Source organism: Massilia sp. KIM, assembly GCF_002007115.1.
Classification (GTDB): Bacteria; Pseudomonadota; Gammaproteobacteria; order Burkholderiales; family Burkholderiaceae_D; genus Telluria.
Genome location: NZ_MVAD01000003.1, coordinates 112,677 through 528,991, shown reverse-complemented (window position 1 = coordinate 528,991; position 416,315 = coordinate 112,677). Strand labels below are relative to the sequence as shown.

The 416,315-nt window shown below is 67.7% G+C and carries 373 protein-coding genes, 6 tRNA genes, 3 pseudogenes and 1 riboswitch (1 of these 383 only partly in view); of the genes and pseudogenes, 236 read left to right on the top strand and 146 right to left on the bottom strand.

Features of this window, described 5'->3' with window-relative positions; all coding sequences use genetic code 11:
- Positions 1-158: 158 nt before the first annotated feature.
- The 5 genes from B0920_RS22630 to B0920_RS22610 form a co-directional block, all read right to left on the bottom strand.
- Complete coding sequence (locus B0920_RS22630; RefSeq protein ID WP_078034955.1) at positions 159-1,190, bottom strand: NAD(P)H-dependent glycerol-3-phosphate dehydrogenase; 1,032 nt, start codon at positions 1,188-1,190, stop codon at positions 159-161.
- Positions 1,191-1,207: 17 nt separating this feature from the next.
- A complete protein-coding gene (locus B0920_RS22625; protein WP_078034932.1) occupies positions 1,208-1,648 on the bottom strand; it encodes an SH3 domain-containing protein in 441 nt (146 codons plus the stop codon).
- Positions 1,649-1,740: 92 nt separating this feature from the next.
- Entirely contained in the window at positions 1,741-2,199 is a 459-nt protein-coding gene (secB, locus tag B0920_RS22620) for a protein-export chaperone SecB (RefSeq protein ID WP_078034931.1), read from the bottom strand.
- Between the two features lie 165 nt (positions 2,200-2,364).
- Positions 2,365-2,628, bottom strand: a complete 264-nt coding sequence (gene grxC / locus B0920_RS22615) for a glutaredoxin 3 (protein ID WP_078034930.1) — start codon at positions 2,626-2,628, stop codon at positions 2,365-2,367.
- Between the two features lie 21 nt (positions 2,629-2,649).
- Positions 2,650-3,051, bottom strand: a complete 402-nt coding sequence (locus B0920_RS22610; RefSeq protein WP_078034929.1) for a rhodanese-like domain-containing protein — start codon at positions 3,049-3,051, stop codon at positions 2,650-2,652.
- An 88-nt stretch (positions 3,052-3,139) separates the two neighbouring features.
- Between B0920_RS22610 and gpmA the strand changes: the two genes are divergently transcribed.
- From gpmA to B0920_RS22530, 16 genes are all read left to right on the top strand, one after another.
- Positions 3,140-3,886 (top strand): 2,3-diphosphoglycerate-dependent phosphoglycerate mutase, encoded by a 747-nt coding sequence (gene gpmA, locus B0920_RS22605; protein ID WP_078034928.1) that lies wholly within the window; start codon positions 3,140-3,142, stop codon positions 3,884-3,886.
- Positions 3,887-3,896: 10 nt separating this feature from the next.
- Positions 3,897-5,342, top strand: a complete 1,446-nt coding sequence (locus B0920_RS22600) for a murein hydrolase activator EnvC (RefSeq protein WP_078034927.1) — start codon at positions 3,897-3,899, stop codon at positions 5,340-5,342.
- Positions 5,343-5,350: 8 nt separating this feature from the next.
- Positions 5,351-6,832 (top strand): S41 family peptidase, encoded by a 1,482-nt coding sequence (locus B0920_RS22595; RefSeq protein WP_078034926.1) that lies wholly within the window; start codon positions 5,351-5,353, stop codon positions 6,830-6,832.
- 192 nt (positions 6,833-7,024) lie between these two features.
- Positions 7,025-7,777 (top strand): HesA/MoeB/ThiF family protein, encoded by a 753-nt coding sequence (locus B0920_RS22590; protein ID WP_078034925.1) that lies wholly within the window; start codon positions 7,025-7,027, stop codon positions 7,775-7,777.
- A gap of 148 nt (positions 7,778-7,925) precedes the next feature.
- The gene (gspG, locus tag B0920_RS22585; protein WP_078034954.1) at positions 7,926-8,363 is read left to right on the top strand and encodes a type II secretion system major pseudopilin GspG; all 438 of its coding nucleotides are present in this window, start codon (positions 7,926-7,928) and stop codon (positions 8,361-8,363) included.
- A 9-nt stretch (positions 8,364-8,372) separates the two neighbouring features.
- Positions 8,373-8,855, top strand: coding sequence for a type II secretion system minor pseudopilin GspH (gspH, locus tag B0920_RS22580; protein WP_143745888.1), 483 nt, complete (start codon positions 8,373-8,375; stop codon positions 8,853-8,855).
- Positions 8,852-9,235, top strand: coding sequence for a type II secretion system minor pseudopilin GspI (gene gspI, locus B0920_RS22575; protein ID WP_078034924.1), 384 nt, complete (start codon positions 8,852-8,854; stop codon positions 9,233-9,235). Before gspH ends, gspI begins: the two co-directional genes overlap by 4 nt.
- Complete coding sequence (locus B0920_RS22570) at positions 9,232-9,909, top strand: type II secretion system protein J (protein WP_078034923.1); 678 nt, start codon at positions 9,232-9,234, stop codon at positions 9,907-9,909. The genes gspI and B0920_RS22570 overlap by 4 nt, the downstream gene beginning before the upstream one ends.
- The gene (gspK, locus tag B0920_RS22565) at positions 9,909-10,940 is read left to right on the top strand and encodes a type II secretion system minor pseudopilin GspK (RefSeq protein WP_078034922.1); all 1,032 of its coding nucleotides are present in this window, start codon (positions 9,909-9,911) and stop codon (positions 10,938-10,940) included. Before B0920_RS22570 ends, gspK begins: the two co-directional genes overlap by 1 nt.
- 16 nt (positions 10,941-10,956) lie before the next feature.
- Complete coding sequence (gene gspL / locus B0920_RS22560; RefSeq protein WP_078034921.1) at positions 10,957-12,165, top strand: type II secretion system protein GspL; 1,209 nt, start codon at positions 10,957-10,959, stop codon at positions 12,163-12,165.
- Positions 12,162-12,680: a type II secretion system protein GspM gene (gene gspM / locus B0920_RS22555; protein ID WP_078034920.1), complete on the top strand. Its 519-nt coding sequence runs from the start codon at positions 12,162-12,164 to the stop codon at positions 12,678-12,680. The genes gspL and gspM overlap by 4 nt, the downstream gene beginning before the upstream one ends.
- Positions 12,677-13,450 (top strand): type II secretion system protein N, encoded by a 774-nt coding sequence (gspN, locus tag B0920_RS22550; RefSeq protein WP_078034919.1) that lies wholly within the window; start codon positions 12,677-12,679, stop codon positions 13,448-13,450. The genes gspM and gspN overlap by 4 nt, the downstream gene beginning before the upstream one ends.
- Entirely contained in the window at positions 13,450-15,771 is a 2,322-nt protein-coding gene (gspD, locus tag B0920_RS22545; RefSeq protein WP_078034918.1) for a type II secretion system secretin GspD, read from the top strand. The genes gspN and gspD overlap by 1 nt, the downstream gene beginning before the upstream one ends.
- Before the next feature lie 7 nt (positions 15,772-15,778).
- On the top strand, positions 15,779-17,203 hold the full coding sequence (gene gspE / locus B0920_RS22540) for a type II secretion system ATPase GspE (RefSeq protein ID WP_078034917.1): 1,425 nt from the start codon (positions 15,779-15,781) through the stop codon (positions 17,201-17,203).
- 3 nt (positions 17,204-17,206) lie between these two features.
- A complete protein-coding gene (gspF, locus tag B0920_RS22535; RefSeq protein WP_078034916.1) occupies positions 17,207-18,427 on the top strand; it encodes a type II secretion system inner membrane protein GspF in 1,221 nt (406 codons plus the stop codon).
- A 13-nt stretch (positions 18,428-18,440) separates the two neighbouring features.
- On the top strand, positions 18,441-19,235 hold the full coding sequence (locus B0920_RS22530) for a hypothetical protein (RefSeq protein ID WP_078034915.1): 795 nt from the start codon (positions 18,441-18,443) through the stop codon (positions 19,233-19,235).
- A gap of 18 nt (positions 19,236-19,253) precedes the next feature.
- Here the strand turns inward: B0920_RS22530 and B0920_RS22525 are convergent, their stop codons facing one another.
- The 11 genes from B0920_RS22525 to B0920_RS22475 form a co-directional block, all read right to left on the bottom strand.
- Complete coding sequence (locus tag B0920_RS22525) at positions 19,254-19,985, bottom strand: helix-turn-helix transcriptional regulator (protein ID WP_078034914.1); 732 nt, start codon at positions 19,983-19,985, stop codon at positions 19,254-19,256.
- A gap of 449 nt (positions 19,986-20,434) precedes the next feature.
- Positions 20,435-20,638, bottom strand: coding sequence for a hypothetical protein (locus tag B0920_RS22520; protein WP_078034913.1), 204 nt, complete (start codon positions 20,636-20,638; stop codon positions 20,435-20,437).
- Positions 20,639-20,831: 193 nt separating this feature from the next.
- The gene (hslU, locus tag B0920_RS22515; protein WP_078034952.1) at positions 20,832-22,166 is read right to left on the bottom strand and encodes an ATP-dependent protease ATPase subunit HslU; all 1,335 of its coding nucleotides are present in this window, start codon (positions 22,164-22,166) and stop codon (positions 20,832-20,834) included.
- 14 nt (positions 22,167-22,180) lie between these two features.
- Positions 22,181-22,717 (bottom strand): ATP-dependent protease subunit HslV, encoded by a 537-nt coding sequence (hslV, locus tag B0920_RS22510; RefSeq protein WP_078034912.1) that lies wholly within the window; start codon positions 22,715-22,717, stop codon positions 22,181-22,183.
- Between the two features lie 158 nt (positions 22,718-22,875).
- Positions 22,876-24,123, bottom strand: coding sequence for an STAS domain-containing protein (locus tag B0920_RS22505; RefSeq protein ID WP_078034911.1), 1,248 nt, complete (start codon positions 24,121-24,123; stop codon positions 22,876-22,878).
- 212 nt (positions 24,124-24,335) lie between these two features.
- A complete protein-coding gene (gene dksA / locus B0920_RS22500) occupies positions 24,336-24,785 on the bottom strand; it encodes an RNA polymerase-binding protein DksA (protein ID WP_078034910.1) in 450 nt (149 codons plus the stop codon).
- Between the two features lie 188 nt (positions 24,786-24,973).
- Entirely contained in the window at positions 24,974-26,032 is a 1,059-nt protein-coding gene (locus B0920_RS22495; protein WP_078034909.1) for a GTP-binding protein, read from the bottom strand.
- Positions 26,033-26,153: 121 nt separating this feature from the next.
- Complete coding sequence (gene xerC, locus B0920_RS22490) at positions 26,154-27,104, bottom strand: tyrosine recombinase XerC (protein ID WP_078034908.1); 951 nt, start codon at positions 27,102-27,104, stop codon at positions 26,154-26,156.
- An 11-nt stretch (positions 27,105-27,115) separates the two neighbouring features.
- Entirely contained in the window at positions 27,116-27,781 is a 666-nt protein-coding gene (locus B0920_RS22485; protein ID WP_078034907.1) for a DUF484 family protein, read from the bottom strand.
- A 109-nt stretch (positions 27,782-27,890) separates the two neighbouring features.
- Entirely contained in the window at positions 27,891-29,168 is a 1,278-nt protein-coding gene (locus B0920_RS22480; protein WP_078034906.1) for a porin, read from the bottom strand.
- Positions 29,169-29,388: 220 nt separating this feature from the next.
- The gene (locus B0920_RS22475) at positions 29,389-30,438 is read right to left on the bottom strand and encodes a porin (RefSeq protein WP_078034905.1); all 1,050 of its coding nucleotides are present in this window, start codon (positions 30,436-30,438) and stop codon (positions 29,389-29,391) included.
- Positions 30,439-31,011: 573 nt separating this feature from the next.
- Here B0920_RS22475 and B0920_RS22470 point away from each other — a divergent pair.
- The gene (locus B0920_RS22470) at positions 31,012-32,688 is read left to right on the top strand and encodes an SEL1-like repeat protein (RefSeq protein ID WP_078034904.1); all 1,677 of its coding nucleotides are present in this window, start codon (positions 31,012-31,014) and stop codon (positions 32,686-32,688) included.
- Positions 32,689-32,817: 129 nt separating this feature from the next.
- On the opposite strand, the gene dapF is transcribed toward B0920_RS22470, so the two are convergent.
- The 3 genes from dapF to B0920_RS22455 are packed head-to-tail and all read right to left on the bottom strand — an operon-like array spanning position 32,818 to position 35,385.
- The gene (gene dapF / locus B0920_RS22465; protein WP_078034903.1) at positions 32,818-33,669 is read right to left on the bottom strand and encodes a diaminopimelate epimerase; all 852 of its coding nucleotides are present in this window, start codon (positions 33,667-33,669) and stop codon (positions 32,818-32,820) included.
- Between the two features lie 7 nt (positions 33,670-33,676).
- Complete coding sequence (locus tag B0920_RS22460) at positions 33,677-34,537, bottom strand: lipid A biosynthesis acyltransferase (protein WP_078034902.1); 861 nt, start codon at positions 34,535-34,537, stop codon at positions 33,677-33,679.
- Positions 34,534-35,385, bottom strand: a complete 852-nt coding sequence (locus B0920_RS22455; RefSeq protein ID WP_078034901.1) for a lysophospholipid acyltransferase family protein — start codon at positions 35,383-35,385, stop codon at positions 34,534-34,536. Before B0920_RS22455 ends, B0920_RS22460 begins: the two co-directional genes overlap by 4 nt.
- 185 nt (positions 35,386-35,570) lie before the next feature.
- On the opposite strand from B0920_RS22455, the gene metK reads away from it, so the two are divergent.
- From metK to metF, 4 genes are all read left to right on the top strand, one after another.
- Positions 35,571-36,737 (top strand): methionine adenosyltransferase, encoded by a 1,167-nt coding sequence (gene metK, locus B0920_RS22450; RefSeq protein WP_078034900.1) that lies wholly within the window; start codon positions 35,571-35,573, stop codon positions 36,735-36,737.
- 273 nt (positions 36,738-37,010) lie between these two features.
- Positions 37,011-37,082: riboswitch (S-adenosyl-L-homocysteine riboswitch) on the top strand.
- Positions 37,083-37,111: 29 nt separating this feature from the next.
- Complete coding sequence (gene ahcY / locus B0920_RS22445; protein WP_078034899.1) at positions 37,112-38,524, top strand: adenosylhomocysteinase; 1,413 nt, start codon at positions 37,112-37,114, stop codon at positions 38,522-38,524.
- Between the two features lie 225 nt (positions 38,525-38,749).
- Positions 38,750-39,106, top strand: a complete 357-nt coding sequence (locus B0920_RS22440; protein ID WP_078034898.1) for a phage holin family protein — start codon at positions 38,750-38,752, stop codon at positions 39,104-39,106.
- Positions 39,093-39,923, top strand: a complete 831-nt coding sequence (metF, locus tag B0920_RS22435; RefSeq protein ID WP_078034897.1) for a methylenetetrahydrofolate reductase [NAD(P)H] — start codon at positions 39,093-39,095, stop codon at positions 39,921-39,923. Before B0920_RS22440 ends, metF begins: the two co-directional genes overlap by 14 nt.
- Positions 39,924-40,039: 116 nt before the next feature.
- On the opposite strand, the gene B0920_RS22430 is transcribed toward metF, so the two are convergent.
- Entirely contained in the window at positions 40,040-40,561 is a 522-nt protein-coding gene (locus B0920_RS22430) for a 5-formyltetrahydrofolate cyclo-ligase (protein ID WP_229455892.1), read from the bottom strand.
- A gap of 410 nt (positions 40,562-40,971) precedes the next feature.
- Here B0920_RS22430 and B0920_RS22425 point away from each other — a divergent pair, with 410 nt between their 5' ends.
- From B0920_RS22425 to B0920_RS22395, 7 genes are all read left to right on the top strand, one after another.
- Positions 40,972-43,017, top strand: a complete 2,046-nt coding sequence (locus tag B0920_RS22425; RefSeq protein ID WP_229455891.1) for a lytic transglycosylase domain-containing protein — start codon at positions 40,972-40,974, stop codon at positions 43,015-43,017.
- 7 nt (positions 43,018-43,024) lie between these two features.
- Complete coding sequence (locus B0920_RS22420) at positions 43,025-43,987, top strand: complex I NDUFA9 subunit family protein (protein ID WP_078034895.1); 963 nt, start codon at positions 43,025-43,027, stop codon at positions 43,985-43,987.
- Positions 43,988-44,004: 17 nt separating this feature from the next.
- Positions 44,005-44,721 (top strand): glutathione S-transferase family protein, encoded by a 717-nt coding sequence (locus B0920_RS22415; protein WP_078034894.1) that lies wholly within the window; start codon positions 44,005-44,007, stop codon positions 44,719-44,721.
- A 3-nt stretch (positions 44,722-44,724) separates the two neighbouring features.
- The gene (locus tag B0920_RS22410; protein WP_078034893.1) at positions 44,725-45,903 is read left to right on the top strand and encodes a multifunctional CCA tRNA nucleotidyl transferase/2'3'-cyclic phosphodiesterase/2'nucleotidase/phosphatase; all 1,179 of its coding nucleotides are present in this window, start codon (positions 44,725-44,727) and stop codon (positions 45,901-45,903) included.
- A gap of 124 nt (positions 45,904-46,027) precedes the next feature.
- On the top strand, positions 46,028-47,560 hold the full coding sequence (locus B0920_RS22405; protein WP_078034892.1) for a DAHL domain-containing protein: 1,533 nt from the start codon (positions 46,028-46,030) through the stop codon (positions 47,558-47,560).
- A gap of 100 nt (positions 47,561-47,660) precedes the next feature.
- A complete protein-coding gene (locus tag B0920_RS22400; RefSeq protein ID WP_078034891.1) occupies positions 47,661-48,320 on the top strand; it encodes a GNAT family N-acetyltransferase in 660 nt (219 codons plus the stop codon).
- Positions 48,321-48,432: 112 nt separating this feature from the next.
- A complete protein-coding gene (locus B0920_RS22395; RefSeq protein ID WP_078034890.1) occupies positions 48,433-49,782 on the top strand; it encodes a cellulase family glycosylhydrolase in 1,350 nt (449 codons plus the stop codon).
- Here B0920_RS22395 and B0920_RS22390 read toward each other — a convergent pair.
- Positions 49,772-50,218, bottom strand: a complete 447-nt coding sequence (locus tag B0920_RS22390; protein WP_078034889.1) for an SRPBCC family protein — start codon at positions 50,216-50,218, stop codon at positions 49,772-49,774. The genes B0920_RS22395 and B0920_RS22390 overlap by 11 nt on opposite strands.
- Positions 50,219-50,361: 143 nt before the next feature.
- Here B0920_RS22390 and B0920_RS22385 point away from each other — a divergent pair, with 143 nt between their 5' ends.
- Positions 50,362-51,066: a hypothetical protein gene (locus B0920_RS22385; RefSeq protein WP_078034888.1), complete on the top strand. Its 705-nt coding sequence runs from the start codon at positions 50,362-50,364 to the stop codon at positions 51,064-51,066.
- 3 nt (positions 51,067-51,069) lie between these two features.
- Here the strand turns inward: B0920_RS22385 and B0920_RS22380 are convergent, their stop codons facing one another.
- From B0920_RS22380 to B0920_RS22365, 4 genes are all read right to left on the bottom strand, one after another.
- Positions 51,070-52,533, bottom strand: coding sequence for a CehA/McbA family metallohydrolase (locus B0920_RS22380; protein ID WP_078034887.1), 1,464 nt, complete (start codon positions 52,531-52,533; stop codon positions 51,070-51,072).
- A 64-nt stretch (positions 52,534-52,597) separates the two neighbouring features.
- Positions 52,598-55,099 (bottom strand): TonB-dependent receptor, encoded by a 2,502-nt coding sequence (locus B0920_RS22375; RefSeq protein WP_078034886.1) that lies wholly within the window; start codon positions 55,097-55,099, stop codon positions 52,598-52,600.
- A gap of 165 nt (positions 55,100-55,264) precedes the next feature.
- Positions 55,265-57,958, bottom strand: coding sequence for a TonB-dependent siderophore receptor (locus tag B0920_RS22370; protein WP_078034885.1), 2,694 nt, complete (start codon positions 57,956-57,958; stop codon positions 55,265-55,267).
- Positions 57,959-58,163: 205 nt separating this feature from the next.
- Complete coding sequence (locus B0920_RS22365) at positions 58,164-58,673, bottom strand: Lrp/AsnC family transcriptional regulator (RefSeq protein WP_078034884.1); 510 nt, start codon at positions 58,671-58,673, stop codon at positions 58,164-58,166.
- 248 nt (positions 58,674-58,921) lie between these two features.
- On the opposite strand from B0920_RS22365, the gene B0920_RS22360 reads away from it, so the two are divergent.
- The 3 genes from B0920_RS22360 to B0920_RS22350 all read left to right on the top strand — a co-directional run bounded on the left by B0920_RS22360 (position 58,922) and on the right by B0920_RS22350 (position 66,105).
- Positions 58,922-62,476, top strand: coding sequence for an indolepyruvate ferredoxin oxidoreductase family protein (locus tag B0920_RS22360; RefSeq protein WP_078034883.1), 3,555 nt, complete (start codon positions 58,922-58,924; stop codon positions 62,474-62,476).
- A 205-nt stretch (positions 62,477-62,681) separates the two neighbouring features.
- A complete protein-coding gene (locus B0920_RS22355; protein ID WP_229455887.1) occupies positions 62,682-64,241 on the top strand; it encodes a S41 family peptidase in 1,560 nt (519 codons plus the stop codon).
- Positions 64,242-64,338: 97 nt separating this feature from the next.
- Positions 64,339-66,105 carry a M14 family metallopeptidase gene (locus B0920_RS22350; protein WP_078034881.1) on the top strand — a complete coding sequence of 589 codons (1,767 nt, stop codon included), beginning with the start codon at positions 64,339-64,341 and terminating at the stop codon, positions 66,103-66,105.
- Positions 66,106-66,121: 16 nt separating this feature from the next.
- On the opposite strand, the gene B0920_RS22345 is transcribed toward B0920_RS22350, so the two are convergent.
- The 5 genes from B0920_RS22345 to B0920_RS22325 form a co-directional block, all read right to left on the bottom strand.
- Positions 66,122-66,643, bottom strand: coding sequence for a histidine phosphatase family protein (locus tag B0920_RS22345; protein WP_229455881.1), 522 nt, complete (start codon positions 66,641-66,643; stop codon positions 66,122-66,124).
- Positions 66,644-66,720: 77 nt separating this feature from the next.
- The gene (locus B0920_RS26090) at positions 66,721-67,314 is read right to left on the bottom strand and encodes a hypothetical protein (protein WP_078034880.1); all 594 of its coding nucleotides are present in this window, start codon (positions 67,312-67,314) and stop codon (positions 66,721-66,723) included.
- Between the two features lie 153 nt (positions 67,315-67,467).
- The gene (gene ttcA, locus B0920_RS22335; protein WP_078034879.1) at positions 67,468-68,385 is read right to left on the bottom strand and encodes a tRNA 2-thiocytidine(32) synthetase TtcA; all 918 of its coding nucleotides are present in this window, start codon (positions 68,383-68,385) and stop codon (positions 67,468-67,470) included.
- Positions 68,382-68,780: a dihydroneopterin aldolase gene (locus B0920_RS22330; RefSeq protein WP_078034878.1), complete on the bottom strand. Its 399-nt coding sequence runs from the start codon at positions 68,778-68,780 to the stop codon at positions 68,382-68,384. The genes ttcA and B0920_RS22330 overlap by 4 nt, the downstream gene beginning before the upstream one ends.
- A gap of 2 nt (positions 68,781-68,782) precedes the next feature.
- A complete protein-coding gene (locus B0920_RS22325; protein ID WP_078034877.1) occupies positions 68,783-69,583 on the bottom strand; it encodes an SDR family oxidoreductase in 801 nt (266 codons plus the stop codon).
- Between the two features lie 53 nt (positions 69,584-69,636).
- Between B0920_RS22325 and B0920_RS22320 the strand changes: the two genes are divergently transcribed.
- From B0920_RS22320 to rpoC, 17 genes and pseudogenes are all read left to right on the top strand, one after another.
- Positions 69,637-70,785: a class I SAM-dependent methyltransferase gene (locus tag B0920_RS22320; RefSeq protein ID WP_078034876.1), complete on the top strand. Its 1,149-nt coding sequence runs from the start codon at positions 69,637-69,639 to the stop codon at positions 70,783-70,785.
- A 122-nt stretch (positions 70,786-70,907) separates the two neighbouring features.
- Positions 70,908-71,099, top strand: a pseudogene (locus B0920_RS26555) (J domain-containing protein); the annotation flags it as partial.
- A 1,106-nt stretch (positions 71,100-72,205) separates the two neighbouring features.
- The gene (locus B0920_RS22310) at positions 72,206-73,858 is read left to right on the top strand and encodes a tetratricopeptide repeat-containing response regulator (RefSeq protein ID WP_078034874.1); all 1,653 of its coding nucleotides are present in this window, start codon (positions 72,206-72,208) and stop codon (positions 73,856-73,858) included.
- A gap of 3 nt (positions 73,859-73,861) precedes the next feature.
- Entirely contained in the window at positions 73,862-75,385 is a 1,524-nt protein-coding gene (locus B0920_RS22305) for an HDOD domain-containing protein (protein ID WP_078034872.1), read from the top strand.
- A 584-nt stretch (positions 75,386-75,969) separates the two neighbouring features.
- Positions 75,970-76,054, top strand: a tRNA-Tyr gene (locus B0920_RS22300).
- Positions 76,055-76,088: 34 nt separating this feature from the next.
- Positions 76,089-76,162, top strand: a tRNA-Gly gene (locus B0920_RS22295).
- 35 nt (positions 76,163-76,197) lie between these two features.
- Positions 76,198-76,272 (top strand) — tRNA-Thr (locus B0920_RS22290).
- An 85-nt stretch (positions 76,273-76,357) separates the two neighbouring features.
- Entirely contained in the window at positions 76,358-77,548 is a 1,191-nt protein-coding gene (gene tuf / locus B0920_RS22285) for an elongation factor Tu (protein WP_078034771.1), read from the top strand.
- A 105-nt stretch (positions 77,549-77,653) separates the two neighbouring features.
- Positions 77,654-77,729 (top strand) — tRNA-Trp (locus B0920_RS22280).
- Between the two features lie 36 nt (positions 77,730-77,765).
- Complete coding sequence (secE, locus tag B0920_RS22275; protein WP_078034871.1) at positions 77,766-78,152, top strand: preprotein translocase subunit SecE; 387 nt, start codon at positions 77,766-77,768, stop codon at positions 78,150-78,152.
- A gap of 3 nt (positions 78,153-78,155) precedes the next feature.
- Entirely contained in the window at positions 78,156-78,764 is a 609-nt protein-coding gene (nusG, locus tag B0920_RS22270) for a transcription termination/antitermination protein NusG (protein WP_078034870.1), read from the top strand.
- A gap of 110 nt (positions 78,765-78,874) precedes the next feature.
- A complete protein-coding gene (rplK, locus tag B0920_RS22265; protein ID WP_078034869.1) occupies positions 78,875-79,306 on the top strand; it encodes a 50S ribosomal protein L11 in 432 nt (143 codons plus the stop codon).
- A complete protein-coding gene (rplA, locus tag B0920_RS22260; protein WP_078034868.1) occupies positions 79,306-80,001 on the top strand; it encodes a 50S ribosomal protein L1 in 696 nt (231 codons plus the stop codon). The genes rplK and rplA overlap by 1 nt, the downstream gene beginning before the upstream one ends.
- A 342-nt stretch (positions 80,002-80,343) precedes the next feature.
- A complete protein-coding gene (gene rplJ, locus B0920_RS22255; protein ID WP_078034867.1) occupies positions 80,344-80,868 on the top strand; it encodes a 50S ribosomal protein L10 in 525 nt (174 codons plus the stop codon).
- A gap of 69 nt (positions 80,869-80,937) precedes the next feature.
- A complete protein-coding gene (gene rplL / locus B0920_RS22250) occupies positions 80,938-81,318 on the top strand; it encodes a 50S ribosomal protein L7/L12 (protein WP_078034866.1) in 381 nt (126 codons plus the stop codon).
- Positions 81,319-81,608: 290 nt separating this feature from the next.
- Entirely contained in the window at positions 81,609-85,718 is a 4,110-nt protein-coding gene (gene rpoB / locus B0920_RS22245) for a DNA-directed RNA polymerase subunit beta (protein ID WP_078034865.1), read from the top strand.
- Positions 85,719-85,941: 223 nt separating this feature from the next.
- Positions 85,942-90,192: a DNA-directed RNA polymerase subunit beta' gene (gene rpoC, locus B0920_RS22240; RefSeq protein WP_078034864.1), complete on the top strand. Its 4,251-nt coding sequence runs from the start codon at positions 85,942-85,944 to the stop codon at positions 90,190-90,192.
- 70 nt (positions 90,193-90,262) lie between these two features.
- On the opposite strand, the gene B0920_RS22235 is transcribed toward rpoC, so the two are convergent.
- The 5 genes from B0920_RS22235 to B0920_RS22215 form a co-directional block, all read right to left on the bottom strand.
- Complete coding sequence (locus B0920_RS22235; RefSeq protein ID WP_143745874.1) at positions 90,263-90,550, bottom strand: hypothetical protein; 288 nt, start codon at positions 90,548-90,550, stop codon at positions 90,263-90,265.
- 257 nt (positions 90,551-90,807) lie between these two features.
- The gene (locus B0920_RS22230) at positions 90,808-91,938 is read right to left on the bottom strand and encodes an MFS transporter (protein WP_179119266.1); all 1,131 of its coding nucleotides are present in this window, start codon (positions 91,936-91,938) and stop codon (positions 90,808-90,810) included.
- A gap of 53 nt (positions 91,939-91,991) precedes the next feature.
- Positions 91,992-93,032 carry an alcohol dehydrogenase catalytic domain-containing protein gene (locus B0920_RS22225; RefSeq protein WP_078034861.1) on the bottom strand — a complete coding sequence of 347 codons (1,041 nt, stop codon included), beginning with the start codon at positions 93,030-93,032 and terminating at the stop codon, positions 91,992-91,994.
- A 10-nt stretch (positions 93,033-93,042) separates the two neighbouring features.
- Entirely contained in the window at positions 93,043-93,741 is a 699-nt protein-coding gene (locus tag B0920_RS22220; protein WP_078034860.1) for a pirin family protein, read from the bottom strand.
- A gap of 56 nt (positions 93,742-93,797) precedes the next feature.
- Positions 93,798-94,553 carry an SDR family oxidoreductase gene (locus B0920_RS22215; RefSeq protein ID WP_078034859.1) on the bottom strand — a complete coding sequence of 252 codons (756 nt, stop codon included), beginning with the start codon at positions 94,551-94,553 and terminating at the stop codon, positions 93,798-93,800.
- Between the two features lie 140 nt (positions 94,554-94,693).
- Between B0920_RS22215 and B0920_RS22210 the strand changes: the two genes are divergently transcribed.
- From B0920_RS22210 to B0920_RS22175, 8 genes are all read left to right on the top strand, one after another.
- Positions 94,694-95,614 (top strand): LysR family transcriptional regulator, encoded by a 921-nt coding sequence (locus tag B0920_RS22210; RefSeq protein WP_078034949.1) that lies wholly within the window; start codon positions 94,694-94,696, stop codon positions 95,612-95,614.
- A gap of 99 nt (positions 95,615-95,713) precedes the next feature.
- Positions 95,714-96,295, top strand: a complete 582-nt coding sequence (locus B0920_RS22205) for a helix-turn-helix domain-containing protein (protein WP_078034858.1) — start codon at positions 95,714-95,716, stop codon at positions 96,293-96,295.
- Positions 96,292-96,813 (top strand): GNAT family N-acetyltransferase, encoded by a 522-nt coding sequence (locus B0920_RS22200; RefSeq protein WP_078034857.1) that lies wholly within the window; start codon positions 96,292-96,294, stop codon positions 96,811-96,813. The genes B0920_RS22205 and B0920_RS22200 overlap by 4 nt, the downstream gene beginning before the upstream one ends.
- A gap of 6 nt (positions 96,814-96,819) precedes the next feature.
- Positions 96,820-97,374, top strand: coding sequence for a cysteine hydrolase family protein (locus B0920_RS22195; protein WP_078034856.1), 555 nt, complete (start codon positions 96,820-96,822; stop codon positions 97,372-97,374).
- Positions 97,375-97,553: 179 nt separating this feature from the next.
- Complete coding sequence (locus tag B0920_RS22190) at positions 97,554-100,238, top strand: ATP-binding protein (protein WP_179119265.1); 2,685 nt, start codon at positions 97,554-97,556, stop codon at positions 100,236-100,238.
- Between the two features lie 26 nt (positions 100,239-100,264).
- The gene (locus B0920_RS22185; RefSeq protein ID WP_078034854.1) at positions 100,265-101,305 is read left to right on the top strand and encodes a hypothetical protein; all 1,041 of its coding nucleotides are present in this window, start codon (positions 100,265-100,267) and stop codon (positions 101,303-101,305) included.
- A 171-nt stretch (positions 101,306-101,476) separates the two neighbouring features.
- Positions 101,477-101,983, top strand: a complete 507-nt coding sequence (gene sodC / locus B0920_RS22180) for a superoxide dismutase family protein (protein WP_218669408.1) — start codon at positions 101,477-101,479, stop codon at positions 101,981-101,983.
- Positions 101,984-102,039: 56 nt separating this feature from the next.
- The gene (locus tag B0920_RS22175; protein WP_078034853.1) at positions 102,040-102,756 is read left to right on the top strand and encodes a LamG-like jellyroll fold domain-containing protein; all 717 of its coding nucleotides are present in this window, start codon (positions 102,040-102,042) and stop codon (positions 102,754-102,756) included.
- Here the strand turns inward: B0920_RS22175 and hpaR are convergent.
- Positions 102,753-103,229, bottom strand: a complete 477-nt coding sequence (hpaR, locus tag B0920_RS22170) for a homoprotocatechuate degradation operon regulator HpaR (RefSeq protein ID WP_078034852.1) — start codon at positions 103,227-103,229, stop codon at positions 102,753-102,755. The genes B0920_RS22175 and hpaR overlap by 4 nt on opposite strands.
- Positions 103,230-103,364: 135 nt before the next feature.
- Here hpaR and B0920_RS22165 point away from each other — a divergent pair, with 135 nt between their 5' ends.
- The 3 genes from B0920_RS22165 to B0920_RS22155 all read left to right on the top strand — a co-directional run bounded on the left by B0920_RS22165 (position 103,365) and on the right by B0920_RS22155 (position 106,508).
- Positions 103,365-104,306, top strand: a complete 942-nt coding sequence (locus B0920_RS22165; RefSeq protein WP_078034851.1) for a bestrophin family protein — start codon at positions 103,365-103,367, stop codon at positions 104,304-104,306.
- 28 nt (positions 104,307-104,334) lie between these two features.
- Positions 104,335-105,870 carry an acetyl-CoA hydrolase/transferase family protein gene (locus tag B0920_RS22160; RefSeq protein ID WP_218669402.1) on the top strand — a complete coding sequence of 512 codons (1,536 nt, stop codon included), beginning with the start codon at positions 104,335-104,337 and terminating at the stop codon, positions 105,868-105,870.
- Positions 105,871-105,980: 110 nt separating this feature from the next.
- Positions 105,981-106,508 carry a nuclear transport factor 2 family protein gene (locus tag B0920_RS22155; protein WP_078034850.1) on the top strand — a complete coding sequence of 176 codons (528 nt, stop codon included), beginning with the start codon at positions 105,981-105,983 and terminating at the stop codon, positions 106,506-106,508.
- An 84-nt stretch (positions 106,509-106,592) separates the two neighbouring features.
- Here B0920_RS22155 and B0920_RS22150 read toward each other — a convergent pair whose 3' ends face one another.
- The 3 genes from B0920_RS22150 to B0920_RS26405 all read right to left on the bottom strand — a co-directional run bounded on the left by B0920_RS22150 (position 106,593) and on the right by B0920_RS26405 (position 111,387).
- Positions 106,593-108,230: a M28 family peptidase gene (locus tag B0920_RS22150; RefSeq protein ID WP_078034849.1), complete on the bottom strand. Its 1,638-nt coding sequence runs from the start codon at positions 108,228-108,230 to the stop codon at positions 106,593-106,595.
- 85 nt (positions 108,231-108,315) lie between these two features.
- On the bottom strand, positions 108,316-110,610 hold the full coding sequence (locus B0920_RS22145) for a M28 family peptidase (protein WP_078034848.1): 2,295 nt from the start codon (positions 110,608-110,610) through the stop codon (positions 108,316-108,318).
- Positions 110,611-110,727: 117 nt separating this feature from the next.
- Positions 110,728-111,387: an energy transducer TonB gene (locus tag B0920_RS26405; RefSeq protein WP_078034847.1), complete on the bottom strand. Its 660-nt coding sequence runs from the start codon at positions 111,385-111,387 to the stop codon at positions 110,728-110,730.
- A gap of 316 nt (positions 111,388-111,703) precedes the next feature.
- On the opposite strand from B0920_RS26405, the gene B0920_RS22135 reads away from it, so the two are divergent.
- The 4 genes from B0920_RS22135 to B0920_RS22120 are packed head-to-tail and all read left to right on the top strand — an operon-like array spanning position 111,704 to position 116,512.
- Complete coding sequence (locus tag B0920_RS22135) at positions 111,704-112,357, top strand: response regulator transcription factor (RefSeq protein ID WP_078034846.1); 654 nt, start codon at positions 111,704-111,706, stop codon at positions 112,355-112,357.
- 5 nt (positions 112,358-112,362) lie between these two features.
- Complete coding sequence (locus B0920_RS22130; protein ID WP_078034845.1) at positions 112,363-113,274, top strand: hypothetical protein; 912 nt, start codon at positions 112,363-112,365, stop codon at positions 113,272-113,274.
- A gap of 10 nt (positions 113,275-113,284) precedes the next feature.
- On the top strand, positions 113,285-114,793 hold the full coding sequence (locus B0920_RS22125; RefSeq protein WP_078034844.1) for a sensor histidine kinase: 1,509 nt from the start codon (positions 113,285-113,287) through the stop codon (positions 114,791-114,793).
- 27 nt (positions 114,794-114,820) lie between these two features.
- On the top strand, positions 114,821-116,512 hold the full coding sequence (locus B0920_RS22120; RefSeq protein ID WP_078034843.1) for a M14 family zinc carboxypeptidase: 1,692 nt from the start codon (positions 114,821-114,823) through the stop codon (positions 116,510-116,512).
- A gap of 198 nt (positions 116,513-116,710) precedes the next feature.
- On the opposite strand, the gene B0920_RS22115 is transcribed toward B0920_RS22120, so the two are convergent.
- The 3 genes from B0920_RS22115 to B0920_RS22105 form a co-directional block, all read right to left on the bottom strand.
- The gene (locus B0920_RS22115; RefSeq protein WP_078034842.1) at positions 116,711-118,543 is read right to left on the bottom strand and encodes a DUF885 family protein; all 1,833 of its coding nucleotides are present in this window, start codon (positions 118,541-118,543) and stop codon (positions 116,711-116,713) included.
- Positions 118,544-118,571: 28 nt separating this feature from the next.
- Positions 118,572-119,699 (bottom strand): branched-chain amino acid ABC transporter substrate-binding protein, encoded by a 1,128-nt coding sequence (locus B0920_RS22110; RefSeq protein ID WP_078034841.1) that lies wholly within the window; start codon positions 119,697-119,699, stop codon positions 118,572-118,574.
- A 91-nt stretch (positions 119,700-119,790) separates the two neighbouring features.
- Complete coding sequence (locus B0920_RS22105; protein WP_078034840.1) at positions 119,791-120,276, bottom strand: Lrp/AsnC family transcriptional regulator; 486 nt, start codon at positions 120,274-120,276, stop codon at positions 119,791-119,793.
- A gap of 154 nt (positions 120,277-120,430) precedes the next feature.
- On the opposite strand from B0920_RS22105, the gene B0920_RS22100 reads away from it, so the two are divergent.
- The 3 genes from B0920_RS22100 (at position 120,431) to B0920_RS22090 (ending at position 131,854) form a co-directional block, all read left to right on the top strand.
- A complete protein-coding gene (locus B0920_RS22100; RefSeq protein ID WP_078034839.1) occupies positions 120,431-122,380 on the top strand; it encodes an aminotransferase class V-fold PLP-dependent enzyme in 1,950 nt (649 codons plus the stop codon).
- A 182-nt stretch (positions 122,381-122,562) separates the two neighbouring features.
- A complete protein-coding gene (locus B0920_RS22095) occupies positions 122,563-130,950 on the top strand; it encodes a GH36-type glycosyl hydrolase domain-containing protein (RefSeq protein ID WP_229455879.1) in 8,388 nt (2,795 codons plus the stop codon).
- A 43-nt stretch (positions 130,951-130,993) separates the two neighbouring features.
- A complete protein-coding gene (locus tag B0920_RS22090; protein WP_078034837.1) occupies positions 130,994-131,854 on the top strand; it encodes an outer envelope protein in 861 nt (286 codons plus the stop codon).
- A 4-nt stretch (positions 131,855-131,858) separates the two neighbouring features.
- Here B0920_RS22090 and B0920_RS22085 read toward each other — a convergent pair whose 3' ends face one another.
- From B0920_RS22085 to B0920_RS22065, 5 genes are all read right to left on the bottom strand, one after another.
- A complete protein-coding gene (locus B0920_RS22085) occupies positions 131,859-132,419 on the bottom strand; it encodes a YdeI family protein (RefSeq protein WP_078034836.1) in 561 nt (186 codons plus the stop codon).
- Between the two features lie 8 nt (positions 132,420-132,427).
- Positions 132,428-133,678 (bottom strand): AGE family epimerase/isomerase, encoded by a 1,251-nt coding sequence (locus tag B0920_RS22080; RefSeq protein WP_078034835.1) that lies wholly within the window; start codon positions 133,676-133,678, stop codon positions 132,428-132,430.
- A complete protein-coding gene (locus tag B0920_RS22075) occupies positions 133,668-134,660 on the bottom strand; it encodes a LacI family DNA-binding transcriptional regulator (RefSeq protein ID WP_078034834.1) in 993 nt (330 codons plus the stop codon). The genes B0920_RS22080 and B0920_RS22075 overlap by 11 nt, the downstream gene beginning before the upstream one ends.
- Positions 134,661-134,689: 29 nt before the next feature.
- The gene (locus B0920_RS22070) at positions 134,690-137,047 is read right to left on the bottom strand and encodes a GH92 family glycosyl hydrolase (RefSeq protein WP_078034833.1); all 2,358 of its coding nucleotides are present in this window, start codon (positions 137,045-137,047) and stop codon (positions 134,690-134,692) included.
- Positions 137,048-137,175: 128 nt separating this feature from the next.
- Complete coding sequence (locus tag B0920_RS22065) at positions 137,176-137,526, bottom strand: hypothetical protein (RefSeq protein WP_143745873.1); 351 nt, start codon at positions 137,524-137,526, stop codon at positions 137,176-137,178.
- A 165-nt stretch (positions 137,527-137,691) separates the two neighbouring features.
- Between B0920_RS22065 and B0920_RS22060 the strand changes: the two genes are divergently transcribed.
- Positions 137,692-139,308 (top strand): CehA/McbA family metallohydrolase, encoded by a 1,617-nt coding sequence (locus B0920_RS22060; RefSeq protein ID WP_078034831.1) that lies wholly within the window; start codon positions 137,692-137,694, stop codon positions 139,306-139,308.
- Positions 139,309-139,311: 3 nt separating this feature from the next.
- Here B0920_RS22060 and B0920_RS22055 read toward each other — a convergent pair whose 3' ends face one another.
- Positions 139,312-139,887 (bottom strand): TMEM165/GDT1 family protein, encoded by a 576-nt coding sequence (locus tag B0920_RS22055; RefSeq protein ID WP_078034830.1) that lies wholly within the window; start codon positions 139,885-139,887, stop codon positions 139,312-139,314.
- Positions 139,888-140,121: 234 nt separating this feature from the next.
- Here B0920_RS22055 and B0920_RS22050 point away from each other — a divergent pair, with 234 nt between their 5' ends.
- Together B0920_RS22050 and B0920_RS22045 are read left to right on the top strand one after the other, a co-directional pair.
- Positions 140,122-141,978 (top strand): M1 family metallopeptidase, encoded by a 1,857-nt coding sequence (locus B0920_RS22050; protein ID WP_078034829.1) that lies wholly within the window; start codon positions 140,122-140,124, stop codon positions 141,976-141,978.
- 20 nt (positions 141,979-141,998) lie between these two features.
- Positions 141,999-143,618 (top strand): serine hydrolase, encoded by a 1,620-nt coding sequence (locus B0920_RS22045; protein WP_078034828.1) that lies wholly within the window; start codon positions 141,999-142,001, stop codon positions 143,616-143,618.
- A gap of 273 nt (positions 143,619-143,891) precedes the next feature.
- Here B0920_RS22045 and B0920_RS22040 read toward each other — a convergent pair whose 3' ends face one another.
- Both B0920_RS22040 and B0920_RS22035 read right to left on the bottom strand, forming a co-directional pair.
- Positions 143,892-145,439, bottom strand: coding sequence for a S1C family serine protease (locus tag B0920_RS22040; RefSeq protein WP_078034827.1), 1,548 nt, complete (start codon positions 145,437-145,439; stop codon positions 143,892-143,894).
- A 119-nt stretch (positions 145,440-145,558) separates the two neighbouring features.
- Positions 145,559-146,350 (bottom strand): class I SAM-dependent methyltransferase, encoded by a 792-nt coding sequence (locus tag B0920_RS22035; protein ID WP_078034826.1) that lies wholly within the window; start codon positions 146,348-146,350, stop codon positions 145,559-145,561.
- Positions 146,351-146,727: 377 nt separating this feature from the next.
- On the opposite strand from B0920_RS22035, the gene B0920_RS22030 reads away from it, so the two are divergent.
- From B0920_RS22030 to B0920_RS21985, 10 genes and pseudogenes are all read left to right on the top strand, one after another.
- Entirely contained in the window at positions 146,728-148,362 is a 1,635-nt protein-coding gene (locus B0920_RS22030) for a TldD/PmbA family protein (protein ID WP_078034825.1), read from the top strand.
- A gap of 12 nt (positions 148,363-148,374) precedes the next feature.
- Positions 148,375-149,709: a TldD/PmbA family protein gene (locus B0920_RS22025; protein WP_078034824.1), complete on the top strand. Its 1,335-nt coding sequence runs from the start codon at positions 148,375-148,377 to the stop codon at positions 149,707-149,709.
- A 155-nt stretch (positions 149,710-149,864) separates the two neighbouring features.
- A complete protein-coding gene (locus B0920_RS22020) occupies positions 149,865-151,502 on the top strand; it encodes a TldD/PmbA family protein (RefSeq protein WP_078034823.1) in 1,638 nt (545 codons plus the stop codon).
- Positions 151,503-151,512: 10 nt separating this feature from the next.
- Positions 151,513-152,850, top strand: a complete 1,338-nt coding sequence (locus tag B0920_RS22015; protein WP_078034822.1) for a TldD/PmbA family protein — start codon at positions 151,513-151,515, stop codon at positions 152,848-152,850.
- Positions 152,851-152,864: 14 nt separating this feature from the next.
- Entirely contained in the window at positions 152,865-153,485 is a 621-nt protein-coding gene (locus tag B0920_RS22010) for a DUF4159 domain-containing protein (protein ID WP_078034821.1), read from the top strand.
- A gap of 2 nt (positions 153,486-153,487) precedes the next feature.
- Positions 153,488-154,492, top strand: coding sequence for a MoxR family ATPase (locus B0920_RS22005; protein WP_229455878.1), 1,005 nt, complete (start codon positions 153,488-153,490; stop codon positions 154,490-154,492).
- Position 154,493: 1 nt separating this feature from the next.
- A complete protein-coding gene (locus tag B0920_RS22000; protein WP_078034819.1) occupies positions 154,494-155,381 on the top strand; it encodes a DUF58 domain-containing protein in 888 nt (295 codons plus the stop codon).
- Positions 155,378-155,590 (top strand): annotated as a pseudogene (locus B0920_RS26550) (BatA domain-containing protein); the annotation flags it as partial. The gene B0920_RS22000 and the pseudogene B0920_RS26550, both read left to right, overlap by 4 nt.
- Before the next feature lie 754 nt (positions 155,591-156,344).
- Positions 156,345-158,327, top strand: coding sequence for a DUF4175 family protein (locus B0920_RS21990; protein ID WP_078034817.1), 1,983 nt, complete (start codon positions 156,345-156,347; stop codon positions 158,325-158,327).
- Positions 158,324-159,859: a hypothetical protein gene (locus B0920_RS21985; RefSeq protein WP_078034816.1), complete on the top strand. Its 1,536-nt coding sequence runs from the start codon at positions 158,324-158,326 to the stop codon at positions 159,857-159,859. The genes B0920_RS21990 and B0920_RS21985 overlap by 4 nt, the downstream gene beginning before the upstream one ends.
- On the opposite strand, the gene B0920_RS21980 is transcribed toward B0920_RS21985, so the two are convergent.
- The 8 genes from B0920_RS21980 to B0920_RS21945 form a co-directional block, all read right to left on the bottom strand.
- On the bottom strand, positions 159,836-161,092 hold the full coding sequence (locus B0920_RS21980; protein ID WP_078034815.1) for a PepSY domain-containing protein: 1,257 nt from the start codon (positions 161,090-161,092) through the stop codon (positions 159,836-159,838). The genes B0920_RS21985 and B0920_RS21980 overlap by 24 nt on opposite strands.
- A 6-nt stretch (positions 161,093-161,098) precedes the next feature.
- On the bottom strand, positions 161,099-163,546 hold the full coding sequence (locus tag B0920_RS21975; RefSeq protein ID WP_078034814.1) for a TonB-dependent receptor: 2,448 nt from the start codon (positions 163,544-163,546) through the stop codon (positions 161,099-161,101).
- A 99-nt stretch (positions 163,547-163,645) separates the two neighbouring features.
- The gene (locus B0920_RS21970) at positions 163,646-164,719 is read right to left on the bottom strand and encodes a FecR domain-containing protein (protein ID WP_078034813.1); all 1,074 of its coding nucleotides are present in this window, start codon (positions 164,717-164,719) and stop codon (positions 163,646-163,648) included.
- Positions 164,720-164,812: 93 nt separating this feature from the next.
- A complete protein-coding gene (locus B0920_RS21965; protein WP_078034812.1) occupies positions 164,813-165,319 on the bottom strand; it encodes a sigma-70 family RNA polymerase sigma factor in 507 nt (168 codons plus the stop codon).
- 137 nt (positions 165,320-165,456) lie between these two features.
- On the bottom strand, positions 165,457-166,977 hold the full coding sequence (locus B0920_RS21960; protein WP_078034811.1) for a GMC family oxidoreductase: 1,521 nt from the start codon (positions 166,975-166,977) through the stop codon (positions 165,457-165,459).
- Positions 166,978-167,009: 32 nt separating this feature from the next.
- Positions 167,010-167,951 (bottom strand): alpha/beta hydrolase fold domain-containing protein, encoded by a 942-nt coding sequence (locus tag B0920_RS21955; RefSeq protein WP_078034810.1) that lies wholly within the window; start codon positions 167,949-167,951, stop codon positions 167,010-167,012.
- An 84-nt stretch (positions 167,952-168,035) separates the two neighbouring features.
- On the bottom strand, positions 168,036-168,911 hold the full coding sequence (locus B0920_RS21950) for a pirin family protein (RefSeq protein ID WP_078034809.1): 876 nt from the start codon (positions 168,909-168,911) through the stop codon (positions 168,036-168,038).
- Positions 168,912-169,026: 115 nt separating this feature from the next.
- Positions 169,027-169,938, bottom strand: coding sequence for a LysR substrate-binding domain-containing protein (locus B0920_RS21945; RefSeq protein WP_078034808.1), 912 nt, complete (start codon positions 169,936-169,938; stop codon positions 169,027-169,029).
- 161 nt (positions 169,939-170,099) lie between these two features.
- Here B0920_RS21945 and B0920_RS21940 point away from each other — a divergent pair, with 161 nt between their 5' ends.
- Positions 170,100-170,717, top strand: a complete 618-nt coding sequence (locus B0920_RS21940) for an isochorismatase family protein (protein ID WP_078034807.1) — start codon at positions 170,100-170,102, stop codon at positions 170,715-170,717.
- Between the two features lie 28 nt (positions 170,718-170,745).
- Positions 170,746-170,928: a hypothetical protein gene (locus tag B0920_RS21935; protein ID WP_078034806.1), complete on the top strand. Its 183-nt coding sequence runs from the start codon at positions 170,746-170,748 to the stop codon at positions 170,926-170,928.
- On the opposite strand, the gene B0920_RS21930 is transcribed toward B0920_RS21935, so the two are convergent.
- Positions 170,925-173,348 (bottom strand): TonB-dependent siderophore receptor, encoded by a 2,424-nt coding sequence (locus B0920_RS21930; protein ID WP_078034805.1) that lies wholly within the window; start codon positions 173,346-173,348, stop codon positions 170,925-170,927. The two genes, B0920_RS21935 and B0920_RS21930, sit on opposite strands and share 4 nt — an antisense overlap.
- A 440-nt stretch (positions 173,349-173,788) precedes the next feature.
- Between B0920_RS21930 and B0920_RS21925 the strand changes: the two genes are divergently transcribed.
- Together B0920_RS21925 and B0920_RS21920 are read left to right on the top strand one after the other, a co-directional pair.
- The gene (locus B0920_RS21925) at positions 173,789-173,992 is read left to right on the top strand and encodes a hypothetical protein (protein ID WP_078034804.1); all 204 of its coding nucleotides are present in this window, start codon (positions 173,789-173,791) and stop codon (positions 173,990-173,992) included.
- Positions 173,989-174,522 carry a hypothetical protein gene (locus tag B0920_RS21920; RefSeq protein ID WP_078034803.1) on the top strand — a complete coding sequence of 178 codons (534 nt, stop codon included), beginning with the start codon at positions 173,989-173,991 and terminating at the stop codon, positions 174,520-174,522. The genes B0920_RS21925 and B0920_RS21920 overlap by 4 nt, the downstream gene beginning before the upstream one ends.
- Here B0920_RS21920 and B0920_RS21915 read toward each other — a convergent pair.
- The 8 genes from B0920_RS21915 to B0920_RS21880 form a co-directional block, all read right to left on the bottom strand.
- On the bottom strand, positions 174,482-175,264 hold the full coding sequence (locus tag B0920_RS21915; protein ID WP_078034946.1) for a spermidine synthase: 783 nt from the start codon (positions 175,262-175,264) through the stop codon (positions 174,482-174,484). The genes B0920_RS21920 and B0920_RS21915 overlap by 41 nt on opposite strands.
- Positions 175,265-175,528: 264 nt before the next feature.
- Positions 175,529-176,137: a glutathione S-transferase N-terminal domain-containing protein gene (locus B0920_RS21910; RefSeq protein ID WP_078034802.1), complete on the bottom strand. Its 609-nt coding sequence runs from the start codon at positions 176,135-176,137 to the stop codon at positions 175,529-175,531.
- Between the two features lie 15 nt (positions 176,138-176,152).
- Positions 176,153-177,523, bottom strand: a complete 1,371-nt coding sequence (locus B0920_RS21905; RefSeq protein ID WP_078034801.1) for a PAS domain-containing sensor histidine kinase — start codon at positions 177,521-177,523, stop codon at positions 176,153-176,155.
- Positions 177,520-178,902, bottom strand: a complete 1,383-nt coding sequence (locus tag B0920_RS21900; RefSeq protein ID WP_078034800.1) for a sigma-54 dependent transcriptional regulator — start codon at positions 178,900-178,902, stop codon at positions 177,520-177,522. Before B0920_RS21900 ends, B0920_RS21905 begins: the two co-directional genes overlap by 4 nt.
- A gap of 51 nt (positions 178,903-178,953) precedes the next feature.
- Complete coding sequence (locus tag B0920_RS21895; RefSeq protein WP_078034799.1) at positions 178,954-180,186, bottom strand: ABC transporter permease; 1,233 nt, start codon at positions 180,184-180,186, stop codon at positions 178,954-178,956.
- 16 nt (positions 180,187-180,202) lie between these two features.
- Complete coding sequence (locus tag B0920_RS21890; RefSeq protein ID WP_078034798.1) at positions 180,203-181,510, bottom strand: ABC transporter permease; 1,308 nt, start codon at positions 181,508-181,510, stop codon at positions 180,203-180,205.
- A gap of 9 nt (positions 181,511-181,519) precedes the next feature.
- Positions 181,520-182,224, bottom strand: a complete 705-nt coding sequence (locus B0920_RS21885) for an ABC transporter ATP-binding protein (RefSeq protein WP_078034797.1) — start codon at positions 182,222-182,224, stop codon at positions 181,520-181,522.
- Positions 182,225-182,249: 25 nt separating this feature from the next.
- On the bottom strand, positions 182,250-183,518 hold the full coding sequence (locus tag B0920_RS21880; RefSeq protein ID WP_078034796.1) for an efflux RND transporter periplasmic adaptor subunit: 1,269 nt from the start codon (positions 183,516-183,518) through the stop codon (positions 182,250-182,252).
- A gap of 265 nt (positions 183,519-183,783) precedes the next feature.
- Here B0920_RS21880 and B0920_RS21875 point away from each other — a divergent pair, with 265 nt between their 5' ends.
- Positions 183,784-185,361 carry a hypothetical protein gene (locus B0920_RS21875; RefSeq protein ID WP_229455877.1) on the top strand — a complete coding sequence of 526 codons (1,578 nt, stop codon included), beginning with the start codon at positions 183,784-183,786 and terminating at the stop codon, positions 185,359-185,361.
- On the opposite strand, the gene B0920_RS21870 is transcribed toward B0920_RS21875, so the two are convergent.
- The 11 genes from B0920_RS21870 to B0920_RS21820 all read right to left on the bottom strand — a co-directional run bounded on the left by B0920_RS21870 (position 185,331) and on the right by B0920_RS21820 (position 194,891).
- Positions 185,331-185,642 carry a gamma-butyrobetaine hydroxylase-like domain-containing protein gene (locus B0920_RS21870; protein ID WP_078034795.1) on the bottom strand — a complete coding sequence of 104 codons (312 nt, stop codon included), beginning with the start codon at positions 185,640-185,642 and terminating at the stop codon, positions 185,331-185,333. The genes B0920_RS21875 and B0920_RS21870 overlap by 31 nt on opposite strands.
- Positions 185,639-186,601, bottom strand: coding sequence for a HEAT repeat domain-containing protein (locus tag B0920_RS21865; RefSeq protein WP_078034794.1), 963 nt, complete (start codon positions 186,599-186,601; stop codon positions 185,639-185,641). Before B0920_RS21865 ends, B0920_RS21870 begins: the two co-directional genes overlap by 4 nt.
- A 10-nt stretch (positions 186,602-186,611) precedes the next feature.
- Positions 186,612-187,481 carry an ABC transporter ATP-binding protein gene (locus B0920_RS21860; RefSeq protein WP_078034793.1) on the bottom strand — a complete coding sequence of 290 codons (870 nt, stop codon included), beginning with the start codon at positions 187,479-187,481 and terminating at the stop codon, positions 186,612-186,614.
- Positions 187,478-188,299 (bottom strand): ABC transporter permease, encoded by an 822-nt coding sequence (locus B0920_RS21855; protein ID WP_078034792.1) that lies wholly within the window; start codon positions 188,297-188,299, stop codon positions 187,478-187,480. The genes B0920_RS21860 and B0920_RS21855 overlap by 4 nt, the downstream gene beginning before the upstream one ends.
- A gap of 18 nt (positions 188,300-188,317) precedes the next feature.
- Positions 188,318-189,718: an ABC transporter substrate-binding protein gene (locus B0920_RS21850; RefSeq protein WP_078034791.1), complete on the bottom strand. Its 1,401-nt coding sequence runs from the start codon at positions 189,716-189,718 to the stop codon at positions 188,318-188,320.
- A gap of 30 nt (positions 189,719-189,748) precedes the next feature.
- Positions 189,749-189,982, bottom strand: coding sequence for a ferredoxin family protein (locus tag B0920_RS21845; RefSeq protein WP_078034790.1), 234 nt, complete (start codon positions 189,980-189,982; stop codon positions 189,749-189,751).
- Between the two features lie 8 nt (positions 189,983-189,990).
- Positions 189,991-191,742 carry a fumarate reductase/succinate dehydrogenase flavoprotein subunit gene (locus B0920_RS21840; protein WP_078034789.1) on the bottom strand — a complete coding sequence of 584 codons (1,752 nt, stop codon included), beginning with the start codon at positions 191,740-191,742 and terminating at the stop codon, positions 189,991-189,993.
- 1 nt (position 191,743) lies between these two features.
- Positions 191,744-192,505 carry a GntR family transcriptional regulator gene (locus B0920_RS21835; RefSeq protein ID WP_078034788.1) on the bottom strand — a complete coding sequence of 254 codons (762 nt, stop codon included), beginning with the start codon at positions 192,503-192,505 and terminating at the stop codon, positions 191,744-191,746.
- Positions 192,506-192,673: 168 nt separating this feature from the next.
- Positions 192,674-193,438 (bottom strand): PEP-CTERM sorting domain-containing protein, encoded by a 765-nt coding sequence (locus tag B0920_RS26335; protein WP_078034787.1) that lies wholly within the window; start codon positions 193,436-193,438, stop codon positions 192,674-192,676.
- Positions 193,439-193,456: 18 nt separating this feature from the next.
- Positions 193,457-194,209: a PEP-CTERM sorting domain-containing protein gene (locus tag B0920_RS21825; protein ID WP_078034786.1), complete on the bottom strand. Its 753-nt coding sequence runs from the start codon at positions 194,207-194,209 to the stop codon at positions 193,457-193,459.
- Positions 194,210-194,318: 109 nt separating this feature from the next.
- A complete protein-coding gene (locus tag B0920_RS21820; protein ID WP_078034785.1) occupies positions 194,319-194,891 on the bottom strand; it encodes a hypothetical protein in 573 nt (190 codons plus the stop codon).
- A 137-nt stretch (positions 194,892-195,028) separates the two neighbouring features.
- Between B0920_RS21820 and B0920_RS21815 the strand changes: the two genes are divergently transcribed.
- From B0920_RS21815 to B0920_RS21795, 5 genes are read left to right on the top strand one after another with little or no spacing between them, the layout of a single operon-like run.
- Positions 195,029-196,069, top strand: coding sequence for an ABC transporter substrate-binding protein (locus tag B0920_RS21815; protein WP_078034944.1), 1,041 nt, complete (start codon positions 195,029-195,031; stop codon positions 196,067-196,069).
- On the top strand, positions 196,066-196,647 hold the full coding sequence (locus tag B0920_RS21810; protein ID WP_078034784.1) for an SCO family protein: 582 nt from the start codon (positions 196,066-196,068) through the stop codon (positions 196,645-196,647). Before B0920_RS21815 ends, B0920_RS21810 begins: the two co-directional genes overlap by 4 nt.
- Positions 196,644-197,069 carry a hypothetical protein gene (locus B0920_RS21805; protein ID WP_078034783.1) on the top strand — a complete coding sequence of 142 codons (426 nt, stop codon included), beginning with the start codon at positions 196,644-196,646 and terminating at the stop codon, positions 197,067-197,069. Before B0920_RS21810 ends, B0920_RS21805 begins: the two co-directional genes overlap by 4 nt.
- A gap of 21 nt (positions 197,070-197,090) precedes the next feature.
- Positions 197,091-197,849, top strand: coding sequence for an ABC transporter permease (locus B0920_RS21800; protein ID WP_078034782.1), 759 nt, complete (start codon positions 197,091-197,093; stop codon positions 197,847-197,849).
- Positions 197,839-198,585 (top strand): ABC transporter ATP-binding protein, encoded by a 747-nt coding sequence (locus tag B0920_RS21795; RefSeq protein ID WP_078034781.1) that lies wholly within the window; start codon positions 197,839-197,841, stop codon positions 198,583-198,585. Before B0920_RS21800 ends, B0920_RS21795 begins: the two co-directional genes overlap by 11 nt.
- Positions 198,586-198,603: 18 nt before the next feature.
- Here the strand turns inward: B0920_RS21795 and B0920_RS21790 are convergent, their stop codons facing one another.
- Together B0920_RS21790 and metE are read right to left on the bottom strand one after the other, a co-directional pair.
- A complete protein-coding gene (locus tag B0920_RS21790; protein ID WP_229455872.1) occupies positions 198,604-199,557 on the bottom strand; it encodes a fasciclin domain-containing protein in 954 nt (317 codons plus the stop codon).
- A gap of 415 nt (positions 199,558-199,972) precedes the next feature.
- Positions 199,973-202,285: a 5-methyltetrahydropteroyltriglutamate--homocysteine S-methyltransferase gene (gene metE / locus B0920_RS21785; RefSeq protein ID WP_078034780.1), complete on the bottom strand. Its 2,313-nt coding sequence runs from the start codon at positions 202,283-202,285 to the stop codon at positions 199,973-199,975.
- A 103-nt stretch (positions 202,286-202,388) separates the two neighbouring features.
- On the opposite strand from metE, the gene B0920_RS21780 reads away from it, so the two are divergent.
- The 4 genes from B0920_RS21780 (at position 202,389) to B0920_RS21765 (ending at position 205,337) form a co-directional block, all read left to right on the top strand.
- Complete coding sequence (locus tag B0920_RS21780; RefSeq protein WP_078034779.1) at positions 202,389-203,270, top strand: LysR family transcriptional regulator; 882 nt, start codon at positions 202,389-202,391, stop codon at positions 203,268-203,270.
- An 84-nt stretch (positions 203,271-203,354) separates the two neighbouring features.
- Complete coding sequence (locus tag B0920_RS21775) at positions 203,355-203,831, top strand: RDD family protein (RefSeq protein ID WP_229455871.1); 477 nt, start codon at positions 203,355-203,357, stop codon at positions 203,829-203,831.
- A gap of 130 nt (positions 203,832-203,961) precedes the next feature.
- Positions 203,962-204,426: a hypothetical protein gene (locus tag B0920_RS21770; RefSeq protein ID WP_078034778.1), complete on the top strand. Its 465-nt coding sequence runs from the start codon at positions 203,962-203,964 to the stop codon at positions 204,424-204,426.
- Positions 204,426-205,337, top strand: coding sequence for a DUF2145 domain-containing protein (locus B0920_RS21765; RefSeq protein WP_078034777.1), 912 nt, complete (start codon positions 204,426-204,428; stop codon positions 205,335-205,337). The genes B0920_RS21770 and B0920_RS21765 overlap by 1 nt, the downstream gene beginning before the upstream one ends.
- On the opposite strand, the gene B0920_RS21760 is transcribed toward B0920_RS21765, so the two are convergent.
- A complete protein-coding gene (locus tag B0920_RS21760; protein WP_078034776.1) occupies positions 205,338-206,030 on the bottom strand; it encodes a YjjG family noncanonical pyrimidine nucleotidase in 693 nt (230 codons plus the stop codon).
- Between the two features lie 352 nt (positions 206,031-206,382).
- On the opposite strand from B0920_RS21760, the gene B0920_RS26485 reads away from it, so the two are divergent.
- Positions 206,383-208,047 carry a methyl-accepting chemotaxis protein gene (locus B0920_RS26485; RefSeq protein ID WP_078034775.1) on the top strand — a complete coding sequence of 555 codons (1,665 nt, stop codon included), beginning with the start codon at positions 206,383-206,385 and terminating at the stop codon, positions 208,045-208,047.
- Here B0920_RS26485 and B0920_RS21750 read toward each other — a convergent pair.
- Positions 207,975-209,843: a phosphoethanolamine transferase gene (locus B0920_RS21750; RefSeq protein WP_078034774.1), complete on the bottom strand. Its 1,869-nt coding sequence runs from the start codon at positions 209,841-209,843 to the stop codon at positions 207,975-207,977. The two genes, B0920_RS26485 and B0920_RS21750, sit on opposite strands and share 73 nt — an antisense overlap.
- A 386-nt stretch (positions 209,844-210,229) precedes the next feature.
- Between B0920_RS21750 and rpsL the strand changes: the two genes are divergently transcribed.
- From rpsL to B0920_RS21720, 6 genes are all read left to right on the top strand, one after another.
- Positions 210,230-210,613 carry a 30S ribosomal protein S12 gene (gene rpsL / locus B0920_RS21745; protein WP_036240557.1) on the top strand — a complete coding sequence of 128 codons (384 nt, stop codon included), beginning with the start codon at positions 210,230-210,232 and terminating at the stop codon, positions 210,611-210,613.
- A gap of 123 nt (positions 210,614-210,736) precedes the next feature.
- The gene (gene rpsG, locus B0920_RS21740; RefSeq protein WP_078034773.1) at positions 210,737-211,207 is read left to right on the top strand and encodes a 30S ribosomal protein S7; all 471 of its coding nucleotides are present in this window, start codon (positions 210,737-210,739) and stop codon (positions 211,205-211,207) included.
- A 114-nt stretch (positions 211,208-211,321) separates the two neighbouring features.
- Positions 211,322-213,427, top strand: a complete 2,106-nt coding sequence (fusA, locus tag B0920_RS21735; RefSeq protein WP_078034772.1) for an elongation factor G — start codon at positions 211,322-211,324, stop codon at positions 213,425-213,427.
- A 76-nt stretch (positions 213,428-213,503) separates the two neighbouring features.
- A complete protein-coding gene (tuf, locus tag B0920_RS21730; RefSeq protein WP_078034771.1) occupies positions 213,504-214,694 on the top strand; it encodes an elongation factor Tu in 1,191 nt (396 codons plus the stop codon).
- 180 nt (positions 214,695-214,874) lie between these two features.
- Positions 214,875-215,192, top strand: a complete 318-nt coding sequence (gene rpsJ / locus B0920_RS21725; RefSeq protein WP_005663509.1) for a 30S ribosomal protein S10 — start codon at positions 214,875-214,877, stop codon at positions 215,190-215,192.
- 550 nt (positions 215,193-215,742) lie between these two features.
- Positions 215,743-215,946, top strand: coding sequence for a hypothetical protein (locus tag B0920_RS21720; protein WP_078034770.1), 204 nt, complete (start codon positions 215,743-215,745; stop codon positions 215,944-215,946).
- Between the two features lie 19 nt (positions 215,947-215,965).
- Here B0920_RS21720 and B0920_RS21715 read toward each other — a convergent pair whose 3' ends face one another.
- The 6 genes from B0920_RS21715 to B0920_RS21690 are packed head-to-tail and all read right to left on the bottom strand — an operon-like array spanning position 215,966 to position 221,513.
- On the bottom strand, positions 215,966-216,877 hold the full coding sequence (locus tag B0920_RS21715) for an HpcH/HpaI aldolase/citrate lyase family protein (RefSeq protein WP_078034769.1): 912 nt from the start codon (positions 216,875-216,877) through the stop codon (positions 215,966-215,968).
- Positions 216,870-217,955 (bottom strand): cysteine protease StiP domain-containing protein, encoded by a 1,086-nt coding sequence (locus tag B0920_RS21710; RefSeq protein ID WP_078034768.1) that lies wholly within the window; start codon positions 217,953-217,955, stop codon positions 216,870-216,872. The genes B0920_RS21715 and B0920_RS21710 overlap by 8 nt, the downstream gene beginning before the upstream one ends.
- Positions 217,952-218,707, bottom strand: coding sequence for a hypothetical protein (locus tag B0920_RS21705; protein ID WP_307188911.1), 756 nt, complete (start codon positions 218,705-218,707; stop codon positions 217,952-217,954). Before B0920_RS21705 ends, B0920_RS21710 begins: the two co-directional genes overlap by 4 nt.
- A complete protein-coding gene (locus B0920_RS21700; protein WP_078034766.1) occupies positions 218,682-219,866 on the bottom strand; it encodes a phosphoribosyltransferase domain-containing protein in 1,185 nt (394 codons plus the stop codon). Before B0920_RS21700 ends, B0920_RS21705 begins: the two co-directional genes overlap by 26 nt.
- Complete coding sequence (locus B0920_RS21695) at positions 219,863-220,882, bottom strand: ATP-grasp domain-containing protein (RefSeq protein ID WP_078034765.1); 1,020 nt, start codon at positions 220,880-220,882, stop codon at positions 219,863-219,865. The genes B0920_RS21700 and B0920_RS21695 overlap by 4 nt, the downstream gene beginning before the upstream one ends.
- Positions 220,883-220,937: 55 nt before the next feature.
- On the bottom strand, positions 220,938-221,513 hold the full coding sequence (locus tag B0920_RS21690; RefSeq protein WP_078034764.1) for a TerD family protein: 576 nt from the start codon (positions 221,511-221,513) through the stop codon (positions 220,938-220,940).
- Between the two features lie 208 nt (positions 221,514-221,721).
- Between B0920_RS21690 and B0920_RS21685 the strand changes: the two genes are divergently transcribed.
- The 6 genes from B0920_RS21685 (at position 221,722) to B0920_RS21660 (ending at position 231,709) form a co-directional block, all read left to right on the top strand.
- Positions 221,722-222,747 (top strand): LacI family DNA-binding transcriptional regulator, encoded by a 1,026-nt coding sequence (locus B0920_RS21685; protein WP_229455870.1) that lies wholly within the window; start codon positions 221,722-221,724, stop codon positions 222,745-222,747.
- Between the two features lie 219 nt (positions 222,748-222,966).
- The gene (locus B0920_RS21680) at positions 222,967-225,261 is read left to right on the top strand and encodes a TonB-dependent receptor (protein WP_078034762.1); all 2,295 of its coding nucleotides are present in this window, start codon (positions 222,967-222,969) and stop codon (positions 225,259-225,261) included.
- Positions 225,261-227,219 carry a serine hydrolase gene (locus tag B0920_RS21675; protein WP_078034761.1) on the top strand — a complete coding sequence of 653 codons (1,959 nt, stop codon included), beginning with the start codon at positions 225,261-225,263 and terminating at the stop codon, positions 227,217-227,219. Before B0920_RS21680 ends, B0920_RS21675 begins: the two co-directional genes overlap by 1 nt.
- A 12-nt stretch (positions 227,220-227,231) precedes the next feature.
- Positions 227,232-229,319 (top strand): serine hydrolase, encoded by a 2,088-nt coding sequence (locus B0920_RS21670; RefSeq protein ID WP_078034760.1) that lies wholly within the window; start codon positions 227,232-227,234, stop codon positions 229,317-229,319.
- A 92-nt stretch (positions 229,320-229,411) separates the two neighbouring features.
- Positions 229,412-230,884 (top strand): M81 family metallopeptidase, encoded by a 1,473-nt coding sequence (locus B0920_RS21665; RefSeq protein WP_078034759.1) that lies wholly within the window; start codon positions 229,412-229,414, stop codon positions 230,882-230,884.
- A 78-nt stretch (positions 230,885-230,962) separates the two neighbouring features.
- A complete protein-coding gene (locus tag B0920_RS21660) occupies positions 230,963-231,709 on the top strand; it encodes a helix-turn-helix domain-containing protein (RefSeq protein ID WP_078034758.1) in 747 nt (248 codons plus the stop codon).
- An 8-nt stretch (positions 231,710-231,717) separates the two neighbouring features.
- On the opposite strand, the gene B0920_RS21655 is transcribed toward B0920_RS21660, so the two are convergent.
- Positions 231,718-232,089, bottom strand: coding sequence for a RidA family protein (locus tag B0920_RS21655; protein ID WP_078034757.1), 372 nt, complete (start codon positions 232,087-232,089; stop codon positions 231,718-231,720).
- 240 nt (positions 232,090-232,329) lie between these two features.
- On the opposite strand from B0920_RS21655, the gene B0920_RS21650 reads away from it, so the two are divergent.
- The 36 genes from B0920_RS21650 (at position 232,330) to dsbD (ending at position 255,217) form a co-directional block, all read left to right on the top strand.
- Complete coding sequence (locus tag B0920_RS21650) at positions 232,330-233,463, top strand: FAD-binding oxidoreductase (RefSeq protein WP_078034756.1); 1,134 nt, start codon at positions 232,330-232,332, stop codon at positions 233,461-233,463.
- Between the two features lie 19 nt (positions 233,464-233,482).
- Positions 233,483-235,000 carry a M81 family metallopeptidase gene (locus tag B0920_RS21645; RefSeq protein ID WP_078034755.1) on the top strand — a complete coding sequence of 506 codons (1,518 nt, stop codon included), beginning with the start codon at positions 233,483-233,485 and terminating at the stop codon, positions 234,998-235,000.
- Entirely contained in the window at positions 234,993-236,294 is a 1,302-nt protein-coding gene (locus tag B0920_RS21640; protein ID WP_078034754.1) for a peptide MFS transporter, read from the top strand. The genes B0920_RS21645 and B0920_RS21640 overlap by 8 nt, the downstream gene beginning before the upstream one ends.
- Positions 236,295-236,306: 12 nt before the next feature.
- Positions 236,307-237,332 (top strand): arginine N-succinyltransferase, encoded by a 1,026-nt coding sequence (gene astA, locus B0920_RS21635; RefSeq protein WP_078034753.1) that lies wholly within the window; start codon positions 236,307-236,309, stop codon positions 237,330-237,332.
- On the top strand, positions 237,329-237,547 hold the full coding sequence (locus B0920_RS25800; protein WP_143745872.1) for a hypothetical protein: 219 nt from the start codon (positions 237,329-237,331) through the stop codon (positions 237,545-237,547). The genes astA and B0920_RS25800 overlap by 4 nt, the downstream gene beginning before the upstream one ends.
- An 81-nt stretch (positions 237,548-237,628) precedes the next feature.
- A complete protein-coding gene (locus tag B0920_RS21630; RefSeq protein WP_078034752.1) occupies positions 237,629-238,252 on the top strand; it encodes an exopolysaccharide biosynthesis protein in 624 nt (207 codons plus the stop codon).
- A gap of 68 nt (positions 238,253-238,320) precedes the next feature.
- A tRNA-Val gene (locus B0920_RS21625) sits at positions 238,321-238,397 on the top strand.
- A 263-nt stretch (positions 238,398-238,660) separates the two neighbouring features.
- Positions 238,661-239,317 carry a 50S ribosomal protein L3 gene (rplC, locus tag B0920_RS21620; RefSeq protein ID WP_078034751.1) on the top strand — a complete coding sequence of 219 codons (657 nt, stop codon included), beginning with the start codon at positions 238,661-238,663 and terminating at the stop codon, positions 239,315-239,317.
- Positions 239,318-239,319: 2 nt separating this feature from the next.
- Complete coding sequence (gene rplD, locus B0920_RS21615) at positions 239,320-239,940, top strand: 50S ribosomal protein L4 (protein ID WP_078034750.1); 621 nt, start codon at positions 239,320-239,322, stop codon at positions 239,938-239,940.
- The gene (gene rplW, locus B0920_RS21610) at positions 239,937-240,254 is read left to right on the top strand and encodes a 50S ribosomal protein L23 (protein WP_078034749.1); all 318 of its coding nucleotides are present in this window, start codon (positions 239,937-239,939) and stop codon (positions 240,252-240,254) included. Before rplD ends, rplW begins: the two co-directional genes overlap by 4 nt.
- Positions 240,254-241,081 (top strand): 50S ribosomal protein L2, encoded by an 828-nt coding sequence (gene rplB / locus B0920_RS21605; RefSeq protein WP_078034748.1) that lies wholly within the window; start codon positions 240,254-240,256, stop codon positions 241,079-241,081. Before rplW ends, rplB begins: the two co-directional genes overlap by 1 nt.
- Before the next feature lie 10 nt (positions 241,082-241,091).
- Positions 241,092-241,367: a 30S ribosomal protein S19 gene (rpsS, locus tag B0920_RS21600; protein ID WP_078034747.1), complete on the top strand. Its 276-nt coding sequence runs from the start codon at positions 241,092-241,094 to the stop codon at positions 241,365-241,367.
- Entirely contained in the window at positions 241,364-241,696 is a 333-nt protein-coding gene (gene rplV / locus B0920_RS21595) for a 50S ribosomal protein L22 (RefSeq protein ID WP_174348348.1), read from the top strand. Before rpsS ends, rplV begins: the two co-directional genes overlap by 4 nt.
- A gap of 11 nt (positions 241,697-241,707) precedes the next feature.
- The gene (gene rpsC / locus B0920_RS21590) at positions 241,708-242,502 is read left to right on the top strand and encodes a 30S ribosomal protein S3 (protein ID WP_078034746.1); all 795 of its coding nucleotides are present in this window, start codon (positions 241,708-241,710) and stop codon (positions 242,500-242,502) included.
- Between the two features lie 2 nt (positions 242,503-242,504).
- A complete protein-coding gene (gene rplP, locus B0920_RS21585; protein WP_036246288.1) occupies positions 242,505-242,924 on the top strand; it encodes a 50S ribosomal protein L16 in 420 nt (139 codons plus the stop codon).
- Positions 242,925-242,936: 12 nt separating this feature from the next.
- On the top strand, positions 242,937-243,128 hold the full coding sequence (gene rpmC, locus B0920_RS21580) for a 50S ribosomal protein L29 (RefSeq protein ID WP_078034745.1): 192 nt from the start codon (positions 242,937-242,939) through the stop codon (positions 243,126-243,128).
- Positions 243,125-243,397, top strand: coding sequence for a 30S ribosomal protein S17 (gene rpsQ / locus B0920_RS21575; RefSeq protein ID WP_027867253.1), 273 nt, complete (start codon positions 243,125-243,127; stop codon positions 243,395-243,397). Before rpmC ends, rpsQ begins: the two co-directional genes overlap by 4 nt.
- Before the next feature lie 235 nt (positions 243,398-243,632).
- A complete protein-coding gene (gene rplN, locus B0920_RS21570; RefSeq protein ID WP_078034744.1) occupies positions 243,633-244,001 on the top strand; it encodes a 50S ribosomal protein L14 in 369 nt (122 codons plus the stop codon).
- A 9-nt stretch (positions 244,002-244,010) separates the two neighbouring features.
- On the top strand, positions 244,011-244,325 hold the full coding sequence (gene rplX / locus B0920_RS21565; RefSeq protein WP_078034743.1) for a 50S ribosomal protein L24: 315 nt from the start codon (positions 244,011-244,013) through the stop codon (positions 244,323-244,325).
- A 5-nt stretch (positions 244,326-244,330) separates the two neighbouring features.
- Positions 244,331-244,870, top strand: a complete 540-nt coding sequence (gene rplE, locus B0920_RS21560; protein WP_078034742.1) for a 50S ribosomal protein L5 — start codon at positions 244,331-244,333, stop codon at positions 244,868-244,870.
- A gap of 4 nt (positions 244,871-244,874) precedes the next feature.
- On the top strand, positions 244,875-245,180 hold the full coding sequence (rpsN, locus tag B0920_RS21555) for a 30S ribosomal protein S14 (RefSeq protein WP_005663444.1): 306 nt from the start codon (positions 244,875-244,877) through the stop codon (positions 245,178-245,180).
- Positions 245,181-245,194: 14 nt separating this feature from the next.
- Positions 245,195-245,590 (top strand): 30S ribosomal protein S8, encoded by a 396-nt coding sequence (rpsH, locus tag B0920_RS21550; RefSeq protein ID WP_078034741.1) that lies wholly within the window; start codon positions 245,195-245,197, stop codon positions 245,588-245,590.
- A 10-nt stretch (positions 245,591-245,600) separates the two neighbouring features.
- On the top strand, positions 245,601-246,134 hold the full coding sequence (gene rplF, locus B0920_RS21545) for a 50S ribosomal protein L6 (protein WP_078034740.1): 534 nt from the start codon (positions 245,601-245,603) through the stop codon (positions 246,132-246,134).
- A 12-nt stretch (positions 246,135-246,146) separates the two neighbouring features.
- Complete coding sequence (gene rplR / locus B0920_RS21540) at positions 246,147-246,509, top strand: 50S ribosomal protein L18 (protein WP_078034739.1); 363 nt, start codon at positions 246,147-246,149, stop codon at positions 246,507-246,509.
- 12 nt (positions 246,510-246,521) lie between these two features.
- Entirely contained in the window at positions 246,522-247,040 is a 519-nt protein-coding gene (rpsE, locus tag B0920_RS21535; RefSeq protein WP_078034738.1) for a 30S ribosomal protein S5, read from the top strand.
- A gap of 11 nt (positions 247,041-247,051) precedes the next feature.
- Positions 247,052-247,231: a 50S ribosomal protein L30 gene (rpmD, locus tag B0920_RS21530; RefSeq protein ID WP_078034737.1), complete on the top strand. Its 180-nt coding sequence runs from the start codon at positions 247,052-247,054 to the stop codon at positions 247,229-247,231.
- Positions 247,232-247,257: 26 nt separating this feature from the next.
- Entirely contained in the window at positions 247,258-247,689 is a 432-nt protein-coding gene (gene rplO / locus B0920_RS21525; RefSeq protein ID WP_078034736.1) for a 50S ribosomal protein L15, read from the top strand.
- Positions 247,690-247,717: 28 nt separating this feature from the next.
- Positions 247,718-249,052 (top strand): preprotein translocase subunit SecY, encoded by a 1,335-nt coding sequence (gene secY / locus B0920_RS21520; RefSeq protein WP_078034735.1) that lies wholly within the window; start codon positions 247,718-247,720, stop codon positions 249,050-249,052.
- Positions 249,053-249,071: 19 nt separating this feature from the next.
- A complete protein-coding gene (gene infA / locus B0920_RS21515) occupies positions 249,072-249,290 on the top strand; it encodes a translation initiation factor IF-1 (protein WP_005663428.1) in 219 nt (72 codons plus the stop codon).
- A gap of 36 nt (positions 249,291-249,326) precedes the next feature.
- Positions 249,327-249,440 (top strand): 50S ribosomal protein L36, encoded by a 114-nt coding sequence (rpmJ, locus tag B0920_RS21510; RefSeq protein WP_005663407.1) that lies wholly within the window; start codon positions 249,327-249,329, stop codon positions 249,438-249,440.
- Positions 249,441-249,455: 15 nt separating this feature from the next.
- Positions 249,456-249,821, top strand: coding sequence for a 30S ribosomal protein S13 (gene rpsM, locus B0920_RS21505; protein ID WP_036208931.1), 366 nt, complete (start codon positions 249,456-249,458; stop codon positions 249,819-249,821).
- Between the two features lie 15 nt (positions 249,822-249,836).
- A complete protein-coding gene (gene rpsK / locus B0920_RS21500; RefSeq protein ID WP_078034734.1) occupies positions 249,837-250,241 on the top strand; it encodes a 30S ribosomal protein S11 in 405 nt (134 codons plus the stop codon).
- Between the two features lie 206 nt (positions 250,242-250,447).
- On the top strand, positions 250,448-251,071 hold the full coding sequence (rpsD, locus tag B0920_RS21495) for a 30S ribosomal protein S4 (protein WP_078034733.1): 624 nt from the start codon (positions 250,448-250,450) through the stop codon (positions 251,069-251,071).
- A 326-nt stretch (positions 251,072-251,397) separates the two neighbouring features.
- Complete coding sequence (locus B0920_RS21490; protein ID WP_026354946.1) at positions 251,398-252,375, top strand: DNA-directed RNA polymerase subunit alpha; 978 nt, start codon at positions 251,398-251,400, stop codon at positions 252,373-252,375.
- A 136-nt stretch (positions 252,376-252,511) separates the two neighbouring features.
- Entirely contained in the window at positions 252,512-252,907 is a 396-nt protein-coding gene (rplQ, locus tag B0920_RS21485) for a 50S ribosomal protein L17 (RefSeq protein ID WP_078034732.1), read from the top strand.
- Positions 252,908-253,375: 468 nt separating this feature from the next.
- Complete coding sequence (gene dsbD, locus B0920_RS21480; RefSeq protein WP_078034731.1) at positions 253,376-255,217, top strand: protein-disulfide reductase DsbD; 1,842 nt, start codon at positions 253,376-253,378, stop codon at positions 255,215-255,217.
- A gap of 344 nt (positions 255,218-255,561) precedes the next feature.
- Here dsbD and B0920_RS21475 read toward each other — a convergent pair whose 3' ends face one another.
- Complete coding sequence (locus B0920_RS21475; protein WP_078034730.1) at positions 255,562-256,089, bottom strand: Spy/CpxP family protein refolding chaperone; 528 nt, start codon at positions 256,087-256,089, stop codon at positions 255,562-255,564.
- A gap of 205 nt (positions 256,090-256,294) precedes the next feature.
- Here B0920_RS21475 and B0920_RS21470 point away from each other — a divergent pair, with 205 nt between their 5' ends.
- From B0920_RS21470 to B0920_RS21445, 6 genes are all read left to right on the top strand, one after another.
- Positions 256,295-257,023, top strand: a complete 729-nt coding sequence (locus B0920_RS21470) for a response regulator (RefSeq protein WP_078034729.1) — start codon at positions 256,295-256,297, stop codon at positions 257,021-257,023.
- Positions 257,020-258,381, top strand: coding sequence for an ATP-binding protein (locus tag B0920_RS21465; RefSeq protein WP_078034728.1), 1,362 nt, complete (start codon positions 257,020-257,022; stop codon positions 258,379-258,381). Before B0920_RS21470 ends, B0920_RS21465 begins: the two co-directional genes overlap by 4 nt.
- Before the next feature lie 110 nt (positions 258,382-258,491).
- Entirely contained in the window at positions 258,492-259,679 is a 1,188-nt protein-coding gene (locus B0920_RS21460) for an efflux RND transporter periplasmic adaptor subunit (protein ID WP_078034727.1), read from the top strand.
- Positions 259,676-262,768 carry an efflux RND transporter permease subunit gene (locus B0920_RS21455; protein ID WP_078034726.1) on the top strand — a complete coding sequence of 1,031 codons (3,093 nt, stop codon included), beginning with the start codon at positions 259,676-259,678 and terminating at the stop codon, positions 262,766-262,768. The genes B0920_RS21460 and B0920_RS21455 overlap by 4 nt, the downstream gene beginning before the upstream one ends.
- A gap of 231 nt (positions 262,769-262,999) precedes the next feature.
- A complete protein-coding gene (locus B0920_RS21450; protein ID WP_229455867.1) occupies positions 263,000-263,866 on the top strand; it encodes a hypothetical protein in 867 nt (288 codons plus the stop codon).
- Between the two features lie 118 nt (positions 263,867-263,984).
- On the top strand, positions 263,985-264,974 hold the full coding sequence (locus tag B0920_RS21445; protein WP_078034941.1) for an SLAC1 anion channel family protein: 990 nt from the start codon (positions 263,985-263,987) through the stop codon (positions 264,972-264,974).
- 12 nt (positions 264,975-264,986) lie between these two features.
- Here B0920_RS21445 and B0920_RS21440 read toward each other — a convergent pair whose 3' ends face one another.
- From B0920_RS21440 to B0920_RS21430, 3 genes are read right to left on the bottom strand one after another with little or no spacing between them, the layout of a single operon-like run.
- Positions 264,987-265,907, bottom strand: coding sequence for a DMT family transporter (locus B0920_RS21440; RefSeq protein WP_078034724.1), 921 nt, complete (start codon positions 265,905-265,907; stop codon positions 264,987-264,989).
- Positions 265,904-266,233, bottom strand: a complete 330-nt coding sequence (locus B0920_RS21435; protein ID WP_078034723.1) for a multidrug efflux SMR transporter — start codon at positions 266,231-266,233, stop codon at positions 265,904-265,906. The genes B0920_RS21440 and B0920_RS21435 overlap by 4 nt, the downstream gene beginning before the upstream one ends.
- Positions 266,226-266,846 (bottom strand): glutathione S-transferase family protein, encoded by a 621-nt coding sequence (locus B0920_RS21430; RefSeq protein ID WP_078034722.1) that lies wholly within the window; start codon positions 266,844-266,846, stop codon positions 266,226-266,228. Before B0920_RS21430 ends, B0920_RS21435 begins: the two co-directional genes overlap by 8 nt.
- A 97-nt stretch (positions 266,847-266,943) precedes the next feature.
- Here B0920_RS21430 and B0920_RS21425 point away from each other — a divergent pair, with 97 nt between their 5' ends.
- Complete coding sequence (locus B0920_RS21425; protein ID WP_078034721.1) at positions 266,944-267,825, top strand: LysR family transcriptional regulator; 882 nt, start codon at positions 266,944-266,946, stop codon at positions 267,823-267,825.
- A 97-nt stretch (positions 267,826-267,922) separates the two neighbouring features.
- Here B0920_RS21425 and hemB read toward each other — a convergent pair whose 3' ends face one another.
- Both hemB and yihA read right to left on the bottom strand, forming a co-directional pair.
- Positions 267,923-268,936, bottom strand: a complete 1,014-nt coding sequence (gene hemB, locus B0920_RS21420; RefSeq protein WP_078034720.1) for a porphobilinogen synthase — start codon at positions 268,934-268,936, stop codon at positions 267,923-267,925.
- Between the two features lie 19 nt (positions 268,937-268,955).
- Entirely contained in the window at positions 268,956-269,663 is a 708-nt protein-coding gene (gene yihA / locus B0920_RS21415) for a ribosome biogenesis GTP-binding protein YihA/YsxC (protein WP_078034719.1), read from the bottom strand.
- Positions 269,664-269,840: 177 nt separating this feature from the next.
- Here yihA and B0920_RS21410 point away from each other — a divergent pair, with 177 nt between their 5' ends.
- The 4 genes from B0920_RS21410 (at position 269,841) to B0920_RS21395 (ending at position 274,622) form a co-directional block, all read left to right on the top strand.
- Positions 269,841-270,500: a cytochrome c gene (locus B0920_RS21410; RefSeq protein ID WP_078034718.1), complete on the top strand. Its 660-nt coding sequence runs from the start codon at positions 269,841-269,843 to the stop codon at positions 270,498-270,500.
- A 117-nt stretch (positions 270,501-270,617) separates the two neighbouring features.
- Positions 270,618-272,708 carry a cytochrome c biogenesis protein ResB gene (locus B0920_RS21405; protein ID WP_078034717.1) on the top strand — a complete coding sequence of 697 codons (2,091 nt, stop codon included), beginning with the start codon at positions 270,618-270,620 and terminating at the stop codon, positions 272,706-272,708.
- A gap of 26 nt (positions 272,709-272,734) precedes the next feature.
- Positions 272,735-273,901, top strand: coding sequence for a c-type cytochrome biogenesis protein CcsB (ccsB, locus tag B0920_RS21400; RefSeq protein WP_078034716.1), 1,167 nt, complete (start codon positions 272,735-272,737; stop codon positions 273,899-273,901).
- 19 nt (positions 273,902-273,920) lie between these two features.
- The gene (locus B0920_RS21395) at positions 273,921-274,622 is read left to right on the top strand and encodes a M15 family metallopeptidase (protein ID WP_078034715.1); all 702 of its coding nucleotides are present in this window, start codon (positions 273,921-273,923) and stop codon (positions 274,620-274,622) included.
- On the opposite strand, the gene B0920_RS21390 is transcribed toward B0920_RS21395, so the two are convergent.
- Positions 274,619-275,494, bottom strand: a complete 876-nt coding sequence (locus tag B0920_RS21390) for an RNA polymerase sigma-70 factor (RefSeq protein WP_078034714.1) — start codon at positions 275,492-275,494, stop codon at positions 274,619-274,621. The two genes, B0920_RS21395 and B0920_RS21390, sit on opposite strands and share 4 nt — an antisense overlap.
- Before the next feature lie 166 nt (positions 275,495-275,660).
- On the opposite strand from B0920_RS21390, the gene B0920_RS21385 reads away from it, so the two are divergent.
- Positions 275,661-276,110 carry a carboxymuconolactone decarboxylase family protein gene (locus B0920_RS21385; RefSeq protein ID WP_078034713.1) on the top strand — a complete coding sequence of 150 codons (450 nt, stop codon included), beginning with the start codon at positions 275,661-275,663 and terminating at the stop codon, positions 276,108-276,110.
- A gap of 373 nt (positions 276,111-276,483) precedes the next feature.
- Complete coding sequence (locus B0920_RS21380) at positions 276,484-276,996, top strand: PEP-CTERM sorting domain-containing protein (RefSeq protein WP_179119264.1); 513 nt, start codon at positions 276,484-276,486, stop codon at positions 276,994-276,996.
- 16 nt (positions 276,997-277,012) lie between these two features.
- Here B0920_RS21380 and B0920_RS21375 read toward each other — a convergent pair whose 3' ends face one another.
- Together B0920_RS21375 and B0920_RS21370 are read right to left on the bottom strand one after the other, a co-directional pair.
- A complete protein-coding gene (locus tag B0920_RS21375) occupies positions 277,013-278,089 on the bottom strand; it encodes a polysaccharide deacetylase family protein (protein ID WP_078034711.1) in 1,077 nt (358 codons plus the stop codon).
- A gap of 55 nt (positions 278,090-278,144) precedes the next feature.
- Positions 278,145-278,918 (bottom strand): SDR family oxidoreductase, encoded by a 774-nt coding sequence (locus B0920_RS21370; protein WP_078034710.1) that lies wholly within the window; start codon positions 278,916-278,918, stop codon positions 278,145-278,147.
- Positions 278,919-279,115: 197 nt separating this feature from the next.
- Here B0920_RS21370 and B0920_RS21365 point away from each other — a divergent pair, with 197 nt between their 5' ends.
- Complete coding sequence (locus B0920_RS21365) at positions 279,116-280,036, top strand: LysR family transcriptional regulator (protein ID WP_078034709.1); 921 nt, start codon at positions 279,116-279,118, stop codon at positions 280,034-280,036.
- Positions 280,037-280,159: 123 nt separating this feature from the next.
- Here the strand turns inward: B0920_RS21365 and B0920_RS21360 are convergent, their stop codons facing one another.
- Positions 280,160-280,969: a PEP-CTERM sorting domain-containing protein gene (locus B0920_RS21360; protein ID WP_179119263.1), complete on the bottom strand. Its 810-nt coding sequence runs from the start codon at positions 280,967-280,969 to the stop codon at positions 280,160-280,162.
- A 346-nt stretch (positions 280,970-281,315) separates the two neighbouring features.
- Between B0920_RS21360 and msrP the strand changes: the two genes are divergently transcribed.
- Together msrP and B0920_RS21350 are read left to right on the top strand one after the other, a co-directional pair.
- Positions 281,316-282,293, top strand: a complete 978-nt coding sequence (gene msrP, locus B0920_RS21355; RefSeq protein WP_078034707.1) for a protein-methionine-sulfoxide reductase catalytic subunit MsrP — start codon at positions 281,316-281,318, stop codon at positions 282,291-282,293.
- A 4-nt stretch (positions 282,294-282,297) separates the two neighbouring features.
- Positions 282,298-282,921: a sulfite oxidase heme-binding subunit YedZ gene (locus B0920_RS21350; RefSeq protein ID WP_078034706.1), complete on the top strand. Its 624-nt coding sequence runs from the start codon at positions 282,298-282,300 to the stop codon at positions 282,919-282,921.
- A gap of 34 nt (positions 282,922-282,955) precedes the next feature.
- On the opposite strand, the gene lysA is transcribed toward B0920_RS21350, so the two are convergent.
- Both lysA and B0920_RS21340 read right to left on the bottom strand, forming a co-directional pair.
- Entirely contained in the window at positions 282,956-284,233 is a 1,278-nt protein-coding gene (gene lysA, locus B0920_RS21345; protein WP_078034705.1) for a diaminopimelate decarboxylase, read from the bottom strand.
- Between the two features lie 8 nt (positions 284,234-284,241).
- Complete coding sequence (locus tag B0920_RS21340) at positions 284,242-284,424, bottom strand: lipoprotein (RefSeq protein WP_229455864.1); 183 nt, start codon at positions 284,422-284,424, stop codon at positions 284,242-284,244.
- Positions 284,425-284,464: 40 nt separating this feature from the next.
- Here B0920_RS21340 and cyaY point away from each other — a divergent pair, with 40 nt between their 5' ends.
- Complete coding sequence (gene cyaY, locus B0920_RS21335; protein ID WP_078034703.1) at positions 284,465-284,794, top strand: iron donor protein CyaY; 330 nt, start codon at positions 284,465-284,467, stop codon at positions 284,792-284,794.
- Between the two features lie 274 nt (positions 284,795-285,068).
- On the opposite strand, the gene B0920_RS21330 is transcribed toward cyaY, so the two are convergent.
- A complete protein-coding gene (locus B0920_RS21330; RefSeq protein WP_078034702.1) occupies positions 285,069-287,405 on the bottom strand; it encodes a penicillin-binding protein 1A in 2,337 nt (778 codons plus the stop codon).
- Positions 287,406-287,754: 349 nt separating this feature from the next.
- On the opposite strand from B0920_RS21330, the gene B0920_RS21325 reads away from it, so the two are divergent.
- The 8 genes from B0920_RS21325 to B0920_RS21290 all read left to right on the top strand — a co-directional run bounded on the left by B0920_RS21325 (position 287,755) and on the right by B0920_RS21290 (position 297,828).
- Positions 287,755-288,819, top strand: a complete 1,065-nt coding sequence (locus B0920_RS21325) for a pilus assembly protein PilM (protein WP_078034701.1) — start codon at positions 287,755-287,757, stop codon at positions 288,817-288,819.
- Positions 288,819-289,457 carry a PilN domain-containing protein gene (locus B0920_RS21320; protein WP_078034700.1) on the top strand — a complete coding sequence of 213 codons (639 nt, stop codon included), beginning with the start codon at positions 288,819-288,821 and terminating at the stop codon, positions 289,455-289,457. Before B0920_RS21325 ends, B0920_RS21320 begins: the two co-directional genes overlap by 1 nt.
- Positions 289,454-290,206 carry a type 4a pilus biogenesis protein PilO gene (locus tag B0920_RS21315; protein WP_078034699.1) on the top strand — a complete coding sequence of 251 codons (753 nt, stop codon included), beginning with the start codon at positions 289,454-289,456 and terminating at the stop codon, positions 290,204-290,206. Before B0920_RS21320 ends, B0920_RS21315 begins: the two co-directional genes overlap by 4 nt.
- The gene (locus B0920_RS21310) at positions 290,203-290,745 is read left to right on the top strand and encodes a pilus assembly protein PilP (protein ID WP_078034698.1); all 543 of its coding nucleotides are present in this window, start codon (positions 290,203-290,205) and stop codon (positions 290,743-290,745) included. Before B0920_RS21315 ends, B0920_RS21310 begins: the two co-directional genes overlap by 4 nt.
- Positions 290,742-292,916 carry a type IV pilus secretin PilQ family protein gene (gene pilQ / locus B0920_RS21305; RefSeq protein WP_078034697.1) on the top strand — a complete coding sequence of 725 codons (2,175 nt, stop codon included), beginning with the start codon at positions 290,742-290,744 and terminating at the stop codon, positions 292,914-292,916. The genes B0920_RS21310 and pilQ overlap by 4 nt, the downstream gene beginning before the upstream one ends.
- A gap of 66 nt (positions 292,917-292,982) precedes the next feature.
- Positions 292,983-294,962 carry an Ig-like domain-containing protein gene (locus tag B0920_RS21300; RefSeq protein ID WP_078034696.1) on the top strand — a complete coding sequence of 660 codons (1,980 nt, stop codon included), beginning with the start codon at positions 292,983-292,985 and terminating at the stop codon, positions 294,960-294,962.
- 77 nt (positions 294,963-295,039) lie between these two features.
- Positions 295,040-296,692 (top strand): bifunctional shikimate kinase/3-dehydroquinate synthase AroKB, encoded by a 1,653-nt coding sequence (gene aroKB, locus B0920_RS21295; RefSeq protein ID WP_143745870.1) that lies wholly within the window; start codon positions 295,040-295,042, stop codon positions 296,690-296,692.
- Complete coding sequence (locus B0920_RS21290) at positions 296,692-297,828, top strand: deoxyguanosinetriphosphate triphosphohydrolase (RefSeq protein ID WP_078034695.1); 1,137 nt, start codon at positions 296,692-296,694, stop codon at positions 297,826-297,828. Before aroKB ends, B0920_RS21290 begins: the two co-directional genes overlap by 1 nt.
- 184 nt (positions 297,829-298,012) lie before the next feature.
- Here B0920_RS21290 and mutY read toward each other — a convergent pair whose 3' ends face one another.
- Genes mutY through mutM form a run of 3 tightly spaced genes read right to left on the bottom strand, consistent with a single transcriptional unit; the run spans position 298,013 to position 301,914 of the window.
- A complete protein-coding gene (gene mutY / locus B0920_RS21285) occupies positions 298,013-299,125 on the bottom strand; it encodes an A/G-specific adenine glycosylase (RefSeq protein ID WP_078034694.1) in 1,113 nt (370 codons plus the stop codon).
- Positions 299,126-299,135: 10 nt separating this feature from the next.
- Positions 299,136-301,058, bottom strand: coding sequence for a dynamin family protein (locus B0920_RS21280; RefSeq protein ID WP_078034693.1), 1,923 nt, complete (start codon positions 301,056-301,058; stop codon positions 299,136-299,138).
- Positions 301,059-301,080: 22 nt separating this feature from the next.
- Entirely contained in the window at positions 301,081-301,914 is an 834-nt protein-coding gene (mutM, locus tag B0920_RS21275; protein WP_078034692.1) for a bifunctional DNA-formamidopyrimidine glycosylase/DNA-(apurinic or apyrimidinic site) lyase, read from the bottom strand.
- 113 nt (positions 301,915-302,027) lie between these two features.
- On the opposite strand from mutM, the gene B0920_RS21270 reads away from it, so the two are divergent.
- From B0920_RS21270 to pth, 7 genes are all read left to right on the top strand, one after another.
- A complete protein-coding gene (locus tag B0920_RS21270; protein ID WP_078034691.1) occupies positions 302,028-303,842 on the top strand; it encodes a tetratricopeptide repeat protein in 1,815 nt (604 codons plus the stop codon).
- A gap of 70 nt (positions 303,843-303,912) precedes the next feature.
- Positions 303,913-304,509, top strand: a complete 597-nt coding sequence (locus tag B0920_RS21265; protein WP_078034690.1) for an outer membrane lipoprotein LolB — start codon at positions 303,913-303,915, stop codon at positions 304,507-304,509.
- Between the two features lie 2 nt (positions 304,510-304,511).
- Complete coding sequence (ispE, locus tag B0920_RS21260; RefSeq protein ID WP_078034689.1) at positions 304,512-305,402, top strand: 4-(cytidine 5'-diphospho)-2-C-methyl-D-erythritol kinase; 891 nt, start codon at positions 304,512-304,514, stop codon at positions 305,400-305,402.
- A 90-nt stretch (positions 305,403-305,492) separates the two neighbouring features.
- Positions 305,493-305,569: transfer RNA gene (locus tag B0920_RS21255), tRNA-Gln, on the top strand.
- 136 nt (positions 305,570-305,705) lie between these two features.
- A complete protein-coding gene (locus B0920_RS21250; protein ID WP_078034688.1) occupies positions 305,706-306,656 on the top strand; it encodes a ribose-phosphate pyrophosphokinase in 951 nt (316 codons plus the stop codon).
- Between the two features lie 243 nt (positions 306,657-306,899).
- Positions 306,900-307,487 carry a 50S ribosomal protein L25/general stress protein Ctc gene (locus B0920_RS21245; RefSeq protein WP_078034687.1) on the top strand — a complete coding sequence of 196 codons (588 nt, stop codon included), beginning with the start codon at positions 306,900-306,902 and terminating at the stop codon, positions 307,485-307,487.
- A gap of 111 nt (positions 307,488-307,598) precedes the next feature.
- On the top strand, positions 307,599-308,183 hold the full coding sequence (gene pth / locus B0920_RS21240; protein WP_078034686.1) for an aminoacyl-tRNA hydrolase: 585 nt from the start codon (positions 307,599-307,601) through the stop codon (positions 308,181-308,183).
- A gap of 273 nt (positions 308,184-308,456) precedes the next feature.
- Here the strand turns inward: pth and B0920_RS21235 are convergent, their stop codons facing one another.
- Entirely contained in the window at positions 308,457-310,262 is a 1,806-nt protein-coding gene (locus B0920_RS21235; protein ID WP_143745869.1) for a DUF3857 and transglutaminase domain-containing protein, read from the bottom strand.
- A gap of 187 nt (positions 310,263-310,449) precedes the next feature.
- Here B0920_RS21235 and B0920_RS21230 point away from each other — a divergent pair, with 187 nt between their 5' ends.
- Positions 310,450-311,547 carry a patatin-like phospholipase family protein gene (locus tag B0920_RS21230; protein ID WP_078034684.1) on the top strand — a complete coding sequence of 366 codons (1,098 nt, stop codon included), beginning with the start codon at positions 310,450-310,452 and terminating at the stop codon, positions 311,545-311,547.
- 176 nt (positions 311,548-311,723) lie between these two features.
- Positions 311,724-312,815, top strand: coding sequence for a redox-regulated ATPase YchF (gene ychF, locus B0920_RS21225; RefSeq protein ID WP_078034683.1), 1,092 nt, complete (start codon positions 311,724-311,726; stop codon positions 312,813-312,815).
- A 172-nt stretch (positions 312,816-312,987) separates the two neighbouring features.
- On the opposite strand, the pseudogene B0920_RS26320 reads toward ychF, so the two are convergent.
- Both B0920_RS26320 and B0920_RS25790 read right to left on the bottom strand, forming a co-directional pair.
- A pseudogene (locus B0920_RS26320) lies at positions 312,988-313,197 on the bottom strand (IS3 family transposase); the annotation flags it as partial.
- Complete coding sequence (locus tag B0920_RS25790) at positions 313,193-313,810, bottom strand: DUF1963 domain-containing protein (RefSeq protein WP_143745868.1); 618 nt, start codon at positions 313,808-313,810, stop codon at positions 313,193-313,195. The gene B0920_RS25790 and the pseudogene B0920_RS26320, both read right to left, overlap by 5 nt.
- 398 nt (positions 313,811-314,208) lie before the next feature.
- Between B0920_RS25790 and B0920_RS21220 the strand changes: the two genes are divergently transcribed.
- The 4 genes from B0920_RS21220 (at position 314,209) to B0920_RS21205 (ending at position 317,917) form a co-directional block, all read left to right on the top strand.
- Positions 314,209-314,679 (top strand): DUF6130 family protein, encoded by a 471-nt coding sequence (locus tag B0920_RS21220; protein WP_218669401.1) that lies wholly within the window; start codon positions 314,209-314,211, stop codon positions 314,677-314,679.
- A 130-nt stretch (positions 314,680-314,809) separates the two neighbouring features.
- A complete protein-coding gene (bla, locus tag B0920_RS21215) occupies positions 314,810-315,721 on the top strand; it encodes a subclass B3 metallo-beta-lactamase (RefSeq protein WP_229455861.1) in 912 nt (303 codons plus the stop codon).
- Between the two features lie 98 nt (positions 315,722-315,819).
- A complete protein-coding gene (locus tag B0920_RS21210) occupies positions 315,820-316,665 on the top strand; it encodes an MOSC domain-containing protein (RefSeq protein WP_078034681.1) in 846 nt (281 codons plus the stop codon).
- A gap of 136 nt (positions 316,666-316,801) precedes the next feature.
- Positions 316,802-317,917, top strand: coding sequence for a diguanylate cyclase (locus B0920_RS21205; RefSeq protein WP_078034680.1), 1,116 nt, complete (start codon positions 316,802-316,804; stop codon positions 317,915-317,917).
- Between the two features lie 39 nt (positions 317,918-317,956).
- Here the strand turns inward: B0920_RS21205 and B0920_RS21200 are convergent, their stop codons facing one another.
- Complete coding sequence (locus B0920_RS21200) at positions 317,957-319,936, bottom strand: monovalent cation:proton antiporter-2 (CPA2) family protein (protein ID WP_078034679.1); 1,980 nt, start codon at positions 319,934-319,936, stop codon at positions 317,957-317,959.
- Between the two features lie 78 nt (positions 319,937-320,014).
- On the opposite strand from B0920_RS21200, the gene B0920_RS21195 reads away from it, so the two are divergent.
- The 8 genes from B0920_RS21195 to B0920_RS21160 all read left to right on the top strand — a co-directional run bounded on the left by B0920_RS21195 (position 320,015) and on the right by B0920_RS21160 (position 326,632).
- Positions 320,015-321,037 (top strand): SIS domain-containing protein, encoded by a 1,023-nt coding sequence (locus B0920_RS21195; protein ID WP_078034678.1) that lies wholly within the window; start codon positions 320,015-320,017, stop codon positions 321,035-321,037.
- Entirely contained in the window at positions 321,037-321,567 is a 531-nt protein-coding gene (locus tag B0920_RS21190) for an HAD family hydrolase (protein WP_078034677.1), read from the top strand. Before B0920_RS21195 ends, B0920_RS21190 begins: the two co-directional genes overlap by 1 nt.
- 13 nt (positions 321,568-321,580) lie before the next feature.
- Entirely contained in the window at positions 321,581-322,192 is a 612-nt protein-coding gene (gene lptC, locus B0920_RS21185) for an LPS export ABC transporter periplasmic protein LptC (RefSeq protein WP_078034676.1), read from the top strand.
- Between the two features lie 33 nt (positions 322,193-322,225).
- The gene (gene lptA / locus B0920_RS21180; protein WP_078034675.1) at positions 322,226-322,804 is read left to right on the top strand and encodes a lipopolysaccharide transport periplasmic protein LptA; all 579 of its coding nucleotides are present in this window, start codon (positions 322,226-322,228) and stop codon (positions 322,802-322,804) included.
- Complete coding sequence (lptB, locus tag B0920_RS21175) at positions 322,804-323,559, top strand: LPS export ABC transporter ATP-binding protein (protein ID WP_078034674.1); 756 nt, start codon at positions 322,804-322,806, stop codon at positions 323,557-323,559. The genes lptA and lptB overlap by 1 nt, the downstream gene beginning before the upstream one ends.
- A 2-nt stretch (positions 323,560-323,561) precedes the next feature.
- A complete protein-coding gene (locus B0920_RS21170) occupies positions 323,562-325,037 on the top strand; it encodes an RNA polymerase factor sigma-54 (RefSeq protein ID WP_078034673.1) in 1,476 nt (491 codons plus the stop codon).
- A gap of 58 nt (positions 325,038-325,095) precedes the next feature.
- Positions 325,096-325,449 (top strand): ribosome hibernation-promoting factor, HPF/YfiA family, encoded by a 354-nt coding sequence (gene hpf / locus B0920_RS21165; protein ID WP_078034672.1) that lies wholly within the window; start codon positions 325,096-325,098, stop codon positions 325,447-325,449.
- 97 nt (positions 325,450-325,546) lie between these two features.
- On the top strand, positions 325,547-326,632 hold the full coding sequence (locus B0920_RS21160) for an enoyl-CoA hydratase/isomerase family protein (protein WP_078034671.1): 1,086 nt from the start codon (positions 325,547-325,549) through the stop codon (positions 326,630-326,632).
- 340 nt (positions 326,633-326,972) lie between these two features.
- Here the strand turns inward: B0920_RS21160 and rapZ are convergent, their stop codons facing one another.
- From rapZ to ilvA, 5 genes are all read right to left on the bottom strand, one after another.
- Positions 326,973-327,851 carry an RNase adapter RapZ gene (rapZ, locus tag B0920_RS21155; RefSeq protein WP_078034670.1) on the bottom strand — a complete coding sequence of 293 codons (879 nt, stop codon included), beginning with the start codon at positions 327,849-327,851 and terminating at the stop codon, positions 326,973-326,975.
- Between the two features lie 147 nt (positions 327,852-327,998).
- A complete protein-coding gene (gene hprK / locus B0920_RS21150) occupies positions 327,999-328,934 on the bottom strand; it encodes an HPr(Ser) kinase/phosphatase (RefSeq protein WP_078034669.1) in 936 nt (311 codons plus the stop codon).
- A 50-nt stretch (positions 328,935-328,984) separates the two neighbouring features.
- Positions 328,985-329,467: a PTS sugar transporter subunit IIA gene (locus tag B0920_RS21145; protein WP_078034668.1), complete on the bottom strand. Its 483-nt coding sequence runs from the start codon at positions 329,465-329,467 to the stop codon at positions 328,985-328,987.
- Between the two features lie 353 nt (positions 329,468-329,820).
- The gene (gene queF, locus B0920_RS21140; RefSeq protein ID WP_078034667.1) at positions 329,821-330,648 is read right to left on the bottom strand and encodes an NADPH-dependent 7-cyano-7-deazaguanine reductase QueF; all 828 of its coding nucleotides are present in this window, start codon (positions 330,646-330,648) and stop codon (positions 329,821-329,823) included.
- A 107-nt stretch (positions 330,649-330,755) separates the two neighbouring features.
- Positions 330,756-332,291 carry a threonine ammonia-lyase, biosynthetic gene (gene ilvA / locus B0920_RS21135; protein WP_078034938.1) on the bottom strand — a complete coding sequence of 512 codons (1,536 nt, stop codon included), beginning with the start codon at positions 332,289-332,291 and terminating at the stop codon, positions 330,756-330,758.
- A 198-nt stretch (positions 332,292-332,489) separates the two neighbouring features.
- Between ilvA and B0920_RS21130 the strand changes: the two genes are divergently transcribed.
- The gene (locus tag B0920_RS21130) at positions 332,490-332,993 is read left to right on the top strand and encodes a YqaA family protein (protein WP_078034666.1); all 504 of its coding nucleotides are present in this window, start codon (positions 332,490-332,492) and stop codon (positions 332,991-332,993) included.
- Between the two features lie 19 nt (positions 332,994-333,012).
- Here B0920_RS21130 and B0920_RS21125 read toward each other — a convergent pair whose 3' ends face one another.
- From B0920_RS21125 to B0920_RS21110, 4 genes are all read right to left on the bottom strand, one after another.
- Positions 333,013-333,675: a PEP-CTERM sorting domain-containing protein gene (locus tag B0920_RS21125; protein WP_078034665.1), complete on the bottom strand. Its 663-nt coding sequence runs from the start codon at positions 333,673-333,675 to the stop codon at positions 333,013-333,015.
- Between the two features lie 69 nt (positions 333,676-333,744).
- Complete coding sequence (locus B0920_RS21120; RefSeq protein WP_078034664.1) at positions 333,745-334,746, bottom strand: alpha/beta fold hydrolase; 1,002 nt, start codon at positions 334,744-334,746, stop codon at positions 333,745-333,747.
- A 154-nt stretch (positions 334,747-334,900) separates the two neighbouring features.
- Entirely contained in the window at positions 334,901-337,864 is a 2,964-nt protein-coding gene (locus B0920_RS21115) for a triple tyrosine motif-containing protein (RefSeq protein ID WP_078034663.1), read from the bottom strand.
- An 87-nt stretch (positions 337,865-337,951) separates the two neighbouring features.
- Positions 337,952-338,392 carry an ester cyclase gene (locus B0920_RS21110; RefSeq protein WP_078034662.1) on the bottom strand — a complete coding sequence of 147 codons (441 nt, stop codon included), beginning with the start codon at positions 338,390-338,392 and terminating at the stop codon, positions 337,952-337,954.
- Between the two features lie 76 nt (positions 338,393-338,468).
- Between B0920_RS21110 and soxR the strand changes: the two genes are divergently transcribed.
- Together soxR and B0920_RS21100 are read left to right on the top strand one after the other, a co-directional pair.
- On the top strand, positions 338,469-338,921 hold the full coding sequence (gene soxR, locus B0920_RS21105; RefSeq protein WP_078034661.1) for a redox-sensitive transcriptional activator SoxR: 453 nt from the start codon (positions 338,469-338,471) through the stop codon (positions 338,919-338,921).
- 78 nt (positions 338,922-338,999) lie between these two features.
- On the top strand, positions 339,000-339,584 hold the full coding sequence (locus B0920_RS21100; RefSeq protein WP_078034660.1) for a flavin reductase family protein: 585 nt from the start codon (positions 339,000-339,002) through the stop codon (positions 339,582-339,584).
- Positions 339,585-339,586: 2 nt separating this feature from the next.
- Here the strand turns inward: B0920_RS21100 and B0920_RS21095 are convergent, their stop codons facing one another.
- The 5 genes from B0920_RS21095 to B0920_RS21075 all read right to left on the bottom strand — a co-directional run bounded on the left by B0920_RS21095 (position 339,587) and on the right by B0920_RS21075 (position 342,060).
- Positions 339,587-340,012: a CopD family protein gene (locus B0920_RS21095; RefSeq protein ID WP_078034659.1), complete on the bottom strand. Its 426-nt coding sequence runs from the start codon at positions 340,010-340,012 to the stop codon at positions 339,587-339,589.
- Positions 340,009-340,329: a DUF3817 domain-containing protein gene (locus tag B0920_RS21090; RefSeq protein WP_078034658.1), complete on the bottom strand. Its 321-nt coding sequence runs from the start codon at positions 340,327-340,329 to the stop codon at positions 340,009-340,011. Before B0920_RS21090 ends, B0920_RS21095 begins: the two co-directional genes overlap by 4 nt.
- Positions 340,330-340,492: 163 nt before the next feature.
- A complete protein-coding gene (locus B0920_RS21085) occupies positions 340,493-340,975 on the bottom strand; it encodes a copper chaperone PCu(A)C (protein ID WP_229455859.1) in 483 nt (160 codons plus the stop codon).
- On the bottom strand, positions 340,972-341,589 hold the full coding sequence (locus B0920_RS21080) for an SCO family protein (protein ID WP_078034656.1): 618 nt from the start codon (positions 341,587-341,589) through the stop codon (positions 340,972-340,974). Before B0920_RS21080 ends, B0920_RS21085 begins: the two co-directional genes overlap by 4 nt.
- A 108-nt stretch (positions 341,590-341,697) precedes the next feature.
- Positions 341,698-342,060: a DUF2946 family protein gene (locus B0920_RS21075; RefSeq protein WP_179119262.1), complete on the bottom strand. Its 363-nt coding sequence runs from the start codon at positions 342,058-342,060 to the stop codon at positions 341,698-341,700.
- Positions 342,061-342,341: 281 nt separating this feature from the next.
- On the opposite strand from B0920_RS21075, the gene B0920_RS21070 reads away from it, so the two are divergent.
- The 3 genes from B0920_RS21070 to B0920_RS21060 are packed head-to-tail and all read left to right on the top strand — an operon-like array spanning position 342,342 to position 347,192.
- On the top strand, positions 342,342-346,352 hold the full coding sequence (locus B0920_RS21070) for a DUF3683 domain-containing protein (RefSeq protein ID WP_078034654.1): 4,011 nt from the start codon (positions 342,342-342,344) through the stop codon (positions 346,350-346,352).
- Positions 346,349-346,771, top strand: a complete 423-nt coding sequence (locus tag B0920_RS21065; protein ID WP_078034653.1) for an HIT family protein — start codon at positions 346,349-346,351, stop codon at positions 346,769-346,771. Before B0920_RS21070 ends, B0920_RS21065 begins: the two co-directional genes overlap by 4 nt.
- 10 nt (positions 346,772-346,781) lie before the next feature.
- Positions 346,782-347,192 carry a gamma-butyrobetaine hydroxylase-like domain-containing protein gene (locus B0920_RS21060; protein WP_078034652.1) on the top strand — a complete coding sequence of 137 codons (411 nt, stop codon included), beginning with the start codon at positions 346,782-346,784 and terminating at the stop codon, positions 347,190-347,192.
- A gap of 49 nt (positions 347,193-347,241) precedes the next feature.
- On the opposite strand, the gene B0920_RS21055 is transcribed toward B0920_RS21060, so the two are convergent.
- The 10 genes from B0920_RS21055 to B0920_RS21010 form a co-directional block, all read right to left on the bottom strand.
- Positions 347,242-348,186: a LysR family transcriptional regulator gene (locus B0920_RS21055; protein WP_078034651.1), complete on the bottom strand. Its 945-nt coding sequence runs from the start codon at positions 348,184-348,186 to the stop codon at positions 347,242-347,244.
- Between the two features lie 69 nt (positions 348,187-348,255).
- Positions 348,256-349,044 carry an SDR family NAD(P)-dependent oxidoreductase gene (locus B0920_RS21050; protein ID WP_078034650.1) on the bottom strand — a complete coding sequence of 263 codons (789 nt, stop codon included), beginning with the start codon at positions 349,042-349,044 and terminating at the stop codon, positions 348,256-348,258.
- A 228-nt stretch (positions 349,045-349,272) separates the two neighbouring features.
- Positions 349,273-349,476: a cold-shock protein gene (locus B0920_RS21045; RefSeq protein WP_078034649.1), complete on the bottom strand. Its 204-nt coding sequence runs from the start codon at positions 349,474-349,476 to the stop codon at positions 349,273-349,275.
- 192 nt (positions 349,477-349,668) lie between these two features.
- A complete protein-coding gene (locus B0920_RS21040; RefSeq protein ID WP_078034648.1) occupies positions 349,669-351,093 on the bottom strand; it encodes a hypothetical protein in 1,425 nt (474 codons plus the stop codon).
- A gap of 34 nt (positions 351,094-351,127) precedes the next feature.
- On the bottom strand, positions 351,128-351,640 hold the full coding sequence (locus B0920_RS21035; RefSeq protein ID WP_078034647.1) for a hypothetical protein: 513 nt from the start codon (positions 351,638-351,640) through the stop codon (positions 351,128-351,130).
- An 11-nt stretch (positions 351,641-351,651) separates the two neighbouring features.
- The gene (locus tag B0920_RS21030; protein WP_078034646.1) at positions 351,652-352,335 is read right to left on the bottom strand and encodes a C39 family peptidase; all 684 of its coding nucleotides are present in this window, start codon (positions 352,333-352,335) and stop codon (positions 351,652-351,654) included.
- Positions 352,336-352,339: 4 nt separating this feature from the next.
- A complete protein-coding gene (locus B0920_RS21025) occupies positions 352,340-352,744 on the bottom strand; it encodes a hypothetical protein (RefSeq protein WP_078034645.1) in 405 nt (134 codons plus the stop codon).
- An 80-nt stretch (positions 352,745-352,824) separates the two neighbouring features.
- Positions 352,825-354,834, bottom strand: coding sequence for a hypothetical protein (locus B0920_RS21020; RefSeq protein WP_078034644.1), 2,010 nt, complete (start codon positions 354,832-354,834; stop codon positions 352,825-352,827).
- 354 nt (positions 354,835-355,188) lie between these two features.
- Entirely contained in the window at positions 355,189-356,517 is a 1,329-nt protein-coding gene (locus B0920_RS21015) for a sigma-54 dependent transcriptional regulator (protein WP_229455858.1), read from the bottom strand.
- 195 nt (positions 356,518-356,712) lie between these two features.
- The gene (locus tag B0920_RS21010; RefSeq protein ID WP_078034642.1) at positions 356,713-358,977 is read right to left on the bottom strand and encodes a response regulator; all 2,265 of its coding nucleotides are present in this window, start codon (positions 358,975-358,977) and stop codon (positions 356,713-356,715) included.
- Positions 358,978-359,125: 148 nt separating this feature from the next.
- On the opposite strand from B0920_RS21010, the gene ubiE reads away from it, so the two are divergent.
- The 18 genes from ubiE to B0920_RS20920 all read left to right on the top strand — a co-directional run bounded on the left by ubiE (position 359,126) and on the right by B0920_RS20920 (position 378,650).
- Positions 359,126-359,860, top strand: a complete 735-nt coding sequence (ubiE, locus tag B0920_RS21005) for a bifunctional demethylmenaquinone methyltransferase/2-methoxy-6-polyprenyl-1,4-benzoquinol methylase UbiE (RefSeq protein WP_078034641.1) — start codon at positions 359,126-359,128, stop codon at positions 359,858-359,860.
- An 11-nt stretch (positions 359,861-359,871) separates the two neighbouring features.
- Positions 359,872-360,858 (top strand): Tim44 domain-containing protein, encoded by a 987-nt coding sequence (locus tag B0920_RS21000; protein WP_078034640.1) that lies wholly within the window; start codon positions 359,872-359,874, stop codon positions 360,856-360,858.
- A gap of 122 nt (positions 360,859-360,980) precedes the next feature.
- Positions 360,981-361,655 (top strand): SCP2 domain-containing protein, encoded by a 675-nt coding sequence (locus B0920_RS20995; protein WP_078034639.1) that lies wholly within the window; start codon positions 360,981-360,983, stop codon positions 361,653-361,655.
- A complete protein-coding gene (gene ubiB, locus B0920_RS20990) occupies positions 361,652-363,229 on the top strand; it encodes a ubiquinone biosynthesis regulatory protein kinase UbiB (RefSeq protein WP_078034638.1) in 1,578 nt (525 codons plus the stop codon). Before B0920_RS20995 ends, ubiB begins: the two co-directional genes overlap by 4 nt.
- 3 nt (positions 363,230-363,232) lie before the next feature.
- On the top strand, positions 363,233-363,826 hold the full coding sequence (locus B0920_RS20985; protein WP_078034637.1) for a methyltransferase: 594 nt from the start codon (positions 363,233-363,235) through the stop codon (positions 363,824-363,826).
- A 707-nt stretch (positions 363,827-364,533) separates the two neighbouring features.
- Positions 364,534-364,833 (top strand): FmdB family zinc ribbon protein, encoded by a 300-nt coding sequence (locus B0920_RS20980; RefSeq protein WP_078034636.1) that lies wholly within the window; start codon positions 364,534-364,536, stop codon positions 364,831-364,833.
- Between the two features lie 58 nt (positions 364,834-364,891).
- A complete protein-coding gene (locus B0920_RS20975) occupies positions 364,892-365,494 on the top strand; it encodes a DUF502 domain-containing protein (RefSeq protein WP_078034635.1) in 603 nt (200 codons plus the stop codon).
- Between the two features lie 65 nt (positions 365,495-365,559).
- The gene (aspS, locus tag B0920_RS20970) at positions 365,560-367,353 is read left to right on the top strand and encodes an aspartate--tRNA ligase (protein WP_179119261.1); all 1,794 of its coding nucleotides are present in this window, start codon (positions 365,560-365,562) and stop codon (positions 367,351-367,353) included.
- A 54-nt stretch (positions 367,354-367,407) separates the two neighbouring features.
- A complete protein-coding gene (gene nudB / locus B0920_RS20965) occupies positions 367,408-367,863 on the top strand; it encodes a dihydroneopterin triphosphate diphosphatase (RefSeq protein ID WP_078034633.1) in 456 nt (151 codons plus the stop codon).
- 365 nt (positions 367,864-368,228) lie between these two features.
- Complete coding sequence (locus B0920_RS20960; RefSeq protein ID WP_078034632.1) at positions 368,229-368,438, top strand: hypothetical protein; 210 nt, start codon at positions 368,229-368,231, stop codon at positions 368,436-368,438.
- A 93-nt stretch (positions 368,439-368,531) separates the two neighbouring features.
- Complete coding sequence (locus tag B0920_RS20955; protein WP_078034631.1) at positions 368,532-369,341, top strand: endonuclease/exonuclease/phosphatase family protein; 810 nt, start codon at positions 368,532-368,534, stop codon at positions 369,339-369,341.
- A gap of 12 nt (positions 369,342-369,353) precedes the next feature.
- Positions 369,354-370,514, top strand: coding sequence for a cardiolipin synthase ClsB (gene clsB / locus B0920_RS20950; protein WP_078034630.1), 1,161 nt, complete (start codon positions 369,354-369,356; stop codon positions 370,512-370,514).
- Between the two features lie 13 nt (positions 370,515-370,527).
- Complete coding sequence (locus B0920_RS20945) at positions 370,528-370,908, top strand: RNA-binding S4 domain-containing protein (RefSeq protein WP_078034629.1); 381 nt, start codon at positions 370,528-370,530, stop codon at positions 370,906-370,908.
- 560 nt (positions 370,909-371,468) lie between these two features.
- Complete coding sequence (locus B0920_RS20940) at positions 371,469-372,089, top strand: TetR/AcrR family transcriptional regulator (protein ID WP_078034628.1); 621 nt, start codon at positions 371,469-371,471, stop codon at positions 372,087-372,089.
- Positions 372,090-372,131: 42 nt separating this feature from the next.
- Entirely contained in the window at positions 372,132-373,922 is a 1,791-nt protein-coding gene (locus tag B0920_RS20935) for an acyl-CoA dehydrogenase C-terminal domain-containing protein (protein ID WP_078034627.1), read from the top strand.
- A gap of 186 nt (positions 373,923-374,108) precedes the next feature.
- Positions 374,109-376,505 (top strand): 3-hydroxyacyl-CoA dehydrogenase/enoyl-CoA hydratase family protein, encoded by a 2,397-nt coding sequence (locus B0920_RS20930; RefSeq protein ID WP_078034626.1) that lies wholly within the window; start codon positions 374,109-374,111, stop codon positions 376,503-376,505.
- 38 nt (positions 376,506-376,543) lie between these two features.
- Entirely contained in the window at positions 376,544-377,740 is a 1,197-nt protein-coding gene (locus B0920_RS20925) for an acetyl-CoA C-acyltransferase (protein WP_078034625.1), read from the top strand.
- A gap of 130 nt (positions 377,741-377,870) precedes the next feature.
- Positions 377,871-378,650, top strand: a complete 780-nt coding sequence (locus tag B0920_RS20920; RefSeq protein ID WP_078034624.1) for an enoyl-CoA hydratase — start codon at positions 377,871-377,873, stop codon at positions 378,648-378,650.
- A gap of 96 nt (positions 378,651-378,746) precedes the next feature.
- Here B0920_RS20920 and B0920_RS20915 read toward each other — a convergent pair whose 3' ends face one another.
- On the bottom strand, positions 378,747-379,871 hold the full coding sequence (locus B0920_RS20915) for a sensor histidine kinase (protein ID WP_078034623.1): 1,125 nt from the start codon (positions 379,869-379,871) through the stop codon (positions 378,747-378,749).
- 311 nt (positions 379,872-380,182) lie between these two features.
- Between B0920_RS20915 and B0920_RS20910 the strand changes: the two genes are divergently transcribed.
- A complete protein-coding gene (locus tag B0920_RS20910; protein ID WP_078034622.1) occupies positions 380,183-381,397 on the top strand; it encodes an MFS transporter in 1,215 nt (404 codons plus the stop codon).
- A 14-nt stretch (positions 381,398-381,411) separates the two neighbouring features.
- Here the strand turns inward: B0920_RS20910 and B0920_RS26085 are convergent, their stop codons facing one another.
- Entirely contained in the window at positions 381,412-381,744 is a 333-nt protein-coding gene (locus B0920_RS26085; protein WP_179119260.1) for a CzcE family metal-binding protein, read from the bottom strand.
- Positions 381,745-381,919: 175 nt separating this feature from the next.
- On the opposite strand from B0920_RS26085, the gene B0920_RS20900 reads away from it, so the two are divergent.
- Both B0920_RS20900 and B0920_RS20895 read left to right on the top strand, forming a co-directional pair.
- Positions 381,920-382,342 (top strand): secondary thiamine-phosphate synthase enzyme YjbQ, encoded by a 423-nt coding sequence (locus tag B0920_RS20900; RefSeq protein WP_078034620.1) that lies wholly within the window; start codon positions 381,920-381,922, stop codon positions 382,340-382,342.
- Positions 382,339-382,674: a hypothetical protein gene (locus B0920_RS20895; RefSeq protein ID WP_078034619.1), complete on the top strand. Its 336-nt coding sequence runs from the start codon at positions 382,339-382,341 to the stop codon at positions 382,672-382,674. The genes B0920_RS20900 and B0920_RS20895 overlap by 4 nt, the downstream gene beginning before the upstream one ends.
- Here the strand turns inward: B0920_RS20895 and B0920_RS20890 are convergent.
- Genes B0920_RS20890 through B0920_RS20880 form a run of 3 tightly spaced genes read right to left on the bottom strand, consistent with a single transcriptional unit; the run spans position 382,671 to position 385,591 of the window.
- Positions 382,671-382,985: a helix-turn-helix transcriptional regulator gene (locus B0920_RS20890; RefSeq protein ID WP_078034618.1), complete on the bottom strand. Its 315-nt coding sequence runs from the start codon at positions 382,983-382,985 to the stop codon at positions 382,671-382,673. The two genes, B0920_RS20895 and B0920_RS20890, sit on opposite strands and share 4 nt — an antisense overlap.
- Positions 382,986-383,038: 53 nt before the next feature.
- Positions 383,039-384,250, bottom strand: a complete 1,212-nt coding sequence (locus B0920_RS20885; protein WP_078034617.1) for an MFS transporter — start codon at positions 384,248-384,250, stop codon at positions 383,039-383,041.
- Positions 384,251-384,280: 30 nt separating this feature from the next.
- The gene (locus tag B0920_RS20880) at positions 384,281-385,591 is read right to left on the bottom strand and encodes an FAD-dependent oxidoreductase (protein WP_078034616.1); all 1,311 of its coding nucleotides are present in this window, start codon (positions 385,589-385,591) and stop codon (positions 384,281-384,283) included.
- Between the two features lie 214 nt (positions 385,592-385,805).
- Here B0920_RS20880 and B0920_RS20875 point away from each other — a divergent pair, with 214 nt between their 5' ends.
- The 5 genes from B0920_RS20875 to B0920_RS20855 are packed head-to-tail and all read left to right on the top strand — an operon-like array spanning position 385,806 to position 389,045.
- Positions 385,806-386,135 carry a helix-turn-helix transcriptional regulator gene (locus B0920_RS20875; protein WP_078034615.1) on the top strand — a complete coding sequence of 110 codons (330 nt, stop codon included), beginning with the start codon at positions 385,806-385,808 and terminating at the stop codon, positions 386,133-386,135.
- A gap of 27 nt (positions 386,136-386,162) precedes the next feature.
- The gene (locus tag B0920_RS20870; RefSeq protein ID WP_078034614.1) at positions 386,163-386,642 is read left to right on the top strand and encodes an arsenate reductase ArsC; all 480 of its coding nucleotides are present in this window, start codon (positions 386,163-386,165) and stop codon (positions 386,640-386,642) included.
- Positions 386,643-386,693: 51 nt separating this feature from the next.
- Positions 386,694-387,974, top strand: coding sequence for an arsenic transporter (locus B0920_RS20865; protein ID WP_078034613.1), 1,281 nt, complete (start codon positions 386,694-386,696; stop codon positions 387,972-387,974).
- A 12-nt stretch (positions 387,975-387,986) separates the two neighbouring features.
- The gene (gene arsH / locus B0920_RS20860) at positions 387,987-388,703 is read left to right on the top strand and encodes an arsenical resistance protein ArsH (protein WP_078034612.1); all 717 of its coding nucleotides are present in this window, start codon (positions 387,987-387,989) and stop codon (positions 388,701-388,703) included.
- A 9-nt stretch (positions 388,704-388,712) separates the two neighbouring features.
- Positions 388,713-389,045 carry a DUF4326 domain-containing protein gene (locus tag B0920_RS20855; RefSeq protein ID WP_078034611.1) on the top strand — a complete coding sequence of 111 codons (333 nt, stop codon included), beginning with the start codon at positions 388,713-388,715 and terminating at the stop codon, positions 389,043-389,045.
- A 20-nt stretch (positions 389,046-389,065) separates the two neighbouring features.
- Here B0920_RS20855 and B0920_RS20850 read toward each other — a convergent pair whose 3' ends face one another.
- Both B0920_RS20850 and B0920_RS20845 read right to left on the bottom strand, forming a co-directional pair.
- On the bottom strand, positions 389,066-389,689 hold the full coding sequence (locus B0920_RS20850; protein ID WP_078034610.1) for a GIN domain-containing protein: 624 nt from the start codon (positions 389,687-389,689) through the stop codon (positions 389,066-389,068).
- Positions 389,690-389,796: 107 nt separating this feature from the next.
- Positions 389,797-390,381 carry an O-methyltransferase gene (locus B0920_RS20845; RefSeq protein ID WP_078034609.1) on the bottom strand — a complete coding sequence of 195 codons (585 nt, stop codon included), beginning with the start codon at positions 390,379-390,381 and terminating at the stop codon, positions 389,797-389,799.
- A gap of 108 nt (positions 390,382-390,489) precedes the next feature.
- Between B0920_RS20845 and B0920_RS20840 the strand changes: the two genes are divergently transcribed.
- From B0920_RS20840 to B0920_RS20830, 3 genes are all read left to right on the top strand, one after another.
- Positions 390,490-390,960 carry a GyrI-like domain-containing protein gene (locus B0920_RS20840; protein WP_078034608.1) on the top strand — a complete coding sequence of 157 codons (471 nt, stop codon included), beginning with the start codon at positions 390,490-390,492 and terminating at the stop codon, positions 390,958-390,960.
- Between the two features lie 220 nt (positions 390,961-391,180).
- Entirely contained in the window at positions 391,181-392,833 is a 1,653-nt protein-coding gene (locus tag B0920_RS20835) for an acid phosphatase (protein ID WP_078034607.1), read from the top strand.
- Between the two features lie 246 nt (positions 392,834-393,079).
- Complete coding sequence (locus B0920_RS20830) at positions 393,080-393,895, top strand: DUF4142 domain-containing protein (RefSeq protein ID WP_078034606.1); 816 nt, start codon at positions 393,080-393,082, stop codon at positions 393,893-393,895.
- Between the two features lie 72 nt (positions 393,896-393,967).
- Here the strand turns inward: B0920_RS20830 and B0920_RS20825 are convergent, their stop codons facing one another.
- Together B0920_RS20825 and B0920_RS20820 are read right to left on the bottom strand one after the other, a co-directional pair.
- Entirely contained in the window at positions 393,968-394,504 is a 537-nt protein-coding gene (locus B0920_RS20825; protein WP_078034605.1) for an FMN-binding negative transcriptional regulator, read from the bottom strand.
- Positions 394,504-394,962 carry an OsmC family protein gene (locus B0920_RS20820; RefSeq protein WP_078034604.1) on the bottom strand — a complete coding sequence of 153 codons (459 nt, stop codon included), beginning with the start codon at positions 394,960-394,962 and terminating at the stop codon, positions 394,504-394,506. Before B0920_RS20820 ends, B0920_RS20825 begins: the two co-directional genes overlap by 1 nt.
- Before the next feature lie 100 nt (positions 394,963-395,062).
- Between B0920_RS20820 and B0920_RS20815 the strand changes: the two genes are divergently transcribed.
- The 5 genes from B0920_RS20815 to B0920_RS20795 all read left to right on the top strand — a co-directional run bounded on the left by B0920_RS20815 (position 395,063) and on the right by B0920_RS20795 (position 401,416).
- Positions 395,063-396,571: a PLP-dependent aminotransferase family protein gene (locus tag B0920_RS20815; RefSeq protein ID WP_078034603.1), complete on the top strand. Its 1,509-nt coding sequence runs from the start codon at positions 395,063-395,065 to the stop codon at positions 396,569-396,571.
- Positions 396,572-396,585: 14 nt separating this feature from the next.
- On the top strand, positions 396,586-397,149 hold the full coding sequence (locus B0920_RS20810; protein ID WP_078034602.1) for a DNA-3-methyladenine glycosylase I: 564 nt from the start codon (positions 396,586-396,588) through the stop codon (positions 397,147-397,149).
- 15 nt (positions 397,150-397,164) lie between these two features.
- The gene (gene mnmC, locus B0920_RS20805; protein ID WP_078034601.1) at positions 397,165-398,826 is read left to right on the top strand and encodes an FAD-dependent 5-carboxymethylaminomethyl-2-thiouridine(34) oxidoreductase MnmC; all 1,662 of its coding nucleotides are present in this window, start codon (positions 397,165-397,167) and stop codon (positions 398,824-398,826) included.
- Between the two features lie 122 nt (positions 398,827-398,948).
- Positions 398,949-399,650 (top strand): sensor histidine kinase KdpD, encoded by a 702-nt coding sequence (locus B0920_RS20800; RefSeq protein WP_078034600.1) that lies wholly within the window; start codon positions 398,949-398,951, stop codon positions 399,648-399,650.
- Positions 399,647-401,416, top strand: coding sequence for a response regulator (locus B0920_RS20795; protein WP_078034599.1), 1,770 nt, complete (start codon positions 399,647-399,649; stop codon positions 401,414-401,416). Before B0920_RS20800 ends, B0920_RS20795 begins: the two co-directional genes overlap by 4 nt.
- 225 nt (positions 401,417-401,641) lie before the next feature.
- On the opposite strand, the gene B0920_RS20790 is transcribed toward B0920_RS20795, so the two are convergent.
- Both B0920_RS20790 and B0920_RS20785 read right to left on the bottom strand, forming a co-directional pair.
- The gene (locus tag B0920_RS20790) at positions 401,642-404,884 is read right to left on the bottom strand and encodes a patatin-like phospholipase family protein (RefSeq protein WP_143745866.1); all 3,243 of its coding nucleotides are present in this window, start codon (positions 404,882-404,884) and stop codon (positions 401,642-401,644) included.
- A gap of 108 nt (positions 404,885-404,992) precedes the next feature.
- Positions 404,993-405,712 (bottom strand): PhaM family polyhydroxyalkanoate granule multifunctional regulatory protein, encoded by a 720-nt coding sequence (locus B0920_RS20785; RefSeq protein WP_078034598.1) that lies wholly within the window; start codon positions 405,710-405,712, stop codon positions 404,993-404,995.
- A 113-nt stretch (positions 405,713-405,825) separates the two neighbouring features.
- On the opposite strand from B0920_RS20785, the gene B0920_RS20780 reads away from it, so the two are divergent.
- The 6 genes from B0920_RS20780 (at position 405,826) to B0920_RS20755 (ending at position 414,030) form a co-directional block, all read left to right on the top strand.
- Positions 405,826-406,956: a DUF3108 domain-containing protein gene (locus B0920_RS20780; protein ID WP_078034597.1), complete on the top strand. Its 1,131-nt coding sequence runs from the start codon at positions 405,826-405,828 to the stop codon at positions 406,954-406,956.
- A gap of 1 nt (position 406,957) precedes the next feature.
- Positions 406,958-407,710, top strand: a complete 753-nt coding sequence (locus B0920_RS20775; protein WP_078034596.1) for a DUF3108 domain-containing protein — start codon at positions 406,958-406,960, stop codon at positions 407,708-407,710.
- A 173-nt stretch (positions 407,711-407,883) separates the two neighbouring features.
- The gene (locus B0920_RS20770; protein ID WP_078034595.1) at positions 407,884-409,254 is read left to right on the top strand and encodes a hypothetical protein; all 1,371 of its coding nucleotides are present in this window, start codon (positions 407,884-407,886) and stop codon (positions 409,252-409,254) included.
- A complete protein-coding gene (locus B0920_RS20765; RefSeq protein WP_078034594.1) occupies positions 409,247-410,020 on the top strand; it encodes a hypothetical protein in 774 nt (257 codons plus the stop codon). Before B0920_RS20770 ends, B0920_RS20765 begins: the two co-directional genes overlap by 8 nt.
- 8 nt (positions 410,021-410,028) lie before the next feature.
- Positions 410,029-412,851, top strand: a complete 2,823-nt coding sequence (locus tag B0920_RS20760) for an ATP-binding protein (protein WP_078034593.1) — start codon at positions 410,029-410,031, stop codon at positions 412,849-412,851.
- Positions 412,852-413,142: 291 nt separating this feature from the next.
- A complete protein-coding gene (locus tag B0920_RS20755; RefSeq protein WP_143745865.1) occupies positions 413,143-414,030 on the top strand; it encodes a hypothetical protein in 888 nt (295 codons plus the stop codon).
- On the opposite strand, the gene B0920_RS20750 is transcribed toward B0920_RS20755, so the two are convergent.
- Positions 413,958-414,476, bottom strand: coding sequence for a hypothetical protein (locus tag B0920_RS20750; RefSeq protein ID WP_078034591.1), 519 nt, complete (start codon positions 414,474-414,476; stop codon positions 413,958-413,960). The two genes, B0920_RS20755 and B0920_RS20750, sit on opposite strands and share 73 nt — an antisense overlap.
- A 138-nt stretch (positions 414,477-414,614) precedes the next feature.
- Between B0920_RS20750 and B0920_RS26080 the strand changes: the two genes are divergently transcribed.
- The gene (locus B0920_RS26080; RefSeq protein WP_179119259.1) at positions 414,615-414,782 is read left to right on the top strand and encodes a hypothetical protein; all 168 of its coding nucleotides are present in this window, start codon (positions 414,615-414,617) and stop codon (positions 414,780-414,782) included.
- Here B0920_RS26080 and B0920_RS20745 read toward each other — a convergent pair.
- Positions 414,779-416,315 carry the 3' end of a translocation/assembly module TamB domain-containing protein gene (locus B0920_RS20745; RefSeq protein ID WP_078034590.1) on the bottom strand. The gene runs 2,903 nt beyond the window's last position, so only the last 1,537 of its 4,440 coding nucleotides appear in the window; its start codon lies beyond the right edge, outside the window — the gene reads right to left on this strand; its stop codon occupies positions 414,779-414,781. The genes B0920_RS26080 and B0920_RS20745 overlap by 4 nt on opposite strands.

Below are 416,315 nucleotides of genomic sequence, written 5' to 3'. Positions count from 1 at the left end.
CTGACTCGCTGCTTCAGCACGTCGTTCCCGCCTGCGTGGGAACGACGTTCATGAGGCGCATGCCACAGAAATTTTTCTGGACCGCTGCTTAAGCACGTCGTTCCCGCGCAGGCGGGAACCCAAGTTTGCGAGAACAGCTGCAAACCCAAGCAGCAAGCTCAGGCCAACTCCACCCTCGGATCCCGCGCCAGCAACTTGGCCGCCATCTCCGGCGCAGCCACGCCATCGAACAGCACCCCAGCCACCGCCTCGGTGATCGGCATCTCGACCCCCATGCCGCGCGCCAGTTCGCGCACCGCCTTCGCACAAGGCACGCCTTCCGCCACATGCCCCAGCTCGGCCACGATGGTATCGAGCGCCTTGCCCTGGGCCAGCGCCAGGCCCACGCGCCGGTTGCGCGACAAGTCCCCGGTGCAGGTCAGGATCAGATCGCCCATGCCGGTGAGCCCCATGAAGGTCCCGGCCTGCGCGCCCAGGGCCACGCCCAGCCGGGTGATCTCCGCCAGCCCGCGCGTGATCAGCGCCGCGCGCGCATTCAATCCCAGCCCCAGCCCATCGGCCGCGCCGGTGGCGATCGCCATTACGTTCTTGACCGCGCCGCCCACCTCGACACCCACCAGGTCGTCGCAGGCATACACGCGCAGGTTACCGCCGTGCACGGCGGCCACCACGCGCTCGCGCAGCGTCGCCGAAGTCGAAGCCACGCTCAGCGCGCACGGCAGGCCGCGCGCCACTTCTTGGGCAAAAGAGGGGCCGGACAAGGCCGCGCCCGGCACCGCGTCGCCCAGCACCTCGGCCATCACCTGGTGCGGCAGCAGGCCGGTGCCGGCCTCGAAGCCCTTGCACAGCCAGACCAGGTTGGGAATCGCGCGCCCGCGCAGCTGTTCCAGCAGCGGCCGCAGGCCGGCCACCGGGCAGGCCGCGATCAGGATCGGCGCCTGCTCGGGCGAAGCATCGCTCACGTGGCGCAGCGCCGCCTCGAAGTCGCTGCCTACGCGCAGCGCCGGAGGAAAAGGATGGCCCGGCAGGTAAGTCAGGTTGTCGCGCGCCGCCTCGGCCTGCGCCATCTGCTGCGGGTTGCGGCCCCACAGCAGCACGTCGTGACGCGCGGCCAGGGCGATGGCGACCGCCGTGCCCCAGGCGCCGGCGCCCAGCACGGTGATCTTGGATGGGTGTTTGTTCTGTTGCATGGAATTACTGTCGGCCATCACAGACCCCAGACGTCGGAGACCTTGATGTAGCCGATGATGCCGTCGCGGTGGCGCACCCGGGCCCAGGTCAGGGCCTTGGGGTCGACCAGCTCGAGCAGCACGCCCTTGTCGGCCGTCATCAGGACGGTCGCGCCCTCGTCGGCCTCGCTGAACACCTTGGCGCCGGGATTACGCACCAGCACGTTACGGCGCGGCGAGAGCGCGCGCGCCTGGGTCCAGGCCACGTCGCCGTTCATGTCGCGCACCTTGACCCACTCGCCATAGCTGAGCATCACCTGCAGGGGCATGCCTGCCGGCGCCACGTACAGCTTGTTGCCCTTGGCGGAAGGGGTGTCGTAGAGGATGGCCATCGGCCTGCCCACGGACTTGAAGTCGAAGGCGTGGGCATGCGAGGCTGCCAGGAAGAGCAAGCCTGCGAGAAGTCGGGAAGTGGTCATGGCGGGCCTGGGGTGATTCGGAAACCGGGGCGCCTTAAGGAAGAACGAAGGCAGGAAGGGACGCCGCCAGGGCGGCGTCCCGAAGAAACAGCTTAGCTCGGCTGAGTGGTCGCAGCCTGGGCCATGGCGGCCTGGCGCTGCTGGTAGAACGCCTCGAAGTTGATCTCGGCCAGGTGCACCGGCGGGAAACCGGCGCGGCTGATCACGTCGGCGATGTTGGCGCGCAGGTACGGGTAGATGATGTTCGGGCAGCCGATGCCCAGCAGCGGATCCATTTGCTCGGCAGGGATGTTGCGGGCTTCGAAGATGCCAGCCTGCTTGCCTTCCACCAGGAAGGCGACCTTGTCCTTGACCTTGGCGGTGACGGTGATGGTCACGGTCGACTCGTAGATGCCTTCAGCGATGCTCTCGGCGCCGACGTCCAGCGACACTTCGATGCCCGGGGCTTCCTGTTCCAGGAAGATCGACGGCGAATTCGGTTGTTCCAGCGACATGTCTTTCAGGTAGACGCGTTGGATTTGGAATACGGGTTGCAGGTTTTCGTCAGACATGGAACGCTTTCGTTGAAATTGTGGAGAACGGCATGATATCCCGCCGTTCAGGGTGCGTTGGTCAAACGCGAAGGCAATTGTATCAAAATCAATTTGGATGCAATAGCGCTTTCCCGGGCGCTTGACCCGCCCCTCAGGTGGACGGACGCGCCGTCCACCGCTGCATCATTCGCCCTTGAGCAGCGGGTCCAGGCGGCCCGCCTGGTCGAGGGCGTAGAGGTCGTCGAAACCGCCGACGTGGGTCTCGCCCACATAGATCTGCGGCACGGTGCGGCGGCCGGTGCGCTGCATCATGATCTGGCGCTGCTCGGGATCGAGGTCGACGCGGATGCGTTCGATGTCGGTCACGCCCTTGGCTTCGAGCAGGCGCTCGGCGCGCACGCAATAGGGGCAGCTGGCGGTGTGGTAGAGAACGACGTGTTGGCTCATGATGCTTCCTTCCAATATCGGTTATTTGGTCAGCGGCAGGCCGGCCGCGGTCCAGGCGGCCACGCCGCCTTCCAGCGCGTGGGCATCCTCGAAGCCGGCGGCAGCCAGCTGACGGGTTGCCTTGTCCGCGCGCGATCCGTTGCCGTCGACGACGATGACGGTGCGGCCCTTGGACTTGTCCAGCTCGCCGATGCGATTGGCCAAGTCTGCCAGTGCGATGTGTTTGGCGTCGCGCACATGGCCGGCCGCGTATTCGTCGGCGCTGCGCACGTCCAGCACCAGGGTCTTGCCACGGTTGATCATCTGGGTGGCCTGCAGCGGCGAGACGCGCTTGCCGCGCGGCGCCAGGGCGGGCCAGAGCAGGGCGCCGCCCGAAATCACGGCGATCGCCACAATGAAAATATTATCGAGGATGAATTTCACAAGGCTTCCAATGGTTGAACTGAATCGGCGCATTATAAAATAGATGCTCGACCGGATTTCAATCGCACCTTTTTTCAGAGAAGAGCTTATGTACAAAATCGTATTCATGCGCCACGGGGAATCGACCTGGAACCTGGAAAACCGCTTCACCGGCTGGACCGACGTCGACCTGACCGAGAAGGGCGTCAACGAGGCGAAGACCGCGGGCCGCGTGCTGAAGGAAGCCGGTTTCCGCTTCGACGTCGCCTACACCTCGGTGCTCAAGCGGGCCATCCGCACCCTCTGGCTGGCGCTGGACGAGATGGACATGATGTATCTGCCGATCAAGAACGACTGGCGCCTGAACGAGCGCCACTACGGCGCCCTGCAGGGCCTGGACAAGGCCGAGACCGCCGCCAAGTTCGGCGACGAGCAGGTGCTGGTCTGGCGCCGCAGCTACGACACCCCGCCGCCGGCCCTGGACGAGAACGACGAGCGCACCTCCTTCAAGGACCCGCGCTACGCCGGCCTGGACAAGTCGCAGATCCCGTTGACCGAATGCCTGAAGGACACCGTGGCCCGCGTCATGCCGGCCTGGGACGAAGAAATCGCGCCGCAGATCCGCGCAGGCAAGAACATCCTGATCTCGGCCCACGGCAACAGCCTGCGCGCCATCATCAAGATGCTGGACAACATCAGCGACGCCGACATCGTGGGCCTGAACATCCCCAACGGCCAGCCCCTGGTATACGAGCTGGACGCCGACCTGAAGCCCATCAAGCATTACTACCTGGGCGACCAGGAAGCGATCGCCGCCGCCATGGCGGCCGTGGCCAACCAAGGGAAGGCGAAGTAAGGTCTTGCGTTTGCCTGCCACGAAGTTCCTCGGGAGCGCGCTGCTGTGCGCCCTCCTGGGCCTGAGCCTGTCCCCCGACGCCCTTGCCCAGCGCCAGACCGAACGCAGCCGCCAGAAGGCGGCCGCGGAGAAGCAGCGCGCCGGTATCCAGCAGAAGCTGGCGGCGATCAAGAAGGAGATCAGCCGCACCGAGGACCAGCGCGAAGACGCCGCCGACACCTTGGCGGAGTCCGAGGCTGCCATTTCCGACGCCAACCGCGCCCTGCGCGAACTGTCCGAGGAACAGGCCGAGACCAGCACCCGCCTCGAAGACCTGGCGACCGAACAGAAACGCCTTTCCCAAACAATTGTTATTCAGAAGAAACAATTGTCGCAACTGCTGCGCGAACACTACGTGGCCGGCAACGAAGACCGGATCAAGCTGCTGCTCTCCGGCGACAACCCCAACCGCATCAGCCGCGACCTCCAGCTGATGGGCTATGTGTCCCAGGCCCAGGCGCGCCTGCTGGGCTCGCTGCGCGCCAACCTGGCCCAGGTCGAGGCCAACCGCGACAAGGTCGAGAACGCCAAGCAGGAGCTGGACGAGATCGCCGAGGAGCAGCGCGACCAGAAGGCGCTGCTGGAAAAGGAAAAGGCGCGCCGCGCCGCGCTGCTGCAGACCCTGTCGACCCGCCTGGCCGAGCAGCGCAAGCAGGCCGACCGCCTGGAGCGCGACGAACAGCGCATGAGTGGCCTGGTCGATCGCCTGTCGCGCCTGATCCGTGAACAGGCCGAGGCCGAGGCGCGCCGCCAGGCCGCCCTGGCCGCCGCCAAGGCCAAGGCCGAAGCGGAAGCCAAGGCGCGTGCCGAGGCCAGGGCCAAGGCCGCCGCCGAGAAGGCCGAGCGCGAGCGCATCGCGCGCGCCAAGGCGGAGCAGAACGCCAAGCCGGGCGCCAAGCCGCCGCCGCCCGAACCCGAGCCGCCCAAGGTGGCCGAGCAGGAGCCGCCGCCCAAGCCGGCGGAGACCAGGCCGAGCGCGCCGCCGCCGCCCGAGGTCACCCTGGCGCCGCCGGCCCCGGCCGGGGCCTTCGCCGCCCTGCGCGGGCGCCTGACCATGCCCCTGAACGGCAGCATCGGCGCCCGCTTCGGCGCGCGCCGTGGCGACGGCCCGACCTGGAAAGGCATGTTCATCAAGGCTCCGGAAGGCGCCGAGGTCAAGGCCGTCGGCCCGGGCCGGGTGGTGCACGCCGACTGGCTGCGCGGCTGGGGCAACGTGGTGATCATCGACCACGGCGGCGAGTACCTGTCCATCTATGGGAACAACTCGGCCCTCCTGAAACGCCCCGGCGACATGGTCAAGAGCGGGGACGTGATCGCGAGTGCGGGCAATACCGGCGGCAACGAGGAATCGGGGCTATACTTTGAGCTCAGGCATCGCGGCAAGGCCTTCGATCCGGCAGCATGGATCAAATTCTAGGGGCACACATGGGCAACAAAGCAAAGAACATGGGGCTGATCGGACTGGGCATGGTGGCCGGCGTCGCCGCCTCCTTCCAGTTCTCGGCCTATGCGCAGAAGAACGGCACGCCGCTGCCGCTCGACGAACTGCGCCAGCTGGCCGATGTCTACGGCCTGATCAAGACCGACTATGTCGAGCCGGTCGAGGACAAGAAGCTGCTGTCCGAAGCCATCGGCGGCATGGTCGCCTCGCTCGACCCGCATTCGGTCTACCTGGACCAGAAATCCTTCCGCGAGATGCGCGAGAGCGTGCAGGGCAAGTTCGTCGGCGTGGGCGTGGAAATCGCCAGCGAGGACGGCTACATCAAGATCGTCTCTCCCATCGAGGACACCCCCGCGCACAAGGCCGGCATCAAGGCGGGCGACCTGATCACCCGCATCGACAACGTCCCGGTGCGCAACATGAATGTGGACGAGGCCATCAAGCGCATGCGCGGCAAGGCCGGCAGCAAGGTCACCCTCACCATCGCCCGCCCCGGCGAGGACCAGCCCTGGGTGGTGCCCGTCACCCGTGAAGAAATCAATGTCCAGAGCGTCAAGGCCAAGATGGTCGAGCCGGGCTATGCCTGGGTGCGCGTGAGCCAGTTCCAGGAAAATACCCTGGAAGAACTGGCCAAGAAGACCAAGGCCTTGTACGCCGAACATCCCGAGATCAAGGGCCTGGTGCTGGACCTGCGCAACGACCCGGGCGGCCTGCTGCCTGGCGCGATCGGGGTCTCGGCCGCCTTCCTGCCCAAGCCGGACCAGGTGATCGTCTCGACCAAGGGCCAGTTGCCGGACTCGAACACGGTGTATTACGGCCGCCGCGAATACTACGCCCAGCGCGGCGACCCGCTGGCCGGCCTGCCCGCCGCCCTCAAGACGGTGCCGATGGTGGTGCTGGTGAACGGCGGTTCGGCCTCGGCTTCCGAGATCGTGGCCGGCGCCCTGCAGGACTACAAGCGCGCGATCGTGATGGGCAGCACGACCTTCGGCAAGGGTTCGGTGCAGACCCTGCGCCAGCTCTCGGCCGACACCGCGATCAAGCTGACCACGGCGCGTTACTACACGCCGAAGGGCCGCCCGATCCAGGCGACCGGCATCGTGCCCGACATGCGGGTCCACGAGACGGCGGACGGCGACATGCTCAACGCCCTGCGCGTGCGCGAGGCCGACCTGCAGCGCCACCTGGTGGCCGAAGGCGAGAAGAAGGACGGCAAGGCCCCCTCGGCGCCGGCCAAGGCCGACAGCCTGGAACAGCAGCGCCGCGCCATCGCCCTGCTGAAGGACCGCAAGCCGCTGGAGTTCGGCGGCAAGGACGACTTCCAGCTGGCGCAGGCGATCAATCACTTCAAGGGGCTGCCGGTGCAGCTGGCCAAGGAGCCTGAGGATCGCGCCAAGCGGACGCCGGAGCCGCTGCCGGGGGCGGAGCACAAGCCGCCGGAGATCAAGGCGCCGCCTAAGAAATAAGTGCGCTGCGCGAGGTAAAGAGTAACTTGGGTCCCCGCCTGCGCGGGGAGTCGTTTCCGGCAGTGCCGGGAACGACGGTCTTGAAGCTAGAGGCAGAGTTCAGCGCAACTGTTGGCCCGCGCCTTGAGTACGTCGTCCCCGCGAAGGCGGGGACCCAAGTTTGCCCGCAGCCCCGCAGCCCTAAAAGCACCCATGAACGACACCCAACTCCTGCGCTACTCCCGCCACATCCTCCTCGACGAGATCGGCATCGAAGGCCAGGAAGCGCTGTTGCAAGCCCACGCCCTGGTCATCGGCGCCGGCGGCCTGGGTTCCCCCGCTGCCCTGTATCTGGCCTCGGGCGGCGTCGGCCGCATCACCCTGGTCGACGACGACGAGGTCGACCTGACCAACCTGCAGCGCCAGGTCATGCACACCACCGCCCGCGTCGGCCAGCCCAAGGCCGAGTCCGGCCGCGAGGCCCTGCTGGCCATCAACCCCGACATCGAGGTCACCGCCCTGCGCGAACGCGCCGGCCCCGAGCGCCTCGCGGAACTGGCCGCCGGCGCCACCGTCGTGCTCGACTGCAGCGACAACTTCGCCACCCGCCACGCCGTCAACCGCGCCTGCGTGGCGGCCGGCGTGCCCCTGGTCTCGGGGGCGGTGATCCGCTTCGACGGCCAGCTCTCGGTGTTCGACCCGCGCCGCGAGGGCGCCCCTTGCTACGCCTGCCTGTTCCCCGAGGACAGCCAGTACGAGGACGTGGCCTGCAGCACCATGGGCGTGTTCGCCCCCCTGGTCGGCGTGGTCGGCGCCGTGCAGGCGGCCGAAGCCATGAAGTTGATTGCAGGAATCGGCCAACCCCTGGCCGGGCGCCTGCTCCTGCTCGAGGGCCGGGCCATGGAGTGGACCGCCATCGGGGTGGCGCGCAACCCCGCCTGCCCGGTTTGCGCCCGCCCTACCTGAGTACAATTGGGTGAACCTGCCATTGGCAAGCTGTCTTACAATTGCACATCCCAGGCGGTAAGCCCCGTCTAAGCAAGCCTGTCACATTTCGGGCTTATACTGTTCCGCTTCCAAACGTTTCACCACAAGCTCACTTATGCACATCGACATGCAACGCACGCAGCGCCGCCGCTCCGCCAAGGGTTTCACCCTGGTCGAGATCATGGTCGTCGTGGTCATCATCGGCATCCTGGGCGCCCTGGTCGTGCCCAAGCTGCTGGGCCGCACCGGCGAATCGCGCGTCACCGCCGCCAAGGTGGACATCGCCACCATGATGCAGGCGCTCAAGCTCTACAAGCTGGACAACCAGCGCTATCCCACCACCGAGCAAGGCCTCACCGCCCTGATCACCAAGCCGACCTCGGGCCCGGCCGCCAACGGCTGGAAGGATGGCGGCTACATCGAGAAGCTGCCCAAGGATCCCTGGGGCAATAGCTACCAATACCTTTCGCCCGGCATCCACGGCGAAGTGGATGTGTTCTCGCTGGGCGCCGACGGCCAGCCCGGCGGCACCGGCGAGGATGCGGACGTCGGTTCCTGGGAGTAAGTTTTCTTGATCCCGGCCCCGCGCCCGCTGCGCAAGGCCACCGGGTTCACCCTGGTGGAGCTGCTGGTCGTGATGGTCATCATCGGCATCACGCTCGGCCTGGCTTCGCTCAACGCCATCCCCAGCCCGCGCCAGGACCTGCAGCAGGAAGCCCAGCGCCTGGCGCTGCTGCTGCAACTGGCGCGCGACGAGGCCATCGTGCGCAACCGCCTGGTGGCCTTCGAGGCCAACGGCGAGCGCTACCGCTTCATGGTGCGCGGCGACACCGGCTGGGAGCCGGTCACCCGCGACGACCTGCTGCGCGAGCGCGGCTTCAAGAACGCCCCCCTGCAGCTGGTGCTGGAACCGGCCGGCGCCAGCGCCGCTGGCGAGACCCTGCGCATCACCTTCGGGCGCGAGCCGGTCGACAAGCCCTTCCTCCTGACCCTGGCCAGCGGCGGCAACGCCGTGGCCATCCGCGCCGACGGCGTTGGCCATTTCACGGTCGAATGACGATGCGCGCCCCCTCCCGCGGTTTCACCCTGCTCGAGGTGCTGGTGGCCCTGGTCATCGTCGGCACCGCGCTCTCGGCCGGCCTGCGCGCGGTCGGCAGCCTGACCGCCAACTCGTCCAACCTGCGCGCCTCCATGATGGCGACCTGGTCGGCCGAGAACCGCCTGGTGCAGATCCGCATCGGACGCGAATTCCCCGAGGTCGGGCGGCGCAGCTTTCCCTGCCCGCAAGGCGACCTTAATCTCATGTGCGAGGAAGAAGTCTTTACCAGCCCCAACCCGCTGTTGCGCCGCATCGAAGTGTCGGTCTTCGACGTCGACAATCCCGGCCGGCGGATTGTCAAACTGGTCCAACTCGTCCTGAGGCCCTCACCGATATGAAACCCCAGCGCGGTTTTACCCTGGTCGAGCTGCTGGTGGCGATCTCGATCTTGGCCATCGTGGCCGTGCTCGGCTGGCGGGGGCTGGACGGCATCGTGCGCGGCCGCATCATCCTGACCGAGCAGATGGAGGCCACGCGCGGCATGCAGCTCGCCTTCGCCCAGATGCAGAGCGACTTCGCCCATATCGCCGGGGCCGACGTGATCGGCCGCCGCCCCTACCTGCAATGGGACGCCGACCGCCTGACCCTGGTGCGCAAGGTCTATGTCGAGAACGAATCCTCGCGCCTGCAGGTCGTGTCCTACCGCGTGGTCGGCGGCCAGTTGCTGCGCCGCGAGACCCCCGGCACGCGCGACCTGGTCCAGCTCGAACAGCTGTGGGAAGCCATGGCCGGCGACGCCCCGGCCCAGAACGCGCCGCCGGTGGCCCTGCAGGGCGGGGTGCTGGCCATGCAGGTCCAGGCCTGGCAGAGCAATGCCTGGCGCAACGATCCGGCGCGCATAGTCGGTGATCCGCTGCTCGCGCAGCAGCAGGCGCTGCCGCCGCTGGCCACGCCGGCCGGCCAGCCGGCCCTGCCGGGCAACCTGTCCGAGCCCACCGGCGTGCAGGTCGCGCTCAGCGTGCGCAATGTCCCCGCGCCGCTGATGAAAGCCTTCCTGCTGGGAGGCACCTGATGCGCACCATGCCTCCGGCCTTCCTCCAGCGCCAGCGCGGCGTCGCCGTGGTCACCGCGCTGCTCCTGACCACCCTCGCCATTTCCATCGTGGCCAGCCTGTTCTGGCAGCAGCAGGTCCAGGTACGCTCCATGGAAAACCAGCGCCTGCAATTGCAGACCCAGTGGATCCTGCGCGGCGCCCTCGACTGGGCCAGCGTTGTCCTGCGCCCGAGCAATTACACCGGCGATTACACCTCGCTCGACCAGGTCTGGGCCACCCCGCTGGCCGAGACCCGGCTCGACCAGTACATCGAACGCGAGCGCATCGAAGGCGAAAACTTCGACGCTTCGCTGTCCGGCAACATTATCGACGCGAGCTCGCGTTACAATCTTACTAACCTGGCAAAGGACGGGATCGTCGATCCCCACCAGCAGGCGATCTTCAACCGGCTGCTGGTCAACCTGCGCCTGGATGGCCGACTTGCGCAGCGCGCGGCCCTGCTGGTGGCGGCCGGTCAGCCGCCGCCGGCGGTGCCGACCGACCCCGGCAACCCGCAGGGCGGGCAGCAGGGCGGGCAGCAGGGCGGTGGCGCGGACGCCAGCGGCAGCACGCGCGAGGCGGCCGGCATCACCGGCACGCCGATGCCGCTGATGCGGGTCGACGACCTGCTGAGCCTGCAAGGTTTCACACCCGAGGTGGTGCAGACCCTGCGCCCCTTCGTGACCGTGCTGCCGGCGCGGACGCCGGTGAACGTCAATACCGCCCCGGCCGAGGTGCTGGCGGCAGTGCTGCCGGGGTATTCGCTGTCGGAGGCGAACGTGCTGGTGGAGCGGCGCAAGCGTGCGCCCTGGCGCGACCTCAACCAGTTCAAATCTGAATTGAAGACGACGGAAGGGTTCGAGGATGGCGATATCAACGTGCAAAGCAGTTATTTTTTGGTACAAAGCCGCATCCGGCTCGACCGGGCTGCACTAAATGCTGAATCGCTGATCAGCCGTGGCAACATCATCGGGGGCGGCACCAAGGTGATCTGGACCCGCCAGAACTAGAAGAAAGCGAGACCGTTTGACTACTCTCTACATACGGCACCCGGCCCGCGCCGAAGGCGAGGGCGCCCTGTGCCGGTTCGCGCTGGTGTCCGAAGGCGGCACCATCGACAACCAGGGCGAAGGCCCGCTGCGCAACCTGGGCGACGTGGTCGCGGCCAGCCGCCGCGTGGTGCTGGTGCTGGCCGGCGCCGACGTCAACCTGCTGACGGTCCAGGCCCCGCCGCTGACCGGGGCGCGCCTGCGCGCGGCCCTGCCGGCCCTGGTCGAGGAACACATCCTGGGCGACCCGCTCGACTGCGTGCTGGTGGCCGGTCCCCAGCTCGCCGACGGCCGCCGTCCGGTGGCCGTGGTCCAGCGCGACTGGCTCGAGCCCATCGTGCGCACCGTGCTGGGCCAGGGCGCGCGCGCCGTGGCCGCCATGCCGGCCCAGCTCTGCCTGCCCCTGCAGCCGGGCAGCGTCAGCGCCGCCATCGGCAACGGCGAACTCATCATGCGCCAGAGCCAGTACGAAGGCCTGGGCCTGGCCCTGGACGCCAGCCCGGCCGCGGTGCTGCAGACGGCGCGCGCGCTGTCGGGCGACGCCCCGCTCAACCTCTACGTGCCGCACGAGCAGCTGGGCGAATACCAGGTCCTGCTGGCCGAGGCCGGTCCCGGCATCACCCTCGAGAGCGAGGGCTGGGCCCACTGGATCGCCGGCGCCAGGAGCTGCCCGATCGACCTGGTGCAGGGCCTGGGCGCGGCCGGCGTGGCCCAGCGCGACTGGAGCCGCTGGCGCTGGCCGATCCGCCTGGCCCTGCTGGCGGCGGTGGTCAACATCGTCGGCCTGAACATCGAATGGCTGCGCCTCAAGCGCGAGGCCGACGGCGTGCGCCAGCAGATCACCCAGGTGTTCCGCTCGGTCTATCCGAACCAGCCGGCGATCGACCCGGTGGCCCAGATGCGCCAGAACATCGCGCGCGCCAAGGCCGGCAGCGGCCAGGTCGCCCCCGACGAGTTCCACTGGATCGCCGCCGCCGTCGGCGAAGCCATCCGCGCACTCGGGCGCCAGCCCGGCATCGCCTCGATGGAATTCCGCGAGCGCGCACTCACCGTGCGGGTCAAGCCCGACACCATCGATCCTTCCGTGACCGGCCAGCTCAAGACGGCGCTGGCGGCGCGCAACCTGAGCCTGGAGGAAACGGCGCCCGCCACCTGGGTGATCCGCAGCACAGGAGCCACCCCATGAACCTCGCAACCCGCATCGGAGCGCTGCGCGAACGCGCGCTCGCCTACTGGATCGCGCGCACCGACCAGGAGCGCCGCATGCTCACCATCGGCGCCGTCGTGGTCGGCCTGGCCCTGGTCTACAGCATCTTCATCGATCCCGCGCTGAGCGGCCGCGAGCAGCTGCGCCGTTCCCTGCCACAGCTGCGCCAGCAGGCCGCGCAGATGCAGGCCCTGGCTGCCGAGGCCCAGGCCGTGGCCGCGACCCCGGCGCCGAGCGTGACGCCGATGACGCGCGAAGGGCTCACGGCCAGCCTGGCCAGCCGCGGCCTCACCGCCGCTTCGCTCACCATGACCGGCGAATATGCCAAGATGGAATTCAAGGGCGTGTCCTTCGCCAACCTGATGGCCTGGCTCGACGCCCAGCGCCGCGAGAACCGGGTGCTGGTGCAGGACGCGGCCTTCAGCGCCCAGACCGCCCTCGGCCAGGTCGACGCCACGCTCACGCTGCGCCAGGGCAGCGCGCCCCCCCAATGAGGCGCGCGCTGCTGTGGGGCGGGGCGGTGCTGCTGGCGGTGCTGCTGACCGTCCTGGCCTTCCTGCCCGCCGCCTGGCTCGGCCCCATGGTCGAACGCCAGACCGGCGGCCGTTTGACTCTGGGGGATGCGCAGGGTACGCTGTGGAACGGCTCGGCCTTTATCGGCGGGGCGCCGGGCGCGGGTGGAGCGGTCACGCCGCTGCTGCCTGGACGTTTCGCATGGAAACTTTCGCCCCTGGTGATGTTCGGCCAGGTCAGCATGGAACTGGAGAACCCGCAAGCACTGGCGCAGCCGGTGCGCATCGAAGGCTCGTGGTCGCAGTGGCAGGTCAGCGCCGGCGAACTGCTGCTGCCGGCCGAAGGCCTGGCGGGCCTCGGAGCGCCGCTCAACACACTGGCCCTGAGCGGCGTCATCAAGCTCACCTGGAATACCCTCGACCTGCTGCGCCAGCCGCAGAGCGTCGCGGTGCAGGGCCGCACGGTGCTGTCCATGACCGACATGGGCTCGCGCCTGTCTCCGGTCAAACCGCTCGGCAGCTACGAGATGCTGATGGACTGGCGCGGGCCGCAGGCCGATTTGAGCCTGCGCACCGTTCGCGGCGCGCTGCTGCTGTCGGGTTCGGGAATGCTGCAAAATGGACGTCTGCGCTTTTCCGGGCAGGCAACGGCCGCCGAAGGCTACGAAGATACGCTGGGTAACATGTTGAACCTGCTGGGCCAGCGACGCATGGTGAACGGCAAAAACGTAATCGCACTCGAGTTCAGATAATGAAGAAAAATTTCCGTACCACCTACGAGATTCCGGCGCTGCGCCGCCTCGCCGCCGGCGCCATGCTGTGCTGCTTCGCCGCCACCTCGGTCGCGCCGCTGCCGGTGCTGGCCCAGGAGCAGGCCAATGCCGCCGCGCTGAGCTTCGTGAATGCCGACATCGAATCGGTGATCAAGGCGATCGGCCACTACACCGGCATGACCTTCATCATCGACCCGCGCGTCAAGGGCACGCTCACCCTGCAGTCGGAAAAGTCGCTCAGCAAGGCCGAAGCCTTCCGCCTGCTGACCTCGGCGCTGCGCCTGCAGGGTTTCGCCGTGGTCACCAGCGGCGACGGCTACGCCAAGGTCGTGCCCGAGGCCGAAGCCAAGCTGCAGTCCTCGCCCACCCAGGTGGGCGGCACGCGCGCCAGCCGCGCCACCGGCGACCAGATCGCGACCCAGGTGTTCTACCTGTCCTATGAGTCGGCGGCCAACCTCACGGCCGTGCTGCGTCCGCTGATTTCGCCCAACAACTCGATCATGGCCAACCCGGGCAACAACACCCTGGTCATTACCGACTATGCCGACAACCTGCGCCGCCTGGCCAAGATCATCGCCGCCCTCGACGCCCCGGTGGCGGCCGACCTCGACGTGATCCCGATCCGCAACGGCATCGCCAGCGACGTGGCCCAGCTCGTCACCCGGCTGATGGAACCCGCGGCCGGCGGCGATTCCGGCCGCGTGACCGTGCTGCCCGACCCGCGCACCAATTCGGTCATCGTGCGCGCCCCCTCGCCGGCGCGCGCCAACCTGGCCAAGAACCTGATCGCCCGCCTCGACCAGCCCACCACCACCCAGGGCAATATCCACGTGGTCTACCTGAAGAACGCCGACGCCAGCCGCGTGGCCCAGACCCTGCGCGCCGTGGTCTCGCAGGACGCTTCGGCGGTGCCGGTACAGCAGCAGGGCACCTCGGGCGGCTCGATCCAGGCCGGCAGCCAAGGCGGCGCCTTCGGCGGCGGCGGACTCGGCGGCCAGCAGGGCCAGCAGAGCAGCGCCGGCATGGCCGGCACCGGCAATACCTTCGGCCAGCAGAGCCAGCTCACCGCGGGCGGGGCCGGCGGCGGCGCGGGTTCCGGCTTCATCCAGGCCGACGCCTCGACCAACAGCCTGATCATCACCGCGCCGGACGCGGTCTACCGCAACCTGCGCGCCGTCATCGACCAGCTCGACGTGCGCCGCTCCCAGGTCTACATCGAAGCCCTGGTGGTCGAAGTGACCTCCAACAAGGCCTCGGAATTCGGCGTGCAGTGGATCGGCGCCTCGGGCGACAGCGACAGCAAGTACCGCATCGGCGGCGTGCAGAGCTTCTCCGGCGGCAGCCCCGGCAACAGCATCGTCAACCTGGCGGCGGCGGCGCGCAACGGCTTCTCGGGCACCTCGGTGCCGACCGTGCCGGGCGGCCTGACGCTCGGCATCTTCCGCCAGGTGGGCGGCGAGCTCGGCCTGGGCGCGGTGGCGCGCGCCCTTGAAAACGACGGCAACGCCAACATCTTGTCGACACCGAACATGATCACGCTGGACAACGAACTGGCGACGATCAAGGTCGGCCAGAACGTTCCCATCATCACGGGTTCGTACGCCACCAACACCACCACCGGCGGCGGCAATCCCTTCCAGACCGTCGACCGCCGTGACGTCGGCCTGCTGCTCAAGGTGCGCCCGCAGATCTCGGAAGGCGGCACGATCAAGATGGCGATCTACCACGAAAACTCGAGCGTCGATCCGTCCACCCGCAACGCGGCCTCGGGCCTGACCACCAACGTGCGCGCCATCGAGAGCAATGTGCTGGCCGACGACGGCCAGATCATCGTGCTCGGCGGCCTGATCGAGGACACCGAGGGCGATGGCGAAGAGAAAGTGCGCGGCCTGGGCGACATCCCGGTGATCGGCAACCTGTTCAAGTACCGCACCCGCAGCCGCGTCAAGACCAACCTGATGGTCTTCCTGCGTCCGGTGGTGGTGCGCAGCAAGGAAGCCTCGAATTCGCTGGCGATGGACCGTTACGAATACATGCGCGCGGCGGGCGCCACCGGCCAGCCGGAGTCGACCCCGCTGGTGCGCGATCTCGGCGCCCCCGTGCTGCCACCCTTGACCCAGGGCCAGCCGCCCTCGGGCGGCAACATGGCCACGGTGCCGCCTGCCGGCCTCAACCAGCCGCCGCGTCCGGTCAATGGCGAAGGCCAGCCCGGCGCCGGCCAGCCGGCCAGCCAGGGCCCGGCGCCAGGCCCGGGCGCGGCGTCGCAGTTCCGCCCGGTGCAGCCCCAGAACCAGAAGTGAGTTCATCATGAACAACCTGTTGCCTTACGCCTTTGCACGCGACCACGGCGTGCTGGCGCGCGGCGGCGACGAACCCGGCCATCCGGTGGAAGTGCTGGTCTCCGGCGCCACCTCGCCGGCCGCCATCGCCGAGGTCTCGCGCCGCTTCGGGCGCATCACCCTGCGCCGCCTCGAGCGCGGCGAGCTGGACGACGCGATCGCCAGCGCCTATGCGGGCGCCGGCGGCGACGCTTCCCAGGTCGCCGACGAGTTCGACGCCGACCTCGACCTGACCAAGCTGCTGCAGGACGTGCCGGCCATCGAAGATCTGCTCGAATCCTCCGACGACGCTCCGGTGATCCGCATGATCAACGCGCTGCTGACCCAGTCGCTGCGCGAGGGCGCGTCCGACATCCACATCGAGCCCTTCGAGCAGACCTCGGTGGTGCGCTTTCGCATCGACGGCGCGCTGCGTGACATCGTGCGCCCCAAGAAGGCCATCCACGCTTCCCTGATCTCGCGCATCAAGATCATGTCCCAGCTCGACATCGCCGAGAAGCGCCTGCCCCAGGACGGCCGCATCACCCTGCGGGTGGGCGGCAAGCCGGTCGACGTGCGCGTCTCGACCCTGCCCACCGGCCACGGCGAGCGCGCCGTGCTGCGTCTGCTGGACAAGGAAGCCGGCCGGCTCGACCTCAGCCACCTGGGCATGGCGCCGGACATGCTGCCCCAGTTCGACCGCCTGATCAACCAGCCGCACGGCATCGTGCTGGTCACCGGCCCGACCGGCTCGGGCAAGACCACCACCCTGTACGCGGCGCTGTCGCGCCTGAACGCCTCGACCACCAACATCATGACGGTGGAAGACCCGATCGAGTACGACCTGAACGGCATCGGCCAGACCCAGGTCAACGCCCGCATCGACATGACCTTCGCCAAGGCCCTGCGCGCCATCCTGCGCCAGGACCCGGACGTGATCATGATCGGCGAGATCCGCGACCTCGAAACCGCCCAGATCGCGGTGCAGGCCTCACTCACCGGCCACCTGGTGCTGGCGACCCTGCACACCAACGACGCCGCCTCGGCCGTGACCCGCCTGCTGGACATGGGGATCGAACCCTTCCTGCTGTCGTCCTCCCTGCTGGGCGTGATGGCCCAGCGCCTGGTGCGCAAGCTCTGCCCGCACTGCAAGACCCAGGACCTGAATCACGGCTGGCAGGCGGTCGGCTGCGAGCGCTGCGGCCACACCGGCTACCACGGCCGGGTCGGCGTCTACGAGCTGCTCGAGACCACCGAGGAAATCCGCGCCCAGATCCACAACCAGGTGTCGGAAGCCGAGATCCGCGACACCGCGCTCAAGGGCGGCATGAAGACCATGCGCGACGATGGCGAGCGCTGGGTCGCCGACGGCACCACCACCCGCGCCGAGCTGCTGCGCGTGGTGAAGGACTAAGCGATGCCGGCCTTCCGTTACGAGGCGGTCGACGCCGGCGGCTCGACCCGCAAGGGCGTGGTCAACGCCGACAGCCCGCGCGCCGCGCGCGCCGACCTGCGCACCCAGGGCCTGACGCCGCTCACCGTGGAGGCGATCGCGGCCCAGGTCGACGAATCCGGCGCGGCCCGTTCGCGCGGCTTCGGCGAGCGCCTGTCCCAGGTTGAGCTGGCCCTGTTCACGCGCCAGCTGGCCAGCCTGCTGGAAGCCGGGCTGCCGCTGGAGCAGGCCTTCACCGCCCTGCTGGAGCAGGCCGAGCGGCCCTATATGCGCGACCTGATCGCCTCGATCCGCGCCGAGGTCATGGGCGGCGCCTCGTTCTCGGCGGCGCTGTCGCGCCACCCGCGCGACTTCGCCGAGATCTACCGCGGCCTGGTTGCCTCTGGCGAGCAGATCGGCCAGCTCGCGCGCGTGCTGTCGCGCCTGGCGGACTACATCGAGCGCCGCAACGCCCTGGTGCAGAAGGTGCGCCTGGCCTTCACCTATCCGGCCATCGTCACCGTGGTCGCGTTCGCGATCGTGATCTTCCTGCTCACCTACGTGGTGCCGCAGATCGTCTCTGTGTTCGCCAATACCAAGCAGAAGCTGCCTTTCCTGACGGTGATGATGCTGGCGATCTCGGACTTCGTGCGCGCCTACGGCATCTACGTCGCCATCCTGCTGGTCGGCGCCTTCTGGCTGTGGCGGCGCGCGCTGCGCAACCCGGAGCTCAAGCGGCGCTGGCATACCTGGCTGCTGAACGCGCCCATCTACGGCAAGTTCGAGCGCAGCCTGAACACCGCGCGCTTCGCCAGCACCCTGGCGATCACCACTGGCTCCGGCGTGCCCATCCTGCGCGCCCTCGACACCAGCCGCGACACCCTGTCCAACGTCGCCATGCGCGAGCTGGTCGAGCAGGCCACCGCCAGCGTGCGCGAGGGCGTGAGCCTGGCGCGCGCGCTCTCGGTGCAGAAGCACTTCCCGCCGATGCTGGTGCACATGATCCGCGCCGGCGAAGTCACCGGCGAGCTGCCGGCCATGCTGGAGCGCGCCGCCAACTCCCAGCAGGCCGACCTGGAGCGCCGCACCCTGACCATCGCCGGCCTGCTCGAACCCGTGCTGATCCTGGCCATGGGCCTGGTCGTGCTGCTGATCGTGCTGGCGGTGCTGATGCCGATCATTGAAATCAACCAGCTGGTACGCTGAAGACCACAAGACCATGAACAAGCGTTTGCCTCTCCTCCTCACCCTGTTCGCCCTGATCCTGCTGGCGGCCTCGATCGCCTACTGGATCTTGCAGCTGTACAAGCCGGAGCAGCGTCCGCTGGCGGCGGCCCCGATCGCCAGCCAGGCCGAGCCCAGCCCGGACGCGGCCGCCACCCTGTTCGGCGGCCAGCCCTCGGTGGCGGCGATTTCCAACTTCCAGCTGACCGGCGTCGTCGCCGCCGGCCCCAACAGCGCGGTGATCATCGTGGCCGACGGCGCGCCACCGGTGGCGGTGCGGGTGGGGCGCGAGATCGCGCCGGGCGTGGTGGTGCAGGAAGTGCACCCGAAATACGTGATGCTGTCCGATGGGGGGGTGATGAAGCGGGTCGAGCTCGCGCTCGACACCCGCAGCAACGGCGGCGCCCCCGGCGCGCCGCCCGCGCCGCCTGTGGCGGGCCCGGTGGGCATGGCGCCGCCTCCGGGCGTCGAGCCCCAGACCTCGCCGGGCGTGGTGAGCGCGCCGCCGACCATGCAGAGCATGCCGCCGGCGGGCGGTGGCCCGCGCGGGACGCCCACCACGCCGGAGAACGCCCAGCCGGCCAACGATCCCCAGGACGACCAGCAGTTCGACCCCAACAATCAGAACAATCCGAACAACCCGGATAACCCGAATAATCCGGCCAATCCGACCAACGCGAACAATATGGGCGGCAACCCGAACATGCCGCCGCCCCCGAACCAGCTGCAGATGCCGCCGCCGACCCGCTCGGTCAACAGCCCGGTCGGCGCGAATCCGGTGGCGCAGTAAGCCGGTCCGGGGCGGCGTTCAGCGCCTGAGGGCGGTGAAGGCCGCCAACTCCCAGGAGCGCAAGCCCACCAGCAGAGTGAAGCCTTCGCGCTCCTCGGGCGGCAAACGGCGGTCGTTGCGGTGCAGGCGCGCCAGCTCGGCGGCCAGCTGGCCGATGCGCCCATTCACTTCCTGGGCGCTGGCGCTGGACAGCCGCGCCGGCAGGCACATCAGGGTCTCGCCCGGCCCATTGAACCCCCCCGAAAAATAATCCGCGACCACGTGTTCGCGGAAGAAGCGCTGCACCGGGCCGTCCGGCAGCCAGCGGAAGGCGTTGGACACGCGCAGGGTGTAGCGGTTGAGGGGTTTCAGTTCGATCAGGCCCAGGCGGTCGAGTTCGGCCAGCAGCTTGATGCATTCCGGTTCGGTGAGGCGGTAGGTTTCGAGGATCTGCTCGATGCTCCAGTGGCCGAGGCAGCAGATCGCCACCAGCAGCAGGCGCGGGTTCGCCACCAGCGAGGTTTCCTGGGGCAGGGTAAGGGCTTCGAGCTGGGGCCGGTTCTCGAGCGCGCCGCGCAGCACGTCTTCCATGGCGATGCCGCTGACCTGACAGATTTGGGCCAGGCGCGACAAGGCCATGTCCTTCTGTCCGAACATGCGCTTGACGCTCGATTCGCTGACCTCGATCCGCTCGGCCAGCATCTTGTAGGTGATGCCGGCGGCGCGCAGTTGGGCGCGCAGGACGTCGAGGAGGAGGTCGGGTGAGCTCATGGCGGATCCGGGAGTGGGTGACGGAGAAACTCTACCGGCCTTGGGCGTGGGGGACAAGCGCGGATTGATATGCATGGGGTGGGCGGCTCGGTGCGCAAAGAAGGCGGGCTGCGAGAATAGGTGGGCTATGCAAAAAGCAGGGCGCGCAAAGCCCGACGCGAAAAGCCAGACGCGCAAAAGCCGGCGCGCAAAAAAAGGCGGGCGCCGAAGCGCCCGCAAGGGGAAATGATCTGTGGAGGTGTTCCCAGCGCCGTTAGCCTCCAGACCGTCATCCCGGCGCAGGCCGGGATCCAAGTTCGTCGAAAGCCGCTAACGTTTCGTGCTAACGGTCCGCCAGCAAACTTGGGTTCCGGCCTTCGCCGGAACGACGGTTTTACGGTTGACTAATAGGCTTTGCGATGGGGGTAACTCGTAGAGTGAATCACCGGGACAGAATTGATTACTCGTGATTACTCGTCCTCATCCGCCACCAGCTTGGCCTTCTTTAGCTCCCGCTTGGCCGCCTGCCTTTCACTCGACAGGGGCTTGGCGTGCGGCCCGGCGCTCCTAGCCTTGGCCAGGGCCGCGATCGGATTGCGGGGCTTACCGAAATTCTGCGAGGGTTCGACCCGCAAGCGCATCTTCTGCCTTGTCGCCAATGCCTTGTTCGCCATGCGGGTCTCCTTTCCTAATTACAGTTCGTAGCGCGACTGGTCCTAACAGTGTGTAGCGCGACAGGTCCTTACAGCTCGTAGCGCGACAGGTCCTTACAGCATGTAACGCAACAGGCCCTTACAGCACGTAGCGCAACAGGTCCTTACAGCACGTAGCGCGATAGGTCCATACAGCACGTAGCGCGACAGGTCCTTACAGCACGTAACGCGACAGGTCCTCGTTCACCGCCAGCTTGTCGAGCCGGTCGTTGACGTAGGCGGCATCGATGCGCACCAGCTGGTCAAGCTGGGCGCCGGCCGCGAACGAGATCTCTTCCAGCAGCTTCTCCATCACCGTGTACAGGCGGCGCGCGCCGATGTTCTCGGTGCGCTCGTTGACCGAAAAGGCGATCTCGGCCAGGCGGTGGATGCCCTCGTCGGTGAATTCGACCTTCACCCCTTCGGTCGCCAGCAGCGCCTCGTACTGCTTGGTCAGGCTGGCGTCGGTCGAGGTCAGGATGCTCTTGAAGTCCTCGATCGACAGCGATTCCAGCTCGACCCGGATCGGGAAGCGCCCCTGCAGCTCGGGAATCAGGTCCGAAGGCTTGGACAGGTGGAAGGCGCCCGAAGCGATGAACAGGATGTGGTCGGTACGGATCATCCCGTACTTGGTGTTCACCGTCGTGCCCTCGACCAGCGGCAGCAGGTCGCGCTGCACGCCGGCGCGCGACACGTCGGCGCCGCCGTGCTCGGAACGGGTGGCGATCTTGTCGATCTCGTCCAGGAAGACGATGCCGTTCTGCTCGACGTTGGCGATCGCCTTCTGCTTGAGCTCGTCCTCGTTGACCAGCTTGGCCGCTTCCTCCTCGACCAGCAGCTTCATCGCGTCCTTGATCTTCATCTTGCGCGGCTTCTTGCGCGCATTGCCGACGCCGGCGAACATGGACTTGATCTGCTCGGTCATTTCTTCCATGCCCGGCGGGGCCATGATTTCCATCTGCGGCATGGCGTCGGCGACTTCGATCTCGATCTCGCGATCGTCGAGCGAGCCTTCGCGCAGGCGCTTGCGGAAGGTCTGGCGGGTGGCGTCGCCTTCCTTGCTCTCGCCGTTGTTCACGTTGAAGCCGAAGTCGCGCGCCGGCGGCACCAGGATGTCGATGATGCGGTCCTCGGCCGCGTCCTCGGCGCGCTGGCGCACCTTCTTCTGCTCGCTGGCGCGGGTCTGCTTGACGCCGATGTCGATCAGGTCGCGGATGATGGTGTCGACGTCGCGGCCGACGTAGCCGACCTCGGTGAACTTGGTCGCCTCGATCTTGATGAAGGGCGCGTCGGCCAGCTTGGCCAGGCGGCGCGCGATCTCGGTCTTGCCGACCCCGGTCGGGCCGATCATCAGGATGTTCTTGGGGGTGATCTCGTGGCGCAGCGGCTCCGGCACCTGCTGGCGGCGCCAGCGGTTGCGCAGCGCGATCGCGACCGCGCGCTTGGCCTTGCCCTGGCCGACCACATGCTTGTCCAGTTCGGAGACGATTTCGGGTGGGGTCATGTTCATGATGGCGGCCATCTTCAATCCAGGGTTTCGATAATGTGGGACAGGTTGGTGTAGATGCACAGCTCGCCGGCGATGGTCAGGGCCTTCTTGACCACTTCCGCCGGGGGCAGGTCGGTGTTCTCGTACAAGGCCTTGGCGGCCGATTGGGCGTAGACGCCGCCCGAGCCGATCGCGCCGATGCCGTCTTCCGGCTCGAGCACGTCGCCATTGCCGGTGATGATCAGGGTCGATTCCTTGTCGGCCACCAGCAGCATGGCTTCCAGGCGGCGCAGCACGCGGTCGGTGCGCCAGTCCTTGGCCAGTTCGACCGAGGCGCGCAGCAGGTTGCCCTGGTGCTTTTCCAGCTTCGCTTCAAAGCGGTCCAGCAGAGTGAAGGCGTCGGCGGTGCCGCCGGCGAAGCCGCACAGGACCTTGCCCTGGTAGAGCTTGCGCACCTTGCGCGCCGAGCCCTTCATGACGACGTTGCCGAGCGTGACCTGGCCATCGCCACCGAGCGCGACCTGGTTGCCGCGCCTCACACTGACGATGGTAGTGCCGTGAAATTGTTCCATTGTTGACCTCGTGGTTGTCTAGCAAGCCGCAGGTGGGGGCCCGGCACGGAATTGCAAGATGAGCTCAATGGTAATTGCGATCCGCGGAAAGCGGAGCGAACTGTCCAGATTGCCAGGCAGTCCACGTTCCGTGGACAGCGGCGCTGTTCCGGACAAGATTAGTAGCGGTGGGGAAACAGTTTGAGCGGTTCGCCGGCGCCGAGCAGGCGCAGCAGGGCGGCCACGAGGTGGTTCAGTTCGCGCACTTCCACCTGCTTGCCTGCTCCGCAATGCGCATGCAGCCGGCCGAGCAGGGCGGTGGCGCAGGCGTAATCCATGCGCGCCAGGCGCGAGCAGTCCAGCACCAGGATCTCGCGCTCGCCCGCGTAGGCGTCGATCGCATCGAGCAGCCTGCCGGTGTCGCCCGCCGCCAGCGCCGGCAACATGAAGCGGTCGCCGCCCGCCGGCGCCGGCGCGGCGGTCGAGACCCGCTGCGGCGCCTCGAAAGAGGGCGGCGAGACCTCGAAGGTGACGCAATAGTCCATCGCGGTTTCTTCAAAGTCCTTTTCGCGCCCGCTCAGGAGCAGCAGTTCGAGCAGCAGCAGCCAGGGCGCTTCGCCGGACTCGCGCTCGCCGACCGCGATCCGGGCGCGCAGCACGGCCATGAGTCCGTCGGCGCCGGCCAGCACCAGTTCGCGCCCGCCCTTGCGCAGGGCTTGTAGACCGGCCAGCAGGCCCGCGCAGCCTTCGCGCTCGGCCTCGCGCACCGCGCCCAGGTCCAGGCGCAGCACCGGCGCCGGGCTGTCCAGCAGGCGCTGCAGGCTGGCGCCGACGCCGGCGTCGAGCACCGGACCGAGGCGCTCGGCGGCAGCCAGCGCCGGCGCGGTCTCGGCGAGCGCGGGCGCCAGCGGTTTCCAGGCCGGCGGCGAGGTCTCGAAATGGCTGGCGTAGTCGATCGCGATGCTCTCGAAGTCCTGTTCGCGGCCGGTGGCCTGGTAGAGGTCGAACAGCATCCACCAGGGCAGGCGTTCATGCCGGCCGAAGTCGCCCAGGCTCTCGCGCAGCAGGCTCTCGGCCAGCGGGGCCTGGCCGTTGGCGTAGAGGATGGCGCTCTCCTCGACCGCCGGGGCGCTGGCGGGCAGGGCGGCGGGCTCGGGCGAATCGTCGGGATCGGGTTCGGGCTGGACCTGCGTGGCCGGACGGCGCCCGCTGCCCCAGCTGGGCTCGTCGTTGAAGATGCTGTTGGCCATCTCCAGCTCGATCTCGTCGATCTTGGCGGCGGTGGCGCGCGCGATCTCGCGCTGGCGCGCACGTTCGGCCTCGCTGCCGAGGCGCGAAGGCTCGCCCGCGCGCATGCGGGTATCGGGCGCCGGGAGGGCGGCGCCCGTGTCGTCTTGCTTTCTCTTGAGGAAGGAGAAAAGGCCCATGCCCGCCATGCTCGCTAGTAGGTGTACCCGTCCGTGCGAAACGGTAGCACGGAGCGGCCCGCCATGTGCTGCGCACACACGGCCGGGGGCTAGTGTAGCCGATGGGAAATAAAAAGTATGCACGATTGCTAAGCCGTGCGCGCCTGCGCGAAGCGGGCCGTAAACGAAAAAAGCATGCGGCGAGCCGCATGCTTTTCGTGGAGTAGGGTGGATCAGTCGCCGTAGAGCTTTTGCTTGAGCTCGCGGCGTTGCTGGGCTTCCAGCGACAGGGTGGCGGTCGGACGGGCGATCAGGCGCGGGATGCCGATCGGTTCGCCGGTTTCCTCGCACCAGCCGTACTCGCCGTTCTCGATGGCCTGCAGCGATTGCTGCACCTTCTTGAGCAGCTTGCGCTCGCGGTCGCGGGTGCGCAGTTCCAGGGCGTGCTCTTCTTCGATCGTCGCTCGGTCGGCCGGATCCGGCACCAGCACGGTTTCGCGCAGGTGTTCGGTGGTCTCTCCGGCGTTCTTCAGCAGCTCTTTTTCGAGCTCTTGCAGGCGATTCTTGAAGAATGCCAGCTGTGCCGGATTCATGTAGTCGTCGTCGCTCATCGCCCGAATCTCTTCTTCCGTCAGGAGTCGTTCTTCGGGTTGGGCGGTATTCGGTTTCGTTGTTTTAGTCATGATGCCTTCGATACGACAGAGGTTTCATTTTATCAGCTTGCTCAGCCGTTACACCCGCTTGCGGCAATGGTGCGTGCGGAGCAGCTGCCTTGACGGCGTCAGGGCGCCGTCCCTTCTATCCGGGGTCCCGAAAAACTGTCGAGGCAGCTCTCAGGCAGGCCCGGGCATACCAGTAAAACTGATGTAGTTTATACCAAACATTGTTCCAAACCGCGGATAAATACGTCTTTTGGTAAATTTTTGCCAATAAAAACCATTTTGCTCGACGGTGTCTCGTTTTCGCCCCATTTCGGGCCGACGTCGCTGCCCATGATCTGGTGCACGCCCTGGAACACGACCTTGCGGTCCACGCCCTGCATGTGCAGCACACCCTTGTAGCGCAACATCTGGGGCCCGAATACCTGGACCAGGCTGCCCAGGAATTGTTCCAGGCGTTCCGGATCGAAGGCGCGCTCGTTCTTGAACACGAAGGCGGCGATGTCGTCGGTGTGGTGGCTGTGATGGTGGTCGTGGTTGCAATGCTCGCCGTGGGCATGGTCGTGGCCGCAGTGCGCGTGATCGTGGTCGTGATCGTGATCATGGCCTTCCTCCAGGCGCAGGAAGTCGGGGTCCAGCTCTAGCTTGTCGTTCAGGTTGAAGCCGCGCAGGTCGAGCACCTCGGCGATCGGGGCGCGGCCGAAGTCGCTGGTCGAGATCGGTGCGCGCGGGTTCATGCGCTGCAGGCGCGCCTTGAGCGTCTCGACCGCGGCGGCGTCGACCAGGTCGGTCTTGGACAGCAGGATCTTGTCGGCGAAACCGACCTGGCGCTGGGCTTCCTCGTGCTGGTCGAGCTGGGCCATCGCATGGCGCGCGTCGACCACGGTCACCACCGCGTCCAGCATGTAGCTGGCGCCCACTTCCTCGTCGACGAAGAAGGTCTGGGCCACCGGACCGGGGTTGGCCAGGCCGGTGGTCTCGATCACCACGCGATCGAAGGCGATCTCGCCGGCGGCGCGGCGGCGCGCCAGGGTGTTCAAGGCTTCGACCAGGTCGCCGCGCACGGTGCAGCAGATGCAGCCGTTGTTCATTTCCACGATCTGTTCGGTCGTGTCGCGCACCAGGATCTCGTTGTCGATGCTCTCCTGGCCGAATTCGTTCTCGATGACGGCGATGCGCATGCCGTGCTCTTCCTGCAGGATGCGGTTGAGCAGGGTGGTCTTGCCCGCGCCGAGAAAGCCGGTGAGGATAGTGCTGGGAATCAGTTCCATGGTTCGCTACTCTTCTTCAGTTGGGTCCGTGGTGGAACACGAGAATCGGGGGATTATGCCGGAATTCTTGCTGCACCACCATGAACAGTGCCGCGTCTTGATGCGGCTCATGCCTCACGGCTTATTTCGATTTCGCGCGCGGGTGCGCGCGGTCGTACACGGCCGCCAGGTGTTGGAAATCCAGTGCAGTATAGACCTGTGTCGAAGTAATGCTGGCATGGCCAAGCAATTCCTGCACCGCGCGCAGGTCGCCCGAGGATTGCAGCAGGTGCGAGGCGAAGGAATGGCGCAGCATGTGCGGGTGCACGTGCATGGGCATGCCGGCGCGCAGCGCGTGGTCCTTGAGGCGGGCCTGCACCACGCGCGGGCTGATGCGGGTGGCGCGCGCCGACAGGAACAGGGCGGCGCTGCCGTCGCGGCTGGGCGGGCGCACCGCCAGCCAGGCGTCCAGGGCCTCGCGCGCCGGACCGCCCACCGGCACCCTGCGCATCTTGCCGCCCTTGCCGGTGACCACCACTTCGCCCGCCGCGCGGTCGAACCAGCCGAGCGAGGCCGGCGTCCCCTTGCCGGCATCCTGGTAGGCCAGGTCCAGGCCGGCCAGTTCCGAGACCCGCAGGCCGCTCGAGTAGAGCAGCTCGAACATGGCGCGGTTGCACAGCTCCGCGGGTTCCGGGTGGCCGTGGGTATTGGCTTCCATCAGTTGCACGGCGTGGTCGACCGGCAGGGCCTTGGGCAGGGTCTTGGGACGCTTGGGGGCGCGCACGCCCTCGACCGGGTTGGCCGGCAGGGCGGTCTGGCGCGACAGCCAGGCGTAGAAGCCGCGCCAGCCCGAGAGCTTGCGCGCGATCGAGCGCGCCGACTGGCCGCCGGCGTGCAGCCGGGCGGCGAAGCGGCGGATGTCGAAGTGGGTCAGGCGCGCCCAGTCGTGGTGGCCGGCCAGTTGGGCCAGCTCGGCCAGGTCGCGCCGGTAGGCGCCGACCGTGTGCGGCGAGAGCTGGCGCTGGGTGGCCAGTTCGCCCAGGTAGCGCGCGGCCCAGTCGCTGGCATCCGGCGGGCTGGCGGGCGCGCTCATCGGCGGGAGACTCAGGTGCGCAGCGGCGCCAGCGCGGTGCTGGCGGTGGCGGCGATGTGGACCAGGAAATCGGTGCCCATCACGGTGGTGAAGCGGTCCGGATCGGGCGAGCCCAGCACCAGCAGGCCGAAGCTCTGGCCGTGCTTGCCCAGCGGCAGCATCACGGTCGAGCGCACCGCGGCCGGCTCGTCCAGCCAGCGCACCGCCTCGAAGTCGTTGTTCGGGCCGCAATAGGGCGCGCGCAGGCTGTTGGCGAAGATGCGGGCATCCTCGCTCACACCCTGGGCGAACCATTCGCCGGCGTGCTCCGGGGCCAGGTTCCACAGGCGCAGGCTGACCTGGGGCACCGAGAAGTGCTCGCGCAGGCCCTCGGCCAGGTCGCGCGCCATGGCGGCCCCGCCCTCGGAGACCAGCAGCGCCTGGGTCCAGGCGTGGAAACGGTTGGCGATGGCGGCGTTCTCTTCGGCGCGGCGAGTCAGTTCCGCCAGGCGCAGTTCGAGCACGCGGTACTTGTCGCGCATGACCTCCATCTGGCGCTCCTGCAGCGAGACCGCGCGGCCGGTCAGGGGGCTGGACAGCTTGACCTCGCCCAGCAGGCCGGCATGTTCCTCGAAGAACTGCGGATGGTCGATCAGGTATTGCGCGACGGCGGCGGCGTCCAGTGTTGCGGTGGTCATGAAGAATGTGAAGGTGAGTAAGTCTGGCCGTCATTTTACCCGAGCGGGCCAGGCCATCGTGCAATAAAAAAAGACGCCCGCAGGCGTCTTTCCGTGGCGCGCGGCCGGATCAGAAGCGGTGGCGGATGCCGATCTGCAGTGCGCGGCCGTCCTCGCCCGGGCCCTTGGTGAAGCCGCCCGGATTGCCGGCGGTGCCGGGCGCGTACTGGGCTTCGTTCTTGTTCTTGATGTTGGCCACGACGGTGTAGATGTCGGTGCGCTTGGACAGGAAGTGGTCGTAGCCCAGCGCCACCAGGTTGGCGTCGCTGTTCGAGGCGGTGCGGTCGTTCTGGTGGGCGTAGGAGGCCATGATGCGGCCCGGACCCACGTTGTAGTGCAGGCCGACCTGGTAGCTGTTGGCGTCCTGCTGGGTGTTGGCCGCGATCGCGCGCGCGAAGATGCCGCGCAGCGCCGCCTGCTGGGCCGCCGGGATGCCTTGCGCGGTCAGCGCCGGCGCCACCGCCTGGTCCCAGCCGCCGAGGTAGTCGGGGATCAGGGCCGAGTTGGTGTTGCGCTGGCTGTGGAAGCCGGCGAAGAACTTCCAGGCGTTGAAGGTGTAGGAGCCGCCCACGGTGGTGGTGCGCAGGCTCGGACGGTCTTCGCGGTCGTAGCCGTGGTTGTAGCCCACGCCCACGTCGAAGCCGTTGGCCTTGTAGGTGATCGCGCCGGCGCGGAACTTGTTGTAGCGGCCGGCGTAGCCCGAACCCTTGGCGCCGTACATGATCGAGCCGCCCAGGCCGTTCGGCAGGGCGATGCGGTACTGGATCGCTTCCTGGGAGCGGATGTCGGCGCCCAGGGCGGTGAAGCCGGCGGTGCCGCCGGTGACGTGGCCCCAGGTGCCGGCGGTGCCCGATTCGAAGGCGTCGGCCATGTTGAACACTTCATAGCCCGGGGTGTACATGCGGCCCAGCAGCACGGCGCCGATCGGGGTGATCACGCCGACCATCGCGGTGCGGTCGAACAGGGCGCGTTCCTGGTTGACGGCCGGAGCGCCCGGCGGCTGGATCGCGGCCTGCAGGCGGTCGCGGATCGCCTGCGGGATCTGCTGCATGCCGCGCAGCAGGTAGCGGCCCGGATTGTCGTTCATCAGGGTCGGCTGCTGGGTGCCGGTGTCGAGTTCGACGCGCGCTTCGAGATTGAAGATTGCCTTGTAGCCGTTACCGAGGTCCTCGGTGCCCTTGAAGCCGATGCGCGAGCCGTCGGCGCCGCCGCTGTAGATCTTGGTCGGGCCGCCTTTCTGCCACATCACGCCGGCGTCGGCGATGCCGTAGATCTGGACGCTGGACTGGGCCAGGGCGGAAGTTGCAAAAGCGGTGCCGAGCAGGGCGGCGATGAGGCTTTTCTTCATTGGGTCTCCATGTTCTTTTCTTGTGGGATGAGTTGCTCTAACTCACCATGCCAATATGCCATCGCTGGCGCGCACTGTACAGAACGCTCGTGCGGAAATCATCCGACTGACATGCCTCGTTGTGAAAAGGCGACAAGAATGAGGTAAACAGCAAAGGGCGGACATGGTTTCCCATGTCCGCCCTTTGTTCAGGCGCTGCGGGCCGAGGCCCGCGCTGTCCTTAGAACGAGTGGTTCACGCCCACGTCGTAGTGGTTCACGGTCGACGGGTTGGTGGTCAGACCCTTCTTGCGCGATGCGTCCACGTACAGGTAGGTGCGCTTCGACAGGCTGTACTCGTAGCCCAGCGACAGCTGCTTGACCTTCTGCAGGCCGTCCTGGTCCTTCTGGCCGTAGCCGGCCAGGACCTTGCCCGGGCCCATGGTGTAGTTTGCGCCCAGCACCCAGGACTTGGTGTCCGGGTTGATCGCACGGGTGTGCTCCTGGTCCTGCTTGGTGTAGGTACCCATCAGCTTCAGCGCCGGGGTGGCGTTGAACGAGGCGCCGACCGACCAGACCTTCGATTCGATCGCGTTGCGCTCGTAGCCGGCCATGAAGGCCGCCGGGCCGTTGTTGTAGGTCGCGGTGACCGAGAACGGGTTGGCCGAAGCTTCAGCGCCCACCGGGTACTGCGGAGCAGCCGCGGTGCCGCGGCCGATCACGGCGGCGCCGCCGTTGTTTTCCTTGGTGGCGATCGCGGTGTTCAGCTGGAAGCCGCTGACGACCGGCGAGTTGTACCAGACGGCGTTCGACCAGCGGTTGTTCGAGTAGCCGTTCGGATCCAGCGGCTGCGAGCTGTAGCCTGCAACGCTCAGGTCGGTGTAGAAGCCGCCCGGGGTCGGGATCGCGTGGAAGGGCTCGAAGGCGCCGATGGTTTCGTGGAACGGGGTCAGGCCGCGACCGATGCGGATCATACCGAAGTCGCCCTGCAGGCCGACGCGGCTCTGGCCCTGGAACAGCGGACGCTGGGCGCCGTTGCCGCCGACTTCGACGGTGCCGGTGTCCGGCTCGTAGCGGACTTCCAGTTGGAACAGTGCCTTCAGGCCGTTGCCCAGGTCTTCAGTGCCCTTGAAGCCCAGGGTATTGGCGGAGCGCTTGCCGATGTTCAGGGTCTGGCCCGAACGCTTGATGATGCCAGCGTCGAGGGTGCCGTAGATCTGTACCGAGGTTTGCGCGTGGGCCGCACCGGCGAAAGCGCCGATCAGTGCGACGGCCATGAGGGATTTCTTCATTATTCGTATTCCTATATCAAGTGAAACACAGTCATCCTGAGCATTGAGACCGGATTTGCTGAACACTCGGATGGGTGCACCTTAATTGTTTCCAGCGTCAAGATTGACTGATTGGTCAATTATGACTCTGGCAGTTGGTGGAAAGCCAATAAATCCAATCGTGCTGTTGTATTTTTGAAACGCGTGTCACATTACGTGTAACAAATTTGCACCTAAATTGGCCGCTTTGCCGTGTTTTCTCCATGAAGCTGCACCTTGAACGAGCTCATCAAGCTGAGCGGCGCGACTCGCCGATCCATTTTGGCGCAGGCTGCGAACCTGTCGCCCGGATGTCATAGATACGGTCGCGGCCGCCAATTGGATGTTTGCGACCGCGCAAACCGGCAAGAACTTGAAACGAATCCGCCCCGGCGCAGGCTTACACTTCGCCCAAATCGCGCACCCGGCGACGCGCTTTGTCAATACCTTGTATATTGGCAACTTTGCGCCGGGGAGACGTGGCGCGCATCCTCATCGTTTCGCCATTCGCCACTGCGCTTTCGCCGACCCGACTTACCAATCAAGACACACACCATGGCTAACCGCGAAGAACTGGCGATCATCCGCAATGCCCGCGCCGGCCAGGCTGCCGCCCAGCTCGAGCTGGGCAAGCTCTACCTGTTCGGCAGCGCCGGGCTGCCGCAAAGCCTGCCGACCGCGCTGCACTGGCTGGAGCGGGCCGCGCGGCAGGAATGCGCTCCGGCCTGGCAACTCATCGGTAACCATATTCCCTTCGAGATGGCGCAGCGCGGCGGGTCCGGGCTCCTGCCCTGGTACGAGCGCGCCTACGACGACGGGAGCGTGCATGCCGGCCTGGTCTTCGCCCAGCTGGTGCTGGAGGCGGGGCTGGAAGCGCCGGACGAGAGCCGCGCCAAGGCCATGCGCGCCCTGGAAGACGCCGCCCGCGCCGGCTTCCCCCACGCGCAATGGATGCTGGCCCAGCGCCAGGGCGCGGGCGCCGCCCCGGCCGCGAGCGCCGGCGCCCCGGCGCCGGGCCCGGTGCGCGCCGCCCCCGCCGCTGCCGGCCATCCGGCCGGCGGTCCCGGTCTCGGCATTGGTACCGGGACCGGTACCGGGACCGGTACCGTTACTGACGCCAGCCCGTCCAGCTGGCTGCGCCGCGCCGCCGACAACGGGGTGGCGGCCGCCCAGTACGCCGTGCTGGAACAGTCCTGGCAGGCCGGCCAGGCCGCCGACTACCTGACGCGCGCCTTGCCGCTGGCGCGCGAGCTGGTGCGGCTGCGCGCCGAACAGGGCGAAATGCGCCGTTTCGCCCCCGACGAGATCGCGCTGCTGTCGCGCTGCGCCCGGCTGCTGGACGGCGCCAGCCCGGCCGCCGCCCGCGAGCCCGGCGAACCCGACTGCTTCTGGGAGCTGGCCGCGGCCGAGCACGACCGCCACGCCCAGCTGGCCATGGGCCTGCGCTGCGCGCGCATGCAGGTCGACGGCCGGCGCGTGGCAGGCAAGGGGCCGTCCGGGCGCGGCGCCGCCAATTTCAAGAAGGCCATCCGCTGGCTGACCCTGGCCGGCGAGCAGGGGCTGGCCGAGGCCTGGTATGCGCTGTCGCGCATCTACATCAAGCCCGAATTCTCCCAGCGCAACGTGGCCGACGCCCAGCGCTACCTGGAGCGGGCCGCCGAGATGGGCTACCGCGAAGCCCAGCTCGAATGTGGGCACAATGCCTGGCGCGCGCGCCGCGAGAACGAGAGCAACGATGTGCGCGCCGTCTACTGGCTGCAGAAGGCGGCGGCCCAGGGCTCGCTCGAAGCCGGCGCGCTGCTGGCGCGCATCGCCCCGCGCCCGTCCGCGCCCATGTATACAGAGACCGGGGCCCTGCTGGCGGTGCGGCCCGACCTGCACAAGATCCAGCCACTGCTGGCCACGCGCCTGGAGCTGGCCGCCATGTTCAGCCTCACCCGGGCCGAAGCCCTCCTGCTCGACGTCAAGGCGGCCGACCAGGGGCATTGCCTGGTGATCGATATCCGCGCCAGCTACGGGCGCAGCAAGCGCCGCCTGGTGCTGGTGGGAAACGCCGAGGAACGCCAGGCCCTGGACCGCATCGCCCAGGTCTTCGCGCACGTCGATTGCGGCCCGTCCGGGCCGGAAGGAAATTACCGCCAGCGCCTGTACCGCCTGCGCACCCTGCTGGGGGCGGCGGCGCGCCACACGGAAGAAGAGGGACCGGACGAGGATATCGGGCTGGCGGCCTAGCTGTGAAGTCGCAAGAGCTTGTGTCGGCTGGTTGAGAGCCTGGACATCGGCTTATCCGCTGATCCGGCTTGCGCCAGGCCCGCGACCCCGACACTGCCGGGAAGGACGCTCAGGCGCTGGCTGCCTGCTTCAGATCTCGATCTCGCCTTCGAACACGGTCACCGCCGGTCCGCTCAGGAACACCGGCTGGCCCGGACCTTCCCAGGCGATGCTGAGTTCGCCCCCGCGCGCCGACACCCGCACCGGCGAATCGAGCAGCCCGCGCCGGATCCCGGCCACCACCGCCGCGCAGGCGCCGGTGCCGCAGGCCAGGGTCTCGCCCGCGCCGCGCTCGAACACGCGCAGGCGGATGTGCCCGCGGTCGACCACCTGCATGTAGCCGGCGTTGACCCGCTTCGGGAAGCGCGCATGGTGCTCGATCAGCGGCCCGGTCTCCAGCACCGGGGCGCTGTCGACCTCGTCCACCACCTGCACCGCATGCGGGTTGCCCATCGAGACCACCGACACCCACACGGTGCTGCCGGCCACGTCCAGCGGCCACAGGGTGTCCTCGCCCTCTGTCCGGCCTTCCAGGCCGTGGCTGTCGAAGGGCACCTCGACCGGCGCCAGGCGCGGCGCGCCCATGTCCACCGTGATGCTGCCGTCTTCCTCGACGCAGGGGCTGATCACGCCCGACATGGTCTGGACCCGGATCCGGCGCTCGCTCGTCAAGCCCTTGTCGCGCACGAAACGCACGAAGGCGCGCGAGCCGTTGCCGCACTGCTCCACCTCGCCGCCGTCGTAGTTGAAGATGCGGTAGCGGAAGTCCACGCCCGGCTCGGTCGGACGCTCCACCACCAGGATCTGGTCGGCGCCCACCCCGAAGCGGCGGTCGGCCAGGCGGCGCCACTGCTCGGTCGTGAAGGACACGTCCTGGTTGATCGCGTCGATCACGACGAAGTCGTTGCCGGCGCCATGCATCTTGGTGAATTTCAGTTTCATGATGAGCTCAGTAGAACGAGGCCTCGCCCGGTGGGCGGGTCTTGAAGCGCTTGTGGGTCCAGAAGTATTCGGCCGGCGCTTCGCGCACGCGGTCTTCGATGAAGGCGTTCATGCGGCGGGTCGCCTCGACCATGTCCTCTCCCGGGTAATTCTCCCACGCCGGATAAAAACGCACACGCCAGCCCTGGTAATTCGGCAAATAGGTCGCGATCACGGGGATCACCTTGGCGCCGGTGGTGGCCGCGATGCGGCCCAGCGCCGTCAGGGTCGCGGCCGGGATGCCGAAGAAGGGCACGAACTCCGCATCCTTCTCGCCGAAGTCCATGTCCGGCAGCATGAAATAGGGGAGGCCGTCGCGCAGCGCGCGCAGGATGGGCTTGATGCCCTCCTTGCGCGTCACCAGGCGCACCGGGCCGTAGCGCTCGCGCCCATGGCGCAGCAGCTTGTCGAAGGCCTCGTTCTTTTGCGGCACGTACATGCTGCAGACCGGGATCACGCGCGAGGCGACGCCGGCCACGTCGAGGCAGACGAAGTGCGGGCACAGCAGGATGGTGGGGCCGGACTCCATCTCGGCCTGGGGCACGGCGGGATCGACCTGGATCATGCTGCGCACCCGCTCCTCCGGCGCCCACCACAGGATCGCGCGCTCGAAGATGCTGCGCGCATAGGCGCGGAAATGCTGGTGGGCGATGCGGCGGCGTTCGCTCTCGGCCAGCTCGGGCATGCACAGGCGCAGGTTGATCAGGGCGATGCGGCGGCGCTTGCCGAGGATCAGGAACATGAGGCTGCCGACCGCTTCGCCGAAGCGGCCGAGGATGGGCAGCGGCAGGAAATGCAGCAGCCACAGGAAACCGAGCAGTAGTCTCATGCCGCGGCCTCGACGTCCGGGCCTGCCACGCCTTCCGGCTGCTTGTAGCGGTTATAGCTCCAGAAGTACTGGGCCGGGGCGCGCGCGATCAGCTGCTCCATCGCGCGGTTGACCGCGGCCGCCTGCTCCTGCGGGCTGCCGGACAGCTCGCCCTCGAAGGGCACGAAGCGCACAATGTAGCCGGCGCCGCGCGGACGGCGCTCGGCGTAGACCAGCAGGATGTCGGCCTTGCCCAGCTGGGCCAGCTTGGCCGGCAGGGTCATGGTATAGGCGTTGCGGCCGAACCAGGGCGCCCACACGCCTTCGCCTTCCTGCGGCACCTGGTCGGGCAGGATGCCGATCGGCTGGCCGCTCTTGAGGGTCTTGGCCAGGATGCGCACGCCGGCCAGGGTGGCGGGCGCCAGGTGCAGGTTGTGGCGCGCGCGGGCGTCTTCGACCAGCGGCTTGAGGGCGCTCTTGCGCGGTGGGCGGTACATGACGGTGAGGGCAGTCTTGAGCGCGATCTGCTGGGCCGTCATTTCGAAGCAGCCGAGGTGTGGCGTCAGGAACACGATGCCGCGTCCGCTGTCCAACCTGCTCTGCACCAGCTCCCAGTTTTCGACGGTCGCGTGGCGCGCCACCCGTTCCGGCCTGGCGCACCAGACGAAGGCCAGCTCGATGGCGGCCTTGCCGGCTTCGCCCACGGCCGCGCGCCAGTGCGCCTCGAAGCCGGCCTGCTTCAGGTTGGCGCGCAGGCGGCGCCGGTAGGAGGGCGAGAGCAGGTACACGAGCCATCCCATTGCCGCCCCGAAGGCGTGTAATATTGGCAATGGAAATATGGAAAGAAAACGGAAAAGGACGACTAACATGCGCTTGATAAGGGTTGAAGGCGGCGTGGGTTTCCACACCAAAATGCACAAGGAGCGTAAAATACCACTTTATGCAGGATCCGCCGAGTTAATAGACAACTTGCGAAGCGGAATATAAATGTCGCTAAAGCGTCGCAGGCACCAGTTGCTGCGGCATTGTATTGAACAGTAATTGGAGCTATTGCATGTCTAACGACTACCTCTTCACGTCCGAGTCGGTCTCCGAAGGCCATCCCGACAAGGTCGCTGACCAGATTTCCGACGCCATCCTCGACGCCATCCTGGAACAGGATCCGCGCGCCCGCGTCGCCGCCGAAACCCTGTGCAACACCGGCTTGGTGGTGCTGGCGGGCGAAATCACGACCCACGCCAATGTCGACTACATCCAGGTCGCGCGCAACACCATCAAGCGCATCGGCTACGACAACACCGATTTCGGCATTGACTACAAGGGTTGCGCGGTCATGGTCTGCTACGACAAGCAGTCGCCGGACATCGCCCAGGGCGTGGACGAAGGCGCGGGCATCGACCTCGACCAGGGCGCGGGCGACCAGGGCCTGATGTTCGGCTATGCCTGCGACGAGACCCCGGAACTGATGCCGGCCGCTATCTATTACTCGCACCGCCTGGTCGAGCGCCAGTCGCAGCTGCGCAAGGATGGCCGCCTGCCCTGGCTGCGCCCGGACGCCAAGTCCCAGGTCACCCTGCGCTACGTCAACGGCCGCCCGGTGGCGGTGGACACCGTGGTGCTCTCGACCCAGCACCATCCGGACGTGAGCCACTCGCAGATCGAGGAAGCGGTCATCGAAGAAATCATCAAGCCCACCCTGCCGCGCGAGTGGCTGGAAGGCACCCGCTACCTGGTCAACCCGACCGGCCGCTTCGTCATCGGCGGTCCGCAGGGCGATTGCGGCCTGACCGGCCGCAAGATCATCGTCGACACCTACGGCGGCGCTGCGCCGCACGGCGGTGGCGCCTTCTCGGGCAAGGACCCGTCCAAGGTCGACCGCTCGGCCGCCTATGCCGCCCGCTACGTGGCCAAGAACGTGGTGGCCGCCGGCCTGGCGCGCCAGTGCCAGGTGCAGGTCAGCTACGCGATCGGCGTGGCGCGTCCGATCAACATCACCGTGTACACCGAAGGCACGGGCGTGATCTCGGACGAGAAGATCGCCCAGCTGGTCATGGAGCACTTCGACCTGCGTCCGAAGGGCATCGTGCAGATGCTCGACCTGCTGCGTCCGATCTACACCAAGACCGCAGCCTACGGTCACTTCGGCCGCGAAGAGCCTGAATTCAGCTGGGAGCGCACCGACAAGGCGGCGCTGCTGCGGGCGGAAGCTGGGTTGGCGTAAGGCAAGCTACGGTAGTGGGCGGACTAGTTCCGTCTGCTCACCGTAACTTGGATCCCGGCCTGCGCCGGGATGACGGTTTTCCGGCTGGTGGCCGAAGTCACCGTCCTGCGACCATCCAACTCCGTTTATAAACGTCATCCCGGCGAAGGCCGGGATCCAAGTTCGCAGCATACCCCCAACGCATCCATCCACCACCAAAGCAGCACCCCCAAGCCCCCCCTTCAGCAAACAACACGACCAGACCCAAGCCGTCCCACCCGTGTTAAACTCACTCTTTCCGAGGAGCGTTGCGACGAAGAGATCCTCTTCGCCAGGCTCGGATATCAGCAACCGCGCTCACGTTACTTTTTTCTAAACATTGAAAGGAGGGCGTGATGAGCGCCGTACTCAAACAATCCCCCGATTACCTCGTCGCCGACATCTCCCTGGCCGCCTGGGGCGAGAAGGAAATCCGCATCGCCGAAACCGAAATGCCGGGCCTGATGGCGATCCGCGACGAATACGCCGCGGCCCAGCCGCTAAAGGGCGCGCGCATCGCCGGTTCCCTGCACATGACCATCCAGACCGCGGTCCTGATCCGCACCCTGGAAGCCCTGGGCGCGCAAGTGCGCTGGGCTTCGTGCAACATCTACTCGACCCAGGACCACGCCGCCGCCGCCATCGCCGCGGTCGGCACCCCGGTGTTCGCGGTCAAGGGCGAGACCCTGGACGAATATTGGGAATACACCCACCGCATCTTCGAATGGCCGGGCGACCAGCACGCCAACATGATCCTCGACGACGGCGGCGACGCCACCCTGCTGCTGCACCTGGGCGTGCGCGCCGAGAAGGACATCTCGGTGCTGGACAAGCCGGGCTCGGAAGAAGAGATCTGCCTGTTCAACGCGATCAAGGGCCGCCTGGCGCGCGATCCGCAGTGGTACTCGAAGCGCCTGCCGGAAATCAAGGGCGTGACCGAGGAAACCACCACCGGCGTGCACCGCCTGTACCAGATGCACCAGGAAGGCAAGCTGGCCTTCCCGGCGATTAACGTCAACGACTCGGTCACCAAGTCGAAGTTCGACAACCTGTACGGCTGCCGCGAATCGCTGGTGGACGGCATCAAGCGCGCCACCGACGTCATGGTCGCCGGCAAGATCGCCGTCGTCGCCGGCTACGGCGACGTCGGCAAGGGTTCGGCCCAGGCCCTGCGCGCCCTGTCGGCCCAGGTCTGGGTGACCGAGATCGATCCGATCTGCGCCCTGCAGGCCGCGATGGAAGGCTACCGCGTCGTGACCATGGACTACGCCGCCGAACACGGCGACATCTTCGTCACCGCCACCGGCAACTACCACGTCATCACCGAGCAGCACATGCTCAAGATGAAGGACCAGGCCATCGTCTGCAACATCGGCCACTTCGACAACGAGATCGAAGTCGCGGCCCTGCGCAAGTACCAGTGGGACAACATCAAGCCCCAGGTCGACCACGTGATCTTCCCGGACGGCAAGCGCATTATCCTGCTGGCCGAAGGCCGCCTGGTGAACCTGGGCTGCGGCACCGGTCACCCATCCTACGTGATGAGCTCCTCGTTCGCGAACCAGACCATCGCCCAGATCGAGCTGTTCACCAATACCGCCGAGTACCCGGTGGGCGTCTACACCCTGCCCAAGAAGCTGGACGAGAAGGTCGCCCGCCTGCAGCTCAAGAAGCTCAACGCGCAGCTGACCACCCTGACCGACGAGCAAGCCGCCTACATCTCGGTGAGCAAGGAAGGTCCGTACAAGCCGGAACACTACCGCTATTGATCAGCGGCTGAGGCGGACCCCGAGGGGCCGATGATTTTTAGTTAGCAGAGAGACCGTCGCCCCGGCGCAGGCCAGGGCCCAGGTTCAGCGTCTTATCAGCTCAGCAGAACTTGGATTCCGGCGTGGCCGACCAGGCCTACGCCGGAATGACGAGCATGCGCTAACTGAAGGCATTCGCCCCGAGGGGCCCGTTTTTTCGACACGAGCCCCTACGAGGTTGATCCGATGCGCCTGCTCATTACCTGGTTGATCAATGCCGTCGCTCTGATGGTCTTGCCCTACCTGATGCATTCCGTCTCCGTCTCCAACTTCACGACCGCTATCATCGCGGCCCTCATCCTCGGGCTGGTCAATACCCTGATCCGCCCGCTGCTGGTCCTGCTGACCCTGCCGGTGACCCTGGTGTCGATGGGCCTGTTCATCCTGGTGATCAACGCCTTCCTGTTCTGGATGGTGGCCTACTTCATCGAAGGCTTCGAAGTGGATGGCTTCTGGTCGGCCTTCCTGGCAGCGATCTTGTACAGCATCATTTCGTGGGCGCTTTCCACCTTGCTCCTCAAAGATAACGATGGAAACTCCTAATTTCAGTATCGAGTTCTTCCCGCCCAAGACGCCTGAAGGCGCGGAAAAACTGCGGGCCACGCGCCAGAAACTGGCCGAGCTGCAGCCCAAGTATTTTTCGGTGACCTTCGGCGCCGGTGGCAGCACCCAGGCCGGCACCCTGCAGACCGTGCTCGAGATCAAGGGTGAAGGCCACGAGGCCGCGCCCCACCTGTCCTGCATCGGCGGCGACCGCGCCTCGATCGGCGCCATCCTCAAGCAGTTCCAGGAACACGGCATTCGCCGCCTGGTGGCGCTGCGCGGCGACCTGCCGAGCGGCTACGGCGGCGCCGGCGAATTCCGCTATGCCAACGAGCTGGTCGAATTCATCCGCCAGGAAACCGGCGACTGGTTCCACATCGAGGTCGCGGCCTATCCCGAGATGCACCCTCAGGCCCGCTCGCCCCAGGACGACCTGCAGAACTTCGCGCGCAAGGTCAAGGCCGGCGCCAACGCCGCCATCACCCAGTACTTCTACAATGCCGACGCCTATTTCACCTTCGTCGACAATGCGCGCAAGCTGGGCGTGGACGTGCCTATCGTGCCGGGCATCATGCCGATCACGAACTATACCCAGCTGATGCGCTTCTCCGACATGTGCGGCGCCGAGATCCCGCGCTGGGTGCGCCTGAAGCTGGCCAGCTTCGGCGACGACTCCGCCTCGATCAAGGCCTTCGGCCTGGACGTGGTGACCGCGCTCGCCGAGCGCCTGCTTGCCGGCGGCGCGCCGGGCCTGCACTTCTACAGCATGAACCAGGCGCTGGCCACCACCGCCATCTGGCAGCGGCTGGTCAAGTAAGCCTCCCTGGCGAGGCCGGCCCCGAGGCCGGCCCCAGTTCGCTTCGGTCAGCACCCGCTCGGTCAGCACCCGCTCGGTCAGCACCCGCTCGGTCAGCACCCAGCCCGCGGCCGTCCTCAGCCCGCTTCGGTCAGCACCCGGTCCAGCGGCACGTCGTGGGCCGCTCCCTCGAAGGCCACGCGCTGGAAGGCGTAGGCGATCCCCAGGGTCAGCGGCCGCGGCGCCGCAGCCAGGGTGCGGTCGTAGAAACCGCCCCCGTAGCCCAGCCGGTAGCCTTGCGCATTGAAGCCCAGGCAGGGCACCAGCAGCGCGGGCGGCCGCTCCACCATGCGCAGCGCGGCCGGCACCGTTACTCCCATGGCGTCGCACACGGTCGGTTCCCCCGGCAGCCATTCGGCGAAGCCGAGCGCCGCGCCGCGCGCCACCACCACCGGCAGCGCCAGCCGTACGCCCGCCTGCGCCAATTCCGCGTAGGCTGGATGCAGATCCGGCTCGCCCGCCAGCGGCCAGTAGACTCCCAGCATGGCAGGCTGCTGCGCGCGCGCCCAGGCCAGCACCTGGGCGCCGATGCGCTGGTCCCAGTCGCGTTTCACGGTCGGATCGAGGGCGCGGCGGCGCGCCTTGAGCGCGGCGCGCATCGCCCCTTTGTCCTGTTGCGGGGAGTCATCAAGTGCTGCGCCCGTGTCTGGCAGGGGGCTGGATGCGCGTGGTATTCTTTGATCGCCGGTCATGGTTTCAATGCAGCGTACTTTGAGAGTGTTGGATGGTTCGATCGAGTTTGACAGCCGGCATCATGCCGACCGCCATGTTCCTGGTCTTGTCTTTGGCCTGGATGCCGCCCGTGCTGGCCCAGGAAGATCCTGAACCGGACGAGACCGCGCCGCCTGCCGCCGCTGCGCCTGCCCCATCGCAGGCGAAGCCTCCAGCGTCTACTGCGCCAGCGCCCGCTGCATCAGCGCCCGCTGCACCCGCGCCCGCTGCACCCGCGCCTGCTGCACCCGCGCCTGCTGCACCCGCGCCTGCTGCACCCGTGAATGTTGCGCCTGCTGTGCCTGCGCCTGCCGCAGCTGCTGCACCTGCGCCGGATGCCCGTACGCAGAACGCCCGCACTCCGGACGCCCGTATTCCGGACGTCCGTATCCCGGCCCCCAGCAACAACGGACCTGTCGTCAATGGCAACGGCCCCGCCAACGGCAGCCCACCGGCGCCGGCCGTCCAGCCGGCCCGCATCCCCGATGCCCGCAGCGAGGACGACAACCTGTTCCTGCAATTGCGCGATGCCGCGCGCCAGAACGATGCCGTGCGCGTCAATACGCTGGCGCCGCGCCTGGCGAACTATCCGCTGGCCTCGCATGTCGACTATTATCGCCTGAGACTGCGTCTGCGCGAGGCCGCACCGGAGGAAGTCCGCGAGGCGCTGCGCCGTCACGAGGGCAGCGCGGCCGCCGACCAGTTGCGCGCCGAATGGCTGCTCGAGCTGGGCCGGCGCCGCGACTTCGCCGCCTTCGAGCAGGAAGCCGGCACGCTCACCCAGAACGGCAGCCTGCAGATCCGCTGCTACGGCCTGCTGGCCCGCGCCAGCCGGGGCGAAGCCGTGGCCCAGGAAGCGCGCGCCCTGCTGGGAAATCCGCCGGCCTACGGCGAAGCCTGCGCCTCTCTCATCGCCCAGCTCGCGCAGAACGGCCAGTTCAGCCAGGCCGACCTGCTGTGGCAGCTGCGCCTGGCGGGCGAGATGAACGCCACCGGTCCGGCGCGCCGCGCCGCCGTGCTGCTGGGCGTCCCGGAAGCGCGCGCCGCCCAGGCGGTCGACGTGCCGGCCGTGGCCATGGCGCGCGGCATCGGCGCCACCCGCGCCGAGCGCGAGATCTACCTGGTGGCGCTGGGCCGCATGGCGCGCACCAGCCTCAAACTGGCGATGGTGGCGCTGGAGAAGAACAGCGACCGGCTCTCGAACGAGGAGCGCGCGATCGGCTGGGCCAACCTGGCCCTGGCCGCGTCCATCGCCCAGGACCAGGAGGCCGGCGATTACTGGCGGCGCGCCAACGGCGTGCCGCTGACGAACGAGCAGATGCAGTGGAAGACCCGCATCGCGCTGCGCAATGGCGACTGGAAGCTGGTGCGCGCCACCATCGAGGCCATGCCGGCCGGGCTCAAGGCCGACCCGGCCTGGGTCTACTGGCTGGGCCGGGCCCACAAGGCCGAGGGCCAGTCCGATGCCGCGCGCGCGCTGTTCGAGCGCATCGCGGCGCAGTCGACTTTCTATGGCCAGCTGGCGCTCGATGAGCTGGGCCGCATGGTCACGGCGCCGCCGCCGGTGGCGCCGGTCACGGTCGCCGAGCTGGCCGAGGCCAGCGCCAATCCGAGCCTGCAGCGCGCGCTGCGCTTCTATGGCTTGCGCCTGCGCGCGGAAGGCAACCGCGAATGGAACTGGGGCTTGCGCGGCATGTCTGAACGTCAGCTGCTGGCCGCCGCCGAGCTGGCGCGCCGTAACGAGCTGCTCGACCGCATGGTCGAGACCTCGCTGCGCACGCGCACCGAACTCGACTACGCCCAGCGCTTCCCGGCGCCCCATCTCGACATCCTGCGCCCCACGGCCCAGGGCCTGGGCCTGGACAAGGCCTGGGTGTACGGCCTGATCCGCCAGGAATCGCGCTTCATCCAGGATGCGCGCTCCGGGGTCGGCGCTTCGGGCCTGATGCAGGTGATGCCGTCCACCGGCAAGTGGGTGGCGGCAAAGATTGGCCTGGACAACTTTGTGCACGACATGCTGAACGACATCCGCACCAACATCACGCTGGGAGCGAACTACATGAACATGGTGCTGCAAAATTTCGACGGCAACGAGATCCTCGCCACCGCCGCCTACAACGCCGGACCGGGCCGCGCGCGCGCCTGGCGCGGCCGCCTCGAGGCGCCGATGGAGGGCGCGATCTTCGTCGAAACCATTCCGTTTTCCGAAACGCGCAGCTATGTGCGCAACGTGCTGGCCAACGCCACCAACTACGCCGCCGTGTTCGATGGCCGGCCGCAGTCGATCCGCACGCGCGTCACCACCGTGAGCCCGCGCGGCGGCAACGGCTCCATCCTGCCCTGAGGCCGCCATGCGCTCCACGAACATCACGGTGATCGGCGCGACCGGCTTCATCGGCTGCCACCTGGTGGCGCGGCTGGCCGAGGAGGGCGCCAATGTGCTGGTGCCGGCGCGCCACTACGAACGCGCCAAGCACCTGGCCCTCCTGCCCGGGGTCGACTTGCGCCTGGCCGACATCCACGACGACGAGGTCCTGCGCAGCCTGGTGCGCGGGCGCGACGCCGTCATCAACCTGGTCGGCATCCTGCACGGCGGCCGCAGCCAGCCCTATGGCGAGGGCTTCCGCCGCCTCCACGTCGAGCTGCCGCGCCGCATCGTCGCCGCCTGCCGCGCCGAGGGCGTGCCGCGCTACCTGCACATGAGCGCCCTGGGCGCGAGCCCGGCGGGCACCTCGGCCTACCAGCGCTCCAAGGGCGACGGCGAGGCCGCCGCCCGCAGCGCGCCCGAGGTCGCGCCCACGATTTTCCGGCCCTCCGTGGTGTTCGGTCCTGGCGACCATTTCCTCACCATGTTCGCCGCCCTCCAGCGCCACCTGCCGCTGGTGCCGCTGGCCGCGCCCACGGCGCGCTTCCAGCCGGTCTACGTGGGCGACGTCGTCGAGGCCTTCGTGCGCGCCCTGAACCAGCCGCGCACGCGCGGCGCCGAGATCGAACTGGGCGGGCCCGCCGTCTTCATCCTGGCCGACCTGGTGCGCCTGGCCGGGCGCTACGCCGGCGTCGAGCGGCCCGTGCTCGGCCTGCCGGACTGGATGGCGCGCCTGCAGGCGACCCTGTTCGAGCTGCTGCCCGGCGAGCCCATCATCAGCCGCGACAACCTCGACTCCATGAAGGTCGACAACGTGGTCGATCCGGCAACGAAAGCCTTGACAGCGGAGACGCTGGGAATCAAGCTCACGTCGGTCGAGGACGCCGCACCGCACTACCTCGTGCCCGCCGACCGCATGGACGCCTTCCGCGCCCGCGCCGGCCGCTAACCAGAACCAAGAAGCCCATGCAGACCATCGAACTCGACCCGACCCTTTCGCACACCCTGGCCCAGGCCCGCCAGCCGGGCCTGACCCTCGTCATCGGCAACAAGAATCTCTCCTCCTGGTCGATGCGGCCCTGGGTCGCGGCGGTCGCGTTCGGCATCCCCTTCACCGAGATCAAGGTCCTGCTCGACCGTCCCGACACCGCCAGCAACATCGCGCACTACTCGCACGCCGGCCGGGTGCCGGTGCTGCTGGCCGGCGAGATGACGATCTGGGACAGCCTGGCCATCATCGAATACCTGGCCGAGCAGTTCCCCGACAAGCACATGTGGCCCCAGGACGTGGCCGCGCGCGCGCTGGCGCGCTCGATCGTGGCCGAGATGCATTCCGGCTTCGCCGAACTGCGCCGCGCCATGCCGATGAACATCCAGGCCCGCCTGCCGGGCCACGGCCGCACCCCGGGCTGCCAGGCCGACATCGGCCGCGTCTGCGAAATATGGGAAGACTGCCTGGCGCGCTTCGGCCACCACCACTTCCTGTTCGGCGAGTTCTCGATCGCCGACGCCTACTACGCGCCGGTGGTCACCCGCTTCAAGACCTACGGGGTGGCCTTGGCGCCTGCCTTGCAGGCCTATTGCGAGCGTGTGCTGGCCCACCCGGCGGTGGCGCGCTGGGTCGACGAGGCCATGCGCGAGGAAGACCCGACCACGCTGCGCGATTCCGATCTGCCGGGCTGAGCCATGCGCAGCTACGTCGTCGGCGGCGCCGTCCGCGACCAGCTGCTGGGCTTGCCGGTCCAGGACCGCGACCACGTGGTGGTCGGCGCCACCCCCGAGCAGATGCTGGCGGCGGGCTTCCGCCCGGTCGGCAAGGATTTCCCGGTCTTCCTCCATCCCGAGACCCAGGAGGAATACGCGCTGGCGCGCACCGAGCGCAAGACCGCCCGGGGTTACCACGGCTTCGCCTTCCACGCCGCGCCCGACGTCACCCTCGAACAGGACCTGGTGCGGCGCGACCTGACCATCAACGCCATGGCGCTGGGTGAGGACGGCGAGCTGGTCGACCCCTATGGCGGCCGCCAGGACCTGCGCGAACGCGTGTTCCGCCACGTCTCCGACGCCTTCGCCGAGGACCCGGTGCGCATCCTGCGCCTGGCGCGCTTCGCCGCGCGCCTGCCCGACTTCAGCGTGGCCGACAGCACCCTGGCCCTGATGCGGCGCATGGTGGAAGAGGGCGAGGCCGACGCCCTGGTGCCCGAGCGCGTGTGGCAGGAACTGGCGCGCGGCCTGATGGAAAAGCGGCCCTCGCGCATGTTCGAGGTGCTGCGGGCCTGCGGCGCCCTGGCGCGCATCCTGCCCGAACTCGATGCCTTGTGGGAGCGTCCTGCGCCTGAAGACGGCGACGCCGGCGAGCGCGTGCTGCGGCTGGTCGACGCCGCCGCCGGCCGCGGCCTCCCGCTCGCGCTGCGCTTCGCCGTCCTGGTGCACGAACTGGGCCCGGGTCTGGCGCCGATCCAGCAGCTCTGCAAGCGCCTGCGCGTGCCCAACGACTGCCGCGACCTGGCATTGATGACCGCGCGCGAGCGCGACATTCTGGCCGTGGGGCGGGCGGCGGATCCGGAGGCCGTGGTCGCCCTGTTCGAGCGCTGCGACGCCTTCCGCAAGCCGGAGCGCTTCGCCGAGATGCTGCTGGCGGCCACCACCATCGCGCAGGCAGGCGGCGCGCAGCAGGACCCCTCCCGTCCCGCCGGCCCGTCCTGCGCGGAGGACGTGCGCCTGCTGCAGGCCCTGGGCGCGGCGCGCGCCGTGAACGCCGGCGAGATCGCCGCGCGCCTGGCCGGGCGGCGCGAACAGATCCCGGAAGCAGTCCGCGCCGCCCGCATCGAGGCCGTGCGCGGCGCGCTGGACCTGGCTTCCTGACCCACGGCGCATAGGAAGAATTCCCGTCGCGCCGCCGTGTTACACACGGTTACACCCTGTGCGCGGCGCTTGCCGCAGTCCTGCTATTCTTCGGTGAGCGATTTTGTTGCAATGGGGGAATAACATGTCTGGCGTGCTGGCGCGGCGCGCAGCGAGCCTGAGTCCGCGTCGCCGCCTGCTGCTGGCCGGGGCGGCGGTGCTGGTCCTGAGCCTGCTGCTGGTCTTCCTGTTCATCCGGACCGAGGCGGTCGATCCGGAGGTGCGCACCCGCGTCACCCTCAACCTGCGCGAGCTGGAAAAGCTTGACGCCGAATGGGACGCCAACATCCTGCGCGCCCACATCGGGCGCGCGCCCGCAGACCCGGCCCTGACCGCCAGCCTGCCGCGCATGCACGACCTGATGGAGCGCCTGGGCGAGGCCTTGCCGCTCACGCCCGGCGCGGAGGCGCCGGCCGCCTACGCCAGCCTGCGGCGCGCGCTGCGCGACAAGGAGCAGCTGGTGACCCAGTTCGCGCGCCACAACCCGCCGCTGCGCGAAGCCCTGCAGCACGTGCCGCCGGCGGTGGCCGACCTCAAGACCGAATTGAGCGGCATCGAAGGCGCGCTGGCGCCGGCTCGCATCGTGGTGCGCCTGGACACCACCCTCAATTCGCTGCTCACCGAGATCCTGCGCTACAACCTGGCGCCGACCCCGGCCCTGGCCACCCACATCGACGAGATCCTGGGCGACGTCGCGGCCCAGCAGATCGCCTTCTCGCCCGCCGTGGTCGAGAAGATGGACGCCCTGATCAAGAGCTGCCGCGTGATCCTGGAAAAGCGTCCGCTGGAAAACCGCCTCGAAGCCCAGATCGCGGCCACGGGCCTGGGCGCCGCCCTCGACCGCCTGGGGCGCGAGTACGACCGCTCATTCGACACCGTGCTGCTGGAACGCCAGCGCTACCGCGGCTACCTGTTCGCCTATTCGGCGGTGCTGCTGGTGCTGCTGGCCTATGCCGGCTGGCGCCTGCGGCGCAGCTACCGCATCATCGGCGAGGTCAATTACCGCCTGCAGGCCGCCAACGAAACCCTGGAGCAGCGCGTGGCCGAGCGCACCGCCGAACTCGAAGCGCAATCCCGGCAGCTCGAGCGCCTGGCCCAGCACGACAGCCTGACCGGCCTGATCAACTACCGCCAGCTTACCCGCCTGCTGGAGCGCGCGCTGGCGCGCAGCGACCGCCGCGACAGCGTGGTGGTGGTGATGTTCATCGACCTGGACGGCTTCAAGGCCGTCAACGACACCTGGGGCCACGCGACCGGCGACTTGGTGCTGCAGATGGTGGCGCGCCGGGTCCAGGACAAGCTGCGCGCCGAGGACGCGCTGGCGCGCCTGGGCGGCGACGAATTCGTGATCATGCTGGAAGAAGTCACCACCCGGGAGGGCGCGCTGCGGGTGGCGCGCCTGGCGCTGGAGCAGATCGAGTCGATCACCGAGGCCGACGGCCATCCGGTCAAGATCTCGGCCAGCATCGGCATCGCCAGCGCGCGCGGCCAGGCCGGCGCGGCGCGCGGCCAGGCGGCCCTGCTGGCCGACGCCGACAAGGCCATGTACGAGGCCAAGCAGTCGGGCAAGGGGACCTTCGTGGTCAGCCCGCAGGCCCAGTGGCTGACGCCGAGCTAGCATTCCCGCAGCGACAGCGCGACAATAAGCGTGGCGAACTGCGGCTAGCGCCGGTTCGGCTAGAATGCCATTTGTTGCAGTGCACAATAAGGGTGCGATCATGTGGGACAATCCGTTGCGCCGCTGGCTGCAGGGCTTGCGCGGCAAGAAGGGCCAGCCCACCGTGCTGGTCAAGGAACTCGCCGAGCGCGACCGCCGGCGCATCCTGCGCCATTTCCTGGCGCTGGACCCCAGCGACCGCCTGCTGCGCTTCGGCAGCATGATCCCGGACGAGCAGATCAAGGCCTATGTGGCGAAGATCGACTTTTCGCGCGACATCGTGTTCGGGGTGCTGAGCAACGTGTTTCAGCTGGTCGGCGTCGGCCACCTGGCCTTCTCCAGCGCCGACTCGAAGGGGCCGCACAAGACCACGACCAAGGAGCGGGTGGCCGAATTCGGCGTGTCGGTCTCGGCATCGGCGCGCGGCCAGGGCGTGGGCACCCGTCTTTTCCAGCGCGCCGCCACCCACTGCCGCAATTCCGACATCGACACCCTCTACATGCAGTGCCTGTCCTCGAACCAGACCATGATGCACATCGCGAAGAAGGCGGGGATGCGGATCAAGCGCGAGTACGGCGAAGCCGACGCCTACCTGCAGTTGCCGCCGCCCAGCCCCGGCAGCGTGATGGCCGAAGCGCTGGAAGAGCAGTTCGCCGTCATCGACTACACCGTCAAGGCCAACGCCCGCGCCGCCGCCAAGTGGTTCTCGCCCAAGAAGTGAGCCGGCCTGTTTAGCGGGGACGCTAAACTTCGCGTCCGGACCCAGCCGGTGTTTGACCGGGTCTTGTCGTTTCATCACAATGTTCCGATCCATGCCCCGTAGAGGAACCACGATGAGACGCCTGCTCCACGCCTTCCGCCCCCGCCATCTTGCCCTGGGCCTGCTCGCCGCCTGCGCCTGGACCCTGGCCCAGGCCGCGCCGACGCCGGCCTTCGTCACCGTCAAGGACGCCCGCCTGGTGCGCCACGGCGCCCCCTACTACATCGCCGGCACCAATCTCTGGTACGGCGCCTGGCTGGGCGCCCCATCCGCCGTCGGCGACCGCGCGCGCCTGCTGAAGGAACTGGACCGGCTCAAGTCGCTCGGCATCAACAACCTGCGCGTGCTGGCCGTGGCCGAGCAGACCGTCATGAAGAGCGCGGTCAGCCCCGCCACCACCAGCAAGCCCGGCGTCTACGACGAGAACCTGCTGCGCGGCCTCGACTTCCTGATGGCCGAACTCGGCAAGCGCGACATGACGGCCGTGATCTACCTGAACAATTACTGGCAGTGGTCGGGCGGCATGACCCAGTACCTCAACTGGTTCACCGGCGTGCCGGCCCACGATCCCAATGTCAGCCGCGAGTACGAGCGCTACATGAACGAGACCGCGGGCTTCTACACCAACGAGGCCGCCCAGCGCGAATACCGGCGCGTGATTGCCCATGTGGTCAAGCGCGTCAACACGGTCACCAACAAGCCTTACCGCGACGACCCGGCGATCCTGTCCTGGCAGCTGGCCAACGAACCGCGACCGGGCGGGGCCAAGTCCAGCGCGAAGCAGAAGGCGGTGTACGTGAAGTGGATCGCGGACTCGGCCGCCTACATCCGCTCGCTCGACCCCAATCACCTGGTGAGCACCGGCAGCGAAGGCCTGGCCGGGTCGGCGCGCGACGAGAAACTCTTCTTTGACGCGCACCGCACGCCGGCGGTCGACTACCTGACCTACCACCTGTGGCCGAGGAACTGGGGCTGGTTCGACGCCAGGCGCCCGGCCGAGACCTGGGACGGCATGATGGAAAAGAGCCTGCACTACTTGAACGTGCACGTCGACTACGCCAAGGCCCTGGGTAAACCCATCGTGCTGGAAGAATTCGGCCTCGACCGCGACGGCGCCTCCTTCGACCCGAAATCGCCGACCACGGTGCGCGATCGCTTCTACAAGGAGGTGTTCGGCCTGGTGCAGCGGCGCGCCGAGGCCGGCGACCCGGTGATGGGCTGGAACTTCTGGGCCTGGAACGGGGCAGGGCGGGCCGCCAATGCCGATTACTGGTGGAAGCCGGGCAACGACCTGATGGGCGATCCGCCCCAGGAAGAGCAGGGCATGTATGGCGTGTTCGACAGCGACGCCTCGACGCTCGCGGTGATCGCGGACCACGCGCGGCGCCTGCAGGCGCTGTCGAAGAAGCCGGTCACTCCCTGATGTCCGGCTCGCTCAGCTTGGCGAGCTGGTCCAGCGATTCCTGCCAGCCCAGGTAGCAGGCCTCGACCGGGATCACGGCCGGGATGCCCTCCTGGGTGATGCGCACCTCGACCCCGCAGAACACCTCGCGCAGGACGACCGTGGTGCGCATCCGGCCGGGCAGGCTCGGATCCTCGAAGGCGGCGGTGTAGCGCAGCCGCTTGCCCGGCTCCAGTTCCTCGTACTCGCCGCCGAAGAATTCCTCGTGGCCCGTGCCCAGGTTGGTGAAGGACATGCGGTAAGAGCCGCCGGGGCGCACGTCGGCCTCGTGCACGGTGGCGAAAAAGCCGTAGGGCGGCAGCCACTTGGCGAAGGCGGCGGGGGTGGTGAAGGCGCGGTAGACGCGATCCGGGCTGGACTTCAGGACGCGGTGCAGCTCGATGGTATTGGTCGACATGATCAGGAATCCCTCATCGTAAGGTGGCAGAGGACGGCCCTCTGTTCCCACGACGAAGGGGCCGCGCGCGTTTCGACATCCGGACGGCATGGCGGGCCGGAAAACGCGACAATACCGGCTGGTCCACCCTCCTTGACTCTCCCATGCTCATCTACCCGCATCATACCGTCGCCGGCCTGGTCGACCTCGACGACCGCAGCGGACGCTGGCAGCCGGTCGGGGATGTTCAAGGAGAGCCGATCCTCGTCGGCCTGATGCCCCTGGCCTACCGGCTCGACTACGAGGTGCGCGGCAGCTTTGCGGTCGAGGACGGGCGGCGCTACTGCCTGTACTGGAACGAGGAGGACGAGCTGGTGTTCCGGACGCAGGACGAGCGCCGCATCGTCCTGTTCCGCCGGGAAGCGCACGGCGGCCTGCGCGAACTGCTGCCCGGCGCGCACGCCACGCTGGAGCCTGCCGTCCACAGCGACGGCAAGGAGCGTTCCGGCTTCAATACCTTCCGCCTGCTCGGCGGCGCCGGCGAAATCCTGGTCGAAGTCGGCTACGACGCCGCACGCTATGCCTGGATGTATGCGAACAATCCCAGTTTCGTGCCGGACGAAGACCTGAGCGACTGGGACTTTTTTCTTTACGTGAAGTGCGAGTTGGCCGAGTTGCGAACCCTGGCGCGCGCCGCCGCCGGCGAACTGCCGGTGGTGGCCAGCGGCGAGCCCTGCCCCCGGGAGGGGAACTGGGCCGCTTGTCATCATCTGAGAAGCCGGGCCTGGCCCGCGCTGGGCGAGCCCTTGCCGGAGACCGAGGGCCGGCCCGACACCTGGGTCAGGCTCGCCCCGCGCTCGTCCTGTTGAGCCCTAGTCGGCGTCGGGGTTGAGATAGATCGGGTTACCCAGCAGGATGAGTTTGCCTGCGGAATCGCGCACGTCGACCCGTATCCAGTGCCGGCGTCCATCGCTGCGCCAGCTGAAGGCGCGCACGATCTCGTCACCGTCCACATCGGGCCGGTCCAGCAGGGGCGCAGGCTCGCCATCCAGCAGCAGGGCGATGCGCGCCCCGCTGGCACGCGCCACCCGCAGCGTGAAGCGCACCTCGGCGCCACGCGGCGCCGCCAGCGCCTCGCCCATCATCGCCTGCGCCGCCCCGGCGCGCGCATTAAATTCCAGCATGCGGTCCGGGCTGCCCTCGATGTCGACGAAGACGCGGCCGGCGCGGATCGCCTCCAGCACGCCAAGCTGGGACAGCTCGCGCGCATAGACCACGGTCGCCGGGCTGCCGACGCCACCTTCGTGGCGGTCGGGCCGGTGGTTGTCGCTGCCGCCGATGGCCGTGATGCGCAGGCCGCGCCTGAGCTGGGCGTGCCAGAAGGGGATGCCGGACCAGGCCGTGTCGGCGTCGGCCCCGTTGACCGCCTCGATGGCCTGGACCCGGCGCATGTCGGTGTCCTGTTCCCAGCCGCAGCCCATGCAGGCCTCGCCCGAGGGCCGCACCGGATGGTTGATCGACACCAGGCCGCCCAGCGCGCTGGCCGTCCCCAGCAGGGCGTCCATGTCGCGGTGGCCGCCGGGGCCGATGCGAAAATCGAGCGGTGCGAGCGTCCCGAACAGGTTGGCGTGCCCGTAGAAGGTGGTGATCTCGCGGCCCGGCATCAGGAGCAGGCGGTCGGCATAGGGCTGGTGTTCGCGCAGCGCGGCCGCATGGCCGACGTGGTTGTGCTCGGTGATCGCGAGGAAGTCCAGCTTGCGCGCCAGCGCCGCCTGCACCGTCAGGGCAAGCGGACAGGGCAGGGCGGCGCCCCCGTTGGCGGTGGCGCAGCTGCCGTCGCTGTGCCCGGTGTGGCTGTGCAGGTCGCCCCGGTACCAGGCCGGCCCGGTACGCAGGGGCGCGCGCAGCAGGGGCGGTTCGTCGGCCGCGGCCAGGCCGCGCGAGAACCAGATGCGCGCCGTGTACTCGGCCCGCCCCTGTGGACGGAGGTTGGGAATGCCGAGCAGCAGCGCCCATTCGCCGGCCACGGTCGGCGCCGGGAGGTAGGAGGGCGTGGCGTCCACGCTGCTGATGGTGAATACGCGCTTGTTGCCGCCGCTCCAGCCGCGCAGCTCACCGCGCGGGCCGAGCAGGCCGAGGTCGATCACCGCGCGTTCCTCCTTGCCGCTGTAGTCGAACTCGACGGTGATGCGTTCGACCCCGGCCGGCACCTGGAAGGGCAGGCTGCGGTAGGTCTGGTGGTCCTGACCGTTCAGGCTGCCGCGCAGGACGAGGTCGGGAAGCCCGGCGGCGGCATGGCCGGCCAGCAGCAGGAAGAGTAAGGCGAACAGGCGCATCGGGGCTCCATGCAGGAAAGGACAATGGCGGACGGCGCAGGCCGCCCGCCAGGACAGGCGAGGCTCAGAAGTCGAACTTCAGCGCGGCGCGCAGCGCACGGCCCAGCAACGGGCGCGCGAGGAAGGTGTTGGCCCCGGCGTCGGCATTCTGCAGCTCGCCCGCACGCGGGTTGCCCTCGGTCAGGCCCTGCGAGTTATCGATGTTATCGACGTAGACATAGCCGGTGAGGTTGGGCGCGATGCGGTAGCGCGCAGAGAAGTTCCACACCTGGTAAGACGGCAGGCGGACCGAATTGGCCGAGTCCACATAACGGTCGCCCTGGTATTCCCAGGTCAGCTGCAGGCGCAGGTCGTCGCCCAGCAGGTTCAGGCCCGGGGTCAGGCGCGCGCTCACCTTGGGCACGCGCACCAGGCGGTTGCCGCTGAAGTCGCGCTGCACCGGCAGGTTGTTGACCCGGTCGGTGTAGCGCAGGTTGCGGTATTCCGGTTCCTGCAGGGTCAGGGTGAGGCCCAGGTCGGCCCAGGAAGCGGGACGCAGCATGCCTTCCAGTTCCAGCCCGTAGCTGCGGGTCGAGGCGTAGCCGGTCTGGGGCGCCGCGCTCGCGTTGTCGAGCGAGAACACGTAGTTGGTGTAGCTGACGTTGTCGTACTTCGAATAGAACAGGGTAGGGTAGAGGTCGAACAGGGCGCTGCGGTACTTGTAGCCGACCTCGGCCAGGTCCATGGTCTGGATCACCGGCTTGGCGCCCGGATTGGTGATGTAGGAGCTCAGGTTGGGCAGGCGGAAGGCGCTGGTCCAGCGGCCGAACAGGCCGGCGTTCTTCGCCAGCTGGTAGTTGGCGCCCAGGGTCCAGCCGGTCTTGTCGAAGTGGTAGTCGTAGCGGTCGAACACGCCGCTGCCGGTGCGGATGCGCGAGGCGGCGAAGCTGCCCAGGTCGACGTTGGTGGGGCGCTCGGTCCAGCCCTTGGTGCGCACGCGCTCCCAGCGCAGGCCGCCGTCCAGGCGCAATGCCGGGCTGAGCTGCCATTCGTCGGCCAGGTAGAGCGCGTGGGTGGTCGAATCGCCTTCCGCGTTTTCCCATTCGTAGCCGTACTGGTAGATGCCGCGCTCGGTCAGGGTGCCAACCGGCTTGCCGGAAGCATCCAGGCCGACCAGGTCGAGCAGGGGCGCCTGGCTTTGCGCGCCCAGCAGCACGCTCGAGGAATAGCGGTCGAAACCCTGGTCGAAGCGGGCGAAATAATAGCCGGCCGTGATGTCGTGGGCCTGGCCACCCAGCATGAAGCGGCGCGACAGGCGCAGGTCGTTGACGACTTCCTCGAGCGGGATGGTGACGCCGCGCAGGCCGCCGACGATCATCAGGCCGTTCTCGCCCGCATAGGGCGTGCCGGGCGCGTTCACCGGTTGCAGTGCCAGCGAGACCGCGCCGGGCACGCGCGCCAGCAGGTTGCGCGACTGCGCCAGGAAGGACTGGATGCTCTGCAACTGGTTGGCGAACACGCCGTTGCGCTGGGTGCGGGTGTCGGCGTAACGCAGGGCCTCGGTCAGGCGCCATTCGCCCAGCTCCTTCTCCAGCTTGACGCTGAGCTGGTCGCGCCGCACATGGGTGCCTTCGGTGTTGTCGAACTCGTAAACGCCGCCGTCGCCCATCTTCATGCGTACGAAGCGGGTCTCGGGACCGGCCACGGTGCCGTAGTTGCCGTCGAAGCCGGGCACGGCGCGGATCTTGCCGTCCGCATAGGTGCGCATCGGGATCGCCAGGAACAGCGCCACCTTGTCGTCCAGGTGCTTGGCGTCGATCGTGATGCGGCCTCGGTCGATCTCCTTGACCAGCTTCAGGCGCAGCTGGCCGCCGTCATTGGCGCGGAAACCCGGGCTGCGGATGCCGTCGTCGATGCGGTAGAAGCCGCCGATGCCCACGCCCCAGCCGTCGGCCAGCGGGGTGGCGGCCCAGAAGTCGGCGCGGCGCTGGCCCTTGTCGCTGGCGGTGAATTTGAGGAGGCCGTTGCGGCGCTCGCCGATCTCGCGCGACAGGAAGTTGATCGCGCCGGCCGGCGCATTGGTGTAGAACACCGAGGACGGGCCGCCGCGCACCACCTCGATACGGTCGATGGTCTCGTCGAGGCGGAAGGCCTGGTCGGCGTTCAGGAAGCCGAGCGAAGGGTCGTGCTGGATCGGGATGCCGTCTTCCAGCAGGGTCACCGAGCCGAAGCCGTCGACCGGGATGCCGCGCGCGCGGATATTGCCCGAGGCTTCACCGCCCGAGGCCTCGACCCAGAAGCCGGGCACCGACTTGACCGCCTCGGTAACCGAGGTGGGCGCCTGCATGCGCAGGGTTTCCTCGTTGATGGTGGTGATCGAGTAGCTGGCCTTGAGCTTGGACTGGCGGGCGGCGGTGCCGGTGACGACCACCTCGGCCGGGGTGGCATCGGCCTGGGCCGCGCCCTGGGCTGTGGCGGTGGAAGTTGCCTCCTGGGCATGCAGCGGCAGGGCCGCGAGACCGACCAGGACCGCGCCGCCGCCGCGGCGCGCCTTGCGTACTGCTTGGGTGAAGACTGTCGTTGTCACTGTTTCCTCTGTTGGCTGGACCGGGCGACGCGCCGGCAACCGGGAGACAGTAGCGATCGACTATGTAAGCAGGATGACAAAACCCATGCGTAAATCGGGGCAGGCCATAGCTTGAGGCAATAGCCTGCACTTAAGTGATAGGGGAGCGGGCACTCCCCCCGCCGCTCAGAAGCGGTAGTTCGCTTCCACCCAGCCGATCCGTCCCACCGGGCTGTAGTTACCCACCGGGTAGTAAGGCCAGCCGCCGCTCGCGTCCATCTTCACCTTGTTGAACAGGTTGTTGACGATCAAGGACACGGTCAGCCGCTCGTCATAGCGCAGCACGGTCGACCAGTTCACCAGGGTGGTCGGCGTCAGCCAGTCCTCCTGCGCGGCATTCGGGATCTTGCCGTAGCGGGTGGCCGACAGGGTGTTGGTCCAGCGGCCGGCGGTCCAGGCCAGGCTGGCGCCCAGCTTGTCCGGCCAGTCGCTGCTGTCCAGGGCATGCAGGCGATCTTCGACCGGATCGCCGGCGAATTGCTGGTAGCGCTGGGTCAGGGTCTTCGAGTAATTGGCTCGCAAGTTGAAGTCGCCCCAGCGCGTGCCACGCAGGGCGTAGCGCAGGGTGGCGTCGATGCCGCTGGTTTCCTGCTCGGCCGCATTGATCGGGTTGACCCGGATCTCGCGGATCTCGCCCGGGCGGTTCAGGGCGTTGAGCGGGAAGCGCTGCACCCGCGCCAGGGTGTCCACGCAGGAGGGCGAAGCGATGTCGTCCTGGCCCAGGCGGCAGCGCGCCTCGTCGCGCAGCAGCTTGTCGGCCGACAGGTTGGTCACCAGGTTGTCGATCTTGAAGCGCCAGTAGTCGAGCGAGGTGTCGAAGCTGCTGCTCGGCGACCAGACCAGGCCGATGCCGGAGGACTTGCCCTGTTCCGAGCGCAGGTCGGGGCTGCCGATCTGCACGTAGTCCGCGCCTGGCGAGACGTTGGCGTACTCGCAGCGCTCGATCGGCTGGCCGGACTGGGCGCAGCGGTAGTAGTCGGTGGTCGAGGAATAGTAGCCGGTGCCGCGCGCCTTGTAGATGTAGTTCATGTCCGGCGCGCGGAAGCTGGTGGCGTGGGTGGCGCGCAGCAGCAGCTCGCGGCTGGGACGCCACTCCAGGCCGCCGTTGTAGGTGAAGCGGCCGTCGTGGCGGCCGGCGAACTCGTAGCGGTCGTAGCGGCCGGCCAGGGTGGCGGTGAGCTTCGCCAGCAGCGGGATGCTGGCCTCGGCGCCGAGCGCGGCGCGGCCGCGGGTGCCGCCCGCGTCCACGGTCGGGGTGGCGATGTTGAAGTAGCCGGCATTGATGCGCGGGTCGGCTTCGTTGGTATAGCCCTGGCGGCCGGCTTCGGCCACCAGCGCCAGCTTGAGCGGGCCGGCGGGCAGGCGCAGCAGTTCGCCGTTGGCGGACAGGCTCAGGGTATTGGTCCAGGATTCGTCGCGGCTGTGCGAGAAGTCGGTGATGCCGTCGAACTCGGCCTGGGTCAGGCGCCGGGTCAGGCGCGCGGCGTCGGGCGCGTAGATCGGGATGCCGGCCGCGTCCGTGCCCAGCTTCGGCCCGAGGAAGAAGCCGTCGATGTTGGCGCGGGCGCGCGGCACGTGGTTGCGGCTGCGGTAGACCGAGGCGTTGTAGGCCGCCTCGTAATCCCATGCGCTGCCGGGGATGCGGCCGCGCGCGCCGATCGTGATCGCCGCCGCGTCGTCGTCCCAGCGCCGGTTGTAGCGGCCCGCGCCGCCGTACTCCTCGGGGGCGATGAACTTGGTCCAGGCCTCGTAGGCGTTGGTGCTCGCGTTGCGGAAATAGCTGGCGCCGGTGGAGTTCGAGGTCCAGTTCGGGCCGCGCGTGTTGTTCCAGCTTTCGTTGCGCGAGACCAGCAGGTCGGCGAACAGGCTGTGGCCGTTCTCCAGCGCGTAGTTCAGGCTGCCGTAGCCGTTGGCGCTGCGGTTGCCGGTCTGGACCGTCCAGTGGGTGGGCGAGGCCGCCGTCGACACGCAGTAGCTGCCGCGCCGTCCGGCCGTGTAGGGCGCGGTGGTGCCGCCGAACAGGTCGCCCAGGCCGCGGCAGGCGTCGCCCAGGTCGATGTAGGTATTGCTGCGCACGTCGCGCCGCGACAGCACGTTGGTCGGGGTGCCCGACAGGCGGCGCGCCATGAAGTCGCGGTCCAGGCTCCACAGCGGGTCGCGCTCCGAGAATTCGAGGGCGAACACGCCGTCCAGCTGGCCGGCGCCGCCGCCGCCGGACAGCTGCAGGCGGCGGTCATTGCCGCCGCCACGCGAGGTGCCGCCGGCCTTCAGGTTCAGTTCCAAGCCGTCGGCCTTTTTCTTGAGCACCACGTTGACCACGCCGGCGATGGCATCCGAGCCATAGATGGCCGAGGCGCCGCCGTTGAGCACCTCGATGCGCTCGATGACGGCGGCCGGGATGTTGGCCAGGTTGGTGAAGTTCACCGTGCCTTCGTAGGCGATCGGGAAGTCGGCAAGGCGGCGGCCGTTGAGCAGCACCAGGGTGTGGTTGGGGCCGAGGCCGCGCAGGCTGATCGCGTTGGCCGACGGGGTGAAGGTGTTGCCGAAGTCCGCGCCCTGCACGAAGCCGCTGTTCTGGGTCAGGTTGTTGAGGGCGTCGAAGACGTTCTTGTAGCCGAGGCGGGTGATGTCCTGGGAGCTGATCACGGTTACCGGCGAGGGGCCTTCGAGGCCGGCGCGCGGGATGCGCGAACCGGTGACGGTCACGGTCGCGGTCTGGCCGGCATCCTGGGTTTGCGCCGCCGCCTGGGCAGCGGGAAGGAGAAGCAGGGCCGGCAGGCAGGCCCGGACGACATTGAAGCGGAAGGGAAGCAGAGGCATGAGAAAGCGCTTGTTGGATGAACAAAAGCGCAAGCTTAATCACTCTGCCATTCGCGAAAAACGAATGAATTCATGCCAGCTTATGCCGGGAAAGAATAAGAAATCTCTTCCAGCAATCCCTGGCGCCCCTCGGCGCATTGGCGCCCGGGCCGGGCCAGGGTATGCCCCCGGGAAGGCCGGACGCCGAATTTTCGACGGCGCCGGCTTACACCAGCGGCATGGCCGTGGTTTCCTTGATTCGCTGCAGTGCGAAGCTCGACTTCACGTCCAGCACCGCCGGGTGCTTGAGCAGGGTGCCCATCATGAAGCGCGAGAAGTGATCCATGTCCTGCACGTGCACGCGCAGCAGGAAGTCCATCTCGCCCGTCATCGCATAGCAGGCCACCACTTCCGGCCAGCTGCCGACCGAGACCGCGAAGTCGTTGCGCGGCGAGGTCGCCGGCAGGCCGGGGGCGCGCGAGGCGCTCGCCACTTCGCTGTGCTTTTCCAGACGCACGTTGACGTAGGCCAGCAGGCCGAGGCCGATCTTGTCCGGGTCCAGCAGGGCCACGTACTGGCGGATCACGCCCGCTTCCTCCAGACGCTTGATGCGGCGCAGGCAGGGCGACGGGGACAGGTTGACGCGCTCGGCCACGTCCTGGTTCGACAGGCGCCCGTCGGTCTGCAGGATCTCGAGGATCTTGCGGTCGGTTTTATCCAATTCAATCTTTGACATACTTACCTCGTTCGATGCGTGCGTACCGCAATTTTATTGCGCAATTCAGGCAAGCGGGGGAATTGATTGGAATTTAATGCCGGAGGGCCGGGACTATACTGGTCGCCATATTGGAGGAAGGCTGGCCCAGCCTGCCAAGCGCGCACCAGAGACCGTCAAGAGTCGTCGCGCCGGCGCCACGGGGGGCCAGTTCGCCACGCGCCGCGGCACCCGCCGCCGGCCGCCTTGATGCGAAACGGAGACACCGAATGAACGCACCCCTGGAGCGCGCCAGCCTGGCGCTGCCGCAGCACGACATCAGCCTCGACGACAAATGGACGCTCGAGCGCGGCCGCGCCTTCATGACCGGCACCCAGGCGCTGGTGCGCCTGCCGATGCTGCAGCGCGAACGCGACCTGAAGGCCGGCCTGAACACCGCCGGCTACATCACCGGCTACCGCGGCTCCCCGGTCACGGCCGTCGACCAGACCGCGATGAAGGCGCGCAAGCACCTCGAGGCCCACCACGTCAAGTTCCATCCGGGCATGAACGAAGACCTGGCGGCCACCGCCGTCTGGGGCACCCAGCAGACCAATCTCTACCCCGGCGCCAAGTACGACGGCGTGTTCGCCATGTGGTACGGCAAGGGCCCGGGCGTGGACCGCTGCGGCGACGTCTTCAAGCACGGCAACAACGCCGGTTCGGCCCCGCACGGCGGGGTGCTGGTGCTGGCCGGCGACGACCATGCCGCCAAGTCTTCCTCCACCGCCCACCAGTCGGACCACATCCTGACCCACTGCGGCATCCCGGTGCTGTACCCGTCCTCGGTGCAGGAATACCTGGACTACGGCCTGCACGCCTGGGCCATGAGCCGCTACACCGGCCTGTGGGTGTCGATGAAGTGCGTGACCGACATCATCGAGTCGGGCGCCGTGGTCGACCTCGACCCGGACCGGGTGCAGATCGCCATGCCGACCGACTTCGAACTGCCCCCGGGCGGCCTGAACATTCGCTGGCCGGACGCCGTGCTGGACCAGGAAGTGCGGATGAATAACTTCAAGTGGTATGCGGCCCTGGCCTATGCCCGCGCCAACAAGCTCAACCGCATCATCTGGGACAGCCCGCGTCCCAAGATCGGCATCATCACCGCCGGCAAGAGCTACCTGGACACCCGCCAGGCCCTGGCCGATCTCGGCATCGACGAACAGGCGGCGCGCGACATCGGCCTGCGCCTGTACAAGGTCGGCATGACCTGGCCGCTCGAATCGGAAGGCGTGCACGAGTTCGCGCGCGGCCTGGACGAGATCCTGGTGGTGGAAGAGAAGCGCCAGGTGATGGAGTACGCGCTCAAGGAAGCCCTGTACAACCTGCCGGATGGCGAGCGCCCGCGCGTGGTCGGCAAGTTCGACGACACCGGCGAGTGGAGCAACAAGGACCGCATGGGCCACGGCGACTGGCTGCTGCCCGCCACCTACGAGCTGAGCCCGGCCCAGATCGCGCGCGCCATCGCCTCGCGCATCTCGCACTACTGCGCCGGCCACCCGGTCGAGCAGCGCGTGAAGGAACGCATCGCCTACCTCGAGGCGAAGGAACTGGTGCTCAAGAACATCCCGGCCAAGCCCAACCCCCAGACCGACCGCATTCCCTTCTTCTGCTCGGGCTGCCCGCACAACAGCTCGACCAAGGTGCCGGAAGGCTCGCGCGCCATGGCCGGCATCGGCTGCCACTACATGGTGCTGTGGATGGACCGCGAGACCTCGACCTTCACCCACATGGGCGCCGAAGGCACGACCTGGATCGGCCAGTCGCCCTTCACCGACGAAAAGCACGTGTTCGTCAACCTGGGCGACGGCACCTATTTCCACTCCGGCATCCTGGCGATCCGCGCGGCCGTGGCGGCCAAGGTGAACATCACCTACAAGATCCTGTACAACGACGCGGTCGCCATGACCGGCGGCCAGAACGTGGACGGTCCGCTCGACCCGGGCATGATCACGCGCCAGATCGCGGCCGAGGGCGTGAAACCCATCATCGTGGTCACCGACGACCCGGGCAAGTACCCGGACGACTATGCCTGGGCCGAAGGCGTCACCGTGCGCCACCGCGCCGAGCTGATGGACGTGCAGAAAGAGCTGCGCGAGATGCCGGGCGTGTCGGCCGTGATCTACGACCAGACCTGCGCGTCCGAGAAGCGGCGCCGCCGCAAGAAGGGCGAGTATCCCGACCCGGCCAAGCGCGCCGTCATCAACGAAGCGGTGTGCGAAGGCTGCGGCGACTGCTCGGTGCAGTCAAACTGCCTGTCGGTCGAACCCCTGGAAACCGAACTGGGCCGCAAGCGCCAGATCAACCAGTCCTCGTGCAATAAAGACTTTTCCTGCGTGTCCGGCTTCTGCCCCAGCTTCGTGACCGTCGAAGGCGGCGCCCTCAAGAAGCCGAAGAAGGCCGCCGCCGGCGAGGCCGCGCCGCCCGCGCTGCCCGCGCCCACCGTTCCCGCCATCGACGCGCCCTTCGGCATCCTGATCGCCGGCGTCGGCGGCACCGGCGTGGTGACCATCGGCCAGATCCTGGCCATGGCCGCCCACGTCGAGAACAAGGGCGCGATCGTGCTCGACCAGAGCGGCCTGGCCCAGAAGGGCGGCCCGGTGATGTCCCACGTGCGCATCGCCCCGCGCCAGGACCAGCTCTACTCGACCCGGGTCGGCACCGGCAGCGCCGACCTCGTGATCGGCTGCGACCAGATCGTCAGCGCCAGCCGCGACGCCCTGAGCCGCATGGGCGAGGGCCGCACCTGGGCCGCCGTCAACGCCACCGGCGCCACCACCGCCGCCTTCGTCAAGAACCCGGACTGGCAGTTCCCGGGCGAAGGCACGCGCGGCGCCATCCTGCAGGCCTGCGGCGCTGGCAACGTCGACTTCGTCGACGCCGGCCGCATCGCCACCGCGCTGCTGGGCGACGCCATCGCCACCAATATGTTCATGCTGGGCTATGCCTTCCAGAAGGGCCGCGTGCCGCTGGGCGAGGAAGCCCTGCTCAAGGCGATCGAACTCAACGGTGTGTCGGTGGCCTTCAACAAGGCCGCCTTCCACTGGGGCCGCAGCGCCGCCCACGACCTGGCGGCGGTCCAGAAGCTGGCCGCGCCGGCCCAGGTGATCGAGTTCAAGCGCACCCAGACCCTGGACGAGCTGCTCAAGCGCCGCGTCGAGCTGCTCACCGCCTACCAGGACGCACGCTACGCCGCCGGCTACCAGGCCTTCGTGGAGCAGGTGCGGGCCGCGGAAGCGAAGCTGGGCGCCGGCACCCGCCTCACCGAGGCGGTGGCGCGCTACTACTACAAGCTGATGGCCTACAAGGACGAGTACGAGGTCGCGCGCCTGCACACCGATCCGGCCTTCCGCGCCAAGATCGCCGGCATGTTCGAGGGCGACGTTACCCTCAAGTTCCACCTGGCGCCGCCGCTGCTGGCCAAACACGACAAGGAAGGCCGCGCCATCAAGCGCGAGTACGGCCCCTGGATGATGAAGGCCTTCGGCGTGCTGGCCAAGCTGAAGGGCCTGCGCGGCACCCCCTTCGACCCCTTCGGCTACACCGCCGAGCGCCGCACCGAGCGCGCCCTGGTCCACCAGTACCGCGACACCGTCGCGGCCCTGCTGCCCAAGCTGACGGCGGACAACCTGGCCCAGGCGGTGGCGATCGCTTCCATCCCGGAAGACATCCGCGGCTACGGCCACGTGAAGGAACGCCACCTGAAGGCGGCCAAGGAGAAGGAAGCGGCGCTGCTGGCGGCCTTCCACGCGCCGGCCGGGGCCGCCTCGCGCGCGGCCTGAGCGAAGGGATGCATGGCCGGTGTTGCCGGTCGTGCATCCCGGTGCGGGTGTCGTGTTATCGACCCGTTATCATCCGTTGTTCGGCGTCCTCAACTGTTACACTTCGTTGATCTTGCGGGACACATGCGCATCTATAATCGGGCGCATGAGCCCGCATTTCTCCCGGCCGCGCCCGGCCGTTTTCCTCCGACCGTCCCTTCGATTGTTGTCCAGCTCGCTTGCAGCGATGCTGCTGCTGGCCGCCTGCGGCGGTGGCGGCGGCTCGCCCGGCGCCACCTCCGGCACCAGCCGGCCGCCGGTGGCCCAGCAGCCGCCCGCGGCCACGCCCCCGGCGCAGACCCCGGGCGCCGGCCAGCCGACGCCGGAAGACCTCAACCCCAACCTGCTGGGCAAGGCCTACGACAGCTACTGGAACCAGTGCGCCGCCCCACGCAGCGGCGTGGACGCCAGCGGCCGGCCGTATCCGGACCGCCAGGGCAGCCTGCTGGACGAGCTCAAGTTCCTGCGCGCCTGGACCAACGAGTACTACCTCTGGTACAACGAAGTCCCGAACACCTACAAGATGGCGGACTTCAGCAACCCGCTCGATTATTTCGCGGTGCTCAAGACCCCGGCGCTGACGGCCTCCGGCCAGCCCAAGGACAAGTACCACTTCACTTATCCGACCGCGGAATGGGAAGCCATGCAGACCCAGGGCATCGACCTCGGCTACGGCATCACCTTTACCCGCAACCGCGAACCCAACATCCCGCGCGTGTGGGTGATTACGGCGGTCGAGCCCGGCTCGCCGGCGGCGGCGGCCGGCCTGCGCCGCAACGACCGCCTGCTCAAGGTCGACGGCATCGATTTCGTCAATGCGGGCGACCCTGCCCTGGTCGACCGCATCAACGCCGGCCTGTTCCCGGCGACGGCGGGCACGGCGCACAGCTTCGTCTTCGAGCGCGCCGGCGCTACTTTCGAGGTCAGCATGACGGGCGCCGAGGTGCGCGTGGCGCCGGTGAAGAACGTGAAGGTGATCGAGACCGCCAGCGGCAAGGTCGGCTACCTGAGCTTCGAGACCCATAACGGCGTCTCCGAGAAGCAGCTGATCGACGCCTTCACCCGCCTCAAGGCCGAGGGCGTGGCCGACCTGGTGCTGGACATGCGCTACAACGGCGGCGGCCTGCTCTACGTCGCCAGCGAGCTGGCCTACATGATCGCCGGCCCGGCGGCCACCGCCGGCAAGGTGTTCGAGCGTCCGCAGTACAACGACAAGACGCCGCCCCAGGCGCCGATCATGTTCCGCGATACGGCCTACGGCTTCGAGTCGCCCGACCCGGCCCGCCCCGGCAGCCCTCTGCCCACCCTGAACCTGCGCCGCGTGACCGTCCTCACCACCGCCGGCACCTGCTCGGCCAGCGAAGCCGTGATCAACGGCCTGCGCGGCGCCGACGTGGAGGTGATCCAGATCGGCGGCCAGACCTGCGGCAAGCCCTACGGCTTCACGCCGGTGCCGAACTGCGGCACCACCTATTTCTCGATCGAGTTCAAGGGCGTGAACCACAAGGGCTTCGGCGACTTCCCGGACGGCCTGGCGCCGACCTGCCAGGTGGCCGACGACCTTTCGCGTCCGGTGGGCGATCCGGCAGAGGGCCTGCTGGCCACGGCGCTGGCCTACCGCAACAGCAACGCCTGCCCTGCGCCAAGCAGCCGCGCACGCTCGGCGCCGACCTCGATCGTGCGTCCGGAAGTGAAGGAAATCTCGATCCTCACGCGGGCGCGCTGAGGGCCAGGCCCCAGGCCCGCCTTCCCTGGACGCACTACCTTGGAAGGCGTCTATAATCTTCGGCTTTGCAACCTATTAATTGCCGGAGATTAGCCCGATGATCCGTTCCGCATTCCTGCTGGCCCTGCTGTCGGCCGTTCCCTTGTCGCAGGCCGCCGTCCCGGCGAAGCTCAGCACCGTGTCCGAACGCTCGGGCTTCCAGGCCACCGGCCGCTACGACGAGGTGATCGCCCTGTGCAGCGCCTTCCAGAAGGCCTATCCGCGCCAGGTCAAATGCATCGATTTCGGGCGCACGCCCGAAGACCGGCCGATGAAGGCCCTGGTGGTCAGCAACAGCGGCGCCTTCACCCCGGCCGCGGCCAGGGGGCAGGGCCTGCCGGTGACCCTGATCCAGGGCGGCATCCACGCCGGCGAGATCGACGGCAAGGACGCCGGCTTCCTGGCGCTGCGCGAAGTGTTGGAAGGGCGCGCGGCCAAGGGTGCGCTCGACCGGCAGGTGCTGATCTTCGTGCCGGTGTTCAACGTCGACGGCCACGAGCGCTTCGGAAAGTGGAACCGGCCGAACCAGCGCGGCCCGGTCGAGATGGGCTGGCGCACCACCGCCCAGAACTACAACCTGAACCGCGACTACGTGAAGGCCGACGCGCCCGAGATGCAGGCCATGCTGGGCCTGGTGAACGCCTGGGATCCCCTGGCCTACGTCGACCTGCACGTGACCGACGGCGCCAAGTTCCAGCACGACGTCTCGATCCAGGTCGAGCCGGTGCACACCGGCGACCCGGAGATGCGCAAGCTGGGCCTGGCGCTGCGCGGCAACGTGATCGCCGACATTGCGAAACAGGGCTCGATGCCCCAGTCCTACTACATGTCCTTCGCCCAGACCGACGACCCGATGTCGGGCTTCGTGGACGGCGCGTCCGACCCGCGTTTTTCGACTGGTTATTTCCCGTTGCGTAATCGGCTGACCATGCTGGTCGAGACCCATTCCTGGAAGGACTATCCGACCCGCGTGCGCGTGACCCGCAACACCGTGATCTCGGTGCTCGAGCAGGTGGCGCAGCACGGCAAGGCCTGGCGCCAGGCCGCCGCCGCGGCCGACGCCCGCGCCGCGCAACTGGCCGACAGCCCGGTGGCGCTCACCTACCGCACCACCGACAAGACCCAGATGGTCGATTTCCAGGGCTATGCCTACACCCGCACGCCCTCGGACATCTCGGGCATGCTGATGACCCGCTACGACGAGAGCAAGCCGCAGGTATGGCGGGTGCCGCTGCGCGAAGAGGTGGTGCCGGACCTGCAGGTGAAGGCGCCGCGCGCCGGCTACATCGTGCCGGCCGCCTACGCGGCCATGGTCGCCGAGAAGCTCAAGCTGCACGGCATCAGCTTCCGCAAGCTGGACAAGGCGATCCCGCAGGCGCAGGTCGAGACCTTCCGCGCCGACAAGGCCAGCTTCGGGGCCACCTCCTTCGAAGGCCACCAGCGCCTGACGCTGGAAGGCAAGTGGAGCGCGGAGCCGCGCCTGGTTGCGCGCGGTTCGCTGTTCGTGCCGATCGCCCAGCCGAAGGCGCGCCTGGTGATGGCGATGCTGGAGCCGCAGGCGCCGGACTCGCTGGTGGGCTGGGGCATGTTCAACACCGCCTACGAGCGCAAGGAATACATGGAAGAGTACGTCGCCGAAGACGTGGCGCGCGAACAGATGGCGGCCGACCCGGCGGTCGCGGCCGAGTTCCAGCGCCGCCTGGACAGCGACCCGGCCTTCGCCAAGAACCCGCATGCGCGCCTGGAGTTCTTCGCGCGCCGCCATGCGTCCTGGGACGAGCGCTTCAACCTCTACCCGGTGCTGCGTACCGACCTCGCGCCCTGAGCGGCGCGGCCACCCTTCAAGGGGCGGGACCCGTCGCGGGCGGGGAAGTGAGCAGCACGGTGCGCACGCTGCCGCCTGGGCCGGGGATCAACTGGTAAAGGCGGTCGTACTCGTTGTCCGCGATGTCGGCGCCGGGCGCGCCGCCGAACAGGCGCACCAGCTCGGGCAGGGTGTTGGAGTGGCCGACCACCAGCACCGCGCCGTTCAGCGCCTGCACCTTCTCCACCAGGGCCTTGGGGGCGCGCGGGTCGTAATCCTGGATCGCGAGGCCGAGCTGGGTGGCGAGCGGCTGCGCAGTCTGGCGGGTGCGCGCGGTGGGGGTGCTGAAGATGAACTTGATGTTGCTTCGCCCGAGGATGGTGGCGATGTTGCGCGCCCGGGCCTGGCCTTCGGCGGTGAGTTCCGGGTCCTGGCCGGCGGCGGCTTTCTCGCCGTGGCGCACCAGGTAGATCATGTCGGGAACGGCCATCGCCACGCCGGGCAGGAAGACGGCCAGGGCCAGGGAACATTGCCGCAGCAGGCGGGAAGTCGCGCGCATCGAAGTCCTTTCAGGAGAAAGGCCCTAGCCTACCATGCGCGCGCGGCCGCCCGCCGGCCGCGCCCCGCCAGCCGGACTCAAGCTCCCTTGCCTGCGCGCAGGCGGCGGCGCAGCACCGGCGCCAGCACCGCCAGCCCGGCCAGGGCCAGCGCGGGCGCTGCCGGTTCCGGCGCCGGCGACAGGGCGAAGCTGGTCTGCGAGGTCCAGCGGTATTCCCACCACATGTCGTCGCCGGGCTGGGTCCAGTAGACCCGCTGCAGCTCGCCGGTCACGGTGCTGGTGTCGCTGCGGAACTGGGTTTCGGGCGCGGCGATGAAGAAGCTGGTGGTGGCGAAGGACAGCTCGCCGCTCGCCGTGTCGTAGGCGAAATGATCGAGGGTGCAGCCCTGGGTGGCGTTGTTGATGCAGCCGAGGACGGGAGCGCCGACCACGAACTCGGTCAGCTCGCTGGCCTCGAGGATGCCGTCGCCATCCGCGTCGCTGCCGGTGAAGGTGCCGCCCAGCCGCTGGTCGGGAACCCAGCGCGGCGGATTCCAGGACGGCGTGCTCACTTCGAAACCGGTCCACATGAAATTCCAGTGTTCGATGGTGGCCTGGGCCGCGGCCGGGGCGCCGGCGCCGATCCATGCAGCGAGCGCCAGGGCGGCGCCGCGCAAAGGCTTGCTGAGCATGTTGCCTCCGAATAGATCCATTGAAGGATGAGTCCGCTTATAGCTGCTGCCATCTTAGCAACGGACCCGGCCATATCCGGGGGCGCACGATTGAATCGAAAACGGCTGAGTCGCTTTTGGCCGACAGCCGTCCGGCTTCGCCGCCGAGATTCCTTAGAGCTGGGTCAGCGAAATGGTGTTCGCCGCCGGCGTCGAGCAAGGCTCTTCGTCGAAGGCGATGTCGCCCAGCGGGTTGGCCACGCCGTCCACCTTCAGGTCGGTGAAGCCGAACAGGTCGCGGTCCATCAGGTGCGAGGGCACCACCGTCGAGAGCGAGGAGAACACGTTGTCGACCCGGCCCGGGTGCTTCTTCTCCCACTCGCGCAGCATGGCCTTGATCTGCTTGCGCTGCAGGTTTTCCTGCGAGCCGCACAGGTCGCAAGGGATGATCGGGAAGCTCTTCACCTCGGCATAGCGCTCGGTGTCGGCTTCGCGCACATAGGCCAGCGGACGGATCACCATGTGCTTGCCGTCGTCCGAGACCAGCTTGGCCGGCATGCCCTTCAGCTTGCCGCCGAAGAACATATTCAGGAAGAAGGTCTCGAGGATGTCGTCGCGGTGGTGGCCGAGGGCGATCTTGTTGCAGCCCAGTTCGTCGGCCACGCGGTAGAGGATGCCGCGGCGCAGGCGCGAGCACAGCGAGCAGGTGGTCTTGCCTTCCGGGATCAGGCGCTTGACGATGCTGTAGGTGTCCTGGTTCTCGATGTGGAAGGGCACGCCGAGCTCGGTGAGGTAGCGCGGCAGCACGTCGGCCGGGAAGTTCGGCTGCTTCTGGTCGAGATTCACCGCCACGATGTCGAAGTGGATCGGCGCGCGCTCGCGCAGGGTGAGCAGGATGTCGAGCAGGGCATAGCTGTCCTTGCCGCCCGACAGGCAGACCATCACCTTGTCGCCGTCCTCGATCATGTTGAAGTCGCCGATCGCCTGGCCGACCAGGCGGCACAGGCGCTTGTGCAGCTTGTTGTTCTCGTAGGCGATCTTCTCCGCCTTCTTGGCATCGACCGCCAGCTGGTCGAGATCCGCTTCGCTCATGCTTCTTCCTTCAGTTGGAACACTTCGACGCCGACGCCTTCGCAGTCGGGATACACGTCCGGCTTCATGGTCGAGACCCGCGCCGCGCGCACGCGCGGATGGGCCAGCATCGCCTTGACCACGTCGTCGCACAGGGTTTCCTGCAGGTGGATGTGGCCCTTGGAGACGCGCTTGGCGATGGTCTCGCGCATGAAGTCGTAGTCGACCACTTCCGACAGCTGGTCGGCCTTGGGGGTGGACTGCTCGAGCGGGATGTAGAGGTCGACGTTGATCAGGACACGCTGTTCTGCCCGTTTCTCGAAGTCATGGACCCCGATATTGATCATCACTTCGTAGTTGCGCAGGAAGAGCCGGCGGCAATCGCGCAAGCTGGGGTGGATCAGGGCGGACAACATGGTTAAGCCTTTGTAATGGGAGTTTGGGGTTCGGTCAGGAACATCACGTCGCGCGCCATGGGCATCAGGTGCTGGCCGCCGTCGACCAGCAGGGTGGTGCCGGTCAGCGCGCGCGCCGAGGCGGCGTAGACCACCGCGTCGGCGACGTCCTGCGGGGTCGAGGAGCGCTTCAGGGGCGTGGCCTGGTGGGCGCGCGCGAAGCCTTCTTCGCTCTGGTCGCCCGACACCATGGTGATGCCGGGCGCCACGCCGACCACGCGCACCGTGGGCGCCAGCGCTTGGGCCAGCATGGTGGTGGCCGTGTGCAGCGCCGCCTTCGACAGCGTGTACGACAGAAAATCCGGGTTGAGATTGTACAGTTTCTGGTCCAGCAGGTTGATCACGACCGCCTGGTCGCCGTCCGGCGTGGCGGCGTGCAGGGCCTGGGCCAGCAGCAGGGGCGCGGCCAGGTTGGCGCTCATGTGGCTGGCCAGCAGGGCCGGGGAGAAGCCGGTGGCGCTGTCGTATTCGAACAACGAAGCATTGTTGACCACGCAAGAAACGCGTCCCAGCGCCTCTTCGGCGCGCCCCAGCAGGGCGCGCGCCTCGTCCTCCAGCGCCAGGTCGGCCCGGACCAGGGCCGCGCGCCGGCCCAGGGCGCGGATCGCCGCCGCCGTCTCCTGCGCGTCCTGCTCCGAATGGCGGTAGTGGACCGCGATGTCCCAGCCGGCCCGCGCCATGCCGAGGGCGATCGCGCGGCCCAGGCGGCGCCCGGCGCCGGTCACCAGGGCGACGCGGGAAACAGGTTTGGCGGTATCCGTCATCTTGTTAAGGCAGCAAAATTGTTGATGGGGGCCGATGTCGCTACAATGCCGGCATGTCCATGCCCGCACCTTCTCCCGATGCGCTCGCCGCGTCCCATTCCCTGCAACGGCTGATCGCGGCCGAGATCGAAGCACATGGCGGGGCGATCGCGTTCTCGCGTTTCATGGAACTGGCGCTGTACGCGCCCAGGCTCGGGTATTACAGCGGCGGCGCGTCCAAGCTCGGCGCGGACGGCGATTTCACCACCGCGCCCGAGATCACGCCCCTGTTCGGCGCGGCCCTGGCCCGCGTGGCAGCCGCTATTATCGCCCAAAGCGCGCCCGACATCATCGAGTTCGGCGCCGGCACCGGCAAGCTGGCGCGCGACCTGCTCGCCGAACTGGCGCGCCAGGGCGTGCGCGTCAACAGCTATACCATCATCGAATTGTCGGGCGAACTGCGCGCGCGCCAGCAGGAGGCATTGAAGGACCTGCCGGTGGTGCGCTGGCTGGACGGCATGCCGGAACGCTTCTCCGGCGTGGTGCTGGCCAACGAGGTGCTGGACGCCATGCCGGTCGAACTGGTCACGCGCACCCCGGCCGGCTGGATGCGCCGCATGGTGGGCATTCAGGACGGCGCCTTCGCCTTGCTCGACCAGCCGCTCGATGCGGAACTGGCGGCCCAGCTGGCGCGCCAGGTGCCGGACCACGAACAGCTGCCGGAAGGTTATGTTACGGAGCTGCACCCGGTGGCGGCCGGCTTCATGCGTTCCCTCGCCGCCATGTTCGCGGGCGGGAAGGGCGCCGCCATCCTGCTCGACTATGGCTTCCCGGCCCACGAGTACTACCTCGACCAGCGCATGGGCGGCACCCTGATGTGCCACTACCGCCACCACGCCCATCCCGAACCCTTCTACCTGCCCGGCCTGCAGGACATCACCGCCCACGTCGACTTCACGGCCATGGCCCTGGCGGCCCAGGACGCCGGCCTGCCGGTGCTGGCTTATATGAACCAGGCTTCCTTCCTGCTCGGCGCCGGCCTGGGCGAACTGCTGACCGAGACCGACCCCGAGGATGCCCTGCGCTACCTGCCCCAGGCCAGGGCGGTGCAGAAGCTGGTCTCGCCGGCGGAAATGGGCGAATTGTTCAAGGTGCTGGTGGTCGGAAACGAGGTGGAATTGCCTGACGCAATCGTGCGCGCTGACCGGTCTCACCGGTTGTAGACTTTATGATATCTTGCACAGCGGACACAAATCCGGCTAAGCTGTGCGTATCCCCGCGCCTGGTCCGGCTTCCAGGATCGGCTATCATGAGTTGATGAGAACGCAGCGGGCACGCCCCAGACATGGCCAAGATCCATACCCATTATGACAACCTGAAAGTGTCGCGCCACGCGCCGCAGGAGGTCATTCGTGCCGCCTACAAGGCCCTGAGCCAGAAATACCATCCCGACAAGAATCCGGGCGACGAAAAGGCCGCCCGCATCATGGCGATCGTCAACACCGCCTATAACACCCTGTCCGACCCGGTGCGCCGCAAGGAGCACGACGAGTGGATCGCCTCGGAAGAATGGGAAGTCGAATGGCTGGAGAGTTCCAGCGCCGAGGAAGGGCAGGGGCGCGAGCGCCAGAAGGCGCCCGAGAGCTGGGAAGCCCGTCCGCCCGAGCGGCCGCGCCGCGCGCGCCTGATGCGCGATCCGCGCTGGTGGCTGGGCCTGTCGACCTGCTTCGTGGCTGGGGCCGGCGCCGCCGTGCTGCTGGCCCAGCAGCCCCACATGCTGCCTAGCGCCCTGGCCTGGCCCGGCAAGCCGGAGGTCGCGGCCAGCGCCGCCCATGCCGACGATCCCGGCAACGACAACAGCATCGAAGGCTGGGCCCGCCGCTACAGCGGCGAGGCCGGCAAGGAACCGCCGCCCGACATCAAGGCCCTGGCCGTCACCCAGCTGGTGGTGCCGGCGCGCGCGCCCGACTGCAGCACCGACCTGCAGACCATGACCGCGCCCAGCGGCGACCCCTGGCCGGCCGAGTCCGGCTATGTGCCGGGCTACCCCGTCGGCAACAACGGCAGCGAAATGCAGGTGGTGGTCGACAACAGCGCGAATGGCTCGCCGGTCTTCGTCAAGCTCTATGACCTGGACCGCCGCGCCAACGTGCGCCACGCCTTTGTCGGCGCGCGCGAGACTTTCCTGATCGACAAGCTGGCGGCCGGCAAGTACGAAGTGCGCTACCAGAACATCCTGATCGGCGCGCCCAAGGGCGAATGCATCAACGGCCGCCGCGCTCCGCTGCGCCAGGCGGCGGCTTTCAATCCAGGCAACTAAGCCGGCCTCGGGCTGTAATGCAGTTAAGTTAGCGCATACACGTCATTCCGGCGCAGGCCTGGTCGGCCACGCCGGAATCCAAGTTCTCCGAGCTGTCGAGCCGCCGAACTTGGGCCCCGGCGTGGCCGACCAGGCCTTCGCCGGGGCGACGGTTTTTCTGCTAACTGAACAATATTAGGCTTAGGGCTGTCGTTTTTTTCCACGCAGCACTGTTTGGCTACCCATTCTAAGTATTTTTAGTTCCGTGCCGTAATATACTGGACCGACGCCGCGCGCCCATGCAGCAGCGGCCGGGATGCCCAACGCAGGCTTAACGGAACAACATGAACGAATTAGAAGGCCTCACCGCCCTGATCATCGAGCCCCATTCGGGCATGCGCGCCAATATCCACAGCATGCTCAACATGTGCGGCCTGACGAAGATCGAGCACGCCAGCAGCTCCAACCAGGCCGTCAAGCAGCTCGGGCTGCGCCAGTTCGACCTGGTGCTGTGCGAGTACGACCTCGAAGGCGGCCAGGACGGCCAGCAGCTGCTCGAGGACCTGCGCCACCACAAGCTGATGGCGCTCGCCACCATGTTCTTCATGGTCACCGCCGAGGGCAACCACAGCAAGGTGGTCAGCGCCGCCGAGCTGGCGCCCACCGACTACGTGCTCAAGCCCTTCACCGCCGACCGCCTGCTCGAGCGCATCGCGCGCGCCCTCGACCGCCGCAACGCCTTCCTCCCTGTGTATACCCTGATGGAAGCGGGCGACCAGCAGGAGGCGCTGGCCGCCTGCATCGAGGGCCAGGCCCAGTATCCGCGCTACGCCATCGACTTCCTGCGCCTGCGCGCCGAGCTGCACATGTTCCTGGGCGAGGCCGACCAGGCCGAGCCGATCTACCGCCAGCTGGTGGAAGCCAAGGCCATCGCCTGGGCCCGCCTGGGCCTGGCCAAGACCCTGTTCGTGCGCCAGCGCTACGAGGAAGCGCGCGAGATCCTGGAAGACCTGGTCTCCAGCAACCAGACCTTCGTCGACGCCTACGACTGGCTGGCGCGCACCCATGCGGCGGTGGGTGACCTGGGAAAGTCGAAGACCGTGCTGCACGAGGCGGTGGCGGTCTCGCCGCATGCCGTGCGGCGCCTGCGCACCCTGGGCGAGACCGCCTTCGAGGCAGGCGACACCGAGGCCGCCGAGAAGGCGCTGCGCAAGGTGGTCGAGAAGGCCAAGTATTCCGAATTCCGCGATCCCGAGGACCACGTCAAGCTGGTGCGCACCCTGGTGCGCAAGGGCGACCCGGTGGCCGCCGCCGCCGTGATCCGCGACCTCGACCGTTCCATGGGCGGGCGTCCCAATACCGCCCTGTGCAGCGCGATCTCATCGGCCCTGCTGCATGAGTACACGGGCAACGAGACCCGCCTCAACGAGTCCCTGAACACGGCGCTGGACGCGGCCAAGGACGCGCCCAACCTCTCGCCTGACATCAAGCTGGAACTGGCGCGCGCCTGCCTCGACAACGACATGGCCGAGGGCGCCAGCGACATCGTGCGCGACGTGATGCGCAACGCGGCCAACGACGCCATGGTGCTGCGCGCCATGGGCGTGCTGGAGCAGGCCGGCCACGGCGAACTGGCGCGCACCCTGGCCCAGGAAAGCCGCCAGCACGTGGTCGACCTGGTGGCCGACGGCGCCGCCCGCGCCCGCAGCGGCGACTACAAGGGCGCGGTCGGCCTGATGCTGGAAGCGGCGGCCAAGCTGCCGCAGAATCCGGCGGTGGCCTTCAACGCCGCCCTGGCCGTGCTGCGCTGCCTAGAGCACCAGGGCTGGGAAGATCGCCTCGGCCAGCAGGTGCCGGCCCTGATCGGCAAGGTGCGCCAGCTCGATCCGGGCAATGCCAAGCTGGGCGCGCTCGCGGCCCTGCACCAGCAGGTGCTCAAGAAGTACAACAGGGCGGCGCCGCGCAAGAGCGCCGCACCGCTCCAGAAGGTAGGCTAAGCCATGACCACCCTGCCACCGGAGGGCGTCACCCGCCGCGTGCGCGCGGCGCTGATGCAAAAGGTCTGCGGTAACGAGGAAATGTTCGCCCTCGGCGCCGCGATCGCGCGCGTGGTCGAGATGGCCTCCGGCGAGGACAAGGGCGCCCACGACCTGGCCTATTACGTGGTGTCGGACGTGGCCCTGACCCAGCGCATCCTGCGCCTGTCGAACACCGTCCACTACCGCACCGTGTCCGGCACGCCGGTGACCACCATCTCGCGCGCCATTTCCCTGCTGGGCTTCGACAACGTCCGCGCCACCGCCCTGGCCATGCTGCTGGTCGACGCCCTGGACGCCGGCGAGCACGCCGGCAGCGTCCGGGTCGAGCTCGAGGCGGCCCTGTGCGCCAGCCTGGTCGGGCGCGAGATGGCCCACCACAGCTTTTACCAGGGCGCGGAAGAGGCGGCCATCTGCGCCTTGTTCAAGAACCTGGGCCAGTTGCTGGTGGCCTGCCACGAGCACGACCGTTACCGCGAGATCGCCGCCCTGATCGCGGCCGGCAAGCACACGGTGGGGCAGGCTTCGCAGCTGATCCTGGGCTGCAGCTACGACGCCTTGGCCCAGGCGGTGCTGGCGGAATGGAAGATTCCCGACCTGATCGTGCGCGCCCAGGCCTCGTTGCCGCCGACCGCGCTCCAGGTCGCCAGCAACCGCGGCGAGTGGATGCGCCAGGTGGCGTCCTTCGGCCTGGACATCGCGCGCCTGATGGGCCGCAGCCACGAGCCGGCCGCCACCCCGGAGGCGCTCGGCCTGCTGCAGCGCTACGGCGAGGCGCTCGACCTCGACCAGGCGCGCATGGACAGCCTGTTCGCCAATGTCCAGGACGGCATGAGCGCCCTGCTGCAGAGCATGAACATGGAGCCCGCGCCCAAGACCGCGCCCGAGCCGAGCGGCCTGCCCAACGTGCTGCTGCTGGCGACGCTGGATGCGGGCGAGGAAGTGCTGGAGGGGACTTATCCGAGCGGCAAGCCGAAGAATGCGCGCGAACTGCTGCTGGCCGGGGTGCAGGATGTGACCCAGCTGCGCGCCTCGGGGCGGGGCAAGGTCAACGACGTGATCATGGGTGTGCTCGAGACCTTGTATGGCGCACTGGGCTTCCGCTTCGCCACCGTGTGCCTGAAGGATGCGCGCAGCAGCCAATACCGGGCCCGGGTGTCGCTGGGGGAGGGCAGCGACCGGCTGCAGGCCGGCTTCGCCTTCCCGGCGGGCGGCAAGGACTTGTTCCACCTGGCGATGGAGAACGATGCCGACCTGATGATCTCGGATGCGCGCAGCCCCAAGATCCGCGACCTGCTGCCGGCCTGGCACAAGGAGCTGCTGCCGGATTCCAGGAGCTTCATCGTGCTGCCGCTGGTGGTGGGGAAGGCCCAGCTCGGGCTGTTCTACGCGGACCGTACCGAGATCGCGCCGGAGGGCGTGCCGCCGGATGAGACGTCCTTGATCAAGGCCCTGAAAGGACAGGTGCTGGCGGCGCTGGCGCCCTAGGTGCCGGTTGGGGAACTTGGGCCCCCGCCTGCGCGGGGGCGACGTTCTTGTGCAGCGGGCCCTGAGTTTACGTAGCGGTTTGCTACAAGTGCCTGGGCCAAAGCGCGGTCACCGTAGCTGGCAGATCGCTACGAGTCCCTTTAGATGAAGCGCCTGCACGTCGCTGAAGCGCCTCCACGTCGCTGAAGCGCCTCCACGTCGCTCCCGCGCAGGCGGGAGCCCAAGTCTCGTGCAGCAGGCCCTGGTGTACGTAGCGTAGCCGTTCGCTACAACTGCCTTGGCCAAAGCGCGTATGCCCTACCTGGCAGATCGCTACAAGTCCCTTTAGATGAAGCGCCTGCACGTCGCTGAAGCGCCTCCACGTCGCTCCCGCGCAGGCGGGAGCCCAAGTTCAAGCGACCCCATCCAACCCGCCATTCCCCACGTCCACCTTTTTTGCACTCCACACAAAACAGCCCTTGCAGCTTTCAAGCCTGCCCTATACAATCACGCCCCGAAGCAACGCTGCTATGCGAGGCAGACAAAGTCTGCGGCGAAATAGTTGACAATACGTTGAGATTGCTTCATACTCTGCGGTTCTTCGCGGTGGGGTGGCCGAGTGGTTAAAGGCAGCAGACTGTAAATCTGCCCTCTCTGAGTACGCTGGTTCGAATCCAGCCCCCACCACCAAAAGAAGAGTCGAAGGAATTGAAAGTTGTACCTCGCGGGTGTAGCTCAATGGTAGAGCAGAAGCCTTCCAAGCTTACGACGAGGGTTCGATTCCCTTCACCCGCTCCAGTTTGTGCGGTGAGTTATCTAGCCGCAAAAAATAAGCCCTTGTAGCTCAGTGGTAGAGCACTCCCTTGGTAAGGGAGAGGCCACGTGTTCAATCCACGTCAAGGGCACCAGAATTTTGTACGGCAGTCCGCAATACTCGTCCGTCAGGTGTGCCTGGTAATTCTCAAAAAAATCGTTAGATCTTAGGAGTCTGAAATGGCAAAGGAAAAATTCGAACGGACCAAGCCGCACGTCAACGTCGGCACCATCGGTCACGTTGACCACGGCAAAACCACCCTGACGGCTGCGATCGCAACCGTTCTGTCGAAGAAGTTCGGCGGCGAAGCCAAGGCATACGACCAGATCGACGCGGCTCCGGAAGAGAAGGCACGCGGCATCACCATCAACACCGCGCACGTCGAGTACGAGACCGCGAACCGTCACTACGCGCACGTTGACTGCCCGGGCCACGCCGACTACATCAAGAACATGATTACCGGTGCTGCGCAGATGGACGGCGCGATCCTGGTGTGCTCGGCCGCTGACGGCCCGATGCCGCAGACCCGCGAGCACATCCTGCTGGCGCGTCAGGTTGGCGTTCCGTACATCATCGTGTTCCTGAACAAGTGCGACCTGGTCGACGACGCAGAACTGCTGGAACTGGTCGAAATGGAAGTGCGCGAGCTGCTGTCGAAGTACGAGTTCCCGGGCGACGACCTGCCGATCATCAAGGGTTCGGCACGTATGGCCCTGGAAGGCCAGGCTGGCGAAATGGGCGAAGACTGCATCATGCGTCTGGCCGAAGCGCTGGACAGCTACATCCCGACCCCGGAACGTGCCGTTGACGGCGCCTTCCTGATGCCGGTGGAAGACGTGTTCTCGATCTCGGGCCGCGGCACCGTGGTGACCGGTCGTGTCGAGCGTGGCGTGATCAAGGTCGGCGAAGAAATCGAAATCGTCGGTATCGTTGACACCGTCAAGACCACCTGCACCGGCGTGGAAATGTTTCGCAAGCTGCTGGATCAGGGTCAGGCAGGCGACAACGTCGGTCTGCTGCTGCGCGGCACCAAGCGTGAAGACGTCCAGCGCGGCCAGGTTCTGGCCAAGCCGGGCTCGATCAAGCCGCACACCGACTTCACCGGCGAAGTGTACGTCCTGTCGAAAGACGAAGGCGGCCGTCACACCCCGTTCTTCAACAACTACCGTCCGCAGTTCTACTTCCGTACGACTGACGTGACCGGTTCGATCGTGCTGCCGGCCGACAAAGAAATGGTCATGCCTGGCGACAACGTGTCGATCACCGTCAAGCTGATCGCTCCGATCGCGATGGAAGAAGGTCTGCGCTTCGCAATCCGCGAAGGCGGCCGTACCGTCGGCGCCGGCGTGGTTGCCAAGATCATCGCCTAATTAAGTCGATGCAGGGGGAAGCGGAGAAACTTCCGTTTCCCTCGAACAGCATTGTCCGGTACGCGTGTACCGTGTATAATGCTGGATTCAACGAGAAGTTTTCGTAGGGGTGTAGCTCAATTGGCAGAGCGTCGGTCTCCAAAACCGAAGGTCGCGGGTTCGATTCCCTCCGCCCCTGCCACCGAATTCTGGTGCGCAGCACCGAAAGTAAACAAGAATGTCTAATCAATCCGTGCAAACTGTCAGCACCTCGAATGACAAGTTCAAGGTTGCTCTGGCGGTGGTTGCTGTGATTGCAGGTGTGGTCGGGTTCTTTTACCTGACCGGCCAGAACAAACCAGCCTTGGTCGCCGCAGGCGCCCTCGTGGCTGGTTTAGTTTTTGCTGTCCTGCTTTTGTGGACCTCCGCCTCCGGCCGCGATTTCCTGAACTTCGCCAAGGAGTCCGTGCGCGAGACCAAGAAAGTGGTCTGGCCGACCCGCCGCGAAGCCACCCAGATCACCGGCATCGTGTTTGCCTTCGTGGTCGTGATGGCGATCTTCCTGTGGGGCACGGATAAGATCCTCGAATTCCTGTTGTACGACGTGATCCTGGGTTGGAAATAAACAATGAGCGAAAACCAAGATAACGTGCCGGGCGATGTCCCGGCATCTGACGCTGGTGCGCCGCTGAGTGTCCCGGTCAGCAACAAGCGCTGGTACGTCGTGCACGTCTACTCGGGCATGGAAAAGAGCGTGATGCGCGCCCTGACCGAACGCATCGAGCGTGCCGGCATGCAGGAACAGTTCGGCCGCATCCTGGTTCCGACCGAGGAAGTCGTCGAAATGCGCAACGGCTCGAAAGCCGTCTCCGAGCGCCGCTTCTTCCCGGGCTACGTCCTCGTCGAAATGGAAATGACCGACGAGACCTGGCACCTGGTTAAGAACACCAGCAAGGTCACCGGTTTCATCGGTGGCAAGTCGAACAAGCCGACGCCGATCCCGGCGCGCGAGATCGACAAGATCATGCAGCAGGTCCAGGAAGGCGTCGAAAAGCCGAGGCCCAAGGTCCTGTACGAAGTGGGCGAGCAAGTGCGTATCAAGGAAGGCCCCTTCACCGACTTCAACGGCAACGTCGAGGAAGTCAACTACGAAAAGTCGAAGGTGCGTGTCTCGGTCACCATCTTCGGCCGCGCGACTCCGGTGGAACTGGAGTTCGGGCAGGTAGAGAAAGTCTAAAACGCCGTAATCGGAGCGTCGCAGCAGCTAGGCGGAATCCGGTAAGAGGAGCCCCGCCAGCGAGTAGTCGCGGTGGGGCGCTACTACTCAATGCCAATTAGGAGCCATTCATGGCAAAGAAAATTATTGGCTTTATCAAGCTGCAAGTTCCGGCTGGTAAAGCAAACCCGTCCCCTCCGATCGGTCCTGCACTCGGTCAGCGTGGCCTGAACATCATGGAATTCTGCAAGGCGTTCAACGCCCAGACCCAAGGTTTCGAGCCGGGCATGCCGATTCCGGTCGTGATCACCGCGTTCGCCGACAAGTCCTTCACCTTCGTGATGAAGACCCCGCCGGCAACCTACCTGATCAAGAAGGCCGCTGGCGTCACCAAGGGTTCGGCCAAGCCGCATACCGACAAGGTCGGCACCCTGACCCGCGCCCAGGCTGAAGAAATCGCAAAAACCAAGCAGCCGGACCTGACCGCTGCCGACATGGACGCCGCCGTGCGTATCATCGCCGGCTCGGCACGTTCGATGGGCATCACGGTGGAGGGTGTGTAATGGCTAAGCTGTCCAAGCGCGTCAAAGAAATGAGAGCGAAAGTCGACCGTAACAAGGTGTACGCGTTCGACAACGCCCTGGCAATCGTCAAGGAATTCGCAACCGCCAAGTTCAACGAGTCGATCGACGTCGCCGTGCAACTGGGCGTGGACCCGAAGAAGTCGGACCAGGTCGTCCGCGGCTCCGTCGTGCTGCCTGCTGGCACCGGCAAGAGCGTGCGCGTCGCCGTGTTCGCCTCGGGCGACAAGGCAGAGGCTGCTAAAGCCGCTGGCGCCGACATCGTCGGCATGGAAGACCTGGCAGAACGCGTCAAGGCCGGCGACATGCCGTTCGACGTGGTCATCGCTTCGCCGGACACCATGCGTATCGTCGGTACCCTGGGTCAGATCCTGGGCCCGCGCGGCCTGATGCCGAACCCGAAGGTCGGCACCGTGACCCCGGACGTCGCTGGCGCCGTGAAGAACGCCAAGGCCGGTCAGGTGCAGTACCGTACCGACAAGGCAGGCATCATCCACGCCACCATCGGCCGCAAGTCGTTCACCGACGAACAGCTCAAGACCAACCTGGTCGCGCTGATCGACGCCCTGAACAAGGCCAAGCCGGCAAGCTCGAAGGGCGTGTACCTGCGCAAGGTCGCGATCTCGTCGACCATGGGCGCTGGCGTCCGTGTCGATCACGCTTCGATCGCGGCCTGATAGGGTGATCCGCGACGGCGGTGCGCAGCACCACCGTCGTCCCCGCGAAGGCGGGGACCCAAGGTAGGTTTTTAAAGAATCAAGTCCTTGTAGTTTCACCGCAAGGCGCATCTTTGGGCTGTCGGAGCAAAACACCGCTCCGGCAGGCAATCAAAGACCGTTGGGCCGAAAGCAGAGGTTGAGCCGGAGGTTAATAGACCACCCAACGCAGATGGTGTACCCGAACAAGTTTTGTAGTCCACGCTGCGTGAGTTCATCCGCGTTAGATTGACTTCTTAACTTCGGACGCCGTGTTCGAACCGATGCAAGCGCTCTTGCTTGCATCATTTAAGGAGATTGACCGTGGGTCTTAATCTGAATGACAAAAAGGCAGTCGTCGAAGAAGTGAGCGCGAAAGTTGCAACCGCGCAAACCATCGTCGTCGCCGAGTACCGTGGCATCCAGGTTGCTCACTTGACCAAACTCCGTGCAACCGCGCGCGCCCAGGGCGTGTACCTGCGTGTTCTGAAGAACACGCTGGCACGTCGCTCGGTGGAAGGCACGCAGTTCGCCCCGCTGGCTGACGCCATGACCGGTCCGCTGATCTACTCGATCTCGGACGACGCCGTTGCTGCCGCTAAAGTCATCGCTGACTTCGCGAAAACCAACGACAAACTGGTCGTGAAAGCCGGTAACTACGCAGGCAAGCCGCTCGACGTGGCTGGCGTGACTGCCCTGGCGAACATCCCGTCCCGCGAAGTCCTCATCGCCCAGCTGCTGGGCGTCATGCAGGCTCCGGTGTCGGGCTTTGCACGAGTTCTGGCTGCAGTCGCAGCACAAAAAGGCGAAGGCTCGGCTGCTCCGGCAGCGGAAGCCGCAGAAGCGTAATCGCTTCGCGACTTTTTGTTCAAGTAGAACCAATCCTGTACTACACACACAATATATTTGGAGTTTCAAATGGCAATTAGCAAAGAAGAGTTCCTGGACGCAGTTGGCGCAATGTCGGTCATGGAACTGAACGACCTGGTCAAGGCTTTCGAAGAGAAGTTCGGCGTGTCGGCAGCTGCAATGGCAGCACCGGCAGCTGGCGGCGCAGCCGGCGGCGGCGCAGCTGCTGCTGAAGAGCAGACCGAATTCAACCTGGTCCTGGCCGAAGTCGGCGCGAACAAGGTCGGCGTCATCAAGGCCGTCCGCGAAATCACCGGTCTGGGCCTGAAGGAAGCCAAGGATCTGGTCGACGGCGCACCGAAGGTCGTCAAGGAAGCCCTGCCGAAGGCAGACGCAGAAGCCGGCAAGAAGAAGCTGGAAGAAGCTGGCGCCAAGGCCGAGCTCAAGTAATACAATCGCATCGGGCATCTTTCGGGATGCCCAGCGTGGGAGTCAAAGCTTGCGGAACCTGCCGAAAGGGAGGGGATGCGGCTTTGGCTCTTTTGTCGTCCCTGCAGCAAACGTTTGTCGCACCCCGCAGCAGCGGCAGCAAGGCAGTACAGCAGCATCGTAACACAGCAGTTTGCTTGTCCTTTTCATCTGGCGCGAAAGTTCGAGGCTTCAGGCCTTGCGTGTGGCGGACCCGTCCCACCACTGGCAAATCCTGAATTCTCATCCTTTCTGTCACTCACGGAGTGTCCATGCACTACTCATTTACTGAGAAGAAGCGCATTCGCAAGTCGTTCGCGAAGCGCGCCAACGTTCACAACGTTCCCTACCTGCTGGCTACCCAGCTGGAATCCTACGAGAACTTCCTGCAAGCTGACACCGCTCCGTCCGCACGCAAGAACGAAGGCCTGCAGTCGGCCTTCTCTTCGATCTTCCCGATCGTGTCCCACAACGGCTTTGCGCGCCTCGAATTCCTGTCCTATGTGCTGGGCGATCCCGCGTTTGACGTGAAAGAGTGCCAACAGCGTGGCCTGACCTTCGCGTCGCCGCTGCGCGCCAAGGTGCGTCTGGTGATCCTGGACAAGGAATCGCCGACCAAGCCGGTCGTCAAGGAAATGAAAGAGCAGGAAGTCTACATGGGCGAACTGCCCCTGATGACCACCAACGGCTCCTTCGTGATCAACGGCACCGAGCGCGTGATCGTCTCGCAGCTGCACCGCTCGCCGGGCGTGTTCTTCGAACACGACCGCGGCAAGACGCACTCCTCGGGCAAGCTGCTGTTCTCGGCCCGCATCATTCCTTACCGCGGCTCCTGGCTGGACTTCGAGTTCGACCCGAAGGACATCCTGTTCTTCCGCGTCGACCGTCGCCGCAAGATGCCGGTCACGATCTTGCTGAAGGCCATCGGCATGACGCCGGAGCAGATCCTGGCGAACTTCTTCGTCTTCGACAATTTCACCCTCCGCAATGAAGGCGGCGAGCTGGAGTTCGTGTCCGAACGCCTGCGCGGCGAAGTCGCGCGCTTCGACATCGTCGATCCGAAGACCGGCAAGACCATCGTCACCAAGGACAAGCGCATCAACGCCAAGCACGTGCGCGACATCGAGAACGCCGGCATCAAGACCATTTCGGTGCCGGAAGACTACCTGCTGGGCCGCGTGCTGGCGCGTAACATCGTCGACCAGGACACCGGCGAGATCATCGCCAACGCCAACGACGAGCTGACCGACGAACTGCTGGGCAAGCTGCGCGACGCCAACGTCACCGACATCCAGACGCTCTACACGAACGACCTGGACCAGGGCGCCTACATCTCGCAGACCCTGCGCACCGACGACACCGCCGACCAGACCGCCGCCCGCGTGGCGATCTACCGCATGATGCGTCCTGGCGAACCGCCGACCGAAGAATCGGTGGAAGCCCTGTTCAACGGCCTGTTCTACAGCGCCGAGCGCTACGACCTGTCGGCCGTGGGCCGCATGAAGTTCAACCGCCGCATCGGCCGTGACGAACTGACCGGCGACATGACCCTGTCGAACGACGACATCCTGGCCGTGATCAAGATCCTGGTCGAGCTGCGCAATGGCCGCGGCGAAGTCGACGACATCGACCACCTGGGCAACCGCCGCGTGCGCTGCGTGGGCGAACTGGCCGAAAACCAGTTCCGCGCCGGCCTGGTGCGCGTCGAGCGCGCCGTCAAGGAACGCCTCGGCCAGGCCGAAGCGGACAACCTGATGCCGCACGACCTGATCAACAGCAAGCCGATCTCGGCCGCGATCCGCGAGTTCTTCGGTTCGTCCCAGCTGTCGCAGTTCATGGACCAGACCAACCCGCTGTCGGAAGTCACCCACAAGCGCCGCGTCTCGGCCCTGGGCCCGGGCGGCCTGACCCGCGAACGCGCCGGCTTCGAGGTGCGCGACGTGCACCCGACCCACTACGGCCGCGTGTGCCCGATCGAAACGCCGGAAGGCCCGAACATCGGCCTGATCAACTCGCTGGCACTGTATGCCCGCCTGAACGAATACGGCTTCCTGGAAACCCCGTACCGCAAGGTCGAGGGTTCGAAGGTCACCGACAAGATCGAATACCTGTCGGCGATCGAAGAAGGCCGCTACATCATCGCCCAGGCGAACGCCAAGATCAACGACGAAGGTCAGCTGATCGACGAACTGGTCTCGGCCCGTGAAGCCGGCGAAACCATCCTGGTCTCGCCGGAACGCATCCAGTACATGGACGTGGCCCCGGGCCAGATCGTGTCGGTCGCGGCTTCGCTGATTCCGTTCCTCGAGCACGACGACGCGAACCGTGCACTGATGGGCGCCAACATGCAGCGCCAGGCCGTGCCTTGCCTGCGTCCGGAGAAAGCCTTCGTCGGCACCGGCATCGAGCGCACCGTGGCGGTCGACTCGGGCACCACCGTGCAGGCCCTGCGCGGCGGCGTGGTCGACTACATCGACGCCGGCCGTGTGGTGATCCGCGTGAACGACGACGAAGCGCAGGCTGGCGAAGTCGGCGTGGACATCTACAACCTGATCAAGTACACCCGTTCCAACCAGAACACCAACATCAACCAGCGTCCGATCGTGCAGGTGGGTGACCGTGTCGCCCGTGGCGACGTGATCGCCGACGGCGCATCGACCGACCTGGGCGAACTGGCCCTGGGCCAGAACATGCTGGTGGCCTTCATGCCGTGGAACGGCCTGAACTTCGAGGACTCGATCCTGATCTCGGAAAACGTCGTGAAGGACGACCGCTACACCTCGATCCACATCGAGGAACTGTCGGTGGTCGCACGCGACACCAAGCTGGGCGCGGAAGAAATCACCCGCGACATCTCGAACCTGGCCGAGAACCAGCTGGCGCGCCTGGATGAATCGGGCATCGTCTACATCGGCGCCGAAGTGCAGGCTGGCGACGTGCTGGTCGGTAAGGTCACCCCGAAGGGCGAGACCCAGCTGACGCCGGAAGAGAAGCTGCTGCGCGCGATCTTCGGCGAAAAGGCTTCGGACGTGAAAGACACCTCGCTGCGCGTGCCTTCGGGCATGGTCGGCACCGTGATCGATGTGCAAGTCTTCACCCGCGAAGGCATCCAGCGCGACAAGCGCGCCCAGCAGATCATCGACGACGAGCTGAAGCGCTTCCGCCTGGACCTGAACGACCAGATGCGTATCGTGGAAGGCGACGCCTTCCAGCGTCTGGAGCGCATGCTGATCGGTAAAGTCGTGAACGGCGGGCCGAAGAAGCTGGCCAAGGGCGCGACCATCACCGCCGAGTACCTGGCGGACCTGGACAAGTTCCACTGGTTCGACATCCGTCCGGCCGACGACGAGACCGCCAACGCACTGGAAGCGATCAAGGAGTCGATCAACGAGAAGCGCCACCAGTTCGACCTGGCCTTCGAAGAGAAGCGCAAGAAGCTGACCCAGGGCGACGAGCTGCAGCCTGGCGTGCAGAAGATGGTCAAAGTCTACCTGGCCGTCAAGCGCCGCCTGCAGTCGGGCGACAAGATGGCAGGCCGCCACGGTAACAAGGGTGTGGTCTCGCGCATCGTGCCGGTGGAAGACATGCCGTTCATGGCCGATGGTACCCCGGCCGACGTCGTGCTGAACCCGCTGGGCGTGCCCTCGCGTATGAACGTCGGCCAGATCCTGGAAACCCACCTGGGCTGGGCAGCCAAGGGCCTGGGCCTGCGCATCGGCGACATGCTGAAGGCGCAAGCCAAGGCCGAAGAACTGCGCGGCTTCCTGGGCAAGATCTACAACGAAACCGGCCGCAAGGAAGACCTGGACAGCTTCAGCGATGAAGAGATCCTGACCCTGGCGAACAACCTCAAGAACGGCGTGCCGTTCGCGACCCCGGTGTTCGACGGCGCCCACGAAGAGGAAATCCGCCGCATGCTGGACCTGGCTTTCCCGGACGAGATCGCCAGCCACCTGGGCATGACCCCGTCGAAGAACCAGGTCACCATGTACGACGGCCGCACCGGCGAAGCCTTCGAGCGCAAGGTCACCGTGGGCTACATGCACATGCTGAAGCTGCACCACCTGGTGGACGACAAGATGCACGCCCGCTCGACCGGTCCGTACTCGCTGGTGACCCAGCAGCCGCTGGGCGGCAAGGCCCAGTTCGGTGGCCAGCGCTTCGGTGAGATGGAAGTGTGGGCACTGGAAGCCTACGGCGCGTCCTACGTGCTGCAGGAAATGCTGACTGTGAAGTCGGACGACGTGAATGGCCGTACCAAGGTGTACGAGAACCTGGTCAAGGGCGACCACGTGATCGACGCCGGCATGCCGGAATCGTTCAACGTGCTGGTGAAGGAAATCCGCTCGCTGGGTATCGACATCGATCTCGAGCGCAGCTAAGCAGGGCCGGCATGGCCGCCGCCTTCGGGCATGGCCTGCTGCTCCTGAACGTCGCCCCGGCGCAGGCCGGGGCCCAAGTTCGGTGAACAGCCGACGAAATTGGATCCCGGCCTGCGCCGGGATGACGGTTTTAGGGGTAGTGGTTCAAGCAAGCACCGGCGAAAATCGGTGAGAAGCGGCGGTAGTAGTACTCAGTAAAGAATTCAATCACCTGGAGTGATACATGAAAGCACTGCTCGATCTATTCAAGCAAGTTCAGCAAAACGAGAGCTTCGACGCCATCAAGATCGGCCTCGCCTCGCCTGAGAAAATCCGTTCGTGGTCCTACGGCGAAGTCAAGAAGCCGGAAACCATCAACTACCGTACGTTCAAGCCGGAACGTGACGGCCTGTTCTGCGCCAAGATCTTTGGCCCGATCAAGGACTATGAGTGCCTGTGCGGCAAGTACAAGCGCCTGAAGCACCGCGGCGTGATCTGCGAGAAGTGCGGCGTGGAAGTGACCCTGGCCAAGGTGCGCCGTGAGCGCATGGGCCACATCGAGCTGGCCTCGCCGGTCGCGCACATCTGGTTCCTGAAGTCGCTGCCGTCGCGTCTGGGCATGGTCCTGGACATGACCCTGCGCGACATCGAGCGCGTGCTCTACTTCGAAGCATACGTCGTGACCGATCCCGGCATGACCCCGCTGAAGAAGTGCCAGATCATGTCGGAAGACGACTACGCCGCCAAATACGAAGAGTACGGCGACGACTTCACCGCATTCATGGGCGCCGAAGGCATCCGTGAACTGCTGCGCTCGATCGACATCAACCGCGAAGCGGAATCGCTGCGCGTCGAGCTGAAAGAGTCGAAGTCGGAAGCGAAGATCAAGAAATACGCCAAGCGCCTGAAGGTGCTCGAGGCATTCCAGCGCTCGGGCATCAAGCCCGAGTGGATGATCATGGAAGTGCTCCCGGTTCTGCCGCCGGAGCTGCGTCCGCTCGTCCCGCTGGATGGCGGCCGTTTCGCCACCTCGGACCTGAACGACCTGTACCGCCGCGTCATCAACCGTAATAACCGTCTGAAGCGCCTGATGGAACTGCGCGCTCCGGAAATCATTACGCGTAACGAAAAGCGCATGCTGCAGGAAGCGGTTGACTCGCTGCTGGACAACGGCCGTCGCGGCAAGGCGATGACCGGCGCCAACAAGCGTCCGCTGAAGTCGCTGGCTGAAATGATCAAGGGTAAGGGCGGCCGTTTCCGTCAGAACCTGCTGGGCAAGCGCGTCGACTACTCGGGCCGTTCGGTCATCGTGGTCGGTCCGCAGCTGAAACTGCACCAGTGCGGCCTGCCGAAGCTGATGGCCCTGGAACTGTTCAAGCCCTTCATCTTCAACAAGCTGGAACTGATGGGTCTGGCGACCACGATCAAGGCCGCCAAGAAGCTGGTCGAACAGCAGGAGCCGGTGGTCTGGGACATCCTGGAAGAGGTCATCAAAGAGCACCCGGTGATGCTGAACCGTGCGCCGACCCTGCACCGTCTCGGTATCCAGGCATTCGAGCCGGTCCTGATCGAAGGCAAGGCGATCCAGCTGCACCCGCTGGTCTGCGCGGCGTTCAACGCCGACTTCGACGGCGACCAGATGGCAGTCCACGTGCCGCTGTCGATCGAAGCCCAGATGGAAGCCCGCACCCTGATGCTGGCTTCGAACAACATCCTGTTCCCGTCGAACGGCGAACCGTCGATCGTGCCGTCCCAGGATATCGTGCTGGGTCTGTACTACGCGACCCGCGAGGCGATCAACGCCAAGGGCGAAGGCATGATGTTCCCGGACGTGTCGGAAGTCATCCGCGCGTACGACAACAAGGAAGTCGAGCTGGCGACCCGCATCACGGTGCGTATCGTCGAGTTCCCGAAGAACCAGGAAACCGGTGAATTCGAGCAGACCCTGACCCGCTACGAGACCACGGTCGGCCGTGCGATCCTGTCCGAGATCCTGCCGAAAGGCCTGCCGTTCTCGGTGCTGAACCGCGCGCTGAAGAAGAAAGAGATCTCGAAGCTGATCAACACGTCGTTCCGCAAGTGCGGCCTGCGTGCGACCGTCGTGTTCGCCGACAAGCTGATGCAATCGGGCTTCCGCCTGGCGACCCGCGCCGGCATCTCGATCGCCGTCGACGACATGCTGATCCCGGACGTCAAGAAGACCATGATCGCGACCGCCGAAGCGGAAGTGAAGCAGATCGAGCAGCAGTACGCCTCGGGTCTGGTCACCGCCGGCGAGCGTTACAACAAGGTCGTCGACATCTGGGGCAAGACCTCGGACGAAGTCGGCAAGGCGATGATGGACCAGCTGAAAGTGGAGCCGGTCACCAAGCGCGACGGCACCGAAGGCACCCAGGAATCGTTCAACGCGATTTACATGATGGCCGACTCGGGCGCCCGTGGTTCGGCAGCCCAGATCCGCCAGCTGGCCGGTATGCGAGGCCTGATGGCCAAGCCGGACGGTTCGATTATCGAAACGCCGATTACCGCGAACTTCCGCGAAGGCCTGAACGTGCTGCAGTACTTCATCTCGACGCACGGCGCCCGTAAGGGTCTGGCCGACACCGCGCTGAAGACCGCGAACTCGGGTTACCTGACCCGCCGTCTGGTGGACGTGACCCAGGACCTGGTGGTGACCGAAGACGATTGCGGCACCAGCAACGGCACCCACATGAAGGCGCTGGTCGAAGGTGGTGAAGTGATCGAAGCCCTGCGCGACCGTATCCTCGGCCGCGTGGCTGGCACCGACATCGTCAACCCGGAAACCCAGGAAACCCTGTACGAAGCCGGCACCCTGCTGGACGAAGACATGGTCGAAGAGATCGAGCGCGTCGGCATCGACGAAGTCAAGGTCCGCACGCCGCTGAACTGCGACACCCGTTACGGTCTGTGCGCCAAGTGCTACGGCCGCGACCTGGGCCGCGGCCTGCTGGTGAACACCGGCGAAGCGGTGGGTGTGGTGGCAGCACAGTCGATCGGTGAGCCGGGTACCCAGCTGACCATGCGTACCTTCCACATCGGTGGTGCGGCATCGCGCGCAGCGGTGGCCTCGTCGGTGGAAGCCAAGTCGAACGGCACCGTCCGCTTCACCGCGGCGATGCGTTACGTCACCAACGGCAAGGGCGCCCAGATCGTCATTTCGCGTTCGGGCGAAGTGCTGATCACGGACGACCACGGCCGCGAGCGTGAGCGTCACAAGGTGCCGTACGGCGCGACCCTGAACGTGCAGGATGGCCTGGCTGTCAAGGCCGGCACCGCCCTGGCGACCTGGGATCCGCTGACCCGTCCGATCATTACCGAGTACGCGGGCACGATCAAGTTCGAAAACGTGGAAGAGGGCGTCACCGTCGCTCGCCAGGTGGACGAAGTGACCGGCCTGTCGACCCTGGTCGCGATCGATCCGAAGCGCCGTGGTTCGGGCAAGGTCCTGCGTCCGCAGGTCAAGCTGCTGAACGACGAAGGCCAGGAAGTGAAGATCGCCGGCACCGAGCACGCCGTGACGATCGGCTTCCAGGTCGGCGCGCTGATCATGGTGAAGGACGGTCAGCAGGTCTCGGTGGGTGAAGTGCTGGCACGTATCCCGACCGAATCGCAGAAGACCCGTGACATTACCGGTGGTCTGCCGCGCGTGGCCGAACTGTTCGAAGCACGTTCGCCGAAGGACGCGGGCATGCTGGCGGAAGTCACCGGTACTGTGGCCTTCGGTAAGGAAACCAAGGGCAAGCAGCGTCTGGAAATCACCGACATGGACGGCAACAAGCACGAGTTCCTGATCACCAAGGACAAGCAAGTGCTGGTGCACGACGGCCAGGTGGTGAACAAGGGCGAGATGATCGTGGACGGCCCGGCCGATCCGCAGGACATCCTGCGCCTGCTGGGTATCGAAGCGCTGGCCCGCTACATCGTGGACGAGGTGCAGGACGTGTACCGTCTGCAGGGTGTGAAGATCAACGACAAGCACATCGAGGTGATCGTTCGCCAGATGCTGCGTCGTGTCCAGATCACCGATGCCGGCGACACCGACTACATCGTCGGCGAGCAGGTCGAGCGTTCGGAACTGCTGGAAGAAAACGATCGCGTGACCGCTGCCAACAAGCTGCCGGCGCAGTACGAAAACGTGCTGCTGGGTATTACCAAGGCATCGCTGTCGACCGATTCGTTCATCTCGGCGGCATCGTTCCAGGAAACCACCCGCGTGCTGACCGAAGCCGCGATCATGGGCAAGCGCGACGGTCTGCGCGGCCTGAAGGAAAACGTGATCGTCGGCCGCCTGATCCCGGGCGGTACCGGTCTGGCATTCCACCGCGCCCGCAAGGAGAAGGAAGTGTGGGAAGCGGAAGAGCGCCAGGCGCTGCTGCAGCAGGAGAAGGCCAACATGGCTGCCGAGCTGCAGGCGATGGAAGACCAGCAGAATGCTGCGGCCTCGGTCGAACAGCATCACGGCGACGGCGAGTAATCTGCCTCGTTGCTAACGGAAACGGCGCCCTCGGGCGCCGTTTTTTTTTGCGCCAACAGCGCGCAGCGTTTCAAGCTGCGCGGCGCTTGTGCCACACATAGCCGAGCAGCAGTCCGCACAAGGCAATGAAGAGGGATGCGTAGGCTTGCCAATAATAGACGGCGCCTTGTTCTCGCAGCAGATGAGGCCCCACGTCCGGCGAGTGGATTTCCAGGAACAGGCTGGTGAACCACAGCGCGGCAGGCAGGAAGGCCAATAAGCCCAACCAGGGCTTGAACCGCGCTGTCACCAGGCATAACAGTGCTGCCGCTATGCCGATACACCAGAAGAGGGAGCTTGCGGGCTCTTTGTCGCTCACTTCCGCGAGCGCGACTTGTGGGGATACGCAAAGAGCGATGGCGGTGAGCCTTAGTACGGATCGGTGAGCGGCAGATGGCATTTTGGACGGCCTCCAGCATCCTCTTTATTGCGCGAATAATTCGCCACATTCCGCCATCGGCATTCCTCAACAAAGGCGGGCCTTCGGCACCTCAACGATGACACCGAGCAGTATCTTCTGCGGCGGGTTTGCACCCAGTGCGCACAAGCGCTTGCAGGCAAGGGCGCGTAGTGGTATCAGTCCCGGTGCCGCAGCGAAGCAAATGCCAGCAAAGGCGCCACCGCAGCCAGGCTCAATAACGCGCCCGCGACGTAAGCGGACCGCAGTCCGGCCTGGTCGACCAGCCAGCCGCCGCCCGCCGCTCCGGCGCCAAGGGCGAGCTGGAAGATGGTGACCGTCATGGCCGAACTGGCTTCGACCTGAGAGGGCGCCGCGCGGAACATCCACAACTGGATGCTGACCGGTATCGCGCCGAAGGCCAGCCCCCAGGCGACGACCAATACGGCCGCTGCCCAGGCATGGGCGCCGAGCACCGCGCCAGCACCCAGCGCTGCCGCCATCAGCACGGCCGCGGCCACGAAGGCGCGCCGCACGTCCCGGCCAGCGAGGCGCTCGCCGACGAAGGTGCCGGCAACACCGGCCAGTCCATAGGCCATCAGCGTCATGCCGACTCCCGTTCCCTCCATCCCGGCAACCCGCGCCAGGAAAGGCTCGAGATAGGTATAGGCCATGAAGTGTCCGCCCGCGACCAGCGCGGCGGCGGCGAGGCCGGCCAGGAGCGCGCGCTGGCCCATCAACTCCGGCAGGCTGCGCAAGGACAAGGCCGCGCTGCCGGGAAGGCGCGGCAGCAGGCGCAGTTGGGCGACGGCGGCCGCCAGCGCCAGCATGGCCACGACGCCGAAGGCGCTGCGCCAGCCGGCGCTGTTGCCAATCGCCGTGGCGAAGGGCACGCCCAGCACGGTGCCGGTCGAGATCCCCGCCAGCACGATGGCGGTCGCACGGTTTCCCTGTTCCGCCGCAACCAGCCGGCGGCCGACCGCCGCCGCGAAGGCCCAGAAGCCGCCGACGCTCAGGCCGAGCAGCACGCGGCCGGCCAGCAGCACGGCGAAGCTGCCGGCGCAGGCCGCAATCAGGTTGGCGGCGGCGATGAGCGTGGACAGCAGCAGGAGCATGGTGCGACGGTCGACGCGGCCTGCGAACAAGGCCGCCACCGGCGCGGCCAAGGCGGCCGTGAAGCCCGGAACCGTCACCATCAGGCCGGCGTGGCCTTCGGACTCGCCCATGTCGCGGGCGATGGCGCCCAGCAGGCCGATGGGCAGGAATTCGCTGGTCACCATCACGAAGGTGGCCAGTGCCACCGAGGCCACGGCCGGCCAGCCACCGGCTACCGCGCCTGTTGCCGGCCGCAGCCTCTCCACCTTCATGTTTGCGCTCCAACTTCGTCCTTCGACGCGAGCAGCACGGCGCCGCGCTTGGCCGGTCGCTGGGCATGCGCGACCGCGGCGGACACCTCATCGAGCGGATACTCGGCCGCCACCTCGAACAGCGCCGCATGGTCCCGTGCGAGCCGCAGCGCGCCCTGCAGGTCCTGCTGCCGCTGCGCAGCAGGCAGCCCGGCCCAGCGTCCGACCGACACGCCGCCAATGCGCAGGTCGCGCATCGGCAGCATCAGGGCGGGAATGCGCAGCGGCTCGCCTGTCATGTCGCCGTACATCACCAGGCTGCCGCCCGGCGCCAGGGAAAGGAACAGTTCGCTCGGCAGCGGGCCGCCGATGGCGTCCAGGACGGCGCGCAGCGGCCGGCCGTCCAGCGCGCGCTCGAAGGCCTCGCGCCAGTCCTCGCGATCGGTGGCGACGACCGGCAGGCGCGGATGCAGCGCCTTCAGTTCCTCCACGCCCGCGCCGCTGCGCACCAGGCCGATGACGGGCAGGCCGGCGTCAAGCGCCAGCGCGGCGAGCAGCTTGGCCACCGCCGATCCGGCCGCCGTGATCGCCATCGCGCCCTGCGGGCCGACGCCGGCCTCGCGCGCCGCCCGCAGCAGCATCTGCGCAGTCAGGGGGTTGACGTGCAGTTGCGCGCCGATGGCGTCCGGCACCGCATCCGGCAGGGCGGTCACGAATTCGGCCGCCACCACGGTGCGCTCGCCCCATGCGCCACGGCCCGGGAAGAAGGCGACCCGCATGCCCGGACGCAGGCGTCCCTCGGCCTGCACCGACGCGCCCACGGCCTCGACCAGGCCCATGCCTTCGAAGCCGGGACGCGCGCCGCCTTCCGGCAGCGGCGCGGTGTCGCCGGGAGCGCGATAGCGGCCGGATACGCCCAGAAGGTCGCCCGGATGCACGGGGCGCAACAGGACGCGGATCAGGACCTCGTCCGCGCCCGGCGCCGGCGGCTCGGGCACGTGGTCGACCCGCAGGACGTCTTCCGGATTGCCGTAGCGGTGATAGTGGATGCTGCGCATGGTGTTCTCCTTAGTTCACTTCGACCAGCACGAGGTCGGTATCGTCGAGGGCGCTGATGCTCAGCAGGGGTTCCTCATGGATGGCGGCGCCGTCGCGCGCCTCGAGCGCAACGCCGTTCACCATCACGCGGCCATGGGTCGGCACCAGGTAGGCGCGCTTGCCCTTGGCAAGGCGATGCTCAATGGTGCTGCCCTGGCGCAGCACGGCGCCGAGCAGGCGAGCGTCGGCGTTCACCGGCAGGGCGCCCAGGTCCTCCGGATAGCCGCTGGCCAGCACGCTGAACATGCCGCTGCGTTCGGCGCGCGGGAAGCGGCGCGTGCTCCAGGCGGGCTGCCCGCCGCTGCTGCGTGGCCGCAGCCAGATCTGGTACAGCGCGGTCGACTCGTCGCCGAGGTTGAATTCCGCGTGGCGGATGCCGCTGCCTGCGCTCATCACCTGCACGTCACCGGCCTGCACGCTGCTGCGGTTGCCCAGGCTGTCCTCGTGGGTGATGGCGCCGCGCCGCACGTAGGTGAGGATCTCGACGTCGCGGTGGCCGTGCAGCGGAAATCCCGAGTGCGGCGCGAATTCGTCGTCGTTCCAGGCGATCAGCGGGCCGATGGCGCCATGCTCGGGACGGCCCATGCCGTTGATGGCCACGTGCAGGCGGGCGTCGAGCCAGGCCAGCTTGCTGCCGCCAAGCGCGGCGTAAGGACGGTGTTCGATCATGATGGTCTCCCTGGCGCGCCGCGGACTCGCAGCCCTGGCGGCGCGCTTGCGTGGTCTCAGATCTGGGCCTGGCCGCCGTCGACGAAGAGTTCGGCGCCGTTGACGAAGCTGGAGTCGTCCGAGGCCAGGAACACGGCGGCCTTGGCGATTTCTTCCGGCTCGCCCACGCGGCCGAGCGGGATCTGCGACGCCAGGTAGTCGAGCAGGCCTTGCTGCTGGGCGGCGTCGTCGCCGGCCAATTCCACCAGGCCGGGAGTGCGGGTGGCGCCCGGGCTGATGGTGTTGACGCGGATGGCGCGGTCCTTCAGGTCCAGGATCCAGTTGCGGGCGAAGGCGCGCACTGCCGCCTTGCTGGCGGCGTAGACGCTGAAGGCCGGGGTGCCGCTGCTGGCTGCGGTCGACCCGGTCAGGATCACCGAGGCGCCCTGGGACAGCAGGGGCAGGGCTTTCTGCACCGTGAACAGGGTGCCCTTGACGTTGCGGCCGAAGGTGTCGTCGAACTGCTCTTCGGTGATCTGGCCGATCGGGAGCATCGAACCGCCGCCCGCATTGGCGTACAGGACGTCGAGACGACCGAAGCGGGCGCGGATCTCGTCGTACAGGCCGTCCAGCGCGTTCAGGTCGCCCGAGTCGACGCGCAGGCCGACGGCGTCGTGGCCGATGGCGGCCACCGCGGCGTCGAGTTCCGCCTGGCGGCGGCCGGTGATGATGACTTGCGCGCCTTCGAGGGCGAAGCGTTTGGCGGCCGCCAGGCCGATGCCGCTGGTGGCGCCGGTGATCAGGGCGATTTTGTTGTCGAGTTTGCGGTTCATGATGAGCTCCTTGGCTTGGGTTGTCGGTTCGTAGCGGGCTGTGTGCTTGCCCGATGTGATGCATCGTACCGAGGAGCTTGGTGGTTTTAAAATAGCAAGGAACGCAAACCATCATTGCAAATTTGGAGGGTATCAAGGCGATGGCGACACTGCCCGACTTCGAAGGACTGGCGATGTTCGCCAAGGTGGCCGAGGAACGTTCCTTCGCCGGCGCCGCGCGCGCGCTCGACGTGTCGGTGGCGACCGTGTCGCGCGCCGTGGCGCGGCTGGAGGAAAGGCTGGGCGCGCGCCTGCTGAACCGCACATCGCGCCAACTGGCCCTGACCGAGTTCGGCCACAGCATGGCCGAGAACGCGCGCAATCTGGTGCTGCAAGCGGAGCAGGCCGAGGGCGCGGCCCGCGAGATGGCGGCGCGGCCGCGCGGCCTGATCCGGCTGGCGGCGCCGATGTCCTTCGGCCTGCGCTGGGTGGCGCCGCTGATGCCCGCCTTCTTTCGCGCCTATCCGGAAGTCTCGGTCGATCTGCACCTGAGCGACGCCAAGGTCGACATCGTGGGGCAGGGCTTCGATGCCGCGCTGCGCATCGCGGTGCTGCCCGATTCCTCGCTGGTGGCGCGCCGCCTGTGCGCGGTGTCGCCGGTGGTGGTGGCTTCGCCCGGCTACCTGGAGCAGCACGGCACGCCCGCGCATCCTTCCGAGCTCGCGGGGCATGCCTGCCTGGGCTATGCCTACCGCGCGCGCAGCGACGTCTGGCGCTTCACCAATGCCGCCGGCGAGGAGGTGAACGTCAAGCCCGAAGGGCCGCTGCGAGTGACCAATGCGGACGCCTTGCTGCCCACCGTGCTGGCCGGCCTGGCGATCGCCGAATTCCCCGAGTTCATCGCGGCCGACCAGATCCGCGACGGCAGCCTGGTGCCGATCCTGAAGGACTGGACACTGCCGCGCGGCGGCCTGTACTTCGTCACGCCCTCGGCCCGCACCCGGCCGGCCAAGGTGGACGCGCTGCTGCAGTTCTTCGTGCGCCACCTGAGCGAGCCCGAATGGCAGGTGGTGGACTGGTGATTATCCTTGTGAGTGGATGGTGATTCCACAATAGGAAGCTGCGCCGATCTCCGCCATTCATCCAGTTTACAAGGCGATGTAATCCAGTATACTGGATGAATGACCATCAATGCACTGATCGCCCAACGCATCCGCCAGCTCCGCGACGAGCAGGACTTGTCCCTCGCCGCCCTCGCCGAGCGCAGCGGCGTCAGCCGCTCCAACATCTCCCTGATCGAGCGCGGCGAGAGCAGCGCCACCGCCACCGTGCTCGACAAGCTGAGCGCCGCCCTCGGCGTGACGGTCGCCTCGCTGTTCGAGCAGCCGGCGGCAAGCCCGAACCCGCTTTCACGCGCGGCAGAGCAGCAAAGCTGGACCGACCCCGGCTCCGGCTACGTACGCCGCAATCTCTCGCCCCCAGCCGGCTCGCCGATCCAGCTGGTCGAGGTCAGCTTCCCGCCCGGCCAGCGCGTCGCCTACGAAACCGGCTCGCGCGAGGCGGAGGTGCACCAGCAGGTCTGGCTGATCGAGGGCAGCATGGAGATCACGCTGGGCGACACCCGCTGGACCCTGGCCCCCGGCGACTGCCTTGCCATGCGCCTCGACCAGCCCACCGCCTTCCACAACCCCGGCCCCAGGCCCGCGCGCTACCTGGTCGCACTGGTCAGCCAGCCCACCAAACCGCCAAGGAGGACCGCATGACGAGCACCCTCGCAGTACGCCGTATCGAGGCCGGCGACGACAGCTGCCTCGAGGGCCTGACCGATCTGCTGCTCGACTGCGTCGAAGGCGGCGCCTCGGTCAGCTTCATGCTGCCCCTCGAGCGCGGCAAGGCGCGCGCTTTCTGGCAGGGCGTCCTGCAAGGCGTCGCGCGCGGCGAACGCACCCTGCTGGTGGCCGAAGACGGGGAGGGCGGCATCGCCGGCAGCGTCCAGCTCTGTACCGCCATGCCCGACAACCAGCCGCACCGCGCCGACGTCGCCAAGCTGCTGGTGCGCCGCCGGGCGCGCCGCGGCGGCATCGGCCGGCAGCTGATGCTGGCGCTGGAACAGGCCGCGCGCGCGCAGGGCAAGACCGTGCTGGTGCTCGACACCGCCAGCCCGGAGGCCGAACGCCTCTACGAGCGCCTGGGCTGGCAGCGGGTCGGCGTGATCCCGAACTATGCCCTGATGCCGGACGGCGCCATGGCCGCCACCACCTACTACTACAAGCACCTGTGAGCCCCCATGAGCCTGCCCGCCCTGATCATCATCGACATGCAGAACTGCATGGCCAGCCCGGCCGCCGGCCAGCGCAACAACCCTGATGCCGAACGCAACATCGAAGCCCTGCTGGCCGCCTGGCGCAGCAAGGGCGCGCCCGTCGTCCACGTGCGCCACATCTCGCGCAGTCCGGGGTCGGGCTTCGCCCCAGGCCAGCCCGGCGCGGCCTTCCAGAGCGCCTTCCTCCCGCGCGACAGCGAGCACGTGGTCGAGAAGAACGTCCCCGACGCCTTCATCCAGTCCGGCCTCGAACGCTGGCTGCGCGTGCGCGGCATCCAGGACCTGGTCATCGTCGGCGTCAGCACCAACAACTCGGTCGAAGCCAGCGCCCGCAGCGCCGGCAACCTGGGTTTCCGCACCACCGTCGTGGCCGACGCCACCTTCGCCTTCGCCATGCGCGACTATGCCGGCGCTGCGCGCAGCGCCGACGAGGTCCACGCCATGTCGCTTGCCAACCTCGACGGCGAATACGCCGCCATCGCCGACACCCGCAGGCTGCTGAGCGAACACGGCGCCTGAGCCAGGGCCGGGTGTGGCCGGAAACCAGTATTTCACTCAGCCGTACGACCCGGCGGCGACAAGGCTGCTATGATCCGTAGTTACTTGTCGAACAACTACGCCTGCACTCCGGTAGCAAGATGACCTGGCCCTACGACGCTGCATCGGGTTTCTCCCCCCGGTCCGAGATGGAAAGGCAGATGCGCGCCTTTCCATGGGAAACGACGCCGCTCGGCCCGGTCGGCGCCTGGCCGCAGAGCCTCAAGAGCACGGTGCGCACCCTGCTCGACATGCGCCTGCCGGCCTACCTGGCCTGGGGCGAGCACTTCACGCAGTTCTTCAACGACGCCTACCTGCCCATCCTGGGGGACAAGGCGGTGGGCGCCCTCGGCAACGACGCGCGCGTGGTCTGGTCCGAGATCTGGCCCACCATCGGCCCGATGTGGGCCAAGGTGCTGCAAGGGGAGCCGGTCGGTTCCGACAACTTCGCGCTCACCATCAATCGTTTCGGCTACGACGAGACGGTCTATTTCAATTATTCGTACAGCCCGGTCTACGGCGACAGCGGCAGGCCCGAAGGCGTGCTGGTCACCTTCATCGAGACCACCAAGGCCGTGCTGGGCGAACGCCGCCACGCCTTCCAGCTCAAGCTGGCCGACACCCTGCGCCGCGAAACCGAATTCGACCCCATGCTCAAGGCGACCATCCGCCTGACCAGCGAGTACTTCCTGGGCTCGAAGGTCTCCTACGTCGAGATCGACGAGACCGCGCGCCGCTTCCAGGTGAAGGAGGAGTGGATGGATGGCGTCGCGACCGGCGGCGCCCAGGCCAGCCTGCCGCCCGGCGTGCTGTCCGAGGAGCAGTTGGACCAGCTGCGCGCCGGCCTGACCCTGTGCGTGGGCGACGTCGCCCGCGACCCGGCCTGCGCCGCCGTGGCCCCGCAATGCCTGGCGCTGGGCATCCGATCGGTGATCGTCATCCCGCTCAAGGATGGCGACCGGCTGGTCGGCGCCGGCTTCCTGTACAAGGACCACGCCTACCGCTGGACCGAGGACGAGCGCAGCCTGGCCGAAGACCTGGCGCGCCGCACCTGGGAAGCGCTGCGCCGCATCCGCGCCGAGGAAGCGCTGCGCGAGGAGACCCGGGTGCTCGAGCTGCTCAACCGCGCCGGCGGCGCGCTCGCTTCGACCCTCGACATCGACACCCTGCTGCAGAAGGTCACCGACGCCGCCACCGAACTGACCGGCGCCGAATTCGGCGCCTTCTTCTACAACGGCCGCAACGAGGAGGGCGAAGCCTACCTGCTGTACACGCTCAGCGGCGCGCCGCGCGAGGCCTTCGAGAAGCTGGGCCAGCCGCGCCCGACCACGCTGTTCGGCCCCACCTTCCGCGGCGCCGCGCCGATCCGCAGCGACGACATCACCAAGGACCCGCGCTACGGCCAGCACGGCCCGCACTTCGGCATGCCCAAGGGCCACCTGCCGGTGCGCAGCTACCTTGCCGCCTCGGTGATCTCGCGCTCGGGCGAGGTGCTGGGCGGCCTGTACTTCGGCCACTCCCAGCCCGCCATGTTCGACGAGCGCACCGAACACATCATCGCCGGCTTCGTGTCCCAGGCCGCGGTGGCGATCGACAATGCGCGCCTCTACGACCTGGCCCAGCGCTCGGCGCGCGAGCGCGAAGGCCTGCTGGCCAGCGAGCGCGCCGCGCGCGCCGAGGCCGAGCGCCACAGCAAGATGAAGGACGAGTTCCTGGCCATGCTGGCCCATGAGCTGCGCAATCCGCTGGCGCCGATCACCAACGCGGCCCAGCTGCTCGGCATGCCAAGCGTTGACGAGGGCCTGCGCGGCAAGGCCACCAGCATCATCGCGCGCCAGGTGCGCCACATGACGGAACTGGTGGACGACCTGCTGGACGTCTCGCGCGTCACCCGCGGCCTGGTCAAGCTCGAGACCGAGACCCTGGACCTGAATGGCGTGGTGCGCGCCGCCGTCGAGCAGGCGCGGCCCCACATCGAGGCCAAGTCGCACGCCCTGGCGGTCGAGACTCCCGGCGCCCCGGTGGTGGTGGCGGGCGACCGCACCCGCCTGGTGCAGGTGCTGGTCAACCTGCTCAACAACGCCGCCAAGTACACCCCGCACGGCGGACGCATCACCCTGCGCCTGGAGGCGCGTCCCGAGGACGCGCGCCTGACCGTGATCGACAACGGCAGCGGCATCGAGCCGCAACTGCTTCCCCACGTGTTCGACCTGTTCACCCAGGGCGAACGCACGCCCGACCGCTCCCAGGGCGGGCTCGGGATCGGCCTGGCGCTGGTCAAAAGCATCGTCCAGATGCACGCAGGCCAGGTCGAGGCCTACAGCGCCGGCCTAGGGGCGGGCGCTTCGGTCTCGGTGCTGCTGCCCCTGGCCGACGCCGCCGGCCTGGACGGCCCGGGCCACATCCGCCACGCGCCCGGCGTCGGCGTGCCGCGCGTGCTGACCCTGGTCGACGACAACGCCGACGCGGCCCAGTCGCTGGCAGTGCTGCTGCGCGCCCAGGGCCACACGGTGCGGGTGTTCGAGGACGCGGTGCGCACCCTGGCCTCGACCGAGCTGGCCGGCACCGAGGCCTTCATCCTCGACATCGGCCTGCCCGACATCACCGGCTACGAACTGGCGCGCCGCCTGCGCCCCGATCACCCGCAGGCCAGCTTCATCGCGCTCACCGGCTACGGCCAGGCGCGCGACCGCGACCTGTCCAGGCAGGCCGGCTTCGACCACCACCTGGTCAAGCCGGTCGAGATCCGCGCCCTGGCCGAGATCCTGGCCCAGCTCCCGATGCGCAGGGATGCGACAGAACTGACAATGCCTGTTGACAATATTGCGTTGACTCAGCAAGATTGAAATCCTGACATCGTTCTAGGTTTGCCGTGTCCCGTAAGAAGAACAGCCGTCAATGGGCGCGCCTGCGGATCCTGTGCTCCGGCGGGCTGCACCTGATGACGATCATTCCCGACGCCCTGGAGCTGGTGCGCGAGCTGATTCCCAACAGCGCGTCCCAGCTGTTCCTGCACGCCCCGCGCGCGGCGCAGGACCTGGCAGAGGCGGACGCCAAGGCGGATGCCAAGGCGGAAGCCCAGGCGCAGGCCGAAGCGAACGTGCTGGGCGTGCTGCCTCCGCCCAACGGCTATTTCTACGGCGATTGCGCCAACTACGGCGTGGCCAGTCCCCAGCAGGCGCGCGAGCGCGCCGTCCACAGGCTCGAGGTCCGTCTCGGCAACGCCGGCGCGCCCTTCGGCGCCCTGACCTTGCTGCGCGAGGAGGGGCCCGCGTTCGACCGCGACGACGAGGAAGACCTGGGCCGCGTCGCCAACTACTTCGAGTACGCGCTGCGCAACCAGGACCCCGGCATGGCGGCCCAGGCCGGCGTGGTCGAGGACGAGGCCATGCTGCTGGCCACCACCGGCGGCGACATCCTGTTCCTGAGCGATTCGGCCGGCGCGCTGCTCGACCTGCTGGCCTCGCAGGAGCAGCAGGATTTCGACCGGCGCACGCTCCCGCCTTTCTGCCTGCGCCTGGTGGAATCGGTGGTGCACGGCGAGCGCTATCCCTGGCGCCTGCCGGCCGGCACCCTCGACCTGGCCGGCGGCCTGCTGGAAGCGCGCGCCCAGTGGATGAGCGCCGGCAGCCACGACGCGATCCACAGCCGCACGGTCGGCATCTTCCTCAAGTACGTGGTCCCGATGCCGTTGCGGATCTGGCGCGCCCTCGGCAGCGTCGAGCTGTCGCCCCAGCAGATGGAGGTGGCGTTCTGGATGGGCCTGGGCGGCGGACGCGAAGCCGCCCGCTCGCGCATGGACGTCAGCGACGCGGTGCTGCGCGACTGCGTCAAGGCCGTCTACGAGAAGTTCGGCTGCACCTCCGAAGCCGGACTGCTGGCCATTTTGCGCCCCACCGTCTCGCGCCTCTGAGCCTTCCAGCGCCGGTCGGAGCAGCTCCGCCAGGCGCCGTTCTTCGCATCCAAATTCCCTTTCCCTACGTTTCTCCGGAACACCCCCCACCCATGGGGATGGTCTACACTTACTTGGCTTTTTATTATCTCGATGAATCTCTCGACGGAGGATGCAATGAACATGCGATGGATGAGTGTGCTTGTGCTGGGCGCGGCGTGCACGGTAGCCAATGCGGCCGACATGAAGGTGACGCTGAAGATGGCGACCGAGAAGGGCGACGGCGCCGAAGTCGGCACCGTCACCATCAGCGAGACCCGCTACGGCCTGGTGTTCACGCCGGCCCTGACCGGCCTGCCGCCCGGACTGCACGGCTTCCACGTGCACGAGAACGGCAGCTGCGGCGTCAACCAGAAGGACGGCAAACCGGTGCCCGCGGGCGCCGCCGGCGGCCACCTCGATCCGGCCGGCACCAAGCGCCACGGGACTCCCTGGGGCGACGGCCACCTGGGCGACCTGCCGGCCCTGACCGTCGACGACAAGGGCGCTTCCAGCAATCCGGTGCTGGCCCCGCGCCTGAAGCTGGCGGACGTCAAGGGCAAGGCCCTGATGGTCCACGCCGGCGGCGACAATCACGCCGACCACCCGTCGCCCCTGGGCGGCGGGGGAGGCCGCATCGCCTGTGGAGTGATTCAGTAAGCCATCCCTGAGCCATCAGGGATGAAAGAAAATTTCAATATAAGGGTAGTTCTGAAATGAAATTTCATCACCTGATGGCGACAGCCCTGCTGTTCGTCGCCATGGACAGCCGCGCGGCCTTGATCCACCAGTTCGAATTGAACGGCAACCTGAACGACCGGCTCGGCGGCGACGCGCTGCTCGGCCTGGGCGGGGCCTGGGACGACGGCGCTTACCGTTTCGGCGCGAACAAGGGCCTGGGCCTGACGACCAAGCTGGGGGCGGTCTATTCGATCGACATGTCCTTCAAGTTCGACCAGTTCTACGGCTACAACCGCATCCTGGATTTCAAGGACAACACCACCGACAACGGCTTCTACGCCTTCGGCGACCAGCTCGGTCTGTTTCCGACCATGAGCTCGGCCGGCGACTTGACCGCCGGAGCCTTCACGCGCGTGACGGTCACGCGCGACGCCGCCAGCAAGTTCAGGATCTACCAGGACGGCAAGCTGGTGCTGACCCTGAACGACAGCGCCGGGCACGCCAACTTCGGCGACAACCTGGCTTATTTCTTCCGCGACGACACGCGTGACAACGGCCGCGCCGAAAACCCGCCCGGCGCGGTCGACTGGATCCACATCTACAACCACGCGCTCAGCGACGCCGAGGTGCTGGCCGCCGGCCCGGTCCCGGCCGAGGTGCCTGAGCCCGGTTCGCTGGGCATGATGGCCAGCTGCCTGGGAATCCTGGGCTGGATGAGCTACCGCCGCAACAGGAAGCAGGGCAAGCGCTAAGCCTCGGTCTCATCGGCCGGCGCCGGCAGGTCCACCTGCTGCACCGGCATCTCCTGGGCCGCCACGAAAGCCTGCAGGGCGGCGCCCAGGTCCTCCACCACCTGCTTTCCCCAGGCCTTTTCCATCAGCCGGTACTGGCGCTCGATCAGGGGCGCCATCTCGTCGATCAGCCGGTTGCCGCGCGCGGCCAGCCGCACCATCACGCGGCGCTGGTCGGCCGCCATGCGCTCGCGCTCGACCAGCCCGGTTTCTTCCATTCGCGCCAGCACGCCCGCCATGCTCGGGCTGAGGATCTGGCACAGCTCGCACAGCTCGCGCGGCTCGAGCTGCTCGTGCTCGTCCAGCGCGCGCAGGATGCGCCACTGCTGCTCGGTCACCCCGTAGTGGTTGAGCACCGGGCGGAAATGCGCCATCAGCGCGTCGCGCGCCTTGAGCAGCAGCTGGGGCAGGTTGTGGTTGATCCGGCGCGGCATCGATACTCCAGAAGATCGCTCGCCAAAAAGGAAGAGATACCCTTCCTTGACTAGCTAACATATTAGTGATTAACTGCGAACATAATAGCGAATTTTTCGATTCGCATCCAACTATTTGCAAACGCGGCAACGATCGTGATTATCCGGGACCGCCCTTCAGGGCTCAAGCTTTTCCTGCTGCTGCGCGGCTCCGTCCTGCCGCGCATCCTGCCCACGCTGGTGATCAACGTGGCGATCGCCATCCTGGTCACCTGGTCGCACGGCGCCATGGGCGGGCTCAAGATCACGCTCACCACCATTCCCTTCACCCTGATCGGCCTGCCGGTCGCGATCTTCCTCGGCTTTCGCAACAACTCGGCCTATGACCGCTTCTGGGAAGGGCGCAAGCTGTGGGGCGAGCTGGTGCTGCGCAGCCGCAACCTGGCGCGCCAGTGCCTGGGCCTGATCGACGGCCCCCAGCCGGTAAATGTGAGCGATGGCCTGGGCGACCTGCGGGTGCGCATGGTGCTGCGCGCCGTCGCTTTCTCGCATGCCTTGCGCGACATGCTGCGCGAGCGTCCGCTCGACCCCGGGCTGGCGCGCCTGCTGCCGCCCGAGGAATACGAGGCCCTGGCCCACGCGCCCAACCGTCCCGACTACCTGATGCAGCGCATGGGCCAGGACCTGCGCGCCAGCCTGAAGGAGGGCCGCATCGAGGCCTGCCTCGCGGCCAATATCGACGCCACCCTGTCGGCCATGACAGGCGCGGCCGCGTCCTGCGAGCGCATCAAGAACACGCCCATCCCCTTCTCCTATACCCTGCTGCTGCACCGCACCGCCTACCTCTACTGCTTCCTGCTGCCTTTCGGCCTGGTCGATTCGATCGGCTTCATGACGCCCCTGGTGTGCGCCATCGTGGCCTATACCTTCTTCGGCCTGGACGCGCTCGGCGACGAACTGGAAGAACCCTTCGGCGACGAAGCCAACGACCTGCCCCTGGACGCCATCTGCCGCGCCATCGAGCGCGAACTGCGCCAGGCGCTGGGCGACCCCGACCTGCCCCCGCCGCTGGCGGCCCACAACTACTGCCTGACCTGAACCCGGCATCCATCCCGTGGAGGACACCATGCAACACGACCAGCACATCCTGCAAGACCGCATCCGCCTGCCGCTGCTGCGCGAGCGCGTCACCAGCGCCGCCCGGGCCGCCGAGTGGATCCAGGACGGCATGACCGTCGGCATGAGCGGCTTCACCCGCGCCGGCGACGCCAAGGCGGTGCCGCTGGCGCTGGCCGAACGCGCTAGGGCCGCGCCCCTGAAAATCAGCCTGCTCACCGGCGCCTCGCTCGGCAGCGACATCGACAAGACCCTCACCGAGGCCGGCGTGCTGGCGCGCCGCATGCCCTTCCAGGCCGATCCGGCGCTGCGCGCGGCGATCAACCGCGGCGAGGTGATGTTCGTCGACCAGCACCTGTCCGAGACCGTGGAGCAGCTGCGCACGCGCCAGATCGCCCCGGTCGACATTGCCGTCATCGAGGCGGTGGCGATCACCGAGACCGGCGCCATCATCCCCACCACCTCGGTCGGCAACAGCGCGAGCTTCGCGATCCTGGCCGACAAGGTCATCGTCGAGATCAACCTGAGCCAGTCGCCCGAGCTCGAAGGCCTGCACGACATCTTCATTCCCAAGCACCGCCCGCGCCGCGAGCCGATGCCGCTCATGAACGTGTCGGACCGCATCGGCAGCAGCGCCATCGAGATCCCGCCCGAGAAGATCGTCGCCATCGTCCTGACCGAGAAGCAGGACAGCGCCTCCACCATCCTGCCGCCGGACCGGGAGACCGCCGCCATCGCCGGCCACCTGATCGACTTCTTCAGCAGCGAGATCGCGCAGGGCCGACTGAGCGAGCGCCTGATGCCGATCCAGGCCGGCATCGGCACCATCGCCAACGCGGTGCTGGCCGGCCTGGTCGACGGCCCCTTCCGGCACCTCACCATGTATTCCGAGGTGCTGCAGGATTCGACCTTCGACCTGTTCGACGCCGGCCGCCTCGATTTCGCCTCCGGCTCCTCGATCACCCTGTCGGAAGAGAAGGGCAGGCAGGTGTTCGCCGAGATCGCGAAGTACAAGGACCGCCTGGTGCTGCGCCCCCAGGAAGTCAGCAACCACCCGGAAGTGATCCGCCGCCTGGGCATCATCGCCATCAACACCGCCCTCGAATTCGACATCTACGGCAACGTGAACTCGACCCACGTGCTGGGCACCCACATGATGAACGGGATCGGCGGCTCGGGCGACTTCGCGCGCAACGCCTACCTGTCCGTGTTCGCGACCAAGTCGGTGGCCAAGGGCGGCAAGATCTCCAGCATCGTGCCGATGGTGGCCCACGTCGACCACAACGAGCACGACGTCGACATCGTGGTCACCGAAGTCGGCCTGGCCGACCTGCGCGGCCTGGCCCCGCGCGAACGCGCCCGCCGGATCATCGAGCACTGCGTGGCCGAGCCCTACAAGCAGATGCTGAGCGACTACGTGGAAGAGGCGAACCGGGGCGGCGGCCAGACCCCCCACGTGCTGGAGAAGGCGTTTTCCTGGCATACGCGCTACCGGGAGACCGGATCGATGCTGCCGGAACAGGATATTTCGCCATCCGAGCAATAAAAAGGTGAATTGGCGCGCAAAAAATATTGCGCACCCTATCACTTCTACGGGTATCGCAGCTAGCCGGAGTGGTCTACAGTCCTGTCACCACCACCCGACAAGGAAGCCAGATGCGACACCCGATCCGTTCGACCCTCGTGGCCCTGACCCTATTGTCCTGCGCCGCCCAGGCCAGCGCCGGACAGCCGGCCTACATCGGCAAGTACCTCAGCACTCCCGAAGACACGCGCGCCATCGAGCGCGTGGTCGACAACTTCAAGGCGGCCATCAAGGCGCGCGACGTGCGCGCCCTGTCCTCCTTGCTGGTCAATGGGAACATTCCATGGGCCTCGCCGGCATCGCCGGAGCGGATCCGCACCGTGCGGGAGACCATCGATCCTCACTTCGACGGCGAGGCCGCGGGCGGCTTCCAGGGATTCATGCGCATGCTCAGGACCGAAAAGGAGCCGGTCGAGGAGCGTTTCTATAACGTGCGCATCACGCAGGATGGACACATCGCCTGGGTGATGTTCGACTACGAGTTTGTGTTCGACAACAAGGTGAGCAACTACGGACTCGAGACCTGGCAGATGCGCAAGGTGCAGGACGGCAGCTGGAAGATCGCCAGCGTCTGGTGGAGTTCGCACCCGCCGAAATGAAGGAGGGGGAGAAGGCGGCCGAAGGCGCGGGCCTGACCGCCCGGCGCAGCTCCGGCCGCCATGGCCGGGCTGAATTGACCGCGCTTATTTGGCGGCGGTGCGCGCCTTGCCGAAGGGATCGCCCGCCTTCCAGGCCGGCATCGCCGGCGCGTCGGCGACGGCGCGGCCCAGGTTCAGCGTGAACTGCGCCTGTTGCACCATGCCCGACAGGTCCCAGTTCGGATCATACTCGTCCGACACCTGGTGGTAGCGCGCGCGATAGGCCTTCTGCTTGGCGTCGTTGGCTTCCACGTCCTTGACCCAGGTGTGGCCCGCGCCCACCGAGAAGGCCGGCACGCCGGCCTTGGCGAAGCTGAAGTGGTCGCTGCGGAAGTAGCCGCCGGCCAGGTCCGGCTTGGCGGCCGCGATCTGCAGTCCCATCTTCTTGGCGGTGGCGGCGGCGATCGCGCCCAGTTCGGTGCGCTCGCTGCCCTGCACGTTGACGTCCTTGGACAGGCCCACGAAGTTCAGGCTGTCCAGGTTCAGGTTGGCGGCGGTCTTCTCGATCGGCCACAGGGGCTTGGCGGCGTAGGCCGCGCTGCCCAGCAGGCCCTGCTCTTCGGCGGCGACCCACAGGAACATCTGGCTGCGCTTGGCAGGGTTGCGCACGGCTTCCTGGGCCATCGCCAGCAGGGCGGCGGTGCCGGAGGCGTTGTCCACGGCGCCGTTGAAGATGGTGTCGCCCTGGTCGCCCTGCTTGCCCATGTGGTCCCAGTGCGCGCTGTAGATCACCACTTCGTCCTTGAGCTTGGGATCGGTGCCCGGCACCACGCCGGCCACGTTGAATTCGTCCAGCATGCGCACGGCGGCGCGCGCCTCGCCCTTGACGCGGGCGTTCAGCGCCACCGGCTTGAAGTCCTTGCTCTCGGCGGCGGCGCGCAGCTGGTCCAGGTCCTGGCCGGCGGCGGCGAACAGCTTCTTCGCGGTGGCGTCGGTCATCCAGCCCTGCAGGCCGGTGCCCAGCTTGCCCTCGGCGAGCTGGAAGCGCTCGGCGGCGGCCCAGCTGTTCTGCACCACGCTCCAGCCGTAGGAGGCCGAGGCGTCGGTGTGGATCAGCAGGACGCCGGCCGCGCCCTGGCGCGCCGCTTCTTCCAGCTTGTAGGTCCAGCGGCCGTAGTAGGTCAGGCCGGCGCCGTTGAAGCGCTTCGGCTCCTGGGCGGTGGGCGCCGGGTCGTTCACCATCATCACCAGCACCTTGCCCTTGGCGTCCAGGCCCTTGAGGTCGTCCCAGCCCTCGTCCGGCGCGCTGATGCCGTAGCCGACGAAGACCAGTTCCGCGTCCAGCGCGTGCTCGGCCCTGGCGTCGCCCGGGCCCCAGACCCAGTCGGCGCCGAACTGCGCCGGCAGCGGCTGGCCGCCGGCGAACAGCCCGATATTGCTCTTCTCCGGCAGCGAGCGCACGCCGGCGATCTTCACCGGCTGGCGGAAGCTGGCGCCGTTGGCGGGCTTCAGGCCGATAGCCGCGGCCTGGGTCTCGAGGTAGGTGACGGTCAGCTCGCCGCCGCGCTGGCCGGTGCCGCGGCCTTCGACCGCATCGGAGGAGAGGAAGGCCAGGTGGGCGCGCAGCGGCGCTTCCTTGACGGTCGCGGCTGGGGTCTTGCCGGTGGCGGCGTGGGCCGGATAGGCCAGCGCCAGGCTGCCCGCAAGGGCGGACAGGACAAGGGTGGAGACGATCTTGTGCATGGAATCCTGCAGCGTGAGTTAATCGGGAGGCACGGTTCGCGTGCGCGGCACATTGTATGCCAACTGCCGCGCCTCCCGGCCGGACTCAGTAGAAGCGCAGGATGTCGGTGGACACGGTGCGTCCCGTCAGCGGCAGCAGGGGCGGGGCGTCGGCGGGGCGCGGCGGCAGCAGGTGTTCGGGCAGGCCGGGGATGCGCTCCTCGACCGTCACCGCGAAGATGTCTTCCGGCTTGGCCTCGATCTCGAATTCCATGGTGCGGTCCTCCATGCCGTACAGCGACAGCCACCACGGGGCTTCCCCGGTGGTGAGCGGCTTGCCGTCCAGGCGCGAACGCAGCGGCTTGGTGCCCGAGATCCACATCTCGATATGGGGCGCGCGGTTCTTCGAGCGCACCGTGAAGCGCCCATAGCGCAGCTTGCCCACCGAACTGCTCAGGATGTAGGTCTCGGGGAAGTGCAGCGCGTCTTCGCGCGGCGCGATCGCATGCCATTGGCGCGGGCTGTTCCAGCCGAACACGTCGACGTAGACCGAGGGCTTGTCCTTGTCCGGGAACACGCGCCGGGTCCAGGCGTCGAGCGGCTGCGGCGGCATCAGCCAGTAGGCGCGCCAGCTGTTCATGTCCTTGAAATAGGTGAGACGGTTGGGCGCCACCGGCGCCTCCTCCACCTTCGACTGCGCGGGCCGGGGCAGCGCGGCGCTGGCCGCCAGCGCCAGCACCATGCAGGCCGCCACCAGCTGCCCGGCGCGCAGCGCCAGCAGCAGGCCGCTGAAGCACAGCATGGCGATGGCGATGAACAGGGCGGGAACGTAGAGGCCGTGGGGCGCCAGGGTCAGCCAGGCTTCGCGCAGGCCGGGCGGCAGCAGCACCGCCGCCGGCGCCAGGCCGGCCAGCACCACCAGGGCGCGCGCCTGCGGCGCCTGCACCGGCGCCCAGTTCGACTCCAGCAGCGCGAACGCGGCGGCGGCGGCCAGCAAGGGCCAGGCGAACAGGAAGCCGGCGCCCGGCAGCATCGCGGTGAGCAGGACCAGGGCCACCAGCGCCCAGGCCATGGTCCCGGCCACCGCGGCCTGCACGCCGGCCACGCGCCGCAGTCCGTACAGGGCGGCCAGGAAGGCGCAGGCCGCCACCGCCGCGACCGTGAGCGCGCTTCCATAATCGTCGGACAGGCCGGCCGTCGACAGCTCCTGGCGCTGGGTCCAGGCGCCCATGCGCACCGCCAGCAGGATCAGGGCGACGCCGAACAGGCCCTTGACCGCCGGCCCGGCGCCTTCCTCGCGCAGGGCCAGCACGCAGGCGCCGAGCAGGACCAGCAGGGCGATGCGCGCCACTCCCCAGGTCAGGCTGTTGGAATGGTGGACCGGCCCCAGGACGGGCAGGGTGAACCAGGAATGGGCCTCCTCGCGCCCGCCCGGCAATGGCGCCTCGCCGTACGCGCGCGCCAGGCGCAGCATCAGGTCGCCGTGGTGCAGCAGGGTGCCGCGCTCGAGCCGCTCGGGCGTGTCCTTGGCGCGTTCGGCGTCGAAACGCCGCTCGCCGTTGGCGAACAGCAGCACCGGCGCATCGAGGGTCTCGAGGGAACCGATGCGCGGCGTCTCCGGCAGCAGGGTCGAGAGCTCGGCCGCCAGCGAGGAGCCGCCGACCTCGGGCGCGGCGCTGGCCCAGCCGCCCAGGGCCGCGCGGCCTGCGCCGCTCGCGCCCGCCAGGCGCAGCGGTCCGCCGCTGCCGGCGGCGTCGAACTTGAGCGCCATGCCGACCCGCCGCGCCAGCGGGTGCTGTTCGGCGAAGCCCTTGGCCCCGAGCCCGCCCACGTGTTCGCCGTCGGCGAACAGCAGCACGATGTCGTTCGCGCTCGGTCCCTCGCGGTGCAGGGCGCGCGCGGTTTCCAGCAGGGCCGCGGCCGGGGCGGCGGCGCGCGCCGCGCCGAGCGTGGCGACGCCGCTGTCGTAATGGGTAGTCAGCAGCACCGCCGGGCGCAGCAGGCGGTCCTTGCGGTAACCGGGGATGCGCACCACGATGTTGTTGACCACCCCGATGCTGGTGTGCACGCCGCCGAAAAAGTAGACCACCGACTTGCGCACCGTGGCGCGCTGCACCTCGGGCTGCAGGCCCATGGCGCGCAGTTGCTGGACGATGTAGTCGCGCGCCCGGGCATTGGCGGCGGTGGCGATCGGGCGCGGCGCCTGCGTCAGCGCCCTCACGTGCCCCATGGCGCGCGCTTCCCAGGCCGGGGCCTCCGGCAGGGCGGGGGCGGGCGGCGCGCCGGGCAGCAGCGCGATCCAGGCCAGCAGGGCCAGGGCCAGGCAGGCGGCCAGGCTGGACAGGAAACCCGCGCCGGGCGCGGGCCGTGGGAAGGGTAGGGGTGACGCGCTGGCTTCCATGCTTCTCTCTCCTCGTTATTGTTGTCGGATGCTGGGCCGCGGAGCATCTGGGGTCCGTCGGCAGGCGAAAAAAAACCCGCCGGGCTGGAAGCGGGGCGGGGGAAAGGGGAAAACGGGCTATTCGAGTGTCCAGACGTAGGCGATCTGTCCCCATCCGGGTTCGGCCACGCCATTGTTCATGGCCGGTTGGAAGCGGCACAGGCTCAGGGCGTTGATCGCGGCGCGGTCCAGGTCGCGCGAGCCGCTGGAGGACTGGACCCGCGCATCCTGCACGCGGCCATCGGCGCCGACCAGCAGGGCCAGGGTCACGGTGCCGGTCTCGCCGTTGCGGGCGGCGCGCGCCGGGTACTCGGGCTTGGCGCAGCCGTTGGCGTCGGCCAGCACCGCGCTGCGCATCTGGCCGTTGTTGCTGGACGCCTGGGCGGCGGGCGCGACTTCCGCCGGCGCCGACTGCGCCGGCTCGGCCGGCTGCGGCTCGGTGGTGGCGGTGACGGTCGGCTCGGGCGGCGGCTCGGCGACCCGCACCTCGGGTTCGGGCACCACGATCTCGCGTGGCGCGGTCTGGGGCCGCGGTGTCGGCGGATCGGGCGGCGGAGGCGGGGGCGTGATGTCCGGCTTGACCCAGACCAAGGTGTCTTCGAGCAGTGCCGGCATGGTGATCGACTTGGAATTCATCGTGTGGATGACGCCCATCGCCACCAGCACGTGCAGTCCCGCCACCACGGCAAACCGGCCTGCCTTGCCGCCGGCGCCGTCGTTCAGATGAGAGAAGTGCATGGCCAACTCCTTTCTTATTGCGCTCGGCGTGGTGCAGGCTGAGCTTGTGTTACCGGTTGGAAGTACAAACTGCGCTCTGTTGGAATTAATATATGCTAGCTCATAGAACTCTGTAAAGCGTTTAGTTGGAATTATTGTTACTGGATGTGTGAGCCCGCTTTGTTGCGTTGCCGTCAAGGAATGGATGAGGGATCTCGCGTACCATGCGGTTGTATGGAATAATCCTTTTGTCACATTGGTTCTTCCGCGTGCTGGTAAGCCCGGGTGCCAAGCTTTGGTAGGTAGAAGTCAGCGGCTGCGATAGCCCGGAGAGAAAATGGCGGAACAAAACAGCAACCCGATCCGTGTCATGCTTGCCGACGATCATCCGATCGTCATGACCGGTTTTGCCATGTCGCTGGAAGCGGCCGGCATGCAGGTGGTGGGCCAGGCCAAGACCCCGCACGAAGCGACAGCCCTGTATGCCGCCACCAGGCCCGACGTCGCCGTGCTGGACATGCGCTTCGGCACCGAACTGACCGGCATGGACGCGGCGCAAGATATTCTGAAGAGTGACCCGCAGGCAAAAATTGTGTTCCTGAGTCAATTTGACCAGGATAGTCTCATCAAGGAAACCTACCGCATCGGCGCCCACGCCTTCGTGACCAAGGATTGCGACCCGGCCGACCTGGCCACGGCGGTGCGCTATGCGCGCGATGGCAAGCTGTATTTCCTGCCCCAGATCGCGGCGCGCCTGGCCAGCATGGCGGTGCGCGGCGAAGTGACCCCGCAATCCCAGCTCGACGAGCGCGGCCTGGAGATCTTCAAGCTGATGGCCGAGGGCATGACCAACGCCGAGATCGCGGAACGCCTGGACCTGTCGACCAAGACGATCAGCAACATCAGCCAGTCGATCAAGGAAAAGCTGGGCGTGCACCGCCAGGCCAGCATCACCCTGCTGGCCGTCAAGCACGGCCTGATCGAACCCTGAGGATCATGGAAAGGCTTCTGGCGCAGGCAAGGCTGGCGTTCGGCGCGCTGGCCCTGCTGCTCGCCTGCGCGCCGGCGCTCGCGCAATACAAGGAGCGCGAACCGGAGCCGAGCGGCTTCCGCTTCCAGATCGTCACCGGCGACGACACCGAGGTCACGCGCCGCATCGCCGAGGACCTCTACAAGCGCCTGGTCCCCACCTTCGCCGCCTTCCGCACCGAACTGGCCCAGCGCCGCCGCATGCTCTACGTGACCATCGGGCCCACCGCGCTGCGCGACGCCCTGGCGCGCCGCTGCGACTGCGTGGTGATCTCGGCCTATACCTCGAGCCAGGTCTGGCATGCGATCACCTCGCGCCTGCCGCGCAACCGCGCGATGTCGATCACCGCCGTGTATGCCGAGCCGGCGCCGGCCGACCAGCTGCGCCTGGCCGCGCTGCTGTACGGCCGCCAGGCGCGCGTGGGCGCAATCCTCAGCCCCGACACCGCCTTCCTGCGCCCGGTGCTCGACGGCGAGGTCGCGATCCAGCCTTTCGAGCCCGGCGACGACATCAACCACACGCTCAACCGCATGACGCGCTCCGAGGTGCTGCTGGCCATGCCCGACAGCGCGGTCTACAACACCGAAAGCGTGCGCAACATCCTGCTCTCGACCTACCGCCGCAAGCAGGGCGTGATCGGCTTCTCGGCCGACATGGTGAAGGTGGGCGCGCTCGCCTCCACCTATTCCGAGATCGAGGACATCAACACCCAGGTGGCGGAGATCGCGGCCAGCTTCGTGGCCACCGGCGAGCTGGCCCCGCCGCAGTTCCCGCGCTACTTCCGCACCATGATCAACGAGGGCGTGGCCAGCTCGCTCGACCTGCGGGTGACCGACGCGGCGCGCCAGTTCGCGCGCCCGGCGCCGCCGGCGCGCTGACGGGGCCACGATGGCGACGAGACAGCTCAGATTCTGGCGCGGCTGGGGCATCGGCCGGCGCATGGCCTTCATCACCATGCTGCCCGTGGTGTTCCTGTTCACTTCCTTCGTCTGGTACTCCTGGTACGCGCACCGCGCCCAAGTGGCCGAGGAACTGGCCGAGCGCGGCCGCATCCTGTCGCGCGCGCTGGCCGAGACCAGCGAATACAACGTCATCTCGGGCAACCTGTCCGACCTGCGCCTGACCATCAACGGCCTGGTGCAGTCCGACAGCAGCATCTACCGTATCGACGTGATCGACGCCAGCGGGCGCGCCGCGGTGCGCGTGGTGTCGGAATCCGCGCGCGACGCCCAGCCGCATTACTACGAGGCGCCAATCCGCAAGCAGGTGGTGTGGATCAACCTGTTCTCGGACAACGGCACGCCCCACGTCTCGGCCTCCAGCGTGTCACGCCCGCCGACCCTGACCACCGAGGTGGTGGGCTGGGTACGGGTGACCATGTCGCCGGCCAACATGATGGACAAGCAGGCCGGTCGCTTCCGGGTCGAGCTCACCATCGCCGCGCTGGCGCTGGCCGCTTCCGGCGTGCTGGCCTGGGTGCTGGCGCGCTCGCTCACGGTGCCGCTGCGCGAGGCGATCGGCGCGCTGCGCTCCATCCGCGGCGGCAACTACCGCGTCAACCTCCCTGTCACCACCGGCGGCGAGGTGGGCGAGCTGCAATCCTCGATCGGCGACATGTCGCTGGCGCTGGACGAATCCAAGCGCGACCTCGAGAACAAGGTGGCCGAGCGCACCCGCGACCTGCTGGCTTCGCGCAACGAGGCGGTGCGCGCCGACGCCGACAAGCGCAAGCTGATCCAGAAGGTCAATTCCATCATCGAGGACGAGCGCAAGAGCATCGCGGTCGAGATCCACGACGAGCTGAACGCCTCCCTGATCGCGGCCCGCCTCGAGGCCCAGGCCATCGGCGCGCTGGCCAGCAAGGCCGCGCCGGGGCCTGAGGTCGACGAGATCCGCCGCAAGTCCGAGGCCATCACCAAGCTCGCCCTCGACCTGTACGCCAACGGCCGCCGCCTGGTGCGCCGCCTGCGCCCCGAGGTGCTCGACATGCTGGGCCTGCACGGCGCGGTCGAGGAGATGGTGCGCCACTACGATTCCACCTCGGGCTGCCGCTTCGACCTGCACAGCGAGGGCGACTTCGCGCGCCTGCCCAACGAGCTCGCGATCTCGGCCTACCGCATCGTCCAGGAAGCCCTGTCGAACGTGATGAAGCACTCGGGCGCGCGCTCGGCCCACGTCAGCCTGCTGCTGGACGAAGCCAAGGGCCAGCTGCGCATCCGCGTGGTCGACGACGGCCACGGCTTCGACCTCGCCAGCGCCTCGGAAGGCATCGGCATCATCGGCATGCGCGAGCGCGTGTACGCGGTGCAGGGCGTGTTCGAGGTGCGCTCGGCGCCGGGCGAAGGCACCGACGTCGCGATCGCGCTGCCGCTGGAGGCGCCGGTGGCGGTCGCCTGAATTATTCCATCCATCAGAACGCAAACCATGTCCAACGAATTGAAGACGCCCTTTGAGAAGGGCAACCTGAACCAGACCACCACCTGGGCCGAGTGCATCGCCTGGTACGAAGACCTCGCGCGCCGCTTCCCGAACGTCCTGCGTTTCGAGAAGGTCGGCGTGTCGGACGCCGGCGTGCCAATCCACGCGGGCGTGGTCAGCAGCGACGGCGTGTTCGACCGCGAGACCATCAAGCGCAGCGGCCGTCCGGTCTTCTTCAACAACAATGGCATCCACCCGGGCGAGCCGGAAGGCGTGGACGCCTGCATGGCCCTGGTGCGCGACTTCTGCCTGCAGCCGGAGCGCCTGGCGGCCCTGGGCAAGACCGTGTTCCTGTTCGTCCCGCTGTACAACGTGGACGGCAGCCTGAATCGCGCCGACACCTCGCGCGTGAACCAGGACGGGCCGGAGCAGTTCGGCTTTCGCGGCAACAGCCGCCACCTCGACCTGAACCGCGACTTCGTCAAGTGCGACACCCTGACGGCCCAGGTGTTCAACCAGCTGTTCACGGCCTGGGACCCGGACGTGATGGTCGACACCCACACCTCCAACGGCGCCGACTACAGTTACACCATGACCCTGATCCACACCCAGCCGGACAAGCTGGGCGGGGCGCTGGGCGAATTCCTGCGCGGCGAGATGCTGCCGGCGCTGTACGCCGACATGGAGCAGCGCGGCTGGCCGACCTGCCCCTACGTCAATCCGGTCAAGGACAGCCCGGACCACGGCATCGCCGATTTCCTCGAGACGGCGCGCTTCTCGACCGGCTACGCGGCCCTGCATCACACCATCGGTTTCATGCCCGAGACCCACATGCTCAAGCCTTTCAAGGACCGCTACGCGTCGATGCGTGCGCTGGTGGAAAGCGCGCTGGCCTTCACGGTGCGGCACGCCGAGCGCATCCAGGGCCTGCGCCGCGCCGCCCGCGAAGAGGGTCGCAAGCGCGCCGAATGGCCGGTACGCTGGAAGATGGACGAGGCCAATCCGGACAGCTTCCGCTTCAAGGGTTACGAAGCCAAGTACAAGAAGAGCGTGCTGGGCGAGTACACCCGCCTGTGGTACGACCGCAGCAGCCCCTGGGAGCGCGAGATCGCCTGGTACAACCGCTTCCCGGTGGACGTGAGCGTGAGCGCCCCGCGCGCCTACGTGGTGCCGCAGCAGTGGCGCGAGGCGATCGAGCGCCTGCAATGGAACGGCGTGCGCATGGAGCGCGTCGAGGCGGACCGCATGGAGGAAGTTGGCTATTACCACATCGTGTCGGTGGCTTCGCGCCCGAACGCCTACGAGGGCCACATGTTCCACGAGGAGGTGGTCCTGGAGAAGCGCCGCGGCCAGGTGCTGCTGCGCGCCGGCGACTACATCGTGCCGCTGGACCAGGACAAGGCCCGCTATGCGGTGGAGACCCTGGAGCCGCTGGCCCACGACAGCTTCTTCCGCTGGGGCTTCTTCAACAGCGTGCTGGAGAAGAAGGAAGCGTATTCGGACTACGTGTTCGAGGACCACGCGGAAGAACTGCTGCGCGCCGAGCCCGCGCTGGCGGAGAAGTTCGCGGCCTGGAAGGCGGCCAATCCGGCGCTGCTGGCCAACCAGGAGGCGGTGCTGGACTTCATCTTCGCGAATTGCGAACGCTATCGCGAGCCGGAGTGGCGGCGGTATCCGGTGTTCATGATCGAGAAGTGAGCGGGATCATCCGCTTACACCCGCAGCCCTCAAACGTCATCCCCGCGGAGGCGGGGATCCAAGTCCGATGTGCAGCCACTCACGTGACACGTAGGTGGTCAGCAGGAAAACTTGGATCCCCGCCTTCGCGGGGATGACGTTCAGGGGGTAACGCAGGGAATAAGGCCGCGGGTCTGGCGGCTCACCGGCCGCCCCAATTCACTTCGACCCGGCAATCCACTTGTCGACCTTCGCCTCCAACACCGCCAGCGGCAAGGTCCCTTCTCCCAGCACGATCTCGTGGAACTTCGGCAGGCTGAACTTCGATCCCAGCGCCGTCTGCGCGCGCTGGCGCAGTTCCATGATCTTGAGCGAACCGATCTTGTAGCCCAGCGCCTGGCCCGGCCACACCATGTAGCGCTCGATCTGGGCGCGCGCCTCCGGCTCCGAATAGCCCAGGGTCTCCTGGAAGTACTTGATGCCCTGCTCGCGGCTCCAGCCCTTGGCGTGCATGCCGGTGTCCACCACCAGGCGCGCGGCGCGCAGCATCTCGTCGTTCAGGTGGCCGAAGTAGTCTTCCGGCTTGTCGAACAGCCCCATCTCCTTGCCCAGGGTCTCGGCATACAGCGCCCAGCCCTCGGTGAAGGCATTGTTGCCGCCGAACTTGCGGAAGTTCGGCAGCCCCAGTTCCTGCACCAGCGCGATGTGGAAGTGGTGGCCCGGCTGGCCCTCGTGCAGGTAGAGCGTCACCATCCCGGTGCTGCCGTACTGCTTGGGATCGGTCACCACCGACCAGAACACGCCCGGACGCGAACCGTCCACCGCCGGCGGGGTGTAGTGGTCCGAGGCGGTGGCGCGCGACAGCTCGGGCTCCAGGCGCAGGTCGAGCGGCGACTTGGGCATCAGGGTGAACAGGGCCGGCAGCTTGGTGCGCACCTTGGCGTCCAGCTCGCGGAACACCTCGATCACCTGCTGGTCCGAGGTGAAGGGCTTGTACTTCGGCTGCTCCGACACCCAGCGCGGCAGGCCGGCGGCCGGGCCGCTGTAGCCCATCTTCGGGCCGATGGCGGCGTACTCGCCCTGGATGCGCGCCACTTCCTTCAGGCCGATCTCGTGGATCTGGTCCGGCGTGAGGTCGGTGGTGGTCATCGCCGCCACCCGCGCCTGATACCAGGCCGCGCCGTTCGGCAGCGCGCCCCAGCCGGCCGTGCTGCGGGTCGCCGGCAGGTATTCCTTCTCGATGAAGGCCGCCAGCCGGCCCAGCGCCGGGTTCAGCTTGTCGGCGATGGTCTTGCGGTAGCCCTCCGTCAGGCTGCGCTTGTCGGCGGCCGGGAAGGCGGCCGGCAGGTTCTTGACTGGGGTGTAGAAGATGCTGTCCTCGGCCGACTTGGCGACCAGCTGCTGGAACTGGGGCAGGGCGGACTGCATCGGCTCGCGCGGATGCACGATGCCGGCCTTGATCCCCTCGCGCATGTTGGCGATCGACTGGTCGATGTGGGCCGGCAGCTGGGACAGGCGGTTCAGGTAGGCCTTGTAGTCCTTGACCGTGGACAGCGGCTGGGCGCCCTGGCCGCCGGCGTAGTTGGCCAGGATCACCGGCATGCTCACCATCTGGTCGATCGGCAGCAGGTGCTCGGGGAAGGCGGCCAGGCGCAGCGCGGTGTCGAGCTCGAACTTCAGGATGTCGTAGCTGGTCTGGTCGCGGCTGCCCAGCTTGTCGCGCGGGATCGCCTGCAGGCGCTTGAGGTAGCCGCGGTAGAGCGCGAACTGGCGCTCGCGGTTCTTGGGCGAGACCGACAGGCCGAGCTGGTCGATGAAGCGGTTGTCGCCGCCTTCGCTGGCGTACACCGGCTCGAAGCGCGCCACGGCGTCGTAGTATTCGTCGGCCAGCTTGTTGATCGCCTTGCCCGCCTGGGTGTCGGCGCGTTCGGACTTGGCCGACGAGGCGGCAGCAGGGGCGGCGGCAGGGGTGGCGGCATGCGCGCCCGCCAGCGGCGCGCAGGCCAGGGCGGTGGCGGCGGCCAGCGCGCCGAGGGTGTAGCGTTTGCTCATGGGGTGGTGTCCTCTCTCGGGATGATGCTCAGTAGCTGGCCAGCGGGCTCAGGGCGCCGTTCTTGAAGGTGTAGACCGTCACCGTGGTTTTCTTCAGGTTGCCCTTGGGGTCGTAGCCGTAGGTGCCCACCACCCCCTGGTAGCTGATGCTGTGCATGGCCTGGCCGACCTTGGCGGCGTCGAGCGAATTGGCGGTCTTCATGGCCTGGGCGATGAACTTGGTCTGGTCGTAGAACGAAGGCGCGTAGACGTCCGGCTCGCGCTTGAAGCGCGCCTTGTAGGCGGCCAGGAAGGCGGGCCCGCCCGGCTGCTTGGCCACGATCGCGCCGGCCTGGGCGCAGCGCACGTTCTCGCCGACCGCGGCGCCGCCCAGCTTGGCCATCTCGGGGCTGCACAGGGTGTCGCCGCCCAGCAGCGGCACGTTCAGGCCGAGCTGCTTCATCTGGCGCGCCATGGGCGCGGCCTGCGGGGCGTAGCCGCCGTAGAACACGGCGTCCACGCGCTTGGCCTTGAGCGCGGTGAGGATGGCGGCGAAGTCGCTGGCCTTGTCGGTGGTGAACTCGTGGCCCGCGACCTTCATGCCGGCGGCCTGCGCCTGGCGCTTGAATTCCATCGCGATGCCCTGGCCGAAGGCGGTGCGGTCGTCGATCACGCCCACGTTCCTGACCTTCAGTTCCTTGACCGCGTAGGCGGCGACCGAGGCGCCCACCTGGGTGTCGCTGGCGACGATGCGAAACACCGTCGGATAGCCGGCCGCCGTGATCTTGGGATTGGTGCCGACGGTCGACATCAGGATACCGTTGTCGTTGTAGACGCGCGAGGCGGGGATGGCGACGCCCGAGTTGTAGGGCCCGAGCACGAACTTGACGCCGGCGTCGGCGAACTTCTGGGCCACGGTGACGCCCTGCTTGGGGTCGCCCCCGTCGTCCTCGGACTGCAGCTCGAAGCGCAGGGTGTTGCCGCCCACTTGCAGCTTCTGCGCATTGAGTTCCTCGATCGCCAGGCGCACGCCGTTCTCGTTGTCCTTGCCGGCGAAGGCGTTGGCGCCCGAGAGCGGGCCGCTGACGCCGATCTTGACGACCTGTTCGGCGGCGTTGGCATGGACGGCGAGCAGCGCCGCCAGCGCCAGCGGCGCCATGTTCAATGTGGATGGCATTCCCTTGGTCTCCGTTGTATGCGAACGGCCGCCATCATCGCATGAAACCGGCGCGCGGCGGAATGCCTGCGCAGCGCCATGCGCAGCGTACTTACGCGGGCAGGCCGTGCGAGATCAGCTCCAGCGGCAGGGCCGTGGTGAATTTGATTTGTTCCATCGAGAAGGCGGACGAGACCCCGGTTAGGCGCGCGGTCTTGATCAGCTTCTTGTAGAAGCGGTCGTAGCCGGCGATGTCGGTGGTGACCACCTTGAGCAGGTAGTCGACGTCGCCGCTCATGCGGTGAAATTCCAGCACTTCGGGCAGGGCCTCGACCGCGGAGGCGAAGCGCGCCAGCCATTTTTCGTCGTGCTCGGGCGTGCGCACGCTGACGAAGACGGTCACCGGCAGCCCGACCTTGTTGCGGTTGACGATGCTGACGCGGCTTTCGATATAACCCTCTTCTTCCAGGCGCTTGACGCGCTTCCAGCAGGGGGTGCTGGACAGGCCGACCTTTTCGCTCAGGCCGGAGATGGAGAGGGTCGCGTCCGCTTGCAGGGCCGCAAGAATCGCGCAATCAAACTTGTCGAGAGAATTCATGTGCAGATATGAGTATTTTAAGAATGCATATGCTTCAGTTCGACCAAAAATCAGGAAATTTGGAACGTTCTTACTATCGCAACTCCTTACCATATTACTGGACAATAACTCGCATTGCGACAAATTTTTACATTTTTGGCATTTCTTTTAGAAGATGGAAATTTACCTTGACTCGAACGCAACATCGCCCGTGCTGCCGGCCGCGCTGGACGCCGCCATGGCCGCCATGCGCGACTGCTACGGCAACCCGAGCAGCAGCCATGCCGCCGGCCTGCGCGCGCGGGCCGTGCGCGAGGCGGCGCGCGCCGCGGCCCGGCGGGTGATCGGCGCGCCGCGGGGCAGGGTGATGTTCAACAGCGGCGCCACCGAAGGCATCCAGACCGCGGTGCTGTCGGCCCTGTGCGCGGTGCGCGAGTGCCGCGAGCGTGGCGAGGCCTGCGGCGATCTGCTGCTGTACGGCGCCACCGAGCACAAGGCGGTGCCGGAGAGCCTGGCGCACTGGAACAGGGTGCTGGGCGCCGGACTGGAACTGCGCGCGCTGCCGGTCGACGCGGACGGCCGCCATCGGCTCGAAGTGCTGCGCGAGCTCGCGCCGCGCGCCGCCCTGGTCTGCACCATGGCGGCCAACAACGAGACCGGGGTGGTGTCGGACCTGGAGGGCATCGCCGCCGCGCTGGAACACAGCCCGGCGCTGTGGATGGTCGACTGCGTGCAGGCGCTGGGCAAGCTGCCGCTGGCGCTTGGCGCGACCCGCATCGACTACGCGCCGTTCTCGGGTCACAAGCTGTACGCCCCCAAGGGCGTCGGCCTGCTCTACGTGCGCGAAGGCGCGCCCTTCACGCCCCTGATGTGCGGCGGCGGCCAGGAAGAGGGCCAGCGCTCCGGCACCGAGAACATGGCCGGCATCGCCGCCTTCGGCGCGGTGCTGGAAGCGCTCGAGCGCGGCGACACCTTCCGCGGCCACGCGCAATTGGCGGCCTGCCGCGCGCGCCTGGTGGCGGCCCTGCGCCAGGCCTTCCCCGGCATCGTCTTCAACGCGCCGCTGGAGCAGGCGCTGCCGACCACGCTCAATTTCTCGGTGCCGGGCGCCTCCAGCGCCGACCTGCTGGAGATCTTCGACGCCGCCGGCGTGCGCGTCAGCGCGGGTTCGGCCTGTTCGGCGGCCAAGGCCGTGTCCAGCTACGTGCTGGACGCGATGGGCCTGGACCCGGCGCGCAGCGCCTCGGCGCTGCGGATGTCCTTCGGCCCGCTGGTGGAGGACGCCACCATCGACGCCGCCTGCGAGCGCATCATGCGCTGCGGACGCGCGCTGCGCCTGCCCCAGCTTTCCCCGTCGCCGCTGCTGAAGGACCATGAGCAGGGCATGCTGCAGCTCGACGCCGAGGGCCAGACCGGCTGGCTGCTGTTCGACGCCGGCGCGCGCGCCTGCGTCGCGATCGATCCGCCGGCCGCGCTGGCGCCGCGCATCGCCGCCATGCTGGAGGCGGGCGGCTACCGGCTGCGCGCCGCGCTGCATACCGGGACCGACTCCGCTGGCGCGGCCGCGCTGTGCGCCCTGGCGGGCGGCGCGCCGGGCTGGCCCGCCGACTGCCCCGAGCTGAACCTGGGCGCCGGCGTGCTGGCGCGGGTGGAGCTGGGCGGCGCCAGCAATTATCTGTACGTCCCGGCGGCCGGCGACGCGCGCTATGTGTTCGGCGGCGCGCTCGGCCTGGCTGCCGCGCCGCTAGCCGACGCCCTGTTGTGCGGCAGCGAGACCGAGCGCGCCGTGGCGGCGGCCGCTGCGCCGCAGGACGAAACCGGCATGGAACTCGACGCCGGCGCCGCCCTGCGCCTGCTGGAGCAGCATCCGGACGCCATCGTGGTCGACGTGCGCGACCTGCGCGAGCACGGCGCGGGCGAGGCGCGCCTGCACGGCCGCGCCGCGCACAACGTGCCGCTGGCGCGCCTGGCGGAACACGCTCCCCATTTCATCGCCCAGGACGGCCGCCCGCTGCTGTTCGTGTGCCGCAGCGGCGCGCGCAGCCTGCGCGCGGCGCGCACCCTGCGCCGCCTCGGGCACGCCCACACCTGGTGCCTGGCCGGCGGGCTCGCGCTGGCCCACTGACCCCACACCATCCGCAGCCCGGCAGGCATCCGCCTGCTGTGTACGCCACCGCACGGTGACGCCGCCGAGCTTCTTCTAGCATGGCGGTGGCCGTGCGCGCCCAGCGTCTCCTGCCCTGATCCGCCCCGGGCGCCCCTGCGCGCCGGCGGTCGGCGGCGCACGCCTCTGTGTCGAGGTCCCTGTTGAAACCTGAAACCGATCCGATGGCCGACCGGCCGCCCGCGCCGCATGGCGCTGCGCAGGCCGACACGCTGGCCACCGATGCTGCGCCCTTGCGCGCCGCGCCGCTCAGCAGCGCCCAGCTCGCGGTCCACGGCCGCCAGCTCGCCGCGCGCCATCGCCTGGCCGGCCGTGCGCCGGCCGCCGATCTCCTGTCCCTGCTGGACGCCAATGCGGCCGCCATCGCCGCCGCCTGCGACGTCCTCGACCGTGCGGCGCGCGCCGGCTTCGCGCTGCCTCCCTGCGCCGCCCACCTGCTCGAACACTACCACCTGGTCGACGCCCAGGTGCGCCTGGCGCGTGGCGAGCTGCTGCACGCGGTGCGCGCGCTGCCGCGTCTCGCGCCCGGGGGCGAGGCCCGCGCCTGGAGCCTGGTGCTGGAGGCCGTGGCCCACGGCGACGGCCGGGTGGAGCCGGACCAGCTGGCGCGCTTCCTCGCGGCCTACCAGGAAGGCCTGCCGCTGGCGCTGGCCGAACTGGATGCGCTGCCGGCCCTGCTGCGGGTGGCCCTGATCGACAACCTGCGGCGCCTGGCCGCGCGCGCGGCGCGCGCCTGCCAGGAGCGCGAAGCGGCGGCCGGCTGGGCCGTACGCATGGTCGACACCGCCGAACAGCGCCCGGGCGACCTGGTCCTGCTGGTGGCCGACATGGCGCGCAGCCGCCAGCCGCTCGGCAGCAGTTTCGTGGCCGAGCTGGCGCGCCGCCTGCACGGACAGGGGACGGCGCTGGCCCGCTCGCTGGACTGGATCGGCGCCCGCCTGGCGGACGCCGGCTCCTCGATCGCCCAGCAGATGCAGCTCGAACGCAGCGAAGAGGCGGACGACGCGGTGTCGGCCGCCAACAGCCTGGCCAGCCTGCGCCTGGCGTGTGGCATCGACTGGCGCGCCTTCGGCGAAGGCATCGGCGCGGTCGAGCAGGTGCTGCGCACGGACCCGGACGGCAGCTATGGCCGCATGGATGGCCCCACCCGCGACCTGTACCGGCAGGCGGTGGAGCGGCTGGCGCTGGCGACCGGGCAGGGTGAGGCGGAGGTGGCCGAGGCGGCGCTGGCGCTGGCCGGCGTGCACCGCGACACCGGCGAGGGCGGCCTGGACCGGCGCCTGCGCCACGTCGGCTACTACCTGGCGGGGCCGGGCCGGGCCCAGCTCGAGGAGCGCCTGCGCGGCGCCACGGGTGGCCCGGGCTGGCTGCGCCGCTTGCGCCACCTGCGCCGCCAGGCTCTGACGACCCGCATCGGGGCCAGCGCCGCGCTCGGCCTGCTGTTCGCGCTGGCGCTGGCGCTGCACGCGCGCCAGGACGGGGCCGGGCCGCTGCTGCCGCTGCTGGTCGCACTGCTGGCCTTGCCGGGCGCGAGCCAGCTGGCGCGCGCGCTGGTGCGCATGATGTCGGGCTGGCTGGCGCCGCCCGCGCCGACCCCGCGCATGGACTTCGGCGCGGGGTTGCCCAGGGAGGCCCAGACCGTGGTCGCCGTGTCCTGCCAGCTGGGCGGGGGCGCGTCTCTGGCCGCGCTGTGCCGCGAGCTCGAAATGCGCCACCTGGCCAACCGCGACCCGCGCCTGCGTTTCTGCCTGCTGGCCGACCTGCCGGACGCCGGCGCCGAGGAGCTGCCCGGCGACGCCGCCCTCCTGGCCGAGGCGCAGGCGGCGATCGAGGCCCTGAATGCCAAGCACCGCCTGGAGCAGGTCGAGGAGACCGTCGACGAGCACGGCGAGCCGGACGCGCACACGGTCATGATCGAGCCCTTCCTGCTGCTGGTGCGCCGGCGCACCTGGAGCGCCGGAGAGCAGGCCTGGATCGGCCGCGAGCGCCGCCGCGGCCAGATCGAGGACTTGAACGCCTTCCTGTGCGGCGGCGCGCGCGAGCAGCCTGGCGAGCACCCTGGCGCAAGCTTCCTCCTGGCGGCGGGCGGCCTGCGCGCGCTGGCCGAGCTGCGCTACGTGATCGCCATCGAAGCCGGCGCCATGCTGGGGCTGGACGCCGCGCGCCGCCTGGTCGCCGCCATGGCCCACCCGCTCAACCAACCCCTGGTCGCGCCGGATGGCCGGGTCGTCGAGGGTCACGGCATGTTGCGCCCGCAGGTATGCGCGGCGCTGCCGGGCGCCGGCGCTACCCGCTACGAACGCCTGTGGTCGGACGGCGCCGGCTCGTGGGCCGAGCAGGGCGCCGGTTGCGGCGCGGCCGGCGACGGCGGCGTCGGCTGGGCCGCCATCTACGAGGTCGACGCCTGGCGGCGCGCGATGGCGGCCGATGGCCAGGACGAGGGCCGCTTCCTGCCCGGCCTGCCCGAGGAAGACCGCCTGCGCGCCGGCTTCGTGCACGACGTGCGCGTGGAAGCCGGCCACCCCGGCACGCCCGGCGAACACGTGCTGCGCCGCCACCGCGCGGTGCGCGCCCACTGGCAACTCGCGCGCCGCCTGGTCGGCGCGGCGGCGCGCTGGCGCCTGTTCGACCGGCGCCGCGCCAGCCTGGCCGAGCCGGCCATGCTGGCCCTGCTCATCCTGTGCTGGAGCACGCTGGCCGGGCCGGTGTTCTGGAGCCTGGCGACGCTCTCGGTCTACTTCCTGCCGGCGCTGGCCGGCAGCCTGGTCGCGCTGGCCGACCGTCCCTTCGACGCGCCCTGGCGCCAGCACCTGGAAAGCTGGGCGCGCGGCGCGCGCGTGCCGCTGGTGCGCGCGGCGCTGGCCACCGCCTTCCTGCCGCATGCGGCCTGGAGCCAGCTCGACGCCGTCTGCCGCGCGCTGTGGCGGCGCCGGGTCTCGCGCCGCCGCCTGCTGGAGTGGCGCCCGCCGTACCTGGCGCGCTCCAGCGCCGCCATCGTCGACTGCTGGCGCGGCATGTGGTTCGCGCCGGCGCTGGCGGTGGCCACGGCGCTGCTGCTCACCTTTGCCAATCCCTATGCCCTGTTCTCGGCCGCGCCGCTGCTGCTGGTGTGGTTCCTGTCACCGGTGCTGGCCTGGTGGACCAGCCAGCCGGCGCGCCAGCGCGCGCCGCGCTGGTCCGGCGCCGAAAGCGCCTGGCTGGCCGCGATGGCGCGCCGCAGCTGGAGCTATTTCGAGGAGCATCCGGGCGCCAAGGCGCTGCCGCCGGAAGCGGTGCTCGAGCATCCGCAGCCGGCGGTCGACGCGCGCGTCTCGCCGGCCGGCATCGGCTTGTCGCTGCTGGCCGCGCTGGCCGCGCACGACTTCGGCTTCCTGGCGGGCGGCGCGCTGCTGGCGCGCGCCCGCGCCACGCTGTCGTCGGTGGAGCTGCTGGAAAGCTGGCGCGGCCACCTGTTCCAGTGGTACGACGGCGATACCCTGGCGCCGCTCGAGCCGGCCTTCGTCTCGACCGCCGACAGCGGCAGCCTGGCGCTGGCGCTGCGCCTGCTGGCCGCCGGCCTGGACGAGCTGCCCGAGCAGGCGGTGGCAGGGAGCCGCCAGCTGGACGGCATCCGCGCCACCCTGCGCGTGCTCGAGGACAGCGCGCCGCCGCAGTTGCGCGAGCTGGTGGCCCCGGTGTCGCGCTGCCTGGAGCCGGCGCGCTGCCGCGCAGTCGACACCTTGCCGGGACTGGCAGACTGCCTGCGCGCCGTCGCCCAGGAGGCGGGCGCGCTGGCGGCCGGCCTGCCGCAGGACGCCGATCCGCAGCTGAGCGCCTGGGCGCGGCGCCTGGCCGCGCAGTGCGAAGCCCAGCTCGACGAGCTGTTCGCCCTCGCGCCCTGGATGCGCGCGGCCCAAGAGTACGTGATCGGGGCCGACCTGACCCGCATCCCGACCCTGCGCGAGCTGGCGGCGCTGGCGCCGCCCGCCGGCGCCGGCGAGGGCCTGGCGCGGCTGGTGGAGCAGGGCCGCGACTGCGCCCGCGCGCGCCTTGCGCAGGCGAGCGAGCTGGCCGCGCAGGCGCGCGAACTGGCGCGCATGGACTTCCGCGCCCTGCTCGACGGCGCCACCGGCCTGCTGGCGGCCGGCTTCCACGTGCGCGAGGACCGCATCGACGGCGACGGCTGCGACCTGCTGGCGTCCGAGGCGCGCGTGGCCAGCTACCTCGCGGTGGCCGGCGGCCAGCTGGGCCAGGAACACTGGTGGTCGCTCGGACGCCCGGTGCGCATCGAGGACGCCGGCGCGCTCCTGCTGTCGCGCTGCGGGGCCTTGTCGGACTACCTCGGCCCCCAGGTATTGATGCCGTCCTGGCGCGACACCCTGCTCGACGGCGCCGGCCGCGCCGCCGTGCGCGCCCAGGCCCTGCATGCGCGTGCGCGCGACCTGGCCTGGGGCTATGCCGAATCCGGCTGCAACGCGGTCGACGCCGCGGCGCGCTACCGCTTCGGGCGCTTCGGCCTGCCGGCCTGCGCGCTGCAGCGGCGCTCGCCCGACGACCTGGTGGCCGCGCCCCATGCCGCCATGCTGGCCCTGCCGCTGGCCCCCGCGCTGGCGCTGGCCAATCTCGGGCGCATGGCGGAGCAGGGCGCGCTGGGCGAACACGGTTACTACGAGGCGATCGACTACGCGCCGGCGCGCCTGCCGCAGGGCGAACGCCGGGTGGTGGTGCGGGCCTGGGTGGCGCGCCACCAGGCCCAGGGCCTGCTGGCCCTGGCCCAGGTGCTGCACGAGGCCCCCATGCAGCGCCGCTTCCTGGCCGATACCGAGCTCGCCGCCGCGCTCGGCCTGCTGCAGGAAGCCCTGCCGGCTTCCGGCGCCGCGTTGCCGGCGCATTACGGCGCGGGCGTGGAGCAGGAGGACGCGCCGGCGGCGCGCGCCTACGCCCGCGTGATCGCGCCGGCAAATGCCCAGGAACCCGGCGCCCTGCCCGAAGTCCAGCTGCTGTCCAACGGCCGCCTGCACGCCGTGGTGGCCAGCGACGGCGGCGGGAGCGCGCGCTGGGACCAGCGCCTGCTCACCCGTGCGGGAGGCAGCCCGATGGTCTGCTACGTGCGCGACGCCGACAGCGGCGCGCTGTGGTCGAATACCTTGACGCCGACCCTGGCCCAGCCCGAGCGCCACGAGGTGGTGCTGGCGGAAGGCCGCGCCAGTTTCCGCCGCCACGAGCACGGCATCGACATGCTGACCGACGTGGTGGTGGCCCCGGACGACGACGTCGAACTGCGCCGCATCCGCATCGCCAACCGCAGCGCGGCGCCGCGCACCCTGGAGCTGACCAGCTACGTCGAGCTGGATGCGCCGCCGGTGGAACCGGGCCGGCGCGGCGGCGTCAACGCCGCCTTCGAGGATGGCGCGCTGCTCTGCAATACCGGGCCGGAGGCGCCAGTGCTGCTGCACCAGATGACCCTGCGCGGCCAGCCCGGCGCGCCGAGCGTCGAGACCTGCCGCGCGCGCTTCGTCGGCCGCGGCGCCGACCTGCGCCTGCCCCAGGCCGTGGTGCGCGGCGGCGCGCTGGCGGGCGCGGATACCGAACCGGCCCAGCCGGTGCTGGCGATGCGCCACACCCTGGTGCTCGCGCCCGGCCAGGAAGCGACGGTCGACCTGCTGCTGGGCGCTGCCGGCAGCCTGGGCGTGGCCCGCGAGCTGGCCCGGCGCTACCGGTCGGGCGCCCTGGTCGACCACGCCATCGAGGCCGCCTGGACCCAGGGCCAGGCCTTCCTGCGCCGCATGGAACTGGGCGAAGCGGACGCCCAGCTGTATACGCGCCTGGCCGGCTGCGTCCTGGCGCCGGTGCCGGCCCTGCGCGCCGACGCCGCCCTGATCGCCCGCAACGTGCTCGGACGCGCCGACCTCGCGCCCTACGGGGTGAGCGGCGCGCTGCCGGTGGTGCTGCTGCAGGTGGGCCAGGGCCCGGACACCGGCCTGGTGCGCCAGGCCCTGCAGGCGCACGCCTACTGGCGCAGCCGCGGCCTGGCGGTCGACCTGCTGGTGCTGTGCGACAGCCAGGCGGCGCGCGAGCAGGCCATGCACCTGGCCGCCCCGCTGCTCGATCCGAACAGCTTCGAGCAGCCGGGCGGCGTGCACGTGCACCTGCTGCACGCCCTGCCGCAGGAGGACCGCATCCTGCTGCGCTCGATCGCCCGGGTGCTGCTCTCGGACGAGCGCGGCGGCCTGCACGACCAGCTGCGCCGCGCCGCGCGCCCGCGCGCCGTCCTGCCGCCGGCCTTCGCTCCCGCCGCCGACGCCCCCGCCTGGACGGTTCAGGCGCCGCCCCTGGAGGCGCCCGAACTGCGCCAGGACAACGGCATCGGCGGCTATACCCTCGACGGCAAGGAGTACGTGATCCGCTGCGGCGCGGGTGCGCCGGCGCCGGCCGCGCCCTGGCCCAACCTGCTCGCCAACCCGGAGTTCGGCAGCGTGGTCTCGGAGCGCGGCCATGCCTCGAGCTGGAGCGGCCACCACGGCGCGCGCGTCACCGCCGGCGGCGAGGACGAGCTGGCCCCGCGGTCGGGCGAAGCCTTCTACCTGCGCGACGAGGACAGCGGCGTGTTCTGGTCGCCCACGCCCTGGCCGGCGGCCTCCGGCGCGCCTTACCTGACCCGCCACGGCTTCGGCTACAGCGTGTTCGAGCACCTGGCCCACGGCATCCGGTCCGAGCTGCGCTGCTTCGTGGCCCAGGATGCGCCGCTCAAGTATTCGGTGCTCAGGCTGCGCAACGACAGCAGCGCGCCGCGCCGCCTGTCGGTCACCGGCTATGCCGAGTGGCTGCTGGACGACCCGCAGGCGCCGCCCGGCCTGCAGGTGGTGACCGGGATCGACCTGGCCAGCGGCGCCCTGTTCGCGCGCAATGCCTTCGGCGCCGGTTTCCACGACAAGGTCGGCTTCTTCCACCTCGATGCGGTACAGGTGGCGGCCAGCGCCGACCGCATGGAATTCCTGGGGCCGCAAGGCTGCATGGCGCAGCCCGCCGCGATGGCGCGCGCCGGCCTGTCCGGCAGCGTCGGCGCGGGGCTCGACCCCTGCGCGGCGCTGCAGGCCCAGGTCCTGCTCCCGCCGGGCGAGGAGCTGGAACTGGTGTTCGTGCTGGGCGTTGCCGGCCCGGGCAGCCTGGACGCCAGCCGCGTGGTGCAGCGCCACGGCGGCGCCGCGGCCGCGGCGGCGGCCTGGGAACAGCTGCGCGCCTGGTGGGACGCGACCCTGGGCTGCGTCGAGCTGCGCTCGCCGGATCCCGCGCTCGACCTGCTGGTGAACGGCTGGCTGCCTTATCAGAGCATCGCGGCGGCGATGGGTGAGCGCTCGCCGGCGCTGCGTCTGCAGGCCAGCCTCGCGGCCCTGCACGCGCGTCCCGAGCTGGTGCGCGAGCAGCTGCTGCGCGCGGCGCAGGACTTCGCGCAGGCCGGGACCGGTGATGGAGCGCCATATGTGGCCGACTACCTGTGGCTGCCCTTCGTGCTGGCGCGCTACCTGGCCGCGACCGGCGACCATGCGCTGCTGGGCGAATCGCCGGCGGGCCGCGAGGACTTGTACCAGCACTGCGTGCACGGCCTGCGCGGCTGCCTGCGCTTCGGCGAGCGCGGCCTGCCGCTGGCCGGCGCCCGCCTGCACGGGGAGGCGCAGGGCCCGGGCAGCCGCAGCGAGAGCGTGCAGCTGGCCTTCTTCATGGGCCTGGTGCTGCAGCGCTTCGCCGAGGTCGCCGAGCGGCGCGGCGATTTCGGCTTCGCCACCACCTGCAGCGGCGCGGCTCTGGCGCTGGCGGCCCAGGCCGAGGAGCACGGCTGGGATGGCGAGTGGTACCGCTGGGCCTATCTCGACGATGGCGGCGCCCTCGGCAGCCAGGCGAGCGGCGCCTGCCGCCTCGACCTGGCGACCCAGGCCTGGGCGCTGCTGGCGGGCGCGGCGCGCGGCGAAGCGGCGATGCGCGCGGCCGCCCTGAGGCTGGACGGCGAGGCCGCGGCGCGCAGCGAGCCGCCGGCCGACGGGCAGTGGGCGCCGGGACTGGACGCCTGTCCCGGCCAGGAGCACCGCGCCACCGCCTGGGCGGCCATGGCCCTGGCGCGGCTGGACGAGGGCGCGCGCGCCTGGCAGCTGGCCCGCTTGCTCGATCCGGCCGCGCGCAGCGCCAACCCGGACGCCTGCGCCCGCTACGCGGCGCCGCCTTACTTCCTGACCGATGGCCTGCGCACGATAGCCCCGAATGCAGGGCGCGCGTTCGGCGGCTGCTACACTGTGGCCCCGGCCTGGACCTGGCTGCTGGTGGTCGAAGCGCTGCTGGGCCTGGAGCGTCAGGGGCAGCGCCTGCTGCTGGCGCCCTGCGCGCCGCCGGGCGAGGGTGAACTGGTGCTGCGCTACCGCTACCGCAGGACGATCTACGAGATCTCCGTGCGCGCCGGCGCCGGCGGCCAGGGCCTCACGCTCGACGGCGTGCCGCTGGCCGAGCCCGGCATCGTGCTGGCCGACGATGCGCGCCTGCACCGCGTGCAGCTGCGGGCCTGAGCCGGCCCGGGACGCGCGACATCATAAGACGAGGGAGAATGACATGAGCAAGACCATCCGCGCCGCCTGCTGCGCCGCACTGGCCCTGGCCGCCGGCGCGGCCCAGGCCGTCGACTGGGCCGACAACGCGCTCAGCTGGCGCTACGGCACCCGCTTCGCCGAGCCCTTCAATCCGGACCACATCAACAAGCACGTGCTGGCCTTCACCCACGCCAGCGGCTACAAGTACGGCAGCAACTACTTCAACCTGGACGTGCTCAAGTCCGACAGCAAGGATCCGCGCTCGCTCACCGACAGCACCGGCGCCCTGGAAGCCTATCTGCTCTACCGGCACACCCTCGACCTCGGAAAGCTGAGCGGCAAGGAGCTGCGCTTCGGGCCGGTGCGCGGCGTCGGCCTGACCGGCGGCTTCGACTTCAACTTCAAGGAAGACGTCGGCTACAACTCGCGCAAGCGCATGTGGGTGCTGGGGCCGACCCTGATGCTGGACGTGCCGGGCTTCCTGAACGCCAGCCTGCTGCTGATCCACGAGAGCAATGCGCCGCACGGGGCCTTCCCGCCGATCTCGAACGTGGGCGGACGCCGCTACACCTTCGAGAACCACCCGATGCTCAACCTGAGCTGGGGCATCCCGATCAACGAGCGCTGGGCTTTCGAGGGCTATGCCAACTTCATCGCCGAGAAGGGTCCGGACGAGGTGGGCAACCCGACCAGCGCCGAGACCAACATCGACATGCAGCTCATGTACGACGTGGGCGCGCATTTCGGGCAGAAGAAGAACCGCTTCCGGGTCGGGCTCGAATACCAGTTCTGGAACAACAAGTTCGGCAACTCGCGCGCCAGCACCGGCGGCCGGGGACAGCGGGCCAGCACGCCGATGGTGCGGGCCGAGTACCACTTCTAAGCGGCTAGAGGCGCTGCCCGCGCGCGCAGGCCTCGATCAGGCGCTGCAGGCGCGCGGCGCGCGTCTCTTCCTTCTTCGCGCTGGTCACCCAGTGCAGAAGCTGGCTGCGGTAGCCGGGCGGACAGGTCTCGAAGTAGGCCCAGGCCTGGGCTTCGCCCTGGAAGCGCGCGAGCGCCTCGGGCGCCAGCTCGGCCGGCGTCTCGCGCTCGTGCGCATACACGCGCGAGCGCGCTTCGCTGCGGCGCGCGAAAGCCTGTTCGCCGGCTTCGGTCATCAGGCCCTCGGCGCGCAGGCGCGCGACCTTGTCGATGTTCACCGCGCTCCAGATCGAACCGGCCTTGCGCGGCGTGAAGCGGATCGTGTAGGTGTCCTCGTCGACGCGCTTGCGCACGCCGTCGATCCAGCCGAAGCACAGGGCCTGGTCGACCGACTCGGACCAGCTCATGCAGGGCCGTCCGCTGCCCACCTTGTGGAAACCCACCAGGAGTTCGCCGCCCTCGTGGGCGTGCGCCTGCAGCCAGGCGCGGAATTCCCGGGCGCTGGCGAAGAACACCGGTTCGCTCATGGCCGGCTTCATGGCGCGCCGCGGCGCCGCGCCAGCGCCGGCATGATGTCGTAGCAGGCGCCCATGGTGTGGTAGTCGACCTTGCCCGCCGGGCTCTTCTCGTCCGAGTATTTGCGGTTATCGAAGCTGAGGATGCGGTACCAGGCGCCGTGCTCGTGGTCGACGAAATGCTCCCAGCTGTAGGCCCACAGGCGCTCGTAGTCCAGCCAGTAGCGCTCGGCGCCCGTGCGCGCGCCCAGCAGGGCGGCGGCGGCCAGGGTCTCGGCCTGCACCCAGAAATACTTGTCGGCGTCGCACACCGTGCCGTCCGGCGCGAAGCCGTAGTGCAGGCCGCCGTGAACCTTGTCCCAGGCATGGCGCCAGGCGGTCGCGTACAGGTCCTGGGCGGCGGGCAGCAGCCAGTCGGCCGGCCCCGCCAGCTGGGGCGCATGGGCTTCGAGCTGCAGCAGCAGCTTGCTCCATTCGGTGAAGTGGCCCGGCTGGTAGCCCCAGGGGCGGAACAAATTGGCCTTGTCGTGCAGGTTGAAGTCCCAGTCGACCTGCCAGTCCTTCGTGTAATGCTCCCAGATCTTGCCGCCGGCGCGGCCGGCCTGGCGCTGGGTGATGTTGCGCGCCAGGGTCTCGGCCCGGTGCAGGTAGGGCAGGTGTTGGGTAGCGCGGTAGGCCGCCAGCAGGGCTTCGCAGGCGTGCATGTTGGCGTTCTGGCCGCGGTAGGGATCCAGCGCGCTCCAGTCGCCCCTGGCCTGGTCGGCGTACAGGCCGTGTTCCGCTTCCCAGAAGCGCGCCTCCATCAGTTCGAAGGTCTCGGCGATCCAGTCGCGCGCTTCCTCCACACCCGCCATCAGCGCATGCGCATAGGCCAGCAGGACGAAGGCCAGGCCGTAGCAATGGTTGTCGTCGTCCAGCACGCGCGCCTGGCCATCCTCCCAGGCCAGTTGCCAGGCGTAGCCGCCGGTGGCCGGGTTGCGGTGGACGCGGCGCAGGAAGTCGAGGCCGTGGCGCACCATGTCCTGGTACTCGGATTTGCCGAAGTGGCGCCAGGCGCTGGCGAACACGAACACGAAGCGGGTGCTCGACACCAGGTGGCGGGTGGCGGCGTCGTAGACCCTGCCGTCGTCCTTGAAGAAATGGTAGAAGCCGCCGCTGGGGTCGACGCAGCGCGGGTAATAGAAGGACATGGTGTGCGCCACGTGGCGGTCGAGCGTGTCCGGCGAAAAGAAATCGGGGAACTTCTGCATGGGGTCTTCCTTAGTCGTCATTGCTGCTCTCGCGCACCACCAGCTGCACGGGGAGGGTCTGGTCGAGGCCCTGGTCCGGGTGCGGCGCCCCCTTGTCCAGCAGCAGTTCGACGCCCACCGCGCCCAGGGCTTCCTTGTCGATGCTGATGCTGCTCAGCGGCGGCACGGCCTGGGCGGCGGCGCCGATGTCGTCGAAGCCGACGATGGCCAGGTCGTGCGGGACCTTCAGGCCGCGCTCCAGGCAGCAGGCCATCGCCGCCAGGGCGGTGCTGTCGTTGTAGCAGAACAGGGCGTCCGGGCGCTGGGGCAGGGCCAGCAGCTGCTCGACGGCCTGGCGCACGTTGGCCACCGGGTTGCCGATGCTGGGGAGCTGGATCTCGAGCTCGGGGTCGGCCAGCATGCGCGCCTCGAACAAGGCCTTGCGAAAGCCACGGCTGCGCTCGTGGATGCTGTAGTGGGCCAGCGAGCCGCACAGCATGGCGATGCGGCGCCGGCCCTGGCGGATCAGGTGGCGGGTGGCCAGGTAGCCGCCCAGCTGGTGGTCCGGGTTGACGCTGCGGTAACCGGGCAGGCGCATGTCGAGCAGCACCAGCGGCTTGCCGGTCTCGCGCAGCACGCCCAGCAGCTCGGGCTCGAAGAAGCCGGCGCACAGCAGGGCGTCGGGCTGGTGCACCCGCACCAGGTCCAGCACCGGCTCGGCCGGCCCGACCACCACGAAGGACAGGGCGATGCCGCGCTTGCGGCAGGCTTCCTCGGCCCCGTGCAGCACCGGCAGGTAGAAGGGGCTGCTCGACTGGGTGTCGTGCTGGCGGTGCAGCAGGAAGGCGATGCGGCGCACCTCGCCCTGGCGCAGGTTGCCGAAATCGTAGCCGAGCTGCTGGGCCACGGCGCGGATCCGGGCGCGGGTGCGCTCGGTCAGCCCGTCCTGGTTCTTCAGCGCGCGCGAGACCGTGCCGATGGAGTAGTTGGTCGCGCGCGCGATGTCGCGGATGGTCACCGGCATGGCGGCCCCTCAGCGCAGCCTGTCCGCCGTCATTGCGCGCCGCTCCCGTAGCGGGTCTGGGTGTAGGGCCGGCTGGCCGGCGACTTGCCCCAGTCCTTGTTGGGCGTGGCCTGCATGGTGAACACCAGTTCGCCGCCGGCGGTGATGTCCTCGTGGCGCAGGAAGGTGCGCTCCAGCGCGCGGCCGTTGAGCGTGACCTTGCCGACGTAGCGGTTGGCCTCCGACAGGTTCAGCGCGCGCACCGTGAAGCGCTTGCCGTTCGGGAGGTTCAGGGTCGCCTTGTCGAGGAAGGGGCGGCCGATCACGTACTCGTTGCTGGCCGGCGCCACCGGATAGAAGCCGAGCGCGGTGAAGGCGAACCAGGCCGACATCTGGCCCAGGTCGTCGTTGCCCGAGAGGCCGTCCGGACGGTTGGCGTACTGGGTCGCCATGATGTGGGTCAGGCGCTCCTGGGTGCGCCAGGGCGCGCCGGCGAAGTTGTACAGGTAGGCCACGTGGTGCGAGGGCTCGTTGCCGTGGGCGTAGTGGCCGATCAGGCCCGAGATGTCTTCCATGTGGGCGTAGACGTTCTCGTCGACCTTGGCGTCGAACACCTGGTCCAGCTTGGCCACCAGGGCGGCGTCGCCGCCCAGCATGGCGATCAGGCCTGCGTTATCGTGGGGCATGTACCAGGAATACTGCCAGGCGCTGCCCTCGGTGTAGTCGCTGCCGAAGTTCGACTGCACCGGGTTGAACGGGGTGCGGAACTCGCCCGTGCTCTTGCGCGCGCGGATGAAGCCGGTCTCCTTGTCGAACACGTTGCGGTAGTTCTGGGCCCGTCCGTAGTAGCGCGCCGCCACGTCCTTCTTGCCCATCTTCTCGGCCATGCGCGCGATGGTCCAGTCGTCGAAGGCGTATTCCACCGTCTTGGAGGCGGCTTCCGGTTCGCGGTCGATCGGCACGTAGCCCAGCTTCATGTAGTGTTCCAGGCCGCCGTAGGGACCGTATTCGGCGCTGGCGGTCATCGCGGCCAGGGCCTGCTCCGGGTCGAAGCCGCGGATGCCCTTCATGTAGGCGTCGGCGATCACCGGCACCGCGTGGTAGCCGATCATGCACCAGGTCTCCAGGCCGTGGAAGGACCACACCGGCAGGATGCCGTAGGGGCTGTGCTGGCGCGCCGCGATCAGGGAGTTCACGAAGTCGGCGTTGCGCTGTTCCGGCGCCAGCAGGGTGAGCAGGGGGTGCAGGGCGCGGTAGGTGTCCCACAGCGAGAAGGTGGAGTGGAAGCGGAAGTTCTTCGCCTGGTGCACCTGGTTGTCCGGTCCGCGGTAGCGGCCGTCGCGGTCCATGAAGAGCGAAGGCGCCAGCATGCTGTGGTAGAGCGCGGTGGTGAACATGGTGCGCATCGCGTCCGGCGCCTCGACGCTGACCGCGCCGAGGGCGGCGTTCCAGGCGGCGCCGGCCTTGCCGCGCTCGGCCTCGAAGTCCCAGCCCGGCATCTCTTCCAGGTTGGCCAGCGCGTTGTCCTCGCTCACCGGCGAGATCGCGACCTTCACCATCAGGGTGCCGTCCTGGGGAGCGCCGAATTCCAGCGCCGCCACCAGGGCCTTGCCCTCGACCAGCACCTTGTCGGCCGGGGTCTTGCCCGGCGGCGCGAAGCCGCGGTACTCGATGGCTTCCTCGCGGTTGTGCAGCTGGCGCGCCGTCATCGGGCGCGAGAACTTGACCGCGAAGTAGAGCTGGCGGCCGGGCGCCCAGCCGCGCGTCTCGCGCATGCCGGTCAGGGTGGTGGCGTCGCGCACGCGCAGGCGCGACCACAGGTTCTTGCTGCTGTAATCGTAGATGCTCTGGCGCAGGTCGAGGATCACCTTGGCCGGCGCGTCCTTGTGGAAGCGGTAGCGGTGCAGGCCCACGCGCTCGCTGGCGGTGAGCTCGACGTCGACCTCGTTGTCCTTCAGGCGCACCGCGTAATAGCCCGGTTCGGCCTTTTCCTCGGCGTGCGAGAAGCGCGAGCGGTAGCCCGAGAAGGGGCGCTCGGGGTAGCCCGGCTCCAGGCGGGTCTCGCCGCCGCTGTAGGGCATCAGGAGCACGTCGCCCAGGTCGGAGTGGCCGCTGCCGGAGAAGTGGGTGTGCGAGAAGCCGAGGATGGAGTCGTCGTTGTAGCGGTAGCCGGCGGCCCAGGGATAGCTCTGGCGGAAGTGGCGCACCTGGGTGTCGGGGCTGAGCTGCACCATGCCGAAGGGCCGGCTGGCGCCGGGGAAGGTGTGGCCGTCGCCGCCGGTGCCGATGAAGACGTTGACGGCCGCCGCCGGGGAGCCCGGGGCCGCCGCCTGGGCGGGAAGGGTGGCCAGCAGCGCCGCCGCCAGCAGGGTGAGGGACAAGGAACCGCGTTTGCAACGAACTGTCATGGTGTCTCCATTCTTGTGCGCCAGTGCCAATCCGGCACTTATATGCCGAGTCCGCCTCCTCAGCAATAAGACGCGCGCGATCAGCGGCATGTTTAGCTCGTTTACTAAACACGGCGAGAATGTCGCGCTCAATATACGCCGGCTTCGACCTCGTCCTTGACCGTCAGCACCGCGTCCGCGGTCACGCGCGCCTCCAGGCTGCCCCGGTAGCCCGGCTGCAGGTAACTGCCGATGATCAGCCGCCGCCCTCCCGCCAGCGCCAGTTCGACGTGCGAATCGCCGGTAGGCGAGAGGCGCAGGCGCTTGGTCTCGCCGGGCGCCAGGTCGCCGATGGGATAGTCGCGCCCGGTGACCCGCACCGTCACCCCGGACAGGGGCTGCGCGCCGACGTTGACCAGGGTGAAGTTGACGCCGGCCGGCCGCCACGTCAGGACGGCGGCGAGCAGGACCACGGCGAGGACCACGAGCATTGTCTTCATGAGCCCGATGGTAACCCGGGCCGGCGCCGCAATCTGCATCACTTTGTCACGGCGGAAAAATTAAATAAACAACAATTTATTTCCGCACAAACTATGTGATCAAAAAGACAATGAAGTGCGGTGCTGGAGCAAAAGCGATTTCCATGAAATTGCAAAAATTGCATCATGAAGACCGCTCTCCTATCCCCTCTCTTTTCCGCCCTGATGCTGGCCGCCTGCGCGCCGGCCGCCGCCGCCCCGAGCGAGCACAGGGAGTTCGACGCCACGCTGTACGCGCCCTTCCAGGGCGGGGCCCAGGCCCAGCGCAGCTTTACCCTGCAGTTCGACTATCCGGGCCTGCCGCGGGCCGGCGTGGTCGACTGGCGGGTGGAACTGGTGCGCCCGGACGGCCGGGTAGCGCTGCGCTGGCGCGGCGAGACGCTGCTCGAGGGCGAAAGCCTGAGCGTGCCGCTGGCCTGGTCGGGCCGCATCGGCAGGCGCGTCGCCCCGCCCGGCATCTACCGGGTGCGCCTGCACGCCAGCCTGCGCGGCGATGCCCACCAGGCCCTGAGCCAGAGCTGGGAGATCGCGGTCGGCGCGCCGCCGGCGCCGGCCATGCCGCGCTTCCAGGCGCTGCCGGGAGCCGCCGGCGCGCCGGGGGCGGCGCCGGCGCCCGCCACGCTTCCCTACACGGTCTACCTGGGCAACCTGCACAGCCAGACCAACCACAGCGACGGCGGCGCCGCCGTCACCGCCTGCAAGGGCGCCCAGGATCCGCTCAGCGCGCCCTTCGGTCCCGACGCGGCTTTCGACTTCGCGCGCAGGCAGGGGCTGGACATCCTGGCCGCGTCCGAGCATAACCACATGTACGACGGCTCGGAAGGCAGCGCCCCGGAGGCCGACCCGGCGCGCGCCAAGGCCCTGTACCAGTCGGGCCTGGCGAGCGCGGAAGCCTTCTCGAAGGCGTATCCCGGCTTTCTTGCCGTGTACGGCATGGAGTGGGGCGTCATCAACAATGGCGGCCACCTCAACATCTTCAACAGCCGCGAGCTGCTGGGCTGGGAAAAGAACGCCAAGGGAGAGCTGCTGGCCGATACCCTCAGCCCGCGCGGCGACTATGCCGCCCTGTACACCCTGATGCGCGAACGCGGCTGGGTGGGCCAGTTCAATCACCCGGCCCTGGCCGGCCAGTTCCAGGTGAACGGCGTGCCGCTCGCCTACACCCGCGACGGCGACGAGGCGATGGTGCTGTGCGAAGTGATGAACACCAGCGCCTTCTCGACCAACCTGAGCGAGAGCGAAACCCGGCGCAGCAATTTCGAGGCCGCCTGCAACAAGCTGCTCGAGGCGGGCTACCACCTGGCCTTCAGCACCAACCAGGACAACCACTGCGCCAACTGGGGCGCGAGCTCCGCCAACCGCACCGGCGTCCTGATTGCCCAGGGCGCGCCGCTGACCATGGACAGCTTCGTGGAAGCCCTGCGCGCACGGCGCGTGTTCGCGACCATGGACAAGCATTCGCAGCTGGTGTTCACCGCCAACGGGCGCATGATGGGCGAGCGCCTGCGCAACCGGGGACCGCTCACCCTGGCCGCACATTTCGCCAGCGCGGCGGGCAGGTCGGTGGCGGCGGTGGCGATCATGGAAGGGGTCCCGGGCCGCAACGGCGAGGTGAGCCGCCTGTCGGAGACCGCCACCACCACCTACACGCCGGCCCCCGGCGAGCATTTCTACTACGCCCGCATCACCCAGGACGATGGCGGGGTGCTGTGGTCGGCCCCGGTCTGGGTCACCCAGGAGTGAGGCTCAGAAGCCCAGGCCTTCGCCCGCGCCGAGCAGGGTGGCGACGCCCAGCACCACGAAGATCAGGGCCGCGATGCCGTGCACCAGCCTGACCGGCACGCGTTTGGCGATGCGCTCGCCGAAGATCACGGCCGGCACGTTGGCCAGCATCATGCCGAAGGTGGTGCCGGCGACAATGGCCGCCATCGATTCGTAGCGCGCCGCCAGCGCCACGGTGGCGACCTGGGTCTTGTCGCCCATCTCGGCCACGAAGAAGGCGATCAGGGTGGTGAGGAAGACGCCGTGGCGCGCCAGGCTGGCCTCTTCCTCGTCGATCTCGTCCGGCACCAGGATCCAGGCCGCCATGCCCAGGAAGGACAGGCCCAGCACCCAGCGCATCACGCCCGGGCCGAGCAGCTCGCTCACCAGCGCGCCCACCGCCGCCGCGAAGGCGTGGTTCAGGATGGTGGCGACGAAGATGCCGGCCACGATGGGCATCGGGCGGCGAAAGCGCGCCGCCAGCAGGAAGGCCAGCAGCTGGGTCTTGTCGCCGATCTCGGCGAGCGCCACGATGCCGGTCGAAACGAGGAAGGCGTCCATACGGTGGGGTGCGGGGGAGGGTGAAGGTGGGGCGAAAAGAGGCGCGATCATAGCAGACCGTGCGCGCCGCCGCTGTACTTACAGCCAGCCGTGAGGCTGGCCGTTACGGCTAGCCGTAAGGCTCGCCCTACGGCCCACCGCGCCGGGCCGGCGCTTTCGCTGGCGCTGGGTGCGTGCTATTCTGCACGCGCCCCGGCCCGGGGCCACGCCCGGGCCGCATCCCTGCGAGAGACCATGAAAACACGTTTTCTGTTGCGCGCCGCCGCCACCGCCATCCTCGGCGCCTGGAGCGCCTGCGCGTTCGCGCTCGACCCCCTGAGCTACGCCAAGTACGACCAGGTGAAAACCAGTGCCCTGCACATGGACCTGAAGGCCGACTTCGCGCGCAAGACCCTGGACGGCTACGCCGAGCTGACCCTCGACTGGTTGGACAAATCCGCCACCACCCTCGACCTCGACACCCGCGAGCTGAGCATCGCCAAAATCGAAGCCCAGGATGCCGGCGGCGCCTGGCGCGCCGTCCGCTACACCCTCGACAAGTTCGACCCGGAGAAGGGCCAGGCCCTGCGCATCGCGCTGCCCGGCCAGCCGAACAAGGTGCGCATCCACTACCGCACCGCGCCCACCGCCACCGCCCTGCAGTGGCTGACGCCGGCCCAGACCCTGTCGGGCAAGCGTCCCTTCATGTTCAGCCAGTCGCAATCGATCAACGCGCGTTCCTGGGTGCCGATCCAGGACACGCCGGCGGTGCGCTTCACCTACACCGCCCGCATCCAGGCGCCGGAAGGCCTGCGCGTGGTGATGAGCGCCGATAACGACGCCAAGGCCACCGGCAAGGGCGGCTGGAAATTCACCATGCCGCAGCCGATCCCGTCCTACCTGCTGGCGATCGGCATCGGCGAGCTGGACGTGCGCTCGCTGGGCCCGCGCACCGGCGTCTACGCCGAACCGAAGCGCATCGGCGCCGCCGAGTACGAGCTGGCCGACACTGAGAAAATGGTGGCGGCGGCCGAGTCGCTCTACGGCCCGTATCGCTGGGGGCGCTACGACATGCTGGTGCTGCCGCCTTCCTTCCCGATCGGCGGCATGGAGAATCCGCGCCTGACCTTCCTGACCCCGACCATGATCGCGGGCGACCGCAGCCTGGTCGACCTGATCGCCCACGAGCTGGCGCACAGCTGGTCGGGCAACCTGGTGACCAACGCCTCCTGGAAGCACTGGTGGCTGAACGAAGGCTTCACCACCTACGTGACCACGCGCATCCTCGAAAAGATCTACGGCGAAGAAGTCGCCACCATGAACCTGCAGCTCGAGCAGGAAGAGGCGCTGGAGCACCTCAAGACCCTGGCGAAGGAAAAGCAGGCCCTGGTCACGCGCCACCCGGACACCTCGTCCGAACACTACACCGACGAGGAGCTGGCCTATCCGAAGGGCGCCTGGTTCCTGCGCACACTCGAGCAGCGCGCCGGCCGCGCCGCCTTCGATCCCTTCCTGCGCGGCTGGTTCGACCAGCACGCCTTCCAGAGCGTGACCACCGAGCAGTTCGTCGCCTACCTGCGCGCCAACCTGCTGGCCAAGAACCCTCAGGTCATGAGCGAGGCCGAGCTGGATGAATGGCTGTACGGCCCGGGTATCCCGGCCAGCGCCAAGCTCGCCGTGTCCGAGCGCCTGGCGCGCCTGAACGCCACGACGGCGGCCTGGCTCAAGGGCGAGCTGGACACCGCCCAGCTGCCTACCAAGGCATGGAACGCCGCCGAGTGGATGAAGTTCTTGAACGACATCGACAACAAGGCCGACGCCAAGCGTCTGGAAGAACTGGACAAGGCCTACGGCCTGGCGAAGACCGGCAACAACGAGGTGGCCTTCCGCTTCTACCGAGCCTCGGTGCATGCCGGCTACCGCGGCATCCGTCCCAACCTGGAAGCCTTCCTGATGAGCGTGGGCCGCCAGAAGTTCGTGGTGCCGCTCTACGCCGCCCTGCGCGCCAACGAGCAGGATCGGGCCTGGGCCGAACGCGTCTACAAGGCGGCGCGCGCGCGTTACCACCCCGAGACCCAGGCCAGCGTCGACAAGCAGATGAACAAACGATGAGAGAGAAGACCGTGCAAGGAATGAACCGACTCGCCGCCGCGATCCTGATCGCGCTGTCCGCCACCGCAGCCGGCGCCGCGCTGGCGCAAGTCCCGGTCGCGGCCCCGGCCCCGGCCGCCGCCGCCCAGGCGCCGGCCTACAACCTGGAAGCCGACGTCAGGCGCGTGATGAAGGAATTCGACGTGCCCGGCATCGCCATCGCCGTGGTCAAGGACGGCAAGGTGCTGGCGGCCCAGGGCTTCGGCGTGCGCAAGCTGGGCGACCCGACCCCGGTGGACGGCAAAACCCTGTTCGAGATCGCCTCCAACTCCAAGGCCTTCACCGCGGCCGGCCTGGCCATGCTGGTCGACCAGGGCAAGCTGGACTGGGACGACCCGGTGATCAAGCACCTGCCGGACTTCCGCATGTACGACGCCTATGTGACGGCCGAGATGACGGTGCGCGACCTGCTGACCCACCGCAGCGGCCTGGGCCTGGGTGCGGGTGACCTGATGTGGTGGCCGACGACCACCTTCAGCACCGACGAGATCATCCACAACCTCCGCTACATCAAGCCGGCGACGAGCTTCCGCAACAGCTACGCCTACGACAACCTGCTCTACATCGTGGCCGGCAAGATCATCGCCCAGAAGTCCGGAAAGAGCTGGGGCGAGACCATGCGCGAGTGGATCCTCCAGCCGGTGGGCATGCACGGCACCACCACCAGCCTGGACGAGCACGCGAACAAGGACAACGTCTCCAGCCCGCACAGCAAGATCAAGGGCCGCGCCGCGGTGGTCAAGCCGATGCCGGTGGCGAACGCGGTCGGTGCGGTCGGGATCAATACCAACGCCGAGGACATCGCGCGCTGGATGATGGTGCTGCTGGACGGCGGCCGGGTCGGCAAGGACGCCGGCGGCAAGGAAGTGCGCCTGTGGTCCGACAAGCAGGCGCGCGAGATGTGGACCGCCCAGACGCCGATGAAGATCGTCGAGCCGCGTCCTCCGCTGGCGGCGACCAAGCCCAACTTCTTCGCCTATGGCCTGGGCTTCCAGCTGCGCGACTACCAGGGCAAGCTGGTGGCGCTGCACGGCGGCGCGCTGCAGGGCTTCTATTCGCGCGTGCTGCTGGTGCCGGAAGCGAAGCTGGGCATCGCGATCTTCACCAACGCCGAGAGCGGCCCCTCGCTGAACGCCCTGCAGTACCGCCTGCTCGACCAGTACCTGGGCGTGGCGCCGACCGACTGGATCGGCCGCGTCGCCGAGGTCGACCGCGAGAACCAGGCCAAGGAGGCGGCGCGCCTGAAGAGCGAGTCGGCGGCGCGCGCGGCCAGGTCGAAACCTTCGCTGCCGCTGGCGGCCTACGAAGGGGACTACACCGACCCCTGGTATGGCGTGGCGAGCATCAAGCGCTCGGGCGGCAAGCAGGTGCTGAGCTTCTCGCGCACGCCCGACCTGGTCGGGGAGCTGGAGCACTTCCAGCACGATACCTTCATCGTTCGCTGGAAGGAGAGGAACTTCAATGCCGACGCTTACGTGACCTTCTCGCTGGATCACGATGGCAGCATCGAGCGCATGCGCATGAAGCCGATCTCCACCGAGACCGATTTCAGCTATGACTTCCAGGATTTGCTGTTTACGCCGGTGAAGAAAGAGAAGTGATGGTGTGAGGGGAGTTTGAAAGTAAGAACCGCAGCTTTGGGCTTATTGGTATTCAGTTAGCAGAAAAACCGTCGCCCCGGCGAAGGCCGGGGCCCAAGTTCCCTTGCGCAGATACGCATGCAAACTTGGGTCCCGGCCTTCGCCGGGACGACGTGCAGGCGCTAACTTAAGGGCATTAGATCGGAGGGCTGCGGTTGCTTTTGCGCGGGTGCTGCGGTGCGAACTTGGACTCCTTACGGTAACCCAAGTTGATCTTCGCAGCGCCGTGACGGCTTATTTGCCGTTCCAGACCTTCATCATGTCGTCCGAACCCTGCGAACGCACCCCGTTGTCCGACAGGATCGCCTCGGTCGCGTCCAGCGTGGCCTTGCGCGGCAGGATCATGGTCTCGCCGTAGCGCTGGTCGAACTTGAGCACGACCTGCTCGTCCTTCAGATCGCGCAGCAGCGCCACCAGGTGGGCCAGGCTGCGCACCGGCTTGCCGTTGACCGACTCCACCACCGAGCCGTAGCGGTTCGAGTAGCCCGACATCAGCTTGTGCGGGAAGAAGGGCGAACTGATCACCACCAGCTCCTCGCGCTCGGCGTCCGGCGAGTCGCCTCGGCGCGTCACCAGCGGGCTGGCGTTGAAGGCATAGGCCTGCAGCATCGCCGCGTTGCCGCCGATGAAGCTCAGGAACTCCGGGCTGGCGCGCGAGAACACGATCGGGCCGTAGATGAAGTAGGGCGGGTAGCCGCCGTTCAGGTCCGCGATCAGCATCGGGCGCGGGCCGGTGGCCGGAACCTCCACCTTGATGGTCTTGCCGCCGCGGATCACCGTCATCGGCACCTTGCCGTTCTTCGCCACCTGCTGGATGCGGTACTGGAAGCGCACCCGCAGGTTGGAGCCCAGCTTGACCATGGCCTGGTTGTCGATCGGGTGCTCGCCGATGTGGGTGATCACGTCCCATTCCTTGAGCGGCCAGCTGGGGTCCGTCCGGTAGGGCTTGTGCACCACCGCGCCCTCGACTGACTTGTCGAGCTTGAGGTAGGCGCGCAGGGCCGGGTTCTCCAGATTCTGGATGCTGTCGTGCAGCAGCGGCTTGCCGTCGTACTTGCCGTCGGCGATGTCGCTCAGGAAGAGCTCGATCTCCTCGTTCGGAATCACATAGCCGATGTTCTGGGCCCCGGCCGCCATCGAGAAGGCCAGGCCGATCATCTTGTCGCCCGCGACCACCGGGCCGCCGCTGTTGCCGGGGTTGATCGGCGCGTCGATCTGGATCCGCAGGCCGGAGCTGAACGAGGTGTAGGGCACGAACTCGACGCGCGAGACGATGCCCTTGGTGGTCGAGAGCGAATTGCCGCCCACCGGATAGCCGTAGGCGAAGACCTGCTCGCGCACGTCGGGCAGCACGGCGGCGCGCTGCACCGGCGGACGCTTGGCGAAGAAGGAGGGGTCTTCGAGCTCCAGCACCGCGAGGTCGAGGCCGCGCGCCACCGCGACCACCTTGGCCGCCACCTTGTCGCCCGACTGGCTGGCCTGCACCTCGACCTGGCTTGCGTAGTTCACCACGTGGGCATTGGTCAGGATGCGCTTGCCCTCGATGATCACACCGGAACCGGTGACGTCGGCCGGCGAGGACTTGGTCCAGGGCTTGTAGGGGTCGGGACGGCGCACGGTGGCGAAGATCTTGACCACCGAGGCCTCGATGGCCGGCAGGGCCGGCGGCGCGGTCTGGGTGGTGGCCGCCGGCGGCACCGGCGTGGTCTGCGGAGTGCTGTCCTGGGCCTGGGCCAGGGTGGACACGGCAAGCGCCAGTGCGGCGAGAGGGAAAATCTTCATGGATTCCTTCGGTGACTGAAAATGGGCTCAACCGAAAGAATATACACCCGCGGGGCGCTTGGAAATACGTGCATCGTCACGGGGAGGACGGCGCGTCCTCCCCGCGGCCCGGCGCGTATTTACTGCTTGACGAACTTGAGGGTCATGCGGTCGCTCTCGCCGATCGCCAGGTACTTCTCGCGGTCCTTGTCCTTGTTGGCCAGCACCGGCGGCAGGGTCCACACGCCCTTCTCGTGGTTGGCGGTGTCCTTCGGATTGGCGTTGACTTCGGACTTGCCGGCCAGCTTGAAGCCGGCGCTTTCCGCCATCTTGATCACCCAGGCCTCGTGCATGTAGCCGCTCGAGGCCTTGGCGTCCTGGGGCATCGAGGCCGGCAGGCGGTGCTCGACCACGCCCAGCACGCCGCCCGGTTTCAGGACCTTGTGGATTTCCTTGAAGGTGGCGCGCAGGGCGTCCTCGCCGTTCCCGACCCAGTTGTGCAGGTTGCGGAAGGTGAGCACCATGTCGACGCTGCCCGGGGCCGCGATCTCGTAGCGCTTGGGCGGCTCGAACACGGACGGGACCACCTTGCCGTACAGGGCCGGGTTGGCGTCCAGCTTGCCCTTGAAGGCCATCGCGCCGCGGTTCTCCGGCACCATCGCGCCGCCGGCGGCGATCAGCTTGCCCTTGTCGCGCAGGTAGGGCGCGAGGATCTCGGTGTACCAGCCGCCGCCCGGCGACAGCTCCACCACCGTCATGTCCGGCTTGATGCCGAAGAAGCTGAGGGTTTCGTAGGGGTGGCGGTACACGTCGCGCGCCTTGTTGGGGGCGCTGCGGTGTTCGCCGGCGATGGCGGCCTTCAGGGCATCGTCCGCCTGCGCGGCGCCGGCCAGGCCGGTGGCCAGCATGGCGGCCAGGATCAGTCGTTTCATCGTGCGAAGTCTCCAGGGTGATTTGCGGGAGCAGGGCAGGGCGCCGCTGCGGCCGCGTCGATGATCAAGCAGCCGAGCCCGACAGTCAAGCACCGGACGCATATGCATATGCGTCCCCCGCATGGCGCGCTGTCCGCCCTGTCCGGAGCGGACAGGGCGGACAGCCGGCGGACACCGGCCCGGACGCGGGATGCCTGCAACAACGGCGCCTCGGTGCATGGCATAAAGATTGCCTAAACAAAAACTTTAGTCTAAGGTTGAGAAGTTTGACGCCCTCACCCGGGCGAAAAAAATCTCACAGTAGCGCTGTACATACAAAGCGGCGCCGTGCTCGTGCGCACTGCTGCTGCCCGGAAGTAGGTTATTCAGGAGACCACATGGAACGCCGTACCTTTCTCAATTTCAGCAGCCTGGCGCTCGGCTCGACGCTCATCCCCTTCGGCCGCGCGATCGCCGCGGAAGAACTGCTCACCACCATGCCCGTCGCGGCCAAGAAGGCCCTGGCCGACGTCGCGCTGAACGCCGCCACCAAGGCCGGCGCCAGCTACTGCGACGTGCGCATCGGCCGCTATCTGAACCAGTTCATCGTCACCCGCGACCTCAACGTCGAGAACGTGGCGAACACCGAATCGGCCGGCGTGGGCGTGCGCGTGATCTGCGACGGCGCCTATGGCTTCGCGGCCACCTCCGACGTGTCGAACGACGGCATCGCCAACGCGGCGCGCCAGGCGGTCGCCATCGCCAAGGCCAACGCCAAGCTGCAGTCCGAACCGGTGCGTCTTGCACCAGTCAAGGGCGTCGGTGACGTATCCTGGGCCACCCCGATCAAGAAGGACTGGCGCGCGGTGCCGATCAAGGAGAAGGCCGACCTGCTGATCGCCGCCAACAAGGCCGGCATGGACAACGGCGCCAACTTCATGCAGTCGATGCTGTTCCAGGTGAACCAGCAGAAGTTCTTCGCTTCCACCGACGGCTCCTACATCGACCAGGACGTGCACCGCCTGTGGGCCCCGTTCCAGGCCACCGCGGTCGACAAGGCGACCGGCAAGTTCCGCTCTCGCTCGGGCCTCTCTTCCCCGGTCGGCAAGGGCTATGAATACCTCGACGCCCGCCCGGAGCACAAGATCAAGGCCGCCGGCGGCGTCGCCACCCTGTACACCGAAAGCTACGACATCATCGAGGACGCGCGCGCCGCAGGCCGCGACGCCAAGCGCAAGCTGACCGCCAAGTCGGTGGTGCCCGGCAAGTACGACCTGATGCTCTCGCCGGAACACCTGTGGCTGACCATCCACGAGAACGTCGGCCACCCGACGGAACTGGACCGCGTGCTGGGCTACGAGGCGAACTACGCCGGCACCAGCTTCGCCACCCTCGACAAATGGGAGAGCAAGAAATTCAAGTACGGCGCGCCGATCGTCAACCTGTACGCCGACAAGGTCACCCCGGGTTCGCTGGGCGCGGTCGGCTACGACGACGAAGGCGTGAAGACCAAGAAGTGGGACATCATCAAGGACGGCATCCTGGTCAACTACCAGGCCACCCGCGACCAGGCCCACATCATCGGCGAGAAGGAATCGCACGGCTGCTCCTACGCCGACAGCTGGAGCACGGTGCAGTTCCAGCGCATGCCGAACGTGTCGCTGGCGGCCGGCAAGGCCAAGCTCACCCCGGACGAGATGGTCAAGGGCATCAAGAAGGGCATCTACATCGTCGGCGACGGCTCCTTCTCGATCGACCAGCAGCGCTACAACTTCCAGTTCGGCGGCCAGCTGTTCTACGAGATCAAGGACGGCAAGATCGGCCAGATGCTGGAAGACGTGGCCTACCAGGCCAACACCCAGGAATTCTGGAGCGCCTGCCATTCGATCTGCGACGAGCGCGACTGGCGCATGGGCGGTTCCTTCTTCGACGGCAAAGGCCAGCCGCCGCAGATCTCGATCGTGTCGCACGGGTCGTCGACCACGCGCTTCAACGGCATCAACGTGATCAACACCGCTCGCAAGATCGGCTAAGCAGGGAAGACCATGAGCATCCTGACCCAGGAACAAACCAAGCGCATCTGCGACAAGGTGATGTCGCTGTCCAAGGCCGACGAGTGCATCGTCAACGTCGAGGGCAGCCGCATCGGCAACATCCGCTTCGCCCGCAACGCCGTGTCCACCGCCGGCCTGGCCGACGACACCCGCATCCAGGTGCAGGTCGCCTTCGGCAAGAAGCAGGGCACCGCCACCATCAACGAGTTCGACGACAAGTCGCTCGAGCGCGCCGTGCGCCGCGCCGAGGACCTGGCGCGCCTGGCGCCGGAGAACCCCGAGTTCATGCCGGCTATCGCCAAGCAGGCCTATAAATCCTCCGAGACCTTCGTCCAGCGCACCGCCGACATCGATCCGGAATACCGCGCCCAGGCCGCCGCCTACGCGATGGAAGCCTGCCGCAAGAAGGGCCTGGTGGCCGCCGGCTTCTTCACCGACCGCTCGTCCTTCGAGACGGTGGCCAACTCCAACGGCGTGTTCGGCCACCAGATCGCGACCTCGCTCGACTTCACCTGCACCGTGCGCACCGAAGACGGCCGCGGTTCGGGCTGGGTCAAGCGCTCGGCGCGCGACGTGGCGAAGTTCGACCCGCGCGAAGCGGCCGACGTGGCGATCGAGAAGGCGCTGCGTTCGGTGGACGCCAAGGCGCTCGAGCCGGGCCGCTACACCGTGATCATGGAACCGGCCGCCACCAGCGACCTGCTGGGCTTCATGCTGAATGGCTTCGACGCCCGCCGCGCCGACGAGGGCCGCAGCTTCCTGTCCAAGCAGGGCGGCAAGAACCGCCTGGGCGACAAGCTGTTCGACCAGCAGGTCAACATCTGGTCCGACCCCTGGGACAAGGACGTGCCGGTGCTCCCCTGGGACAACAGCATGCTGCCGCGCGAACGCGTGCACCTGGTGAAGGACGGCCGCATCAACGCGCTGGACTACTCGCAGTACTGGGCCAAGCAGAAGGGCGCGCGCGCCGTCGGCAGCGCCGGCAACGTGATCATGGCCGGCACCGACAAGACCACGGCCGAGCTGATCGCCAACACCAAGAAGGGCGTGCTGGTGACCCGCACCTGGTACATCCGCATGGTGGACCCGCAATCGGTGCTGCTGACCGGCCTGACCCGCGACGGCACCTTCTACGTGGAGAACGGCAAGATCAAGCACCCGATCAAGAACTTCCGCTTCAACGAGAGCCCGGTGACGATGCTGAACAACATCGAGGAGATCGGCAAGCCGGTGGTGATTGGCGGGGACGAGGCGAATTACGCGATGCTGATTCCGTCGATGAAGATCCGCGATTTCAACTTCACTTCGCTGTCGGACGCTGTCTAAGGCAGGCATTGCCCCCGTCCTGAAGACCGTCGTTCCCGCGAAGGCGGGAACCCAAGTTTTACGCGGACCACTGCGCGACGAACTTGGGCCCCCGCCTTCGCGGGGGCGACGTTCATAGGCTAGCTAAAGCGGTCCAACGCTAACGGAACACACACATGGAACGTCGTACCTTCCTCAAAGTCGGCGCCGGCACCGCCGGCGCCATGCTCGTCCCGGTCTTCGGCAACGCCATCGCCGCCGACGAGCTGCTCAACCCGATGGCCGCCAGCGCCAAGAAAGCCCTGGCCGACGTCGCCCTGAACGCCGCCACCAAGGCCGGCGCCAGCTATTGCGACGTGCGCATCGGCCGCTACCTGAACCAGTTCATCATCACCCGCGACCTCAACGTCGAGAACATCAGCAACACCGAGTCCAGCGGCGTCGGCGTGCGCGTGATCGCCAATGGCGCCTACGGCTTCGCCTCCACCAACACCATGACCCCGGACGGCGTGGCCGATGCCGCGCGCCAGGCCGTGGCCATCGCCAAGGCCAACGCCAAGCTGCAGAACGAGCCGGTGCGCCTGGCTCCGGTCAAGGGCGTGGGCGAGGTGGCCTGGGCCACCCCGATCAAGAAGGACTGGCGCGCCATCCCGGTCAAGGAAAAGGCCGACATGCTGATCGCCGCCAACAAGGCCGGCCTGGACGCGGGCGCGAACTTCATGACCGCTTCGCTGTTCCAGATCAACCAGCAGAAGTACTTCGCCTCCACCGACGGCTCCTACATCGACCAGGACGTGCACCGCCTGTGGGCGCCGATCAACGCCACCGCCGTGGACAAGGCCAGCGGCAAGTTCCGCTCGCGCGCCGGCCTGGGCGCGCCGGTGTCGATGGGCTACGAGTACTTCGACGCGCGCGCCGCCGACAAGGTGCAGGCCGCGGGCGGCGTCACCACGCTCTACACCGGCTCCTACGACATCGTCGAGGACGCACGCCTGGCGGGCAAGCAGGCGCGCGAGAAGCTCAGCGCCAAGTCGGTCGAGCCGGGCAAGTACGACCTGGTGCTGTCGCCGGAACACCTGTTCCTGACCATACACGAGAACGTCGGCCACCCGACGGAGCTGGACCGCGTGCTCGGCTACGAGGCCAACTACGCCGGCACCAGCTTCGCCACCCTCGACAAGTGGGAGACGAAGAAATTCAAGTACGGCCACGAGCGCGTGAACTTCGTCGCCGACAAGACCACCCCGGGCTCGCTCGGTTACGTGGCCTATGACGACGAGGGCGTGAAGACCAGGAAGTGGGACATCATCCGCAACGGCATCCTGGTCAACTACCAGGCTACGCGCGACCAGGCCCACATCATCGGCGAGAAGGAATCGCACGGCTGCTCGTACGCCGACAGCTGGAGCACCATCCAGTTCCAGCGCATGCCCAACGTGTCGCTGGAGCCGGGCAAGGCGCGCCTGACCCCGGACGAGATGGTCAAGGACGTCAAGAAGGGCATCTACATCCTGGGCCGCGGTTCCTACTCGATCGACCAGCAGCGCTACAACTTCCAGTTCGGCGGCACGCTGTTCTACGAGATCAAGAACGGCAAGATCGTCGGCCCGCTGGAAGACGTGGCCTACCAGTCGAACACCCAGGAGTTCTGGAACGCCTGCAGCGCCATTTGCGACGAACGCGACTGGCGCATGGGCGGCTCCTTCTTCGACGGCAAGGGCCAGCCCAGCCAGGTGAGCGCCGTGTCGCACGGCTCCAGCACCACGCGTTTCAATGGCATCAATGTGATCAATACCGCACGCAAGATCGGATGAGGAGACCAGGATGAAAGCCCTGAACCAGGAACAAGCAAAACGCATTACCGACCGCGTGCTCGGCTTCTCGAAAGCCGACGAATGCAGCGTGTCGATCGAAGGCAACCGCACCGGCAACATCCGCTTCGCGCGCAACAGCGTGTCGACCGCGGGCCTGACCGAGGACATGCAGCTGGTCGTGCGCGTGGCCTTCGGCAAGCGCGTCGGCACCGCCGTCGTCAACGAGTTCGACGACAAGTCGCTGGAAAAGGCCGTGCGCCGCGCCGAGGAACTGGCGCGCCTGGCGCCGGAGAATCCGGAGTTCGTGCCGGCCTTCGGCCCGCAGGAATACCGCGCCACCTCGACCTTCGTGCCCGCCACCGCCGCCATCGACCCGGCCTACCGCGCCGAAGTGGCCGCCGCCAGCATCGGCCAGGCGCGCGCCAAGAAGCTGGTCACCGCCGGCTTCTTCACCGACGCCACCCGCTTCGCCTGCGTCGCCAACTCCAAGGGCGTGTTCGGCTTCCAGGAGTTCACCGACCTGTCCTTCACCTGCACCGCGCGCACCGAAGACGGCCGCGGTTCGGGCTGGGTGACCCGCTCGGCGGTCGACGCGCGCCGCTTCGACGCCCGCGAAGCGGCCGAGATCGCGATCGAGAAGGCGCTGCGCTCGGTGGACGCCAAGGCCCTCGAACCGGGCCGCTACACCGTGATCCTGGAGCCGGCCGCCACGTCCGAAATCCTGGGCAACATGTTCAGCTCCTTCGACGCCCGCTCGGCCGACGAGGGCCGCAGCTTCCTGGCCAAGAAGGGCGGCGGCAACCGCCTGGGCGACAAACTGTTCGACCAGCAGGTCAACATCTGGGCCGACCCCTGGAACCCGGACGTGCCGGTGGCGCCCTGGGACAACGAGACCATGCTGGCCCGCAAGCGCACCGACCTGATCAAGGATGGCCGCGTGGCTTCGCTCGACTACTCGCCGTTCTGGGCGCAGAAGACCGGCAAGGTCGCCACCGCCACCCACGGCAATATGATCATGGCCGGCGGCACCAAGTCGCTGGAAGAGCTGGTGGCCGGCACCAAGAAGGGCATCGTGGTCACCCGCACCTGGTACATCCGCATGGTGGATCCGCAGTCGCTCCTGATCACCGGCCTGACCCGCGACGGCACCTTCTACGTCGAGAACGGCAAGATCAAGCACCCGGTGAAGAACTTCCGCTTCAACGAGAGCCCGGTCACCATCCTCAATAACATCGAGGAACTGGGCAAGCCCCAGGTCATCGGCGGCGACGAGGTGCCCTTCCAGATGGTGCTGCCGCCGATGAAGGTGCGCGACTTCAACTTCACCTCGCTCTCGGACGCGGTGTAAGTGAGCAATCCCTGATGGCGGCTTACGATTTCTACTTCACGCGCCTGATGTACGAGTCGGGCGACTGGGACGTGGATATCCGCATGCCCAGCAACGTGCTGAACTCGCTCGTCGAGTACACCACCTTGCGGGTGGATCCGGTCGAGCGTATGGTGGCGCTCGCCGATCCGAAAATGCTGCAGGCGCCGTTCTGCTACCTGGCCGGCCACAAGCTGGTCCAGTTCACCCCGGCGGAACGGCGCAATTTCGAGCGCTACGTGCGCGGCGGCGGCTTCGTCTTCGTCGACGACTGCAACCACGACATCGACGGGCTGTTCGCCAAGTCCTTCGAGGCCGAGATGGCGCGGATCTTCGGCGGCGCCGCGCTGAAGAAGATCCCGAACACGCACCCGCTCTACACCTGCTTCTTCAAGTTCGACGGGCCGCCCACCACTGGCGGGGAACTGAATGGCTGGGGCGACGACCTGGTGCACGAGTACCTGAAGGCGATCGAGTTCGGCGGCCGCATCCGCGTGCTGTATTCGAACAAGGACTATGGCTGCGAGTGGGACTACGACTTCCGGAACAAGCGTTTCCTGGCGGTCGACAACACCCGCTTCGCGGTCAACATCATTCAATATGCGTTGGGAGCATGAGCTTGTCTGAGCGTGACGCGCTAGCGTGGAAAGAAACGGAAATCGCCGACCTGACGGCGAAAGTGGGCGCCCTGCGCGAGAGCATGGGGCGCGTCATCATCGGGCAGCACGAGGTCGTCGAGCTGCTCATCACCTGCCTGCTGGGCGGTGGACACGCCCTGGTCGAGGGCGTGCCGGGCCTGGGCAAGACCCTGCTGGTCAAGTCCCTGGCCCAGGCCACCGACATGCAGTTCAGGCGGGTGCAGTTCACGCCCGACCTGATGCCCTCGGACATCGTCGGCACCGAGATCCTGGAAGAGGACACCAGCACGCGCCAGCGCGTGTTCCGCTTCCAGCAAGGCCCGGTGTTCACCCAGGTGCTGCTGGCGGACGAGATCAATCGCGCCCCGCCCAAGACCCAGTCGGCCCTGCTGGAAGCGATGCAGGAGCGCGCGGTCACCTTCGCCGGCCAGACCCACAAGCTGCCGCGCCCCTTCTTCGTGCTGGCGACCCAGAACCCGATCGAGCAGGCCGGCACCTATCCGCTGCCCGAGGCCCAGCTCGACCGCTTCCTGCTGCGTATCGACGTCGGCTACCCGACCGAGGAGGAAGAGGTGCTGATGGTCGCGCGCACCACCCACGCCGGCCTGGACGACGCCCAGCCCGCGATGGACGTGCAGACCCTGCTGCGCCTGCAGCAGCTGGTGCGTGACATCGAGATCGGCGAGCACCTGCTGCGCTACGCCACCCGCCTGGTGCGCGCCACCCGCCCCGGTGAAAGCACGGTGGCGGCGGTCAAGCAGCACATCGGCTGGGGCGCCGGCCCGCGCGCCGGCCAGGCCCTGGTGCTGGCGTCCAAGGCGCGCGCCCTGATGCAGGGACGCCTGGCGGTCACGCGCGAGGACATCGGGGCCATGCTGCTGCCGGTGCTGGCGCACCGCGTGCTGCGCAACTTCGAAGCCGAGGCCGACGGCATCGCCATCGCCGACGTGCTCCAGTCCCTGCGCAACGAGATCAAGGTCGGCTGACTTGTCGCTGGCGAAGACCGCGCTGATCGCGCACACGCAAAACCTCGATCTCGTGATCCGGCACGTGCTGGCCGGGCTCGGGCACGGCATCCATGCCGGTCGCGAGCGCGGAGCGGGCGTCGAGTTTTCGGAATACCGGGCCTACGCGCCCGGGGACGAATGGCGCCGCGTCGACTGGAAGCTGCTGGCGCGCGCCGACCGCTATTTCGTGCGCGAGGCCGAGCGCGACAGCCATGTCGCGGTCTGGCTGGTGCTAGACGCCTCCAGCTCGATGCAGGAACCGAGCCGCGCGATCGAGGGCGTGGACAAGCTGACTTACGCGCGCACCCTGCTGGGCTGCGTGGCCGCCATCGCCCAGCGCCAGGGCGACGCCTTCGGGCTGGTGGTGGTCGGCGACGGTAAGGTACAGTACACGCCGGCCGCGCGTGGCCCGCGCCAGTTGCAGCGCGTGCTGCTGCAGCTCTCGCGCACCCAGCCCGCCGGCGCGCTGCCCGACGCCGACACCCTGAGGGCGAGCCTGCATTTCGCGCGTTCGCCCAGCGCCATCTTCGCCGCCAGCGATTTGCTCGACTGGCCTTCGCCGCTGTCCCAGGCCCTGGTGCGCCTGCGCCAGATGCGTCACGACGTGCGCGTGCTGGGCCTGCAGACCCAGGCCGAGGTCGAGGCCGGCTTTTCCAGCGCTTTCGCCTACCGCGACCCGGAGGCCAGCGCCGGCGTGTTCCGCTTCGGGGCCGACCTCAAGGAGGGCTACCGCCGCAACCGCGACGCCCATTTCGCCGCGGTCACGGCGGACTGCCGCAAGAATGACATGCCGCTGCTGCTGGCCGCCATCGAACAGGCGCCGGGCGAGGTATTGCGGCGCTGGCTGCGCCGCCCGGGGGGACGATGAACGCGCTCTGGTGGTTCGCCCTCGCCGCGCTCGCGCTGCCGCTCTGGTGGCACCGCAAGAAGCGCGAACAGCACAAGGCGGAGCCGCTCGCGACCGCGCGCTTCCTGCCGCGCACCGAGCCGCGCCAGACCCGGGTCTGGCGTTTCGCCGACCCCTTGCTGCTGCTCCTGCGCTGCCTGCTGCTGGCCACCCTGGTGGCCTGGCTGGCCGACCCGGTGTTCCCGTGGCGCGGCGACACCGTGGTGGTGGCCGAGGGGAGCGATCCGGCCTGGGTCGAGCGCCAGGCGGCGCAGGCGGGCTTGCAGGACGCCGAGCGGATCGCGATGCCGGCCGCGCAGGCCATCCCCTGGCTGCGCACCCATGAACGCGAATGGAAGCCGGAGGCCCGCCTGCTGGTGCTGGGCGACATCCCGATGCCGGCCACCCTGCCGGCCTTCGGCCGCGCGGTCGAGCTGCGCACCCAGGCCAGGGCCGCGCAGAAGGTAGAGCGCCACGTGTATATCGAGAGCGAGCGCGCGGCCGAGTGGCGGCGCCTGTTCGCCGCCATCGACGGCCCGGAGCGCGTGGTGGTCGACGCCGCGCCCGGCGCGAAGACGGAACTGATCGTCTGGGACCGCGCGGGAGCGCCGCCGGCCACGCTCAAGGCTCCGCTGTGGTGGATCACCGACCCCGCTCCCTTCCCGGAGCTGGGCAACGCGGTCGAGGCGGACGGCGTGCGCCACGCCGCCAGCGCGCGCGGCCGCCTGTGGCTGTCGAACGCCTGGCCGCCGCGCGACGCCGACGCCGCGCGCGCCCTCATCCGGCACTGGCAGCAGGTCCACGTCGGCCCGCGCCCCTACACCGCGCCGGCGCGCGTGTTCGCCGCCTCGAAGAACGCGCGCGCGCCCGCGCCGAGCGGCGCCCTGCGCGACCTGCTCCTGGGCGCGCTGGTCGCTTTGTTCGTCCTCGAAAGGTTGTTGACCCATGCAAGAAGGCGCTGAGATCGTACGGCGCGTCTGGCGCGCCGCCCAGCTGCGCCGCCTGCCGCTCTGGCTGGGCGGGGCGCTGCCCTGGCTGGCCGTGCCGTCCGGCCCCGGCCTGCTGGCCTGGGCCGGCTGGTGCGCCTGGGACTGGGCCAAGCTGAGGCGCCAGGTCGGCTTTGGGTGGAGCGCCTGGCTGGACGGCGCGCTGCCGGAGATGGAAGACAGCTCGGCCCTGCTGGTGCGCGCCGAGACTCCTGTGGCCCAGCTCCAGCAGCGCCGCCTGCTCGACCGCCTGGACGCCAGCGTCACGCCGAGCCAGCTGCGCGCCATCGCCCGCGAGCGCCTGCCGGCCGGTTATCCGGTCATCGCCCTCAGCGCCGTGCTGGCGGCCATGGTGTGGTACGCCGGCCGCGCGACGCCGCAGGCGCCCGGCCAGCCGGCCCAGCCCCTCGCCGCCGCCGTGGCCGCGCCCCTGTCGCCGCTCACCGTGCACTACGCGCCGCCCGGCTATACCGGCGTCGCCCCCGCCGAGGTCGCGCCGCGCGACCTGCAGCTGCCCGAGCAGACCGAGGTCTCCTGGTGCCTGAAGGACGGGGCCGACAACAGCGACAAGATCGAGCTGGGCAACGGCCAGACCCTCACCCCCGGCAAGGACTGCGCGCGCTGGCTGGCGACGGAATCCGTGGTCTGGCGCTGGCGCGGCCAGCGCTACACCTTGCGGGTGATCCCCGACCAGCCGCCCGAGATCACGGTGACGGCGCCGACCCAGATGGTGGTCGAACTGCCCGACACCGCCAACAGCGCCGCGATGGCCGTGAAGATCGCCGACGACTACGTGGTCAAGCGGGCCACCCTGCACATGACCCTGGCGCGCGGCAGCGGCGAGAACATCCGCTTCACCGACCGCGAAATGCCGATCCCGGGCGGGAGCGACCCCAAGCTGCGCAACTGGTCCAAGCAGTGGTCGCTGGCCGAGCTGGGCATGGAGCCGGGCGACGAGCTGTACTTCTTCGTGCGCGCCACCGACAACGCCGGCCGCCCGCACACCGTGCAGTCGCCCACCTACACCCTGCGCCTGCCCGCGCCGGACGCCGAGGCCGAGGAGGAGTCGGCCGCCATGCCGATGCTGGTCAAGCCGCAGAGCCTGCGCAGCCAGCGCCAGATCATCATCGACACCGAGCAGCTGGTGGCCGACATGCGCAGCACGAAGATGAGCGAGCAGGAAGTGCGCGACCGCAGCCAGAAGATCGCCGGCGACCAGGGCATGCTGCGCCGCCGCTACGGCCAGTTCCTGGGCGAGGAATCCTCGCTGTTCGCCGACGAGGAAGAGCACGACGACCACGGCGGGGATCACGGCGGCGGGGAAAAGCAGGACATCCTGCACCAGTTCGGCCACGCCCACGACGAGGCCGAGAACGCGACCCTGTTCGACGAAGAGACCAAGAAGGTGCTGCGGCGCGCCCTGAGCGCGATGTGGGACGCGGAGAAGTCGCTGCGCGCGATCGAACCGAAGACCGCGCTGCCGCCCGAGCACAAGGCGCTGGAGGCGATCAAGGAACTGCAGCAGGCCGAGCGCGTCTACCTGCACAAGACCGCCTTTACGCCGCCCCCGATCAAGGAAGAGAAACGCATGACCGGCGACATGGCGGGGACCGCCAGCTACCGGCGCGTCCAGGCCGATCCCGACAAGCCGGTGCCCGACGAGGTGCGCGCCCTGGTCAAGGCCCTGTCGGGCGAGGCCCCGCTGCCGGCCCTCTGGACCCGCACCGCCCACGACTGGGTGCGCGAGCGCCTCAAGGATGACGAGCAGCGCCTGGCGGCCCAGCGCGCGATCCAGGACGTGGCCGACGGCTGCGCCGCCTGCCGTCCGGTGCTGCGCGCCTGGCTGCGCGCCGGCGCCGGCCAGGGCCAGGTGCTGCTGCAGGCGCGCCCCAGCGTGGAAACGCCCTTCGTGCGCGGCTGGCGTGAAGGGAGCGCGCCATGAGCCCGACCCTGTATGTGCTGGTGATTGCGCTTGCCGGCCTCGCCAGCCTGGCCGTGTATGCGTGGCGGCGCCAGTGGCTCGATGCGCTGCTGGTGGCGGTCGCCACCGTGGCCCTGGCCCTGTTCGCGGCCGGCCTGCGCCTGCCCGGGGACGCCGGCCACACCCTGGCCATCGACCCGGCCGCGCCGCCCAGCACCCTGGACGGTGTGCGAGCGCTCACCATCAAGGGCGACGGCCTGCGCGCCGCCCAATGGCACGACCTGCCGGCCCGCCCCTTGAACTGGCAGACGCCGCAGGGCGGCAGCCTGCGCCTGGACTTCCCGCAGCAGATGGCGCTGGGCCGCATTTTCAGCCTGAAGCTCCAGCGTGAGGACAAGGGCGAAGCGACCCTGGAACTGCTGGCCGAAAACGGCCAGGTGCTGGCCCGGGCGAAGGGCGAGGGCGAGCTCGCGGTCGACTGGCTGCCGCCGGTGGCCGAGCCGGTGGTCCTGAAGGCGCGCCTGCTGGACGCCGCCAACAAGCTGGTCGCCGAAGGCCCGGTGCCCTTCATCGTGCAGGATCCGGCCACCCTGCAGGTGGAAGGCCGCTTCGGCGCGCCGTCCTTCGACCTGCGCGTGCTGAACGAACTGCTGGCCGGCAGCGGCGCGCTGCTCGACTGGAAGGTGACCCTGAGCCGCGCCATCGTGCGCAGCGAGACCCCGCGCGCGGAACTGAGCGACCCGAGCCTGATGGTGGTCGACGCGGGCTGGTTCGAGCGCGCCGCGCCGGCCGAGCGCGCGGCCCTGCTGGAGCGCGTCGGCCAGGGCAGGGCCCTGCTGGTGCTGGGCGCCAGCGCCAACGAACCGGCCCTGTGGTCGCGCAGCCTGCAGCTCAGCCTCCAGCCCCAGGAAGCGGATCGCAAGACCGAGGGCCCGCTGGCGATGCAGGTGACGCCGCTGGCGCCCGCCGCGCGCCAGGGCGGCCCCTGGAGCGGCGGCGAGGACATGGTCTGGACCCGCGACTGGAAGAAGGGCCGCATCGCCTGGGTGGGCGTGGCCGGCTGGCACCAGTATGCGATCAGCGAGCCGCGCGCCCTAGCGCTGTGGTGGCAGGGCGTGCTGGACCGGCTCGGGATCGGCCTGAAGAAGGACACCGAATGGCTGGCCCCGGACGAGATGCCGCTGCCGGGCCAGCGGCTGGAGATCTGCGCGCGCGGAGTCAGCGGACAGCTCGCCATTCCGGAACTGAAGCAGACCCTCGCCTGGCAGCGCCGCCCCGAGCGGGCCGACGCCTCCTGCGTCGCGCTCTGGCCGGAGAAAAGCGGCTGGCTGCAGTTGCGCGATGCGAAGGCGGGCGCGCACGCGGTCTATGTCTACGCGCCCGGCGACTGGCCGCAGTGGCAGGCGGCCCAGCGCCGCGAGGCCACGGCGCGCTATGCGGCGCGCACCCCGGCCGCCAGCGGCGAAGGCCCGGGCCGCCCGATGCCGGCCTGGCCCTTCGCCCTGGCCTTCGCTGCGGCGATGCTGCTCTTATGGTGGCGTGAGCGGCGCTGAGGCCCCTGCCAGCGGCCCCACGGCGGCCGGCCGCGCCGCACGCCTCGCCCTGCGCTTGCGCAACCAGATCAGCACGCCCGTCACGCTCAGCATGGCGACCGCGACCCCGATCACGGACATCAAGGCCTGGAAGGGCCGTCCCCAGATCGCCGCCATGTGCAGGGTCGTGATCCAGGTGGTGATGGTGTCGCCCGCTGCCTCCCCGGTCGGGAACCAGACTCCGAGCAGGGCGCCGGTGCGCCCGTCCACGTAGACCGAGCTCTGGGCGAAACGGCCGTCGAGGTCGCGCCCGGTCCTGGCCACCAGGCGCGCATAAGCCTTGCCGCTGTCCCAGGACAGCCTGTCCTCCGCCACGATGGCGACCTGGCGGCGCCCCGCCTCGGCTTGCAGGTGGCGGCGCGCGGCCGCATGCACGCCCTCCCACCCCAGCGGCGGCGCCGCCAGCGGACGGTCCAGCGCCGGCAGGGCCAGGCGCGGGTCGGGCTGCATGCCGAACAGCGCGCGCATCACCGGCCGGTAGACCGGATCGTGGAGGTTGAAAGCGACGCTGCTCCAGGCCAGCACGAGCAGCAGGGCCCAGGGCCACAGGCCGCCGGCGCGGTGCAGGTCGACGTTCAGCTTGTGGGGGCCGCTTTGCCAGCGCAGCTTCCAGGCCGGGGCCCAGCGCCGCCACCAGCTCTTGCGCGGGGCCGCGCCGCGCGCCGCCGGCGGCATGGTCAGCCAGGCGCCGACGAAGCAATCGAGGGTCCATAGCAGCGCCACGATGCCGAAGGCCCAGGTGCCGATCACGTCCAGCGCCAGCGAATAATGCAGCCGGTACAGGAAGGGCATCAGGTTGACCAGGCCCTGGCTGATGTCGCCCCATTTGCGCGCGCCCAGCACCCGGCCGCTGGACGGATCGACGAACACCTCGTCCACCGCCAGCGCCGGGCCGCCCTGCGCTTCTTCGAGGTAGAAGCGCACCGATTCGCCCGCGGCTACCGGGCGCAGCGGCACGTAGTTGACGGCGGCCTGCGGATACGCGGCCTGGACCCGCTCGCGCAGGACCAGCGGGTCGAGCGGCGGCGCCGGCGCGGCGCCCTGGGCCGCGGGCGCGCGGTACAGCCCGGGATTGAGCAGGGCGTCCAGCTCGTGCTGCCAGGCCAGCAGCGCGCCGGTCAGGCCGGCGACCAGCAGGAAGCCGGCCAGCACCAGGCCGACATAGCGGTGGAACAGGACCGCGTAGGCGCGCATGGCCGCTTAGAAGTCGAGGCTGGCCGATGCCAGCACCGTGCGCGGGGCGCCGAACTGCAGCGAACCCCAGGTGGTGCTGGACAGGTAGCGCTTGTCGGCGAGGTTGTTGACCGTCAGGCGCAGCACCACGCGCTGGCCCCCGGCCGCGCCATAGACGTATTTCAGGCCGGCGTCGAAGCGCAGGTAGCCGCTCGCCATCCACAGGTTGCGCTCGTCCACCGCCTTCTTGCCGCTGGCGTAGACTCCGCCGTTGACGGACAGCCCCGGCACCCAGCGCCCGAGCGCATAGTCCGCATACAGGTTGGCCTGCCAGGACGGCACGCCGCGCGGCTTCTTGCCCACCAGGATGGGGTTGTCGGTCTCGTCGATGCGTGCGTGCAGGTAGGCGGCGCCTGCCACCAGACGCAGTTCGCGGTTGACTTGCCCGCTGGCGGTGAGTTCGACGCCACGGTGCACCTGGCGTCCGTCCTGGACCCGGGTGCGGGTGCCGTTGCCGTTGTTGCGGTCGATCTCCAGGCCCTTGTCGATCTCGAACAGCGCCAGGCTCAGCAGGGTGTCGGCGCCCAGTTCCCATTTCGCGCCCAGCTCCACCTGCTTGCTTTCCAGTGGCGCCAGCACTTCGCCGTCGTTGGTGTAGTCGGGGTCGTTGACCAGGCCGCCCTGCTCGATGCCCTCGGCGTAGCTGGCGTACAGCGTGGCCCGTGGATGGGGCTTGAACATCAGGCCCAGGTTCGGATTGAGGGCGGATTCGTCGTACTGCAGGCTGGCCGGCGTGGTCGCGCTGCCTTCGCCGTATTGTTTGAGGCTGGTGTGGCGCAGGCCGCCGAATAGTCGCCACTGCTCGTTCAGCACCACGGTGTCGGTCACGAAGGCCGAGGTCTGGAGGACGCGGTTGCGCAGGAAGGACGGGCCGGCCTCCGCCGGGCCGGCGGCAGGACGGGGCAGCCCACGGCGCGCATACAGGTTGTCGAAGCCGATGGGAATGTTGACACCCTCGGGCCAGGTCATGTCGCGGCGCACGCGGTCGGCGCCGAAGGCCAGTTCATGGCGCACGCCGCCGTGGCGCAGGTCGCCTTCGACGATGAGCTGTTGGGTGCGGTTGTTGCGCTCCTGGTTGGGCGAGTAGTACAGGTCGGCCTCGTATTCCCCGTCCGGCGCGACGGTCGACCACACCCCGGAAGAGTTCTGGTCGCGCTTGAGCTTGCTGTAATTGACGGCCAGCGTGGCCTTCCAGTCGGGGGCCAGCTGGTAGATCGCGCGCGCGCCGGCATAGGTCTGGCGATTCGGCTCCATCGCCCAGGTCTGCCAGGCATAGGTCTCGGGGCCGATGCGCGAAAACGCGGCCTGCGCCGCCGCGACCGCGGCCGCATCCTCGTCCCAGCCCCACCACCACAGGCTGGGCGCGCGGATGCTCAGCTTGTCGAGGCGCTGGTGCTCGAGGTCGAGCTCCAGGCGCAGGCGCTCGCCGATGCGCCAGTCGAAGAAGCCGCTGGCGAAGCGCTTCTCGCCGCGGTAGGTGTCGACGTGGCTGCGCAGGCGTTCGCCGGCCAGGTTGATGCGGTAGCCGAACTCGCCGCTGGCGCCCGCGCGCCCGCCAAGGTCGGCGTGCAGTCCGACGCCGCCGTATTCGTCCGCGCTCAGGTGCAGCGCCCGCAGCGGCGTGTCGGTGGGCCGCTTGACGGCATAGTTGACCGTGCCGCCTGGCGAGGTGACGCCATAGCGCAGGGCCGAGAGGCCCTTGTTGATCTCGACCGCGGCCTTGTTCTCGAGCGCGATCGAACCCTGGTCGTTGATGCTCAGTCCATCGCGGTAGATCGCGTCCACGCCCAGGTAGAAGCCGCGGATGTTGACCCGGTCGTACCAGTGCGGATCGTCCGAGGGCGTGACCGAGGGGTCGTTCTTGACGACGTCGATCAGGGTCTTGGCCAGCTGGTCGCGGATCAGTTCCGCGCCCAGCACGGTGTTGGAATAGGGGGTGTCGAGCAGGTCCTGGCCGCGAAAGCTGGCGCTCGACGAGCGCCGGCTGCGGTAGCCCTGCTCCGGATCGTCCTGCGCCGCGCGCTCGGCCTTCCCGGTGACTTCCACCACCGGCACCGCCAGCGAGCCGGCCGCGTACTCCGGGGCGGGCCTGACCACGACGGCCCCATCGCGCACGCTGGCGACCATGCCGCTGGTGGCCAGCATGGTGTCGAGCGCCTGCTGGGCCGGCATCCTGCCCGAGACCGGCAAGGAGGTCTTGCCGGCCACCAGCGTGCTCGGGAAGCTCAGTTGCAGGCCGGCCTGGCGCGCCAGTTCATTCAGCGCCTGGCCGAGCGGCTGGGCGGGGATGTCGAGTGCGACCGGCGGCGCGGAGGCCGCCGCCAGGGCGTGGGGCATGGCCGGCAGGCCGAGTGCGAGGGCGATGGCCAGGGCCAGCGGGTGGCAGGAATATCGCGACGGGGGCGACAGGCGCATGGGGCAGGACTCCTTCAGATCATGATGGTGTGCGGGTCAAGAGGACCCTTGTCACCCTGAAGACGCACCACGGTGCGCAATCCTCACCTGTAATGAGAATTATTTCGAACTGCGCCGGTTGAGGACGATCTCGACGTCGTTGCCGTGCGGCACCAAGCGGACCGGAAGGACCTGGGGCAGGGCATCGGCGAAGCGCTGCACCTGGCGCAGCTCGTAGCTCCCGCCGACGCGCAGGGCCGCCACCTCCGGGTCGCGGATCACCAGTCCGGTGCGTCCATAGCGCTCGAATTCGGCCACCGCCGCCGCCAGGGTGGCGCCTTCGAAGGCGATGCGCCCCTCTTGCCAGGCGCTGACCGAGGACGGGGTCGTGCGCGCGACCGCGCCCAACACGCCGTCGGCGCCGGCGGCCACGGCCTGGCCGGCACCGAGTTCGACCGCGCCCGCGGCCGGCCAGGGCAGGTCGGGCGAGCGCGCCACGCGCACCCGGCCTTCCTTCACCGCCACCACGGTCTGGCCGGCGTCCAGTCCTTTGCTGGTGCGGCGCACGGTGAACTGGGTGCCCAGCACCGTGACGCGCAGCGCGCCGGCCTGGACGTGGAAGGGCCGCGCCGCGTCGCGCCGCACCGCGAACAGCGCCTGGCCTTCCGCCAGCTGGAGTTCGCGGCGGTCGCGGTACAGCACCACGCGCAGGCGCGAGCCGGTGTCGAGGGTCAGGCGGCTGCCGGCCGCGCCCTGCGGGCCATCGGGCAGCGTGAGACTGAGCTGCTGGCCGGGCCGGGTGGCGTAGCTGCGCTCGAAAACCGGCTGCTGGCGCCAGTGGTCCCAGCCCAGCCAGCCCGCCACGGCCAGGACGCAGGCCAGGCCGGCCGTCGCCAGGTGGCGGCCGGCGCGCGCGGGACGGCGGCGCGCGCCCGCAATGGGACGCAGGGCGCGCAGCTGGCCGAAGGTGGCGTCCATCTCCGCCAGCGCCGGCGCGTGGCGCGGGTCGGCCGCGAGCCAGGCCTGGAACGCGGCTTCGTCCTCCGGGGCCAGGCCTTCACGCCGGCGCAGCGCCCAGGTGGCGGCGTCGAGCTCGATGCCGTCCTGGCTGGCCGCGAAGGCGTCGAACTCGCGCGCCTGGGCGTCCTCGTCCTGGCGGGAGGCGGGCGCTTGGTCGGAAGGCGTCGGGCTCATGAGGTCTGGCACGCGGTGCGCGGTGGTGGGCCTGGTATTGTAGACGCAAGCCGGCGTCGGATCCGCAGGTGGGTAGCGCGGGACACGCGAGGCTTACGCTTCGGCCAGGGGCGTCGCGCCGAGCGCGCGCTCGACCTGGCGGCAGGCCAGCATCCCGCGCACCACGTGCTTTTCCACCATGCTGGTCGAGATGCCCATTCGTGCGGCGACCTCGCGCTGGCTCATGCCATCCAGGACGTGCAGCACGAAGGCCTCGCGGCAGCGCGGGGGCAGGGATTCGATGGCGCGGGCATAGGCCTCTACCACCTGCCGCGAGGCGAGCACGGCGTCGGGTTCGAGGTGGGCAGGGGCGGCCAGGGCTTGCGCGTCGAGGAGTTCCAGTTCGTCGTGCTGGCGCACCTGCAGGCGCCGGTGCTGGTCGGTGACCAGGTTGCGCGCCGTGCGATAGAGGAGGGCGCGCGGATTCAGCACCGCCTGGCCCGAGCGCAGGACCGCCAGCACGCGCACGAAGCTTTCCTGCACCAGGTCGGCCGCGTTATCGCGGTTGTTGACCTGGCGCGCAAGGAAGTTCAGCAGTTCGAGGCGGTAATGCTCTAGCACGGACGGAACCAGAAGAGTCGGGCCGCGGCGGAGACGCCGGGCGGAATGATTGGTTAATAAGAATCATTCTCATTCTAGTATTGACGCGTTCCGATTGCAAGCATCCGGCCTGCATGCCGCGCCGCCTCGAGGTCCGCTCAGAGGCGGCGGCTGATCGCTTCCGCGATCATGATGGTGGTCAGGTTGGTCGCCACCGAAGGAATCTCGGGCATGATCGAGGCGTCCACCACGTGCAGGCTTTCGACGCCGCGTACCTTGCCGCCGGCGTCCACCACGGCGGCCGGATCGCGTTCGGTCCCCATCGGCACGGTCGAGGTGGGGTGGGCGTAGCCGTCCACCGCAGCCACCACGGCGCGTTCCAGCGCCGCCTCGTCCTGCACGTCCCAGCCCGGCGCCATCTCGTGCGCCACCACTTCGCTGAAGGGCGCGGTGCGGCCGATGCGGCGCGACAGGCGCACCGCCTCCATCATGCGGCGCAGGTCGCTTTTCTCCTGGAAGAAGTTGTAGCGGATGAGGGGCATGGCGCGCGGGTCGCGGCTGGCCAGGCGCACCGAGCCGGTCGATTCGGGCAGGGTCACCGCGCAGGCCAGCACGATCGCCCCGCCGGTCGGGCTGGCGGCCGGGTCGATGATGTGGGTGCCCGACACGTGCAGGTCGAGTTCACCCGGGCGCGCCTCGCCGGAGCGGGTCCAGACGATGGCGCCGGCCACCGGACCCATGTCCTTGAATTCCGGCTTGAGGGCGTACACGTTGTAGAAGAAGGGATGCTCCTTCAGCCCTTCGCCGACCGGCGCCGCCTGCAGGACCGGGATCCCGAGCTGCTCCAGATGGGCCGCCGGGCCGATCCCCGAGCGCATCAGGATCGCCGGGCTGCCGAAGGCCCCGGCCGAGAGGATCACCTGGCCGGCATGCACCGTCTCGCCGCCCGCCAGGCGCACGCCGGTCGCGCGCCGCCCCTCGAACAGGACGCGGTCGGCTTCCGCCTCGCCGACGATGCGCAGGTTGGGGCGGCGCCGCACCTCGTCCGTCAGGTAGGCCATGCCGGTGTTGACGCGGCGGCCCCCGACCACGTTCAGCGGGTAGGGCGAGACGCCGTGCTGCTCGGCGCCGTTGAAGTCCCGCACCCGCGGCAGGCCGAGCGCCTCGGCCGCCTGCACGAAGGCGCGCATCGAGGGCGTGTTCTCTTCCATCGTGCGCTGGCGGATCGGGAAGGGGCCGGCGCGGCCATGCCAGGCGTCCTCGCCGTAGGGCGTGTTTTCCAGCGCCTTGAACACCGGCAGCACCTCGTCCCAGGACCAGCCTTCGATGCCGCGCGCGCTCCAGCGCGCGAAGTCGGCGGCGCGGGCGCGCATCGCCACCGCCGCGTTCACGCCCGAGCTGCCGCCCAGCACCTTGCCGCGGATGGCCCTGACATCGTGGCCCAGCCCGGCGTGGTCCCCGGTGTGGTAGCCCCAGTCGTGGGCAGGGTCGCCGCCGACCCGGTCGGCGTTGGCGATCACGTCGGGGTAGGCGTCCGGCGCATAGGCCGGACCGGCCTCCAGCAAGAGCACGCTGCGCGCCGGGTCTTCGCTCAGGCGGCGCGCCAGCACGGCGCCGGCCGAGCCGCCGCCCACGATCACGACATCGACGGCTTTTTCGCCGGGGTTTTGAAAGTGCATGGGTTTCTCCTTGGATGGTGGGTTATCGCGGCTCAGCGGCCGAAGGCGGCCAGGATGAAGCGGGCGGCCTTGTCGAGGGCGGCGCGGCTGCTGGCCAGGTGGGCGACGTCGAGCTGGAACACGTGGTGCATGCCTTCCCAGACCTCGAGGTCGACGACGCTGCCGGCGCGGCGCGCGCGCTCGGCGTAGCCGCGCGCGTCGTCCAGCAGGCGCTCGTCGGTGCCGACCTGGATCAGGAGGGGCGGCAGGCCGCGCAGCTCGCCGTACAGGGGCGAGGCGAGCGGGTCGAAGGCCGAGCGGTGCACCAGCACCTTGTTGGCGCAGTCCTGCAGGTAGTCGTAGCCGATCAGCGGGTCCTGCACGGCCTCGTCGCGCATCGAGGCGCCGGTGGAGGCGAGGTCGGTCCAGGGCGAGAACACCACGCCCGCGAGCGGCGCGCCGGCGTCGGGCAGGGCGGCGATCCGGGCCAGGGTGACCAGGGCCAGGCCGCCGCCGGCCGAGTCGCCGGCCAGCGCCACGCGCTCGAAGCCGCGTTCCCTCAGCCAGCGCCAGGCCGCCAGCGCCGCCTCGGGCGCGGCCGGCAGGGCAGCTTCCGGCGCCAGCGGGTAGTCGATCACCAGGGCCGGCAGTCCGGTGCGCGCCACCAGCTGGCTGACGAAGCCGCGGTAGGCCGCGGCCGAGCCCAGCACGTAGCCGCCGCCGTGCACATAGAGGATGGCCTCGCCCGGTTTGCTTGCCGCCGGGCGCACCCACCAGCCGCGCACGCCGTCGTCCTCCACCGCTTCCACGGCGACGCCTTCGGCCATGGGGCAGTTCGAGATGAAGGCGTCGTAGGTGGCGCGCAGGCTGGCGCTGCCGGCGGCCCAGAAGCGGGCGAACTGCTCGCGCAGCGCCGCCTCGCGCAGGCGCTCGTCGGGTTCGATGTTGATGAAGCTGGTGCTGCCTTGTCGGGTGTGGATCGCGGTGTCGGGCATGGTCGTCTCCTGTGCAGGGGTGTGTCGGGCCACGCCCCGCGGCCTGGGGCGCCGGGGCGGAGCGGATGTCGGTAAAAAGGGGCGTCAGCCGGCGATGCGGCCGAAGCGGCCCTGGGCGTAGTCGACCAGGGTGCGGCGCACGTCGGCGAGGCTCGACATGACGAGCGGGCCGTGCTTGACGAAGGCTTCGCGCACCGGACGGGCGGCGATCAGCACGAAGTGGGTGCAGCCGGCGGCGGCCAGGTCGAGCGTGGCTTCGTCGCCGGCGCCGACCGTGGTGGCGCTGCCCGCCTGCAGCACGCGCTCTTCCTCGCCCAGGCGCAGCGCCAGCTCGCCGGACACCGCGTAGATCCAGGCCTGGTGGCCGGCCGGGATGCGGTGCGCGAAGCGCGCGTCGGGGCCCAGGAAGCCGTCGAGCAGGGTCATGTCCTCGGGCTGGCGCTGCGCGCCGGCCACGCCGTTGCTGCTGCCCAGCACCACGCGCACGCGCTGGCGCGCCGTCTCGATCACCGGCACGGCGTCGGCAGTCACGTGCAGGGCGCGCGCCGGCTCGTGCTTGCGGCCGCCCGGCAGGTTGACGAAGATCTGCAGCGCATGGGTGCGCGCGCCCTGGTCCGGCTGCTCCTCGTGCACGGCGCCCCTGGCGGCCGTCAGCCAGTACAGGTCGCCCGCCACCAGGCCGAGGTCGTGGCCCAGGGTGTCGCGGTTACGGAATGCGCCGGTCGAATCCTCGAACATGGCGGTGACGGCCGAGATGCCGGCATGCAGGTGGGGCGCGAAGGTGGGCGCCGTCATCACGAAGTCGTCCACCATCAGCAGCGGGTCCATGCCGCCGTCGAACATCTCTTCCGAAAAGTGGGTGGCGTTGAAGCCGTCGCCGATGGCCTGGGGCTGGCCGGCGACGACCTTGCCCAGCCGTTGCAGGGCGGTGCGGGGGCGGTCCGCGAGGGTCGGGTGCATGATCGATACTCCTGTCGTTGCTGTTGCGAGCAATGTAAGAGATCGGCCGGCGGCCGGGAAGCCGGTGAAAACCGGACTTAGCGTCCAAGGAACCGGACGATGGGCGCGCGCTTCTTCAGAGCAGCACGTTCTTGGGGAATTCCGCCGCCAGGTGGTCGAGGAAGGCCCGCACCGAGGGCAGCAGCCCTTTGCGGTAAGGGAGCAGGGCGGTCAGGGTGGCGTCGCCGGCCAGCCAGTCCGGCAGCACGCGCTGCAGCTCGCCGCTGCGCACGGCGGCGCGGCATACATAGCTGGGCAGGGCCACGATGCCCAGGCCGCGGATCGCCGCCTGCTGCAGGCCGACCATGTCGTCGCTCAGCAGGCGCGGCGCCAGCGGCAGCACGAATTCGTCGCCCGGCTGGCGCGGATTGCGCAGGCGCCAGGCCGGCGCGACGCCGGTGCGCATCATGAACAGCGAGGCGTGGCCGCGCAGGTCCTCGGGCGTGCGCGGCACGCCATGCGCGGCCAGGTAGCCGGCGCCGGCGAACAGGTACCAGGGCGCGGGCGCGAGCGTCCTTTGCACCAGGTTGGAGTCGGGCAGCGGATCGGTATGGGCGCGCACCGCGATGTCGTAGTTCTCGCCCACGATGTCGACCGTGCGGTCGCCCGAGTGGGCGATCACGTTCACCTTGGGGTAGCGGACCAGGAAGTCCGAGATGATGTCGCCCAGCGCGAACTGCATGGTGGCCACGCCGGCGGTGCAGCGGATGGTGCCGGTCGGTTCCCCCAGGCGATTGCGCACCATGGCCTCGGCCAGTTCGGCCTCGCGCAGCATGGCCACCGCGTGGCGGTAGAACTCCTCGCCGGCGTCGGTCATGCCGAAACGGCGCGAGGTGCGGTTCAGCAGGCGCACCCCCAGGTTGCCTTCGAGTTGCTGCATCCGGTGGCTGAGGGTGGACTTGGGGATCTGCAGGCTGCGGCCGGCCGCCGTGAAGCCGCCGCGGTCGACCACGTGCACGAAGAAGTAGAAGTCGTTCAGGTCCAGCATCGTCACCCTATCGTCCAAATCGTTGGAAGCTGAGTCGCAATTTTGCCGGCTTCTGGCGCCATCGTCCAGTGGATAGGATGTTCTCACCACGACGAACATCGTGCCCCGGCGCCGCAAGGGCGGCCGCCGACATCACCCACCCACATCCAAGGAGAACCGCCATGAGCAAGCGCAGCTACGAACCCCTGACCGCCGACAACGCCGCCCTGATCCTGGTCGACCACCAGGTCGGCCTGATGACCGGCGTGCGCGACTACTCCACCGGCGAACTGAAACACAACGTGGTCGCCCTGGCCAGGGCGGCCAAGGCCCTGGGCCTGCCGATCGTGGTGACCACCACCGCCGCCGACAGCATGTGGGGTCCGACCTTCCCCGAGCTGGTGGAGGCGCTGCCCGGCGTCGGGATCATTGACCGCTCCTCGGTCAACGCCTACGACGACGAGCGCGTGGCCGCCGCCATCGAGGCCACCGGCCGCAGCAAGCTGATCTTCGCCGGCATCTCGCTCGAAGTCTGCGCCGCCTTCCCCGCGATGACGGCGGTGGCCCGTGGCCTGGACGCCTACGTCGCGGTGGACGCTTCCGGCACCTTCAGCGACACCAAGCGCCAGGTCGGCCTGCTGCGCATGCAGCAGGCGGGCGTGATCCTGTCGGACTACGCCACCCTGATGGTCGAGATCCTGAAGGACAACGGCCGTCCGCAAGCCGGCGCGGCCTACGGCGCCCTCGACATGCCCTGGGCCACCCTGGTCGGCCAGGTCGCCAGCGCCTACGCCAGGTAAGCGGGCAAGGGCGATCCGGGAGCGCAGCATGCCGATCTCGAACCTGATCCTGGTCTGCCAGTGCCTGCTGTTCGTGCTGCGGCTGTGCCGCCTGTGCCCCGGCCTGCTGCTGCCTTGCCTGAGCTTGACGCCGTGCCGGCCCACCAAAGAAAAAGCCCGCGATGCCGGGCTGCGGCATCGCGGGCGCTTGGGCAAGCCTGGGCAGGCTTAGAAGTTGTAGTCCGCCTTCACGTAGAACGAACGGCCGTTGATGCCGAACGGGCAGGTCTCCCAGCAGTGGGTGAAGCCCAGCTGCGGGAAGGGCGCGGCCTTGACCGGGTCCCAACGGGTCGGGTAGGTGTCGAACAGGTTGTTCACGCCGGCCGACAGGCTCAGGTTCTTGGTGAAGTTGTAGCGGCCGGTCAGGTCGACGATCCACTTGGCGGCCCAGGTCTGGATGAAGCCCGGGGTGAAGCCCTGGCCCTGCACCTCGCCGAAGTAGTTGGCGCGCGCGGTCACGTTCCACGGGCCGGTGGTGTAGTCGGCCGAGACCACGTGGTGCTTGCGCGGCTGGCCGCGCTCGATCAGGGTCACCTGGGTGTCGTCGAACAGCTGGGCGCCGGTCAGCACCGGCGACTGCGAGCGGCGATTGTCCACTTCGGTCTTGTTGAAGCCGAGCTGGCCGGACAGCACCAGGGTCGAGCCCTGGCCGCGGATGGTCTGCTGGGCCACGATGTCCAGGCCGGTGGTGGTGGTGTCGATCGCGTTCGTGAAGAACTGCGCTTGGCCCACGCGCAGCGGATCGAGGATCGCCTTGATCGGGCAGGCGGCGGCGGTCGGGCAGGGGCCCGTCTCAGGCGCGATGTTGCTCGAGAAGACGATGCGGTCGTCGATCTTGATCTTGTAGACGTCGGCGGTGACCGAGAAGCTGGTGGTCGGACGCAGGATCAGGCCCAGGCTGGCGCTCTTCGAGGTCTCTTCCTTCAGCGGCTCGATGCCGAAGGCGCGGGTCACGGCGCTGTTCTCGCGCGCGGTCAGGGTCTCGGTCAGCACGCCGGCCGAGTTCAGGTTGGTCGAGACCGAGCTGTAGAACTTCTGCTGCACGCCCGGCGCACGGAAGCCGGTCGAGACGCTGCCGCGCACGCCCACGGTGCGGCTCGGGTCGAAGCGGAAGTTCAGCTTGCCGGTGGTGGTGGTGCCGAAGTCCGAATAGCGCTCGTGACGCACGGCCGCGCCGACGCTCAGCTCGTTGCCGAACTTGCGTTCGAGGTCGAGGTAGAGCGCGGTGTTGTGGCGGCCGTCGTCGACCGCGGTGCCCGGGGTCCAGCCCGGGAAGCCCTGGATGCCGGAGGCCGCGATGCCGCCGTTCTGGTCGCGGATGATCTTGGTCGGATCGTTGGTGCGGCCGTACTGGTAGGAGACCGGGTCGCCCGCTTCGATCTCGTAGTTATCCTCGCGCCATTCGAAGCCGGTGGCCACGTACAGCGGGGCGCCGGCGAAGTTCACCGAACCCTTGAAGTCGAGGTTGAAGGTGGTCTGGTCGAACTTCAGGGTGCCGGTGTCGGCGGAGGTCGGCGAGGAGCCGTTCTCGTAGTAGTAGCTGACGTTGATCGAGTTACGCTCGTGGAACTGGAGCTGGCTGCGGCCGTGGGTCAGGCTGACGTCGGCGCTCCAGTCGCCGGCCAGGTCGTGGCGGTAGCCGACCGACAGCGAGGCGTCCTTGACGGTGGTGATGATGTTGGGCAGGAAGCCGTTCGGATAAATCGCCGGCACGTTGCGCGAGTCGCCCGCGGAACGGTAGAAGCCCGAGGAATCGCCCTTGCGCTTGGACGCGCCGCCGAAGGCGTACAGTTCGCCGCCGGCCAGGGGCAGGGCCGAGTTCATCCACAGGTAGTAGTCCTGGGCGTCCGAATCGCCGATGCGCTGGGTCACGCGCGGCGGGTTCACGCGCAGGGTGTCGACGCCGGCGCGGTTGGTCTCTTCGCGGTCGCGCGCCTCGGCCGACAGGTTCAGGTAGCCGCCGTCCTGGCCCAGGGCGAAGCCCTTGTAGGCGCTGAGCGAGTAGGTGTCGCCGTCGCCTTCGCTGGTGGAGCCCGCGCTCGCGCTCACGCCGCCGATGTTGGCGCCCTTCTTGAGGATGATGTTGATCACGCCCGAGATCGCGTCCGAGCCGTACTGGGCGGCGGCGCCGTCGCGCAGCACCTCGATCGACTGGATCGCCGACAGCGGAATCGCGTTGATGTCGGTGCCGGCCGAGCCGCGGCCGATGGTTTGCTGGACGTTCACCAGCGCCTGCTGGTGGCGGCGTTTGCCGTTGATCAGGACCAGCAGCTGGTCCGGGCCCAGGCCGCGCAGGGTGGCCGGACGGATGATGTCGGTGCCGTCGCTGATGAAGGTGGTGGTGAAATTGAACGAGGGGTCGAGATCCTGCAGGATCTTGCCGAGTTCAAGAGAACCTGCCGATTGCAGGTCCTTGGAGTTGATCAGGCCGACCGGCACCGCCGTGTCGAGCGCCGTTTTTGCCTGCGTACGTGAACCGAGCACCACGACCTGGGCTACCCCTTCGTCCGCCTGTTGGGCGGTTGCAGGAGCCAGGGCCGCCATGAGGGCGGTTGCCAACAGGGCGCGTTTCGGCAGTGTTTTCTTCGTCATCCTCAATCCTTAAGCGTTGTGTTGTTGTTCTCGTCCAGATTACTAAGACGCAAGTAAATATTAACAACGTGTTATAGAAAAGAAAGGATTGGTTATGAAATCTGGTACATACGGGTCGAACGTTTTTGCATAGGTGTAGCGCAAAAACCACGCATGTACTGTCTTGTCTTAAGTTTATGAGCAAAGGGTGGAAAAAATACGTTTCATTTGGTTCAGCAAAATTTCCTTTGGCCAAACCCTAAAAACGGCTTCTGAAGCGGGCTCAAGCGTCTTGTTACGTTCGCTAACAAGATCGCCACGAGTGCGTCATAAGTTGGCCTTAGCATAAGCGCCAAGCCGGTACCGATATCGGGGGGTATTCGGCCAGGCGGGGTTCGCTCCGCCGACCTGAACACGCCGCCTCCAGGGGCGGCATAGCAAGGCAAGCGAAGCAGCCACACATGACCCAGCGGCGAACAGACGAGCAAGGTGCGCTCGTCACCGAATACGCGTTGTTTCTGGCCGAGACACGCGGCATGAACGCGGGCATGCTGTACCTGGAGAGCTGCAACCTGTCCCGCGAGATCCTGCTGCGTGCGCTGCAGGGGCCCGGGACGCGCCGCCAGCGCGAGCGGCGGCAACAGCAACGGAACGAAAGCACATGAACATCACCCAGCTCTGCAAACGATATGGCCTCGAACACTATGGCAACCTCGAAGACGCATGGGACGCGTTCGGACCGTCCGGCATCGTGCTGATGCAGTTGTGGCACGGGCCGAACCAGCGCCTGCGCGAGCATCCGCTGCCGGGCGCCCACCTGCGCGTACGCTGCTTCGACCGCGCCCACCACGAGGCGGCGGGCGACGCCGCCTACCATGGGCGGGCCTGGAGCATCGCCGCCGTCGAGAACGGGGCGCGCGGCTACGCCGCGATGGCGATGCCGCCGTCCCAGCAGCGCGGCGCCGGGGCCTGGGCCAAGTACGCCAACCTGGAGCGCGTGTTCCCGGTGCTGGCGCTGGAGCGCGAGCCGGACGGCGATGTCTACGCGGTGCTGGGGATGCCGGTGCCGGCCTCCGAACTGGGCGGCGAGGTGCCCGGCCTGGTGACGGGCCGGCGCGGACGACCGGCGGCGCGCCAGCCGGCGCGGGCTACGCTCAGCCCTGGTGATCGCGCATCCAGTCTTTTAGTCCATTGACCCAGTTCTTGGCGGGCAGGTTCAGGCGCCGCTTGACCTCGAGGGCGCGCTCGTAGAGCAGCGAAAAGTCGAGGCTGGGCGCGTTTTTGAAGGCCAGCACCACGATGTTGGCGTCGTGGACCTCGGGCAGCCACACCACGGCGTCGAAGACCTGCTCCATCGCCTGCAGGTTCTTGTCGTAGTTGGCGAAGTCGCCGAACACATTGGTGGTCATGATGCCGCCTTCGCGCAGGCAGTCGAAGCAGCCCTGGTAGAACTCGGGCGTATCGAGCACCGGGCCGCGCGCCTCTTCGTCGTAGAGGTCGACCTGGAGCACGTCCACCGTGCCGTGGTTGGCGCGGTCGAGCACGAAGTCGAGGGCGTTCATCTCGCGCACGCCCAGGCGCGCGTCGTTGTCCGGCAGGCCGAACAGGGCGCGGCAGATCGCGATCACGTTGGGATTGAGCTCGACCGCGGTCACGCGCGCGGCCGGGAAACGCTGGTAGCAGAACTTGGTCAGCGCCGCGCTGCCCAGCCCGAGCTGGACCACGTGGCGCGGGTTCTGGACGAACAGGGTCCACATCATCATCATCTGCACGTATTCGAGCTCGATGGCGTCCGGCTTGGACAGGCGCATCGCGCCCTGGACCCAGGAGGTGCCCAGGTGCAGGAAGCGCACGCCCTCGAATTCGTCGATGGTGGCGGGCGGATGGCCGGGCTGGGCGAAGCGCGGGTCGATGGTGCGGGGGGAAGTGGGAGGCATGGAGTAATAATGATGTTCCGCCAGCTTCACACCGTCGTTCCGGCGAAGGCCGGAACCCAAGTTTGCTCGCGTTGCCGCTGCGTTCGATTATCGTGGCGACGCAAGGAACTTGGGTTCCGGCCTTCGCCGGAACGACGTTTTGGGGCTAACTGAAGAAGTTGCGGCGTTTGGCGATCTTACCAGAGCCGCTGGCGATAACATGCTGCCGTCCAGCCGTCCAGCCGTCCAGCCGTCCAGCCGTCCAGCCGTCCAGCCGTCCGCCGTTCAGGGCGTGCCGTTGGCGCAATGCTCCTTGAAGCCCGGCTGGGTCGCCAGCCGCTCGTACCAGGCGTCCACGTGCGGATACGTGGGCCGGTCCATGGGCGTCATCTTCCAGCGGTTCACCGACAGGCCCAGCACGATGTCGGCCAGCGAGAATTCCGCCCCCGCCACCCAGGCGTCGGTCTGGGCCTGCTGGGCCAGCTGGGCATCCAGGATGCCGATGTGGCGGTTCCAGGCCGCCACGCTGGCCGCCACCTGCGCGGGATCCTGGTGGGCGGGGCTGGCGCGCACCAGCGCCATGAAGGCGTAGCGCCAGGCCGTGTTGAGTTCGGTCGCCTGCCAGTCCATCCACTGCTCGACCGCGGCGCGCTCCCGCGCCTCGAAGGGCAGCAGGGCGCCCTTGCCGTAACGGTTGGCGAGATAGCGGCAGATCGTGTTCGATTCCCACAACACGAACTCGTCCTCCACCAGCACCGGCACCATGCGGTTCGGATTCAGGGTGGCGTACTGCTCCTGCCACTCCTCGCGCTCGACCGGCAGGCCGAGGGCGGCGCAGGTCCACAAGACCTTGCGCACGTTGATCGATGTCGCTTTTCCGATGATGGTCGGCATGCTTTGCTCCACGGGTCAGGGGATCTGCGGCCCTGGCAGGGCCGGGAGGATCAATGTTACCGTCAATCCGCCGCCTTCGCGGTTGGCCAGCGAAATCCTGCCGCCGTGGGCCTCGGCGATCTCGCGCGCCAGGGCCAGCCCCAGGCCGGTGCCGCTGCGCTTGGTGGAATAGAAGGGCACCAGGGCGTTGGTCAGCACCGCCTCGCTCATGCCGCTGCCGCGGTCCATCACGTCGATGCGGATCGCGTCCTGCACGCGGCGCACCTGCAGCTCCACCCCGTCCGGCGGCGAGCCCGACTCGTGGGCGTTCTTGAGCAGGTTCAGCAGCGCCTGCTCCATCTGGGCGGCGTCGATCCAGGCCGCCTCCGGCGGCAGCTCCGCGCCCAGGCGGAAATCCACCTGGTCCTGCAGGCGCGCCACCAGGGCCGGCCAGGCGCAGGCTTCCAGGCGCGGCGCCGGCAGCTTGGCGAAGCGCGCATAGCCGAGGATGAAGGATTCCAGGTGGCGGGTGCGTTCGCCGATGGTCTCCAGGATTTGCGGCAGGCGCTCGGTCTGGCCGCGCCGCACCAGCTCCGCCCCCGAATGCGCGAGCGAAGCCAGCGGGGCCAGCGAATTGTTCAGCTCATGGCTGATCACGCGGATGACCTTCTTCCAGGTCTGGACTTCCTGGCGCCGCAGCTCGGTGGTCAGGTGGCGCAGCAGCAGCAGTTCGTGCTTGCGCCCGTTGAGGGAAAAGGCGCTGCGCGCCAGGTGGTAGACCTCCTCGTCCTCGGCCTCGCCGGCCGTGAACAGGCCGTCGCCGCCGCGCGCCAGCGCTTCCTTCAGGGCGGGGGCGGCGCCGTCCAGCACCTCGCTCAGCTGGTGGCCTTCGAGCTTGCGCCCTTCGGACAGCAACTGGCGCGCCGCCAGGTTGGCGTAGACGATGGGGCCATTGCCGGCGCCGGCGTCGAGCACCAGCAGCATCGCCACCGGCGTGTTCTGGACCATGGTGTCGAGCAGCAGCTCGCGCTGCACCAGGCCCAGGCGCTGCTCGCGCAGCACTTCGCCGAGCGCGTTGTGGGCGGCGATCAGGTCGGCCAGCTCGTCGTTCTGCGGCCAGTGCAGGCTGAAGGAAAAGTCGCCGTCGCGGTAGCTGGCCACCGTGCCCTCCAGGGCGCGGAACAGGGACAGGATGGGCTGGATCTGGGAGCGAATGGTGATGATCGCGATCGGCACCACGGCCAGCAGGCAGACCGAGAACACCAGCAGCGGGCTGTCCGGGAACAGCTGGTCGAGGCCGATGGCGATCAGGATGCCCAGCGCCAGCAGGGTGCCGACCAGGGCCGACCAGCGCGTGACCAGCGACAGGCGGAAGCGCGAGCCCGGCTTGCGCGCCTCCCGGCTCATGCCGACCTGGCGATGCCGAGCCGCTCCATGCGCCGGTACAGGGCCTGGCGCGACAGGCCCAGCTCGGCGGCGGCCTGGGCCACCACGCCGCCGGCGCGCGCCAGCGCGGCGGCGATGGCGTCGCGGTCGGGCTCGGCGTCGGTGCCGGAGACGGTCCCGGTGACGGTCCCGGTAACGGTCCCGGTAACGGTCCCGGTAACGGCCGGCGCCGGCAGGCCGAGGTCGGGCGGCATGATCAGCTCAGCGCGCGCGAGCAGGCTGGCGCGCGCCATCACGTTCTTCAGTTCGCGCACATTGCCCGGCCAGGCATGGGCCAGCAGGGCCGCCTCGGCGCTCGGGTGCAGGCGCTTGCCCTGGGGGAGGAAACTCAGCGCCAGGGGCAGGATGTCGCCCGGTCGCGCCGCCAGCGGCGGCAGGCGCAGCTCGATCACGTTCAGGCGGTAGAACAGGTCTTCGCGGAAGGTCCCGGCGCGGATCATGGCGCCCAGGTCGGCGTTGGTGGCGCTGATCACCCGCACCTTCACCTGGCGCTCGCGGTTTGAGCCGAGGCGCTCGAAGCGGCCGGTCTCCAGCACCCGCAGCAGCTTCATCTGCCCGGCCAGCGGCAGGTTGCCGATCTCGTCGAGGAAGAGGGTGCCGCCGTCGGCCGCCTCGAACTTGCCTTCGCGCGCCTTGGACGCGCCGGTGTAGGCGCCGGCCTCGGCGCCGAACAGCTCGGCCTCGATCAGCTCGGAGGGCAGGGCGCCGCAGTTGAGCACCACGAAGGGCCCGTCCGCCACCTGGGAGTTGGCCTTGATGATCTCGGCGATGCGCTCCTTGCCGGTGCCGTTCGGGCCGGTGATCAGCACCGGCACGTCGGCGCGCGCCACCTGGCAGGCCAGGTGCAGCACGCGTTCGGTCGCCGGGTCCTGCCACACCAGGCCGCGCAGGTCGAAATTCTGCTCCAGCTCGCGTTTGGCGCGCCGCTCGCGCTGCAGGCGGGTGGCGAGCGCGCGGTTGGCCTGGCCCAGCTCGATCAGGTTGGTGACGGTGGCCAGCAGGCGCTCGTCGTTCCAGGGCTTGGACAGGTAGTCGGCGGCGCCGGCCTTGACCAGGTCGACCGCCGCGTCCAGGTGGGTCCAGGCGGTCAGCAGGATCACCGGCAGGTCGGGATGGCGCTGGCGGATCTGGCGGAACAGGGCCACGCCTTCCTCGCCCGAGGTGGTGTCGGCCGTGAAGTTCATGTCCTGGATCACCAGGTCCACCGGCTCGCGCGCCAGGATGGCCAGCCCTTCCTCGGGCGAGGCCGCGCGCAGCGAGGCGATGTCGTGCAGCGAGAACAGCACTTCCAGCGCGATCGCGACGGCGGCGTTGTCGTCAATGATGAGTACAGTGGGCATGGCCGCTAGCATAGCACCGGCTCAGTGGCTCAGGTACTGCGTCAGGTACAGTCAGGCACTGCGGGTGGCCAGGGCCGGCGAGATGCTGGCCGCGCGCCACGCCGGGCCGTAGGCCGCCAGGATGCCGAGCGACCAGAACGCCACGGCGCCGCCGCCGAGATAGGCGATCGGCAGGCGCGCCATCTCGAGCTTGGCGACCAGCAGGTGGTTCAGGCCGATGCCGAACAGGATCCCGCCGAACACCCCGGCGCTGGTGATCATCACGTTCTCGGTGATGAAGTAGCGCAGGATGTCGATCTTGCGGGCCCCCAGGGCGCGGCGCACGCCGATCTGCTTGCGGCGCTGGGTCACCCACAGGCTGGCCATGCCGACGATGCCCGAGCAGGTGATCAGGAGCAGCAGCACGCTGACCGTGATCAGCATCCAGGACAGGGCCACGTCGGCGCGGTAACGGTTGGCGCGGTCTTCCTCGGTGGTCTTGGCAGTCAGGATCATCGGGGTGGCCGAGGACTTGCGCAGGGCTTCCTCGGCTTCCTTCATCACGCGGTCGCGCTGGCCGGGTTCGGCGCGCACGGCGTACAGGCTGCCCGGGTTGCCGTACAGGCGAGCCGGGGTGATGGACGAGAACTCGCCGCGCTCGCCCACCTCGGCGTGGGCCGACTGCAGGCGTTCGACCACGCCCACCACCTGGGTCTCGAAGGCGCCCTCGCCGGTGCCGAAGAACATGGTCTTGCCGACCGCCGGCTGGCCGGGCCAGAGCTTGTCCGCCAGCGGCTTGGAGATGATCAGGGCCTTGGGGAACTCGGCCTGCTCGTTCTCGTTGATGTCGTTGATCTCCTGGGGCAGGAAGTCGCGGCCCTCGACCAGCTTCAGGCCATAGGCCTTGATCAGGGAGTCGGCGGTCACGTACTGCGAGGCCAGCGTGGTCTCGCGCTCCTGGCGCCGGTCCAGGGCCACGCTGCTGTTGCTGCCGCTGCGCGAGAGCGGCATCTGGCTGACGTTGGCCACCGCGACCACGCCCGGCACGGCGCGCAGCACCTCCACCTCGCGCTTCATGGCGGCCAGCTGCTGCTCGGGCGTGTCGTTGTTCAGGTTGCGCACCTGGAAGTAGAACACGCTGCTCTCGTCGGCCATGCCGGAGGGGCGCGCCGCCACTTCGCGGCGCTCGTTCACGATGTGCAGGGCGTTGGCCAGGATGCCCAGGCTCAGGGCCACCTGGAGCGCGACCAGGATCGGCCCGGTCTTGTTGCGCAGCAGGGCGGAAAGGATAGGCTTGATTTCCATGGTGGGTCTCCGGACGTTATTGCGACTTGAGCTGGATCGCCGGGGTGACCTGGCAGGCGCGCCAGGTCGGCAGCAGGCCGGCGACGATGGCGGCGCTCACCGACATCAGGAAGGTCAGGATCAGCATCTGCCAGTCCATGCGGGCGATCATGGCCATGCTCTTGCTCTGCATGCCGATCAGGGCCAGGGCGCCGAAGGCCAGCGCCAGGCCCAGCACGCCGCCGACCAGGCCGACCACGCCGGTCTCGATCAGGTACTGGCGGAAGATGTCGCTGCGCGAGGCGCCCAGCGCGCGCCGCACGCCGATCTCGGACGCGCGGGTCGAGAACTTGGCCAGCAGCAGGCCGATGGTGTTCACCAGGCACAGGATCAGGAAGCCGAAGGCCAGCCAGGCCGACAGCTTGCTGTCGTTGCCGACCACCTTGAGCTGTTCCATCCACTCCATCACGTCGTACAGCTTGTTGGGCGCGTTGCGCTTCAGGCGGCCCAGCTTGCGCTGGTCGGCGGCGTAGTTGTCCAGCCAGTTCTGGAGGTCGGCGCGGTCGGAGGCGCTGCGGGTCTCGAACCAGAACTGGAGCCAGGTGCACTCCGAGGCCAGCAGGTTGGCCCAGCCCGGGTCGCGGCGCGCGCTGCAGTTCATGCTGCCGCTGTGGCCGACCTCGAGCCGGATCGCGGTGGCGAAGGGAATGAAGAATTCCTCGCTGGTGATGCGGCTGCCGCCGATCAGCTTGTAGTAGCGCGGCAGCGGCGCCCAGTTGTCGATCACGCCGACCACGGTGAAGGGCTGGCCGCGCATGCGCAGCTCGCGCCCGACCGGGCTGGCCTCGCCGAACAGCTTCTCGGCGGTGGCGCGTCCCAGCACCACCACGTTGCCGCCGCGCTGGTCGTCGCTCTCGGTCCAGGCCTGGCCGTGCAGGAAGGGGACATTGAACATGGCGAAGAAGTCGCGCGTGGGCGCGATGCCGTAGGCGTTGAAGGCCGGGATGTCGGTGCGCGGCGGCTCGACCGGGATGTGCATGCCGTACATCACCGTGCGGCGCTCGCCCTGGCCGCTCTTGAGCAGGTTGACCGCATCCATGTAGCTCATCTGGTCGTCGTTGGGGCCGTCGCTCGGCGCCCAGCCTTCGACCGGGCCGTTGTCGATGTGCGGCACGAACAGGCGCTCGCTCTTTTCCGGGATCGGGTCGCCGGACAGCACGTGCAGGATGGTCAGGGTCGAGACGCTGGCCGCCACGCCGACCGCCAGGGTCAGCACCATCAGCGCGGTCAGGGCCGGGTTGCGGCGCAGGCTGCGCACGCCGAGCTTGAAGTAATAGGAGAACATGGCGCTTCCTCAGGCGGTGGCCTTGTCGACCAGGGTCGGGCCGCGGCGCACCAGGTCCGAGACCTGGCCGTCGATGATGTGGACGTTGCGGTGGGTGCGCACCGCCAGTTCCGGGTCGTGGGTCACCATCAGGATGGTGGTGCCGGCCGCGTTGATCTCTTCCAGCAACTCCATCACGCCGCGCGCCATCTGGGTGTCCAGGTTGCCGGTCGGCTCGTCGGCCAGCAGCAGCTTGGGCGAACCGGCCAGGGCGCGCGCGATCGCCACGCGCTGCTGCTGGCCGCCAGACAGCTCGGCCGGGAAGTGCTTCATGCGCGAGGCCAGGCCGACCTTGGACAGCGCGTCCTCGATTCGCTCCTTGCGCTCCTTGGCGTTGAAGCCGCGGTAGCGCAGCGGCACGTCGACGTTGTCGAACAGGTTCAGGTCCGGAATCAGGTTGAAGCCCTGGAAGATGAACCCGAGCTTCTCGTTGCGCAGGCGCGAGCGGGCGGTGTCGTCCAGGCCCTTCACGTTCACGCCGTCGAGGATGTACTCGCCCGAGGTGAATTCCTCCAGCAGGCCGGCGATGTTCAGGAAGCTGGTCTTGCCCGAGCCCGAGGGACCGGTCACGGTGACGAATTCGCCCTGCTTGACTTCGATCTCGAAACCGCGCAGCGCGTGGGTCTCGATCATGTGGGTGCGGTACACCTTGCTCAGGTTGGTCATGCGCAGCATGGGGTTCTCCTTGTTCGGACGGTTCTTAGCGGTTGATCGATACGCGTGCGGCGTTGTTGAAGCTGTCGGTGCCGGCGATGACGACCTTGTCTCCGGGTTTCAGGCCCGAGATGATCTCCACCGACGAGATGCTGGTCGCTCCCAGCTGGATCGGGGTGCGCACGGCCACGCCGTCCTGCACCACGTAGGCGTGGCGCCCGCCCTCGCTCTCGACGAAGGGGCCGCGCGGCAGCATCACCACGTTCGCCTTTTCCTCGATCAGGAGGCGCGCGCTCACGCGCTGGCTCTGGCGCAGGCCCCTGGGCTGCTCGCCGTCGAAGCGCACCCGCGCCAGCACCTGGTTCTTGACCACTTCCGGCGACAGGGCCGAGAGCTTGCCGGTGGCCTTCCCGCTGGGCAGGGTGATCTCGGCGTTCATGCCCAGGCCGAGGTCGTTGACATAGGTTTCCGGCACTTCCAGCTCGACCTCGAGCTTGGACAGGTCGACCAGGGTCATGAGCGGGGCGTTGGCGGCCACCACCATCCGGTTCTGGACATTGAGGGTGCCGATGAAGCCGTCCACCGGGGCGCGCACCGTGAGTTCGTCGACCCGGCGCTGGGCGTTGGCGAGCGAGAGGCGCTGGCGTTCCAGCTCGTTCTGCTTCGTTCTAAGGGCGAGCTGGACGTCGTCGCCCTCGAGGTTCGCGGCCTGGGCGGCGTGGCGGGCGCGGATCTCGGCCGAGTTGAGCGCGTCCTTGGCCTTCTGGTAGTCGATCTTGGCGATGACGCCGACCTGGGCCACGCTCTCGTAGCGTTCCAGGGTGCGCTGGGCCGACAGGCGTTCGATCTCGGCGGTGTCGGCTTCGCGCTGGGCCAGCAGCTTCTGCTTGCGCGACAGGATCTGCTGGCGCGCCACCTCGGCCTTGAGCTGCTCGTAGCTCGAGGTCTCGCGCTTGAGTTCATCGGTCAGGTCGGGCGACTCCAGCACGGCCAGCACGTCGCCCTTCCTGACGGTGTCGCCGGCGGCGACCTTCAGGTTGACGGTGGCGGGCGCGGTGGCGTACAGGGTGGGGCTGACGGCGGCGACCACGCGGCCGTTGACCGAGGCGTCGCGCACCAGGGTGCCGCGGCCGACTTCCGCGATGCGCAGGCGCGACTCGGACACCGAGTGTTCGCTGCTGTTCCAGGCGGACAGCAGCAGGGCGCTGAGGACGACGACGGCGGCGGCCGCGCCGCCGATCAGGGCGCGGCGCTTGAACTTCTGCGCCGGCAGCGGGGCGATGACGGCGTCTTGGTGGGAGGTGTCTCGGATCATGATGACATCGGGTTGCAAGGTATGGCCGGTCTGTTGCACGAACCGTGCCAATCAGTTAAGTCATTGATTCGATTGGAAACGCTGCGCTCGCGTCCGCTGTCCGCTGTGTCCGTAAAGACGGCCCCGGACAGCGGACGGACAGCGCGCCCCACCCATGGAGGGTAATTGCGCTGCGGCGGGGTGTTCAATCTTGCAAGTCCGTGGCATCGTCCGCATCTCGGTCGCGCACCCGGCGCGGCCGGACCCGTTTGGGAAGGATGCTTCTTTGTCGCTGTTCGACCATCTGCAGGACCTGTGGCGCCGCCTGGCCGGCGCCGGCGTTCAAGAGCCGCCCGCCTGCTTCTTCACCCCGGACGAGGTCGGACGCCTGTACCGGACCGGCGCGCCGGAAAGCAGCGGGATCGACGACCAGACCTGGAAAGACCTGCTGCTCGGCGACTACGAGGCGCGCCTGGCCGAGGGCGTGAGCATCTTCGGGCGCCAGGCGCTGCACCGGCGCCTGCGCGCGGGGATGGAGGACGCCGGCTGCGCCGTCCAGCGCGAGCGGCTGCAGGCGCTCATGGACGACCTGGCCGCGCTGGAGGCGCTGCGCCAGGACCTGCGCGTGCTGCGCCATGCGGACGCCGAGGTGGCCGGGCTGCTGTTCGAGCCTACCCCGGTCCGCGTGCCCATGTGGGCGCGCTGGCTATGGGTGCTGCCCCTCGCGCTGCTGCTGGCGCTGGCCGCCACGATCACGCAGCCGCTGGGCTGGATCGCGCCGCTGGCCGTGCTCGCGCCCTTGATGGCCCTGCAGATCCATTACCACCGGCGGATCGAGGCCTGGAGCGGGTCGCTCAAGGCGATCAATGCCCTGCTGGCGTCCGCCACCGCATTGGGCGGGAAGGACGGACCCTTGCGCGAGGCCTTCGCCGGACTGGCGGCGCCGGCGCGTCGCCTCCACCTGCGCCTGGGACGCTCGCTCCTGCTGCGCAGGATCCCGGGCGGCCGCCAGTACGCCGACTGGTTCGGGGCGGCCAACCTCGGCCACTACTTCAAGACCGCGCGCATGGTGGACGCCGAGCGCGCCCTGCTGCGCGCTTGCTACCTGGCCTGCGCCGAACTGGAAGCCGACCTGGCCCTGGCGCGGCACCTGCTGGCCAGCCCGCGCTGGTGCTGGGCCGGCCGCGGCGGGCCGCGCAAGATGGTGCTGGAAGAGGGCGTGCATCCGCTGATGCACCAGCCGGCCGCCCTGTCCGTGCAGCTCGAGGGCCGCGGCGCCTTCGTGTCGGGCCAGAACGCGTCGGGCAAGAGCACCTTCCTGCGCATGGTCGGCCTCAACCTGGTGGCGGCGCGCGCCTTCGGTTTCTGCTACGCGGCGCGGGCCTGCCTGCCGGCCCTGCCGGTACGGGCCAGCATGCAGAACGAGGACTCGCTGTTGGGGGGCGAGAGCCTCTACATGGCCGAGCTGCGGCGCGCGCGCGAGCTGCTCGAGGCCAGCCGCGATGCGCCCGGGATCTGCCTGATCGACGAGGTGTTCCGGGGCACCAACCACCTGGAGTCGGTGTCGGCGGCCGCCGCCGTGCTGGAGCAGCTGGCCGGGCGCGAGCTGGTGCTGGTGTCCTCGCACAACCTGGTGCTGGCCTCGCTGTTGCGCGAGCACCTGGACGCCTTCACCATCGGCAGCGAGCAGGGCCGGCCGGCGCTGAAGGAAGGCGTTCTGAGAAATCCGAACGGCATCGCCTTGCTGGCCACCCAGGGTTTCGGGCCGGAGATCGAGGAGAAGGCGGCGCAGGTGGCGCGCTGGCTGAGCGGCCACCTGGGCCAGGCCGCGGTTCAGCCCAGCATGTCGGCGACGCCGGCTTGATCCGCCTGGGCCAGCAGGGTGTAGGGATAGATCCCGCGCCGGTGCCCGTCCGCGAAGACCAGGTTCAGCGCATAGGCGCCGACCTGCTCGATGGCGACGATGCGCAGCTGGGCGTCCGCCGTGACGGCAAGCCCGGCGCGCCGCCGCGCCCGGCACTCCGCGCACGGGCAGGCCGCGCGCAGCCCGGCATGGGTCCAGCGCACCGAACTGCCGTCCACCCAGTCGAGCGCCAGCACGCCGCTGGCGGCGTGGTTCTCTATCCTCGAAGGCGCCACGCTCATGCCGTTTCCCCGATCTGCCGGATCGCCAGCCTGACCGACTTGCGCACCTCGGGGTCGGGATCGTCGGCGCTGGCATGCAGGGCGTCCAGCGCGGCGGGGGAGCCGATCTCGCCCAGCGCCAGCGCCGCTTCCTTGCGCAGGTTGCTGATCGTATGCGTCAGGGTGGCCAGCAGGCCGGCCAGCGCCTCCCTGCTGCGCAGGCGTCCCAGGCTGCGCGCCGCGCGCAGCCTGACCTGCCAGTAGGGGTCCTCGAGCGCGGCGATCAGGGCGCCGGTGGCCTCGGTCAGGCGCAGCTTGCCGAGCGTGGTGGCCGCCTCCTCGCGCACCTGCCAGGCCTGGTCGTCCAGGGCCGCCAGCAGCGCCGGCAGCACCGCCGGCGTGTCCGCGTAACCGAGCGCCCCGGCCGCCGCGCGCCGCACCTCGGCGGCCGGGTCGTGGGCGGCGATGCGGGTCAGGGCGGGCAGGGCCTCGGGCTGCTTCAGGTAGCCGAGCACCGCCACCGCCTCGCGCCGCACGCTGGCGTCCAGGTCGTCCAGCGCGCCGAGCGCCGGCGCGAAGCTGGCCGCCACCCTCAGCTCGCGCACGCCGCGCAGGGCGGCGGCGCGCACGAAGCTGTCGCTGCTGCCGATGTAGTCCACCAGGGCGGCCGCCGAGGCCGGCTGCTTGAGTTCGGACAGGCTCTGGGCGGCCGCTGCGCGCACCGCCTCGTCCGGGTCGGACAGGCGGCGCGCCAGCGCCTGCACGGTGGCGGGCGCCTCGAAAGCCTCCAGCGCGCGCGCCGCTTCGGCCCGCACCAGGGGCGCGGCGTCGTCCAGGGCCGCCAGCAGCAGGGGCACATGGGCGTCGCCGTCGAGGTCGGCCAGGTCGAGCACCGCGATGCGGCGCACGGTGGCGTCGAGGTCGCGCAGGCGCGGGAGGATGGCGGCGATGTCCGGGTCGTCTTGCAGGTCGATGGTCACGAAATAATCCTTATGCGTCGGGATGGGCCGCCGTCTGCGGGCCGAGGGGGCTGAGCCTGGCCAGCGGCACGATGCTCGCCTGCGGGTGCAGCAGCGACAGGCAGTGGCGCTTGAGTTGGGTGAAGTGGGGCGAGGTCATGAGGCTGGGGTCGCGCGGACGCGCGAAGTCGAGTCGGATCTCGTCGATGATGCGGCCCGGACGCGGGCTCATGACCAGGATGCGGTCGGCCAGGAACAGGGCCTCGTCGATGTCGTGGGTGATGAAGACCACCGTGGTCCGCACCCGCGCCCAGACTTCCAGCAGCAGCTCCTGCATCTTGAGCCGGGTTTGGGCGTCGAGCGCGCCGAAGGGTTCGTCCATCAGCATCACGCGCGGCTGGTTGATCAGCACGCGCGCGATTTCCACGCGCTGCTGCATGCCGCCCGAGAGCTGGATCGGATAGCGGTCCTCGAAGCCTTCCAGGCCGACCAGTTGCAGCAGTTCGCGCGCCCGCGCCTGGCGTTCGCGCCGTCCCACGCCCTGCATCTTGAGGCCGAAGGCGACGTTGTCGAGCACCCGCTTCCAGGGGAACAGGGTGTGCTGCTGGAACACCAGGCCGCGGTCCGGGTGGGGCCCGGCCACCGCCTCGCCGTCGACCCGGATCGCGCCGCGGCTGGCCTGCCAGTGCCCGGCCAGGGCCCCCAGCAGGGTCGACTTGCCGCAGCCCGAGGGGCCGAGCACGCACACGAATTCGCTGGGAGCGATCGACAGCGACACGTCCTGCACGGCGTCGAAGGCCTGGCGGCCCTCGCCCAGGCGGATCGAGAGGCCGTCGATCTCGATCCCGCCCAGGGTTTGCCCGGCCAGGCGGCGGCGTTCCAGTGTGGAGGTCTGGTTCATCGCTTCTTCCTTTGCATGAGATACCAGGGCAGGAACAGGTTGCCGATCTTCTTGACCAGCACGCTGCTGCCCATGCCGATCACGCCGATGAACAGCATGCCGACCACGATTTCCGGATAGTTCTGGACGGTGTACGAGGCCCAGGTGTAGTAGCCGATTCCGAACTGGCCCGAGATCATCTCGGCCGTCACCAGGCAGAACCAGGCCGTGCCCATGCCGATCGACAGGCCGGTGACGATGCTGGGCGCGGCGGCCGGCAGGATCACTTCGGTGAAGATGGTCCAGCGCCCCGCGCCCAGGCTGCGCGAGGAGGCGATCAGGCGCGGATCGACCCCTTCGACGCCGTGGATGGTGTTGAGCAGGATCGGGAACAGGGCGCCGATGAAGGTGATGTAGACCATCGACATCTCGGACGAGGGGAACATCAGGATCGCGAGCGGGATCCAGGCGACCGCCGGAATCGGGCGCAGCACCTCGAGCGGCGGCAGCAGCAGGTCTTCCAGCAGGCGCGAGCGGCCGATGACCAGGCCGAGGGCGACGCCGGCCACGGTGGCGCCGGCGAAGCCGGCGAACACGCGGTAGACGCTGGCCTTCAGGTGCTGCTCCAGCTTGGGCGATTCGAGCAGGCCGGCGGCCGCCTCGAGCACCTCGCGCGGCGAAGGCACGTTCTGGAAGCTGACCAGGCCCAGGTCGAGGCGCCGCGAGGAGGCCCATTGCCAGGCCAGCACGCAGGCCGCGACCGACAGCATGCGCAGCAGGATGCGTCCGAGCCGGCGCAGCGCGGCGGGGTCGAACGGGGAGGAGGTGATCGCTTCCATGACGGCTCCGGTGCGGGATCAGGCGGACTGGCCGCCCTTGAGGGTGTCGTAGTCGACGACCTTGCCCTGGACCTTGCGGGCGTGGGCCTCGGCGTCGGCTTTCAGCAGGAAGGCGCTGATCTCCTTGCCCTTGACCACGAACCAGGCGTCGCCCGCCAGCAGCTTGAGACCGCTGTCCTGGTCGTGGGCGTACATGGTGCGCAGCTTCTTGCCGGCGGCCTCCAGCTTGCGCAGCTCGGCGAAGGCGGCGTCCGCGCTGGCGTAGTGGCGCACCAGCGGCTCGCCCTGGACCCAGAGCTGGGTCAGGCGCTTGAGGTCCGTGATCGGCTTGCCGCTGGCCGCGTCCCTGGCCTTGAGCGGCAGCTTGTCGTAGTTCTTCAGCTGGCGCTCGTAGTCCAGGCCGGCCTGCTTGTAGGCGGCGCGGATATAGCTGTCGTCGATGAAGCTGTTTACGTCGAGGTCGTTGTCGGTGCGCTTGAGCAGGCGCAGGGTCTCGATCGAGGTCTTGACCGCCTGGCGGTATTCCGGCTTCCAGCTGAAGTCGCGCGTCTGCAGGCCGAGGGGGCCGTGGAACAGGTAGTTCACCTCGGCCTCGATGCCGGTCACCTTGGCGATCAGCTCGCTGTATTTTTCCGGCTCGGCCGCGATCAGGCGGTCGGCCTCCAGGGCCGCGCGCAGGAAGGCGGTGACGACTTCCGGGTACTTCCTGGCGTACTCGGCGTCGACCAGGCTGCCATGCAGGGTCGGCGCCTTGGCCTGCGAGCCGTCGAAGATCTTGCGCGCGTAGCCGCGGTGCGGGAACAGCTCGGCGAAGGGCACGAAGTCGGCGTGGGCCTCGATCTTGTTGCTCTGCAGGGCGGAGCCGGCGACTTCCGGCGCCTGGGTAGTGATGTTGACGTCGCGTTCCGGGTCCCAGCCCTGAGCCTTCACCGCGCGCAGCAGCATGCCGTGGGCGGTGGAGGCGAAGGGCACCGAAATGGTCTTGCCCTTGAGCTCAGCCAGCGACTGCACGTTCGATGCCTTGGGCACCACGATGCCGTTGCCCGAGCCCAGGGTGCTGCCCGACAGCACGGTGATGAAGATGCTCTTCTTGCCGGCCTTGGCGTGGGCCGCGCCGTTGAAGGAGCCGGGGAAGTCGGCCATCGAGCCGATGTCCAGCTTGCCGGCCACCATTTCGTTGGTGAGCGGCGCGCCCGAGGTGAAGTTCTTCCACTGGATGTCGTACTTGACGTCCTTGTACCTGCCCTCGCGCGGCAGGTATTTTTCGAGCAGGCCGAGCTCGCGGATCAGGAGGCCCCCGGTGGCGCAGTTGATGGTGGTGTCCTGGGTGCCGATGGCGACGCGGATGGTGTCGGCGGCCCCGGCCTGGCCGAGGGCCAGCAGCAGGGACAGGCCGATGAGGGTGTGGCGAAGCTTCACGTGGGTTCTCCTTGTGGTCTTTCAGGTTGGTCAGCGCAGCAGGTAAGGGATGTCGACGTGCACGGCCCCGGTCGGGCAATCCTTCTCGCAGGGCATGCAGTACCAGCATTCGTCGAACTTCATGTAGGCCTTGCCCTTGCTCAGGTCGATGGCCAGGACGTCGAGCGGGCAGACGTCGACGCAGACCGTGCAGCCCTTGTGGGCGATGCACTTGTCCTCGTCGACGGTGACGGGAACGCTGGTTATCTGGATGGTGGTCGGCATGGCGGTCCTCAGGCGGCGATCGGTTGCGGGGTGGTGGCCGACGGCGTCCCGGCCTGCACCCGCAGCCGGTGGTAGGCGTGCTTCTCGGCCTCGATGAGCGGCACGATGTAGGGGTCGACCGGGCGCTTGAAGCAAGTCATGCGGCCGTCTTCCTTCTTGAGCTGGACGTGCACGAACCACTCGGCGTCGTTGCGCTCCGGGTAGTCGACCCGGTTGTGGTACAGGCCCCAGCGGCTTTCGGTGCGGAACAGCGAGGCGCGCGCGGCCATCTCGGCGCAGTCGCGGATCGCGTGCACTTCCATCGCCCGCATCAGCTCGTGCGGGTCGCGCGCCTGCAGGTGTTCGAGGTCCTGGCGGATCGCCTCGAAGCGCTGCAGCCCGATTTCCATCTTGCGCGTGACCTTGGGCGGCTGCAGGTAGTCGTTGACCATGCGGCGCAGCTTGTATTCCACCTGGTTGGGCGGCAGGCCGTCCTGGCGCGCGAGGGGCGCCCAGACCCGGGCGCGTTCGCGCTCGACCTGTTCCTGGTCCAGCTCGGGCAGGGCGCGCCCGGCGCACCAGCGCGCCGCGCTCTCGCCGGCCAGGCGGCCGTAGACGAAGGCGCCGAGCATGTAGTTGTGCGGCACGCAGGCCAGGTCGCCGGCCGCGTGCAGGCCGGGCACGGTGGTGCGCGCCTCTTCGTCCACCCAGACGCCGGAGGCCGAATGACCGCTGCACAGGCCGATCTCGGAGATGTGCATCTCCACCATCTGCTGGCGGTAGTCGGTGCCGCGGCCGGCGTGGAAGCGCCCGCGGCTGGGCCGCTCGTTGGTGTGCAGGATGGTCTCGATGGTCTGGATGGTTTCCTCGGCCAGGTGGTTCATCTTGAGGAAGACCGGGCCGTTGCCGCCCTGAAGCTCGTTGTAGAACTCCTGCATCATCTGGCCGCTCCAGTAGTCGCACTCGATGAAGCGCTCGCCCTTGCCGTTGGTGGTGTGGCCGCCGAAGGGGCCGGTGACGTAGGCGCAGGCGGGGCCGTTGTAGTCCTTGATGAGCGGGTTGATCTGGAAGCACTCGATGCCCGAGAGTTCGGCGCCTGCGTGGTAGGCCATGCTGTAGCCGTCGCCGGCGTTGGTGGCGTTCTCGTAGGTGCCGAACAGGTAGCCCGAGGCGGGCAGGCCGAGGCGGCCGGCGGCGCCGGTGGCCAGCACCACCGCCTTGGCGCGGATCACGTGGAAGTCGGCAGTGCGGCAGTCGAAGGCCATGGCCCCGGCCACCGCGCCGTCGGCGTCCAGCAGCAGGCGGGTGGCGACCAGGCGGTTGGTGATCTCGACCCGCGCCCGCTTCAGGCGCCGGTACAGCACCTTCTTGATGTCGTGGCCCTCCGGCATGGGCAGCACGTAGGTGCCCATGTGGTGCACCTTGCGCATCGCGTAGTCGCCGGTTTCGTCCTTCTCGAACTTGACGCCCCAGCTGTCCAGTTCCTCGATCATGGCGTAGCTGTTGCGGGCGTAGGCCATCACGGTCTTCTGGTTGACGATGCCGTCGTTGGCGATGGTGATCTCGCGCACGTACTGCTCGGGCGTGGCGAAGCCCGGCACCACCGCGTTGTTCAGGCCATCCATGCCCATCGAGATCGCGCCGCTGCGCTTGACGTTGGCCTTCTCGAGCAGCAGGACGCGCAGGGAAGGGTCGGCTTCCTTGGCCTTGGCCGCCGCCATCGGGCCGGCGGTGCCGCCGCCGATCACCAGCACGTCGACGGTTTGCACATGTGTTTCCATATCAGGTTCCTTGGGTGGAAGAAGGATGGCGGGGCAGGCGCAGCAGGTACTGGAAGGCTTCGCCGCGCACGTACAGGTATTCGAAATCGAGCGGCTCGCCGTCCGCGCTCCAGGTCAGGCGCTCGATCCGCAGCAGGGCCGCGCGCGGCGCCACCGCCAGCGAGGTGGCCAGCGCCGGGTCGGCGTTGACGGCGCCGATCTGGATGTCGGCATGGCCGAGCGCGATGCCGTAGTCGACTTCCAGGATCAGGAAGATGTCGCGCTCGGCAAGGTTTTCCGTGCGCAGGCGGCGGCCGAGGGCGGGCGGCAGGTAGGTGACTTCATACGACACCGGTTCGCGGTCGAGGAAGCGCACGCGCCGGATCTCGCACACCGGCGCGCCGACCGGCAGCCGCAGCTGGGCCGCGACCGCCGGCGTGGCCGGCAGCTCCAGCTGCGAGACGACGCGGTTGAGGATGCGGTGGCCCTTGCGCGACATCGCTTCGCCGAAGCCTTCCAGGCGGCTGAGCTCCTGGCTGGGGCGGGGGCGGGCCACGAAGGAGCCCTTGCCGGCCACCTTGACGATCAGGCCCTCGTTCTGCAGGTCGCTCAGGGCCTGGCGCACCGTGATGCGGCTGACGCCGAAGATGGCGCTGATCTCGCTTTCGGCGGGCAGGCGGGCGTCGTGCAGGTAGGTGCCGTCCAGGATGCGCTCGCGCAGGCGTTCGCGCACCTGGGAATAGAGCGGTTCGGGCGAGTGTTCGATGGCGCGGAAGGAAGTCATTCGCAAGTCTCGTGGGCCTGTCATAACAGGTGATGAACTTGCGACGATGGTATCGACGGGCCGGCGCGAAGAGAACGAATCTCTTCGCGCTAGCACATACGGAAAACGCCTGAGTCGGCCGGCGCATATCGATATGCGCCGGCTGGGAGGCAAGCCGGGCGGAGGATGTCAGCCCGGGGCAGGGGCGGCGCGCCGCCGCAGGCGCCAGCCGAGCAGTCCGGCGCCGGCCAGCAGCATGCCGGACTGCCCGGGTTCGGGCACCGGGCTGACGGTATGGCGCCAGGTGGCCGCGTCCAGGGTGCCGCCCGAGGTGAAGGAGGTGATCAGGACGCCGGTCCCCGTGTTCGCCCCCTCGCCGGGCGCCAGCGAGGCATGGAACAGGGAGCTGGACATCACCAGGTTCTGGTCGGTGGGGAAGCTGCGCTCCTGCTCGAAACGGGTGTCGTGCACCACGCCCAGGTTGCCCTTGACCGAGGTGTGCACCTCGCTGGTCGCGCTCACGCGCAGGCCGTCAGCCGCGATGCCGTAGCCGTTGGCCGAGGCGATGTCGGGGCGCGGATAGCTGGGGCCGGCCGCGGCCAGCGTGAGACGGGCGAGCAGGGCGTCGTCGACGGTCCAGGCATAGCTGCCCTCGCCGACGCGCACGCTGCCCGTCACCAGGGTGGGCCGCGCGGGATCCTGGATCGCCTCGTTGATGCTGCCGACCCAGTCCCAGGTGGACGGGTTTGGCACCAGGCCCTCGGTGTCGATCGAGATCGTGAGCGAGAAGGCCTCGCCGGCCAGCTGGGCGCCGCTGGCGCCGAACAGGCCGAGCTCGTCGATGCCGCTGGCGATGGTGCCGCTGGTGCTGAAGCTGACGGTGCCGGCCTGGGCCGGGAGGCTGGCGGCAGCCAGCGCGATGGTGGCGGCGAACAGCTTGATGCGGATGCTCATGGCGTGTCTCCCGGCGGTTCAGGCGTTGAGGAAGGGACGGCGGCGGGCCAGGCCCACCACGCCGGCCCCGAGGACGAGCATGCCCCAGGTGGCCGGCTCGGGCACCGGGCTGGCGGTCCAGACGGCGCGCGGATTGTCCGCCTGGAACCAGGTCGAGAACACTTCGGGACCGCTGGCCCCCGGGCAGCCCTCGCAGGGAATGTAGGGGATGGTGGCGTAGAACGCGAGCGCGTGGTCACGCAAGGGCGTGAGCGTGTAGTCGTCGAACACCAGGGTCTGGGCGAAGTCGGTGCCGAGCACCACGCGCGGCGTCGTGCCGTCGGTCTGGATGAAGGCGCCGGCGCCGACGTTGTAGCCGTCGAGCATGTTCTTGCCGCTGGCATCCATGCCGACCGCGTCGCGGTTGCTCGACAGGCCGGCATAGGCGCTGCCGCTGTCGATCAGCCAGGAATAAGTGCGGCCGGCGACAGTGAGGGCGCCGGTGGCGAACATCGGATTGCCGTAGCCATTGTTGCCGACCCAGTTCTCGCCGCCGGTGCGGGTGCCGGAAAGGCGGGTCAGGTCGAGGGTGATCGAGAGCGTGAACTCCGTGCCGGACAGACTGGCGTCGGGCGCGCCGAACAGGCCGATGCCGTCGTAGCCCAGCGACATCGTGCCGCTGGTGGTGAGGGTGGCGCTGGTCTGGGCCGCGCCGGGAAGCGCGAACATGGCGCCGAGGATCAGGCAAATCACGGGGAACAGACGCGGGACCACGGGTAAAGCGGGTTTCATGGCGACCTCCTGGCAGTGATGAGAATGCCAAGCTAGCACCAAGATGGTGCACGCGACAGGGCGCACGATTGCAGCAAACTGGACTGTAGCAAGTTACATACTCGGCAGTTCAACGCTGGCGGGTGACGTGGGCGTCGCGCCGCGCGCGCCAGCCGAGGCGCGCTTCGATCAGGCGCCGGTAGGGCGTGTCGATGTGGGCCGGGGTGCGGCGCAGGTAATCCTCGGCGCCGGCGCGTTCCTCGCCCGCCAGGCTGTCGAGCAGCTCCAGCACTTCGGCCGCGCTGGGCGCCCGGCCATCGCGCCCGCGGAACTTGGGCGGCAGCGCGGTCCAGACGGCGGCGTCGATGCGGCGTGCGCGCAGCCAGGCGCCGATCCGCTCGTCGGGGCCCGCCCCGTCCAGCGGCGGATAGCTGCCGATCCAGTCCGGGCGCGCCGGCGTGATTTTCTCGCGTGCGCCCAGCATGGCGCGCGCGGCCGCCAGATCGGCCGCCGCCAGGTAGGCCCAATAGGTCGGCGCGAGCGGGCGGCCTTCGCACAGCACCAGCGCCAGTTCCGGGCTGTCGTCGCTGTCGCGCGCGAATTCGAGCGGCAGGCGCGGACCGCCGGGGTGCCAGCCGGAGGCCAGCTTGAGCGGGCCGGGCTTCCACAGCAGCGAACCCCAGGCGATGCAGACGATGTTCATGGCGCGGACCGGAAGAAGGGACGCCGCCAGTCTAGCCCGCCCCGCCGAAGCGGAGAGCACGCCAGCGCCGCGGCCGGTATGTACACGGCGGGCTGGCTCTAGAGTACAATCCGGCAACGTTTTGGATGCGCCCGACCATGACCCTGCCTCAGTCCAGCCTCTTCGATCTACAGCGCCGCCTGGTGCTCAAGCGCGCGCTGGCCGCCGCCGCGCCGCTGGCCCTGCCGCCGCTGGCCCAGGGCGCGGCGCCGAAGCCGCTGGTGGTGGGCGGCCTGCCGGTCACCTGCAACCTGACCCTGCCGATCGCCTGCATGGGCCGCACCCGCGCCAACGAGGCCAGGGGCCTGGGGCCGGCGCCCTTCGCCTACGCCAAGTTCAGCGGCTGGCCAGAGGTGAAGGAGTCCCTGATGACCGGCCGTATCCAGGCCGCCTACATGCTGGCGCCGCTGGTGATGGACCTGGTCGACAGCCGCATCCCGCTCAAGATCGTCTCGCTCGGCCACCGCTCGGGCGCGGTGATCATGGTGCGCACCGATTCGCCGGCCCGCACCTTCCGCGACCTGCGCGGCAAGAGCATCGCCATCCCCAGCCGCTTCGCGGTCGACTTCCTGTTCCTGCGCAAGATGCTGGCGCGCGCCGGCATGTCGCCCAAGGACATCACCCTGATCGAGATGGCGCCGCCCGACATGCCGGCCGCGCTGTACGCGAAGGCGGTGGACGCCTATTGCACCGGCGAGCCCTTCGGCGCGGCGGCCCAGCGCGCCGGCTATGCGCGCCCGCTGGCCATGACGCGCGACGAGTGGCGCAACTACATCTGCTGCGTGCTGACCGTGCGCGAAGACCTGATCCGGACCGACCGGCCGCTGGTACAAGACCTGGTCAACCACATCCAGTCCGCCGGCGACTGGCTCGACCAGGGGCCAGCCAACCGCGACAAGGCGGCCCACATCGCCGCCGCCAAGACCTTCTTCGGGCAGGACCCGAAGATCATCAAGTTCGTGATGGACAATCCCGAAGACCGCGTCACCTACGGCGACCTGCGCATGATCCGCAGCGAGTTCGACGAGCTGATGCAGCTCTCGGTCGAAGCGGGCACCCTCAAGCGCCCGGTGGCTTACGAGCGCTACGTCGACGAGAGCTTCTACAGGAACATCAAACCGGTGCCCATCCCGCTGTGAAACGACACCTGCTTTCCCTGCTGCTGTGCGCCAGCCTCGCCCCCTTCGCCGTCCAGGCGCAAGCACTCAAGGCCGGCACCTTCGACCCGCCGCGCGCCGCGCCCGAGATCGCGCTGCCTGCGTCGACCGGCAAGCCCTTCACCCTCTCCAGCCTGCGCGGCAAGGTGGTGGTGCTGGAATTCGGCTACACCTCCTGCCCCTACGTGTGTCCGGTGTCGCTGGCTTCGCTGGCCCAGGCGCGCACCCTGCTGGGCGCGGCGGCGGCCGAGGTCCAGGTGCTGTTCGTCACCGTCGACCCGGAGCGCGACACCACCGCCCACCTGCGTGACTACCTCGGCAAGTTCGACAAGAGCTTCATCGGCGTCAGCGGCAGTCCGGCCCAGATCCAGGCCGTGCTGAAGGACTACGGCATCAGCGTGACCAGGCAGGCGATGGAAAAGCAGGGCGAGTACCAGCTCGGCCACTCGTCCTACCTGTACTTCGTCGACCGGCGCGGCATGCTGCGCGCGCTGATGCCCTTCGGCCGCCCGGCCGCCGACATCGCGCACGACCTCGCGATCCTGCTCAAGCAGAAATGAAGATGCTGCGCCGCTACTGGCCCGCGTGGCTCCTGCTCGCCTGCGCCGCCGCCGCCCTGGCCTGGGCCATGTTCGCCCCGATCAGCGTAGGGAGCCGCGACGAGCTGTTCGAGATCCCGCCCGGCACCTGGGAACGCCGCATGGCGGGCGACAAGCGCGACATCCTGCCGTCCACCATCCGCCTGACCCTGGGCGTGAAGGACCGCCTGCTGCTGCGTAACCGCGACAAGGTGCCGCAGATCTTCGGACCGGTCCTGATCATGCCGGGACAGGACTTCCGCCTGCCTTTCGAGACCGTCTCGGAAAACGAATTCAACTGCACCGCGCACAGCAGCGGGTCGATGAAGGTGATCGTCGACCCGTATCCGGCGCCGGGCCTGGCGCGCCTTCGCTGGCGCATCGCGGCCTGGCGCGCGGACTGAGCGCCCATCGACGAGGAACCCGTGGAGAAACTCAAAACCAGTTGGACCGCGCTGCTCTTGATACTGGCCCTGATCGGCCTGTGGCACGCGGCGGTCCTGCACAGCGGCAGCCTGATCTTCCCGAGCCCGGCCCAGGTGCTGGCCGGCACCGCCGAGCTGGCGCGCGACGGCACCCTGTGGAAGCACATCGGCGCATCCCTGATGCGGGTGACGACCGGCTTCCTGCTGGCGGTGCTGGTGGCGGTGCCGACCGGGCTGTGGATGGGCAGGGTGGACCGCGTCTACCACACCCTCAATCCGGTGTTCCAGATCCTGCGCCCGATCTCGCCGATCGCCTGGATCCCGCTGGCCATCCTGTGGTTCGGCGTGGGCGACGTGGCGCCGGTGTTCCTGATCTTCCTGGCCGCCGTGTTCCCGATGATCGTGCAGACCGCCAACGGCGTGCACACCATCGAGCAGCGCTACCTGCACGCGGCCATGAACTTCGGCGTGTCGCGTCAGAAGATGTTCCACCAGGTGATCGTGCCGGCGGTGCTGCCCGACATCGTGGTGGGCATGCGCATCGGCCTGGGCGTGGCCTGGCTGGTGGTGGTGGCGGCCGAGATGATCGTGCGTAACTCGGGCCTGGGCTACCTGATCATCGACGCGCGCAACGCGGGCAACCGCTACGACCTGGTGGTGGCCGGCATGGTCATCATCGGCATCATCGGCCTGCTGCTGGACGCGCTGATGCGCAGGCTGGAAGGACTCAATTCCGTGAGGTGGCGTTATGGCCGTTAAGATCGTCATCGACGATTTACGCAAGAGCTTCGCCAAGGACGGCGTCGCGCTGCCGGTGGTGGGCGGCATCAGCCTGGAGATCGAGGACGGTGAGTTCGTCGCCATCGTCGGCCCTTCGGGCTGCGGCAAGTCGACCCTGATGAAGCTGATCTCGGGCTTCGAGCGGCCGGATGCCGGCGGCGTGCGCATCGACGGCGAGCCGCTGCTGCGCCCGGGGCCGAAGGGCATCGTGATCTCCCAGCACGGTTCGGTCTTCCCCTGGCTGACGGTGCAGGAAAACCTGATGTTTGGCCTGAACGAGGGCGTGCGCGCCCAGAAGGCGCGGCTGGCCGACCACTACGCCGAGATGGTGGGGCTGAAGGGCTTCGAGAACGCCTATCCGCGCGAACTCTCGGGCGGCATGCTCAAGCGCGTGGAAATCGCGCGTGCGCTGGTGGTCAAGCCCGAGATCCTGTACATGGACGAACCCTTCTCGGCCCTGGACGCCCTGATGAACCTGAAGATGCGCAACGAGCTGCTGCGCATCCTGCAGGAAGAGCGCCATACCGTGGTCCTGATCACCCACGACGTCGAGGAGGCCCTCTACCTGGCCGACCGCATCGTGGTGCTGTCGCCGCGGCCGGCCACGGTCAAGGCCAGCTTCAGCTTGACCCAGCCGCACCCGCGCAAGGTGTCGAGCCCCGAGCTGCAGCAGATGAAGGATGCGATCCTCGCCGAGCTCGGGCTGACGGTCTAGCCGCGCGATCTCCTGCGCTTACAGCGCGGGGATCAGGACCTTGTCGATCACGTGGATCACGCCGTTACTGGCGCGCACGTCGACCGCGACGATCCTGGCCTGGGTGGTGGTGGTGTCGCGGATGGTCGGCGGCGTGCCGGCCGAGATCGTGATGTTCTGGCCGGCGACCGTGGCGACCGGCGAGCCGAATGAAATCTGGCTCGAGAGCACCTGGCCGGCCAGCACGTGGTAGGTCAGCACGGTGCGCAGCTGGTCGGTGCTCAGGCCCTGGGGCGCGGCGGCGAAGGCGGCATTGGTGGGCGCGAACACGGTGAACGGACCGGCGCCGCTCAGGGTGCCTTGCAGGTTGGCCGACACCACGGCGCCGACCAGGGAACTGAACTGCGGATTCACCTGCGCCATCTGGACCACGTTCAGCACGCCCGGCGGCACCAGCACCTTGTCGACCGCGTGGATCACGCCGTTGCTGGCCTGGACGTTCGCGGTCACCACGTTGGCGGTGGTCAGGGCGGCGTCGGTGATGCGCACGCCATTGCTGAAATCGAAGGCCAGGGTGGCCGGGGCGTTGGCATAGGTGTAGACGGTGTCCTGGGTGGCGCCGCCGGCGGCGAGATCGGCGGCCAGCTTCTTCGTGCCCAGCACGTGGTAAGTGAGGATGCTCTGCAGCGCGCTGGCCGGCAGCGCGTTCACCATCGCGGTGGCGTCGGCGAAGCCCAGGCGCGTGGCCAGCTCGCCGAAGGCGCGGTCGGTCGGGGCGAACACGGTCAGCTGCGAGTTGGCGTTGGTCAGGGTGTTGCCGATGCCGGCCTTGGTGACGGCCGCCAGCAGGGCGGTGAAGCCTTGTTGCTGGGCCACTTCGGCGATATTGCCTTGCCTTACCTCCGGCGGGTCGTCGTTGTCGCCGCCGCAGGCGGCCAGCGAGGCGGCCATCACGAGCGCCAATCCAGCTTTCAGAAAATCACGAAGTTTCATGTCGTTCTCCAAAATAGGGTTGCGAATCCGTAGGCGAGCGGAAGCGCCGGCGCCAGCTTGTCGTGGTCGTCGGTACTTCCATGGTGTTGTTCGTTACCGGTTCAAATATAGCGGCGAGTTGATTGATGATAAAGCGCGCACAATTCAAAACCGGTTCACGAGAGGGTCATGGTAGGTTTAAGGGGGAATGCGCGATTCAAGCCCGGTTCGACGACCGGACGCGGGCGCGGCACGATGAGGTGCGCAGTGAGACGAAGAGGTAAAAAAAAAGCCCGCTAGCAGCGGGCTTGAAGACTATTTTCTTGGAGGAGAAATAGTGGAGACAGGTGCAGTATGCTGCGGCGCAAAATATAAATCCAATGATATGTCGTGATAACGAAAATCGCATTTGTGAATATCTCGCGCGCGCGTCGTGTCATCCCGCTGTCACTTCGGCCCTGCCGGCCGGGGCGTGCCCGGCCGTTTGGCGCAGGGCGCGCGCTGCCGCCACCATGTTGCGCAGCGCCGGCAGCACCTCTTCCCAGTTGCGGGTCTTGAGTCCGCAATCCGGATTCACCCACAGCCGCCGCGCCGGGATGCGGCGCGCCGCCTTGCGCATCAGCGCCACGATCTGCTCCTGGGCGGGCACGTTGGGCGTATGGATGTCGTACACGCCCGGTCCGATGTCGTTCGGGTAGTTGAAGCTCTCGAAGGCGTCCAGCAGCTCCATGTTGGAGCGCGAGGTCTCGATCGTGATCACGTCCGCGTCCAGCGCCGCGATGGCGGCGATGATGTCGTTGAACTCCGAATAGCACATGTGGGTGTGGATCTGGGTCGTGTCGCGCACGCCGTTGGCGGCCAGGCGGAAGGCGCCCACCGCCCAGTCCAGGTAGTCCTGCCACTGCGCGCGGCGCAGCGGCAGCCCTTCGCGCAGGGCCGCCTCGTCGATCTGGATGATCGGCACGCCGGCGCGCTCCAGGTCCAGCACCTCGGCGCGGATCGCCAGGGCCAGCTGGCGGCAGGTGACGGCGCGCGGCTGGTCGTCGCGCACGAAGGACCAGTTGAGCATGGTCACCGGGCCGGTCAGCATGCCCTTCATCGGCTTGTCGGTGAGCGACTGGGCATAGACGGTCCAGGCCACCGTCATCGGGCGCGGGCGGCGGATGTCGCCGTAGAGGATGGGCGGCTTGACGCAGCGCGAGCCGTAGGACTGGACCCAGCCGGCCTCGGTGAAGGCATAGCCCTCGAGCTGTTCGCCGAAGTACTCGACCATGTCGTTGCGCTCGGCCTCGCCGTGCACCAGCACGTCCAGGCCCAGGGCTTCCTGCTCGCGCACGCAGCGCGCGATTTCAAACCGCATCGCATCCTCGTAGGCCCCGGCGTCGAGCTCGCCGCGCCGGTGGCGGCTGCGCGCCGCGCGGATCTCCGGCGTCTGCGGGAAGGAGCCGATGGTGGTGGTCGGGTAGGGCGGCAAGGGCAGGCGCGCGGCCTGGGCGGCGCTGCGCACGGGGTGCGGGCTGGCGCGTTCGCCCATGGCGAGCGTGATGCCGGCCAGCGCCGCGCCCACTTCCGGATTCGACACGCGCGGGGACGCGCGGCGGCGGTCGATGGCGGCGGCGTTTTCGACCAGGGCTTCCTGCACCCGGCTGCGGCCGTGGTCGAGCGCCGTTGCCAGCACGCTCAGCTCCTCCAGCTTCTGCGCCGCGAAGGCGAGCCAGGAACGGATCTCGGGATCGAGTTTTTCTTCGCCCGCCAGGTCGACCGGCACGTGCAGCAGGGAGCAGGACGGCGCGATCCACAGGCGCTCGCCGATCAGGCGCTGCACCGGCTCCAGCCAGGCCAGGGTGGCGTGCAAATCGGTCTTCCAGACGTTGCGGCCGTCGACCACGCCCAGCGACAGCACCTTGTCGGCGCCCAGCAGGCCGATGGCCGCATCGACCTCGTGCCTGGCCTGGATCGCGTCCAGGTGCAGGCCGTCCACCGGTAGCGCGCAGGCCAGGGCCAGGTTCTCTTCCAGGCGGCCGAAATAGGTGGTCAGCAGCAGCTTGACGCCGCTGCCGCGCAAGGCCTCGTAGGCCAGGGCATAGGCCTGGCGCCAGTCCTCGCCCAGTTCCGTGACCAGGGCCGGCTCGTCGAGCTGGACCCAGTCGACGCCCTCGGCGGCCAGCCAGGCCAGCAGCGCGCGGTAGACGGGCAGCAGGCGCGCCAAGAGCGCCAGACGCTCGCTGGCGTCGCGCGACTTGCCGAGCCAGAGATAGGTGAGGGGGCCGATCAGCACCGGCTTGGCCTTCACGCCCAGGGCGCGCGCCTCGGCCAGCTGGCGCGCCAGGGTCGTGGTGTCGAGCGCGAAGCGGGTGTCGGCGTGGAACTCGGGGACGATGTAGTGGTAGTTGGTGTCGAACCACTTGGTCATCTCGCCCGCATGCACGCAGCCGCGGTCGGCGCCGGCGGCGCGGCCGCGCGCGATGCGGAAGTACCGGTCCAGCGCGTCGCCCTCGTGGGCATGGGCGCGTTCGGGCACGTTCCCGAGCAGGAAGCTCATGTCGAGCACGTGGTCGTAGAGCGAGAAGTCGGCGAGCGGCGCGAAGTCGAGTTGGGCCTGGCGGCGCCAGTGCTGCGCGCGCAGGCGCGCCGCCTCGGCCTCGAGCTGCGCGGCGGACGACTCGCCCTTCCAATAGCTTTCGAGGGCGAATTTCAGTTCGCGCCGGGCGCCGATGCGCGGGAAGCCGAGATTGTGGGTGATGGTCATGGTTGTGCTTGGATTGTCATGGTGAAGCGATGATAGGCCGCCTGACTCATGAATAAAATTGGTATGATTTCATGCATCTATTAAATCTATTCATGGATCTCCCATGCTCGAACGAATCCACCTGTCCATCCTGCGCGAGGTCGACCGCCACGGCTCGCTTACCGCGGCCGCCGAGGTGCTGTTCCTGACCCAGTCGGCCCTCAGCCACACCATCCGCAAGCTGGAGCAGCAACTGGGCCTGGAAGTGTGGACGCGCGAAGGCCGCGCCCTGCGCCTGACCCAGGCGGGCCACTACCTGCTCGGCCTGGCCAACCGCGTGCTGCCGCAACTCGAGCACGCCGAGCGCCTGATGCAGCAGTACGCCCAGGGCCAGCGCGGCACCCTGCGCATCGGGATGGAATGCCATCCCTGCTACCAGTGGCTGCTGAGGGTGGTCGCGCCCTACCTGTCCGCCTGGCCCGCGGTCGACGTGGACGTCAAGCAGAAATTCCAGTTCGGCGGCATCAAGGCCTTGTCGGACTACGAAGTCGACCTGCTGGTGACGCCCGACCCGCTGTTCAAGCCGGGCCTCCTCTTCGTGCCGGTGTTCGACTACGAGCAGATGCTGGTGGTGGGGCGCGAGCATCCGCTGGCGGGCAAGGCATGGGCAGAGCCCTGCGACCTGGCGGACGAGGTCCTGATCACCTACCCGGTCGACATCGAGCGGCTCGACATCTACAACCAGTTCTTCCTGCCCGCCGCCTGCGCCCCGCGCGAGCGCAAGACCATCGAGACCACCGACATCATGGTGCAGATGGTGGCCAGCGGCCGCGGCGTGGCGGCCTTGCCGGGCTGGCTGGTGCTGGAATACGCCGCGCGCATGCCGGTGACGGCGGTGCGGCTGGGGAAGGAGGGCATCCACAAGCAGATCTTCCTCGGCACACGCGAAGAGGATGCGGGGCTCGACTATCTCGAGGCATTCGTGGTGCAGGCGCGCCAGACTTGAGAGGACGACGTTTATGCGCCATGGTTTGTCCAGCGAGAGCGGCGGTGCTATTGTTGCAAATGAGCAATTACACAAGGAGGTAGCATGTCGCTGCAGGCATCCGAATTCGAATACGCAGGTTTCTGGTCGCGCGTCTGGGCGTCCCTGATCGACGGCGTCCTGCTCGCCATCCTCACCATCCCTCTGGTGCTCGCCGTGTACGGCAGCAGCTACTGGGAGAGCGAGCGCCTGATCCAGGGCCCGGCCGACTTCCTGATCTCCTACGTGCTGCCGGCCATCCTGATCATGCTGTTCTGGACGAAACGCTCGACCACGCCCGGAAAAATGGCGATCGGCGCGACCATCGTCGACGCGCGCACCGGCGCCAAGCCGAGCACCGGGCAATTCGTGATCCGCTACCTCGGCTATTTCGTGTCGATGATCGGCCTGCTCATCGGCTACCTGTGGGTCGGCTTCGATGCCCGCAAACAGGGCTGGCACGACAAGATGGCCGGCACGGTCGTCATCCGGCGCAAGGCGGGCGCCACGGAACCAGTGCGCTTCGAAGAAGCGGGCGCCTGACACGCCGCCGCGTCGTGGCGGCTGCAAACATTGTTACAAACAAGCGCGTGGCGAACCCGCCTTTCGCCTTCTCAGCAGCGCGCGGGACTTGTACCATAGGCGTCGTTCAGTTTGCATTCGAAAGACGTCCATGACCTTCACCAGCTTCTCCCGCGCGCTTCTCCTCGCCGCCTTCTCCGCCGCCTGCGTGGCGCCGGTCCACGCCGAAAGCTTCGCTTCCTCGGCTTCCAGCGCGGGCTCGGCCTCCTCGGCCAGCATCTCCGATTCGATCAGCGGCTCCAGCGACAGCTCGGGCGGCGACAACAAGGTCGCCGCCGGCGACTACCGCGTGATCGACATCGCCCAGGCGCCCGCCAGGCCGGACGCCCTGCGCCTGACCCTGCGCGCCGTGGCCGGCGGCCCGCAGCAGCAGTTCTTCCTCGACCTGCCGGCGCGCGCCCTGGCCGAACGCGGCGTGAACAAGGGCGAGCTGGTGCGCGTGAAGGAGCGCGTCTACGGCTACGAATTCGCCTACGCCGACAACCAGCGCCCCTTCTTCCTGGCGCTGCAGGACGACTGGCAGCGCGAGCTGGGCTCGCGCAAGGTCACGATCTGATGCCGCTGCGGCGCGCCGCCCGCGTCGCGGCGGCCGCGCTGGCATGGTGCGCCAGCGCCGGCGCCTGGGCCGGCCTTCCCACTTTCTGCGAACGCGCCACCGAGGTCACGGCCCTCGAACAGGACCGGGTGCTGCGCTTCGCCGGCGTGGTGAAGGCGGAGCTGGAGCGCTCCGGCGCCCGCGCCGCCCTGATCGCGCGCGCGGGCCTGGACCTGAGCCGCTTCGGCCTGCTGTACTCGCACGCCGGCGTGGCCCTGCGCGACAATCCCGGCGGCCCATGGGCCGTGCGCCAGCTGTACTACGCCTGCGACGAGTCGCGCCCGCGCCTGTTCGACCAGGGCGTGGCCGGCTTCGCGCTCGGCGCCGACGCGCCGGCGCGCGGCCACATGTCGCTGGTGTTCCTGCCGGAGGAGGAGGGCGCCCGGCTGGAGCAGGCCGCGCTCGACAAACCGCTGGCGCTGGCCCTGCTGGCCGGGAAGTACAGCGCCAATGCCTATGCCTACGGCACCCGCTACCAGAACTGCAACCAGTGGGTGGCCGAGCTGCTCGCCGGCGCCTGGGGCCGGATCGATGCCGGCGAGGGCGCGCGCGATCAAGCCCAGGCCTGGCTGCGCGAGCAGGGCTATGCCCCCGGGCCGGTGCGGATTCCCTCGCACCTGCTGATGTTCGCCGGCCAGTTCGTGCCGCTGGTGCACATGAACGACCATCCGGTCGAGGACATCCACGCGCTGGCGCTGCAGGTCAGCGTGCCGGCCTCGATCGAGTCCTTCGTGCGCGCGCGCCTGCCCGAGGCGCGCCGCGTGCAGGTCTGCCACGACGAGCGGCAGATCGTGGTGCGGCGCGGCTGGGAGCCGCTGGATGCGGCCTGCACGCCGATGCCGGGCGACGAGGTGACGCCGATCGCGCCCTGATCAGGCGCCCGCCAGCGCCTGCGCCACCGCCGGCAGGCTGTGGACTTCGTAGTCGGGGCGGGCCTGCGAGCCGTTCGGCAGGCGCGCCGGATTGAACCAGCAGCTGTCGATGCCGAAGCGGTTGGCGCCCAGGATGTCGGCGTCCAGCCTGTCCCCGACGATCACCGTGCCGGCCTTCGAGAAGCCGCGCGCCATGCCGGCCGCGTAGTCGAAGAAGCGGGTGTCGGGCTTGGCGTGGCCGCAGGCCTCGGAGGTGGCGATGAAGGACACGTAGTCGTCCAGCCCCGCGCTGGCGATGCGCCGCTTCTGGATGTGATCGACCCCGTTGGTGATGATGCCGATCTCGCCCACCGCGGCCAGCCGCGCGCACAGCGCGAGCGCGCCGTCGACCAGGACCACGTTGTGCGGCAGCGAATCGAGGTAGATGCGGGCGGCCGCCTGCGGGTCGAGATCGAGCCCGAAGTCGGCGAAGGTGAGGCGGAAGCGCTCCACCTTGAGGAAGTCTTTAGTGACCGTGCCCGCCTCGAAACGCCTCCAGAGGTCCAGGTTGATCGCCTGGTAATGCGGGAACAGCGCGTCCAGCGGGCCATGCATGCCGAGCTCGCGCAGGGTGCGCGCGAAGGACAGCTGTTCGGAGGCGCGGAAGTCGAGCAGCGTGTCGTCCAGGTCGAAGAGGAAGAGCGAGTAATTCATTCAGGCGCCGCAAAGCCCGCATCGTAGCACGGGGTATCGAGGACCTGGCCGCACGCGCCCGCTTCGGGATGAGGCATGCCAGCAACGCTGACCCGTTGTTGTCCCGCCGCAACTAAATGCCCATGATTTGCGGGTAAGTTGGCGTAAGGCAATTGTAAGTCGCCGGCGGGCTGTTTTACACTGGGCGCTCGCAGCCTCGCCCCTGCTGCAAAGCACCGCCGGCCCGTCCATCCCGACGGCTTCACCGGCGCCCCGCTGGACCTTCCCCCTTGTTCGATGCACCGCCCACGCACGCACCCTCGTGCCGGCAAGAGGTCGTCCAGATCGTCCGCTACCTGCTATAGGAATTTCCATGTTCGCCAAACTCAAAGTAGGCACCAGGCTGATCGCCGGTTTTCTCGGCCTGACCATCCTCGGGGCAGTTGTCGCCTTCATCGGCATCATCAACATGAGCCGCATTAACGACCTCGCCGAAAACATGTACGAGCGCGAATTGCTCGGCCTGTCCTACATCAAGGAAGCCAACATCAACCTGATCTACGTGGGACGCGCGCGCGGCAACGTGCTGCTCTCGACCACCGAACAGGAACGCCAGGCCAATCGCGCCAACATCGACAAATACCTGGCCGCGGTCAAGGACAACCTGGCCAAGGCCAAGCCCCTGTTCGTGAGCGACCGGGCCAAGCAGCTGTTCGCCGACTACGACCGCGTCGCCGTCGACTACGAGCGCGAAATGGGCCAGGTGTTCGCCCTGGTCGGTCAGGAAGCCCTGGCCACCCGCAGCGAGGCGATGACCCATGCCATGACCGAGACCCGCAAGCACGCCAACGCCTTGGATGACATGCTGACCGAACTGGCCAAGCAGAAGGAAGCGCGCGCCAAGGCCGCCGCCGAGGAAACCGCGGCCACCTTCACCACCAGCCGCAACTTCATGCTCGCACTCACCCTGTGCAGCGCGCTGGCCGGCGTGGCCCTCGGCGTCCTGATCACGCGCCAGCTGACCCGCCAGCTCGGCGGCGAACCTTGCGACGCCGCGGCGGTCGCCTCCCGCATCGCCGCCGGCGACCTGGGCGTGGAAATCGCCGTCCGCCAGGGCGACACCGGCAGCATGATGCACGCCATGAAGCAGATGCGCGACAGCCTGGCCCTGATCGTCAGCCAGGTGCGCGCCGGCACCGACACCATCGCCACCGCCTCGGCCCAGGTCGCGGCGGGCAGCCAGGACCTGTCTTCGCGCACCGAGCAGCAGGCCAGCTCGCTCGAGGAAACCGCGTCCTCGATGGAAGAGCTGACCTCGACCGTGAAGGGCAATGCCGAGAACGCGCAGCAGGCCACCGTGCTGGCCGCAAGCGCCTCCGAGGTGGCCGTCCGCGGCGGCAAGGTGATCGGCGACGTGGTCGACACCATGGGCCAGATCAATGCATCGGCCAACAAGATCGTCGACATCATCGCGGTCATCGACGGCATCGCCTTCCAGACCAATATCCTGGCGCTCAACGCCGCAGTCGAGGCGGCGCGCGCCGGCGAGCAGGGCCGCGGTTTCGCGGTGGTGGCTTCCGAGGTGCGCACCCTGGCCCAGCGCTCGGCCAACGCGGCCAAGGAGATCAAGCAGCTGATCGGCGACTCGGTGGGCAAGGTGGAGGACGGCAGCCGCCTGGTGGCCGACGCCGGCAGCACCATGCAGGAAATCGTGGCCAGCGTGCGCCGGGTGGCCGATATCATGGCCGAGATCTCGAGCGCCAGCCGCGAGCAGACCATGGGCATCGACCAGATCAACGGCGCCGTGGCGCAGATGGACCAGGTCACCCAGCAGAACGCCGCCCTGGTCGAGGAAGCCGCGGCCGCGTCGGAATCGATGCAGGAAGAGGCCGCGCGCCTGGCCGAGGTAGTAAGTGTGTTCCGGCTCGGCGCCGGCGAGGCTGCGGCCGTTCCGGCTGCCCAGCCTCAGCCGCGCGGCAAGGGCTTGCCGCGCGCGATCACCTCGCGGCAGTCGCCCTTCATGGTCGCATTGTCGTAATCGGTCCAGCCGTAGCTGTCCACGTAGCGCTTGTGGCGCTTGAAGCGCGGGCTGAGGAAGCTGCGCTCCAGGCGCTCGTCCGGATAGCGGATGTCGGCCATGTCGAGCACCGAGTGGAACATGTTCTCGGTCGATAGCCTGGCCTTGCGGTGGCGCTTCAGTTGCGCCACCTTGTCCGGATAGCGCTCGGCCCAGGCGCCGGAATACCAGACGAAGGCCGGCACGTGGAATTCGTACTGCGTGTTGTGGCCGTGGAAGGCGATCCGGCACTCCTTGTCGTACAGGGTCTGGCCGTGGTCGGCCACGTAGAGCAGCGAGGCCGGCAGCCCGGTGTCCTTCAGCACCCCGATCACGTTGGACAGGAACCAGTCGGTGTACAGGATCGCGCTGTCGTAACTGTTGTTCATCTGGGGCTCGAGCGCGGTGTTGGTGTAGTCGGGCCTGGCCATGCCGTGCAGCGAAGGCTGCCAGCGGTCGAATTCCTTCGGATAGCGGTGCGCGTAGTTCCAGTGGCTGCCCAGGGTGTGCAGGACGACCAGCACCTTCTGGGCCGGGTCGGCCACCGCGCGCCGCAGGGGCTCGAGCAGCACCGCGTCGTAGCTCGAGTTGTCGGTGAAGCCGCCCAGGTTCAGGAACTCCACCTCGTCCGCCTCCTTGGCGAACACCGAGACCGGCGTGTCGAACTTGCCGAACGAGACCTGGTTCGAGATCCAGAAGGTCTTGAAGCCCGCTTCCTTGAAGGCCGACAGCAGGGATTTCTCGTAGAAGCCGTCCTTCAGGCTCTGCATCGCCGGCTTGCGCGAGATGATGACCGGCACCGACAGGCGGGTGGCCGACACCGGCGTGATCACGTCCGACAGCATCACCAGGTTCTCTTCCTGGGCCAGCAGCGGGTTGGTCTCGCGGCTGTAGCCGTTCAGGCTCCAGCGGTCGTAGCGCGAGGATTCGCCCAGCACCATCACGACCACCTGCGGGCCGTGCTCCTCGCCCGCCTGGCGTGCGCCGAAGCGGAAATCGGCGCTGCGGCGGTTCAGTTCCGCCAGGTGCACCCGCTCGCGGTAGAACTCGACCCCACGCGCGGCCAGCCCGAAGGGCCAGGACTGGGCCACCGCATGCAGGTCGAAGGGCAGGCGCGCCCATTGCGGCAGCGGCGGCAGCGAAGCGTAGGGCGCCGGGGGCGGCGGTTTCGGCGTGCTGGCCGCCGGCGGCGCCGCCTTGACCAGGTGGACCCCGGCCGCCGATGCGGCGGATGCGGTCGGGGCAGCCGGGCCAGCCGGGCGGTCCGGGGCCACGCCGTAGCGCGCACTATATATGAGCGTCGCCAGCCCGGCCCCGAGCACCGCCAGCACCACCCAGCGCGAGCGGTCGTTCCAGTCCAGGTCGCGGGTGCGCCAGGCCGCGGCCCAGGTCGCGCCCCACCAGGCCAGCACCGCGACCAGCGCCGCGCCCAGCAGCCAGGCCTGGTCGCCCAGGAATTCCTCAGCTTCGCTGGGGCTGGTCTCGGCGATGATGCCCAGGTGATGGGTCGAGATGCCCTGGCCGTAATAGGTCAGCAGATAGAGCTCGGTGGGCAGGGCCAGGAAGGCCGGCAGCAGGGCCCAGTGAAAATAGGCCGGGCGCTTGCACAAGGCCCAGGCCGTGAGCCAGCCGAACACGCCGATCCCGGCCAGCCGCCCGGGTTCGGCCAGCGGCGCGCCCACCAGCGGCCCCAGGAAGGGGACGAGGGAGAGGGCCGCATAGCTCAGCAGCAGGCTCAGGTTGGCGGGGCGCTTCAGCAGGCGCAACAGGTCTCGCATCGGGGAAAATAGCCGGAAACTGGCGATCAAATCGGCTATTATCCCGTCTTTATTGGCCCAAAGGCTATGTCCGCCAAATAATGGCTGCGCTGCAACAGTGCTTGTCTGTCGTAGTGATGCCACATTCGCCACGGTTTACCGCGCCCTGGGCCACTTGCCGGCCCTGCAAGGCAGTTAACCGGTTGACCCGCTTGACCATCGGGTCTATACTCGCGAGTTCTCGAATTTATTCTGCACATCGTATACGCATTCGCAGCCGCTCCTTTTCGGTGAGTGGCTTTCGTCGCCTCCGTTGTCAGTGGATACGGGACTAGGTTTTAGTCCCCGGGCCAAGCTTGTGCCGGCCCGGGTCGTCAACGTAGTAGTACTTTGTTGGATTAAGAACGATGCCAACCATCAATCAACTGATTCGCAAGCCGCGTGAAGCCGCGGTTGTGAAGAGCAAGTCGCCGGCACTGGAAAACTGCCCGCAAAAGCGCGGCGTGTGCACCCGTGTGTACACCACCACGCCGAAGAAGCCGAACTCGGCACTGCGTAAAGTCGCCAAAGTGCGTCTGACCAACGGTTTCGAAGTCATTTCGTACATCGGCGGTGAAGGCCACAACCTGCAGGAACACTCGGTCGTGCTGATCCGCGGCGGTCGTGTGAAAGACCTTCCGGGTGTGCGTTACCACATGGTCCGCGGCGCGCTGGATACCCAGGGCGTGAAAGACCGTAAGCAGGCGCGTTCGAAGTACGGCGCCAAGCGTGCCAAGGCTGCCAAGAAGTAATTCATCAGCCAGTCATATTAACCAGTTAAGTTGAGCCAGCCGGAAGGCTGAGTAAGTGAAGGGTCATGAGGGCCTTTCGCGAGTGCGGAACAAGCACTCAACTGAAGACAGAAGGGAATTGAAATGCCACGTCGTCGTGAAGTACCCAAGCGCGAGATTCTGCCGGATCCGAAATTCGGCAACACCGATGTCGCCAAGTTCGTCAATGTTCTGATGCTGTCCGGCAAGAAGTCGGTCGCTGAAAACATCATCTACGGTGCGTTCGAACACATCCAACAAAAGTCGGGCAAGGACCCGCTGGAAGTGTTCACGACCGCGATCAACAACTGCAAGCCGCTGGTGGAAGTCAAGTCCCGCCGCGTCGGCGGCGCCAACTACCAGGTGCCAGTGGAAGTTCGTCCGGTTCGTCGTATGGCGCTGTCCATGCGTTGGTTGCGCGAAGCCGCAAACAAGCGCAGCGAAAAATCCATGCCGCAACGCCTCGGTGGCGAACTGATGGAAGCCGCGGAAGGCCGCGGCGGTGCGATGAAGCGCCGTGACGAAGTGCACCGCATGGCTGAAGCGAACAAGGCGTTCTCGCACTTCCGCTTCTAAGCAAATGGCCAATCCTCACTGGGGGTGCGGCCACAGTATCCGTTGTTCAGGCCGGGCACATTTTGATTTCAAAATGCTGCTCGGTTTTGTCCATTCAAAGATTTAGGAAAAATTATGGCACGCACTACCCCCATCGAGCGCTACCGTAACATCGGTATCTCCGCTCACATTGACGCCGGTAAGACCACCACCACCGAGCGTATCCTGTTCTACACCGGTGTGAACCACAAGATCGGTGAAGTGCACGATGGCGCCGCCACCATGGACTGGATGGAGCAGGAACAAGAGCGTGGTATCACCATCACCTCGGCTGCGACCACCTGCTTCTGGAAGGGCATGGCGAACAACTTCGAGCCGCACCGCTTCAACATCATCGACACCCCGGGCCACGTCGACTTCACCATCGAGGTGGAGCGTTCGATGCGCGTCCTGGACGGCGCTTGCATGGTCTACTGCGCAGTGGGCGGCGTGCAGCCGCAGTCGGAAACCGTGTGGCGTCAGGCTAACAAGTACAAAGTCCCGCGTCTGGCCTTCGTCAACAAGATGGACCGTACCGGCGCGAATTTCTTCAAGGTGTACGAGCAGATGCGCGCTCGCCTGAAGGCCAACCCGATCCCCATCCAGATCCCGATCGGCGCCGAAGACAACTTCAAGGGCGTGGTCGACCTGGTCAAGATGCAAGCCATCTTCTGGGACGACGCTTCGCAGGGCATGAAGTTCGAATACCGCGACGTGCCGGCCGAACTGGTCGACCAGGCCAACGAGTGGCGCGAGAAGCTGGTCGAAACCGCCGCTGAAGCGTCGGAAGACCTGATGAACAAGTATCTCGAAGAAGGCGAACTGTCGGAAGCCGAGATCAAGAAGGCGCTGCGCGAGCGCACCATCAACGGCGAAATCGTCCCGATGATGTGCGGCACCGCATTCAAGAACAAGGGCGTGCAGGCTATGCTGGACGCGGTCATCGAGTACCTGCCGTCGCCGGTCGACATTCCGCCGGTCGCAGGCACCGACGAAGACGACCAGCCGGTCACCCGTAAGGCGGACGACAGCGAGAAGTTCGCTGCGCTGGCATTCAAGATCATGACCGACCCGTTCGTCGGCCAGCTGATCTTCTTCCGCGTCTACTCGGGCGTCATCAACTCGGGCGACACCGTCTACAACCCGATTAAGGGCAAGAAGGAACGCGTCGGCCGTATTCTGCAGATGCACGCGAACCAGCGCGAAGAGATCAAGGAAGTCCGTGCAGGCGACATCGCCGCTGCGGTCGGCTTGAAGGAAGCGACCACCGGTGAAACCCTGTGCGACCCGGCCGCTCCGATCATCCTGGAAAAGATGGTGTTCCCGGAGCCGGTGATCCAGCAGGCTGTCGAGCCGAAGACCAAGGCCGACCAGGAAAAGATGGGCCTGGCACTGAACCGTCTGGCTCAGGAAGACCCGTCGTTCCGCGTGCGCACCGACGAAGAATCGGGCCAGACCATCATCGGTGGTATGGGCGAGCTGCACCTGGAGATCATCGTTGACCGCATGAAGCGCGAATTCGGCGTGGAAGCGACCGTCGGCAAGCCGCAGGTTGCCTACCGCGAAACCATCCGCAAGTCGGTCTCCGACGTGGAAGGCAAGTTCGTCAAGCAGTCGGGCGGCCGCGGCCAGTACGGTCACGCAGTCCTGACCATCGAACCGCAGGAGCCGGGCAAGGGCTTCGAGTTCGTCGACGCCATCAAGGGCGGCGTGGTTCCGCGCGAGTACATCCCGGCAGTCGAGAAGGGTGTGCGCGAGACCCTGACCACCGGCGTGCTGGCAGGCTACCCGGTCGTGGACGTGAAGGTCACCCTGACCTTCGGTTCGTACCACGACGTGGACTCGAACGAAAACGCGTTCCGCATGGCAGGTTCGATGGCGTTCAAGGATGGCTGCCGTAAAGCCAACCCGGTCATCCTCGAGCCGATGATGGCCGTGGAAGTCGAGACTCCGGAAGACTACGCCGGTACCGTGATGGGCGACCTGTCGTCCCGTCGTGGCATGGTGCAGGGCATGGACGAAATCCCGGGCGGCGGCGGCAAGATCATCAAGGCCGAAGTCCCGCTGTCGGAAATGTTCGGTTACTCGACCTCGCTGCGTTCGGCGACCCAGGGCCGTGCGACCTACACGATGGAATTCAAGCACTATGCTGAAGCACCGAAGCATGTGATCGACGCCATCGTCACCGCAAAAGCCAAGTAATTTAATTAAAAACTGGGGGCTGGATCACCAGCCCCCGACAAACAAGAAACACGTTTCTCTTTAAGGAAGATAGGAAATGGCAAAGGAAAAATTCGAACGGACCAAGCCGCACGTCAACGTCGGCACCATCGGTCACGTTGACCACGGCAAAACCACCCTGACGGCTGCGATCGCAACCGTTCTGTCGAAGAAGTTCGGCGGCGAAGCCAAGGCATACGACCAGATCGACGCGGCTCCGGAAGAGAAGGCACGCGGCATCACCATCAACACCGCGCACGTCGAGTACGAGACCGCGAACCGTCACTACGCTCACGTTGACTGCCCGGGCCACGCCGACTACATCAAGAACATGATTACCGGTGCTGCGCAGATGGACGGCGCGATCCTGGTGTGCTCGGCCGCTGACGGCCCGATGCCGCAGACCCGCGAGCACATCCTGCTGGCGCGTCAGGTTGGCGTTCCGTACATCATCGTGTTCCTGAACAAGTGCGACCTGGTCGACGACGCAGAACTGCTGGAACTGGTCGAAATGGAAGTGCGCGAGCTGCTGTCGAAGTACGAGTTCCCGGGCGACGACCTGCCGATCATCAAGGGTTCGGCACGTATGGCCCTGGAAGGCCAGGCTGGCGAAATGGGCGAAGACTGCATCATGCGTCTGGCCGAAGCGCTGGACAGCTACATCCCGACCCCGGAACGTGCCGTTGACGGCGCCTTCCTGATGCCGGTGGAAGACGTGTTCTCGATCTCGGGCCGCGGCACCGTGGTGACCGGTCGTGTCGAGCGTGGCGTGATCAAGGTCGGCGAAGAAATCGAAATCGTCGGTATCGTTGACACCGTCAAGACCACCTGCACCGGCGTGGAAATGTTCCGCAAGCTGCTGGACCAGGGTCAGGCAGGCGACAACGTCGGTCTGCTGCTGCGCGGCACCAAGCGTGAAGACGTCCAGCGCGGCCAGGTTCTGGCCAAGCCGGGCTCGATCAAGCCGCACACCGACTTCACCGGCGAAGTGTACGTCCTGTCGAAAGACGAAGGCGGCCGTCACACCCCGTTCTTCAACAACTACCGTCCGCAGTTCTACTTCCGTACGACTGACGTGACCGGTTCGATCGTGCTGCCGGCCGACAAAGAAATGGTCATGCCTGGCGACAACGTGTCGATCACCGTCAAGCTGATCGCTCCGATCGCGATGGAAGAAGGTCTGCGCTTCGCAATCCGCGAAGGCGGCCGTACCGTCGGCGCCGGCGTGGTTGCCAAGATCATCGCCTAATTTCAGGTGAACCGATCTCCCGGCGGGCTGTCCCGCCGGGGCAACGGATGGGGACAGACTTTTTGTCTGTCCCCATCTGTTTGAATGGGAACGATGCTATACTCCCGTTCTTGTGCAGTTTAGAAATACTTTGTACACATTGCCGGCGACAAGCCGGAACGCTCTTTTAAAGGAAATAGCATGTCCGCTCCGAACCAGAAAATCCGCATCCGCCTGAAAGCGTTTGACTACAAGCTGATCGACCAGTCCGCTCTGGAAATCGTCGACACCGCCAAGCGCACCGGCGCGGTTGTCAAGGGCCCGGTCCCGCTGCCGACCCGTATCCAGCGCTTCGACGTGCTGCGTTCCCCGCACGTGAACAAGACCTCGCGCGACCAGTTCGAAATCCGTACGCACCAGCGTCTGATGGACATCGTGGACCCGACCGACAAGACCGTTGACGCACTGATGAAGCTGGACCTGCCGGCTGGCGTCGACGTCGAAATCAAGCTGCAGTAATCGGTTTAGCCTTGGCGGCATCGCCGCCTGGGGCACGAAAGCCGGGGCATCCCCGAGGGTGACCCGGCTTTTTGTCGTTTGGAGTCCATGCGCCAGCCTCACCGATCTCCTCACCGTCCGCATAGCGACATCCTGTTTTTTGCTCCGCGCTCCGCCTCCCGCGCCTCGCGCCCCGCGCCCCGCGCCTCGCGCCCCGCGCGCCGCGCCCCGCGCCCCCTGTACCGTCATTCCGGCGCAGGCCGGAATCCAAGTTCACATGCATGTCCGCGCACGCAAATTCTGCCCCGCGCCTCCCAAACCGTCATTCCGGCGCAGGCCGGAATCCAAGTTTATATGCATGGCCGCTCACGCAAACCTGGCCGCCGGCCTTACCGTGAAGTCATCTCCGCGCATGACGATTTCACCGCCGACGAAGACAAAGCCGCTGGCCGCAACGCAGGCATGCGGCGGATCCCAGCTCAAGCTGGTCCTTGAGGCAGATTGTCGACTCATCCATCCCGTGGTTTAATCGCACATCATCACCATGGCCCGCTCGCCGGCGCCACCCATCATGCGTCCGCTTCCCTTCCTGACCGCGCTGCGCGGTTACGCCCTGGTCTTCGCCCTCTCCACCGTGGCGGCAGCCGTCATGCTGCACTACGGCGTCATCGAGACGGCCGACATGCTTCCGGTGATCCTGCTCTGCTTCGCCCCGGGCGCCGCCCGCCTCTATCTGCGGCGCTCGGCCGCCAAGCGCGCCAACCAGGCCAAATGAGGCCGGTCCGGCGCACCGCCTAGTTCAGCGCATCCGCAGCCGGACCACCAACCCTTCCAAACAGCTTCGACTGCTCGACCAGCCGTTCGGCCCAGGCCCGGTGGGTCGCGATCTCGCACATAGCGTCGTTCATGCGGAACACCGCAGGGCTCGAATCGTCGAGGATGGCGCGCGCCACCGCCAGGTCCTGGTCCTTCACCTTGAAGTGCTGCTCGATGGCCGCGATCTGGGTCGGGTGGATGGCGGTCTTGCCGACCATCCCGTAGGCCAGGTCTTCCTGCACTTCCTGGTCCAGCAGCTCCGGCAGGTCAAGGTATTCGAACACCGGGGCCGTCAGCGCGAAGCCGTAGGGCCGGAAGGTAGTCACCAGGCGCGCGATCACCGGCCCGAGCGGGGTGCGGTAGATCGTCATGCCGCGCGGCCGGCGCAGCCCGAGCAGGGCGAGCAGGTCGTTGCCGCCGATGCGCAGCGCCCGGATGCGGCCGCGCACGCCCGGCGCATCGAGCAGGGCGCGCAGCATCCGCATCTCGCCCTCGTCGAAGACCTCGGCCGTCTCCAGGGTCGGCATCAGGAGGTGGCGGGTGTCGCGCACCATGCGGAAATAGGTTTCAAAATTATGCCGCGTGACCTTGGGCAGCACGAAGCCGTCCAGCTTGTCCGCGCCGGGCATCGCCAGCACCCGCGCCAGCACCTCCGGGTTGCGCACCCGGACGTAGCGCTCGGCCGCCACTTCGCGCGGCATGTGGGCCAGCACGATGGAGAGGTTGAACAGCGCCCAGCTCAGGTCGCGCTCGGCCACCGCGTCCTCGAGGCAGAAGATCAGCGAACGCGCTTCCTGCAGCTTGGCGCCGTTGGCGATCAGGGACAGGCTCTTGTGAGTGGCCGGCACGTACAGCGAGGCGCCGAGGGGTTCGTTGAACTGCTTAGGCATCGGATGCGCTCCTGATCAGGGATACCGCGTGGTAGGGGAGGGCCGGATCGATGCTGACCGGCACCCGTTTTTCTTCCGCCAGTAAAGCAAGATGGGCCACCTCGGGGGCGGCCGGATCGCGTAGCAGCAGCAGGCGCGGCGCGCGGCGCAGCAGCACCCGCGTCGCCTCGCCGATGCCGGGCTTGATGAGATTGAGGTCGGCGATGTCGTAGCGCGCCCGCACTTGCGCAAGGAAGGCGCGCGAGCGTTCGCCCGCCGCGCGCGCGTCGGCCGGCCGCACTTTGCCTAGCCTTTCCGTTTGCTCCAGCGCCAGCCGGGTGAGGGCGTCGGCGAAGTCGCGCGAGCGGTCCTGCGGTGCGAACTGCGCATAGAACAGGCAGCCGTGGAAGTCGTCCGGCCCCATCGCCTCGTCCATCACCGTGCGGCTCACCAGGCCCGACACGGTCGCGTTCAGGATGCACGAGGGGATCAGGTAATCCTCGCTGGATGCCGCGCAGGCCGCCACCCCGGCGAGGTCGGCCAGCACGTACAGACCCCCGTCGAGCGCCGTGCCATGCGTGCGATTGAATGCCTCGATGGATGTGCGCAGCTCATGCGCGATCACGCCCTTGCCGGTCCAGCCGTCGACAAACACAAGGTCCTCGGCCCGGTGGCCTTGCGCCAGGATGTGCCTGAGCGCCGCCGCGTCGATGCCGCGGTCGCGTATGATCGAGACCGAGTAATGGACTGCCTCGCGTTTGAACACCTGGCGCAGCAGGCGCGTCACCACCACGCCGACCGGCGTGCCGGCCCGCGCCAGCGACACCACCACCGGCGCGCCCGCCACCCGCGCGGCGATCAGGGCGGCCAGGCGCAGGCAGTCGCGCGCCATGCGCCCGTTGTTGGCGCGGCAGGCCTCGTCGAACACCTGCAGGTAGCGCGCCGACGGCGCCGCTTCCGGCGACAGCATCTGGCTGTAATGGCGCCGTCCCGACTGGATCAGCTTTTCCTTCTCGTCCACGTCGACGAAGCCGACCATCGGCAACTGCCGCAGCAGGAAGCGCACGTCCTCTTGCCGATAGCTGCCCGAGAAGCTCATAGCGCCTCCACCGTCAGGCCGGCCAGCTGGGTGCCGCGCGGGATGATGGCGTAGTCGCAGGCCGCCATGAAGCGCGCGTCCGAGCGGCTGTCGCCCATGCCGAAGGTGACGATGTCGCCATGCTCGGCGCGCAGTTGCCGCGTCACGTGGGCCACGGCGTTGGCCTTGTCCAGTGCCTTGGGCAGGATCGCCAGGTTGTTGCCGTTGCGGTGCACGCAATAAGGCTTGTCGCCGTCCGCGATCCAGGGCCGCACGATCTCGTGCTCGATCGGCGCCAGGCGCGCGGCGTTGCGCTCGGGGTCCTTCAGCACCAGGAAGAAGGGCGTGGCGAAATCCTCGATCATGCGGGTGCGGCCCGCGTAGCCGCTGCGCGCCGCGTGCGCGTCCATGTGGGCGGCCAGTTCCTGCAGGCCGGGCAGGGCGGCCGACATGGCCTCGCGCATGCGCTCCAGCCAGGGCCGGTCGACGCCGCCGCCGGGCTCCAGGATCACGCCGCCGTAGTCGATCACGGCCCAGCTGGTGAAGGGCAGGTTGACCCGCCTGAGCGCGCCATGGTCGCGCGCCGTGGTCGGGATCACGGTCATCCCGTCCTGCACGAAGGAGAGAAAGGCGCGCTGGGCGCGGGTGGTGTAGGAACACACGCTGCCGTCCTGGTAGAAGGCGGCCGGCTCCAGCGCCTCGGCCCCGCCGCACTTCTCGAAGGTCTGGAACAGGGTGTCGTCCAGGTCAGCGAACAGGAATTTCTTCAACACGGTCCTCGCTGTGGAAGTGGAACAGGCGCGCGCCTAGCAGTTCCGCAAGCTCGCGCAGGGCGGGATTCACGGCAGTCTCGTGGCAGATGAAGACCTGGTCATACTGGCCGGGCCGCACGTTGTACAGGAAGTTGGCGATGCCTTCGCCATAGTTGTCGGCGAAGCGCAGCGCATGCCCGACCGCGCCCCAGCTCAGGATCGGCGAGCGCGTGGTCGACTGCACCCACACTTCCACGCCGCGCCGCTCGAGCGCCGCACCCAGCAGGGTGGAAGCGTGCATGAATTCGCCCGTGCCCAGCACCAGCACGCGCTCACCCGGCCGCACGCCCGCCGCCAGATCATCGGCCAAGGTCTCCGGCGCGCGCATCGCGCGCGCCAGTCCCAGCCGCCCGAAGGCGCCGCTCGCCCCGTTCTCGGCCGCCGGGTCGAAGCGCTGGGCCACGCCGCCGTCGGGCGCGCAGGTCCCTGCGCTGAAGCGGAACTCGCCCTCGACCAGGGCGCCCAGGCTCACCGGCATCCCGAAGCGCGCGTCCAGGCCGCTGCTTGCCTGCGCGCCCATGAAGTTGGTGATGGTCGCCAGGTGCACCTGGCGGATGCCGGGGTTGAGCCGGCGGCAGGCCGCCGCCAGGTTGACGAAGGTGTTGCCGGTGCTGGCCTCGTCGTCCACCAGCACCAGGGTGCGCGCCGCCAGCAGCAGGTCGCGCAGCGCCGGGTCCTGCGGCTCGTGCAGGAACTGGCGCGGCGCGTGGCTGTGCGCTTCCTCGAATTCGATCAGCGGGCTGGAGCCGACCCGATAACGGGTGGTGTGCAGGAACAGGGCAGGGTGGCCGGGATGGGCGCGCAGCCAGGCCTCGAACACGCCCTGGCCCAGGCCGACCGCCGTTTCCGCCATGGCGATGAAGAGCACCGGCCCATCGACCTGCGGGACGGTGGCGGCCAGGCGCTCGTGGATGGCGAGCATCGCGCTGGAGCGCACCGGCCAGTGCTTGCCCAGCACCTTGCTGAGGAAGAGGAAGCCGCGCTTGGCGTTGGCGCGCGCCGCGAAGCCGAGCAGCGCGTCGGCCTCGGATGCGCCGCGTTCCAGGCGCAGTTCCAGGGTGCCGGTCGGCAGCGCGACGCTGCGCCAGGCCAGGGTCGAGGAAGAGGAGGGCGCGTTCATGCCAGCTCCACCGCTTCCGACAGCTCGGCCACGCGGATCCCGTCGCGCACCGCCGGCACGTCCACCGTGTCGAAGCCGTCGGCGAAACCCTTCAAGGCGATCCAGGGCAGGTTCGGCCCGGCCACGCAGGCCATGCCGACCCCGCCCGACATGCGCGGATTGATCTCGAGCAGGCGCGGACGGCCGCCGCCTTCGCGGAACTGGACGTTGAACACGCCGTTCAGGCGATGGCGGGCAGCCAGCCGGCTGGTGGCCTCCAGGATGTCGGCGCGCTGCTCGATCAGCTGGCCGGCGCCGGGCTGGCCCAGCTTGCGGCGCACCACGGCGACCACCAGGCGCCCCTCGTCCCCCACGCAATCGACGCTGTATTCAGGACCGTCCAGGTATTCCATCAGCAGCATGCTGCGGAAACTGCCCAGCTCCGCCAGCCCGCGCCGCAGGTCCTCGCGCCCGATGTGGTACTCGACGCCGGCCATCAGGAGGGCGGCGCTGCTGCGCTCCTCGTCGATCACGGCGAAGCCCAGCCCGTAGATCGAGTGCGTAGGCTTCACGCACAGCCTGGCGTGGCGCGGGCGCAGCGCGGCATAGGCGGCGTCGAATTCCGAGAGGTTCTCGAAGCGGCGGAATTCCGCCACCGGCGCCTGCGGCAGGTCGGTCTCCAGGTAGAAGCGCGCCTTGTCATGCAGCAGCTGCAGGGCGGGGCCTGAAGCCGCGCTCAGCACCCGCACCCCGGCCTGCGCGAAGCGCGCATGCTCGGCCGCCAGCGCGGTCGCCTCGCGCCCCGGCACGAAGATGTCGATGGCGTGCCTGCGGCAGAAGTCCAGGCACCAGTCGACGTAGGCCTCGCGTTCCAGCCCGGTGGGCTCGCCATGGAATGCGTGCGCCAGCCGGCCGGCGGGCGCATGGCGGTTGGGATTGCTGTGAATGAGGGTGAAACGGCCTTCGGTATCGGCCTCGCGGACCAGTTTGATCGCGGCGTAGACGGACGAAAACGTCCTGTTGTACCAGACACGCATGCAGTGCTCGAAGAAGAGTGGAAAAAGGCGGCCGCGCGCGGCGGCCGCCCGCGGGTCAGACGTTGACGCCGAAGGAACGGGCGAGCGGTCCGAGCCCGCCCTTGAAGCCCTGGCCGACGGCGCGGAACTTCCATTCGGCGCCGTGGCGATACAGTTCGCCGAAGATCATCGCGGTTTCGGTCGAGCTGTCCTCGGACAGGTCGTAGCGGGCGATCTCGGTGTCGCCGCTGGCGTTCAGGCAGCGGATGTAGGCCTTGCTGACCATGCCGAAGTTCTGGCGCCGCGCGTCCGCGTCGTGGATGGTCACGCAGAACGAGATCTTCTCGATCTCGGGCGGCACGCGCGCCAGGTCGACCGCGATCTTCTCGTCGTCGCCGGCGCCCATGCCGGTGGTGTTGTCGCCCGCGTGCACGACCGAGCCCTCGGGCGACTTGAGGTTGTTGTAGAAGATGAAGTCGGTATCGGCGCGCACCTTGCCGTCGCTCTTGAGCAGGAAGGCGCTGCCGTCCAGGTCGAAGGGCGCGCCGTCGGTGGAGCGCGGGTCCCATCCCAGGCCGATGATCACGCGGGTGAGGCCGGGCGCTTCCTTGCTCAGGTTGACGTTGCCGCCTTTCTGAAGACTGATTGCCATACACACTCCTTGTTGGGGACAGGGTGAGAGGAATACACCGCGGCCATCGATCGCACCGCGGGCGGATGGCCACTGGCCGTCGCGCCCACCATAGGTGGGGATTGATCGATTGTACACAATCCGGATCGGGTGATCCGCCCTGTTGTGAGTACATACACATTGCCCGTCTTGTAACGTTCAGGTCATAATGCCGCGCTAAGGAGGCTGGATGGCAACAATGAAGCAGGTCGCGGAGCGGGCAGGGGTTTCCACCTCCACCGTCTCGCACGTCATCAACAATACGCGCGCAGTCAGCGAAGACGTTCGCCAGCGGGTGCTGGCGGTGATCGACGAGATGCGCTACATCCCGAGCGCCGTGGCGCGCAGCCTCAAGAACGACAAGACCCATACCATCGGCGTCTCGGTGCCCGACAACACCGACCCCGCCATCGCCGAACTGCTGCGCGGGATCGAGGACGCCGCCTTCGCGGCCGGCTACACCATCATGCTGTGCAATGGCTACGACGACCCGCAGCGCCAGGCGGCCCACCTGCGCGGCCTGATCGAGCGCCGCATCGACGGCCTGGTGCTGGTGGCCGGCAGCGCCCGCGACGAACTGGCGCCGCTGCTGGCCGGCCAGCGCGTGCCGGTCGTGCTGGCCGACCACGACGTCGCGGCCGATCTCGACCTCATCGGCCTCGATCACGAAGCCACCGGCTACGCCGCCACCCGCCACCTGCTCGAGCTCGGCCACAAGCGCATCGCCTGCCTGGCCGGTCCGGCGCGCCACCCGGCCACGCGGGAGCGCCTGGCCGGCTGCCGCCGCGCCCTGGACGAGGCGGGACTCGGCCTGGACCCCGCCTGCGTGGCGCACGTCGCGCCCGACTGCCAGGGCGGGCACGAGGGCGCGCGCCGTCTGCTCGCGCTGGACCGCGCGCCGACCGCGCTGTTCGCCTGCAGCGACCTGATGGCGCTGGGCGCCCTGCGCGCGGCGCAGGAAGCCGGCCTGCGCGTGCCCGAGGACCTGTCGGTGGTCGGCGCCTGCGGCCTGGAGATGGCCGCGTTCTCCACGCCGCGCCTGAGCACGGTGACCCAGCCGATCTACCAGATGGGACATGCACTGACGGCGCTGCTGCTGCAGCGCATCCGCGGCGAACAGCCGCCGCGCCGCCGCGAGCGCCTGCGGGGCCAGCTCGTGGTGCGCGATTCCTCCGCCCGCCCGCCGGTGCGCCGCCTGCTGGCGGCCGCTTCCTGAGTTTCCTCCGCCTTTCCCGCCCTGGGCCGCCCCGAAGGGGGAGGCCTGGGAGCGCACTTCCTGCCGCTTCGCGCGATTTTCCGGCCAGGCCCGCACTCGCCGTCGAATTTTCAAATACAGAAAACAACAGTTATATTTTTTCTGTTTGATAGATATTCAGAAAATAATGTAGTATTTTGAAAACGTATTGACCGCGGTCCCCATCACCAGGAGTGCACCATGTACCGAAGCGTTTTGCAGCTGTCGAATACCGGAACAAACGACCTCGCGCTCGGGCGGCGCCCGGCCAGCGGTCTTGCACGGTGCCGCGCGGTTTCCCTCGCCGCCGCCACCCTCGTCTCCCTCACCTGCGCCCAGGCCCTGGCCCAGGAGCAGCAGGAAGCCACACCCGCACCCGCGCCGGCGCCCGCCGCCAGCACCCCCAGCGCTCCCGCCGCCGCATCGAACAGGACCGAGGTCGTCACCGTCACCGCCACCCGCCGCCGCGAACCGATCCGCGACGTGCCGCTGCGCGTGGAGACCATCAGCACCGAGGTGCTGGAACAGTCCGGCGCGGCCTCGCTGAGCGACTACGTCGGCACCCTGCCGGGCGTCCACGTCTCCAGCGACGGCGGCCCGGGGCGCGGCCAGGTGGAGATCCGCGGCGTCTCGGTGGGCAGCATGAGCGCGCCGACGGTCGGCATCTATATCGACGACGTGGCCTTCGGCTCCAGCACCAGCTTCGTCGGCGAAGCGGTGTCGGCCCTCGACCTGTCGCTGCTCGACCTGCACCACGTGGAACTGCTGCGCGGTCCCCAGGGCACCCTGTACGGCGCCGGCGCCATGGGCGGCCTGCTCAAGTACGTGACCAACGATCCCGATCCGAGCGGCTTCTCGGGCAAGGCCGGGCTGGCGATCCGCAAGAGCAGGAACGGCGGCGTCGGCCACACCGAGAATGCGGTGTTCAACGTGCCGCTGCAGGAAGGCGTGGCCGCGCTGCGGGTGGCGGCCTTCAACGAGCATGACGGCGGCTACATCCGTTCGGTCGGCCGGGTCAACGCCGACCACGCCAACGAGGGCGACACCCGCGGCGTGCGGGTGTCGGTGCTCTTCGACCCCAGCAACAAGCTGCGCGTGCGCCTGACCGCCACCCAGCAGAACATCGAGCGCGACGGCACCAGCATCGCCCAGTACGACATCGCCACCGGCCAGCCCCTGTACGGCGACCTGACCCACCAGCTCTACCGCGACGAACCCTACAAGATCAAGACCGGGGTGGTCTCGGGTGCGGTCGAGTACGAGATGGGCTGGGCGCGCCTGAACGTGATCGCCTCGGCCCAGCGCTTCGAGGGCGAGACCGCGCTCGACGCCACCGACATCCTCGGCAGCGAAGGCCTCAACTTCGGTGGCCTCGACAACGACATCGACCTGCGCAAGCGCACCGCCGAAGTGCGCCTGACTTCAAGCCGCGGTCCGCTCGAATGGCTGCTCGGCTTCTACCACAACAAGGAAACCGGCAGCCGTGACCAGCGTCTCTACGCCCAGTTGCCGGACAATACGGAAACCGACTTCGTGCGCTCGAGCCAGCCCTCGCTGTTCCAGGAAAATGCCGTCTACGGCGACCTGACCTGGAACCCGAGCGCCGCCTGGTCGTTCACGGTGGGCGCGCGCTCGGCCCGCAACCGCCAGACCTACGGCACCCTGACCAATGGCGTGCGCGACTTCGAATCCTCGGGCAAGGACAGCTCCAAGACCTACCTGGCCACCGCCCGCTACTCGATCGACAAGACCAGCAGCGTCTACTTCCGTGCCGCCAGCGGCTATCGTCCGGGCGGCCCGAATCCGCCGGCGATCGACCAGAACGGCCAGGTGATCCCGGGTGCGCCGACCACCTTCCAGCCCGACAAGCTGTGGAGCTACGAGATCGGCTACAAGGCCGACCTGCTGGACCGCCGCCTGTTCGTCGAGGCCGCGCTGTTCGACATCCGCTGGGACGACTTGCAGCAGCCGATCGCGATCGGCGCCACCACCCTGACCGGGAATGCCGGCGAAGCCGAATCCAGGGGCCTGGAACTGGCGCTGCGCTACAAGCTCGACGACCGCCTCAGCCTGGACGGCAGCCTGGCCTGGACCGACGCAACGCTGACCGAGGACGCCCCGGCGCTCGGCATGTCGGGCGCGCGCCTGCCGAACACCGCGCGCGTCTCGGCCAACCTGGGCGCGCGCTACGAGTTCGCACTGGGCGGCTACCCCGCCTGGGCCGGCTTCGGCGTGCGCCATGTGGGCAAGCGCAATGCCGGCTTCGACTCGCCGGAAACCTCGGTGCCGAACTTCCGCATGTCCAGCTACACCCTGGCCGACCTGCAGGCCGGCGTGGACCTGCGTGGCTGGCAGCTCGGCGCCTTCGTGCGCAACCTGGCCGACAAGCGCGCCGTGAGCAGCGCCGACACCGCGCTTACCGCCTTCGGCGGCCCGCTGCGCGTCACACCGGTCCAGCCGCGCACCATTGGCCTCAACCTGACGAGGGCCTTCTGATGAAGGGCCTCCTGCTCGCCCGCCTGCGCGCGGCCATGCTCCTGCTGGGCGCCGCCTTCCTGCTGCCGGCCCTGGCCCAGGAGCCCGCTCCTTCGCCCTCCGGTTCGGTGGCCCCGCCCGCCGCGGCCGCGCCGCCCGCCGCCACCGGCGCGGCGCGCGCGCTCAGCGCCGCGGACCTCGAGACCTGGCTCGACGGCCTGATGCCCAGCGCGCTGCGCACCGCCGGGGTGCCCGGCGCCATCGTGGTGGTGGTCAAGGACGGCAAGCCGCTGCTCGAGAAGGGCTATGGATTCGCCGACTGGAAGGGATCGGTGCCGGTCGATCCGAACCGGACCCTGTTCCGCCCCGGCTCGATCTCCAAGCTGTTCACCTGGACCGCCGTGATGCAGCTGGTGGAGCAGGGCAAGCTCGATCTCGATGCGGACCTGAACCGCTACCTCGACTTCCAGGTCCCTGCGCGCAACGGCAAGTTCCTGACCCTGCGCCACGTGATGACCCACACCACCGGCCTGGAGGAGACCGGCCGCCGGCTGATCGTCTACGACCAGTACACGCCCGACAACGGCAAGGTCCTCAAGGGCTATATCCCGCCTTATCTCTACGACCCGGGCACCACCCAGGGCTACTCGAACTGGGCCACCTCGCTGGCCGGCTACATCGTGGAACGCGTCAGCGGCCAGCCTTTCGACGACTATGTCGAGCAGCGCATCTTCGCGCCGCTGGGCATGAAGCAGTCGACCTTCCGCCAGCCGCTGCCCCAGGCCCTGCGCGGCCAGATGTCCGAGGGCTACATGAGCGCGGACGAGGAACCCAAGGGCTTCGAGATCGTCAGCATGCCGCCGGCCGGCAGCCTGTCCGCGCCCGGCAGCGACATGGCGCGCTTCATGCTCGCCTTCCTGCAGGGAGGTGAGCTGGACGGCCAGCGCATCCTGCGTCCCGAGACCGTCAAGCTGATGCACACCACCATCACGCGCGGCATGCCCGACCTGAACGGCATCGGCCTGGGCTTCTACCAGCAGGACCTGAACGGCCGCCGCGCGCTCGGCCACGGCGGCGACACCAACCTGTTCCACTCCGACCTGATCCTGTTGCCGGACGAGGGCATCGGCCTGTACGTGTCGGTCAACGCGGCCGGCCGCCATGATCTCGGCAAATGGCTGCGCGAACGCCTCTACCAGGGCTTCGCCGACCGCTACCTGCCCGACACCCGCGCACCCCTGGCTGCCGGCGTCGACCAGGCCACGGCCGAGCAGCACGCCGCCATGCTGGCCGGCGCCTACCGCAACTCGCGGCGCGCCGACTCGACCTTCCTGTCCATCCTGCAGTTGATCAGCCCACTCAAGATCGAAGCGGTCGAGGGCGGCCGGGTGGCGATCGAACTCGGCGGCAGCCGCAGCACCTTCCGCGAGATCAAGCCCTTCCTGTGGCAGGAAGAGCATGGCAAGCGCCGCCTGCAGGCGATCGTGGAAGACGGCAAGATCAAACGCTGGGGCCTGGAGCCCTATGTCTTCGCCTTCGTGTTCGAGCCGGTGCCCTTCATGGCCAGCAGCGTCATGCTGCTGCTCTTGCTCGGCGCGCTCCTGGTGGCCCTGCTCACGCTGCTGGCCTGGCCGGTGGCGGCGCGCATCCGCCGCCGCCACGGCCTGCCCAAGCCGCCGCGTACGCTCACCTGGCTGCGCCTGGCCTGCGGCGTGGTCCTGCTCAGCGTCGCCCTGTGGACCCTGAGCTTCGTGCAGATGGAGAAGAGCGATCCGAGCCTGCTGCTGGTCCTGGCCCAGGCCAGCAGCTTCGTCGGCTTCCTCGGCGGCCTGGGCGTGGCGCTGTGGCATGCGCGCACGGTGCTGGCCTCGGGCGCGAAGAAGGACATGGCGCTGCCCGCGCTGTGGGTGCTGAGCTTCGCGATCCTGACGGCGGTCGGCCTCTACCACCGGCTGCTGAGTTTCAATCCCCACTACTGACCCGAGGACCCGATGAGCGCGCGTTCCCACTTCCTGTTCCTGATCGCAGCCGCCGCGCTGCTCGCCACTGCCTCGCTGCCGGCCGCCGCGGCGGCGCCGGCGGCCGCGCAGACGGCGCCTACGGACCTTGCCGCCACTCCCAAGCCCGGCGCGGCCGCGAAGGACAAGGCCGGCGCCATCGCCGACCAGGCCCGCGGCGCCGGGCCGCAGCTGCCGCAGGCGCCGGCCCCCAGCGCCGGCAATGGCGCCGCGCCGGCGGGCGGCCGCATGCTGGACGCGGCCGACCTCGAGGCTTGGCTCGACGGGCGGGTGCCTTACTCGCTCAAGAGCGGCCAGATCGCCGGCATGGTGATCAGCGTGGTCAAGGACGGTAAGGTGCTGCTGCAGAAGGGCTACGGCCTGGCCGATGTCGAGGCCAAGGCGCCGATGGACCCCGCCGCCAGCCTGGTGCGGATCGGCTCGACCGCCAAGGTCTTCACCTGGACCGCCGTGATGCAACTGGTCGCCCAGGGCAAGATCGACCTCGACCGCAACGTCAACGACTACCTCGACTTCCGGATCGAGGAAGCCTACGGCAAGCCGATCACCATGCGCGACCTGATGAACCACCGCGCCGGCTTCGAGGAAGGACTGAAGGACCTGCTGGGCTATGATCCCGGGCAGGCCCAGAGCACCGAAACCTACCTGAAGGAGCATCCACGGCCGATGCTGTTCGCGCCGGGCACGGTGCCGGCCTATTCCAACTACGGCGTGGCGCTGGCCGGCTACATCGTGCAGCGCGTGTCCGGCATGCCCTTCGAGCGCTACGTCGAGCAGCACGTCTTCAAGCCGCTCGGGATGCGCCACTCGACCTTCGCCCAGCCCCTGCCCAAGGGCTTCCCGGGCCAGCCGTCCCAGGGTTACCACACCATCGCCGAGCCGCCTTCGCCCTTCGAGCTGGTGATCACCGCGCCGGCCGGTTCCATGACCACCACCGCGGCCGACATGACGCGCTTCATGCTGGCCCACCTGCAGCGCGGCAGCGTGGACGGCGTCCAGTTGCTGGACGCCGCCACCACGGCGCGCATGCACAGCCCCACCCACGATGCCCCGCCGGGCTTCGGCGTGATGGCGCACGGCTTCTTCCGGGTGCTGCAGAACGGCCGCGTGCTGCTCGGCCACGGCGGCGACACCATCGTCTTCCACACCGAGATGAACCTGATCCCGGAAGAGAACGTGGGCATCTTCTTCACCTACAACAGCCGCGGCAAGGACTCGGCCGTGTACGGCGCGCGCAAGGAGCTGATGGACGGCTTCATGGACCGCTACTTCCCGGCTCCCGCCGCCAAGGAAGCGCCGACCCTGGCCTCGGCCGCCGCCGACGCCCAGGAGATCGCCGGCCGCTACCAGAGCTCGCGCCGGGTCGATCACGGCTTCCTGCGCTTCTTCTACCTGCTGGAGCAATCGGTCATCACCGCCAACCCGGACGGCACCATCACCGCGCCCGACGCCCTGGGCGAGCCGGTCACCTTCCGCGAGATCGGCCCGCAGCTGTGGCAGAAGGTCGGCGGCGCCCAGATGCTGACCCTCAAGACGGTGGACGGGGTCAAGACCGTGATCGACAGCGACAACCCGGTGTCGGTGATGCAGGAAGCCCACTTCCTGCGCTCGGCCCCGCTCAACGTGAGCATCCTGCTGCTGTCCTTCCTGGTGCTGGCCTGCACCCTGCTGGCCTGGCCCCTTGGCGCGCTGCTGCGCCGCGCCGAACGCGCCACCAGCGGCCTGTCGCCGGAGCTGCGCCGCCTGCGCAAGTTCCAGCGACTGGCGGTGCTGGTGGCTGCCGTCTACGTGAGCGCCTGGTTCATCATGATCAAGCCGGTGCTCAGCGTCGACGTCGCGGCCTACCACAGCGGCATCGACTGGATCGTCGGCCTGCTGGAGGCCAGCGGCCTGCTGGCGATCGGCGCCGCCCTGGTGGGCGTATGGACGGCCTGGCGCATGCGCCGCACCGACGCCACCCGCCTGAGCCGCGTGTGGGCGGTGCTGGTGGCGCTGGCGCTGCTGGGCGTGGTCTGGCTCGGCCTGGTGGGCCACCTGATCACCTGGAACCTCAACTACTGAGGCCCGCCATGGGGCGGCCGCGCGGCCACGGCGCGGCCGGCGGCGCCAGCGCAAGCCCCTCGCGCCGGCCTTGAAGCGCATCGGACACCGACATGAAATTCTTCATCGCTCACCTGGCCACCGAGACCAACACCTTCGCCGCCGCGCCCACCGGCCTGGCGGCCTTCGAGGAGATCGGCATCCACCACGGCGACGCCAGCCTGCGCGACCCCGAGGGCAGCGGCGCCTTCCTGCGCTACCTGCGCGGCCTCATCGAGGCGGACGGCGGCGAGGCGGTGGAAAGCCTGTGCACCCTGGCCCAGCCGGGTGGGCGCACCGTGCGCCACGTCTACGAGGCGCTGCGCGACGAGATCCTGGCCGACCTGCGCGCCGCCATGCCGGTGCACGCGGTGCAGTTGATGCTGCACGGCGCGATGGCGGCCGAAGGGATCGACGACTGCGAGGGCGACCTGGCGGCGCGCATCCGCGGCATCGTCGGGCCGCAGGTGCCGATCGGCCTCGAACTCGACCTGCACTGCCATTTCACGGAGATGATGCGCAGCGCGGCCGACCTCATCATCGCCTTCAAGGAGTACCCGCACGTCGACGCTGAAGCGCGCGGGCTGGAGCTGTACCGCCTGCTCAAGGACGCGGTGGCCGGGCGCCTCAAGCCGGTCACCGAAGTGGTCGACCTGCGCATGGTGGGCCTGTGGCACACGACCCGCGAGCCGATGCAGGGCTTCGTGCGCCGCATGCAGGAGGCCGAGCGCGAGCCCGGCGTGCTCTCGGTCTCGCTGGGTCACGGCTTCCCCTGGGGCGACGTGCCGGAAGGCGGCGCCAGGCTGTGGGTGGTGACGGACAATGACCGGGCCCTGGCGCGGCGCACGGCGCGCCGCCTGGCGGCCGAATTCTGGTCCCTGCGCGAGCGGATCGGCCCGGAGGTGCTGGAGATCGACGCTGCCCTCGACCTGGCCGCAGCCACGCCCGGCGCCGGCCCGGCGGTGCTGGCCGACGTGGCCGACAATCCCGGCGGCGGCGCGGCCGGCGACAGCAGCTTCATCCTGCGCCGCCTGGTCGAGCGCAAGGCGGCCAACGTGGCCCTGGGCGCGCTGTGGGACCTGGGCGCGGTCCACGTCTGCAAGAGCGCCGGCGTGGGCGCCAGCCTGGACTTGCGCATCGGCGGCAAGTGCGGCCCGGCTTCCGGCCTGCCGGTCGATCTGCGCGTGACGGTACGCGCCATCGTGCCGGACCACAGCCAGAGCGCGCTGGGAACGCGCGAGCGGCTGGGCGACTGCGTGTGGGTGGAAGCGCCGCACGGCCTGCACATCCTGCTGTCCTCGATCCGCACCCAGACCTACGGCACGGACGCCTTCACCGGCGCCGGCATCAGCCTGGCGGACAAGGACCTGGTGGTGGTGAAGTCGACCCAGCACTTCCACGCCGAGTTCGCGCCGCTGGCGCGCGCCGTGCTCTACGTCTCGACCCCCGGCGCCATGAACTTCGACTTCGCGGCCATTCCCTACCGCCTGCGCTCGCCCGTCTACTGGCCGCGCGTGGCCGACCCGCACGGTCCCGAAGGAATTTAGCGAAGCGGAAAACCGCCGTGCCGAGTTTTCAAGCTTTGCAAGGCCGATCTATAATGAAAGCTCGAGAGAGGACACCGCATGGCAACGAAACGCGCGATCAACCACCCCCCGGAACGGGACGCCAACCTGGGCGAGACGCTCAGGCGCATCCGCAAGGAGCGCGGGCTGACGCTGATCGAGGCCGGCGAAAAGAGCGGCATGCCCATGTCGACGATCTCCAAGATCGAAAACAACAAGATGTCGCTCAGCTACGACAAGCTGGTCCGCATCTGCAATGCGCTCGAGATCGACATCTCCCAGCTCTTCAGCGGCAACCCCACGGTCGAAAAGGCCCCGGCCCCGGTCATGAGCGGACGCCGCAGCATCAACCGGCGTGGCACCGGCTATGCCATCAACACGCCGAATTATTCTCACCTCTACCCGGCCGCCGACCTCTTGAACAAGCGCTCGGTGCCGATCATCGCCGAGATCCATGCGCGCTCGATCGAGGAGTTCGGCGAACTGATCCGCCATCCCGGCGAGGAGTTCGCCATCGTGCTGGAAGGGGCGGTGGACCTCTATACCGACCTGTACGCGCCCACGCGCCTGGAAACCGGCGACTCGATCTATTTCGACAGCGGCATGGCGCACGCCTATATCGCGGTGGGCGAGAGCCCCTGCCGCGTGCTGTCGGTGTGCACCTCGGACGAGCCGCATGCGGAGCAGATGTACGCCACCTTCGGCGACGGGCAGGAGGCGGCGCCGCACGCCGCGCCGGCGGGACCCAGCCTGAGCGCCGTGCCGAGCCCATCGGCGCCCGCAAAGAAAACGCCGAAGAAGAAGTAAGCCGGCGCTCACGGCCGCCAGGCCGTGACCTCGATCTCCACGTCCACCCCGAAGGCCAGCTGGGCCTGCACGGTCGAGCGCACCGGCAGGTGGGGCGCGCTGAAGTGCTGTGCGTACACGGCGTTAAAGCGCGCGAACAGGGCCAGGTCCGACAGCCAGACGGTCACCCTCACCACGTCCTGCATGCCCGCGCCCAGTCCGGCCAGGGTCGCCGCGATCCCTTCCAGCACCTTTCCGGTCTGCTCCTCGATGCTGCCGCGCAGCGGCGCGCCCTTGTCGTCCAGGGGGATCTGGCCCGACAGGAACAGGAAGCCGCCGGCGCGCACCGCCTTGGAAAAGGGCAGGGGCAGCTCGCTGGGAATGCGTTCGATCTGGGACATGGCGGTCTCCGGTTGGACTGATTTGAAAATTTTCTGAATCAGAAATAAATCCCATTATCGGGACCCCGGGACCGGCGGTCAAGCAGCTTTCGCCAGGACTGGTGCGCGCGGAACACAGGCCGCACACTGGCCGCAAAAAGTGCTTGCGCGGCGCTGCGCACTCGCATATCTTTCATGTATAGAAGATTTTTCTTAATTTGAAAATCCGGCCGCAAGGCGGAAAGCGGGGCAGAGAAGCGTATGGATCAGGACACCGCGGACTTCATCGTGATCGGGGCCGGCATCGGCGGCGCCTCGGTCGCCTACTGGCTCGCGCACCAGGCGCGCGTCATCGTGCTGGAGGGCGAGAGCCAGCCCGGCTACCACAGCACCGGGCGCTCGGCGGCCCTGTTCATGGAGAGCTACGGCCCGGACCAGGTGCGCGCGCTGACCCGCGCCAGCCTGGACTTCTTCAACAATCCGCCGCCCGGCTTCTGCGCGCATCCGCTCCTGAGCCCGCGCGGCGCCTTCGTGTTCGCCACGCCGGGACAGGAGGCCGCGCTGGACGAGCACGAGGCCCTGGTGCGCGCCACCTCGTCGGCGGCCGAGCGCCTCGACGCGCGCGCCGCGCTCGAACTGGTGCCGGTGCTGCGCCCTGAGGCGGTGGTCGCCGGCGTGCTGGAAAAGGATGCGGCCGACATCGACGTCGACGCCCTGCTGCAGGGTTTCCTGCGCGGCGTCCGCCAGCACGGCGGGCGCACCGTGTTCGACGCCGCGGCAGGCAGCATGCGCCGCAGCGACGGGCTGTGGACGGTGGCCACCCGCGCCGGCGAATTCCGCGCCCCGGTGGTGGTCAACGCCGCCGGCGCCTGGGCCGACGCGCTGGCGCGCCTGGCCGGCGCCGCCCCGGTGGGCCTGGTGCCCAAGCGCCGCTCGGCCTTCATCTTCGCGCCGCCCGAGGGCGTGGACGCCACCGGCTGGCCGCTGTTCCTGGATGTGGCCGAATCCTTCTACATCAAGCCGGACGCCGGCATGCTGCTCGGCTCGCCCTGCAACGCCGATCCGGTGGCGCCCCACGACGTGCAGGCCGAGGAACTCGACGTCGCCATCGCCATCGACGCCATCGAGCGCCTGACCACCCTGCGCATCCGCCGCCCCAGCCACGTGTGGGCGGGGCTGCGCAGCTTCGTCGCCGACGGCGAACTGGTGGGCGGCTTCGACCCCGCGCTATCCGGCTTCTTCTGGGCCGCGGGGCAGGGCGGCTACGGCATCCAGTCCGCCCCCGGCGCCGGCCGCTACTACGCCTCGATGCTGCTGGGCGAGGAGCCCGACCCCAGGCTCGCGCACTGGGGCTTCGATCCGGGCCGCATCAGTCCGTCGCGCTTTCCTGCCTGAACATCGCCCGAGGCCAGCCATGCACATTTATCTCGCCGCACTCGCCCACGAGACCAACAGCTTCTCGCCGCTGCCGACCACCCTGCGCTCTTTTGAAGAGGGCATCCTGGTGCGCCCTGACGGCGACGCGGCGGCGCGCGCGAAGGCCCATGACTTTCCCGGCTACGGCTTCCTGGTCGAGGTGGCGCGCGAGCGGGGCGACCGCGTGAGCGCCGGCCTGTGCGCCTGGGCCCAGCCGGGCGGGCCGGTCTCGCGCGCCGTCTACGAGGACTTGCGCGAGGAGCTGCTGGCCGGCCTGAAGGAGGCCGGGACGGTGGACGCCGTGGTGCTGGTGCTGCACGGCGCCATGATCGCCCACGGCTACCCCGATTGCGAAGGCGACCTGCTGGCCCGCGTGCGCGCCCAGGTCGGTCCCGGCGTGCCGGTCGGCGCGCTGCTCGACCTGCACGCCACCGTCACCCCGCGCATGGTGGCTAGCGGGGCGGTGCTGGTGGCCTGCAAGGAATACCCGCATACCGATTACCTCGAACGCACCCGCGAGCTGCACGCGATCCTGACGCGGATGGCGGAGGGCGGGGTGAAACCCGCCACGCTGCTGCGCCCGGTGCCGATGCTGGGCCTGTTCGGCACCGGCGAAGCGCCGATGCGCGCGCTGCTGTCGCGGGTCTGGGAGTGGGAGGCCGAAGCCGGCATCCTGTCGATCTCGCTGATCCACGGCTTCCCCTGGTCCGACACCTGCCACACCGGCGCCGCCGTGCTGGTCGTGCACGCGGACGGCGCCGCGCCGGCGGCGCGCGCCCGCGCCATCGCCGGGCAGGCTGCGGACAGCTTCTTCGCCCTGCGCGAACTGGGCCGGCGCTCGATGCTCCCGGTCGAGGCGGCGCTGGACGCCGCCCTGGCCCCGCGTCCGGGCGGCGGGCTGGTGGTGCTGGCCGACAGTTCCGACAATCCCGGCGGCGGCGCGGCCTGCGACTCCACCTTCATCCTGCGCGCCCTGATCGCGCGCGGCGCCCACGGCGTGGCGCTGGGCATGCTGTGGGACCCGCTGGCGGTGCAGATCGCCAGCGACGCCGGGATCGGGGCCGAGATCGCGCTGCGCATCGGCGGCAAGGTGGGGCCGGCCTCGGGCGATCCGCTCGACGTGCGCGCCATCGTCACCGCGGTGCGCGCCGACGCCCGCCAGCACGGCCTGGCCGGCAAGTGGACCGAGGCGCTGGGACCGGCGGTGGCGCTCAGGATCGGCGGCATCGACGTGGTCCTGAACAGCATCCGCCAGCAGGTGTTCTCGCCCGAGTGCTTCACCGAGCTGGGGATCGACCTGGCGGCCAGGCGTCTGGTGGTGGTCAAGTCGACCCGGCATTTCCGCGCCTGCTTCGACCCGATCGCCGCCGACACCCTGATCTGCGACGCGCCCGGCTCCCTCAACAGCGAGCTGGCGCGCCTGCCTTATGTCCACCTGGGACGGCCGATCTGGCCGCTCGACGAACTGCGCGACCACGGCCCCGCGCCGGCCGCCGAGGAGAAGCAGCATGCGTGACAAGGACAGCTGGTTCGGCCAGCCCAAGGGCCTGACCATCCTCTTCCTCACCGAGATGTGGGAGAAGTTCTCCTTCTTCGGCATGCGCGCCCTGCAGATCTATTACATGACCAAGGAGCTGGCCTATTCCCACGCCCACGCCTCCCTGATCTTCGGGGCCTATGCGGCCGGGGTCTACCTGACCCCGATCTTCGGCGGCCTGATCGCCGACCGCTGGCTGGGGCGGCGGCCGGCGGTGATCCTCGGCGGCCTCCTGATGGCGCTGGGTCACTTCATGATGGCCTTCGAGTCCCTGTTCTTCCCGGCGATGGCGGTGATCGCCATTGGCAACGGCCTGTTCCTGCCCAACCTGCCCAGCCAGGTCAATCTGCTGTACCCGAAGGACGACCCGCGCGCCGGCGCCGCCTTCAACGTCTATTACGTGGGCATCAACCTGGGCGCCTTCCTCGCGCCTTTGATCTGCGGCACCCTGGGCGAGCTGTATGGCTGGCACTACGGCTTCGGCGCGGCCGGCGTCGGCATGTGCCTGGGCCTGGTGGTCTATGTCTGGGGCGGGCGCTACCTGCCGCCCGAGGCCTCCAGGCCGGTGGGGCGGGCCGAGGTGGCGGCGGCGGGCGGGGAGGGCTTCGGCACCGTGCCGCTGCTGGTCGGGGTGGCCCTGGCCGTCATGCTGTTCCGCGTCGCCTACGAGCAGACCGGGAACACCTTCGCGGTCTGGGCCGACGCGGCGGTCGAGCGCCAGGCCTTCGGCATGAGCATCCCCGTCACCTGGTTCCAGTCGCTCAATCCGATGTTCGTGTTCCTGCTCAGCCCCCTGCTGGTGCGGATGTGGAACGCACGGGCAGCGCGCGGCCTGGCCACGCCGGCGCTCACCCGCATGAGCCTGGGCGCGCTCGGCATCGGCGTCTCCTACGCGCTGCTGGCCGGGCTGATCGTCGCCAGCGAGGCCGGTGGCTTCGCCATCGGCTGGCTGTGGATGGTGGTGTTCTTCGCCCTGTTCACCCTGGCCGAGCTCTACATCCTGCCGGTCGGCCTGGGCCTGTTCGCCAGCCTCGCGCCCAGGCGCTTCGCCGCCACCACCATCGCCGCCTGGTTCTTCTGCTCCTTCACCGGCAACCTGCTGTCGGGCGTGATCGGGGCGGCCTGGGAGAGCGTCAGCCCGCAGGGCTTCTTCCTCATGATGGCGGCCATCGCCGGGGTGTCCGGCCTGCTGCTGCACGGGATCCACCGCATCCACCGCGAGCGCGTCGCGCCGCTGGCGGTGATGGTGGCGCCGGCCGAGAAATCCTTGTGAGGATGGCCCCCCATGCTGGTCCTGCGCAATGCCGTCCCAAGCGACCTCGATGCGGTGCTCGACCTGGCGCGCGGCGCCGGGCCGGGCATGACGACCCTGAAGGCCGACCGCGGCGCCCTGGCCGAGCGCCTGGCGCTGGCCGCCGCCTCCTTCGCCGGCGAGCTGGCGCAGGACCAGGCCGACTACCTGTTCGTGCTGGAAGACCGCGAGCGGGGCAGGGTGTGCGGCGTCTCCGCCATCAAGGCGGCGGTCGGGCTGCGCGAACCCTTCTATAACTACCGCATCAGCACCTCGGTCCACGCCAGCCCGGGCACCGGGCTGGTGAACCGGGTACAGTCCCTGCACCTGACCCACGACCTCTCGGGCGCCTCCGAACTGTGCTCGCTCTACCTGCACCCCGACTACCGCAGCGGCTGGAACGGCAAGCTGCTGTCCAAGGGGCGCTTGCTGTTCCTGGCCCAGTTTCCCGCGCTGTTCGCGCCCACGGTCTTCGCCGAGATGCGCGGCTGGCAGGACGCGCAGGGGCGCTCTCCGTTCTGGGAGGCGGTCGGCCGGCCTTTCTTCAAGATGGATTTCCAGGAGGCGGACGACCGCTGCGGCAAGGGCGATCGCCTGTTCATCGAGCACCTGGTGCCGCGCCTGCCGCTCTACACCCACCTGCTGGGCGAAGCCGCCTGCGCCGCCATCGGCCAGACCCATGCCGACACCACGCCGGCGCGCCGCCTGCTGGAGCAGGAGGGCCTGCACTTCGAGGGCTATATCGACATCTTCGACGGCGGCCCGGTGCTGCAGGCCAAGCTGTCCGGCCTGCGGGCTGCGCGCGATAGCCGCCTGGCCCTGTTGCGCGCCGGCGATCCCCACGGCGCGGCGCCGGCCCTGGTCGCCGGCACGCGCCGCCACGACTTCCGCGTCATCGTCGCGCCCTGCGCCGCGGACGAGGGCATGGTGGCGCTGGCGCCGCCCATGCTCGCGGCCCTGGGTGCGGAAGCGGGTGAGCAGCTGCGCCTGCTGCCCCTGGCGCCGGGGAGGCCGGCATGAGGGAGGAGGCCGGCGCCCGCGCCACCTGGCGCCGGGTGATGGGGGGATTTCGCCGCATGGCCCTGACCGAACTGGGCGACGAGCAGCTATGCCCGTCCTGCGGCCAGCTGTGGCCCATGGACCGCGAATTCTTCGCGGTCACGCGTTCCGGCATCAGCTACGAGTGCAAGGCCTGCATCGAGGAGCGGCGCGCGGCGCACCGGACCGATTCCTGAGCGCCCTGGCGTACCGACGGGGAGGGCGCGGCTGAGTTACACTTGCCGGATTGTCCATCGACCACCCCCTTTTTCTCCGCAATGACCGAAGAACCGATTTCGCGCAAGCTGCGCAACCTGATCCGCTACCTGCCGCCGACCGGCATCACCCTGTCCGAGCTGATCCACCGGGTCGGCAACGACGGCCTGCTGATGCTCACCGCGCTGCTGACCCTGGTGTTCCTGATCCCGATCTCGATCCCCGGCGTGAGCACCGTGTTCGGCGCCGCCATCCTGCTGATCGGGGTGAGCCGCCTGTTCGGGCGCGAGCTGTGGATTCCGGGCAAGCTGCGCGACCGCACCATCGCCACCAAGAAACTGCGCCCTGTGCTGCGCAAGGCCTTGTACTCGCTGCAGAAGATCGAGCGCGTGAGCAAGCCGAACCGCATCCGCTGGCTGGTGGCCGGCGGCGTGATGGCGCGCCTGAACGACCTGTCCCTGATCCTGGGCGCGGTGCTGCTGATGATGCCCTTCGGTCTGATTCCCTTCAGTAACACCTTCCCCGCCGTGGCCCTGCTGTTCCTGGCCATCGGCCTGCTCCAGCGCGACGGCCTGTGCGTGCTGCTGGGTTATATCAGCAACCTGGTCACCATCGTCTATTTCGCCGTCCTGATCGGCGGGGGCGGGATGGCGGCGCGTGCCCTGTTCGAGCGCATGTCGGGCTGAGGAATTTGCCGGCGCCTGAAAAAAGCTATTGCAAAACTTCAAGCGCCCTACGTATAATGCGGCTCCCCGGGCGGTTAGTTCAGCTGGTTAGAATACTTGGTCGACATCCAAGGGGTCGCAGGTTCGAATCCTGCACCGCCCACCAGACTTCCAGATCGCAGGCCGCTTCGGCCTGCAGAGAAAAGGCGCAGCGGTGTGCCTTTTCTGTGCTGACCAGCAGGTCAGATTCCTTCTTCTCCACGAACTGCGGAAACGCAACAGGGCTGGTCGTATCCCCTATTCTCCTGTTGCGCCTTGAGGTTTTGCGCGCTATACTAGCCGGCTTCGGTATGGGTTTGTCTTTTTTAGCCCATATTTTTTTAGTAGTTCAACTACCCCCGCCCAATCGTAGGTGGGAATGGAGAAAAAATGAGCCTGGGCCTCCTCGGTCGCAAGGTTGGCATGATGCGTATCTTTACGGATGACGGCGATTCGATCCCTGTCACCGTCCTGGACGTGTCGAACAACCGTGTTGCGCAAGTCAAAACTCCTGAAACTGACGGTTATACCGCTGTTCAGGTCGTCTTCGGTCAGCGTCGCGCCTCGCGCGTGAACAAGGCCGCCGCCGGTCACTACGCCAAAGCTGGCGTCGAAGCCGGCACGATGCTGAAGGAATTCCGCATCGATTCCGCCAAAGCCGCCGAACTCAAAGCCGGCGACACCATCGATGCTTCGATGTTCGAAGTGGGCCAGAAAATCGACGTGCAGGGCACCTCGATCGGTAAGGGCTACGCCGGTACCATCAAGCGTTACAACTTCGCTTCGGGCCGTGCCACCCACGGTAACTCGCGTTCGCACAACGTTCCCGGCTCCATCGGTATGGCCCAGGATCCGGGTCGCGTGTTCCCGGGCAAGCGCATGACCGGTCACATGGGCGACGTTACCGTCACCACCCAGAACCTGGAAATCGCCCGCATCGACGCTGAGCGTCAACTGCTGCTGGTCAAGGGTGCCGTTCCCGGCGCCAAGAACGGCCAAGTGGTTGTCAAGCCGGCTGTCAAAACCAAAGCCAAGAAAGGAGCTTAAATATGGAACTTCAGCTCCTGAATGAGCAAGGTCAAGCTGGCGCAGGCGTCGCAGCTGCCGACACCGTGTTCGGCCGCGAATACAACGAAGCCCTGATCCACCAGATCGTCGTCGCTTACGCTGCCAACGCGCGTAGCGGCAACCGCAAGCAGAAGGACCGTGAGGAAGTCTCCCACACGACCAAGAAGCCGTGGCGCCAGAAGGGCACCGGCCGCGCTCGCGCCGGTATGTCGTCGTCGCCGCTGTGGCGCGGCGGTGGTCGCATCTTCCCGAACAGCCCCGACGAGAACTTCTCGCACAAGGTCAACAAGAAGATGTTCCGTGCAGGTATCTGCTCGATCTACTCGCAGCTGGCCCGTGAAGGCCGCCTGAGCGTGGTCGAGAGCCTGTCGATCGACGCTCCGAAGACCAAGCTGCTGTCGCAGAAACTGCAGGGCATGGGCCTGGAATCGGTCCTGGTGATCACCGACACCCTCGACGAGAACCTGCTGCTCGCCTCGCGCAACCTGCCGAACGTGCTGGTCGTCGAGCCGAAGCATGCTGACCCGATGTCGCTGGTGTTCTACAAGAAAGTCCTGGTCACGAAAGCTGCGCTGGCCAAGATCGAGGAGATGTACGCATGAGCGCCGCAATCAAATTCAGCGAAGAGCGCCTGATGAAGGTGCTGCTGGCTCCGGTCATTTCCGAAAAGGCGACCTTCGTCGCGGAAAAGAACGAGCAGATCGTGTTCAAGGTCCTGCCGGACGCGACCAAGCCGGAAATCAAGGCTGCTGTCGAACTGCTGTTCAAAGTCGAAGTGGAATCGGTGCAAACCGTGAACCGCGAAGGCAAGCAGAAGCGTTCGGGCCGTTTCAACGGCCGTCGCAACCACACCAAGCGTGCTTTCGTGTGCCTGAAGCCTGGCCAGGAAATCAATTTTGTCGAGGAGGCTAAATAATGGCACTCGTTAAGATGAAGCCAACCTCCCCAGGCCGCCGCGGCATGGTGAAGGTTGTGAACAGCGACCTCTGGAAAGGTCGTCCGTTCGCAGCCCTGGTTGAAAAGAAATCGAAGACCGCCGGCCGTAACAACAACGGCCACATCACCACCCGCCACATCGGCGGTGGTCACAAGCACCACTACCGTCTGGTCGACTTCAAGCGCCAGAAGGACGGCATCCCTGCCAAGGTCGAGCGTATCGAATACGACCCGAACCGTACCGCGCACATCGCTCTGCTGTGCTACGCGGACGGCGAGCGTCAGTACATCATCGCTCCGAAGGGCGTCGCTGTCGGCGATACCCTGATGAACGGCTCGGAAGCGCCGATCAAGGCCGGTAACTGCCTGCCGATCCGCAACATCCCGGTCGGTACCGTGATGCACTGCGTCGAAATGCTGCCGGGTAAAGGCGCACAGATGGCCCGCACCGCCGGCGCCGCTGTCGTGCTGATGGCCCGCGAAGGCACCTACGCCCAGGTTCGCCTGCGCTCGGGTGAAGTGCGCCGCGTGCACATCGAGTGCCGCGCCACCGTGGGTGAAGTCGGCAACGCCGAACACAGCCTGCGCAAGATCGGTAAAGCCGGTGCGATGCGTTGGCGCGGTGTGCGTCCGACCGTCCGCGGTGTCGTCATGAACCCGATCGACCACCCGCACGGTGGTGGTGAAGGTCGTACGGCTGCCGGTCGTCATCCGGTGTCGCCATGGGGCCAGCAGACCAAGGGCAAGAAGACGCGTTCGAACAAGCGCACTTCGTCGATGATCGTCTCGCGCCGCGGCAAGAAATAAGGGATAACACATGACTCGTTCATTGAAAAAAGGGCCGTTCATTGACGCCCACCTGGTGAAGAAAGTCGAAGCCGCGCAAGCGACCAAAGACAAGAAGCCAGTCAAAACCTGGTCGCGCCGCTCGACGATCACCCCGGACTTCATCGGTCTGACCATCGCCGTCCACAACGGCAAGGTCCACGTCCCGGTGTACGTCTCGGAGAACATGGTCGGCCACAAGCTCGGCGAATTCGCGCTGACCCGTACGTTCAAGGGCCACGCCGCTGACAAGAAGGCGAAAAAATAATGGAAACTAAAGCTATCCTCAAAGGTGTGCGTCTGTCGGAACAGAAGGGCCGCCTCGTTGCAGACCTGATCCGTGGCAAGAAAGTTGACGCTGCACTCAACATTCTGCAGTTCAGCCCGAAGAAGGGCGCGACCATCATCAAGAAGGTGCTGGAGTCGGCTATCGCCAACGCCGAGCACAACGATGGTGCTGACATCGACGAACTGAAGGTCACCCAGATCTACGTCGAAAAGGGCCCGATCCTGAAGCGCTTCACCGCACGTGCGAAGGGCCGCGGCGATCGTATCTCGAAACAATCCTGTCACATCTACGTGACTGTCGGTAACTAAGGAGTCACACGATGGGTCAGAAAATCCACCCAACCGGCTTCCGCCTGGCGGTCACCCGTAACTGGGCGTCGCGCTGGTACGCTGGCAACGGCAATTTCGCCGACATGCTCAAGGAAGACCTGGAAGCTCGCGCTTTCCTGAAGAAGAAGCTGAAGAACGCCTCGGTCGGCCGTATCGTCATCGAGCGTCCGGCCAAGAACGCGCGCTTCACGATCTATTCGTCGCGTCCTGGCGTCGTGATCGGCAAGAAAGGCGAAGACATCGAAGTCCTGAAGTCCTCGCTGACCAAGATCATGGGCGTGCCGGTGCACGTGAACATCGAAGAGATCCGCAAGCCGGAAATCGATTCGCAGCTGATCGCCGACTCGATCTCGCAGCAGCTCGAGAAGCGCATCATGTTCCGTCGCGCCATGAAGCGCGCGATGCAGAACGCCATGCGCCTGGGCGCCGTCGGCATCAAGATCATGTCGTCGGGCCGCCTGAACGGCATCGAGATCGCACGTACCGAATGGTACCGCGAAGGCCGTGTGCCCCTGCACACCCTGCGCGCCGACATCGACTACGGCACCAGCGAAGCATCGACCACCTACGGCATCATCGGCGTCAAGGTCTGGGTCTACAAGGGCGACCGCTCGGCAACCGGCGAAGCACCTGTGATCGACGTGCCGGCCGACGAGAAGAAGCCGCGCGGCCCGCGCCGCGATGATGGCAAGCCAGCCGGCCGCGGCCGTCCGGGCGCCAAACCAGGAGCCGCTCCAGCAGGTCGTCGCGCCGCTGCCAAGCCGGCTGAGAAAGCAGGAGAATAAAGATGCTGCAGCCATCCCGCAGAAAGTATCGTAAAGAGCAGAAGGGCCGTAACACCGGCATCTCGCACACCCGCGGCACCTCGGTGTCGTTCGGTGAATTCGGCCTGAAGGCAGTCGCCCGCGGCCGTATCACCGCGCGCCAGATCGAAGCGGCGCGTCGTGCGATGACCCGTCACATCAAGCGTGGCGGCCGTATCTGGATCCGTATCTTCCCGGACAAGCCGATCTCGAACAAGCCGGCCGAAGTCCGTATGGGTAACGGTAAGGGTAACCCGGAGTACTACGTCGCTGAAATCCAGCCAGGCAAGGTCCTGTACGAGATGGACGGCGTCGCAGAAGAACTGGCGCGCGAAGCGTTCCGCCTGGCCGCTGCCAAACTGCCGCTGGCAACCACCTTCGTGGTGCGCCAAGTCGGCCAATAACAGGAGTTGAATATGAAAGCATCGGAACTCCGCGGCAAAGACCAGGAAGCGCTGCAAAAGGAACTGAACGAGCTGCTGAAGGCCCAGTTCGGCCTGCGCATGCAACTCGCTACCCAGCAGCTGGCCAACACCGCGCAGCTCAAGAAAGTACGTCGCGATATCGCGCGTGTGAAGACCGTGATGAACTCGAAGGAAGCCAAATGAACGACACCACTAAAACGGCGCTGAAGCGTACGCTGGTCGGCAAAGTCGTGTCCGACAAGATGGACAAGACGGTGACCGTCCTGATCGAGCGTCACGTGAAGCACCCGCTGTATGGCAAGATCATCGTGCGCTCGAACAAGTACCATGCGCACGACGAGACCAACCAGGTCAAGACCGGCGACACGGTCGAGATCACGGAAGGTCGCCCGATCTCGAAGACGAAGGCCTGGACCGTGACCCGTGTTGTGCAACAAGCACAGGTCATCTAAGCCTTAAAATTTGTCTTGCGTGGCCCGCTGGTATCTGGGATACTAGCGGGCTTCGTTCATGTGTCGCCGCAGTTATCCCCCCGCGGTAGCGCGGCCTGTGTAACGAACGTTATTGGAAAGTCCAATCACCCAATCGTATTGCTCCAGCAGGGGCGGTGCGGCGGGACCAAGACTGACCGCAGGCCCACGGTTCTCCGTGGGGTTTTCTACGGCTTAAGTTGGGAAAGAAAATACTATGATTCAAACCGAAAGCCGGCTCGAAGTGGCCGACAACACCGGTGCCAAGGAAGTTCTGTGCATCAAGGTGTTGGGCGGCTCGAAGCGCCGTTATGCGAGCATTGGCGACATCATCAAGGTCACCGTCAAGGTGGCCCAGCCGCGTGGTCGCGTCAAGAAGGGCGAAATTTACAACGCCGTGGTCGTGCGTACCGCTAAAGGTGTGCGCCGCCAGGACGGTTCCCTGGTGAAGTTCGACGGCAACGCCGCTGTCCTGCTGAACTCCAAGCTGGAGCCGATCGGTACCCGTATCTTTGGACCGGTGACGCGCGAACTGCGTACCGAGAAGTTCATGAAGATCGTGTCCCTGGCACCTGAAGTTCTGTAAGGAGTCGACATGGATAAGATTCGCAAAAACGACGAAGTCATCGTTCTGGCCGGTAAGGACAAGGGCAAGCGTGGCGTCGTTCAGCAGCGTGTGGACGCTGAGCACGTCATCGTTGAAGGCGTCAACGTCGCCAAGAAGGCGACCAAGCCGAACCCGATGACCGGCAACACTGGTGGTATCGTCGACAAGACTATGCCGATTCACGTCTCGAACGTCGCTCTGTTCAACGCAGCGACCGGCAAGGCAGATCGCGTTGGCTTCAAAGAAGTGGATGGCAAAAAAGTCCGCGTCTTCAAGTCGAACGGCGAAGTAGTGAAGGGGTAATATAAATGGCCCGTCTCCAACAAGTTTACAAAGACAAGGTCGTTGCCGAGCTGACCGAGAAATTCGGTTACAAGTCGGTGATGGAAGTCCCGCGCCTGACCAAGATCACCCTGAACATGGGTCTGTCGGAAGCAGTCGCCGACAAGAAGATCATCGAGCACGCCACTGGCGACCTGACCAAGATCGCCGGCCAGAAGCCGGTCGTGACCAAGGCACGCAAGGCAATCGCAGGCTTCAAGATCCGCGAAGGCTACCCGATCGGTGCGATGGTGACCCTGCGCGGCGCCCGCATGTACGAATTCCTGGACCGCTTCATCACCGTGGCCCTGCCGCGCGTGCGTGACTTCCGTGGTGTCAGCGGCAAATCCTTCGATGGCCGCGGCAACTACAACATCGGCGTCAAAGAGCAGATCATCTTCCCGGAAATCGATTACGACAAGATCGATGCGCTGCGTGGCATGAACATCTCGATCACCACGACCGCTAAGACCGACGAAGAAGCCAAAGCGCTGCTCGCCGCCTTCAAATTCCCGTTCAGGAACTAAGAGCATGGCAAAACTTGCACTGATTAACCGCGAACAGAAGCGTGCAGACCTGGTGGAGAAATTCGCCGCAAAGCGTGCAGCTCTGAAAGCGATCATCGACGACCAGTCGAAGTCGGAAGAAGAACGTTACGAAGCCCGCCTGAAACTGCAGGCCCTGCCGCGCAACTCGGCGCCGACCCGCCAGCGTAACCGCTGCGCCATGACCGGCCGTCCGCGTGGCACTTTCCGTAAATTCGGTCTCGCCCGCACCAAACTCCGCGAATTCGCCATGAAAGGCGAAATCCCGGGTATGACCAAAGCTAGCTGGTAATAGGAGAACAAGCAATGAGTATGAGCGATCCTATCGCCGATATGCTGACCCGCATTCGCAACGCACAGGGCGTCCAGAAGACCACGGTCGCAATGCCGTCGTCCAAAGTGAAGGTTGCGATCGCCAACGTCCTGAAGGACGAGGGTTACATCGAAGATTTCGCCGTGACCACCGAAGGTGGCAAGTCGGAACTGAAAATCGGTTTGAAGTATTACACCGGCCGTCCGGTCATCGAGCGCCTCGAGCGCGTGTCCCGTCCTGGCCTGCGCATCTACAAGGGCAAGGACGAAATCCCTCAGGTCATGAACGGCCTGGGCGTGGCAATCGTCTCGACCCCGAAGGGCGTGATGACCGATCGCAAAGCACGTGCTACCGGTGTCGGTGGCGAAGTGATTTGCTACGTGGCTTAAGGAGTAGACGATGTCTCGAGTAGCTAAGATGCCTATCGCCGTTCCGGCGGGCACCGACGTTTCGATCACCGCATCGGCCATCACGGTCAAGGGCCCCCTGGGCACCCTGACCCAGCCGCTGAACGGTCTGGTCAAAGTCGAAAACAACAATGGCACCCTGACCTTCGACGTGGTGGACGATTCGCGTGAATCGAACGCGATGTCGGGCACCCTGCGCGCCCTGGTCAACAACATGGTCACCGGTGTCACCAAGGGCTTCGAAAAGCGCCTGACCCTGGTCGGCGTGGGTTACAAGGCCGCCGTCCAAGGCAACGCCCTGAACCTGTCGCTGGGCTTCTCGCACCCGGTGCTGCATGCCATGCCGGAAGGCGTGACCGCTGCGACCCCGACCCCGACCGAGATCCTGATCAAGGGTATCGATCGCCAGAAGGTCGGCCAGACCGCCGCTGAAGTGCGTGCTTACCGCTCGCCTGAGCCTTACAAGGGCAAGGGTGTCCGTTATGCGGACGAAGTGGTGAAGCTTAAAGAAACCAAGAAGAAATAATCGGAGCTGACGATGGACAAGAAAGAATCGCGTCTGCGTCGCGGACGTCAAACCCGCATCAAGATCGCCCAGCTGGGCGTGAACCGTCTGTCGGTTCACCGCACCAACCTGCACATCTATGCGAACCTGATCAGCCCGGACGCAAAGGTGCTGGTGTCGGCTTCGACGCTGGAAGCAGAAGTGCGCGCCGAACTGGCAGGCAAGAGCGGTGCGGGCGGCAACGCCGCTGCCGCCGCCCTGGTTGGCAAGCGCGTCGCCGAGAAGGCACTGAAAGCAGGAATCACCGAAGTTGCGTTCGACCGCTCGGGTTTCCGTTACCACGGCCGTGTGAAGGCGCTGGCGGAAGCCGCGCGTGAAGCCGGTCTGAAGTTCTAAGGAAGAATCGTCATGGCAAAAATGCAAGCGAAAATGCAAAGCGACAAGCCGGATGATGGCATGCGCGAGAAAATGATCGCGATCAACCGCGTCACCAAGGTGGTGAAGGGTGGTCGTATCATGGGTTTTGCCGCGCTGACCGTTGTCGGTGACGGCGATGGCCGCATCGGCATGGGCAAGGGCAAGTCGAAGGAAGTTCCTGTCGGCGTGCAGAAGGCAATGGAAGAAGCCCGTCGCAACCTGATCAAGGTGCCCCTCAAGAACGGTACGCTGCACCACACCGTCACCGGCCGCCACGGCGCCTCGCGCGTCATGATGTCGCCGGCCAAGCCGGGTACCGGCGTGATCGCTGGTGGCGCAATGCGCGCTATCTTCGAAGTGATGGGCGTGACCGACGTGGTCGCCAAGTCGACCGGTTCGAGCAACCCGTACAACCTGGTGCGCGCGACCCTCGACGGTCTGGCGAAAATGAGCACTCCGGCCGACATCGCTGCCAAGCGCGGCAAGTCGGTTGAAGACATCCTGGGTTAAGGGGAACAAACATGGCAAACACCATCAAAGTCAAGCTCGTCAAGGGCCTGATCGGTACCCGCCAGGACCACCGCGCCACCGTGCGCGGCCTGGGCCTGCGTCGTGTCAACTCGGTCTCCGAGCTGCAGGACACCCCGTCCGTGCGTGGCATGATCAACAAAGTCGCGTACCTCGTTAAAGTTGTCTCGTAAGCCGCGGCTTGCGTACGGAGAAATCAATGCAACTCAATACCATCCAACCCGCAGAAGGCGCGAAGCACGCTAAGCGTCGCGTCGGTCGCGGTATCGGCTCGGGCCTGGGCAAGACTGCCGGCCGCGGCCACAAGGGTCAGAAATCGCGTTCGGGCGGCTTCCACAAGGTCGGTTTCGAAGGCGGTCAGATGCCGCTGCAGCGCCGTCTGCCGAAGCGCGGCTTCAAGTCGCTGAACGCCACGTTCAAGGCTGAAGTGCGTCTGTCGGACCTGAACAACCTGGCCGTCGGCGACATCGACATCCTGGTGCTCAAGCAGGCAGGCATCCTGCCGGTCGTGGCACGTGACGTGCGCGTCATCCTGTCCGGCGAGATCACCAAGGCGGTGAACCTCAAGGGCCTGAAGGCGACCGCTGGCGCGAAAGCGGCGATCGAAGCAGCTGGCGGTTCGGTCGCGTAAAGCGACCGCTGCCTGATCGGAGCAAAAATTGGCGACTAATTCACAACTTGGTAAAAGCGCCGCTTCCGGCTTCCCCTGGGGTCGGCTGTGGTTTTTGCTTGGCGCATTGGTCGTGTACCGCATCGGTGCTCACATCCCGGTCCCCGGGATTGACCCGGTGCAGCTTGCGGCGCTGTTCAAGCAGAACGAGGGTGGCATCCTGGGCATGTTCAACATGTTCTCGGGCGGCGCCCTGTCCCGCTTTACCGTGTTCGCTCTCGGCATCATGCCCTACATTTCGGCTTCGATCATCATGCAGCTCGCATCGATCGTCTCGCCGCAACTGGAGGCGCTGAAGAAGGAAGGCGAAGCCGGCCGCCGCAAGATCACCCAGTACACCCGTTACTTCACGGTGGCACTGGCGTTGTTCCAGGCATTCGGCATCGCGGTCGCGCTCGAGGCGCAGCCGGGACTCGTGCTCGATCCGGGCATGGGCTTCCGCTTCGTCACCGTGACGACCCTCCTGACCGGCACCATGTTCCTCATGTGGCTGGGCGAGCAGATCACCGAACGCGGTCTCGGCAACGGTATCTCGATCATCATCTTCGCGGGTATCGCGGCAGGTCTGCCGTCGGCCCTGGGTGGCCTGTTCACCCTGGTCTCGAACGGTTCGATCGGCAGCTTCTCGGCGATCCTGATCGTGGTCCTGGTGGTGGCGGTGACCTACGGCGTGGTGTTCGTGGAACGCGGCCAGCGCAAGATCCTCGTCAATTACGCCAAGCGCCAGGTCGGCAACAAGATCTACGGTGGCCAAACCAGCCACCTGCCCTTGAAGCTGAACATGGCCGGCGTGATTCCGCCGATCTTCGCTTCGTCGATCATCCTGTTCCCGGCGACCATCGTCGACTGGTTCACGCGCGGCAAGGACTCCAGCAGCCCGGTCATCGGGTTCCTGAAGGACCTGGCGGCGTCGCTGGCTCCGGGCGAGGCGATCCACGCGTTGCTGTATGCGGTGGCGATCGTTTTCTTCTGCTTCTTCTACACCGCGCTGGTGTTCAACAGCAAGGAAACGGCGGATAACTTGAAGAAGAGCGGCGCTTTCGTTCCGGGCATCCGTCCGGGCGAGCAGACCGCACGCTACATCGACAAGATCCTGATGCGCCTGACCCTGGCCGGTGCGGTCTATATCACCCTGGTGTGCCTGGTGCCGGAGTTCATGACTGCCCAGTGGAAGGTTCCCTTCTACTTCGGCGGCACGTCGCTCCTGATCATCGTGGTGGTGACGATGGACTTCATGGCACAAGTGCAGAACTATGTCATGTCGCAGCAATACGAATCGCTGCTGCGGAAGGCGAACTTCAAGGGCGGAATTCCGACGCGATAAGCGGGAGTGCATAGACCGAATGGCAAAAGACGACGTCATCCAAATGCAGGGGGAGATTCTCGAGAATCTCCCGAACGCGACCTTTCGCGTGAAGCTGGAAAACGGGCACGTGGTGCTGGGACATATCTCGGGTAAAATGCGGATGAATTACATCCGCATTCTCCCGGGCGACAAGGTGACGGTGGAACTGACCCCGTACGACCTGTCCCGAGCCCGCATCGTGTTCCGCACCAAGTAAAGAATCATCAAGTAAACGAACCGAAGAGAGTCCAAAATGAAAGTTAACGCTTCAGTCAAGCGGATCTGCCGCAACTGCAAGATCATCAAGCGCAAGGGCGTGGTCCGTGTGATCTGCGTCGAGCCGCGTCACAAGCAGCGTCAAGGTTAATACGAGGAATATCGAATGGCACGTATTGCAGGGGTTAACATCCCAAATCATCAGCACACTGTTATCGGCCTGACGGCGATCTACGGTATTGGCCGTCCGCGTTCGCAGAAGATCTGCGACGCAACCGGTATCGCGACCAACAAGAAGGTCAAGGACCTGGACGATAACGAACTCGAGAAGCTGCGCGACGAAGTTGCGAAGTTTGTCGTGGAAGGCGACCTGCGCCGCGAACTGTCCATGAACATCAAGCGTCTGATGGATCTGGGCTGCTACCGCGGCATGCGTCACCGTAAGGGTCTGCCGGTGCGCGGCCAGCGTACCCGTACCAATGCTCGTACCCGCAAAGGTCCGCGCAAGGCCGCACAATCGCTCAAGAAATAATCTAGGAACCTGACCATGGCCAAGCAACAAAGCAGCGCAGCAGCAGCTCGCGTGCGCAAGAAAGTCAAGAAGAACGTCGCCGAAGGCATCGCTCACGTCCACGCTTCGTTCAACAACACGATCATCACGATCACCGACCGTCAGGGCAACGCTCTGTCGTGGGCAACCTCCGGCGGCGCCGGCTTCAAGGGTTCGCGCAAGTCGACCCCGTTCGCAGCACAGGTGGCTGCCGAAGCTGCTGGCCGTGTCGCTCAGGAGTCGGGCGTGAAGAACCTGGAAGTGCGCATCAAGGGCCCGGGCCCGGGCCGCGAGTCGGCTGTGCGTGCACTGAACAACCTGGGCATCAAGATCACCGAGATCCAGGACGTGACCCCGGTTCCGCACAACGGCTGCCGTCCGCCGAAGCGTCGTCGTATCTAATTCGCGACGCTGACCCCTCGGGGTCAAAGTGCATCAAGAGATTGCCGGTGCAGTTGCCCAAAATAGGGTATACTGCCCGGCTCTTGTCGCCTGCCATTTGTTTTGGCGGGCGTTTTGTTTAAGCCACGTCCGGCCAAGCATGGACCGGACTAGCGCCTGGGTGCTGAGCACCGCTGGGGCGTGATTAATTTATAAAGGTATTCAACGTGGCACGTTATATCGGACCCAAAGCAAAACTGTCGCGCCGTGAAGGCACCGACCTGTTCCTGAAGAGCGCACGCCGCTCGCTCGATTCGAAGTGCAAGCTGGACGTCAAGCCGGGCCAGCACGGCGTCAAGTCGGGCGCCCGTACCTCGGACTACGGCAACCAGCTGCGTGAAAAGCAGAAGGTCAAGCGTATCTACGGCGTGCTGGAGCGTCAGTTCCGCCGCTACTTCGCAGAAGCATCGCGCAGGAAGGGCAACACCGGCGAAACCCTGCTGAAGCTGCTGGAAGCCCGCCTGGACAACGTCGCCTACCGCATGGGCTTCGGCTCGACCCGCGCCGAAGCACGCCAGCTGGTGAGCCACAAGGCCTTCACCGTGAACGGCAACGTCGTGAACATCCCGTCGTACCAGGTCAAGACCGGCGACGTGATCGCTGTGCGCGAAAAGGCCAAGAAGCAAGTGCGTATCGCTGAAGCGCTGTCGCTGGCTGAACAAGTCGGCTTCCCGAGCTGGGTGTCGGTCGATGCCAAGAAGTTCGAAGGCACCTTCCGTTCGTTCCCGGAGCGTAACGAGATCGCAGCCGACGTCAACGAAGCGCTGATCGTCGAACTGTACTCGCGTTGATTGATGACGGTGGGGGCGGCGTTGGCTGCTCCTGCCTCGTCATCGGACGGCGGGGAGGGACACGTCCCTTTCCCCACCGTCATCCCCGCGAAGGCGGGGATCCAAGTTTGGTGGCTGCATCGCGAAACTTGGGTTCCCGCCTTCGCGGGAACGACGGGAGTGGTTGGGCGGCTGCAGCAACCTAGGGTTGGCGCCGCTGAAAGTCTCGGACTTCTTCCATTCTCATCGCACCGATTTCGTATCACCGCCTGCACTGCGCAGGCGTTCTCATTAATGCCATCAGCCTTATCGGTGTAACGAGCCGAGGGTATTGAAAAGGACATTTCATGCAAAATAGTCTGTTGAAACCACGTATCATCGATGTTGAAGCACTGGGCGCCGGCCACGCGAAAGTCGTGATGGAGCCCTTCGAACGTGGTTATGGCCACACGCTGGGTAACGCGCTGCGTCGCGTTCTGCTGTCGTCGATGATCGGCTACGCGCCGACCGAAGTGACGATCGCCGGCGTCGTGCACGAGTACTCGTCGCTGGACGGCGTGCAGGAAGACGTCGTCGACCTGCTGCTGAACCTCAAGGGCGTGGTGTTCAAGGTGCACAACCGTGATTCGGTCACCCTGACCCTGAAGAAGGAAGGCGAAGGCGCCGTGCTGGCTTCGGACATCGACCTGCCGCATGACGTGGAACTGATCAACCCGGATCACGTGATCGCTCACCTGACCGCCGGCGGCAAGCTGGACATGCAGATCAAGGTCGAGAAGGGCCGCGGCTATGTGCCGGGTAACGTGCGCCGCCTGTCGGAAGACACCAACAAGACCATCGGCCGCATCATCCTGGACGCGTCGTTCTCGCCGGTCCGTCGCGTGTCCTACGCCGTGGAATCGGCCCGTGTCGAACAGCGTACCGACCTGGACAAGCTGATCATCAACATCGAAACCAACGGTGTGATCACCCCGGAAGAAGCGATCCGCCAGTCGGCCCGTGTCCTGGTGGACCAGCTGAACGTGTTCGCCGCCCTGGAAGGCACCGAAGCCGCCGCCGAAGCACCGTCGCGCGCTCCGCTGGTCGATCCGATCCTGCTGCGTCCGGTGGACGACCTGGAACTGACCGTCCGTTCGGCGAACTGCCTGAAGGCCGAGAACATCTACTACATCGGCGACCTGATCCAGCGTTCGGAAAACGAACTGCTGAAGACCCCGAACCTGGGTCGCAAGTCGCTCAACGAAATCAAGGAAGTGCTCGCTTCGCGCGGCCTGACCCTGGGCATGAAACTCGAGAACTGGCCGCCGGCTGGTCTGGAAAAGTAATCCAGCGATTTCGCAGCTTTGCAGTACCCGTCCGGACGCTCCTGTCCGGGCGGTTTTCAACCCCGAACCGGTCCGCGGTCATGCTCCGGCATGAACGATCGAAGAACTGGAATGTAAAACACCGAAAGGAACTACCATGCGTCACCGTCACGGCCTTCGTAAGCTGAACCGTACTTCGTCCCACCGCCTGGCCATGCTGCGCAACATGACTGTTTCGCTGCTGCGTCACGAAGCCATCAAGACCACCCTGCCGAAAGCAAAGGAACTGCGTCGCGTCGTCGAGCCGATCCTGACCCTGGGCAAGACCGACACCCTGGCTAACAAGCGTCTGGCGTTCTCGCGCCTGCGCGACCGCGAAATCGTGCTGAAGCTGTTCGCCGAACTGGGCCCGCGCTACGCTAACCGCAACGGCGGTTACCTGCGCATCCTGAAGATGGGCTTCCGCGTTGGCGACAACGCACCGATGGCTTACGTCGAACTGGTCGACCGTCCGGAACCGACCACCGCTGAAGAAGCACCGACCGCTGAGTAATCGGCATCGACTAAAAACCAGGCTTCGGCCTGGTTTTTTTTCGTCTGCTGTAAAAAGGTGCCGGCCTGTAATGCCGTTAAGTTACCCCCTGAACGTCGTTCCGGCGAAGGCCGGAACCCAAGTTCTCACGCACAGACACGCACGCAAACTTGGGTCCCGGCCTTCGCCGGGACGACGTGCGGGCGCTAACTGAACGGCGCTAGGCTCTGGCCTGTTTTTTCCGTCGTTACGGCGAAGGCCTGGTCGGCCACGCCGGAACCCAAGTTCTTTTGCGCAGACACGCACGCAAACTTGGGTCCCGGCCTCCGCCGGGACGACGTGCATGGGCTAACTCAACGGCGCTAGGCTCAGGCCTGTTTCTTGAGCTGTTGAGTTGTCGACTTGGCAAGCCGCCTTAAGCCTCACCACAAACTCGTTTCCCCCAGCCGGTGTACCATGCCGGGGCGCCGTTCCAACTCATCCGACACCATGATCCGTCTTTCCTTCCGTGGCCTGCTGCTGGCCTGCCTGACCCTGTTTGCCGCGCTCAGCCTGTTCGCCTCGAACGCCGCCCGCGCCGAGGAGGAATTCCTCGACCCGGCCGTGGCCTTCCGCTTCGCCGCCCGCATGGCCGACCCGCAGACCGTGGAGGTGACCTACCAGATCGCGGACCGCTACTACATGTACCGCGAGCGCTTCGCCTTCAAGGCCAATGGCGCGACGCTGGGCGAACCGCAAATCCCGCCCGGCAAGGTCAAGTACGACGAGACTTTCCAGAAGGACGTCGAGACCTATAAAGGCTCGGTGACGATCCGCATCCCGGTCGAGGCGGCCGGCAGCTTCACCCTCACCGCGATCAGCCAGGGCTGCGCCGACGCCGGCCTGTGCTATCCGCCCCAGGAACACAGCGTGACCCTCGGCGCCGGCGGCGGATCAAGCACGGCGGCGCTGCCGATCGGCGCGGCCGCAGGGCAGGGCGCGGCCATGTCCACGCCGCTGTCCGGCCAGCCACAGGCCGACAGCGCACCGGCATCCGTATCGGCCGCGTCAAAGGCCGCAAGCGGCGGCGAATCCGAACTCTCGAGCATCGCCGGCATCCTCCAGGGCGGCCGCCTGCTGGCCATCGTGCCGGCCTTCGTGCTGCTCGGCCTGGGCCTGGCCTTCACGCCCTGCGTGTTGCCGATGGTGCCCATCCTGTCCTCGATCATCGTGGGCGAGGGCCAGCAGGTGCGCCGTTCGCGCGGCTTCATCCTGTCGCTGGCCTACTCGCTGGGCATGGCCATCGTCTACACGGCCCTGGGCGTCGCGGCCGGCCTGATCGGCGAAGGCCTGGCGGCGGCCCTGCAGAACCCCTGGGTGCTGGGGGCCTTCGCGCTCCTGATCGTGGCGATGGCGCTGTCGATGTTCGGCTTCTACGAGCTGCAATTGCCGGCCTCGCTGCAGACCCGGCTGGCGAGCGCCTCCGGCCGCCAGCGCTCCGGCAAGCTGGCCGGCGTGTTCGCGATGGGCGCGATCTCGGCCCTGATCGTCGGCCCCTGCGTGGCGGCCCCGCTGGCCGGCGCCCTGGTCTACATCAGCCAGACCCGCGACGTGCTGGTGGGCGGCGCGGCCCTGTTCTCGATGGCGATCGGGATGAGCATTCCGCTGCTGCTGGTGGGCCTCTCGGCCGGCTCGCTGCTGCCGCGCGCGGGGGCGTGGATGGAATCGGTCAAGCGCCTGTTCGGGGTGTTGATGCTGGCCATGGCCCTGTGGCTGGTGTCGCCGGTGATCCCGGGCGCGGCCGAGATGCTGCTGTGGGCGGCGCTGTTCTTTGGCTACGGCTTCTACCTGCTGCGCCATCAGCGTCATTGGGCCGCGATGGCGGCGGGGGCCGCGATCGCCGTGCTGGGCGCGGTGCAGCTGGTAGGCGTGGCGAGCGGCGGACGCGACGCGCTGGCGCCGCTGGCCCACCTGCGCGGAGGCGCGCAGCCGCATCTCGAATTCAAGCGCATCAAGAACGTGGCGGAGCTGGATGCGGTGCTGGCCAATACCGGCGGCAAGACGGCGATGCTGGACTTCTACGCCGACTGGTGCGTGTCCTGCATCGAGATGGAAAAGCTGACCTTCGTCGATCCGGCGGTGCAGGCGAAGCTGGGCAATACCATCCTGCTGCAGATCGACGTGACGGCGAACAATGCGGACGACAAGGCGATGCTCAAGCGCTTTGGCTTGTTCGGGCCGCCGGGGATCATCCTGTTCGATCGGAATGGGAAAGAAATTCCTGATAGCCGGGTGATCGGGTATCAGGATGCGAAGAAGTTCCTGGTGTCGCTGCAGAAGCTGGGCGGTTGAGCGCCGGGCCGCTTCCACGCATTGCAAGCACCCGAACGTCGTACCCGCGGAGGCGGGTACCCAAGTTCGTGACGCAGCCACTGCTCTGAACTTGGATCCCCGCCTGCGCGGGGATGACGTGCTTGCGCTAACGCAAAAATCGATGTGCAGGCCAGCGGCAGGGGCGGGGGCGCTGGTATTCATACTCCATCAAGTTGCTCGCGCCTCAGGCTGCGCACTTCAGGCTGCGCACTTCAGGCTGCGCGCACTTCAGGCTGCACGCATTTCAGGCTGCACGCACTTCAAGCTGTACGTGCTTCAGGCTGTACGCGCTCCAGGCTGCGCGCTCTAAAGGCTGTACGCGCTTAAGCCTGTGCACCTTTTCCGTGCATCATGCCGTGATGACCGCGATGACGGCCATTCCCCTGCTTGGCCTGCTCGTCGAACACCTTGCGCTGTTCGGGCGTGAGCACCGAGTAGAAGCTGTTCAGGGCCGACAGGCGCGCCTCCATGCGGGCGGTGCGCTGCTTCTGGCGTTCGATGCGCATCTGCATGCGCTGCGGCGCCGTCATGCTGGCCCACTGGGCGCGGTCGCCGCGGGCGGCGCGCTCGCCGTTGTCCGGCGGCGTCATGCTGGCCACGAAGGCATCCCAGGCCGGCTGCTGCGCCGGGGTCAGCTTGAGCGCGTCGCGCAGCTTGGCCTGGCGCTCGGCCCGCATCTGCGCGCGCTTGGCCTTGTTCTCGGCCATCTTGGCGGCCCGCTGTTCCTGGGTCATGGCGTGGCCGTGACGGCCTTCCACGGGGGCCTGGGTCTGTGCCTGGACGCCGATGGCGGCGCCGGCCATGCCGAGGGCGGTCAGCGCGATCACAATGTTCTTGCGAATGGTGTTCATGTCGTTTCCTTCAGGTGAGAGTCGGTGAGAGTGCATCACGCGCATCCGGACTGCTCGCTGCACGGAAACCATCATCGTCAAAACTTGTAACCGCCGGATTTCCCCTGTCTGGTACTTTGTATCAATATGTTTCGCGGATGGGCGCATATACATACCGATACAAAACGGCTGTCCAGGCTTTCGCCAGATGCGGATAATTGAGGTTATGGATAATCCCTCTACGATTTTGATTGTCGACGACGACCGCGACATCCGTACCCTGCTGGCCGACTACCTCGAATCGAACGGTTATCGCACTCTCGCCGCCGCCGACGGCACCGGCATGTGGAAGGCCCTGGACGAAGCCCGGCCCGACCTGATCGTGCTCGACCTGAACATGCCAGGCGACGACGGCCTGACCCTGTGCCGCAAGCTGCGCGCCAGCTCGGACTTGCCGGTCATCATGCTGACCGCCCGCAACGAGCCGCTCGACCGCATCCTTGGCCTGGAAATGGGCGCCGACGACTACCTGCCCAAACCCTTCGAGCCGCGCGAGCTGCTGGCGCGCATCCGCAGCGTGCTGCGCCGCTCGCACGCCATGCCCTCCAATTCGCCCTCCGAGAACGTGCAGCAGATGAAGTTCTCGGGCTGGACCCTGGACCTCACCGCGCGCCACCTGGTCAACCCCCAGGGCGTGGTCATCATGCTCTCGGGCGCCGAGTTCCGCCTGCTGCGCGTCTTCCTTGAGCATCCCAACCGCGTGCTCAACCGCGACCAGCTGCTCAACCTGACCCAGGGCCGCGACGCCGACCCCTTCGACCGCTCGATCGACATCCAGATCAGCCGCCTGCGCCAGAAGCTGGGCGAAGACGCGCGCATGCCGCAGATCATCAAGACCGTCCGTAACGGCGGCTACGTGCTGGCCGGACAGGTGACGGTGGAGCCACCGGCGTGAAAGCCTTCCTCGGCTCGATGACCGGCCGCGTGTTCGTCACGCTGCTGCTCGGCATCGTCATCTCCGCCGCCCTGACCCAGCTGGCCGCCGACTACGAGCGCCTGCGCCTGTTCGAGCAACAGCGCGACCAGCACCTGCTGGAACGCGCCGAACAATTGGTGATGGCGACCGAGATCGTGCCGGCCTCCGCGCGCAGCGTCTACCTGTCGGTGGCCAACCGGCCCGGCCTGCGCCTCGAAGTGGCCGCGCCCCAGCCCCTGGCGCCGGTGCGCAGCTGGTTCGCCAACTCGCTCGCCGCCCGCCTGGGCGAAGGCTATGCGATCGAATCGGCGGCGTCGCGCCCGCCCTCCTGCGACATGCCGCACCAGCAGCCCATGCTCTACGGCCTGGTGACCACCCAGTGGAGCGGCGCCTGCGAGGCGCTCAACGTGCGCCTGCGCGACGGCGCCGAGCTGCGCCTGTCGGTGCTGCCGCCGCGCTCGGCCATCGTCGGCCCCGAGACCGACTACCGCACCGTGATCGCGCTCTTCCTCCTGAGCATCGCCGGCCTGGCCTACCTGGTGGCGCGCATGACCACCCGCCCGCTCAAGCAACTGGCCCGCGCCGCCCAGGACCTCGGCCAGGACATCAACCGCCCGCCGCTGGAGCTCAGGGGCGCCAGCGAGATCCGCCAGGCCAGCGCCGCCTTCAACGCCATGCAGGCGCGCATCCGCCAGTACATTTTCCAGCGCACCCAGATGCTGGCCGCCATCACCCACGACCTGCAGACCCCGCTCACCCGCATGCGCCTGCGCCTGGAAAAAGTGCCCGACGCCGAGCTGCAGGAACGCCTGGTGGGCGACCTGTCGGCGATGCAGGAAATGGTGCGCGAGGGCCTGGTGCTTGCGCGTAGCATGGACACCACCGAGGCGATGCAGATGCTCGACCTCGATTCGCTGCTCGAGGCGGTGTGCGCCGATGCGGTCGACGCCGGACAGGCCGTCGAACTCGAAGGCCATTCCGGCATGGCCCTGCTGGGCCGGCCGCTCGACCTGCGCCGCTGCCTGGGCAACCTGATCGACAACGCGGTCAAGTATGGCCGCGAAGCGCGCGTGTGCGTGGACCACATCCACGGCGCCGCGCGCGTGCGCATCCGCGACAGCGGGCCGGGCATCCCCCAGGCCGAGCTGAGCCGGGTGTTCGACCCGTTCTACCGCGTCGAGAGCTCGCGTTCGCGCGAGTCCGGCGGGACCGGGCTGGGACTGACGATCGCGCGCAACATCGCCGAGCAGCACGGCGGCAGCATCGCGCTGGCAAACCATCCAGAAGGCGGACTCGAGGTCACCCTCAAGCTGCCGGAGTACTATCCGAACAAATAGCGAGTTCATCTGCGTGTAACAAGGGCATGCGAGAATCTAGCGCGGCGTTAGCGCTCGCATGCCGAGACCAGGGAAGGAGCTGCCGGCGACGGCGGCCTAGGGACGAGAAAATGAAAAAGAAGAACATGGGATTGATTGCCGCAGCCGCGGCGGTGGTGCTGGCCGGCGGCTGGTACCTGAACCAGGGCAGCGCGCATGCCGAAGCCGGACCGGGCAAGGGTGGTCCGGGCAAGGGCGGGGCGGGTGGCCCGCCACCGGTCACCGTCAACGTGGTGGCGCCCCAGCGCCAGGACGTGGGCGTGGAACTGCTCGCCACCGGCACCGTGACGCCGGTGCGCACCGTCGACCTGCATCCGCAGACCACCGCCACCATCCGCCAGGTCCACATCAAGGAAGGCGACTTCGTCAAGGAAGGCCAGCTGATGTTCTCGCTGGACGACCGCGCCGATCGCGCCAACGTGGCGCGCGCCGAAGCCCAGGTGGCGCGCGACCGCGCCCAGCTCGCCGACCTCGAACGCCAGTTCAAGCGCAGCCAGGAACTGGTGGCCCAGAAATTCCTCGCCCAGAGCGCCGTCGATTCCCTGCAAAGCCAGGTCGAGGCCCAGCGCGCCCTGGTGCAGAGCAATGCCGCCGCCGCCCGCGCCAGCCAGGTCGCGGCCAGCTATACCGCGATCCGCGCGCCGATGACGGGCCGGGTCGGCGCCATCGACGTCCACCCGGGCAGCCTGGTGCAGCCGACGACCTCGCTCACCACCATCACCCAGCTCGACCCGATCAACGTCTCCTTCACCTTGCCGGAATCGGCCCTGGCCTCGATCCTGAGCGCCCAGAAGCAGGGCAAGGTCGAGGTGCGCGCCAAGGTCACCGACGACAGCCAGGACGTGGTGGGCCGCCTGTCCTTCATCGACAACACGGTCGACCCGCAGGCCGGCACCATCCGCGTCAAGGGCGAGTTCGGCAACGCCGACACCGGCCTGTGGCCGGGCCAGTACGTGACCGCGCGCGTCACCGTCCAGACCATCAGGGACGCAGTGGTGATCCCGCAGACCGCGATCATCACCTCGACCGCCGGCACCTTCGTCTACGTGGCCGGGGCCGACGGCGCGGCGCGCCAGGTGCCGGTCAAGCGCCTGCACGCCTTCGGCGACTTCGCGGCCGTCAGCGGCCTGGCCGGCAACGAGAGCGTGATTACCGAGGGCAAGCAGAACCTGCGTCCGGGCGGCAAGATTCGCCTGGCGGGCAAGGGGCAGGGCGCCCAGGGCGACAAGAAACCCGCTGACAAGGGCGAGAAGGCATGAACCTCTCCGAACTCTGTATCCGCCGCCCGGTGATGGTGGTGCTGCTGTCGATCAGCCTGGTGCTGGTCGGCGTGCTGGCCTACATGCACATCCCGGTCGCCGCGCTGCCGAGCTATAACACGCCGGTCATCAACGTCAACGCCAACCTGCCGGGCGCCAGCCCGGAGACCATGGCTTCCTCGGTCGCGCTGCCGCTCGAAAAGCAGTTCGCGACCATCGCCGGCATCAAGCTGATCACCTCCACCAGCACCCAGGGCAATACCTCGCTGACCCTGGAGTTCGACGAATCGATCGACGTCGACAAGGTGGCGGTGGACGTGCAGGCCGCGCTGCTCGCGGCCCAGCGCCAGTTGCCGCAGGAAATGACCGATCTGCCGTCCTACCGCAAGGTGAATCCGGCCGACGCCCCGATCCTGTTCATGCACATCACCTCGCCCTCGATGGACCTGGCGGAGCTGAACGATTATGCGGAAAACCTGATCTCGCCGGCGATCTCGACCGTGCAAGGCGTGTCCCAGGTCAACATCAACGGCCAGAAGCGCTTTGCCGTCCGGGTGCGCGCCAAGTCCGACCTGATGAACGCCCGCAACATCTCGATGGACGAGCTGGCGGCGGCCCTGCGCGCGGCCAACTCCAACACCCCGCTCGGCATCCTCGACGGCCCGACCCAGAGCCTGACCATCCAGGGCGGCGGCCAGCTGATGCGCGCCAAGGACTTCTCCGACCTGATCGTCGCCACCCGCGACGGCCTGCCGGTGCGCCTCAAGGACATCGCCGAGGTCGAGGACAGCTACCAGTCGGTCAAGGCCGCCGGCAGCCTGAACGGCGAGCGCTCGATCTCGCTGATGGTGCAGCGCCAGCCCAATGCCAACACGGTGGAAGTGGTGGACAAGGTGCGCGCCCTGATCCCGCGCTTCGAGGAGCAATTGCCGGCCTCGATCAAGATCATCCTGGTCAACGACCGCTCGGTCTCGATCCGCGAAGCGATCCACGACGTTAACCTGACCCTGGCCGGGACCGTGATCCTGGTGATCCTGGTGATCTTCCTGTTCCTGCACCGCCTCACCGCGACCTTCATCCCGGCGGTCACGGTGCCGATCTCGCTGCTGGGCGCGCTCTCGTTGCTCTATGCGTTGGGCTATAGCCTGGACAATATTTCGCTTCTCGGTATCACGCTCGCGGTCGGCCTGGTGGTCGACGACGCCATCGTGGTGCTGGAGAACATCGTGCGCCACATGGAGATGGGCAAGAAGCCCCTCCAGGCGGCCCTGATCGGCTCCAGGGAAATGGGCTTCACCATCATCTCGATCTCGATCTCCCTGGTGGCGGTGTTCATTCCGATCTTCTTCATGCCGGGCGTGATCGGCCTGCTGTTCCGCGAGTTCGCCGTGATCGTCGGCCTGGCGGTGCTGGTGTCGGCGGCGGTGTCGCTGACCCTGGTGCCGATGCTGTGCTCGCGCCTGCTCAAGCATGGCGGCCACGTGGACCCGAAGGAAATGTCGTGGATCGGCCGCCGCTTCGAGGCCATGTTCGTCAACGTGCGCGACGCCTACGGCCGCACCCTGGACCTGGCGCTGCGCCACCGCTTCCTGGTGCTGATGCTGGCCTTCGGCACCTTCGCCCTGACCGCCGTGCTCTACATGACCATGCCGAAGGGCTTTTTCCCTGAAGAAGACATTGGCCAGATTCGCGTGACCGTCGAGACCGCCGAAGACACGTCCTCGCTCAGGCTGCAGGAGCTGCAGGCCAAGGTGGTCGACATCATGCGCAGCAGCCCTTATGTGCAGGACACCACCTCCTTCACCGGCGGCGGCAACACCGGCCGCATGTTCCTGGTGCTCAAGCCGCGCAACCAGCGTCCGCCGATGCCCATCGTGGTCGACGAGCTGCGCAAGGCCACGCGCCAGGTGGCCGGGGTGCAGGTCTTCATGTCGCCGGTGCAGAACCTGCAACTGGGCGGGCGCCAGAGCAAGAGCCGCTACCAGTACACGCTGCAGAGCGTGTCGGGCGGCGAGATCGGCGGCTGGGCCGAGAAGTTCATGGAAGGCATGCGCGCGGACCAGCGCTTCCGCGACGTCACCAGCGACTCCCAGAACAAGGCCCTGCAGGCGACCATCGACATCGACCGCGACAAGGCCGCGCTGCTGGGCGTGGAGATGGACGACGTGCGCACCGTGATGTACGCCTCCTTCGGCGAGCGCCAAGTCTCGACCATCTACTCGACCGCGGCCAGCTACTACGTGATCCTGGAAGCGGCGGACTCGGACCGCTACTACGACGAGGCGCTGTCGCGGGTCTCGGTGCGCTCGAAATCGGGCGAGCTGGTCAAGCTGTCGAGCTTCGCCACCGTCAAGCGCACGGTCGGCCCGCTGGCGGTCAACCACCAGGGCCAGTTGCAGGCGATCACGCTCTCCTTCAACCTGGCGCCGGGCGTGCCGCTGGGCGACGCCACCGACGCCATCGACAACATGGCGCGCGAGATGAAGCTGCCGGCCTCGATCATCGCCACCTATGGCGGCGACGCCGCGGTGTTCCAGGACACCCAGTCGAGCCAGCTGATCCTGATCCTGGCCGCGATCGGCGTGATCTACGTGCTGCTGGGCGTGCTCTACGAGAGCTATATCCACCCGCTCACCATCCTGGCCGGCCTGCCTTCGGCGGCGGTGGGCGCGCTGCTCACCCTGTGGCTGTTCGACATGGACCTGACCCTGATCGCCATGATCGGCATCCTGATGCTGATCGGCATCGTGAAGAAGAACGCGATCATGATGATCGACTTCGCGCTCGAGGCCCAGCGCAGCCAGGGCATGAAGCCGCAGGAAGCGATCCGCGAGGCCTGCATCCTGCGCTTCCGCCCGATCCTGATGACGACCCTGGCGGCGCTGATGGGCGCGCTGCCGATCGCCCTGGGCATCGGCGCCGGCGCCGAGCTGCGCCAGCCGCTGGGCCTGGCGGTGGTGGGCGGCCTGATCTTCTCGCAGGTGATCACGCTCTACATCACCCCGGTCATTTATCTGTATCTCGACAAGTACAGCGGCACCGGTCCGATGACGGACGAGCAACTGGCCAAGCGCGAAGCCATGGCTTGATGCCGTGCTGGCCGGCGCAGCGGGAAAGCCGCTGCGCCGGACGGTATGCTTTTCGCGGAAACATTTTGTAACATCCATCAACGACCGTGGCCGGTAAGCTGTGCGGCGCATGGGGTGCGCGGGCGATCCAAAACGGTTAGACTGCGCTTCTCTGCCGCTTTTTCAGACGCTGCTTCAGGAAACCGACCGATTTTGCGTGACCATTCCCACACCTTTGTTGAGGACAGCGATGTGTGCTCGCATTGCGGGCAACCGCTGCCGCGCGCCGCGGCGCCGACCTATGGGCGCCAGGGGCCGAACCGGTACGCGCTGGCCGGCACGATCGCGCTGCACCTGCTGCTGGTAGCGATCTATTTCTTCAAGCCGGAAGACCGGGAGAAGCAGGCGCGGCCGGCAGGCGACAAGGAAACCGACGTGGTCTTCGTCGCCCCCCTGCAACAGCCCAAGCCCCAGCAGCGCGAGCAGGCGCCCAGGCCCACGCCCAAGCCCACGACCAAGACGAGCACCCCGCGTCCGCAGCCCGAACGGGTCCAGGTCCAGCGCTTGCCGGACACCATCACCTTGCCGGAAGAAAAACCCGTCGAGGTGGCCAAGCCCCAGCCCAAGACCGAAGTGCCGCCGGACATGGACATGGCGGCCTATATCGAAGCGCGCCGCAAGCAGCGCGGGGCGCCGACCGGCAGCGAGCAGCCGCAGGAGGAAAGCGAGGCCGCGCGCGGCACCCGCCAGGCCCTGGCCAACATCGCCGCCATCAACGGCCGTGGACGCGAGGACCGCAACGAGACCGGGGGCATCTTCTCGGTGTCGAACAAGACCTTCCACAGCATGGACCTGCGCTTCCGCGGCTGGAATCCCAACTTCAAGCGGCGCTGGCTGACCCAGGTGACGGTGGAGCAGGGCAGCGAGCCTGACGTCGAGACCGCCGTGGTCAAGAAGATGATCGAGCTGATCCGGCGCGAGAAGACCGGCGATTTCGAGTGGGATTCGCACCGGCTCGGACGTGTGGTCACGCTCAGCGCGCGCCCCCAGGATACGGACGAGCTGATGGCCTTCTTGTTCAAGGAAATGTTCCCGGAATACAGGCCGCCACGGCGCTGAGCCGCCCGGCCAGCCTGGACGTCCGGGCAAAAAACCGATCCGCACAAGCATGGTCCGCAAGGCCTTGCAGACTGACAATGTTCTTATGAACAAGACGTCGACCTGCAAGGAGCAGACCATGTCCACCGCATCCGGCAGCATTACCCCCACCCCCACCACACTCGCCTGGCTGCCGATCGGCATGTTCGGCGCCGTCATGGGCCTGTCCGGCCTGGCGCTGGCCTGGAAACTCGCGCACCGCCACTTCGGCCTCACGCCCCTGGTCGGCCAGGCCCTGGGCATCGCCGCCGTGCTGGCCTTCGTGGCCCTGGTCCTGGCTTACGGCTTCAAGGCCGCCGCCAACCCGGCCGCCGTGCGCGCCGAATTCGAGCACCCCGTGGCCGGCAAGCTGTTCGGCACGCCGCTGATCAGCCTGCTTCTCCTGCCCATGCTGCTGGCCGACACCAGCCTGGCCCTGGCCCGCCTGCTGTGGGTCCTGGGCGCGCTGGGCATGCTGGTGTTTGCCTGGAGCAGCGCTGTGCGCTGGATGGCCGTACGTCATGCGACCAGCCAGGTGGCGCCGTCCTGGATCGTGCCGGTGGTCGGCCTGCTCGACCTGCCGCTGGCCCTGCCGCAATTGCAGTGGAGCGGGCTGCACGGCCTGATGGTGTTCAGCCTGGCGGTCGGCCTGTTCTTCGCCTTGCCGCTGTTCACCCTGGTCTTCGCCCGCCTGGCGCTGGACGAACCCCTGGCGCCGGCCCTGCAGCCTTCGCTGCTGATCCTGGTCGCGCCCTTCGCGGTCGGCTTCAGCGCCTATGTCACCACGGTCGGCGCGATCGACCTGTTCGCCGAGGCCCTCTACATGCTGAGCCTGTTCCTGCTGGCGGTGCTGCTGGGCCGCTTGCGCCACCTGCCGCATTGCTCGCCGTTCAAGGTGTCGTGGTGGGCGGCCAGCTTCCCGCTCGCCGCCTCGGCGGTGGCCGCGTTGCGCTACGCCGAGCACGCCGCTTCGCTGGCAGCCGACCTGGTCGCGGGCGTGGTGCTGGCCATCGCCACGCTGACCATCCTGGTGTTCCTGCTGCAAACCCTGGCCGGGCTGGCGCGCGGGAACCTGCACGAACTGGCTTGAGGCGGCGGGCGCCTAGGACAGGCGGATCGCCAGTATCCCGCCGAGCAGCGCGGCGATGCCGGCCAGCCGGACTGCCGGGACCGCGTTTCTCGGCAGGCCCAGCAAGCCGTGGCGGTCGATCAGGACCGAGGCGATCTGCTGGCCGGCGATGGTCGCCCCCACCGTCGCGGCGGCGCCGATCACGGGCATGGCGGAGAACACGGTGGTGACGTAGCAGGCGCCGACCACGCCGCCCAGCCATCCCCACCAGGGCAGCTCGCGCAGGCCCGCCAGCCGCGGCCGCGCCTGTCCCCCGAACGCGGTCAGCAGGCCCAGCACCACGGCCATCCCGGCCGCCGCCACGATGAAGCTAGCCAGGGACACCGCCAGCGGCGCGTTCAGCACGCGCGCCAGTCCGGCATTGACCGCGCCCTGGAGCGGCAGCAGGCCGCCGCAGGCGCAGCCGAGCAGGATCCAGCCGGCCTTGATGCGCGGCGCCCCGCGCGCCGGCGCCTGGCCGCGCACGACGAGGGCGATGCCGAGCGCGACCGCGACGATGCCCAGCCAGGTCAGCGCCGTGAAGGCGCGGCGCGGCATGCCGAGCAAGCCGGCGCCGTCGAGCAGGAGCGAGGCGGCGGCCTGGCCGGTGATGAACAGGCCGACGGTCGCCACGGCGCCGATGCGCGGCATCAGGACGATGCCGGCAATGACGTAGGCGGCGCTGGCCAGGCCCGCCAGCCATTGCCAGGGTTCGGCCTGGGCGAAACGGCTCAGGCCGGCCAGGTCGCCGCGGGCGGCGGCGGCGAGCAGGAGCAGCGCGGCCGCGAGCGACAATTGCAGCGTGGTGGCCGCATAGGGGTTGCCGATGGCCTTGCTCAGGCGCGCATTGGCGGCGGCCTGCACGGGCAGGCCGGCCCCGGCCAGCAGGGCGAGAATCAGGTAGAAGACGGTCATGATGCGAGCGCTTTCAGGCCGGCGCTGCCGGCCACGATGAGGACAATGCAGGACGGCCGCGCCAGCGAGAACGGCTCGGCGAAGAACAGCATGCCGACCAGGCTGACGCCGACGGCGCCGATGCCGGTCCAGATCGCATAAGCGATTCCAAGCGGCAAGCCGCGCAAGGCCAGGGCGAGCAGCCCGATGCTGGCGAGTGCGGCCAGCAGCGCGAGCATGCTGGGAAACGGACGCGACCAGCCATCCGACCATTTGATCGCATAGGCCATGCCGATTTCGACGAGCCCGGCGGCCAGCAACAGGCTCCATGCCGCCGCCTTAGCCATGGCTGGCCTCGCTCGCCCGCTGCATGCCGCGCCTGAGCGCCGGGCGCTCGCCCAGCCTGTGCAGCCAATCCGCGACCTGCGGAAAGTCGCGCACGTTGATCCCGAGTTCCTCGTGGGTGGCGAGCCAGGGGTAGAAGGCGATGTCGGCGATGCCGTAGTCGTCGCCGGCGACATGCTTCGCTGTCGCCAGGCGGGCGTCGAGCACGCCGTACAGGCGCCGGGTCTCGCGGGTGTAGCGGTCCAGGGCCAGGGCGTCGTGGTGGGGCGCGGCGTGCCGGAACCACCAGAGTTGCCCCAGCATGGGGCCGACGCTGGCCGCCTGCAGGAACAGCCATTGCAGGACCTGCTCGCGTTCCCCGTGCGCTCCGGGCAGGAGCTTGCCGCTGGCCTCGGCGACATGGAGCAGGATGGCGCAGGACTCGAACATGCTCCAGCCGTCGTCCCGGGCCAGCACCGGAATCTTGCTGTTGGGACTGAGGCGGACGAAGTCGGGGGCGCGCTGTTCACCGGCGTCGAGGTCGACGCGGCGAATGCGGTAGTCCAGTCCAGCCTCTTCGAGGGCGATGGTGAGCTTGCGCCCGTTGGGCGTATCGGCGATGAAAGCGGTATACATGATGGGTTCTCCTTTGAGATGCCTGCCAGCGTATCCTGTGCAAGAATGGAGTTCCATTAGCAATCTTCGCTTAACCCTTCGCCATTTTTGCACAAGCATGAACTGGGACGATTGCCGCTACTTTTATGCCGTGGCCGAATCCGGCTCGCTGTCGGCGGCTGCGCGCCGGCTGGGCCAGAGCCACTCGACCATCCTGCGCCGCCTCGACAAGCTCGAGCAGAGCCTGGACGTGCGCCTGTTCGAACGCTTCCAGAGCGGCTACGTGCTGACCCCGGCCGGAGAGGAATTGCTGGCCCTGCTGGGGCCCGTGGACGAGGGGATGCAGGACCTGGAGCGCCGCATGAGCGGCCGCAACGCGGCCCTGCAGGGAACGATCAGAGTGACCACCACCGACACCCTGCTCGAGGCCCTGCTGTTGCCGGCGCTGGCCAGCTTTCGCGCGGCGCATCCGGGTATCCGGCTCCAGGTCACGGTCGACAACGGCTTTCTCAACCTGACCCGGCGCGAGGCCGACGTGGCGCTGCGCCCCTCCAGCGCGCCGCCGGAAAACCTGGTGGGGCGCAAGGTGGGCAGGCTCAGGACCGCGCCTTATGCCTCACGCGCTTACCTGGAGCGCTTGCCGTCAGGGACGATGGGCGACTGGGGCCGCTACGACTGGGTGGCGCCGGACGAAGGGCTGGGACACCTGCGCCAGGCGCGCTGGCTGCGCGAGCGGGTGCCGGAGGAGAAGCGGGTGCTTAGCATGGACAGCCTGCTGGGGATGGCGGGCGCGGTGGACGCCGGCGTGGGGGCGGGGATGTTGCTGTGCCTGCTGGGAGACGCGCGTCCGGGGCTGCTGCGCCTGGCCGAGCCGGACGCCGGCCTGGATACCGAAGTATGGGTGCTGACCCATCCGGACATGAGGCGGGTAAACCGGATCAGGGTGTTCACGGAACACCTGTACGCCAGCCTGGCGCAGCACCCGGGCCTGAACGGCTAGCCGCTGCGCGCCGGCCACGCAGCCCGGCGCGACCTGGCGCCGCCGCCCGGGCCTCGCCGGCCGCGCCTCGCCGGCCGCGCCTGGCCCGGGCCCGCGATCAGGCCTGCGCCTTGAGCTTGCGCGCGATCTCCAGCGCGAAATAGGTCAGCACGCCATCGGCGCCGGCGCGCTTGAAGGCCATCATCGATTCCATCATGACCTTGTCGTGATCCAGCCAGCCGTTCTGCGCCGCCGCCTTGATCATCGCGTACTCGCCGCTCACCTGGTAGGCGAAGGTTGGCACCTTGAATTCGTCCTTCACGCGGCGCACCACGTCGAGGTAGGGCATGCCCGGCTTGACCATCACCATATCGGCGCCTTCGGCCAGGTCGAGCGCCACTTCGCGCAGCGCCTCGTCGCTGTTGGCCGGGTCCATCTGGTAGGTGTTCTTGTCGGCCGTGCCCAGGTTGGCCGCCGAGCCCACCGCGTCGCGGAAGGGACCGTAGAAGGCCGAGGCGTACTTGGCCGAATAGGCCATGATGCGGGTGTGGATGTGGCCCTTGTCTTCCAGCGCCTGGCGGATCGCGCCGATGCGGCCGTCCATCATGTCCGAGGGCGCCACCACGTCCACGCCGGCATCGGCCTGGGCCAGCGCCTGGCGAACCAGCATCTCGATGGTCTTCTCGTTGACGATGTAGCCGTTCTCGTCCGGCAAGCCGTCCTGGCCGTGGGTGGTGTAGGGGTCGAGCGCCACGTCGGTCATGATGCCGAGCTGCGGGAAGTGGCGCTTCAGTTCGCGCACCGCGCGCGGCACCAGGCCTTCCGGGTTGGTGGCTTCCACCCCGTCATAGGTCTTGAGCGAGGCGTCCACCATCGGGAACAGGGCCAGCAGCGGGATCCCGAGCGCCACGCATTCTTCCGCCACCTTGAGCAGCACGTCGACCGACATGCGCTCGACGCCCGGCATCGAGGCCACCTGCTGGCGCTGGTTCTGGCCGTCGAGGATGAAGACCGGGTAGATCAGGTCCGAGGCGGTCACCACGTTCTCGCGCATCAGGGCGCGCGAGAACGGGTCGCGGCGCATGCGGCGCATGCGCGCGCTCGGGTAGGAGGCGGGAGTAATGATGGTCATCGCTGTCTTCCGAAAAAAATTATGCGTCGTCGCCCTGGTCCTCGTCCGCCGGCGGCGCTTCGTCCTCGCCCAGGCCCAGCAGTTCGATGATCTTGTCGTTGGCTTCGTCGATACCCACGCGCTTGAGGGCGGAGAACAATTGCACCGTGAACGGGAAGCCATTGCCTTCCTCGTCGACGTAGCTGTCCAGCACCTGGCGCGCCTGGCGCAGGGCATTGGTGGATTCGTTGCGGTTGAGCTTGTCGACCTTGGTCAGGATGCAGTGGATCGGCTTGCCGGTCGGTGCGAACCACTCGAGCATCTGGAGGTCGAGGTCGGTGAAGGGACGGCGCGAATCCATGATCAGGACCAGGGCCGCCAGCTGTTCGCGCCGCTGGACGTAGTCGCCCAGCAGCTTTTGCCAGTGCAGCTTGGCCGTGCCCGAGACTTCGGCATAGCCGTAGCCGGGCAGGTCGACCAGCAGGGCTTCGATCTCGTCGACCCGCACCGCGTCCTTGCGGTGCTGGCCCACGTGGGCGCCGCCGATCGAGAAGAAGTTGATGTGCTGGGTGCGGCCCGGCGTCTTGGACGCGAAGGCCAGGCCCTTCTGGTTGGTGAGAATATTAATCGCCGTGGATTTGCCCGCATTCGAGCGCCCGGCGAAGGCGATCTCGGGAACCCTGGTCGTGGGAAGATCGCGCAGCTGATTGACGGTCGTGAAGAACCGGGCCTGCCATAATTTGGACATGAGAAAAGGTGTAAATGACAACGGAATGGCGATGGAGAAACAAAGCTATTGTACAATAAGGGGTTATTTGCTGCTCCCGGGGAGGGGACCCATGACGGGTCGCGTTCCAGCACGGAGCGGGTAGGGCCTGCTGCACTGACATTCCGATTTTGTTTTCGACTTTTTCAGGGTGAGTGAATGAATCGTTTGACGTTTGCGTTGGTGAAATCTCTGTTTGCCCTGGCTGTCTGCGGTAGCGCTGTCGCGGCCGATGCCCCGAAGGCCGCCGCCGCCAAGCCCGATCCGGCCAAGGGTGGCGCCCTGTACGATAGCGGCGACGCCGCCCGCGGCCTGCCGGCCTGCATGTCCTGCCACGGCGCCGCCGGCAACTCGACCATCGTGGCCAACCCCAAGCTGGCTGGCCAGATCGAAGCCTACACCTACAAGCAACTGGTCGACTTCACCACCCCGAACCGCCAGCAGCCGGTCATGACGACCTATTCCAAGATGCTGAGCGACGACGAGAAGAAGCACATCGCCGCCTACCTCGCCACCCAGCAGCAAAAGCCGGGCGCCGCCAAGAGCAAGGACACCGTGGAACTGGGTCGCAAGATCTACCGCGGCGGCATCAACGAGAAGGGCGTGGCCGCCTGCGCCAGCTGCCACGGCGCCAACGGCCACGGCATCCCGGCCCAGTACCCGCGCCTGGCAGGCCAGCACCAGGACTACACCTATGCTCAGCTGGAAGCCTTCAAGGCCGGCGGCCGCAACAACAGCCCGCAGATGACCACCCTGGCCCAGCGCCTCTCGCCGGCCGAGATGAAGGCGGTCAGCGACTACATCTCCGGCCTCAAATAATCCGCAAAAGTATCCCATAGGAAATAAAATAGGGCAGCAGCGTCGAGCTGGCTGCCCTTTTTGTTGTATTCTGGGTTGATTTGCATCCACCGGATGCCCTGAAGAGTAGCTGTAGAGATGAGTACCACCGGAATCGAACTCAAGACCCGCCATCGCAGCCTGGCCGACGCCGTCGAGCTGGTGTCCTCGATGCGCTTCGCCATCAGTCTGTTGACCATCATCTCGATCGCCTCGGTGATCGGCACCGTGCTCAAGCAGAACGAACCGATGCCCAACTACGTCAACCAGTTCGGTCCGTTCTGGTTCGAGGTGTTCGCCGCGCTCGGCCTGTACAGCGTGTACTCGAGCTGGTGGTTCCTGCTGATCCTGGTGGTGCTGATCGTCTCCACCGCCCTGTGCGTGGTGCGCAATGCCCCCAAGATGGTGCGCGACATGCGCAGCTGGCGCGAGAACGTGCGCGAGGAATCGCTGCGCAACTTCCACCACAAGCTGGAGTGGCAGGCGCCGCTGGCGCGCGCCGAGCTGGCGGCCCAGAGCGCGGCCCGCCTGCGCCACGGCGGCTACGCGGTCAAGATCGTCGAGAAGGATGGCGGCACCCTGGTCGCCGCCAAGAAGGGCGCCGGCAACAAGTTCGGCTACATCTTCGCCCACAGCGCCATCATCGTGATCCTGCTGGGCGGCATGCTGGACTCCGAGCTGCCCGTCAAGTTCCAGCAGTGGTTCTTCGGCAAGACCCCGTTTACCGGCAGCGGCGTGATCGCCAACATCCCGGCCCAGCACCGCCTGAGCACGTCCAACCCCACTTTCCGCGGCAATACCGCGATCGCCGAAGGGCAGGTCGCCAACACCGCCATCCTGACCCAGCCGAACGGCGTGCTGGTGCAGGAACTGCCCTTCTCGATCGAGCTGAAGAAATTCATCATCGAGTTCTACTCGACCGGCATGCCCAAGCTGTTCGCCAGCGAAGTCGTGGTGCGCGACCTCGAGAACGGCCATACCTTCCCGGCCAGCATCAAGGTCAACCATCCCCTGATCTACAAGGGCGTCGCGGTCTACCAGTCCAGCTTCGACGACGGCGGCAGCAAGCTCAAGCTGACCGGCTTCCCGATGACCGGCGGCAGCGCCGCCACCTTCCCGGTGTCGGGCGAAGTCAGCAGCAGCACCCCGCTCAAGGTCGGCGAAGACAGCTATACCATCGAGTGGTCGGGCTTCCGTCCCTTCAACGTCGAGAACGTCAATCCGGGCGGCAACGTGGCGGCGGTCAAGAAAGACGAATCGTTCAACGCCCAACTGGCCGCCACCCTCGGCAAGGCCAGCGGCTCGGCAGGCAAGAACGCCCACAACAAGGACCTCAAGAACGTCGGCCCCAGCGTGCAGTACAAGCTGCGCGACAAGACCGGCCAGGCGCGCGAATTCCTGAACTACATGCAGCCGGTGACCCTCGAGGGCGCCCAGGTCTACCTGGCCGGCGTGCGCTCCAGCCCCTCGGAGCAGTTCAGCTTCCTGCGCATCCCGGCCGACGACAAGTTCGGCGTGGGCGACTGGATGCGCCTGCGCGCCGCCCTGTCCGACCCCGAGGCCAGGCGCGCGGCGGCGCGCCGCTACGCGGCCCGCGCTCTGGCCCCCGCCCAGCGCGCCGGCGGCCTGGCGGCCCAGCTGGAAGAATCCAGCGCCCGCACCCTGGACATCTTCGCCGGCGCCGCTGGCCGTGGCGGCTTCGTCGGCGTGGCCCAGTTCCTCGAGCAGATTCCCCAGGCCGAGCAGGAAAAGGCGGCCGGCATCTTCATGAAGATGCTCAACGGCTCGCTGTGGGAACTGTGGCAGGTGTCGCGCGAGCGCGCCGGCATCCCGGCCGCCGAGGCCAGCGAAGCCAATGGCCGTTTCCTGCAACTGGCGACCAATGCGCTGTCCGACAGCTTCCTGTATGGCGCCCCGGTCTACCTGCAACTGGACGAATTTACCGAGATCAAGGCCTCGGTCCTGCAGATGACCCGCTCGCCGGGCAAGAACGTGGTCTACCTGGGTTGCCTTTTGCTGGTGGCGGGCGTGTTCGCGATGTTCTATATTCGTGAGCGCCGCCTCTGGATCTGGGTGCGCGACAGCGAGCAGGGCGCCCACGCCCTGATGGCCATGAGCACCCAGCGCAAGACGCTCGATTTCGAGCGCGAGTACGACGAACTGAAAGCCAAGCTGCCGCAACAGGCGTAAGCTAAGGCAGTGACCTGGAGGAAAACATGGAATTGTCCCAGTCCCAAGCAAGCCGCGCCGAGCTCTACAAGGAAGAGCCCGGTTACTTCCGTCGCCTGAACGCCTTCGACTGGGTGTACGCCCTGGCGCTGTGCGCGGCGGCCCTGTTCGCGCTCAACCGCTACGCCGACTTCATGGACGTCTACGAAAAGACGATCCTGCTGTGCACCGCGCCGACCTTCGCGGTGCTGGGCTGGCACTGGAAACCGATGCGCTGGCTGCTGCCCCTGGTGGGCGCGCTGTCGCTGGGCGCGATCGGCATGTATGACGGCGTGCTGGCGGCCGCCAACCAGAAATTCTTCCTCAAGTACATGTTGTCGAGCCAGTCCGCCATCCTCTGGATGAGCGCGCTGTTCGTGTTCTCGACCGTGTTCTACTGGGTCGGCCTGTTCAGCCGCAGCGGCTTCGGCAGCGGCGTCGGCACCCGGCTGTGCTGGGCCGGCGTGGTGCTGGGCGCCACCGGCATGATGGTGCGCTGGTACGAGTCCTACCTGATCGGGCCGGACGTGGGCCACATCCCGGTGTCGAACCTGTACGAGGTCTTCATCCTGTTCGCCCTGATCACGGCCATGTTCTACCTGTACTACGAAGAGCGCTACGCCACCCGCCAGCTGGGCCCCTTCGTGCTCCTGATCATCGCCGCGGCGGTCGCCTTCCTGCTGTGGTACACGGTCTCGCGCGACGCCGCCGACATCCAGCCGCTGGTGCCGGCCCTGCAGAGCTGGTGGATGAAGATCCACGTGCCGGCCAACTTCATCGGCTATGGCACCTTCGCCCTGGCCGCGATGGTCGGCACCGCCTACCTGCTGAAGTCGCACGGCATCCTGGCCGACCGCCTGCCGTCGATGGAGGTGCTGGACGACGTGATGTACAAGTCGATCTCGGTCGGCTTCGCCTTCTTCACCGTGGCCACCATCCTGGGCGCGCTGTGGGCGGCCGAGGCCTGGGGCGGCTACTGGTCCTGGGACCCGAAGGAAACCTGGGCCCTGATCGTCTGGCTGAACTACGCGGCCTGGCTGCACATGCGCCTGATGTCCGGCCTGCGCGGCCGCGTGGCGGCCTGGTGGGCGGTGGTCGGCCTGCTGGTGACCACCTTCGCCTTCCTGGGCGTGAACATGTTCCTGTCCGGCCTGCACTCCTACGGCGAGCTCTGATCCGCCGGCGGCGCACGTCGTGAACGGGCCCGCCTTCGACGCGCGCGAGCTGACCGGGCTCGCGCGCAGCCACATCCAGCAATACTCCCAGCCGCGCTTCGCCGCCCGTCCCGAGGTGGCCCAGGCCTTCCTGGCCCTGCGCGCGGCCGCGGCCCAGGACGGCATCGACCTGCTGCCGATCGCCTCCTGGCGTCCCTTCGGGGCCCAGCTCAACATCTGGAACAGGAAATGGTCGGGGCAGGGCGTGCTGCACGACATCCACGGCCAGGTGCGCGAGCACGCCGCAATGTCGCCGGAAGAGCTGGTCTGGGCCATCCTCGGCTGGTCCGGCCTGCCGGGCGCCACCCGCCGCCACTGGGGCACCGACATCGACGTCTTCGACCGCAATGCGATGCCCGAGGGCTACCGCACCCGGCTGCTGCCGCAGGAGGTGGCGCCGGGCGGCGTCTACGAAGGCCTGCACGCCTGGCTCGACGTCCACATCGCGCGCTTCGGCTTCTTCCGGCCCTATCGCCGCTATCGGGGCGGCATGTATCCCGAACCCTGGCACCTGAGCCATATCGCTTCGGCCGGAGCGGCGCTGGCCGCCTTCAGCACCGAGGCCCTGGGCGACGCGCTGCGCGCGGCGGACGGCATGCTGGGGCGGGAACTGGTGCTGGAGATGCTGCCGGAGATCGTCGCGCGCCACGTGCGCGGGATCGATGCGCCCGGAGACGATTAATGCAGCGAAGGAATGCCCTGTAATTTATCCGGGTTCCGGACGACATAGATATGCGTGATGGCGCCCGCGTCGATGCAGAAAGACTGCACCGATTCGAGCTTGCCGTCGATGTAGCGCAGCAGTCCGGGCTCGCCGTTCACGCGCGCCATCCTGTAGTCCACCCGTTCCGGGAAGGCGTGCTCGACCGCCCAATACAGCCCCGCCACGCGTCCCGTGCCGACGAGAAGCTTGTCCAGGGACGGCACTTTGCCTCCACCGTCTGCCCGGTACTCGACATCGGCCGATAACAGGTTTTTCATCGCATCGCGATCGGCGCTGGCTGCCGCCTGCATGAACTTGTCGAGGACGGCGCGGTGCATGTGCTTCGAGACCGCGAAACGCGGGCTCTCCTGGCGTATCCGTTCCTGGGCCCGGTGGACGAGTTGCCGGCAAGCCGCTTCGCTCTTGCCGAGCATGGCCGCGAGCTCGGCGTAATCCTGGTCGAACACCTTGCGCATCAGGAAGGCGGCGCGCTCCTCGGGCGTCAAGCGTTCCAGCACCCAGAGCATGGCGACGGACACTTCGCTTGCCAGTTCGACGGCGGTCTCGGGCGTGTCTTCCACCATCTCGACCACGGGTTCCGGAATCCACCAGCCGGTATAAGCCTCGCGCTCGTGCTGCCGGCTGCGCAAGCGGTCGATCGACAGGCGTGTCGTGATGGTCACCAGCCAGGCTTCGGCCGACCTGAGTTCATCGCGGGCGCCGGCGCTGAAGCGCAGCCAGGCATCCTGGACTACGTCTTCCGCGTCGGCGCGCATGCCCAGCATGCGGTAGGCGATCGAGAACAGGCGTGGGCGCAAGGCTTCGAATGCGAGCAGGTCGGCGGACTTCATGGCTATCCCGGAATGAGATCAATACTTCCAAGACGATCCTGGCGCCGCTTTTGTGACGCGTTCATCGGGGCTGTCACAAGGACGCAGCGCCCCACGTCTCATGGATGACGGCGGGCGCTCGTTCGCGACCGCCGCATCATCCACTTCAGGAAAGGAAGCAAGAACGATGAATCGCGCAAACTGGTTTCAGGTATCGCAGGACGGCGCCAAGGCGCTGGGAGCCCTCCACCACTACGTCACGACGGGCACGGGGCTCGACGCCGGACTGATCCACCTCGTCTTTCTCCGGGTTTCACAAATCAATGGATGCGCGCACTGCATCGACGTGCATACGCGCGATCTCATCAAGCACGGCATGTCGGTCGACAAGATCGTGCTGGTGCCGGTCTGGGAAGAGGTCGCGTATCTGTTCTCGGACCAGGAAAGGGCGGCCCTCGCCTGGGCCGAGGAAGTGACGCGCGTGAGCGAAACCCATGCCTCGGACGAGGCCTACGCGGCGGCCCTGGCGGCGTTCGGCGAACAGGCCCTGGTCGAGCTGACGATCGTGATCGCCGCCATGAATGCGATCAATCGCATGGGCATCAGCTTCCGCCTGAAACCGCGCGCCAGGGCTTAGCAGCTACCCGGCGAGAGGACCTCGTCGCTCAGGCCGGCGCGGCGTTTTCATAGACGCCATGCCGGCAGTGGCCCGTTCAGCCGGGCGCTGCATTCCATGGACCTGGTGCAGAGTAGCGCAAGGCTGTGACCATGGGGAGGCGCCGGTGAAGCTCACTTTATTCTGCAGAACAATATTGCTGGCGGGCGCACTGTGCGGCACGCATGCGATGGCGCAGTCGGTCGCCTCGCCGCCGCGTGCCGAGGTATCCGTCACGGGGCTGAGCTATCGGCTCATCGACCTTGCCCCGGACGACGGGTAGGCTCCCTGGCTGCAACTGGCCGGTCGCTGGGGAAGCATTAGCGCGTCGATCCTGCAGCCGTCCGGCGGCATATTGCGCGATTCCCTGGATCAGCACGGGCAACTGAACCTGACCCAAGGCGCGAATGCCGTCTTCGGCGAAGTCTCCGCGGAAGGCCTGCGCTTGAGCCTTACCCTCGGAGATCAGAACACGCACATTGCCGGGACCTCCGACTACAATTTTCAGGCCTCGCCGAACACGCAGGTGATTTTCACGGCCGAGGCCCGCGTCGCCACCCATGGTGACGCCGGCGCCGATCCGACCTACGCGTCGGCAAGCCTGTTCGGGACCACCGATGACGGCGAGATAAGCTACGGGATCACGAGTATCGGTACCGGCAATGGCACGGCGGCGTTTTCGGAAACCCTCGGTGTGCAGTACAGCTTCGGGACCGGCGGCGGCCTCGGCTTCCTGAGCCTGGGCGGCAGCCTGCGGGGGACGGTTTCGCCGGTACCGGAGCCCTCCCGGGCCGCGATCCTGCTGCTCGGGCTGCCTGTCGTCTTCACCCTGCTGCGCCGCCGGCGCGGCGTCGACCGAGCCGCATGAGCTGCCGCTGCTTGCCTCAGCCGGGCCCCGGCAGGCCCGAGAGGGCGGCCGGTCCACGCCGCAGTACCGGCGTATCCTCGCGGTGCTCCAGCACCCAGCGTGCGATCTCGTCCTTGCGCGCGAACCAGACATCCGGCTTGGATTTCGCGTAGGTGAAGAAGCGGTCCAGCATGCGGATGCGGTTGGCGTGGCCGTTGATGCGGTCATGGAAGCCGACCAGCATCATGCGGCGGCGATGCGCGCCTTCCTCGTAGAGCTGATCGAACTCGTCCTTCAGCGCCTGCTCGTAGGCCATCGGGTTGTAGCCGTCGAACGGATAGGCCGAGATATCGTTCAGGTGGAAGGTGTAGGGAACGGTGACGAAGTCCTTGCCCTTGACGGGAACGATGAAGGGTTCGTCATGGCTGGGCTCGTCGATGTGATAGAGGAAACCGAGCTCCTGCAGCGTTTCCAGAATATGCACCGAATTGCGCAGGAAGTAGGCGTTCCATCCCACCGCCTGCTGGCCGGTGATGCGCAGGATGGTTTCAGCGGAGTCCGCGATGAAGCGCTTTTCCTCGCTGCGCGACAGATGGTAGGAGTTGCTCCAGGTGCGGCCATGCGCCGCCGCCTCGTGGCCGCGTCGGACGATTTCCTGGGCCAGGTCGGGCATCTTCTTGATGGCTTCGCCGATCATGAAGGAGGACACCTTGATGCCGTGCTTGTCGAACAGGTCGAGCGCCCGTGGAATGCCCTCGTAGTAGCCGTAGGCGAAGTAGGCGTTGGTCGGCAGGTCCGGCACGCCCCTGGCGATCGGTTCCGGAATCAGCCCGCCGGCTCCGGATATCGGCTGGCCGCCGCCTTCGAACATCATCGACACGCTGACCGCCAGGCGCGCGCCGTTCGGCCAGAAACCCTTGCCTCCGCCCGGCTTGCCAAGCGCGCGAGCACCCGATTCGCTTTCGTTGCCTGCGGCCTGCGCGGCTGCATCGCCCAGTACCACGCCGCTGGCCAGCGCGCCCGCGAGGGCGCCGCTCGTGCGTGCAAGAAAACTGCGTCGCGCCGGCATGGATGCCTCGGCGCCGGAGAACCTGGAACGGTCTTGTTCTTTCATGCTGAAGTCCTTTCGTGATGGTGGTGGGAGCGGGCTGCGCGGCAGCCGTCCTTGCTCAGCCCAGGCTGGGGACCAGGTTCTCGCCCCCGGCGACTTCGATCACCGTCCCGGTGACGTAGGGGTTGGTCATCAGGAACAGCGCCGCATGGCCAATGTCTTCCGGTTTGCCCGTACGCCGTGCCGGGAAGCTTTCCTCGACCTGGCGTTTCAGCCCCTCGCGGGCATCCGTGGGCAGGAAGCTCCACATGTCGGTATCGACGAAGCCCGGGCGGATCGTGTTGACGCGGATCGGCCCCAGCTCCAGCGCGAGTGACTTCGACAAGGCCTCCACTGCCACGAAGGCCGAAGTCACGGCGGCATAGCCGGGTTTTGGCCGCACGGCCAGGCCACCGGTCAGGAAGGTGATCGAACCCTGGGCGCGCAGTTTCGGCGCGCCATGGCGTGCGCACATCCAGCTGCCCAGGTACTTGCCTTCCATATAGCTGCGCGCGCCGTCCGCGCTCTCGTCCATGAACGCGCCCCAGGTGCCGAGATCCGGCGCGGCGGTGACGACCAGGTGATCGAAGGGGCCGATGGCCTCGAAGGCCGCCTTGACCGACGCTTCGTCGCGCATGTCCAGGCGCACCTGGGTGAAATCGGCCAGCTCCGGCCGCTCTTGTACCGACGCAATGCGCCGGCTGGCGAGGACCACGGAAGCGCCCGCCGCCTGCGCGGCCCGCGCGACGCCCAGGCCGATGCCGGTCTTTCCGCCGACGACCACGATTTTCTTGCCGGCGAGGTGTTGGGATAGGGCGACCGACGCGGCCGCTTGGATGGATTCAGTGCTCATGATGTCGATCCTTCATCGATGATGGGTGGTTGATCTGGTGCGCCTTTCGGGGCGACCGGAGGACATCGTAATTTATGAGGGAGAGCGCGATAATCCATGCGTTTATAATCAGTTATATTCCGAATTGGAATATATAAACCTGGGTTCGACGGATATCGCGTGGATATTGCTGGCCTGTGCACACTGATGAGGACGAGATGGACCGATTCCAGGAACTGAATGCGTTTGTGGCGGTGGTCGAGGCCGGCGGATTTTCCGCAGCGGCCCGGCGCACCGGCGACTCGCAGTCGGCCATCAGCAAGGCCGTGGGTTCGCTGGAAGCGCGCTTGGGTATTCAGCTGTTCAACAGGAGCACCCGCAGCGTGATCCTCACCGAGCAGGGGCGGAAATACTACGAGCGCATGAAGCCCTTGCTCGACGAGATGGCGCTGGCCGATGGCGAGATCGTGGAGAGCCGGCTCGAGGTCTCGGGCCTTGTCCGGGTGGCCGCCTCCGCCACCTTCGGCCGTCTTCACGTGCTGCCCTTGATACCCCGCCTGCTGGCCCTGTATCCCAAGCTCGAGCTCGATCTGCGCTTGTCAGACAGCGTCTGGGACCTGCCGGCGGAAGGCATTGACCTGTCGATCAGGGTGAGTCCGCTGAAGCATCCCGATGCCGTTGTGAAGAAGGTGGCCAGCACTTCCCTCGTGTGCGCTGGATCGCGCCAGTATTTCGAGCGGCACGGCATCCCGGAGACGCCGGCGGAGCTCGTCGATCACAACTGCCTCGTGTTCAACGACATGTCGGACTGGCCTTTCCAGGGGCCTGACGGCAGCTTCAGTGTCGCGGTGCGCGGCAATCTGCGCTCGAATACGGTCGAAACGATCCTGTCGGCCGTCAAAGACGGCATCGGCATCGGGATGTTCAACCGCGCCTCCCTGGTTGGCGAGCTGCGTCATCCGGACATCATGACTGTCCTCGACGAGTTCGTCGGCAGCACGCGCGACGTCAGCCTGGTCTGGCCGAATCGCAAATTCATCCCGGCCCGCGTGAGAAAGGTGACCGAATTCTTCGCGACAGCACTGGCCTCCTTGACGGACCACTCGGCCACCGCCTGCCGGACGCCGCCCAGGCGGTAGCTCGGTATGTCCGGCGCAGCTGCTCGCGGCTCGAGATGGGGAGGAGGGGGGACGGCGCTGGAAGAGTCGCCGAGGGCTGGCACGCGCATCGCCGCGCCGCGACGATGCGCTGGAGGCAGACGCTCAGGCCTTGCGCCGGCGGCGCATGCCTGCCATGCCCAGGAGGGCCGCGCCGAACAGGCTGACCGAGCCGGGTTCCGGCACCGCGGCTGTGGGCAGGCTCTTCACCTGCTCGGTGTAGTCGATGTTCAGGCTTGCGCCGACCAGGTTCAGGTCGCCCAGCACGTCGAGCTGGAAGTTCAGCATCCGGGTCGACAGCAGCGCGTCCAGCAGGTCCTGCTGGGACATCAGCGACTCGCCGACGCCGAAGTCGCCGCTGAAGTTCACCTGCGTCCAGGTGGTCTCGTTGTCCTTGACGCTGTACACGCTGTAGCTCTTGCAGCCCGATTTCCCGGCGACCGTGCATGCCTCGCCGCCGTTCTTCATGAGCTTGGTGCCAAGCGAGGCGCCTTTCGTGCTGGTGGTCGCGATGGCGCCGCCCTGGTCCTCGGTCGTGCCGTCGAGCACCAGGGAACCGAAGGAGAGCGTGACCGATTCGCCCTCGAAGACGCGGGTTCCGGTCCTCGTCATCTTGGTCTTGTTGAAGTACTCCAGCGTGCTGGTGTCCCACGTCGGTCCGGCAGCCACCGTCTTGCTCGGGCCATAGAAGTCGACGTAGCTGTCCTGGTCATCGCTGAACAGGAAGGAAATGGACAGGCCCTGGATGGTGAATGCCTTGGGCAGGGCGAGGCTCGCGTCGAAGCTGCTGTGGTAGCTGCCTGCGCCGAGATACCCGGGCGCCAGCCCGGCCTTGAGGCTGATCTGGGCCGCCGAGGCCTGGGTGGCTGCGCCGAGCAAGAGCGCGACGATAGTCGTCTGGAGACTGCGTTTCATGGAGGGGTTCCCCGAACAATGGGTGGAATAAGGATCCGGACGGGGTTTGGGTCCGGGAGGCCGGTGTGAACTGTCACGGGCCTGTCGAAATGATTTGGCAATAATCAACTGCGATTTACTTAATGCAATGATCATGCCAACGGGAAATCACTCATGAAATCATGTATTTACTATTGTTGCTACTGGTCAATGTAAGATTCTTCGACACATTCATTCGCTCGCATGTTCGCGCTGTCACAGGCTTGACCCGGACGCCCGCCGCTGTGCCGAAGGGAAGAAAGAGGGTCTAACCTTCACTTAAGCCAATTCGTGTAATGTGGCGTTTCCACTGCTCGCGGAGCCCTCCATGCTCATCAAACCCAGCCCCAACGGGATCGACCTCCCGTACCCATCCGAGATCACCCCGCGCGAGGTCTACGAAGGCCGGCGCGCCTTCCTGGCCCGCGTCGCCGCCACCGCCGCCGTCGGTTCAGGCATCTGGGAAATGGCCAACCGCGAGGCCTTCGCCCAGAACGCGGCCCAGCGCCTGGCGGCCAGCGCCAACCCGGCCCTGTCGACCCAGGAAAAGCAGACCTCGTTCAAGGATGCGACCCGCTACAACAACTTCTACGAGTTCGGCACCGACAAGTCCGACCCGGCGGAAAACGCCCACACCCTGCGCACCCGCCCGTGGACCGTGACCATCGACGGCGAGGTCAAGAAGCCCATCACCCTCGACATCGACCGCCTGCTCAAGCTGGCGCCGCTGGAAGAACGCATCTACCGCCTGCGCTGCGTGGAAGGCTGGTCGATGGTGATTCCCTGGGTCGGCTATTCGCTGTCCAACCTGCTCAAGCAGGTCGAGCCGACCGGCAACGCGCGCTTCGTCGAATTCACCAGCCTGGCGGACCGCAGCCAGATGCCGGGCATCCGTAGTTCGGTGCTCGACTGGCCCTACGTCGAAGGCCTGCGCATGGACGAGGCCATGCATCCCCTGACCCTGCTGACCCTCGGCATGTACGGCCAGGTGCTGCCGAACCAGAATGGCGCGCCGGTGCGCCTGGTGGTGCCCTGGAAGTACGGCTTCAAGTCGGCCAAGTCGATCGTGCGCATCCGCCTGGTGAAGAACCAGCCGCGCACTGCCTGGAACGATTCGGCGCCCAACGAATACGGCTTCTATTCGAACGTGAACCCGAACGTCGACCACCCGCGCTGGTCGCAGGCCAGCGAGCGCCGCATCGGCGAGGACGGCTTCTTCCAGCCCAAGCGCAAGACCCTGATGTTCAACGGCTACGACCAGGTCGCCTCGCTCTACACCGGCATGGACCTGAAGAAGTTTTACTGACATCATGGCCTTCAACCCCACCACCCGCCAGGTCGGCTGGATCAAGGCCGTGCTGTTCGTGGCGGCCCTGCTGCCCTTCGCCAGCATGGCCTGGCTGACGGTGCAGGGCGCGCTGACCGAGCCGCTGCAGTACATCACCCACCAGACCGGCGACTGGGCGCTTTACTTCCTATGCATCACGCTGGCGGTGACGCCGCTGCGGCGCCTGACGGGCTGGAACTGGGTGGTGCGCCTGCGCCGCATGGTCGGGCTGTTCGCCTTCTTCTACGCGCTGCTGCACTTCACCACCTTCCTCTGGTTCGATCACTTCTTCGACTGGGGCGAGATGTGGAAGGACGTGCTCAAGCGGCCCTTCATCACGGTGGGCTTCGCCGCCTTCGTGCTCCTGATTCCGCTGGCGGCGACCAGCACCAACGGGATGATCAAGCGCCTCGGCGGCAAGCGCTGGCAGTGGCTGCACCGGCTGATCTACCTGATTGCGCCGCTGGCGATCCTGCATTTCTGGTGGATGAAGGCGGGGAAGAACGATTTCGCCCAGCCTATCCTGTTCGGCGTCATCGTCCTGCTGCTGCTGGGGCTGAGGGTATGGTGGAGCAGGGCGCGCGTGCAGCGCGGCGCGCCCGCCTGAACATACGGCTTGCCGCCCTGGCGGCGGCAGGCCTTCACTTCAAGGTCGATTCGAGCGCGAACAGCTCTTGCGGCGTTTCGCGGCGGCGCACCAGGTGCACCTTGTCGCCGTCGACCATCACTTCCGCCGCGCGGCCGCGCGTGTTGTAGTTCGAGGACATGGTGTGGCCGTAGGCCCCCGCCATCATCACGGTCAGCAGGTCGCCCGGCTCAACCGCCAGTTCGCGCTCGCGCGCCAGCCAGTCGCCCGATTCGCACACCGGTCCCACCACGTCGTAGCTCAGCGTCGCGCCCTCGCGCGGCGCCACCGGCTGCACCGGCATCCAGGCCTGGTACAGGGTCGGGCGCATCAGGTCGTTCATGGCGGCGTCGACGATGGCGAAGTTCTTCTCGGCTCCCGGCTTGAGGAATTCGATGCGGGTCAGGAGGGCGCCGGTGTCGGCCACGATCGAGCGACCCGGCTCGAAGATCACCTTGATCGGCTGGCCGCCGTGCTTGGCGGCGCGCCAGGCGTCGATGCGCGCGAACAGGCGCGCCAGGTAGTCGCCCACCGGCACCGGCGGCTTGTCGCCTTCCGCGCCGTAGTTCACGCCCAGGCCGCCGCCGATGTCGAGGTGGTGCAGGTGGATGCCTTCGTCGCCCAGGGCGTCGATCAGCTCGATCAGCTTGTCCAGCGCTTCCAGCAGCGGCGCGTCGTCCAGCAGCTGCGAGCCGATGTGGCAGTCGATGCCGACCACGTCCAGGTGCGGCAGGCTGGCCGCGGCGCGGTAGGTGGCGAGCGCGTCGTCGAAGGCGACGCCGAACTTGTTGGCCTTCAGGCCGGTCGCGATGTAGGGGTGGGTCTTGGCGTCCACGTTCGGGTTCACGCGCAGCGACACCGGGGCCCGTTTGCCCATGCTGCCGGCCACCTCGTTGAGGCGGTGCAGTTCGGGGATCGACTCGACGTTGAAGCACAGGATGCCCTTCTCGAGCGCCAGGCGCATTTCCTCGACCGTCTTGCCGACGCCCGAGAAGATGGTCTTGCCCGGATCGCCGCCGGCGGCGATCACGCGCAGCAGCTCGCCCCCCGAGACGATGTCGAAGCCCGCGCCCTGGCGCGCCAGCAGGTCCAGGATGGCCAGGTTGGAATTGGCCTTCATGGCGTAGCACACCAGCGCGTCGCGGCCGCGGCAGGCGTCGTGGTAGGCGGCGAAGTTCTCCAGCAGCGCGGCCTTGGAATAGACATAGGTCGGCGTGCCGAACTGCTCGGCGATGGCGGGCAAAGCGACGGCTTCGGCGTGCAGGACACCGTCTTGGTACGAGAAATGCGACATGGCGGACTTTACTTGGTGGGGGCGGGCGTGGTGGCGTTGTTGGTGGTGACGGGCTGCGGCGGGGTTTCGACCTGGGCCGGGGCCGGCTTGGCGGGCGGATTCGGCATGTAGAGCGGACCGGTCTGGCCGCAGCCGGCCAGCAGTCCGGCGAACAGAATCGCCGCGGTGGGGAGCGCGAGGGAGGACTTCACGATTAGAATCACGGATTATTGGCAGATTTTGGAGTGTAGCATGACCGAAACCGAATTTTTGGACCTGGCCGAAAGCACCCTGGACCGGATCGAGCAGGCTTTCGACCGTCTGAACGACGAGGATGTGATCGACGTGGAGTGCAAGCGCAGCGGCAACGTGCTTGAGATCGAGTTCATCGACAACGGCTCGAAGATCATCGTCAACAGCCAGGCGCCGCTGCAGGAAATGTGGGTGGCGGCGCGTTCGGGCGGCTACCACTACAAGCGGGTGGGGGACGAGTGGCGCAATACGCGCGACGATTCCGAGCTCTTCACGTCCCTGTCGCGCTATGCGGGCGAGCAGGGCGGGGCGCAGGTGACGCTCGCCTGAGCAGGCTTGCGGCAAGGATGCGAAAACGGCGCCCGAGGGCGCCGTTTTTATTGTTGCGGTGGGTTTGCAAACTCGGGTTCCCGCGGGGCCGCCGAGGCCGTCGCGGGAACGACGGTGAGATGTATCGTGGAATGCATGGAATCGGAGGAGCACGACTTCGGTCCTCGCCGAAGTCGCCGCCACATATCTCCCCCGGCCGAAAACAACGTCGTCCCCGCGCAGGCGGGGACCCAAGTTTGCTCGCCCACCGCCTGCTCGAGCAGCAGCACCCGACTCAGAACAGCTCGTTCCTCACCGCATCGCGCGCCTTCTGCTCGGCCGGCGCAGGCGGCGGCCCCACGTCCAGGGTCTGCACCCCGGTGCCCGGCGGATTCTCGGCGTAGTAGTACTCGTTCCCGTACAACACCAGTCCCGGCGGCGCCTCGCGCTCCTCCACCGGTTCGCCCTTGAGCGCCTTGCTCATGTAGCTGATCCAGATCGGCAGCGCCAGGCCGCCGCCGGTCTCGCGGTTGCCCAGGTTCTTGGGCTGGTCGTAGCCGATCCAGGCGATGCCCACCAGTTTCGGGTTGTAGCCGGCGAACCAGGCGTCGATCGAGTCGTTGGTGGTGCCGGTCTTGCCGGCGATGTCGCTGCGCTTGAGCGACAAGGCCTTGGTCGCGGTGCCGAAGCGCACCACGTCCTTGAGCATGCTGTCGACCAGGAAGGCGTTGCGGGCGTCGATCACGCGGTTGGCTTCCACCCCGGCGCGCTCGGGACGCGCCTCGGACAGCACCTTGCCGTCGGCGTCGGTCACCTTGGAGATCAGGTAGGGGCTGATGCGGTAGCCGCCATTGGCGAACACCGCGTAGGCGCCGGCCATCTGCAGCGGGGTGGTCGCGCCCGCGCCCAGGGCCAGGGTCAGGTAGGCCGGGTTGCGCTCGGCGTCGAAGCCGAAGCGGGTGGCGAATTCCTGGCCGTAGCGCGCGCCGATCTTGTTCAGGATGCGGATCGAGACCATGTTCTTCGACTGGGTCAGGCCGCGCCGCATGGTCATCGGACCTTCGTACTTGTTGTCGTAGTTCTTCGGCTCCCAGGCCTGGCCGCCGGTCTGGCCGGCGTCGAAGGAGATCGGGGCGTCGTTGACGATGGTCGCCGGCGACAGGCCGCGCTCCAGCGACGCCGAGTAGATGAAGGGCTTGAACGAGGAACCCGGCTGGCGCCAGGCCTGGGTCACGTGGTTGAACTTGTTGCGGTTGAAGTCGAAACCGCCGACCAGGGCGCGGATCGCGCCGTCCTCGGCGCTGGCCGCGACGAAGGCCGATTCGACCTCCGGCATCTGGGTGATCAACCATTTGGAATCGTCGTCCTGCATCACGCGGATCACTGCGCCGCGGCGGATGCGGCGGTTGGGCGCGGCCTTCTCGGCCAGCCAGGACTTGGCGAAGGACAGGCCGCTGCCGGTGATCTTGATGGTCTCGCCCGAGGCGATGGTGGCCGAGACCTCGGAGGGCGAAGCGCGCAGCACGATGGCGGCCACGATGTTGTCGCTGTCCGGGTGCTCGGCCAGCTCGGCCTCGATGGCTTCGTCGGCTTCGCCCTTGGCGCTCGGGATCTCGATGTAGCCCTCGGGGCCGCGGTAGGGGTGGCGGCGCTCGTACTCCATCACGCCGCGGCGCACCGCCAGGTAGGCCGCGTCCTGGTCGGCCTTGGTGATGGTGGTGAACACGTTAAGGCCGCGGGTATAGGTGTCTTCCTTGAACTGCTCGTACACCAGCTGGCGCGCCATCTCGGCCACGTACTCGGCGTGCACGCCGAAGGCGTTGCTGTCCGACTTGATCTTGAGCGGCTCTTCCTTGGCCTGGGCGTACTGGGCGTCGGTGATGTAGCCGAGCGAATGCATGCGCTGCAGGATGTACTGCTGGCGGGTCTTGGCGCGGGTCGGGTTGACCACCGGGTTGTAGGCCGACGGCGCTTTCGGCAGGCCGGCCAGCATGGCCGCTTCGGCCACGGTGATGTCGCGCAGGTCCTTGCCGAAGTAGATCTGGGCCGCCGACTGGAAGCCGAAGGCGCGCTGGCCCAGGTAGATCTGGTTCATGTAGAGCTCGAGGATCTGGTCCTTGGACAGGTTCTTCTCGATCTTCCAGGCCAGCAGGGCCTCGTAGGCCTTGCGCTTGAAGGTCTGTTCCGAGGACAGGAAGAAGTTGCGCGCCACCTGCTGGGTGATGGTCGAGGCGCCCTGGCGCGTGCTGCTGGTGGCGTTCTTGAACGCCGCGCGCAGGATGCCCCAGTAGTCGATGCCGCTGTGCTCGTAGAAGCGGTCGTCCTCGATCGACAGCACCGCCTTCTTCATGACGTCGGGGATGTCCTTGAAATGCACCAGGGTGCGGCGCTCCTCGCCGAACTCGCCGATCAGCACGTTATCCGCTGTAAAGATGCGCAGCGGCATCTTGGGGCGGTAGTCGGTGATGGTGTCCAGCGCCGGCAGGTTCGGGTAGGCCATGGCCAGCGCGAAGACCACGACCAGCACGCCGATCACGGCCAGGCCGAACAGGCCGCCGATGGCCATGAGGATCAGACGCTTGGGGCTGTATTTCGAAGAGGACGAAGGGGATGCTGCTTGATTCTCTTTCATGCTGGCTTTCGCTTTATTGATCCGCCTCATTATAAGGCAGCGCTTTCGTGCCTGATACTAGATCTACGGCAACAGGAGCGTAGGACATTGCCTCGTTATACACAGTCGTTGCCATGCAGATTACAGGCGTTGCAAGCCTGAGTACTCGGGGTGGAAATATGTGGCGGGAATACGCCGTATCGTAATGTTCCAGTACAGAAATTTCTTGTCGGTGGTCAACCTTATTGCTACGATTCAACGCGGTGCCCTATAAATGTGCACTAAACATTGGATTTATAAGACAAAAACGTCGCGCGCAGGTTCCTGGCAGCCCCAGCGGCGCGACATGGGGTGGTGAGGGAGTCGGCTCGTGATCAATCTGGGTGCCTTGTTTGGAAAGTCGAGCCCGCCGTTGGCCGGTCTCGACATCAGCACGTCGGGCGTGCGCCTGGTCGAGCTGGGCGACGCCGGGAAGGGCGAGCTGCGCCTGGAGCGCTACGCCGCCGAGCCGCTGCCGCGCGGCGCTGTCGTCGACGGCAACATCGAGAACATGGACCAGGTGGCCGAAGCCGTGCGCCGCGTCTGGAAGAAAAGCGGCACCCGGGCCCGCCACGTTGCGCTCGGCATGCCGCCGGCCGCCGTCATCACCAAGAAGATCATCCTCCCGGCCGGTCTGTCCGAAGACCAGCTCGAGGTGCAGGTCGAATCCGAAGCCAGCCAGTACATCCCCTTCGCGCTCGACGAGGTCAGCCTCGACTTCGACGTGATCGGCCCGGCCCCGAATTCGCAGGAAGACATGGAAGTGATGCTGGCCGCGGCGCGCCGCGAGAAGGTCGAGGACCGGGTCGCGATCGCCGAGGCGGCCGGCCTCACCGCCACCGTGATGGACATCGAATCCTATGCCGCGCGCAGCGCCCTCGAGCGCGTCGCCGGCAGCGCCCCGGACAAGATCGTCGCCCTGTTCCAGATGGGCTCCCAGGCCACCCACGTCGCGGTGATGCTCAATGGCGACACCGTCTACGAGCGCGAGCAGCCCTTCGGCGGCAACACCCTGACCCAGGACATCGTGCGCGCCTACGGCCTGAGCTTCGAGGAAGCCGAGACCCGCAAGAAGGCGGGCGACCTGCCGGAAAACTACCGCGCCGACCTGCTCGCGCCCTTCCTGGAGAACGCCGCGCTGGAAGTCACGCGCGCGATCCAGTTCTTCTACACCTCCACGCCCTACACCCGCATCGACGGCATCTACCTGGCCGGTGGCTGCGCCCTGACGCCGGGCCTGCTGGACATCGTGGCCGGCCGCACCCGCATCCCGACCGCCCTGGTCACCCCCTTCCAGGGCATGCAGGTCGGCCCCCAGGTGCGCGAACAGCAGCTGCGCCAGGAAGGCGCCGCCTACCTGGTCGCCTGCGGCCTGGCCATGCGGAGGTTCGGCTGATGATCCGCATTAACCTCCTGCCCCACCGCGAGGCCAAGCGCAAGCAGAAGCAGGCCGCCTTCTACGCCCTGCTGGCGCTGGGCGGCCTGGTCGGCGTGGCGATCGTGCTGGCCGTCGGCGGCTACAACGCGCGCCAGATCTCGGTCCAGAACCAGCGCAACCTGGTGCTCAAGAAGGCCAACGCCGACCTGGACAAGAAGATCGCCGAGATCAAGGACCTGAAGGAAGAGATCGAGGCGCTCAAGGCCCGCCAGCAGGCGGTGCAGGACGTCCAGGGCGACCGCAACCAGCCGGTCTACCTGCTCGACGAGCTGGCCCGCCAGACCCCGGAGGGCATGCACCTGAAGTCCTTCAAGCAGGACGGCCAGCGCGTGGTCCTCACCGGCTACGCCCAGTCGCAGGAGCGCGTGGCCGAGCTGCTGCGCAACCTGTCCGGCCAGTCGCCCTGGCTGGAACGCCCCGAGCTGACCGAAGTGCGCGCCGCCACCCTGGCGCAGAGCAAGACCGGCCGCACCGTGGTCGAGTTCACGCTCGCGGTCTCGATCAAGCGCCCGCGCGTCGAGGACGAGGAAGCGGAGCAGGGCGCCGATAGCGCCGCCAAAAAGACGGCCGCGGCCAAGGCGGGAGCGAAGTCATGAACATCGACCTGAAAGAACTCGGCGCCAACCTGGCGGACCAGTTCCGCGACCTGCAGGGCCGCCATCCGGGCCAGTGGCCGATCGCCCCGCGCCTGCTGTGCGCGGCCGGCGTGGTGGCGCTGGTGACCGGCCTGGGCTACTTCGGCTACTGGAACGGCCAGTTCGAGCAGCAGGAGCGCGGCAAGCGCGAGGAAGAAAAGCTGCGCGCCGAGTACAAGACCAAGATCGCCCAGGCGATCAACCTGGACGCCCTCAAGCAGCAGAAGATCGAAGTCGACAAGTCGGTGGTCCTGCTCGAGAAGCAGTTGCCGAGCAAGTCGGAGATGGCGCGCCTGCTGTCGGACATCAACCAGGCGGGCGTCGGCCGCGGCCTGCAGTTCGAGTTGTTCAAGCCGGGCCAGGAAGTGGTGCGCGACTACTACGCCGAGCTGCCGATCGAGATCAAGGTGAGCGGCCGTTACCACGACATCGGCGCCTTCGCCGCCGACATGGCCAACCTGCCGCGCATCGTCACCCTGAACAACATGGCGCTCGACACCGCCAAGGACGGCAGCCTGCAGCTGGCCGCCACCGCCAAGACCTTCCGCTATCTCGACCAGGACGAGCTGAGCGCCCAGCGCCTGGCGCGCGAGGAAAAGAAGGGCAAGGGCAAGAAGGGCAAGGGCAAGGGCAAGGGCGGCGACGCCGACAAGGACGACGCCAAGAGCAAGCCCAAGGCCAAGGCCAAGGCCGAGGGAGGTCGCAAATGAAACCCATCCGCCTGATCCTGCCCCTGCTGGGCAGCCTGCTGCTGGCCGCCTGCGGCGACGGCGGCGTGCGCGAAGTCGAGAGCTGGATGAAGCAGACCGAGAAGGACACCAGGCCCTCGGTCAAGCCGCTGCCGGCCGTGAAGCCCTTCGTGCCCTACGCCTACCAGCCGGGCGGGGCGGCCGAGCCCTTCAACCCCGACAAGCTGCTGGGCGAGATGGCGCGCAGCGCCGCCACCTCGAACAACCCGAACCGTCCGGACGAGAGCCGGCCCCGGGAGCTGCTCGAGAACTACCCGCTCGACACCATGCGCATGGTCGGCACCATGGAGAAGTCCGGCGCCAGCTATGCCCTGGTCCAGATCGACAAGGCGGTGTACCAGGTAAAGCGCGGCCAGCGCATCGGCCAGAATCATGGCGTCGTCACCCGCGTGAGCGACGCCGCCATCCACATCAGGGAAGTGATGCAGGACGCCACTGGCGACTGGGTCGAGCGCACGGCGACGATCGAGCTGCATGAAGGTAAGGAGAACGGGAAATGACCCCTCAAGCTAAGATCCGCCTGGTCCTGCCGACAGGACTGCTGCGGGCCTGCGGCGCGCTGCTGCTGGCGCTCGGCGCCGGCGCCGCGCTGGCCCAGGGCAACGCGATCGAATCGATCAGCGCCAACCAGCAGGGCGCCAACGTGGTGCTCAACATCGCGATGCGCGAAGCCCCGGCCAAGGCGCCGATCGGCTTTTCGATCACCAACCCGGCCCGCATCGCGCTCGACTTCGGCGCCACCGCCAATGCCACCGGCAAGAGCGGCCAGGACATCAACCTGGGCGACGTGCGCAGCCTGAACCTGGTGCAGGCCGGCGAGCGCACCCGCCTGGTGCTGAACCTGCTGCGTCCCCTGAACTACGCCGCCACGATCGACGGCAAGTCGGTGATCGTGACCGTCGAAGGCACCGGCAACCTGGCGCGCGCGGTCGACGCCGCCGGCCTGCCCGCCGCCGCGCCCGCCGCCCCGGCGGCCCGTCCGCAGATGCTGCGCAACCTCGACTTCCGCCGCGGCAGCAATGGCGAGGGCCGGGTCGTGGTCGACCTGCCGAGCAGCCAGGTGGCGGTCGACGTGCGCCAGGCCGGCAACCAGATCCAGGTCGACTTCCTGCGCACCGGCCTGCCCGAAAGCCTGCGCCGCCGCCTCGACGTGACCGACTTCGGCACCCCGGTCTCGCGCGTGAGCACCAGCGCCCAGGGCGAGAACGTGCGCATGACCATCGAGGCGCAGGGCGCCTGGGAGCAGTCGGTCTACCAGAGCGACACCCAGCTGGTGGTCGACGTGCGTCCGGTCAAGGAAGACCCGAACCGCCTGGGGCAGGGCACCCAGGGCTACCGCGGCGAGAAGCTGTCCTTCAATTTCCAGAGCGTGGACGTGCGCGCCGCCCTGCAGGCGATCGCCGACATCTCCGGCCTGAACATCATCACCAGCGATTCCGTCACCGGCAACCTGACCCTGCGCCTGAAGGACGTGCCCTGGGACCAGGCGCTCGACGTGATCCTGCAGGCCAAGGGCCTGGACATGCGCAAGAACGGCACCGTGCTGTGGATCGCGCCCAAGGAAGAGCTGCTGACCAAGGAAAAGCTCGAGCTCGAGCAGCGCGCCCAGATCGCCGAACTGGAGCCGCTGCGCTCCGAGATCTTCCAGCTCAATTACCAGAAGGCCGAGTCCTTCCGCACCGTGTTCGGCCTGGACAACAGCGGCGGGTCTTCCCCGGACAACAAGAACCGCGTGCTGTCCAAGCGCGGCAGCGCCATCATCGACCCGCGCACCAACCAGCTGTTCGTGACCGACATCGCGTCCAAGATCGAGGACATCCGCAAGCTGATCCAGAAGACCGACATCGCCTCCAAGCAGGTGCTGATCGAGGCGCGCCTGGTCGAAGCCAACGACGGCTTCTCGCGCAACCTGGGCGCCAAGCTCGGCTTCGCCGACCTGCGCACCCTGCGCGGCGGCGACAGCGGCTGGCAGGTCAAGGGCAACGAGCGCATCGCCATCGGCGGCAACCTGACCGGCGTCGGCCAGATCACCGGCCAGACCCCGGACAAGGGCGACGGCTACACCAACACCACCATGGTCAACCTGCCGGCCGCCGGCATCGGCGGCGTCCCGGCCTCCTCGCTGGCCTTCAGCCTGTTCTCCTCGGCCGCCAACCGCTTCCTGAACCTGGAGCTGTCGGCGCTGGAAGCGGACGGCAAGGGCAAGATCATCTCCAGCCCGCGCGTGGTCACGGAAGACAAGCAGATCGCCGTGATCGAGCAGGGCATCGAGCTGCCCTACCAGGTGGCCACCAGCAGCGGCGCGACCTCGATCCAGTTCAAGAAGGCCAACCTGCGCCTGGAGGTGACGCCGCAGATCACCCCGGACGGCAACGTGGTGCTGGAGGTGGACGTGAACAAGGACTCCAAGGGCGACGAGACGCGCGCCGGCTTCGCCATCAACACCCAGCACGTGAAGACCAAGGTGATGGTCGAGAACGGCGGCACCGTGGTCCTGGGCGGCATCTACCAGCAGTCCGAGCGCAACAGCGAGAACAAGGTGCCGCTGCTGGGCGACGTGCCGCTGCTGGGCCACCTGTTCAAATCCACCGGCCGCGAGAACACCAAGACCGAACTGCTGGTATTCATCACCCCGAAAATCGTGGCGGAGAGGGTGGCGTCCGCGCGCTGATCCGCTCCACAGGCCGGGAAATCCCGGCCTTTTCATTTCAATTGCATAAAACAGGAACAAGAATCCATGCATCACACTGAAGAACGCGCAGCCCGCTTCCCGGTCGGGCGCTTGACCATGATCGCCCTGGTGGCGGCCAGCCTGGCCGCCTGTGGCGGCGGCGGCGGCTCGCCCGGCGTCGGCGGCAGCGGCGGCAGCGGCGGCACCCCGACCAGCCCGAGCAATCCCAGCACGCCGGCCACCGCGGCCGTGACCGTGGCCTTCACCAACCCGGCAGGCCAGGCCAGCAATACCCTGAGCGGCGCCACCCCGCTGACCGTGCGCGCCACGGTGCTGGACCCGGCCGGCAAGCCGGTGCCGAACACCCTGGTGACCTTCGCCACCGACGCCGACCTGGCCGTGTTCTCGGCCACCTCGGGCACCGCCCTGACCGACGCCAACGGCGTGGCCAGCATGACCATGCGCACCGCCAGCCTGGCCGCCAGCGGCGCCGGCAAGGTGACCGTCAGCGCCACCCTGGGCGACGCCACCGTGAGCGGCTCGGCCAACTACTCGGTCGGCGCCACCGCGCTGGCGCTGGGCAACCTGGTGGTGAACCCGACCAGCATCACGGCCTACGCCACCGCCGAGATCTCGGTCGACGTGCTGGCGGGCGGCGCCAAGTACACCGCCCAGCCGGTCAACGTGAACTTCAGTTCGGCCTGCGTGGCCACCGGCAAGGCCACCATGGCCGCCGTCGCCACCACCGTCCAGGGCACCGCGCGCGTCACCTACCGCGACCAGGGCTGCGGCAACAACGACGCCATCACCGTGTCCTCGGACGCCGCCACCACCCCGCTCAGCAGCAGCCTGGCGATCGCGCCGCCGACCCCGGCCTCGGTGCAGTTCGTGTCGGCCCTGCCGGCCGGCCAGTCGATCGTGATCCGCGGCCAGGGCGGCGTCGGCCGTTCCGAGACCGCCACCCTGCGCTACAAGGTGATCGACACCTTCGACCGTCCGCTGGCGGGCCGCCAGGTCAGCTTCAGCGTGCAGCCGGCCGGCGTGGTCACCCTGAACAAGGCCTCCGACAGCACCGACCAGAACGGCGAAGTGGTCACCACCGTCAATTCGCGCGACATGCCGACCTCCTTCCGTGTGGTCGCCACCCTGCCGGGCACCGCTAGCAACGGCAACCCGGACATCGCGACCCCGTCCGACACCATCGTGGTCTCGACCGGCCTGACCACCCAGCGCGCGCTGTCGCTGAGCGTGACCACGCCCAACATCGAGGGCTGGAACTACGACAGCGGCACCACCACGCCGGCCACCATCTTCAACATCCTGCTGGCCGACCAGTTCGGCAACCCGGTGGCGGACGGCACCCCGGTGGTGTTCCAGACCAACATGGGCGCGATCGGCAGCTCGGCGCGCGGCGGCTGCGTCACCGAGAACGGCGGCTGCTCGGTCAACTTCCGCACCCAGAACCCGCGCTCGCCCCTGCCCAACACCCCGGTCACGCCCTGCAATACCGGCAGCGACCCGCGCGTGAGCAACGACAGCACCCGTCCGGGCGTGGCGACCATCTGCGCCAGCACGACCGACGGCATCACGACCCAGTTCCAGAAGGGCGCGATCTTCTTCAGCGATTCGGCGGTGCGCTACGTGCACCTGAACGGTTCCTCGACTCCGCTCAACATCGGCGCCACCACCACGCTGTCTTCGGTGCGCGCGGCGGACGCCAAGACCTTCAGCCTCCAGCTCAATGACCTGAACAATAATCCATTGCCTGCTGGAACGACCGTGCAGATGACCAGCCTGAACAACGCCAGCGCGGTGGACGTCATGCCGGCCGAAGTGCCGAAGATCTTCCCGCACTCGAGCACGGGCGACGACCCGACCGGCAACCAGATCGTCGGCCGCCAGGGCTCTTCCCACGTGTTCACGCTCAAGAGCGTGACGGGCGCCGCCTGCACGGCGGCGGCGAAGGCGACTTTCAACGTGACGGTGACCACGCCGAACCGTTTCGTGACCGTGATTCCGTTCGAATTCACGTTCACCTGCCCATAAGCAAAAGCTCGCAAAACAACGCAAAACCGAACGGCCAGTCTATACTGGCCGTTTTTACATCCAAGCGGGTTTTGGTAGTGGCTGATCCCAAGAACAACAACATCTTCCTGGTCGGCCTGATGGGAGCGGGGAAGACCACCATCGGCCGAATGCTTGCGCGCAAGCTGAACAAGCGTTTCGTGGATTCCGACCACGAGATCGAGGCGCGCACTGGCGCCTCGATTCCGTGGATCTTCGAGATCGAGGGCGAAGCCTGCTTCCGCCGGCGCGAGGCCGACATGATCCGCGAGCTCAGCGCCCAGCACGACCTGGTGCTGGCGACCGGGGGCGGGGCCATCCTCAACCCGGCCAGCCGCGCCCTGCTGGCCGAGCGCGGCACCGTGGTCTACCTGCGCGCCTCGATCAACAGCATCCTGGCGCGCACCGCGCACGACAAGAACCGCCCGCTGCTGCAGACCGCCGACCCGCGCAAGAAGCTGGAAGAACTGCTGGCCCAGCGCGATCCCCTGTACCGCGAGATTGCCGACCTGGTCATCGACACCGGCCGACCTAACGTACAATCGATGGTACAGACCATATTGGACCAGATCGCCGCGCTGGAAGAAGCGCGTGCGCGGCGGCTGGCGAAAACCTCGATGAACGAACCCGCACCTCTTACCCTCAACGTCGAACTCGGCGAACGCAGCTACCCGATCCTGATCGGCCCTAAACTGCTGGACGATCCCGCGCTGCTGGCGCGCCACGTCAGCGGCGGCAAGGCCGCCATCGTCACCAACACCACCGTCGCCCCGCTCTACCTGGAGCGGGTCGCGGGCGGGCTGCGCGCGGCCGGCATCGAGGTGGTCGAGATCGTGCTGCCGGACGGCGAGGAGCACAAGAACTGGCAATCGCTGAACCTGGTCTTCGACGCCCTGCTGGAACACCGCTGCGACCGCAAGACCACCCTGGTGGCCCTGGGCGGCGGCGTGATCGGCGACCTGACCGGCTACGCCGCCGCCAGCTACATGCGCGGCGTGCCCTTCGTGCAGGTGCCGACCACCCTGCTGTCCCAGGTCGATTCCTCGGTGGGCGGCAAGACCGGCATCAACCACCCGCTGGGCAAGAACATGATCGGCGCCTTCTACCAGCCGCGCGCCGTGCTGGCCGACACCGCCACCCTCGACACCTTGCCGCCGCGCGAGCTGGCGGCCGGCCTGGCCGAAGTCATCAAGCACGGCGCCATCCTCGACGCCGCCTTTTTCGACTGGATCGAAGCCAACATCGCGAAGCTGGTGGCGCGCGAGCCGGAAGCGATGGCCCATGCCATCGCGCGCTCCTGCGAGATCAAGGCCGATGTCGTGCGCAAGGACGAGCGCGAGGGCGGCCTGCGCGCGGTGCTCAACTTCGGCCACACCTTCGGCCACGCGATCGAATCGGGCCTGGGCTATGGCCAGTGGCTGCACGGCGAAGCGGTCGGCTGCGGCATGGTGATGGCGGCCGACCTGTCGGCGCGCCTGGGCCTGGTCGACGCGGCCACGGTCGAGCGCGTGCGCAGCCTGGTGGCCGCGGCCGGCCTGCCGACCGTGGCGCCGGACCTGGGCGAAGCGCGCTGGATCGAGCTGATGGCGGTCGACAAGAAGAACGAGGGCGGGGCGATCCGCTTCATCCTGCTCAAGCCCCTGGGCAGCCCCTCGATCACGACAGTGCCGCTCGAGACCCTGAGGGCGACCCTGGAGGCCTGCACCCGATGATGGACTTCGACGCCCAGCTCGCACCCTATGCGGCGCACTCCTCGAAGTCGCGCGGGCGTCGCTACCAGGAACCGGCCCCGGGCTCGCGCAGCGAGTTCCAGCGCGACCGCGACCGCATCATCCACTCGACCGCCTTCCGGCGGCTCGAGTACAAGACCCAGGTCTTCCTCAACCACGAGGGCGACCTGTTCCGCACCCGCCTGACCCACAGCATCGAGGTGGCCCAGATCGGGCGCACCTTGGCGCGCAGCCTGCGCCTGAACGAAGACCTGGTCGAGGCCACCGCCCTGGCGCACGACCTCGGCCACACGCCCTTCGGCCACGTGGGCCAGGACGTGCTCAACGAATGCATGAAGGACTACGGCGGCTTCGAGCACAACCTGCAGAGCCTGCGCGTGGTGGACCATCTCGAGGAGCACTACGGCGCCTTCGACGGCCTCAACCTGACTTTCGAGACCCGCGAGGGCATCCTCAAGCACTGCTCGCTGAACAATGCGCGCCAGCTGGGCGAACTGGGGCAGCGTTTCATCGACAAGACCCAGCCCAGCCTGGAAGCCCAGCTGACCAACCTGGCCGACGAGATCGCGTACAACAACCACGACATCGACGATGGCCTGCGTTCGGGGCTGTTGAGCATGGCGCAGATGGAGGAGGTGGAGTTCTTCGCCCGCCACCGCCATGCGGTGGAGGCGGAATTTCCGGGCCTGCCGGGGCGCCGCGCGCTGTACGAGACGATCCGGCGCATGATCACGGCCATGACGGCGGACCTGGTGGAAACCTCGGCCCAGCTGCTGCTGGAGGCGGGGCCGAAGAGCATCGACGATGTGCGGACGGCGCCGCCGCTGATCCGCTTCTCGGACCGGATGCGCGCGGACACCACGGCGCTCAAGCGCTTCCTGTACGCGAATCTGTACCGGCATTTCCAGGTGAACCGCATGCGGGTGAAGGCCAGCCGCATCGTGCGCGAGCTGTTCGAGGCTTTCATGACGGATCCGGTGCTGTTGCCGCCGGATTACCAGGTGGCGTCGGGGGATGTGATGAAGCAGGCGAGGAAGATCGCGGACTATATCGCGGGGATGACGGATAGGTATGCGATCAAGGAGCATCGGCGGATTTTTTCGCTCGATACGCTTTGATTGGGGCTGGGTGTCTGCGGGTAAACTTGGATCCCGGCCTTCGCCGGGATGACGGTTTTGCGGCTAGAGGGACTCGAGAAGTCGCCGACGGTTTTTCGGACACGCACTCGTAAACGTCATCCCGGCGAAGGCCGGGATCCAAGTTTGCGTGAATACCAGCCTCACACAAACAAGGACGGCTGCCTCACACAAACAATGACGGCTGCCCCAACTCCACCAGAAGCTTCTTGACCGGCGCCGGCAACGGCGCCTGCGCGATCGCATCCAGCTTCCACCACAGATGCCGCCCGCTCGCGCCCCCGCGCGCCGCCAGGCGCACCATGAAGGGCGCGATGTGCAGCCGGTAGTGCGTGAACACATGCACCAGATGCCCCAGCGCCTGCACCTCCTCGACCTCGCCGAACTGCGCCGCCGCGCGCGCCATGTCCGCCGTGTCGAACAGGTCGTCCTCGTCTTCGACCGGCACATGCCCGCCGACTTCCGGCAGCGACAGCAAGCCGCCCCAGATCCCGCTGTCCGGCCGCTGCTCCAGCAGCACCTGCCCGCGGTCGACGATCACCAGCATGGCGGTGCGCTTCTCCGGCGTCGCCTTTTTGGGTTTGCGCACCGGCAGCTCGGCCTGGCGTCCGGTGGCATAGGCCACGCAGCGCGCCTGCAGCGGGCAGCGTGCGCAATCCGGCCGCGAGCGCGTGCACAGGGTGGCCCCAAGGTCCATCAGCCCCTGGGTGTAGGCCTCGATGCCATCATTCTCCGGCAGCAGGGCTTCGGCGCGCCGCCACAAGGCATCCTCGACCGGCTTGATGCCCGGATACTCGTTGATGCCGAATACGCGCGCGAACACGCGCTTGACGTTCCCGTCCAGGATCGCGGCACGCGCGCCCGAGGAGAACGCGGCGATCGCCGCCGCCGTCGAGCGTCCGATGCCGGGCAGCTCGGCCAGCAGCGCCGGGTCGCTCGGGAACACGCCGCCGTAGTCCTGCACCACGCGCTTGGCGCAGGCGTGCAGGTTGCGCGCCCGCGTGTAGTAACCCAGGCCGCTCCAGTGCGCCATCACGTCCTCGGACGGCGCCTCGGCCAGCGCCTGCACGGTCGGGAAGCGCTCCAGGAAGCGCGCGTAATAGCCCAGCACCGCCGCCACCTGGGTCTGCTGCAGCATGATCTCGGACAGCCAGATGCGGTAGGCGTCGCGGGTGTTCTGCCATGGCAGGGTGTGGCGGCCGTGGCTGCGCTGCCACTCGACCACGGCCTGCGAGAAGCTGGGGTCGGCCAGGCCCTCGAATTCGGTCAGCCGCTTCATGTGCTCTCCCTCATGCCGCCTCCTGCGCCAGGACGTCCGTCCCCAGGCTGCCGAGCAGCGACGCCGCCATCGCCGCCAGGCGGGCGCGCGTGGCCTCCAGCTCGGCCTGGACCGTCTCGAAGGCGGCGATCTTCTGCTCCAGGCTGTCGGTCGCGTCGTGGATGCGCTGGATCGAAGCCTGGCGCTGGCGCAGCTGTTCGCGGTGCTGGCGGATCTGGGCTTCCAGCGGCGCCATCAGCACCTTGAGCCAGCTCTCGGCTTCCAGGTTGGCGGCGCGGAAGGCGCGCCGCACGCGCGACGCGATCGCGTCGACGAAGCGTTCGAGCAGGGTGGCGCGGCTGGTCATCAGCAGGGTGGTGGTGCCGAACTGCTTGGCGAACACGGCTTCGATGTCGTCGATCTCCTCGCGGTAGCGCGCCAGCGACAAGGCCGCCGGCAGGTTCAGGGCCAGGCCATGCTCGCTGGAGAAGCGCCGCACCATGCTCTCCATCATGGCGGAGATCTCGCCGATCTTTTCGCTCGACGCGTCCAGGCTGGCGCGCACCGCGTCGAAGTAGGCGCGCACCGGGGCCCGCACGCCGGTCGAGAAGCGCGCCGCCGCCATCGCCGCGCGCACCGCCTCGGTGTGGGCCTGGACCACGTCCATGCCCAGGGTCGTGTACAGCTCGGTGGACAGGCGGGCGAACACCGCGCGCGTGCCCTGCAGCTTGACCAGGCTGGCGTCGAATTCCTTCTTTTCCGCCTCCACGCGGCGCACCATGTGGGCGATCACGCCCTGGTTCTTGCCGCGCAGGCTCTTCAGCTCCTGCAACTGCTCGACCAGGTCGCGCATGCGTGCCCGCGCCAGCGCTTCCTGGCCGGCGTCCAGGGCCGCCAGCTCGCCGCGCAACTGGCGCGCGACGATCTCGCGGCGCGCCGGGATCAGGTCGTGGAACAGGGCCGCTTCGAGCGCCCCCAGGCGGCTCTTTTCATAAAGCGCCATGTCGCCGCCGATCTTGCCGACCAGGGCCTTCTGGGCCGAGACCGGATACACGCGCTCCTGCGCCAGGCCGAGCAGCTGGGCCACGTCGCGCTGCTGGCGCGCGATCTCCAGCTCGTTGTCGGCCTCGCTGCGCAGCGGGTCCCACATGGCGTCGATCTTGTTCAGCACCGCCAGGCGTCCCGGGCCGGCGCCGATGTGGGTGCGCCAGACCTCGATGTCGCTCCGGGTGACCCCGGTCTCGGCGGCCAGCACGAACAGCACCGCGTGCGCGTTCGGGATCAGGTTCAGGGTCAGTTCGGGCTCGGTGCCGATCGCGTTCAGGCCCGGGGTGTCGAGGATCACCAGCCCCTGCTTGAGCAGCGGGTGGGGCAGGTTGATGATGGCGTGGCGCCATTGCGGGATCTCGACCCTGCCATCGGTGCCGAGGCTGCTCGCCAGGTCGGGGGCCTCGGCGTCGAACAGGCCGTAGCGCTCGGCTTCCTCGCGGCCGGCGCGGCGCGTGCGGCTCACCTGGAGGAAGGCCTCGCGCAGGCGTTCGGGCGCGTCCAGCTCGAGGGGCAGCACGGTCCAGGCGCCGGGGTCCTCGCGGAAATCGCTGGTCGATCGCTGCTCTGCCCGGGTCTCGATCGGCAGCAGGCGGATGCAGGGGGGCAGGGCGGGGTCCCACAGCAGCTCGGTCGGGCACATGGTGGTGCGGCCGGCCGCCGAGGGCAGGATGCGCTGGCCGTAGTCGGCGAAGAAGATGGCGTTGATCAGCTCGGTCTTGCCGCGCGAGAATTCGGCCACGAAGGCGACCGACAGCTTGTCCTCGCGCAGGCGGGCCAGGGCGCGCGCCAGGCCCTGCTCGCCCGCGCCGTCGATCAGCCCCGCTTCGCCCAGCGCCGCGCCATACTGTTCCAGCGTGGACGCTACACCTGCGCGCCACGCGCCATACTGTTGTAAATCCTGCATTGATTGCCTGTCCCGTGTGAGCCTAGCGCTGGCACTGCGCGCAATAGAAAGTCGAGCGCTGGCCCTGCTTGATCTGGCGGACCGGCGCCCCGCAGTGGCGGCAAGGCACTCCAGCACGATCATAGACGAAATATGTCTGCTGGAAATACCCGGATTGACCATTTACTGCAATAAAGTCACGCAGGGTGGAGCCGCCCTGGACAATGGCGGCGGCCAGGATCTCCTTGATCGCCTCGGCCAGCTTGTCGTAGCGGGCGCGGCTGATGCGCGCGGCGGAGGTCTTGGGATTGATGCCGGCCCGGAACAGGCTCTCGCAGGCGTAGATGTTGCCGACCCCGACCACGATGTCGCCGGCCAGCAGCACCTGCTTGATCGGCGCGTTGCGGCGCCGGGTCTCGCGGTGCAGCAGGGCGCCCGAGAAGGCCTCGCCGAGCGGCTCCACGCCCAGGCCGCGCAGCAGCTCGTGCTCTTCCAGCGGCCCTTGCTCCTTGCCGTGCCAGAGCACGGCGCCGAAGCGGCGCGGGTCGTGCAGGCGCAGCACCTGGCGTCCTTCCGGGCCGTTCACCACCAGGTCGAAGTGGTCGTGCTTGCGCGGCTCGATCCCGGGCGGCAGCACGCGCAGGTGGCCCGACATGCCCAGGTGGACGATCAGGACGCCGTGCTCGAACTCGATCAGCAGGTATTTGCCGCGCCGGCTGGTGCCGGTGATGCGGCGCCCGGCCAGCAGCGCCGACAGGTCCGGCGGGAAGGGCCAGCGCAGGCCTTCGCGCCGGAACACCACCTGCTCGACGACGCGGCCTTCGATATGGGGCGCGACACCGCGCCGGGTGACTTCTACTTCTGGCAGTTCAGGCATGGGGGAGGGGATTCGTGTAAAGTCGTGTTGCAGTAGAGCGGCAAGCCTTGGCGGCGCACGGACGGCGCAGGCTTGAGCGTAGAATGGACATCATCTCAACACCTGGACTTGCTTTGAAAAACGCTTTCGCCATTGTAACGCTGTCCGGTCTCCTGACGGCGTGCGCCATCGCGCCGCAACAGCAGAGCGCGCCGCCCGAGAAGGCGGCGCTCGCCCAGGACGGGGCAACATCGGGTCAGGACGAGCCCGAGCTGGACGAGGAAGAGGCGCTGGCCAAGGCGCGCGCCGAGCTCGAGGCGCGCCTGCCCAAGGTCGAACTGACCAGCACCTTGCTGTACCAGCTGATGAAGGCCGAGTTCGAGTTCCGCGCGGGCGACTGGCAAGGCCCCTACCTGACCATGCTGAGCCTGGCCCAGCAGACGCGCGACCCGCGCCTGGCGCGCCGCGCCGCCGAGATGGCGGTGGCGGCCAAGCAGGCCGACGACACCCTGGCCGCCGTGCGCCTGTGGCACGACCTCGACCCCGAGTCCGAGGAAGCGACCCAGTACTTCGTGGGCATGGTGGTCACCTCGGACAACATCGCCGACGTCGAGCCGATCTTCGCCCAGCGCCTGCGCGAGGCCACCCCCGGCCGGCGCGGCATGCTGATGTTCCAGATGCAGCAGTTGCTGGCGCGCGCCAAGGACAAGGAAGCGGCCGGCGCCATGGTCGAGCGCCTGATCGCCCCCTACGGCGACACCATGGAGGCGCGGGTGGTGCGGGCCCAGGCGGCCTTGGCCAGGGGCGAGCGCGAGACCGCCCTGAAGGAGGCGCGCGCGGCCCTGGTGGCCAAGCCCGATTCCGAGATCGCGGCCCTGATGCTGGCCCAGGTGCTGGAAGACGAGACCCAGATCATTGCCCTGCTGGAGCAGTTCCTCAAGAACAATCCGAACGCGCGCGAAGTGCGCGCCGCCTACGCCCGGGTGCTGGTCAACCGCAAGGAATACCCGCGTGCGCGCCAGGAGTTCGAGCTGCTGCTGAAGGACCAGCCGGACAATGCGGCCCACCTCTATGCGCTCGGCATCCTGACCACCCAGATGAACGACGCGCCGGCCGCCGAGCGCTATTTCACCCGCTTCGTGGAGGTGCTCGGCCGCAATCCGGACGACGAGCGCGACCCCTCGCGCGCGCTGCTGATCCTGTCCCAGCTGGCCGAGGAACGCGGCGACCTGGGCGGCGCCCTCGGCTGGCTCGACAAGGTGCCCGAGGGCACCGACCCCCAGACCCTGTTCAGCGCACAATTGCGCCGCGCCCATGTGGTCGGCAAGCTGGGCGACCTGGCCGGCGCCCGCCGCCTGCTCGGCGCGCTCAAGCCCGAGGAGCCGGCCCAGCAAGCCCAGCTCGTGGTGGCCGAGTCGACCCTGTTGCGCGAAGCGGGCCGGACCGGTGACGCCTATGCCGTGATGGAGGCGGGCATCCGGCGCTTTCCGAAGAACCCGGACCTGCGCTACGACTTCGCCCTGCTGGCCGAAAAGCTGGGCAAGGTCGACGTAATGGAAAAGCAATTGCGCGAAGTGATGGCGCAAGCGCCCGACAACCACCACGCCTACAACGCCCTCGGCTATTCGCTGGCCGAGCGCAACGTGCGCCTGCAGGAAGCCTATGCGCTGATCGCCAAGGCCCTCGAAATGGCGCCGGGCGACCCCTTCATCATGGACAGCATGGGCTGGGTGCACTACCGCATGGGCAACCTGGCCGAGGCCGAAAAATTCCTGCGCCAGGCCTACGGACTGCGGCGCGATCCCGAGATCGCGGTGCACCTGGGCGAAGTGCTGTGGCAGAAGGGCGACAAGGTCGCGGCCCAGCAGCTGTGGCGCGAGGCGCGCGCCAAGGATCCGCAGAACGACACCCTGCGCACCACGCTGGCGCGTCTCGGCCTGTCCTTGTGAAATAATCGCTCATCCATAGGGCTGGCCGGAACCATCCGGCCAGCCATGTTTTTCTACTTCGTTTCCGCCGATGCCGATCACCCGCCGCCTCACCCTCATCGCTCTCGCCGCCGCGCTCGCCGGCTGCGCCACCACCGCCACCATGCCCTCGACCGCCACGGTCGGCGCCTACCGCGAGTCCATCGACCTGAGCGGGCGCCTGAGCGTGAACTACCTGAAGGACGGGGCGCGCGAATCCCTGAACGGCAATTTCAACTGGGCCCAGCGCCCGGACCGCACCGACGTGACCCTGAACTCGCCGCTCGGCCAGACCATCGCCACCATCGCGGTGACGCCGGGGGAGGCGACGCTCACCCAGTCCGGCCGCGCCCCGCGCAGTGCCGCCGACATCGACGGCCTGACCCAGCAGACCCTGGGCTGGACCCTGCCGGTGGCCGGCCTGCGCGACTGGCTGCAAGGCTATGCGGTGGACGAGCAGGGCCGCCGCTTCGCCGCCTCGCCCGCCAACAACAGCGTGAGCACGAAGGACGGCTGGCGCCTGCGCTTCATGTCCTGGCAGGACGACAAGGCGCCCCAGCCCATGCCGCGCGTGATCAACGCCGAGCGCAGCGCCGTGGGCGACATCCAGGACTTGCAGATCCGCATCGTGATCGACCCGGCGGCTTGAGCATGCGTTCGCTCCACCATTGCCCGGCCCCGGCCAAGCTCAACCTGTTCCTGCACGTGACCGGCCGCCGCGCCGACGGCTACCACCTGCTGCAAAGCGTGTTCCAGCTGATCGACCGCGCCGACCTGCTGCACTTCGACCTGCGCGAGGACCATGCCATCGTGCGCAGCACCGATGTGCCCGGTGTGCCCGAGGACCAGGACCTGATCGTGCGCGCGCTGCGCCTGCTGCAGGCGGAATACGAGCGCCGCCACGGCGAACTGCCGCCCGGCATCGAGGTCGCGGTCGAGAAGATCCTGCCCATGGGCGGCGGGCTGGGCGGGGGCTCCTCGGACGCCGCCACCGCCCTGATGGCCGCCAACCACCTGTGGCAGGCCGGCCTCACGCGCGAAGAGCTGATGGCCCTCGGACTGCCCCTGGGCGCCGACATTCCCTTCTTCCTGTTCGGCCAGACCGCGTTCGCCGAAGGCATCGGCGAAGCCTTGCAGCCGGTGCAGGGACCGGACTGCTGGTACCTGGTGATCGAGCCCGGCGTCGCTGTGCCGACCCCAGCCATATTTTCGGCCCCGGATTTGACAAGGGATACGAAACCGGTCAGAATAGCGGACTTTTCCAGCAGCTACCTCGGCGCAGGCAGTCAGGTTGGCTTCGGGAAAAATGATTTGCAGGACGTGGCCATGCGCCTGTTCCCGCCGGTAGCAGAGGCGGTCGAATGGTTGAGCGGCTACGGCGATGCCAGGATGACTGGCTCAGGGGCGTGCGTGTTCTGCGCGTTCTCCAGCGAAGAGGCTGCCGACCGGGTGTTGGCATCTGTGCCAAAACACTGGTTGGCATGGAAAGCAAAGTCGCTTGAGAAACACCCGCTGATGAAATCGCTCTTGCAAAATCAGTGAGTTATAGAATAAAATTCTGCCTGTCGACGCGCTAGACGCTACAATGTAAGTCAGTGGTGACTGTGTTTCGGCAAGCTGTAAAGGTCGTGTAGGGGAATCGCCAAGTTGGTTAAGGCACCGGATTTTGATTCCGGCATTCCAAGGTTCGAATCCTTGTTCCCCTGCCAAAGTTTTCTTGGTCTGTCGATGCGGAACGCGTCCAGCAAGAAGATTCGGCGGCAAACAATTCCGCCCTTAGCATAGTCAGCCGGTCATTCCGGCTGATTGTTTTTCTAGGTTCAACGCTCACCTCTCGGGACTCCCATGGCTTACGAAAACCTGATGGTTTTTACCGGCAATGCCAATCCGGCGCTAGCAGAAGGGGTCGCAAAAAACCTCGGCATTCCTCTCGGTAAGGCCGTGGTCTCGAAGTTCTCTGACGGCGAAGTAATGGTCGAAATCAACGAGAACGTTCGTGGCAAGGACGTCTTCGTTCTGCAATCGACCTGCGCTCCCACCAACGACAACCTGATGGAAATCATGCTGATGGTCGACGCTCTCAAGCGCGCATCGGCTGGCCGCATTACCGCGGCGATTCCATATTTCGGTTATGCCCGCCAGGACCGCCGTCCGCGTTCGGCGCGTGTGGCGATCTCGGCGAAAGTCGTGGCCAACATGCTGGAAGAAGCCGGCGTCGAGCGCGTCCTGATCATGGACCTGCACGCCGACCAGATCCAGGGTTTCTTCGACATCCCGGTCGACAACATCTACGCATCGCCGATCCTGCTGGGCGACCTGCAGAAGCGCAACTACGAAGACCTGCTGGTGGTCTCGCCGGACGTCGGCGGCGTGGTGCGTGCCCGTGCGCTGGCCAAGCGCCTGGGCTGCGACCTGGCGATCATCGACAAGCGCCGCCCGAAGGCGAACGTGTCGGAAGTGATGAACATCATTGGTGAGGTCGAAGGCCGCAACTGCGTGATCATGGACGACATGGTCGACACCGCCGGCACGCTGTGCAAGGCCGCCGAGGTGCTGAAAGAGCGCGGCGCCAAGAAAGTCATCGCTTACTGCACGCACCCGGTCCTGTCCGGTCCGGCGATCGAGCGTATCCAGAATTCGCCGCTCGACGAGCTGGTCGTCACCGACACGATCCCGCTGAGCGCTGCCGGCGCTGCCTGCACCAAGATCCGCCAGCTGACCTGCGCACCGCTGCTGGCCGAGACCTTCAAGCGGATCGTGAAGGGCGACTCGGTGATGTCGCTGTTCGTCGACTGAGCACTGCCTGCTGTTTTTACGCGGCGCGTCTGGCTAAAAAGCCGACGCGCCGTTGACGTATCAGGAACCGGGATCCCCGCCTGTTCGGGGATGATGTTCCGGAAGCAACGCAATATGGAATTCTTGAGTGCGCAGTACGGCGCTCATTGTTTGGCTGCCCCTGGTCGCGGGGGTGGCCGCCACCTGGGCTACCGGGCTGGATAGGAATCCGGCATTCGGGCCCGTTTATCTTTGGAGTTACACATGAAAGTAGTCGCATTCAACCGTACCGAGCAGGGGACCGGAGCGAGCCGCCGCCTGCGTCGCGCGGGCCAGACCCCGGGCATCATCTATGGCGGCGCCGACGCCCCGCAACTGATCGCCCTGGACGGCAACGCCCTGTTCCACGCGCTCAAGAAAGAAGCCTTCCACGGTTCGATCCTGGACCTGGAAATCGACGGCAAGAGCCAGCAAGTCCTGCTGCGCGACTTCCAGATGCACGCATACAAGCAGATGGTCCTGCACGCTGACTTCCAGCGCGTCGACGCATCGAAGGCCCTGCACACCAAGGTCACCCTGCACTTCATCAACGCTGAGATCTCGCCGGCCGTCAAGCTGGGTGGCGCAGTCATCTCGCACGTGCTGAACGAGCTGGAAGTGTCCTGCCTGCCGGGTCAACTGCCTGAGTTCATCGAAGTCGACCTGGCCAAGCTGGAAGCTGGCGGCTCGATCCACGTCAACGACCTGACCCTGCCGGCCGGCGTGACCGCGCTGACCCACGGCCAGAACCTGACCATCGCCACCGCTTCGGTGCCGGCTGGCCAGCAGTCGGCTGACGCCGCTGCCGAGTAAGCAGCTCCCGCGCCGCGCAAGCGGCACAGGAATCAACCCGCCGTGGCCGTGCCCGGCGGGTTTTTTGTTGTCTTTTCAGGGATAATCGGGGTTTTCCCGATTCGAAAAAGCATGTCCATCCGCCTGATCGTCGGTCTCGGCAACCCGGGGCCCGAATACGAACAAACCCGTCACAACGCCGGCTTCTGGCTGGTCGACAAGCTCGCCAACAGCCTGCCGGGCTGCCGCCTGCAGCGTGAGTCGCGCTTCAACGCCATGGTGGCCAAGACCCGCATCGCCGGCAGCGAAGTCTGGCTCCTGGAGCCGCTGACCTACATGAACCGCTCCGGCCAGTCGGTGGGGGCGCTGGCGCGCTTCTACAAGATCAATCCGGACGAGGTGCTGGTCGTGCATGACGAGCTCGACATGCTGCCGGGCGTGGCCAAGCTCAAGAAGGGCGGCTCGTCGGGCGGGCACAACGGGCTCAAGGACATCAACTCGGCCTTGGGGACCCAGGACTTCTGGCGCCTGCGGCTGGGGATCGGGCATCCGCGCAGCCTGAACCTGCAGCAGGCGGTGGCGGACTTCGTGCTGCATCGCCCGCGGCGCGAGGAGCAGAGCCTGATCGAGGAGTCGATCGACAAGAGCCTGCGCATCATCCCGCTGGTGTGCGAGGGGAAGTTCGATGTGGCGATGATGCAGTTGCATACGGGCTGAGATCGTTCTCCTGCTTAGTTAGCCCCAGAACGTCGCACCGGCGAAGGCCGGTGCCCAAGTTAAGCGTGCGTGGCGGGCTGGCAAACTTGGATTCCGGCCTACGCCGGAAGTCATTTCCGACAGTGTCGGGAATGACGAGTTGGGGGCTTCGAGTCGCCTCGCGGGACGCCACCGTTGCCGATACCGGGCGCTTGGGACACCACCGTTACCGATATCTGGCGCTTGGGCCGCCACCGTTGCCGATATCCGGCGCTTCGCAGCACCCCCCGACATTCACTTCTTCTGGATGACCACCTGCGCCCGCAGATCGCGCATCATCCTCTCCAGCGCCGGCCGAAACCGCCGGTAGTCCTCCGGCGTGCAGGTCGCCGCCGTATGCCTGAACTGCAGCCGCCGCGTCACCAGCACGGTATCCCCGCGCCGCGCATAGCGCGAGCGGTAGGCGAAATTTGCATCGTCCACCACCAGCGGCCTGGGCAGGGCCAGGATGCGCGCCCGCGCCGGCAGCCTGAAACTCAGCTCGTCCTCGGCATCGATGGAAGGACAGACGAAGTCCTGTTCCCGCTCGGGCTCCCGGATGAAGCCGGACACCGCATCCCCCAGGCCGCCCCAGAAATTGTAGGTGGTCGCCAGCCCCACCGGCCCCGGAAAATGGACGAAGCCCGCGCTACTGCCCGAGAAGGACAGCGTGTAGTCGTCCGCCGTGCCCTCGGCGTCGCCGGGCTCGAACACACCCGCCCCTTGCTGGCCCAGCCCCTGCAGCATGCGCTCGACGAAGCGCTCGCGTTCGGCCTGGGGCGTGGCGCGCACTACCCGCCGGTAAGGCTCGGCCGAGGCGCCGCTGCTGGTGCGCTTCACCGTGAAGCGGCTGCTGCCGTCGGCCAGGATGTCGAAGCGCGTGGCGGTGCGGTTGCGCGCCGGCTGGTAGCTCGGCGTCATGGCGAACTCGCCGCTGGCCGCCAGCAGCACTGGCTTGCCCAGCAGGGAAGGCGGCAGGAAACCACCCGCCACCGATTCGGCGGTGGGGTCGAGATAGAGTTGCAAGGACGGGACGTAGACGATGGCGTGGTTCAGCACCCCAAGTGTAGGCACGGCGGGCAGCTTGTAGGCGTCGCCGTTGTTCACCAGGGCCGTGGTGGCCTCGATGCCGCTGGCCGCCAGCAGAGCCTCCAGCAGGGTGGCGTGGTCCTTGCAGTCGCCATAGCGGTTGACCAGCACGCTCGTGGCCGAGTGCGGCACCACGCCGCCGGGGCCGAGGTAGACGCCGACATAGCGGATGTTGCGCCGGACCCAGTCCGAGAGCGCGAGCGCGCGCGTGCGCGGGTCGGCCAGGCCGCGCGTGATGGCGCCCGCCAGCGCCTCGATGTTGGCGTTGGGCGTCGCCCTGATCGCCGCGCGCGCGTGGTAGGCGCGGGCGAAGGCCGCATAGTCGGGGAAGGTGGAGACGGCCAGCCGCTTGCCGTAGTCGAGGTAGCTGACCGAATCGGCCTCCAGCCGGGCGTTGTCGCCGTCCACGTAGCGCCACTGGTAGCGGGTCTTGCCGGGCGGGCCCTGGGCCGGCAGTGGCGCGAAGCCGACTGCATCGGCGTGCAGGGTCAGCCCGGGCGGCATGTCGTAGATCAGGCGGTAGTCGCGATGGCGGTAGAAGCGCGCGGAGGACAGGTCCTCGAAGTGGCCGGGGAAGAGCGGCGTATGGCGGCGCAGGACGTAGCGCACCGCTACCCGGTCGCCGGGCGCGACGTCGGGAAACACCACGATCTTGAGGCGCGTGTCCTGGAACATCGGCGCCTCGAGGCTGGCGGCCTCCTGCTGGTCGCGGATCTGGTGCCGCTGCACCGGCAGCCGTCGTCCGTCCGCCTTCTCGGTGTGGGCGTCGACCGATACGATCTCGTCGAGCGACTGGTTGTAGGCGATGTAGTACTGCGCGTGCTCGTGCAGGGCTTCGCGCGCGACGATGGTCTTGCGCTGTTCGACGGTGAGCAGGTAGCTGCCGTCAGGCTCGACCACGAAATGCTGCACGTAGCGCTCCACGACGACGGCGTGGTCGGTGCCGGTGTCGCGCGCGGCCGCCGGCTGCATGCCTGACGCCAGGCAGAACAGCACCCAAAGCAGGAAGCACTGCCGGACGCACAGCGGAAGCCGGTGGAATGCAGGGGAGCTGGACGGCATGGGGTTTCTCCAGGCACGCGACCGGCCAATGTTACGCACAGGCGACAGGCAATCCTTGAGCGGGCGCAAGCTGGCGCTTCCTGCGATAATTTCGGGCATGAAGTCACTTACCTTCCACGCGGGTCCGCTCGCGCTGGCCCGTATCCGCGCCCAGGGCCTGCGCGCCCAGGATGTCGCCGTCGTGCCGGCCGCGGCCGGCGGCCCCAAAGGCCTGATCTTCCAGTCGCTGGACGCCTGGATGTTCGGCGAATGGCTGCCCACGGCGCCGCGCGAGCGCATCCTGATCGGTTCCTCGATCGGCGCCTGGCGCATGGCCGCCGCTTGCCAGAAGGACCCGGCCAAGGCCTTCGCCCGCCTGGGCGAGCTGTACGCCGGCCAGCGCTATACCAGCAAGAAGCCGAGCCAGCAGGAAATCGACGAGGTGGTGCAGGGCCTGCTCGGCGAGTTTGTGCGCGGGCACGAGGACGACATCGTCAACCATCCCCAGCACCGGCTGCACCTGCTCACCTCGCGCGGCCGGCGCTCGCTGGAAGCGCCCGGCCACCGCTACGCGGAATTGCGCGGCTTCGCCTCGGCGGCGCTGCACAACATCGGCTCGCGCAACTGGCTCGGCAGGCTGATGGAGCGCGTGGTGATCGGCGACGGGCGCGCCAGCGCACCCTGGCTGCGCGAGCGTTTCGACGGCTTCACCACCCATTTCTCGACGCTGACGCGCGAGAACCTGGCGCCGGGCCTGCTGGCTTCGGGCACGCTGCCCTTGATCATGAAACCGGTCACCGGCATCGAGGCCGTGCCGCCCGGGCATTACTGGGATGGCGGCATCATCGACTATCATCTCGCGCTGCCGTATGCGCGCGCGGCCGGGGAGGGGCGCAGCGACATCGTGCTCTACCCGCACTTCACCTCGCATATCGTGCCGGGCTGGCTCGACAAGGGCTTGCCGTGGCGGCGCGCGGCGCGCGGGGCCAATCGTGGCTGGCTCGACAACGTGCTCATGATCGCGCCCTCGGATGAGTTCCTGCGCACCCTGCCGCGGGCGAAACTGCCGGATCGCAAAGATTTCGCTTTCTACGGCCTCGACCATGAGGCGCGCATCCGCACCTGGCAGCGCGCCATCGGGGAAGGCGAGCGCCTGCGCGACGAGCTGGCGCAGTTCGTGGAGCGGCCGGACCTGTCGCGTATCGAGCCGATCTGAGCGACGGGCGCATCGTGCCAGAAAGGGTTTCCTAAGGGCACGTTTTTGTCGCTCACTTTCCTCGCTGGGCAGGCAGAAAGCCCGGTTTTCTCGGCAAGCCACACCGTCCGAGGTTACAATGTGGGGTTTAGGGGCAGCCTTGTGGCCGCCTGCATCTATCCAGAGAAAGAATTCCCATGAGCCTCAAATGCGGCATCGTCGGCTTGCCCAACGTCGGTAAGTCCACCCTGTTCAATGCGCTGACCAAGGCCGGCATCCCGGCTGAAAACTACCCGTTCTGCACGATCGAACCGAACGTGGGCGTCGTCGAGGTGCCGGATCCGCGCATCGACCAGCTGGCCGAGATCGTCAAGCCGGAGCGCGTGGTCAAGGCGATCGTCGAGTTCGTCGACATCGCGGGCCTGGTGGCCGGCGCGTCGAAAGGCGAGGGCCTGGGTAACCAGTTCCTGTCGCACATCCGCGAAACCGATGCGATCGTCAACGTGGTGCGCTGCTTCGAAGACCCGAACGTGATCCACGTGGCCGGCAAGGTCAGCCCGATCGACGACATCGAAGTCATCCAGACCGAACTGGCGCTGGCCGACATGGGTACCGTCGAGAAAACCATCCATCGCGAGCAGAAGAAGGCGCGTTCGGGCGACAAGGAAGCGGCCAAGCTGGTCGCCCTGCTCGAGCGCCTGATGCCGCACCTGAACGAAGGCCAGCCGGTGCGTACCCTGGGCCTGGACAAGGAAGAGATGGAGTTGATCAAGCCGCTGTGCCTGATCACCGCCAAGCCGGCGATGTACGTGGCCAACGTGTCGGATACCGGCTTCACCAACAATCCGCTGCTGGACCAGTTGACTGAGTTCGCCAACAAGCAGAACGCTCCGATCGTGGCCATCTGCGCCGCGATCGAATCGGAAATCGCCGAGATGGACGATGCCGACAAGGCGGACTTCCTGGCCGACATGGGCATGGACGAGCCGGGCCTGGACCGCCTGATCCGTGCGGGCTTCAAGCTGCTGGGTCTGCAGACCTACTTCACCGCCGGCGTGAAGGAAGTGCGCGCCTGGACGGTGCCGATCGGTGCGACCGCGCCGCAGGCGGCAGGTGTGATTCACACCGACTTCGAGCGTGGCTTCATTCGTGCGCAGACGATCTCGTTCGAGGATTACATCACCTACAAGGGTGAGCAGGGTGCGAAGGAGGCGGGCAAGATGCGCGCCGAGGGCAAGGAGTACGTGGTGAAGGATGGGGATGTGCTGAACTTCCTGTTCAACGTCTGATACAGCAAGCCATTCGACGCAATTTCAAGACCTTGCGAAAACTGCCTGGTATCTTCAAGAGCCCCCGTAAATCGGGGGCTTTCTTGTTTCTGTCTGTTGCATGCAGTAACTCACGCATGTGCTGAGCTGGTTGAATCGTCCCGGCTGTCATCGGGGCAGGCCGGAGTGACTTGCGCACGACCTGCCGCGCATGACCAGGCAGTCCGGCCTCGCGTAGCAAGCGCTCCACCGTACAGCGGGCCACGCCGGGTTCTTCACGCCGCCGCTGCCCCCCAGGCGGGTCAGCCTCATAGACTGGCATGTTTGCCTGCCAAACACGCTCAGTGTCGACGCCCAGCATGTCGCGACGCTGGACACGTGCGCGACGGGGTCTTCTTTTACGTTACCTGTATGAAAAAGGTTCCAGCATCGCTAGCACCATCGCCGGGTGGGGCGTTCTCATCTATGTACAAGTATCCGACAGCATCAGATAAACCAAAAATTCCTTTAAATGGTTCTGGGAAGTCAGCCGCATAGAATTGAACAGCAAATTTCTCGTCTTTTAATACTAGTGCTTTGTTCTGAAGCAGGGTTGGGGGAGCTGCGACTTTCGATCCGCCGAAATTGTCCGCATTGGCATTTTCTGATTTATCTATATCAATGCAGATAGCTGGTATCGTAATTGCTCCGTGCGCTGATCCCTGGTCGGAGTGCATCAAGACACGTGTATATCCTTTTCTCAGCCACTCAAGTTCTTCCGCAGACCCATGGTATGTGATGTTGTCCAGAAAATACTCCGATGGTGAATAATAAGAGAACACAGACAGGTACTGATTTTCTGGAAGATTAAAGTCTGCATGTGTGTTCAGAAAGCTTGCGGGTATTGACGCGATCAAAGTCAGTTGAGTCCCATCCGGTGCTGTTGGCCAGACGGATTGTGGAAGTAGTGCGCCACCCCCAATCCGAGGGAGGCGAGCATCGATACACTCTTTCGACAGGATTAATTTTTTCGACATGTTCAGCACCCAGATGTAAGCTTCTTTAAAAAACTATTGGACTGCTTCCGCAACTTTCGAACTCGACTCGCAGGCATGCCCGCTTTTCTCAACCCGCCCTGCGTGATGTCCAGTTCAATCTTTGTTTGCGGGTGGAACTGGTTCGGGCCAAGTCCATATGTCGCTAGGATCTTTGCCTCATGATAGTGTGCGCCACCGATTCCCCTCGTATCTCGCAGTAGCCCTCCCGTGTGGTGATCAAGATCGAGCGCGATTGACGGGTTATCTCCCAGTCGCGTTTCCCCCGCGAGACCCAGCCGTGCATGCGCCGATCTTGGATACACCGCAGACACATCGCCGACATATCCCGGACACATGGGCTGCCGAGAATGGCCCTACACCTTCCCATGGAGTCCGCCATGTCCCAGCCCGTCAAGCAGTTCGCCGTCGCCACCGTCTTCGCCTTGGCCGGCGCCTTCGCCTGGGCCCAGGGCGAGCCCGCCGTCCCGGCGCCGGCCATCCTGCCGCTCGCTGCCGAGGCCGCGCCCAGCCTATCCGCCTACCCGCCCGTGCCCGAGGCGCTGGCGCGCGGCGTCGTGATCCTGCAGTACCGGGTCGAGCACGCGCGCATCCTCCCGCTGTTCGGGCCGCAGGCCGCCGCGGTCTCGCCCCGGCTCGGGCACCTGCACGTGTCGGTCGACGGCCAGAAGATGCGCTGGGCCCATACCAGCGCCGATCCCATCATCATCGTCGGCCTCGAGCCCGGCCAGCACAGCGTGCTGCTGGAGCTGGCCGACCCCACCCACAAGATCATTGCGCAGGAACGCGTCGCGCTGACCGTGCCGGCCCAGACCCAGGCCCAGGGCGGGGCGGGCCATCACGGCCATTGAGCGCTTCGCTTGGCGCCGGCCATGTCCGGCGCCGCAGGGAGCAGTTACAATGCGCGGGCGGCGCAGCGCGCTTGCCGCCGCATTGCGGGGACCTTGCAGGTCCTTTTTTTCATCCGAAGCTTGGCTATCCATGAAAAAAATTGCTCAACTCTCGGCCTCGTTCGCCCTGGCCCTCGGCGCCGCCACCGCGGGCGCCCAGGACGAAGTGCGCTGCTCGATGTGCGAGGAATGGAACCGTCCCGCCGCGCCCTTCAACATCGTCGGCAACACCTGGTACGTGGGCACGGCCGGCCTGTCGGCGGTGCTGGTCACCGGGCCCCAGGGCCACGTCCTGATCGACGGCGCGCTGCCGCAGTCGGCCCCCTTGATCCGCAAGAACATCGAGTCCCTCGGCTTTCGCATGCAGGACATCAAGTTCATCCTGAACTCGCACCCGCATTTCGACCACGCCGGCGCGATCGCCGAACTGCAGCGCGCCAGCGGCGCCACCGTGGTCGCCAGCCCGGCCGCGGCCCAGGTGCTGCGCGAGGGCACGCCGGGCGCCGACGATCCCCAATACGATCCGAACGAACGCTTCACCATCCCGAAGGTGGCCGAGGTGAAGGAGATCGCCGACGGCAAGAGCGTGACGGTCGGCCCGCTGCGCCTGAACGTGGTCTACACCCCGGGCCATACGCCGGGCGGCACCAGCTGGACCTGGCAATCCTGTGAGCAGGGCAAGTGCGTCGATGTCGTGTATGCCGACAGCCTCACCCCGGTCTCGGCCGAAGGCTTCTACTACAGCGGCGACGGCGCGCGGCCGGACATCAGCGCGCGTTTTCGCAAGAGCATCGAGCGCATCGGCAAGCTCAAATGCGACGTGCTGATCGCCGCCCATCCCTCGTTCAGCGACCTGTTCGGGAAGGCAGCGGCCAAGACCGCCGACAGCAATCCCTTCATCGATCCGGAGGGCTGCCGCAAGCTGGCGGCGTCCAGCAGCCGCAATCTTGAAGCCCGCCTGCAGCGCGAACGCGAGGAAAAAGCGCAGACCGCCTCTCGCTGAAGTCCCGGTGCGGGCCCTGGGGCGTGTCGGAAAGGACGTTTGCTGCCATACTGGAACCGCAATCCCGAACCAGCCCCATTGTTCTTGTCGTTACCCGTATGGCCACCGTTTCCGCACTCACCCTCTATCCCATCAAATCCTGCGCCGGCATCGACCTGCCGGAGGCCACCCTCGCGCTGTCCGGCCTGGTGGCCGAGGGCGTGCACGACCGCGAATGGATGCTGGTCACGCGCGAAGGCCTGTTCCTGACCCAGCGCGAGTATCCGCGCATGGCCCTGGTCGTCCCGCGCATCGAGGGCGACGCCCTGGTGGTCGAGGCCCCCAACATGCCGTCCCTGCGCCTGCCGCTGGCCCACGACGACGCCGCCGCCACGCTCCAGGTGCAGATCTGGGATCACAGCGTGCCGTCCGCCGACTGCGGCGACGCCGCCGCGGCCTGGTTCGCCGACGTGCTGGGCGGCGCCTGCCGCCTGGTGCGCTTCCGCCCGGACGTGCAGCGCCCCACCAGCACCAAGTGGACCGGCGGCGTCGCCGCCGAAACCCGTTTCTCGGACGGGTATCCCTTCCTGCTGATCGGCCAGGCCTCGCTCGACGACCTCAATGCGAAACTGGCGGCCGCCGGCCGCGCCGCGCTGCCGATGAACCGCTTCCGCCCCAACCTGGTGGTCGAGGGCATCGAGGCCTTCGAGGAGGATTTCGTCGAATCCTTCGCGGGCGAAGGCGTGGTGCTGCGCCCGGTGAAACCCTGCGCGCGCTGCCCGATTCCCGCCATCGACCAGGCCACCGGCATCCCCGGCCCGGACCCGCTCGACATCCTCCAGACCTACCGCGCCAACCCGCGCCTGGAAGGGGCGGTCAGCGTCGGCATGAACTGCATCCTCACCGAAGGCGCCGGCCTGCGCCTGCGCGTCGGCCAGGAACTGGACGCCAGCATCGCCTTCTGAGCCCTTGCTGCGCGGCCGTTGACAAGCCCGCAACAGTGTCGCGTATTCGCCCGTCATTGACCGGTCCGGGGGCGGTTTTCGTTTCCAAGCCTGTGCAGATGGCGTAATGTTATGGTTATTGCTGAAAGGAATTTCCATGCACGAGCCGGACGCGCTGACGCGTGAACTGATGGCGGAGAACGAGACCCTGCGCGCGCGCATGGCGTATCTGCTCGAACAGGCGGAGCGCAATCACGAGATCATGTGCCGCCACCAGGCCTTCGACCTGCAGATCGTCGGCGCCGGCAGCTTTCCCGAGCTGGTGAGCACGATCTTCCGCGTGCTGCCCGTGATTTCCGAGCTGGACATCGTGACCCTGTCGCTGGTCGACCAGGACGCCGACATCTACACCGTGATGCACAAGCTGGGCGTGGACTTCGACGCGCTGCCCAACCTGCTGTTCTGCGAGCACGCGGTGGCGCTCGGCTTCGACCTCGAGCAGCCGCGCCCGCGCCCGCTGCTCGGTCCCTACGCGCCGTCCCAGCACTGCGCCGCCTTCCCGCATCCGCCGGCCGGGCTGCAGAGCGTGGCCCTGGTGCCGCTGCTGCGCAACACCCGCCTGATCGGCAGCCTGAACCTGGGCAGCACCGACCCCAACCGCTTCACGGCCAACCTCGGCACCGACTTCGTCGAGCACATGGGCTCGATCATCGCGATCTGCCTGGAAAACGTGATCAGCAACGAGATGCTGAAGTACATCGGGCTGACCGATTCGCTCACCGGCGTCTACAACCGCCGCTACATGGACCGCCGCCTGCTGGAAGAGATCGCACGCGCGCGCCGCCAGGGCTACCGCCTGTCCTGCATGTACATCGATATCGACCATTTCAAGCGCGTCAACGACACCTACGGTCACCAGAGCGGCGACGAGGTGCTCCGCGAAATCTCCAACCGCATCAAGGCCGAGCTGCGCATGTCCGACGCCCTGGGGCGCTTCGGCGGCGAGGAATTCGTGGTGCTGCTGATCGATGCCGACCTCGAAGCCGCCACCATGGTGGCCCAGCGCATCCGCGCCAGCGTGGCGGCCGAGCCGGTCGACCTGGGCACGGGCGAGCAGGTGAACGTCACGGTGTCGATCGGCGTGAGCACGCTTTCGGACTTCGAGCGCGACCACGCGATCGAGGGCGTGGCCCAGGACCTGGTGGCCACCGCCGATTCGGCCCTGTACAAGGCCAAGGCGGGCGGGCGCAACCAGGTCGTCACCCTGGCCTGAACCCGGCTCTCCAGCAGTCTGCCGCGCAGACTCCCGGCCTCAGAGCAGCCTTTCCTCCGCGCGCGCGACGGCGTCGCCGTCGCCACGCACCACCACCACGTCGCCCTCGCGCAGCACGGTGTCCAGCCCCGGGTCGATATTCTGGCCGCCGCGCCGCAGGGTGGTCACTTCGGCTCCGACCTGCTCCAGTCCAAGCTCGATCAATGCCTTGCCCACCCCGGCCGCGCCTTCGCGCAGGCTGACCGAATGCAGGCGCACGTGGCTGTGCTCGGGGTCGTCGGCCAGGTCGCTAGCCCCGACGAACCAGCCGCGCAGGGCCGCATAGCGCTCGTCGCGCGCCGCCTGCACCCGGTGCACCACGCGCCGCAGCGGCACGCCCAGCATCACCAGGGCGTGCGAGGCCAGCATCAGGCTGCTCTCCAGCGCCTCCGGCACCACCTCGGTCGCGCCGGCCGCCTTGAGGGTGTCGAGGTCGCTGTCGTCGTGGCTGCGCACGATCACCGGCAGCTCCGGCGCCAGCTCGTGCACCAGGTGCAGGACCTTGAGCGCCAGGCGGGTGTCGGCGAAGGTGACCACCAGCGCGCTGGCGCGGTTGATGCCGGCCGCGATCAGGGATTCGCGCCGCGCCGCGTCGCCGTAGGAGACGTTGGCGCCGGCGGCGCGCGCCTCCTGGACCCGCTCGGGGTCGAGGTCGAGCGCATACCATTGCAGCTTTTCCTCGCTGAGCAGGGTGGCCAGGCTCTGGCCGCTGCGCCCGAAGCCGGCGATGATCACGTGCTTCTGGGTCTTCATGGTGCGCGTGGCGAGCTGGGTCAGGGCCAGCGACTGCATCATCCATTCGTTGGACGCGAACTTCATCACGATCTTGTCCATGTTGGCGATCAGGAGCGGCGCCACCAGCATCGACAGCACCATCGAGGCCAGCACCAGCTGCATCAGGAAAGGGTCGATCAGCTTCGAGCCGGAGGCGAGGTTGAGCAGCACGAAGCCGAATTCGCCGGCCTGGGCCAGGGCGATCCCGGTGCGCATCGAGACCCCGTCGGAGGCGCCGAACAGCTTGGCCAGCCCGGCGATCAGGGCGAACTTGAGCAGCACCGGCAGCACCAGCAGCAGGAGCACCAGCCACCAGTGACGCAGCACCAGCTCGAGGTTGAGCAGCATGCCGATGGTGATGAAGAACAGCCCCAGCAGCACGTCGCGGAAGGGCTTGATGTCTTCCTCCACCTGGTGCTTGTACTGGGTTTCCGAGATCAGCATGCCGGCCACGAAGGCGCCCAGCGCCAGCGACAGGCCGGCCTGCTCGGTGATCCAGGCCGAACCCAGGGTCACCAGCAGCAGGTTGAGCATGAACAGTTCCTGCGAGCGGCGCTTGACCACCACCGTGAACCAGCGCCGCATCAGCTTCTGGCCGAAGAACAGCAGCAGGGCCAGCACCGCGGCCGCCTTGACCGCCGCCAGGCCCAGGGTGGCCGGCAGGTCTTCCGGGTTGCGCGCCAGCGAAGGGATCAGGATCAGCAGCGGCACCACGGCCAGGTCCTGGAACAGCAGGATGCCGATGATGCGCCGCCCGTGCTCGCTTTCCAGTTCCAGGCGCTCGGTCAGGAGCTTGACTACGATGGCGGTCGAGGACATGGCCAGCGCCCCGCCCAGCGCGAAGGCGGCCTGCCAGCTGATATGCAGGCTGGGTGAGAAATAGGAAGCCAGTTGTCCGAACAGCATCGCGGCCGCGATTGTCAATACGACTTGCGCGAGACCGAGCCCGAACACGATCTTGCGCATGGCCTTGAACTGCGCCAGCGAGAACTCCAGGCCGATGGAAAACATCAAAAACACGACGCCGAATTCGGCCAGCGCGTGGGTGGCCGGGCTGTCGTCAGCCAGGGCCAGGGCGTGGGGGCCGATGAGGACGCCGACGGCCAGGTAACCGAGCATCGGCGGCAGGTGCAGCATGCGGAAGGCGACCACGCCCAGGACGGCGCAGCCGAGGAGGAGAAGGGTGAGTTCAAGTCCCGAATGCATCGTCTTCGGCCCACCCCATGTTGTTGTTTGTTGCGTCTGGCAAGTTTTTTGCTTTCCCAATTCGTTTATACTTCCGGAATGAGTGTAACCCATGAAAAAACAATGCTGAAAAGTTTCGACGAGAGCCAGGCACGCCGCGTGCTCGAACTGGGCCGCGAGACCCTCGCCATCGAGGCCGACGCGATCCGGGCCCTGCATGCGCGCCTGGGCGACGACGACAGCTTCGTGCGCGCCGCCGAGCGCATCTATGCCTGCCAGGGCCGGGTCGTGGTCTCCGGCATGGGCAAGTCCGGCCACGTCGGCCGCAAGATCGCCGCCACCCTGGCCTCGACCGGCACCCCGGCCATGTTCGTCCACCCGGGCGAGGCCGCCCACGGCGACCTGGGCATGGTGACCCCGAACGACGTCTTCATCGCCATCTCGAATTCCGGCGAGTCGAGCGAGCTGCTCGACATCCTGCCGGCCGTCAAGCGCATGGGCGCCCAGGTGATCGCCATGACCGGCAAGCCGCAGTCGCGCCTGGCCCAGCTGGCCGAAGTCCACCTCGACATCTCGGTGGCCAAGGAGGCCTGCACCCTGAACCTGGCGCCCACCACCAGCACCACCGTGACCCTGGCCATGGGCGACGCCCTGGCCGTGGCCCTGCTCGACGCGCGCGGCTTCCGTGAGGAAGACTTCGCGCTCTCGCACCCGGGCGGCGCCCTCGGCCGTCGCCTGCTGACCCACGTGCGCGACGTGATGCGCAGCGGCGAGGCGGTGCCCAAGGTGGCGCCGGATGTGCCGCTGACCCGCGCCCTGCTCGAGATCACCCAGAAGGGCATGGGCATGACCGCCGTGGTCGACCCCGACAACCGCCCGATCGGCGTGTTCACCGACGGCGACCTGCGCCGCCTGATCGAGCGCGTCCAGGACTTCACCAGGCTGACCATCCGCGACGTCATGCACGCCAACCCGCGCCGCATCCATCCCGAGCAGCTGGCCGTGGACGCCGTCGCCGTGATGGAGGAATTCCGCATCAACCAGATGCTGGTGGTGGACCACGAGGACCGCCTGGTCGGCGCCCTCCATATCCACGACCTCACGCGCGCCAAGGTGATCTGATGCTGCCCCTCGCACACATGGAACGCGCGTCCCGCGTCAAGGTCATGATCTTCGACGTCGACGGCGTGCTCACCGACGGCAGCCTGACCTACGGCCCGGACGGCGAAGTCACTAAGACCTTCAACGTGCTCGACGGCCTCGGCATCCAGCTGCTCAACAAGACCGGCGTCAAGACCGCCATCATCAGCGCGCGCAATTCGCCCATCGTGGTCAAGCGCGCGGCCGACCTCGGCATCTCCCACGTCTACCAGGGCATCCACGACAAGCGCGTCGGCTTCGCCGAGCTGCTCCAGGCCACCGGCGTGAGCGCGGAGGAATGCGGCTACATCGGCGACGACGTGATCGACCTGCCGCTGTTCACGCGCGTCGGCTTCGCCGTCACCGTGCCCTCGGGCCACCCCGAGGTCCAGCACCGCGCCCACTACGTGACCCGCAACGCGGGCGGCAAGGGCGCGGTGCGCGAAGTCTGCGACCTGGTGATGCGCGCCCAGGGCACCTACGAACAGGCGCTCGCGCCTTACTTCGCCTGACGAGGTCCGCGCCATGGCCCCCTACGTCACCTCCAACAAGCGCACCGCGCACCGCTGGAAACTCCTGACCATCATGCTGACCGGCGTGTTCTGCGCCTTCGGCAGCTTCTGGCTGCTGCAGCTGATGCAGGAGGGCGATCCGGACGCGCGTCCGGGCGGGCCGCCCAACGAACCGGACTACATCGTCGAGAACTTCTCCTTCGTGCGCATGACCGCCAACGGCCAGCCCAGCTACGTGGTGTCGGGCAAGCGCCTGACCCACATCCCGGAAGGCGACGTCTCGCACGTCGAGGCGCCGGTCATGCGCGGGGTCGAGCCGGGCCGCCCGCCGATGACGGTCACCGCCGACAAGGCCCAGATCTTCCACGGCGAGCACCGCGTCGACCTGCTCGGCAACGTCGACCTGCAGCGTCCGCGCACCCCGCAGTCGGACGCGCTGCGCGTGCGCACCGAGAAGCTCACTGCGCTGCCGGACGAAGAAATCATCAAGACCGACCAGCCGATCGACATGCAGCTCGGCGCCTCCAGCGTGAAGGGCATCGGCATGGTGGCCAACAACGCCACCCAGAAGCTGCACATCGCCAGCCGCGGGCAGATCGTCTATCCGCCGCGCGGGCGCCAATAGAGCCTGCGCCAGCCAACTCCTGACCAGCACAATATGAAGAAACTACTCGCTGTCGCATTCCTCTCCCTGGTGTCGCTCACGGCCATGGCCGAGCGCGCCGATTCCCTCAAGCAGGCGGTGATCAACTTCGACTCGCTCGACGTCGACGAAGTCACCCAGACCCGCATCCTGACCGGCAACGTGGTCGTCACCCGCGGCACACTGGTGCTCAAGTCCGACCGCGCCCTGGTGAAGGAAACCCCGGAAGGCTACATGAGCGTGACCCTGACCGCGAACCCGGGCAAGGTCGCCACCTTCCGCCAGAAGCGCGACGGCGGCCCCGACCTGTGGGTCGACGGCCAGGCCCAGCGCATCGAATACGAAGAGCGCACCGAGGTCGTGAAGCTGTTCTCGAACGCGATCGTCAAGGAGCTCGAAGGCCAGCGCGTGACCAACGAGATCACCGCGCCCTTCATCGCCTACGACAACCGCAAGGAAGTCGCCACCGTGCGCAACGACGCCAGCGGCGAGAGCAAGGTCGGCGGCGGCCGCGGCACCCTGATCCTGGCGCCCAAGCGCGCGGCCCCGGCACAAGGCGCAACGCAGGGCGCGGCCCCGGCAGGGAAGCAGTGATGGAGGCCCGCGACTGCGGCAGCACCTTGATCGTCAAGGGGCTGCAGAAAACCTACGGCAAGCGCCTGGTGGTGCGCGACGTCTCGCTGCAGGTCGACTGCGGCGAGGTGGTCGGGCTGCTGGGGCCGAACGGCGCCGGCAAGACCACCTCCTTCTACATGATCGTCGGCCTGGTGCCCTCGGACGCCGGCAGCATCGACATCAACGGCACCGACATCTCGAGCCTGCCGATCCACCGGCGCGCGGTGCTGGGCTTGTCCTACCTGCCGCAGGAGGCCTCGGTGTTCCGCAAGCTGACGGTGGAGGAGAACATCCGCGCCGTGCTCGAGCTGCAGAAGCAGGACGGCAAGCCGCTCACCAAGGAGCAGATCAACGAGCGCCTCGACACGCTGCTGGCCGACCTGCAGATCGAGAAGCTGCGCGAGAGCCCGGCGCTGGCGCTGTCGGGCGGCGAGCGGCGCCGCGTCGAGATCGCGCGCGCGCTCGCCACCAATCCCCGCTTCGTGCTGCTGGACGAGCCCTTCGCGGGCGTCGATCCGATCGCCGTGATCGAGATCCAGCGCATCGTGCGCTTCCTGAAGGAGCGCAAGATCGGTGTCCTGATCACCGACCACAACGTCCGCGAGACGCTCGGCATCTGCGACCGCGCCTACATCATCAACCAGGGCGCCGTGCTGGCCTCGGGCCGGCCCGACGACATCATCGCCAATGAATCCGTGCGCCGCGTCTACCTGGGTGAACACTTCCGCATGTAGACATGAAACAGTCCCTGCAGCTACGCACTTCCCAGCACCTTGCACTGACGCCGCAACTGCAGCAGTCGATCCGCCTGCTGCAGTTGTCCACGCTCGAGCTGCACCAGGAGATCGAGCAGATCCTGTCCGATAATCCGATGCTGGAGCGCCTCGACGATCCGCTCGACCGCTCGGTGCGCCTGCTGGCAGATGGCGCCATCAATAACGCGCCGCCCAATGGCGAAGCGCCGGCCGCCACGCCCGGCGCGGCGGAAGGCGAGGCCGCGCCGGCCGAGCACGCCGACGGCGCGGACGGCGCCGCCGAGGGCGGCGAGCGCGAGCTGCACGATGGCGACTGGGGCGAAGGCGGCGGCGGACGCGGCGGCGACGACGAGGACGGCCGCCCGCAACTGGAAGCCAGCAGTGTCACCCTGCGCGAGCACCTGATGGAACAGGTGCGCACCACCGGCTGCTCGGCGCGCGACCGCGCGCTGGCCGAGCTGGTGATCGACGCCCTGGACGACAACGGCTACCTGGAAGAACCGCTGGACGAGATCCACGCGCGCCTGCCGGAGGAACTCGAGATCGAGATGGACGAGCTGCGCTGCGCCCTGGCCCTGGTGCAGAGCCTGGACCCGATCGGCGTGGGCGCGCGCAGCGCCGGCGAATGCCTGGCCCTGCAGATCCGCCGCATGCCCGGCGTGCCCCTGGTGACGCGGCGCCTGGCCCTCAAGATCGTCGAGGGCTACCTGAGCTGGTTCGCCCAGCGCGAATACAGCAAGCTCAAGAAGGCGCTGGACTGCGACGACGAGGACCTGCGCGAGGTGCAGGCCGTGGTGCGCGCCTGCAATCCGCATCCGGGCGCGGCCTTCGCGGCCAACGTCTCGGACTACGTGGTGCCGGACGTGATCGTGCGGCGCGCCAAGAGCGGCTGGGCGGTGTTGCTCAATCCGGACGTGATGCCGCGCCTGCGCGTGAACAGCCTGTACGCCTCGCTCATGAAGCAGGGGAAGTGCGAAGGCATGAACGCCCAGCTGCAGGAAGCCAAGTGGCTCATCAAGAACATGCGCCAGCGTTTCGACACCATCCTCCGTGTGGCAGAGGCCATCGTCGAGCGCCAGAAGAATTTCTTTTCGCACGGTGCGGTTGCCATGCGGCCCCTTGTTTTACGTGAGATAGCTGATACACTAGGTCTACACGAGAGCACAATTTCCCGTGTCACAACGCAGAAGTACATGCTGACCCCGCACGGCATGTTTGAGTTGAAATACTTCTTCGGAAGCCATGTCGCCACCGAGGCGGGGGGAGAAGCCTCTTCGACGGCGATCCGCGCGCTCATCGCGCAATTGACAGGAGCAGAAGACCCTAAGAATCCATTATCCGACAGCAAGATCGCGGAGATGCTCGGGGAACAAGGCATGGTCATTGCGCGCAGGACGGTCGCGAAATACCGTGAAGCGCTCAAGATCCCTCCCGTCAGCCTCCGCAAAGCCTTGTAACAGCGCTGCCCACTCCTGCCTTGTGCCTGGGCGGCGCGACATCTTCAAAGGAGTGTGTATGAACCTCACAATCAGTGGACACCATCTCGAAGTGACCCCCGCTATCCGTGAATACGTTCAGAATAAGCTCGAGCGCATCATTCGGCATTTCGATCAAGTGATCGACACCCATGTCTTCCTCTGCGTCGACAATCTCACTGAGAAAGAAAAAAGGCAAAAAGCGGAAATCAACCTACAGGTATCGGGGAAAACCCTGCACGTGGCCAGTGTCGCGCAAGACTTGTACGCCGCGATCGATACCCTGATGGATAAGCTGGATCGCCAGGTTCTGAAGCACAAGCAAATGCTCCGCAGTCATGACCACATGGCGCTGAAGCGCCTGCCGGAAAACGGCGACGTCGCTGCAGCCTGATCGGCCGCAGGGCACCACTAGCAAGGGCGTCTGAGGGGACGCCCTTTTTGCATCCGTGTTCTGTAAAATGCTTATCTTTTCAATCACAGAACACGCCATGACCGACCACGTCCTCACCCGTGTCGCCAATCGCACCGGCATCATCACCCTGGACCGCCCCAAGGCGCTGAATTCGCTCTCGCTCGAGATGGTGCGCGCGCTCACCGCGGCCTTGAACGCCTGGAAGGACGACGCCGGCGTCGCGGCCGTCCTCATCACCAGCAGCAGCGACAAGGCCTTGTGCGCGGGCGGGGACATCCGCTTCTTCCACGAGGTCGGCCACGCCACGCCCCAGGGCGGCAGCGCGCTGCTGGAAGACTTCTTCACCGAGGAATACGCGCTCAACCACCTGATCCACTTCTATCCCAAGCCCTACATCGCCATCATGGACGGCGTGGTGATGGGCGGCGGCATGGGCATCGCCCAGGGCGGGCCCGGTTGCGGGCTGCGCATCGTCACCGAGCGCACCAGGATGGCGATGCCGGAGGTGAACATCGGCCTGTTCCCGGACGTGGGCGGCAGCCACTTCCTGTCGCATGCGCCTGGGCAGCTGGGCAATTACCTCGGCTTGACGGGGCTGACCATCGGGGCGGCGGATGCGCTCTACGTGGGGCTGGCCGACGTGTTCGTGCCTGGCGCGGCGCTGGGCGAGCTGCATGCTTTGATCGAGGCGACGGCGGGCGAGGAATTGCCGGCGGCGATACGTGCGTTTGCCGCGCCGTTCGCGGATCAAGCCGGGGCGAGCGAGCTGGAGGCGCAGCGTGCGGCGATCGACCGGCACTTCGGGTCGGATTCGGTGGCGGCGGTGATGGCCTCGCTTGAAGCGGACGAGAATCCGTTCGCGCAGAAGGCGCTCAAGGCGATGCGCTCGCGTTCGCCCCTGATGATGTGCGTGACGCGCGAGCTGCTGGCGCGCGGGGCGCAACTCGACGTGGCGGACTGCCTGCGCATGGAGCGCTCGGTGGTGCGGCGTAATTTCGAGCACGGCGAGGTGCTGGAAGGCGTGCGGGCGCTCGTGATCGACAAGGACAATGCGCCGCAGTGGAATCCGCCGACGCTGGAGGAGGTGAGTGCGGAGATGGTGGCGCGCTTCTTCGAGCCGGTGTGGCCGGAGTGGGCGCATCCTTTGCGGCATCTGGACTGACCCGCAGCCCAAGCTTTCAGCCGCTAGCCTCAGCACGTCATTCCGGCGAAGGCCGGAATCCAAGTTTGCGTGCAGACCCGCTGCGTTAAACGCCCGTCACTGCGCATAGGAATTGGATTCCGGCCTTCGCCGGAATGACGTGCTGGGGCTGCGGGTGCAAGGGGGGCTGGCGTGCATGCACGCAAGTGCCAGTCGCGGCGCGAACAACGAGCAGCACTCAGCGAAGAGCGAACAGCGAACAGCGAGCAACACTCAGCGAAGAGCGAACAGCAAACAGCAAACAGCGAAGAGCGAACAGCAAACAGCGAAGAGCGACCAGCAACCCCGCGCCGCCGTCACCTCAAGCCGTCAGGTTCTTCGGCTGCTCCCGATGCCTCACGATCACGCGCTCGGTCGCGCCGAAATACGCCCCCAGCCTTTCGGCCATGTACACCGAGCGGTGCTGCCCCCCGGTGCACCCCACCGCCACGGTGAGATAACTCCGGTTGTCGGTCTTGAACGAGGGCAGCCACTTCTCCACGAAGCTGCGGATGTCCTCCAGCATCTCGGCCGCGCTCGGCTGGGCGTCGAGAAAGGCGATCACCGGCGCGTCGCGGCCCGTCAGCGGGCGCAGCGCCAGATCGTAATAGGGATTCGGAATCGCCCGCACGTCGAACACGAAGTCGGCGTCCAGCGGCACCCCCACCTTGAAGGCGAAGGACTCGAAGAACAGGGTCAGCGGCGCGTGCGCCACCTCGGCCAGTTCCTTGATCCAGGCGCGCAGCTTGTTGGCCGAGAGTTCCGAGGTGTCGATCACGTGCCCCAGGTTCTCGATCGCCGACAGGCGCTCGCGCTCCTCGGCGATGCATTCGATCAGGGTGCGGCGCGAGGCCGGGTTCTCGCCCGGGCGCAGCTCGTGCGACAGCGGGTGGCTGCGGCGGGTCTCGGAGAAACGCGCCACCAGCGAGTGCGTGCTCGCGGTCAGGAACATCACCTTCACAGAGTGGCCTTCCTCGCGCAGCCGGCGCACGCTCACCGGCAGCTCCACCAGCGACTCGGCGCTGCGGGCGTCGACCGCCACCGCGATCTTGCCGGTGCCGGACTCGTTCACCATCGCCACCAGGGCCGGCAGCAGGGCGGGAGGGAGGTTGTCGACGCAGTAGTAGCCCGCGTCTTCCAGGACGTTCAGGGCAACCGACTTGCCCGAACCAGAAATACCGGTAATGAGGACGATGTGCATGATGCGGCGATGATACCGCAGCGCCGCATTTCTGTCCTCAGGGGGAGGCCAAAACCCCAGGCTCGGCGGGCCGGTTAAGGCTCAGGTGCGGCGCATTTGCGGCACAATTGCGGCTCAACTGCGGCTCAACTGCGGCGCATTTGCGGTTCAGTCGCCGCTCATGGCCTGGCGCTGGCGCTCCATGAACTCCTGCAGGGTATCGATGCCGCGCAACTGGAGGATGGTATTGCGCACCGCGGCTTCCAGCAGCACCGCGATGTTGCGGCCGGCCGCCACCGGGATCACGACCTTGCGGATCGGCAGGCCCAGCACGTCCTCGGTCGGGAAGTGGAAGGGCAGGCGCTCGACCTCCTCGTCCATGGCGCCGCGCTTGACCAGGTGGACGATCAGCTTCAGGCGCATCTTGCGCCGCACCGCGGTCTCGCCGAAGATCGCCTTGATGTCCAGCAGGCCCAGGCCGCGCACTTCCAGCAGGTTCTGCAGCAGCGGCGGACAGCGGCCCTCGATCATGTTGGGCGCGATGCGCGAGAATTCGACCGCGTCGTCGGCCACCAGGCCGTGCGAGCGCGAGATCAGTTCCAGGCCCAGCTCGCTCTTGCCCAGGCCCGAGTCGCCGGTGATCAGGACGCCCACGCCCAGCACGTCCATGAACACGCCGTGCATGATCACGCGCTGGGCCAGCTTCTTGGACAGGTAGACGCGCAGGAAGTCGATCACCTGGGCCGCCGGCAGCGGGGTCGAGAACAGCGGAATGTTCTGCTCGTCGCAGATGGCCAGGATGTCGGGCGGCGTCTCCAGACCCTGGGCGATGATCAGGGCCGGCGGACCGCCCCCGATCAGTTCGCCGATCACGTGGCTGCGCGAATTGGCCTTGAGACGGTGGTAGTAGTTCAGTTCCTGGTGCCCGAAGACCTGGATGCGGCCCGGGTGGATCAGGTTCAGGTGGCCGACCTGGTCGGCGGCGGAGGCGGCGTCGCCGGCGATCTGGCGCTCGCCGCCGGGAAAGCCCGCGAACCAGCCGAGTTGCAGGCTGTCGCGATTGTCGTCGTACAGCCGTTGGATGGTCAGCGGTGATTGCAGCATGGGCATCGTCGGGGAGGCACGGCGGGATTTGCCGTGCGGAACAGTTTAACTTAGCCCAGGGCTTGCAGGCTAGGTTGCCAGTTGATGATGCGCTCGTGGACCGACTTCGGATCGGGGTCGCTGGCCAGCGCGGTGCGCACCGCCTCGTCCGAGAACAGCTCGGCGATCTCGGACAGGATCTCCAGGTGCTGCTGGGTCACGTGGTCCGGGATCAGGAGGAAGAACAGCAGGCTGACCGGCTGGCCGTCGGGCGATTCGAAGGGAATCGGCTCCTTCAGGCGGACGAAGGCCGCCAGCGGCGACTTCAGGCTCTTGCTGCCCTTGATGCGCCCGTGCGGCACGGCCACGCCGTGGCCCAGGCCGGTTGACCCGAGGCGCTCGCGCGCGAACAGGTTGTCCGACACGGTGGAACGGGCGATGCCGCAATTGTTTTCGAAGATAAGACCGGCCTGCTCGAAAGCGCGCTTCTTGCTCGAGACTTCCAGGTCGAGCTGCACGTTCTCGAGCGAGAGGATTTTGCTAAGGTTCGTCATGACGTATGGTGCGGTGCACAAGTGGAGTGCTTGCGAGCACGAATTATAGGCCTGTTTGAGGGCGGTGACATTCGATTTCGCGTCTGTATAAACCGGGTGTCGACAGGGCGCTGTTCCGCCCGCTGCCTGGCCCGATTCACCTCTTGTTTCTCAGCTATTTAGCTACGCAATTTCCTCAACGAAATCAGGCCGCCGAGCCGCCGAAGCGCGAGGCTTTCGCGCCTTTCGCCGACTTTTGATCGCGTCCTGTCAAAAAAATCATTACGAGGTATATGGCGGCCTTTTGGCGCAACTCAAGCGTTAAAACACAAGCGTTGTGGTCAAAATCGTACAACCCCTCCGGGCCACGACGCTTACTGGCGCGCAGTGCGCAGGTTGAGCGGGCGCCCGGTGCTGAAGTTGGCGCGCCAGGGATTGATGTCCAGGCCGCCGCGCCGGGTATAGCGGGCGTAGACCGCCAGCTTGCTCGGCTTGCACTGGCGCAGCACGTCCATGAAGATGCGCTCCACACATTGCTCGTGGAATTCGTTGTGCTCGCGGAAGCCGATCAGGTATTTCAGCAAGCCTTCCTGGTCGATCTGCGGCCCCGCGTACTGGATCTGCACCGAACCCCAGTCCGGCTGGCCGGTGACCAGGCAGTTCGATTTCAGCAGGTGCGACACCAGGGTCTCCTCGACCGGCGCTTCGTCCTGGTTGGCGCTCAGGAGCTGGGGCGAAGGCTGGTAGTTGTCGATCTCGACGTCCAGGCGGTCCAGCAGCACGCCGTCCAGTTCGCCCATTTTCAGGCTGCCGAAGTTGTCCGGCGTGGTGAGCGCCACGTGGACCGGCGCGCCGAAGGCGTTCGACAGGTCTTCGCGCAGCAGGGCCAGCAGGGCGTCGGTATTGGCCAGGCGGGTCTGGTTGAAGGAATTCAGGTAGAGCTTGAAGGACTTGGACTCGACGATGTTGGGCGAGTCGGCCGGCGCGCTCACGGTCGCGATCGCGACCTGCGGCTTGCCGCGCATGTTCAGCCACGACAGTTCGTAGGCGTTCCAGATGTCGACCCCGAAGAAGGGCAGGGTGCCCGAGAGGCCGAGCTCGTCGCGCTTTTGCTGGCGCGGGATCGGAAACAGCAGTTCGGGGGCGTACTGGCTCTGGTAGGCGGAGGTTTTGCCAAGCGGCGATTGATCAGGAGTGTTCATAGCAGAAGGACGCTCGTGACGTCCGTGAGGTGGACGGTCGCACCGTCCACGCGTTCAACAATATGCCGCCGGCGCCGTGGATAACGGCCGCCGGCAGGCGGGTGGGGCTAGCCCAGGAACAGCTTATACACCGGATTCGCGCTCTCGTCCCAGTGGCGGTAGCCGAGGGTGGCGAGGAAGCGCTGGAATTCGTCCATTTCGCCCTTCGGCACCTGCAGCCCGACCAGGATGCGGCCGACGTCGCCGCCCTGGTTGCGGTAGTGGAAGAGCGAGATGTTCCAGTTCGGGGCCATGCTTTCCAGGAAGCGCATGAGCGCTCCCGGCCGTTCGGGAAACTCGAAACGATACAGCAATTCGTCCTGGGCCAGCGCGCTCTTTCCGCCCACCAGGTGGCGGATGTGCAGCTTGGCCAGTTCGTCGTAGGTGAGGTCGAGGGTGCGGAAACCGTGCTCCTCGAAGGTGCGCGCCAGCAGGTGCGATTCGCTGCGGCTGGCGATCTGGGCGCCGACGAAGACGTGGGCTTCGCGCTCGTCGCTGATGCGGTAGATGAATTCGGTCACGTTGCGCGGCCCGACCAGCGAGCAGAAGCGGCGGAAGCTCCCGCGCTGCTCGGGAATGGTCACCGCGAACACGGCTTCGCGCGATTCGCCCAGCTCGGCGCGCTCGGCGACGAAGCGCAGGCGGTCGAAATTCATGTTGGCGCCGCAGGCCACCGCCACCAGGGTCTGGTTCTTCACCGGCTCGCGGTTCATCTGCGAGCGTTCGACATAAGCCTTGGCGCCGGCCACCGCCAGGGCGCCGGCCGGCTCGAGGATGCTGCGGGTGTCCTGGAACACGTCCTGGATCGCGGCGCAGATGGCGTCGGTGTCGACCAGGATGATCTCGTCCACCACCTGCTGGGCCACGCGGAAGGTTTCCTCGCCCACCAGGCGCACCGCGGTGCCGTCCGAGAACAGGCCGACGTCGGGCAGGGTCACGCGCTGGCCGGCCTTGAGGCTGCGCGCCATCGCGTCCGAATCCAGGGTCTGCACGCCGATCACCTTGATGTCCGGGCGCACCGCCTTGATGTAGGCGCCCACGCCCGAGACCAGGCCGCCGCCGCCGATGGCCACGAACACGGCGTGGATGGGGCCGGAATGCTGGCGCAGGATCTCCATGCCGATCGTGCCCTGGCCGGCGATCACGTCCGGATCGTCGAAGGGGTGGACGAAGGTCAGGCGCTGTTCCTTTTCCAAGAGCAGGGCGTGGTTGTAGGCGTCGGTATAGGAGTCGCCGTGCAGCACCACCTCGACCGCCGCGCCGCCGCGCGCCTTGACGGCGTCGATCTTGACCTGCGGCGTGGTGGTGGGCATCACGATCAGGGCGCGGCAGCCCAGGCGCGCGGCCGACAGGGCCACGCCCTGGGCGTGGTTGCCGGCCGAGGCGCAGATCACCCCGCGCTTCAACTGCTCGATGCTCAGGTTGGCCATCTTGTTGTAGGCCCCGCGCAGCTTGAAGCTGAACACGCTCTGCATGTCCTCGCGCTTGAAGTAGATGCGGTTGCCCATGCGCTGGGACAGCGTGGGCGCCAGGTCCAGCGGCGTTTCCTCGGCCACGTCGTAGACGCGGGCGGTCAGGATCTTCTTGAGGTAGTCGGTAGTCATGGTCGGATAGCGGTAGAGCACGGCATTGAACGCCTGGAGGTGCGGCGGTCCGGGACGACGCGAACTGTTCTGCCTGGAGGGTGACCGTGGCGCGCAGTGCGATCGGCGGGGCTGGGTGGCAGCCGGGCCTATCGTGTCGTTACGATAATTCAGGGTCATTATAATGGACGCTCAACTCTACCGTCCCAGCATCCATCGATGATCGAAAACGCCGTCCTCTGGCTACTCAACTTCCTCGCGGCCCCGACCGTGGGCCTGACTTCGGTCTTCATCATCAGTTTCGTCTCGGCCACCCTGTTGCCGATGGGCTCGGAGCCGGCCGTGTTTGCCGTGGTCAAGGCCAACGGGGCCATGTTCTGGCCGGCCATCATGGTGGCGACCCTGGGCAACACCCTGGGCGGGGCGGTCGACTATTTCGTGGGTTACCGCGCCAAGGTCGCCTTCGCCAAGGAAAAGCAGAGCCGCTGGTTCGGCTGGCTCAAGCGCTATGGCGCCAAGACCATGCTGCTGTCCTGGGTGCCGGGCGTGGGCGACCCGCTGTGCACCCTGGCCGGCTGGCTGCACCTGCCCTTCTGGCCCAGCGTGATGTACATGGCGATCGGCAAGTTCTTGCGCTACGTCACCATGACCGTGGCCCTGCTCTATGTGCCGGACGGCTTCTGGAAGACGATCGGCGACTTCTTCGAGCGCCTGATCGGCTGAACCGACAGTCCCGGGAAGTTCAGGCGCGGCGCAGGCGGCGCGCGCCGGCGCCCGCCACCAGCAGGCCGGCCGCCAGCATGCCCCATTGGCCCGGCTCGGGCACGGCGGCAATCACCCGCAGCGAGGCGTAGTCGGCGTTGGCGCCGGTGTCCCACAGGCCGGGAGCGTCCGGGTTGCTCGGGTAGGCCAGCAGGCCGAAACTTCCTCTCAGGCCGTCCGCGCTGTCGAGCGCGCGCGGCGCGTAGGCGTCGCTGTCCGGCGGCGCCCATCCGGTCAGGGCCTGGGTGAAGTAGATCTCGTAGCCCTGGGGCGAAGAGAAGGTCACCCGGTGCCGGAAATCGTTCCAGGCGTCGTCCCCGGCGCTCACGCGGGCCATGCCATTGAAGCTCAGGGAACGCTCGCCCACCGTCAGGCGGAAGTCGACCTGGCTGCGCCAGATGGTCGGCAAGCCCTCGACGTCGAGGTAGACCTCGGGAGAATCCGGGTCGAATGCGGTCTCGATGCGCACCGAGAAAGGCAGGACGGTGGTCCCGCTTTCCGGATACAGGTCCAGCAGGCTCATCACGAGGGTATTGGCGTCGATCGTGCCGCGGGTTTCCGACACGATGGTGACGGGATCGGCGGCGGCGCCGAGCGGAAGCGCCAGCAGGATGGCGGCACAACAGCTGGACAGTCGGGACATGGCGGCCTCCGCAATGGTATGGCCGCCAGTATAGGCGTGCGCGGCGGGTGCGGCGCACGCCTGGCGGGCTCAGCGTTTGACCTTGCGGTCGAGGAAGTCGCGCATCAAGCGGGCGATGCGATCGCCGTCTTCCTCCAGGGCGAAGTGGCCGGTGTCGAGCATGTGCACTTCGGCTTTCGGCAGGTCGCGCAGATAGGGCTTGGCGCCCTCGGCCGGGAAGATCTTGTCGTTCTTGCCCCAGACGATCAGCATCGGCGGCTGGTGCTTGCGGAAATAGGCCTGCCATTGCGGGTAGAGCGGAGGATTGGTGCCGTAGCTGTAGAACAGCTCGAGCTGGATCGCCTTGTTGCCGGGACGGTCCATGTAGGCCTGGTCGATCACCGCGGAATCCGGGCTGACGTTGAGGGCCGGGTTACGGTAGCCCTCGGTGTACTGCCAGCGGGTGGCGTCCATCTCGAACAGCGGGCGCAGCTTGGCGGCGTTGGCTTCCGATTTGTCCTTCCAGTAGGCCTTGGCCGGCACCCAGAAGGGGTTATCGATCCCTTCGTCATAGGCGTTGCCGTTCTGGACCACGATGGCGCTGATGCGTTCCGGATGCGCGGCGGCCAGGCGGTAGCCGATCGGGGCGCCGTAGTCCATCACGTACATCGCGTACTTGCTCAGGCCCAGCTTGACGGTGAGCTTGTCGACGGTTTTAGCCAGGTTGTCGAAGCTGTATTCGTACTGGTCCATGGCCGGCTGGCCGCTCTGGCCGTAGCCGGGGTAGTCGGGTGCGATGACGTGGTAGCGCTCGGCCAGTTGCGGGATCAGGTTGCGGAACATGTGCGAGGAGGTCGGGAAGCCGTGCAGCAGCAGCACGGTCGGCGCGTTCTTGGGGCCTGCCTCGCGGTAGAACACCTTCACGCCGTCGATGTCCACGGTGTGGTAGCTGACCGCGGCGGACGGACGGGCGGCGGCGGGGCGGGTCTGGGCGGCGTCCGGCGCGGCCTGGGCCAGGGCGGGCTGGACCAGTGCGGCAGCGAGGGCGGCGGCGAGCGAAAGGCGGGCAAAGCGTGCGTGCAAGGCGTTCATGGCGTTCTCCTTCAGGGCTGGTTGAGTGGGGGACGGGCTGGTTTGCCGTCGTCCGATCCGCTTGTCAGTGGATGGAGCCAGTGTCACTCATGCGCGCCAAGAAGAGAATGAGCTCTCGGAACAAGTTACCATTGCGTCTGGAGGAATAATCGCCTCAGGCGGCTACTTCTCCGGCCTCGTAGATGCGCTCGCCCGGCACCGAGAAGCGCACCACGGCGCCGCCCGCTGCCGCGTTGCCGATCTCGATGCTGCCGCCCAGCTTGCCGATCCGCTCGCGCATCCCGGCGATGCCCCAGTGGCCGGCGCGCCCCGATCTCGCGAGCGCGGGGGCGATGCCGACGCCGTCGTCCACCACCTCGCCCTCGATCCCCTCCGCGCCGAAGCGCAGGCGCACTACGATGCGGCTGGCGCGGGCGTGGCGCACGGCGTTGAGCACGGCTTCGCGCAGCATGCAGCGCAGCTCGGCGGCGGCCTCCAGGCACAAGGGCGGCGCCTCGCCCTCGGCCGTCAGCGTGAGCATGGCGCTGGCGCCGGGCTGCACCGCCTCCGCCGCTTCCGCCAGTCCGGCGAACAGTTCGGCGCCGGCCGGCGCGGCGCGCAAGGCCATCACTTCGTCGCGGGTGCTGGCCACCAGCTCGTCGGCCTGGTCGAGGGAGCGGCCGACCAGCGCCTGCAGCTCGGGTTCGTGGGCCAGGCGCGCATGCACCATGTGAAAGCGCAGCAGCAGGGCCTGGACCGCCTGCAGCAGGTTGTCGTGCAGCGAGCGGGCGATGCGCCCGCGTTCTTCCAGGGTCGCCTCCATGCGCGCCAGCGCGCGCGCGTCGGCGCGCCGCTGCAGCGCCGCCACCCGCCAGCGGTAGAGCAGGACCAGGGCCAGCAGCAGCAGGGCGGCGCAGGCCAGCCGGAAGGGCAGTGTCTGCCAGAAGGCCGGCGCGATCTCGAAGCCGAGCTGGGCGCCTTCGGTATTCCACACCCCGTCCTCGTTGGCGGCGATCACCTGGAAGCGGTAGCGACCCGGCGCCAGGTTGGTGTACGAGGCGCTGCGCTCGCGCTCCACCTCGCGCCAGTCGGGATCGACGCCGTCGAGCCGGTAGCGCAGCCGCGCCCGTTCGGGAATCGAGAGCGCGGTGGCGGTGAAATCGAGGTCCAGGGCGGTCGTCCCTTCGGGCAGCACCAGGCCCGCGCGCGGCGCGTAGCTGTGCTGCCGGGTGCGCAGCGCCTCGATCAGGACGGTGGGCGGAAGCGGGTTGCGCGGGATCGCGGCCGGGTCGATCCAGCCGACCTGGGATGCGGTGGCGTAGTAGAGCCGGCCGTCCTGCCCCAGGGCCAGCGAGGGCAGGGGACGGATCTGCGCCGCCAGGCCGCGCACGCCGTCCTCGAAGTTGAACAGTTCCGCGGCCACCGGGCGGGCCGGCGCGGACCAGAAGCCGCGCAGGGCCGGCGCGCCGACGCGCACCAGTCCGGCGTTACTGTGCAGCCACAGGCTGCCCTGGCGGTCGAGCGCCAGCCCGGTGATGCGCTGGAAGTTGCCGGGAAGGGCCAGGCGCAGGGGATGGGCGCGGCCGCCGTCGAGCCAGGCCAGGCCCAGGTCGCCGCCGGCCAGCACCCGGCCGCCGGCGTCCAGCAGGGACAGCACGTTGCCGACCGCGAGACCCGCCTCGGGGCCCAGGAGCTCGACGCCATCCGGCGTCAGCTTGCCCACCCGGCTGCCGGTCAGTCCCACCCACACGGTCCCGCGCGCATCGCCCAGCATGCTGATCGGGATCGGCTCGGGCAGGTCTCGCAGGCGCTGGTCGCGGCGCCAGCCTTCGCCATCGAAGACCCACAGGCCGTGGCGCACGATCGAGACCAGCAGGCGACCCTCGCCCTCCACGGCCAGGGCCTGGATCGCATAGCCGCGCGGGACCTCCCGAGGCAGGGCGATCCGCCGCTCGTGCTCGCCGCGCACTTCCCACAGCTCGGTGTCGGTGCCGACCCAGGCGCGGTCCGGTCCCTGGCGCACGATGGCATTGACGCCGACGATGCCGGTGACGCGGCGGCTGCCATCGGGGCGCCAGCGCACCAGCGGCTTGCGCTCGGCGCTGAGCCACATTTCCTCGCCCAGGCCGGGCTGGGCGAACCAGAGATAGCCGCTGGCGCCGGTGGGCAGGAGGCTGAAGCGGTGGCGGCGCAGGCGCTCGACGCCGTCCGGGGTGACCATCCAGAGGTTGTCCTCGCGGTCGACCAGGGCGTGGGCGACGTGGGCGCTGCTGCCCGGATGGAAGGGGAAGAGTTCGGCTTCGGCCAGCACGCCGTCGGCCCGCGGCGCGAGACGCACGATGCCGTCCTCGCGCAGGCTCCAGGTGCTGCCGTGCGGGCCTGGCCAGAAGTACTTGCGGTAGAGATCGGGGCGGTCGACCCGCACCAGCTTCTCGCCGGGCGCGTTCAGGTGCAGGAAACCCTTGCCCGGCGCGGAGGTGTAGATCAGGCCCTGGTCGAAGCTGGTATAGGGATCCTGCTCGGTCAGCACGTGCTCGAAGCGCTCCGCGCCGCGCGCGCGGCGGTAGATCGCCGGACCCACGTGCAGCCAGAGCGTGCCCTCGGGGTCGAATTCCAGGGCCGGGACGTTACCGGCCGGCAGGGAGTCGGCGCCGCTCGGCTCCCATTTGCCCTGGCGATAGTGCAGCAGGCCGGTGCTGGTGCCGAGGTAGATCGTGCCGTCGCGGTCCACCGCCACGTTGTTGGTCGAGCCAGCCGGGATGTCGCGGCCGGGCTCGAAGTGGCGCCTGCCCTCGCGGGTAAACAAGCTGAGCCCGCCGAACTGGTAGGTCAGCGCCAGGCCGCCGGGAATGCGCGTCACCGAGGTGATGCTGGGCGAAGGAATGGGGTGGCCGTAGACGCTGTCGACCTGGCGGAAGCGCACGCCGTCGAAGCTGTGCAGGCCGGCGGGCGAGGCGAACCAGAGCATGCCGTCCGCCGTTTGCGCCATCGAAAAGGAATGCTGGGGCGCGCCCTCGGACTGGCCCCAGCGCCGGCGTTCGTAGCTTTGTTCGTCCTGCCGCGCCAGGACGGAGGAGGCGGCGGCCAGGGTGGCGTACAGGCAGAGCGCCAGCGCCAGAAGAAAGCGGATCGGTCGCATGGTGGAATTCGGCTGAAGAAGACTAGCCGCCATCATACAAGAGCGATCGCGGCCGGCAGCCTGCCGCCGGACCCATGGCTTCTTCCCCTATAAGGGACGCGCCGGCTCCGGCTGGACGAAGGAGGGCGGCAGGGCGCCGAGCTGCTGCAGCACGCCCAGGCGGTCGGCCTGCAGCCAGGCGCGCACGATGCGTCCGTCGCGGAGCTGGTAGATCACGTTGCCTTCCTGGCGGACCTCGGCATGGCTGGGCGGGTGGCCGGCGAAGGGGCCGCCGTGCAGCGCGCGGAAGGTCCAGCGCACCGCCACCCGGTCGCCCTCGCCGAACAGGTCGTGCAACTCGAAGCGCACGCCCGGAAAACCGGTCAGCACGGTCTGGATGGTGGCGCGGAATTCGCGCGGTCCGTGCTCGCCGCGGGGGCCGACGAAGTCGGGCGCCACCAGGCGCTCCAGCCGGTCGAGGTCGCGTCCATTGATGCAGTCCTCGTACAGCGTGCGGACCAGTTGCTTGTTGTGTTCGACAGTATTCATTGTTTTCTCCACGGGCTTGTCATTCGGTGCGATCCAGTGTAAAACCTCAACTAAAGTTGAGGTCAAGAGGAGATCCATGACGATCACGAATCCGGAAGACGTCCGCCGTCCGCTGACGGTGGGCGAGGTGGCCAGCCGCGCCGGCGTGGCCGTCTCGGCCCTGCATTTCTACGAGTCCAAGGGCCTGATCCGCAGCATGCGCAGCAGCGGCGGCCAGCGCCGGTATGGACGCGAGGTGCTGCGCCGCGTGGCGGTGATCAAGGTGGCCCAGCGCATCGGCATTCCGCTGGCCGAGATCGGCGCGGCCCTGGCCGCGCTGCCCGAAGGGCGCACCCCGACGGCGGGCGACTGGGCGCGCATGTCGAAGCGCTGGCGCGCCGAGCTGGACGAGCGCATCGCCCAGCTCACCCGCCTGCGCGACCAGCTCGACGGCTGCATCGGCTGCGGCTGCCTGTCGCTGGAACACTGCCGGCTGCGCAATCCGATGGACGAACTGGCGGAGCAGGGCAGCGGGCCGCAGTTGCTTTGACGCGCATGTAGAATGGGCCTTGGTAAGCCCGGCCATCTTCTGCCGGTTTCCCTGCGACTGATCCCACCGACTGCCTCCATGTCCATCTCGCCCCACCTTCCGGCCCACCTCGAGGCCGTCGAGCTCGAAAAATCCTACCGGCTGCTCAACCACGGCCCCACGGTGCTGGTGACCAGCCACCATGCGGGGCGGGACAACGTGATGGCGGCCGCGTGGTCGATGCCGCTCGACTTCAAGCCGCCCAAGGTGGCGGTGGTGATCGACAAGAACACGCTCACCCGCAAGCTGGTCGAGAGCTCGGGCGAATTCGCGCTCAACGTGCCGTCGCGCGAGCTGGCGCGCCTGACCCTGCAGGTCGGATCGCACTCGGGGCGCGAGCTCGACAAGTTCGCGGCCTATGGCGCGCGGGCCTTCCGCGGCCAGCGCACCAGCGCGCCGCTGATCGAAGGCTGCATCGGCTGGCTCGAATGCCGCCTGCTCCCCGAGCCGCGCATCCAGGACGCCTACGACCTGTTCCTGGGCGAGGTGGTGGCCGCCTGGGCCGACCCGGCCGCCTTCCACGACGGCCACTGGAACCTCGGCCAGGGCGGCAGGAAGAGCATCCATTACGTGGCCGGCGGCCACTTCTTCGAGACCGGCGCGGCCTTCGAGGTCAAGGACTGAGTTCATCCGGGCTTGGCCACGGCCAGCGCGACCGCGCAAGCCACCAGCGCGAGCAGCAGCGCGGGCGAGCGCCCCGATGGCGCGGGAGCCGTGCCGGCAGCGCCGGCCAGGCGGCGCAGTTCCCCCGCCTGCAGGCCATGCAGCATCGACAGGATCAGCACCACCACCAGCTTGGCCTGCAGCCAGCCGCTGGCGAACCAGCCCGCCTGCATGGCCGCCGCCAGGCCGCAGATCCAGGTCAGGGCCAGGGCCGGGGTGGTGACGATCCGGTCCCAGCGCTGGGCTTGAGACAGCAGGCGGCGCTCGTCCGGCATGCCGGGGACCGGCATGGCGCGGTAGATGCGCAGCACCAGGGACTGCAGCAGCAGGCCGGCGACGAAGGCCACCACGGCGATCACGTGCAGGCTTTTCAGGAGCAGGTAGATCATGGCTGGTCCTCCCGCATACGGCGCAGCGCGATGAAGCTGCCGAAGGGCAGGCAGGCCGCCAGCACCAGCAGCGCGGTGCGTCCGCGCGGCCAGGAGGCGTCCGCGCTCACCCCCATCAGCGCCCAGAGATAAAACAGGAAAGCCAGGCCGTGCAGCGGGCCGAGCGCCCTCACCAGGCCAGGTTCGCCCAGCAGGTGCTTGGCGGGGACCGCGACCAGCACCAGCAGCAGCAAGGTGGATCCTTCGAGCAGCGCCGCGCGCCGGAACAGCCGCCGGCTGGGGACGGCGTGGAATGGGCGTGGTGTTTCGGTATTCATGAAGATTCTCCTATGGTGTTCCCTGCCTGGGGCAGGGCGATCGTCAGGATATGGTCGCGCCTCACCATCTGGCCGAAAGACGGCTTGCGATCGGTTTCGGCCACTACCTGCCGTGTGCGACACAAGCACGGCGCCAGCGTGGCGGCCACGCAGCCCGAGGGCCTCATGGCCCCGCGCCCAGCGCCCGCACCTGCGCCTGCACCTCGACGCCGAAGCGCCGCCGCTCGGCGTCCTCGAATTCGAGCCGGAGCGGGATGCGCTCGCCTGCGCCGGGCTGGCGCTTCAGCTCGAGCAGCATGATGTGGTAGCCGCCGGGCCTGAGCTGCACGGTCTCGCCGGCCGGGATCGGCAAGGACGCGATCTGCCGCATGCGCATAATGTCTCCCTCCATGCGCATCTCGTGGACCTCGGCGCGCCCGGCGACGGGCGAGGAGGCGCCGACCAGGCGCAGCGGCGCGCCGGCGCGCAGCCGCATGAAGGCGCCGGTGGCGCGCTGCTGGGGCACGGCGCCGCGCACCCAGGCCTCGCTGACCTCCACCTGCGGCGCGGCTTCGGTCTTGGCCTCGGCCTTGGCCCCGGCCGCGGCGACAGCGCTATGGGTGAGGGCGGCGCCGGCGAACATGGCGAGAAAGACGCGGTATCTCATCGCCAGCCTCCCTTGCGTTTCTCGTCGTAGCGCATCAGCTTCTGCAAGTCCTCGGCGCACTCCTGGGCGGGCTGCGCGTGCCTGAGCGCCAGTCGCACCTGCCCATCCGGGTCGATGACGTAGCTGAGCGCCGTGTGGTCGACGCTGTACGACGCGCCGGTGGGCACCTGGCGGTAGAACACGCGGTAGGCCGCGGCCGCGCGCGCCACTTCCTGCGCCGAGCCGGACATGCCGACGAAGGAGGGATCGAAGGCGCGCACGTAGGCGTCCAGGATGGGCGGCGTGTCGCGCTGCGGGTCGACCGAAAGGAAGGCGACCTTCAGCCGTCCCTTGCGCTCGCCCAGCAGTTCGCGGATCGCGACCGCGCGCGAGAGCGCGCTCGGGCAGACGTCGGGGCACTGGGTATAGCCGAAGAAGAGCAGCAGGTAATGGCCGCGGAAGTCGGCCAGCGTGCGGCGCCGGCCGGCGCTGTCGGTAAGGCTGAAGTCGCCGCTGTAGTCGCCGTTGGCGAGATCGATGCCCCGGTAGACCGGGGAGGGCGGGGCGCAGCCGCCCAGCGCCGCCATGGTAGGGGCGAGCGCCAGGGCGACGAAGTGTCGTCGGGTGAGATGCATGATGTCCTTGCCTGTTGGACGTGCGGCCGCCGCCGCGCGGGCGCAGGGCGTGCGCGGGCGGCGCCACGTCGGATGCGGGATAGCGGCCTTGGGGGCCGCGCTGTCGTCTCAGGTGCGAAGGGGAGGGCCGCGCGCCAGCTGCGGCGGCCAGTGCGCGGCCGCGCGCGGCAGGGGCGCGGGGCAGGCGCCGGCCAGGCCGGCGAAGGCGGCTGGCTGGATGGGCAGGGCTTGCGGCGCTGGCGGAGCAGTCGCCTGCCATACCGGGCAGGCGGCGCAGTGCGCGTCCTGGCCGTGCTTGGCGGCGCCCGATGACGGCTCGGCCGGGACGTATTTCGCGCCGCCGGCGCTGCAGATCTCGAGCCACCCCGGCTCGGCCGCGCGCGCGAAGCCGGCCACGCCTACCTGCGCGAGCAGCAGCAGCGCCAGCAGGAAGCTGAAGAAGCGGTAAGCGGGACGGGCCAGGTAGGGCATGAAAAACATTGTAGTGCGGGTGGCGGCGCCGGGAAACCGGACATATTGTCCAAGTGGCCAGGATGCCGGCGCATACCCTAGGGTCTACGCCGTTTTACGGTCTCGTCAGTATGAGCTTTGCAAACGGGTGCTTCCGTGCAAATTTAATTTGCAGCTTGCCGCTCTACGCCAAATCTTGTTGCAGGCGCCCCTCTGGGAAAAAGCGGCGCTCCCCAGCGTGGTGCATCGCAATAAGCTAGAATGGACATCCTTCGGGCCCGTCCGACGTCGATTCGAATCCCATGAACGCCCCCGCACACATCCATACCCTGTTAGCCGACAACGCCCCCGCGCGCCTGCGCGAGATCCCGTACAACTACACCTCGTTCTCCGATCGCGAAATCGTGATCCGCCTGCTGGGTGAGTCGTCGTGGCGGCTGCTGGACGAGCTGCGCGGCGCGCGCCAGACCGGGCGCTCGGCGCGCATGCTGTACGAGGTGCTGGGCGACATCTGGGTGGTGCGCCGCAACCCCTATCTGCAGGACGACCTGCTGGACAACCCGAAACGGCGCGCCAAGCTGATCGAGGCGCTGCACCACCGCCTGGCCGAGATCGACAAGCGCCGCGTGACGGTCGACGCCGAGGACGGCGCCGCGCCCGAGGTGGCGGCCGCGCGCAGCGCCGCGGTCGAGCAGCTGCTGGCGGCCGCGCGCAAGGCGGTCGACGACTTCGGCCGCGAGTTCAGCGACATGTACGACCTGCGCCGCCGCGCGCGCCAGGTGCTGGGCGCCTACACCGACAAGCGCAACATCCGCTTCGACGGCATGCATCGCGTCTCGCACGTCACCGACGCCACCGACTGGCGCGTCGAGTATCCCTTCCTGGTCCTGCTGCCCGACAGCGAGGACGAGATGGCCGGCCTGGTCAAGGGCTGCATCGAACTGGGCCTGACCATCATCCCGCGCGGCGGCGGCACCGGCTACACCGGCGGCGCGATCCCGCTGACGCCGATGTCGGCCGTGATCAACACCGAAAAACTGATCCAGATGGGCGAGGTCGAGATGCTGCGCCTGCCGGGCGTGGACCGCGAGTACGCGACCATCCACACCGGCGCCGGCGTGGTCACCCAGCGCGTCTCGCAGGCGGCCGAGAAGGCCGGCTTCGTGTTCGCGGTCGACCCGACCTCGGCCCACGCCTCCTGCATCGGCGGCAACATCGCGATGAACGCGGGCGGCAAGAAGGCCGTGCTGTGGGGCACCGCGCTCGACAACCTGGCTTCCTGGCGCATGGTCGACCCGAACGGCGACTGGCTGGAAGTGACCCGCATCGGCCACAACCTGTCCAAGATCCACGACGCGCCCACCGCCACCTTCAAGCTGGAATGGACCCACCCGTCGGCCAAGGGCGCGCCCAAGGGCGAACCCTTCCGCACCGAGACCCTCACCATCGAGGGCCGGCGCTTCCGCAAGGAAGGCCTGGGCAAGGACGTCACCGACAAGTTCCTGGCCGGCCTGCCGGGCATCCAGAAGGAGGGCACCGACGGCCTGATCACCTCGAGCCGCTGGATCCTGCACAAGATGCCGAAGTTCACGCGCACCGTGGCGCTGGAATTCTTCGGCCAGGCGCGCGACGCGATCCCGTCCATCGTCGAGATCAAGGATTACCTCGACAGCCTGCCGAAGAACGGCGACCCGGCCTTCGCCACCCTGCGCCTGGCGGGCCTGGAGCACCTGGACGAGCGCTACCTGCGCGCGGTCGGCTACGCCACCAAGTCCAAGCGCGGCGTGCTGCCCAAGATGGCGCTGTTCGGCGACATCGTCGGCGACGACGAGAACGCGGTCGCGCTGGCGGCCTCGGAAGTGGTGCGCATCGCGAACACCCGCGTGGGCGAGGGTTTTGTTGCCGTCAGCGCCGAGGCGCGCAAGAAGTTCTGGCTCGACCGCGCCCGCACCGCCGCCATCGCGCGCCACACCAACGCCTTCAAGATCAACGAGGACGTGGTGATTCCCCTGAACCGCATGGGCGAATACACCGACGGCATCGAGCGCATCAACATCGAGCTGTCGATCAAGAACAAGCTGCAGCTGGTGGAACAGCTGCACGAGTACCTCGCGCAGGAACACCTGCCGATCGAGAAAAGCGACGACGCCACCGGCGACACGGTGGACCGCGCCGAGATCCTGGGCGACCGCCCGCAGCAGGCCGTGAGCCTGGCGCAGCTGGTCGGCAAGCGCTGGGCCTTCATCCTGGCCAACCTCGACGCCAAACTCGGCGACGTGATGCCGGCCCTGGAGGAACTGGGCCTGGACCACCTGCGCAATCTCTTCGACCTGCGCCTGGGCAGCCAGCCCGAGGCCACCCTGTTCGACCTGGTCCAGGACCACACGGTGCGCGTGTCGTGGAAGCAGGAGCTGCGCGCGCCGCTGCGCCAGATCTTCAACGGCGCGGCCTACAAGTGCATCCTCGACGAGTGCAGCGCGATCCACAAGCGGGTGCTGCGCTCGCGCGTGTTCGTCGCCCTGCACATGCACGCGGGCGACGGCAACGTGCACACCAACCTGCCGGTGAACTCGGACGACTACGCGATGCTGCAGGACGCGCACAAGGCGGTCGAGCGCATCATGAAGCTGGCGCGCTCGCTGGACGGCGTGATCTCGGGCGAGCACGGCATCGGCATCACCAAGCTCGAATTCCTCACCGACGAGGAGATCGGCGAGTTCCGCGACTACAAGCTGCGCATCGACCCGCAAGGGCGCTTCAACAAGGGCAAGCTGCTCAACCTCGAAGGCGCCCACGCCGACCTGCGCAACGCCTACACGCCGTCCTTCGGCCTGATGGGCCACGAGTCGCTGATCATGCAGCAGAGCGACATCGGCGAGATCGCCAACAGCATCAAGGACTGCCTGCGCTGCGGCAAGTGCAAGCCGGTCTGCACCACCCACGTGCCGCAAGCGAACCTGCTGTACTCGCCGCGCGACAAGATCCTCGCCACCTCGGCCCTGATCGAAGCCTTCCTCTACGAAGAACAGACCCGGCGCGGCGTCTCGATCCGCCATTGGGAAGAGTTCGAGGACGTGTCCGACCACTGCACCGTGTGTCACAAGTGCGTGACGCCCTGCCCGGTGAACATCGACTTCGGCGACGTCTCGATGAACATGCGTAACCTGCTGCGCAAGATGGACAAGCGCAGCTTCAAGCCGGCCAACCGCGCCGCCATGTTCTTCCTGAACGCGACCGACCCGACCACCATCAACGCCACCCGCAAGGCCATGGTCGACCTGGGCTACAAGGCCCAGCGCCTGGGCGCGAGCGTGCTCAAGGCGGTGTCCAAGGAGCAGACCAAGGCCCCGCCCCCGACCACCGGCAAGGCGCCGATCCGCGAGCAGGTGATCCACTTCGTGAACAAGAAGATGCCGGGCAACTTGCCGAAGAAGACCGCGCGCGCCCTGCTCGACATCGAGGACGACAAGGTCATCCCGATCATCCGCAACCCCAGGAAGACCACGGCCGACACCGAAGCCGTGTTCTACTTCCCCGGCTGCGGCTCGGAGCGCCTGTTCTCGCAGGTGGGCCTGGCCACCCAGGCCATGCTGTGGGAAGTGGGCGTGCAGACCGTGCTGCCGCCGGGCTACCTGTGCTGCGGCTATCCGCAGCGCGGCGCCGGCCAGTACGACATGGCCGACAAGATGATGACGGATAACCGCGTGCTGTTCCACCGCATGGCCAACACGCTCAACTACCTCGACATCAAGACCGTGCTGGTGTCCTGCGGCACCTGCTACGACCAGCTCGCGACCTACGAGTTCGAGAAGATCTTCCCGGGCTGCCGCATCATGGATATCCACGAATACCTGCTCGAGAAAGGGGTCAAGCTGGAAGGCGTGAACGGCACCCGCTACATGTACCACGACCCCTGCCACACGCCGATGAAGATGCAGGATTCGATCAAGACCGTGAACGCCCTGGTCTCGACCGTGGACAAGGTGGCGATCGAGAAGAACGACCGCTGCTGCGGCGAGTCGGGCACCTTCGCGGTGAGCCGTCCCGACATCGCCACCCAGGTGCGCTTCCGCAAGGAAGCCGAAATGGAGAAGGGCGCCGACAAGCTGCGCGCCGACGGCTTCAAGGGAGAGGTCAAGATCCTCACCTCCTGCCCGTCCTGCCTGCAGGGCCTGTCGCGCTACAACGAGGACTCCGGCACCACGGCCGACTACATCGTGGTGGAGATCGCCAAGCACCTGCTGGGCGAGAACTGGCTGCCCGACTACGTGGCGCGCGCCAACAACGGCGGCATCGAGCGGGTGCTGGTGTGAAGCTGGTCGGCTGCGAACTGTGCGACCTGGCCGCGCCCGCCGTATGGCGCGGCCCGAAGTTCAGCGTCATCCTGGTCGACGACGCCAATTACCCGGGCTTTTGCCGCGTGATCTGGCACGAGCACGTGCGCGAGATGAGCGACCTGGCCGGGGAAGACCGGCTGCTGCTGAACGAGGCCGTGTTCCAGGTGGAAGAGGCGGTGCGCGAGGTGATGGAGCCGCTCAAGGTCAACGTGGCCAGCCTGGGCAACGTGGTGCCCCACCTGCACTGGCACGTGATCCCGCGTTACGCCGACGACGCCCATTTCCCGGCGCCGGTGTGGGCGGCGGCCGCGCGCGCGACCGCGCCCGAGGTGCTGGAAGCCCGCCGCGCGCTGCTGCCGCGCCTGGAAGCTTCTATCCTGCGCCGATTCACGTAACGAGGAAGCCATGCCCAATCCCACCGAACTCACCGTCCACCAGAAGTCGCGCCTGCTCGACATCGCCTTCGACGACGGCGCCGCGTTCTCGATTCCCTTCGAGCTGATGCGCGTCTACTCGCCCTCGGCCGAGGTCAAGGGCCACGGGCCGGGACAGGAAGTGCTCCAGCTGGGCAAGCGCGAGGTCGGCATCTCGGGCGTGGAGCCGGTCGGGAACTATGCGATCAAGCCGCTGTTCGACGACGGGCACGCGACCGGGATCTTCAGCTGGGACTATCTCTACAAGCTGGGCAGCGAACAGCGCGCCCTGTGGCAGCAATACCTCGACCGCCTGCGCGCCGCCGGCTTCGACGAGGAGAGCGGACGCGCCCCCGGCGCGGCGCTGCCCGGCGCCCCTGTGCGCGGCGGCTGCGGCGGCTGAGCCTAGGTCCAGCCGGCGCGGCAGCTTCCTGGCGCAGCGCCGGGATGGCTCACCGTGACGCGTCCGCCGCCACGAGATGCCCGGCGTCGCCTCTCAGCGCCAGCAAGGGCCCCAGCCGCTCGACCAGGAAGTCGATGAACACCCGGATGCGCGGCGCGACGTGCTTCTGGTTGGCATAGATGATACTGATGTCCTCGATGTCGCCGGCGTTGTATTCCGGGAGCAGCTCGACCAGGTCGCCGCGCTGGAGGTCCTCGTACACATGGAACATGCCCAGGCGGCTGATGCCCATCCCCTGCAGGGTGAGCTGGCGCATGGTTTCGCCATTGTTGGTCTGCGCGCCGCCGCTCACCGCCAGGTGCAGCAGCCCGCCGTCGACCATGAAGGGCCATTCGTCGAGCGCGCGGCGGAAATTGAAGTTGAGGCAGTCGTGGCGCAGCAGGTCTTCGGGAGATTGCGGCGCCGGATGCCTTTGCAGATAGGACGGAGCCGCCACCACCGCCTTGCGGCTGCTAGCCAGCTTGCGGGCGCGGAAACTGGCGTCATGGAGCGGTCCCATGCGGATGGCGACGTCGACCTCGTCGCGCTGCAGCTCGACCTTCGCGTCGCTCAAGGACACGTCGAGCTTGATGTCGGGATAGCGTTGCCGGAAGTCCTGGAGCAGCGGCACCAGGTAGTGCTGCCCGAAAGGCAGGGAGGTGTTCACGCGCAGCAGGCCGCGCACTTGCGCCTGCGTTTTCGATACGCTGAGCTCCGCGTCCTCGATGTCCTGCAGGATGCGGACGCAGCTCGCATGGTATTCCCGGCCCTCCGCCGTCAGCGACATGCTGCGCGTGGAGCGCTTGAACAGCTGGACGCCCAGGCGGCTTTCGGTGCGCGCCACCAGCTTGCTGACGGCCGAGGGCGACATGTCCAGCACCTCGGCGGCGGCGGAAAAGCTGCCCATCTCCACCACTTTCGCAAACACCTGCATTTCGCCGCTGCGCTTGTCCACGCTGCTCTCTCATGTTGGTCACGGCAGGGCGCCGCAAGCCGCAAAGTATAGCAGCGCGGCCCCGACCGCTCAGGCGATGGTCTGCACGGTGCCGCCCTCGGCGCGGATGGCGGCGCCGTTGATGACGGCCGCGCGCTCGCTGGCCAGGAAGGCGACCACGTTCGCCACTTCCTGGGGCTTGGCCAGGCGGTAGATCAGCGAGGAAGGACGGTTCTCGTCCATGAACTTGCGCTCGGCCTCGGCATAGGCCAGGCCCGGATTGACCGACTGGATGAAGCCCTTCAGGCTCTCGGTCTCGGTCGGGCCGGGCAGCACCGCATTCACCGTCACCCGGCTGCCCCTGGTCAGTTCGGCCAGGCTGCGCGAGATCGACAGCTGGGTGGCCTTGCTGGCGCTGTAATGCGCCATGGCCGCCATCGGGGTCAGCGCCACTTCGCTCGAGATGAAGATCACCCGCCCATGGCCGCGCTCCAGCATGCCTTTCATGTAGGTGCGCGCCAGGCGCACCCCGCTCCAGACATTGGTCTCGAACATGGCCTGCCAGTCGGCGTCGGTGCTGCTGAAGAAGTCCTTCAGCGCATAGGTGCCCATGTTGTTGACCAGGATGTCCACCTGCGGGAAGGCGGCGGCCGCCTCGCGTTCGGCGCCCGGCACGCTCAGGTCGGCGGTCAGCGCGTGCACCCGCTGCGCGCCATGCCTGCCGGCCAGGGTGGCGACCGCGGGGGCGACCGTGGCCTCGCTGCGGCCGTGGACGATGACGTTTGCGCCTTCCTGCAGCAGGCGGTCCGCGATGGCGAAGCCGATGCCGGAGGTGGAAGCGCTCACCAGCGCGGTCTTGTTGTTGAGATCCAGTTCCATGGGGTTCCCTTGCTCATGAGTTGACGATGAGCGGGGAGCATAGAACCGGCGCGCGTGGAGATAAACCGGGCGCCGGGCACAAAACCTGTGACCTGGATTCCCTAATCCGGTCGATCGATGGCGGGCGCAGGATCCGACGCGCGCCCCGCGACCTGCCCGTAAACGACAAAGAGCACGCTGGTGGCGTGCTCTCGTGCTGTGCCTGCCCGTGTGCCGGGCGGCGCGGACTTACTGCGGCTGGATGTTCGCAGCCTGCTTGCCTTTCGGGCCGGCAGTGATGTCGAAGCTGACGCGCTGGTTTTCCTGCAGCGACTTGAAGCCCGTTGCGTTGATGGCCGAGAAGTGTGCGAACACGTCTTCGCCGCCGCCGTCAGGCGTAATGAAGCCGAAACCCTTCGCATCGTTGAACCACTTTACAGTGCCAGTCGCCATGTTGATTCCCTCAAAAAAAGTATATGTGTTATCGCAATGCCTGCTTGCCGAGGACTGGAACCAGGGACGCGCTTGCCATTGCAAAAATGATTATAAAAGTAATTTTTAAATTTTCGGCAAGATTTTTTCAATCGTGCGCTCCCCCTTCCCAGGGCCTGTATCCGGCCTGCCACGCAAGGAATACAAACCTTCTCAGAAGCTCATCGGCACGCGCACGGTGAGGGTGACGTCCGGCGTGTCGCGCGTGACCCCGGCCCCCACCGCGATGTTCAGGCTGCGCTTTTCGCTGAAGCGGTAGGAGTAGCCCAGCAGCAGGGTGCCGAGCTGGGTGCGCACCGAGCCGGCCACCGGCCGGCCGTTCTGGCGCATGCGCGCGATCGTGCTGTGGTCGTAGCCCAGGCTGAGCGAGGCCTTGTCGTTCAGGGCCAGGCCCATGCCGAAGTTAAAGCCGATCACGTTGCCGGGCTCCAGTTCGCCCAGGGGCTCGCGCTCGCCGCTCAGCACCTGGCGCTGCACGTTGCTGCGCTTGAAGTTGTGCACGTAGCTCAGGTTGCCAAAGAAGACCGCCGGGTCGGACGGGTACAGCCAGGTCAGGGTGCCCTGCAGCGAATGGAAGCCCGAACCGGTGGGCAGGCTCAGCGGCAGGCCGGTGCCGGTCACGTTCTCGCCGATGCAGCGGCGCACGCAATCGGTCACCACCTCGAAGGGGTCGCGCCCGGTGCGGCTCTTGTAGCGCAGGCCGGCGATGTAATAGCTCTTGTCCGGGCCGCCGTCGTTGAGCTGGTAGCGGCCGGCCACCTCGATGTCGCCCAGCGCCTTGCCGCTGGTGTCGAACACGCGCTCCACGGCGGTGCCGGTGAACAGCTCGCGGCTCACGGTGGCGTCCGAGCGGTAGACGTAGGGCAGCTTCACTTCGACTTCCATCCGGTTGCTCAGGCCGGTGCGCGCGGTGAGCGCGGCGGTGAAGGTGTTGCGCTTGATCTCGCGCACATCGACCAGGCCGATCAGGAGGGCGGGGATCACCGTGTAGCCGACCAGGGCCACCCGGTTGCTCGAGGAGTAACCGAACTGCACCGAGGGCTCGAGGATGTACTTGCCGCGCGGCGTGAGCACACCCGGCTGCTCGAACAGCGGCGCGACTTCGGGCGGGCGGTTGTCGCGGTTGCGGTTGTTCTGCTGCGCGACCTGGGCCGGCGCCTGGGACTGGGCGTTTGGCGCGGCCGGGGCCGGTCCCGCCGGACGCGACTGGGCTGGAACCGGGGCTGGAGCCGGGGTCGGCACCACCGGCGGCTGGGCCACCGGCGCCTGCCCGGACGGAGCCGCCCCCGCGCCGCGCTGCTCGGCCAGCAGCGCGCCGTCGGCCGCCGGCGGCGCCGCCGCGAGCGCGCCCTGGCGCTCGTCCTGGAGCTGGCGCAGCTGCTGGCGCTGGGCCTGCAGTTCCTGCATCAGCTTGTTGACCAGGGCGCGCTGCTCGGCCAGTTCGGCCTTCAGCTCGGCCAGGTCCTTGTTTTTGACCTGCTCGGTGGGGGTGGCGGGGGAGTGCTGGGCGAGGGCGGCGGGTGCGAACAGCGCCGCCGCAAGTCCGGCGGCGTGCAGCCGGGCGACATGGGTAACCATCCTGGATCTCCAGTTGGGGGTCTGGTTAACAATATTACAAGTTTCCTGCTGAACGCACCAGTACATCGCGCAGCGTCGACTGGAAATTCATGTCTTTCAGCAGGGACATGCTGTTGACCGTGGAGTGGATGATGGTGTCGGCGCGGATGGTCTGGCCGTCGAGGGTGTTCTGGAGCAGGGTGGCGCCATTGCCGAGGCCGATATCTGACCCGGCGAAGTTGTTGTTGCCGAGCTGGATCAAGCGCGCCGAGCCCAGCGCTTCCTGGGCCAGGCGGGCCTGCTCGGCGGTGATGGCGCCCAGGTCGGGGATGGCGATCGAGGAGCGCGACATCACCTCGCCGTTGACCGAGACCACGCGCTCGATGCCGAGCGAGAGCGTGAGGCCGCCGGGCACGTCGAAGCCGCCGCGCGTCGCTTCCAGCTGCTCGGCCGAGGCCGGTGCACCGAAGGGGTCGGCGGCCGTGGCCGGGGTCTGCGCGAATGCCAGCCCTGCGCCGCCGATCAGTCCGGCCAGCAGTGTGGCGTGCAGGATGCGGTAGGGACGCATGGCGGGTCCTTTCAAAAGTCGCCCGGCCCGAACTTGGGCAGGGTGGCGCTGAGCTGGTCCTGGTTCAGGCCTTCCCCCAGGCGCGCGCGCGGGGCGGCGCGCCAGTCGTCGGGATTGTTGAAGGCCACCTGGTCCTTATGGCTGTGAATGACAAACAACAGTTTGTTGCGCCAGATCTCCTTGAAGCGTTCCAAGCTCACGGTGCGCGTGCCGGTGGACGGGTCGCCCATCAGGATGCGGCCGTCCTCGGCGCCCTTGATCACCACGAAGTGGTTGAAGCCGCGGTCGGTGATCAGGACGATGGCCGGCAGCTTTTCGGCGATCAGGGTCTCGATCGGCAGCTGGAAGCCGTCGGCGCGAAAGCCGCGCGTGGCCAGGAAGCGCTGCATGTCGAGCAGCGAAAAGCCCATCTGGCGGATCTTGGCCTGGTCGCCGTTGGTGTACATCTGTTCGAACACCGCCCTTTCGGTGGTCGGCATGCCGTAGTGATGGGTCAGCAGGGTCGCCAGCGCGGCCGAGCCGCAGCTGAAGTCGAACTGCTGGCGCAGGGTGCGCTGGAATTTGATGTCCTTCAGGCTGGTGACCGGCACGTTGACGCGGTTGCCGATCGCGAATTCGAGTGCGGACGCCGGCAGGGCCGGCGCCAGCAGGGCGCCGCACAAGGCGGCGCTGAGCAGTCCACGGAAGTGGTTCATCTTGCTATTGCAGTTGCAGGTTGATGACGGTCGCGTTCTGGATCAGGACGTTGGCGCCGCTGTTCTGGATCACCACCGGCAGCCCCGAGGCGTTGGCGAAGGAGCCGTTGTCGATGATGTTCATGCCGGAGCTGACGTTGGTGGCGCTGTTGTTGCCCACCGTGCCGCCCAGCGTGGCCTCGTTGCGGATGTTGTCCGACGCGCCGCGCGACTCCGACTCGCCCAGCGCGGCAAGGTCGACCCGCTTGCCCCAGCCGGCGGGCGCGCGGTCTTCCTGCGCCACCCGTATTTCGGTAAGAAGAGGCAGCACCACCGGCAGGCGCGCCGATGGGTCCACCGGCTCGACGGCCTGGACTGGCGCCGCCAGCGCTGCCAGCACGACCGGCAGGATGGTAAGGGTCCGTTGCATGGTGTTCTCGCTTGTAAGCGTTGCTCGACACATGCCGCCGCGCGGCTTGCGCTGCGCGGCGGCACCCTTGCAAGGACTACTCAGCGGCCGCTGCCGACGTCCAGGTTCGACTGGACGTTGACGCTTTGCTGGATCAGCGAGGAGAAGCCGTTGTTCTGGCTGATCACCGAGACACCTGCAGCCGACTGGGCGATGTTGCTCATCGAGTTAGACATGTCGAACGCGCCCGTGGTCACCGACACAGCGCCTCCATTGCCGCCGGTGCCGGCGCCACCTGCGCCGCCGTTGCCGGCGCCAGCAGTCTGCGTCCCGCCCGAGCCGCCCATGCCGCCCGTATTGCTGCCGCCGTTGCCGCCGGTACCACCGTTGCCGCCGGTGCCGGCGCCGGTGGTCGGCGAGCCGTTGGTGGCCGAGCCGCCGGTAGCGTCGCCACCGCCTGCGCCAGCGCCGCCGCTGTTCTGGGCAAGGCCGCTGTTGCCGCCGGCCGCGCCCGCGCCGCCTGCACCGCCAGTGCCGCCGTTAGCGGTGCCCGCTGCGCCCGAACCGCCTGCGCCGCCAGTGCCAGCGGTCGCGGTGCCGGCCGCGCCCGAGCCGCCATTGCCGCCCAGGCCGCCAGTGCCTGCCGCGCCCGCGCCGCCCGCGCCGCCGGTGCCCGCCGCGCCCGAACCGCCTCCGCCACCAGTGCCCGTGCCGCCGGCGCCGCCGGTGCCGGTCAAGGCAGCGCCTGCGCCTGCGGTCCCGCCGGTGGAGGAGCCGCCAGCCGCGCCGGCGCCCGAGGTATTGCTACCTGCCGCGCCTGCGCCGCCGCCTGCACCCGCGCCGCCTGCGCCGCCTGCGCCGCTGCCCGCGCCGGCACCGCCCGCGCCGCCGGTGCCGGCCATGGCGTCACCCGCGGTGTTGGTGTTGGTGCCACCGGTGGCTGCGCCGCCGGTCTGGCCATTGGCGCCCGCGGTGGCATTGCCGCTGGTGCCGGCGCCGCCGGTGCCGTCGGAAGCCGGGACCCCGCCTGCGCCCGAGGTGGCGTTGCTGTCGCCCATGCCATTGCCGCCGCCGTTGGCGCCAGCCGAAGCGGTCTGGGTCGAGCCGGTGGCTGCGCCACCTGCGCCCGCCGCGCCGCCCATGCCGCCGGAACCGGTGCCGCCGCCGTAGCCGCCTGCGCCGCCCCCGCCACCTGCGCCGCCGGTGGCAGCGCCGTTGCCGCCACCCGCGCCGCCTGCGCCGGCGGTGATGCTGCCGTTGCTGCCGCCGTTGCCGCCCATCAGCGGACCGGCACGGCCACCGTCGCCGCCCATGCCGTTGCCGCCTGCGGCGCCGTTGCCACCATTGGCTGCGCCGCCTGCGGCTCCCGAGCCGCCGGTGCCTGCGCCGCCCGCGCCGCCTGCCGCGCCCGCGCCGCCATTAGCGTTGGCCGAGCCGGCCAGGCCGCCGGCCGCGCCTGCGCCGCCGGTGGCGTTGGCGCCGGCGGTGCCGCCGCCAGCCGCGCCCGAACCGCCTGCGCCGGTGTTGCCGCTGGTGGCCGCGCCGGTGCCGCCTCCTGCGCCGCCTGCGCCTGCGGCGGTGTTGCCGACCGACGCGGTGCCGTTCGAGGCCGCGCCGCTTTCGCCTGCGCCGCCGGCGCCGCCAGCCGCGCCCGCTGCGCCCGAGGCTGCGCCGCCCGCTGCGCCCCAGCCCTGTGCTGCGCCGCCGTTGCCGGTGCCTCCCGCGGCGCCGTTGCCGGTGCCGCCGGCGCTACCGGCATTGTTGGTGGCGCGGTTGCCGATGTCGCTGATCGAGTTATTGCGCACTTCGCCGGTCAGCGTGCTGGTGGCGCTGGCGGTCGAGTTGTTGAAGGAGCCAGCGATGGACGAGGTCGCGTTGCTGCCATTGTTGGCCGCTGCCGCGCCGTAGGCGCTTGCGGCGGCGCCGCCGGTGCTGTTGTTCTGTCCGGAGTAGTTGCGCGAATCCGTGCTGTTGTCGTCCGTGTTGTTGGTGGTGTTGGTGATCGTCGAGTTCTGGGTGTTGCCACCGCCATCGTTGATCGCGTTACCTTGTTGTGCGTGTGCCATGCCGAATGCGAGAGCGATCGCGGTGGCCAGGATAGTGCGCTTCATGTATGACTCCCCTTTTGTCACTGAGTTGAGATACCCGGTGTCAACGCGGCACCGGTCCTCTCCTCCTTTAGCACTTGCCATGCCAGCGCTGTCGCCCCCTGCAAGCGCTTGATTTGTAGGAGTATTTTGATGAGCTACTGTAGGACTCGTCTGGATTGATGAGCGTGAACAACAAATCACCGAGCGACTGTCTCAAGCCTGTGACAGGGTTGCCAGAAATTTCACAAATCTGTCTCAGGTGTACATACATTTGTTGTCGCGGCCGGGCCATGGCTGCCGCGCATGCGCAGTAGCGCATGCCGCAATGCGGCCCCGGAACCTGCGCGAAAAAAGAGGGGAGGTAAGAGGTGCGAGTTACAGCGAGATCGAGTGCTTGGCCATCAGCCGGTAGAGCGTCATGCGCGAGACACCGAGCTCTCGCGCCGCCTGGCTGATATTGTTGCCGCTGCGCGCCAGGCTGTCGGAGATGGCAATGCGTTCGGCCGACAGCCGCGAGCTGCCCAGCCCGTCAACGATGGGACCGATCGGCCCGGCGCCCGGCAGTTCCAGGTCCTCGGGCATGATCAGGCGATGCTCGGCCAGCACCATCGCGCGCCGCAGCCGGTTGATCAGCTCGCGCACATTGCCCGGCCAGTCGTAGCGCGCCATGGCCTGCAGGGCTTCCTTGCTCACCCCCTTGAGCTGGGGGCTGCGCTCCTCTGCGTACTTGTGGAAGATAAGTTCGGTCAGCTGGGGCAGGTCTTCCTTCCGTTCACGGAGTGGCGGTACACGAATCGGGAACACCGATAGTCGGTAATAAAGATCCTCGCGAAAACGTCCGGCCGCTACCGCGCGAGGCAGGTCCACATGGGTGGCGGCGATCACGCGCGCGTCGACGGGAATGGTGCGCGTGCCGCCGACCCGATAGATCACGCGCTCTTGCAGGAAGCGCAGCAGGCTGGCCTGCAGGTCGAGCGGCAGGTCGCCGATTTCGTCGAGGAAGATGCTGCCGCCGGAGGCAGCCTCGAGGAGCCCGCGCTTGTCGCGCGTGGCGCCGGTGAAGGCGCCGCGCTCGTGGCCGAAGAGTTCGGAGTGGATCAGGGCCGGCGCAACCGCGGCGCAATTGATCGCAACGAAAGGACCGCTCGCGCGCTGCGAGCGCGCGTGTACTTCCTGGGCGGCCAGTTCCTTGCCGCTGCCGCTTTCGCCCGCGATCAGGACCGGCGCGTCGACCGCGGCGATCTTGGCGATCTGGGCGCGCAGCCGGGTGATCGCCGGCGAGTTGCCGTCGATGCGCCCGCCGGTATGTGGCCGACGATTCGCACCGGCGCCACGTTCCAGCACCGCCATGCCATGGGCGTGGCCGAGCGAATGGCGCAGGCGCAGCATGTCGACCGGGCGGGTGTGGAAATCGAACAGGTGGGTAGCGATCAGCTCGCGCAGCGCCGGCTGTTCCAGGCGCGGCGCGTCGAACACGCCGACCCAGCGCATGTGATGGTGGCGACGCAGGAAACGTTCGGTCTCGTCGTCGCGGCCGGCGTCGCCGTGGTCGAGCAGTAGGCCGACCGCGTAATGTTGATGGGCCAGCAGCTTGCGCGCTGCCGACAGGGATTCCACCAGGCATACGTCCCAGCCGCGCAAGTCGGCATGGCAGGCATGGGCGAAGGCGCCGTCGTCGTTGATCACACAGAGCAATCGTTTCACTGACACCGTTGTCCTCGTTCATCCATTGGCCGGCGGTCCGGCATGGCGTGAGTCGGGGTGCGCGATGGCAATGACTCACCTTGGTACCAACACCGCGACATGACGCAGCCGGTACGAAAAGCGTTCCGTATTAGACCTTATTTATCGAGTAGACAGCGCACGGGCTTAAATTTTTTTTAATGTCGCGTTGCGGGATCAGGCACTGCGTCCGGGCGCGGCCTGCACGCTGGCGAGCATGCTCACCAGACGTTCGATCGGATAGGGCTTGGCCAGAATCTGGACGCCGGGAAGCGCTGCCTGGCGTTCCGTGTAGCCAGTTGCCAGCACGACCGGAATCGCTGGGTAGCGGCGGCGTACGATATCGGCCAGATCGATGCCGCTGATTTTACCCGGCATGACTATGTCAGAAAAGATAACGTCTGGGAGAGTTGACGTTTCCAGCAGGCGCAACGCATGTTCGCCGTCGTGCGCCAGCAACACCGCGAAACCCGATTGCTCCAGTGCATGCAACACCGCTTCGCGCACCAGCGCATCGTCTTCCACGAACAGTACCCGCCCGCGTCCGCCGGCCAGCGTCGCCAGCTCGCCGCCAGGCGCCGCTGCAGCCGGGGCGGGGACCTGGGCCGCAGCCGGGACCGAAGTCGGGACCGGCGCTGCGGCCTGGGCGCGCGGCAGGTAGATGTCGACCCGGGTGCCCTTGCCCACCTCGCTGTCGAGCACCAGCAGGCCCTGGGACTGGGTCGCGAAGGCATAGGCCTGGGGCAGGCCCAGGCCGCTGCCCTGGCCCTGGGCCTTGGTGGTGAAGAAGGGATCGAGGGCGCGCGCCAGCACCTCGGGCGCCATGCCGCTGCCGGTGTCGCTCACGCGCAGCAACAGGTAGTCGCCGGCCGCCAGCGGCTGGGGCGGCTGGATCAGGGCCAGGTTGCGCAGTTCGATGCGCAGGGTCCCGCCTTCAGGCATGGCGTCGCGCGCGTTGATCGCCAGGTTGAGCAGGGCCAGGTCGAATTGCAGCGGCTCGACCGTGACCGGCCAGGGCGCGGCGTCGGTCTCGACCTCGAGCACGATGTCCTCGCGCAGCGCGCCGCGCATCAGTTGCAGGGCGCTGCGCAGTTGCTGGCCCGCATCCACTGTTTCCTGGCGGGCTTCCTGGATCCGTCCGAAGGAGCCGAGCTGGCCGGTGAGGGCGGTGGCGCGCTGCAGGGTCTTCCTGCAGGTCTGCACCAGGCTCTGCACCTTGGCCTGGGTGGCCTGCAGTTCGATCAGCTGGAGCGCCGTGCTCAGGGTCTGGAGCAGGTTGTTGAATTCGTGCGCGATGCCGCCGGTCAGGCGTCCCAGCGCTTCCAGCTTCTGCGACTTGAGCAGGGCGCTCTGCACGCGCTCTGTGGCGGCCACCGCCTCGCGCACGCGCTGCTCGAGGTCGTGCTGGGCGTTACGGATCTGGCGGCTGGCTTCCATCATGCGCTGGCCGACCGCGTCGACCTCGCGCATGCCGGTGGGGCGGTAGTCGATCTCCCGGCCCTGGCCCATGGCGTCGGCGTTGCGGCCCAGGTATTCGATGGGCCCGATGGCGCGCCCGGCCAGCCAGCGCGCCGCCAGCAGGCCGGCCGCCAGCAGCACCAGCATGACGCCGCCCAGCAGGGCCGCGGCCTGCAGCGGCACGCGCCGGATCTCGCTCACCGGGATGCTGACCAATACCTTCCACTGCGCGCTGGGAACGGTGCTGAAGAAGGCGCGCACCGCGATCCCGTCCAGGGTGCGGCTTTCGTAGACGCCTTCCTCGGAGGCGGCCAGGCGCATGCGGCTGTAGCTGCGGATCGGCTTGCCCACGAACTGCTCCGGCGTGCGCGAGCGCGCCAGCACCACGCCCTGGCGGTCGACCACGGTGGCGATCCATTCGTCGCGGAAGTGGGTGCGCTGGAGCAGGGGTTGCAGGGTGCTGGCGTTGATGCCCATCAGCAGGAAATAGCGGATCCTGCCGGCGATCGTGACCGGCACCTGGATGGTGAAGTCGTGGCGCTTGCCGATCGGGGCCATGAACAGGTCGGACACCAGGGTGCGATCCGGGCCATCGCGGCGCATCAGTTCGCCGATGTTGGAGGAGCGCCGCGCCGGCAGCTGGGCGCCGTAGGGGAGACGGGTGTTGATCAGCTGCTTGCCTTCCAGGTCGGTCAGGACGATGGTGGCGGAGCGGTCGGGCGCCATGCGGCGCGCGAACTGGTAGAACTTCGGCAGGTCGCCTTCGGCCAGGGCGGGCGCGGCGGCCAGGGTGCGCAGGATGGCGGCGTGGGACTGCAGTTCGTTGTCGACCAGCAGGGCGAAGGCGCGCGTGGCCTCGCCCACGCTGGTGGCCTGCGATTCCTGTTCCTCGTGGTAGACAAAGCTCACCGCCAGCGCCGCCGCGATGAAGGACGGTACCAGGATCGCCAGGACCAGGATCAGGAGACGGGTGCGGATGCGCATGGCTCAGGGTTGCGATGGCGGACGCCATTTTCAATGGAATTATACTTGAGGCAATATTTAGTGCAGGCCGGCTCTTCAGTCGTGCGCCCCCTCGCAGGAGGGCAGGGCGGGGCCTGTATAATGTGGCAAGACCAACCTGCAAGCGCATATGACCAACACCACCCACTTCGGCTACAAGACCGTGCCCGAGGACCAGAAGGTCCAGGAAGTCGCCAAGGTCTTCCATTCCGTCGCCGCCAAGTACGACGTCATGAACGACCTGATGTCGGGCGGCCTGCACCGCATCTGGAAGGCCTTCACCATCGCCCAGGCCGGCGTGCGGCCGGGCTTCAAGGTGCTCGACATCGCCGGCGGCACCGGCGACCTGGCCAAGGCCTTCGCGAAGCAGGCCGGCCACACCGGCGAGGTCTGGCTGACCGACATCAACGAGTCCATGCTGCGTGTCGGCCGCGACCGTCTATTGAATAAAGGTCTAGTCACCCCCACCTTGCTGTGTGACGCGGAAAAGCTGCCCTTCCCGGACAATTACTTCGACCGGGTCAGCGTGGCCTTCGGCCTGCGCAACATGACCCACAAGGATGCGGCCCTGGCGGAAATGCGCCGGGTGCTCAAGCCGGGCGGCAAGCTGTTGGTGCTGGAGTTCTCGAAGGTCGTGGCGCCGCTGCAAAAGCCCTACGACCTGTATTCGTTCTCGGTGCTGCCGTGGCTGGGACAAAAGATTGCCGGCGACGCCGAGAGCTATCGCTATCTGGCGGAATCGATCCGCATGCACCCCGACCAGGAAACCCTGAAGGGGATGATGCTGGATGCGGGACTGGAGCGGGTCCAGTATTTCAACCTGACGGCGGGTGTGGCCGCATTGCACACTGGTATCAAACTCTAGGAATCGATGAAATGAAAAAATTCTTGGTCACGATGATGTTGGCGGTCACCGCGGTCTCCATGACGGTCGACGCATTCGCGCGCCCCATGGGCGGCAAGCGCTCGATCGGCCGCCAGTCGCAATCCGTGCAGCAGATGCAGGCCCCGGCGCCGGCCCCGGCGCCCGGCTTCCAGCGCGCTCCGAACGCGGCGCCGGCCGCGGCCGCCGGCGCGACCGGCGCCGCCGCCGCGGCTGCCGCCAAGAAGCCGAGCATGTGGAAGGGCATCCTGGGCGGCGCCCTGCTGGGCCTGGGCCTGGGCGCGCTGCTCTCGCACCTGGGCATCGGCGGCGCGCTGGCCAGCGCGATCTCGGCCATCCTCATGATCGGCCTGCTGGTGCTGGCCGTGCTCTTCATCGTGCGCATGTTCCGCCGCAAGGACACCCCGGCCAACCCGGCCTTCCGCAACGGCTTCGGCACCCCGGCCCCGGCCGGCGCGGTGGCCACGCCCGAGATCGGTTCCGGCCTGGGCCAGTCGGCTTCGCAGCCGGCCTGGCAGCCTTCGGCCTACCAGGGCCAGCAGCCGCAGGGCGGCATTTCGCTGAACAAGGGCGGCGCCGCCGGCGGCGTGCACGCACCCTGGGGCGTGCCGGCCGACTTCGACGTCGACGCCTTCCTGCGCCAGGCCAAGTCCTCCTTCATCCGACTGCAGGCGGCATGGGACCGCGGCGACACCAACGACCTGCGCGAGTTCACCTCGCCGGAAGTGTTCGCCGAGCTCAAGATGCAGATCCAGGAGCGCAATGGCGCGCCCGACTACACCGATGTGGTGTCGGTCGACGCCCAACTGCTGGGCATCGAGACCACCGGCCACGACTACCTGGCGAGCGTCCAGTTCAACGCGATGATCCGCACCGCGCCGAACGCGCCGGCCGAGCCGCTGGTCGAGGTCTGGAACCTGTCCAAGCCGCTGTCGGGCACCAGCGGCTGGGTGCTGGCCGGTATCCAGCAGGTCGCCTGATTATTTGTCCGCACACTTCCGTGCTGCCGGGTTTTCACCCGGCAAACTGGTAAGATCGAGACCGCCCGCTTTCCAACGGGCGGTTTTGTTTTGCGGTTTCGTTGATTAACCCACTGCCTGCCATGTTCCCGAGTCCCGCATCGCTGTCGCCGCAACAGGCATTGAGCACGCCAGCCCTTGCCGCCATCAATCACCTGCTTGCCCAGGAAGCCTGGGCCCGCGACGCGCTGGCGCGCCACGCCGGCAAGGAGGCCTGCATCGACACCGGCCACCTCCAGTTGCGCCTGCACGTGGGGCGCGACGGCATGCTGGAGGCCAGCCGCGGCGAAGGCGCGGCCGGCGTGACCATCCGGATCAAGCCGGGCGACCTGCCGCTGATCCTGCAGGACCGCCGGCGCGCGCTGTCCTACGTGAAGATCGAGGGCGACGCCGAGTTCGCCAACACCATCTCGCAACTGGCCAATGACCTGCGCTGGGATGCCGAACATGACCTCGAGCGGGTGCTCGGGCCGCTGGTCGCGCGCCGCGTGGCCGAGGGCGCGCGCGGGGCCGCCGGCTTCGTCGCCGGGGCAGGGCGGCGGGTGGCCGAGAACCTGGCCGAATTCCTGACCGAAGAGCGGGCCCTGCTGGTGCGCCCGGTGCTGCGCGACGAGTTCGCGGCCGAGGTGGTGCGCCTGCGCGACGACGTCGAGCGCACCGCCAAGCGCATCGCCCGCCTCGACAAGCTGCTGGCCGGCAAGCCGGCCACGGCGCCTCTCCTCACGGACCCCACGGACCTGAACACGGATCGCCGATGATCTTGAAATTCCTGCGCCTGCTGCGCATCCTCACCGTCTTCACCCGCTACGGCCTCGACGAGATCGCCGTCTCCAGCATCAACGCGCCGCGCACCGCGCGCATGATGAACACCTTTTTCTTTTGGCGCCGCATCACCTCGCCGCGCGCGGTGCGCCTGCGCCAGGCGCTGGAGGAGCTGGGCCCGATCTTCGTCAAGTTCGGCCAGCTGCTTTCCACCCGGCGCGACCTGATGCCGCCCGATATCGCCGACGAGCTGGCCCTGCTGCAGGACCGCGTCCCGCCCTTCGACCCCGACCTGGCCGTGGCCCAGATCACGCGCTCGCTGGGCGCCCACCCGGATCAATTGTTCGCCAGCTTCGACCGCGAACCGGTGGCCTCGGCCTCGATCGCCCAGGTCCACTTCGCCCGTTTGAAGAACGGCAAGGAAGTCGCGGTCAAGGTGCTGCGTCCGGGCATGAAGAAGCTGATCGACGAAGACATTGCCCTGATGCACATGGCCGCCAGCCTGATCGAGCGGGTGTGGGGCGAGGCGCGCCGCCTCAAGCCGCGCGAGGTAGTGGCCGAGTTCGACAAATACCTGCACGACGAGCTGGACCTGATGCGCGAAGCGGCCAATGCGGCCCAGCTGCGCCGCAACTTCGCCAACTCGACCCTGCTCATGGTGCCCGAGATGTATTGGGACTATTGCTCCAGCAGCGTGATCACCATGGAGCGCATGCGCGGCATCCCGGTGTCCCAGATCGAGCGCCTGGCGGCCGAGGGCGTCGACCTCAAGAAGCTGTCGAGCGACGGGGTGGAGATTTTCTTCACCCAGGTCTTCCGCGACGGCTTCTTCCACGCCGACATGCACCCGGGGAACATCCTGGTCTCGGTGGAGAAGGAGACCTTCGGGCGCTACATCGCCCTCGACTTCGGCATCGTCGGCACCCTCAACGATTTCGACAAGGATTACCTGTCGCAGAACTTCCTGGCTTTCTTCCGCCGCGACTACAAGCGGGTGGCCGAAGCCCACATCGAATCCGGCTGGGCCCCGCCCAGCACCAGGGTGGACGAGCTGGAGTCGGCGGTGCGCGCCTGCTGCGAGCCGATCTTCGACCGGCCGCTGAAGGACATTTCCTTCGGCCAGATCCTGCTGCGCCTGTTCCAGACCTCGCGCCGTTTCAATGTGGAGGTCCAGCCGCAGCTGGTGCTGCTGCAGAAGACCCTGCTGAACATCGAGGGCCTGGGACGCCAGCTCGACCCCGACCTCGACCTGTGGAAGACCGCCAAGCCCTACCTGGAGCGCTGGATGGGCGAGCAGGTCGGCTGGCAGGGCTTCGTCGAGCGCCTGCGCGCCGAGGCGCCGCGCTACGCCCACATCTTCCCGCAGTTCCCGCGCCTGCTGCACCAGGCGCTGCAGCGCGAGACCCATCCGCACGTGGCCAGTCCGCACGTGGCCCAGTCCGACCTGCTGGCCATGGTGCTGATCGAGCAGCGTCGCACCAACCGCCTGCTGGGCGTGGTCGCCTTCCTGATGGCGGGGCTGGGCGTGGGGGCGATCGGTTTCTACCTGCTGCAGCTCGGCGGCGCCTGATCCATGCCGGAGTTCCTGAGCCGCGATCCGCGCGAGCCGGGCTTCTGGGACGAGCGCTTCGCGCAGGCCTTCACGCCCTGGGACCGGGGCGGGGTGCCGCTGGAGCTGCGCCGCTTCGCCGCGGCCGGCCGGCCGGGGACGATCCTGATTCCCGGCTGCGGCAGCGGCTACGAGCTGGCCTGGCTGATGGAGCAGGGCTGGGACGCGAGCGCGATCGATTTCGCGCCGCTGGCCGTCGAGCGCGCGCAACGCATCGCCGGGCGGTGGGCGGGCAGGGTGGTGCAGGCCGATTTCTTCGCCTGGGAGCCTGAGAAGGCGCTGGACGTGGTGTATGAATGCGCCTTTTTCTGCGCCTTGCCGCCGGCAATGCGCGACCAGGTCGTGGCGCGCTGGGCCGGGCTGCTGGGGCCGGGCAAGCTGCTGGCCGGGTTCTTCTATTTCGGCGAGCGGTCGAAAGGGCCGCCGTTCGGGATCCCGCGCGAGGAGCTGGAGCGCTTGCTGGCGCCGCATTTCGATCTGGTCGAGGACTCGGCGGTCGAAGACTCGCTTGCAGTGTTCGAGGGCCGGGAGCGCTGGATGGTGTGGCGCCGCAAATAGCCGTGCGATGCGGCGGAGCGTCCGCCGTGGTCCGCTAGCGCTGTCAGCGCCACCCGCCGCGGTCCGCTAGCGCTGTGAGCACCACCCGCTGCCCGCTGCCCGCTGCCTTTCCTTCACCCCGTTACTCATGCACGTCGTTCCGGCGAAGGCCGGAACCCAAGCTTCACCCCGCTACTCATGCACGTCGTTCCGGCGAAGGCCGGAACCCAAGCTTCACCCCGCTACTCTTGCACGTCGTTCCGGCGAAGGCCGGAACCCAAGTTTTGCGCCGCAGCCACGCACACAAACTTGGGTTCCGGCCTTCGCCGGAACGACGAGCTTGGGGCTTGGGTTGGCGTTGCTTGAATCGATGAACACGCGTACGCGCACGCGGAAAAGACGCCCGAAAAAGAAAAAGCCCGCTCGCGCGGGCCTTCAAGATAGTGTTCTTGTACGGACGGACGGCGATGCAGAACCGCGCCCGATCTTCTGTTTCTTCTTAACTCGGGGCACCAGGTCTTTACCTGCGGCCATGATGTTTCCAAGAAAGATGGTATTAAATCACCTCGGCCCCCCTTGAGCAAACGAAACAGATGTTGACGATGGTGAAAAACAACACCCTTTCGCGTCGCAGTTGCGGCTGTGGCCGCCGCGTGGCAGGGCGGCGGGCAAATCCCGCCGTAAAAGCTTTATAATTCAGGGTTTTGAAGATTTTTGCGGAGTATCACATGCCGATTTACGCTTACCGCTGCGACGAATGCGGTTTTTCCAAAGATGTGCTGCAAAAAGTATCCGACCCTGTGCTGACGACCTGCCCGTCGTGCGGCAAGCCGGCCTTCAAGAAGCAAGTGACCGCCGCCGGCTTCCAGCTCAAGGGCACCGGCTGGTACGTGACCGACTTCCGCGGCGGCACGCCGCCGGCGACCGGCGCCTCCAGCTCGGGTTCCAGCGGCTCGACCGAGAGCGCGAGTGCGCCCGCGGCCGCGCCCGCGACCCCGAGCAGCGGCGGCGACAAGAGCAGCACCTGACCCCGCGCCGCGGTCCGGGCACCCAGCCCGGCCGCGGCCGACAAGAACAAGAGAAGCGATGCGCAAATATTTCATTACCGGCCTGCTGGTCCTGGTCCCCCTGGCCATCACGGCCTGGGTGCTGAACATCATCATCAGCACCCTCGACCAGTCCCTCCTGATCGTCCCCGAGGCCTGGCAGCCGCACACCCTGTTCGGCCGCGACATCCCGGGCGTCGGCGCGGTGCTCACCATCGCCATCGTGTTCCTCACCGGCCTGCTGACCAACAACCTGGTCGGCGGCTACATCGTGCGCCTGGGCGAGCGCCTGCTCAAGCGCGTGCCGGTGGTCAGCTCGCTCTACGGTAGCGTCAAGCAGGTCTCGGACACCCTGTTCTCCTCGTCCGGCAACGCATTCCGCACGCCGGTCCTGATCCCCTATCCGCACGCGGATTCCTATACGATCGCTTTCCTGACCGGTGTGCCGGGCGGCGACGTGAAGAACCACCTGGTCGGCGACTACGTCAGCGTCTACGTGCCGACCACCCCCAACCCGACCTCGGGCTTCTTCCTGATGATGGAACGCAGCAAGGTCGTGGAGCTGGACATGACGGTCGACGCAGCATTGAAATACATTGTCTCGATGGGTGTCGTCGCGCCCGACGAAGCCACGACCAAATAACATAAGGGCCGCCGGCGACGGCGGCGCAACGAATCAACCAACCTGGAACGAAAACTATGTCCTCCATGCGTACTCATTACTGCGGCCTCGTCACCGAGGAACTGCTGGGCCAAACCGTCAGCCTGTGCGGCTGGGTGCACCGCCGCCGCGACCACGGCGGGGTGATCTTCATCGACCTGCGCGACCGCGAGGGCCTGGTCCAGGTGGTCTGCCACCCGGATAACGCCGAGGTGTTCAAGGCGGCCGAGCACGTGCGCAACGAGTACTGCCTGCGCATCACCGGCACCGTGGTGAACCGCCTGGAAGGCACCGCCAACGCCAACCTGAAGTCGGGCAAGATCGAGATCAACACCACCCAGCTCGAAGTGCTGAACGCATCGGTGCCGGTGCCTTTCCAGCTGGACGACGACAACCTGTCGGAAACCACCCGCCTGACCCACCGCGTGCTCGACCTGCGCCGCCAGCAGATGCAGCACAACCTGCGCCTGCGCTACAAGGTCTCGATGGAAGTGCGCAAGTACCTGGACAACCTCGGCTTCATCGACATCGAAACCCCGATGCTGACCAAGTCGACCCCGGAAGGCGCGCGCGACTACCTGGTGCCTTCGCGCGTCAACCCGGGCAACTTCTTCGCGCTGCCGCAATCGCCCCAGCTGTTCAAGCAGCTGCTGATGGTCGCCAACTTCGACCGCTACTACCAGATCACCAAGTGCTTCCGCGACGAAGACCTGCGCGCCGACCGCCAGCCGGAATTCACCCAGATCGACTGCGAAACCTCGTTCCTGACCGAACAGGAAATCCGTGACCTGTTCGAAGACATGATGCGCACCGTGTTCAAGAACGCGGCCGGCATCGACCTGCCCAACCCCTTCCCGGTGATGGACTTCGCCACCGCCATGGGCTCCTACGGTTCGGACAAGCCGGACATGCGCGTCAAGCTGCAGTTCACCGAACTGACCGAGCTGATGAAGTCGGTCGAGTTCAAGGTCTTTAACAGCGCCGCCAACATGGCCGGCGGCCGCGTGGTCGGCCTGCGCGTGCCGCAGGGCGGTTCGATGCCGCGTTCGGAAATCGACGCCTACACCCAGTTCGTCGCCATCTACGGCGCCAAGGGCCTGGCCTACATCAAGGTCAACGAGAAGGCCAAGGGCCGTGACGGCCTGCAGTCGCCGATCGTCAAGAACATCTCCGACGACGTGCTGGCCCAGATCCTGGAGCTGACCGGCGCGCAGGACGGCGACCTGATCTTCTTCGGCGCCGACAAGGCCAAGGTCGTCAACGACTCGATGGGCGCGCTGCGCGTCAAGATCGGCCACTCGGAATTCGGCAAGAAGGCCGGCCTCTTCGACGACGTCTGGGCCCCGCTGTGGGTGATCGACTTCCCGATGTTCGAGTACGACGAGGAAGGCGACCGCTGGAACGCCACCCACCACCCGTTCACCGCGCCGAAGGACGGCCACGAGGACATGCTCGAGACCAACCCGGGCGCCTGCGTCGCCAAGGCCTACGACATGGTCCTGAACGGCTGGGAACTGGGCGGCGGTTCGATCCGTATCCACCGCGAAGACGTGCAGAGCAAGGTGTTCCGCGCCCTCAAGATCGATGCGGAAGAAGCCCAGCTCAAGTTCGGCTTCCTGCTCGACGCCCTGCAGTACGGCGCGCCGCCGCACGGTGGCCTGGCCTTCGGCCTGGACCGCCTGATCACCCTGATGACCGGTTCGGAATCGATCCGCGACGTGATCGCCTTCCCGAAGACCCAGCGCGCCCAGGACCTGCTGACCAACGCGCCGTCGGAAGTCGACGAGAAGCAGCTGCGCGAGCTGCACATCCGCCTGCGCAACGAGCCCAAGGTCGCGTAAGACGCAGCGCCGCCGCCGGCCGAGCGCGGCCGGCGGCGCCTGCACTTGCCCCCGATGAAGCCCCCCAAGATCCCGGAATCGGTCCTGGTCGTGATCCACACCTCCGACATGGAGGTGTTGCTGCTGGAGCGCGCCGACCGCCCGGGCTTCTGGCAATCCGTCACCGGCTCGCTCGACGCCCCTGACGAACCCCTGCTGCAGACCGCCACCCGGGAACTGTTCGAGGAGACCGGCATCCGCGCCGACGGCGAGATCATCCGCCTGGTCGACTGGAAGCTGTCCAACGTCTACGAGATCTATCCGGTCTGGCGCCACCGCTACGCTCCCGGCGTCACCCACAACACCGAGCACGTGTTCTCGGTCCGCGTGCCGCGCGACGTGGCCATCACCCTCAGCCCGCGCGAACACCTCCGTTACGCCTGGCTGCCCTATCTGCAGGCGGCCGACCGCTGCTTCTCCTCATCCAATGCCGAGGCAATCCTGGAATTGCCGAAGTACATGGAACAATAACTTCTAGTCACCCATTTTTTGCCGCTAGCCGAGCATTTCGTTTTTGCTCAGTAACTGCCAGTTCCTCTCGGCAAAAAGGTTATGGATGAGCGTGACAAAAGCACGCCAGTGCTTTTAATTTTTTTCTTCCGTGCGATGACGCGCATATGGCGCGAGTTTGCGCGGTTTCGACACAGGTTTTTCACTCTTAGCGACCATCTCTGACACGCCAACGTGTCGTTTTGATAACCGAAGGAAATTTGCTTGTTTCCGGAAAGCACGATACATTCTGCGGTTGACACTTGGAAACCGGTGGAATATCGTCAACGTCTCGCTGGCCCGTGACAATTCGTTACAATCATTCATCCAAGGATCTAGGAGGGAAAATGGACAACTACAAGCTCGAACACGAGGGCAAAGTGAAGGAAATCAGTGACCTCGACGGTTGCATCTGCATCGACCTGCTGTCCGGCTTGCGCCTGATGGGCCCGATGCTGTCCGACGACGAGCTCGCCGCAGTCAGCAAGAAACCGAAGCGCCGCATGATCGTCAGCGGCCACGAAGCCATCGTCGAGCAGGCGCTGGCCTTCGGCTGATCCCCGCGCCGGCGCGAAGGATGCGCGCCGGCATGCGCTGCACGATTGGGGCCCGACCGGAAAACCCGCTTCCGATCCGGTTAGAATGTTCCCATGAAAATTCGTGTGGCTACCTATAACATCCACAAGGGCGTGTCGTCGCTGCGTGCAACGCCCCGCGTGATCGCTCTCAAGAAGGCAATCGCGGAATTCAACGCCGATATCGTCTTTCTGCAGGAGGTGCAGGGCCGGCACGACCGCTACCAGGCACGCTTCGGCAAAGAGGACCGTGGCCACCGCCACTGGCCCGAGACCGCGCAGTACGATTACTTCGCAGGCGACTCGCACCATACCGCGTATGGCATGAACGCCGTGTACGACCACGGTCACCACGGCAATGCGCTGCTCTCCGCCTTCCCGATCGAGAATTCGCACAACCACGACGTCTCCGATCACGCCTACGAGCAGCGCGGCATTCTTCACTGCGTGCTCGAGACCCCGGCCGCCCGGGTGCACTGCTACGTGGTGCACCTTGGCCTGTTCGAGGGCAGCCGCGGGCGCCAGACCGCCCAGCTGATCGAGGCCGTCAACGAGTCCTCGGACGGTGAGCCGGTCATCATCGCCGGCGACTTCAACGACTGGCGTAACACCCTTAGCGACCGCCTGCGCAACGGCCTGGGCGTGGCCGAGGTGTTCGACGAGCTGGGGCCGCGCTCGCCGCTGGGCGACATGGTGCGCAGCTGGGCCGGACGCTCGCCGCGCCTGGCGCCGGCGCGCACCTTCCCGGCCGCCTTGCCCTGGTTCCGCCTGGACCGCATCTACGTGCGCGGCTTCAAGGTCGACAACGCCCAGGTCTTGCACGGTCCGCTGTGGGCCAAGCTGTCCGACCACGCGCCGATCGTGGCGGAGCTGCAGCTGGAATAGCGCCAAGGGCACATGGGTTCCATCTCCTACGTCGACAACAACGACGTGACCCTGCTGGAAAGCGGTGTCGAGTATTTCCCGGCGCTGATCGAGGCGATCGACGCGGCCCGCCACGACATCCTGTTCGAGACCTACATCTTCGCCGAGGACGCGACCGGGCGCGCGGTGCGCGATGCCCTGGGCCGCGCCGCGCTGCGCGGGGTGAAGGTGAGGGTGCTGGTGGACTGGATCGGCACCGAGCACCGTCCGGCCACCCGCCTGGGCGAGCAGCTGTGCGCGGCCGGGGTCCAGTACCGCGTCTTCAATCCCTGGTGCCGGCGCGGCATCGCGCGCTCGCACCGCAAGATCGCGGTGATCGACCGCGAGCTGGCTTTTGTCGGCGGCATCAACGTCAACGACGACTGGATCTGCGACCACGCGGGCGGGCGCAGACTGCCGGCGCCGCGCTGGGATTTCGCGGCGCGGGTGCGCGGGCCGCTGGTGGCCCAGATCCATCACGAGGCCCAGGCGCAATGGATGCGCGTGGGCCACATGAAGCTGCGTCACCGCATCGACCTGTTCCGCGAAATGCGCAGGAAGCTGCCGCAGTCCTGCGAGCACCCGGCGCGCGCCGCCTTCGTGGTGCGCGACAACCTGCGCAACCGCTCCACGATCCAGAAGGCCTACCTGCATGCGCTCGGCCATGCGCGCCACAGCGTGCTGCTGGCCACCCCGTATTTCGCGCCGGGACGCAAGTTCCGCAAGGCGCTGGCGCACGCGGCGCGGCGTGGGGTCCAGGTGACGCTGTTGATCGGAGTGGGGGAGTTCCGCATCCAGGATGCGGTGGCGCATTCCTTCTATCCCAAGCTGCTGGCGGACGGCGTCAAGGTGGTCGAGTACCGCAAGACCCAGTTGCACGCCAAGGTCGCGGTGGTGGACGATGACTGGGCCACCGTCGGCTCGAGCAATTGCGACGGCTTGTCGCTCTTCCTCAACCAGGAAGCGAACGTGGTGGTGCTGGACGCAAGCTTCGCCCGGACCATGCGCGAGCACATCGAACGCGGGATCGCCGACGGGGTGCCGGTCTGCCCCCAGGAATTCGCCCACATCGGGTGGTTCCGGCGCGCCAGCTATGGCGTCGCCTACATGCTGTATAAACTGGCGATGCGGGTCTTCGCGATCGGCTATGCATGAACAGGAAAGAATGATGGAAGAAAATAACGTACGACTCGACAAATGGCTGTGGGCAGCGCGCTTTTTCAAGACCCGCTCGCTGGCCACCGACGCCATCGACCGTGGCCGGGTGCGCATCGGCGGCGAGCCGGTGAAGCCGGCGCGGGTGGTGAAGGTGAACGACAAGATCCTGATCGACAACGGCTCGGACCGTTGGGAAGTGATCGTGGCGGCGATTTCCGGCACGCGCGGCCCGGCGCCGGTGGCGCGCACCCTGTATTTCGAAACCGACGAGAGCATCCAGCGGCGCGAGAACGACAAGGAGGCGCGGCGCCTGTATCCGGAACCGAGCAGCGATATCAAGGGACGGCCGACCAAGCGCGACCGGCGTGCGCTGACGCGGGCGGGGGAGTGAGCCCGGGTTGGCCCGTAGCTCCAGCACGTCGTTCCCGCGGAGGCGGGAACCCAAGTTCGATGCGCCGCCACTGAGGTTTAACTCAGTGGTTTGCTGAGGAACTTGGATCCCCGCCTACGCGGGGATGACGGTTTTTGGGGCGTGGGACTGACGTTTGACGCAGCTGGTTTTTTTGGGCGCGCGATGACGTTTGACGCTGCTGGTTTGTCAAGCAACTCGGGTCCTCGGCGAGGGAGATGCCAATGCCGGGGATGACGGTGTTTGGGGCGCGGGACTGCGGAACCAGCGCTACCTTTAAGAATCCACACAAACGTTCGTACTTCCTCCCCCAAACGCCCCAAAATGGGTTACCTTTATAGCTGAAACAACAAGCCGCCGTCCCCGCATTTCCCGAGACCCGGCCCCCAGCCTCACGGCGTTTCCTCAGCGCCGACTGTTGTTTTGCATCAATAGAATTTCGCCTCTAAGTTCCCGTTTGACATTCCACGCTTGATAGATAATAGTACGAGCGTTCGGATTTTTTCGATTCAGGGGCAGCTATCAGTACTTCAGCCAAATACATGCGCAAGGGCGAGCAGACGCGGGCAGCGATTCTGGACGTCGCGCTCGAGCTCGCAAGCCGCAACGGCCTCGAGGGCCTGACCATCGGCCTGCTGGCCGACCGCATGAACATGAGCAAGTCCGGCGTGTTCGCGCACTTCGGCTCGCGCGAAGACCTGCAGCTCGAAGTGGTCAAGCTCTACCACCACCGCTTCGAGCAGGAAGTCTTCTTCCCGAGTATCAAGGAGCCGCGCGGCCTGCCGCGCCTGGTGGCCATGTTCGCTCGCTGGATCAAGCGCGTGTCGGTCGAGATCGCCTCGGGCTGCATCTACATCAGCGGCGCGGTCGAGTACGACGACCGCCCGGGCCCGATCCGCGACCAGCTGGTCTCGATGGTCATGGCCTGGCAGAACGCGCTGCTGCGCTGCGTGCGCCAGGCGATCGAGGTCGGCCACCTGCACCCGGATACAGACGCCCAGCAGCTGGTGTACGAGATGTACGGCCTGATCCTGGCCCTGCACCACGACGCCCGCTTCCTGCGCATGCCGGGCTCGGTCGAACGCGCCCGCGCCGGCTTCGACCGTCTGATCGAGAATTACCGTAATCCCAACCAACAACAACCGGGCATGCAGGCGGCCTGAACCGCCTGTCTTCCACATCTTTACCTTCGTCAGGAGAAAACCATGGGTCAGTACGTCGCGCCAATTCGGGATATGCAGTTCGTTCTGCACGAATTCCTCAACGTCACCGACGAATTCAAGAACCTTCCCGCTTACCAGGAGATCGATGCCGACATCATCAACCAGGTGCTGGAAGAAGGCGCGAAATTCACGCAGGAAGTCCTGTTCCCGCTGAACCACTCCGGCGACCGCGAAGGCTGCCACTACGACGCGGCCAGCAAGAGCGTCACCACGCCGAAGGGCTTCAAGGAAGCGTACAAGCAGTACGTGGAAGGCGGCTGGGCGGCGCTGGCCTGCGACCCTGAATACGGCGGCCAGGGCCTGCCGGTCACCCTGAACAACTCCTTCTACGAGATGCTGAACTCGTCGAACCAGGCCTGGACCATGTACCCCGGCCTGTCGCACGGCGCCTACGAGTGCCTGAAGGAGCACGGCACCGAAGACCAGAAGAAGTTCTACCTGCCCAAGCTGGTCTCGGGCGAGTGGACCGGCACCATGTGCCTGACCGAAGCCCACTGCGGCACCGACCTGGGCCTGCTGCGCACCAAGGCCGAACCGCAGGCCGACGGCACCTACAGCATCACCGGCTCCAAGATCTTCATCTCGGCCGGCGAGCACGACATGTCGGAAAACATCGTCCACCTGGTGCTGGCCCGCCTGCCGGACGCGCCGGAAGGCTCGAAAGGCATCTCGCTGTTCCTGGTGCCGAAGTTCCTGCCGAACCCGGACGGCTCGATCGGCGCGCGCAACGGCATCACCTGCGGCGCGATCGAAGAGAAGATGGGCATCCACGGCAACGCCACCTGCCAGATGAACCTGGACGGCGCGATCGGCACCCTGATCGGCCAGCCGCACAAGGGCCTGCAGGCGATGTTCGTGTTCATGAACGCCGCCCGTCTGGGCGTGGGCATGCAGTCGCTGGGCCTGACCGAAGTGGCCTACCAGAACGCGCTGGTGTACGCCAAGGAACGCATCCAGATGCGCAGCCTGTCGGGCCCGAAGGCCCCGGACAAGCCGGCCGACCCGATCATCGTGCACCCGGACGTGCGCCGCATGCTGCTGACCGCCAAGGCCTACGCCGAAGGCGCGCGCGCCCTGACTTCCTACGTGGCGCTGCAGATCGACCGCGAACTGAACCACCCGGACGAGGAAGTGCGCAAGGAAGCCGCCGGCGAAGTCGCGCTGCTGACCCCGATCGTCAAGGCCTTCATCACCGACAACGGCTGGATCGCCACCTCGGAAGCCATGCAGGTCTACGGCGGCCACGGCTACATCAGCGAGTGGGGCATGGAGCAGTACGTGCGCGACGCCCGCATCAACATGATCTACGAAGGCACCAACACCGTGCAGTCGCTGGACCTGCTGGGCCGTAAGATCCTGATGGACAACGGCGCCAAGCTGCGCGCCTTCGGCGAGAAGATCAAGTCCTTCGTGGAAGAGAACGGCCTGGACGAATCGCTGTCCGAGTTCGTGACCCCGCTGGGCGAGCTGGGCGAGAAGGTCACCAAGCTGACCATGGAAATCGGCATGAAGGCCTTCCAGAACCAGGACGAAGTGGGCGCGGCCGCCGTGCCTTACCTGCGCGTCGTGGGCCACCTGGTGTTCAGCTACTTCTTCGCCCAGATGGCGAAGATCGCGCTGGCCAAGAAGGATTCGGGCGACAAGTTCTACGAAGCGAAGCTGCACACCGCGCGCTTCTACTTCGCCCGCCTGTACCCGGAAACGGCGATGCTGATCCGCCAGGCCCGTTCGGGTTCGGCGAATCTGCTGGCGCTGGATGCGGATCTGTTCTAACGACCGTCACGTAGCTACTTAACCGACACCCGCAGCCCCGGGACCCCATCTACGGTTCCCCAACGTCATCCCCGCGCAGGCGGGGATCCAAGTTCTGCATGCACTGTGGCATCGCCAGCAAACTTGGGTCCCCGCCTTCGCGGGGACGACGGAGCAAACGGCGCGGGTACTAACAAGGAATTAGAAATGTCCAATTTCATCGTCAAGAAAGTCGCCGTGCTGGGCGCCGGCGTGATGGGCGCGCAGATCGCCGCGCACTGCGTGAACGCCAAGGTCCCGGTCGTGCTGTTCGACCTGCCTGCCAAGGAAGGCAACAAGAACGGCATCGTCCTGAAAGCCATCGAGAACCTCAAGAAGCTGTCGCCGGCCCCGCTGGGCAACAAGGACGACGCGGCCCTGATCGAAGTGGCCAACTACGAGGACAACCTCGACGTCCTGGCCGGCTGCGACCTGATCATCGAAGCCATCGCGGAGCGCATGGACTGGAAGCACGACCTGTACAAGAAGGTCGCTCCCCACATCGGCGCGAACGCCATCTTCGCCTCGAACACCTCGGGCCTGTCGATCAACAAGCTGGCCGAAGGCTTCGACGCCGAGCTCAAGTCGCGCTTCTGCGGCGTGCACTTCTTCAACCCGCCGCGCTACATGCACCTGGTCGAACTGATCCCGACCGCGGCCACCCGTCCGGAAATCCTCGACCAGCTCGAAACCTTCCTGACCTCGACCCTGGGCAAGGGCGTGGTGCGCGCCAAGGACACCCCGAACTTCATCGCCAACCGCGTCGGCATCTTCGGCATGCTGGCCACCATCCATGAAGCCGAGCAGTTCGGCCTGTCCGTGGACGTGGTCGACGACCTGACCGGCGCCAAGCTGGGCCGCGCCAAGTCGGGCACCTTCCGCACCGCCGACGTCGTGGGCCTGGACACCATGGGCCACGTGATCAAGACCATGCAGGACACCCTGCAGGACGATCCCTTCTTCAGCCTGTACAAGACCCCGGCGGTGCTGGCCAAGCTGATCGAGAAGGGCGCCCTGGGCCAGAAGACCGGCGCCGGCTTCTACAAGAAGGTCGGCAAGGAGATCCAGCGCCTTGACTTCGCCAGCGGCGAATACGTCCCGAGCGGCGCCAAGGCCGCCGACATCGTCGGCCGCATCCTGAAGGAAAAGGACCCGGTCAAGAAGTTCAAGGCCATGCGCGAATCGACCAACCCGCAGGCCCAGTTCCTGTGGGCGATCTTCCGCGACGCCTTCCACTACATCGCCTTCCACCTCGACTCCATCGCCGACAACGCGCGCGACGTCGACTTCGCGATGCGCTGGGGCTTCGGCTGGAGCGTCGGCCCGTTCGAGACCTGGCAGGCCGCCGGCTGGACCACCATCGCCCAGTGGGTGAAGGAAGACATCGAGGCCGGCAAGGCCCTGTGCAATGCGCCGCTGCCGAGCTGGGTCTTCGAGGCCCCGGTCGCCGAGAAGGGCGTGCACACCCCGGAAGGCTCGTGGTCCGCTTCGCGCAAGACCTATGTCCCGGCGTCCGACCTGCCGGTGTACAAGCGCCAGCAGTTCCGCGCCCCGGTGGTGGGCGCCACCACCGTCGATCCGAAGACCTTCGGCACCACCGTGTTCGAGGACGACTCGGTGCGCCTGTGGCACTCGGATGACGAAGTGCTGGTCATCTCGCTCAAGACCAAGATGCACGTCATCGGCGAAGGCGTGGTGAAGGGCATCCAGCGCGGCCTGGCGGAAGCCGAAAAAGGCTACAAGGGCCTGGTGATCTGGAACACCGACGCGGCCGAAGGCGGCGCCTTCTCGGCCGGCGCCGACCTGCAGTCGGCCCTGCCGGCCTTCATGATGGGCGGCGCCAAGGCCATGGAACCGATGGTGCGCGAGCTCCAGGACACCTTCATGGCCATGAAGTACTCGAACATCCCGGTGGTGGCGGCGGTCGCCGGCCTGGCCCTGGGCGGCGGCTGCGAGCTGGCGCTGCACGCGTCCAAGCGCGTGGCCTCGATCGAGTCCTACATCGGCCTGGTCGAAGTCGGCGTCGGCCTGGTGCCGGCCGGCGGCGGCCTGAAGGAAGCGGCGCTGCGTGCCGCCAATGAAGCCAAGGGCAACGACATCCTGCAATTCCTGAAGACCGGCTTCACCAACGCGGCCACCGCGCAGGTGTCGAAGTCGGCCCTGGAAGCCAAGGCCATGGGCTACCTGAAGGACGACGACGTCATCGTCTTCAACCCGTATGAACTGCTGCACGTGGCCAAGACCACCGCGCGCGCCATGTTCGACGCCGGCTACCGCGCTCCGGCGCGCCGCACCGTGCCGGTCACCGGCCGCTACGGCTGGGCGACCATCCGCGGCCAGCTGGTCAATATGCGCGACGGCGGCTTCATCTCGGCCTACGACTACCACCTGGGCGACACCATCGCCGAGATCGTGACCGGCGGCGACATCGACCAGGGCAGCGTGGTGACCGAGCAGTGGCTGCTCGACATGGAACGCAAGGCCTTCATCTCGCTGCTGAGCAATCCGAAGACCCAGGAACGCATCATGGGCATGATGCAGAACGGTAAGCCGGTGCGTAATTAATCGGGCGACTGAGCGCCGAACGAACAGGACGACAAATCATGAGCAAACAACTTCAAGACGCATACATCGTCGCAGCGACCCGCACCCCGATCGGCAAGGCGCCGCGCGGCTTCTTCAACAAGACCCGTCCGGACGACCTGCTGGTGCACGCGATCCGCGGCGCCATGGCCGCCGTGCCGAACCTGGACCCGGCCCTGATCGTCGACGCCATCGTCGGCTGCTCCTTCCCGGAAGCGGAGCAGGGCTTCAACGTGGCGCGTAACGCGGTGGTGCTGGCGGGCCTGCCGAACACCGTCGGCGGCGTCACCGTCAACCGCTACTGCGCCTCGGGCATCACCGCCCTGGCCATGGCGGCCGACCGCATCCGCGTGGGCGAAGCCGACGTGATGATCGCCGGCGGCGTCGAGTCGATGTCGATGGTCCCGATGATGGGCCATCACCCGTCGATCAACATGGAGACCTTCAAGGACGAGAACGTGGGCCTGGCCTACGGCATGGGCCTGACCGCCGAGAAGGTCGCCGAGCAGTGGAAGGTGTCGCGCGAAGACCAGGACGCCTTCGGCCTGGAGTCGCACCGCCGCGCCATCGCCGCCCAGCAGGCCGGCTGGTTCAAGGACGAGATCACCCCGGTCGAAGTCGTCACCCGCACGCCTGACCTCAAGACCGGCGAAATCAGCGTCAAGCGCCGCACCGTCGACCTGGACGAAGGCCCGCGCGCCGACGCCTCGCTCGAATCGATGGCCAAGCTCAAGCCGGTGTTCGCGGCCAAGGGTTCGGTCACCGCCGCCACCTCCTCGCAGATGTCGGACGGCGCCGGCGCGCTGATCGTGGTCAGCGAGAAGATCCTGAAGGAGCACAACCTGACCCCGCTGGCCAAGTTCTCCTCCTTCGCCGTGCGCGGCGTGCCGCCGGAGATCATGGGCATCGGTCCCAAGGTCGCGATCCCGGCCGCCCTGGCCGCCGCCGGCATCACCCAGGACCAGCTGGACTGGATCGAGCTGAACGAAGCCTTCGCCGCGCAGGCGCTGGCCGTGATCCGCGACCTGGGCCTGGACACCAGCAAGGTCAACCCGATGGGCGGCGCGATCGCCCTCGGCCACCCGCTGGGCGCGACCGGCGCGATCCGCGCCGCGACCGTCGTGCACGCGCTGCGCCGTAACAACCTGAAGTACGGCATGGTGACCATGTGCGTCGGCGCCGGCATGGGCGCGGCCGGCATCATCGAGCGCGTTTAATCGACGCGGGCGGCGCCTTCGCGCAGCCGTCCTGCATCACCGCGTGGGCGGGATACCTCCGCATCCGAGGATGGGCGGGTGTCCCGCCCACGCGTCCATCCAGACCAAGCACCATCGGAGACCCTGAAACATGGACATGCTGATCAACAAAGCCAACGGCATCCTGAGCATCGAATTCAACCGCGTCGAACGCAAGAACGCCATCACCGGCGCGATGTACCAGGCGATGGCCGACGCCCTGCTGGACGCCGAGCAGGACAGCGCGGTGCGCGCCATCCTCATCGCCGGCAAGCCGGAAATCTTCACCGCGGGGAACGACCTCGACGACTTCATGAAGAACTCGGCCCCGGTGCCGGGCGTGCCGGCCGAGAGCCGCCCGGTGTTCCAGTTCATGCGCGCGCTGTCCGGCTCGACCAAGCCGGTGGTGGCCGCCGTGAGCGGCGCCGCGATCGGCATCGGCACCACCCTGCTGATGCACTGCGACCTGGTGTACTGCGCCGACAACGCCAAGTTCTCGATGCCTTTCGCCCAGCTCGGCCTGTGCCCTGAATTCGCTTCCTCGCTGCTGCTGTCGCAGCTGGCCGGCTACCCGCGCGCCGCCGAGAAGCTGCTGCTGGGCGAAGCCTTCGGCGCCCAGGAAGCCTTCGAGATGGGCCTGGTGGCGCGCGTGCTGCCGGCCGCCGAACTGCGCGCCTTCGCCGAACAGCAGGCCGCCAAGCTGGTGGCCCTGCCGGCCGCATCGATCCGCACCACCAAGGCGCTGATGAAGCGCGCCCGCACGGAGCCGATCAACGCCGCCATCGCGGCCGAGAACGAGCGCTTCGCCGCCATGCTGCTCGGACCGGAGGCGAAGGAAGCCTTTACCGCCTTCTTCGAGAAGCGCAAGCCGGATTTCAGCAAGTTCGACTGAGCGCGAGGCGCCGTTCCGGGCCTGGGCCCGGAGCGGCGGTCGATGGCCGGAGTTCAAGGCCGCGCGCATCGACGGCGCGAACGGCGCCATGCATGCTCAATGCCGAGGCACTTCTACGGTGAACACCGTGCCCGCGACTGGGTCGGACGATACGCCGATATCTCCACCATGTGCGATAGCAATCTGTTTCGCAATGAACAGTCCGAGACCAAGGCTGGTGCGTGGCCTGATGTGATCTTGATGCTCTGGAAGTTGTACAAGTGAATCAAACAGTCTGGGCAGCACGTCCTCGGGAATCACCGGGCCTTCGTTCCTGACACTGATCAATACCTTGTCTTCCTCACCCGCGAGCTCAACGATGATGGGCTTGCCAGGTGTGCCGTACTGGGCCGCGTTATTGGCCAGATTGGTCAACAATTGCCGCAGGCGCTCCTGGTCGAACAAACCGATCAGTTCGCCGCGCGCGTGGAGGGTGAACTCGGCCCGGGGATGCGAGGCGCTGGCGTCATCGATCGCCCACTGGCCCATCTCCAGCAGATCACACAGCGTGCGCTGGATAGGAATGCCGCCGCCGAGCTGCGTGCGTGCCAGCCCCAGGAGGTCATTGACCATGCTGTTCATGCTGGATGCGCTACGCTTGATACGAACGCCGATGAGCGCGGTGCGCTCGTCGAAAGCGCCGGGCCGTGACAGGTAGCTGCCTGCCGTCATCGTCGCGGCCAGGGGACTGCGGAGATCGTGCCCGAGGATGGCGATGAAGGTCTCGCGGGTCTCGTTCAGGCGGTCCGAGTAGGCGACCGCTGCCTCGGCAAGCGATTGGTCGATCGCCTCGTTAAACCGCGCAATGTCGTTCATGCTGTCCAGCGAAACGTCGACGCGGCCATCGCGCCACAATTTGAGTACGCTTGCCCGCAAGGCGCGGTACTCGGCAATGAGCTGCAGCAGGGTGAAACCGCTTGCGTAACGCAGCCGTCCATGCATCGACGACGCTGTTTCGTCGCCGGCTGGTTTCACGCTGAATCCCTGTGATTTCGAGTGCTGTTCGTCGCGGGTTTCCACGGTCTGGATATCCTTGATGACGAACTCGAGAATCTGCTTGGCGTGGTCGCGCAAATCATCGCTGGACATGTTGTCGGTCACTGCCCCGAAAGTTGCGGCGAATCCTTCCCACTCAGTGAGAATTTGCTCCATATTCCTGGAGATGAAGTCGGAGATGTCCATAGGCGAGTGTGAGAGGTCGGGGGGGCCGGCAGCTCGATACGCAATCGGCGCGGTGCGACCCACCATACAGGACTTGCGCCATCAGCGCTAGCTCAGCAGTGAGCCCTGCCTTGAGCGCGAACGCATTGATGAAGAAGGCATGGCAAAGGGCTCGATCGAGCATGAGGTCTCTTCGTGGGCGCCAGCTGCGCCCGGATGATCCTGGACCATGCAGGGCGCCGACACCCCGGCCGACAGGCGCTCACATCCGGTATCGGCAGCCTCCTGCGCAACAAGGTACACTTGCCGGGCTAGTCACCCTGAGTCTTTCCATGTCCTTACACACTTCCGCACCGCCCGCCGCGGTCCCTGCCGCCGCGCCGGCCGCGGTGATGCAGATCCTGTTCTCGGTCGCCTTCGTCCACCTGCTGAACGACTGCGTGCAGGCCGTCCTGCCTTCCGTCTACCCGCTGCTCAAGCACGAGTTCGCGCTGAGCTTCACGCAAATCGGCCTGATCACCCTGACTTTCCAGTGCACCGCCTCGCTGCTCCAGCCCTGGATCGGCCTGTACACCGACAGGAAGCCGATTCCTTTCCTGCTGCCGGCGGGGATGTGCGTGACCATGGCCGGCGTGGCCCTGCTGGCCTGGGCCGCCAGCTTCCCGATGCTGCTGCTGGCGGCGGGCCTGATCGGCGTCGGCTCCTCGACCTTCCATCCGGAAGCCTCGCGCGTGGCGCGCCTGGCCTCGGGCGGGCGCTTCGGCTTCGCGCAGTCGCTGTTCCAGGTGGGCGGCAACCTGGGCTCGGCCTTCGGGCCGCTGCTGGCGGCTGCCATCATCGTGGGACATGGCCAGGGCCAGATCGCCTGGCTGATGCTGATCGTGCTGCTGGCGGTGACGGTGCTGGTGGGCGTGAGCCGCTGGTACGCCGGTCACCTGCGCAACGCGCCGCGCAAGGCGGCCGTGCACCCCGGGCCGGCGCTGTCGCGCGGGCGCGTGATGTGGGCGCTGACGGTGCTGGCGCTGCTGGTGTTCTCGAAATACATCTACATGGCCAGCCTGTCGAGCTATTACACCTTCTACCTGATCGAGAAGTTCCAGGTATCGGTGGACACGGCCCAGCTCTACCTCTTCCTCTTCCTCGCGGCGGTGGCGGCCGGCACCTTCGCCGGCGGCCCGATCGGCGACCGCATCGGCCGCAAGCGCGTGATCTGGTTCTCGATCCTGGGCGCGGCCCCGTTCACCCTGGCGCTGCCGTATGCGGACCTGTTCTGGACCGCCGTGCTGTCGGTGGTGATCGGGCTGGTGATGTCCTCGGCCTTCTCGGCCATCGTGGTGTTCGCGCAGGAGCTGGTGCCGGGCAAGCCTGGCATGATCGCCGGGCTGTTCTTCGGCCTGATGTTCGGCATCAGCGGCATCGGCGCGGCCGCCATGGGCGCGTTCGCCGACTCCTCGGGCATCGAGCAGGTGTACCGGCTCGCTTCCTACCTGCCGCTGCTGGGCATCCTGGCGGTGCTGCTGCCGCCGGCGGCGTCGATGCGCCGCTAGCGCAGGGACACGGCTCAGCCGCCGAAGTACAGGGGGTTGGCGGCGACGTAGACTTTCACGCCATCGGCCTGCACGCCGGCCGGCGCGATGTCGGACAGCTGGAACACGTTCTGGTTCGGGTAGGTGTTGACGTCGAAGCTGAAGCGCTGGCCGTTGACGTCGAAGGTGACGGTTTCGCCGTTGGTGACGTTGACGTGCTTGGCGCCCGGCTTGACGGTGATGACGCGGGTGCCCTTGGCTTCGGCGACGCGCTGGCCGAAGTCATTGGCGGTGTTCGGGGCGGCGCTGGCGGCGGCGGCCAGGACGGTGGACAGGATCAGGACAGCGGCTTTGTTCAGGTTCAGCATGGTATTCTCCTTGTGGGTGGTTTGACCGGCGCTACGCTGCGTCGATGTAGTCATTAAACCGCCCCCATGTAGCGCTGTTTTTTCCGGAAACCCCCGCGTGCGCAAGCGCGTGTGTCCGGCCCGGCCCCGGAAACATGGCGACACAATTCCGCTACCCACACGACAGGAGCGCATCGTGGCACACCAGTCCATCCTCGAGTTTTCGACCCAGGGGCGCGGCACCCGCAACATCACGGACGAGGTCGAGGCGGCGGTGCGCGCCTCCGGCCTGCAATGCGGCCTGGTCCACGTCTTCGTCCAGCACACCAGCTGCTCGCTCACGATCACCGAGAACGCCGACCCCGACGTGCGGCGCGACCTCGACACCATCCTCGCGCGCCTGGCGCCCGACGGCGACCCCGCCTACCGCCACGACACCGAGGGACCGGACGACATGGCGGCCCATGCGCGCACCATGCTGACGGCGACCGGCTTGAGCGTGCCGGTGGGCGAAGGCCGCCTGCTGCTGGGCACCTGGCAGGGCATCTACCTGTGGGAGCACCGCAGCGCCCCGCACCGGCGCAGGGTGGTGGTCACCGTGCTCGGGAGCGCGTCGTGAGCGCCGTCGACGAGCCGGCCTGGGACGAGGCCCTGGCGCGGGCGCTGGCGGGCGCGCGCCTGATGGTCGGGATGACCTACCTGGACGTGGATGGCGTGGTGATCGGCCAGCGCCAGTTCTGCGCGCGGGTGCGCGCGGTCGATCCGCACGACGGGATCCTGGTCGAGGTGGAGGGGAGCGGCGCGGGCGAACGGCTGTCGCTGCCGCCCGACCTGGACGCGGTCAGTCCGGCCTTGCCCGGCGAATACCTCCTGCGCGATACGGGAGAGATCGTGGTCGATCCGGACTACATGGCGACCTACACCGTGCAGCGCCCGCCGGTCAGCGCCTAGAGACCGGAGACCAGGGACTTGAGCTGGTCCAGGCGCGCCGGGTTGACGCAGTAGCAGACCCGCTGCACGTCGGACGAGCCATCGATCAGGCCGGCCTCCTTCAGGATCGACACGTGCTTGGAAATGGTCGACGGCGCCAGCGGCAGCACCTCGGCCAGGTTGCCGAAATAGCACTCGCCGTGCGCGATCAGGTGGCGCAGCAGCTGCAGGCGGGCCGGGTGGCCGATCGCCTTGCACATGGCGGCGAGGTCGGCGACGTCGATGTCGGGACGCGCCTGGGCGGGCGTCGGGCCGCAGCAGGAACTGGTCATGGAGGCTTTCGTCTGGTGGTGAGCGAGGAGGATAGGAAGCCGCGCGCGCGCCGTCAAGTGCCGCCGTCCCGGGCCGCCGCCGGCAGGGGCGCCTGCGCCGGCTGGCGGATCGCCGCCAGGTAGAGCAGCAGCGAGGCCAGCGCCACGGCGAACAGGGTCAGCGGCAGCACCAGCGGCCCGGCCGCGCCGCCCAGCAGCGCCGCGCCCAGCAGCGGCCCGATGGCTTTCGAGACCAGCGAAGGCGCGGCCAGCGCGCCGGTGATGGCGCCGTAGTGGCGCGCGCCGAAGAGGGCGCGCGGCAGGGTGCCGCGGATGATGGTCAGCACGCCGTTGCTCATCCCATACAGCACGCAGAACAGGGCCACGCCCCAGGCGTGGGAACCGAACAGCGCCAGCGCCAGCAGGCCGCCCGGCAGGGTCGCGAACACGAAGCGCCCGACCACCTGCGGCGCGGCGTCGCGCGCCAGGGTGCGTTCGCCGATGCGGCCCGCCACCTGCATCGGTCCGACCAGGGCCGCCAGCAGCACCGCGGCGCTGGCGGCATGGCCGAGCGACTGCAGCAGCGGGATCAGGTGCACCGCCAGCGCCGAGAAGATGAAGATGTTGGCCGAGAAGGCCAGCGCCAGCTTCCAGAACACCGGATGGCGCACCGCCTCGGCCAGGGTGTGGCTGTCGCGCGGCGCATGCGCGGGCGCGGGCGGATGGGGCGCGTCGCGCCCGAGCCTGAGGTGCAGCGGCAGGCAGGCCGCCAGCTGCAGCGCGGCGTACAGCAAAAAGGTGTCGCGCCAGCCCAGGCGCGAAGAGATCGCCAGCGTCAGCGGCCAGAAGATGGTGCTGGCGAAGCCGGCGAACAGGGTCAGGGTCGAGATGCCGCGCGGCGCCTCGACGCCGAGCTTGCGGTTGATGGTGGCGAAGGCCGCCTCGTAGAGCGTGAGCGCCATCGCCAGGCCGATCACGGTCCAGGCGGCCCAGTACTGGAGCGCGCTGTCGCACAGGCCCAGGCCGGCCATGCCGAGCGCGCTCACCACCGAGCCCAGGGCCATCACGTAGCGCCCGCCGTGGCGGTCCACCATCGCGCCCACCGGCGTGGCGGCCAGGCCCGCCACCAGCAGGCTCCAGGAGAAGGCGGCGAAGGCGGCTTCCTTGCTCATGCCCAGCTCGCGCTGGATGGCGGGCGCCAGCACGGCGAAGGCATAGTAGAGCGAACCCCAGGACACGATTTGCGTGACGGCGAGGATGCCGATGGTCTTGCGGGCGGGCGACAAGGCGGTTCTCCTGACAGGTGGGCCGGACGCTCAGCAGAAGGCGGCGTCCGCAGCCTTCACTGTACAGCAGGAAGTCGCGGGCTGCTGGTAGCCGCTGCGGGTGTTGCACACCCCGGTCTCGGGCAATTCGAGCCGCACTTCGTCGGCGGCGGCGAGGTCGCCGGCGAGCGCCGCCACCACCGAGCGCGCCTGCTCGTAGCCGGTGGCGAGCAGGAAGTTGGGCGCGCGGCCATAGCTCTTGGCGCCGATCGCATAGTAGCCGGGCTCGGGATGGGCCAGCTCGCGGTGGCCGTGCGGACGCACCGTGCCGCAGCTATGCTCGTTGGGGTCGATCAGCGGCGCCAGCGCGTCGGTGCTCTCCAGCCAGGGGTCGTGGCGCACGCGCAGCTCGCGCGTCAACGCCAGGTCGGGGCGGGCGCCGGTGGCGCACACGATCTCGTCCACGCCTTCGATCACCGCCTCCTGGCCATGCACGACGATGCGTCCGTCGCAGGCGCTCAGCGCGCGGATGGCGAACCGCTCGTGCAGCTCCAGGCGGCCGGCATCCAGCAGGCCGCGCAGGCGCGCGCCGAGCTGGCCGCGCGCCGGCAGGCCGTCCGCCGCGCCGCCGCCGAACACCCGCGCCAGCTTGCCGCCGCGCGTGACCCAGACGATGCGCATGGCGGGCGATGCGGCAGCCAGTTCCGCCAGCGCCAGCAGGGTGCCGGCGGCCGAGTGGCCGGCGCCCGCCACCAGCACGCGCTTGCCGAGGTAGCGCTCGCGCGCCGCGCCCAGCACGTCCGGCATGCCGTAGGCGATCCGCCCGGCGAACAGGTCTTCGCCCTCGGCCGCCAGACCGTTGGCGCCCAGCGGATTGGGCGTCGACCAGGTGCCGGTGGCGTCGATCACGGCCTGCGCCAGGAACTCGCGCACGCCGCCGCGCGTCAACGCGCGCACCAGGAAGGGCGCCTGCTCGCGGCCGCGCGTCTTCACCTTGTCGATGCCGGCGCGGCCGATGGCGCTGACGCGGTGGCCGAGGTGGAGCTTGCCGGCGAGCGCGGGCAGGGCGGCCAGCGGGGCGAGGTAGGCGTCCAGCAATTCGCCCGCAGTGGGCAGGGTCTCGGGATCGGGCGCGCGCCAGCCGGCTGCCTCCAGCAGCGCCAGCGCCGCCTTGTCCGTGTTGTAGCGCCAGGGCGAGAACAGGCGCACGTGGCGGTAGCTCGCCAGGTTGGCGCCGACGGTCTCGCCAGCCTCGAGGATCAGGGGCCGCAGGCCGCGTTCGAGCAGATGGGCGGCGGCGGCGAGACCGACGGGGCCGGCGCCGAGGACGGCGACCGGCAGGGAGGTGATGTCTTGGTACATGGCGTGCTCCTTCAGGCTAATTAGTTGTTCGTAAAATGACGAATAAAGGGGCGGTCGGGCAGCCGGCGCGGCACGGGTCCCTAAGGCTTGTTCGTCATTCGGCGAACATAGAATATCTATCTTGTCATCATCCTGTCAAATTATTTCGACATTATTGGAAGTGTTGTTGCCTCGTTCTATAATTCCACCAGTATCGAAATGTCACTGAGTTCTCATGGAAACCACTAACGCCATCGCCGCGCTCGCCGCGCTCGCACAGGATTCGCGCCTGGCGGCCTTCCGCCTGCTGGTGCAGGCCGGGCCGAACGGGCTGTCGGCCAGCCGCATCGCGGACGCCCTGCAGATCCCATCCTCGTCGCTGTCCTTCCACCTGAAGGAACTGAGCCACGCCGGCCTGATCGCGCCGCGCCAGGAAGGGCGCTTCATCATCTACGCCGCCCGTTTCGACACCATGTCGGCACTGATCGGCTTCCTGACCGAGAACTGCTGCGGCGGCAATCCGTGCTCGCCGGTCGCCGCCAACTGCGCCGCCGGCGCCGCCTGAATCCATCACCCCTAACAGAGGAATCCTTTGAACATCCTGTTCCTGTGCACCGGCAACTCCTGCCGCTCCCTCATCAGCGAAGCCGTCTTCAACCACCTCGCGCCCGCCGGCTGGAAGGCGATCAGCGCCGGCAGCCAGCCCACCGGCCGCCTCAACGAGCGCGCACTGGCGCTGCTGGCCGACAAGGGCATCCCGACCGAGGGCTACTACAGCAAGTCCTGGGACGACCTGCCGCTGACCCCGGACGTGGTCGTGACCGTGTGCGCCAGCGCCGCCGGGGAGACCTGCCCGGCCTACCTCGGCCCGGTGCTGCGCACCCACTGGGGCGTAGACGACCCCAGCCACGTGGTCGGCACGGAAGAGGAGATCGGCGCCGCTTTCGAACGCGCCTACGCCATCCTGCGCGCCCGCATCGAAGCCTTCCTGGCCCTGCCGCTCGACACGCTGGCCCAGGACCGCGCACGCTTCAAGGCCGAACTCGACAAGATCGGCGTCCTGCTTCCCTGAACCACCCGCACGCGCGGGGCCGCCGGCCCCGCGCCTCATGAAAGACTCCCTGTGCTCATCGCTTTTCTCATCTTCCTCGCCACCCTGGTGCTGGTGATCTGGCAGCCGCGCGGCCTCGGCATCGGCTGGAGCGCCTCCTTCGGCGCGCTGGCCGCGCTGCTCGCCGGCGTGATCCAGGTCGGCGACATCCCGGTTGTCTGGGACATCGTGTGGAACGCCACCGGCGCCTTCATCGCCGTCATCATCATCAGCCTGTTGCTGGACAAGGCCGGCTTCTTCGAGTGGGCGGCCCTGCACGTGGCGCGCTGGGGACGCGGCAGCGGCCGGCGCCTGTTCGTGCTGCTGGTGCTGCTCGGCGCGGCCGTGGCGGCGCTGTTCGCCAACGACGGCGCGGCCCTGATCCTGACGCCGATCGTGATCGCCATGCTGGCGGCGCTGCGCTTTCCGCCGCGCGCCACGCTGGCCTTCGTGATGGCGGCCGGCTTCATCGCCGACACGGCCAGCCTGCCGCTGGTGGTGTCCAACCTGGTCAACATCGTTTCAGCCGACTACTTCGGCATCGGCTTCGCGCGCTATGCTGCGGTGATGGCGCCGGTGAACCTGGTCTCGGTGGCCGCCACCCTCGGCGCGCTGGTCTGGTTCTTCGGCAAGGACATCCCGCGCGACTACGACCTGGCCCAGTTGCGCCGCCCCGAACAGGCCATCGTTGACCGGGCCACCTTCGTCACCGGCTGGTGGGTGCTGGCCATGCTGCTGGTGGGCTTCTTCTGGCTCGACAGCCTGGGCGTGCCGATCAGCGCGGTGGCGGCGGCCGGCGCGCTGCTGCTGTTCGTGGTGGCGGCGCGCGGCCATGCGATCCCGACCCGCGAGGTGCTGCGCAACGCGCCCTGGCAGGTGGTGGTGTTCTCGCTCGGGATGTACCTGGTGGTCTACGGCCTGCGCAACGCCGGCCTGACCGATTACCTGACCGCGCTGCTGGAGCGCTGCGCCGCCTACGGCGTATGGGGCGCGGCGCTGGGCACCGGCTTCATCACGGCGATCCTGTCCTCGGTCATGAACAACATGCCCACGGTGCTGATCGGCGCGCTGTCGATCGACGCCACCTCGGCCCAGGGCGCGGTGCGCGAAGCGATGGTGTACGCCAACGTGATCGGCAGCGACCTCGGTCCCAAGATCACCCCGATCGGCAGCCTGGCCACGCTGCTCTGGCTGCACGTCCTGTCGAACAAGGGGATCGCGATCTCATGGGGGTATTATTTCCGCGTGGGCCTGGTGCTGACCCTGCCCATTCTCCTGGTGACGCTGGCCGCGCTGGCCCTGCGCCTGAGCTGACAAGGACCCTGCATGCACAAGATTCCCGACCTGCCCAACATCAACCCGGAGCAGCTCGACCTGCCCACCATGGACAAGCTGGCCCAGGTGGGCGAGCAGTCGCACCCGCCGCGCATCCTGATGCTCTACGGTTCCCTGCGCGAGCGTTCCTTCAGCCGCTTCCTGACTTTCGAGGCGGCGCGCATCCTCGAGCATCTCGGCGCCGAGGTGAAGATCTTCGACCCGATGGAGCTGCCGATGGTGGGCAGCGTGCCGGAGACCCACCCCAAGGTGGTCGAGCTGCGCGAGCTCTGCCTGTGGTCCGAGGGCCAGGTCTGGTGCAGCCCCGAGCGCCACGGCGCGATCACGGCGGTGATGAAAAACCAGATCGACTGGATCCCGCTGGAGCAGGGCGCGCTGCGCCCCAGCCAGGGCCGGACCCTGGCCCTGATGCAGGTGTGCGGCGGTTCGCAGTCCTTCAACGTGGTCAACACCATGCGCCTGCTGGGCCGCTGGATGCGTATGTTCACGATCCCGAACCAGTCCTCGGTGCCGATGGCCTACAAGGAGTTCGACGAGGCCGGACGCATGCGGCCCTCGGCCTACTACGACCGCGTGGTCGATGTGATGGAAGAACTCTTCAAGATTACGCTCCTGATGCGCGGCCGCAGCGACTATCTCACCGACCGCTACAGCGAGCGCAGCGAACGGGCGCTGCGCAAGATCGACGCCCAGATCGAAAAACTCTAGGAGCCGGCGATGACACCGCAGCGCGTGCAGCTGAGCAGGAAGAAGGGGTGGCGCATGCCGCCCAATACCATCTCGGTGGCGCGGCCCGGGAGGTGGGGCAATCCCTTCTCGGTGCTGCCCGAGCTGGCGCCCGGAACGCCCGTCGGGCGCTACGTGGCCATGCCAAACGTGGAAGAGGCGGTGGCGGCCTTCCGGCGCTGGCTGGAGGAGGATCCGGCGGGGAGAAGGCTGGCCGAGGAGGCCAAGGCCCAGCTGGCGGGGCGCAACCTGGCGTGCTGGTGTCCGCTGGACGGCCCCTGTCACGCCCAGGTGCTGCTGGAGCTGGTCAATTCCCGGTCCTGAGGCCGGGGAGGCGCCTGCATTTACTTGGCGGCGACCACGCTGCCGATACCCGACACCGCCTTGTTCACGGTGCGCGGATTGCCGTGGTAGGTCAGGCTGCCCATGCCCTGCACCGAGGCATTCAGGCGGTTCCTGGCGTGCACGTCGACCGAACCGATGCCCTCGAAGCTCACGTCTGCATCCTGGGCCACCAGGTGCCTGGCGTCGACCTCGCCCACGCCCTGGGCCTGGATGCGCAGCGTGCGCACCTGGCCGTTCATCTGCAGGCTGCCGGCGCCGCGGTAGTTGACGTCGAAGCGTTCGCCGCGCACGTTGTTGAGCTTCACCAGCCCGGCGCCTTCGCCGCGGAAGCTGCTCAGTTCGGGCACCGTCACCACCACCCGGTCGTCGTCATCGATCTGGATGTTCGACTTTTCCTTGAAGTTCAGGCGCAGCTCGCCGTCCACGACTTCGGTCGTGACGCGGTCGATGTATTTCTGGTCGCCCTGCACCCGCACCGAAGGGCTCTTGCCGACTTCGACCACCAGGCTGACCGGGCCGCGCACCTCGATCGCCTTGAAAGGCGCGACGCTGCGGACCTGTTCGCCGGCGTGCGCGGACAGGGAAGCGATGGAAAGCAGGGTGGCGATGATGAGGCGTTTCATGGTGGTCTCCGGTTGGTCGATGAGGCCATTCTAGGCAAGCCCGCTTGCGCCGGGGCGGCTTTGCGACAGACTGCGCAAAACAGGGAACGAACTGCGCGCCCGCCGTCTCAGGCTTTGGTCGCCAGGAACTCGCCGTTACCCACGGGCACCAGGCTGGTGGCGAAGCCTGCCTCGGCGCGCACGCGCTCCATGAAGGGCGCCAACTCCTCGGCATGCGAGACGGCGTTGTCGACCACCAGCAGGCCGCGCGCGGCCAGCACGCGCCGGATCTCGGGCCACCAGCCCAGGTAGTCGCCGCGCTCGGCATCCAGGAAGATGAGATCGAAGGCCGCGTCCGGGCTGGCGGCGAGCAGGGCGCCGGCATCGCCTTCGACCTGGTGGATGGCGTCGGCGAAGCCGGCGCGGCGGAAGTTCTCGCGCGCCAATGCGATCTTGGCGGGCGAAAACTCGACCGTGGTCACGCGCCCGCCATGCGCCTGGGCGGCGCCGGCCAGCCACAGCGTGGAATAGCCGTTCGAGGTGCCGATTTCGAGTATGCGCGGCGCGCCGGTGGCGCGGACGAGTACGTCGAGGAACTCGCCGGTATCGCGCGTGATGTTGAGCATGCGCTGGGCACGCTCCTTTGTGGCAGCATCATTTGCCTTGCCGAACGCTTCGAGTTCTTCGAGCAAGGTTTTGACAGAAGTTTGCATATATTCGCCGCATTATCGCGACAAAACCGGTGCGCACGATTGCGTGCACACCAATATTGTCTAAGAGTTAAGGCTATAATTTTCAGGACACTTTGTATAGCCGACATCATGCACATCTCGACCGTTACCCTACCTGAAATGAAGCTCGCCGGCCTGCCCTTCGCAGGTCCCTTCGCGGTGCTGGAAACGGCCATGCCGGAGATCTGGGAAACCTTCCTCGAACGCGAGGCGGAACTGGGTGAGACCAATGGACTGCGCTACAGCGTGAGCCTGCAAGAGAAAGACGGGGTGCACGTGGAATGCATCGCCGCCGAGGTCGCCGACCTCAACAACCTGCCGCCGGGCATGATCGGGATCCGCGTCCCGGCCCGCCGCTACGCCCTGCTGACCCACCGCGGTCCGATGGCGCGGGTGCAGGCCACCTACGTGACCGGCTTCGCCGCGCTCGAACAGTTGGGCATGGTGCAGGACACCGAGGGCTTCCGCCTGGAGCGTTACGACCGGCGCTACACCCCCACGGTGGACGATGGCGCGCGTCCGGACAACGCCTACGACATCCTGATTCCGCTGTACGGCTGAAGGCCGCGCGCTGGAAGAATTGGTGCCGGTATGTTTCCCGACCGCCGGCGCCGGTAGGGCGGCTTGCGCCGCCAGTGCACCCTTCCCAAGGAGCACGTGCATTGTGCTGCCGAAATGTGACAAGCGTTTGACGATCGGCATCATTCCTCTTGTTTCCTCGCGTAAAGCACACCGATAATTCCTGTTTTCGCGGCGCCGGGCCGTGTCGACAGGAGAAGCAATGCAACAGAAGGACGATGACGGCAAGGTCCTGCCGGACAATCCCACGCGTAGAAGGATGTTCCAGGCCGCCGCCGCGGCCGGGCTGGGCTCGGCGCTGCCGGGCGTGGCCCAGGCGGCCAGCCGCGCCGCGCCGGCCGCCGCCAGTTCGCTCGACGCGAAACTGCGCGCCAAGGTCAGGAATGTGGTCGTGATCTACCTCGAGAACCGCAGTTTCAACAACCTGTTCGCGGACTTCCCCGGCCTGGCGTCGCCCCTGGCCAGCCTGCCGCCCGAGGCCGCATTGCAGCGTGACCGCGACGGTTCGGTGCTGCCGGTCTTGCCGAAGATATGGGGCGGCATGGTGCCCGGCCGCCAGAACGTCGGCGGCAAGGACTACCTGATCAAGGAAGACCAACTCGCGAAGCTGCCGAACGCGCCCTTCGCGCTCACCGACGGTGAGGGCCAGCCGTTGCCCGAGGCCGTGGTCACGCGCGACCTGGTGCACCAGTTCTACCAGAACCAGATGCAGATCAACGGCGGCAAGAATGACGGCTTCGCCGCCTGGTCCGACGCCGGCGCGCTGGTGATGGGCCACTACGGCGAAACGCGCAAGAACCTGGGCCTGTGGCAGATCGCGCGCGAGTACACGCTGTGCGACAACTTCTTCATGGCGGCGTTCGGCGGCTCCTACCTCAACCACCAGTTCCTGATCAGCGGCCGCACGCCGGAATACTTCGACGCCGCCCAGACGCCGGCCAGCTCGAAGATCGCCGTGCTCGAAGACGGCCCGACCGGCTACCGCCTGGCGCTGGCCCCGGATTGCCCGACCTCGGCCCTGGACGGCAAGCCGAAGTACGCCGGCCACAGCGCGATCATGCCCGACGGCTATGCGGTGAACACGATGGCGCCGCCCTACCAGCCGAGCTGGGTGCGTCCGGCGCCGGGCGGCGACCCGATGCATGCCGACCCCAAGGACCCGGCAGTGCTGCCGCCGCAGACCTACCGCACCATCGGCGACCTGCTGTCCGAGCGCGGCGTAAGCTGGGCCTGGTACGGCGGCGCCCAGCAGGCCGCGCTCGACGGGCGCGGGGCAGGGCAGCGGCCGAACTTCCAGTACCACCACCAGCCCTTCAATTACTTCAAGCAGTTCGCGCCGGGCACCAGGGCGCGTGCCGAGCACCTGCGCGACGGCGGCTTGGGCGACAGCCCGATCTCCAACAAGTTCCTGGCGGACGTGGTGGCTGGCAAGCTGCCGGCCGTGGCCTTCTACAAGCCGCAGGGCAACCTCAACCTGCATGCCGGCTACTCGGATGTGGAGTCGGGCGACCAGCACGTGGCCAACGTGATCGAGCACCTGAAAAAATCGCCGCAATGGAAGGACATGGTGGTGGTGATCACCTTCGACGAGAACGGCGGCTGGTGGGACCATGTCGCGCCGCCCACGGGCGACCGCTGGGGGCCGGGCTCGCGGGTGCCGGCGATCGTGGTGTCGCCGCACGCCAAGCGCGGGGCGGTCGATCACAGCTTCTACGACACCACCTCGATCCTGCGCTTCATCACGCGCTTGCACGGCTTGCCCCTGCTCGAAGGACTGGCGGCGCGCAATGCGGCCTTCGCGGCGCGCGGGGCGCGGCCGCCGGGCGACCTGACGGGAGCGCTGCAGTTCCGCTGATGAGCTCGATCACGTCGTATAAAGCCAGTCCTTCATGGACTGGTTTTTTTGTTTTCCGGATGCCACGTTGCTAGGCGGCTACCGCGCGCTGCATTCCCGACACCCGGCGATACACTTGGCTCGGCTCGATAGACCGTCGTCGACACCGCTGCCGCCTACCCGGCGGCAGCCACAACAAAGCACGGGGCGCCGCGCACATCGGGCCGGCGCACAAGCCCCCAACCACTTGGAAATCAGGAGAACATCATGCAGAAGAAACAGGTACTCAAACGCCTGCTGGCGGTATCGGCAGTGGCAGCCATGCTCGGTTCCTTCGGCGTGCAGGCCCAGACCAGCGGCCAGACCGCTCAGCAGATGAGCCAGCAGGGCGCCCAGGGCAATCCCAACCTGACCGGCAAGGCCGCCAATGACGGCACCGTCGGCAACCCGAACAGCCAGGGCATGGAAGACCGCAGCGCACAGGTCGGCAGCACAAGCACCGCCACCACCCAATCCGGCAGCACCGGCACTGCCACCACCCAATCCGGCAGCACCGGCGCGGCCGCGACCGGCGCCGCCTCCGGCACGGCCAAGCTGACCCGGGCCGACAAGAAGGCGCTGACCGACATGGCGATGTCCAACATGGCCGAGATCGAATCGGGCAAGCTGGCGCTGAGCAAGAGCCAGAACCAGGAGGTCAAGACCTTCGCCCAGCGCATGATCGACGACCACACCAAGGCCCAGACCGAAGTGCAGACCGTGGCCCAGTCCAAGGGCGTGACCCTGCCGACCGAGCTCGACGCCAAGCACAAGGCCAAGGCCGCCATGCTCGAGAAGCTCAGCGGCGACGCCTTCGACCGCGCCTACATGAAGCAGTCGGGCCTGGCCGATCACCGCGACACCCACGGCAAGCTCAAGAAAGGCCTGAGCGGCGCGAAAGATCCGGACATCAAGGCCCTGGCCTCGAAGATGACCCCGGTGGTCGAGCAGCACCTGAAGTCGGCCGAGCAGCTCTCGGCTTCGCAATCGCGCACCGCGACCGGCCAGTCGGGCGCAACCGGCACCACCGACAGCGGCAAGTAAGCAGCCGAGCGCCGGTTGTTCCGCCGCGCTCCATGCGCATCCAGGGCTGCCCGCAGGGCGGCCCTGTTTTTTTCAGCGCGCGCCGGGCGCGCTGCCCTTCCACTTCCCTTCGATCCGCTCGACCGCGATCTCGATCCCGACGATGGCCTTGAGCATGCCCTCGATATAGCTCGGCGGCGCGTCGTCCACCGACCAGGGATGCGGCTGCGCGGCTTCGTGGTGCTCGGTCTGGCGCCGCACCAGCGCCAGCAGCCAGGCCGGCTCCTCGATCACGCGCAGGACGCCATGCACGTGCACCGCGTGATAGTCCCAGGTCGGCACCACGCGGCCTTCGCGTTCCACTTTCTCGACCGGGTCGGGCGGCTCGTAGCCGGCCGGGCCGCGGAAGGCGACCAGCACCCGCTGGCCGGCGCGCCGCCACACCGGGTTGGCGCGCGCCACGTGGGCGCGCAGCAGGCCGTGCTCGCCGGCCTCGATGAACTCGAAGGGCAGGTGGTCGGCGTCGGGCAGGCCCTCGTCGAGGGTTACCAGGGTGCCCAGCGCATGGGCCGCGATCAGGGCGTGCATGGCCTGGACGTCGTGCTGGGCGTGGCGGGCGGCGATGTACATCAGGCCTCCTTCACCACGACCGCGCACTTGAGCGAGTTCGCCACATAGCATTTCTCGTGCGCCGCATGATGCAGGCGCGCCAGCGCCTCGGCCTCGGGCTGGCGGCCGGCGAAGCGGATCGCCGGTCGCAGCTCGATGCGCACCAGGGCGGCGCGCCCATCGGGGCCGACATCGAGCAGGCCGATGGCCTGGTCCTCGTAGCTGTCCACCACATAGCCCTCCTGCGCCGCCAGCGACAGGAAGAACAGCATGTGGCAGCTCGACGCCGCCGCCACCACCGCCTCTTCCGGATCGACCGCGGCCGGGTCCGACATCGGGACCGGCACCGAGAGCGGTGAGGACGAAGCCGGCACCGTCAGGCCGCCGTCGAAAGACCAGGCGTGGGCGCGGCTGTAGCGCTGGTCGAGGAAAGGCTGGCCGGCACGCTGCCAGGCCACGCGGGCGTCGAACTGCTTCATTGCTCCTCCTGTCTGTGGAAACCAAATGTTAGGACGGCAACTTGGCTTGCTCAAAGTACCAATTCGGGCGAAGATGGGCGGACCAATTTCCCGCGCCGACATGCATATCCACAAGGTGATCGCCAGCGCCCCGCTCGACCGCAGCGGCGCCATCCCGCTGTTCCGCCAGCTCTACACGCGGCTCAAGGACGCCATCCTGCGCGGCGCGCTGGCGCCGGGTGCGCGCCTGCCGGCCACGCGCGAGCTGTGCAGCCTGCTGGGCGTCTCGCGCCAGACCGTGCTGGCGGCCTACGAGCAGCTCACGGCCGAGGGCTACCTGCGCGGCGGCGTGGGGCAGGGCACCTTCGTCGAGCCGGCCCTCAACCTGGCGCGGCCCGACACCCCGGCGCCGGGCCTGCTGCGCCCCTTGCCCGAACGCGGAGCGGCGATGGCGGCGGCGATGGCGCGCACCCGCTTTCACGACGGACCGGTGCGCGCCTTCCGTCCCAGCATGCCGGGCCTGGACCTGTTCCCCTTCGACCTGTGGCGCAAGATCGAACTGCGCCAGCTGCGCCGCGCCGGCCCGCATCTCGGCTACAGCCGGCCGGAAGGCTACGCGCCGCTGCGGGAACTGCTGTGCGCCTACCTGCGCGCCTCGCGCGGGGTCGAGTGCACGCCGGAGCAGATCGTGATCACCTCGGGCTCGCAGCAGGCCCTCTACCTGCTTGGTCAACTGCTGCTGGCGCCGGGCGACCGGGTATGGGTCGAGTCGCCCGGCTACCTGGGCGCCAGCGCCCCGCTGGCGGTGGCCGGCGCCAGCCTGTGCACGGTGCCGGTGACCGAGGAGGGCATGGACGTGGCCTACGGGGCCAAACATTATCCGGACGCGCGCATGGTGTTCGCCACGCCCTCGCACCAGCTGCCGCTGGGCGTGACCATGAGCCTGTCGCGCCGGCTGGAACTGCTGCGCTGGGCCAGCGCCAATCGCGCCTGGATCATCGAGGACGACTACGACAGCGAATACCGCTACACCGGCCCGCCGCTGGCATCCCTGCAAGGCCTGGACCGGGCCGGCTGCGTGGTCTACGTCGGGACGCTCTCGAAGGTGCTGTTCCCCGGCCTGCGCCTGGGTTACGTGGTGGCGCCGCCCGCCCTGGCCGAGCCGCTGGCGCGCGCCAAGGCGGTGGTCGACCGCCACAACGCCATCGTGCCGCAGGCGGTGCTGGCCGACTTCATCGGTGAAGGCCATTTCGCGCGCCACATCCGGCGCACCCGCGAGGCCTATGGCGAGCGGCGCGAGGCGCTGCTGGGCGCCTTGCAGGACAGGCTCGGCGAGCGCTTGCGCTGCGGACCGTCCGACGCGGGGCTGGACGTCTGCGTGCATTTCCAGCCTGGCCGCGACGGCCGCCTGCCAGAGGAGGCGCGCGTGGACGAGGCGGCCACCCGGGCGGGGATCGAGCTGCGCCCGCTGTCCTATTACACGCACGCCATCGCCACCCCGGAGTGCGCCGTCACGCCCGGGCTGGTGCTCGGCTTTTCGGCCGTGGGACCGGCGGACATCCGGCAGGGCGTGGACAAGCTGGCCCAGGTGATGGAGGCCGAGGCTCGCAGGTCCGGCGCCCGCTCCTGATTTATACTGGCGCGATGACCAAGATCCGCTGCTCCTGGGCCAACATGGCCAACCCGCGCTACGTCGCCTACCACGACAATGAGTGGGGCGTGCCCTGCCACGACGAGAACACCCTGTTCGAGATGCTCAATCTCGAGGGGGCGCAGGCCGGCCTGTCCTGGGAGACCATCCTGAACAAGCGCGAGAACTACCGCGCCGCCTTCGACGGCTGGGACGCGGATAGAATCGCCGCCTATGGCGACGACAAGGTCGCCGAGCTGCTGGCCAATCCCGGCATCGTGCGCAACCGCCTCAAGGTGGCGGCGGCGATCACCAACGCCAAGGCCTACCTGGCGATGCGTGCGCAGGGCCAGACGCTCGACAGCTACCTGTGGGACTTCGTCGACGGCAAGCCGCTGGTCAACGACTTCGCCGACGGCCATCGCCCGGCGCGCACCGAGCTGTCCGACCGCATCTCCAAGGACTTGTCCAAGCGCGGTTTCAAGTTCGTCGGCTCCACCATCGTCTACGCCTACATGCAGTGCGTCGGCCTGGTCAACGACCACGACCCGCAATGTTTCTGCCGTACGGGGCGTTGAGCGGAAGCGGCTGACGTGAATCTGCAGCAGCACTGGCGCGGCCGCACGCGCTACACCGTCTTCGACAGCGCCTATGGCGACGGCGCCGGCGTCGCGGGACTGATCGCGGCCTGGCGCGCCGATCCGGAGCGCCCGCGAACCCTGCACGTGGTGGCGCTGGCCGATGGCCTGATGCCGGGCTTTCACCGCATCCTCCAGCCTGAACCCGGCCTGACCCTGGACCTGCTCGCCGCGCCGCTCGACGCCGCATTGGGCCAGCTCTCCGCGAGCCTCGATTGGATCCGCCTGCACGCGCCTGCCATGCCCGGAGCCGCCTTCGCCCGTCCGCTGGCGCGCATCACGGCGCTCGCCGCGCGCCTGGAAGCATCCGCCCTCGACGAGGAACAGCGCGCATCCCTGCGCGCCCAGGGTTTCGTGTTCGAGGGCGAGGGCCCGCACGCGGTGTTCGCGAGCCGCAAGCCGCGCCTGCCGGTCGCGCCCACGCCCGAGCGGCGCGCGCTGGTGATCGGCGCCGGCCTGGCGGGTTCCGCCGCCGCCCAGCGCCTGTGCGCGCGCGGCTGGCAGGTGACGCTGCTGGAGCGCCATCCGGGCCCGGCGATGGAAGCATCGGGCAACCTGGCCGGCATCTTCATGCCCTTGCTGTCCCGCGACGACAACATCCCCACCCGCCTGACCCGCGCCGCCTACCTGTACGCGCTGCGCCTGTGGGAGCAGCTGGGCGGCGTCGGCGCCGCCATCGAGGGCCAGCGCTGCGGCGTGCTGCAACTGGCGCGCGACGCCGGGCACGCGGCCGTCTCGCGCGCCATCGCGCAGGAGGGCGCGCCGCCGGCGGAATTCGCGCGCTGGCTGGAAGCGCCGGAAGCGTCCAGCCTGCTCGGCCTGCCGGCGCCGGACGGCGGCTGGCTGTTCCCGCAAGGTGGCTGGGCCCGTCCCGGCAGCGTGTGCGAGACCATGCTGGCTGCCTGCGGCGAGCGCCTGACGCGCCGTTTCGGCGTCGGCGAGGTGGCCCTCGAGCGCGCGGAAGGGGAATGGCTGGCGCGCGGCGCCGACGGTGCGGAGCTGGGCCGCGCGCCCAGCGTGGTGCTGGCCAATGGCGCGGGCGCGCTGCGCATGGTCCAGGCGGCCCGGCTGCCGCTGTCCGTCCTGCGCGGCCAGGTGACCCATCTCGACGCCGCCCAGGCGCCGTCGCTGCCCCTGGTGCTGTGCCGCGAAGCCTACCTGACCCCGGCGGCGGGCGGCGTGGTCTGCGCCGGGGCGACCTACGACCTGGACCCCGATCCACAATTGCGCGCCGCCAGCCAGGAAGAGAACCTGGCGCGCATGCGCGCCCTGGTGTCCGATCCGCAGGCGGCGTCTGGGGCGCCGCTGGCCGGCCGCGTGGGTTTCCGCTGCGTGGCCCCGGACCGCCTGCCGCTGGTCGGCCGCCTGCCCGACTTCGCCGCCGCCGGCGGCACCGAGCGCCTGCGCGATGTGCCGCGCCACCCCGGCCTGCACGCCCTGCTGGGCTATGCCTCGCGCGGCCTGATCTGGGCGCCGCTGGCGGCCGAGCTGCTCGCCGCCCAGCTCGAAGGCGAGCCACTGCCGCTGGAAACCAGCCTGGTGGACGCGCTCGATCCGGCGCGCTTCGTGCTGCGTGCGCGGCGCAGCGGCCGCGCGCCACAGGTCCTTGACGACTGAACAATATTTTGTTGCGGTAGTGCAAATGAGCGCGACGAAATCCCCTCCCTGCGGTTTCGCCAGTTTTTGGCAGGTATAATTTACTGACAGTAACTTTTTGAGGGCCCGAGGGCTGAGACGGGATGGAAGAAGCACCGCATTCGAACGAGCTGTTCATGTTCCTGGCGTCGACCGCGCACGACATGAAGAACTCGATCAGCGTCCTGTCGGGCACGCTCGAACGCCTGCTGGACGGGGCTTCGCCCGAGACCGAGAAGGCGTACGCGCAGATGGCGCAGATGCTCTACCAGACGCGCCGCCTGAACGACAACCTGATGCAGTTGCTGGCCCTGTACAAGCGCGTCGGCCAGCCCGAATACCCGTTCGACGTCCAGCCGCTCGAGGTCGGCCAGCTGGTCGAGCAGGTGGTGGCGCTCGAGCGCGTGCTGCTGGAGTCGCGCGGCATCGCACTCGACCTCGAGTTCGACCCGCAACTGATCTGGCACTTCGACGAAGACCTGATCGTGGGCGTGGTCTCGCACGCCATCAACAACGCGGTCCACTACACGCGCGACCGCATCCTGCTGGCGCTACGCGAGGTGGACGGCATGCTGGAGATCCGCGTCGAGGACAACGGCGCCGGCTTCCCGCCCGCCTTCCTGGAGATCGGTGCGCCGGCCGGACGCGGCAGCGGCGTCAACTTCCTGACCAACAGCGCCGGCCTGGGCCTGCACTTCTCCAGCGAGGTGGCGAAGATGCACCGCCACCGCGAGCGCGCGGGCAGCGTGCGCCTGGAAAATGGCGGCAGCCTGGGCGGCGGCTGCTTCATCCTGACCCTGCCATGAGTGCGATTCCTCTCGCCAATCCGCCGGTGCTCGAGCAGATCGACTGGGCCGGCAAGAACTACCTGGTGGTCGACGACTTCATCGGCGTGCGCCAGCTGCTGCGCGAAAGCCTGCGCAGCCTGGGCGCGCGCAACATCGACCAGGCGTCCAGCGGCGGCGAAGCCATGGCCCTGCTGAACCGCACCCGCTACGACGTGGTCCTGTGCGACTACAACCTGGGCGAGGGCAAGAACGGCCAGCAGGTGCTGGAAGAGGTCCGGATCCGCAATCTCCTGATGCCGTCCAGCGTGTTCCTGATGGTGTCGGCGGAGAAGAGCGTGGAATCGGTGATGGGCGCGGCCGAGCACCAGCCGGACGCCTACCTGGTCAAGCCGATCACCGAAGGCGTGCTGCTCACGCGCCTGAACCGGGTGTGGCGCAAGAAGCAGGTGTTCCACATGATCGACCAGGCCTATGCCGAGAAGGACTACCTGCGCGCGGCGCGCCTGTGCGACGAGCAGATCGCGGCCAGCCGCGTACACGAGATCGAGCTGCTGCGCATGAAGGCGCGCCTGATGGAGAAGAGCGGCGAGCCAGGCAAGGCGCGCGAAGTCTACGAGCGCGTGCTGGGCCAGCGCGAATACCAGTGGGCGCGCGCCGGCCTGGCCAAGATCCGCATGGCGGACGGCGAGTTCGAGCAGGCGCGCCAGATGTTCCAGACCGTGATCGCCGAGAACCGCTACTACATCGACGCCTACGACCAGCTGGCGCGCTGCTACCAGGGCCTGGGCCGGCACGAGGAGGCGGCCGCGGTGCTGGAGCGCGCGGCCAAGCTCTCGCCCAATTCGGTGCCGCGCCAGCGCAACCTGGGGCAGGCCTGCCTGCGCCTGGGGAACATCCCGATGGCCGAGAAGGCCTTCCGCAAGTGCATCGCGATCGGCGAGTACTCGATCCGCAAGACGCCCGACGCCTACCTCGGGCTGGCGCGGGTGTGCGGCCTGAAAAACGACCCCAAGGAGGCGCTGCAGCTGCTCACCATGGCCCAGCGCGAGTTCGGCGCCGACCACGAGGACATGCCCCTGCGCACCAAGATCACCGAAGGCCTGGTCTACCACGAGAGCGGCGACTACCGGCGCGCGCGCAAGGCGGGCGACGAGCTCGAAGCGCTGCTGCAGGAAAGCCCGGGCCGGCCCGACACCGCCACCTGCCTCGAGATGGCGACCCTGCTGTTCGCAGTCGGCGTCAAGGACGCGCCGGCCGAGCTGCTGTGCTACGTGGTGCGCAACAACCACGACAACACCCAGCTGCTGGAAGAAGTGCAGGGCATCTTTGACAAGGCGCGCATGGGCGAAGAGGGCCAGGACCTGATCCGCGCCTCGCGCAAGGAAGCGGTGGACCTGATGAACCAGGGCGTGCTGCTGTGGAAGACCGGCAAGCTGACCGAGGCCGCGGAATGGATGCGCAATGCGCGCAAGGCGTTGCCGAACAACGTGCGCATCCTGTTCAACGCGGTGCAGATCCTGATCTCGCACATGCAGCAGCGCGGCTACGATCCGGACCTGGACGCGGAGGCGCATGCCATCCTGGAGCGGGTCGATTACCTGCAGCCGGGGCAGCAGCGCTTCGCGCAGCTGATGGAACAGCTGACCATGTTGTTGCCGAAGCCGGACGGGGAGGAGACGGTGACCGAGGCGGGGCTGGAGGAGACGCCGGGGGATACATCCGCGGATGCGTCGGCGGGTACTCCGGCGAAGACACCATCGGAGCGGGACGCAACCGCAGCCTGACCATCGGCCGACCACTACCTCGTCGTACGCGCCACTGGCGCCTACGACTTCCCGCGTAGGTGGGAACCCAAGCAACCATCGACCGACCACTACCTCGTCGTTCCCGCGAAGGCGGGAACCCAAGTTTGCGTGCGTCGCCACGAAAAACGCCGGTCGCTACGCAGAGAAACTTGGGTTCCCGCCTTCGCGGGAACGACGTTTAGGAGCCAACCAGCTTGGATTGAGCTAACGACAGCGCTCACGCACCAAGCCTGGCGGCGCCTCCGCCCCCGCCACCTGTCCCGCCGCGCCATGCCTGCGCAGCAACTGCCCGCACAAGACCTCGATATCGATCCCCCCATCCGCGCGCCTGGCCGCATGCACAGCCTCGCGCAGCGCGCACTCCGCCACGTGCTGCCCCAGCGCCCGATAGCTCTCGAACTGCGCATCGTCGAACCACTGGTCCGCCGTGCTCTGGTGCGGGTAATCCGGATGCAGGCGCCGGTAATTCAGCACATCCGCGTTCTCGTTGCCGACGATCGCCGGCTTCAGGTACAGCAGCACCCCGTCCACCGCATCGCGGTCCGTCAGGCTGTAGCGAATCCGCCCCGCCGCGCAGCTCGCCCCGCACAGTCCCGTGTCCTTGCGCAGATCCAGGCGCGAAACGTCCAGGTCGATCCGCACGTGCAGGTCGGTGGCGCAGCGGCGGATCGCGTTGCCCAGGTCCTCGAAGGCCAGCAGGCGGTCGGTGGCCACGTCGACCGCGATCACCAGGCGGCAGCGCCGGCGCACCAGCTCGTAGATGCCGAGGTTCTCGAAGTGCCCGCCGTCGGACAGGTGGACGTAGGGCGCGTCGGTGTTGGTCATGCCGAACAGCTCGGCCAGGAGGCTGAACAACCCGATCGGCGGCGAGGAGCTGGTCCAGCTCGGGCGGCGCGGATTCGGGCACCAGCGGCCGAGGCGCACGTTGAACATGGTCATCAGGAAGTTCAGCGGCGGCGAGGAATGCGCGCCCATGTTGGGGCTGGCCGCCGCCCCGGACAGCGCCACCGCCATGCCCAGGCGCACCCCGGCGTCGTCGTCGTTGCCCACGCCGGAGCGCGAGGCGTATTGCGCGGTGGGGCGGTAGCAGCCGCGCGCCGCTTCGCCGTCCTGGCGCGGCAGGCCGCCGTGCGGCAGCGGCGGCAGCTCGAAGCCGCACCAGCGCGGCGTGAAGGCGAAGGACGCGGCGCGTCGCGTGCGCCAGGCCAGTTCCTCGCCGCTCACCAGGCTGAGCGAGGTGTTGATGATGGGGTAGGGACGCTGGCTGTGCAGTTCGCTCAGGAGCAGGTCGTCGTTCGGGTCGAAGCCGGTGAAGGGGTGGGGCTGGCGCGCGTCGTTGCTGGCTCCGAAGTAGGCGCGCACCACGCGGTTGCGGTACAGCATGTAGAGCGAGAACTTGTTGATGTCGACCCGCCAGCCGAGCACCAGGGCCGCGCCCAGGAAGGCGGCGAAGGCCAGCGCCAGGGTCTGGCCGCTGGTGGCCAGGGTGGCGCCCGCGTGCGCCGCGTACACGCAGGACAGCTGGCCGTGCGGACAGTAGACGCTGGGCCAGGCCACCACCGCCTGCACCAGGGTGCTCAGGAGCGCGAAGATCCCGACCGTGAAGACATAGGGCGCCAGGCGCGCCGCCAGGTCCAGGCGCGAGGGCGGGAGTCCGCGCATGCCGGTCGCGGTGCCGCTGCCGGCCTTCAGGCCGAAGGCGGTCATCGCCAGCCAGCCGGCCAGGGTGCCGAGGTTGGACCACAGGTCGTAGGTCAGCCAGCCCCAGTGCAGCAGCGGCGCCAGGAAGAAGCTGACGCCGAAGGCCGCCAGCCAGGTGAGCGCGAAGATCGCGGCCCAGGCGCCCTGGCGGTTCCACCATTCGCGGCTGGCGTCGCTGTAAAGGCGGCCGATCAGGCCGATCATCAGGGTGGTGGTGCTGGCGAACAGCGCCATCATGAGCGGCATGCCGAAGCTGCTCAGGGCGATGGCGTTGTTGAGCACCGGGTGCGAGGCCGGCGAGGGCAGCGCCGCCAGGCCCGCCAGCAGCAGCACCGTGCCCAGGGTCAGCGCGCCGGTGGCGCACAGGAAGTGCGACAGGCCTTCGCCCAGCTCGGCCCGGGTCAGGTCGCGCAGCGGACGCTCGCGGGCCAGGCGCGTATCCAGTGCCAGGCCGAGCGCCACCACCGGCAGCAGGGTGATCAAGCCCCACAGCGCCTGCACCAGCGGCGCCAGGCGCCGGCCCCAGAAGGGCGCGACCTCGGGCGCGAAGCGCTGGCCGGCCTCGATCAGCACCAGCAGCACCACGCACAGGCCGGCCACGCACAGGGTGTAGCCGGTGCGCCGGTAGGGGCTTTCGCGGTCGTGCGCCAGGTACCAGCCGCAGGCCCAGACGATGAAGTAGACCACCCCCGGCGCCAGCAGCCAGCCCCATTCGCCGTGCAGGGCCGCGGGCAGGGCGCTGCCGTCCCAGGTGAGGGTGACGCCGCCGTGCGGCCACAGGCCCAGGCTGCCGAGGAAGCCGGCCAGCACCAGGGGCAGGTTGATGCACCACAGGACCGCGCCCTGCGACAGCGGAAAGCGGCGCAGCCCGCGCGAGCTGGCGGGTTTGCTGGAGATCGAGAGCGCGGTGCAGAACACGGCCACCAGGAACAGGGCCACGCCCAGGATCCAGGCGATGTCGGACAGGTGGGCCCAGGGCCCGCCGGGCGTGACCACCCGGTGCACCGCCCACACGCAGGCGCGCGGCAGCAGCAGCAGGGCACACAGCCAGGCCACCAGCATGGCCAGGTTCAGGCCGGTGTTGCGGATGTAGGTGCCGATCAGGGTCCAGGTGTCGGCGCTGAACATGCCCCCGCGCGGCGACAGGTAGTTGCTGTACTGGCGCAGGAAGCGCACCGCCGGCGCCTCGCGCGCGCCCACGTGGGGCGCCAGCATGGCCTCGACGGCGGCCACGTCGCCGCCCTGGGCATGGATGCAGCGCGACAGCCAGCCGCCGATGAAGCCGCCGCCCGAGACGGTGGACAGGTAGTCGATCCGGCTCAGGAAACGTATGCCGGCCAGCGCCTGCAGGGCGCCCAGGCCGAAGGTGGCGCTGCGCACGCCGCCGCCGGACAGGGCCAGCCCGGTGAGCATGCCGGCGTGGGCGCGCGCCAGCAGCTCCTCGGGGTCGGGCGGCGCGGCGGATGGGGCCGACGGCGGCGACGCATCGGGACGCAGGAGCCGCAGCTCGTCGTCGAGGACGTCGCCGAACACGGTGCCGGCGCAGCCGTCCAGGCAGCGCAGGGTGGCGGCGTCCAGGCCCTCGCTGTCGGGCAGGTTGAAGCGCCGCCGCAGCAGCGCCAGGGCGGGATCGAGTTCGGCCAGGGAAGCGACCTGCGGCGGCGGATGGCAGCCGGCCGCCTCGAGCTTGCGGCGCAGGTCGGCGACCTGGGCCGGCGTGAGGCTGGAAAAATCGGCTGGATTCATGCGCGCTCCGCTGGACGTGGGCGCGGCCGGGCGTGCCGGCCCGCCCGGATAGTTCAGCACGGTTGGCGCGCAGGCGCCACCGGACTCGTCAACGGTGCGTGAGCTGGATCAAGCCTTGTCGGCCTTGCCGCGTGCGCCGCGGGCGCCGCGGCCATTCGCGCCATTGCCCGCCGGCGCGTCCGGCGCATCGGCCGCGGGCCCTGGCTGGGGCGCGCCGCCGGAGACGTCGAGGGGCGAGCCGCCGTTCTTGCCCGCCGCGCCGTCCGGCGGCATGGTGCTCGCCACGGCCTGGCGGAATTGCTCCTGGAGCACGTTCCACCAAGCGACCGCGGCAGGCATGGCGGCCGCGCCCGGCCCTGCCGCGGTCGCCGCATCCTCGGGCTTGGGCGGCTGGGCCGGCTGGGCCGGCTGGGCCGCCGCCGGGGCCGCGCCCGCCGGCGCCGTCGCGGAGGCGGAAGGGGAGGCATGGGCGGCCTGCGCCGCCTGGGCGAAGAACTGGGTGAAGGGCGCCATCGCGGCTTCGCCGGTGCTGCCGGCCTGGCTCATGGCCTGGGCCATGCTCTCGCCCATGGACTTGAGGGTGGCGAGGGTGCCGCGCTGGACCTCCAGGGCCTGGATCGTGCCGCGCAGCATGCCGATGTTCAGGTTGAGCCAGGATTCGACCGCCTTGAGGTCGGCGATCTTCTTGTCCAGCTCGTCCGTGGAGAGGGAATTGCCCGTCATTCCCGGCACCGTGACCCCGGGGATGTTCATGCTGCCCCACAGGTTCTTCACGAATTCCAGGGTGTCGGTCATTCCGGCCAAGTTCGGCATGGGGGGCTTGAGCATGATGTCTCTCCGGTCATTGATGCGGCAAGCGTAGCAGATAACGGGGGGCAGGGCCATGCATTGCGCCAGGCCCGGCGGCAGCGGTCCGGCCGGCGGCAGGCTACACTAGCGGAATGAGTTCCGCATCGTTCTTCCACCAACCGCGCCGTGCGCTGGTGCTCGGCACGCTGGTCGTGCTGCTGCACTGGCTGGTGTTCCGGCTGCTCGATGCGAACCTGGGCCTGCCGCGCGGCTTCGCCGCCGCCGAGGGCCCGCGCACCATGCTGGCCGAGCTGCTGCCCCAGCCCTCGCCCTCTGTCCCGGCGCCGCCCGCGCCGGCGCCGCTGCCGGAACCCCGGCTCGATCCGCCGCCGGTGCCCGAGATCGCGCCGCTGCCGCTGGAGCCGGGCACGGCCGCCCCTGGCAGCGGGGACGCGCCGCCGGACTCGGCGCCGCCGCCGCCAGCGCCGGCCCTGCCCGAGCTCACCCAGGCCGCCCCGATGCCTCCCGCCGCGCCGGCCCCGGCGCCCGAGCCCGCTCCGCCTGCTGCGCCCGCTCCGTCCCCGCCGCCCGCGCCCGAGTTGCGCACTTACGTGGTGGACATGCCGCCTCCCGCCGACATCACGCTGGACGTCGCCCGCATCGATGCCGACGGCACCCGCTGGTCGGGCGAGGCGCTGCTGTCCTGGCGCCTGGACGAGCACAGCTACCGCATCAAGGTCGAGGCCGGCATCCGCGTGGTGTTCACGCGCGTGAACCTGGTCGTGCTGACCAGCGAAGGGGCGGTGGCCGCGACCGGCTTCGCACCCATCCGGATGACGGAAAAGCGGCGCGGCCGCTCGCTGACGGCCACCCATTTCGACTGGCAGGGGAACAAGATCAGTTTTTCGGCGTCCCAAGCCGTGTACCCGCTGGCGCCGGGCGCCCAGGACAAGGCCAGCATTCCCCTGCAACTGACGGCGATCGCGCGCGGCGACGCCAAGCAGCTGAGCGGGGACATCGACATCCTGGTGGGCGAGGACCGCGACGCCAGCGTGTTCCGCTTTAACGTGGTGGGACAGGAAGAGATCGACACCCGGCTCGGCCGCCTGCAGACCTGGCGCCTGACGCGCCCGCCTAAGCCGGGTTCCTACAAGTCGCGCCTGGACGTCTGGCTGGCCCCGGCCCATGGCTGGATGCCGGTGCAGATACGCAATACCGAAGCGAGCGGAGCGGTCACGACGCAAACCGTTAATAATATCGTCTTGAACCGACCAGGATCCTGATATGCATCTAAAGAACATTCGACTCGCCAGCGCAGGATTGCTGCTGGCGCTGGGCGCCGGCATGGCCCAGGCGCAAGACGCGCACCCGGCCCCCAAGCGCCCCTTCGAGTTGCCGCCCTCGGCCGACCTGAACTACGACCTGAGCGCGCGCCAGCGCGGCTTTTCGCTCAAGGGCGAGGCCATCATCGCCTGGCGCGCCGGCGAGGGGCGCTACAGCGTGCGCGCCGAATCGCGGGTGGCGGTGCTGGGCACCATCACCGACGACCGCAGCCAGGGCGCGATCGACGCCTATGGACTGGCCCCGGCCGAGTTCTGGGAAAAGCGCCTGCGCAAGAGTCCCACCACCACGACCTTCGAGCGCGCCAGCAAGACCCTGAGTTTCTCCGAAAGCGAGCAAACCTATCCGCTCAAGGGCGGCGAGCAGGACCGCGTCTCGGTCACCTGGCAACTGGCCGCCGTGGCGCGCGCCGCCGGCGACAGGTTCAAGCCGGGCTCGGAATGGCCCTTCTTCGTGGCCGGCCGGCGCGACGCCGAGACCTGGACCTTCCGGGTCGTCAAGCGCGAGAAGGTCAAGACCGGCCTGGGCGAGCTCGACGCCGTCCTATTGGAACGCCTGCCGCTGCCGGACGACAAGGACCAGACCCTGCAGGTCTGGCTGGCCCCGGAACGCGAGTGGTATCCGGTCAAGCTGCGCTTCACCGATGGCGACAAGGAGACCATCGAACAGACGGTGAAGACCATCACCCGGCAGTAATCATTACCAATCAGGCAATACTGTCGGCTTGATTATTTCCCTATGGTAATGTGTCATTCCCGCCATTGACAGCTTGCCAAGGTGCTGCCGAACTGCAAATTGCCCGATCTTAACTGTTATACTGACGCCCCCGCGGAGCATGTCTGTCCGCGCCAGACGACGGTATTCCACAGATGATCGACCACCTTGGCAGCGCGGCCCTCGCCGCGGACTCCCTTACGACAGCGCAGGAAGACGATCCGCTCCAGGCCCACTTCCACGAGGGCGTGGCACCGGACGAGATCGAGCAGGTGTTCCACCTCAAGCGCGCCCAGCCCATGCTGTCGGCCTTCTCGGCGCTGTTCCACGGCAGCCAGGATGGCGTGCTGGTGCGCCTGCTGGTGCTGCGAGAACTGGCCGGCGACACCGCCAGCTCGGCCTTCTCGCGCGCCGACATCAACCAGAAACTGGCCTACCTGATCCCGGAAAGCCTGGAAACCGTGCTGAACCGCCTGCGCACCCACGGCCTGCTGGCCTGGGACGCGCCGGGCGCGGTCTACCGCATCACGCCGCTGGCGCGCAACGTGCTGTCCGCCCTCGACACCCTGCTGGCCCTGGGCAAGCCCGAGGACGACGACGCCGAGATGGGCTTCCTGCTGTCCCAGGTGGCGGGCGCCCAGGCGGTGGGCGGGGTCACGGTCGACCAGCTCAAGCACCTGCTGGGCCGCCTGGTCGAGCTGACCGAGGAGTTCCGCGACGCCATCGCTTCCGGTTCCGAATTCCGCCTGCGCACCTCGCAGGCCAAGTGGCACATGGCCTGCGACTGGGTCGAGAAGGGCTCGGCCATCATGCGCGCCATCACCAGCGACGAGCGCGCCGACGCCGCCACCCACAAGGCGGCCCAGGCCATCGGCCGCGCCCAGAGCGCGCTCTTGAACATGCAGGGCATGTTCTCGCGCGCCCTGAACCAGATCGAGCGCCAGCGCGTGCACCTGGGCCAGTCCGGCCTCTCGACCACCGACGTCAAGCGCTGGCTGCTGGCCCACGAGGACCTGGCCAGCCTGGCCGAAGGGGCGATCGACCGCCCGGTGGTGCCGCTGTTCACCACCCCGGCCGAGATGATCGACGTGGCCGAGACCGAACTGCTGGCCGAGCGCGTCATCTCGACCGGACCGAAGGGCCTGCCGAGCGGCCAGGACGCGCCGCTGACCGTCAACGACAACCCGGCCGCCCAGCTCGAGCTGAACGACTGGATCAACAAGCTGGCCGATTTCGCCAACCTCGGCAACTTCCCGGAGTTCTCGGACATCGGTCCGAAGAAGGTCCAGCTGCACGAATCCATCCTGCCGGCCAGCTTCGCGGTGGCTTCCTACCGCGCTTCGCTCCTGCCGCTGCTGGGCGACGCCGCCGAGGCCAGCCTGCAGGGCCCGACCGCCGACCTGGCGCGCCTGCCGCTGACTTTCGAGCCGACCGACGACATGATTCCGCTGGACGACCCCGAGGTCGCGGCCATGTCGATTGCAACCCTCTCACTGAATCAAGAACCGGGCACGCCCAATGAATGACGATGCACAAATCCTGATCGCGCGCCTGCTCACGCACCAGACCCTGCGCCGCGACGACAAGATGGTCAAGCGCGCGCTGTCGGACGACCAGTTCCGCGCCGAAGTCGACAAGCGCCTGCTGGAATCGGGCCTCAAGCTGCTCGACAACGTCTACGCCGACCACGTGACCATCGCCCTGCACCGCAACGTGGAGCCGAAGATCTTCGGCGCCAAGGACATCTGGCAGAACAACAACTTCGGCCTGACCCGCGACGGCGTGGCCCTGCTGGTGGTGCTCTGGGCCCAGATCATCCTGCCAAAGCGCGAGCGCCAGGAAACCCACACCACGGTGGACGACGACCAGACCGACCTGTTCGACAAGGACGCGCCCATCCCGCGCGCCGAGGACACCTCGATCGGCATTTCCTACACCGCGCTGCTGTCCGACTTCGGCGACAAGCTGGGCAAGAAGACCCGCATGGACATGAACCTGGGCGTGCTGTCCAAGCTCGGCTTCATCGAGCGCCGCGGCGACGTGATCCTGGAAGGCCCGCTGCTCGACCTCCTGATGGACACCGACGTGCTCAAGGAGCGCATCATCAACGGCGCCCTGGCCGAGGTGTTCAAGCGCGCACCGCTGGCCGCCGCGCCCAAGCGCCCGCCGGCCGAGGCCGAAGCCGCCAACGACCCGGTGGTGGAAGCCGCGGCCGCCGACAATGCCGCCGATCCTGCCGCCGACCCGGTCACCGATCCGGTCACCGATCCGGTCACCGATACCCCGAACTGAGATAGCCGATGTTCCATATCAAATCACTCGAACTGGTCCACTGGGATTACTGGCAGCGGATCAAGAACATCCCGCTGGACGCCAAGATCATCACCATCGCCGGCCAGAACGGCTCGGGCAAGACCACCCTGCTGGACGCGCTGCGCACCCTGTTCGGCCTGGACTGCTCGATGGGCCGCACCTACAAGCATTACGCGCGCCACTCGGGCCAGCAGAGCGCCTGGATCCGCGCCGTGGTCGACAACAAGGCGGTCGGCCGCCAGCTCTCGAACCGTCCGTTCCGCCATTCGGGCTTCTTCTCGGACGACGAGGTGACCCTGTTCTGCCAGGTGCAGAAGAACGGCGGCGACTGGAAGCGCCAGTACCTGATGCGCCCGGGTAACGTCGAGATCGAGGAAGTCACCGAAGCCACCGACTGGCTGGGCGTGGAGAACTACCGCAAGCGCCTGGCCTCAGCCGGTCTGTCGCCGGCGATGTCCAAGGTGCTGGCCCTGGAGCAGGGCGAGACCGACAAGCTGTGCGAATACGCGCCGCGCCAGTTGCTCGACCTGGTGTTCCAGGTCTTCGGCGACAAGGAAGTGCTGGACGCCTACGACGAGGCCAAGCGCCACCAGCGCGACACCGAGACGGAGCTCAAGCGCTTCGAGGCCGAGCTGGAAACCTCGCGCATCAACCTCGAGGGCCTGCGCCTGCGCGTGGCCAACTACCACCAGTGGTCGGACCTGCACAAGGAAAAGCGCGACCTGCAGGAAGAAGTGCTGCCGGCCCTCGAATACCACGAGGCGCGCGAGAAGGCGGCCAACATGAGCCGCACCCTGCGCGAAGCCAGGAAGCCGCTGGCCCAGGCCGACAGCATGCTGACCGAGAAGCGCAACCAGCTCGCGGCCCAGCAGCGCGCCCTGACCGAGGCCCAGAAGCTCGAGACCCAGCTGGAACAGGAAGCCACCGAACTGGCCGGCCGCCTGAACCAGATCAACGCCCGCCTCAAGCCCCTGGAAAGCGTGCTGGAACAGCGCGACCGCCTGCAGAAGCTGGCGGCCGACGCCGGCGCCGACATCGCCGAAGTGGCCAAGCAGCTCGAAGACAAGGAAGCCGAGCTGGCGCGCCAGCGCGCGGCCCGCGAGATCGTCTCGAACAAGATCGCGGCCGAGATGGCGACCATCTCGGCCCTGCAGGGCAAGAGCGCGATGCCGGAGCCGGAAGCACAGCGCCTGATGCGCCGCGTGCTGCGCGACGAGGGCATCGCCCACAACATGCTGTCGGACATCGTCGAAGTGACGGATCCGAAATGGCAGGGCGCGGTCGAGGGCGTGCTGGGCGGCTACGCCTCGGTGGTGCTGCTCGAAAAAGCCAAGGACGCGCCGGCCGCCTACCGCCTGGCGGAGAAGGAACGCTATCGCCACTTCATCGTGCCGGACTGCATCGAAGCGCCGGTGGTGAAGGACGACAGCCTGCTGTCGGTGGTGCGTTTCTCCGGCAAGGCGCCGGGCTGGCTGATCGACCAGCTGGCGCGCATCGAGCGCGTCGATTCGGTGGATGAGGGCTTCAAGACCCGCGCCGAGGAATGGATCACGCCCGACGCCTACCACCGCGAACGCCGCGGCGGCCGCTCGCTGTTCGTCGAGCCTTCGCGCTACCGCTTCGGTTCGGCCGGCAAGACCCAGCGCCTGGAAGCGATCCAGAAGTCGCTGCCGGCCCTGGAAGCCCAGGAAGACGCGCTGACCCTGTCGATCTCCAAGCTGGCCGCCGAAGTGGGCGGCTTGAAGGCCCGCCTGGCCGGCGTCGACGCGGCCAAGGAACTGGCGGCGCGCCAGGCCGAGTTCGAGGAGGCCGCGCGCTCGGTGGCCCCGCTCAAGACCGAGCGCCTGGAAGTCGGCGCGCGCCTGGGCGAACTGCAGACCCTGAGCAAGAACGCCACGGTGGCGCGCACCCGCGCCGACACCGTGTGGCAGAACGCGCGCATGGCGCTGTCGGAAGCGGAAGCGGGCATGCGCCTGAACCACCGCCGCCAGCTCGAGCAGCGCAGCGAGCACGCCAAGGCCTTGCTGGAGCTGCGCCGCAGCTGGCGCCACGTGCCGGCCAACTGGAAGAACGCCAACTGGCGCGGCGACCTCGTGGCCAAGCACCAGAACGCCCACCAGGTCAACCTGCGCCTGCAGTCGCTCGAGCATGCGCTGGCGCGCGACGACTGGGAACTGGACGCCACCGTGATCGACCAGTACCAGCGCCTGCACGACCAGCTCGAGAACCGCCAGAGCGAGACCGAGGAGCGGCGCTACCAGAACAACCGCGCGATCGAGGCCACCGCCAACGCGCGCGGCGCCTACATCGAGCGCCTGCGTTACACGATCAAGACCTATACCAAGAACATCAAGGAGCTGGGCGAACTGGCGGGCATCGACGTCCAGGCCGACCCGGTGCGCCTGGAGAACGACGACGTCCAGCTGGCCCAGGCCGGCCTGCACGTGCGCTTCAAGTTCGACGGCAAGGACCAGATCGGCATGAACGACGGCGAAGCCTCGGGCGGCCAGCAGGTGATGAAGTCGCTTGTGCTCCTGATCGGCCTGCTGAAGTCGGAGGAAGGCTCGGGCGGCTTCGTGTTCATCGACGAACCCTTCGCCCACCTGGACATCCGCAACATCCAGCTGGTCGGCGAGTTCCTCAAGAACACCGACGCCCAGTACCTGATGACCACGCCGCTGACCCACAACACCGACGTCTACGACCCTTCCGAACTGACGCTCATCACGAGCAAGAAGAAGAAGGACATGCAGTGGGCGCAGCCGATCTTCGTGCTGCAGCGCAGGAAAGAGGCGGCGAAGGCGGCTTGATGCGATAAAGGGGCCAGCAGGCCTGATGCAGTTAAGTTAGCCGTAAATCCGTCGCCCCGGCGAAGGCCGGGGCCCAAGTTCTCTTGCGCAGACACGCACGCAAACTTGGGTCCCGGCCTTCGCCGGGAGTCGTAGGCGCCAGTGGCGCGTACGACGCTCAGGCGCTAACTTAACGGTATTAAGCCGCCGGCCCTTCTTTGCTTGACGTGGAAGCTGTCGCGCACGCCACACAGCGCTCCCGGCGCGCGGCCTTGACGGTGCTAAGCTGATCCTCCATCCCCGGAGGCCACCATGCGCGCGACATTCCTTGCGGCACCTCTCGTCCTGGCGCTCGTCCTGCACGCGGCAACGGCGCACGCCCAGTTGCGTCTCGAGTCCAGTTCCTCGAACCTGCGCTACACCCTGTCCGACCTCGATCCCGGCGACGCCCTGCAGCCCTCGATCACGCTCAACCCCGTCAATCTCCCCTCGCTGACCGTACGTGGATGGGCGCGCCAGGGAGACAACTACCTGTTCGACGAATACCTGAGCGCCTGGCATACCGAGGCCACCGTGCCCCTCGCGCCCGACTTCGCCCCCTTCATCGCGATCAGCGCCAGCGCCACTGGCGGAGAGAACATGGCGACCGTGAACGGGCGGGCTTCGGTGGACCTGAACGGGACCCCGGCGGGAACCTTCGTGGAGTTGGACGCGCAAAGCAATGCCGGCGCGTTCTACTTCGAACTGGGACCGCGCAGCAGCGTCACCTTCAGCGTCGACCTTGGCGTGGCGATGCAAGCCGATGCGCTGGGAGAGGAGGGCTACCATGTCGGCAGCGCGGGAGGATGGCTGTCCGCCGGTCCGTTTACCTGGCCGGGCGACTACGATCGCGTGGAGGAGCATTTCTGGCTACCGGTCGGCCAACAGAACGACGGCAGTTTCATCCCGTCCCAGGCATGGGCGGGAACGCTGAGCGTGACGCTCGACAATCCTGACAGCGAGGCGCTGCGCGTGGGCGGCATCCAGTTCTCGAACTATGTGTACGCCCAGGTCAGCGCCGTGCCCGAGCCCGCGCCTGTGGCGCTGTGGCTGGCCGGCAGCCTTCCGGCCCTGGCCCTGGCCCTGGCTCAGGCCAGGTCGATTTCCTGGCGCACGCGGCGGCGCCAGCGCAGCAGGCCCACCGAGTACCAGCCGAAGTAGCCGGCCGTCAAACCCACGCACAGCATGGTCAGCGGCGAGTCGGTGAGGCGCTCGGGCGCCACGCCCTTGCCCTGGTTGGCGTAGATCTCGACGCCGATGTAGAGGATGCGCGCCACCAGGATCATGGCCATGACGATGCCCAGGCGCGCCGGCGGGCTGAAGTAATAGCCCTGCGGGGTGTCCTCGAAGCGGGTCAGCTTCAGTCCCCACACGCCGTAGCCGATGCCGCCCGCTGCGCCCACCAGCAGGGCGCCCAGGTTATGCGGGTTGTCCAGCAACTGGGCGGCCGGCACCAGGATCATGGCGAAGAACACCAGGATGCCGGTGTAGTGGCGCGACACGATCGAACGCTGGCGCGCCATGCGGTCCTTGATGCGGCGGTAGATGCGCCAGACCAGCAGCGGAGTCAGGACGAGCAGGGCCAGGGTGGTGATCGTGATTTCCATGAGGGCGTAGGGCTTGCAGTAGATGAAATGCGATGAAATGCGGCATTGTAATCGAGGTCGCCGGCCGCGCGGCAAGCGCCAGGCCGGGGCGCGTCATGGTAAGGTAGGCCTTCCGACGTTTTCGAGGAGATCCCGGCCATGCACACCTTTTTGCCCGTGGAAGCCCACCGCGCGCCCGACCCGGTGCCGATCGAAGAACCGGCGCCCGAACCCTTCGACGCACCCCATCCGCACCACCAGCCCGGCCACCATACCCCCGCCAACGAGGAACCGGTGCCGGACCCGAAACCCAGCCTGCTGCACTAGTCGAAGGCCCAGGAATACAGCACGTCCAGGGCCGTGTTGGTGCCGGTCTGGAACTGCAGCGTGACGCGCGGGTTGAGTTTGTAGCGCAGGCGCACCAGGCTCGAGGCCGTGGACGCGCCCTGTTCGAAGCTCAGGTAGGCGCGCGAGGAAATACGCTTGCCTACCGTCACCACCGTACTCTCCAGCCCGGTCGCCTGGCCGTTGGCCTGCTTCAGGCCCAGCTCGTCGACCCCCAGCGAATTCGCCAGCTTGGACTGGAAGCCGCCGCTGCCGCCCTTGCCGCCGAGCAGGGCGCTGGCCGCCGCGGCCAGCACGTCCTTCTCGTTGCTGCTGGTGCCGTCCGCGCCGTGGCCCAGCACCAGCCAGGACAGCTTCTCGCTATCCGGCACATTGGGCGTGGACACCAGCCGCGCCTGCGGCGCCTGGGCCGTGCCGCGCACCTGCACCCCGGCTTCCACATTGGTTTCCGATAATTGTTCGCCCTCGGGACGCTTGCGCACCGCCAGGATGTCGAGCGCCGGGTTGTCGTAGGGGCCGCTGAAGGTCAGGATGGCGCGCTCGATCGCCAGGCGCTGGCCATAGGCCGCGTAGTTGCCGCTCACGGCGCGGATGGTGCCGTTCACGCGCGGCGGACGCGCGCCGATCTTGCGCACCCGGGCGCTGCCGGCCAGGGTGGCGTCGATGCCCATGCCGCGCAGGCGGAATTCCTCGCCCAGGTCGAGGCGCAGGTCGACCGTCAGCGGCATTTCCTTCTCTTCGTTGGAGGGCGTGGTCTTGGCGCCGCGTCCCAGCACGATCACGTCGTCCGACATGGTCGGGCGGCCCTGGGGAGCCAGCTCGATCAGGGCGCGGTCGGTCTTGAAGCGGCCTTCCAGCTCGAAGCGGTTGGCGTCGCGCACCAGGGAGGCCTCGCCGCTCACCACCACCGTGCGGTCGGGACGCGACAGGGCTTCCAGCTTGTCGGCCGTCAGGCGCAGGTCGGCCGCCGCCAGCCCGCCGGAGAAGCGCACGAAGCCCTGGGCAGAGGCGTTGCCCTGGCGGCCCTGGAAGGACAGGCGCTGCAGCTCCAGGCGGTCGCCCGCGAGCTGGGCGCGCAGTTCGCCATTCTGCAGGCGCAGGCCCTGTTCGGCCCAGTTCACCGCCAGGCGCTCGCCGCTCACGGTGCCGTTCAGGCTAGGCGTGCCGATGGTGCCGCCGGCGCCCAGGGCCAGGCGCAGGGCGCCGTCCAGCTCCAGGCCCGGCTGGCCGGCCAGCGGCGCCAGCCAGGCGATCGAGGGCATGTCGGCGCTGGCGCTCATGCGCAGCGGGCTGTCGCGGTCCAGGCGACCCTGCAGCAGCTGGGCGTTGGCTTCCACCCTGGCGCGGCCGGTGCGCTGGCCGTCGAGGTCGAGGTTGACGCGCAGGTTGCTGCCGACCACCTCGGCGCGCGCCTCGAACTGGCGCAGGCCGAGCGGCACCGGGGTGTCGCCGCCGACGATGGCGTCGCCGCGCTCGCGGAACACGCGCACGCTGCCGTCCAGCACGGGCGCGCCG

Excerpts from the sequence above, each read along its gene's own strand:
- B0920_RS21775 (WP_229455871.1), top strand. The coding sequence starts at position 203,355 with ATGTCGCTGCAGGCATCCGAATTCGAATACGCAGGTTTCTGGTCGCGC.
- B0920_RS20930 (WP_078034626.1), top strand. The coding sequence starts at position 374,109 with ATGTCCAATTTCATCGTCAAGAAAGTCGCCGTGCTGGGCGCCGGCGTG.
- lptB (WP_078034674.1), top strand. The coding sequence starts at position 322,804 with ATGGAGGCCCGCGACTGCGGCAGCACCTTGATCGTCAAGGGGCTGCAG.
- metE (WP_078034780.1), bottom strand. The coding sequence starts at position 202,285 with ATGACCATCACCCACAATCTCGGCTTCCCGCGCATCGGCGCCCGGCGC.
- B0920_RS20750 (WP_078034591.1), bottom strand. The coding sequence starts at position 414,476 with ATGGAAATCACGATCACCACCCTGGCCCTGCTCGTCCTGACTCCGCTG.
- B0920_RS21300 (WP_078034696.1), top strand. The coding sequence starts at position 292,983 with ATGCATCACACTGAAGAACGCGCAGCCCGCTTCCCGGTCGGGCGCTTG.
- rplE (WP_078034742.1), top strand. The coding sequence starts at position 244,331 with ATGGCCCGTCTCCAACAAGTTTACAAAGACAAGGTCGTTGCCGAGCTG.
- grxC (WP_078034930.1), bottom strand. The coding sequence starts at position 2,628 with ATGAGCCAACACGTCGTTCTCTACCACACCGCCAGCTGCCCCTATTGC.
- B0920_RS22400 (WP_078034891.1), top strand. The coding sequence starts at position 47,661 with ATGTGGGACAATCCGTTGCGCCGCTGGCTGCAGGGCTTGCGCGGCAAG.
- B0920_RS21880 (WP_078034796.1), bottom strand. The coding sequence starts at position 183,518 with ATGATCCGAGACACCTCCCACCAAGACGCCGTCATCGCCCCGCTGCCG.
- B0920_RS21895 (WP_078034799.1), bottom strand. The coding sequence starts at position 180,186 with ATGGAAATCAAGCCTATCCTTTCCGCCCTGCTGCGCAACAAGACCGGG.
- pth (WP_078034686.1), top strand. The coding sequence starts at position 307,599 with ATGTCCATCCGCCTGATCGTCGGTCTCGGCAACCCGGGGCCCGAATAC.
- B0920_RS22530 (WP_078034915.1), top strand. The coding sequence starts at position 18,441 with ATGAACAAGCGTTTGCCTCTCCTCCTCACCCTGTTCGCCCTGATCCTG.
- B0920_RS21440 (WP_078034724.1), bottom strand. The coding sequence starts at position 265,907 with ATGACCGTCTTCTACCTGATTCTCGCCCTGCTGGCCGGGGCCGGCCTG.
- rplF (WP_078034740.1), top strand. The coding sequence starts at position 245,601 with ATGTCTCGAGTAGCTAAGATGCCTATCGCCGTTCCGGCGGGCACCGAC.
- tuf (WP_078034771.1), top strand. The coding sequence starts at position 213,504 with ATGGCAAAGGAAAAATTCGAACGGACCAAGCCGCACGTCAACGTCGGC.
- B0920_RS20925 (WP_078034625.1), top strand. The coding sequence starts at position 376,544 with ATGAGCAAACAACTTCAAGACGCATACATCGTCGCAGCGACCCGCACC.
- B0920_RS22115 (WP_078034842.1), bottom strand. The coding sequence starts at position 118,543 with ATGAGCAAACGCTACACCCTCGGCGCGCTGGCCGCCGCCACCGCCCTG.
- rplX (WP_078034743.1), top strand. The coding sequence starts at position 244,011 with ATGGATAAGATTCGCAAAAACGACGAAGTCATCGTTCTGGCCGGTAAG.
- B0920_RS21030 (WP_078034646.1), bottom strand. The coding sequence starts at position 352,335 with ATGAACCACTTCCGTGGACTGCTCAGCGCCGCCTTGTGCGGCGCCCTG.
- B0920_RS21925 (WP_078034804.1), top strand. The coding sequence starts at position 173,789 with ATGACCCAGCGGCGAACAGACGAGCAAGGTGCGCTCGTCACCGAATAC.
- B0920_RS21050 (WP_078034650.1), bottom strand. The coding sequence starts at position 349,044 with ATGGAACTGGATCTCAACAACAAGACCGCGCTGGTGAGCGCTTCCACC.
- B0920_RS22210 (WP_078034949.1), top strand. The coding sequence starts at position 94,694 with ATGGCGACACTGCCCGACTTCGAAGGACTGGCGATGTTCGCCAAGGTG.
- B0920_RS21095 (WP_078034659.1), bottom strand. The coding sequence starts at position 340,012 with ATGATCTACCTGCTCCTGAAAAGCCTGCACGTGATCGCCGTGGTGGCC.
- B0920_RS20800 (WP_078034600.1), top strand. The coding sequence starts at position 398,949 with ATGGAAGAAGCACCGCATTCGAACGAGCTGTTCATGTTCCTGGCGTCG.
- rplP (WP_036246288.1), top strand. The coding sequence starts at position 242,505 with ATGCTGCAGCCATCCCGCAGAAAGTATCGTAAAGAGCAGAAGGGCCGT.
- B0920_RS21920 (WP_078034803.1), top strand. The coding sequence starts at position 173,989 with ATGAACATCACCCAGCTCTGCAAACGATATGGCCTCGAACACTATGGC.
- B0920_RS22455 (WP_078034901.1), bottom strand. The coding sequence starts at position 35,385 with ATGTTAGTCGTCCTTTTCCGTTTTCTTTCCATATTTCCATTGCCAATA.
- rplR (WP_078034739.1), top strand. The coding sequence starts at position 246,147 with ATGGACAAGAAAGAATCGCGTCTGCGTCGCGGACGTCAAACCCGCATC.
- B0920_RS21720 (WP_078034770.1), top strand. The coding sequence starts at position 215,743 with ATGCGTCCGCTTCCCTTCCTGACCGCGCTGCGCGGTTACGCCCTGGTC.
- B0920_RS26085 (WP_179119260.1), bottom strand. The coding sequence starts at position 381,744 with ATGCTGAACCTGAACAAAGCCGCTGTCCTGATCCTGTCCACCGTCCTG.
- B0920_RS22130 (WP_078034845.1), top strand. The coding sequence starts at position 112,363 with ATGGAAAGGCTTCTGGCGCAGGCAAGGCTGGCGTTCGGCGCGCTGGCC.
- B0920_RS22320 (WP_078034876.1), top strand. The coding sequence starts at position 69,637 with ATGTCCATGCCCGCACCTTCTCCCGATGCGCTCGCCGCGTCCCATTCC.
- B0920_RS22035 (WP_078034826.1), bottom strand. The coding sequence starts at position 146,350 with ATGAAACGACTGATCCTGGCCGCCATGCTGGCCACCGGCCTGGCCGGC.
- B0920_RS22190 (WP_179119265.1), top strand. The coding sequence starts at position 97,554 with ATGCGCGCCTTTCCATGGGAAACGACGCCGCTCGGCCCGGTCGGCGCC.
- B0920_RS21665 (WP_078034759.1), top strand. The coding sequence starts at position 229,412 with ATGAAATTCTTCATCGCTCACCTGGCCACCGAGACCAACACCTTCGCC.
- B0920_RS20850 (WP_078034610.1), bottom strand. The coding sequence starts at position 389,689 with ATGAAACGCCTCATCATCGCCACCCTGCTTTCCATCGCTTCCCTGTCC.
- lptA (WP_078034675.1), top strand. The coding sequence starts at position 322,226 with ATGAAGAAACTACTCGCTGTCGCATTCCTCTCCCTGGTGTCGCTCACG.
- xerC (WP_078034908.1), bottom strand. The coding sequence starts at position 27,104 with ATGAGCGCGCCCGCCAGCCCGCCGGATGCCAGCGACTGGGCCGCGCGC.
- B0920_RS26335 (WP_078034787.1), bottom strand. The coding sequence starts at position 193,438 with ATGAGCATCCGCATCAAGCTGTTCGCCGCCACCATCGCGCTGGCTGCC.
- hpaR (WP_078034852.1), bottom strand. The coding sequence starts at position 103,229 with ATGCCGCGCCGGATCAACCACAACCTGCCCCAGCTGCTGCTCAAGGCG.
- B0920_RS20875 (WP_078034615.1), top strand. The coding sequence starts at position 385,806 with ATGGAAACCACTAACGCCATCGCCGCGCTCGCCGCGCTCGCACAGGAT.
- hprK (WP_078034669.1), bottom strand. The coding sequence starts at position 328,934 with ATGCTGCAATCACCGCTGACCATCCAACGGCTGTACGACGACAATCGC.
- B0920_RS22065 (WP_143745873.1), bottom strand. The coding sequence starts at position 137,526 with ATGAAGACAATGCTCGTGGTCCTCGCCGTGGTCCTGCTCGCCGCCGTC.
- B0920_RS21835 (WP_078034788.1), bottom strand. The coding sequence starts at position 192,505 with ATGACTTCCTTCCGCGCCATCGAACACTCGCCCGAACCGCTCTATTCC.
- fusA (WP_078034772.1), top strand. The coding sequence starts at position 211,322 with ATGGCACGCACTACCCCCATCGAGCGCTACCGTAACATCGGTATCTCC.
- B0920_RS21320 (WP_078034700.1), top strand. The coding sequence starts at position 288,819 with ATGATCCGCATTAACCTCCTGCCCCACCGCGAGGCCAAGCGCAAGCAG.
- B0920_RS21935 (WP_078034806.1), top strand. The coding sequence starts at position 170,746 with ATGCCGATCTCGAACCTGATCCTGGTCTGCCAGTGCCTGCTGTTCGTG.
- B0920_RS21805 (WP_078034783.1), top strand. The coding sequence starts at position 196,644 with ATGAAGATGCTGCGCCGCTACTGGCCCGCGTGGCTCCTGCTCGCCTGC.
- B0920_RS22625 (WP_078034932.1), bottom strand. The coding sequence starts at position 1,648 with ATGACCACTTCCCGACTTCTCGCAGGCTTGCTCTTCCTGGCAGCCTCG.
- B0920_RS21265 (WP_078034690.1), top strand. The coding sequence starts at position 303,913 with ATGCCGATCACCCGCCGCCTCACCCTCATCGCTCTCGCCGCCGCGCTC.
- B0920_RS22330 (WP_078034878.1), bottom strand. The coding sequence starts at position 68,780 with ATGTTGTCCGCCCTGATCCACCCCAGCTTGCGCGATTGCCGCCGGCTC.
- B0920_RS21060 (WP_078034652.1), top strand. The coding sequence starts at position 346,782 with ATGCCCAATCCCACCGAACTCACCGTCCACCAGAAGTCGCGCCTGCTC.
- B0920_RS22345 (WP_229455881.1), bottom strand. The coding sequence starts at position 66,643 with ATGCGCGCGACTTCCCGCCTGCTGCGGCAATGTTCCCTGGCCCTGGCC.
- B0920_RS21960 (WP_078034811.1), bottom strand. The coding sequence starts at position 166,977 with ATGCACTTTCAAAACCCCGGCGAAAAAGCCGTCGATGTCGTGATCGTG.
- nudB (WP_078034633.1), top strand. The coding sequence starts at position 367,408 with ATGAAGCCCCCCAAGATCCCGGAATCGGTCCTGGTCGTGATCCACACC.
- B0920_RS21860 (WP_078034793.1), bottom strand. The coding sequence starts at position 187,481 with ATGAACCAGACCTCCACACTGGAACGCCGCCGCCTGGCCGGGCAAACC.
- B0920_RS21890 (WP_078034798.1), bottom strand. The coding sequence starts at position 181,510 with ATGTTCTCCTATTACTTCAAGCTCGGCGTGCGCAGCCTGCGCCGCAAC.
- B0920_RS21370 (WP_078034710.1), bottom strand. The coding sequence starts at position 278,918 with ATGAGCACTGAATCCATCCAAGCGGCCGCGTCGGTCGCCCTATCCCAA.
- gspE (WP_078034917.1), top strand. The coding sequence starts at position 15,779 with ATGAACAACCTGTTGCCTTACGCCTTTGCACGCGACCACGGCGTGCTG.
- rplQ (WP_078034732.1), top strand. The coding sequence starts at position 252,512 with ATGCGTCACCGTCACGGCCTTCGTAAGCTGAACCGTACTTCGTCCCAC.
- B0920_RS21110 (WP_078034662.1), bottom strand. The coding sequence starts at position 338,392 with ATGAATACTGTCGAACACAACAAGCAACTGGTCCGCACGCTGTACGAG.
- rpmD (WP_078034737.1), top strand. The coding sequence starts at position 247,052 with ATGGCAAACACCATCAAAGTCAAGCTCGTCAAGGGCCTGATCGGTACC.
- B0920_RS21490 (WP_026354946.1), top strand. The coding sequence starts at position 251,398 with ATGCAAAATAGTCTGTTGAAACCACGTATCATCGATGTTGAAGCACTG.
- B0920_RS22405 (WP_078034892.1), top strand. The coding sequence starts at position 46,028 with ATGTCTGGCGTGCTGGCGCGGCGCGCAGCGAGCCTGAGTCCGCGTCGC.
- rpsL (WP_036240557.1), top strand. The coding sequence starts at position 210,230 with ATGCCAACCATCAATCAACTGATTCGCAAGCCGCGTGAAGCCGCGGTT.
- B0920_RS21760 (WP_078034776.1), bottom strand. The coding sequence starts at position 206,030 with ATGAATTACTCGCTCTTCCTCTTCGACCTGGACGACACGCTGCTCGAC.
- ubiE (WP_078034641.1), top strand. The coding sequence starts at position 359,126 with ATGACCAACACCACCCACTTCGGCTACAAGACCGTGCCCGAGGACCAG.
- B0920_RS21855 (WP_078034792.1), bottom strand. The coding sequence starts at position 188,299 with ATGGAAGCGATCACCTCCTCCCCGTTCGACCCCGCCGCGCTGCGCCGG.
- B0920_RS21235 (WP_143745869.1), bottom strand. The coding sequence starts at position 310,262 with ATGCAGCCGGCGGCCGCGCGCGACACCGGCACCGACCACGCCGTCGTC.
- B0920_RS20940 (WP_078034628.1), top strand. The coding sequence starts at position 371,469 with ATGCGCAAGGGCGAGCAGACGCGGGCAGCGATTCTGGACGTCGCGCTC.
- B0920_RS22420 (WP_078034895.1), top strand. The coding sequence starts at position 43,025 with ATGCGCTCCACGAACATCACGGTGATCGGCGCGACCGGCTTCATCGGC.
- B0920_RS21950 (WP_078034809.1), bottom strand. The coding sequence starts at position 168,911 with ATGCACCCGACCCTCGCGGACCGCCCCCGCACCGCCCTGCAACGGCTG.
- B0920_RS21475 (WP_078034730.1), bottom strand. The coding sequence starts at position 256,089 with ATGAACACCATTCGCAAGAACATTGTGATCGCGCTGACCGCCCTCGGC.
- rplN (WP_078034744.1), top strand. The coding sequence starts at position 243,633 with ATGATTCAAACCGAAAGCCGGCTCGAAGTGGCCGACAACACCGGTGCC.
- B0920_RS22150 (WP_078034849.1), bottom strand. The coding sequence starts at position 108,230 with ATGCACAAGATCGTCTCCACCCTTGTCCTGTCCGCCCTTGCGGGCAGC.
- B0920_RS22395 (WP_078034890.1), top strand. The coding sequence starts at position 48,433 with ATGAGACGCCTGCTCCACGCCTTCCGCCCCCGCCATCTTGCCCTGGGC.
- B0920_RS20795 (WP_078034599.1), top strand. The coding sequence starts at position 399,647 with ATGAGTGCGATTCCTCTCGCCAATCCGCCGGTGCTCGAGCAGATCGAC.
- lysA (WP_078034705.1), bottom strand. The coding sequence starts at position 284,233 with ATGTCGCATTTCTCGTACCAAGACGGTGTCCTGCACGCCGAAGCCGTC.
- rplW (WP_078034749.1), top strand. The coding sequence starts at position 239,937 with ATGAGCGCCGCAATCAAATTCAGCGAAGAGCGCCTGATGAAGGTGCTG.
- B0920_RS26485 (WP_078034775.1), top strand. The coding sequence starts at position 206,383 with ATGTTCGCCAAACTCAAAGTAGGCACCAGGCTGATCGCCGGTTTTCTC.
- B0920_RS21470 (WP_078034729.1), top strand. The coding sequence starts at position 256,295 with ATGGATAATCCCTCTACGATTTTGATTGTCGACGACGACCGCGACATC.
- B0920_RS22160 (WP_218669402.1), top strand. The coding sequence starts at position 104,335 with ATGCAACACGACCAGCACATCCTGCAAGACCGCATCCGCCTGCCGCTG.
- B0920_RS21700 (WP_078034766.1), bottom strand. The coding sequence starts at position 219,866 with ATGAACGCGCCCTCCTCTTCCTCGACCCTGGCCTGGCGCAGCGTCGCG.
- B0920_RS20775 (WP_078034596.1), top strand. The coding sequence starts at position 406,958 with ATGCATCTAAAGAACATTCGACTCGCCAGCGCAGGATTGCTGCTGGCG.
- B0920_RS22505 (WP_078034911.1), bottom strand. The coding sequence starts at position 24,123 with ATGGGCCTTTTCTCCTTCCTCAAGAGAAAGCAAGACGACACGGGCGCC.
- B0920_RS20825 (WP_078034605.1), bottom strand. The coding sequence starts at position 394,504 with ATGTACATCGCCGCCCGCCACGCCCAGCACGACGTCCAGGCCATGCAC.
- rpsC (WP_078034746.1), top strand. The coding sequence starts at position 241,708 with ATGGGTCAGAAAATCCACCCAACCGGCTTCCGCCTGGCGGTCACCCGT.
- B0920_RS22525 (WP_078034914.1), bottom strand. The coding sequence starts at position 19,985 with ATGAGCTCACCCGACCTCCTCCTCGACGTCCTGCGCGCCCAACTGCGC.
- B0920_RS21820 (WP_078034785.1), bottom strand. The coding sequence starts at position 194,891 with ATGAACATCGTCTGCATCGCCTGGGGTTCGCTGCTGTGGAAGCCCGGC.
- secE (WP_078034871.1), top strand. The coding sequence starts at position 77,766 with ATGTCTAATCAATCCGTGCAAACTGTCAGCACCTCGAATGACAAGTTC.
- B0920_RS21980 (WP_078034815.1), bottom strand. The coding sequence starts at position 161,092 with ATGCGCGCCTACGCGGTCCTGTTCCACCGCTATGTCGGCCTGGTGCTG.
- B0920_RS20980 (WP_078034636.1), top strand. The coding sequence starts at position 364,534 with ATGCCGATTTACGCTTACCGCTGCGACGAATGCGGTTTTTCCAAAGAT.
- B0920_RS22470 (WP_078034904.1), top strand. The coding sequence starts at position 31,012 with ATGGCTAACCGCGAAGAACTGGCGATCATCCGCAATGCCCGCGCCGGC.
- B0920_RS22080 (WP_078034835.1), bottom strand. The coding sequence starts at position 133,678 with ATGACGACTAAGGAAGACCCCATGCAGAAGTTCCCCGATTTCTTTTCG.
- B0920_RS22485 (WP_078034907.1), bottom strand. The coding sequence starts at position 27,781 with ATGACCACCGCAACACTGGACGCCGCCGCCGTCGCGCAATACCTGATC.
- B0920_RS21045 (WP_078034649.1), bottom strand. The coding sequence starts at position 349,476 with ATGGCGACTGGCACTGTAAAGTGGTTCAACGATGCGAAGGGTTTCGGC.
- B0920_RS22195 (WP_078034856.1), top strand. The coding sequence starts at position 96,820 with ATGAGCCTGCCCGCCCTGATCATCATCGACATGCAGAACTGCATGGCC.
- B0920_RS21930 (WP_078034805.1), bottom strand. The coding sequence starts at position 173,348 with ATGACGAAGAAAACACTGCCGAAACGCGCCCTGTTGGCAACCGCCCTC.
- B0920_RS26405 (WP_078034847.1), bottom strand. The coding sequence starts at position 111,387 with ATGCACTTCTCTCATCTGAACGACGGCGCCGGCGGCAAGGCAGGCCGG.
- B0920_RS22365 (WP_078034884.1), bottom strand. The coding sequence starts at position 58,673 with ATGTCAAAGATTGAATTGGATAAAACCGACCGCAAGATCCTCGAGATC.
- B0920_RS21825 (WP_078034786.1), bottom strand. The coding sequence starts at position 194,209 with ATGAAACCCGCTTTACCCGTGGTCCCGCGTCTGTTCCCCGTGATTTGC.
- ychF (WP_078034683.1), top strand. The coding sequence starts at position 311,724 with ATGAGCCTCAAATGCGGCATCGTCGGCTTGCCCAACGTCGGTAAGTCC.
- B0920_RS21000 (WP_078034640.1), top strand. The coding sequence starts at position 359,872 with ATGAAAAAATTCTTGGTCACGATGATGTTGGCGGTCACCGCGGTCTCC.
- mutM (WP_078034692.1), bottom strand. The coding sequence starts at position 301,914 with ATGCCTGAACTGCCAGAAGTAGAAGTCACCCGGCGCGGTGTCGCGCCC.
- B0920_RS21815 (WP_078034944.1), top strand. The coding sequence starts at position 195,029 with ATGACCCTGCCTCAGTCCAGCCTCTTCGATCTACAGCGCCGCCTGGTG.
- B0920_RS21945 (WP_078034808.1), bottom strand. The coding sequence starts at position 169,938 with ATGCTGGACCTGAACGACTTCTACTTCTTCGTGCACGTGGTCGACCGC.
- rplC (WP_078034751.1), top strand. The coding sequence starts at position 238,661 with ATGAGCCTGGGCCTCCTCGGTCGCAAGGTTGGCATGATGCGTATCTTT.
- B0920_RS21210 (WP_078034681.1), top strand. The coding sequence starts at position 315,820 with ATGGCCACCGTTTCCGCACTCACCCTCTATCCCATCAAATCCTGCGCC.
- B0920_RS21310 (WP_078034698.1), top strand. The coding sequence starts at position 290,203 with ATGAAACCCATCCGCCTGATCCTGCCCCTGCTGGGCAGCCTGCTGCTG.
- gspN (WP_078034919.1), top strand. The coding sequence starts at position 12,677 with ATGAGGCGCGCGCTGCTGTGGGGCGGGGCGGTGCTGCTGGCGGTGCTG.
- mutY (WP_078034694.1), bottom strand. The coding sequence starts at position 299,125 with ATGAAGCGGCTGACCGAATTCGAGGGCCTGGCCGACCCCAGCTTCTCG.
- rplK (WP_078034869.1), top strand. The coding sequence starts at position 78,875 with ATGGCAAAGAAAATTATTGGCTTTATCAAGCTGCAAGTTCCGGCTGGT.
- B0920_RS26090 (WP_078034880.1), bottom strand. The coding sequence starts at position 67,314 with ATGCTCAGCAAGCCTTTGCGCGGCGCCGCCCTGGCGCTCGCTGCATGG.
- B0920_RS22200 (WP_078034857.1), top strand. The coding sequence starts at position 96,292 with ATGACGAGCACCCTCGCAGTACGCCGTATCGAGGCCGGCGACGACAGC.
- rplA (WP_078034868.1), top strand. The coding sequence starts at position 79,306 with ATGGCTAAGCTGTCCAAGCGCGTCAAAGAAATGAGAGCGAAAGTCGAC.
- dksA (WP_078034910.1), bottom strand. The coding sequence starts at position 24,785 with ATGACTAAAACAACGAAACCGAATACCGCCCAACCCGAAGAACGACTC.
- B0920_RS22045 (WP_078034828.1), top strand. The coding sequence starts at position 141,999 with ATGAACCGACTCGCCGCCGCGATCCTGATCGCGCTGTCCGCCACCGCA.
- B0920_RS21455 (WP_078034726.1), top strand. The coding sequence starts at position 259,676 with ATGAACCTCTCCGAACTCTGTATCCGCCGCCCGGTGATGGTGGTGCTG.
- infA (WP_005663428.1), top strand. The coding sequence starts at position 249,072 with ATGGCAAAAGACGACGTCATCCAAATGCAGGGGGAGATTCTCGAGAAT.
- B0920_RS22205 (WP_078034858.1), top strand. The coding sequence starts at position 95,714 with ATGACCATCAATGCACTGATCGCCCAACGCATCCGCCAGCTCCGCGAC.
- rpsN (WP_005663444.1), top strand. The coding sequence starts at position 244,875 with ATGGCAAAACTTGCACTGATTAACCGCGAACAGAAGCGTGCAGACCTG.
- B0920_RS22135 (WP_078034846.1), top strand. The coding sequence starts at position 111,704 with ATGGCGGAACAAAACAGCAACCCGATCCGTGTCATGCTTGCCGACGAT.
- B0920_RS22460 (WP_078034902.1), bottom strand. The coding sequence starts at position 34,537 with ATGAGACTACTGCTCGGTTTCCTGTGGCTGCTGCATTTCCTGCCGCTG.
- ispE (WP_078034689.1), top strand. The coding sequence starts at position 304,512 with ATGCGTTCGCTCCACCATTGCCCGGCCCCGGCCAAGCTCAACCTGTTC.
- B0920_RS21690 (WP_078034764.1), bottom strand. The coding sequence starts at position 221,513 with ATGGCAATCAGTCTTCAGAAAGGCGGCAACGTCAACCTGAGCAAGGAA.
- rplD (WP_078034750.1), top strand. The coding sequence starts at position 239,320 with ATGGAACTTCAGCTCCTGAATGAGCAAGGTCAAGCTGGCGCAGGCGTC.
- B0920_RS22590 (WP_078034925.1), top strand. The coding sequence starts at position 7,025 with ATGAACGACACCCAACTCCTGCGCTACTCCCGCCACATCCTCCTCGAC.
- B0920_RS22010 (WP_078034821.1), top strand. The coding sequence starts at position 152,865 with ATGGCGGCTTACGATTTCTACTTCACGCGCCTGATGTACGAGTCGGGC.
- B0920_RS22055 (WP_078034830.1), bottom strand. The coding sequence starts at position 139,887 with ATGGACGCCTTCCTCGTTTCGACCGGCATCGTGGCGCTCGCCGAGATC.
- B0920_RS22020 (WP_078034823.1), top strand. The coding sequence starts at position 149,865 with ATGGAACGTCGTACCTTCCTCAAAGTCGGCGCCGGCACCGCCGGCGCC.
- B0920_RS21790 (WP_229455872.1), bottom strand. The coding sequence starts at position 199,557 with ATGAAACTTCGTGATTTTCTGAAAGCTGGATTGGCGCTCGTGATGGCC.
- B0920_RS20820 (WP_078034604.1), bottom strand. The coding sequence starts at position 394,962 with ATGAAGCAGTTCGACGCCCGCGTGGCCTGGCAGCGTGCCGGCCAGCCT.
- B0920_RS21120 (WP_078034664.1), bottom strand. The coding sequence starts at position 334,746 with ATGAACGCCTTGCACGCACGCTTTGCCCGCCTTTCGCTCGCCGCCGCC.
- B0920_RS21115 (WP_078034663.1), bottom strand. The coding sequence starts at position 337,864 with ATGCGACCGATCCGCTTTCTTCTGGCGCTGGCGCTCTGCCTGTACGCC.
- B0920_RS20935 (WP_078034627.1), top strand. The coding sequence starts at position 372,132 with ATGGGTCAGTACGTCGCGCCAATTCGGGATATGCAGTTCGTTCTGCAC.
- B0920_RS21445 (WP_078034941.1), top strand. The coding sequence starts at position 263,985 with ATGTCCACCGCATCCGGCAGCATTACCCCCACCCCCACCACACTCGCC.
- B0920_RS21020 (WP_078034644.1), bottom strand. The coding sequence starts at position 354,834 with ATGAAGCGCACTATCCTGGCCACCGCGATCGCTCTCGCATTCGGCATG.
- B0920_RS21650 (WP_078034756.1), top strand. The coding sequence starts at position 232,330 with ATGGATCAGGACACCGCGGACTTCATCGTGATCGGGGCCGGCATCGGC.
- gspK (WP_078034922.1), top strand. The coding sequence starts at position 9,909 with ATGCGCACCATGCCTCCGGCCTTCCTCCAGCGCCAGCGCGGCGTCGCC.
- B0920_RS20845 (WP_078034609.1), bottom strand. The coding sequence starts at position 390,381 with ATGCAAACTTCTGTCAAAACCTTGCTCGAAGAACTCGAAGCGTTCGGC.
- B0920_RS20955 (WP_078034631.1), top strand. The coding sequence starts at position 368,532 with ATGAAAATTCGTGTGGCTACCTATAACATCCACAAGGGCGTGTCGTCG.
- B0920_RS21280 (WP_078034693.1), bottom strand. The coding sequence starts at position 301,058 with ATGCAGGATTTACAACAGTATGGCGCGTGGCGCGCAGGTGTAGCGTCC.
- B0920_RS20815 (WP_078034603.1), top strand. The coding sequence starts at position 395,063 with ATGCATATCCACAAGGTGATCGCCAGCGCCCCGCTCGACCGCAGCGGC.
- B0920_RS21090 (WP_078034658.1), bottom strand. The coding sequence starts at position 340,329 with ATGAATACCGAAACACCACGCCCATTCCACGCCGTCCCCAGCCGGCGG.
- B0920_RS20890 (WP_078034618.1), bottom strand. The coding sequence starts at position 382,985 with ATGACCAGTTCCTGCTGCGGCCCGACGCCCGCCCAGGCGCGTCCCGAC.
- arsH (WP_078034612.1), top strand. The coding sequence starts at position 387,987 with ATGCACAAGATTCCCGACCTGCCCAACATCAACCCGGAGCAGCTCGAC.
- B0920_RS21430 (WP_078034722.1), bottom strand. The coding sequence starts at position 266,846 with ATGTATACCGCTTTCATCGCCGATACGCCCAACGGGCGCAAGCTCACC.
- B0920_RS22430 (WP_229455892.1), bottom strand. The coding sequence starts at position 40,561 with ATGCGCGCCGCGCTCAAGGCGCGCCGCCGCGCCCTCGATCCGACCGTG.
- ilvA (WP_078034938.1), bottom strand. The coding sequence starts at position 332,291 with ATGACTACCGACTACCTCAAGAAGATCCTGACCGCCCGCGTCTACGAC.
- B0920_RS21330 (WP_078034702.1), bottom strand. The coding sequence starts at position 287,405 with ATGAAAGAGAATCAAGCAGCATCCCCTTCGTCCTCTTCGAAATACAGC.
- B0920_RS22120 (WP_078034843.1), top strand. The coding sequence starts at position 114,821 with ATGTCCAACGAATTGAAGACGCCCTTTGAGAAGGGCAACCTGAACCAG.
- B0920_RS26080 (WP_179119259.1), top strand. The coding sequence starts at position 414,615 with ATGCACACCTTTTTGCCCGTGGAAGCCCACCGCGCGCCCGACCCGGTG.
- B0920_RS21410 (WP_078034718.1), top strand. The coding sequence starts at position 269,841 with ATGAATCGTTTGACGTTTGCGTTGGTGAAATCTCTGTTTGCCCTGGCT.
- B0920_RS21195 (WP_078034678.1), top strand. The coding sequence starts at position 320,015 with ATGAGTGTAACCCATGAAAAAACAATGCTGAAAAGTTTCGACGAGAGC.
- B0920_RS20960 (WP_078034632.1), top strand. The coding sequence starts at position 368,229 with ATGGACAACTACAAGCTCGAACACGAGGGCAAAGTGAAGGAAATCAGT.
- B0920_RS21870 (WP_078034795.1), bottom strand. The coding sequence starts at position 185,642 with ATGAGCGTGGCGCCTTCGAGGATAGAGAACCACGCCGCCAGCGGCGTG.
- B0920_RS25800 (WP_143745872.1), top strand. The coding sequence starts at position 237,329 with ATGAGGGAGGAGGCCGGCGCCCGCGCCACCTGGCGCCGGGTGATGGGG.
- gspF (WP_078034916.1), top strand. The coding sequence starts at position 17,207 with ATGCCGGCCTTCCGTTACGAGGCGGTCGACGCCGGCGGCTCGACCCGC.
- B0920_RS21315 (WP_078034699.1), top strand. The coding sequence starts at position 289,454 with ATGAACATCGACCTGAAAGAACTCGGCGCCAACCTGGCGGACCAGTTC.
- B0920_RS22360 (WP_078034883.1), top strand. The coding sequence starts at position 58,922 with ATGAACGCACCCCTGGAGCGCGCCAGCCTGGCGCTGCCGCAGCACGAC.
- B0920_RS22030 (WP_078034825.1), top strand. The coding sequence starts at position 146,728 with ATGGAACGCCGTACCTTTCTCAATTTCAGCAGCCTGGCGCTCGGCTCG.
- rplB (WP_078034748.1), top strand. The coding sequence starts at position 240,254 with ATGGCACTCGTTAAGATGAAGCCAACCTCCCCAGGCCGCCGCGGCATG.
- B0920_RS21990 (WP_078034817.1), top strand. The coding sequence starts at position 156,345 with ATGCAAGAAGGCGCTGAGATCGTACGGCGCGTCTGGCGCGCCGCCCAG.
- gspI (WP_078034924.1), top strand. The coding sequence starts at position 8,852 with ATGACGATGCGCGCCCCCTCCCGCGGTTTCACCCTGCTCGAGGTGCTG.
- B0920_RS20855 (WP_078034611.1), top strand. The coding sequence starts at position 388,713 with ATGACACCGCAGCGCGTGCAGCTGAGCAGGAAGAAGGGGTGGCGCATG.
- B0920_RS21685 (WP_229455870.1), top strand. The coding sequence starts at position 221,722 with ATGGCAACAATGAAGCAGGTCGCGGAGCGGGCAGGGGTTTCCACCTCC.
- B0920_RS22060 (WP_078034831.1), top strand. The coding sequence starts at position 137,692 with ATGAAGACCGCTCTCCTATCCCCTCTCTTTTCCGCCCTGATGCTGGCC.
- B0920_RS21035 (WP_078034647.1), bottom strand. The coding sequence starts at position 351,640 with ATGCGTCCCTACCGCATCCTGCACGCCACACTGCTGGCCGGACTGATC.
- rpoC (WP_078034864.1), top strand. The coding sequence starts at position 85,942 with ATGAAAGCACTGCTCGATCTATTCAAGCAAGTTCAGCAAAACGAGAGC.
- metK (WP_078034900.1), top strand. The coding sequence starts at position 35,571 with ATGTCTAACGACTACCTCTTCACGTCCGAGTCGGTCTCCGAAGGCCAT.
- gpmA (WP_078034928.1), top strand. The coding sequence starts at position 3,140 with ATGTACAAAATCGTATTCATGCGCCACGGGGAATCGACCTGGAACCTG.
- soxR (WP_078034661.1), top strand. The coding sequence starts at position 338,469 with ATGACGATCACGAATCCGGAAGACGTCCGCCGTCCGCTGACGGTGGGC.
- B0920_RS22220 (WP_078034860.1), bottom strand. The coding sequence starts at position 93,741 with ATGATCGAACACCGTCCTTACGCCGCGCTTGGCGGCAGCAAGCTGGCC.
- B0920_RS21205 (WP_078034680.1), top strand. The coding sequence starts at position 316,802 with ATGCACGAGCCGGACGCGCTGACGCGTGAACTGATGGCGGAGAACGAG.
- B0920_RS21070 (WP_078034654.1), top strand. The coding sequence starts at position 342,342 with ATGAACGCCCCCGCACACATCCATACCCTGTTAGCCGACAACGCCCCC.
- B0920_RS25790 (WP_143745868.1), bottom strand. The coding sequence starts at position 313,810 with ATGTCGAAAAAATTAATCCTGTCGAAAGAGTGTATCGATGCTCGCCTC.
- B0920_RS20755 (WP_143745865.1), top strand. The coding sequence starts at position 413,143 with ATGCGCGCGACATTCCTTGCGGCACCTCTCGTCCTGGCGCTCGTCCTG.
- rpsH (WP_078034741.1), top strand. The coding sequence starts at position 245,195 with ATGAGTATGAGCGATCCTATCGCCGATATGCTGACCCGCATTCGCAAC.
- B0920_RS21970 (WP_078034813.1), bottom strand. The coding sequence starts at position 164,719 with ATGAGCCCGACGCCTTCCGACCAAGCGCCCGCCTCCCGCCAGGACGAG.
- rplL (WP_078034866.1), top strand. The coding sequence starts at position 80,938 with ATGGCAATTAGCAAAGAAGAGTTCCTGGACGCAGTTGGCGCAATGTCG.
- rpoB (WP_078034865.1), top strand. The coding sequence starts at position 81,609 with ATGCACTACTCATTTACTGAGAAGAAGCGCATTCGCAAGTCGTTCGCG.
- B0920_RS22105 (WP_078034840.1), bottom strand. The coding sequence starts at position 120,276 with ATGAATTCTCTCGACAAGTTTGATTGCGCGATTCTTGCGGCCCTGCAA.
- B0920_RS22025 (WP_078034824.1), top strand. The coding sequence starts at position 148,375 with ATGAGCATCCTGACCCAGGAACAAACCAAGCGCATCTGCGACAAGGTG.
- B0920_RS21840 (WP_078034789.1), bottom strand. The coding sequence starts at position 191,742 with ATGGAAACACATGTGCAAACCGTCGACGTGCTGGTGATCGGCGGCGGC.
- B0920_RS20810 (WP_078034602.1), top strand. The coding sequence starts at position 396,586 with ATGACCAAGATCCGCTGCTCCTGGGCCAACATGGCCAACCCGCGCTAC.
- B0920_RS21900 (WP_078034800.1), bottom strand. The coding sequence starts at position 178,902 with ATGCCCACTGTACTCATCATTGACGACAACGCCGCCGTCGCGATCGCG.
- B0920_RS21435 (WP_078034723.1), bottom strand. The coding sequence starts at position 266,233 with ATGGCTAAGGCGGCGGCATGGAGCCTGTTGCTGGCCGCCGGGCTCGTC.
- B0920_RS22305 (WP_078034872.1), top strand. The coding sequence starts at position 73,862 with ATGACCACCCTGCCACCGGAGGGCGTCACCCGCCGCGTGCGCGCGGCG.
- cyaY (WP_078034703.1), top strand. The coding sequence starts at position 284,465 with ATGACCGAAACCGAATTTTTGGACCTGGCCGAAAGCACCCTGGACCGG.
- B0920_RS21010 (WP_078034642.1), bottom strand. The coding sequence starts at position 358,977 with ATGCGCATCCGCACCCGTCTCCTGATCCTGGTCCTGGCGATCCTGGTA.
- B0920_RS21885 (WP_078034797.1), bottom strand. The coding sequence starts at position 182,224 with ATGCTGCGCATGACCAACCTGAGCAAGGTGTACCGCACCCACATGATC.
- B0920_RS22380 (WP_078034887.1), bottom strand. The coding sequence starts at position 52,533 with ATGCGCCTGTTCGCCTTACTCTTCCTGCTGCTGGCCGGCCATGCCGCC.
- B0920_RS22630 (WP_078034955.1), bottom strand. The coding sequence starts at position 1,190 with ATGCAACAGAACAAACACCCATCCAAGATCACCGTGCTGGGCGCCGGC.
- dsbD (WP_078034731.1), top strand. The coding sequence starts at position 253,376 with ATGATCCGTCTTTCCTTCCGTGGCCTGCTGCTGGCCTGCCTGACCCTG.
- B0920_RS22390 (WP_078034889.1), bottom strand. The coding sequence starts at position 50,218 with ATGTCGACCAATACCATCGAGCTGCACCGCGTCCTGAAGTCCAGCCCG.
- B0920_RS21375 (WP_078034711.1), bottom strand. The coding sequence starts at position 278,089 with ATGAAAGAACAAGACCGTTCCAGGTTCTCCGGCGCCGAGGCATCCATG.
- B0920_RS21390 (WP_078034714.1), bottom strand. The coding sequence starts at position 275,494 with ATGAAGTCCGCCGACCTGCTCGCATTCGAAGCCTTGCGCCCACGCCTG.
- B0920_RS20835 (WP_078034607.1), top strand. The coding sequence starts at position 391,181 with ATGCAACAGAAGGACGATGACGGCAAGGTCCTGCCGGACAATCCCACG.
- lptC (WP_078034676.1), top strand. The coding sequence starts at position 321,581 with ATGGCCCCCTACGTCACCTCCAACAAGCGCACCGCGCACCGCTGGAAA.
- B0920_RS22495 (WP_078034909.1), bottom strand. The coding sequence starts at position 26,032 with ATGGAACTGATTCCCAGCACTATCCTCACCGGCTTTCTCGGCGCGGGC.
- sodC (WP_218669408.1), top strand. The coding sequence starts at position 101,477 with ATGAGTGTGCTTGTGCTGGGCGCGGCGTGCACGGTAGCCAATGCGGCC.
- B0920_RS22325 (WP_078034877.1), bottom strand. The coding sequence starts at position 69,583 with ATGACGGATACCGCCAAACCTGTTTCCCGCGTCGCCCTGGTGACCGGC.
- B0920_RS20780 (WP_078034597.1), top strand. The coding sequence starts at position 405,826 with ATGAGTTCCGCATCGTTCTTCCACCAACCGCGCCGTGCGCTGGTGCTC.
- B0920_RS21190 (WP_078034677.1), top strand. The coding sequence starts at position 321,037 with ATGCTGCCCCTCGCACACATGGAACGCGCGTCCCGCGTCAAGGTCATG.
- B0920_RS21915 (WP_078034946.1), bottom strand. The coding sequence starts at position 175,264 with ATGCCTCCCACTTCCCCCCGCACCATCGACCCGCGCTTCGCCCAGCCC.
- B0920_RS21660 (WP_078034758.1), top strand. The coding sequence starts at position 230,963 with ATGGCAACGAAACGCGCGATCAACCACCCCCCGGAACGGGACGCCAAC.
- B0920_RS22570 (WP_078034923.1), top strand. The coding sequence starts at position 9,232 with ATGAAACCCCAGCGCGGTTTTACCCTGGTCGAGCTGCTGGTGGCGATC.
- B0920_RS22070 (WP_078034833.1), bottom strand. The coding sequence starts at position 137,047 with ATGACAGTTCGTTGCAAACGCGGTTCCTTGTCCCTCACCCTGCTGGCG.
- B0920_RS21645 (WP_078034755.1), top strand. The coding sequence starts at position 233,483 with ATGCACATTTATCTCGCCGCACTCGCCCACGAGACCAACAGCTTCTCG.
- B0920_RS20840 (WP_078034608.1), top strand. The coding sequence starts at position 390,490 with ATGCACATCTCGACCGTTACCCTACCTGAAATGAAGCTCGCCGGCCTG.
- B0920_RS20880 (WP_078034616.1), bottom strand. The coding sequence starts at position 385,591 with ATGTACCAAGACATCACCTCCCTGCCGGTCGCCGTCCTCGGCGCCGGC.
- B0920_RS22415 (WP_078034894.1), top strand. The coding sequence starts at position 44,005 with ATGCAGACCATCGAACTCGACCCGACCCTTTCGCACACCCTGGCCCAG.
- B0920_RS22075 (WP_078034834.1), bottom strand. The coding sequence starts at position 134,660 with ATGCCGGTGACCATCCGCGACATCGCGCGCGCGACCAACTACTCCATC.
- B0920_RS21245 (WP_078034687.1), top strand. The coding sequence starts at position 306,900 with ATGAAAGTAGTCGCATTCAACCGTACCGAGCAGGGGACCGGAGCGAGC.
- clsB (WP_078034630.1), top strand. The coding sequence starts at position 369,354 with ATGGGTTCCATCTCCTACGTCGACAACAACGACGTGACCCTGCTGGAA.
- rpsK (WP_078034734.1), top strand. The coding sequence starts at position 249,837 with ATGGCCAAGCAACAAAGCAGCGCAGCAGCAGCTCGCGTGCGCAAGAAA.
- B0920_RS21955 (WP_078034810.1), bottom strand. The coding sequence starts at position 167,951 with ATGCCCGACACCGCGATCCACACCCGACAAGGCAGCACCAGCTTCATC.
- B0920_RS20910 (WP_078034622.1), top strand. The coding sequence starts at position 380,183 with ATGTCCTTACACACTTCCGCACCGCCCGCCGCGGTCCCTGCCGCCGCG.
- rpsS (WP_078034747.1), top strand. The coding sequence starts at position 241,092 with ATGACTCGTTCATTGAAAAAAGGGCCGTTCATTGACGCCCACCTGGTG.
- B0920_RS22090 (WP_078034837.1), top strand. The coding sequence starts at position 130,994 with ATGAGCAAGACCATCCGCGCCGCCTGCTGCGCCGCACTGGCCCTGGCC.
- rpsE (WP_078034738.1), top strand. The coding sequence starts at position 246,522 with ATGGCAAAAATGCAAGCGAAAATGCAAAGCGACAAGCCGGATGATGGC.
- B0920_RS21780 (WP_078034779.1), top strand. The coding sequence starts at position 202,389 with ATGCTCGAACGAATCCACCTGTCCATCCTGCGCGAGGTCGACCGCCAC.
- B0920_RS22125 (WP_078034844.1), top strand. The coding sequence starts at position 113,285 with ATGGCGACGAGACAGCTCAGATTCTGGCGCGGCTGGGGCATCGGCCGG.
- rapZ (WP_078034670.1), bottom strand. The coding sequence starts at position 327,851 with ATGCACATCGTCCTCATTACCGGTATTTCTGGTTCGGGCAAGTCGGTT.
- B0920_RS21460 (WP_078034727.1), top strand. The coding sequence starts at position 258,492 with ATGAAAAAGAAGAACATGGGATTGATTGCCGCAGCCGCGGCGGTGGTG.
- B0920_RS21640 (WP_078034754.1), top strand. The coding sequence starts at position 234,993 with ATGCGTGACAAGGACAGCTGGTTCGGCCAGCCCAAGGGCCTGACCATC.
- rpsG (WP_078034773.1), top strand. The coding sequence starts at position 210,737 with ATGCCACGTCGTCGTGAAGTACCCAAGCGCGAGATTCTGCCGGATCCG.
- B0920_RS21695 (WP_078034765.1), bottom strand. The coding sequence starts at position 220,882 with ATGCGTGTCTGGTACAACAGGACGTTTTCGTCCGTCTACGCCGCGATC.
- rpmJ (WP_005663407.1), top strand. The coding sequence starts at position 249,327 with ATGAAAGTTAACGCTTCAGTCAAGCGGATCTGCCGCAACTGCAAGATC.
- B0920_RS22015 (WP_078034822.1), top strand. The coding sequence starts at position 151,513 with ATGAAAGCCCTGAACCAGGAACAAGCAAAACGCATTACCGACCGCGTG.
- B0920_RS21675 (WP_078034761.1), top strand. The coding sequence starts at position 225,261 with ATGAAGGGCCTCCTGCTCGCCCGCCTGCGCGCGGCCATGCTCCTGCTG.
- B0920_RS21765 (WP_078034777.1), top strand. The coding sequence starts at position 204,426 with ATGCCGCTGCGGCGCGCCGCCCGCGTCGCGGCGGCCGCGCTGGCATGG.
- secB (WP_078034931.1), bottom strand. The coding sequence starts at position 2,199 with ATGTCTGACGAAAACCTGCAACCCGTATTCCAAATCCAACGCGTCTAC.
- dapF (WP_078034903.1), bottom strand. The coding sequence starts at position 33,669 with ATGAAACTGAAATTCACCAAGATGCATGGCGCCGGCAACGACTTCGTC.
- B0920_RS21715 (WP_078034769.1), bottom strand. The coding sequence starts at position 216,877 with ATGCCTAAGCAGTTCAACGAACCCCTCGGCGCCTCGCTGTACGTGCCG.
- B0920_RS22175 (WP_078034853.1), top strand. The coding sequence starts at position 102,040 with ATGAAATTTCATCACCTGATGGCGACAGCCCTGCTGTTCGTCGCCATG.
- B0920_RS21250 (WP_078034688.1), top strand. The coding sequence starts at position 305,706 with ATGGCTTACGAAAACCTGATGGTTTTTACCGGCAATGCCAATCCGGCG.
- B0920_RS20830 (WP_078034606.1), top strand. The coding sequence starts at position 393,080 with ATGCAGAAGAAACAGGTACTCAAACGCCTGCTGGCGGTATCGGCAGTG.
- B0920_RS21100 (WP_078034660.1), top strand. The coding sequence starts at position 339,000 with ATGTCCATCTCGCCCCACCTTCCGGCCCACCTCGAGGCCGTCGAGCTC.
- rpsJ (WP_005663509.1), top strand. The coding sequence starts at position 214,875 with ATGTCCGCTCCGAACCAGAAAATCCGCATCCGCCTGAAAGCGTTTGAC.
- B0920_RS21200 (WP_078034679.1), bottom strand. The coding sequence starts at position 319,936 with ATGCATTCGGGACTTGAACTCACCCTTCTCCTCCTCGGCTGCGCCGTC.
- B0920_RS21750 (WP_078034774.1), bottom strand. The coding sequence starts at position 209,843 with ATGCGAGACCTGTTGCGCCTGCTGAAGCGCCCCGCCAACCTGAGCCTG.
- B0920_RS22110 (WP_078034841.1), bottom strand. The coding sequence starts at position 119,699 with ATGCCATCCACATTGAACATGGCGCCGCTGGCGCTGGCGGCGCTGCTC.
- B0920_RS22410 (WP_078034893.1), top strand. The coding sequence starts at position 44,725 with ATGCGCAGCTACGTCGTCGGCGGCGCCGTCCGCGACCAGCTGCTGGGC.
- B0920_RS21910 (WP_078034802.1), bottom strand. The coding sequence starts at position 176,137 with ATGCCGACCATCATCGGAAAAGCGACATCGATCAACGTGCGCAAGGTC.
- hslU (WP_078034952.1), bottom strand. The coding sequence starts at position 22,166 with ATGAACATGACCCCACCCGAAATCGTCTCCGAACTGGACAAGCATGTG.
- B0920_RS21385 (WP_078034713.1), top strand. The coding sequence starts at position 275,661 with ATGAATCGCGCAAACTGGTTTCAGGTATCGCAGGACGGCGCCAAGGCG.
- B0920_RS21025 (WP_078034645.1), bottom strand. The coding sequence starts at position 352,744 with ATGCAACGGACCCTTACCATCCTGCCGGTCGTGCTGGCAGCGCTGGCG.
- B0920_RS20945 (WP_078034629.1), top strand. The coding sequence starts at position 370,528 with ATGGAAGAAAATAACGTACGACTCGACAAATGGCTGTGGGCAGCGCGC.
- ttcA (WP_078034879.1), bottom strand. The coding sequence starts at position 68,385 with ATGAGCGAAGCGGATCTCGACCAGCTGGCGGTCGATGCCAAGAAGGCG.
- B0920_RS22350 (WP_078034881.1), top strand. The coding sequence starts at position 64,339 with ATGATCCGTTCCGCATTCCTGCTGGCCCTGCTGTCGGCCGTTCCCTTG.
- rpsM (WP_036208931.1), top strand. The coding sequence starts at position 249,456 with ATGGCACGTATTGCAGGGGTTAACATCCCAAATCATCAGCACACTGTT.
- B0920_RS21770 (WP_078034778.1), top strand. The coding sequence starts at position 203,962 with ATGACCTTCACCAGCTTCTCCCGCGCGCTTCTCCTCGCCGCCTTCTCC.
- B0920_RS21350 (WP_078034706.1), top strand. The coding sequence starts at position 282,298 with ATGGCCTTCAACCCCACCACCCGCCAGGTCGGCTGGATCAAGGCCGTG.
- B0920_RS21975 (WP_078034814.1), bottom strand. The coding sequence starts at position 163,546 with ATGCGCCTGTCGCCCCCGTCGCGATATTCCTGCCACCCGCTGGCCCTG.
- aspS (WP_179119261.1), top strand. The coding sequence starts at position 365,560 with ATGCGTACTCATTACTGCGGCCTCGTCACCGAGGAACTGCTGGGCCAA.
- B0920_RS20985 (WP_078034637.1), top strand. The coding sequence starts at position 363,233 with ATGCCGGAGTTCCTGAGCCGCGATCCGCGCGAGCCGGGCTTCTGGGAC.
- B0920_RS22480 (WP_078034906.1), bottom strand. The coding sequence starts at position 29,168 with ATGAAGAAAAGCCTCATCGCCGCCCTGCTCGGCACCGCTTTTGCAACT.
- queF (WP_078034667.1), bottom strand. The coding sequence starts at position 330,648 with ATGAACACTCCTGATCAATCGCCGCTTGGCAAAACCTCCGCCTACCAG.
- B0920_RS21040 (WP_078034648.1), bottom strand. The coding sequence starts at position 351,093 with ATGGTTACCCATGTCGCCCGGCTGCACGCCGCCGGACTTGCGGCGGCG.
- ubiB (WP_078034638.1), top strand. The coding sequence starts at position 361,652 with ATGATCTTGAAATTCCTGCGCCTGCTGCGCATCCTCACCGTCTTCACC.
- B0920_RS21220 (WP_218669401.1), top strand. The coding sequence starts at position 314,209 with ATGTCCCAGCCCGTCAAGCAGTTCGCCGTCGCCACCGTCTTCGCCTTG.
- B0920_RS21845 (WP_078034790.1), bottom strand. The coding sequence starts at position 189,982 with ATGCCGACCACCATCCAGATAACCAGCGTTCCCGTCACCGTCGACGAG.
- B0920_RS21360 (WP_179119263.1), bottom strand. The coding sequence starts at position 280,969 with ATGAAACGCAGTCTCCAGACGACTATCGTCGCGCTCTTGCTCGGCGCA.
- B0920_RS21795 (WP_078034781.1), top strand. The coding sequence starts at position 197,839 with ATGGCCGTTAAGATCGTCATCGACGATTTACGCAAGAGCTTCGCCAAG.
- B0920_RS20920 (WP_078034624.1), top strand. The coding sequence starts at position 377,871 with ATGGACATGCTGATCAACAAAGCCAACGGCATCCTGAGCATCGAATTC.
- metF (WP_078034897.1), top strand. The coding sequence starts at position 39,093 with ATGGAAACTCCTAATTTCAGTATCGAGTTCTTCCCGCCCAAGACGCCT.
- hpf (WP_078034672.1), top strand. The coding sequence starts at position 325,096 with ATGAACCTCACAATCAGTGGACACCATCTCGAAGTGACCCCCGCTATC.
- gspM (WP_078034920.1), top strand. The coding sequence starts at position 12,162 with ATGAACCTCGCAACCCGCATCGGAGCGCTGCGCGAACGCGCGCTCGCC.
- B0920_RS21075 (WP_179119262.1), bottom strand. The coding sequence starts at position 342,060 with ATGCCCTACCTGGCCCGTCCCGCTTACCGCTTCTTCAGCTTCCTGCTG.
- B0920_RS21670 (WP_078034760.1), top strand. The coding sequence starts at position 227,232 with ATGAGCGCGCGTTCCCACTTCCTGTTCCTGATCGCAGCCGCCGCGCTG.
- yihA (WP_078034719.1), bottom strand. The coding sequence starts at position 269,663 with ATGTCCAAATTATGGCAGGCCCGGTTCTTCACGACCGTCAATCAGCTG.
- rplO (WP_078034736.1), top strand. The coding sequence starts at position 247,258 with ATGCAACTCAATACCATCCAACCCGCAGAAGGCGCGAAGCACGCTAAG.
- rpmC (WP_078034745.1), top strand. The coding sequence starts at position 242,937 with ATGAAAGCATCGGAACTCCGCGGCAAAGACCAGGAAGCGCTGCAAAAG.
- B0920_RS21630 (WP_078034752.1), top strand. The coding sequence starts at position 237,629 with ATGACCGAAGAACCGATTTCGCGCAAGCTGCGCAACCTGATCCGCTAC.
- B0920_RS22155 (WP_078034850.1), top strand. The coding sequence starts at position 105,981 with ATGCGACACCCGATCCGTTCGACCCTCGTGGCCCTGACCCTATTGTCC.
- B0920_RS20975 (WP_078034635.1), top strand. The coding sequence starts at position 364,892 with ATGCGCAAATATTTCATTACCGGCCTGCTGGTCCTGGTCCCCCTGGCC.
- B0920_RS22225 (WP_078034861.1), bottom strand. The coding sequence starts at position 93,032 with ATGCGCAGCATCCACTATCACCGCTACGGCAATCCGGAAGACGTCCTG.
- B0920_RS21405 (WP_078034717.1), top strand. The coding sequence starts at position 270,618 with ATGAGTACCACCGGAATCGAACTCAAGACCCGCCATCGCAGCCTGGCC.
- msrP (WP_078034707.1), top strand. The coding sequence starts at position 281,316 with ATGCTCATCAAACCCAGCCCCAACGGGATCGACCTCCCGTACCCATCC.
- B0920_RS21085 (WP_229455859.1), bottom strand. The coding sequence starts at position 340,975 with ATGAGATACCGCGTCTTTCTCGCCATGTTCGCCGGCGCCGCCCTCACC.
- B0920_RS22145 (WP_078034848.1), bottom strand. The coding sequence starts at position 110,610 with ATGGAAGCCAGCGCGTCACCCCTACCCTTCCCACGGCCCGCGCCCGGC.
- tuf (WP_078034771.1), top strand. The coding sequence starts at position 76,358 with ATGGCAAAGGAAAAATTCGAACGGACCAAGCCGCACGTCAACGTCGGC.
- B0920_RS22215 (WP_078034859.1), bottom strand. The coding sequence starts at position 94,553 with ATGAACCGCAAACTCGACAACAAAATCGCCCTGATCACCGGCGCCACC.
- B0920_RS20760 (WP_078034593.1), top strand. The coding sequence starts at position 410,029 with ATGTTCCATATCAAATCACTCGAACTGGTCCACTGGGATTACTGGCAG.
- B0920_RS22040 (WP_078034827.1), bottom strand. The coding sequence starts at position 145,439 with ATGAAGATTTTCCCTCTCGCCGCACTGGCGCTTGCCGTGTCCACCCTG.
- B0920_RS21290 (WP_078034695.1), top strand. The coding sequence starts at position 296,692 with ATGGACTTCGACGCCCAGCTCGCACCCTATGCGGCGCACTCCTCGAAG.
- B0920_RS22310 (WP_078034874.1), top strand. The coding sequence starts at position 72,206 with ATGAACGAATTAGAAGGCCTCACCGCCCTGATCATCGAGCCCCATTCG.
- B0920_RS21655 (WP_078034757.1), bottom strand. The coding sequence starts at position 232,089 with ATGTCCCAGATCGAACGCATTCCCAGCGAGCTGCCCCTGCCCTTTTCC.
- B0920_RS22440 (WP_078034898.1), top strand. The coding sequence starts at position 38,750 with ATGCGCCTGCTCATTACCTGGTTGATCAATGCCGTCGCTCTGATGGTC.
- gspG (WP_078034954.1), top strand. The coding sequence starts at position 7,926 with ATGCAACGCACGCAGCGCCGCCGCTCCGCCAAGGGTTTCACCCTGGTC.
- astA (WP_078034753.1), top strand. The coding sequence starts at position 236,307 with ATGCTGGTCCTGCGCAATGCCGTCCCAAGCGACCTCGATGCGGTGCTC.
- B0920_RS22050 (WP_078034829.1), top strand. The coding sequence starts at position 140,122 with ATGAAAACACGTTTTCTGTTGCGCGCCGCCGCCACCGCCATCCTCGGC.
- B0920_RS21985 (WP_078034816.1), top strand. The coding sequence starts at position 158,324 with ATGAGCCCGACCCTGTATGTGCTGGTGATTGCGCTTGCCGGCCTCGCC.
- pilQ (WP_078034697.1), top strand. The coding sequence starts at position 290,742 with ATGACCCCTCAAGCTAAGATCCGCCTGGTCCTGCCGACAGGACTGCTG.
- B0920_RS20765 (WP_078034594.1), top strand. The coding sequence starts at position 409,247 with ATGAATGACGATGCACAAATCCTGATCGCGCGCCTGCTCACGCACCAG.
- B0920_RS21170 (WP_078034673.1), top strand. The coding sequence starts at position 323,562 with ATGAAACAGTCCCTGCAGCTACGCACTTCCCAGCACCTTGCACTGACG.
- ahcY (WP_078034899.1), top strand. The coding sequence starts at position 37,112 with ATGAGCGCCGTACTCAAACAATCCCCCGATTACCTCGTCGCCGACATC.
- B0920_RS21230 (WP_078034684.1), top strand. The coding sequence starts at position 310,450 with ATGAAGTCACTTACCTTCCACGCGGGTCCGCTCGCGCTGGCCCGTATC.
- B0920_RS21080 (WP_078034656.1), bottom strand. The coding sequence starts at position 341,589 with ATGCATCTCACCCGACGACACTTCGTCGCCCTGGCGCTCGCCCCTACC.
- ccsB (WP_078034716.1), top strand. The coding sequence starts at position 272,735 with ATGGAATTGTCCCAGTCCCAAGCAAGCCGCGCCGAGCTCTACAAGGAA.
- B0920_RS20790 (WP_143745866.1), bottom strand. The coding sequence starts at position 404,884 with ATGAATCCAGCCGATTTTTCCAGCCTCACGCCGGCCCAGGTCGCCGAC.
- B0920_RS20770 (WP_078034595.1), top strand. The coding sequence starts at position 407,884 with ATGATCGACCACCTTGGCAGCGCGGCCCTCGCCGCGGACTCCCTTACG.
- B0920_RS21905 (WP_078034801.1), bottom strand. The coding sequence starts at position 177,523 with ATGAGCCGGGAGGCGCGCAAGCCGGGCTCGCGCTTCCGCCTGTCGCTG.
- gspD (WP_078034918.1), top strand. The coding sequence starts at position 13,450 with ATGAAGAAAAATTTCCGTACCACCTACGAGATTCCGGCGCTGCGCCGC.
- bla (WP_229455861.1), top strand. The coding sequence starts at position 314,810 with ATGAAAAAAATTGCTCAACTCTCGGCCTCGTTCGCCCTGGCCCTCGGC.
- hemB (WP_078034720.1), bottom strand. The coding sequence starts at position 268,936 with ATGACCATCATTACTCCCGCCTCCTACCCGAGCGCGCGCATGCGCCGC.
- B0920_RS21130 (WP_078034666.1), top strand. The coding sequence starts at position 332,490 with ATGATCGAAAACGCCGTCCTCTGGCTACTCAACTTCCTCGCGGCCCCG.
- B0920_RS22370 (WP_078034885.1), bottom strand. The coding sequence starts at position 57,958 with ATGCCTCTGCTTCCCTTCCGCTTCAATGTCGTCCGGGCCTGCCTGCCG.
- B0920_RS21425 (WP_078034721.1), top strand. The coding sequence starts at position 266,944 with ATGAACTGGGACGATTGCCGCTACTTTTATGCCGTGGCCGAATCCGGC.
- B0920_RS21125 (WP_078034665.1), bottom strand. The coding sequence starts at position 333,675 with ATGTCCCGACTGTCCAGCTGTTGTGCCGCCATCCTGCTGGCGCTTCCG.
- B0920_RS21940 (WP_078034807.1), top strand. The coding sequence starts at position 170,100 with ATGAGCAAGCGCAGCTACGAACCCCTGACCGCCGACAACGCCGCCCTG.
- B0920_RS22100 (WP_078034839.1), top strand. The coding sequence starts at position 120,431 with ATGGAAATTTACCTTGACTCGAACGCAACATCGCCCGTGCTGCCGGCC.
- nusG (WP_078034870.1), top strand. The coding sequence starts at position 78,156 with ATGAGCGAAAACCAAGATAACGTGCCGGGCGATGTCCCGGCATCTGAC.
- B0920_RS21680 (WP_078034762.1), top strand. The coding sequence starts at position 222,967 with ATGTACCGAAGCGTTTTGCAGCTGTCGAATACCGGAACAAACGACCTC.
- B0920_RS20785 (WP_078034598.1), bottom strand. The coding sequence starts at position 405,712 with ATGCTCAAGCCCCCCATGCCGAACTTGGCCGGAATGACCGACACCCTG.
- B0920_RS21710 (WP_078034768.1), bottom strand. The coding sequence starts at position 217,955 with ATGAGCTTCTCGGGCAGCTATCGGCAAGAGGACGTGCGCTTCCTGCTG.
- B0920_RS22595 (WP_078034926.1), top strand. The coding sequence starts at position 5,351 with ATGGGCAACAAAGCAAAGAACATGGGGCTGATCGGACTGGGCATGGTG.
- B0920_RS22385 (WP_078034888.1), top strand. The coding sequence starts at position 50,362 with ATGCTCATCTACCCGCATCATACCGTCGCCGGCCTGGTCGACCTCGAC.
- rpsQ (WP_027867253.1), top strand. The coding sequence starts at position 243,125 with ATGAACGACACCACTAAAACGGCGCTGAAGCGTACGCTGGTCGGCAAA.
- B0920_RS20995 (WP_078034639.1), top strand. The coding sequence starts at position 360,981 with ATGTTCCCGAGTCCCGCATCGCTGTCGCCGCAACAGGCATTGAGCACG.
- B0920_RS22475 (WP_078034905.1), bottom strand. The coding sequence starts at position 30,438 with ATGAAGAAATCCCTCATGGCCGTCGCACTGATCGGCGCTTTCGCCGGT.
- B0920_RS21365 (WP_078034709.1), top strand. The coding sequence starts at position 279,116 with ATGGACCGATTCCAGGAACTGAATGCGTTTGTGGCGGTGGTCGAGGCC.
- B0920_RS20915 (WP_078034623.1), bottom strand. The coding sequence starts at position 379,871 with ATGGACATCTCCGACTTCATCTCCAGGAATATGGAGCAAATTCTCACT.
- B0920_RS21145 (WP_078034668.1), bottom strand. The coding sequence starts at position 329,467 with ATGACGAACCTTAGCAAAATCCTCTCGCTCGAGAACGTGCAGCTCGAC.
- B0920_RS22520 (WP_078034913.1), bottom strand. The coding sequence starts at position 20,638 with ATGGCGAACAAGGCATTGGCGACAAGGCAGAAGATGCGCTTGCGGGTC.
- hslV (WP_078034912.1), bottom strand. The coding sequence starts at position 22,717 with ATGGAACAATTTCACGGCACTACCATCGTCAGTGTGAGGCGCGGCAAC.
- B0920_RS22085 (WP_078034836.1), bottom strand. The coding sequence starts at position 132,419 with ATGAGCGAACCGGTGTTCTTCGCCAGCGCCCGGGAATTCCGCGCCTGG.
- B0920_RS21160 (WP_078034671.1), top strand. The coding sequence starts at position 325,547 with ATGACCGACCACGTCCTCACCCGTGTCGCCAATCGCACCGGCATCATC.